445 protein-coding genes, 4 tRNA genes, 7 pseudogenes and 1 riboswitch (2 of these 457 cut by a window edge) are annotated in these 461,373 nt (G+C 54.7%); of the genes and pseudogenes, 192 read left to right on the forward strand and 264 right to left on the reverse strand.

What is annotated here, in order from left to right; all coding sequences use genetic code 11:
• The 3 genes from AAC637_RS02925 to AAC637_RS02935 all read right to left on the reverse strand — a co-directional run.
• On the reverse strand, positions 1-352 hold the 5' portion of the coding sequence (locus AAC637_RS02925) for a peptidylprolyl isomerase (protein ID WP_340302240.1). The gene continues 155 nt to the left of window position 1, outside the view; the window shows 352 of its 507 coding nt (coding positions 1-352); its start codon is at positions 350-352; its stop codon lies off the left edge, out of view.
• Positions 353-395: 43 nt separating this feature from the next.
• Positions 396-890 carry a pantetheine-phosphate adenylyltransferase gene (coaD, locus tag AAC637_RS02930; RefSeq protein ID WP_340303129.1) on the reverse strand — a complete coding sequence of 165 codons (495 nt, stop codon included), beginning with the start codon at positions 888-890 and terminating at the stop codon, positions 396-398.
• A gap of 76 nt (positions 891-966) precedes the next feature.
• On the reverse strand, positions 967-1,854 hold the full coding sequence (locus AAC637_RS02935; protein ID WP_340302241.1) for a LysR family transcriptional regulator: 888 nt from the start codon (positions 1,852-1,854) through the stop codon (positions 967-969).
• 116 nt (positions 1,855-1,970) lie between these two features.
• Between AAC637_RS02935 and AAC637_RS02940 the strand changes: the two genes are divergently transcribed.
• From AAC637_RS02940 to AAC637_RS02970, 7 genes and pseudogenes are all read left to right on the forward strand, one after another.
• Positions 1,971-3,470: a CoA-acylating methylmalonate-semialdehyde dehydrogenase gene (locus AAC637_RS02940; RefSeq protein WP_340302242.1), complete on the forward strand. Its 1,500-nt coding sequence runs from the start codon at positions 1,971-1,973 to the stop codon at positions 3,468-3,470.
• Positions 3,471-3,554: 84 nt separating this feature from the next.
• Entirely contained in the window at positions 3,555-4,604 is a 1,050-nt protein-coding gene (locus tag AAC637_RS02945; protein ID WP_340302243.1) for an enoyl-CoA hydratase/isomerase family protein, read from the forward strand.
• A gap of 21 nt (positions 4,605-4,625) precedes the next feature.
• Positions 4,626-5,501: a 3-hydroxyisobutyrate dehydrogenase gene (gene mmsB, locus AAC637_RS02950; protein WP_340302244.1), complete on the forward strand. Its 876-nt coding sequence runs from the start codon at positions 4,626-4,628 to the stop codon at positions 5,499-5,501.
• Between the two features lie 129 nt (positions 5,502-5,630).
• Positions 5,631-6,016 (forward strand): annotated as a pseudogene (locus AAC637_RS02955) (DUF2852 domain-containing protein).
• Positions 6,017-6,106: 90 nt separating this feature from the next.
• Entirely contained in the window at positions 6,107-6,298 is a 192-nt protein-coding gene (locus AAC637_RS02960; RefSeq protein ID WP_340302245.1) for a hypothetical protein, read from the forward strand.
• An 18-nt stretch (positions 6,299-6,316) separates the two neighbouring features.
• Positions 6,317-6,538 (forward strand): annotated as a pseudogene (locus tag AAC637_RS02965) (RDD family protein); the annotation flags it as partial.
• An 89-nt stretch (positions 6,539-6,627) separates the two neighbouring features.
• Positions 6,628-7,476, forward strand: coding sequence for an arginyltransferase (locus tag AAC637_RS02970; RefSeq protein ID WP_340302246.1), 849 nt, complete (start codon positions 6,628-6,630; stop codon positions 7,474-7,476).
• A gap of 90 nt (positions 7,477-7,566) precedes the next feature.
• Here the strand turns inward: AAC637_RS02970 and AAC637_RS02975 are convergent, their stop codons facing one another.
• From AAC637_RS02975 to AAC637_RS02985, 3 genes are all read right to left on the reverse strand, one after another.
• Positions 7,567-9,924, reverse strand: a complete 2,358-nt coding sequence (locus AAC637_RS02975; RefSeq protein ID WP_340302247.1) for a TRAP transporter large permease — start codon at positions 9,922-9,924, stop codon at positions 7,567-7,569.
• Between the two features lie 38 nt (positions 9,925-9,962).
• Positions 9,963-10,862 carry a TRAP transporter small permease subunit gene (locus tag AAC637_RS02980; RefSeq protein WP_340302248.1) on the reverse strand — a complete coding sequence of 300 codons (900 nt, stop codon included), beginning with the start codon at positions 10,860-10,862 and terminating at the stop codon, positions 9,963-9,965.
• Between the two features lie 173 nt (positions 10,863-11,035).
• Entirely contained in the window at positions 11,036-12,121 is a 1,086-nt protein-coding gene (locus AAC637_RS02985; RefSeq protein WP_340302249.1) for a TRAP transporter substrate-binding protein, read from the reverse strand.
• A gap of 705 nt (positions 12,122-12,826) precedes the next feature.
• Between AAC637_RS02985 and AAC637_RS02990 the strand changes: the two genes are divergently transcribed.
• From AAC637_RS02990 to AAC637_RS03005, 4 genes are all read left to right on the forward strand, one after another.
• Positions 12,827-14,581: an acetolactate synthase 3 large subunit gene (locus AAC637_RS02990; protein WP_340302250.1), complete on the forward strand. Its 1,755-nt coding sequence runs from the start codon at positions 12,827-12,829 to the stop codon at positions 14,579-14,581.
• Positions 14,582-14,596: 15 nt separating this feature from the next.
• On the forward strand, positions 14,597-15,157 hold the full coding sequence (gene ilvN, locus AAC637_RS02995; protein ID WP_317654445.1) for an acetolactate synthase small subunit: 561 nt from the start codon (positions 14,597-14,599) through the stop codon (positions 15,155-15,157).
• Between the two features lie 118 nt (positions 15,158-15,275).
• The gene (locus tag AAC637_RS03000) at positions 15,276-16,430 is read left to right on the forward strand and encodes an aromatic ring-hydroxylating oxygenase subunit alpha (RefSeq protein WP_340302251.1); all 1,155 of its coding nucleotides are present in this window, start codon (positions 15,276-15,278) and stop codon (positions 16,428-16,430) included.
• Entirely contained in the window at positions 16,427-16,654 is a 228-nt protein-coding gene (locus tag AAC637_RS03005) for a hypothetical protein (RefSeq protein ID WP_340302252.1), read from the forward strand. The genes AAC637_RS03000 and AAC637_RS03005 overlap by 4 nt, the downstream gene beginning before the upstream one ends.
• A 4-nt stretch (positions 16,655-16,658) precedes the next feature.
• Here AAC637_RS03005 and AAC637_RS03010 read toward each other — a convergent pair whose 3' ends face one another.
• Positions 16,659-17,174, reverse strand: coding sequence for a lytic transglycosylase domain-containing protein (locus AAC637_RS03010; protein ID WP_317655778.1), 516 nt, complete (start codon positions 17,172-17,174; stop codon positions 16,659-16,661).
• A gap of 230 nt (positions 17,175-17,404) precedes the next feature.
• On the opposite strand from AAC637_RS03010, the gene ssb reads away from it, so the two are divergent.
• The 3 genes from ssb to trpE are packed head-to-tail and all read left to right on the forward strand — an operon-like array spanning position 17,405 to position 21,439.
• Entirely contained in the window at positions 17,405-17,917 is a 513-nt protein-coding gene (ssb, locus tag AAC637_RS03015) for a single-stranded DNA-binding protein (protein WP_317654442.1), read from the forward strand.
• 53 nt (positions 17,918-17,970) lie between these two features.
• On the forward strand, positions 17,971-19,905 hold the full coding sequence (locus AAC637_RS03020; protein WP_340302253.1) for a SurA N-terminal domain-containing protein: 1,935 nt from the start codon (positions 17,971-17,973) through the stop codon (positions 19,903-19,905).
• Positions 19,906-19,915: 10 nt separating this feature from the next.
• Positions 19,916-21,439 (forward strand): anthranilate synthase component I, encoded by a 1,524-nt coding sequence (gene trpE / locus AAC637_RS03025; protein ID WP_340302254.1) that lies wholly within the window; start codon positions 19,916-19,918, stop codon positions 21,437-21,439.
• Between the two features lie 9 nt (positions 21,440-21,448).
• Here trpE and AAC637_RS03030 read toward each other — a convergent pair whose 3' ends face one another.
• Positions 21,449-22,453 carry a divergent polysaccharide deacetylase family protein gene (locus AAC637_RS03030; protein ID WP_340302255.1) on the reverse strand — a complete coding sequence of 335 codons (1,005 nt, stop codon included), beginning with the start codon at positions 22,451-22,453 and terminating at the stop codon, positions 21,449-21,451.
• A gap of 141 nt (positions 22,454-22,594) precedes the next feature.
• Between AAC637_RS03030 and AAC637_RS03035 the strand changes: the two genes are divergently transcribed.
• The 6 genes from AAC637_RS03035 to lexA all read left to right on the forward strand — a co-directional run bounded on the left by AAC637_RS03035 (position 22,595) and on the right by lexA (position 27,509).
• A complete protein-coding gene (locus AAC637_RS03035) occupies positions 22,595-23,182 on the forward strand; it encodes an anthranilate synthase component II (RefSeq protein WP_340302256.1) in 588 nt (195 codons plus the stop codon).
• On the forward strand, positions 23,179-24,195 hold the full coding sequence (gene trpD / locus AAC637_RS03040) for an anthranilate phosphoribosyltransferase (protein WP_340302257.1): 1,017 nt from the start codon (positions 23,179-23,181) through the stop codon (positions 24,193-24,195). The genes AAC637_RS03035 and trpD overlap by 4 nt, the downstream gene beginning before the upstream one ends.
• Before the next feature lie 13 nt (positions 24,196-24,208).
• Positions 24,209-25,021, forward strand: coding sequence for an indole-3-glycerol phosphate synthase TrpC (trpC, locus tag AAC637_RS03045; RefSeq protein ID WP_340302258.1), 813 nt, complete (start codon positions 24,209-24,211; stop codon positions 25,019-25,021).
• 7 nt (positions 25,022-25,028) lie between these two features.
• Positions 25,029-25,511: a cyclic pyranopterin monophosphate synthase MoaC gene (gene moaC, locus AAC637_RS03050; RefSeq protein ID WP_317654433.1), complete on the forward strand. Its 483-nt coding sequence runs from the start codon at positions 25,029-25,031 to the stop codon at positions 25,509-25,511.
• Positions 25,508-26,695, forward strand: a complete 1,188-nt coding sequence (locus AAC637_RS03055) for a molybdopterin molybdotransferase MoeA (RefSeq protein WP_340302259.1) — start codon at positions 25,508-25,510, stop codon at positions 26,693-26,695. The genes moaC and AAC637_RS03055 overlap by 4 nt, the downstream gene beginning before the upstream one ends.
• A gap of 106 nt (positions 26,696-26,801) precedes the next feature.
• Positions 26,802-27,509: a transcriptional repressor LexA gene (gene lexA, locus AAC637_RS03060; RefSeq protein WP_340302260.1), complete on the forward strand. Its 708-nt coding sequence runs from the start codon at positions 26,802-26,804 to the stop codon at positions 27,507-27,509.
• Between the two features lie 9 nt (positions 27,510-27,518).
• On the opposite strand, the gene AAC637_RS03065 is transcribed toward lexA, so the two are convergent.
• Together AAC637_RS03065 and AAC637_RS03070 are read right to left on the reverse strand one after the other, a co-directional pair.
• Positions 27,519-27,971, reverse strand: coding sequence for a hypothetical protein (locus AAC637_RS03065; protein ID WP_340302261.1), 453 nt, complete (start codon positions 27,969-27,971; stop codon positions 27,519-27,521).
• Positions 27,972-28,001: 30 nt separating this feature from the next.
• On the reverse strand, positions 28,002-28,238 hold the full coding sequence (locus tag AAC637_RS03070) for a hypothetical protein (RefSeq protein WP_340302262.1): 237 nt from the start codon (positions 28,236-28,238) through the stop codon (positions 28,002-28,004).
• A 150-nt stretch (positions 28,239-28,388) separates the two neighbouring features.
• Here AAC637_RS03070 and gltX point away from each other — a divergent pair, with 150 nt between their 5' ends.
• Complete coding sequence (gene gltX, locus AAC637_RS03075) at positions 28,389-29,795, forward strand: glutamate--tRNA ligase (RefSeq protein WP_340302263.1); 1,407 nt, start codon at positions 28,389-28,391, stop codon at positions 29,793-29,795.
• 104 nt (positions 29,796-29,899) lie between these two features.
• Positions 29,900-31,192, forward strand: a complete 1,293-nt coding sequence (gltA, locus tag AAC637_RS03080; RefSeq protein WP_317654426.1) for a citrate synthase — start codon at positions 29,900-29,902, stop codon at positions 31,190-31,192.
• Between the two features lie 76 nt (positions 31,193-31,268).
• Here gltA and AAC637_RS03085 read toward each other — a convergent pair whose 3' ends face one another.
• The 3 genes from AAC637_RS03085 to recA form a co-directional block, all read right to left on the reverse strand.
• On the reverse strand, positions 31,269-31,559 hold the full coding sequence (locus tag AAC637_RS03085; RefSeq protein WP_340302264.1) for a DUF1330 domain-containing protein: 291 nt from the start codon (positions 31,557-31,559) through the stop codon (positions 31,269-31,271).
• 1 nt (position 31,560) lies between these two features.
• Positions 31,561-34,227 carry an alanine--tRNA ligase gene (gene alaS, locus AAC637_RS03090; RefSeq protein WP_340302265.1) on the reverse strand — a complete coding sequence of 889 codons (2,667 nt, stop codon included), beginning with the start codon at positions 34,225-34,227 and terminating at the stop codon, positions 31,561-31,563.
• 179 nt (positions 34,228-34,406) lie between these two features.
• Positions 34,407-35,477, reverse strand: coding sequence for a recombinase RecA (recA, locus tag AAC637_RS03095; RefSeq protein WP_340302266.1), 1,071 nt, complete (start codon positions 35,475-35,477; stop codon positions 34,407-34,409).
• Between the two features lie 208 nt (positions 35,478-35,685).
• Here recA and AAC637_RS03100 point away from each other — a divergent pair, with 208 nt between their 5' ends.
• A complete protein-coding gene (locus AAC637_RS03100; RefSeq protein WP_340302267.1) occupies positions 35,686-36,039 on the forward strand; it encodes a hypothetical protein in 354 nt (117 codons plus the stop codon).
• Between the two features lie 240 nt (positions 36,040-36,279).
• Here the strand turns inward: AAC637_RS03100 and AAC637_RS03105 are convergent, their stop codons facing one another.
• The 3 genes from AAC637_RS03105 to AAC637_RS03115 form a co-directional block, all read right to left on the reverse strand.
• On the reverse strand, positions 36,280-37,449 hold the full coding sequence (locus AAC637_RS03105) for an RsmB/NOP family class I SAM-dependent RNA methyltransferase (protein WP_340302268.1): 1,170 nt from the start codon (positions 37,447-37,449) through the stop codon (positions 36,280-36,282).
• Between the two features lie 9 nt (positions 37,450-37,458).
• Positions 37,459-38,913, reverse strand: coding sequence for an IMP dehydrogenase (gene guaB / locus AAC637_RS03110; RefSeq protein WP_340303130.1), 1,455 nt, complete (start codon positions 38,911-38,913; stop codon positions 37,459-37,461).
• A gap of 87 nt (positions 38,914-39,000) precedes the next feature.
• Positions 39,001-39,717 carry an RlmE family RNA methyltransferase gene (locus tag AAC637_RS03115; protein WP_340302269.1) on the reverse strand — a complete coding sequence of 239 codons (717 nt, stop codon included), beginning with the start codon at positions 39,715-39,717 and terminating at the stop codon, positions 39,001-39,003.
• Between the two features lie 166 nt (positions 39,718-39,883).
• On the opposite strand from AAC637_RS03115, the gene AAC637_RS03120 reads away from it, so the two are divergent.
• Together AAC637_RS03120 and AAC637_RS03125 are read left to right on the forward strand one after the other, a co-directional pair.
• On the forward strand, positions 39,884-40,822 hold the full coding sequence (locus tag AAC637_RS03120) for a nucleoside hydrolase (RefSeq protein WP_340302270.1): 939 nt from the start codon (positions 39,884-39,886) through the stop codon (positions 40,820-40,822).
• Positions 40,819-42,276 (forward strand): protein adenylyltransferase SelO, encoded by a 1,458-nt coding sequence (locus AAC637_RS03125; protein WP_340302271.1) that lies wholly within the window; start codon positions 40,819-40,821, stop codon positions 42,274-42,276. The genes AAC637_RS03120 and AAC637_RS03125 overlap by 4 nt, the downstream gene beginning before the upstream one ends.
• On the opposite strand, the gene AAC637_RS03130 is transcribed toward AAC637_RS03125, so the two are convergent.
• Positions 42,273-43,169, reverse strand: a complete 897-nt coding sequence (locus AAC637_RS03130) for a DMT family transporter (RefSeq protein ID WP_340302272.1) — start codon at positions 43,167-43,169, stop codon at positions 42,273-42,275. The genes AAC637_RS03125 and AAC637_RS03130 overlap by 4 nt on opposite strands.
• Before the next feature lie 149 nt (positions 43,170-43,318).
• Between AAC637_RS03130 and AAC637_RS03135 the strand changes: the two genes are divergently transcribed.
• The 4 genes from AAC637_RS03135 to AAC637_RS03150 all read left to right on the forward strand — a co-directional run bounded on the left by AAC637_RS03135 (position 43,319) and on the right by AAC637_RS03150 (position 46,444).
• Positions 43,319-43,696: a Fur family transcriptional regulator gene (locus AAC637_RS03135; RefSeq protein WP_445322427.1), complete on the forward strand. Its 378-nt coding sequence runs from the start codon at positions 43,319-43,321 to the stop codon at positions 43,694-43,696.
• 84 nt (positions 43,697-43,780) lie between these two features.
• Positions 43,781-44,689 carry a DMT family transporter gene (locus tag AAC637_RS03140; RefSeq protein WP_340302273.1) on the forward strand — a complete coding sequence of 303 codons (909 nt, stop codon included), beginning with the start codon at positions 43,781-43,783 and terminating at the stop codon, positions 44,687-44,689.
• Between the two features lie 45 nt (positions 44,690-44,734).
• Positions 44,735-46,009: a phosphopyruvate hydratase gene (gene eno, locus AAC637_RS03145; RefSeq protein WP_340302274.1), complete on the forward strand. Its 1,275-nt coding sequence runs from the start codon at positions 44,735-44,737 to the stop codon at positions 46,007-46,009.
• Positions 46,010-46,015: 6 nt separating this feature from the next.
• Positions 46,016-46,444, forward strand: coding sequence for a cupin domain-containing protein (locus tag AAC637_RS03150; protein WP_340303131.1), 429 nt, complete (start codon positions 46,016-46,018; stop codon positions 46,442-46,444).
• Here the strand turns inward: AAC637_RS03150 and AAC637_RS03155 are convergent.
• The gene (locus tag AAC637_RS03155; protein WP_340302275.1) at positions 46,441-47,547 is read right to left on the reverse strand and encodes an anhydro-N-acetylmuramic acid kinase; all 1,107 of its coding nucleotides are present in this window, start codon (positions 47,545-47,547) and stop codon (positions 46,441-46,443) included. The genes AAC637_RS03150 and AAC637_RS03155 overlap by 4 nt on opposite strands.
• Before the next feature lie 76 nt (positions 47,548-47,623).
• Between AAC637_RS03155 and tyrS the strand changes: the two genes are divergently transcribed.
• The 3 genes from tyrS to AAC637_RS03170 are packed head-to-tail and all read left to right on the forward strand — an operon-like array spanning position 47,624 to position 49,823.
• Complete coding sequence (gene tyrS / locus AAC637_RS03160; protein ID WP_340302276.1) at positions 47,624-48,874, forward strand: tyrosine--tRNA ligase; 1,251 nt, start codon at positions 47,624-47,626, stop codon at positions 48,872-48,874.
• A gap of 43 nt (positions 48,875-48,917) precedes the next feature.
• Positions 48,918-49,580, forward strand: coding sequence for a hypothetical protein (locus tag AAC637_RS03165; RefSeq protein WP_340302277.1), 663 nt, complete (start codon positions 48,918-48,920; stop codon positions 49,578-49,580).
• Between the two features lie 12 nt (positions 49,581-49,592).
• On the forward strand, positions 49,593-49,823 hold the full coding sequence (locus tag AAC637_RS03170) for a hypothetical protein (RefSeq protein ID WP_340302278.1): 231 nt from the start codon (positions 49,593-49,595) through the stop codon (positions 49,821-49,823).
• Here AAC637_RS03170 and AAC637_RS03175 read toward each other — a convergent pair.
• Together AAC637_RS03175 and AAC637_RS03180 are read right to left on the reverse strand one after the other, a co-directional pair.
• Positions 49,767-50,504 carry a GNAT family N-acetyltransferase gene (locus AAC637_RS03175; protein ID WP_340302279.1) on the reverse strand — a complete coding sequence of 246 codons (738 nt, stop codon included), beginning with the start codon at positions 50,502-50,504 and terminating at the stop codon, positions 49,767-49,769. The two genes, AAC637_RS03170 and AAC637_RS03175, sit on opposite strands and share 57 nt — an antisense overlap.
• Positions 50,505-50,532: 28 nt before the next feature.
• Complete coding sequence (locus AAC637_RS03180) at positions 50,533-51,027, reverse strand: outer membrane protein assembly factor BamE (protein ID WP_317654403.1); 495 nt, start codon at positions 51,025-51,027, stop codon at positions 50,533-50,535.
• A gap of 171 nt (positions 51,028-51,198) precedes the next feature.
• On the opposite strand from AAC637_RS03180, the gene AAC637_RS03185 reads away from it, so the two are divergent.
• From AAC637_RS03185 to AAC637_RS03220, 8 genes are all read left to right on the forward strand, one after another.
• The gene (locus AAC637_RS03185; protein WP_340302280.1) at positions 51,199-51,849 is read left to right on the forward strand and encodes a YceD family protein; all 651 of its coding nucleotides are present in this window, start codon (positions 51,199-51,201) and stop codon (positions 51,847-51,849) included.
• 268 nt (positions 51,850-52,117) lie between these two features.
• Positions 52,118-52,324 (forward strand): 50S ribosomal protein L32, encoded by a 207-nt coding sequence (gene rpmF, locus AAC637_RS03190; RefSeq protein ID WP_317654399.1) that lies wholly within the window; start codon positions 52,118-52,120, stop codon positions 52,322-52,324.
• A 39-nt stretch (positions 52,325-52,363) separates the two neighbouring features.
• A complete protein-coding gene (gene plsX, locus AAC637_RS03195) occupies positions 52,364-53,461 on the forward strand; it encodes a phosphate acyltransferase PlsX (protein ID WP_340302281.1) in 1,098 nt (365 codons plus the stop codon).
• Positions 53,458-54,432, forward strand: coding sequence for a beta-ketoacyl-ACP synthase III (locus AAC637_RS03200; RefSeq protein ID WP_340302282.1), 975 nt, complete (start codon positions 53,458-53,460; stop codon positions 54,430-54,432). Before plsX ends, AAC637_RS03200 begins: the two co-directional genes overlap by 4 nt.
• 118 nt (positions 54,433-54,550) lie before the next feature.
• Entirely contained in the window at positions 54,551-54,856 is a 306-nt protein-coding gene (gene ihfA, locus AAC637_RS03205; RefSeq protein WP_340302283.1) for an integration host factor subunit alpha, read from the forward strand.
• Between the two features lie 12 nt (positions 54,857-54,868).
• A complete protein-coding gene (locus AAC637_RS03210) occupies positions 54,869-55,414 on the forward strand; it encodes a MerR family transcriptional regulator (RefSeq protein ID WP_340302284.1) in 546 nt (181 codons plus the stop codon).
• Between the two features lie 73 nt (positions 55,415-55,487).
• Positions 55,488-55,564 (forward strand) — tRNA-Pro (locus tag AAC637_RS03215).
• A gap of 74 nt (positions 55,565-55,638) precedes the next feature.
• Positions 55,639-56,715 (forward strand): 2'-deoxycytidine 5'-triphosphate deaminase, encoded by a 1,077-nt coding sequence (locus AAC637_RS03220; protein ID WP_340302285.1) that lies wholly within the window; start codon positions 55,639-55,641, stop codon positions 56,713-56,715.
• Between the two features lie 3 nt (positions 56,716-56,718).
• Here AAC637_RS03220 and AAC637_RS03225 read toward each other — a convergent pair whose 3' ends face one another.
• The gene (locus tag AAC637_RS03225) at positions 56,719-57,480 is read right to left on the reverse strand and encodes a heme-dependent oxidative N-demethylase family protein (RefSeq protein WP_340302286.1); all 762 of its coding nucleotides are present in this window, start codon (positions 57,478-57,480) and stop codon (positions 56,719-56,721) included.
• 59 nt (positions 57,481-57,539) lie between these two features.
• Positions 57,540-58,019, reverse strand: a complete 480-nt coding sequence (locus AAC637_RS03230; RefSeq protein ID WP_340302287.1) for an Lrp/AsnC family transcriptional regulator — start codon at positions 58,017-58,019, stop codon at positions 57,540-57,542.
• Between the two features lie 138 nt (positions 58,020-58,157).
• Here AAC637_RS03230 and cysG point away from each other — a divergent pair, with 138 nt between their 5' ends.
• The 7 genes from cysG (at position 58,158) to infC (ending at position 64,191) form a co-directional block, all read left to right on the forward strand.
• A complete protein-coding gene (gene cysG / locus AAC637_RS03235; RefSeq protein ID WP_340303132.1) occupies positions 58,158-59,555 on the forward strand; it encodes a siroheme synthase CysG in 1,398 nt (465 codons plus the stop codon).
• Positions 59,552-59,854 carry a DUF2849 domain-containing protein gene (locus AAC637_RS03240; RefSeq protein ID WP_340242887.1) on the forward strand — a complete coding sequence of 101 codons (303 nt, stop codon included), beginning with the start codon at positions 59,552-59,554 and terminating at the stop codon, positions 59,852-59,854. The genes cysG and AAC637_RS03240 overlap by 4 nt, the downstream gene beginning before the upstream one ends.
• A 5-nt stretch (positions 59,855-59,859) precedes the next feature.
• Positions 59,860-61,518: a nitrite/sulfite reductase gene (locus AAC637_RS03245; protein ID WP_340302288.1), complete on the forward strand. Its 1,659-nt coding sequence runs from the start codon at positions 59,860-59,862 to the stop codon at positions 61,516-61,518.
• A complete protein-coding gene (locus AAC637_RS03250; protein ID WP_340302289.1) occupies positions 61,505-62,245 on the forward strand; it encodes a phosphoadenylyl-sulfate reductase in 741 nt (246 codons plus the stop codon). The genes AAC637_RS03245 and AAC637_RS03250 overlap by 14 nt, the downstream gene beginning before the upstream one ends.
• 11 nt (positions 62,246-62,256) lie before the next feature.
• The gene (locus AAC637_RS03255) at positions 62,257-62,646 is read left to right on the forward strand and encodes a DUF934 domain-containing protein (RefSeq protein WP_340302290.1); all 390 of its coding nucleotides are present in this window, start codon (positions 62,257-62,259) and stop codon (positions 62,644-62,646) included.
• Between the two features lie 42 nt (positions 62,647-62,688).
• Positions 62,689-63,552 (forward strand): ferredoxin--NADP reductase, encoded by an 864-nt coding sequence (locus tag AAC637_RS03260; RefSeq protein ID WP_340302291.1) that lies wholly within the window; start codon positions 62,689-62,691, stop codon positions 63,550-63,552.
• 96 nt (positions 63,553-63,648) lie between these two features.
• Positions 63,649-64,191, forward strand: coding sequence for a translation initiation factor IF-3 (gene infC / locus AAC637_RS03265; RefSeq protein ID WP_411567085.1), 543 nt, complete (start codon positions 63,649-63,651; stop codon positions 64,189-64,191).
• 82 nt (positions 64,192-64,273) lie between these two features.
• On the opposite strand, the gene AAC637_RS03270 is transcribed toward infC, so the two are convergent.
• The 7 genes from AAC637_RS03270 to AAC637_RS03300 all read right to left on the reverse strand — a co-directional run bounded on the left by AAC637_RS03270 (position 64,274) and on the right by AAC637_RS03300 (position 72,410).
• On the reverse strand, positions 64,274-65,062 hold the full coding sequence (locus AAC637_RS03270; protein ID WP_340302292.1) for an FAD binding domain-containing protein: 789 nt from the start codon (positions 65,060-65,062) through the stop codon (positions 64,274-64,276).
• Positions 65,063-65,149: 87 nt separating this feature from the next.
• Complete coding sequence (locus AAC637_RS03275; protein WP_340302293.1) at positions 65,150-67,513, reverse strand: xanthine dehydrogenase family protein molybdopterin-binding subunit; 2,364 nt, start codon at positions 67,511-67,513, stop codon at positions 65,150-65,152.
• A gap of 103 nt (positions 67,514-67,616) precedes the next feature.
• On the reverse strand, positions 67,617-68,102 hold the full coding sequence (locus AAC637_RS03280) for a (2Fe-2S)-binding protein (RefSeq protein ID WP_340302294.1): 486 nt from the start codon (positions 68,100-68,102) through the stop codon (positions 67,617-67,619).
• 106 nt (positions 68,103-68,208) lie between these two features.
• Positions 68,209-69,216 (reverse strand): molybdopterin-binding protein, encoded by a 1,008-nt coding sequence (locus AAC637_RS03285; protein WP_340302295.1) that lies wholly within the window; start codon positions 69,214-69,216, stop codon positions 68,209-68,211.
• Positions 69,213-70,190, reverse strand: coding sequence for an XdhC family protein (locus AAC637_RS03290; RefSeq protein WP_340303133.1), 978 nt, complete (start codon positions 70,188-70,190; stop codon positions 69,213-69,215). The genes AAC637_RS03285 and AAC637_RS03290 overlap by 4 nt, the downstream gene beginning before the upstream one ends.
• A gap of 21 nt (positions 70,191-70,211) precedes the next feature.
• Positions 70,212-71,480 (reverse strand): vWA domain-containing protein, encoded by a 1,269-nt coding sequence (locus AAC637_RS03295; protein ID WP_340302296.1) that lies wholly within the window; start codon positions 71,478-71,480, stop codon positions 70,212-70,214.
• Positions 71,481-71,486: 6 nt separating this feature from the next.
• On the reverse strand, positions 71,487-72,410 hold the full coding sequence (locus AAC637_RS03300) for an AAA family ATPase (protein ID WP_340302297.1): 924 nt from the start codon (positions 72,408-72,410) through the stop codon (positions 71,487-71,489).
• Positions 72,411-72,622: 212 nt separating this feature from the next.
• Here AAC637_RS03300 and pyrC point away from each other — a divergent pair, with 212 nt between their 5' ends.
• The 9 genes from pyrC (at position 72,623) to purF (ending at position 82,537) form a co-directional block, all read left to right on the forward strand.
• Positions 72,623-73,669, forward strand: a complete 1,047-nt coding sequence (pyrC, locus tag AAC637_RS03305; RefSeq protein ID WP_340302298.1) for a dihydroorotase — start codon at positions 72,623-72,625, stop codon at positions 73,667-73,669.
• Positions 73,670-73,681: 12 nt separating this feature from the next.
• On the forward strand, positions 73,682-74,362 hold the full coding sequence (locus AAC637_RS03310; RefSeq protein ID WP_340302299.1) for an orotate phosphoribosyltransferase: 681 nt from the start codon (positions 73,682-73,684) through the stop codon (positions 74,360-74,362).
• Between the two features lie 243 nt (positions 74,363-74,605).
• On the forward strand, positions 74,606-76,132 hold the full coding sequence (locus AAC637_RS03315; RefSeq protein WP_340251674.1) for a replicative DNA helicase: 1,527 nt from the start codon (positions 74,606-74,608) through the stop codon (positions 76,130-76,132).
• Positions 76,133-76,222: 90 nt separating this feature from the next.
• Positions 76,223-77,272: an alanine racemase gene (alr, locus tag AAC637_RS03320; RefSeq protein WP_340302300.1), complete on the forward strand. Its 1,050-nt coding sequence runs from the start codon at positions 76,223-76,225 to the stop codon at positions 77,270-77,272.
• A 2-nt stretch (positions 77,273-77,274) separates the two neighbouring features.
• Positions 77,275-78,063 (forward strand): MlaE family ABC transporter permease, encoded by a 789-nt coding sequence (locus tag AAC637_RS03325; protein WP_340302301.1) that lies wholly within the window; start codon positions 77,275-77,277, stop codon positions 78,061-78,063.
• A complete protein-coding gene (locus AAC637_RS03330) occupies positions 78,060-78,806 on the forward strand; it encodes an ABC transporter ATP-binding protein (protein ID WP_340302302.1) in 747 nt (248 codons plus the stop codon). The genes AAC637_RS03325 and AAC637_RS03330 overlap by 4 nt, the downstream gene beginning before the upstream one ends.
• 49 nt (positions 78,807-78,855) lie before the next feature.
• Entirely contained in the window at positions 78,856-80,223 is a 1,368-nt protein-coding gene (radA, locus tag AAC637_RS03335) for a DNA repair protein RadA (RefSeq protein WP_340302303.1), read from the forward strand.
• A gap of 26 nt (positions 80,224-80,249) precedes the next feature.
• Positions 80,250-80,858, forward strand: coding sequence for a CvpA family protein (locus tag AAC637_RS03340; protein ID WP_340251684.1), 609 nt, complete (start codon positions 80,250-80,252; stop codon positions 80,856-80,858).
• A gap of 173 nt (positions 80,859-81,031) precedes the next feature.
• A complete protein-coding gene (purF, locus tag AAC637_RS03345) occupies positions 81,032-82,537 on the forward strand; it encodes an amidophosphoribosyltransferase (RefSeq protein WP_340300767.1) in 1,506 nt (501 codons plus the stop codon).
• A 70-nt stretch (positions 82,538-82,607) separates the two neighbouring features.
• Here the strand turns inward: purF and AAC637_RS03350 are convergent, their stop codons facing one another.
• Positions 82,608-83,180, reverse strand: a complete 573-nt coding sequence (locus AAC637_RS03350; protein ID WP_340302304.1) for a biotin transporter BioY — start codon at positions 83,178-83,180, stop codon at positions 82,608-82,610.
• 166 nt (positions 83,181-83,346) lie between these two features.
• On the opposite strand from AAC637_RS03350, the gene AAC637_RS03355 reads away from it, so the two are divergent.
• Positions 83,347-84,009, forward strand: coding sequence for an SDR family NAD(P)-dependent oxidoreductase (locus tag AAC637_RS03355; protein WP_317654363.1), 663 nt, complete (start codon positions 83,347-83,349; stop codon positions 84,007-84,009).
• A gap of 14 nt (positions 84,010-84,023) precedes the next feature.
• Here the strand turns inward: AAC637_RS03355 and AAC637_RS03360 are convergent, their stop codons facing one another.
• Together AAC637_RS03360 and AAC637_RS03365 are read right to left on the reverse strand one after the other, a co-directional pair.
• Entirely contained in the window at positions 84,024-84,527 is a 504-nt protein-coding gene (locus AAC637_RS03360; protein ID WP_340302305.1) for a cell division protein ZapA, read from the reverse strand.
• Positions 84,527-85,261 carry a hypothetical protein gene (locus AAC637_RS03365; RefSeq protein WP_340302306.1) on the reverse strand — a complete coding sequence of 245 codons (735 nt, stop codon included), beginning with the start codon at positions 85,259-85,261 and terminating at the stop codon, positions 84,527-84,529. The genes AAC637_RS03360 and AAC637_RS03365 overlap by 1 nt, the downstream gene beginning before the upstream one ends.
• 291 nt (positions 85,262-85,552) lie before the next feature.
• On the opposite strand from AAC637_RS03365, the gene tkt reads away from it, so the two are divergent.
• Positions 85,553-87,568 carry a transketolase gene (gene tkt / locus AAC637_RS03370; RefSeq protein WP_340302307.1) on the forward strand — a complete coding sequence of 672 codons (2,016 nt, stop codon included), beginning with the start codon at positions 85,553-85,555 and terminating at the stop codon, positions 87,566-87,568.
• Positions 87,569-87,609: 41 nt separating this feature from the next.
• On the opposite strand, the gene AAC637_RS03375 is transcribed toward tkt, so the two are convergent.
• Positions 87,610-88,554 carry a DUF808 domain-containing protein gene (locus AAC637_RS03375; protein WP_340302308.1) on the reverse strand — a complete coding sequence of 315 codons (945 nt, stop codon included), beginning with the start codon at positions 88,552-88,554 and terminating at the stop codon, positions 87,610-87,612.
• A 187-nt stretch (positions 88,555-88,741) separates the two neighbouring features.
• Here AAC637_RS03375 and gap (AAC637_RS03380) point away from each other — a divergent pair, with 187 nt between their 5' ends.
• The 9 genes from gap (AAC637_RS03380) to AAC637_RS03420 all read left to right on the forward strand — a co-directional run bounded on the left by gap (AAC637_RS03380) (position 88,742) and on the right by AAC637_RS03420 (position 98,806).
• Positions 88,742-89,746, forward strand: a complete 1,005-nt coding sequence (gene gap, locus AAC637_RS03380) for a type I glyceraldehyde-3-phosphate dehydrogenase (RefSeq protein ID WP_340302309.1) — start codon at positions 88,742-88,744, stop codon at positions 89,744-89,746.
• A gap of 479 nt (positions 89,747-90,225) precedes the next feature.
• On the forward strand, positions 90,226-91,227 hold the full coding sequence (gene gap / locus AAC637_RS03385) for a type I glyceraldehyde-3-phosphate dehydrogenase (protein ID WP_340302310.1): 1,002 nt from the start codon (positions 90,226-90,228) through the stop codon (positions 91,225-91,227).
• A 111-nt stretch (positions 91,228-91,338) separates the two neighbouring features.
• Positions 91,339-92,517: a phosphoglycerate kinase gene (locus AAC637_RS03390; protein WP_340302311.1), complete on the forward strand. Its 1,179-nt coding sequence runs from the start codon at positions 91,339-91,341 to the stop codon at positions 92,515-92,517.
• A gap of 147 nt (positions 92,518-92,664) precedes the next feature.
• Positions 92,665-92,964 carry an FtsB family cell division protein gene (locus AAC637_RS03395; RefSeq protein WP_340302312.1) on the forward strand — a complete coding sequence of 100 codons (300 nt, stop codon included), beginning with the start codon at positions 92,665-92,667 and terminating at the stop codon, positions 92,962-92,964.
• 97 nt (positions 92,965-93,061) lie between these two features.
• Entirely contained in the window at positions 93,062-94,192 is a 1,131-nt protein-coding gene (locus AAC637_RS03400; RefSeq protein ID WP_340302313.1) for an S-(hydroxymethyl)glutathione dehydrogenase/class III alcohol dehydrogenase, read from the forward strand.
• Positions 94,192-95,016: an S-formylglutathione hydrolase gene (gene fghA, locus AAC637_RS03405; protein WP_340302314.1), complete on the forward strand. Its 825-nt coding sequence runs from the start codon at positions 94,192-94,194 to the stop codon at positions 95,014-95,016. The genes AAC637_RS03400 and fghA overlap by 1 nt, the downstream gene beginning before the upstream one ends.
• 120 nt (positions 95,017-95,136) lie before the next feature.
• Positions 95,137-96,156, forward strand: coding sequence for a pyruvate dehydrogenase (acetyl-transferring) E1 component subunit alpha (gene pdhA / locus AAC637_RS03410; RefSeq protein WP_340302315.1), 1,020 nt, complete (start codon positions 95,137-95,139; stop codon positions 96,154-96,156).
• Positions 96,157-96,177: 21 nt separating this feature from the next.
• Positions 96,178-97,542 carry a pyruvate dehydrogenase complex E1 component subunit beta gene (locus AAC637_RS03415; RefSeq protein WP_340302316.1) on the forward strand — a complete coding sequence of 455 codons (1,365 nt, stop codon included), beginning with the start codon at positions 96,178-96,180 and terminating at the stop codon, positions 97,540-97,542.
• Between the two features lie 13 nt (positions 97,543-97,555).
• On the forward strand, positions 97,556-98,806 hold the full coding sequence (locus AAC637_RS03420; protein WP_340302317.1) for a 2-oxo acid dehydrogenase subunit E2: 1,251 nt from the start codon (positions 97,556-97,558) through the stop codon (positions 98,804-98,806).
• A gap of 53 nt (positions 98,807-98,859) precedes the next feature.
• Here AAC637_RS03420 and AAC637_RS03425 read toward each other — a convergent pair whose 3' ends face one another.
• From AAC637_RS03425 to AAC637_RS03435, 3 genes are all read right to left on the reverse strand, one after another.
• A complete protein-coding gene (locus AAC637_RS03425; protein WP_340302318.1) occupies positions 98,860-99,396 on the reverse strand; it encodes a pseudouridine synthase in 537 nt (178 codons plus the stop codon).
• A gap of 56 nt (positions 99,397-99,452) precedes the next feature.
• Positions 99,453-102,266: a DNA polymerase I gene (gene polA / locus AAC637_RS03430; RefSeq protein WP_340302319.1), complete on the reverse strand. Its 2,814-nt coding sequence runs from the start codon at positions 102,264-102,266 to the stop codon at positions 99,453-99,455.
• Positions 102,267-102,347: 81 nt separating this feature from the next.
• Complete coding sequence (locus AAC637_RS03435; protein WP_340251735.1) at positions 102,348-102,533, reverse strand: zinc-finger domain-containing protein; 186 nt, start codon at positions 102,531-102,533, stop codon at positions 102,348-102,350.
• Between the two features lie 129 nt (positions 102,534-102,662).
• Between AAC637_RS03435 and AAC637_RS03440 the strand changes: the two genes are divergently transcribed.
• Entirely contained in the window at positions 102,663-103,598 is a 936-nt protein-coding gene (locus AAC637_RS03440; RefSeq protein ID WP_340302320.1) for an ABC transporter ATP-binding protein, read from the forward strand.
• Here the strand turns inward: AAC637_RS03440 and AAC637_RS03445 are convergent.
• From AAC637_RS03445 to nth, 4 genes are read right to left on the reverse strand one after another with little or no spacing between them, the layout of a single operon-like run.
• Positions 103,590-103,976, reverse strand: a complete 387-nt coding sequence (locus tag AAC637_RS03445; RefSeq protein WP_340251741.1) for a histidine triad nucleotide-binding protein — start codon at positions 103,974-103,976, stop codon at positions 103,590-103,592. The genes AAC637_RS03440 and AAC637_RS03445 overlap by 9 nt on opposite strands.
• Before the next feature lie 38 nt (positions 103,977-104,014).
• Positions 104,015-104,167 carry a DUF5928 domain-containing protein gene (locus tag AAC637_RS03450; RefSeq protein WP_340297037.1) on the reverse strand — a complete coding sequence of 51 codons (153 nt, stop codon included), beginning with the start codon at positions 104,165-104,167 and terminating at the stop codon, positions 104,015-104,017.
• A 46-nt stretch (positions 104,168-104,213) separates the two neighbouring features.
• The gene (locus AAC637_RS03455; protein ID WP_340302321.1) at positions 104,214-105,209 is read right to left on the reverse strand and encodes an adenosine kinase; all 996 of its coding nucleotides are present in this window, start codon (positions 105,207-105,209) and stop codon (positions 104,214-104,216) included.
• Entirely contained in the window at positions 105,206-105,850 is a 645-nt protein-coding gene (gene nth / locus AAC637_RS03460; protein WP_340302322.1) for an endonuclease III, read from the reverse strand. The genes AAC637_RS03455 and nth overlap by 4 nt, the downstream gene beginning before the upstream one ends.
• A gap of 137 nt (positions 105,851-105,987) precedes the next feature.
• Between nth and AAC637_RS03465 the strand changes: the two genes are divergently transcribed.
• The 5 genes from AAC637_RS03465 (at position 105,988) to AAC637_RS03485 (ending at position 110,520) form a co-directional block, all read left to right on the forward strand.
• Positions 105,988-106,836, forward strand: coding sequence for a methylated-DNA--[protein]-cysteine S-methyltransferase (locus AAC637_RS03465; RefSeq protein ID WP_340302323.1), 849 nt, complete (start codon positions 105,988-105,990; stop codon positions 106,834-106,836).
• 121 nt (positions 106,837-106,957) lie between these two features.
• On the forward strand, positions 106,958-107,632 hold the full coding sequence (locus AAC637_RS03470; RefSeq protein ID WP_340302324.1) for an OmpA family protein: 675 nt from the start codon (positions 106,958-106,960) through the stop codon (positions 107,630-107,632).
• A gap of 67 nt (positions 107,633-107,699) precedes the next feature.
• Complete coding sequence (locus tag AAC637_RS03475; protein ID WP_340251753.1) at positions 107,700-108,467, forward strand: FadR/GntR family transcriptional regulator; 768 nt, start codon at positions 107,700-107,702, stop codon at positions 108,465-108,467.
• Positions 108,451-109,266 (forward strand): 3-oxoadipate enol-lactonase, encoded by an 816-nt coding sequence (gene pcaD, locus AAC637_RS03480; RefSeq protein WP_340302325.1) that lies wholly within the window; start codon positions 108,451-108,453, stop codon positions 109,264-109,266. Before AAC637_RS03475 ends, pcaD begins: the two co-directional genes overlap by 17 nt.
• A 36-nt stretch (positions 109,267-109,302) precedes the next feature.
• Positions 109,303-110,520 carry a TCR/Tet family MFS transporter gene (locus AAC637_RS03485; RefSeq protein ID WP_340302326.1) on the forward strand — a complete coding sequence of 406 codons (1,218 nt, stop codon included), beginning with the start codon at positions 109,303-109,305 and terminating at the stop codon, positions 110,518-110,520.
• Here AAC637_RS03485 and AAC637_RS03490 read toward each other — a convergent pair.
• Both AAC637_RS03490 and AAC637_RS03495 read right to left on the reverse strand, forming a co-directional pair.
• Entirely contained in the window at positions 110,509-111,480 is a 972-nt protein-coding gene (locus tag AAC637_RS03490; protein ID WP_340302327.1) for a threonine ammonia-lyase, read from the reverse strand. The genes AAC637_RS03485 and AAC637_RS03490 overlap by 12 nt on opposite strands.
• Positions 111,477-112,319 carry an alpha/beta fold hydrolase gene (locus AAC637_RS03495; protein ID WP_340302328.1) on the reverse strand — a complete coding sequence of 281 codons (843 nt, stop codon included), beginning with the start codon at positions 112,317-112,319 and terminating at the stop codon, positions 111,477-111,479. Before AAC637_RS03495 ends, AAC637_RS03490 begins: the two co-directional genes overlap by 4 nt.
• Positions 112,320-112,510: 191 nt before the next feature.
• Here AAC637_RS03495 and AAC637_RS03500 point away from each other — a divergent pair, with 191 nt between their 5' ends.
• Complete coding sequence (locus AAC637_RS03500; protein WP_340302329.1) at positions 112,511-112,939, forward strand: FKBP-type peptidyl-prolyl cis-trans isomerase; 429 nt, start codon at positions 112,511-112,513, stop codon at positions 112,937-112,939.
• A 138-nt stretch (positions 112,940-113,077) separates the two neighbouring features.
• On the opposite strand, the gene AAC637_RS03505 is transcribed toward AAC637_RS03500, so the two are convergent.
• From AAC637_RS03505 to fabA, 3 genes are read right to left on the reverse strand one after another with little or no spacing between them, the layout of a single operon-like run.
• Positions 113,078-113,866 carry an enoyl-ACP reductase FabI gene (locus AAC637_RS03505; protein ID WP_340302330.1) on the reverse strand — a complete coding sequence of 263 codons (789 nt, stop codon included), beginning with the start codon at positions 113,864-113,866 and terminating at the stop codon, positions 113,078-113,080.
• Between the two features lie 6 nt (positions 113,867-113,872).
• Positions 113,873-115,102: a beta-ketoacyl-ACP synthase I gene (fabB, locus tag AAC637_RS03510; protein WP_340302331.1), complete on the reverse strand. Its 1,230-nt coding sequence runs from the start codon at positions 115,100-115,102 to the stop codon at positions 113,873-113,875.
• A 36-nt stretch (positions 115,103-115,138) separates the two neighbouring features.
• Entirely contained in the window at positions 115,139-115,648 is a 510-nt protein-coding gene (gene fabA / locus AAC637_RS03515) for a bifunctional 3-hydroxydecanoyl-ACP dehydratase/trans-2-decenoyl-ACP isomerase (RefSeq protein ID WP_340297054.1), read from the reverse strand.
• 255 nt (positions 115,649-115,903) lie between these two features.
• Between fabA and irrA the strand changes: the two genes are divergently transcribed.
• Complete coding sequence (gene irrA, locus AAC637_RS03520) at positions 115,904-116,338, forward strand: iron response transcriptional regulator IrrA (RefSeq protein WP_340303134.1); 435 nt, start codon at positions 115,904-115,906, stop codon at positions 116,336-116,338.
• 26 nt (positions 116,339-116,364) lie between these two features.
• Here the strand turns inward: irrA and AAC637_RS03525 are convergent, their stop codons facing one another.
• The 6 genes from AAC637_RS03525 to AAC637_RS03550 all read right to left on the reverse strand — a co-directional run bounded on the left by AAC637_RS03525 (position 116,365) and on the right by AAC637_RS03550 (position 122,572).
• Positions 116,365-118,080 (reverse strand): SulP family inorganic anion transporter, encoded by a 1,716-nt coding sequence (locus tag AAC637_RS03525; protein WP_340302332.1) that lies wholly within the window; start codon positions 118,078-118,080, stop codon positions 116,365-116,367.
• A gap of 105 nt (positions 118,081-118,185) precedes the next feature.
• Positions 118,186-119,859: a TIGR01244 family sulfur transferase gene (locus AAC637_RS03530; RefSeq protein ID WP_340302333.1), complete on the reverse strand. Its 1,674-nt coding sequence runs from the start codon at positions 119,857-119,859 to the stop codon at positions 118,186-118,188.
• 53 nt (positions 119,860-119,912) lie between these two features.
• Positions 119,913-120,797 (reverse strand): MBL fold metallo-hydrolase, encoded by an 885-nt coding sequence (locus AAC637_RS03535; RefSeq protein ID WP_340302334.1) that lies wholly within the window; start codon positions 120,795-120,797, stop codon positions 119,913-119,915.
• Between the two features lie 30 nt (positions 120,798-120,827).
• Positions 120,828-121,280, reverse strand: a complete 453-nt coding sequence (locus AAC637_RS03540; RefSeq protein WP_340302335.1) for a YeeE/YedE family protein — start codon at positions 121,278-121,280, stop codon at positions 120,828-120,830.
• A 4-nt stretch (positions 121,281-121,284) separates the two neighbouring features.
• A complete protein-coding gene (locus tag AAC637_RS03545; protein ID WP_317654323.1) occupies positions 121,285-121,716 on the reverse strand; it encodes a YeeE/YedE family protein in 432 nt (143 codons plus the stop codon).
• Positions 121,717-121,894: 178 nt separating this feature from the next.
• Positions 121,895-122,572: a Crp/Fnr family transcriptional regulator gene (locus tag AAC637_RS03550; protein ID WP_340302336.1), complete on the reverse strand. Its 678-nt coding sequence runs from the start codon at positions 122,570-122,572 to the stop codon at positions 121,895-121,897.
• Between the two features lie 341 nt (positions 122,573-122,913).
• Between AAC637_RS03550 and AAC637_RS03555 the strand changes: the two genes are divergently transcribed.
• Together AAC637_RS03555 and AAC637_RS03560 are read left to right on the forward strand one after the other, a co-directional pair.
• The gene (locus AAC637_RS03555; protein WP_340302337.1) at positions 122,914-123,906 is read left to right on the forward strand and encodes a TAXI family TRAP transporter solute-binding subunit; all 993 of its coding nucleotides are present in this window, start codon (positions 122,914-122,916) and stop codon (positions 123,904-123,906) included.
• Between the two features lie 86 nt (positions 123,907-123,992).
• The gene (locus AAC637_RS03560; RefSeq protein ID WP_340302338.1) at positions 123,993-126,335 is read left to right on the forward strand and encodes a TRAP transporter permease; all 2,343 of its coding nucleotides are present in this window, start codon (positions 123,993-123,995) and stop codon (positions 126,333-126,335) included.
• A 37-nt stretch (positions 126,336-126,372) separates the two neighbouring features.
• Here the strand turns inward: AAC637_RS03560 and AAC637_RS03565 are convergent, their stop codons facing one another.
• From AAC637_RS03565 to AAC637_RS03580, 4 genes are all read right to left on the reverse strand, one after another.
• Complete coding sequence (locus tag AAC637_RS03565) at positions 126,373-126,882, reverse strand: transcriptional activator RfaH (RefSeq protein WP_340302339.1); 510 nt, start codon at positions 126,880-126,882, stop codon at positions 126,373-126,375.
• A gap of 6 nt (positions 126,883-126,888) precedes the next feature.
• Positions 126,889-129,309 (reverse strand): LPS-assembly protein LptD, encoded by a 2,421-nt coding sequence (locus tag AAC637_RS03570; protein ID WP_340302340.1) that lies wholly within the window; start codon positions 129,307-129,309, stop codon positions 126,889-126,891.
• 79 nt (positions 129,310-129,388) lie between these two features.
• A complete protein-coding gene (locus tag AAC637_RS03575) occupies positions 129,389-130,654 on the reverse strand; it encodes an O-antigen ligase family protein (protein ID WP_340302341.1) in 1,266 nt (421 codons plus the stop codon).
• Positions 130,647-131,786, reverse strand: coding sequence for a glycosyltransferase (locus AAC637_RS03580; protein ID WP_340302342.1), 1,140 nt, complete (start codon positions 131,784-131,786; stop codon positions 130,647-130,649). The genes AAC637_RS03575 and AAC637_RS03580 overlap by 8 nt, the downstream gene beginning before the upstream one ends.
• Before the next feature lie 139 nt (positions 131,787-131,925).
• Here AAC637_RS03580 and AAC637_RS03585 point away from each other — a divergent pair, with 139 nt between their 5' ends.
• The 3 genes from AAC637_RS03585 to AAC637_RS03595 all read left to right on the forward strand — a co-directional run bounded on the left by AAC637_RS03585 (position 131,926) and on the right by AAC637_RS03595 (position 135,485).
• Positions 131,926-132,825, forward strand: coding sequence for an alpha-1,2-fucosyltransferase (locus tag AAC637_RS03585; RefSeq protein ID WP_340302343.1), 900 nt, complete (start codon positions 131,926-131,928; stop codon positions 132,823-132,825).
• Positions 132,826-132,830: 5 nt separating this feature from the next.
• The gene (locus AAC637_RS03590) at positions 132,831-133,535 is read left to right on the forward strand and encodes a hypothetical protein (RefSeq protein ID WP_340302344.1); all 705 of its coding nucleotides are present in this window, start codon (positions 132,831-132,833) and stop codon (positions 133,533-133,535) included.
• A 72-nt stretch (positions 133,536-133,607) separates the two neighbouring features.
• Positions 133,608-135,485 (forward strand): polysaccharide biosynthesis protein, encoded by a 1,878-nt coding sequence (locus tag AAC637_RS03595; protein WP_340302345.1) that lies wholly within the window; start codon positions 133,608-133,610, stop codon positions 135,483-135,485.
• Here the strand turns inward: AAC637_RS03595 and AAC637_RS03600 are convergent.
• Positions 135,470-136,891, reverse strand: a complete 1,422-nt coding sequence (locus tag AAC637_RS03600; RefSeq protein ID WP_340302346.1) for a mannose-1-phosphate guanylyltransferase/mannose-6-phosphate isomerase — start codon at positions 136,889-136,891, stop codon at positions 135,470-135,472. The genes AAC637_RS03595 and AAC637_RS03600 overlap by 16 nt on opposite strands.
• Positions 136,892-137,757: 866 nt before the next feature.
• On the opposite strand from AAC637_RS03600, the gene AAC637_RS03605 reads away from it, so the two are divergent.
• Together AAC637_RS03605 and AAC637_RS03610 are read left to right on the forward strand one after the other, a co-directional pair.
• Positions 137,758-138,714 (forward strand): glycosyltransferase family 10 domain-containing protein, encoded by a 957-nt coding sequence (locus AAC637_RS03605; RefSeq protein ID WP_340302347.1) that lies wholly within the window; start codon positions 137,758-137,760, stop codon positions 138,712-138,714.
• A gap of 119 nt (positions 138,715-138,833) precedes the next feature.
• On the forward strand, positions 138,834-139,562 hold the full coding sequence (locus tag AAC637_RS03610; protein WP_340302348.1) for a hypothetical protein: 729 nt from the start codon (positions 138,834-138,836) through the stop codon (positions 139,560-139,562).
• A 323-nt stretch (positions 139,563-139,885) separates the two neighbouring features.
• Here AAC637_RS03610 and AAC637_RS03615 read toward each other — a convergent pair whose 3' ends face one another.
• The 39 genes from AAC637_RS03615 to AAC637_RS03800 form a co-directional block, all read right to left on the reverse strand.
• Positions 139,886-141,052: a DegT/DnrJ/EryC1/StrS family aminotransferase gene (locus AAC637_RS03615; RefSeq protein WP_340302349.1), complete on the reverse strand. Its 1,167-nt coding sequence runs from the start codon at positions 141,050-141,052 to the stop codon at positions 139,886-139,888.
• Complete coding sequence (locus tag AAC637_RS03620; protein WP_340302350.1) at positions 141,049-141,981, reverse strand: GDP-L-fucose synthase family protein; 933 nt, start codon at positions 141,979-141,981, stop codon at positions 141,049-141,051. Before AAC637_RS03620 ends, AAC637_RS03615 begins: the two co-directional genes overlap by 4 nt.
• 5 nt (positions 141,982-141,986) lie before the next feature.
• Positions 141,987-143,105, reverse strand: coding sequence for a GDP-mannose 4,6-dehydratase (gene gmd, locus AAC637_RS03625; protein ID WP_340302351.1), 1,119 nt, complete (start codon positions 143,103-143,105; stop codon positions 141,987-141,989).
• A 485-nt stretch (positions 143,106-143,590) separates the two neighbouring features.
• A complete protein-coding gene (locus tag AAC637_RS03630) occupies positions 143,591-144,349 on the reverse strand; it encodes a capsular biosynthesis protein (RefSeq protein WP_340302352.1) in 759 nt (252 codons plus the stop codon).
• Complete coding sequence (locus tag AAC637_RS03635) at positions 144,334-145,878, reverse strand: hypothetical protein (protein ID WP_340302353.1); 1,545 nt, start codon at positions 145,876-145,878, stop codon at positions 144,334-144,336. Before AAC637_RS03635 ends, AAC637_RS03630 begins: the two co-directional genes overlap by 16 nt.
• Entirely contained in the window at positions 145,875-146,291 is a 417-nt protein-coding gene (locus AAC637_RS03640) for an HAD hydrolase family protein (protein WP_340302354.1), read from the reverse strand. The genes AAC637_RS03635 and AAC637_RS03640 overlap by 4 nt, the downstream gene beginning before the upstream one ends.
• Before the next feature lie 655 nt (positions 146,292-146,946).
• Positions 146,947-148,098, reverse strand: coding sequence for a glycosyltransferase family 4 protein (locus tag AAC637_RS03645; RefSeq protein ID WP_340302355.1), 1,152 nt, complete (start codon positions 148,096-148,098; stop codon positions 146,947-146,949).
• A 457-nt stretch (positions 148,099-148,555) separates the two neighbouring features.
• On the reverse strand, positions 148,556-149,662 hold the full coding sequence (locus tag AAC637_RS03650; protein WP_340302356.1) for a glycosyltransferase: 1,107 nt from the start codon (positions 149,660-149,662) through the stop codon (positions 148,556-148,558).
• Positions 149,663-149,857: 195 nt separating this feature from the next.
• The gene (locus AAC637_RS03655; RefSeq protein ID WP_340302357.1) at positions 149,858-150,751 is read right to left on the reverse strand and encodes a hypothetical protein; all 894 of its coding nucleotides are present in this window, start codon (positions 150,749-150,751) and stop codon (positions 149,858-149,860) included.
• A gap of 39 nt (positions 150,752-150,790) precedes the next feature.
• Entirely contained in the window at positions 150,791-151,840 is a 1,050-nt protein-coding gene (locus AAC637_RS03660; protein WP_340303135.1) for a glycosyltransferase, read from the reverse strand.
• Between the two features lie 32 nt (positions 151,841-151,872).
• Complete coding sequence (locus AAC637_RS03665; protein ID WP_340302358.1) at positions 151,873-152,625, reverse strand: hypothetical protein; 753 nt, start codon at positions 152,623-152,625, stop codon at positions 151,873-151,875.
• The gene (locus AAC637_RS03670; protein ID WP_340302359.1) at positions 152,622-153,830 is read right to left on the reverse strand and encodes a glycosyltransferase family 4 protein; all 1,209 of its coding nucleotides are present in this window, start codon (positions 153,828-153,830) and stop codon (positions 152,622-152,624) included. Before AAC637_RS03670 ends, AAC637_RS03665 begins: the two co-directional genes overlap by 4 nt.
• On the reverse strand, positions 153,827-154,513 hold the full coding sequence (locus tag AAC637_RS03675) for a WbqC family protein (RefSeq protein WP_340302360.1): 687 nt from the start codon (positions 154,511-154,513) through the stop codon (positions 153,827-153,829). Before AAC637_RS03675 ends, AAC637_RS03670 begins: the two co-directional genes overlap by 4 nt.
• 15 nt (positions 154,514-154,528) lie before the next feature.
• Positions 154,529-155,413: an NAD-dependent epimerase/dehydratase family protein gene (locus tag AAC637_RS03680; protein WP_340302361.1), complete on the reverse strand. Its 885-nt coding sequence runs from the start codon at positions 155,411-155,413 to the stop codon at positions 154,529-154,531.
• An 8-nt stretch (positions 155,414-155,421) separates the two neighbouring features.
• Positions 155,422-156,552 carry a DegT/DnrJ/EryC1/StrS family aminotransferase gene (locus tag AAC637_RS03685; protein WP_340302362.1) on the reverse strand — a complete coding sequence of 377 codons (1,131 nt, stop codon included), beginning with the start codon at positions 156,550-156,552 and terminating at the stop codon, positions 155,422-155,424.
• A gap of 13 nt (positions 156,553-156,565) precedes the next feature.
• Positions 156,566-157,660, reverse strand: a complete 1,095-nt coding sequence (locus AAC637_RS03690; RefSeq protein ID WP_340302363.1) for a hypothetical protein — start codon at positions 157,658-157,660, stop codon at positions 156,566-156,568.
• A complete protein-coding gene (locus tag AAC637_RS03695) occupies positions 157,650-159,299 on the reverse strand; it encodes an asparagine synthase C-terminal domain-containing protein (RefSeq protein WP_340302364.1) in 1,650 nt (549 codons plus the stop codon). Before AAC637_RS03695 ends, AAC637_RS03690 begins: the two co-directional genes overlap by 11 nt.
• 4 nt (positions 159,300-159,303) lie before the next feature.
• Positions 159,304-160,011 (reverse strand): PIG-L deacetylase family protein, encoded by a 708-nt coding sequence (locus AAC637_RS03700; RefSeq protein ID WP_340302365.1) that lies wholly within the window; start codon positions 160,009-160,011, stop codon positions 159,304-159,306.
• Positions 160,011-161,318, reverse strand: coding sequence for an aminotransferase class III-fold pyridoxal phosphate-dependent enzyme (locus AAC637_RS03705; RefSeq protein ID WP_340302366.1), 1,308 nt, complete (start codon positions 161,316-161,318; stop codon positions 160,011-160,013). Before AAC637_RS03705 ends, AAC637_RS03700 begins: the two co-directional genes overlap by 1 nt.
• A gap of 37 nt (positions 161,319-161,355) precedes the next feature.
• Positions 161,356-162,387, reverse strand: a complete 1,032-nt coding sequence (locus AAC637_RS03710; RefSeq protein ID WP_340302367.1) for an ATP-grasp domain-containing protein — start codon at positions 162,385-162,387, stop codon at positions 161,356-161,358.
• Positions 162,388-162,409: 22 nt separating this feature from the next.
• Positions 162,410-163,606: a GNAT family N-acetyltransferase gene (locus tag AAC637_RS03715; protein WP_340302368.1), complete on the reverse strand. Its 1,197-nt coding sequence runs from the start codon at positions 163,604-163,606 to the stop codon at positions 162,410-162,412.
• A 9-nt stretch (positions 163,607-163,615) separates the two neighbouring features.
• Positions 163,616-164,632 carry an N-acetylneuraminate synthase family protein gene (locus AAC637_RS03720; RefSeq protein ID WP_340302369.1) on the reverse strand — a complete coding sequence of 339 codons (1,017 nt, stop codon included), beginning with the start codon at positions 164,630-164,632 and terminating at the stop codon, positions 163,616-163,618.
• 304 nt (positions 164,633-164,936) lie between these two features.
• A complete protein-coding gene (locus AAC637_RS03725; protein ID WP_340302370.1) occupies positions 164,937-166,832 on the reverse strand; it encodes a hypothetical protein in 1,896 nt (631 codons plus the stop codon).
• Positions 166,829-167,866 (reverse strand): UDP-2,4-diacetamido-2,4,6-trideoxy-beta-L-altropyranose hydrolase, encoded by a 1,038-nt coding sequence (gene pseG, locus AAC637_RS03730; protein ID WP_340302371.1) that lies wholly within the window; start codon positions 167,864-167,866, stop codon positions 166,829-166,831. Before pseG ends, AAC637_RS03725 begins: the two co-directional genes overlap by 4 nt.
• Complete coding sequence (locus AAC637_RS03735; RefSeq protein WP_340302372.1) at positions 167,863-168,396, reverse strand: GNAT family N-acetyltransferase; 534 nt, start codon at positions 168,394-168,396, stop codon at positions 167,863-167,865. Before AAC637_RS03735 ends, pseG begins: the two co-directional genes overlap by 4 nt.
• A gap of 2 nt (positions 168,397-168,398) precedes the next feature.
• Complete coding sequence (pseC, locus tag AAC637_RS03740; protein WP_340302373.1) at positions 168,399-169,601, reverse strand: UDP-4-amino-4,6-dideoxy-N-acetyl-beta-L-altrosamine transaminase; 1,203 nt, start codon at positions 169,599-169,601, stop codon at positions 168,399-168,401.
• A complete protein-coding gene (pseB, locus tag AAC637_RS03745) occupies positions 169,594-170,619 on the reverse strand; it encodes a UDP-N-acetylglucosamine 4,6-dehydratase (inverting) (protein ID WP_340302374.1) in 1,026 nt (341 codons plus the stop codon). Before pseB ends, pseC begins: the two co-directional genes overlap by 8 nt.
• Positions 170,620-170,654: 35 nt before the next feature.
• Entirely contained in the window at positions 170,655-172,487 is a 1,833-nt protein-coding gene (locus AAC637_RS03750; protein ID WP_340302375.1) for an ABC transporter ATP-binding protein, read from the reverse strand.
• On the reverse strand, positions 172,484-173,536 hold the full coding sequence (locus AAC637_RS03755; protein WP_340302376.1) for a sugar phosphate nucleotidyltransferase: 1,053 nt from the start codon (positions 173,534-173,536) through the stop codon (positions 172,484-172,486). Before AAC637_RS03755 ends, AAC637_RS03750 begins: the two co-directional genes overlap by 4 nt.
• A gap of 22 nt (positions 173,537-173,558) precedes the next feature.
• Entirely contained in the window at positions 173,559-174,266 is a 708-nt protein-coding gene (locus AAC637_RS12680; protein ID WP_445322704.1) for an acylneuraminate cytidylyltransferase family protein, read from the reverse strand.
• Positions 174,267-174,285: 19 nt separating this feature from the next.
• Positions 174,286-175,590 (reverse strand): N-acetyl sugar amidotransferase, encoded by a 1,305-nt coding sequence (locus tag AAC637_RS03760; protein WP_340302377.1) that lies wholly within the window; start codon positions 175,588-175,590, stop codon positions 174,286-174,288.
• 2 nt (positions 175,591-175,592) lie between these two features.
• Positions 175,593-176,222 (reverse strand): imidazole glycerol phosphate synthase subunit HisH, encoded by a 630-nt coding sequence (hisH, locus tag AAC637_RS03765; protein ID WP_340302378.1) that lies wholly within the window; start codon positions 176,220-176,222, stop codon positions 175,593-175,595.
• Positions 176,219-176,989 carry an imidazole glycerol phosphate synthase subunit HisF gene (gene hisF / locus AAC637_RS03770; RefSeq protein WP_340302379.1) on the reverse strand — a complete coding sequence of 257 codons (771 nt, stop codon included), beginning with the start codon at positions 176,987-176,989 and terminating at the stop codon, positions 176,219-176,221. Before hisF ends, hisH begins: the two co-directional genes overlap by 4 nt.
• Before the next feature lie 38 nt (positions 176,990-177,027).
• Complete coding sequence (locus tag AAC637_RS03775) at positions 177,028-177,939, reverse strand: sulfotransferase family protein (protein WP_340302380.1); 912 nt, start codon at positions 177,937-177,939, stop codon at positions 177,028-177,030.
• A 12-nt stretch (positions 177,940-177,951) separates the two neighbouring features.
• On the reverse strand, positions 177,952-179,418 hold the full coding sequence (locus tag AAC637_RS03780) for a capsular polysaccharide export protein, LipB/KpsS family (protein ID WP_340302381.1): 1,467 nt from the start codon (positions 179,416-179,418) through the stop codon (positions 177,952-177,954).
• A complete protein-coding gene (neuC, locus tag AAC637_RS03785) occupies positions 179,415-180,518 on the reverse strand; it encodes a UDP-N-acetylglucosamine 2-epimerase (RefSeq protein WP_340302382.1) in 1,104 nt (367 codons plus the stop codon). Before neuC ends, AAC637_RS03780 begins: the two co-directional genes overlap by 4 nt.
• Positions 180,515-181,507: an N-acetylneuraminate synthase family protein gene (locus AAC637_RS03790; protein WP_340302383.1), complete on the reverse strand. Its 993-nt coding sequence runs from the start codon at positions 181,505-181,507 to the stop codon at positions 180,515-180,517. Before AAC637_RS03790 ends, neuC begins: the two co-directional genes overlap by 4 nt.
• An 8-nt stretch (positions 181,508-181,515) precedes the next feature.
• A complete protein-coding gene (locus AAC637_RS03795; protein ID WP_340302384.1) occupies positions 181,516-182,094 on the reverse strand; it encodes a PglD-related sugar-binding protein in 579 nt (192 codons plus the stop codon).
• A complete protein-coding gene (locus tag AAC637_RS03800; protein ID WP_340302385.1) occupies positions 182,091-183,206 on the reverse strand; it encodes an aminotransferase class I/II-fold pyridoxal phosphate-dependent enzyme in 1,116 nt (371 codons plus the stop codon). The genes AAC637_RS03795 and AAC637_RS03800 overlap by 4 nt, the downstream gene beginning before the upstream one ends.
• Positions 183,207-183,658: 452 nt before the next feature.
• Here AAC637_RS03800 and AAC637_RS03805 point away from each other — a divergent pair, with 452 nt between their 5' ends.
• Positions 183,659-184,732, forward strand: a complete 1,074-nt coding sequence (locus tag AAC637_RS03805; protein WP_340302386.1) for an aldo/keto reductase — start codon at positions 183,659-183,661, stop codon at positions 184,730-184,732.
• A 65-nt stretch (positions 184,733-184,797) separates the two neighbouring features.
• Complete coding sequence (locus AAC637_RS03810) at positions 184,798-185,805, forward strand: SDR family NAD(P)-dependent oxidoreductase (RefSeq protein ID WP_340302387.1); 1,008 nt, start codon at positions 184,798-184,800, stop codon at positions 185,803-185,805.
• A 199-nt stretch (positions 185,806-186,004) separates the two neighbouring features.
• Here the strand turns inward: AAC637_RS03810 and asnB are convergent, their stop codons facing one another.
• The 15 genes from asnB to AAC637_RS03885 form a co-directional block, all read right to left on the reverse strand.
• The gene (gene asnB / locus AAC637_RS03815) at positions 186,005-187,900 is read right to left on the reverse strand and encodes an asparagine synthase (glutamine-hydrolyzing) (protein WP_340302388.1); all 1,896 of its coding nucleotides are present in this window, start codon (positions 187,898-187,900) and stop codon (positions 186,005-186,007) included.
• Between the two features lie 31 nt (positions 187,901-187,931).
• Positions 187,932-189,026: a DegT/DnrJ/EryC1/StrS family aminotransferase gene (locus AAC637_RS03820; RefSeq protein WP_340302389.1), complete on the reverse strand. Its 1,095-nt coding sequence runs from the start codon at positions 189,024-189,026 to the stop codon at positions 187,932-187,934.
• Between the two features lie 2 nt (positions 189,027-189,028).
• Entirely contained in the window at positions 189,029-189,613 is a 585-nt protein-coding gene (locus tag AAC637_RS03825) for an acyltransferase (RefSeq protein WP_445322705.1), read from the reverse strand.
• Complete coding sequence (locus tag AAC637_RS03830) at positions 189,610-190,548, reverse strand: Gfo/Idh/MocA family oxidoreductase (RefSeq protein ID WP_340302390.1); 939 nt, start codon at positions 190,546-190,548, stop codon at positions 189,610-189,612. Before AAC637_RS03830 ends, AAC637_RS03825 begins: the two co-directional genes overlap by 4 nt.
• A gap of 15 nt (positions 190,549-190,563) precedes the next feature.
• Positions 190,564-191,886, reverse strand: a complete 1,323-nt coding sequence (gene tviB, locus AAC637_RS03835) for a Vi polysaccharide biosynthesis UDP-N-acetylglucosamine C-6 dehydrogenase TviB (RefSeq protein WP_445322706.1) — start codon at positions 191,884-191,886, stop codon at positions 190,564-190,566.
• Positions 191,849-192,190, reverse strand: coding sequence for a MarR family EPS-associated transcriptional regulator (locus AAC637_RS03840; RefSeq protein WP_340303137.1), 342 nt, complete (start codon positions 192,188-192,190; stop codon positions 191,849-191,851). The genes tviB and AAC637_RS03840 overlap by 38 nt, the downstream gene beginning before the upstream one ends.
• A 213-nt stretch (positions 192,191-192,403) precedes the next feature.
• Complete coding sequence (locus tag AAC637_RS03845; RefSeq protein WP_340302392.1) at positions 192,404-193,609, reverse strand: hybrid nucleoside-diphosphate sugar epimerase/sugar transferase; 1,206 nt, start codon at positions 193,607-193,609, stop codon at positions 192,404-192,406.
• A 112-nt stretch (positions 193,610-193,721) separates the two neighbouring features.
• Positions 193,722-195,926: an NADP-dependent isocitrate dehydrogenase gene (locus AAC637_RS03850; RefSeq protein ID WP_340302393.1), complete on the reverse strand. Its 2,205-nt coding sequence runs from the start codon at positions 195,924-195,926 to the stop codon at positions 193,722-193,724.
• A gap of 101 nt (positions 195,927-196,027) precedes the next feature.
• Positions 196,028-196,960, reverse strand: coding sequence for an AEC family transporter (locus tag AAC637_RS03855; protein WP_340302394.1), 933 nt, complete (start codon positions 196,958-196,960; stop codon positions 196,028-196,030).
• Positions 196,961-196,963: 3 nt separating this feature from the next.
• Positions 196,964-197,761, reverse strand: coding sequence for an MBL fold metallo-hydrolase (locus tag AAC637_RS03860; RefSeq protein WP_340302395.1), 798 nt, complete (start codon positions 197,759-197,761; stop codon positions 196,964-196,966).
• A gap of 4 nt (positions 197,762-197,765) precedes the next feature.
• On the reverse strand, positions 197,766-198,596 hold the full coding sequence (locus AAC637_RS03865; RefSeq protein WP_340302396.1) for a TatD family hydrolase: 831 nt from the start codon (positions 198,594-198,596) through the stop codon (positions 197,766-197,768).
• A gap of 65 nt (positions 198,597-198,661) precedes the next feature.
• Positions 198,662-199,789: a DNA polymerase III subunit delta' gene (locus AAC637_RS03870; RefSeq protein WP_340302397.1), complete on the reverse strand. Its 1,128-nt coding sequence runs from the start codon at positions 199,787-199,789 to the stop codon at positions 198,662-198,664.
• Positions 199,786-200,415: a dTMP kinase gene (tmk, locus tag AAC637_RS03875; RefSeq protein WP_340302398.1), complete on the reverse strand. Its 630-nt coding sequence runs from the start codon at positions 200,413-200,415 to the stop codon at positions 199,786-199,788. The genes AAC637_RS03870 and tmk overlap by 4 nt, the downstream gene beginning before the upstream one ends.
• Positions 200,416-201,609, reverse strand: a complete 1,194-nt coding sequence (locus AAC637_RS03880; protein WP_340302399.1) for a D-alanyl-D-alanine carboxypeptidase family protein — start codon at positions 201,607-201,609, stop codon at positions 200,416-200,418.
• 22 nt (positions 201,610-201,631) lie between these two features.
• Positions 201,632-201,874: an SPOR domain-containing protein gene (locus tag AAC637_RS03885; RefSeq protein WP_340303138.1), complete on the reverse strand. Its 243-nt coding sequence runs from the start codon at positions 201,872-201,874 to the stop codon at positions 201,632-201,634.
• A gap of 168 nt (positions 201,875-202,042) precedes the next feature.
• Between AAC637_RS03885 and AAC637_RS03890 the strand changes: the two genes are divergently transcribed.
• A tRNA-Ser gene (locus AAC637_RS03890) sits at positions 202,043-202,133 on the forward strand.
• A 59-nt stretch (positions 202,134-202,192) separates the two neighbouring features.
• Positions 202,193-202,330, forward strand: a pseudogene (locus AAC637_RS12685) (integrase core domain-containing protein); the annotation flags it as partial.
• A 23-nt stretch (positions 202,331-202,353) separates the two neighbouring features.
• Here AAC637_RS12685 and AAC637_RS03895 read toward each other — a convergent pair.
• Positions 202,354-202,965 (reverse strand): YdcF family protein, encoded by a 612-nt coding sequence (locus tag AAC637_RS03895; protein ID WP_340302400.1) that lies wholly within the window; start codon positions 202,963-202,965, stop codon positions 202,354-202,356.
• Positions 202,966-203,198: 233 nt separating this feature from the next.
• Here AAC637_RS03895 and AAC637_RS03900 point away from each other — a divergent pair, with 233 nt between their 5' ends.
• Positions 203,199-203,300: a helix-turn-helix domain-containing protein gene (locus tag AAC637_RS03900; RefSeq protein WP_340303139.1), complete on the forward strand. Its 102-nt coding sequence runs from the start codon at positions 203,199-203,201 to the stop codon at positions 203,298-203,300.
• Between the two features lie 15 nt (positions 203,301-203,315).
• Here AAC637_RS03900 and AAC637_RS03905 read toward each other — a convergent pair whose 3' ends face one another.
• On the reverse strand, positions 203,316-203,687 hold the full coding sequence (locus tag AAC637_RS03905) for a hypothetical protein (protein ID WP_340302401.1): 372 nt from the start codon (positions 203,685-203,687) through the stop codon (positions 203,316-203,318).
• A 1,157-nt stretch (positions 203,688-204,844) separates the two neighbouring features.
• Positions 204,845-206,008, reverse strand: coding sequence for a mandelate racemase/muconate lactonizing enzyme family protein (locus AAC637_RS03910; protein WP_340302402.1), 1,164 nt, complete (start codon positions 206,006-206,008; stop codon positions 204,845-204,847).
• 131 nt (positions 206,009-206,139) lie between these two features.
• On the opposite strand from AAC637_RS03910, the gene AAC637_RS03915 reads away from it, so the two are divergent.
• Positions 206,140-206,637 (forward strand): DinB family protein, encoded by a 498-nt coding sequence (locus tag AAC637_RS03915; protein ID WP_340302403.1) that lies wholly within the window; start codon positions 206,140-206,142, stop codon positions 206,635-206,637.
• 732 nt (positions 206,638-207,369) lie between these two features.
• Here AAC637_RS03915 and AAC637_RS03920 read toward each other — a convergent pair.
• Both AAC637_RS03920 and AAC637_RS03925 read right to left on the reverse strand, forming a co-directional pair.
• Positions 207,370-208,533, reverse strand: coding sequence for a glycine cleavage T C-terminal barrel domain-containing protein (locus AAC637_RS03920; protein ID WP_340302404.1), 1,164 nt, complete (start codon positions 208,531-208,533; stop codon positions 207,370-207,372).
• Positions 208,534-208,690: 157 nt separating this feature from the next.
• Positions 208,691-209,209 carry an Lrp/AsnC family transcriptional regulator gene (locus AAC637_RS03925; protein ID WP_317655896.1) on the reverse strand — a complete coding sequence of 173 codons (519 nt, stop codon included), beginning with the start codon at positions 209,207-209,209 and terminating at the stop codon, positions 208,691-208,693.
• 129 nt (positions 209,210-209,338) lie between these two features.
• Between AAC637_RS03925 and AAC637_RS03930 the strand changes: the two genes are divergently transcribed.
• The 4 genes from AAC637_RS03930 to AAC637_RS03945 all read left to right on the forward strand — a co-directional run bounded on the left by AAC637_RS03930 (position 209,339) and on the right by AAC637_RS03945 (position 211,700).
• Positions 209,339-209,740 carry a thiol-disulfide oxidoreductase DCC family protein gene (locus AAC637_RS03930; protein WP_340302405.1) on the forward strand — a complete coding sequence of 134 codons (402 nt, stop codon included), beginning with the start codon at positions 209,339-209,341 and terminating at the stop codon, positions 209,738-209,740.
• Positions 209,737-210,117, forward strand: a complete 381-nt coding sequence (locus tag AAC637_RS03935) for a hypothetical protein (protein WP_340302406.1) — start codon at positions 209,737-209,739, stop codon at positions 210,115-210,117. The genes AAC637_RS03930 and AAC637_RS03935 overlap by 4 nt, the downstream gene beginning before the upstream one ends.
• Positions 210,118-210,210: 93 nt before the next feature.
• Positions 210,211-210,891, forward strand: coding sequence for a phosphatidylserine decarboxylase (locus tag AAC637_RS03940; RefSeq protein ID WP_340302407.1), 681 nt, complete (start codon positions 210,211-210,213; stop codon positions 210,889-210,891).
• Between the two features lie 11 nt (positions 210,892-210,902).
• On the forward strand, positions 210,903-211,700 hold the full coding sequence (locus tag AAC637_RS03945) for a CDP-alcohol phosphatidyltransferase family protein (protein WP_340302408.1): 798 nt from the start codon (positions 210,903-210,905) through the stop codon (positions 211,698-211,700).
• Here AAC637_RS03945 and AAC637_RS03950 read toward each other — a convergent pair whose 3' ends face one another.
• From AAC637_RS03950 to AAC637_RS03975, 6 genes are read right to left on the reverse strand one after another with little or no spacing between them, the layout of a single operon-like run.
• A complete protein-coding gene (locus AAC637_RS03950; protein WP_445322707.1) occupies positions 211,701-212,084 on the reverse strand; it encodes a Na+/H+ antiporter subunit G in 384 nt (127 codons plus the stop codon). It lies immediately after the preceding gene.
• A 3-nt stretch (positions 212,085-212,087) separates the two neighbouring features.
• Positions 212,088-212,357, reverse strand: coding sequence for a K+/H+ antiporter subunit F (locus tag AAC637_RS03955; RefSeq protein WP_340302410.1), 270 nt, complete (start codon positions 212,355-212,357; stop codon positions 212,088-212,090).
• Complete coding sequence (locus AAC637_RS03960; RefSeq protein ID WP_340302411.1) at positions 212,354-212,845, reverse strand: Na+/H+ antiporter subunit E; 492 nt, start codon at positions 212,843-212,845, stop codon at positions 212,354-212,356. The genes AAC637_RS03955 and AAC637_RS03960 overlap by 4 nt, the downstream gene beginning before the upstream one ends.
• A 5-nt stretch (positions 212,846-212,850) precedes the next feature.
• The gene (locus AAC637_RS03965; protein WP_340302412.1) at positions 212,851-214,374 is read right to left on the reverse strand and encodes a monovalent cation/H+ antiporter subunit D; all 1,524 of its coding nucleotides are present in this window, start codon (positions 214,372-214,374) and stop codon (positions 212,851-212,853) included.
• Positions 214,371-214,724 carry a Na+/H+ antiporter subunit C gene (locus AAC637_RS03970; RefSeq protein WP_340302413.1) on the reverse strand — a complete coding sequence of 118 codons (354 nt, stop codon included), beginning with the start codon at positions 214,722-214,724 and terminating at the stop codon, positions 214,371-214,373. Before AAC637_RS03970 ends, AAC637_RS03965 begins: the two co-directional genes overlap by 4 nt.
• 1 nt (position 214,725) lies before the next feature.
• Positions 214,726-217,611, reverse strand: a complete 2,886-nt coding sequence (locus AAC637_RS03975; protein WP_340302414.1) for a monovalent cation/H+ antiporter subunit A — start codon at positions 217,609-217,611, stop codon at positions 214,726-214,728.
• A 462-nt stretch (positions 217,612-218,073) separates the two neighbouring features.
• Between AAC637_RS03975 and AAC637_RS03980 the strand changes: the two genes are divergently transcribed.
• A complete protein-coding gene (locus tag AAC637_RS03980) occupies positions 218,074-218,919 on the forward strand; it encodes a hypothetical protein (RefSeq protein ID WP_340302415.1) in 846 nt (281 codons plus the stop codon).
• 125 nt (positions 218,920-219,044) lie between these two features.
• Here the strand turns inward: AAC637_RS03980 and AAC637_RS03985 are convergent, their stop codons facing one another.
• The 10 genes from AAC637_RS03985 to AAC637_RS04030 all read right to left on the reverse strand — a co-directional run bounded on the left by AAC637_RS03985 (position 219,045) and on the right by AAC637_RS04030 (position 231,482).
• Positions 219,045-219,272, reverse strand: a complete 228-nt coding sequence (locus AAC637_RS03985) for a formate dehydrogenase subunit delta (RefSeq protein WP_340302416.1) — start codon at positions 219,270-219,272, stop codon at positions 219,045-219,047.
• Between the two features lie 6 nt (positions 219,273-219,278).
• Positions 219,279-220,088, reverse strand: coding sequence for a formate dehydrogenase accessory sulfurtransferase FdhD (fdhD, locus tag AAC637_RS03990; RefSeq protein ID WP_340302417.1), 810 nt, complete (start codon positions 220,086-220,088; stop codon positions 219,279-219,281).
• A gap of 2 nt (positions 220,089-220,090) precedes the next feature.
• The gene (fdhF, locus tag AAC637_RS03995) at positions 220,091-222,988 is read right to left on the reverse strand and encodes a formate dehydrogenase subunit alpha (RefSeq protein ID WP_340302418.1); all 2,898 of its coding nucleotides are present in this window, start codon (positions 222,986-222,988) and stop codon (positions 220,091-220,093) included.
• Positions 222,989-223,002: 14 nt separating this feature from the next.
• Entirely contained in the window at positions 223,003-224,529 is a 1,527-nt protein-coding gene (locus tag AAC637_RS04000) for a formate dehydrogenase beta subunit (RefSeq protein ID WP_340302419.1), read from the reverse strand.
• Positions 224,526-225,002 carry a formate dehydrogenase subunit gamma gene (locus AAC637_RS04005; RefSeq protein ID WP_340302420.1) on the reverse strand — a complete coding sequence of 159 codons (477 nt, stop codon included), beginning with the start codon at positions 225,000-225,002 and terminating at the stop codon, positions 224,526-224,528. The genes AAC637_RS04000 and AAC637_RS04005 overlap by 4 nt, the downstream gene beginning before the upstream one ends.
• A 127-nt stretch (positions 225,003-225,129) precedes the next feature.
• Positions 225,130-226,020, reverse strand: a complete 891-nt coding sequence (locus tag AAC637_RS04010; protein ID WP_340302421.1) for a LysR family transcriptional regulator — start codon at positions 226,018-226,020, stop codon at positions 225,130-225,132.
• Positions 226,021-226,124: 104 nt separating this feature from the next.
• Positions 226,125-227,345, reverse strand: a complete 1,221-nt coding sequence (locus AAC637_RS04015; RefSeq protein ID WP_317655918.1) for an ABC transporter permease — start codon at positions 227,343-227,345, stop codon at positions 226,125-226,127.
• Between the two features lie 4 nt (positions 227,346-227,349).
• Positions 227,350-229,017, reverse strand: coding sequence for an ABC transporter permease (locus AAC637_RS04020; RefSeq protein ID WP_340297205.1), 1,668 nt, complete (start codon positions 229,015-229,017; stop codon positions 227,350-227,352).
• A 165-nt stretch (positions 229,018-229,182) separates the two neighbouring features.
• A complete protein-coding gene (locus AAC637_RS04025; RefSeq protein ID WP_340302422.1) occupies positions 229,183-230,304 on the reverse strand; it encodes an extracellular solute-binding protein in 1,122 nt (373 codons plus the stop codon).
• 80 nt (positions 230,305-230,384) lie between these two features.
• A complete protein-coding gene (locus tag AAC637_RS04030) occupies positions 230,385-231,482 on the reverse strand; it encodes an ABC transporter ATP-binding protein (RefSeq protein WP_340302423.1) in 1,098 nt (365 codons plus the stop codon).
• Between the two features lie 293 nt (positions 231,483-231,775).
• Between AAC637_RS04030 and AAC637_RS04035 the strand changes: the two genes are divergently transcribed.
• Positions 231,776-233,572 carry an ABC transporter ATP-binding protein gene (locus tag AAC637_RS04035; RefSeq protein WP_340302424.1) on the forward strand — a complete coding sequence of 599 codons (1,797 nt, stop codon included), beginning with the start codon at positions 231,776-231,778 and terminating at the stop codon, positions 233,570-233,572.
• On the opposite strand, the gene AAC637_RS04040 is transcribed toward AAC637_RS04035, so the two are convergent.
• The 4 genes and pseudogenes from AAC637_RS04040 to AAC637_RS04055 form a co-directional block, all read right to left on the reverse strand.
• Positions 233,569-234,048, reverse strand: coding sequence for a periplasmic heavy metal sensor (locus tag AAC637_RS04040; RefSeq protein ID WP_340302425.1), 480 nt, complete (start codon positions 234,046-234,048; stop codon positions 233,569-233,571). The two genes, AAC637_RS04035 and AAC637_RS04040, sit on opposite strands and share 4 nt — an antisense overlap.
• Complete coding sequence (locus AAC637_RS04045; protein ID WP_340302426.1) at positions 234,048-234,413, reverse strand: dihydroorotate dehydrogenase; 366 nt, start codon at positions 234,411-234,413, stop codon at positions 234,048-234,050. The genes AAC637_RS04040 and AAC637_RS04045 overlap by 1 nt, the downstream gene beginning before the upstream one ends.
• Positions 234,403-234,942, reverse strand: a pseudogene (locus AAC637_RS04050) (sigma-70 family RNA polymerase sigma factor); the annotation flags it as partial. The pseudogene AAC637_RS04050 and the gene AAC637_RS04045, both read right to left, overlap by 11 nt.
• A gap of 137 nt (positions 234,943-235,079) precedes the next feature.
• The gene (locus tag AAC637_RS04055; RefSeq protein WP_340302428.1) at positions 235,080-235,583 is read right to left on the reverse strand and encodes an EF-hand domain-containing protein; all 504 of its coding nucleotides are present in this window, start codon (positions 235,581-235,583) and stop codon (positions 235,080-235,082) included.
• 190 nt (positions 235,584-235,773) lie between these two features.
• Between AAC637_RS04055 and AAC637_RS04060 the strand changes: the two genes are divergently transcribed.
• The 3 genes from AAC637_RS04060 to pepN all read left to right on the forward strand — a co-directional run bounded on the left by AAC637_RS04060 (position 235,774) and on the right by pepN (position 239,516).
• Positions 235,774-236,205, forward strand: coding sequence for a DUF983 domain-containing protein (locus tag AAC637_RS04060; protein WP_340302429.1), 432 nt, complete (start codon positions 235,774-235,776; stop codon positions 236,203-236,205).
• Complete coding sequence (locus tag AAC637_RS04065) at positions 236,195-236,809, forward strand: NUDIX hydrolase (protein ID WP_340302430.1); 615 nt, start codon at positions 236,195-236,197, stop codon at positions 236,807-236,809. The genes AAC637_RS04060 and AAC637_RS04065 overlap by 11 nt, the downstream gene beginning before the upstream one ends.
• A 79-nt stretch (positions 236,810-236,888) precedes the next feature.
• Positions 236,889-239,516 carry an aminopeptidase N gene (pepN, locus tag AAC637_RS04070; RefSeq protein ID WP_340303140.1) on the forward strand — a complete coding sequence of 876 codons (2,628 nt, stop codon included), beginning with the start codon at positions 236,889-236,891 and terminating at the stop codon, positions 239,514-239,516.
• On the opposite strand, the gene AAC637_RS04075 is transcribed toward pepN, so the two are convergent.
• Both AAC637_RS04075 and AAC637_RS04080 read right to left on the reverse strand, forming a co-directional pair.
• A complete protein-coding gene (locus tag AAC637_RS04075; RefSeq protein WP_340302431.1) occupies positions 239,504-240,235 on the reverse strand; it encodes a heparan-alpha-glucosaminide N-acetyltransferase in 732 nt (243 codons plus the stop codon). The genes pepN and AAC637_RS04075 overlap by 13 nt on opposite strands.
• Complete coding sequence (locus AAC637_RS04080) at positions 240,232-240,849, reverse strand: transglycosylase SLT domain-containing protein (protein ID WP_340243018.1); 618 nt, start codon at positions 240,847-240,849, stop codon at positions 240,232-240,234. Before AAC637_RS04080 ends, AAC637_RS04075 begins: the two co-directional genes overlap by 4 nt.
• Before the next feature lie 133 nt (positions 240,850-240,982).
• On the opposite strand from AAC637_RS04080, the gene gatB reads away from it, so the two are divergent.
• Positions 240,983-242,497: an Asp-tRNA(Asn)/Glu-tRNA(Gln) amidotransferase subunit GatB gene (gene gatB / locus AAC637_RS04085; RefSeq protein WP_340302432.1), complete on the forward strand. Its 1,515-nt coding sequence runs from the start codon at positions 240,983-240,985 to the stop codon at positions 242,495-242,497.
• Between the two features lie 6 nt (positions 242,498-242,503).
• On the opposite strand, the gene AAC637_RS04090 is transcribed toward gatB, so the two are convergent.
• Positions 242,504-242,776, reverse strand: coding sequence for a BolA family protein (locus AAC637_RS04090; protein ID WP_317655938.1), 273 nt, complete (start codon positions 242,774-242,776; stop codon positions 242,504-242,506).
• Positions 242,777-242,853: 77 nt separating this feature from the next.
• Here AAC637_RS04090 and AAC637_RS04095 point away from each other — a divergent pair, with 77 nt between their 5' ends.
• Entirely contained in the window at positions 242,854-243,489 is a 636-nt protein-coding gene (locus AAC637_RS04095; protein WP_340302433.1) for a DnaJ domain-containing protein, read from the forward strand.
• Positions 243,490-244,704 carry a BaiN/RdsA family NAD(P)/FAD-dependent oxidoreductase gene (locus tag AAC637_RS04100; protein ID WP_340302434.1) on the forward strand — a complete coding sequence of 405 codons (1,215 nt, stop codon included), beginning with the start codon at positions 243,490-243,492 and terminating at the stop codon, positions 244,702-244,704. It begins immediately after the preceding gene.
• Here AAC637_RS04100 and AAC637_RS04105 read toward each other — a convergent pair.
• The 3 genes from AAC637_RS04105 to metZ all read right to left on the reverse strand — a co-directional run bounded on the left by AAC637_RS04105 (position 244,679) and on the right by metZ (position 248,859).
• Positions 244,679-246,127, reverse strand: a complete 1,449-nt coding sequence (locus AAC637_RS04105) for a TrkH family potassium uptake protein (protein WP_340302435.1) — start codon at positions 246,125-246,127, stop codon at positions 244,679-244,681. The two genes, AAC637_RS04100 and AAC637_RS04105, sit on opposite strands and share 26 nt — an antisense overlap.
• Before the next feature lie 227 nt (positions 246,128-246,354).
• Complete coding sequence (gene folE2 / locus AAC637_RS04110) at positions 246,355-247,452, reverse strand: GTP cyclohydrolase FolE2 (RefSeq protein WP_340302436.1); 1,098 nt, start codon at positions 247,450-247,452, stop codon at positions 246,355-246,357.
• Between the two features lie 168 nt (positions 247,453-247,620).
• Positions 247,621-248,859, reverse strand: a complete 1,239-nt coding sequence (gene metZ, locus AAC637_RS04115) for an O-succinylhomoserine sulfhydrylase (protein WP_340302437.1) — start codon at positions 248,857-248,859, stop codon at positions 247,621-247,623.
• A gap of 37 nt (positions 248,860-248,896) precedes the next feature.
• Positions 248,897-248,974: riboswitch (SAM riboswitch) on the reverse strand.
• Between the two features lie 53 nt (positions 248,975-249,027).
• On the opposite strand from metZ, the pseudogene AAC637_RS04120 reads away from it, so the two are divergent.
• The 9 genes and pseudogenes from AAC637_RS04120 to AAC637_RS04160 form a co-directional block, all read left to right on the forward strand.
• Positions 249,028-249,510 (forward strand): annotated as a pseudogene (locus AAC637_RS04120) (toxic anion resistance protein); the annotation flags it as partial.
• Between the two features lie 32 nt (positions 249,511-249,542).
• Positions 249,543-250,499, forward strand: coding sequence for a DUF2927 domain-containing protein (locus AAC637_RS04125; RefSeq protein ID WP_340302438.1), 957 nt, complete (start codon positions 249,543-249,545; stop codon positions 250,497-250,499).
• 14 nt (positions 250,500-250,513) lie between these two features.
• Positions 250,514-250,893 (forward strand): annotated as a pseudogene (locus AAC637_RS04130) (primosomal protein N' (replication factor Y) - superfamily II helicase); the annotation flags it as partial.
• 98 nt (positions 250,894-250,991) lie between these two features.
• Positions 250,992-251,915: a carbohydrate kinase family protein gene (locus AAC637_RS04135; RefSeq protein ID WP_340303141.1), complete on the forward strand. Its 924-nt coding sequence runs from the start codon at positions 250,992-250,994 to the stop codon at positions 251,913-251,915.
• 3 nt (positions 251,916-251,918) lie between these two features.
• Positions 251,919-252,377, forward strand: a complete 459-nt coding sequence (gene dtd, locus AAC637_RS04140) for a D-aminoacyl-tRNA deacylase (RefSeq protein ID WP_340302439.1) — start codon at positions 251,919-251,921, stop codon at positions 252,375-252,377.
• Positions 252,378-252,486: 109 nt separating this feature from the next.
• On the forward strand, positions 252,487-253,914 hold the full coding sequence (locus AAC637_RS04145) for a circularly permuted type 2 ATP-grasp protein (protein ID WP_340302440.1): 1,428 nt from the start codon (positions 252,487-252,489) through the stop codon (positions 253,912-253,914).
• Between the two features lie 22 nt (positions 253,915-253,936).
• Entirely contained in the window at positions 253,937-254,878 is a 942-nt protein-coding gene (locus AAC637_RS04150; RefSeq protein ID WP_340302441.1) for an alpha-E domain-containing protein, read from the forward strand.
• 7 nt (positions 254,879-254,885) lie between these two features.
• Positions 254,886-255,689, forward strand: a complete 804-nt coding sequence (locus AAC637_RS04155; RefSeq protein WP_340302442.1) for a transglutaminase family protein — start codon at positions 254,886-254,888, stop codon at positions 255,687-255,689.
• 60 nt (positions 255,690-255,749) lie between these two features.
• Complete coding sequence (locus AAC637_RS04160; protein ID WP_340302443.1) at positions 255,750-256,493, forward strand: proteasome-type protease; 744 nt, start codon at positions 255,750-255,752, stop codon at positions 256,491-256,493.
• On the opposite strand, the gene AAC637_RS04165 is transcribed toward AAC637_RS04160, so the two are convergent.
• Both AAC637_RS04165 and dksA read right to left on the reverse strand, forming a co-directional pair.
• Complete coding sequence (locus tag AAC637_RS04165) at positions 256,483-257,640, reverse strand: FAD-dependent monooxygenase (protein WP_340302444.1); 1,158 nt, start codon at positions 257,638-257,640, stop codon at positions 256,483-256,485. The two genes, AAC637_RS04160 and AAC637_RS04165, sit on opposite strands and share 11 nt — an antisense overlap.
• Before the next feature lie 78 nt (positions 257,641-257,718).
• On the reverse strand, positions 257,719-258,141 hold the full coding sequence (dksA, locus tag AAC637_RS04170; RefSeq protein WP_317656682.1) for an RNA polymerase-binding protein DksA: 423 nt from the start codon (positions 258,139-258,141) through the stop codon (positions 257,719-257,721).
• 356 nt (positions 258,142-258,497) lie between these two features.
• Between dksA and AAC637_RS04175 the strand changes: the two genes are divergently transcribed.
• From AAC637_RS04175 to AAC637_RS04200, 6 genes are read left to right on the forward strand one after another with little or no spacing between them, the layout of a single operon-like run.
• Positions 258,498-258,944 carry a GNAT family N-acetyltransferase gene (locus AAC637_RS04175; protein ID WP_340302445.1) on the forward strand — a complete coding sequence of 149 codons (447 nt, stop codon included), beginning with the start codon at positions 258,498-258,500 and terminating at the stop codon, positions 258,942-258,944.
• A 49-nt stretch (positions 258,945-258,993) separates the two neighbouring features.
• Positions 258,994-259,191 (forward strand): hypothetical protein, encoded by a 198-nt coding sequence (locus AAC637_RS04180; protein WP_340302446.1) that lies wholly within the window; start codon positions 258,994-258,996, stop codon positions 259,189-259,191.
• Between the two features lie 12 nt (positions 259,192-259,203).
• Positions 259,204-259,992, forward strand: coding sequence for a DUF2927 domain-containing protein (locus tag AAC637_RS04185; RefSeq protein WP_340302447.1), 789 nt, complete (start codon positions 259,204-259,206; stop codon positions 259,990-259,992).
• A gap of 30 nt (positions 259,993-260,022) precedes the next feature.
• Positions 260,023-260,337 carry a hypothetical protein gene (locus AAC637_RS04190; RefSeq protein WP_340302448.1) on the forward strand — a complete coding sequence of 105 codons (315 nt, stop codon included), beginning with the start codon at positions 260,023-260,025 and terminating at the stop codon, positions 260,335-260,337.
• A 22-nt stretch (positions 260,338-260,359) separates the two neighbouring features.
• A complete protein-coding gene (locus tag AAC637_RS04195) occupies positions 260,360-260,533 on the forward strand; it encodes a hypothetical protein (protein ID WP_317655964.1) in 174 nt (57 codons plus the stop codon).
• 57 nt (positions 260,534-260,590) lie between these two features.
• The gene (locus AAC637_RS04200) at positions 260,591-261,289 is read left to right on the forward strand and encodes a M48 family metallopeptidase (RefSeq protein ID WP_340302449.1); all 699 of its coding nucleotides are present in this window, start codon (positions 260,591-260,593) and stop codon (positions 261,287-261,289) included.
• On the opposite strand, the gene AAC637_RS04205 is transcribed toward AAC637_RS04200, so the two are convergent.
• The 13 genes from AAC637_RS04205 to AAC637_RS04265 form a co-directional block, all read right to left on the reverse strand.
• Positions 261,286-261,831: an RSP_2648 family PIN domain-containing protein gene (locus tag AAC637_RS04205; RefSeq protein ID WP_340302450.1), complete on the reverse strand. Its 546-nt coding sequence runs from the start codon at positions 261,829-261,831 to the stop codon at positions 261,286-261,288. The two genes, AAC637_RS04200 and AAC637_RS04205, sit on opposite strands and share 4 nt — an antisense overlap.
• Positions 261,828-263,036, reverse strand: coding sequence for an RSP_2647 family RNA methyltransferase (locus AAC637_RS04210; protein WP_340302451.1), 1,209 nt, complete (start codon positions 263,034-263,036; stop codon positions 261,828-261,830). Before AAC637_RS04210 ends, AAC637_RS04205 begins: the two co-directional genes overlap by 4 nt.
• Positions 263,037-263,083: 47 nt before the next feature.
• Positions 263,084-263,758, reverse strand: a complete 675-nt coding sequence (locus tag AAC637_RS04215) for a DUF6778 family protein (RefSeq protein ID WP_340302452.1) — start codon at positions 263,756-263,758, stop codon at positions 263,084-263,086.
• A gap of 195 nt (positions 263,759-263,953) precedes the next feature.
• The gene (locus AAC637_RS04220) at positions 263,954-264,127 is read right to left on the reverse strand and encodes an RSP_7527 family protein (protein WP_317655971.1); all 174 of its coding nucleotides are present in this window, start codon (positions 264,125-264,127) and stop codon (positions 263,954-263,956) included.
• A gap of 126 nt (positions 264,128-264,253) precedes the next feature.
• Entirely contained in the window at positions 264,254-264,550 is a 297-nt protein-coding gene (locus AAC637_RS04225; RefSeq protein WP_340302453.1) for a hypothetical protein, read from the reverse strand.
• Positions 264,550-264,813, reverse strand: a complete 264-nt coding sequence (locus tag AAC637_RS04230) for a hypothetical protein (RefSeq protein ID WP_340302454.1) — start codon at positions 264,811-264,813, stop codon at positions 264,550-264,552. Before AAC637_RS04230 ends, AAC637_RS04225 begins: the two co-directional genes overlap by 1 nt.
• A 27-nt stretch (positions 264,814-264,840) precedes the next feature.
• Positions 264,841-265,338: a hypothetical protein gene (locus tag AAC637_RS04235; RefSeq protein WP_340302455.1), complete on the reverse strand. Its 498-nt coding sequence runs from the start codon at positions 265,336-265,338 to the stop codon at positions 264,841-264,843.
• 70 nt (positions 265,339-265,408) lie between these two features.
• The gene (locus AAC637_RS04240; RefSeq protein WP_340302456.1) at positions 265,409-268,093 is read right to left on the reverse strand and encodes an ATP-binding protein; all 2,685 of its coding nucleotides are present in this window, start codon (positions 268,091-268,093) and stop codon (positions 265,409-265,411) included.
• A complete protein-coding gene (locus tag AAC637_RS04245) occupies positions 268,093-268,428 on the reverse strand; it encodes a hypothetical protein (protein ID WP_317655976.1) in 336 nt (111 codons plus the stop codon). The genes AAC637_RS04240 and AAC637_RS04245 overlap by 1 nt, the downstream gene beginning before the upstream one ends.
• Positions 268,429-268,833 (reverse strand): response regulator transcription factor, encoded by a 405-nt coding sequence (locus AAC637_RS04250; RefSeq protein WP_340252001.1) that lies wholly within the window; start codon positions 268,831-268,833, stop codon positions 268,429-268,431.
• 113 nt (positions 268,834-268,946) lie between these two features.
• Positions 268,947-270,302 (reverse strand): short-chain fatty acyl-CoA regulator family protein, encoded by a 1,356-nt coding sequence (locus tag AAC637_RS04255; protein ID WP_340302457.1) that lies wholly within the window; start codon positions 270,300-270,302, stop codon positions 268,947-268,949.
• Positions 270,303-270,366: 64 nt separating this feature from the next.
• Positions 270,367-270,648 carry a hypothetical protein gene (locus AAC637_RS04260; protein WP_445322708.1) on the reverse strand — a complete coding sequence of 94 codons (282 nt, stop codon included), beginning with the start codon at positions 270,646-270,648 and terminating at the stop codon, positions 270,367-270,369.
• 77 nt (positions 270,649-270,725) lie between these two features.
• Positions 270,726-272,051 (reverse strand): aspartate aminotransferase family protein, encoded by a 1,326-nt coding sequence (locus AAC637_RS04265; RefSeq protein WP_340302458.1) that lies wholly within the window; start codon positions 272,049-272,051, stop codon positions 270,726-270,728.
• Positions 272,052-272,381: 330 nt separating this feature from the next.
• Here AAC637_RS04265 and accB point away from each other — a divergent pair, with 330 nt between their 5' ends.
• The 3 genes from accB (at position 272,382) to aat (ending at position 274,976) form a co-directional block, all read left to right on the forward strand.
• A complete protein-coding gene (gene accB / locus AAC637_RS04270; protein ID WP_340302459.1) occupies positions 272,382-272,879 on the forward strand; it encodes an acetyl-CoA carboxylase biotin carboxyl carrier protein in 498 nt (165 codons plus the stop codon).
• A gap of 13 nt (positions 272,880-272,892) precedes the next feature.
• Positions 272,893-274,245, forward strand: coding sequence for an acetyl-CoA carboxylase biotin carboxylase subunit (accC, locus tag AAC637_RS04275; RefSeq protein ID WP_340302460.1), 1,353 nt, complete (start codon positions 272,893-272,895; stop codon positions 274,243-274,245).
• A 74-nt stretch (positions 274,246-274,319) separates the two neighbouring features.
• The gene (gene aat, locus AAC637_RS04280) at positions 274,320-274,976 is read left to right on the forward strand and encodes a leucyl/phenylalanyl-tRNA--protein transferase (protein WP_340302461.1); all 657 of its coding nucleotides are present in this window, start codon (positions 274,320-274,322) and stop codon (positions 274,974-274,976) included.
• On the opposite strand, the gene AAC637_RS04285 is transcribed toward aat, so the two are convergent.
• The 3 genes from AAC637_RS04285 to AAC637_RS04295 are packed head-to-tail and all read right to left on the reverse strand — an operon-like array spanning position 274,940 to position 276,488.
• Positions 274,940-275,617, reverse strand: a complete 678-nt coding sequence (locus tag AAC637_RS04285) for a DUF2155 domain-containing protein (protein ID WP_340302462.1) — start codon at positions 275,615-275,617, stop codon at positions 274,940-274,942. The two genes, aat and AAC637_RS04285, sit on opposite strands and share 37 nt — an antisense overlap.
• A 1-nt stretch (position 275,618) precedes the next feature.
• A complete protein-coding gene (gene mlaD, locus AAC637_RS04290) occupies positions 275,619-276,071 on the reverse strand; it encodes an outer membrane lipid asymmetry maintenance protein MlaD (RefSeq protein WP_340302463.1) in 453 nt (150 codons plus the stop codon).
• A gap of 39 nt (positions 276,072-276,110) precedes the next feature.
• Positions 276,111-276,488 carry an NADH:ubiquinone oxidoreductase subunit NDUFA12 gene (locus AAC637_RS04295; protein ID WP_445322709.1) on the reverse strand — a complete coding sequence of 126 codons (378 nt, stop codon included), beginning with the start codon at positions 276,486-276,488 and terminating at the stop codon, positions 276,111-276,113.
• 161 nt (positions 276,489-276,649) lie between these two features.
• Between AAC637_RS04295 and AAC637_RS04300 the strand changes: the two genes are divergently transcribed.
• The 5 genes from AAC637_RS04300 to AAC637_RS04320 all read left to right on the forward strand — a co-directional run bounded on the left by AAC637_RS04300 (position 276,650) and on the right by AAC637_RS04320 (position 281,301).
• Positions 276,650-277,942, forward strand: a complete 1,293-nt coding sequence (locus tag AAC637_RS04300; protein ID WP_340302464.1) for an O-acetylhomoserine aminocarboxypropyltransferase/cysteine synthase family protein — start codon at positions 276,650-276,652, stop codon at positions 277,940-277,942.
• Positions 277,943-278,386: 444 nt separating this feature from the next.
• Positions 278,387-278,710 carry a hypothetical protein gene (locus tag AAC637_RS04305; protein ID WP_340302465.1) on the forward strand — a complete coding sequence of 108 codons (324 nt, stop codon included), beginning with the start codon at positions 278,387-278,389 and terminating at the stop codon, positions 278,708-278,710.
• A gap of 123 nt (positions 278,711-278,833) precedes the next feature.
• On the forward strand, positions 278,834-279,109 hold the full coding sequence (locus AAC637_RS04310) for a hypothetical protein (protein WP_340302466.1): 276 nt from the start codon (positions 278,834-278,836) through the stop codon (positions 279,107-279,109).
• A 36-nt stretch (positions 279,110-279,145) separates the two neighbouring features.
• Positions 279,146-279,427, forward strand: a complete 282-nt coding sequence (locus AAC637_RS04315; RefSeq protein ID WP_340302467.1) for a hypothetical protein — start codon at positions 279,146-279,148, stop codon at positions 279,425-279,427.
• 131 nt (positions 279,428-279,558) lie between these two features.
• Complete coding sequence (locus tag AAC637_RS04320) at positions 279,559-281,301, forward strand: hypothetical protein (protein WP_340302468.1); 1,743 nt, start codon at positions 279,559-279,561, stop codon at positions 281,299-281,301.
• On the opposite strand, the gene mgtE is transcribed toward AAC637_RS04320, so the two are convergent.
• From mgtE to AAC637_RS04375, 11 genes are all read right to left on the reverse strand, one after another.
• A complete protein-coding gene (gene mgtE, locus AAC637_RS04325) occupies positions 281,298-282,686 on the reverse strand; it encodes a magnesium transporter (protein WP_340302469.1) in 1,389 nt (462 codons plus the stop codon). The two genes, AAC637_RS04320 and mgtE, sit on opposite strands and share 4 nt — an antisense overlap.
• Positions 282,687-282,794: 108 nt before the next feature.
• The gene (glmM, locus tag AAC637_RS04330; RefSeq protein WP_340302470.1) at positions 282,795-284,138 is read right to left on the reverse strand and encodes a phosphoglucosamine mutase; all 1,344 of its coding nucleotides are present in this window, start codon (positions 284,136-284,138) and stop codon (positions 282,795-282,797) included.
• Positions 284,139-284,142: 4 nt separating this feature from the next.
• Complete coding sequence (folP, locus tag AAC637_RS04335; RefSeq protein WP_340302471.1) at positions 284,143-285,162, reverse strand: dihydropteroate synthase; 1,020 nt, start codon at positions 285,160-285,162, stop codon at positions 284,143-284,145.
• A gap of 50 nt (positions 285,163-285,212) precedes the next feature.
• Positions 285,213-286,139 carry a dihydroneopterin aldolase gene (locus AAC637_RS04340; RefSeq protein ID WP_340302472.1) on the reverse strand — a complete coding sequence of 309 codons (927 nt, stop codon included), beginning with the start codon at positions 286,137-286,139 and terminating at the stop codon, positions 285,213-285,215.
• 115 nt (positions 286,140-286,254) lie between these two features.
• A complete protein-coding gene (locus AAC637_RS04345; RefSeq protein ID WP_340302473.1) occupies positions 286,255-286,959 on the reverse strand; it encodes a cell wall hydrolase in 705 nt (234 codons plus the stop codon).
• A gap of 179 nt (positions 286,960-287,138) precedes the next feature.
• Positions 287,139-289,670 carry a putative PEP-binding protein gene (locus AAC637_RS04350; RefSeq protein ID WP_340302474.1) on the reverse strand — a complete coding sequence of 844 codons (2,532 nt, stop codon included), beginning with the start codon at positions 289,668-289,670 and terminating at the stop codon, positions 287,139-287,141.
• Between the two features lie 83 nt (positions 289,671-289,753).
• Positions 289,754-291,832: a glycine--tRNA ligase subunit beta gene (gene glyS / locus AAC637_RS04355; RefSeq protein WP_340302475.1), complete on the reverse strand. Its 2,079-nt coding sequence runs from the start codon at positions 291,830-291,832 to the stop codon at positions 289,754-289,756.
• Positions 291,833-291,856: 24 nt separating this feature from the next.
• The gene (locus AAC637_RS04360; RefSeq protein WP_340302476.1) at positions 291,857-292,549 is read right to left on the reverse strand and encodes an FkbM family methyltransferase; all 693 of its coding nucleotides are present in this window, start codon (positions 292,547-292,549) and stop codon (positions 291,857-291,859) included.
• The gene (locus AAC637_RS04365; protein ID WP_340302477.1) at positions 292,546-293,085 is read right to left on the reverse strand and encodes a DUF6446 family protein; all 540 of its coding nucleotides are present in this window, start codon (positions 293,083-293,085) and stop codon (positions 292,546-292,548) included. Before AAC637_RS04365 ends, AAC637_RS04360 begins: the two co-directional genes overlap by 4 nt.
• Entirely contained in the window at positions 293,082-294,020 is a 939-nt protein-coding gene (locus AAC637_RS04370) for a glycine--tRNA ligase subunit alpha (RefSeq protein ID WP_340243106.1), read from the reverse strand. Before AAC637_RS04370 ends, AAC637_RS04365 begins: the two co-directional genes overlap by 4 nt.
• A gap of 16 nt (positions 294,021-294,036) precedes the next feature.
• A complete protein-coding gene (locus tag AAC637_RS04375; protein WP_340302478.1) occupies positions 294,037-294,216 on the reverse strand; it encodes a hypothetical protein in 180 nt (59 codons plus the stop codon).
• On the opposite strand from AAC637_RS04375, the gene AAC637_RS04380 reads away from it, so the two are divergent.
• The 5 genes from AAC637_RS04380 (at position 294,205) to AAC637_RS04400 (ending at position 301,251) form a co-directional block, all read left to right on the forward strand.
• Positions 294,205-295,983, forward strand: a complete 1,779-nt coding sequence (locus tag AAC637_RS04380) for a peptidoglycan-binding domain-containing protein (protein ID WP_340302479.1) — start codon at positions 294,205-294,207, stop codon at positions 295,981-295,983. The two genes, AAC637_RS04375 and AAC637_RS04380, sit on opposite strands and share 12 nt — an antisense overlap.
• A 128-nt stretch (positions 295,984-296,111) precedes the next feature.
• Complete coding sequence (cobS, locus tag AAC637_RS04385; RefSeq protein WP_340243110.1) at positions 296,112-297,098, forward strand: cobaltochelatase subunit CobS; 987 nt, start codon at positions 296,112-296,114, stop codon at positions 297,096-297,098.
• Between the two features lie 17 nt (positions 297,099-297,115).
• Positions 297,116-299,020 (forward strand): cobaltochelatase subunit CobT, encoded by a 1,905-nt coding sequence (cobT, locus tag AAC637_RS04390; protein WP_340302480.1) that lies wholly within the window; start codon positions 297,116-297,118, stop codon positions 299,018-299,020.
• Positions 299,013-300,836: an aminopeptidase P family protein gene (locus AAC637_RS04395; protein ID WP_340302481.1), complete on the forward strand. Its 1,824-nt coding sequence runs from the start codon at positions 299,013-299,015 to the stop codon at positions 300,834-300,836. Before cobT ends, AAC637_RS04395 begins: the two co-directional genes overlap by 8 nt.
• Positions 300,837-300,906: 70 nt before the next feature.
• Positions 300,907-301,251 carry a DUF427 domain-containing protein gene (locus AAC637_RS04400; protein WP_340302482.1) on the forward strand — a complete coding sequence of 115 codons (345 nt, stop codon included), beginning with the start codon at positions 300,907-300,909 and terminating at the stop codon, positions 301,249-301,251.
• An 11-nt stretch (positions 301,252-301,262) separates the two neighbouring features.
• Here AAC637_RS04400 and AAC637_RS04405 read toward each other — a convergent pair whose 3' ends face one another.
• The 3 genes from AAC637_RS04405 to AAC637_RS04415 form a co-directional block, all read right to left on the reverse strand.
• Positions 301,263-302,930: a chloride channel protein gene (locus AAC637_RS04405; protein ID WP_340302483.1), complete on the reverse strand. Its 1,668-nt coding sequence runs from the start codon at positions 302,928-302,930 to the stop codon at positions 301,263-301,265.
• 113 nt (positions 302,931-303,043) lie between these two features.
• Positions 303,044-304,756 carry a methionine--tRNA ligase gene (gene metG / locus AAC637_RS04410; RefSeq protein WP_340302484.1) on the reverse strand — a complete coding sequence of 571 codons (1,713 nt, stop codon included), beginning with the start codon at positions 304,754-304,756 and terminating at the stop codon, positions 303,044-303,046.
• A gap of 82 nt (positions 304,757-304,838) precedes the next feature.
• Entirely contained in the window at positions 304,839-305,498 is a 660-nt protein-coding gene (locus AAC637_RS04415; RefSeq protein WP_340302485.1) for an ImuA family protein, read from the reverse strand.
• Between the two features lie 115 nt (positions 305,499-305,613).
• Here AAC637_RS04415 and AAC637_RS04420 point away from each other — a divergent pair, with 115 nt between their 5' ends.
• From AAC637_RS04420 to AAC637_RS04435, 4 genes are read left to right on the forward strand one after another with little or no spacing between them, the layout of a single operon-like run.
• Positions 305,614-306,660: an aldo/keto reductase gene (locus tag AAC637_RS04420; protein ID WP_340302486.1), complete on the forward strand. Its 1,047-nt coding sequence runs from the start codon at positions 305,614-305,616 to the stop codon at positions 306,658-306,660.
• Positions 306,660-307,151, forward strand: a complete 492-nt coding sequence (locus AAC637_RS04425) for a lipocalin family protein (protein ID WP_340302487.1) — start codon at positions 306,660-306,662, stop codon at positions 307,149-307,151. Before AAC637_RS04420 ends, AAC637_RS04425 begins: the two co-directional genes overlap by 1 nt.
• A 42-nt stretch (positions 307,152-307,193) precedes the next feature.
• On the forward strand, positions 307,194-308,105 hold the full coding sequence (locus tag AAC637_RS04430) for a DMT family transporter (RefSeq protein WP_340302488.1): 912 nt from the start codon (positions 307,194-307,196) through the stop codon (positions 308,103-308,105).
• 9 nt (positions 308,106-308,114) lie between these two features.
• Entirely contained in the window at positions 308,115-309,062 is a 948-nt protein-coding gene (locus AAC637_RS04435) for an AEC family transporter (RefSeq protein ID WP_340302489.1), read from the forward strand.
• On the opposite strand, the gene AAC637_RS04440 is transcribed toward AAC637_RS04435, so the two are convergent.
• The 6 genes from AAC637_RS04440 to AAC637_RS04465 form a co-directional block, all read right to left on the reverse strand.
• Positions 309,063-309,905, reverse strand: coding sequence for an ATP-binding protein (locus tag AAC637_RS04440; protein WP_340303144.1), 843 nt, complete (start codon positions 309,903-309,905; stop codon positions 309,063-309,065).
• A gap of 15 nt (positions 309,906-309,920) precedes the next feature.
• On the reverse strand, positions 309,921-310,814 hold the full coding sequence (gene tatC / locus AAC637_RS04445) for a twin-arginine translocase subunit TatC (protein ID WP_340302490.1): 894 nt from the start codon (positions 310,812-310,814) through the stop codon (positions 309,921-309,923).
• On the reverse strand, positions 310,811-311,416 hold the full coding sequence (tatB, locus tag AAC637_RS04450; RefSeq protein ID WP_340302491.1) for a Sec-independent protein translocase protein TatB: 606 nt from the start codon (positions 311,414-311,416) through the stop codon (positions 310,811-310,813). Before tatB ends, tatC begins: the two co-directional genes overlap by 4 nt.
• 83 nt (positions 311,417-311,499) lie before the next feature.
• The gene (locus tag AAC637_RS04455) at positions 311,500-311,721 is read right to left on the reverse strand and encodes a twin-arginine translocase TatA/TatE family subunit (RefSeq protein ID WP_317656028.1); all 222 of its coding nucleotides are present in this window, start codon (positions 311,719-311,721) and stop codon (positions 311,500-311,502) included.
• 204 nt (positions 311,722-311,925) lie between these two features.
• The gene (locus tag AAC637_RS04460; protein WP_340302492.1) at positions 311,926-313,029 is read right to left on the reverse strand and encodes an ABC transporter ATP-binding protein; all 1,104 of its coding nucleotides are present in this window, start codon (positions 313,027-313,029) and stop codon (positions 311,926-311,928) included.
• Between the two features lie 87 nt (positions 313,030-313,116).
• Positions 313,117-313,896, reverse strand: coding sequence for an SDR family oxidoreductase (locus AAC637_RS04465; RefSeq protein WP_340302493.1), 780 nt, complete (start codon positions 313,894-313,896; stop codon positions 313,117-313,119).
• A gap of 228 nt (positions 313,897-314,124) precedes the next feature.
• Between AAC637_RS04465 and AAC637_RS04470 the strand changes: the two genes are divergently transcribed.
• The 3 genes from AAC637_RS04470 to AAC637_RS04480 all read left to right on the forward strand — a co-directional run bounded on the left by AAC637_RS04470 (position 314,125) and on the right by AAC637_RS04480 (position 318,600).
• On the forward strand, positions 314,125-315,087 hold the full coding sequence (locus tag AAC637_RS04470) for a Hint domain-containing protein (RefSeq protein ID WP_340302494.1): 963 nt from the start codon (positions 314,125-314,127) through the stop codon (positions 315,085-315,087).
• A 68-nt stretch (positions 315,088-315,155) separates the two neighbouring features.
• Positions 315,156-316,775 carry a peptide chain release factor 3 gene (locus AAC637_RS04475; protein ID WP_340302495.1) on the forward strand — a complete coding sequence of 540 codons (1,620 nt, stop codon included), beginning with the start codon at positions 315,156-315,158 and terminating at the stop codon, positions 316,773-316,775.
• A 139-nt stretch (positions 316,776-316,914) separates the two neighbouring features.
• Positions 316,915-318,600, forward strand: coding sequence for a DEAD/DEAH box helicase (locus AAC637_RS04480; RefSeq protein WP_340302496.1), 1,686 nt, complete (start codon positions 316,915-316,917; stop codon positions 318,598-318,600).
• A 29-nt stretch (positions 318,601-318,629) separates the two neighbouring features.
• Here the strand turns inward: AAC637_RS04480 and AAC637_RS04485 are convergent, their stop codons facing one another.
• The 22 genes and pseudogenes from AAC637_RS04485 to AAC637_RS04590 all read right to left on the reverse strand — a co-directional run bounded on the left by AAC637_RS04485 (position 318,630) and on the right by AAC637_RS04590 (position 339,332).
• Positions 318,630-320,309 carry a ribonuclease J gene (locus AAC637_RS04485; RefSeq protein WP_340302497.1) on the reverse strand — a complete coding sequence of 560 codons (1,680 nt, stop codon included), beginning with the start codon at positions 320,307-320,309 and terminating at the stop codon, positions 318,630-318,632.
• Positions 320,309-321,085 (reverse strand): type III pantothenate kinase, encoded by a 777-nt coding sequence (locus AAC637_RS04490; protein WP_340302498.1) that lies wholly within the window; start codon positions 321,083-321,085, stop codon positions 320,309-320,311. The genes AAC637_RS04485 and AAC637_RS04490 overlap by 1 nt, the downstream gene beginning before the upstream one ends.
• Before the next feature lie 12 nt (positions 321,086-321,097).
• Positions 321,098-321,853 (reverse strand): biotin--[acetyl-CoA-carboxylase] ligase, encoded by a 756-nt coding sequence (locus AAC637_RS04495; protein WP_340302499.1) that lies wholly within the window; start codon positions 321,851-321,853, stop codon positions 321,098-321,100.
• Entirely contained in the window at positions 321,843-323,279 is a 1,437-nt protein-coding gene (gene nuoN / locus AAC637_RS04500; RefSeq protein WP_340302500.1) for an NADH-quinone oxidoreductase subunit NuoN, read from the reverse strand. Before nuoN ends, AAC637_RS04495 begins: the two co-directional genes overlap by 11 nt.
• A gap of 10 nt (positions 323,280-323,289) precedes the next feature.
• Positions 323,290-324,834 (reverse strand): NADH-quinone oxidoreductase subunit M, encoded by a 1,545-nt coding sequence (locus AAC637_RS04505; RefSeq protein ID WP_340302501.1) that lies wholly within the window; start codon positions 324,832-324,834, stop codon positions 323,290-323,292.
• A gap of 9 nt (positions 324,835-324,843) precedes the next feature.
• Entirely contained in the window at positions 324,844-326,985 is a 2,142-nt protein-coding gene (gene nuoL / locus AAC637_RS04510) for an NADH-quinone oxidoreductase subunit L (RefSeq protein ID WP_340302502.1), read from the reverse strand.
• A 4-nt stretch (positions 326,986-326,989) separates the two neighbouring features.
• Complete coding sequence (gene nuoK, locus AAC637_RS04515) at positions 326,990-327,298, reverse strand: NADH-quinone oxidoreductase subunit NuoK (protein WP_317656049.1); 309 nt, start codon at positions 327,296-327,298, stop codon at positions 326,990-326,992.
• Between the two features lie 68 nt (positions 327,299-327,366).
• Positions 327,367-327,981: an NADH-quinone oxidoreductase subunit J gene (locus AAC637_RS04520; RefSeq protein ID WP_317656051.1), complete on the reverse strand. Its 615-nt coding sequence runs from the start codon at positions 327,979-327,981 to the stop codon at positions 327,367-327,369.
• Between the two features lie 3 nt (positions 327,982-327,984).
• Entirely contained in the window at positions 327,985-328,401 is a 417-nt protein-coding gene (locus tag AAC637_RS04525; RefSeq protein ID WP_340302503.1) for a carboxymuconolactone decarboxylase family protein, read from the reverse strand.
• A gap of 23 nt (positions 328,402-328,424) precedes the next feature.
• On the reverse strand, positions 328,425-328,919 hold the full coding sequence (gene nuoI / locus AAC637_RS04530) for an NADH-quinone oxidoreductase subunit NuoI (RefSeq protein WP_317656054.1): 495 nt from the start codon (positions 328,917-328,919) through the stop codon (positions 328,425-328,427).
• 3 nt (positions 328,920-328,922) lie between these two features.
• Positions 328,923-329,960 carry an NADH-quinone oxidoreductase subunit NuoH gene (gene nuoH, locus AAC637_RS04535; protein ID WP_317656056.1) on the reverse strand — a complete coding sequence of 346 codons (1,038 nt, stop codon included), beginning with the start codon at positions 329,958-329,960 and terminating at the stop codon, positions 328,923-328,925.
• A 7-nt stretch (positions 329,961-329,967) separates the two neighbouring features.
• Positions 329,968-330,354, reverse strand: coding sequence for a hypothetical protein (locus AAC637_RS04540; protein ID WP_340303145.1), 387 nt, complete (start codon positions 330,352-330,354; stop codon positions 329,968-329,970).
• 49 nt (positions 330,355-330,403) lie between these two features.
• Positions 330,404-332,425, reverse strand: coding sequence for an NADH-quinone oxidoreductase subunit NuoG (nuoG, locus tag AAC637_RS04545; protein WP_340302504.1), 2,022 nt, complete (start codon positions 332,423-332,425; stop codon positions 330,404-330,406).
• Between the two features lie 70 nt (positions 332,426-332,495).
• Positions 332,496-332,939, reverse strand: coding sequence for a DUF5333 domain-containing protein (locus AAC637_RS04550; RefSeq protein ID WP_340302505.1), 444 nt, complete (start codon positions 332,937-332,939; stop codon positions 332,496-332,498).
• A gap of 117 nt (positions 332,940-333,056) precedes the next feature.
• A complete protein-coding gene (gene nuoF, locus AAC637_RS04555; RefSeq protein ID WP_340302506.1) occupies positions 333,057-334,343 on the reverse strand; it encodes an NADH-quinone oxidoreductase subunit NuoF in 1,287 nt (428 codons plus the stop codon).
• Positions 334,344-334,346: 3 nt separating this feature from the next.
• Entirely contained in the window at positions 334,347-334,619 is a 273-nt protein-coding gene (locus AAC637_RS04560; protein WP_317656064.1) for a DUF5337 domain-containing protein, read from the reverse strand.
• Between the two features lie 126 nt (positions 334,620-334,745).
• On the reverse strand, positions 334,746-335,435 hold the full coding sequence (locus AAC637_RS04565; protein ID WP_340302507.1) for a hypothetical protein: 690 nt from the start codon (positions 335,433-335,435) through the stop codon (positions 334,746-334,748).
• Positions 335,436-335,629: 194 nt separating this feature from the next.
• Positions 335,630-336,484, reverse strand: a pseudogene (gene nuoE / locus AAC637_RS04570) (NADH-quinone oxidoreductase subunit NuoE); the annotation flags it as partial.
• 66 nt (positions 336,485-336,550) lie between these two features.
• Positions 336,551-337,771: an NADH-quinone oxidoreductase subunit D gene (locus AAC637_RS04575; protein WP_340303146.1), complete on the reverse strand. Its 1,221-nt coding sequence runs from the start codon at positions 337,769-337,771 to the stop codon at positions 336,551-336,553.
• Complete coding sequence (locus AAC637_RS04580) at positions 337,771-338,394, reverse strand: NADH-quinone oxidoreductase subunit C (protein WP_340302508.1); 624 nt, start codon at positions 338,392-338,394, stop codon at positions 337,771-337,773. The genes AAC637_RS04575 and AAC637_RS04580 overlap by 1 nt, the downstream gene beginning before the upstream one ends.
• Before the next feature lie 48 nt (positions 338,395-338,442).
• Positions 338,443-338,976: a NuoB/complex I 20 kDa subunit family protein gene (locus AAC637_RS04585; protein ID WP_317656068.1), complete on the reverse strand. Its 534-nt coding sequence runs from the start codon at positions 338,974-338,976 to the stop codon at positions 338,443-338,445.
• Positions 338,967-339,332, reverse strand: coding sequence for an NADH-quinone oxidoreductase subunit A (locus tag AAC637_RS04590; RefSeq protein WP_317656069.1), 366 nt, complete (start codon positions 339,330-339,332; stop codon positions 338,967-338,969). Before AAC637_RS04590 ends, AAC637_RS04585 begins: the two co-directional genes overlap by 10 nt.
• 258 nt (positions 339,333-339,590) lie before the next feature.
• Here AAC637_RS04590 and ptsP point away from each other — a divergent pair, with 258 nt between their 5' ends.
• On the forward strand, positions 339,591-341,840 hold the full coding sequence (ptsP, locus tag AAC637_RS04595) for a phosphoenolpyruvate--protein phosphotransferase (protein WP_340302509.1): 2,250 nt from the start codon (positions 339,591-339,593) through the stop codon (positions 341,838-341,840).
• Between the two features lie 3 nt (positions 341,841-341,843).
• On the opposite strand, the gene AAC637_RS04600 is transcribed toward ptsP, so the two are convergent.
• Complete coding sequence (locus tag AAC637_RS04600; protein ID WP_340302510.1) at positions 341,844-342,593, reverse strand: SDR family NAD(P)-dependent oxidoreductase; 750 nt, start codon at positions 342,591-342,593, stop codon at positions 341,844-341,846.
• A gap of 132 nt (positions 342,594-342,725) precedes the next feature.
• Here AAC637_RS04600 and acuR point away from each other — a divergent pair, with 132 nt between their 5' ends.
• The 4 genes from acuR to AAC637_RS04620 are packed head-to-tail and all read left to right on the forward strand — an operon-like array spanning position 342,726 to position 346,732.
• The gene (gene acuR, locus AAC637_RS04605) at positions 342,726-343,403 is read left to right on the forward strand and encodes an acrylate utilization transcriptional regulator AcuR (RefSeq protein WP_340302511.1); all 678 of its coding nucleotides are present in this window, start codon (positions 342,726-342,728) and stop codon (positions 343,401-343,403) included.
• Positions 343,385-344,380 carry an acrylyl-CoA reductase (NADPH) gene (gene acuI / locus AAC637_RS04610; RefSeq protein WP_340302512.1) on the forward strand — a complete coding sequence of 332 codons (996 nt, stop codon included), beginning with the start codon at positions 343,385-343,387 and terminating at the stop codon, positions 344,378-344,380. The genes acuR and acuI overlap by 19 nt, the downstream gene beginning before the upstream one ends.
• A 21-nt stretch (positions 344,381-344,401) precedes the next feature.
• The gene (locus AAC637_RS04615; protein ID WP_445322436.1) at positions 344,402-345,115 is read left to right on the forward strand and encodes a dimethylsulfonioproprionate lyase family protein; all 714 of its coding nucleotides are present in this window, start codon (positions 344,402-344,404) and stop codon (positions 345,113-345,115) included.
• 21 nt (positions 345,116-345,136) lie between these two features.
• Entirely contained in the window at positions 345,137-346,732 is a 1,596-nt protein-coding gene (locus AAC637_RS04620) for a GMC family oxidoreductase (protein WP_340302513.1), read from the forward strand.
• Here AAC637_RS04620 and AAC637_RS04625 read toward each other — a convergent pair.
• Positions 346,729-347,205, reverse strand: coding sequence for a GNAT family N-acetyltransferase (locus tag AAC637_RS04625; protein WP_340302514.1), 477 nt, complete (start codon positions 347,203-347,205; stop codon positions 346,729-346,731). The two genes, AAC637_RS04620 and AAC637_RS04625, sit on opposite strands and share 4 nt — an antisense overlap.
• Positions 347,206-347,287: 82 nt before the next feature.
• Here AAC637_RS04625 and AAC637_RS04630 point away from each other — a divergent pair, with 82 nt between their 5' ends.
• The 4 genes from AAC637_RS04630 (at position 347,288) to AAC637_RS04645 (ending at position 349,694) form a co-directional block, all read left to right on the forward strand.
• Positions 347,288-347,890, forward strand: a complete 603-nt coding sequence (locus AAC637_RS04630; protein WP_340302515.1) for a flavin reductase family protein — start codon at positions 347,288-347,290, stop codon at positions 347,888-347,890.
• 87 nt (positions 347,891-347,977) lie between these two features.
• Positions 347,978-348,850 (forward strand): S-methyl-5'-thioadenosine phosphorylase, encoded by an 873-nt coding sequence (locus AAC637_RS04635; protein ID WP_340302516.1) that lies wholly within the window; start codon positions 347,978-347,980, stop codon positions 348,848-348,850.
• 22 nt (positions 348,851-348,872) lie between these two features.
• The gene (locus AAC637_RS04640; protein WP_340302517.1) at positions 348,873-349,412 is read left to right on the forward strand and encodes an adenine phosphoribosyltransferase; all 540 of its coding nucleotides are present in this window, start codon (positions 348,873-348,875) and stop codon (positions 349,410-349,412) included.
• A gap of 197 nt (positions 349,413-349,609) precedes the next feature.
• Positions 349,610-349,694: transfer RNA gene (locus AAC637_RS04645), tRNA-Leu, on the forward strand.
• A gap of 692 nt (positions 349,695-350,386) precedes the next feature.
• On the opposite strand, the gene AAC637_RS04650 is transcribed toward AAC637_RS04645, so the two are convergent.
• The gene (locus AAC637_RS04650; protein WP_340302518.1) at positions 350,387-351,016 is read right to left on the reverse strand and encodes a hypothetical protein; all 630 of its coding nucleotides are present in this window, start codon (positions 351,014-351,016) and stop codon (positions 350,387-350,389) included.
• A gap of 73 nt (positions 351,017-351,089) precedes the next feature.
• Here AAC637_RS04650 and AAC637_RS04655 point away from each other — a divergent pair, with 73 nt between their 5' ends.
• Entirely contained in the window at positions 351,090-351,557 is a 468-nt protein-coding gene (locus tag AAC637_RS04655) for a YccF family protein (RefSeq protein WP_340302519.1), read from the forward strand.
• A 17-nt stretch (positions 351,558-351,574) separates the two neighbouring features.
• Here the strand turns inward: AAC637_RS04655 and AAC637_RS04660 are convergent, their stop codons facing one another.
• The 4 genes from AAC637_RS04660 to AAC637_RS04675 form a co-directional block, all read right to left on the reverse strand.
• Complete coding sequence (locus AAC637_RS04660; protein WP_340256287.1) at positions 351,575-351,985, reverse strand: thermonuclease family protein; 411 nt, start codon at positions 351,983-351,985, stop codon at positions 351,575-351,577.
• Positions 351,986-352,291: 306 nt separating this feature from the next.
• Positions 352,292-352,654 (reverse strand): hypothetical protein, encoded by a 363-nt coding sequence (locus tag AAC637_RS04665; protein ID WP_340302520.1) that lies wholly within the window; start codon positions 352,652-352,654, stop codon positions 352,292-352,294.
• Positions 352,655-352,703: 49 nt separating this feature from the next.
• A complete protein-coding gene (locus tag AAC637_RS04670) occupies positions 352,704-354,062 on the reverse strand; it encodes a peptidoglycan-binding domain-containing protein (protein ID WP_340302521.1) in 1,359 nt (452 codons plus the stop codon).
• Positions 354,063-354,961: 899 nt separating this feature from the next.
• Positions 354,962-355,273 carry a DUF6280 family protein gene (locus tag AAC637_RS04675; RefSeq protein ID WP_317656084.1) on the reverse strand — a complete coding sequence of 104 codons (312 nt, stop codon included), beginning with the start codon at positions 355,271-355,273 and terminating at the stop codon, positions 354,962-354,964.
• Between the two features lie 218 nt (positions 355,274-355,491).
• Between AAC637_RS04675 and efp the strand changes: the two genes are divergently transcribed.
• On the forward strand, positions 355,492-356,055 hold the full coding sequence (efp, locus tag AAC637_RS04680; protein ID WP_340302522.1) for an elongation factor P: 564 nt from the start codon (positions 355,492-355,494) through the stop codon (positions 356,053-356,055).
• A gap of 66 nt (positions 356,056-356,121) precedes the next feature.
• Here the strand turns inward: efp and AAC637_RS04685 are convergent, their stop codons facing one another.
• The 4 genes from AAC637_RS04685 to AAC637_RS04700 form a co-directional block, all read right to left on the reverse strand.
• Positions 356,122-356,943: a rhomboid family intramembrane serine protease gene (locus AAC637_RS04685; RefSeq protein ID WP_340302523.1), complete on the reverse strand. Its 822-nt coding sequence runs from the start codon at positions 356,941-356,943 to the stop codon at positions 356,122-356,124.
• Between the two features lie 40 nt (positions 356,944-356,983).
• A complete protein-coding gene (locus AAC637_RS04690) occupies positions 356,984-357,895 on the reverse strand; it encodes a hypothetical protein (protein ID WP_340302524.1) in 912 nt (303 codons plus the stop codon).
• Between the two features lie 280 nt (positions 357,896-358,175).
• A complete protein-coding gene (locus tag AAC637_RS04695) occupies positions 358,176-359,564 on the reverse strand; it encodes a TolC family outer membrane protein (protein ID WP_340302525.1) in 1,389 nt (462 codons plus the stop codon).
• Positions 359,565-359,632: 68 nt separating this feature from the next.
• Entirely contained in the window at positions 359,633-360,286 is a 654-nt protein-coding gene (locus tag AAC637_RS04700; protein WP_340302526.1) for a protein-L-isoaspartate O-methyltransferase family protein, read from the reverse strand.
• Positions 360,287-360,518: 232 nt separating this feature from the next.
• Between AAC637_RS04700 and AAC637_RS04705 the strand changes: the two genes are divergently transcribed.
• The 7 genes from AAC637_RS04705 to AAC637_RS04735 all read left to right on the forward strand — a co-directional run bounded on the left by AAC637_RS04705 (position 360,519) and on the right by AAC637_RS04735 (position 365,492).
• Entirely contained in the window at positions 360,519-361,535 is a 1,017-nt protein-coding gene (locus AAC637_RS04705; RefSeq protein WP_340302527.1) for a rod shape-determining protein, read from the forward strand.
• Between the two features lie 68 nt (positions 361,536-361,603).
• Entirely contained in the window at positions 361,604-361,999 is a 396-nt protein-coding gene (locus AAC637_RS04710; protein WP_340302528.1) for a bactofilin family protein, read from the forward strand.
• 29 nt (positions 362,000-362,028) lie between these two features.
• Entirely contained in the window at positions 362,029-362,742 is a 714-nt protein-coding gene (locus tag AAC637_RS04715; protein ID WP_340302529.1) for a leucine-rich repeat domain-containing protein, read from the forward strand.
• 96 nt (positions 362,743-362,838) lie between these two features.
• Positions 362,839-362,912: transfer RNA gene (locus AAC637_RS04720), tRNA-Cys, on the forward strand.
• 296 nt (positions 362,913-363,208) lie between these two features.
• Positions 363,209-364,162: a sulfurtransferase gene (locus AAC637_RS04725; RefSeq protein WP_340302530.1), complete on the forward strand. Its 954-nt coding sequence runs from the start codon at positions 363,209-363,211 to the stop codon at positions 364,160-364,162.
• A gap of 11 nt (positions 364,163-364,173) precedes the next feature.
• Positions 364,174-365,319 (forward strand): YeeE/YedE thiosulfate transporter family protein, encoded by a 1,146-nt coding sequence (locus AAC637_RS04730; RefSeq protein WP_340302531.1) that lies wholly within the window; start codon positions 364,174-364,176, stop codon positions 365,317-365,319.
• Positions 365,316-365,492, forward strand: a complete 177-nt coding sequence (locus AAC637_RS04735) for a hypothetical protein (protein WP_340302532.1) — start codon at positions 365,316-365,318, stop codon at positions 365,490-365,492. Before AAC637_RS04730 ends, AAC637_RS04735 begins: the two co-directional genes overlap by 4 nt.
• Positions 365,493-365,531: 39 nt before the next feature.
• Here AAC637_RS04735 and AAC637_RS04740 read toward each other — a convergent pair whose 3' ends face one another.
• Positions 365,532-366,701 (reverse strand): pyridoxal phosphate-dependent aminotransferase, encoded by a 1,170-nt coding sequence (locus tag AAC637_RS04740; protein WP_340302533.1) that lies wholly within the window; start codon positions 366,699-366,701, stop codon positions 365,532-365,534.
• A 156-nt stretch (positions 366,702-366,857) separates the two neighbouring features.
• Here AAC637_RS04740 and ltnD point away from each other — a divergent pair, with 156 nt between their 5' ends.
• The 10 genes from ltnD to AAC637_RS04790 all read left to right on the forward strand — a co-directional run bounded on the left by ltnD (position 366,858) and on the right by AAC637_RS04790 (position 376,995).
• The gene (ltnD, locus tag AAC637_RS04745; protein WP_340302534.1) at positions 366,858-367,751 is read left to right on the forward strand and encodes an L-threonate dehydrogenase; all 894 of its coding nucleotides are present in this window, start codon (positions 366,858-366,860) and stop codon (positions 367,749-367,751) included.
• A 4-nt stretch (positions 367,752-367,755) separates the two neighbouring features.
• On the forward strand, positions 367,756-369,027 hold the full coding sequence (otnK, locus tag AAC637_RS04750) for a 3-oxo-tetronate kinase (RefSeq protein ID WP_340302535.1): 1,272 nt from the start codon (positions 367,756-367,758) through the stop codon (positions 369,025-369,027).
• On the forward strand, positions 369,024-369,671 hold the full coding sequence (gene otnC, locus AAC637_RS04755) for a 3-oxo-tetronate 4-phosphate decarboxylase (RefSeq protein ID WP_340302536.1): 648 nt from the start codon (positions 369,024-369,026) through the stop codon (positions 369,669-369,671). The genes otnK and otnC overlap by 4 nt, the downstream gene beginning before the upstream one ends.
• Entirely contained in the window at positions 369,671-370,432 is a 762-nt protein-coding gene (locus AAC637_RS04760) for a hydroxypyruvate isomerase family protein (protein WP_340302537.1), read from the forward strand. Before otnC ends, AAC637_RS04760 begins: the two co-directional genes overlap by 1 nt.
• A gap of 81 nt (positions 370,433-370,513) precedes the next feature.
• Complete coding sequence (gene nanR / locus AAC637_RS04765) at positions 370,514-371,230, forward strand: transcriptional regulator NanR (protein WP_340302538.1); 717 nt, start codon at positions 370,514-370,516, stop codon at positions 371,228-371,230.
• Positions 371,227-372,474, forward strand: a complete 1,248-nt coding sequence (locus tag AAC637_RS04770) for a ribulose-bisphosphate carboxylase large subunit family protein (protein WP_340302539.1) — start codon at positions 371,227-371,229, stop codon at positions 372,472-372,474. The genes nanR and AAC637_RS04770 overlap by 4 nt, the downstream gene beginning before the upstream one ends.
• Positions 372,471-373,841: a four-carbon acid sugar kinase family protein gene (locus AAC637_RS04775; protein ID WP_340302540.1), complete on the forward strand. Its 1,371-nt coding sequence runs from the start codon at positions 372,471-372,473 to the stop codon at positions 373,839-373,841. The genes AAC637_RS04770 and AAC637_RS04775 overlap by 4 nt, the downstream gene beginning before the upstream one ends.
• A 3-nt stretch (positions 373,842-373,844) precedes the next feature.
• Complete coding sequence (locus AAC637_RS04780) at positions 373,845-374,684, forward strand: phosphogluconate dehydrogenase C-terminal domain-containing protein (protein ID WP_340302541.1); 840 nt, start codon at positions 373,845-373,847, stop codon at positions 374,682-374,684.
• A gap of 170 nt (positions 374,685-374,854) precedes the next feature.
• Complete coding sequence (gene rhmD, locus AAC637_RS04785; protein WP_340302542.1) at positions 374,855-376,027, forward strand: L-rhamnonate dehydratase; 1,173 nt, start codon at positions 374,855-374,857, stop codon at positions 376,025-376,027.
• A 29-nt stretch (positions 376,028-376,056) separates the two neighbouring features.
• Positions 376,057-376,995, forward strand: a complete 939-nt coding sequence (locus tag AAC637_RS04790) for a 2-hydroxyacid dehydrogenase (RefSeq protein WP_340302543.1) — start codon at positions 376,057-376,059, stop codon at positions 376,993-376,995.
• Positions 376,996-377,048: 53 nt separating this feature from the next.
• Here the strand turns inward: AAC637_RS04790 and denD are convergent, their stop codons facing one another.
• The 7 genes from denD to AAC637_RS04825 are packed head-to-tail and all read right to left on the reverse strand — an operon-like array spanning position 377,049 to position 384,313.
• Positions 377,049-378,014: a D-erythronate dehydrogenase gene (gene denD / locus AAC637_RS04795; protein ID WP_340302544.1), complete on the reverse strand. Its 966-nt coding sequence runs from the start codon at positions 378,012-378,014 to the stop codon at positions 377,049-377,051.
• Positions 378,014-378,931, reverse strand: a complete 918-nt coding sequence (locus AAC637_RS04800; RefSeq protein ID WP_340303147.1) for a sugar kinase — start codon at positions 378,929-378,931, stop codon at positions 378,014-378,016. Before AAC637_RS04800 ends, denD begins: the two co-directional genes overlap by 1 nt.
• Positions 378,931-380,091: a fumarylacetoacetate hydrolase family protein gene (locus tag AAC637_RS04805; protein WP_340302545.1), complete on the reverse strand. Its 1,161-nt coding sequence runs from the start codon at positions 380,089-380,091 to the stop codon at positions 378,931-378,933. Before AAC637_RS04805 ends, AAC637_RS04800 begins: the two co-directional genes overlap by 1 nt.
• Before the next feature lie 13 nt (positions 380,092-380,104).
• On the reverse strand, positions 380,105-381,481 hold the full coding sequence (locus AAC637_RS04810; RefSeq protein WP_340302546.1) for an FAD-binding oxidoreductase: 1,377 nt from the start codon (positions 381,479-381,481) through the stop codon (positions 380,105-380,107).
• An 8-nt stretch (positions 381,482-381,489) separates the two neighbouring features.
• Positions 381,490-382,680 (reverse strand): mandelate racemase/muconate lactonizing enzyme family protein, encoded by a 1,191-nt coding sequence (locus AAC637_RS04815; protein WP_340302547.1) that lies wholly within the window; start codon positions 382,678-382,680, stop codon positions 381,490-381,492.
• Positions 382,677-383,279, reverse strand: a complete 603-nt coding sequence (locus AAC637_RS04820; protein ID WP_340302548.1) for a LysE family translocator — start codon at positions 383,277-383,279, stop codon at positions 382,677-382,679. Before AAC637_RS04820 ends, AAC637_RS04815 begins: the two co-directional genes overlap by 4 nt.
• Positions 383,273-384,313, reverse strand: coding sequence for an L-idonate 5-dehydrogenase (locus AAC637_RS04825; RefSeq protein WP_340303148.1), 1,041 nt, complete (start codon positions 384,311-384,313; stop codon positions 383,273-383,275). The genes AAC637_RS04820 and AAC637_RS04825 overlap by 7 nt, the downstream gene beginning before the upstream one ends.
• 170 nt (positions 384,314-384,483) lie before the next feature.
• On the opposite strand from AAC637_RS04825, the gene AAC637_RS04830 reads away from it, so the two are divergent.
• From AAC637_RS04830 to AAC637_RS04840, 3 genes are read left to right on the forward strand one after another with little or no spacing between them, the layout of a single operon-like run.
• Positions 384,484-385,245, forward strand: coding sequence for an SDR family oxidoreductase (locus AAC637_RS04830; protein ID WP_340252227.1), 762 nt, complete (start codon positions 384,484-384,486; stop codon positions 385,243-385,245).
• A gap of 18 nt (positions 385,246-385,263) precedes the next feature.
• Entirely contained in the window at positions 385,264-386,187 is a 924-nt protein-coding gene (locus AAC637_RS04835) for an NAD(P)-dependent oxidoreductase (RefSeq protein ID WP_340302549.1), read from the forward strand.
• 26 nt (positions 386,188-386,213) lie between these two features.
• A complete protein-coding gene (locus tag AAC637_RS04840; protein ID WP_340302550.1) occupies positions 386,214-387,104 on the forward strand; it encodes a phytanoyl-CoA dioxygenase family protein in 891 nt (296 codons plus the stop codon).
• Positions 387,105-387,120: 16 nt separating this feature from the next.
• Here the strand turns inward: AAC637_RS04840 and AAC637_RS04845 are convergent, their stop codons facing one another.
• The 3 genes from AAC637_RS04845 to AAC637_RS04855 all read right to left on the reverse strand — a co-directional run bounded on the left by AAC637_RS04845 (position 387,121) and on the right by AAC637_RS04855 (position 389,179).
• Positions 387,121-387,885 (reverse strand): SDR family NAD(P)-dependent oxidoreductase, encoded by a 765-nt coding sequence (locus tag AAC637_RS04845; RefSeq protein ID WP_340302551.1) that lies wholly within the window; start codon positions 387,883-387,885, stop codon positions 387,121-387,123.
• A 14-nt stretch (positions 387,886-387,899) separates the two neighbouring features.
• Positions 387,900-388,604 (reverse strand): RraA family protein, encoded by a 705-nt coding sequence (locus AAC637_RS04850; RefSeq protein ID WP_340302552.1) that lies wholly within the window; start codon positions 388,602-388,604, stop codon positions 387,900-387,902.
• Between the two features lie 92 nt (positions 388,605-388,696).
• Positions 388,697-389,179, reverse strand: a complete 483-nt coding sequence (locus AAC637_RS04855) for a hypothetical protein (RefSeq protein ID WP_340252235.1) — start codon at positions 389,177-389,179, stop codon at positions 388,697-388,699.
• 132 nt (positions 389,180-389,311) lie between these two features.
• Here AAC637_RS04855 and AAC637_RS04860 point away from each other — a divergent pair, with 132 nt between their 5' ends.
• Together AAC637_RS04860 and AAC637_RS04865 are read left to right on the forward strand one after the other, a co-directional pair.
• Complete coding sequence (locus AAC637_RS04860) at positions 389,312-391,093, forward strand: IlvD/Edd family dehydratase (RefSeq protein WP_340302553.1); 1,782 nt, start codon at positions 389,312-389,314, stop codon at positions 391,091-391,093.
• A 38-nt stretch (positions 391,094-391,131) separates the two neighbouring features.
• A complete protein-coding gene (locus AAC637_RS04865; protein ID WP_340302554.1) occupies positions 391,132-391,869 on the forward strand; it encodes an SDR family oxidoreductase in 738 nt (245 codons plus the stop codon).
• Between the two features lie 73 nt (positions 391,870-391,942).
• Here the strand turns inward: AAC637_RS04865 and AAC637_RS04870 are convergent, their stop codons facing one another.
• The 19 genes from AAC637_RS04870 to AAC637_RS04960 form a co-directional block, all read right to left on the reverse strand.
• Positions 391,943-393,655, reverse strand: a complete 1,713-nt coding sequence (locus tag AAC637_RS04870; protein ID WP_340302555.1) for a dihydroxy-acid dehydratase — start codon at positions 393,653-393,655, stop codon at positions 391,943-391,945.
• A gap of 9 nt (positions 393,656-393,664) precedes the next feature.
• Complete coding sequence (locus AAC637_RS04875) at positions 393,665-395,101, reverse strand: NAD-dependent succinate-semialdehyde dehydrogenase (RefSeq protein ID WP_340302556.1); 1,437 nt, start codon at positions 395,099-395,101, stop codon at positions 393,665-393,667.
• 8 nt (positions 395,102-395,109) lie between these two features.
• Positions 395,110-396,996 carry a thiamine pyrophosphate-dependent enzyme gene (locus AAC637_RS04880; protein WP_340302557.1) on the reverse strand — a complete coding sequence of 629 codons (1,887 nt, stop codon included), beginning with the start codon at positions 396,994-396,996 and terminating at the stop codon, positions 395,110-395,112.
• Positions 396,997-397,032: 36 nt separating this feature from the next.
• On the reverse strand, positions 397,033-397,836 hold the full coding sequence (locus AAC637_RS04885; protein ID WP_340302558.1) for a sugar phosphate isomerase/epimerase family protein: 804 nt from the start codon (positions 397,834-397,836) through the stop codon (positions 397,033-397,035).
• A gap of 9 nt (positions 397,837-397,845) precedes the next feature.
• Entirely contained in the window at positions 397,846-398,286 is a 441-nt protein-coding gene (locus tag AAC637_RS04890) for a GlcG/HbpS family heme-binding protein (RefSeq protein ID WP_340302559.1), read from the reverse strand.
• Between the two features lie 14 nt (positions 398,287-398,300).
• Positions 398,301-399,173, reverse strand: a complete 873-nt coding sequence (locus AAC637_RS04895) for an NAD(P)-dependent oxidoreductase (protein WP_340302560.1) — start codon at positions 399,171-399,173, stop codon at positions 398,301-398,303.
• Between the two features lie 101 nt (positions 399,174-399,274).
• Entirely contained in the window at positions 399,275-400,051 is a 777-nt protein-coding gene (locus AAC637_RS04900; RefSeq protein WP_340302561.1) for an IclR family transcriptional regulator, read from the reverse strand.
• 106 nt (positions 400,052-400,157) lie between these two features.
• Positions 400,158-401,039: a cyclase family protein gene (locus AAC637_RS04905; protein WP_340302562.1), complete on the reverse strand. Its 882-nt coding sequence runs from the start codon at positions 401,037-401,039 to the stop codon at positions 400,158-400,160.
• 31 nt (positions 401,040-401,070) lie between these two features.
• Positions 401,071-402,033, reverse strand: a complete 963-nt coding sequence (locus AAC637_RS04910) for an ABC transporter permease (RefSeq protein ID WP_340302563.1) — start codon at positions 402,031-402,033, stop codon at positions 401,071-401,073.
• Between the two features lies 1 nt (position 402,034).
• Positions 402,035-404,434 (reverse strand): ATP-binding cassette domain-containing protein, encoded by a 2,400-nt coding sequence (locus AAC637_RS04915; protein WP_340302564.1) that lies wholly within the window; start codon positions 404,432-404,434, stop codon positions 402,035-402,037.
• Positions 404,435-404,549: 115 nt separating this feature from the next.
• Positions 404,550-405,560: a substrate-binding domain-containing protein gene (locus AAC637_RS04920; RefSeq protein ID WP_340302565.1), complete on the reverse strand. Its 1,011-nt coding sequence runs from the start codon at positions 405,558-405,560 to the stop codon at positions 404,550-404,552.
• 229 nt (positions 405,561-405,789) lie between these two features.
• Positions 405,790-406,677 (reverse strand): DMT family transporter, encoded by an 888-nt coding sequence (locus AAC637_RS04925; RefSeq protein WP_340302566.1) that lies wholly within the window; start codon positions 406,675-406,677, stop codon positions 405,790-405,792.
• A gap of 10 nt (positions 406,678-406,687) precedes the next feature.
• On the reverse strand, positions 406,688-407,410 hold the full coding sequence (locus AAC637_RS04930; RefSeq protein ID WP_340302567.1) for an SDR family oxidoreductase: 723 nt from the start codon (positions 407,408-407,410) through the stop codon (positions 406,688-406,690).
• The gene (locus tag AAC637_RS04935) at positions 407,407-408,297 is read right to left on the reverse strand and encodes an NAD(P)-dependent oxidoreductase (RefSeq protein ID WP_340302568.1); all 891 of its coding nucleotides are present in this window, start codon (positions 408,295-408,297) and stop codon (positions 407,407-407,409) included. Before AAC637_RS04935 ends, AAC637_RS04930 begins: the two co-directional genes overlap by 4 nt.
• Positions 408,298-408,317: 20 nt before the next feature.
• A complete protein-coding gene (locus tag AAC637_RS04940; protein ID WP_340302569.1) occupies positions 408,318-409,382 on the reverse strand; it encodes a Gfo/Idh/MocA family protein in 1,065 nt (354 codons plus the stop codon).
• A 9-nt stretch (positions 409,383-409,391) separates the two neighbouring features.
• Complete coding sequence (locus AAC637_RS04945; protein WP_340302570.1) at positions 409,392-410,882, reverse strand: UxaA family hydrolase; 1,491 nt, start codon at positions 410,880-410,882, stop codon at positions 409,392-409,394.
• Positions 410,883-410,977: 95 nt separating this feature from the next.
• Positions 410,978-412,606 carry a TRAP transporter large permease gene (locus AAC637_RS04950; RefSeq protein ID WP_340302571.1) on the reverse strand — a complete coding sequence of 543 codons (1,629 nt, stop codon included), beginning with the start codon at positions 412,604-412,606 and terminating at the stop codon, positions 410,978-410,980.
• 2 nt (positions 412,607-412,608) lie between these two features.
• Entirely contained in the window at positions 412,609-413,382 is a 774-nt protein-coding gene (locus AAC637_RS04955) for a TRAP transporter small permease subunit (protein ID WP_340302572.1), read from the reverse strand.
• Positions 413,383-413,513: 131 nt separating this feature from the next.
• The gene (locus AAC637_RS04960; RefSeq protein WP_340302573.1) at positions 413,514-414,527 is read right to left on the reverse strand and encodes a TRAP transporter substrate-binding protein; all 1,014 of its coding nucleotides are present in this window, start codon (positions 414,525-414,527) and stop codon (positions 413,514-413,516) included.
• 195 nt (positions 414,528-414,722) lie between these two features.
• On the opposite strand from AAC637_RS04960, the gene AAC637_RS04965 reads away from it, so the two are divergent.
• The 3 genes from AAC637_RS04965 to AAC637_RS04975 all read left to right on the forward strand — a co-directional run bounded on the left by AAC637_RS04965 (position 414,723) and on the right by AAC637_RS04975 (position 417,321).
• Positions 414,723-415,394 (forward strand): GntR family transcriptional regulator, encoded by a 672-nt coding sequence (locus AAC637_RS04965; RefSeq protein WP_340302574.1) that lies wholly within the window; start codon positions 414,723-414,725, stop codon positions 415,392-415,394.
• A 31-nt stretch (positions 415,395-415,425) separates the two neighbouring features.
• Complete coding sequence (locus AAC637_RS04970; protein ID WP_340297414.1) at positions 415,426-416,271, forward strand: fumarylacetoacetate hydrolase family protein; 846 nt, start codon at positions 415,426-415,428, stop codon at positions 416,269-416,271.
• 69 nt (positions 416,272-416,340) lie between these two features.
• On the forward strand, positions 416,341-417,321 hold the full coding sequence (locus tag AAC637_RS04975) for a LysR substrate-binding domain-containing protein (RefSeq protein ID WP_340302575.1): 981 nt from the start codon (positions 416,341-416,343) through the stop codon (positions 417,319-417,321).
• Positions 417,322-417,323: 2 nt separating this feature from the next.
• On the opposite strand, the gene AAC637_RS04980 is transcribed toward AAC637_RS04975, so the two are convergent.
• From AAC637_RS04980 to AAC637_RS04990, 3 genes are read right to left on the reverse strand one after another with little or no spacing between them, the layout of a single operon-like run.
• A complete protein-coding gene (locus tag AAC637_RS04980; protein ID WP_340302576.1) occupies positions 417,324-418,076 on the reverse strand; it encodes an SDR family NAD(P)-dependent oxidoreductase in 753 nt (250 codons plus the stop codon).
• A 38-nt stretch (positions 418,077-418,114) separates the two neighbouring features.
• Complete coding sequence (locus AAC637_RS04985; RefSeq protein WP_340252268.1) at positions 418,115-419,161, reverse strand: transketolase family protein; 1,047 nt, start codon at positions 419,159-419,161, stop codon at positions 418,115-418,117.
• On the reverse strand, positions 419,158-419,976 hold the full coding sequence (locus AAC637_RS04990; RefSeq protein WP_317656691.1) for a transketolase: 819 nt from the start codon (positions 419,974-419,976) through the stop codon (positions 419,158-419,160). Before AAC637_RS04990 ends, AAC637_RS04985 begins: the two co-directional genes overlap by 4 nt.
• 225 nt (positions 419,977-420,201) lie before the next feature.
• Between AAC637_RS04990 and AAC637_RS04995 the strand changes: the two genes are divergently transcribed.
• Complete coding sequence (locus AAC637_RS04995) at positions 420,202-421,542, forward strand: NAD(P)H-dependent oxidoreductase (protein ID WP_340302577.1); 1,341 nt, start codon at positions 420,202-420,204, stop codon at positions 421,540-421,542.
• Positions 421,543-421,552: 10 nt separating this feature from the next.
• Entirely contained in the window at positions 421,553-423,502 is a 1,950-nt protein-coding gene (locus AAC637_RS05000; protein ID WP_340302578.1) for a transketolase family protein, read from the forward strand.
• On the opposite strand, the gene AAC637_RS05005 is transcribed toward AAC637_RS05000, so the two are convergent.
• From AAC637_RS05005 to uxaC, 4 genes are read right to left on the reverse strand one after another with little or no spacing between them, the layout of a single operon-like run.
• Complete coding sequence (locus tag AAC637_RS05005) at positions 423,499-424,938, reverse strand: mannitol dehydrogenase family protein (RefSeq protein WP_340302579.1); 1,440 nt, start codon at positions 424,936-424,938, stop codon at positions 423,499-423,501. The genes AAC637_RS05000 and AAC637_RS05005 overlap by 4 nt on opposite strands.
• Positions 424,916-425,662, reverse strand: a complete 747-nt coding sequence (gene kduD / locus AAC637_RS05010) for a 2-dehydro-3-deoxy-D-gluconate 5-dehydrogenase KduD (protein ID WP_340302580.1) — start codon at positions 425,660-425,662, stop codon at positions 424,916-424,918. The genes AAC637_RS05005 and kduD overlap by 23 nt, the downstream gene beginning before the upstream one ends.
• A complete protein-coding gene (gene kduI, locus AAC637_RS05015; protein ID WP_340302581.1) occupies positions 425,659-426,483 on the reverse strand; it encodes a 5-dehydro-4-deoxy-D-glucuronate isomerase in 825 nt (274 codons plus the stop codon). Before kduI ends, kduD begins: the two co-directional genes overlap by 4 nt.
• Before the next feature lie 13 nt (positions 426,484-426,496).
• A complete protein-coding gene (gene uxaC / locus AAC637_RS05020) occupies positions 426,497-427,900 on the reverse strand; it encodes a glucuronate isomerase (protein ID WP_340302582.1) in 1,404 nt (467 codons plus the stop codon).
• Positions 427,901-427,983: 83 nt separating this feature from the next.
• On the opposite strand from uxaC, the gene AAC637_RS05025 reads away from it, so the two are divergent.
• Genes AAC637_RS05025 through AAC637_RS05035 form a run of 3 tightly spaced genes read left to right on the forward strand, consistent with a single transcriptional unit; the run spans position 427,984 to position 430,546 of the window.
• On the forward strand, positions 427,984-428,730 hold the full coding sequence (locus tag AAC637_RS05025) for a GntR family transcriptional regulator (protein ID WP_340302583.1): 747 nt from the start codon (positions 427,984-427,986) through the stop codon (positions 428,728-428,730).
• Positions 428,730-429,608 carry a phytanoyl-CoA dioxygenase family protein gene (locus AAC637_RS05030; protein ID WP_340252284.1) on the forward strand — a complete coding sequence of 293 codons (879 nt, stop codon included), beginning with the start codon at positions 428,730-428,732 and terminating at the stop codon, positions 429,606-429,608. Before AAC637_RS05025 ends, AAC637_RS05030 begins: the two co-directional genes overlap by 1 nt.
• Positions 429,609-429,637: 29 nt before the next feature.
• Complete coding sequence (locus AAC637_RS05035; RefSeq protein WP_340302584.1) at positions 429,638-430,546, forward strand: AEC family transporter; 909 nt, start codon at positions 429,638-429,640, stop codon at positions 430,544-430,546.
• Here the strand turns inward: AAC637_RS05035 and AAC637_RS05040 are convergent.
• Positions 430,543-431,526 carry an aldo/keto reductase gene (locus AAC637_RS05040; RefSeq protein WP_340302585.1) on the reverse strand — a complete coding sequence of 328 codons (984 nt, stop codon included), beginning with the start codon at positions 431,524-431,526 and terminating at the stop codon, positions 430,543-430,545. The genes AAC637_RS05035 and AAC637_RS05040 overlap by 4 nt on opposite strands.
• Positions 431,527-431,674: 148 nt before the next feature.
• On the opposite strand from AAC637_RS05040, the gene AAC637_RS05045 reads away from it, so the two are divergent.
• From AAC637_RS05045 to AAC637_RS05055, 3 genes are all read left to right on the forward strand, one after another.
• Entirely contained in the window at positions 431,675-432,454 is a 780-nt protein-coding gene (locus AAC637_RS05045) for an SDR family oxidoreductase (protein ID WP_340302586.1), read from the forward strand.
• A gap of 78 nt (positions 432,455-432,532) precedes the next feature.
• Entirely contained in the window at positions 432,533-433,468 is a 936-nt protein-coding gene (locus tag AAC637_RS05050) for a BKACE family enzyme (protein ID WP_340302587.1), read from the forward strand.
• Positions 433,455-434,201, forward strand: a complete 747-nt coding sequence (locus AAC637_RS05055; RefSeq protein WP_340302588.1) for an SDR family NAD(P)-dependent oxidoreductase — start codon at positions 433,455-433,457, stop codon at positions 434,199-434,201. Before AAC637_RS05050 ends, AAC637_RS05055 begins: the two co-directional genes overlap by 14 nt.
• Positions 434,202-434,294: 93 nt before the next feature.
• Here the strand turns inward: AAC637_RS05055 and AAC637_RS05060 are convergent, their stop codons facing one another.
• Both AAC637_RS05060 and AAC637_RS05065 read right to left on the reverse strand, forming a co-directional pair.
• Positions 434,295-434,759, reverse strand: a complete 465-nt coding sequence (locus AAC637_RS05060) for a DUF1178 family protein (RefSeq protein WP_340302589.1) — start codon at positions 434,757-434,759, stop codon at positions 434,295-434,297.
• 85 nt (positions 434,760-434,844) lie between these two features.
• A complete protein-coding gene (locus AAC637_RS05065; RefSeq protein WP_340302590.1) occupies positions 434,845-435,321 on the reverse strand; it encodes an NUDIX hydrolase in 477 nt (158 codons plus the stop codon).
• Positions 435,322-435,478: 157 nt separating this feature from the next.
• On the opposite strand from AAC637_RS05065, the gene AAC637_RS05070 reads away from it, so the two are divergent.
• Entirely contained in the window at positions 435,479-436,036 is a 558-nt protein-coding gene (locus AAC637_RS05070) for a glutathione peroxidase (RefSeq protein WP_340302591.1), read from the forward strand.
• 5 nt (positions 436,037-436,041) lie between these two features.
• Positions 436,042-437,175 carry an acetoin utilization protein AcuC gene (locus tag AAC637_RS05075; RefSeq protein ID WP_445322481.1) on the forward strand — a complete coding sequence of 378 codons (1,134 nt, stop codon included), beginning with the start codon at positions 436,042-436,044 and terminating at the stop codon, positions 437,173-437,175.
• Between the two features lie 54 nt (positions 437,176-437,229).
• Here the strand turns inward: AAC637_RS05075 and AAC637_RS05080 are convergent, their stop codons facing one another.
• Entirely contained in the window at positions 437,230-438,717 is a 1,488-nt protein-coding gene (locus AAC637_RS05080; RefSeq protein ID WP_340252305.1) for an NAD(P)(+) transhydrogenase (Re/Si-specific) subunit beta, read from the reverse strand.
• A gap of 18 nt (positions 438,718-438,735) precedes the next feature.
• A complete protein-coding gene (locus tag AAC637_RS05085; protein ID WP_340302592.1) occupies positions 438,736-440,310 on the reverse strand; it encodes a Re/Si-specific NAD(P)(+) transhydrogenase subunit alpha in 1,575 nt (524 codons plus the stop codon).
• A gap of 235 nt (positions 440,311-440,545) precedes the next feature.
• Here AAC637_RS05085 and kynU point away from each other — a divergent pair, with 235 nt between their 5' ends.
• The 3 genes from kynU to moaA all read left to right on the forward strand — a co-directional run bounded on the left by kynU (position 440,546) and on the right by moaA (position 444,190).
• Positions 440,546-441,736: a kynureninase gene (gene kynU / locus AAC637_RS05090; protein WP_340302593.1), complete on the forward strand. Its 1,191-nt coding sequence runs from the start codon at positions 440,546-440,548 to the stop codon at positions 441,734-441,736.
• A 127-nt stretch (positions 441,737-441,863) separates the two neighbouring features.
• Positions 441,864-443,138 (forward strand): DUF3422 family protein, encoded by a 1,275-nt coding sequence (locus AAC637_RS05095; RefSeq protein ID WP_317656175.1) that lies wholly within the window; start codon positions 441,864-441,866, stop codon positions 443,136-443,138.
• A gap of 41 nt (positions 443,139-443,179) precedes the next feature.
• Positions 443,180-444,190 carry a GTP 3',8-cyclase MoaA gene (gene moaA / locus AAC637_RS05100; protein WP_340302594.1) on the forward strand — a complete coding sequence of 337 codons (1,011 nt, stop codon included), beginning with the start codon at positions 443,180-443,182 and terminating at the stop codon, positions 444,188-444,190.
• A gap of 10 nt (positions 444,191-444,200) precedes the next feature.
• Here moaA and AAC637_RS05105 read toward each other — a convergent pair whose 3' ends face one another.
• A complete protein-coding gene (locus AAC637_RS05105; protein ID WP_340302595.1) occupies positions 444,201-445,364 on the reverse strand; it encodes a M20 aminoacylase family protein in 1,164 nt (387 codons plus the stop codon).
• A gap of 85 nt (positions 445,365-445,449) precedes the next feature.
• Positions 445,450-446,808, reverse strand: a complete 1,359-nt coding sequence (xseA, locus tag AAC637_RS05110; RefSeq protein WP_340302596.1) for an exodeoxyribonuclease VII large subunit — start codon at positions 446,806-446,808, stop codon at positions 445,450-445,452.
• A gap of 86 nt (positions 446,809-446,894) precedes the next feature.
• Between xseA and purD the strand changes: the two genes are divergently transcribed.
• Positions 446,895-448,157: a phosphoribosylamine--glycine ligase gene (gene purD, locus AAC637_RS05115; RefSeq protein ID WP_340302597.1), complete on the forward strand. Its 1,263-nt coding sequence runs from the start codon at positions 446,895-446,897 to the stop codon at positions 448,155-448,157.
• 21 nt (positions 448,158-448,178) lie between these two features.
• On the opposite strand, the gene phaR is transcribed toward purD, so the two are convergent.
• From phaR to phaC, 3 genes are all read right to left on the reverse strand, one after another.
• Positions 448,179-448,739, reverse strand: a complete 561-nt coding sequence (phaR, locus tag AAC637_RS05120; protein WP_340302598.1) for a polyhydroxyalkanoate synthesis repressor PhaR — start codon at positions 448,737-448,739, stop codon at positions 448,179-448,181.
• A gap of 170 nt (positions 448,740-448,909) precedes the next feature.
• A complete protein-coding gene (locus tag AAC637_RS05125; protein WP_317656184.1) occupies positions 448,910-449,365 on the reverse strand; it encodes a Phasin in 456 nt (151 codons plus the stop codon).
• Positions 449,366-449,496: 131 nt separating this feature from the next.
• The gene (gene phaC / locus AAC637_RS05130) at positions 449,497-451,269 is read right to left on the reverse strand and encodes a class I poly(R)-hydroxyalkanoic acid synthase (RefSeq protein WP_340302599.1); all 1,773 of its coding nucleotides are present in this window, start codon (positions 451,267-451,269) and stop codon (positions 449,497-449,499) included.
• Between the two features lie 158 nt (positions 451,270-451,427).
• On the opposite strand from phaC, the gene phaZ reads away from it, so the two are divergent.
• Positions 451,428-452,684, forward strand: a complete 1,257-nt coding sequence (gene phaZ / locus AAC637_RS05135; protein WP_340302600.1) for a polyhydroxyalkanoate depolymerase — start codon at positions 451,428-451,430, stop codon at positions 452,682-452,684.
• Here phaZ and AAC637_RS05140 read toward each other — a convergent pair.
• Positions 452,681-453,451 carry an alpha/beta hydrolase gene (locus AAC637_RS05140; protein WP_340302601.1) on the reverse strand — a complete coding sequence of 257 codons (771 nt, stop codon included), beginning with the start codon at positions 453,449-453,451 and terminating at the stop codon, positions 452,681-452,683. The genes phaZ and AAC637_RS05140 overlap by 4 nt on opposite strands.
• Before the next feature lie 135 nt (positions 453,452-453,586).
• Between AAC637_RS05140 and thrS the strand changes: the two genes are divergently transcribed.
• The gene (thrS, locus tag AAC637_RS05145; protein ID WP_340302602.1) at positions 453,587-455,539 is read left to right on the forward strand and encodes a threonine--tRNA ligase; all 1,953 of its coding nucleotides are present in this window, start codon (positions 453,587-453,589) and stop codon (positions 455,537-455,539) included.
• Between the two features lies 1 nt (position 455,540).
• Here the strand turns inward: thrS and AAC637_RS05150 are convergent, their stop codons facing one another.
• Positions 455,541-455,870 (reverse strand): arsenate reductase family protein, encoded by a 330-nt coding sequence (locus AAC637_RS05150; RefSeq protein ID WP_340302603.1) that lies wholly within the window; start codon positions 455,868-455,870, stop codon positions 455,541-455,543.
• A gap of 227 nt (positions 455,871-456,097) precedes the next feature.
• Here AAC637_RS05150 and AAC637_RS05155 point away from each other — a divergent pair, with 227 nt between their 5' ends.
• Positions 456,098-456,304: a cold-shock protein gene (locus AAC637_RS05155; RefSeq protein WP_317656193.1), complete on the forward strand. Its 207-nt coding sequence runs from the start codon at positions 456,098-456,100 to the stop codon at positions 456,302-456,304.
• 51 nt (positions 456,305-456,355) lie between these two features.
• Here the strand turns inward: AAC637_RS05155 and AAC637_RS05160 are convergent, their stop codons facing one another.
• From AAC637_RS05160 to AAC637_RS05170, 3 genes are all read right to left on the reverse strand, one after another.
• A complete protein-coding gene (locus tag AAC637_RS05160; RefSeq protein WP_340302604.1) occupies positions 456,356-456,760 on the reverse strand; it encodes a DUF2177 family protein in 405 nt (134 codons plus the stop codon).
• Positions 456,761-456,829: 69 nt separating this feature from the next.
• Positions 456,830-457,306 (reverse strand): dihydrofolate reductase, encoded by a 477-nt coding sequence (locus AAC637_RS05165; protein ID WP_340252333.1) that lies wholly within the window; start codon positions 457,304-457,306, stop codon positions 456,830-456,832.
• A gap of 11 nt (positions 457,307-457,317) precedes the next feature.
• A complete protein-coding gene (locus AAC637_RS05170; RefSeq protein WP_340302605.1) occupies positions 457,318-458,136 on the reverse strand; it encodes a thymidylate synthase in 819 nt (272 codons plus the stop codon).
• A 161-nt stretch (positions 458,137-458,297) separates the two neighbouring features.
• On the opposite strand from AAC637_RS05170, the gene AAC637_RS05175 reads away from it, so the two are divergent.
• The 4 genes from AAC637_RS05175 to AAC637_RS05190 form a co-directional block, all read left to right on the forward strand.
• Positions 458,298-458,726, forward strand: a complete 429-nt coding sequence (locus tag AAC637_RS05175; RefSeq protein ID WP_340302606.1) for a VOC family protein — start codon at positions 458,298-458,300, stop codon at positions 458,724-458,726.
• Positions 458,693-459,391 (forward strand): DUF1194 domain-containing protein, encoded by a 699-nt coding sequence (locus tag AAC637_RS05180; protein ID WP_340302607.1) that lies wholly within the window; start codon positions 458,693-458,695, stop codon positions 459,389-459,391. The genes AAC637_RS05175 and AAC637_RS05180 overlap by 34 nt, the downstream gene beginning before the upstream one ends.
• Before the next feature lie 81 nt (positions 459,392-459,472).
• A complete protein-coding gene (locus tag AAC637_RS05185; RefSeq protein ID WP_317656202.1) occupies positions 459,473-459,928 on the forward strand; it encodes an Lrp/AsnC family transcriptional regulator in 456 nt (151 codons plus the stop codon).
• A 62-nt stretch (positions 459,929-459,990) separates the two neighbouring features.
• On the forward strand, positions 459,991-461,373 hold the 5' portion of the coding sequence (locus AAC637_RS05190; RefSeq protein ID WP_340302608.1) for a cation:proton antiporter domain-containing protein. Its footprint extends 588 nt past the window's final position; only the first 1,383 of its 1,971 coding nucleotides appear in the window; the start codon lies at positions 459,991-459,993; its stop codon lies off the right edge, out of view.

Raw genomic sequence — 461,373 nt, forward strand, 5'->3', positions numbered from 1 at the left:
AGAACTGGCTGTTTGCCGAATTGGGGTTGGAAGAGCGCGCTGCCCCCAATGTGCCGCGATCATGCGGGATACCAGAAAATTCAGCAGGCAAATCAGGCTTGTCCGAACCGCCCGTGCCCGCCATGCGGATATTCGCACCCTTGTCGGCATTGCCATGTTCAACATCGCCCGTTTGCGCCATGAACCCGTCAATCACGCGGTGAAAGATCACACCATCATAAGCGCCTTCACGCGCCAATTCCTTCATGCGCGCGCAATGCGCAGGCGCAATGTCGGGCAGCAATTCGATGGTGACAATGCCGTCTTTCAGCTCCAGCAGGATGGTGTTTTCGGGGTCTTTGATCTCGGCCATGCCTTTATTCCTTTTGCGGATATCTGACTTTGGCCTTGACCTATCAGGATGAGAATTTCACGTCTAGCGCTTGATGCACAGCGGGCGGCACGAAATGGCTGACATCGCCCCCAAGCCGCGCGATTTCTTTGACCAGTTTTGAGGCAATCGCCTGATGCTCGGCCTCGGCCATCAAAAAGACAGTGTTGATCTCATCATCCAGTTTGCGGTTCATGCCGACCATCTGGAATTCATATTCGAAATCAGCGACCGCACGCAGGCCACGGATGATAAGCCCCGCCCCAACCTCGCGCGCGCAATCAATCAAAAGATTGTCGAAGGGATGCGCGACAATCTCAATGCCCGTGGCGCGTGACAGTTTCGCGCTTTCAGCCTCGACCATAGCCACCCGTTCCTCAAGGGTGAAAAGCGGGCCTTTATCGCGGTTGATCGCAACACCAATCACCAATCGATCAACCAATGTGGCCGCACGGCGGATAATATCGACATGGCCCAATGTGATTGGATCGAATGTGCCCGGATATAGGCCTGTGCGCATCTGCAAATCTCCCAAACTTGGCATATGCTGCCGCAATTACGGCGTCACGCAACATTATTGCGCTGCGAAACGCAAGCTAAAAGCAGCGCGCGGCAGCCTCCGCTTCAAGCCGCGCCACCTCGGCGCGCAGCCCCGCTGACAAAGCCTCAACCAAACGCCCCAACCTGTCAGAGCGCCGATCTTGCTCGTGGCGCACAAGATAAAAGGCCCGTTTCAGGCTGATGTCATCCTTCAGCACAATCCGCAATTCGGGTGCGAATGGCAGTGCAAAATCATGCACAAATCCAATCCCACCTTGCCGCAGCATTTGCAACTGCACCGCGACAGAATTTGACGCCATCTGCACCCGTCCGCGCCCCAACAGCCCAAGATAGTCCAATTCTTTGTCGAAAATCATATCGGGAATATAGCCCACCACCGCATGATCCCGCGCCTTGGCCAGATCATCGGGCGGCGTCAGATCGGCGCGCATTGCCAAATGCAAATGGTAATCGGTGATCTTTTGCACCAAAAGCCGCCCCGCATCGGGTGGGCTGACAGTAATCGCCAAATCCGCTTCGCGCTTGGACAGGTTCACAACCCGCGGTAGGGCCAGAATTTGGATATCGAGATCAGGGTTATCGGCGCGAATGGCCGCGCAGACCTGTGGCAGCAAATAATTGGCGCAGCCATCAGGCGCGCCGATCCGCACCGTGCCAGACAACCCCGCCTGGCCCTGCCCGCCTGCAAGCGGAACGGAAAGGGCCGCCTCGGCAGCCTCGGCTGCGGGCAAAAGCTCCTCCCCTACACTGCTTAGGACATAACCTTGCGGGGATTTCACAAACAGCTCGGCCCCCAGCCGCGCCTCAAGCCGTGCAATACGCCGCCCGATTGTGGCCGCATCAAGCCGCAGGGTTTTCCCTGCCCCTGTCAGGCTTTCGGCCCGCGCAACGGCCAGAAAAACACGGATATCATCCCAATTCATCGCCCCATCCATTTTGCAAAAATGCAAGACTAATTTGGATTTCTGCCTCTTTTCCCGACAGGATTGCAAGTATAAAACAGCCACCAAGTGTAGATTTTCAACAAAAGGGTGGGATCATGGAACAGATCGGTCACTGGATTAACGGCGCGCATGTCGCGGGCACATCAGGCCGCACAGCGGATGTCTTTAATCCCGCAACAGGGGAAGTGCAGGCGCAGGTAGCATTGGCCTCGCAGGAGGAAATGGATCGCGCGATCGCCTCCGCCGCAGAGGCGCAAATTGCATGGGGCGTCACAAACCCACAGCGCCGCGCGCGCGTGATGATGGAATTGGTGCGGCTTCTTAACCGCGATATGGACAAACTGGCCGAGGCCATCAGCCGCGAACATGGCAAGACCTTCCCAGATGCGAAAGGCGATGTTCAGCGCGGGCTGGAGGTGATCGAATTTTGCATCGGCGCACCGCATCTGCTGAAGGGCGAATTCACAGATGCCGCAGGCCCTGGCATTGACATGTATTCCATGCGCCAACCTTTGGGTGTTGTCGCAGGGATCACGCCGTTTAACTTTCCCGCCATGATCCCCTTGTGGAAATTGGGCCCTGCCTTGGCATCGGGCAACGCGATGATCCTCAAACCTTCGGAACGCGATCCGTCCTGCCCGATGATGTTGGGTGCGCTTTTGAAAGAGGCGGGTTTGCCTGATGGCGTGTTCCAAGTGATCAATGGCGATAAGGGTGCTGTGGATGCCATCTTGGACAGCGAGATCATTCAGGCCGTTGGCTTTGTGGGGTCGACCCCAATCGCGCAATATATCTATAGCCGCGCGGCCGAAACAGGCAAACGCTGCCAATGCTTTGGCGGGGCGAAAAACCATATGATCATCATGCCCGATGCCGATATGGATAAGGCCGCTGACGCCTTGGTCGGCGCGGGCTATGGGGCGGCAGGCGAACGCTGCATGGCGATTTCCGTGGCCGTGCCAGTGGGTGACGAAACCGCAGATCGGTTGATCGAAAAACTTGTCCCTCGGATCGAGGCGCTGAAGGTTGGCCCTTATACCGCAGGCAATGATGTCGATTTCGGGCCAGTTGTGACCAAGGCCGCCAAGGAAAACATCCTGCGCCTTGTGCAAACAGGCGTAGATCAAGGCGCGGAATTGGTTGTCGATGGCCGCGATTTCAATCTGCAAGGTTATGAAAACGGGTTCTTTGTGGGCGCGCATCTGTTTGACCGCGTCACCCCCGACATGGATATCTATAAGACTGAGATTTTCGGCCCCGTTCTGTCGACCGTGCGCGCCGCTTCCTACGAAGAGGCTTTGGGTCTTGCGATGGATCACGAATATGGCAATGGCACCGCGATCTTTACCCGTGACGGCGATGCAGCGCGCGATTTTGCGTCCCGCGTGAATATCGGCATGGTTGGCATCAACGTGCCAATCCCTGTTCCCTTGGCCTATCACACCTTTGGCGGTTGGAAGCGGTCAGGCTTTGGCGATTTGAACCAGCACGGGCCAGATTCCTTCCGTTTCTACACCCGCACCAAAACCGTGACTTCGCGTTGGCCAAGCGGGATCAAGGAAGGGGCTGCGTTTAACTTCAAGGCAATGGATTGATCCTGCCGCGAAAATCACCAAACTTAACACAAGCCCCCGCGCAGATCGTGCGCGGGGGTTCGCTGTGACACTAGGAAGGAGGCCATGAGCGAGACAGAGTTTCTCAAGATCCGAAAAGACGGGCGCGCAGGTCGTATCACGCTGACGCGGCCACAGGCCCTGAATGCGCTATCGCAATCCATGTGCGCGGAAATTGCCGCAACGATTGACGCATGGGCCACGGATGAGACAGTCGAGATTGTGATCCTAGATGCAACGGGCGAGCGGGCCTTTTGTGCAGGCGGGGATATTGCCGAAATTTACGAGGCGGGTCGCGCGGGCGATATGGAGATTGGCGCGCGTTACTGGGCCGATGAATATCGCATGAACGCAAAGCTATTCCACTTCCCCCGCCCTGTGATCAGCTTCATGCAAGGCTATACGATGGGCGGCGGCGTTGGATTGGGCTGTCACGCCTCGCATCGTATCGTGGGCGACAGCAGCATTCTTGCCATGCCCGAGGTCGGAATCGGCCTTGTACCAGATGTCGGCGGCACCTTGATCCTGAGCCGCGCCCAAGGTCGCTTGGGCGAATATCTGGGCGTCACGGGCGCGCGGATGACAGGGGCCGATGCGATTTACGCGAGCTTTGCGGATTATTATATTCCCGAGGCGGATTGGCCCACATTGATTACCCAGCTTTGCGAAAGCGCGGATTATGATTTGGTGGATCAGGCCGCCGCAGGCTACAGCTCCCCTGTTGCCCCGCTTGCCGCCCTGCAAGCCGACATTGACCACCATTTTGGTGGCGAAACCCTACGCGATATTCTCAATGCGTTGGAATTCTCTGACAGCGATTTTGCAAAATCCACCTTAGCCGAGATGGGCAAGAAATCACCCCTGTCGATGGCCTGCACGGTGGAACTGGTGCATCGTGCGCGCCTGCGCGACACAATCGAAAATGCGCTAGAGCAGGAATATCGCTTTACCTCGCGCGCAGTGGAAAAGGCCGATTTCCTAGAAGGTGTGCGCGCGCAGATCATCGACAAAGACCGCAACCCGAATTGGATGCATAGCAGCCCGCGCGATGTGCCGCCCGCGATGGTGGCATCGCTGCTCTTGCCATTGGGGCCACGGGCGCTGAAACTGGATTAAGCAAGAATAAGGGGCCAAACCATGCAGATCGCATTCATCGGATTGGGCAATATGGGTGCACCCATGGCGCTTAATTTGCAAAACGCAGGTCACACGGTCACGGGGTTCGATACAGTTGCCGCACCCGACGGGATCTCCTGCGCCACATCGGCAGCGGAGGCCGCCCATGGGGCAGAAGTGGTGATCACCATGCTGCCCAATGGCATGATTGCACGCGCCGTGGTGGATGAAGTTTTGGCCGTTCTGCCACAAGGCGCGCTGGTGATTGATTGCTCAACCATTGAGGTTGACGCGGCGCGCGAAATTGCCGAGGCCGCCGCCGCGAAAGGGATCGGGTTTCTCGATGCGCCCGTCTCAGGGGGCGTTGGTGGGGCGGCGGCAGGCACGCTGACATTCATGGTCGGCGGGGATGGGGCGGATTTCACTCGCGCCGCGCCCCTGTTCGAGATCATGGGGCAAAAGGCCGTGCATTGCGGTGCAGCTGGAAATGGTCAGGCGGCAAAGATCTGCAACAATATGATCCTAGGGATCACCATGATTGGCACGTGCGAGGCTTTTGCGCTGGCCGATAAGCTGGGTCTTGAGCGGCAGGCGATGTTTGATGTTGTCTCAACCTCATCGGGCGCCAGTTGGTCGATCAATACCTATTGCCCTGCCCCCGGTGTTGGGCCGCAAAGCCCCGCTGATAACGGCTACAAGCCTGGATTTGCGGCGGAATTGATGCTGAAAGATCTGCGCCTGTCGCAGGATGCCGCAACAGCCGCGGATGCCGCCACCCCGCTTGGCGCATTGGCTGAGGCGATCTATACGCAATTTGTCGAAAACGAAGATGGGCGTGGCAAAGATTTCTCTGCCATGCTGCCACGTTTGGCCGCAATGGGCAGAAAAAGCACCTAATTTACAAAAATATTTCCCCGCCCTCTTGTGGTGGGTTTTTTTGTGCCCATATGTGTTAATGTAATTAACATTAACATCACGGCGCGGCTGCGCAGCAAAGGAGAAACGCATATGCAAAGCCAAACACTTATGCCCCCTGCCCCTGTTCAAGGTTGGTTCTCGCGGGCCGAGGCTTTTTTTTGGATCAACGTGGCAAACCTGCATGGATTGCAGCGATGGTTCTGGGGTTCATTCTATTTTGGCCCGTAGGTCTGGCCCTTCTGTTTTACATGATCTGGAGAAAAGACATGTTCAAAACCTGCAAAAAATCGCGCCATGCTCACATGGGTGGCAGCACAGGCAACAGCGCCTTTGACGCCTATAAGGCCGATACGCTTAGGCGCCTTGAGGATGAGCAGCGTGCTTTTGAAGGGTTTCTTGGACGTCTGCGCGAAGCCAAGGACAAAACCGAATTTGACGCTTTTATGAAAGAGCGTGATGCAAAAACAGGCGCCCCGGCCCCACAGGCCGAGTGATCCATAAATGCAACGCTTACCCCACCCCGCGCTTTTGGGTGGGGTATGTTTCTTCTCACCCTGCCCCGAAGCCAGTAGGTTACACCCATCATGTCTCACCTGCCCGATCCTCACGCTCAAAGCGAATTTTATTCTTATGTCGCGCTCAAACGCTTTGGCGCTTGGGTGATTGATGTTCTGGTGATCACTGTGATCTTGCTGATTGCAGGGATTTTCACAGTGGGGCTTGCGTGGTTTTTCTGGCCCGTATTCTTTGTGGCGCTTTCTTTTGTCTATCGGTAGTTCACCCTTGCTAGCCAATCCGCCACATGGGGGATGCGGATCATGGCGATTGAATTGCGCAATGCAACGGGCGCGCGGCTCAATAGTTTCGAGGCGATGATGCATACGTTTTTGTTCATGCTCGCCTCTGGCTTCGTTCTGCCGCAAACGATTTCTGTTCTGATGATGATTTTGGGCGCGCGCAAACAGGGGCTACACGATCTTTTCTTATGCACAGTCGCCATAAATCGCCCGCAATAAGGCGCAGTTTTCGCGGTATGGTTGCAATTTACTTGCCCACGCCCCTACATTGAGGCAGGCTATATTCAAATTTTCGCCGCTGAGAATCCATGCGCCACACTTTACCGATTGCACCGCAATTCTATGTGACTGCACCTCAAACCTGCCCTTACCTTCCAAATCGGCGGGAACGAAAGCTTTTTACCGCATTACAGGGCGATCATGCGACTGAACTGAACGATAGCCTATCGAAGCAAGGCTTTCGCCGCTCGCAAAATGTGCTCTATCGCCCCGCTTGCGCTGATTGCACCGCCTGTCTCTCCGCGCGGATCAGGGTGGCGGATTTCGTGCCAAGCAAAAGCCAAAAACGCACCAAAAAGCGCAATCTGGGGATGACCCGCAATGCCCGCGCCCCTTGGGCCACGGAAGAGCAATTCACCCTCTTTCGCCGCTATCTAGATGCGCGCCACGCCGATGGCGGCATGGCCGATATGGATGTGTTCGAATTTGCCGCGATGATTGAGGAAACACCCGTGCGCTCGCGCGTGGTGGAATATCGCGATGCGGGCAAGGATGCGGGATTAGCGGCGGTCTGCCTGACCGATATTCTCGATGACGGTCTAAGCCTTGTCTATTCCTTCTTTGATCCTGATTTGGATCACAGATCACTTGGCACGCATGTGATCTTGGATCATATCGATCTCGCACGCGAGGCGGGGCTGCCCTATGTCCATCTCGGCTATTGGGTGCCGGGGTCGGATAAAATGGCCTATAAGGCGCGGTTCTCAGCACTTGAAATATATGTTTATGGCGCATGGCAGGATATCGGCAATCCTGATGAATATTCCAACCAGACCCACCCTTTGTCGGTTGATCCGATTGCCCAACAGGTGGCGCAGATTTCCTTGCCCGACTTGATGGCCCCGCAGACAGCGAAATCTTCGCAAGACCCCCCCTGAGGCCCACCCGTTTCACATCAGTGTAAGCACCAAACGCAAACGGCCCCAAATTGGGGGGCCGCGCTTTTTCATGCACCCTGTCCTCTGCCCTTAATTGTTGGGCAGAAGGTCAGGCACGATGGTCACGATGTCAGGGAACAGCCACAACAGGCCCAGTCCCACAACTTGGATCAACACGAAGGGGATCACGCCGCGATAGATGTTGCGTGTCGTCACGCTGGCAGGGGCAACCCCGCGCAGATAGAACAACGCAAATCCAAAGGGCGGTGTCAGGAACGAGGTCTGCAGGTTCACCGCGATCATGATGGTCACCCATTTCGGATCCAATGTGCCGCCATAAATCACAGGCCCCACGATTGGGATCACGATGTAGATGATCTCGAGGAAGTCGAGAACAAAGCCCAAGACAAACAAGATCAGCATCACCAAGAGGAACACGACCAATTCATTGTCGAAGGCGCGCAGGAATTGTTGAATGTAATGCTCACCCCCGAAGGAGATCAGAACAAGGTTCAACAACTGCGACCCGATGAGAATGGTGAACACCATCGAGGTCACTTTCGCCGTTTCCCGCACCACAGGCGTCAGAACGCTGCGGCGATAGAGAACATAGCAGCTGTAAATCAACCCGCCGAAGGCGAAGTGATAGGCAAATTGCGCGATGAAATAAGCAATCCAATCTTGCAACGGCACCTCAGAGCGGCTGATGCGCAGATCGAAATTGACACCCACTAAGATCAGGATGACCAGCGCGAAAGACGCCCAGATCACGATCTTTGATTTCTTGTCTTCTTCGCTCAGTTTACGATGCGCGGCGAGCATGATCGCCCCTGCCGCACCCAAAGCCGCCGCAGGTGTCGGGTTGGAAATACCGCCAAGGATAGATCCCAAAACCGCAACGATCAGAACGAGGGGCGGGAACACCACGCGCAACAGATCATTTTGCGACATCCGCATCATAGCAATCCGACAGCCATAAATGGTGAGGGCAAACGGAAGGGCGAGGTAGATCCACGCTGCACCCGAACTGGTCGCGGGCGTGATGAACAGCATATCCACCGCAAAGGCCAAGGCCACGCCAATCCCACCGATCAGCAACGGACGCGCGTTTTCATTTGGCGCAACACCGCGTGCTGTGGTCAGGATCAGTGCCAAGAGAATAAAGATTGTCGCCACGCCAGACCCGATCGGTGCCGCATTGGCAACCGCCGCCTCGCGAGCTGCAACCATTTCCTCTTCGGACAATTCGCGGGTTTCACCTGTTGCACCTGATGCTGCAATCTCGGCCGTCTCAACCACGGCTTGATCCCATGCCTCTTGGCCATGCAGCTCAATCATAGCCGCTTGGCAGCTTTCGCTCACATTCGTGCGCAGGCTGGCGGAACGGCTGTTGTTTTCCATGTTGGAAACAAAGATTGACTGGCTGCCAATAACACCGCTACTTGCCCCAAGAACCACCGCAAAGATAAGGGCGGCAGGCGCGGCCAAGAACCATGTCAGTGCCTCGCTTCGGGTGATCGAGGTCGCATTGGTCGACCCCATCTGCACCGCAGGCGCCTTGCTTGGATTAAACAAGGCAAAACCAAAGGCATAGGCAGCATATAGGAAAGCCAAGAAGATACCTGGCAAAATCGCGGCTTGGAACAATGTGCCAACGGAAAGAACGGCAGGCTCGCCCAGATAGGTCAGCGCGTCGGTACAGCCCGCCACTTGGGCACGGGTTTCTTGGCCTGTAGCATAGAGGTCACCCACCAATGTGCCCAGAAGAACAATCACGATAGAGGGCGGGATAATCTGGCCCAAAGTGCCAGAGGCCGCAATCACCCCCGTTGCCAGTTCAGGCGAGTAGTTGTTGCGCAACATTGTTGGCAGAGCCAAGAGGCCCATGGTCACCACAGTCGCCCCAACGATCCCCGTGGAGGCCGCAAGAAACGCACCCACAATCACGATAGACACCGCCAAGCCACCGGGCAGCGGGCCAAAGACGCGCGCCATGGTGGTCAGCAGGTCATCGGCGATCTTAGAACGCTCCAGCGTGATCCCCATCAAAACGAACATCAAAACGGCCAAAAGCGTTTCGATGGACTGACCCGCGATCACACGCTCGTTCATGCGGTTCACGATGAAGGAGATGTTGCGATCCATCGCCATTTCCCACCCGCCGGGGAAGAGATGTTCCTCAATCCGCGGCAATTCGGGGTATCGGAAGACCGATATGGTTTCGCGGGCAATCCCGCTTTCGACCAACGCGCGATACTGGTCAGAGGCCGTATCAATCGCTTGGTGGATCAATAAACCCGCCGAGTCGAGCGCAGCAATAATCGCAAAGGAGATGATCCCCGCGCCGCCAATAGCAAAGGCAACGGGGAAGCCTGTCATGATCCCGCCAAACAGCGTCAGGAACACGATAATCAGACCGATCTCAATTCCATCCAATCCAAAAATCATTTTCTTTTCTTTCCTTCAGGCACGTCTAGGCGTAGGTCTTAATGGCCCGCAGCATGCAGTGCTTCAGTCTCTGCATCTTGCGGATCAAGGTCACGATACTTGTCTACGCTTTCCTCGCCCTCGACATATTCGAGGAAGGCGCGCCAGAACACCGCCAGCGCATGGACGAACACCATGACGCAGAAGATGACCAACAAGACCTTGAAGATGAAATAGGCGTTAAACCCGTTGGGGCTGAAGCCGATAGTTTCCACGTTCCACCGCAACACACGCGCTTGCATGATCATGCGATCCAACTCGCTTGAGGCGGCAGGATTTGGCACCACAAGGTGACGCCACATAAAGAACCATGCGTACAGGTAGGTCAGAACGGTTGTAGGCAACATAAAGAACAGCGCCCCACCCATGTCGACAATACGCTTTGCGCGGTGCTTCATGCCCGAGTAAAAAAGGTCAACGCGAACATGGCCGCCCTGCACAAAAGTGTAAGATACGCAAAGGCACACAATCATCGCGTTATACAGTTTCAGCTCTTCCGCGAACCACGACAAATCCTTCGAGAAGGCTAAGCCAAGCGGACCAAACTCAATACCAGGAACTTGAAAAATTCGTTGGAGAAATACGATCATCACTTGCTGCAGCACCATGATCAAGCCAACCCATGCAACCGTGCGACCCACGCCATTGGCAACGGCTTCAAGCGCGCGCACCATCGACCATAGAATTTGTCGTTTCCAAACCGCACCGATCACGGTGACGATCAAGAAGGTGGTGAAGACGACAAAGAAGAATTCCACCGATGCACCATAGTAGATGAACCGCACGAGGGACTCGTTATTGCTCCAATCCAACCATGACCCAGGGTTCATGAGCGCGATTGCCAGATTGTAGGGGGCCATCGCGATATTGGTGAAGACCCAGACAATGAAATCAATCATGTGACTATCCTTGCAGAAGCGGGCGTTGCATCAACGGAATTTAAAGCACCGCAGCACGCAGAAATCTGCACGCGCTTGGCGCTGGATCTGTCCCGCTATGAGAGGCAGCTTCGGGGAGATGTAAGAAAAACTCCTCCCCCGCTTGCGCGGGAGAGGAGCCGAGTTTCAGACGATTAACCTGCGTTCACACGGTTACGCTGGCGCATATATTCGCCATCCGCAATGTCGAACCAACCTACCGATTCTTGCATAGCAGAGAAGTAGCTTTCTGCGATCTGTGCATAGATCGGGTCGCCCATGTTTTCTTCGCGCACTTCCGCAGCTGCAGCACCAAATGCGTTCCAAACATCATCCGGGAAAGATCTTGTTTGGATACCGCCAGCGCGGAGCCTTTGGAGTGCAGCCCCATTCTCTTGCAGCGTCATCGAAAGCGACTTGGAATTTGTCGCCGCACACGCTGCATCAACAACTTGCTTTTGTGCAGATGTAAAGCTTTCGTAAACATCCAAATTGAATGACAAGGTCAATGCAGAGCCTGGCTCGTGGAAGCCTGAGGTGTAGTAGATCGAGGTTGCTTCCTGGAAGCCCATTCGCTCATCCGCGAAGGGGCCGATCCATTCCGCACCGTCAATCTGACCAGAAGCAAGGGCCTGATAGATTTCGCCACCAGGAATGTTCTGAACGGATGCACCCAAGCGGCCAAGAACCTGACCACCCTGACCGGGCATACGGAAGCGCAAACCCTGCAGGTCATCTGCCGAGTTGATTTCTTTGTTGAACCAACCACCTGGCTGCATTGCTGTGTTACCGCAGGTGAACGACTTGAGGTTAAACAAACCTGCAAGCTCATTGTGCTGCTCGTGACCACCACGGTTGTAATACCAGTTCGCAAATTCTTGACCCGTCATGCCGAAAGGCACTGATGTAAAGAATGCAAACCCAGGGTGCTGGTTCAAGAAGTAGTAATCAGCCGAGTGATACATATCAGCCTGACCAGAGGACACGGCGTCAAACACTTCGAACGCGCCAACAAGGCTGCCTGCGGGCATCTTGTTGATGGTCAGCTGACCATCGGTCATAGCAGTGATATAGTCTGCCGCCATCTGTGCCGCGTCATCAAAGATCGCGAAACCATCAGGAACCGAAGTTACCAATGTCAGCGTACGATTGCCCTGAGCGTAAAGTGGTGCGGCCAAAGTCGAAGCTGCGGCTGCTGTCCCCCCAAGGGCAGACGTTCTCAAGAAAGAACGACGATCCATAGTATTCCTCCCATTCGGACACTGCCGCATTGGTGCGACAGTTTTTCGTTTCAAGGTTCTACCACGCTACAGCAACAAAATTACGCCGCAAACCAATTTCCGCGCCTGAAGCCCGGATTTTGTAAAATTTTTTTACCAAAAGAGCCATTTTTTCTAAAATGTATCGCAAATTCTGACCTAATTTTAGAAGAGATGAATGGATTTTGCGCAAGCGATCAACTTAAGGTTACAATTGAGCGCGGCGCACTCGCCATGATCTGCGCCCGCGCTCCGAATCTTTTCAAACGCAAAGGCACCTGCAGTTTCACCGATCTTGGCCCCCAAAACGCACAGTCATATCGCAGAGCAAAAGCGGCCAATTATCCCCAAGTTTGGATGGTCAAATTCAGAAAACCATCCATTCGGGCCATTCTGGGATATAAAATTGCGTATTTTTGCCACCAAAAGACAGTTTATTTAATTTCTACCCTGCAAACGCTGTTGACCTCCCCCCCGCGGATACCTAATGTCGCCCCGATTATAGGAGATTGGGATGCTACATTTGGTGGTCGTAAATGTGGGAATGACAGCGCGCATGGGTCGGTGACGATAGCCATAAAAAACCCCATGCGCCCTCGGATATCACCGAGGGCTTTTTTATTCGCAACATCCCATAAAACACCGCCCCGTATAGCGGCCAAAGTGTAAAACGAAGGACAAAGACAGATGACGCGTCAGATGACCGGTGCAAAGATGGTGGTCGAAGCCTTGATTGAACAAGGCGTTGATACGGTGTTCGGGTATCCAGGTGGCGCGGTTCTGCCCATCTATGACGAGATCTTTCAGCAAAATCACATTCGCCACATTCTCGTGCGTCATGAGCAAGGGGCGGTGCATGCCGCCGAAGGCTATGCCCGCGCCACGGGCAAACCGGGTGTTGTGTTGGTCACCTCTGGCCCCGGGGCAACCAATGCTGTGACAGGGTTGGTGGATGCGTTGATGGATTCGATCCCAATTGTGGTTCTGACAGGTCAGGTTCCAACCTTCATGATTGGGTCAGACGCATTCCAAGAGGCCGATACAGTCGGCATCACCCGCCCCTGCACCAAGATGAACTGGTTGGTCAAAGACACAGATCATCTGTCGTCCACCATTCACGAGGCGTTTCATATCGCCACAAAAGGCCGCCCTGGCCCCGTTTTGATCGACGTTCCAAAAGATGTGCAATTCGCGACAGGCACCTATGTCGAAAAGCCTCGCGCGAAGGTTGATCACTATACCCCGCGCGTCAAAGGCGACACCGCGATGATCACCGCCTTGGTCGAGGCCATGGAACAGGCGGAGCGTCCGATTTTTTACACAGGCGGCGGCGTGATCAATTCTGGCCCCGCGGCAAGCAAGCTGCTGCGTGAACTGGTCGAGGCGACTGGATTTCCTATCACGTCAACCTTGATGGGGCTTGGCGCCTATCCCGCATCAGGCGAGAAATGGTTGGGGATGCTGGGTATGCATGGCCTTTACGAGGCCAACCTTGCCATGCATGGCTGCGATTTGATGATCAACATTGGCGCGCGGTTTGACGACCGCATCACAGGGCGGATCAACGCGTTTTCGCCAAACAGCCTCAAGGCGCATGTCGATATTGATCCCTCTTCGATTAACAAGGTGATTCATGCAGATTTCCCCATTATCGGGGATGTGTCCCATGTGTTGGAAGATATGCTGCGCATCTGGAAATCGCGCGGCAGCAAAACGAATTCCGCAGCGGTCAAGAAATGGTGGGGCCAGATCGAAGAATGGCGCGCCGTGAAATGCCTCAGCTATAAAAATTCAACCAAGACAATCAAACCGCAGTATGCGCTTGAGCGGCTTGAGGCGCTGACGAAAGGCATGGATCGCTACATCACCACTGAGGTCGGCCAGCACCAGATGTGGGCCGCGCAATATTTGGGTTTTGAAGACCCCAATCGTTGGATGACCTCTGGCGGCCTTGGCACAATGGGCTATGGCACACCCGCCTCAATCGGGGTGCAGGTGGCCCATCCTGATGCCTTAGTAATCAATGTGGCGGGCGAGGCATCATGGCTGATGAACATGCAGGAAATGGGCACGGCCGTGCAATACCGCCTGCCCGTCAAGCAGTTCATCCTCAACAACGAACGTCTTGGCATGGTGCGCCAATGGCAGGAATTGCTGCATGGCGAACGCTACAGCCACTCATGGTCAGAGGCCCTGCCCGATTTCGTGAAACTGGCCGAAGCGTTCGGTTGCAAGGGTATCATGTGCGACAATCCCGATGATCTCGATGAGGCGATCAAGGAAATGCTCGCCTATGATGGGCCAGTGATTTTCGACTGTTTGGTTGAGAAGCATGAAAATTGCTTCCCAATGATCCCATCGGGCAAGGCACATAATGAAATGTTGTTGGGCGAGGCTGAAACCCAAGGCGTGATTGACGCCAAGGGCAGCGTCTTGGTTTAAGGAAAGGGTGTAATCATGTCTCCGCTCAATATCGAAAAAGGCTCTAGCAGCCATTCGGCCTATGATCTGCGCAGCCATATGTCTGACGCGATTGAAACCCACACGCTTGCGGTTTTGGTGCAAAACGAAGCGGGCGTTCTGGCCCGTGTCATCGGGCTGTTTTCGGGCCGTGGTTATAATATCGAAAGCCTGACTGTGGCTGAGGTTGACCATGCAGGCCATCGGTCACGCATCACGATTGTGACTTCAGGCACGCCGCAGGTGATCAACCAAATCAAAATGCAGCTTGAGCGTATGGTGCCCGTCCATGAGGTGCATGACCTCACCGTGGAAGGCGCGATGGTCAGCCGTGAATTGGCCTTGTTCAAGGTCAAAGGCAAGGGCGAACATCGTGTCGAAGCCTTGCGCATTGCCGAGATTTTCCGCGCCAATGTGGTGGACAGCACTTTAGAAAGTTTCGTCTTTGAAATAACAGGCACGCCCGAGAAAATTGACGCCTTTGCTGATCTCATGCGCCCCTTGGGCCTGTTAGAGGTTGCCCGCACAGGCGTTGCTGCCATTGCGCGCGGTGCGTAAGCGCATAGGTCGCTTCCCATAGTCTCAAAGGTCGCGTTTTGATAAGATCAGCGCGGCCTTAGCCTTCAAAAAAGATCATCCCCATTTGGGGCGCATCTTTTCTTGGGGGGAAAGACCTATGCCTGATGATTTGATCAAGCACGATCTCGACAGCGTTCTTGCGCCAATTTCGCGCGCCAATGGCCTGTCGAATGCGCATTACACCGACCCCGTAACAATCGCTCGTGAAAACCGCGCGGCACTTGAGCATCAATGGGCCGCTTTGGCCGTTGGGGCCGATGTGCCTGAAAATGGCGATGCAAAACCGATTGAATTTTTGGGCCAGCCCCTGCTGCTTTTGCGCGATGACACAGGGTCGGTGCGGGTCTTTTTCAACATCTGCCGCCACCGCGGTATGATCTTGGTCGATGCGCCGCGCAAAATTGAAGGCGCGATCCGCTGCCCCTATCATTCATGGTGCTATGCCAAGGATGGCCGCCTTGTGGCCACGCCCCATGTGGGCGGGCCAGGCCAGAACCAACATGAAGGGATTGAGCGGGCGACCTTGGGCCTCAAAGAGGTGCGCAGCCATATCTGGCGAGATGTGGTGTTTATCAACCTTTCGGGCGATGCCCCCGATTTTGAAACCCAACACCAAGCCGCCCTCACCCGTTGGGCTGAATTTGAAAAGCCGCTCTATCATGGCGGCGAAGACAGCCGCTTTACCTTGGATGTGAATACGAATTGGAAACTCGCGGTCGAGAATTATTGCGAAAGCTATCACTTGCCATGGGTGCATCCGGGCCTGAACAGCTATTCACGCCTCGAAGATCACTATCACATTGAAGAAGAACAAAAATTCTCGGGCCAAGGCACGCTTGTCTATCGCCAGCTCAAGGATGAGAAAGGTCAAAGCTTTCCTGATTTTGACGGGCTGTCGCAGACATGGGACACCGCCGCTGAATATATCGCGCTTTATCCCAATGTCTTGCTGGGCGCGCATCGCGATCATGCCTTTGCGATCATCCTAGAGCCTGTCGCCCATAACCGCACGCGCGAGCATGTGCATCTCTACTATGCCACTCCAAAGACCGATCCTGCCTTGCGCGCGAAAAACGCCAAGCTGTGGAAGGATGTCTTTATCGAAGATATTTTTGTGGTGGAGGGGATGCAAAAAGGGCGTGCTGCCGCAGGGTTTGATGGGGGCCGCTTTGCCCCCGCGATGGACGGGCCGACACATATGTTCCACCAATGGGTGGCGCAGCGGTTGCGCGACACGGAAAGCGGATTGTGAGCGCCCCAAAATCCGCGCTTGATGCCGCACTTCTTGCGGCCCATGCGGCAGGCGATAAAGAACGCGTTGCGCAGATATATGCCAAGGCCGCCAATGATATGGGTGCGGCCTCTGCCGCGTTTTATTTGACCCATGCTTATGTGTTTGCCCTAGATGCAGGGCTGCCCGAGGCCGAAACCTATCGCCGTGCCTTGGTCGAATTGGGGGCCGAGCCGACCGGCTAGGCGCTCACCCACCCCCCAAAATGCGGCGCACATAATTTTGTGTCTCTTGAAAGGGCGGCACGCCGCCATGGGTGTTCACGGCTTGTGGCCCTGCATTATAGGCCGCCAAGGCCAAACGCCATGAGCGGAAATTGCGATATTGCATCGCCAAATAGCGCGCACCCCCTTCTAGGTTTTGCGCAGGATCATGCGGGTTTACCCCCAAGAGATCAGCCGTATCTGGCATCAATTGCGCCAAACCAATCGCCCCTGCATGGCTGATGGCGCGCGGGTTCCAGTTCGATTCAACCGCAACAAGGCGTAGGAACAAATCCTCAGGCACGCCATGACGGCGCGCTGCATTGCGGGCAAGATCAAGATAGGCCTGAGGGGCCTGCCCCGAAAAGCGCGGGATCGCCGCGCCAAGGGCCGCATCGTAATCAGGGCGCAAGCGTTCTGAATTGGAATATTGGCTTGAGGCGCGGCTGTCCAAAACCCGTGCCGCCGAACGGAAACGATCAAGGCTATTGCCATAGGCCATAGAGAATTGCCCAAATATTAAGACAAATCCCACAGAAATCAGGCTGACTTTCCGCACCTTCACGGCCCATTCACCTCATAAAACCAGTGTTGTTTTAGCCTGTATCCCCCACAGCGCCAAGCGCTTGTGCGCCGCCTGCAAATGAAATTCGGGTTTCATTAACCAATTTACGATGGTCTAAACATATCTCAAAGGCGCAGATTCGCGGCCACGACTATGGGAGAGGTGACATGGCAGGTTCGGTTAATAAGGTAATTCTGGTCGGGAATTTGGGGCGCGACCCTGAGGTGCGCAGCTTTCAGAATGGCGGCAAAGTGTGCAATTTGCGCATCGCGACATCTGAAAACTGGAAAGACCGCAACACAGGCGAGCGGCGCGAGCGCACAGAATGGCACTCGGTGGCGATTTTCTCAGAACCTTTGGCCCGCATTGCAGAACAATATCTGCGCAAAGGGTCAAAGGTCTATATCGAAGGCCAATTGGAAACCCGTAAATGGCAGGATCAAAATGGGCAGGATCGCTACACGACCGAGGTGGTCTTGCGCCCCTATCGTGGCGAGTTGACCTTGCTTGATGGTCGCAATGACCAATCGGGTGGTGGTGGCAGCTATGGCGATAGCGGGGGCTATGGCGGCGGAGATGACCGGATCAGCGGCGGCGGTTTCCCAGATGATCGCGGAATGGATCGCGGTGGTGCGGGCCAATCCATGCCAAGCGATATGGATGACGAAATCCCCTTCTAAGTTGCTTGCCCCCCCTGCCCCAAGCGCGTAAATCCTCATCACAAATTTGGTAAATGCCACTCGCGCGGGTTGCGCGTGATGGCTTTTGTCAGGCACAAGATCGGCACAGCGCAACAAAGCGAGACACGCATATGAGCAAATCGGCCCGAAAATCCCTGTCCAAGATTTTTGTCTGGGCAATCCTTGGCCTGCTATTTGTGGCCCTAGCAGGCTTTGGGATCGGGTCATTCTCAGGCGGCGCCTCGCGGATGGGATCGGTCGGCGATATTGAGATCAGCGCCGAAGATTATGCCCGCGCCCTAGATCAAGAATTGCGTGCCCGCAGCGGGGAGACAGGGCAAAATGTGACCCTGTCGATGCTGATTGCCAACGGCATAGATTCACAGGTGCGTCAGGGCCTTTTTGCGCGCGCGGCCCTGGATAATGAGGCGGCGATGATGACGCTCTCCATCGGGGATGAGGAGATTGCCAACCAGATTTTGCAAATCCCCGCTTTCCAAGGTGCAGATGGCACGTTCGACCGCCAAGCCTATGAGTTTTTTCTCAGCCAACGTGGTTTGAGTGCAGGCGAATTTGAGGAAGAAATTCGTGCGGATATCGCCCGCTCGATCCTGCAATCTGCGATTTTGGGGCGCGTGCCTGCGCCTGCGGCATTGGTTGATCCTTTGGTGGCCTATCAACAAGAATCCCGTGGTTTTTCTTATCTGCCTTTGACCGCCGCCGATTTGGACGCCCCCGTGCCTGCCCCTACGGAAGAGCAGATCACAACCCATTACGAGGCGTTCCCAGATCGCTTTACCCTGCCCGAGGCCCGCGAGATCACCTATATCTGGATCACGCCCAACATCATCATGGATAAGATCCCCGTCAGCGACAGCACGCTGCAAAGCCTCTATCAGGAACGCATTGAGGAATACCGCCAACCCGAGCGCCGCTTGGTGGAGCGTTTGGTCTACCCCACCGAAGCGGAGGCCGAAGCCGCTTGGACGCGGCTCAATGACGGCAGCGCAGATTTTGAAACCCTCGTGAGCGAACGTGGGCTGTTGTTGGAAGACACCGATATGGGGGATGTTACCCGCGATGATCTCTCTGCCGCCGAGGCAGAGGCCGTTTTCGCCGCAAGCGATGCGGAATTCGTGGGCCCCGTTGCCTCGCCCTTTGGCCCTGCAATTTTCCGCATCAATGCCGTGTTGGATGCGACAGAAATCCCGTTCGAAGAGGTGCAGGACGACCTGCGCAGCGAAGTCACGGCGGATGCCGCACGCCGCGCCATTTCTGACCTGCGCGAAGGGTTTGACGACCTCCTCGCCTCAGGCGCCACCCTTGAGGAGGTCGCGGATGAGACGCAAATGGTGCTTGGCACGATCCGCTATGATGGCAGCCAAGAGGATGGCATTGCCGCCTACGAAGCTTTCCGCGCGGTTGCAGACACGATTGAAGACGGGGATTTCCCCGAAATTCTCGATCTCTCCGATGGCGGGGTATTCGCCCTGCGGCTTGACCAAATCGTGTTGCCAACCCTGCCGCCTCTTGACGATGTGCGCGCGGATGTCATCGCGGATTGGACAATCTATGCGACCCAAGACGCGCTCTTGGCCCGCGCCGAAGAAATCCGCGCCGATATTGCGGCCTCGGGTCGGCGCCTTGAGCGGTTTGGCGGCTTGATGCGCGAGACAGATGTGCGGCGCAATGACTTTATCGCGGATACGCCTGACGCGCTGGTGCAAACAGTGTTTGGCCTGTCCCGCACGGGCGAGATTGCGGTCGTCGGCGGTGAGGCGCAAGCCTTGGTGGTGCGCCTTGATGCGATCAACCCTGCCGATCGCGCCGACCCTGACACGGATCTACTGGCCAATATCCTGAACCAACAAATCAGCCAGTCCCTGACGGCTGATTTATTCGAAGATTTTGGACGCCAGATGCAATCGGCGGTCGGCCTTACCTTTAACCAATCCGTGGTCAACCAAGTCCACGCATCCTTCCCATAAGGCACGGATCATGGCGCTAATCACCCGTTTTGACAGCTTCGCCGAAGGTTGGGCGCAAGGCAAAAACCAGATTGTCTATGCCCGTTTGGCTGCTGATTTGGACACGCCTGTTTCGCTGATGCTGAAACTTGCCAATGCGGGCCAAGACAGTTTCATGCTTGAATCTGTCACGGGCGGGGAATTGCGCGGCCGCTATTCAATCGTGGGCATGGCCCCCGATGTGATCTGGGAATGTCACGGCACACAGGCGCGGATCAACCGCAACGCTGCCCTAGATCGGGATCATTTTGTTGAGTACGACAGCGCGCCCCTCACCTCGCTGCGCGCGCTTTTGGCCGAAAGTCAAATTGATCTGCCCGCCGATATGCCACAGGCCGCAGCGGGTCTATTCGGCTATTTGGGCTATGACATGATCCGTTTGGTGGAGCATTTGCCCGATGTGAACCCAGACCCGGTTGGCCTGCCTGATGCCGTGATGATGCGCCCATCTTTGGTTGCCGTGCTAGATGGGGTTAAGGGCGATGTAACCTTGGTGTCGCCTGCGTTCTTCTCGGCGGATATTTCGGCGGAAACCGCCTATGCGGCGGCCTGCGCGCGGGTGCAAGAGGCGCTCGACAAGCTCGAACAGGCCCCTGCCATCGCGCAGCGTCATTTGGGGGCGGATGCAGACACATCTGGCGTTGAGCCCGTTTCCAATTTCACCAAAGAGGGCTATTTCGCTGCCGTGGACAAGGCCAAGGCCTATATTCGAGCGGGCGATATTTTTCAGGTTGTCCCCTCGCAGCGCTGGACGCAGGATTTCCCGCATCCACCCTTCGCCCTCTATCGCGCGTTGCGGCGCACGAACCCTTCGCCCTATATGTTCTTCTTCAATTTCGGGCCTTATCAGGTCGTTGGCGCAAGCCCAGAGATTTTGGTGCAGGTCAAAGGCAGCCAAGTCACCATTCGACCGATTGCAGGCACACGCCCCCGCGGTGCAACGCCCGAAGAAGATCGCGCGCTTGAGGCGGATTTGCTGAGCGATAAAAAAGAATTGGCCGAACATCTTATGCTGCTGGATTTGGGCCGCAACGATGTGGGTCGTGTCGCCAAAATAGGCACAGTACGTCCAACCGAAGAATTCATTGTCGAACGCTACAGCCATGTGATGCATATCGTTTCGAATGTTGTGGGAGAATTGTCGGATGAGCATGACGCGCTTTCCGCCCTTTTGGCGGGTCTGCCCGCAGGCACAGTCTCGGGCGCGCCCAAATTGCGTGCCATGCAGATTATTGACGAGTTAGAGCCAGAAAAGCGCGGCGTTTATGGGGGCGGTGTCGGGTATTTCAGCGCGGGCGGCGATATGGATATTTGTATCGCCTTGCGCACGGCTGTTTTAAAAGATTCACAGCTTTACATCCAAGCAGGCGGCGGCGTTGTCTATGACAGTGACCCTGAGGCGGAATTCATGGAAACCGTGAACAAATCGCGCGCCTTGCGCAAAGCGGCGGCAGAGGCCGCGCAATTCGCGGGCCAATCCCATAGCAAAGATTAGACCGAACGCCTAGCGCGCGAGGGTCTGTTGCAAGATCGCTGAGACGGGCGCGACCGCATAGCTTGCGTTCACCGCCGCCTGCCCTGCCGCCCAAGACAAAAGCGCCGCCAAAGTTTCGGGATAGCTGCGGCCCAAAACAATCGCGCAGCCTGTTTGCTGTGCCTCAAAGGCCGCACGATCCAAAAGCCGCAACATGACGGGCGCAGATTGCCCCTCGTCATCCAAAACGCGGTAAAGACGCGCGGCGGGAACGCCATCGCGGGCGGCGGCCTGCTCAAGACCGCCAAGACCGAAGGCGCCTGCAATCAGCCCATGGCCCGTTTCCCCCATCCGCGCCAGAACCTGACCTTGGAGGGAAATATCCCCGCGCAATGTTCCATCTGCGCTGTCAAGCAAGGCCACAGTTTGCGGCAGGCGGCCGAGCGCGGCCTCGAATGCCGCAAGATCAGCAAACCGCGCCTCTATTACCGCCTCAATCCCTGCCGCACGATATCGCGCCAGTTGCACCTCTGCATCCATACACGTGGGATCAATCACGATGCTCACAGGCACCGTTAGGCTTTGCAGGGTGCTATCGGTCAGCGGAAATTCAGGATCATCATAAAGCAAGATTGAGAAAAGCGGCACAGATTGCGGTGCAGAAAACGGCGTTGCGTAGGCCACGACCGCAGGCAGATCTTCGGGCTCTGGCATGGGTGCCGAGGCCGAAAAGGGGGGCATCGCGGGTTGTGCAACAGGGGCATCTGGCGTGATTGTTGGCAAAATCACGCGTTCTGGCTCGGGTTCTGGTTGCGGCTCAGCCTCTGGCTCTGGCTGCAATTCAGGCTGTGGCTCTGGCTGGGGTTCTGGCTCTGGCGCGGCGGCAGGGGCAGGAGCTGGGGAAAGGGCTGCGGCCTCTTGGGCCTGCTCCACCATCCCGCCCGTGTCTTGCCCTAAGAAATAGGATGTGCCCAATGATCCCGTCACAGAGATCACCGTGCCGATCACGGCACCGACCAAAAACCCCTTTAGCATCTGACTTTACCCTCTCTTGTGCCAATCAATCTGCGCAGTGCCGCATGTTTTCAGCCCCACCTCCCTTGACCCCGAGGCGCGGCTCTGAACATTTATAGCCTGAGTGATCTGCCAAAACACGCCCAATTCCGCGAGCCCGTCATGCTTCTCTTGATCGATAATTACGACAGTTTCACCTATAACCTTGTTCACTACTTGGGCGAGCTTGGGGCAGAAACCCGCGTTTTGCGCAATGACGCGCTGACAGTGACCGAGGCCTTGGCCATGGGGCCAGATGGGATTGTTCTTTCACCTGGGCCTTGTGACCCCGCACAGGCGGGTATCTGCCTTGATCTGACCCGCGCTGCCGCCGAGGCCCGCTTGCCGCTTTTTGGCGTGTGCTTGGGGCATCAAACCATTGGCGAGGCCTTTGGGGGTAAGGTCGTGCAGTGCCATGAAATCGTCCATGGCAAACTGGGCGAGATCCATCACAAGGGGATCGGGGTCTTTGCAGGCCTACCTTCGCCCCTTTTGGCCACGCGCTATCACAGTCTGGTGGTTGAGCGCGCCTCCCTGCCCGATTGTCTTGAGGTCACAGCGGAATTAACAGACGGCACGATTATGGGGCTGCGCCATAAAACCCTGCCGATTGAGGGCGTGCAATTTCATCCCGAAAGCATCCGTTCGGAACATGGCCATGCGATGCTGAAAACCTTTATCGACACCACGAAGGGAGCGGTGCCTGCATGAGCGATGCAATGAAACCCCTGATCTTTGCGGCCTCAGAAGGGCCGCTATCCCGCGCCCAAGCCGAGACGGCCTTCACACATCTGTTCGAGGGCACAGCAACCGCCGCGCAAATGGGGGGCTTGTTGATGGCCTTGCGCGCGCGCGGTGAATCCGTCTCTGAATATGCGGCGGCGGCGGCTGTGATGCGCGCAAAATGCACCTCCGTTTCCGCACCCGCAGGCGCGATAGATATCGTGGGGACAGGTGGCGATGGCATGGGCACGCTGAACATTTCCACCGCGACCGCCTTTGTGGTGGCGGGCGCAGGGGTGACCGTGGCCAAACATGGCAATCGCAATCTGTCGTCCAAATCAGGGGCCGCAGATGCGCTGACCGCCTTGGGGGTCAATGTCATGGTCGGTGCCGAAGTCGCAGAACGTGCCATAAATGAAATTGGCATCGGCTTTATGATGGCCCCAATGCATCACCCCGCGATCAAACATGTCATGCCCGTGCGCCAAGAATTGGGATGCAAAACCATCTTCAACATCCTTGGGCCTTTGACCAACCCTGCAGGGGTGAGACGGCAATTGACCGGGGCCTTTGCGATTGACCTGATTTTCCCAATGGCTGAAGTTCTCAAGGATTTGGGATCCGAGAAAGCATGGCTTGTCCATGGGGATGACGGCAGCGATGAGGTGTCGATCTGCGGGGCCACACAGGTTGCAAAGCTTCAGGATGGAAAAATCACAGGCGGTGAAATTCACCCCGAGGATGCAGGCCTGCCCGTTCACCCCTTGCGCGATATCTTGGGTGGCTCTCCTGAGGAGAATGGCCGCGCCTTTGCCGCGCTGCTTGAGGGCGCGCCATCAGCCTATCGCGATGCGGTCCTCTTGAATGCGGCCTGTGCGCTTGTGGTTGCGGATCACGCCAGTGATCTGCGCGCAGGGGTCGAGATGGCCCGCGACAGCATCGACAGCGGCAAGGCCAAGGCAAAACTAACCGCCCTTGCCCGCCTGACATCGCAAGCCTGACATCGGAGGCCGCATGAGCACCCCCACGATCCTAGAAAAAATCAAAGCCTATAAGCTTGAGGAAATCGTAGCCGCAAAGGCAGCGACCCCTCTTAGCGAGGTTGAGGATGCGGCGCGCAATGCTCCGCCCCTCCGCCCCTTCGCCGAGGCGCTACAAGAGGCCAGCCGCGAAGGCTATGGCTTGATTGCTGAAATCAAGAAGGCGAGCCCGTCCAAAGGGTTGATCCGCCCTGATTTTGATCCGCCGGCCCTTGCACAGGCCTATGAGGCGGGCGGAGCCACTTGCCTCTCGGTTCTGACCGACACCCCCAGTTTTCAGGGTGCGCCTGACTATCTGGTGGCGGCACGCGCCGCAACCACCCTGCCCGCGCTGCGCAAAGATTTCCTCTATGACACGTATCAAGTGGCCGAGGCGCGCGCTTGGGGGGCCGATTGCATTTTGATCATCATGGCATCTGTCAGTGATGCCCAAGCCGCCGAGCTTGAGGCGGCGGCGTTTGATTGGGGGATGGATGCGCTGATCGAAGTGCATGATGAGGCTGAGCTAGAGCGCGCAAGCGCCCTGCAATCACGCCTCTTGGGGATCAATAACCGCAATCTCAACACCTTTGAGACCAGCCTTGAGACCACCCGCCGCCTGTCGCGCATGGCCCCTGAAGATCGGCTTTTGATCTGCGAAAGCGGGCTTTTCACCCCCGCAGATTTGGCCGATATGGCAAAATATGGGGCGCGCAGTTTCCTGATCGGCGAAAGCCTGATGCGCGCGGATGATGTGACCGCGGCCACCAGCGCGCTCTTATCTGCCCCCTATACTGGCACAATGTGAGGGCGGCATGAGCGAGCAAAAACTGACCCATTTCGACAAAGACGGACAGGCGCATATGGTGGATATCTCTGCCAAAGACGCAACTGATCGCGTGGCGATGGCCGAATGTTTTGTGCGCATGGCCCCTGAGACATTGGCGCTTGTGGAAAGTGGCACTGCGAAAAAGGGTGATGTTTTGGGGGTCGCGCGGCTTGCGGGGATCATGGGGGCGAAGAAAACCGCCGATTTAATCCCGCTGTGCCATCCTTTATCCTTGTCAAAAGTGGCCTTGACGCTTGAGGCAGACAGCGCCCTGCCCGGGGTGCGGATCGTGGCGATTGTGAAAACCACGGGCCAGACAGGTGTTGAGATGGAGGCGCTGACCGCCGCCTCCACCGCCGCGCTGACGGTCTATGACATGCTCAAAGCCGCCGACCGCGCGATGGAAATCGGCGGGCTGCGCGTGCTGCTCAAAGATGGCGGTAAGTCAGGGAAATACGAGGCGCAATGATTTCCGTAAGTGAGGCCCTCGCGCGGTGTTTGGACTTGGCGCAGCCCTTGGGGGTTGAAGATATCCCCTTGCGCCATGCAGCGGGGCGGGTTTTGGCGCGGCCTGTTGTGGCGATGCGTGATCAGCCGCCCTTTGCGGCCTCTGCGATGGATGGCTATGCAATCCGCAAAGCGGATTTGTGCCTTGGCGCGCGGCTGCGGGTGGTGGGTGCGGCCCCCGCAGGACAAGCATGGCAGGGCCAGATTGGCCAAGGTGAGGCGGTGCGTATTTTCACGGGCGCCCCGCTGCCGCAAGGGGCCGATCATATTGTGATCCAAGAGGATGTCACCGCCGCAGAGGATCATATCGTGATCAATGCAGTGGATGACGCGCCCCATATTCGCCCTGCAGGCGCTGATTTCGAAGCAGGGGCAGAGATGACCCCACCACGCCGCCTGACCCCTGCGGATCTGGCCTTGGCCGTGGCCATGAATGCGCCGCGCCTTTCGGTTTATCGCCGCCCTGAGGTGGCAATCATTGCCACAGGGGATGAATTGGTCAGCCCCGGTGAAACCCCGCGCCCTGATCAAATCATTGCCTCAAACACCTATGGTTTGGCCGCAATGGCCGAGGCTGAGGGCGCGGTCGTGCGCCTTTTGCCGATTGCGCGCGACAGGCGCGACAGCCTTGCCGCCACCTTTGAGATGGCAAAAGGCGCGGATTTGATTGTCACTGTGGGCGGTGCATCAGTGGGCGATCACGATTTGGTTGGCGCCGTGGCCCAAGATCTAGGGCTTGAGCGCAGCTTTTATAAAATTGCGATGCGCCCTGGAAAGCCGCTGATGGCGGGGCGGATGGGGGATGCGGCCCTCTTGGGTTTGCCAGGAAACCCCGTATCCGCCATGGTGTGTGGGCATCTTTTCATGGTGCCGCAATTGCGCGCCTTTCAAGGCCTGCCCAAATCCCCGCGCCGCACCAAACAGGCGCAACTGTCAACTGATCTGCCTGCCAATGGCCCCCGCGCCCATTACATGCGCGCAAGCCTTGCGCCGCAAAACGGGGCGGCGCTGCCACATATTGCCCCCTTTACAAGCCAAGACAGCGCGCTCTTGACCATTTTCGCCGAAGCGGGTGCCTTGTTGATCCGCCGCCCACATGACGGGCCGCGCAAGGCGGGCGATATTGTTGATTACCTCAGCCTTTAACACCTAAAATCGCAGGGGCGTTGACAAAATAGGCGAACAAGGGTAGAACATTCATCGAACATAACCGCATCACGCCAAGCGATGCATGAGTAGAGGCCCGTTCGAGATGTTGACGAAAAAGCAGCTAGACCTGTTGGAATTCATCCACCGCCGCATGCAAAAGGACGGTATTCCCCCCAGTTTTGACGAGATGAAGGATGAGCTGGATTTGCGCTCGAAATCGGGCATCCATCGTCTGATCACCGCCCTTGAGGAACGGGGCTTTATTCGCCGTCTGGCCCATAAGGCCCGCGCGCTGGAGATTGTAAAACTGCCCGATGCGTTAGAGCAGAAATTTGGCACTGGGGCCAAAGGAGGCTTTGCGCCCCGCGTGATCGAGGGGGACAGGGTTGACCCGCCCGCCCGCGCGCAAGCGGTTGAGACCCGCGGGGTCAGCGAATTGCCAATGATGGGCCGCATCGCAGCCGGCACCCCGATTGAGGCTTTGGCGGACATCTCGCATCACGTCAGCGTACCAGCCTCCATGTTGGCCGCAGGGCGGGCGCATTACGCGCTCGAGGTTAAAGGCGACTCTATGATTGAGGCGGGCATCAATGATGGCGATATGGTCATCATCGAAGAACGCAACAGCGCCGAGAATGGTGACATCGTTGTGGCCTTGGTCGAAGGCTATGAGGCCACGCTCAAACGCTTTCGCCGCAAGGGCAATATGATCGCGCTTGAGGCGGCCAACCCTGCCTATGAAACCCGCGTTCTGCCCGAAGGTCAGGTGAAGGTACAAGGTCGCCTTGTTGGCTTGGTGCGGGTTTACTGACCCCCCTTTTTATCGCGACCTGCCAGACCAAAGCCGCGCACCCTGTGATGCGCGGCTTGTTTCTATGGTAATTGGGCCGATGCCCCCTTGGGGCAAATGCAAGGCCACAGCGCCCTCACGGGCCATATCGCGCGCATCAAAAAATAGGCAAGGCCCCGGACTATCCGATGGGTTTAGACGGGCGGCAAGGATCACAACATCCGCTGCCCCACAGGCAGAAAGGGCATCCGCTAAGGCCGCCTCGCCCCGCCCGTGCCAAAGACGATACCCTTTGACGGTGGCAGCCTGCCCCGCCCCCTCCGCCTGCCAAAGCGGTCGTGCGGCCGCCTCGGGTTGGGTCGCGCGATCCCCATTGTTTTCAAGCCAGAGATCCACCACGAACCCCTCGCCGCGCGCATGGCTCGGCACACGCAGGCCCGCCGCATCCATCACCCCGACAAGACGCGCTGAAGGGGCAATCAAGATGTCTGGTCGCGGGCTTTGGCCCCAAATCTAATGCGCCACCCCCATGGGCAAGAGAAAGGCGGCCCGCATTGGCCCGTTCCAAATCAATCCGCCCACAAACCCCGCCGCAAAAACGGCGATGCGCGTGCCCGTGTCAGGTTCCACAGGCAGCGCAAAATATGCTGCAATGCCTGCGGCTAAAAAGACAGGCACCCATAAAAACCGATCTTGGGCTTGCGCGCGGAGGTTAGAAACAACAGCGCGAAACCCAAGGCGGCGTGTCAAGATGTGGATTGGTGAATGTGGTGCTGCAATCGGCACGTTCTGCGCCCTTGTCTCCCTGTTGCGGAGTGCCTAAACACAGGGCCAAACCTAGCCGTAAGTTTGTAAGAGAAGGGTTAAGGGCCACCACCCAAACCCGCGAAAGGTAAGCCGATGAACCAGCCTGTCACACGTTTCGCCCCCTCGCCCACGGGGTATTTGCATATTGGCGGCGCGCGCACGGCCTTGTTCAACTGGCTTTACGCGCGCGGGCGGGGTGGAAAATTCCTGCTTCGGATCGAAGATACGGATCGCGCCCGCTCGACCCCAGAGGCGACAGAGGCCATTTTAAAGGGCTTGGCTTGGCTTGGCCTCGACTGGGATGGGGAACCCATCAGCCAGTTTGAGCGCGCAGACCGCCATGCCGAAGTGGCGCGCGCGATGCTGGAAAATGGCACGGCCTATAAATGCTTTGCCACCCAAGACGAGATTGAAGCCTTTCGCGAGGCGGCTCGGGCCGAAGGCAAATCCACCCTTTATCAAAGCCCGTGGCGGGATGCGGCCCCTGAAACCCACCCTGACGCGCCCTTTGTGATCCGTCTGCGCGCGCCGCGTGATGGTAAAACCATCATCGAAGATCAGGTTCAGGGGCGTGTCACCATCGGCAATACGCAATTGGATGATATGGTTTTGCTGCGCTCGGACGGAACCCCGACCTATATGTTGGCGGTGGTGGTCGATGACCATGACATGGGTGTGACCCATGTGATCCGCGGCGATGACCATCTCAACAATGCCGCACGGCAAAGCCAGATTTATCACGCAATGGGATGGGATTTACCGATTTGGGCGCATATCCCGCTGATCCACGGGCCAGACGGCAAAAAACTGTCCAAGCGCCACGGCGCTTTGGGGGTCGAGGAATATGCCGCGATGGGATATCCGCCTGCCGCAATGCGCAATTATCTCGCCCGTCTGGGATGGAGCCATGGTGATGATGAATTGTTCACCGATGCCCAAGCGACCGAATGGTTTGATCTGGGCGGCATTGGCAAATCGCCTGCGCGGCTTGACTTCAAAAAGTTCGAAAATGTCTGCCAATGGCATATCGCACAGATGGAAGATGCCGCGCTTTTGCGGGATATTGAAACATATCTCGCAGCGGCCAGTCAGCCCGCCCTTTCGCAATCGCAGAAAGATGGCCTCAAATCCGCGCTCTATTGCACAAAGGATCGCGCCAAATCCCTGCCAGAGCTTTTGATGAAGGCCGCATTTGCTTTGAACGAAAGACCAATAAAACCTGACGAAAAGGCCTTAGGGACGCTGGATAATGTATCCCGTGGTATACTGAAATCATTGACTGCGCAGTTGCAGAATGCTACGTGGACGCGTGAGGGTCTTGAAACGCTGATCGGCGCAGTTGCCGAGGCGCATGAGACCAAGCTTGGCAAATTGGCAGCACCGCTTCGTGCGGCCTTGTCGGGACAAACAGTTTCACCGAGCGTCTTTGATATGATGCTCGTGCTGGGTCGGGACGAATCCATTGCCCGACTTACGGATGCAACGGTTGGTGCGGATTAAACCAGACCCGCACCAATGAGGCCCCAAGCGCATGCTACGGCCAGATACGTCAACACCCCCCGTGCAAACCCTGTGTTTTGCGCGGCAAAGCGAGAGGGAACGTCATGACTGACACGAAAACGGCCAAACTCAGCATCAATGATCGCGACTTCGATCTACCCGTCTACAGCCCCACAGCAGGGCCTGATGTCATCGACATCACCAAACTATATGGCCAAGCGGGCGTGTTCACCCATGACCCAGGCTTTACCTCCACCTCGTCTTGCGAAAGCCAGATCACCTTTATTGATGGCGACAAGGGCGAGCTTTTGCACCGCGGCTATCCCATCGACCAACTGGCGAAAGATTCGCATTATCTCGAGGTTTGCTACCTCTTGCTTTATGGCGAATTGCCGACAGCGGCCGAATTGGAAGATTTCGAGACCCGCGTGACCCGTCACACCATGATCCACGAACAGATGCATAATTTCTTCCGTGGCTTCCGCCGTGACGCGCATCCAATGGCGACAATGGTGGGTGTCGTGGGGGCAATGTCGGCCTTCTATCACGACAGCACCGATATTGCGGATCCTTGGCAGCGCGAAGTGGCCTCGATCCGTATGATCGCGAAAATGCCAACCATTGCTGCGATGGCCTATAAATATTCCATCGGCCAGCCCTTTGTGTATCCGCGCAATGACCTCGATTATGCGACCAATTTCTTGCGGATGTGCTTTGCCGTGCCCGCCGAGGAATATGTGCCTGATCCTGTGCTAAGCCGCGCGATGGATCGCATTTTCACGCTGCACGCAGATCACGAACAAAACGCCTCCACCTCAACGGTGCGCTTGGCGGGCTCGTCTGGGGCGAACCCGTTTGCCTGTATCGCGGCGGGTATTGCTTGCCTTTGGGGGCCTGCACATGGCGGTGCGAACCAAGCCTGCCTTGAAATGCTGCGCGAAATTGGCACTGTGGATCGCATTCCCGAATATATCGCCCGCGCGAAAGACAAAAATGACCCGTTCCGCCTGATGGGCTTTGGCCACCGCGTCTATAAAAACTTTGACCCGCGCGCGAAGGTGATGAAGGAAAGCGCCGATGAGGTGCTGGATCTGTTGGGTGTTGAGAACAATCCAACCCTGCAAGTTGCGAAAGAACTTGAGAAAATCGCGCTTGAAGACAGCTATTTCGCGGATAAGAAACTCTATCCAAATGTGGATTTCTATTCAGGCATCATTTTGGATGCGATGGGGTTCCCAACCTCAATGTTCACCCCGATCTTCGCGGTCAGCCGCACAGTGGGTTGGATTGCACAGTGGAAAGAAATGCTGAACGATCCTGCGGCAAAAATTGGCCGTCCGCGTCAGCTTTATACGGGCCCAACCAAGCGCGATTATGTCGATATCGCAAAGCGCTAAGGCACGACTGTAGACGGAAAAAGAAAAGCCGCCCTCTAGAGGGCGGCTTTTTTGTGTCGTGCAAGGCAGCGGTGGATTATTCCACGCCTTCAATCAAGATCAATTCGCGTATTGAGCTGTCCTTGGCAAATGCCATCGCCTCTTGATAGGCGGGGCTGTCATAGCAGGCATTGGCATCGGCCAAACTGGGGAACCAGATCACCACATTGCGCGCATGACCCTGCCCTTCTTTGATAATCACCTCACCACCGCGCGCCAAGAATTTGCCACCAAAGGCCACAATCGCAGGGCCTGCCAATTCGGCATAGCGCGCATATTCCTCTGGATTTGTAACGGTGACATGCGCCACCCAATATGCCCCTGCCATATTATGATACTCCCTTAATCACATCCCGCACGGCTGCAAGCGCCGCATCGGCTTGGGTGGCATCCTTCGCCCCCCCTTGCGCCAAATCTGCGCGGCCACCGCCGCCCTTGCCGCCAAGCGCCTCAACGGCTGCCTTGACCAGATCAACGGCGCTAAGCCGCGCGGTCAGATCATCGCTCACCCCTGCGGCCACTGCGGCCTTGCCATCGGCTTCGGCAATCAAAAGAACCGCGCCAGAGCCGATTTTGGCCTTATGCGCATCAATCAAGCTGGGCAGATCTTTGCCAGTAACACCCGCAACCACCTGCCCAAAAAAGGCGATGCCGCCGATATCTTCGGCAGCGACCTCTTTGGCCCCCGCACCACCACCCGCAAGCGCAAGCTGTTGGCGCAATTGGTCGCGTTCATTCTGAAGCGCGCGGCGCTCCTCCATCAACGACTGAACACGGACCAAAACATCAGGCCCTTGCGCCTTGAGCATCCCGCCAAGCTGGCTGAGGATGCGATCTTGTTGCGCCAAATAGTCAAAGGCGGCTTGCCCCGTCAGCGCCTCAATGCGCCGCACACCCGAGGAAGAGGCGGTTTCCGCAAGGGTCACATACAGGCCAATATCGCCCGTCTGGCGCACATGGGTGCCGCCACACAGTTCAAGACTATAGGTCGCGCCATCGCTGCCCTTGCCCGACCCTGCAAGCTTCCCCATGGAGACCACGCGCACCTCATCGCCGTATTTCTCACCAAAGAGCGCCTGCGCCCCCAAATCACGCGCCGCATCAGGGGTCATGATCCGTGTCTCAACAGCCGCGTTTTGGCGGATGAATTCATTCACCTCGGCATCGACCCGCTCCAATTCCTCGGTGCTGAGCGCCTTGGCGTGCGAGAAGTCAAAGCGCAAACGATCCGCCGCGTTCAATGAACCACGCTGCGCCACATGATCGCCGAGCGTGCGGCGCAGGGCCTCGTGCAACAAGTGCGTGGCCGAATGGTTCGCGCGAATGGCGCTGCGGCGGCTGTGATCCACAACCAATTCAGCGGCCTGCCCTGTCTTAATCTCGCCTTCTGTAACCTTGGCGATATGCAAGAACAGGCCCGCAACCTTTTTCGTGTCTGATATTTCAGCGCGGCCCGTATCGGTCTTAACCAGACCAGTATCGCCAACCTGACCACCGCTTTCGCCATAGAACGGGGTTTGGTTCGTGATCAGCGTGACAGCGCCGCCTTTTGCCGCGGCGATCACTTCGGCCCCGTCAGAAACAAGGGCCAAAATCTGACCTTCGGCCTGTTCCGTGTCATAGCCCAAAAATTCGGTCGGGCCATGTTGATCGGCCAGATCATACCAAATTGCGGCATCTGCCGCCTCGCCCGACCCTGACCATGCGGCGCGCGCCTTGGCCTTTTGGGCCTCCATCGCTTGGTCAAACCCGTCTGTATCCACCTTGCGGCCCTTTTCGCGCAGAGCGTCTTGGGTCAAATCCAGCGGAAAGCCATATGTGTCATAAAGTTTGAACGCAGTCTCACCTGCCAAAGCTGCCCCTTCGGGCAGATCAACAAGGGCCTCATCCAACAGTTTAAGCCCACGATCAAGAGTGGTGCGGAAGCGTTCTTCCTCAAGCTTAAGCGTCTCGGTGATCAGCGCCTGCGCGCGGCCAAGCTCGGGATAGGCCTGCCCCATCTGGCTGACCAAAGCAGGCACGAGGCGATACATCAACGGATCTTGCGCGCCCAAAAGATGGGCGTGGCGCATCGCGCGGCGCATGATGCGGCGCAACACATACCCCCGCCCCTCGTTTGAGGGCATAACCCCATCCGCAATCAAGAATGAGGTCGAGCGCAAGTGATCTGCAATCACACGGTGATGCACATTCTTTGGCCCGTCTGGATCAACGGATGTTGCGTGCGCAGAAGCCTCAATCAAGGCGCGCATCAGATCGGTGTCATAATTGTCGTGCTTGCCCTGCAAAAGCGCGCCAATCCGCTCAAGACCCATGCCCGTATCGATGCTCTGCATCTTAAGAGGCACCATCGAGCCATCAGCGAATTGCTCATTTTGCATGAAAACCACGTTCCAAATCTCGATGTAACGATCGCCATCTTCTTCGGCCGATCCAGGAGGGCCGCCCCAGATATGGTCGCCATGATCATAGAAAATCTCGGTGCAAGGGCCGCAAGGGCCTGTTGGCCCCATCTGCCAGAAATTGTCGGATGTGGCGATGCGGATGATCCGATCCTCAGGCACGCCCACCTTTTTCCAAATCTCAAACGCCTCGTCATCGGTATGATAGACCGTGGTCAAAAGACGTTTCGGGTCGATATCAAAATCCCTGGTGATCAATTCCCATGCAAAGGGAATGGCCTCTTTTTTAAAGTAATCACCAAAGGAGAAATTCCCAAGCATTTCGAAAAACGTGTGATGGCGCGCCGTGTAGCCGACATTATCAAGGTCATTATGCTTGCCGCCCGCGCGCACACATTTTTGCGCCGTGGTGGCGCGTGGCGGGTCACGATGCTCAAGCCCTGTGAAGACGTTTTTGAACTGCACCATGCCCGAATTGGTGAACATCAAAGTCGGGTCATTGCGCGGCACAAGTGGCGAGCTTTCTACAATGGCATGGCCGTTGCGTTCAAAATATTTGAGATAGGTTGAGCGAATATCGTTCAAACTGGCCATGAGCACGCGGTCTTTCTGACTAAATCCATCGGTTCTGCGTGGGATACAAGTTTGTCAAAGCACTGTCCACAGGACAAAAACTTGGGGCGGGGATGGAAATTTCAAGGGCCTAAAATACAAGACGCGCGCAGCCCAATTGGGGCTACGCGCGAAACTGTGCTGACGCAAGGAGTGGGGAATTAATCTTCAACCATCGCGCTGTCATCACTGTCATCCATACCGAATTCCAACCCATGGGCGGCGCGGATTTTGTCTTCGATCTCCAAAGCCATGCTTGGATTGTCTGTCAGGAATTGCTTGGCGTTTTCGCGGCCCTGTCCAATCCGCTCGTCCCCGTAAGAGAACCAAGCGCCTGATTTCTCAACCACGCCTGCCTTAACACCCAAATCAAGCAATTCGCCCGTCTTCGAGATGCCCTCGCCATACATGATGTCGAATTCCACCTGTTTGAACGGGGGGGCCACCTTGTTTTTCACCACTTTCACACGGGTTTGGTTGCCGACAACCTCGTCACGATCTTTGATCGCACCGATGCGGCGGATATCCAAGCGCACGGATGAATAGAATTTCAGCGCATTGCCGCCTGTGGTGGTTTCTGGGCTGCCAAACATCACACCGATTTTCATGCGAATCTGGTTAATGAAAATCACCATACAGTTTGAGCGCGCGATGGAACCTGTCAGTTTGCGCATCGCCTGAGACATGAGGCGCGCATGCACCCCGACCGAGCTGTCGCCCATATCACCCTCAAGTTCGGATTTCGGGGTCAAAGCTGCAACGGAGTCGACCACCACAAGGCTAACCGCACCAGAGCGCACCAATGTATCGGTGATTTCAAGCGCCTGTTCCCCTGTATCGGGCTGAGAAATCAGAAGATCATCCAAATTCACGCCCAATTTTTTGGCATATTGTGGGTCAAGCGCGTGTTCGGCATCGACAAAGGCGCAAACCCCGCCCTTCTTTTGCTCTTCCGCGACCGCGTGAAGCGTCAGCGTGGTCTTCCCCGAGCTTTCAGGGCCATAGATTTCGATGATCCGCCCCTTTGGCAGACCCCCAATCCCAAGGGCGATATCAAGCCCGAGCGAGCCTGTCGATGTCGCCTCAATTTCTTGGATGGCGTTCTCGCCCCCAAGGCGCATGATCGAGCCCTTGCCAAATTGGCGCTCGATCTGTGCCAAGGCGCTGTCGAGTGCCTTTTGCTTTTCCGCCGCGTTGCGATCCGTCATGTCCAGAATATCCGCCATTGCCATTGGTTTGGCTCCTTATTTCACACTGCTGCCAAGGCGGCAATGCTTGCCTGTGTTCACCTCTTGTTCTCGGATATAAATGCAAACAAAAAGAGAACATTTCAAGTAAAATCTTGCAAGGCCCGTGTTTTACGGTGAATGGTAAAGAAGTGGTTACAGGGATCGCCCTTGGCGATAGTATTAATATGCTCTTGTTTTTAAGCAGAAACTGGTGTTTTTCAGTGTGCCGAAAACAGGCACAACCGCATTAGAGGCCGCAGCCATGCCCTATGCGAGTGCGGCGATTCTTGACCCGCCGGGGATGAAACATGTCTCCGTGTCGCGCTATCAGGCGCAGCTTGCCCCGTTTTTCGAGGCGCGCGGCAAGCAGCCGCATAAAATCATGGCGATCATGCGCGAACCCATTGACTGGCTTGGAAGTTGGTATCGCTATAGGCGGCGCGACCAGATCAAAGGAAAACCAAATTCAACCGCTGATGTAAGTTTCGCCGAATTTGTTGAGGCATGGTTGCTTGATACCCCCCGGCCTCACAAATCAGCGCAACCGACCACAGCGGTGACATAGAGGTCGTGCGCCCCGCATAGGTCAGGCCCGAGCCAAGGGTCACAATCCCAAGCACCAAAAGCACTGTCAAAAGAACAGGAGAAAACTGACCAAACCGCGGCTTGGTTTGCCCGGTCGCTATACTGGCTTGATCTGACAAGCCGCGCCTCCGTGTTCACGTTTTTTTCACGCAGCATCGGCCCAAACAATTAACGATTGATTAAGATTTACGCGAAAGGCGCGGCAGCGCGCGAAGATGCCTTATTTTGCCTGTAACACGGCAAAAAAGAACCCGTCCGAGGCATTGCGCGGATCAAATCGGCGTGACTGAAGCAGGTCAAACTGCGGGTGGCGCGCCAAAAGCGCATGCACCGCATCTTCATTTTCCGCACGCAGCAGCGAACAGGTCATGTAAATGATAAGGCCGCGCGGCGCGGCAAGGGCCACCGCCCGATCCAAGATCTGCGCTTGCTCACTCTGCAAAGTCGCCAGAGTTTCGGGTGTCATCCGCCACCGCACCATCGGATCACGCCGCCATGTTCCACTGCCAGAACAGGGCACATCCAAGAGAACCACATCAAATGGGACTTCGTGATCCAATTGCGCATCTTCGCGGGTTTGATAGATCATCCCCGCCCGTTCGGCGCGCAAGGCGACATCGCCCATGCGTTTGGGGAATTTATCATGTAATGTCAGATCCGCATCACTGCGCGCGGCAATGGCCAAAGATTTCCCCCCTGCGCCTGCGCAATAATCCAAAATGCGCCCTGTTTGGGGCACTGGGATCTCGGCCATTGCCATCTGCACAGACAGGTCTTGCATCTCGATCAAACCTGCCTGATAGGCGGCTGTGGCGGTAATTTTGCGCGCGCCCGTCTGCACCTCAAGCGCGGTGGCAAGGCGTGGGTCGGCTATCGCGTGCACCCCCGCTTGGGCCAAGTCGGCAATCACATGCTCAGGCGTGGTCTTGCGCGTATTTACCCGCAGATAGACAGGCGCCCGCGTGGACATGGCGGCAAGCAAGCCTTCCAAGTCTGGCCCAAATTCCGCCTTGAGCAGCGCCAGCAGCCAATCGGGCGTATCGCTCAAAATATCGGGGGTTGGGTGTTCCTTCGCCTCATCCGCCGAAAGCGCGCTAGGGCCGTATGGCATCTGCCCAAAGACATCCTCAACCGCCACATTTTGCAGGCGCAAAAGCCCCAAAATCAGCGCGCGCCCCGTGGCCTGCGGGACAGTGCATCCCGCAAGGGCCGCTGCGCGGCCGCGATTGCGCAGCACATCGTAGACATGGTCGCTAATGGCCGCGCGGTCTTTTGACCCCGCAAAGCGCGCAGACCTGCCCCATGCCCGCAAGGCGGGTTCAGGGGTTTGGCCCGCAAGAATGGCGTCTAAGACCTCAATCGCGGCCTGATATCGCGCAGCAGGCGTCACGCGCGCGCCTCAGCCCACGCGGTAATTGGGGCTCTCGCGGGTAATTTGCACATCGTGCACATGGCTTTCTTGCAGGCCTGCATTGGTGATTTTCACGAATTGGCAGTTATTGCGCATCTCATCCACAGTGGCCGAGCCCGTATAGCCCATCGCCGCGCGCAAACCGCCCACCAACTGGTGGATGACCGCATTGGCACTGCCTTTATAGGGCACCTGCCCCTCGATGCCTTCGGGCACCAATTTGTCAGAGGCGGCATCTTTTTGGAAATAGCGATCCGCTGAGCCGCGCGCCATTGCGCCAAGACTGCCCATCCCGCGATAGGATTTGAACGAGCGACCTTGATAGAGGATCACCTCACCAGGGGATTCATCTGTGCCCGCAATAGCAGAGCCAACCATCGCGCAAGAGGCGCCTGCGGCAATCGCCTTGGCGAAATCGCCCGAGAATTTGATACCGCCATCAGCAATGATCGGCGTGCCAGAGACCGCGGCTGCTTCGGCACAATCCATGATCGCGGTTAATTGCGGCACACCAACGCCCGCCACAATCCGCGTGGTGCAAATGGATCCGGGGCCGATGCCCACTTTAACCGCATCTGCGCCCGCATCAATCAAAGCGCGAGTGGCATCGCCTGTGGCGACATTGCCCGCCACGACCTGCACAGCATTGGACAGTTTCTTAACCCGCTCAACCGCATGGGCCACGCCCTCGGAATGCCCGTGCGCAGTGTCGATCACGATCAGATCACAGCCCGCGTCAATCAACGCCTCCGAACGCTCGAAGCCCGCATCGCCCACGGTTGTGGCGGCGGCCACGCGCAAACGGCCTAAATCATCTTTGCAGGCATTGGGGTTCAGCACTGCTTTCTCAGTATCTTTCAGGGTCAAAAGACCCGTGAGCTTGCCCGATTTATCGACAACCAACAGCTTCTCGATCCGCCGTGCCTTCATCAAGCTTTTGGCTTCTTCCAAATCTGCAGGTTCGCGCAGCATGGCCAAATTATCAGATGTCATCATCGCGCGCACAGGCGTCTCGTCAGATGTCGCAAAGCGCATATCGCGGTTGGTGACGATCCCCACCACGAGGCCCTTTTCATCCACAACAGGAAAGCCCGTGAAATTATACCGCTCAATCAGGGCCTTGGCATCGGCCAAGGTCTGATCTGGGGTCAATGTGACGGGGGAATAGACAATACCGCTTTCAAACCGTTTGACGCGCCGCACCTCGCGGGCTTGTTCCTCAAGCGTAAGATTGCGGTGGATAACGCCCATACCGCCCGCCTGCGCCATTGCAATCGCCATGCGCGCCTCGGTCACCGTATCCATAGCGGAAGACAAAAGCGGGATGTTCAGCGCAATCGATTTTGTCACCCGCGTGCGCGTATCTGCAGTCGAGGGAAGCACGCTAGACGCGGCAGGCAGCAGCAAAACATCATCAAAGGTAAGGGCCTCACGAATCTCCATCACGCATCTCTCCTTGCGGGAGTTTCAATTGGCACTGCCCTATCTCATGCATACGCCCTGAGGGAAAGCCCCAATCGGGAAAAAATCTCAGCCGCGAAATCCTGAGGCGACAACAAATTTCTCGGAACTATCCGCGCGGCTCGCGCCTGGTTTCACATTTGCCACCTTGGCAAAGCGCTGCTTGAGGATCTTTTGCAAATCGCCCTCAGCGCCCCCTGCCAACACTTTGGCCACAAATGTTCCGCCCTCTTCCAACACATCAAAGGCGAAATAGGCTGCGGCCTCGCACAAGGCGATGATTCGCAAATGGTCGGTTTGCTTATGCCCTGACGAGGCTGCGGCCATATCGCTCATCACGACATCGGCCTTGCCACCAAGCCAGGCTTTGACCTTTTCATCTGCATCATCTTCTATGAAGTCCAATTGATGCAGCTCTGCGCCTGCGATGGCTTCGACCTCTTGAAGATCAACACCGATGATACGGCCAATGGCCTTGCCTGATTTCTCGCCCAACGCGTTGATCCGAGGCACGGCCACCTGACACCATCCCCCCGGCGCACAGCCCAAATCAACCACCCGCGCGCCTGGCACCAGAAAGCGGAACTTGTCATCCAATTCCATGATCTTAAACGCCGCGCGGCCGCGATAGCCTTCGCGCTTGGCGCGCTGCACATAGGGGTCGTTTAACTGCCGCTCCAACCAACGGGTTGAGCTGAGTTTTCGCCCGCGCGCGGTTTTGACCTTCACACGCAAATCCCGCGCGCCGCGCCCGCTGCCGCTTTTTCCTGTGGGGGTTTTGGTCATCTCAGGTTCCAACTCGCTTCTTTCCCCCGCTTACTGCGCAGACCGCATTAGCGCAAGGGACTGCGCCTTTTGCGCGAATTTCCAAAACCTGCCGCACAGGTCATGGACAAGCCCGCCAAGCCACGCCAATTTAGCCGCAATGATGCAGCGCAAGGATCAACACCACATGGCACGCAAAATCATCATTGATACGGATCCAGGCCAAGATGATGCCGTGGCCATTCTGTTGGCTTTGGCCTGCCCTGAGGCGCTTGATGTGTTGGGCGTTGTGGCCGTTGCAGGCAATGTCCCCCTGCCCCTGACCGAGCGCAATGCCCGCATTGTAACGGGTCTGTCTGGGCGCACTGATGTACCCGTCTTCGCGGGCGAGGCTGCCCCGCTTGCCCGCCCCCTTGTGACCGCCGAGCATGTGCATGGGCAAACAGGTCTAGATGGCCCGCCTTTGCCCGAACCCCATCTGCCGCTTGACCCTGAACACGGGGTGGATTTCATCATTCACAGCCTGCGCGCCCATCCCAAACAAGTGACGCTTTGCCCGCTTGGCCCCCTGACCAACATCGCACGGGCCTTTCAAAAGGCCCCCGATGTGATCCCACTGGTGCAAGAGATCGTGCTGATGGGCGGCGCTTATTTTGAGGTCGGAAACATCACCCCTGCCGCAGAATTTAACATTTACGTAGACCCAGAGGCCGCCGAGATTGTGTTTCAATCAGGCGCGCCGATCACGATGATGCCGCTCGATGTCACGCATCAGGCCCTAACAACCGCGCCCCGCGTTGCGGGCTTTGAGGCAATGGGAAATCACACAGGCGCGATGGTTGCCGCCTGGACAGGGTTTTTTGAACGCTTCGACAAAGAAAAATACGGTGCTGCTGGGGCGCCTTTGCATGATCCTTGCGTAATTGCCTATCTGCTAGATCCTGACCTCTTTTCTGGTCGCACCATCAATGTCGAGATTGAAACCCAATCCGAGCTGACACTGGGCATGACGGTCGCGGATTATTGGGGTGTTACAGATCGCAAGGCCAATGCGCTGTTTATCCGCGACATGGATGCAGATGGGTTTTATGCGCTGCTGCATGACAGGATCGCAAGACTGCCATGACAGGCCAAGACAAAACCCCTCCTAGCATCGGCTTTGACAACAGCTATGCCCGCCTGCCCGATCGCTTTTTTGCGCGGGTTGCCCCGACCCCTGCGCCAGGTCCAAAGTTTTTGGCGCTGAATCACCCGCTTGCAGACCGCTTGGGGCTTGCTGATACGCTCCGCGCTATGAGCGATGACGAACTGGCCCAGATTTTCGCAGGCAACAAGATGCTTGCAGGGACAGACCCGATTGCACAGGCCTATGCGGGGCATCAATTCGGCGGATGGGTGCCGCAATTAGGGGATGGGCGTGCAATCCTCTTGGGCGAGGTGGTAACGGATCAGGGGCGCTTTGACATCCAACTCAAAGGCGCAGGGCGCACACCCTTTTCGCGCATGGGCGATGGGCGCGCATGGCTTGGGCCCGTCTTGCGCGAATATGTCTTGAGCGAGGCGATGGCGGCTTTTGGGATACCCACCGCCCGCGCTTTGGCCGCTGTCACCACGGGCGAGGATATCTTGCGCGAAGATATCCGCCCCGGCGCGGTTCTCGCCCGCGTTGCCCAAAGCCATATCCGCGTGGGCACATTCCAATATTTTGCAGCGCGGGATGATCGCGAGGCCCTGCGCGCTTTGGCGGATCACGCAATCGCGCGCCACTATCCGCAGGCCCAAAGCCTTGATGATCTTTTGATCGGGATGCGTGATGCGCAAGCGCGCCTTATTGCGCAATGGATGGGTGTAGGGTTCATCCATGGCGTGATGAACACCGACAATATGACAATATCGGGCGAAACCATTGACTATGGCCCTGCCGCCTTCATGGATCGTTATGATCCTGAGCAGGTGTTTTCATCCATCGACCAGTTTGGGCGCTATGCCTATGCCAATCAGCCCAATATCGCGGTCTGGAACATCGCCCAATTCGCCACCTCGATTTTACCCATCTGCAATGGCCCGCGTGAGGATGCAATAGACCGTTTTACCCAGATCGTGCAGGGATTTGCGGATCGCTTTGACGCGGAATGGCATGCGGTTTTGGGGCGCAAACTGGGGCTTGGCCCTGATCATCCGCAGGCAGGCACAATGGGGCTTCAGTTTCTCGAGCATCTCGCACGGCTGGGGGGGGATTTCACCCGCGCCTTTCGGGCACTGACCGAAGGGGGCCTATCGGGCCTTGAGGCTGAACTGGGCGCAACAGGGGATCAAGCCCTGCGCGACTGGGGCATGATGTGGGACGGTGAAACCACCCCAGAGACACGCGCAGAAATGGGTCAGGCTAACCCTGTGCGCATCCCGCGCAATCATCAGGTTGAGGCAATGATCGCAGCCGCGCTATCGGGTGATCTGTCAAAATTTCAGGCCCTAAGCCATGCCTTGGCTGCGCCCTATACGCCCGATCCCAGCCTTTCCGCCTATGAGGCCGCGCCTACCGCGGCAGAACGGGTGACACAGACCTTCTGCGGCACCTAGCGGCGATTGATCAAGATCAGCCCCGCACAAACTAAAGCAAGCGCAAGCAAAAGCTCAAGCCCAACCGCCTCGCCCAAAAAGAGCCACCCCATCGCAACCCCAAAAATCGGCGATAAAAAGCTAAAGGACGCAATGGAGGAGGCAGGGTAAATCGAGATGAACCAAAACCAGACCAGAAAGGCGGCAAAGGCAATCACCACAATCTGAAAACCTAGCCCCGCCCAATGGATCAGCTCAGGGTCACGCAAGAACGGGCCAAAAAACAGCGCCGCCGCGATCAATATTGGGCCAGAGACTAAAAGCTGCCAAAATAACTGCATTTCAATCCGCAGTGTGCGCAACGGCGTGATCCGTGCCGACACCGCAATCGCAGCCCAACACATTGCCCCTGCAATCGCATATATATCGCCCAAAACCCCGCCTGCGCCGCTCGCCCGCCCGTCATGCGGCCATGCCAAAGCGCACACCACCCCGCCAAACGCAAGCGCCAACCCGATGCCTTTTTGGGCTGTGATCCGCTCGTCCGGGATCAGAAAATGCGCGGCCAGTGTCAGCCAAATCGGCATGGTGTAAAACAAAACCGAGGCGCGCGCGACCGTGGTGTAATCAAGAGCAAGGAACAGAAACATAAACTGTCCCGCAAAGAGCAGCGCCACCCAAAGGCCAGAGAGGGGCGCACGGGCGAAATCAAGCGGGATCCCGCGAAAGCGCATCCACAGCAGCAGCAAAAATGCGGCCCCCACGGATCGAATGCCTGCAAAAAACACGGGCTGAATCCCCTCATTCGTGACCCTGACCACGACCTGATTAAAAGCCAGAAGAACCGCAAACAGGATCATGCCCACAGTGCCAAATTGATCCATCTGCGCTTTGCGCTGTGGTTGATGCTCCATCACCCGGCCTATGTGTTTTGATATGCCATGACCCAAGCGGTCTTTTCGGGCGATGTCAAATCCCTTACAGATGAAAAGGCAGAGGTTGAAAAAGGGCAAAATTGGTGACTGAGACGATCGAGATGAGATGTAATGCGCAAGGGCTGCGCATGACGGAACAGCGCCGCGTCATTGCGCAGGTTCTAGACGCATCCGCCGATCACCCCGATGTCGAAGAACTTTACTCTCGGGCCTCCGCCGTTGATCCACGGATTTCCTTGGCCACAGTCTATCGCACCGTTAAATTATTCGAAGAAGCAGGCATCCTAGAAAAGGTGGAATTCGGCGATGGCCGCGCACGCTATGAGGATGCGGAGCGCGAACATCACGATCATCTCATTGATGTGACAACAGGCGATGTCATCGAATTCATCGACCCCGAGATCGAAGCCCTGCAAGAAAAAATCGCGGCCAAGTTGGGCTATAGGCTTCAGGGGCATAAGCTTGAGCTTTACGGCGTGCCGATTACAGCGCCCAAGAAAAAATAGTCAGACCCGCCACAGGGCTAGCATCGCGCCACGGCACAGGCTAAGCCACGCGCAAGGCTATTTTGCACGGAAGCGACCCCCAGAATGGAAAATATACGCGGCATCGCCTTGATGACGTCAGCGATGTTTGGCTTTGCGATTGAGGATGCGCTGGTCAAAACCCTCAGCGTGACCATGCCTGTCGGACAAATTTTGATCCTTTTGGGCTTAGGGGGCGCGCTGATCTTTGGCGGGATCGCTTGGGCGCAAGGCACCAAATTGATCAACCGTGACTTGCTTGACCCGCTGATGCTGACCCGCAATTTGGGCGAGATGTTTGGCACGATGGCCTTTGTCTCTGCCCTCGCGCTGTCGCCCATGTCTCTTGTCGCGGCCATTGTGCAGGCCATGCCCTTGATGGTGACGATGGGCGCGGCCCTGTTTTTAGGCGCGCCTGTTGGGTGGCGGCGGTGGAGTGCGATTATCATTGGTTTCATCGGGGTTCTCATCATCATCCGCCCTGGCACAGCCGAATTTGATATCGGCGCGGTTTTAGCCCTTTTGGGGGTCACGGGCCTGACGGCACGCGATTTGGCAACCCGTGTGATGCCCGCAAAATACAGCTCGATGCAGCTGTCTTGTTACGGTTTTTTTGCGGTCGTGCCCGCAGGCCTGTTACTCTGGGCCTTTTCAGGGGGGGCCTTTGCCCCGCACAGCCCCGAGGTGATCCGCCTTGCTGCCGCCCTGCTTGCAGGGGTGATGGGCTATTACGCGCTGACCCTCTCCATGCGTATGGGGGATATCTCGGTCATTACACCGTTTCGCTACTCGCGGCTCTTATTCGCGCTGATCTTGGGCGCGATTGTTTTTGGCGAGCGGCCCGATGCCTATATGCTGACAGGGTCAGCCATCGTGATCGCGGCGGGGCTTTACACGTTGATCCGCGAAGCGCGACTTGCGCGTGCCGCACAACAGGCGCAATCGACCCTTTCTTCTGATCCCACATCGCGCTAAAGCATCGCGCAAATCTTTTTTCTTTCTTCACAGACAGGCCAAGCCATGACCACCATCATTGATATTCACGCCCGCGAAATTCTCGACAGCCGTGGCAACCCCACTGTTGAGGTGGATGTAATCCTCGAAGGTGGCACATTGGGCCGCGCGGCTGTGCCTTCGGGTGCATCCACAGGCGCCTATGAGGCGGTTGAGATGCGCGATGGCGACAAAGCGCGCTATATGGGCAAAGGTGTTCAAAAGGCGGTCGCGGGCGTCAATGGCGAATTGGCCGACACGTTGGTTGGGTTTGACGCCACCGAACAGGCCGCAATTGATGCAGTGATGATCGAAATGGACGGCACCGAGAATAAGGGCCGTCTTGGCGCGAACGCGATTTTGGGCGTCTCGATGGCCGTTGCCAAAGCCGCCGCCGAGGCCACAGGCCAGCCGCTTTATCGCTATATCGGCGGCACTCAGGCGCGCGTTCTGCCTGTGCCAATGATGAATATCATCAATGGCGGTGAGCACGCAGATAACCCAATCGATATTCAAGAATTTATGGTGATGCCTGTTGCAGCCCCCACATTGTCTGAGGCTGTGCGGTGGGGGTCGGAAATTTTCCACACCCTGAAAAAAGAGCTGTCCGCCGCGGGTCTGGCAACGGGTGTTGGCGATGAGGGCGGCTTTGCCCCTGCGCTTTCGTCAAGCCGCGCGGCGCTTGATTTCATCATGCAGTCGATTGAAAAAGCAGGCTTCAAGCCTGGCTCTGATGTGATGTTGGCGCTTGATTGCGCGGCGACCGAATACTTCAAAGGCGGCAAATACGAGCTGACAGGCGAAGGCCTCAGCCTGACCCCTTCGGAAAATGTGGCCTATCTCAAGGCGCTTTGCGCTGATTACCCAATCTTGTCCATCGAGGATGGCATGTCCGAAGATGATTGGGCAGGTTGGAAAGAATTGACCGATGCGATTGGCGACAAGGTGCAATTGGTGGGTGATGATCTCTTTGTCACCAACCCTGCCCGTTTGGCTGAAGGTATCGAAAAAGGCTGCGCCAATGCGTTGCTGGTAAAAGTGAACCAGATCGGCACACTGACCGAAACCTTGGACGCGGTCGAACTGGCGCATCGCAACCGCATGGCCTGCGTGATGAGCCACCGCTCGGGCGAGACCGAGGATGCCACGATTGCCGATTTGGCCGTGGCCACAAATTGCGGCCAGATTAAAACAGGCAGCCTCGCGCGCTCGGATCGTTTGGCAAAATACAACCAATTGATCCGTATCGAGGAAGAATTGGGCGATGTCGCGCGCTATGCGGGCACATCCATCCTGCGCTAAGGCATGATGACAACCGCCGAGATTATCGCCCATCTGGGCCTGATGCCCCATCCTGAGGGTGGGCATTATCGGCAAACATGGGTGGGCGGCGGCGTGGCCGACCGCCCTGCGGGGTCTTGCATCTATTTCCTTCTGGGCGCAGGCGAGGTCAGCCATTGGCACCATGTCGATGCGACCGAGATTTGGCATTACCACGCGGGCGCGGAATTGATCCTGTCGCTCAGCGCCACCGATCAGGGGCCTGCGCGCGATCATATTCTTGGGCCAGACCTGACCCGCGCAGCGCCGCAGGTCATTGTGCCAGAGGGGCATTGGCAATCGGCGCGCAGCACGGGGGATTACACGCTGGTGTCCTGCACTGTCAGCCCTGCCTTTTCTTTTGACGGCTTTACCCTTGCGCCCGCAGGGTTTGATATCCCGCGCGAGACTGGCTAGGGGCGGCTGATTTGCCCGCCCCCTATGGCCGCCGCCACGCCCGTGGTTGCAGGTGCAGAGGTGGGCAGCCCTGCCTGCACCCGCGCCGCAAGATAGGCAAAGGCCTGCGCCTCGAGGAAATCCCCATCAAAGCCCGCCACCTCAACCGCCACGACCTCTAGGCCCGTTAACGCGGCGAGGCGCGCCATAAGATGGCCATTCTTACGCCCGCCACCACAGACCAAAATCTGGGTAACAGGTTTGGGCAGATGCGCGAGGCTTTCGGCCACAGCGCGCGCGCTGACCTCGGCCAAACTGGCCAGACCATCGGGCAAGGGCATCGTCTGCGTCTCGGTCAGAACCAGCGCAAACGTATCGCGATCAAGGGATTTTGGGGGCATTTTCAAGAAATACCCCTGCGCCATGACCCGTGCGACAAAGGCCTCGTTCACGCGGCCCGATGCGGCCAAGGCGCCGTCAGTGTCGTAGCCCTGCCCTGTCCCTGACATAAGATCATCCATCGGCGCATTGGCAGGCCCCGGGTCAAAAGCTACAAGCGCCCCCTCCTGTTCTGGGCGGTCATGGCTTGGATCAACATAGGTGATATTCCCCACACCCCCCAAATTCAGAAAGGCCAAGGGCGCCTTGGCGCCCCTATGTTTTGCGAGGGCAAAATGATAAAACGGGGCCAAAGGCGCGCCCTGCCCCCCCATCCGCATATCATTGCTACGGAAATCCCAAACCACGGGGCAGTCAAAGGCCCGCGCCAAAACCGCGCCATCGCCCAATTGATGCGTGCGTCCCTGATCTGGATCATGCGACAAGGTTTGCCCATGAAACCCTATGAGATCAAAGCGCGCGTTCAACGCCTGCAGCGCCTCGATATGGGCGCGGTGGATAACCTCTTGGGCCTCTGCAAGGCCCGCATCATCGGGCCATTTGCCAAGACAGCCGCGCAGCACGGCACGCTCATGCGGGCTATAGGGGCGGAAGGCCGTTTGACCAAAGCCAAGCACATGCACCCCATCGGTGTCCAAAATGGCGGCATCCACCCCATCTAGCGATGTGCCAGACATCAATCCCGCCACGCGTAGCCTTGGGTTGGCTTGACCCTTTCCCTTCATCCCCGCCCCCGTTATAGATTACCGCGCAGAGCATAAAACCGCTGCGCCTCGCTTTCCAAGAATGGATCACACCGCAATGACCTACCAGCCCAAATCCGACTTCCTTCAGATCATCCGTGCGCGCGGTTTTCTTGCGGATTGCACGGATCTGCAAGAGCTAGACGAAAAGCTGCGCGCGGGCGTGACCCCTGCCTATATCGGATATGATGCAACGGCAAAATCCCTGCATGTGGGTCATTTGCTGAACATCATGTTGCTGCGTTGGTATCAGAAAACGGGGCATAAGCCGATCACATTGATGGGCGGCGGCACCACAAAGGTTGGTGACCCCTCCTTCCGATCTGATGAACGCCCACTTTTGGATGCGGCGGCGATTGATAATAATATCGCGGGCATGAGCCGCGTTTTTGCGCGTTATCTAAGCTATGATGACAGCGCGACTGGCGCGTTGATGCTGAACAATGCTGAATGGTTGGACGGGCTGAATTATCTGGAGTTTTTGCGCGATATTGGGCGGCATTTTTCGGTCAATCGCATGTTGTCGTTTGAATCGGTCAAATCGCGTCTGGATCGCGAACAAAGCCTAAGCTTCCTTGAATTCAATTACATGATCCTTCAGGCCTATGACTTTCTTGAACTGAACCGCCGTTATGGCTGTGCGCTGCAGATGGGTGGGTCGGATCAATGGGGGAATATCATCAATGGTATCGACCTGACCCGCCGTGTTTTGGATCACGAGATTTTTGGCCTGACCACGCCGCTTCTGACCACATCAGATGGCAAAAAGATGGGCAAATCCCAAGGTGGCGCGATCTGGCTGGATGGCGAGATGCTGTCGCCCTACGAATTCTGGCAATTCTGGCGCAACACGACCGATGCGGATGTGGGGCGATTCCTGAAACTTTACACCGAATTGCCGCTTGAAGAGTGCGAGCGGCTTGGTTCGCTTGCAGGTTCCGAAATCAACGAAGCTAAAATCGTTCTTGCCAATGAGGTGACGGGTCTGTTGCACGGGCGCGATGCCGCCGCCGCAGCAGAGGCAACCGCGCGCGAGGTGTTTGAGAAAGGGGGTATGGGCGATGACCTGCCCCGTCTCACGCTCGGCGCCGATGACATTGGCGAGGGCGTGTCGATTGTGCAGCTGATCACGCGCTCAGGCTTGGCAGGGTCGGGCAAAGAGGCCAAGCGCCTGATCGCAGAAGGCGGCGCAAGGATAAATGACGCGGCCATCACGGATGCAGGCCTGATGATCACAACCAGTGATCTGGCCACGCCCTTGAAACTGAGCGCAGGGAAAAAGCGCCATGCCTTGGTGGAATTGGGCTGATCCGTTAATCTTGGATTTACCTTGATCGGGCAGTCTTGCGGCTATGTTGCACAGCCTGCCCGATCTTGATGATGCCCTACCCATTGCCACAGCGGGCTTTACCCAATCTGCGGGGTTTGAGCAGGCATTGCGCGCGCTGGGGCAGTCTGTTGCGCGCATTGACGGCCAGCTTTTCATAACGCGCCGTTTTCCAATCCTAGGCTCTGTTGGCTATTGCGCAAAACCTGCTCATATTCCTGCCTCCATTCTTTCAGGCGCATCCCCACAGGGCATGGCACATGTGCTCATCAACGCGGCCACCCCTGCGCAAGGGGCAGTCTTGGCCCGTGCGGGGTTTCTGCGCCTTGCCAAACCGCGCCACAGCTTGAGCGTGCCGCTGACACAAAACCCCGCCGAGATGGTTGCGCGCCTGCATCCCAAATGGCGGGCTGCGCGCAAAACCGCATTGCAGCGTGGCGCTGTGGCCCGCATTCGGCCCTTTTATACGCCGCGCGATGGGTGGCTTTTGGCCGCCGAAGCGGCACAGCGTAAAAGAAACCACTATGACGGGATCGCGCTGGCCCTGTTGGCCGAAATTGGCCGCAGCAAGACCCAAACCCTGCTTTATGTCTGCGAGGGGGTGTCGCGGCAAGCTGCGTTGCTATTCTCACTTTCAGGGCATGAAGCAGCCTATCACATTGGATGGCGCAGCGCCGATTGCTCCTAGGGAAGCTACCAGATGCTGCTTTTCGCGGCCATGAAATACGCCGCCAAGCGGGCGCAGCATTTTGATCTGGGGCTGAGTGAGGCGGATAGCCTTGGACTTGCGCGGTTCAAACGGGGAACGGGGGCAACACTTCTGCCGCTTGGGGGCACATGGGCGCTCAGCCGCGCCTTGGCCCCCTTGCACCGCTTAGCGCGCCAGACGCAACAGCCGCGCGCGGGCGGGCGGAACGGCGGCAATCTCTAGCCCTGTGAACACATGCAGCGTGTTCAAATCTTGATCAATCACAGCATGATCGCTGACCCATCCCCCCAACATCAAATAACTGCGCAAAAGCGGCGGCAGCGTTGCCATTGCCCGTTTCAGATCGGGTTTGCGCCGCAGCTTTGCCGCGAATGGAAACACATGGGACGACTTGATCTGAGGCCGCCATCGGGCGGGCGCAATATGGCGATCACGCAACAGCGCAAAGGCATCATGATAGGGTAGCGCATCCGTGCCGCGAAAAGACGAGCAACCAAAGAGCAGCTTGACCCCGATCTCATCCACATAGGCGGTCAATGCCCCCCATGCGAGACGTAAGATGTCCGGGTCATGCACCTCTGGCACAAGGCAAAAACGCCCCATCTCAACCATTGGCCCGTCAAAATCGGACAGGGGCGATAAATCGTAAAACTGCGCCGAATAACTGGTGTGTAAGGCTGCCCCATCGGGCAGGCACATCAGGCGAAAACAGGCGACCAATTTCCCCGCTTCCTGCGTTTCAATGAGGATATGGTTACAAAGCGCATCATAGGGATCCGCATCTAGACCCGCCCCATCTGCCCCACCGCGAAAAGCGCGGTGCCGCAGGGTTTGCGCGGCGGTCACATCGGCGGCGGTTTGGGCCATGCGCAGCCGATATTTCCCCGCCACCTTCTCGCGCATGATGCACCTATGTTACGCAGACAACGGATTAATTGTTGGCGTTGACCAACTCACCCACATTGATGCGGCCAAAATTACCCATAACCTGACGGAAAATCGACACTTCACGGATCGAGCTTTCCGTAACGCGGCGCGAAATATCGACAATCTGACCATCGGCAAGCGTGTAGGTTTCCACATTCGACACGGTGCCGTTATCGGCAAAGGACACGGCCACGATATCGCGGCTCACAATTTCGGGCGCCCGCCATGCATAGCTGCGCACACGATATTGCGAATAGAACCATGTGGTTTCGCCAATCACGCCCTCACCAGCAGGGCGGCCAAGGGTTTGCCCGAGGCTGTCGCGGGTATCCTGACCGATGGTGATGGCATCCAATTCTTCTTGCGGCGGGATAAAGCCATGGTCACGGAAACTTTCGGTGCAGCCAGACAAAGCCAATCCAAAGGCCACTGCAATCACCGCTGCACGCACCCGCTTGCGCCCCATGCGTGCCTGCGTGCTGATCCGAAGTTCTGCCATGCCCATCTTCCTCACCCTAGCGCCAGCTTCCCTTCTGCGCTTAGGCGCAAACATTCAGGCATGGCGTCTGTCTTCATTTGGGCTTAACTTACAGCGACCAACAGAGCAAGCATTGCAATCGCGCGACCCTCATTTTCGAGGGGAAATTGATCAGAAACTTGAGGGGAGATCATGTCAAACGCCAACCCACGCCCTGATCTTTTGGCATTGGCCGAACTGCGCCGCGCAGGCGGCAAAACATTTGCCTTGACCCCCGATGCGGATGCGTTGCGCGAGATTGCAGATGATCTAGAGCTACGTGCGCTGCGCAAACTGCGCTTTACAGGCAAAATTATGCCCGAAGGCAAAAACGATTGGCGCCTTGAGGGGCAACTGGGCGCAACAGTGACACAGGCCTGCAGCGTCAGTTTGGCGGATGTGGTGACGCGGATCGATACCGATGTGTTTCGCCGCTATATCGCAGATTTCACGGCGCCCGAGGCCGAAGAGGCCGAGATGCCCGAAGATGACAGCATCGAGCCATTGCCCGCAAAAATTGACCTATATGCCGTGATGACCGAAGCCTTGGCATTGGCCCTACCCGATTATCCGCGCGCACCAGATGCCGCAACCGAGGATGACGCCGCCAATTTGGTGCATATTTACAGCGCAAGCCCCCCCAAGGCGGGCCCAGTAGAGGCGGAGGTTGAGCCCCCCCAAACCGCAAACCCACTTTCTGCTTTGCAAGAATTACGGGATAAATTGGTGCAATCCCCCGCAGACAGTGGCGATGCGGGCGCAAGCAAAAATACAGGCAGCCCCGCCAAAAACAGCGATAAATAACCTCAAACAAACGCAAACGCGCGGAATTTACCCAAAGGTCTATTAGGGCTTGCATAGGTGCAGAATCTTTGTATGTTCCCGCCCTCATTCGCCAATTGGATTTTATCCCAATTTTGCGCGCGTTTTTCGGGCAAATCACCCCATGAGCCGCGCATCACAGGTTGCCCTTTGGTGAAAAAAATGTGACAGAGATTTGAAACGTGACGATGGGCTGCCCCTGTTTGGTCAATCTTGACCGCGAAGCCCCTAACAAAACCGAGGTTGAAACATGGCTGTCCCCCAGAACCGAGTGACCCGCTCGCGCCGCAACCAACGCCGTTCGCATGACGCGTTGACCGCTGGCAATCCAAATGAATGCCCAAGCTGTGGTGAGCTGAAACGCCCCCACCACGTCTGCCCGTCTTGCGGCAGCTACAATGACCGCGAGGTTATTGCCCAAGCAGACGAGATTGATCTCGATGATGACGCGGCCTAAGGGCCGAGCGTTTTTCCGAGGCAAGCGGATTTAAAAGTCATGACAGAGACATCCGTTCTGACTGGGCGTCAAGTTCCTGGAACGGTGCTATCGATTGATGCGATGGGGGGCGATCTTGGCCCCTCTGTTGTTGTTTCTGGCATGGCCAAAGCTGCCCGCAAGAACCCTGATCTGCGGTTCATCGTGCATGGCGATGGCAAAACCCTGAACAAGCTGATTGCCAAACGCGGTGACCTGAAGGGGCGCTGCGACATTCGCCATTGTGACGATGTGGTCACGATGGATGCCAAACCCTCGCAGGTGGTGCGCCACGCCAAAGGCAGCTCGATGTGGAGCGCGGTTCAGGCCGTGGAAAACGGCGAGGCGCGGGCGGCTGTGTCTTGTGGCAACACGGGCGCGCTGATGGCGCTGTCGATGTTGCGGTTGCGCAAAATCCCAGGGGTGAACCGTCCTGCGATTGGTGTTTTGTGGCCTTCGCGCAACCCATCTGGCTTTAACGTCATGTTGGATGTGGGCGCTGATATCCGGGCCGATGCCCAAGATTTGTTGCATTTCGCCCTGATGGGCAGCGCCTATGCGCGCAGCGGCTTAGACCAATCCCGCCCGCGTGTCGGAATCCTGAATGTAGGCACCGAGGAACATAAGGGCCGCACCGAATTACACGATGCCTATGACCTTGTCGCCCGCGCCGCACCTGCGGCAGATTTTGAATTCGTGGGCTTTGTCGAGGGGGGCGATATCCCCTCTGATAAGGTCGATGTGATCGTCTGTGACGGATTCACAGGCAATGCCGCGCTCAAAACGGGCGAAGGCACCGCGCGTCTTATCCGCGAATTTCTGCGCGAGGCATTTGAATATTCAATATTGTCGCGCTTGGCTGCGGTGATGGCCTATAGCTCACTCAAGAGGTTGCAAAAACGTATGGACCCCCGCCGCGTCAATGGCGGTGTGTTCTTGGGCCTGAATGGCACAGTGGTCAAAAGCCACGGCTCGGCAGATGGAACAGGGGTTGCAGCCGCAATCAAATTGGCGGCACGATTGGCCGCAGCGGATTTTGCAGATCAGTTGACCAAACGGATCGCCGAGGCGGAAACCGCAGCAGATCAGATCGTCCATGGGGAAGGGAAACAGGCATGACACTTCGCGCAGTCGCAACTGGAATTGGCCATTACCTGCCTGAGCGGGTTGTGCCCAATTCGGAGTTCGAAGCGCAAATCGACACTTCGGATGAGTGGATTCGCGCCCGCACAGGGATTGAACGGCGTCATTTCGCCGCCGAGGGCGAGACGACCAGCCAAATGGCAATCAAGGCCTGTGAGGCTGCCTTGGCGGATGCGGGCTTGTCTGCGGCCGATGTTGATGGCGTCATCGTTGCCACCTCAACCCCAGATCTCACCTTTCCCTCTACCGCCACGATGGTGCAGCATGGGCTTGGGATGACGCAGGGCTTTGCTTTTGATGTGCAGGCCGTCTGCGCGGGGTTTATCTATGCGCTGTCTACCGCCAATGCCTATATCCTCTCTGGTCAGGCCAAGCGGATTTTGGTGATTGGTGCGGAAACCTTTAGCCGCATTTTGGATTGGGAAGATCGCGGAACTTGTGTTTTGTTTGGCGATGGCGCAGGCGCCGTTCTGTTATGCGCCGAAGAAAGCGCGGGCGCGGCCACAGATCGGGGCGTTTTGGCCGTTGATCTGCATTCAGATGGTCAATTTCGTGATCTGCTTTATGTCGATGGCGGTGTCTCGCAGACACAAACCATTGGCCATCTGCGGATGGAAGGGCGCGAAGTGTTCCGCCATGCGGTCGAAAAACTGGCCGAAACCGCCCATGCCGCGCTCGCGCGTTCGGGCAATGCGGCCCAAGATGTCGACTGGATCGTGCCGCATCAGGCCAATTTGCGCATTATCACCCGCACCGCCCAAAAAATGGGGGTCGATATGGATCGGGTGATTGTAACCGTGCAAGATCACGGCAACACGTCAGCCGCATCTATCCCCTTGGCATTGTCGGTCGGCGTAGCGCGCGGCCTGATCAAAAAAGGTGACCTATTGGTTACCGAAGCGATTGGCGGTGGCTTGGCTTGGGGTGCGGTGGTTTTGCGCTGGTAAGGCGCTAAAATCTTGCCCTTACGTCACGACGATTGACTCGCGCCGGAGCATTGCTCATTCTGTGGTGGTGCTAAAACAACCCTTATACCGCTGCGCCAATGTCGGGAGGACATGAGCAATGAACAATAAGACACTGACGCGGATGGATTTATCCGAAGCCGTGTTTCGTGAAGTGGGTTTGTCGCGCAATGAAAGCAGCGACCTTGTTAAGCGTGTAATTGAGTTGATGTCAGACGCATTGGTCGATGGGGGACAGGTCAAAATCTCGTCTTTCGGCACATTTAGCGTGCGCGCCAAATCTGAACGCATTGGTCGCAACCCGAAAACGGGCGAAGAAGTGCCCATTACGCCCCGCCGTGTCCTCAGTTTTCGCCCCTCGCATCTGATGAAAGAGCGGGTAGCAGACGGCAATAAGAAACGCTAAGAGGCGGGCAGGATGGCCAAATCCCCCGATGCCTTTCGCACCATTCGCGAAGTCGCCGATTGGCTTGGTGTCGCGGCCCATGTGTTGCGGTTTTGGGAAAGCAAATTCACCCAAATCAAACCTGTGAAACGCGCAGGCGGGCGGCGTTATTATCGCCCTGCCGATATGCGCCTGATCGGCGGGATCAAGGTGTTGCTGCATGATGAAGGCATGACCATTCGGGGCGTTCAGCGCCTTTTGCGCGAAGACGGGGTTGCGGCAGTCGCTGCGCGCTCGCCTGAGCTTGACCCCGATATGATGGTGGCCGAGGTGCAACCTGCCCCAAGCATTGCAGAAGTGGCGCGTGAAGCGGCCAATGAAAATACGCCAAGCCCCACGCCGCACCCTGCCCCCGCTCAGTCTGTGATGCAAGGAACCCCCCTGCCCCTCGCTGATGGGCTGGCCGCGCTAAAGGCGCGCAAGACTGTGCTGAAATCATTGCCAGAGGCGCAATCCGCCCCAATCCTTGCGCGGCTGCGCAAGCTACAGGCGGGGCTCATGGCTGCGGCGCATGGGTAAAGCCTGCGCTTTGTCGAAATTCCTGCGCCCTAGCCCTTGCGCCACGCCATAAAATCGGTAGAAGAACCCCATTCGGGCTATAGCGCAGCCTGGTAGCGCGTCCGTCTGGGGGACGGAAGGTCGCAGGTTCAAGTCCTGCTAGCCCGACCAGATTTTTTAAAACCGCTCTTGCCCTTTGCGGCGGGGCGGTTTTTTCTTGGGTAAAGGTCAAGGGAGGGTTCGCAATGGCGACAGATCAGACACGGGGCGTGCTGCCAGATCATCGGATTGAGACGATGATCGCAGAAGGTCAGATCACGCTCACTGCCCCACCTGCGGAAACCCAAGTGCAACCTGCCAGTCTTGACCTGCGCCTTGGCCCCGTGGCCTATCGGGTGCGCGCCTCGTTTCTTGCAGGCAAGGGTGCGCGTGTCGCAGATCGGCTGGCCGAATTTGAGATGCATAAAATCGACATCAGCGCAGGCGCCGTATTGGAGAAGGGCTGCGTTTATGTTGTGCCCCTGATGGAGGGCTTAAACCTGCCCCAAGATATCAGCGCCGTTGCCAATGCCAAAAGCTCAACTGGGCGTCTTGACCTTTTGACGCGCACGATCACCGATAGCGGCACAGAATTTGACCGCATCGCACATGGCTATAACGGGCCGCTTTATGCCGAAATTTGCCCGCGCAGTTTCTCGGTTCTGGTGCGGGCCGGCGCGCGACTTAATCAAATCCGCTTTCGCCAAGGGCAAGCGGTTCTCAGCGATGATGAATTGCGCGCACGCCACGCAGAAAGCCCGCTTGTCTCAGGCGAGACAGCTGTGATTGACGAAGGATTGGGGTTCTCGGTTGACCTCAAGCGCGAGAATAGCACCCTTGTCGGCTATCGCGCCAAACCTCATACGGGCGTGATTGATCTCGATCGTATCGGGGCCTATGACGCGCGCGATTTTTGGGAAGAAATCCATACGGATCAAGGCCGTATCATCCTTGATCCCGGTGCGTTTTATATTCTGGTGAGCCGCGAGGAAGTCTCAATCCCGCCCGATTGCGCAGCGGAAATGTCGCCCTATCTGGCGATGGTTGGAGAATTCCGCGTTCATTATGCAGGCTTCTTTGATCCAGGTTTTGGCCACGGCCAACCCGCGCGCGGGGTTCTTGAGGTGCGCTGCCACGAAGCCCCCTTTGTGCTCGAACATGGGCAGGTGGTTGGCCGCTTAGTTTATGAACGGATGGAAAGCCTCCCCAGCACGTTATATGGCCGTGAGATTGCCTCAAACTATCAGGGCCAAGGGCTAAAACTATCCAAGCATTTCAAATAGGCGTCAGACAGAGCGCCCTGCGTAATGCACAGGGTGGGCTGCCAAACCTTCGACCTGTTCAGGGCTTAATTGCCCAAAGGGCAAAACCCACGTGTGGATCGAAAACACCATCGCCCCTGTAAGCGGCAGACGCAGAATAACCTGCCGCTCTGAGCGCAAAAATTCTGGTCGCCTTTCCGGGGTTTTGCGTGGCTGTGCCTCTGAGGCAGGCTGAAACAGAGCGGGGTTTTGATAAAAAAGCGCATTCTGCCGCCAAAGCGGGTGACCCACCCGCACCATATCAAACAGGCGCTGCACGCGCTTGGCCATAACATCATCGTATTTTTCAACGGGAATATGGATCGCGGTCAAAGGCCGCCCAATCTTTTCCGCCAATGTCCAACTGGCGGGAAAGCACAAAACCGCCGCGCTGAGCAGATGCTCGCCCTGCAGGGTATCATGGGTGAGGATGCACAAATCCTCCTGAACAAGACGAGCAGCGGTGATCAACGGGTGATCGGCATCAAGATCAATCACCACCCCATCTGGTCGGGTGATCACGCGGCCTTGATGCGCAAAGCCATCAGGCAGATGCGCGACCACCAGATCGCGTAATTCGGCACAGGCGGCTTCTGCGCCTGTTTGGCATTCAAACACCCGCGCACGATGCGCCGCCAACAGACGATCGCGCAAGGCCATTTGTTCGGCATATCGCTCGTCACGGATCAGCCAATCCGACATCGGCACAGGTTGCACCCCTGGCAGGCGGCGGGTCGCCTCGGCCATCCAAGGCGCGCTTGGCAGATGGTCCTGCAAAATAGGGTCGGATAAGATCCTGTCTGAGATCATTTCACCTCGGCCAATCCCAACGGCAACATGGAGGTGGATTTGATCTCCTCCATCGAAAGCAATGCGGTGACGTTGTAGATTTTCACCTCTGAAATCAAGACCTGATAAAAGGCGTCATAGGCGCGTGCATTGCGCACCCGAACCTTCAAAATATAGTCAATCTCCCCTGCAAGGCGATGCGCCTCCAACACTTCGGGGCGAGATTTGAGGCTGCGCAAAAACGCCTTTTGCCATTCGGCATCATGTTCAGATGTGCGGATCAAAACGAAAAAACACGCCTCAAGCCCTAAGGCATCGGCATCCAATTCCACAGTATGCCGTCCAATAATCCCCGCCTCTTTCATGCGGCGAATCCGCGTCCAAACAGGCGTCTTGGACGAGCCAACACGGCGCGCGATTTCATCCAAAGACAGGCTTGCATCCTCTTGCAGCACTGCAAGGATTTTTCGATCGGTCTCGTCTATTTGAACAGCCATCCGCAAAGCCTTTCATCCACAGAACAGCGATGGGTTATGCGGCATCAATACCGAACATACGTCCCTATCTGCAAGGGGTATCTGCCAAATTTCAGGAAATTGTTCTATATGATGCAGAGTGAACGCGGAGTTTTGACCATGCAGCATTTTCCGATCTTCCTTAATCTCGCGGGACGGCGTGTGATCGTGTCGGGCGGCGGCGAATGTGCCTTGGCCAAGCTGCGCTTGCTGCTCAAGACCGAAGCCCGCATTTGGGTTTTTGCAGCTGCCCCTGCCCCTGCGGTTTTGGATTTGGCTGCCACGGGCAAGATCACCTTGATCAAGCGTGCGCTTGCGGCGGGGGATGCGTTTTGCGCCGCCCTCTTTTACGCCGCAAATGATGATGATGCCGAAGATGCACGCGTCATTCGCTTGGCCCGCGCGGATGGGGCATTGGTGAATTGGGTCGACAATCTCGAAGCATCCGAATTCATCACGCCCGCTATCGTTGATCGTGACCCCGTGACGATTGCCATCGGCACTGAAGGCGCGGCGCCCGTTTTGGCGCGGCGGATCAAGCGAGACTTGGAGGAGAGGTTAAGCCCCGCCCTTGGAATTTTTGCCCGTGTGGCGAAGTCCTTTCGCCCTCAGGTCGAAGCCTTGCCCGAAGGGGCCGCGCGGCGCGGGTTTTGGGCGCGCTACTATGATCAACTCGCACCACGGATCTTTGCGGCGGAGGGTGAAGCCGGTCTTGAGGGTGCACTTGAAACCCTGCTGACAGAGAGCCTGACCGCCGCCGCCCCTTTGGGCGAAGTGCTTTTGGTCGGTGCAGGCCCGGGCGACCCCGAACTTCTCACACTCAAGGCGCGCAAAGCCCTTGATGAGGCCGAGGTGGTGATCCACGACCGCCTAATCTCGCCCCAAATCCTAGAGCTTGCACGGCGCGAGGCGGTGCTGATTGATGCAGGAAAAACGGGCTTTGGCCGTGCGATGAAGCAAGAAGATATTTCTGCCCTTATGGTGGAACATGCGCGCGCCGGCGCTAAGGTGGTACGCCTTAAGGCGGGCGATCCGTGCGTCTATGGCCGCTTGGATGATGAGATTGATGCGCTTTCTGATGCCGATATCCCATGGTCGATCATTCCAGGTATCACGGCGGCAAGCGCCGCCTCCGCGCAAATCGGGCAAAGCCTGACGAAACGGGGGCGCAATTCCGCGCTGCGATTTCTCACGGGCCATGATGTGGCAGGGTTTGCCGAACATGATTGGCGCGGCCTTGCGCGCAGTGGCGAGGTGGCGGCGATCTATATGGGCAAGCGCGGTGCGCGCTTTATCCAAGGACGGCTTTTGATGCATGGCGCACGCCCCGACACACCTGTCACTGTGGTCGAACATGCAAGCCGCGCCGACACTCATGTCATCGATACCGATCTTGCACATCTTGCCCACGCCATTGAGGCCCAAGGCAAAGGTGCGCCTGCGGTGATCCTATATGGGCTTGCGCCGCGCGCCGCGCGCACGGCCCTCAACACTCTCAAAGCGGAGATTGCGTTATGAGCCGTGATTATTCCAAAATCCTGACCGCGAATGACCTGCGCCTTGGCGATGTCGTCTATTGGGCGGCCGACCAAAGATGGGCGCGGGGCATCACCGATGCGGTGGTCTTTGCTGACAGCGCCACGGCCGAGGCCGCGCTTGCCGCAGCCTTCGCGCAAAGCGATCTGGTGGTCGGCCCTTATCTGGTCGATGCCATTACAACGGAAACAGGGCCCGCGCCTGCGCATTTTCGCGAGGCTTTTCGGATGCGCGGCCCCTCAAACTATCCCCATGGCAAACAAGAACAAGCGCAAGGGTAAGGCAGATGTATCGCTACACTGAATTTGACGAAAGTTTCCTGCGCGCCCGCAACGCGCAATTCCGCGCGCAAGTGGCCCGCCGCCTGTCTGGCGAATTGACCGAGGATGAGTTTAAACCTCTGCGCTTGATGAACGGGCTATATCTGCAGCTTCACGCCTATATGCTGCGCGTAGCGATCCCCTATGGCACGCTCAATTCAGCACAGATGCGCGCCTTGGCGCGGGTCGCACGGCAATGGGACAAGGGCTATGGCCATTTCACCACGCGCCAAAACATCCAATTCAATTGGCCAAAATTAGACGATGTGCCCGATATTCTGGATGCTTTGGCCGAAGTTGGCCTTCACGCCATCCAAACTTCGGGGAACACCGTGCGCAATGTCACTGCAGACCATTTTGCAGGGGCCGCTGCAGATGAGATTGCAGACCCTCGCCCCGTGGCCGAATTGATCCGCCAATGGTCAACCGATCATCCCGAATTTCAATTCCTGCCGCGGAAGTTCAAAATTGCCGTAACAGGCAGCCCCAATGACCGTGCCGTCACCGCCGCCCATGATATCGGTCTGCGCCTTGTCGCGCGTGAAGGCGAGATTGGCTATCAGGTCTTGGTCGGGGGCGGCTTAGGTCGCACGCCTATGATCGGCAAGGTTTTGGCAGAGTTTCTGCCCAAGGCGGATCTTCTGCCCTATATTGAGGCAATTGTGGCGGTTTATAACCTGATCGGGCGGCGAGATAATAAATATAAGGCCCGCATCAAGATCACCCTACACGAGACAGGCTTGGACGAAATCAAACGCCTTGTCGAAGAGGAATTCATACCCCGCCGCGCGGCATTCAAAGGGGTTGATCAACGCCTTTTGGCAGAAATTCGGGGCCATTTTGCACCCCCTGAGTTTATCAAAGGCGACAACGGCGCCCCAACCCTAAGCCCCGCTTTGCGCGCCTTTATCGACAGCAACGTAACGGCACACCGCCATCCAGATTACGCCATTGTGACGGTTTCGATGAAATCCCATGGCGCGACACCCGGTGATGCCACCGCCGCGCAAATGGAGGTCTTGGCCGATCTTGCCGAAACCTATGGGCACGACGAGCTGCGCATCAGCCACGAACAAAACGTGATCCTGCCCCATATTCCCCGCGCAGCCCTGCCTGATCTCTATCAGCGGCTGAAGGCTGTGGGTTTGGCCACGGCCAATATCGGGAAGATCTCGGATATTATCGCCTGCCCTGGCATGGATTACTGCGCCTTGGCCACGGCGCGCTCTATTCCTATTGCGCAGGAAATCGCCACGCATTTTCGCGATATCGGGCTAGAGGAGGAAATTGGCGCGCTGAAAATAAAAATCTCAGGCTGCATCAATGCCTGCGGGCATCACCATGTGGGCCATATCGGGATTTTGGGCTTGGATCGTGCAGGGGTCGAAAATTATCAAATCACCCTTGGGGGTGATCACACAGAGGCCGCCGCAATCGGCGAGCGCGCAGGCCCCGGATTTTCTGCCGATGCGCTGATACCTGCGCTTGAGCGTCTATTGCGCGCCTATTTGACCTTGCGCGATGGGGCGGATGAGCCCTTCATCACAACCTATCGCCGTGTCGGGCTAGACCCTTTCAAGGCCGCGCTTTATCCGCAGGAGGGCGCGCAAGATGTTGCAGCCTAGCCCCTTTGGCACAGTTCCTGAACGGGTGGCTGTGCTGAACCGCCGCTATGACAAACACGGTGCCACAGCCGTGCTTGAGCATGCGTTGCGGGACGCAGATTGCGGGCGCGTGGCCTTGGTATCCTCCTTTGGGGCGGAGTCTGTGGTGTTGTTGCACATGGTGTCAGTGATTGATCGCACGACACCCGTTTTGTTCATCGACACCGAAATGCTCTTTCCCGAAACCTTAACCTATCAAAACGACTTGGCAGATCATTTGGGCCTTGAGGATGTGCGCCGCATTCACGCCAGCCGCACGATGATTGCGGCCAGCGACCCGCAGGGCGATTTGCATAAAACCAACCCCGATGCCTGCTGCGCCAAGCGCAAGACCGAACCGCTTAAACACGCTTTGGCCCCGTTTGACGCTTGGATCACGGGGCGCAAACGCTTTCAGGCGCAAAGCCGCGCGGCGTTGGAATTCTTCGAGAATGAGGCCGAGATGAGGATCAAAATCAACCCGCTGGCCCATTGGGCGCGCGAGGATGTGCAGGACTATATCACCAATAACCGCCTGCCCCGTCATCCGCTTGTGGCGCGGGGCTATCCGTCTATTGGCTGCGCCCCCTGCACGAGCCCCGTTGCCGAAGGCGAAGACCCGCGCGCGGGCCGTTGGCGCGGGCAGGACAAAGAGGAATGCGGCATCCATTTCGTGGATGGCAAAATCATCCGCCGCAATGTGGCGTGAAAGGGCATATCATGAACACCACCCCCCATATTCTGGTCACCGATCAGGGCTTTACCCCAGAGGCTGCGCGGCCCGCAGAGATGGTCGAATTAAGCGATCCCGCCGCGTTTGACGCGGCCCTCCAGACACCGCAAGGCCATAGCGCGATCTGCATTCCCTTTGGCAGCTTTTCCGATGGCCGTGGCTTTACATGGGCCAAACGCCTGCGCATGGCGGGGTTCTCGGGGCGCTTGCGCGCTGCGGGTCATGTCATTGCGGATCAATACGCCATGGCGCGGCGCGCAGGGTTTGACGAGGTGGAAATCAGCCCTGATCTGGCCCGCAGGCAACCGCAAGAGGCATGGGTGTTTCGGGCCGATTGGCGCGCGCATGATTACCAAAATCGCCTACGCGGCGAATAGCGCCTTTCCCTGACATAAATCAAAGTTTACAACTGCGGGCATATGCTAGGGCTGTGCCCATTCCGAACCATAGGCCAAAGTGACGTGACAGACGCAACATCGACCCTCCCCAAAGCCACCCCCACCCTGCCCGATGCGCAGCGCGTGACCTTTGTGAAACATTGGACGGATCGGCTGTTTTCCTTCCGCGTAACGCGGCCTGCAAGCCTGCGCTTTCGGTCGGGCGAATTTGTTATGATCGGATTGATGGGCGATAACGGCAAGCCACTTTTGCGCGCCTATTCCATTGCTTCCCCCTCCTGGGATGAAGAATTGGAATTCTATTCCATCAAGGTGCAAGACGGCCCCCTAACCTCAAAGCTGCAGCATATCCAAGTGGGTGATGAAATCATCCTGCGCCCCAAACCTGTGGGGACATTGGTGCATGACGCGCTGTTGCCCGGAAAGCGGATTTGGTTCTTTGCCACGGGCACAGGCTTTGCCCCTTTCGCAAGCCTCCTGCGCGAGCCGCAAACCTACGAAGATTATGACGAGGTCATCATCACCCATACCTGCCGCGAAGTGGCCGAGTTGGATTATGGCCGCACCCTAATCGAAGAGATCAGACAAGATGAGCTGTTGCGCGAATTAATCGGTGACGGGTTCGCGGATAAAATCCAATACTACCCCACCACCACCCGCGAACCGAGCCCCAAGATGGGCCGCATCACAGATTTGATGCGGGCAGGCACTGTGTTCGAGGATTTGGGTGTTCCACCCCTCAGCCCCGAATGCGACCGCGCCATGGTCTGTGGCAACCTCGCCTTCAATCTCGAGATCAAAGATATGCTTGAGGGCTATGGTTTGGTCGAAGGGGCCAATTCCAACCCACAGCATTACGTTGTGGAAAAGGCCTTTCTTGACTGATTGCAGCAGCCTAGAAAGTGCCCCCTTGAAAGCCCTTTGGTGGGCCTGTAGGTTGTTAATGCATCATCACTGCAAAACCACAGAAGGACAAAACCCATAGCCCGCAGACCCCACAACGCGCCGCCCAGCCGTGACACTGGCCCGCGCGTCAACGACCGTATCCGCTGCCCCGAAGTTCGCCTGATTGGCGCAGAGGGCGAGAATATTGGGGTGGTCACCCCAGAACGCGCAATGGAATTGGCAGATGAGGCTGGATTGGATTTGGTGGAAATCTCCCCAAATGCTGAACCGCCCGTTTGTAAAATCATGGATTTCGGCAAGTTCAAATATGAACAGCAGAAACGTGAAGCCGAAGCCCGCAAAAAGCAAAAGGTGATCGAGGTCAAAGAGGTCAAAATGCGACCTGGCACCGATGATCACGATTTCGACCGCAAGGTGCGCGATGCCATCAAATTCCTTGAAAATGGGGATAAGGTAAAGGTGACGCTGCGCTTCCGTGGCCGCGAAATGGCGCACCAACAATTGGGCCGTGAATTGCTGGAACGTGTAGCCGAAAAGATTGAAGGCGTGGGTAAGATCGAGAACATGCCCAAGCTGGAAGGTCGTCAAATGGTGATGATGATCGGCCCCGCAAAATAATTTGGACGGGGTCATGGGCCATAGGCCTATGGCACGAAAAAAGCCCCGCTTTCGCGGGGCTTTTTTTTGGATCGTGGTGACCTTAAGTTGCTGCGACAGCGCGCGCGGTCATCACTTTGACCAAATGCGCGCGATAGGCGCCTGTGCCGTGCAGATCAGAGATCATCCCATCCGCTGAAGGGGTCGCCACGCCTTCAAGCGCCGCTGCGGTGAAATCCTTGGACAGCGCCGCTTCGGCCTCCGTCCAACGGAACACGCCCTCGCCTGACGCGCCCGTGACTGCAACGCGCACACCATCTGCGAATTTCGCAACAAACACCCCAACAAGCGCAAAGCGCGAGGCGGGCTGCACGAATTTTTGATAATTCGCCTTTTGCGGCACGGGGAATTTCACCTCGGTGATGATCTCGCCTTCTTCAAGGGCCGTGGTGAACATGCCTTGAAAGAAATCATCCGCAGCGATTTCGCGGCTGTTGGTTTTCACAACTGCACCTGAGCCCAGCACCGCAGACGGGTAGCAGGCAGACGGGTCGTTATTGGCAAGGCTGCCGCCAATTGTGCCACGGTTGCGCACGGCAGGATCCCCGATATGGCCCGCAAGATCAGACAACGCTGGATAAGATTTAGCCACCTCGCGCGCGACCTCTGCATGGGTTGTTGCCGCGCCGATGCAAATCTGGCCTGCATCATTGGTGCAAATGCCCTTCATCTCTTGAATGCCTGTGAGGCTGACCAAGGTTTCAGGCATGGCAAGCCGCGCTTTCATCGTGGGGATGAGGGTCTGCCCTCCGCTGAGCGCCTGACCGCCTGCGCCAATGGCCGCAACCGCGTCTTTGATGGTGCTTGGGCGGGTAAAGTCGAAATTATACATATCCCGTTTCCTCTGGTTCCAAGGGGCATGGCCCCTCTTTGACGTTTATGGTGCGCGGGTCAGAGCACCGACCCGCGCGTGCTTTCTTTAGCCCTGCATTGCTTGCCAGACGCGGTGCGGCGACAGGGGCATATCAATATGCGCCACGGCATGACCGCCGCGGTTCAACGCATCGACAACCGCATTCACCACCGCAGGGGGCGAGCCGATTGCCCCCGCCTCGCCGCAGCCTTTCACGCCCAACGGGTTATGGGTGCAAGGGGTCTGACAGGAATGATCCACCTTGTAGAAGGGCAGATCATCGGCGCGTGGCATCGCATAATCCATATAGCTCGCCGACAAGATTTGCCCGTTCTCATCATAGCTGACCCCTTCAAGCAGGGCCTGACCAATCCCTTGACCGATCCCGCCATGCACTTGGCCATCCACGATCATCGGGTTGACGATGTTGCCAAAGTCATCGGCGGCCGCAAAGGCCATGATCTCGACCTTGCCCGTGTCAGGATCAACTTCCACCTCACAGGCATAAGCGCCCGCAGGAAAGGTGAAGTTGGACGGATCATAAAAGGCCGTCTCCTCAAGACCGGGTTCGATCTCATCCAGCGGATAGTTATGCGGCACGTAGGCGGCCAAGGTCACATCGCCCCAAGCCACCGATTTATCCGTGCCTGCCACTGAGAATTGACCATCTTTCAATTCAATATCGGCCTCAGACGCCTCCATCAAATGAGCCGCGATTTTCTTGGCCTTGGCGATGATCTTTTCCGTGGCGCGCACCATGGCAGAGCCACCCACCGCCAAAGAGCGCGAGCCATAAGTGCCCATGCCCATCGGCGTGTTGGCTGTATCGCCATGCACGATTTCAACCATGTTTTCATCAATGCCAATCATATCGGCCACAACTTGGGCAAAGGATGTCTCATGACCCTGCCCATGGCTGTGACTGCCTGTCATGACAACAAGCCCGCCCGTGGCATTCACGCGCACAGTGGCCGATTCATAGAGGCCCGCGCGCGCGCCCAACTGACCGACCAATTGCGAAGGCGCAATACCACAAGCCTCGATATAGGAGTTGATCCCAAGACCACGCAGCTTGCCGCGCTTTTTGGCTTCGGCAGCACGGGCATCAAACCCTTTGCGGTCGATCATCTCCATCAGCTTGTCCATGGTGGCCTTATAATCGCCCGTGTCATATTGCACGGCGACAGGTGTCTGATAGGGGAATTCGGTGACGAAATTCTGCCGCCGCAATTCCACAGGATCCACGCCCAATTCACGCGCCGCTTTGTCAATCACGCGCTCAAGCTGGAAGGTGGCCTCAGGCCGCCCCGCCCCGCGATAGGCATCGACTGGCACGGTGTTGGTGAATACCGCCTTCACATTTACATAGATCAGCGGGGTTTTGTAATTGCCCGCCATCAAGGTGCCATGCAGCCAAGTTGGAACCGAAGGCGCGAAGGTGGACAGATACGCGCCCATATTCGCATAGGTTTCAGTGCGAATAGCGGTAAAATTATTGTCCTTATCCAAGGCAAGTTCGATTTTGGTCACATGGTCACGGCCATGCGCGTCAGACATAAACGCCTCAGAGCGCGAAGATGTCCATTTCACGGGCCGTTTAATCGCTTTGGCCGCGAAGGTGCAAAAGGCCTCTTCTGCGTAATGGAAAATCTTTGAGCCAAACCCACCCCCCACGTCAGGGGCAATCACGCGCAGCTTATGTTCAGGGATGCCAAGCACGAATGCGCCCATCAACAGGCGGATCACATGGGGGTTTTGCGAGGTGGTATAGAGGGTCGATTCATCGGTGCCTTTATTGTAATCACCAACCGCAACGCGCGGCTCCATTGCATTGGGTGCAAGGCGTTGGTTCACAAGTTCTAGCGTAGTGACATGCGCCGCGTTCTTGATGGCCTCATCCACCGCTGCGCGGTTGTCTTCGACAAAGCCCCAATCGTAGCAAAGATTGTCAGCCAGATCGTCATGCACTTTCGGCGCGCCTGCAGCGACCGCCTTTTTCATATCGATTACGGCAGGCAATTCTTCGATATCGACCTCGATGGCCTCGGCCGCATCGCGCGCGGCAGCTTGGCTTTCGGCCACAACGGCGGCAATCGGGTCACCCACATGGCGCACTTTCCCTTGGGCAAGGATTGGGTGCGCGGGCTCCTTCATAGGGTTGCCCTCGCGGTCGGTCACCTGCCAGCCGCAGGGGATGGTGCCCACCCCTTCAAAATCTGCGCCGGTAAAGATCCGCACCACGCCTGGCATTGCAGAAGCCGCTTTGGTGTCGATGGATTTAATCCGACCATGCGCCACATCCGAGCGCAGGAAATAGACATAAGCCTGTCCATTGAGATTGATATCATCGGTGTAGCGACCGCCACCCGTCAGAAATCTAAGGTCTTCGCGCCGCTTTGACGCGGCCCCGATGCCACTATCTTTTGGCATGGTCATTCCTCCCTTGGGTTCTGTCACGCCCACCTGACGATCAGGCAGGCCATTATGTTCTGATTACCTACCCTCGGACCTCCTCCGCCCGAAGGGATGGCGTTTATTCTGCAGCCATCGCCGCGACATCTTGGCCCGAGGCCGCAAGGATCGCTTTGACGATGTTATGATAGCCCGTGCAGCGGCAGATATTGCCTTCAAGATAGGCGCGCACTTCGCCCTCGGTGGGCTTGGGGTTTTCTTTAAGCAAGGCAGCTGCAGTCATCACCATACCAGGTGTACAGAACCCGCATTGCAGGCCATGATGCTCTTTGAAGGCGGCTTGGATCACCGAGAGCGAGCCATCAGGATTGGCCATGCCTTCGATTGTAGTAACCTCTGCGCCCGCGACATCCATCGCCAGAACTGAGCATGATTTTATCGATTTGCCGTCCACATGAACGGTACAAGCCCCACACTGGCTGGTATCACAGCCCACGTGGGTGCCTGTCAGACCAAGTTTTTCGCGCAGCACCTCAACAAGAAGTGTGCGGCCTTCGACCTCGGCTGACATTTCCTTTCCATTTACTGATAGTTTGACCGTCGTCATTCGATCCTCCCTGAACGATTGCTGTTATCCAAACATGGATTTTGCCAATGGCAAAACAAAAAAATGCATTCGCGCCAATTTGCCCCCTCAAACCCGCGTGAGGGGGCTATCGTCTGCGTCCATCACGGGGCTGTGGCCGCGTGGGAATTTCCTTTAACAAGCCCCCAACCCCCATCGCGCCAATTTCTTCGGCGCTTGGCGGATGGCCACAGATAACCCGCTCCAATACCCAATCTGCCCCATTCAAGGCGGGACTGCGCGCGCAGCCGGGCAAGCCTATGACAGGGATGTCTGCCAATGCGCCCAAAACCAAAAGATTACCTGGATCAACCGGCATTCCAAACCGCGCCACCTGCCCCCCCGCGCCCCGCAACGCGGCGGGCATCACATCATCAATGTCAGATGTGGCAGAGGCGGTGAGGATTAAGATCAGGCTTGTCTTTGCTTGCGCAATCTCAACCTCAAGCGCGGCTTTGTCATGCGGGCAGATGCGGGTGACTTTGAGGTCAACCTGCAACGCAGCGAGACGCGCCTCAACCGCAGCGATAGATTTCGCCTCAAGCGCGGCCGCCTTCTGTCCCTCATGGCTCGTGAGGATCAGGGTGGCCGAAGAAATCTGCGGCGCGATATGGGCCAATGCCCCACCACGGGCCGCCTCTTCCGCGGCTAAGAGCGCGGCCTCTGGCACGGCATAAGGAATGATCTTGATTGTGGCGACCATCATCCCCTTTGAAACCCGCTGCCATGGTGGCAGGGTTGCCACTGTGATGCGGGGGTCAATCGCATTCACCGCCGCGATTTTTGCGGCATCCACCGACACAATGCCCGCGCCGCGACTGCGCAGATTGACCCGCCCTGTAAAGGCGGCTTCAATCTCAAGGCCCGTATCGGCCCCGCATAATGCATGCGCCAATCGCGCAGCGGCGGTGTTTTCATCGACATCGCCCGCCTCCATCGCGGCAACTGTCACCTCGGCCACCCCCGCGGCCTGCAGCGCGGCGATATGATCTGCCCCAAGGCGCGTGCCCTTCCGGATCACCCCCCCTTCAACGGGCACGGAATGGGCCAAGATCGCGCCCATCCCTTCGACTATAGGACGCGGCCCAAACTTCATGATGTGCGCAACCTTTCAGTGATTTGCGCCATGATCGAAATTGCAATCTCTGCGGGGCCCATCGCCCCAATATTCAGACCAACAGGGGCATGGATGCGCGCAATAGCCTCGGCACCAAAGCCTGCCTCGGTCAGGCGATCCACCCGATTTGCATGGGTGCGCGTTGAGCCCAAGCAGCCCAGATAAAACACATCGGCCCGCAGCGCGGCCATGATTGCGGGATCATCAAGCTTGGGATCATGGGTCAAGGTCACAACGGCCGTGCGAGCATCAAGCCCGATTTCATCCAAGGCCTCATCGGGCCAAGCATCGAGCAGTTGCACCGCCTCAAATCGGGCGGTCGAGCCAAAGGCGGGGCGCGGATCAACCAGCGTCACATCATACCCTGCCATTTGCGCCATTGGGATCAGGCTTTGCGCGATATGCACCGCCCCCACAACGACCATGCGCAACGGCGGGTTGTGGATTGCGATATAGCGCAAGCCCTCGGCATCAAGACCCGATTTATCCTTGGCGAAGGCCTCGCTCAGATCGGGTGCTTCTGCGCGTTCCACGACCTGCGGCGGGGCTTCGCCCGTGACATCGCTGATCAAGGCCACCGCATGGCGGGCCGCACGGGCCACAACGAGATCACGCAAGATGGCCTCGGGCAAGGCCCCGCCAATGGGCTGAAGCAGAATTTTGATCCGCCCCCCACAGGCCAAGCCCACAGCAAAGGCTGCATCATCAGAAACCCCAAATTCCAACAGCTTGGGCGCAGCGGCGTGGGTGGCAAGCATATCCTGCGCCTCAAGAACCACAGCCCCTTCGACACAGCCCCCCGATACGGAGCCTTGCATCTCGCCATCGCCTGCAACCACCAATTGGCTGCCCACACGGCGCGGCGCGCTGCCCCATGTCTCCACCACAGAGGCCAAGACCGCACCGCGACCCGCGCGATGCCATTCAAGCGCCAATTCGGGCATATTTTCCATCATGACCCCTCCCTTTCAACCTCAGCTTGCCGCATCGGATAGCATCCGCGCAAGCCGTGCTTTTTCGTTGAAATCCCCGCGCGCATTCAGCGCCTCGGCCAAGCCCTGCAATGCCGCGATATTGTGCCCCGCGCGGAACATATCAACATGGGGCAAAATGGCACGAATGCCTGCGGCCTTTGGCGCAAACCCCTCCCAACGCAAAAGCGGGTTAATCCAGATCAGCCGCTTAGACGACAGGCTAAGCCGCTGCATAGCGCTCGATAACAGTTCGGGATCATCCCGATCCAGACCATCTGTGATCAAAAGCACAATCGCGCCTTGCCCCATGACACGGCGCGACCAATCGCGGTTAAAGCGGTCGATGCAATACCCAATGCGCGTGCCGCCTTCCCAATCTTGCGCCTCCGCTCCCGCAGCGGCCAGCGCCGCATCCACATCGCGCCCTCGTAAGTGGCGGGTGATATTGGTGAGCCGCGTTCCAAAGGTGAACCCATAGACCTTTGACCACCCCGCCCCTTTCGCGTTTGAGAGCGCGTGCAGAAAATGCAAAACCGCACGGCTATAGGCTGACATCGACCCAGAGATATCGCAAAGACAAATCAAGGCAGGCATCCTTTCGCGCCGCGCCTTGCGCGCGAAGCCTTGCATTTCGCCGCCATGGCGCATGGCTTGGCGCAGGCTTCTGCGCCAATCGGGCTTGGTGCCATTGGCATCAGCCGCGTATCGGCGGGTCAGCAGCGGTGGCACGGGCAGGCTCAAACGCGCCAAAATACGCTGCGCCTCAGCCATTTCAGTCACGGACATTTGTTCAAAATCAAGGCTGCGTAAGCGTTCTTCACGGCTCATCGTCAGGCTTGCGTCAATTTCGATTTCCGTGTCCTGCGGGCGATCCTCGCCTTTTATATCGGGGACCTCGGGCGTGATTCCGTCTAGCAAACTTTCTGCCGCGCGCTTTTCGGCGGGTTTGGCTTGGCGTTCTTCCGCCACGCCGCGAATAGCGGGCAGCATCAAGGACATCATATGTTCCATGTAACGCGGATCCCGCCAATAGAGGCGGAAGATCTGCGCAAAAATTGGCAAATGCTCGGGGCGCGTGCAAAAACAGGCACGCAAAGCATAGAAAAACGTATCCCGATCCGTAAAACCGACACTGGCCAAGGCGCGCGCCGCATCCATCACACGCCCTGACCCCGCAGGCAGACCCGCCACGCGCAAGGCGCGCGCAAAATGCGCAAGGTTGCGCAAAAGCTGCGGATTGTCGGGCAGATCAAGCGGGGCGTATTCCATAGCGCCCTAGCCCAAATCGGCGCGGATTTCGTCCAAGATACGCTTGGCCTCAGACCCTTGCAGCCGCGCGATATCGTCTTGATATTTCAAAATCGCGCCAAGCGTATCTGCAATCACCTCAGGCGATAATTCGATCACATCAAGCGCAAGCAGACATTTCGCCCAATCAATCGTTTCTGCAACACCTGGCTTTTTGAATAGATCTTCGCTGCGCAGGCGCTGCACGAAGGCCACAACCTCGCGCGAGAGTGTATCTGCCGCCTGCGGCACACGGGCGTGCAAAATCTCCATCTCACGGGTGATGTCGGGATAGTCGACCCAATGATACAGGCACCGCCGTTTGAGCGCGTCATGCACCTCGCGGGTGCGGTTTGATGTCAAGATGACGATGGGCGGCTCTGGGGCTTTGATCTGGCCAAGTTCGGGGATTGTGACCTGAAAATCTGACAGCGCCTCAAGGAGGAACGCCTCAAAAGGTTCATCTGTCCGGTCAATCTCGTCAATCAGCAAAACAGGCGCCCCTGCGGGATCAGGGCGCATGGCCTGCAACAAAGGCCGTTCGATCAAATAATCTTGTGAGAACAAGTCAGCGGTCAAGCTTGCGCGATCTGCGCCACCCGCTGCCTCGCTTGCGCGGATGGCAACCATCTGTGCGGCAAAATTCCATTCATACACGGCAGAGGCCGCATCAAGCCCCTCATAGCATTGCAAACGGATCAGGCGGCGGCCCAACATTGCGGCAATAGATTTGGCAATTTCTGTTTTCCCCGTGCCTGCCGCGCCTTCTAAAAACAACGGCCGCCCGAGGGTGAGGGCAAGATAGGCAACCGTGCCCAACGATTTGCCGCAGATGTAACCTTCGGCGCTTAACCCTGTGCGCAATGCTTCAATTGATGGGGGAATTGCCGTTTGGTGTGATGACCCGCGCATGCTGCCTCCCGCAATGTGTCGCCCCTATCAACGCCAGAGAATAGCCTGCGGTCAAGCCTGTGCAAAATCCTTTTGTTCCGCTTTGCTCGGCTGCTAGGATCTCACAAGGTTACCGACACAAAAGAAGCAGCGGCGAGAGCAGCAGGATGTACCCCCACCGACAGCGCGCTTAGCTCTTGGCAAGGCTGCCGGAATTTTGTAGCGCAAGGGGCATGACATACTCCCTGACCCTTCGCCGCCCCGATGATTGGCATTTGCACCTGCGCGATGGCGCAATGCTGCGCGCCGTATTGCCCGAAACCGCGCGCCATTTTGGTCGCTCAATCATCATGCCGAACCTTATGCCACCCGTGGTCACGGGGGACGATGCCCGCGCCTATCGCGACCGCATTTTGGCGGCCCTGCCCGATGGCATGACCTTCACGCCATTGATGACATTGTACCTAACCGAAGGCACAGATCCCAACGATCTGGCCTCTGCGCATGCGGCGGGGCTAATCACGGCCGTGAAGCTTTACCCTGCAGGGGCCACCACAAATTCCGCCTCAGGCGTGCGCGACATCGGCAATGTGCGCGCCGTTTTGGAAAGGATGGCAGAGATTGGCCTGCCTTTGTGCATCCATGGCGAGGTCACGCGCCATAATGTCGATATTTTCGACCGCGAAAAAGTGTTCCTAGATACGGTTCTTGATCCGCTGCGTCGTGATATTCCTCAACTCAAAGTGACGCTTGAACATGTCACCACAAGCGATGGCATTGACTATGTGCGCGAGGCGAGCGGCGATATTGCGGCCACCATCACAACGCATCACCTGATGATCAACCGCAATCATATCCTGGTAGGCGGGATCAAGCCGCATTACTACTGCCTGCCTGTGGCCAAACGCGCGACCCATCAAGAGGCGCTGCGCAAAGCCGCTATTTCGGGAAATCCGCGCTTCTTCCTTGGCACGGACAGCGCCCCCCATACCGACCCCAACAAAGAAAGCGCCTGTGGCTGTGCGGGATGTTTCACCGCAACCAACACCATGGCCTGCCTCGCCCATGTGTTCGAGGAAGAAGGCGCGCTTGATAAACTTGAGGGCTTCGCCTCGCTATTTGGCCCAGCGCGCTATGGTCTGGCCCCGAATGACACGACGATCACCTTGGTCAAGGAAGACACCCCTGTGACCTATCCCGCGAAAATCGAGACAGAAGATGGGCCTGTCACTGTCTTTGACCCAGGCCATCCACTGTTTTGGCGGGTTCTCGACCAATAAAGGAGCCATGCCATGATCCCGACAAGCTATCCCGATCAGGCGCAGATTGCGAAAATGTCAGCACGGATGTTGCTGGATATTGGCGCGGTGCATTTCAACGCGGACGAGCCCTATACCCATGCCTCAGGCAAACGTGCGCCCACCTATATTGACTGTCGGCGGATTATTTCCTTCCCGCGCGTGCGCGCAACATTGATGGATTTTCTGACCTGCACAGTCATGCGCAATGCGGGGCTTGAGGCCTTTAACAATATCGCAGGCGGCGAGACGGCAGGCATTCCTTTTGCCGCATTCGTGGCGGAGCGTATGGCCCTCCCCATGAGCTATGTGCGCAAAAAGCCCAAAGGGTATGGCAAAAACGCCCGTATCGAGGGGGCAATGGATGCAGGTGACCGCGTGCTCTTAGTGGAAGATTTGACCACGGATGGTGGCTCGAAGCTGAGCTTTGTGGATGCAATCCGCGAGACAGGCGCAAGCTGTGCTCACACGGCGGTTGTGTTCTATTACGGCATTTTCGAGGACACGATCCCGCGGTTGCGGGAGCACGGGGTTGAACTGCATTGGCTATGCACTTGGGCCGATGTGATTGCCGAGGCACGCACAGGCAACGACTTTGACGCGAACACGCTTGAGCAGGTCGAACATTTCCTGTGCGACCCCGAAGGATGGCGCGCCGCGCGGGGATTCGCCTAAGCCCCATAGCACAGGCCCTAATACGGCCCAGAATTGACGCGACCCCCGTTGCACGATCCATCAAGCAAAGCAAAGGCCCGAAAAAAATTCCGGCCGCCTTGCCTTATGTGGTAAGGTTTGCGAAGGGGCCACCCATATCTTGGGGGTATTATCGGGGATCAACATATCCACAGGATATCCAGATTGACGCTGCGTCATACGCAGCATACCGCAGGTAGGGTGTGATTTGTCGGGGGAGTAATCATGAGCGAGATCGCCAATCTCAATGCCAAAGCATTGCGCAAGTCAGGCGATGTTGATCCCGACACGGACGCAACCGCCCTCTCCCCTCTGCCGCATAACATCGAAGCCGAACAGCAACTATTGGGCGCAATTTTGGCGTCAAATGACGTCATTGATCGCCTGCAAGACCTGATTGAACCTGCGCATTTCTATGACCCCGTGCATGGCGCTATTTTCGAAGTTGCACGGGCGCGCATCCTGAAGGGGCAGCAAACAGACGCCACCACCTTGAAAAACTTTATGGCCGAACATGAAGGTCTGCGCGCCCTTGGGGGGGCCGAATATCTGTTGAAATTGCAGCTTTCGGCCATCGCCACATCGGCCGCGCGTGACTACGCCCAGCTGATCCATGATCTGGCTGTGCGCCGCAATCTGATTGATTTGGGCAAATCCATTTCAGATCGCGCGCAATCGATGCGCGAAGATGTCTCGCCCGATGAGCAGATTGTGCAGGCCGAGTCCGATTTGTTCCAACTCGCCTCAACGGGCAGCACCTCACGCGGGTTTCAATCATTCTTGCGCGCGCTGCATGATGCGGTGGAAATGGCCAATGCAGCCTATAATCGGTCGGGCGGTTTGGCGGGCCTTTCTACGGGCTTGGCTGATCTGGATAAGATGTTGGGCGGTTTGCACCATTCTGACCTTTTGATCCTTGCGGGGCGCCCCTCGATGGGGAAAACCTCGCTTGCCACCAATATCGCCTTTAACGTGGCGCGTGCCTTTAAGCGGGGTCTCAAGGATGACGGCACAGAGGGCACGATTGATGGCGGCGTGGTGGGTTTTTTCAGCCTTGAGATGTCTGCCGCGCAATTGGCGCAGCGGGTTCTGTCAGAGGCGGCCGAGGTGCCATCGGAACTGATCCGCAAAGGCGACTTGAACGAGCAAGAATTCCAACGCTATCTGATCGCGGCGCAGGATTTGCAGAATTGTCCGCTATATATTGACGACACCCCTGCGCTGCCGATTGCTCAGGTTGCCGCCCGCGCGCGCCGCCTCAAGCGCAGCCCGCAGGGGTTGGATTTGTTGATCATCGACTATTTGCAATTGTTGCGGGGCAATGGCCGCAACGAAAACCGCGTGAATGAAATTTCGGAAATCACCCAAGGCCTCAAGGCGATTGCGAAGGAATTGGATATCCCTGTGATCGCGCTGTCGCAGCTGTCGCGTCAGGTCGAAAACCGCGATGATAAGCGCCCCCAATTGTCAGACCTTCGGGAATCTGGATCAATCGAGCAAGATGCCGATGTGGTGATGTTCGTCTATCGCGGCGAATATTACAAAGAGCGCGAAAAACCAGGCGAAGAAAATCTCGAGGCCATGGCAAAATGGCAGCAGGACATGGACGCGCTTCATGGCAAGGCTGAGGTGATCATCGGCAAGCAGCGTCACGGGCCTGTTGGCACGGTTGAGCTGAGCTTTGAGGGGCGTTTCACCAAATTCGGCAATCTCGTTAAACCATGGCAGCAAGGCGCGGACGGGTTCAACTAGGGCGCGCATTCGTGCCATGATCCGTTGGAATTTGGGGCAAAACCCGCCTTGCCCCTTGACGGGTTCCGATGAAAACGGGACAGAAGGCGCATGGCATCTGGAAAGCTTCATATTGATCTGGGCGCGATTGTCGCCAATTGGCACGCCCTTGACGGCCTGACCAACGCGAAAACGGCCGCGGTGGTGAAGGCAGACAGCTATGGCTTGGGTGCAGGGCGCGTGGCCCCTGCCTTGGCCCGCGCAGGCGCTGACAAATTCTTTGTGGCAATTGCCGAAGAAGGCGCGGCACTGCGTGCCGCCCTCACGGAGGCGGGTTTCCCGCACGCCCGCATTTTCGTCTTTTCGGGTCATATGGCGGGTGATGGCGCGCTGTTGCGGGATCACAATTTGATCCCGCTTCTGAATTCGGCCGATCAATTCCGCCGCCACCGCGATGCGGGCGACCTGCCCTATGGAATTCAGCTTGATACAGGCATGAACCGCCTAGGCATGGAGGCGGCTGATTGGGCCGCCTTGCGCGATGAGGCCGAGCGCGGGCCATGCCAGTTGATCATGAGCCATCTGGCCTGCGCTGATGAGCCTGATCACCCAGAAAATCCCGCGCAATTGGCCAATTTTCGCGCCATGACCGATGGCACGCATCACCCCCGTTCCCTCTCTGCTACGGGCGGCGTTCTTTTGGGCGAGGCCTATCATTTTGATCTCACACGGCCTGGAATCGGGCTTTATGGCGGGCTGCCCTTTGCGGATGCGATCCCCGTGGTGCGTCTCTCTCTGCCTGTCGTCCAAGTGCGGCAAGTCGAGCTGGGCGAGTTTGTGGGCTATGGCGCGGGCTATCGCCCCAACAGCCCCCGCCAGATCGCAACCGTGGCCGCAGGATATGCCGATGGGTTGATCCGCGCGATGACGGGCAAAGCCGCAGTCTATGCAGGTGACACGCCCTGCCCCCTTGCGGGGCGCGTGTCGATGGATTTGATGGGGGTGGATGTCAGCGGGCTTGGGTCAGATGTGCCAAATCACTTAGACATCCTCTGCCCCGCACAAGGCGTGGATCAACTGGCGGATCATGCGGGCACGATTGGCTATGAAATCCTCACGTCGCTTGGCGCGCGCTATCAGCGCCACTATCAAGGGGGTTAGGGATGGCTGCACTCATTCTTGCACCGCTTGCCACAATTGGCCGCTCGGTTATGGGGCTGTTGGCGGGTGTGGGGCGCGTCAGCATCTATGCAGGCGCGACTGTCTCGCACCTGTTTCGCCCGCCATTTTACCCGCGCGAGTTCCTGATCCAACTGATGCAAATTGGGTTTTTATCCCTGCCTGTGGTCGGCCTGACCGCCCTGTTTACTGGCGGGGCCTTGGCCCTGCAAATCTATTCGGGCGGCGCGCGATTTAATGCCGAGGCGGTTGTGCCCTCGATAGTGGCCATTGGCATGGTGCGCGAACTTGGGCCTGTTTTGGGTGGCCTCATGGTTGCGGGCCGCGTGGCGGCTGCGATTGCCGCCGAGATTGGCACGATGAAAGTGACCGAACAGATTGATGCATTGGTCACGCTTTCAACCAACCCGCTCAAATATCTGACCCTACCAAGGGTTTTGGCCGCAACCCTGTCTTTGCCCCTTTTGGTGGCGATTGGGGACAGTATCGGGATTTTCGGCGGCTATTTGGTGGGCACAACGCGGCTTGGGTTCAACGCGGCAAATTACATTCAGAACACTGTTGATTTTCTGGAAACTTGGGATGTCATCTCGGGCATGATCAAGGGGGCGGTGTTTGGCTTTATTGTGGCCATGATGGGCTGCTATCATGGGATGAATTCAGGCAAAGGGGCCGCCGGTGTGGGCCGCGCCACAACCAATGCGGTGGTCTCAGCTTCTATCCTGATCTTGGCGTCAAACTACATTCTGACAGAGGTGTTTTTCAGCGCATGATTACCCTCTCCGATGTTCATAAATCCTTTGGCCCTAAGCAGGTCTTGCGCGGCGTGAACCTTGAGGTTCCCAAAGGCGAAAGCATGGTCATTATTGGCGGCTCTGGCACGGGCAAATCGGTTTTGCTGAAATCGGTTTTGGGCCTTGTGCGCCATGACAGTGGGATGATCCTGCTTGATGGCGAGGATGTCACCCGCGCCGCGCGTGACCCGTTTTTGGCGCGCTTTGGGATGCTGTTCCAAGGTGCGGCTCTGTTTGACAGTCTGCCCGTATGGCAGAACGTGGCCTTTCGTCTGATGCGTGGCCATCTTAAGCGGCCAAAATCAGAGGCGCGCGAGATCGCGATTGAAAAATTGCGCCGTGTGGGGCTGAAGCCCGATGTCGCTGACCTTTACCCGTCTGAATTGTCAGGGGGCATGCAAAAGCGCCTAGGCCTCGCCCGCGCCATTGCGGCGGAGCCTGAAATTATCTTTTTTGACGAGCCAACCACAGGGCTTGATCCGATCATGTCGGGCGTGATCAATGATTTGATCCGCGAAATCGTGGTTGAGATGGGCGCAACCGCCATGACCATCACCCATGATATGTCCTCCGTGCGCGCGATTGCCGATAAAATCGCCATGCTGCATGACGGGGTGATCCAATGGACAGGCCCCGTGGCCGATATGGACAGCGCCGATGACCCCTATTTGCGGCAGTTTATCACAGGCTCGGCCGATGGCCCGATTGAAGCGGTGCGCTAAGGCGCAGCATACTCTGGCCAAAGCGCGCGACCCGCGCTAATCCTGTGCCATGGCAAAACCTATAACCCAATTCATCTGCGGCCAATGCGGCACGGTTCACAAAAAATGGATCGGGCGTTGCGATGGCTGTGGCGAATGGAACACGATTGTTGAGGAGGCCCCGCTTTCGGCAGGCCCCGCCAAATCGGGCTTGGGTGCAGGCAAAGGGCGCAAAATGGCGCTCATGGATTTGGCCAGCCAAGAGGCCCCGCCACCGCGCCACCCTTCAGGCTTGGCGGAATTGGATCGTGTTCTTGGGGGCGGGCTTGTGCCTGCCTCTGCCCTGCTCTTGGGGGGGGATCCGGGTATCGGGAAGTCAACCCTATTGTTGCAGGCTGCGGCCAGTTTCGCGGCCAAGGGCCTGTCGGTTGTTTATGTCTCGGGCGAGGAGGCCAGCGCACAGGTGCGCATGCGCGCGCAACGTCTGGGTTTGGGCGCAGCCCCGATGGCCTTGGCGGCGGAAACCAATTTGCGCGATATTCTGACCACTTTGGACGAAACCCGCCCCGATTTGGTGATCATCGATTCCATCCAAACCATGTGGCTTGACACAGTCGACAGCGCACCTGGATCTGTCAGCCAAGTGCGCGCCGCGGCACATGAATTGGTTACCTTCGCCAAACGGCGTGGGGTGAGCGTGATCTTGGTGGGTCATGTCACCAAAGATGGCCAAATTGCAGGGCCGCGCGTGGTCGAACATATGGTCGATTGCGTCCTTTATTTTGAGGGCGAACGCGGGCACCAATTCCGCATTCTGCGCTCGGTCAAAAATCGCTTTGGCCCTGCGGGTGAGATTGGTGTTTTCGAGATGACAGGCGCGGGCCTTTCCGAGGTTGCAAACCCGTCTGCGCTCTTTCTTTCAGAGAATGAAACCGCCTCACCCGGATCGGCGGTCTTTGCAGGCATTGAGGGCACAAGACCCGTCTTGGTCGAAATCCAAGCCTTGGTCGCCCCCTCCCCGCTTGGTCAACCCCGCCGTGCGGTTGTGGGTTGGGACAGCGCACGGCTTGCCATGATCTTGGCGGTGCTTGAGGCCCGTGTGGGGATCGCCTTTGCGGGGCTTGATGTTTATCTCAACATCGCAGGCGGGTTGCGGATCAGTGAACCTGCGGCTGATCTGGCGGTTGCCGCCGCCTTGCTGAGCGCGCGCGAAGATGCGGCGCTGCCACAAGGGTCGGTGATTTTTGGCGAATTAAGCCTATCTGGCGCGCTTCGGCCCGTGGCACAGGCGGAAAACAGGTTGAAAGAAGCGCAAAAACTTGGTTTCTCGACTGTGATCGCGCCAGAGGGCTGCAATTTTGGCTCGGTCGGAGGTGTTAAGCTGATGCAAATGGCGGATATGACGCGATTTGTGGGCGATATATTCGGCGCGGGCTAGCGCCAAAATAAGTGAGGGAGCGGGCGATGGATGGGTTCACGATGATTGACGGCATTGCAGGCGGGGTGATTTTCATCTCGGCCATCTTGGCCTATTCGCGCGGTTTTGTGCGCGAGGTCATGTCAATCTTGGGCTGGATCGCCGCGGCCATCGTGGCCTATTGGGCCGCGCCAGAAGTGCGCCCACTGATCTCGGAAATCCCCTATATCGGGCCATATGTCGATGACAGTTGCGAATTGGGCATGATCTTGGGCTTTTCGGCAGCCTTTGCTGTGACGCTGATCGTCGTCTCGCTCTTCTCGCCGCTGTTTTCCTCATTCATCCAGAAAACCAAACTGGGCGGGTTTGATGCGGGCGCGGGTCTCTTCTTTGGCGTGCTGCGCGGTGTGGCCTTGGTGGCGGTGGCCTTGGTCGCCTATGACCGACTGGCCGGCAGCGACCCTGCGGCGGCAGTCGTGAACAGCCAAACCGCACAAATCTTTGCCTCGCTGACCACGCAGATCGACAGCGAAATCCCAAGCGATGCGCCGGGTTGGTTGATTGGTCGCTATGAGGGGCTGACCGCAGGATGCGTGGCCCCTGCCGCAGGCGACGCGCAAAGCGCGCGCGCACTCCTATCCGTGCCCGCAGCGTAAGTGCATGTCCGCGTGGCGTAGCAGTAAAATTATACGTGAATTTCGAGCGCAAATTGTGACGCATTCATGACAGCTAACAGGTGACAGCGCCGCGCCTTTGTCCTAGGTAAGGCGTGCAACCGACTCGCCCATTTCCGTAGCTTTCGGCTATGACCGCAGGCAGGAGCCCGCCGATGCCCAGCAATTTCGCGTCCCCGCGCACCGCAGATTTCCCCGCCCATCCCTTTGATCCCCTCTCTGATGATAAGCTGCGTGAAGAATGCGGCGTCTTTGGTGTGATCGGTGTGGCGGATGCCGCGAATTTTGTGGCCCTTGGCCTGCACGCGCTGCAACATCGCGGCCAAGAGGCGGGTGGGATCGTCAGCTATGACCCTGCCGAAGGGTTCAACTCGGCTCGCCGTTTCGGGTATGTGCGCGATAATTTCACCAATGCCAGCGTTATGGACACGCTGCCCGGTGCGCTTGCCATCGGCCATGTGCGCTATTCCACGGCAGGCAATAAGGGCAATACGGCAATTCGTGATGTGCAGCCCTTTTTTGGCGAATTCGCTATGGGTGGAGCCGCGATTGCGCATAATGGGAATATCGTCAACGCCGATGAACTGCGCCGCGAATTGATTGAACGCGGGTCCATCTTCCAATCGTCATCGGACAGTGAGTGCATCATTCACCTGATGGCGCGCAGCTATCAGAAAAATATCCCCGAGCGCATGAAAGACGCGCTGCGCCGCGTAGAGGGCGCGTTTTCGGTTGTGGCCATGACGCGCACAAAATTGATGGGTGTGCGCGACCCGCTTGGGGTGCGGCCCTTGGTGTTGGGCAAGATCGGCGATGGTTACGCGCTTTCCTCCGAAACCTGTGCGCTTGATATCATAGGCGCCGAATTCGTGCGCGAGATCAAGCCCGGTGAGATGGTCGTCATCACCGCGCAGGGCATCGAAAGCTATATGCCCTTCGAGCAGCGCAAATCGCGCTTTTGCATCTTCGAACATGTCTATTTCTCGCGCCCCGACAGTATTTTGGGCGGGCGGTCAGTGTATGAAACGCGCCGCCAGATTGGCGTGGAATTGGCGCGCGAAGCCCCTGTTGAGGCAGATCTCGTCTGCCCCGTGCCCGATAGTGGCACGCCTGCGGCCATCGGGTTTGCCCATGAAAGCGGCATCCCGTTTGGCATGGGGATCATCCGCAACCAATATATGGGCCGCACCTTTATCGAACCCACCGAACAGATCCGCAATATGGGTGTGCGTCTTAAGCTGAACATCAACCGCGCCTTGATTGAAGGCAAGCGGGTGATCTTGGTGGATGACAGCGTTGTGCGCGGCACCACCTCGCAAAAGATCAAAGAAATGATTTTGGACGCAGGCGCGGCTGAGGTGCATTTCCGCATCGCCTCTCCGCCTACGGCATGGCCTTGTTTTTACGGGGTGGACACGCCACAGCGCGACAAGCTTCTTGCGGCTACGATGAGCGCCGAAGAAATGCGCGCCCATCTGGGTGTGGACAGCCTGCGCTTTATCTCGCTTGATGGGCTTTATCGCGCCGTGGGTGAGGCCAAGGGCCGTGACCCCAAAAACCCCACCTATTGCGATGCCTGTTTCTCAGGCGAATATCCTGTGCGCCCCACAGACCAAATCGCCAAAGGTTTTGCCATGAACGAACCCGCCGCTGCTGAATAAGCGGCACCATGGCACAAAAGAAAAAGGCCGCTCTGAGGAGCGGCCTTTTTCTTTAGATCTTTCATGCCGATCAGCGGATCGCTTTGCGCAAGTTAAACGCACCCGCCACAATCAAAGCGGCCAAAAGCGCCTTGACCACATCACCCGCGATGAAGGGCGCCATCCAACCAGAGAGCAAGGCTGAAGGCTCAACCCCCATGACCAAGGCAGGCCATACAAGGCCGGGCACATAAAGCGCGGCCGAAGCAACCAGTGCCGCAGCAAAGCCAAGGATTGGCTTACGCGCCATGCCACGATCCGCAGCCAAGCCCGCGATATAAGCCATCACAACAAACCCCAGAAGGAAGCCACCGGTCGGCCCAAACATATAGGCCAGACCTGCACCGCCATTGGCGAAAACAGGCAGACCCATCGCGCCCTCAACCAAATAGGCCACAAGCGCCGCAACGCCCAAACGCGCGCCCGAGGCGAAAGCAACGGTCAGGATTGCTAAGGTTTGCAGCGTCATAGGAACAGGGAACATCGGCACCGAGATTTGCGCCGCAATTGCAATCACAAGCGAGCCCGCCAAGACCAATGCCGCTTTTTGCGCAAGGCTTGTGGGGGTGGTCAGGGATTTGGTTAGAAAGTCAGAACGGCTCATAAATCGGGCTCCTCAAAGGTTCTGGAGAATTCGCGTTTAAGCTGTTTTCCGCTTGCAGCACGTCAAAGTCAAGCAAAGAGCACGCAAATTACCCACAGCCACCGCAAATCAGGCGCGGCAAAAAACCCTGCTTGCCAAATCGCTGCTTTCATCCCATGTGGGAGGCATGGAAAAGATTTTGTCAGGTAAAATCGCCCTTGTCACAGGGGCATCGCGCGGAATTGGGGCAGCCTCGGCGGAATGGTTGGCCGCTCGCGGCGCTCATGTCGTTGCCGTTGCCCGCACCACGGGCGCTTTGGAAGAATTGGATGACCGCATCCAAGCCAAAGGCGGGCAAGCCACGCTTGCCCCCATGGATATTACCACCGATGCTGCAATGGCGCATTTGTGCCGTTCAATTTTTGATCGGTGGGGGCGCGCCGATATTTGGGTGCATGCGGCCTTTCACGCAACCGCGCTGACCCCTGCCCCGCATATCACGGAAAAAGACCTTGATCGGGCCATTGGCACCAATATTCGCGCAGTATCGCGTTTGATCACCATGATCGCGCCATTGATTGAGCCGTCTGACGACCCGCATGCCGTGTTCTTTGACGACACATGGGACGCGAAATTCGCAGGCACCTATGGCATGAGCAAGGCCGCCACCCGCGCCTTGGTGCAAAACTGGCAATCCGAGACGGAAAAGCACGGGCCGAACGTGCATCTGTTACACCCAAAGCCCATGCCAACCGCTTTGCGCGCACGGTTTTATCCTGGAGAAGATCGGGAGGGGTTGGCAAAGCCCAGTGACGAAGCCGAACGGCTGTTGCAACCGATCTTCGGCTAAAAGCCGAAAGTCAGCTAATCTTTATCGTCATCTTCTTCGTCCTCGACCGCAGCCGCTTTGGCCTTGGGGGCAACAGGCGTGGGACGGGGCGCTTCAACCTCAGGCATTTCTTCGATACGATCTGCCAAGGCCTCGGCGCGGGCGGCAAGCTCGGCCAACCCATCCACCACTTGCGCAGGGATGACCGCCACCTCTGCAGGCGGTTTCGCGGCTTCAAGATCCGCGATTTTCATCTGCGATTTGCGCAAAAGATCCTCGGCTTTGGCCAGCGTCTCTTCCATCGCCTTGATTTTGGTTTGCGCGGCCTCAAGCTCATCGGTTTTGGCAAGGGTTTTATCGGCCAAAAGCAGACCCGCCATCAGCAACATCCGTTCCGCAGTCAACCGACCAATCTGACCCGAGACCACAGAGGCCTCGGTGTCCAACATTTGCGCCGCCGCTTTGAGAAGGGGTTCCTCGCCCTCTTTGCAGGCGACTGGGAAATTACGGCCACCGATGGTAATCGTTACATCAGGCATTACGCGCCCCCTTCTTCGGTCACAGTATCAATCTCGGCCAAAATCTGCGCCAGTTCTTGGGCATCGGCGGCGCGCTGCGCCTTGAGCGCACGAATTTCCGCCAAAAGACCAGATTGCAGCAATTCGCGATCAACATTTCCTTCGGGCGTCTCGCGCAACTCCTCCAAGGTCTCTTGCAACCTCGCGATTGTTGCGCGCAATTCGCCCAATGTGCTGTCCGTCATCTGAGCGCCGCGATCCTCAAGCGCATCGCGCGCGGCATCACGCTCATCGCGGGCCTCGTTGCGTTCTTCGCGCAAGCGCGCGGCGCGCATCCGCAGGATTTGCACCTCACTCTCGCCCGTGGCTTCGGGTATTGGGGCGGCATCAGATACGGCCTCGGCTTGGGTGGTAGATTGGGCAAGGTCAGATTTCAGCTGCTCAACCTCGGCACGGGCTGCTGCCAATTCGGCCTTGAGCACATCCCGCGCAGCCTCGGCCTCAGTGGCCCGCAATTCAGCGCCATCCGTGCTGCCCTGCGCCTGAGCCTCCATTGCCTTAAGCCGTGCCGCCAGATCCAATCGCTTACGCTGCTCTAGCGCCAATTCCTCGCGCAGATCAGACAGTTCATCCGAGGACGTGGTGCTGTTTGCAGGGGCGCGGGCCTTTCCCATCGCCGCATCAATCCGCGCAAGCGCAGCTGACAGGCGGGCCTCAAGCTGATCGACTTTCTCAATGGCCATAGGATCGCTCATTTTGCCTCCCCCAATTGCGGGCGTTTGGATCGCCTCATGAAACATTTACGCGGCAGTCGTATCACGTAGACCATGTCAGATCGCGCGGGCCGAATCTGACCCCCTGCGACACATTATGATCCAATTTCGGGAGTTTGGCAGGATTTCTTGATCTAAGGCAACCCTTGCGTCTCTAGCGGCCAACAGCACTTGGGCGTGGGCTTCGGGCTTGAACTTTGGTCACGCCCTGCTAAACCCGTCCGCGTTAACGCTCCGACAAGCACTCCCGCAGCCCTCTTCTAGGACATTGATATGGATCTTTCTGCACTTGCCGCCCGCAATCCTGACCATTGGCGCCGCGCCGCCTGTATCCGCACGCTTGCCCTTGACGGGGTGGCCGCCGCGAATTCGGGCCATTCTGGTATGCCGATGGGGATGGCGGATGTTGCGACCGTGCTGTTTGACAAGCACCTCTCCTTTGACGCATCGGCCCCGAACTGGCCAAATCGCGACCGCTTTATTCTGTCGGCGGGCCATGGCTCGATGCTGATCTATGCGCTGCTGTATCTCACAGGTTACAAGCAGATGACATTGGAGCAGATCAAGAATTTCCGTCAGTTGGGCGCCATCACAGCGGGCCATCCTGAATTTGGCCATGTCGAAGGGGTTGAGACGACCACAGGCCCCTTGGGGCAAGGGATTTCCAACGCGGTTGGCTTTGCCATGGCCGAGGAACATCTGCGCGCCACATGGGGCGCAAAGATTATGGATCACTACACTTATTGCATCGCGGGCGATGGCTGCCTGATGGAGGGCATCAGCCAAGAGGCTATCGGTCTTGCGGGACGTCATGAACTCAGCCGCCTGATTGTGCTTTGGGATGACAATAACATCACCATCGATGGCACAGTCGATATGGCCTGCCGGGTGGATCAACGCGCCCGCTTTGCCGCCGCAGGGTGGGATGTGTTTGACTGTGACGGCCATGATGCCGCCGATATCGACCGCGCGATCACGGCCGCCAAGGCAAGCCCGCGCCCCGCAATGGTGGCCTGCAAAACCCATATCGCAATCGGCTCTGCCGCGCAGGACACCCCCAAGGGCCACGGCGCATTGACCGACCCAAAAGTGGTGGCTGATACGAAGGCCGCCTATGGCTGGACGCATGGGGCCTTTGAAATCCCTGCCGATCTCAAAAACTGGTGGGAAGCTGTCGGCGCAAAAGGCGCCACCGCGCGCGCCCAATGGGAAGCCCGTCTTGCCGCCCTGCCCGCCGCCAAACAGGCCGAGTTTACCCGCGCGTTTGCAGGCGAGGTTCCCGCGAAATTGGGCAATGCGCTGCGCCGCTATAAAAAATCCCTCGCGGATGAGGCGCCCAAAGTGGCGACCCGCAAGGCCAGTGAAATGGCCCTTGCCGTGATCAACCCGATCATGAAGGAAACCTTGGGCGGCTCTGCGGATTTGACGGGGTCGAACAATACCAAAACGGGCGATATGGGGATTTTCACCCCCGAGAACCGCAAAGGGCGCTATGTCCATTACGGAATCCGCGAGCATGGCATGGCGGCAGCGATGAACGGTATGGCGCTGCATGGGGGCGTGCGCCCCTATGGCGGGACATTCTTTACCTTTACCGATTACGCGCGCCCCTCGATGCGACTTTCCGCTTTGATGGGGATTAACGTGGTCTATGTGATGACCCATGACAGCATCGGCGTTGGCGAGGATGGCCCAACCCACCAACCTGTTGAGCATCTCGCCATGATGCGCGCCACGCCAAATTGCCTTGTGATGCGCCCTGCCGATGCGGTGGAAACCGCGGAATGTTGGGAAATCGCGCTGTCGCAACCAAACCGCCCCAGCGTGTTGGCCCTGACCCGTCAAAACCTGCCCACGTTGCGCAGAAAACATGTCTCGCGCAATTTGGCCGCCCAAGGGGCCTATGTTTTGGCCGAGGCCGAAGGCAAGCGTCAGGTGATCTTGATAGCAACAGGGTCGGAAGTCGAAATTGCCATGGCGGCCCGCGACAAGTTGCAGGCCGAAGGTATCGGAACACGGGTTGTCTCGGTGCCGTCGATGGAACTCTTTGCCGAGCAAGACGAAGCCTATCGCAAGCGCATTCTACCTGCAGGGCCCGTGCGCATTGCGGTTGAGGCCGCTGTGCGTCAGCCTTGGGATCGCTGGTTGTTGGGCGAGCGTGGTCGTGAGGCCAAGGCGGGCTTTGTTGGGATGAACAGCTTTGGCGCTTCTGCCCCTGCTGAAGTTCTCTACGAGCATTTCGGCATCACCGCAGAGGCGGTCGTGGCCGAGGCCAAAGCGCGCCTTTAAGCACAGAACCTAAGAAACAAAATCGGGCGTGTAGGGGCCTCCTACACGCCCTTTTTCTTTGGGAAAAGTGGCAGGATCACCGCAACGAGCGGGATCAAACAGGCCCCAACACCCAAGCCCAAAATACCTGCGCCAAGGGCGGACACCGCCCACTCCACCACTCCGTGGGCCGCGGCCACAGCATCCGCTGCGGCAAGGCTGAGGTGATGCAGCATCTCCTCTGGGGCGGGCCAGCCCAGTTGCGTGGCCCCGTGCAGAAGGATGGCGCCCCCCACCCACAGCATCGCCGCTGTGCCAATTCGGGTGAGCCACAGCAGGAAGCTGGGCATCGCGGCCACGATCCCCCGCCCCAGACGTTGTAAGGCGGGCGCGCGGTCGGTATGCGCCAAATGCAGCCCCACATCATCGGCCTTCACAATCAGGGCGACCGACCCATAGACCAAAGCGGTGATGCCGATCGCCACAAGGGCAAGCGCGAAACCCGCATAAATCAGGCTTGGCGCCTCAAGCGCCGAGAGCGCGATGGTCATGATTTCAGCGGAAAGGATGAAATCTGTTTTGATCGCACCTTTGACACGCGCCTCTTCTAAATGGGCGGGGTCGCTTGCCGCAGGATCGCGCGTCTCGGAATGCGGGCGAAAGGCATGAAGGATCTTTTCTGCCCCCTCATAACACAAATAAGCCCCCCCCATCATCAACAGGGGCGGAATCGCCCAAGGGGCGAATTGCGACAACAGGAGCGCCACAGGCAAAAGGATCACCAATTTATTGACAATCGAGCCGCGCGCGATCTTCCAGACAATCGGCAATTCACGCTCTGGCGAAAACCCTGTGAGATATTTGGGGGTGACGGCCGCGTCATCAATCACCGCGCCTGCGGCCTTTGCCCCCGCTTTGGCTGCTTGTGCCGCGATATCGTCCACGGAGGCCGCCGCAACCTTGGTCAAAGCCGCGACATCATCCAACAGCGCCAATAATCCGCTCATCCACCCCAATCCTTTTGCACCCAACAGCCGCCCTTAGCATAGCGGCACAGCATGTTCGCGCAACCGTTCGCGCTAACATCGGATGTTTTCGCTAACATTATGAAAATTCGTCATTTTTTCCTTGGGAACCGGGCGCGGCTTTTGTATGCGGTCAAGCAAGAGCGCAAATCGGATTGGAGACAAGATCATGACCATCACCCTTGGCATCAATGGATTTGGCCGCATCGGGCGGTGCACCCTTGCCCATATCGCAGAGGCGGCACGCAACGATGTGCAAGTGGTCAAAATCAACGCGACTGGCCCGCTTGAGACCAATGCGCATCTTCTAAAATATGACAGCGTGCATGGCCGTTTTGGCGGCGAGGTGCGCCTGACCGAGGACACAATGGATTTAGGCCAAGGCCCGATCAAAGTCTTTTCCACCTACGACCCACAAGAGTTGGATTGGGAGGGCTGCGATGTCGTTCTTGAATGCACAGGCAAGTTCAACAATCGTGACGCGGCCGCAGTCCATTTGACCCGCGGCGCAAAGCGGGTCTTAGTCTCGGCCCCCGCGAAACAAGCCGATAAAACCATCGTCTATGGTGTGAACCACCGCGATCTGCGCGAAGATCATCATGTCGTCTCGAACGGGTCTTGCACCACGAATTGCTTGGCCCCTTTGGCAAAAGTGCTGAATGAGGCGATTGGTATTGAGCGCGGGATCATGACCACGATCCACAGCTACACGGGCGATCAGCCCACGCTAGACCGCCGCCATTCCGATCTTTACCGCGCGCGTGCTGCCGCTATGGCGATGATCCCCACATCAACTGGCGCTGCAAAAGCGCTGAAAGAAGTTCTGCCTGAACTCGAAGGTCGGTTGGATGGCACGGCCATGCGGGTTCCAACCCCGAATGTATCTTGCGTTGATCTGACCTTTGAGGCGGGGCGCGATACATCGGTGGAGGAGGTTAACCAAATCATGCGCGATGCGGCCGAGGGCCATATGCGCAGCGTCCTGGCCTATGACTCAGAACCCAAGGTTTCGATTGATTTCAATCACACCACGCATAGCTCGATTTTTGCGCCAGATCAGACAAAGGTCATCGGTGGGCGCACGGTTCGTGTTTTGGCATGGTATGACAATGAATGGGGATTTTCGGCGCGTATGGCGGATGTCTCTGCTGCCATGGGGCGCCTGATCGCCTAAACCCCCGTCCTAGGTCACGACTTTTTATAAAACACAGCCATGATGCATGGCAGGGTTTTTGCTTTTTCATCCCCTGAACGGCCTAAACCCAAGTTATAATGCCCCCAACCAGAGATCGAACTCTGCGATTTATAACCCGCGTCCAATGGCGATCGGGGCGATTTCCTCACAAATCCTGTCTCACAAGGCCGCCACAAACAGGTGGGCCGTTCACCACAGCAGAAAGGAAATCCACATGTCTTTTATGAAAATATCGACCTTTGTCGCAGCACTGGTCCTGACCACCGCCCTGCCTTTGGCGGCACAGGCCTCTGGCTATGAGCGTCTGACCGAAGAGCAGCGTGCAAACATTTGATCCATATCCTCGATAAAATGGCGTTCTGGGGCTAGAGATCCCCTTTCCTTTTCGCGGCTAAGGGACTATACCACCCGCAACCGTTACCGCTAACAATGCCATGCTTGGCGCACTGGAGGGGATTATGGCTGTTAAAGTTGCCATTAATGGGTTTGGTCGGATTGGACGCAACGTGCTGCGCGCGATCATCGAGTCGGGCCGCACCGATATTGAGGTGGTCGCAATCAATGATCTGGGGCCTGTTGAAACCAACGCGCATCTTTTGCGTTTTGACAGCGTGCATGGCCGCTTTCCCGCCGAAGTGAAAACAACCGAGACGACCATTGACGTGGGGCGCGGCCCAATTGAGGTCACCGCCATTCGCAACCCCGCTGAATTGCCATGGGGTCACATTGATATCGTCTTGGAATGCACGGGCATTTTCACCGACCGCGACAAGGCCGCCGTGCATCTTGAAAACGGGGCTTCGCGTGTCTTGGTTTCGGCCCCCTCAAAAGGGGCGGATAAGACCATCGTTTACGGGGTCAACCACGGCACATTGACGAAGGATGACATCATCGTCTCGAACGCCTCTTGCACCACGAACTGCCTTAGCCCTGTGGCCTTCGCGATCCACAATGCCATCGGGATTTCGCGCGGCTTTATGACAACGATCCACAGCTACACGGGCGATCAGCCGACCTTGGACACGATGCACAAGGATCTCTATCGCGCCCGCGCCGCCGCGATGAGCATGATCCCCACCTCAACAGGTGCCGCGCGCGCCGTTGGTTTGGTTTTGCCCGAATTGAATGGCAAGCTGGACGGGGTCGCAATCCGCGTGCCGACACCGAATGTCTCGGTTGTTGATCTGACCTTTGAGGCGGCCCGCACCACATCAGTTGAAGAAATCAACGAGGCAGTGATCAAGGCGGCCAATGGACCGCTTAAGGGCATTTTGGGCGTGACGGATCAGCCCAATGTCTCGATGGATTTTAACCATGATCCCCGCTCCTCGATCTTCCATTTGGATCAGACCAAAGTGATGGATGGCAATATGTGCCGCGTTCTGAGTTGGTATGATAACGAATGGGGCTTCTCAAACCGCATGGCCGATACGGCCGTGGCGATGGGAAAACTGATCTAAAGAGAAAAAGGCGCGGAACACCGCGCCTTTTTCTTTGCCAAAAAATTGACCTTTGCGCTGGAAAAGTCTAGCGCAAGGATGACTGTATTTCCCAAATATCGGAGGCCGCAAATGGCGTGGAACACCTTGGATGATCTCGATCTTGCGGGCAAAACGGTGCTGACCCGTGTCGACATCAACGTGCCGATGGAAAATGGCCGCGTCACCGATGCGACACGGATTGAGAAGATCATCCCCACGATCCGCGACATCCGCGCGAAAGGTGGCCGCGTGGTTCTTTTGGCCCATTTTGGCCGCCCGAAAGGGCGCCCCGTTCCAGAAATGAGCCTAGCGCAACTGACGCCTGCCCTTGAGGCCGCGCTGGGGCATGAGGTGATTTTCATCGAAACCCCAAGCCGCGCCGCGATTGAGGCAACCCCCACGTATGCTGTGATCTTGGTTGAGAACACTCGGTTTGCCCCGATGGAGGAGGCAAACGATCCGCAAATGGCGCAATTCCTTGCAGGGCTTGGTGACATTTACTGCAATGACGCTTTTTCAGCGGCGCATCGGGCGCATGCCTCAACCGAAGGGGTCGCGCATTTGCTGCCCTCTTGCGCGGGCCGCCTGATGGCTGCGGAATTGGCTGCATTGGAAGCCGCACTTGGCACCCCTGCCCGCCCTGTTATGGCCGTTGTTGGCGGGGCAAAAGTCTCGACCAAGCTGGATCTTCTGCACAATCTGGTTGGTAAGGTGGATCGCCTCGTAATCGGGGGCGGCATGGCCAATACGTTTTTGGCGGCACAGGGCCATGATGTCGGCGCGTCTTTGTGCGAACATGATCTGGCGCAAACGGCGCGCGACATTTTGGATCACGCAAAAACCACGGGTTGCGCCATCATTTTGCCAAGCGATGTGGTCATTGCCCGCGAATTCAAATCGGGTGCTACGCATGAGGTGGTTGCAAGCACGGCCGTGCCCAAGGATGCAATGATTTTGGATGCAGGCCCGAACAGCGTGGCAGCCATCATTGCCCAGATTGAAACTTCAAAAACCTTGATCTGGAACGGCCCGCTTGGCGCCTTTGAACTTAGCCCCTTTGACGCGGCCACGAACGCGGCCGCACAAGCGGCGGCACAGGCCACCAAAACAGGCCATCTGATTTCTGTCGCAGGCGGCGGGGATACGGTCGCGGCCCTCAATAAATCGCGCGCGGCGGAGCATTTCACCTATATCTCAACCGCAGGCGGCGCCTTCCTTGAATGGATGGAGGGCAAAACCCTCCCAGGTGTTGCGGCGCTGGGGATCTGACACCCTAAATTTAGTGCTATAAATATCTGACTCTAAATATAAAAAAAATCGAATCAGGGGGATTCCCTTTTCGATTGGGATATGCGAATCTGCCCGCACGATATCGGCACAAATTCAAAGAATGCCGAATTGATGAGGCAGTAACGCATGTCGAAGACACGCAAACTTTCCCTTGCGGGGGCAGTTCTTCAGATCACGCTGATTTTGGTCGGTGGGTATTTTGGGCTTGCCGCGATCCAAGGGGACTCGGGCCTGTTCGAGCGCATCCAAATCGAAGCGGAAGCCGATGAGCTGCGTCTCGAATTGGCAGCGTTGCAGGCTGAAACGTCCCATCTTGAAACCCTGACACAACGCATGTCCGACACGTTCCTCGACCTTGACCTTCTGGATGAGCAAGCCCGCGAAATCCTCGGCTATCTGCGCGCGGATGAGATCGTCCTGCGTTAAGGCAAAAAACCCCCTCAACCGCCGCATTCTGCCTTGCCCCTATGGGATGGGCTTCTTAACACTATGGCGAGATCGGATAAAAACAGGGGAGATCACCATGCGCACCAAAGCAGCCGTAGCCCTAAAAGCGGGCGAACCATTGACCGTGATGGAGGTCGAATTGGACGGCCCGAAGGCGGGCGAGGTCTTGGTGGAAATCAAAGCCACAGGCATTTGCCATACGGATGAATTTACCCGCTCAGGCGCGGACCCTGAGGGGATTTTCCCTGCTATTCTTGGCCATGAAGGTGCAGGCATTGTGGTTGAGGTGGGCGAAGGCGTGACCACCCTGAAACCTGGTGATCATGTGATCCCCCTCTATACGCCTGAATGTCGGCAATGTGAATCCTGCCGCTCAGGCAAGACCAACCTGTGCACCGCCATTCGCAACACCCAAGGTCAAGGGCTGATGCCTGATGGCACAACACGGTTTAAGATGCTCGATGGCACGCCGATTTATCACTATATGGGCTGCTCAACCTTCGCCAATCACACAGTGCTGCCCGAGATCGCCTTGGCCAAAGTGCGCGATGACGCGCCGTTTGACAAGATCTGCTACATTGGCTGCGGCGTGACCACGGGTATTGGCGCGGTGATCAACACCGCAGGGGTCGAGATCGGGTCAACCGCCGCCGTGTTTGGCCTTGGCGGCATCGGCTTGAACGTCATTCAAGGCCTGCGCATGGCGGGTGCAGATATGATCATCGGAGTTGATCTCAATGATGGCAAAGAGGAGATGGCGCGCAAATTCGGCATGACCCATTTCATCAACCCGTCAAAAATCGAAGGCAGCGTTGTGCAGGAGATTGTAAACCTCACCAAGCGCGGCGATGACCAGATCGGTGGCGTGGATTATTCCTTTGACGCCACAGGCAATGTCAAAGTGATGCGCGATGCACTAGAATGCAGCCACCGCGGGTGGGGTGTTTCCGTCATCATCGGTGTTGCCCCCGCAGGGGCCGAGATCAGCACGCGACCCTTCCAACTTGTGACAGGGCGCGTCTGGAAAGGCACGGCCTTTGGCGGCGCGAAAGGGCGCAGCGATGTGCCAAAATTTGTCGATTGGTATATGGATGGTAAGATCGAAATTGATCCGATGATCACCCATAAATTGACACTCGATCAAATCAATGAGGGGTTTGATTTGATGCATGCGGGCAAATCCATCCGCGCAGTGGTAGAATTTTGATGCAGGTGATCAGCGAAAATCGTGCATTTGGCGGCAAGCAATTTGTCGCCAAACACCTGTCAGATGCGTGCAACTGCGAAATGACCTTTGCAGTCTATCTTCCACCGCAGGCCGAAGACGGACCTGTGCCCGTGTTGTATTACCTGTCAGGTCTGACCTGCACACATGAGAATGCCATGACCAAAGCCAGCGCCCAAGCATGGGCGGCAGAGTATGGCATTGCCGTGGTCTTTCCCGACACCAGCCCGCGTGGCGAAGGCGTTGCAAATGACGAGGCCTATGATCTGGGCCAAGGCGCAGGGTTCTATGTCAATGCGACCGAGGCCCCTTGGGCTGCACATTTTAAGATGTGGGATTACATCGCAGAAGAATTTCCTGCCTTGATTGATGCGGAATTCCCCATTAACGGCACCCGCGCAGGCATCACGGGCCATTCAATGGGCGGGCATGGGGCGCTGACGCTTGCCTTGACCTATCCTGATCAGTTCAAAAGCCTTTCTGCCCTTGCACCAATCGCCAACCCGACCCAATCAGATTGGGGGAAAAAGCAGCTTGCCGCTTATTTGGGGCCAGATCAGGGCCAATGGGCCGCGCATGACGCAAGTCTTTTGATGGCCACGCAGGGCTATCCAAGTGACATCTTGATTGACCAAGGCGGCGCAGATCAATTCCTTGAGCTACTACGCCCTGCCAGTTTGGCCCACGCCATGACAGAACGTGCACAGCCCCATGTGATGCGGATGCATGAGGGCTATGATCACAGCTATTTCTTTGTGGCCTCCGTGATCGAAGATCACATTCGCTGGCATGCTGAACGGCTGTAAAAATAGTAGAAATTTGCGCAAAAACCCTTAGGCTGAATTCCCCCTACCCTTTCCCCTGACTTTTGTGATAAAGAATAGTTCAACGTTAAACTATTCTTTCGAATGGGAGGGCCCAAGGATATGGCCGCGAAACGACCGACCCCCGCATCGAGCGGAAAAACCAAAGCGAAATCAAATGTTTCTCCTGATGAATTGAAAAAATTCTATCGCGAAATGTTGCTGATCCGCAGATTCGAAGAAAAAGCAGGTCAGCTTTACGGCATGGGTTTGATCGGTGGTTTTTGCCATCTCTATATTGGGCAAGAGGCGGTTGTTGTCGGCCTAGAGGCCGCGGCCAGCGAAGGCGACAAGCGGATCACCTCCTATCGCGACCACGGCCATATGCTGGCCTGCGGGATGGATGCCAAGGGTGTTATGGCCGAATTGACGGGCCGCATCGGGGGCTATTCCAAGGGCAAGGGCGGCTCGATGCATATGTTCTCGAAAGAGAAACATTTCTACGGCGGCCACGGCATCGTGGGCGCGCAAGTGCCATTGGGTGCGGGTCTGGCCTTCTCGGACAAATATCGCGGCAATGATCGCGTCACCTTTGCCTATTTCGGCGATGGTGCAGCCAACCAAGGTCAGGTCTACGAGACTTATAACATGGCCGAGCTGTGGTCGCTGCCTGTTGTTTTTGTGATTGAGAACAACCAATACGCGATGGGCACCTCAGTGCAGCGTTCAACAAAATCCCCAAGCCTATGGGAGCGCGGCGCGGCCTATGGGATCGCGGGCGAAGAGGTTGACGGGATGGATGTTCTGGCGGTCAAAGATGCGGGGCAACGCGCCGTTGCCTACTGCCGCGCTGGCAAAGGCCCTTACATTCTTGAGGTCAAAACCTATCGCTATCGCGGACATTCGATGTCTGACCCTGCGAAATATCGCACCCGCGAAGAAGTGCAGGAAATGCGCGAAAAGCGCGATGCGATTGAACATGTTCGCCAATTGTTGCTGACGGGCGGTCACGCCTCTGAGGACAACCTGAAGGCGATTGATAAAGAAATCAAAGACATCGTGAATGAGGCCGCCGAATTCTCCAAAGAAACCCCTGAGCCACCTTTGGATGAATTGTGGACAGATATTTACGCGGACGCGTGAGCGGAAGGAGAGGATAAACCAATGGCAACCGAAATTTTGATGCCCGCCCTTTCGCCAACGATGGAAGAAGGCACTTTGGCCAAATGGCTGGTTAAGGAGGGCGACACCGTGCAAGCGGGTGATATTCTCGCCGAGATTGAAACCGACAAGGCCACGATGGAATTCGAGGCGGTCGATGAAGGCGTGATCGGCAAGATCCTTGTGGCTGAGGGCACCGAAGGGGTGACGGTCAACACCGCCATCGCCATCATCGGCGAAGCGGGCGAAGATATGAGCGCGACCCCTGCGGCAGCCTCCCCCGCCCCTGCGGCACCCGTTGCAGAAGCGGCACCTGCCGCACCTGTGGCCGTGGCCCCTGCGGCGCCCGTGGCAGATCAAAGCCCCGATTGGCCCGAAGGCACGCCGATGAAAACGCAAACTGTGCGCGAAGCGTTGCGCGACGCCATGGCCGAAGAAATGCGCGGCAATGACAATGTGTTCTTGATGGGCGAAGAGGTCGGTGAATATCAAGGTGCCTATAAGATCAGCCAAGGTTTGTTGGATGAGTTCGGCGCAAAGCGCGTGATCGACACCCCCATCACCGAGCATGGCTTTGCAGGGATCGCGGTTGGTGCGGCCTTTGGCGGGCTGAACCCAATCGTGGAATTCATGACCTTTAACTTTGCCATGCAAGCGATTGACCAGATCATCAACTCGGCGGCAAAGACGCTTTATATGTCAGGCGGCCAGATGGGCTGTCCTATCGTGTTCCGTGGCCCGAACGGCGCCGCCGCCCGCGTGGGCGCACAGCACAGCCAAGATTACGCCGCATGGTATGCGCATATTCCAGGCCTAAAGGTGGTGCAGCCTTATACCGCCGCAGATGCCAAGGGCCTTTTGAAACAGGCTATCCGAGATCCGAACCCCGTGATCTTCCTTGAGAATGAAATTCTCTACGGCAAAACCTTTGAGGTGCCAGATCTGCCCGATTTCACCATTCCGTTTGGCAAGGCAAAAATTGCCCGTGCAGGGGATGATGTGACCCTCGTGTCCTTCGGGATCGGCATGACATACGCCATGGAGGCCGCCGAACGTCTGGCCGCCGAAGGCATTTCTGCTGAGGTGATCGACCTGCGCACATTGCGCCCCTTGGATTACGGCACGGTTTTGGCCTCTGTCCAAAAAACCAACCGCTGCGTGACGATCGAAGAAGGTTTCCCTGTGGCCTCCATCGGCAATCACATCTCGGCATATCTGATGCAAAACGCCTTTGATTATCTCGATGCGCCTGTGATCAATTGCACGGGCAAAGATGTGCCAATGCCCTATGCGGCGAACCTTGAGAAACTGGCCCTTGTCACCACCGATGAAGTGGTCGCAGCGGTCAAATTCGTAACCTATCGCTAAGGAGGGGCTGATTATGGCAACCGAAATTCTAATGCCCGCCCTGTCGCCTACAATGGAAGAGGGCACATTGGCGAAATGGTTGGTCAAAGAGGGCGACACTGTGCAAGCAGGCGACCTCTTGGCCGAGATTGAAACCGACAAGGCCACGATGGAATTCGAGGCCGTGGATGAAGGCGTGATTGGCAAAATCCTTGTGGCTGAGGGCACCCAAGGGGTGAAGGTCAACACCGCCATCGCCATTATTGGTGAGGCGGGCGAGGATATGAGCGCGGCACCCGCAGCCCAAGCAGCCCCAGCCACACCTGCAACCCCCACCCCTGCACCTGCGGCCCCCAAGGCAGAGGGCGCACGGGTTTTTGCCTCACCGCTTGCGCGGCGGATTGCGGCGGAAAAGGGCATCGACCTGACCAAAGTGAAGGGCACAGGCCCACATGGGCGGATCGTGAAGGCCGATGTCGAAAGCGGCAAGGCGGTTGCATCTGCCCCTGCGGCGACAGCGGCACCTGCGCAAAGCGCGCCCGCTCTGCCCGCCTCGCCTGGTGCAGATCAGATCAAGAAAATCTACGAAGGCCGCGATTATGAAGAAGTGGCTTTGGATGGGATGCGCAAAACTGTTGCCGCCCGCCTCACCGAAGCCAAGCAAACCATCCCGCATTTCTATCTACGCCGCGACATTCGGATCGACAATTTACTTGCCTTCCGCGGCCAGCTGAACGCGCAATTGGCGGCGCGGGATGTCAAGCTTTCGGTCAATGATTTCATCATCAAGGCCTGTGCCCTTGCCCTGCAGGAAGTGCCAGATGCCAATGCGGTTTGGGCGGGGGATCGTATCCTCAAGCTGAAACCGTCTGATGTTGCGGTGGCCGTGGCAATTGAAGGTGGGCTGTTCACGCCTGTCCTCAAAGATGCGGATCAAAAATCCCTGTCGCGATTGTCGGCTGAGATGAAGGATCTAGCCGCACGCGCGCGGTCTAAGAAACTCGCCCCGCATGAATATCAGGGCGGCAGTTTCGCAATTTCCAATTTGGGTATGTTCGGGGTCGATAATTTCGATGCCGTTATCAACCCGCCCCATGGCGCAATCTTGGCGGTTGGTGCAGGGGTGAAAAAGCCTGTCGTCAGCGAGGATGGCGCGGTGCAAGTGGAGACTGTGATGTCGGTCACGCTTTCCGTGGATCACCGCGCGATTGATGGCGCACTTGGGGCAGAATTACTGGCCTCCATTGTGCGCAATCTGGAAAACCCAATGGCGATGCTGGCCTAACAGCCTGCAACATTCGGATAAGGGCGCGCAGGGTGAAAGCCTTGCGCGCCTTTTTATTTGGGCAAAGTAATCTCGCGCCATGCGGCAGGGGGCAGGTTACCCAAAACCCAATCCCCGATTTGCCACCGAATAAGCCGCAAAACAGGCAAACCCACATGGGCGCACATCCGCCGCACTTGGCGGTTGCGTCCCTCAGTAATTGTGAGGCGCAGCCAATGATCTGGCACAGTTTGACGATAACGCACAGGCGGCACACGCGGCCAGAGCCAGTCAGGCTCGGCCACCTGCGCAACCTCGGCAGGGCGTGTTGGCCCATCTTTTAGCGTAATCCCTGCGCGCAATGCGGCAACGGCATCGGGGTTTGGCGCGCCCTCAACCATCGCATAATAGGTCTTCGGCAATTTGGCGGCAGGGCTTGTGATCTGCGCTTGCAGTCGGCCATCATTGGTCAGCAGCAGCAGACCTTCGCTGTCGCGATCCAACCGCCCCGCAGGATAAAGGCCAGGCAAATCCAAATAATCCAAAAGCCCCCGCCAATGACCATCGGACGAAAATTGGCTTAGGACATCCATGGGCTTGTTAAAAGCCACAAGCCGCCTTGGCCCCTCAAGCGTCTTGCGGGGGCGCGGCCGATTTGTGCGCCCCCTCAATGCGCCTCGGCCCAATTTTTACCCTGCCCTGCATCCACGACCAACGGCACAGATAGATGCAAAACAGGGCTTGCCGCGCTTTCCATAACATCGCGGGCGCGGGCAATCAGGGCGTCCACCGCGCCCTCATCCACCTCAAAGACCAATTCATCATGCACCTGCAACAACATGGTTGCAGGCAAATCTGCGATTGCCTGATCCATGCGGATCATCGCGCGGCGGATGATATCGGCCGCGGTGCCTTGGATGGGCGCGTTGATGGCAGCGCGCTGCGCAAAGCCTACGGCGGGGCCTTTCGCCTCGATATCAGGTGTATGAATTTTGCGGCCAAACAAGGTCTGCACATAGCGGTGCGATTTGGCGAATTCCTTGGTCGCGGTCATATAATCACGGATGCCCGGGAAACGCTCAAAATAGCGGTCGATAAACCCTTGCGCCTCAGCGCGTGGTATCCGCAAATTGCGCGCAAGACCAAAGCCAGAAATGCCATAAATGACCCCAAAATTGATTGCCTTGGCCTGACGGCGAATGTCCGAGGTCATTTGATCCAGTGGGATGCCGAACATTTCAGACGCTGTTGCGGCGTGAATGTCTTGCCCTTCGCGAAAGGCCTGTTTGAGTGCATCAATTCCCGCAATCTCGGCCAAAATGCGCAATTCAATTTGGCTGTAATCCAAACTGACCAAAACGCGCCCCTCAGGGGCCACAAAAGCCTCGCGGATGCGGCGACCTTCTTCGCTGCGGATGGGAATATTTTGTAGGTTCGGATCGGTTGAGGCCAGACGGCCTGTATTCGCGCCCGCAATGACGTAAGAGGTATGCACGCGGCCCGTTTCGGGGTTGATATGATCTTGCAACGCATCGGTATAGGTCGATTTCAGCTTGGCAATCTGGCGCCAATCCAAAAGGCGCGCAGGCAATTCGTGACCCGCGGCGGCGAGATCTTCGAGGATATCCGCCCCCGTGGAATAGGCCCCCGTCTTGCCCTTTTTGCCCCCTTCAAGGCCCATCTTGTCGAACAAGATTTCACCAAGTTGTTTGGGGCTCGCCAGATTGAACGCCTCGCCCGCCAATTCATGCGCTTCGGCCTCGAGCGCCGCCATTTTCTGCGCAAAGGCGTTGGACATACGGCTCAGCACATCGCGGTCAACGCAGACCCCTGCCATTTCCATACGCGCCAAAACGGGCACAAGTGGGCGTTCGAGCGTTTCATAAACCCGTGTCACCTGCACCTGATGCAACTGAGGCTTGAACACCTGCCACAGGCGCAAGGTGATATCGGCATCCTCCGCCGCATAGGGGGCTGCATCTTCAATCTTGACCAAGTCAAAGGTGATTGCGGCCTTGCCCGCCCCAAGCAGGGTTTTAATCGGGATCGGTTCTTGATCGAGATAGCGCGCAGAGAGCGCATCCATCCCATGCCCGTGCAACCCGCCATGCAGCGCATAAGACATCAGCATTGTGTCATCAATTGGCGCGACCTTGATCCCGTATCGGGCCAAGATTTTCGCGTCATATTTCATATTTTGCCCGATTTTGACGATGGACTCATCCTCGAACACGGGCCGCAATGCATCTAGGGCTGTGGCAAGCGGCATTTGCCCCTCGACCAATGCGGCGCTGCCAAAGAGATCATCCCCGCCTGCGCGGTGTTGCAGAGGGATATAACAGGCGCGCCCTGCCTTGGTGGCCAAGGACACGCCAACCAATTCGGCGCGCATCTCATCTAGGGCGGTTGTCTCGGTATCAATCGCAATGAACCCTTGCGCGCGCGCCGCCTCAAGCCATGGGGTAAGCGCCTCAAGCGTTGTGATTGTCTCATACTGGCCATGATCAAAGGCAGGGAATTCTGGTGCGGCGGAGGCCGCCCCGCCCGCAGGCGCAGGGGCCGCGGCACTCGCCTGAATTTCAGGGGCCTCAACCCCCAAATGATCCGCGACACGCTTGGTCAGGCTGCGAAACTCCATCGCGGCCAGAAATTGCATCAGCGTCTCTGGTTCGGGGTCTTTAACCTCTAAATCGTCAAGGGTGATTTCAAGCGGCACTTGAGCATCGAGACTGACCAATTGCCGCGACAATCGAATTTGATCGGCAAACTCAATCAACGCCTCGCGCCGCTTGGGCTGTTTGATTTCCTCGGCCCGCGCCAAAAGCGTGTCTAAATCGCCATATTCATTGATCAAAAGCGCGGCTGTTTTTATCCCGATGCCAGGCGCCCCGGGAATATTGTCAACACTATCCCCCGCCAAGGATTGCACATCAATCACCCGCTCAGGCCCGACCCCAAATTTTGCAAAAACACCGTCAGCATCAATGCGCGCATTTTTCATCGCATCGAACATCTCGACCCCACCGCCGACAAGCTGCATCAAGTCTTTATCCGATGAGATAATCGTGCAGCGCCCCCCTGCCTCGCGCGCTTGCCGCGCAAGGGTGGCGATGATGTCATCCGCCTCGTATCCCTCCAACTCCAGACAGGCGAGGTTAAAGGCCCGCGTGGCTTCGCGGGTCAGCGGCATTTGCGGGCGCAAATCCTCGGGCATGGCATCACGATTGGCTTTGTAGAGATCGTATAGATCATTGCGGAACGTGTGGCTGCCTTTGTCAAACACCACCGCCGCATGGGTCGGCCCGTCAGAGCCGCCATTCTCGACAATCATTTTCAAAAGCATATTGCAAAAGCCCGACACCGCCCCAATGGGCAGGCCATCGGATTTGCGCGTCAGCGGCGGCAGCGCATGATAGGCCCGAAAAATAAAGGCCGAGCCATCAACGAGATGAAGGTGGCACCCTTTGCTAAATCCGCTCATATTCACACCGCGCTTGTTTCTGGGGTCTTGCTTCCCCTGTTCTAGCGCAGCATCAGAGCGGATGCGACCCGAAAGCGGTGCTTAGGACTTGGCCTTTTTGGCGGCGCTTTCGTGAATGAACATTTTGTCGCAATAGCCACATTCGACACGGCCCGTTTCATGCGGAATGGACAGCCACACCCGTGGATGACCCAAGGCGCCCTGCCCGCCATCGCAGGCCACACGCCATTGGCTGACAATCTCGGTTTCTGGGGCGTCCATGGTCATTGAGCCGTTCCTCCTGTCCTGTCTGTCTGCGCGCGGTGCGCACGCGGGCTGCTTGCCCTAGCCGTAGCATAGGCTTACATCTGCCTCATATCGCAGTTTGCCTCCCATCGGGCAAGAGGAGACAGGACAATGCCACGCGAAAACGCCATCGAGTTGCGCAATTTGCGTAAGACCTACGCGGCCACTGCGCGCAGCCCTGCCAAAGAGGCGCTGAAGGGCGTTGATCTCGACATTCCACGAGGGTCTATTTTTGGGCTTTTGGGGCCAAATGGCGCGGGCAAATCCACGATGATCAACATTCTGGCGGGGCTTGTAACCAAGACCTCAGGCCAAGTGACAATTTGGGGGTTTGATCAGGACAAAAACCCCCGCCAATCGCGCGCCTCTATCGGGGTGATGCCCCAAGAATTGAACATCGACCCGTTTTTCACCCCCCGCGCGGCATTGGATGTGCAGGCAGGCTTGTATGGAATGCCAAAATCGCAACGCGATGTTGAGGGGGTTTTGCGCCTCATTGGGCTTGAGGATAAGGCCGAAGCCTATGCCCGCACCCTCTCTGGCGGGATGCGGCGCAGATTGCTCCTTGGCAAGGCATTGATACACAACCCCCATGTGCTGGTTTTGGATGAACCAACCGCAGGGGTCGATATTGAATTACGTCAAATGTTATGGGCCAATGTGCGTCGCCTGAATGAAGAGCGCGGCATGACCATCATTCTGACCACCCATTACCTCGAAGAAGCTGAGGAGATGTGCGATGAAATCGCCATCATCAACCAGGGCGTGGTGATCGCGCGCGACCGCACCGAAAACTTACTGGCGCAGATGGATCAAAAAAGCCTTGTGATCTTGCCAGAAGGGCCAAGCGATGCTGTCACCGCCCCGCAAGGCGTAACCCTTGAGCGGCGCAGCGATGGTGCATTGGTCTTTAGCTATAGCCGCGCCAAAACTAGCCCTGCGGCGATTTTAGACAGTCTGCGGGTTGCGGGCGTGGGCATTCGTGACGTGAAAACCCAAGAACCCGATTTGCAAGATGTCTTTGTCTCGCTCACGCAATCAGCCTGAGCGCTTCGCCAATAAGGGCCCCAAAGCCGCCCCACCCAAAAGATGCAGGTGATAATGCGGCACTTCTTGTCCACCATGATCGCCCGCGTTGGAGATGACGCGATAGCCCTGCCCGCCTTCAGCCAAGGACAGGCCAAGCTCTTTGCACAGCCGCCCCGTTAGGCGCACAAAATCCAAGATTTCCGCGTCTGACGCGTTTTGTGCAAAATCATCATAGGTCACATAGGCCCCTTTGGGGATCACCAGAATATGGGTCGGCGCCTGTGGTCCGATATCGTGAAAGGCCAAACAATGATCAGTCTCAGCGACCGTGTTGTTTGGAATCTCCCCGCGCAGGATTTTGGCAAAGATATTCTGCGGATCGTACTCATGCGGCATATTTTGCGGCCCCCTTTTGGCTTTGGCTTTGGCAGGGGTTAGTCGTCAAACAAATGCGGCGTGTTCAACAGCCCCTGCGCCTGTTCCTGCGATATGGTGAAGAATTGCGCAAGCGCCTGCAAGTTCTCATCGCTATTGCGTGATTGACGGATGATGTAATGCGGATCAAACCCTGCCAATAAGATGCCCATTGGCGAGATTGATCTAGACGAGGTGCACGCCAAACTGGGCGATTGATCAGATCAAGTTTTGATCGGCGAATACCGCACGCAGGCTGCGCTTGGGGCGCGGGCCGATTTGGGCGATCACCTCTGCCGCCGCAGCCACACCCATCTCGCCTGCGCGCGCAATGCCAACATCCATCGCCATCCCGCCCAAGAACCCCGCGGCGAATTGGTCGCCCGCTCCAGTTGCATCCACAGGGGTGACGGGGGTTACAGCAACCTCGCAACGCGTGCCTTGGTGGATGATCTTCACCGCCTCGCCCGAATGGGTGCAGACAATCAGCCTACACGCCCCCGCGGCCTCGGCCAAGGCCGCGTCAAGATCGCTGGTCTGATAGAGCGACAGCCATTCTTCATGGTTGCCAATGGTGAAATCCATACCTTGCGCAATCAGGTTGCGAAAATCATCGCGGTGCCTGTCCACACAAAACGGATCAGACAGGGTGATCCCCACTTTGCCCCCGCCCGCGCGGCAGGCCTGACCTGCAAGGGTAAAGGCGGACTTGCCTTCGGGTTTGTCATAGAGATAGCCCTCCAAAAACATCCAGCGCGCGGCTTTGGCAGTGTCGACATCCACATCCGCCTCGTTAAAATCAGCGCCTGCCCCAAGATATGTATTCATCGAGCGCTCACCATCTGATGAGACAAAAATCATCGAGCGCGATGTGGGGGGCAAATCCATGTCTGCCACGGGCGGGTTGGGAAAATCGCTGCCATCGGCACGCATGCCATCGGCGTAAAATCGGCCCAACTCATCGTCTTTGACCTTACCCAAAAACGCAGTTTTCAGCCCCAAACTGGCAGCACCTGCGATTGTATTGGCCACCGATCCGCCAGCGGTCTGCACACGATCCGTCATCGCGGCATAAAGCGTCTCGGCGCGATCCTTGTCGATCAATTGCATGATGCCCTTGTCAATTCCCATGTCAGCCAAAAACGCGTCATTGCCATGTGCGATCACATCAACAATGGCATTCCCGATGCCGACCAGATCATAGGTATTGCTCATTGGGTTTTTTCCTCGAATTGACACAAGTCTTTGACCGGGCACGCCCCGCATTTGGGTTTGCGCGCCACGCAGATATAGCGACCATGCAATATCAGCCAGTGATGGGCGTGCAGTTGGTATGGGGCGGGGACATGATCCTCAATCGCGCGCTCAACCGCATCGACCGATTTGCCAACGGCAATGCCCGTTCGATTGCCCACGCGGAAAATATGCGTATCCACCGCCTGCGCGGGCTGCCGCCACCACATGTTCAAGACCACATTCGCGGTTTTGCGCCCTACCCCTGGCAACGCCTGAAGCGCGGCGCGCGAGGCAGGCACGACACCATCATATTCTTCCACCAAGATTTGCGCCATTTTGATCACATTCTTGGCCTTGTTGCGATAAAGCCCGATGGTCTTGATATGTTCAATCAGCCCCGCTTCGCCCAGCTCCAGCATTTTCTGCGGCGTATCCGCTATCTGAAAGAGCTTTGCAGTGGCGCGGTTCACGCCCGCATCTGTGGCCTGTGCGGAAAGGGCAACGGCCACTAAAAGCGTGTAGACATTGACATGGTGAAGCTCGCCCTTGGGTTCGGGTTCAGCCGCCTCAAAGCGGGAAAAGATTTCGACAAGGGTGCTGTAATCCAATTGGCGTGCCATGGCCTCTTGTGGCGATTGGGGCGCGCGGGCGCAAGCCCTGTTGAAGGGCTTTTGCGCAAGTTTCGGGTCGCGCGGCACCAAAGCCTCGCGTAGGTTTAGTGTAGGCACATCAGAGCAAATAGGGACGAAGCCGCGCGATGAAGACCACCGACAGTGAAACCGAGTATCACTATGGCGTCATTGCCCGCGCCATCGCCCTGATTGATGAAAACCCTGCTGTGGCCAGTAACCTTGACCATCTGGCCGCTAAAATCGGGCTAAGCCCTGCGCATTTGCAGCGGGTCTTTTCGCGCTATGCGGGCATCTCACCCAAGCGCTATGCGCAATTCCTGACGCTTGGCCATGCGAAATCGCTTTTGACCACGCGCCACAGCACGCTTGAAACAGCTGTGCTGACGGGGCTTTCTGGCACGGGTAGGCTTTATGACTTATTCCTGCGATGGGAGGCCATGGCCCCCGGTGACTATGCCAAAGGCGGCGCGGGCCTGACCCTGCGCTACGGATGGTTTGACAGCGCCTTTGGCCCCGCTTTGATCGTTGCATCAGATCGCGGGATTTGCGGGCTTGGCTTTGCCGCTGAGATGGGAGCAGCGGCCTGTTTGGCGGATATGGCAAGACGTTGGCCCAAAGCCGATTTGCAGCACGACCAAGCGGCCATCGCCCCATGGGCCAATGCCGCCCTAAGCGCCAAGGGCGAGGCGTCTTTGCACCTAATAGGCGCCCCGTTTCAGATCAAAGTTTGGGAGGCGCTGATGAATGTGCCCGCAGGCCATGTCACCACCTATTCCGAAATTGCAGCAGCCATTGGCGCGCCAAAGGCGGTCAGGGCGGTTGGCACGGCGGTGGGGCGCAATCCCATCTCGCTGCTTATTCCCTGCCATCGCGCCTTGCGCAAATCGGGCGAGATGGGGGGCTATCATTGGGGCCTGCCCGTCAAACGCGCGATGTTGGCATGGGAAACCGCCGCCTTTGAGGCGCAAGGCTAAAGCTCACGCGCCTCTCACGTCTGCGCGAGGCTTTGCCGATTGCAAGCTTGCCCGCTTTCTTTTGCTGCGGCGCAAAGCTATGATGGACGCACGAGCAAATAACCAAGAAAGAAGGTGTTCCATGGCGCAACAGACTGCAGGCCTGCGCGTGAAATCTCTGGGCGTATTGAGCGCGGTTGCCCTTGTGTTGAGTGGCTGTGTCCAAAGCACCGCCGCTGATCCAAACGCCAACCGCACCCGTGACGGGGCGATTGTAGGCGCGATGTTGGGCGGCTTTCTGGGCGCGACCCGTGACGGAGAAAACAGCCGCCGCGATACCGTGATCGGTGCGGCAGCGGGGGCTGCAATTGGTGCAGGGATTGGGTCAATGCTAGATCGCCAAGCGGCTGATCTGCGGGCGCAGATGGATAATGAAAACATCATGATCCAGAACACAGGTGACGAATTGATTGTCACCTTGCCCGAGGGCATCTTGTTCGACACGGACAGCGCCGCCATTCGGGCCATGCTGCAATCGGATTTGCGAGCCTTGGCGCAGAACCTTCAAACCTATCCTGACACGACTGTTGATGTGATCGGTCACACCGATAATACGGGGTCGTCTGGCTATAATATGGATCTGTCCTCGCGCCGTGCGAGCGCGGTTGCGGGCGTCTTGCTTGAAGAGGGGATTGCCCCTTGGCGCGTGCGCAGTTTTGGCCGTGGCGAAACTGAACCAGTCGCCTCGAACCTGACCCCTGAGGGACGGCAGCAAAACCGCCGCGTAGAAATCTTTATTCGCCCCAGCACCCAATGAGGTGCTAATTCCTTGCCCCGCGCCCTGTCTGGTCATATAAATTGACCAATCAGGGAGGGGCGCGCGGATGCCATTTCAACGGATCGAAGCCGAAAAACTGTCGCATTCTGTGCAGCGCCAGATAGAAATGCTGATCTTGCGCGGCATATTACGCCCTGGTGAACGGCTGCCATCTGAGCGGGAATTGTCAGAGCGGCTTGGGGTTTCGCGCCCCTCGCTGCGCGAAGCGATTGCCGATTTGCAAGATCGCGGCCTTCTGGCAACCCGCGCAGGCGCAGGGATTTATGTCGCCGATGTCTTGGGGTCTGCGTTCTCACCTGCCCTGATCCGCCTGTTTGGCAGCCACCCAGAGGCGGTGTTTGACTATGTGGCCTTCCGCCGAGATATGGAGGCTTTGGCCGCAGAACGCGCCGCACAATTTGCCTCGGACACTGACCTCAAAGTGATCGACACCGTATTTCGCAAAATGGAAGCTGCCCATTCCAAGCGCAACCCTGCGGATGAGGCTGATCTTGATGCGCAATTTCATATGGCGATCATTGAAGCCAGTCACAATGTCATCATGCTCCATATGATGCGCTCTATGTTTGATCTGCTGCGCGAAGGTGTGTTTTACAACCGCTCGGTCATGTTCAAGCAACGCACAACGCGCGATTTGCTGCTCGATCATCACCGCGCGATCAATGATGCGATCCAAGCCCGCGATGGCGAGGCGGCGCGGTCCGCCATCCGCCACCATCTGACCTATGTCGAAGAAGATTTGCATCGGCAACAAAAGGCCGAAGCCAATGAACAAATCGCCAAATTGCGCTATGACCATGAACGCGAAAGATAACACCGACTTCGATTTGACCCTGAACGGGGTGCGCCATCATGTTGAGCGATGGGGCAGCGATCAGGCCCCCGCGCTTGTGCTATGTCACGGCTTGGGGTGCAGCACGCGGCTTTGGGATGGGGTGATTCCGCATTTGCCCGAAGGTTTGCAGATCATCGCCTATGATATGCGCGGCCATGGCCAGAGCGATATTCCAGACGGCCCCTATTCCATGGGGATGCTGATCCGCGATGCTGAGGCATTGTTGGATGAATTGGGGCTTTCTGAGGTGATGTTCTTGGGTCTGTCTCTTGGGGGAATGGTAGCGCAAGGATTGGCGGCAAAGCGGCTTGACCTCATTCGCGCACTTATCCTGTCGAATACAGCCACCAAAATCGGCACGCGCGAGATGTGGCAGTCCCGCATTGCCACAATCGCCAAGGGCGGCATGGCGGCCGCAGCCCCCGCCTTGATAGAGCGTTGGTTCACCCGCGCCTTTCGCGCCAGAGGGGGACACGCAGCTTTTGAGCAAGGCCTGAAAAATGTCTCCCTAAGAGGCTATCTCGCCGGGGCCGAGGCCATATCAGGCAGTGATTTTTACACCACCACCGCCGCTTTGCGCCTCCAGACCCTTGTCATTGCGGGGGCCGAAGATGGATCAACCCCGCCCGATCTGATGCGCGAGATGGCGGATCTCATCCACGGCGCGCGGTTTGAATTGATGCGCAATGCAGGACATTTGCCCCCTATCGAGGCGCCCGAAGATTATGCTGCCTTGATCACAGATTTCATTGCGGCCACAGGCCACCTGTCAACCTAGCTTGACAAGTCGCACTCCCCCTCGCATGAGGGGGCTATGACAATGCGCCTGTCGCTTACCTTTATCATGATCACTGTGACGCTTGATGCCATGGGCATCGGACTGATCTTGCCTGTCATGCCAGATCTTATTGAGGAAGTGCAGGGGATCACCCTCTCTGATGCCGCGATTTGGGGGGGCATCTTGTCAGCCTCTTATGCGGTGATGCAATTCATCTTTTCCCCCATCATTGGCAATCTGTCCGACCGATTTGGCCGCCGCCCCATTTTGCTGATCTCGCTTTTGGTGATGACGGTGGATTATCTGATCATGTCGCAAGCCAATTCGATTTGGTTGCTGTTCTTGGGGCGGATTATTGCAGGCATTGCCGCTGCAACCCACGCCACCGCCCTTGCCTATATGGCCGATATTTCCCCCACTGAAAAACGCGCGCAGAATTTTGGCCTGATCTCGGCAGGGTTTGGGATGGGCTTTATTTTGGGCCCCGTTCTGGGCGGTATTTTAGGCGGGCTTGATCCGCGCGCGCCGTTTTATGCGGCAGCCCTTCTGGCTGGATTGAACCTGATCTTTGGGATTTTCGTAGCACCAGAAACGCTGCGGGCCGAAAATCGCCGCGCCTTCAAATGGGCACGGGCCAACCCTTTGGGCGGCATCATGGAAATTGGGGCGTTGCCAAATCTCGCCCCGCTTTTGGCCGTGATGTTGGCTTATCAAATTTCAAATTTCGTCTACCCCACGATCTGGGCCTATTACACCCAAGCCGCCTTTGGATGGGATACTGGCCTGATCGGGGCCTCATTGGCGGCCTATGGCGTGGCCATTGCTGTTACACAAGGCGCATTGATCCGACCTATCCTATCCTTTTTAGGCGAGGCGCGCGCGGTGCGATATGGCTTGATCCTGAATATTCTATCGCTTTGGGGCTACGGGTTTGCGCCTGAGGCATGGATGGTTTGGGTGTTGATCCCGATCTCATCCGTGGGCGCGGTGGTGGCCCCTGCGATGCAGGCGCTGATGTCCCGCGCGGCAGGGGCGGATCAACAAGGGGCGTTGCAAGGCGTGCTTGCTTCCTGCTCCGCCTTGTCGATGATCATCTCGCCCCTTGTCATGACCCAAGCCTTTTTCTGGTTCACTCGCGAAGCGGCTAATCTTTACCTGCCGGGCGCGGCCTTCTTGGTGTCAAGCCTGCTGATGGTGGCGTCCCTCTTGATCTTCATCAGCAAGGGACGCGGGATCACAACCTCAGCCGCGTAAAATATCGGCAAAGAGATCAGGATCAACGTTGCCCCCTGACAGGGTGACTATGGCCGTGTCGCCGTCCAACTCGGCCCCTTGATAGAGTGCAGCGGCTAAAGCCACAGCGCCGCCGGGTTCAACCACCAGTTTCAAATGCGCATAGGCCGCGCGCATGGCAGCGCGCACCTCGTCATCGCTGACCACGATCCCCGCCCCTGCCAAGCGGTTAAGGATGGGAAAGGTCAACTGCCCTGGCGCAGGGGTGACAATCGCATCACAAAGCCCTGCTTCTGGCCCCGTGTTGCGGCAAATCTCGCCCGCAGCCAGACTGCGGGCTGTGTCATCAAACCCTTCTGGCTCGGCTGTGCGCAGGCGCATTCGTGGTGCATCCGCCTCAAGCGCCAAGGCAATCCCCGCAGAAAGCCCGCCACCCCCGCAACAGGCCAGAACCTCGGCCTGCTCGATACCCGCCTCGCGCGCCTGTTGGGCAATCTCAAGCCCGCAGGTGCCCTGCCCCGCAATCACATCTGCATTGTCAAAGGGTTTGATCAAAGGCAGGCCGCGCTCTTCTTGCAGGCGCGCACCGATCACATTGCGATCCTCCCCCCCTTTGCGGTCATAAAGGATCACCTCGGCCCCATAAAAGCGCGTATTGTCGATCTTGGCCTGTGGCGCATCGGCGGGCATGATGATGGTGGCCTGCACCCCATGCAGCGCGGCGGCATAGGCCACACCTTGCGCATGATTGCCCGATGAAAAGGCAAGCACCCCTTTGGCGCGCTCTGCAGGGGGTAAATTCGAGACGGCAGACCACGCCCCGCGAAACTTAAAACTGCCTGTCAGTTGCAAAACCTCGGCCTTTGCAAAAACCCTACGCCCCGCAATGTCATCTAGGGCGGGCGCGGATAAGAGCGGGGTTTGACGCACATGGCCCTTAGCGCGGGCAGCAGCGGCACGGATTTGCGCGATGTCGCTCATGCGATCTCCTTCAGAAATTGGGATATCACCGCCTGTGATGCGGGTTCATCGAGAAAGGGAACATGACCACGATCAGGCAGGTCAGCGTAAATCATATCGGGCCTGCGAGCGCGCATTTTTTCGGCGACCTCCCACGATAGAATATTTGACCCTGCCCCACGGATCAGCGCAAGGGGCAGCGCGGCCAAAGCATCGAAACAGGGCCAAAGATCAATGGGCTTGGCATCAGCGGCAAAGGCGGGCACAACCGCCTCGCGCAGGCGCGGATCATAGCGCAGATGCAGTCCCGCCTCATCCTCGCGCCACAGCCGCGCCACATGGGCGGCCCATGTTTCAGAGGGCACATTGCGGAAACTGGGGTGCAGATCAGGCATGGCCGCCGCCGCCTCGGCCAAACTGCGAAACTTGGGTCTGCGGCCAATATAACCCATGATCGCGGACAACCCTTCGGGCATAATTTCGGGGCCAATATCGTTGAGGCAAACACCGCTGAGCCGTGCGCGCGCCGTAAGCCCCATGATCATCGCCACAATCCCCCCGCGCGAGGTGCCCAATATCGCCGCTTGCGCAAGTCCCAAATGATCCAGCAGGGTCACGACATCTTCGGCCTCTTGCAAAGGGGTGTAGGTGGCGGGATCCGCATAATCCGACCCGCCCCGCCCCCGAAAATCAAGGCGAATGATGCGCGCCTGATCGCGAAAATCGCGCACCACAAAATCAAAATCCTCGCGATTACGCGTCAGCCCAGCAACACAGAGCAGAACAGGCCCCGCCCCGCCCGTGTCATCATAGGCAAGGCTCAACCCATCTTTGGCGGTCACATAGGCCGTTTCGCCCATCAGATACCCCCCCTCTCGCGCATCTACGGGGTCAGAGTATCAGCCGCCTTCGCGTGCACAATCGCAAAATTCACCAACGGGGTTTCACTCTGGGGTAGAAACGCCTAAGTTGAGACAGAACCCAATACGGGCACCTGCAAAGATGCGGCCCCGTGACATTCATTTCCCCAAAAATATCCGAAAGGACAGCCATGACGCAGGCGAAAGCAGGCGATACAGTCGCCATTCATTACACAGGCACCTTGGCCGATGGCAGCCAGTTTGACAGTTCCGAAGGGCGCGATCCGCTGCGCTTTACGCTTGGCTCAGGTCAGATCATCGCAGGTCTAGACGCGGCCATCACGGGCATGAGCCAAGGCGAAAAGAAATCGGTGACCATCGCTGCGGCTGAGGCCTATGGCGACCACCGCCCCGAGGCGGTTCAGGCTGTGCCACGGGCGCAAATCCCTGCTGAAATCACCCTTGAAGTGGGTGGTGGCCTGCAAGTGCAAACCCCGGACGGCCAGACGATCCCCGTCACAGTGACCTCGGTCACCGATGAAGAAGTCACCCTAGACGCAAACCACCCACTGGCAGGCAAGGATTTGACCTTTGCCGTGGAATTGGTCGAAATCGCCTAATTTAGGCTGATGAGAAAAACAAAACCGCCCCCAGATGCAGGGGCGGTTTTTTAATGCAGCGCGCCGTTTCTAACGCGTCTCAAAATCAGCCGAAGGGCGGCCCAACACCCGCCCGAGCCGATCATATTTTACCCTTCGTCACAAATTCTCAGGCTGCGCCATGCCCAGAACGTGATAGCCGCCATCCACGCGCACAATCTCGCCCGTGGTGCAGGCCCCATAGTCAGAGGCGAGGTAGACCGCCGTTCCCCCAACCGCCTCTAGCGTGGCATTGGCGCGCAAGGGTGCGTTCAGCTCGGTCGTCTTAAAGGTTTTCCGCGCGCCCCCAATTGCGGCCCCTGCCAAGGTTTTCATTGGGCCTGGGCTTATGGCATTGACGCGGATATTTTGCGGGCCAAGGTCATTGGCCAAGTAGCGCACAGCACTTTCTAAGGCCGCCTTGGCCACGCCCATCACGTTGTAAAATGGCGTCACGCGGTTTGAACCTTGATAGGTCAGTGTCAACAATGTGCCACCCTCAGGCATCAATTCCGATGCGCGGCGGGCGACATCAATGAAAGAGTAGCAAGAGATTTCCAAGGAATTCGAGAAATTCGTACGGCTTGTATCGGAAAACCGCCCCGTCAATTCGGACTTATCCGAAAAAGCGATGGCATGAACCACGAAATCGAGTGTGCCCCATTTCTCTTTGAGTGCCGCAAATGCCCCCTCCATCGAGGCATCATTGGTCACATCAACATCAATCAAAATGTCCGACCCAACGGATGCGGCAAGCGGTTCGACACGTTTGCCGAAGGCCTCGCCCTGATAGCTAAAGGCAAGCTCGGCGCCCTCATCTGCCATGGCCTTGGCAATGCCCCATGCGATAGAGCGATCATTCGCTACCCCCATAATCAGGCCGCGCTTACCCTTCATCAAATCCGCCATAATCCCCTACCCCCGATAGCGCGACAACAGCATCGAGCCATTGGTGCCGCCAAAGCCAAATGAATTGGTCATCACCGTATCCAGATTTGCCGCCTCAACAAGTGTGGTGGCAATCTCACTTGGGTGCAAATTGGGATCAAGGGTTTCCACATTGATCGAAGGCGCAATGAAATCTTGATCCAACATCAGCAAGCAATAGATCGCTTCCTGCGCGCCGGTGGCCCCTTGGCTGTGGCCCGTCATGGATTTGGTCGAGGAAATTGGCGGGGTCTGGCCCTCGCCAAAGACGCGGCGCACCGCCTGAACCTCGCCCACATCCCCCACGGGTGTGGATGTGCCATGCGCGTTGATATAGCTGACCTTGCGCCCCTCAGGAAGGGATTGCAGCGCAAGACGCATCGCGCGCTCGCCGCCTTCGCCCGATGGGGCAACCATGTCATGCCCATCCGATGTTGCGGCAAATCCCGTGACCTCGGCATAGATTTTGGCACCGCGCGCCAGCGCGTGATCAAGGCTTTCCAAAACAACGATGCCGCCGCCCCCTGCAATCACGAAACCATCACGGTCTGCATCAAAGGCGCGGCTCGCTTTTGTGGGTGTGTCATTATATTTTGAGGACATCGCCCCCATGGCGTCAAAGAGACAGGACAAGGTCCACTCCAATTCTTCCGCGCCACCTGCAAACATCACATCTTGCTTGCCCATCATGATTTGTTCAGCTGCGACCCCGATGCAATGCAAACTGGTCGAACAGGCCGAAGTGATCGAATAATTGATCCCCTTGATCTGATAGGCGGTCGAAAGATTTGCCGAGATGGTCGAGGACATGCATTTGGGCACGGCAAACGGCCCAATGCGCTTGGTTGCGCCCGAATTCAGCACTGTTTGATGCGCAGCCAACATGGCGCTGGTGGATGGCCCGCCCGAGCCTGCGATTAGACCTGTGCGTTCATTCACAACGTCGGCCTCAGACAGGCCTGCATCCGCAATGGCTTGCGCCATCGCGATATGCGCATAGGCGGCGCCCGGCCCCATAAAGCGCAAGGCGCGTTTATCGACATGTTCGGTCACATCAATTTTCAGCGTGCCCGAGACATGGCTTCGAAACCCGCGCTCGGCCATATCAGGATTGAATTCAACCCCAGACTGCCCCGCTTTCAAAGCCGCGGAAACCTCTTGGGCATTATTCCCGATGGGTGAGACAATGCCCAATCCCGTAACGACAACGCGGCGCATTCAAAGCTCCTTCTTGCGTATTCGAACCGCTTCCAATCAGCTTTCTGAAAGGGCGACTTTCATATCTTTGACTTGGTAAATCACCTCACCATCGGCCTCAACCCGACCATCGGCGACACCCATTGTCAGACGCCGCGTTTGCACGGCTTTGGTGAAATCTACATGATAGGTCAGCATTTTGCGATCAGGGCGCACCATACCCGTCAGTTTCACCTCACCCACGCCAAGCGCATATCCGCGCCCCTGCCATCCGCGCCAACCAAGATTGAAGCCCGTCAATTGCCACAGGCCATCAAGACCGAGGCAGCCCGGCATGATTGGGTTATTGGGAAAATGGCAGTCGAAAAACCAAAGATCTGGCTTGATGTCGAATTCTGCAACCACATGGCCCTTGCCATGTGCGCCGCCATCTTCGGAAATATCGGTGATGCGATCCATCATCAGCATCGGCGGCTCGGGCAATTGCGCGTTGCCAGGCCCAAACAATTCGCCGCGCGCGCATTTCAATAGATCATCTCTGTCAAAGCGTGTCGGATATTGCGACATATGCTCTGCCTCCCCTGCTTATTTTTGCCGAGCACCCGCGAGGGGCGGCCTGTCCGATCGTGTTTATTCGACTTACCATTGCGTTTGCACCCCATGCAAGGGCAGCGCGCAGCAAAGGTAACGATTTTGCGACAGCTTGCCTAAGGTTTTTTCCTGCCACTTGACGCCCAACTGCGTCAATTTCGACAAACGAATTGAAAAACCTACACCTTAGGGCATATATTACAACCAGAACTGGCAGGACATTGACCAATGATGACACCCGAAGCCCTAGAGCGCAGCACAAACTGGCTGGCACAGGCGGCACTCCGCCCGACCCGTCAGCGCCTTTCGCTTGCGACTTTGCTGGTGGGAGATGGTCATCATCGCCATGTGACGGCTGAAGGCTTGCACGCAGCGGCCCAAGCGGCGGGTGATCCAGTGTCCCTTGCGACCGTCTACAACACCTTGCGGGCCTTTTGCGATTCAGGGCTGATGCGCGAGGTTATCGTGGATGGCGCGCGCAGCTATTTTGACACCCGCATGGATGACCATCCGCATTTCTTCATGGAAGAAACAGGTCAGCTTGAAGATGCGCCTGCGGGCCAATTAAAGGTCACGGCCCTGCCCGATTTGCCCGAGGGTTATGAAATATCCAAATTGGATGTCGTGATCCGTCTGCGCAAAACCCCAGCACAAGCGGCGGAGTAATCCTCCCGCCGCCCTGAGGCACGCTGTCATGCTTTGCCCGAGAGTTTGACCCACGCATCATATTGCGACAGGAACAATTCGCCTGACAATTCATCCAGAAAATGGCTGCGCTTGAGGCGGTCAGTGACAGGCCCTTTCACTTCGGACATATGCAGCCGCACGCCCATGTCACTGAGGCGGGTGTTTAACGCCTCAAGGGTTTCTAGCGCGGACATATCAATCTCGTTCACCGCAGAACACATCAGCACCACATCCTTGATCGGGCAATCCTCGACCACGCGATCCAGCACCAAATCTTCAAGGAAGCGGGCATTGGCGAAATATAGCGACTCGTCAATCCGAATGGTCAAAAGGCTATCCGCCGTCTCAACCTTGTGGCGGTTGATATTGCGAAAATGCTGCGTTCCCGGAACAAGGCCCACTTCGGCCACATGGGGGCGCGAAGTTTTATAAAGGTGCAGCAAGATTGACAAAATAACCCCTGCCGAAACCCCCGTTTCAACGCCAAAGCCCAAGGTCAACACAATGGTTGCAGCCACCGCCGCAAAATCAGCAAAGGAATAGCCCCATGTTTTTTTCAAAATTGACAAATCGACAAGGCTCAGCACCGCGACAATGATCGTGGCCGCAAGCGTGGCTTTGGGGAGGAAAAATACCAGTGGCGTCAATGCCACGGCCGCAATGGCCAACCCCACCGCCGTATAAGCCCCTGCCGCTGGTGTCTCAGCCCCTGCATCAAAATTGACCACCGAACGGGCGAAACCACCCGTCACAGGATAGCCCCCCGTGAAGGCCGCGCCCAAATTGGCCGCACCAAGGCCAATTAATTCTTGGTCGGGATTGATGCGCTGCCGCTTTTTGGCGGCAAGAGTCTGTGCGACCGAAATCGATTCAACAAACCCAATAATCGAGATCAACAGCGCGGGCACAAATAATTGCCCCAACAGTGTTGGCGACAGATCAGGCAGGGTCAAGGGTGGCAGGCTTTGGGGCACATCCCCCACAATCGCAACGCCGTGATCCGCCAACCCAAAGGCCCAAGTGGTAAGCGTTGTCACAACGACGGCCGCAACAGGCCCCGCTTTTTGCGCAATATCTACCATGCGCGGCGCCATTCCCATGACCAAAAGCCGCGGCTTCAGGCCCTTGCGCACCCAAAACAAAAACGCGGTCGCCGACACACCAATCACCACAGTGATCGGGTTGATCTGACCAAGATGCTCGACCAAGGAAATGACCATTTCAACCAATGTATGGCCGCTGGCCTGCACGCCGATGATATGTTTGAACTGGCTTGCCGCAATCAAGATGCCAGAGGCGGTGATAAACCCTGCGATCACAGGATGGCTGAGAAAGTTGGCCAAGAACCCAAGGCGGAAAATGCCCAAAAATAGCAGCATCGCGCCCGACAGCATCGCAAGGCTTAAGGCCGCCATGGCATAGCCCATTGTGCCCGCCTCGGCGACCTGTCCAACGGCAGCAGCGGTCATCAAGGACACCACCGCCACAGGGCCAACCGCCAAAGCGCGGCTTGTGCCGAAAATGGCATAAAGAATGATGGGCGCGATCGAGGCATAAATCCCCGCCTCAGGCGGCAAGCCCGCCAAAAGCGCATAAGCCAGCGATTGCGGGATCAGCATGATCGTCACGATCACCGCCGCAATCATATCATTGGAAAAGGCGTTAGAATTATATGTCCGCCCCCAATCAAGGACGGGGAGGTAACGGGAGAGCTTCTTCATGGGACAATTGCCTGTCGTCTAGCGGTAGGGTTTTGGCACGCGGCACGCTAGGTGTCGTGGCAGTTTAGCGGTCAGGGCCAGACGCGGCCCTGACCAATCTCATACTCAGCTTGCGCTGATCTTTTCAGGTTTCACCATCCATTCGCGGCCCTTGAGCATACCTTTCCAATAGAATGGCGGCAGGAAGCTTTCCTTCAGCCACCATGCAAGGCGCGAGGGTTTTGTGCCGTCAATCACCGCTTTGGGGAAGGAAGGCAGCAGCGCCCCACCATACCCAAATTCAGCCAAAACGATTTTGCCGCGCTCAACCGTCAACGGGCAGGAGCCATAGCCATTATATTGGGCGGTGGCGCTGCGGCCATTGATGTCATCGACCACGTTTTGCGCAACCACTGGGGCCTGCATCCGCGCGGCCGCGGCGGTTTTTGCATTTGGCGCGTTCATCACATCACCCAGTGACCAGATATTGTCATAGGTTTTGTGGCGCAACGTGGCTTGATCCACATCGACCCAACCCGCCGCGTCAGCCAAAGGCGAGACGCGAATGAAATCGGGCGCGATCTGCGGCGGCACGACATGGATCATGTCGAACTCCACCTCAACCTCTGTGGGCGTGGTGTCGGGCTTGGCCACAGTGAACCACGCTTTTTTCGCATCCCCATCAATCGCCTTGAGATTGTGAAAGAAGTTCAGATTGACGCCGTATTTTTGCACATAGCCCTCAAGGGCGGGGACGTAATCCTTGACCCCGAACAAAACACCACCTGCATTCATGAAATCAATCGAGATGTCCTTGAGCACGCCCGCGCGCGTCCAATGATCCCCAGAGAGATACATCGCTTTTTGTGGCGCGCCTGCGCATTTAATGGGCATGGGAGGCTGTGTGAAGACTACGCGCCCCTCCTTCATGTTCTTAACGAGGTTCCATGTGTAAGGCGCTAAATCATAACGATAATTTGAGGTTACGCCATTCTTGCCAAGCGTGGCTTCCAACCCCTCAACCCGATCCCATGCCAGTTTCAAACCAGGCGCCACGATCAGGCGCTTGTATTTAACCACCCGACATCCATCAAGGATCACGGCATCATCTTTGGGCTCAAAGGCCGCAACGGCGGATTTGATCCATGTGACCCCGCTTGGGATCAAGCTGCCCATGGTTTTGGCCGTGTCAGAGGCCTCAAAGATGCCCCCGCCCACCATCGTCCAACCGGGTTGATAGTAATGGATATCTGCGGGATCAATCACAGCAATATCAAGCGATGACTTGCGCGATTTGAGAGAGGCCGCAACAGCAAGCCCTGCCGCCCCCCCGCCTACGATGACGATGTCATAGCTTGCATCAGCACGATCTGTAGGGGTTTTGCCGCCATTGGCAATGCGGCGCACAGCGCCCCCCATATCATAGCCCGCCGCCTTGGTGGCCGCCAAAATATCGGCAACGGACATTCGGTTGGCTTGCGATAGTGACCACAAAGTGGCCGAGCGCGTGCCCGTGCGGCAATAGGCTAAAATGGGACGCGGCAATTCCTGCATTGCCGCGCCAAAATCTGCTGCATCTTGGTCAGACACTTTGCCCGACACAATCGGCAGATTGCGGATTTCAAGACCCGCCTTTTTCGCAGCCGCCTCGATTTCCGAAAAATTCGGCTGATCCGCCGCCTCGCCATCAGGGCGGTTGCAGATCAAAGCGCGAAAACCCTGATCTGCCAATTGCTGCACCTCATCTGGCGTGATTTGCGGTGCAACCGAAATCTCGGCATTGATGGTCTTGATTTCCATTGTCGTTCCTTCCTCCAAAAAACGGAGACTGTTGGCTTGTTATAGCGAGACGCTCAAAGTGTGTTCAAAGGCACCTTGAGCATCGGACGGCCATCCTTGTCTGTCGGGATATCGCCTGCGCGCATATTCACCTGCAATGAGGGAATAATCAATTTCGGCATATCAAGCTGCGCGTCACGCTCGGTGCGGAACTTGATAAATTCCTCGCGTGTCTTGCCCTCGCCCACGTGGATGTTGTGCTTTTTCTCATCACCCACTGTGGTTTCCCACTCAATATTGCGGCCATTGGGGCCGTAATCATGGCACATAAAGAGACGCATCTCATCGGGCAGAGCCAAAACTTTCTGAATGCTGTCATAAAGCTTGCCTGCGTCCCCGCCTGGGAAATCCGCCCGCGCAGAGCCGCCATCAGGCATGAACAGCGTGTCGCCCACAAAGGCCGCATTCCCAACCACATGGGTCATGCAAGCGGGCGTGTGGCCAGGGGTGTAGATTGCAAAGGCACGTAGCCCCCCGATCTCGTAGACATCACCATCCTTAAAGAGCGAGTCAAACTGGCTGCCATCGCGTTGGAATTCAGTGCCTTCGTTGAACACTTTGCCGAAGGTTTCCTGAACGGTGATGATATTTTCACCAATACCGATTTTCCCACCAAGTTTTTCTTGGATATAAGGTGCTGCCGACAGGTGATCAGCGTGAACATGGGTCTCAATCAGCCATTCAACTTTGAGGCCCTTTTCCTTGACATAAGAGATAATCGCATCGGCGTTTTCATAGGAAATCTTGCCCGCCGCATAGTCGATATCCATAACGCTATCGACAATCGCGCAGGAATTGGAATTGGGATCTTTGACCACATAGGAGATTGTATTGGTCGCAGGATCAAAGAACGACTCAACCTCGGGCTGAACATTCATATTTACGGGGAAGGTGGTCATTTTCTTGCTCCTTAAAGACGATCGTTTCAGTCAGGCGCGTTTCACATTTGAATTCAGTTCGGCATTTTGACGCGCCGCAATGATGGCGCGGGCCACGAAAATACCGACAAGCATTGCGGCGACAAAGGCCAGAACATCGAGGCGGCCAGTGCCGATTGCGGGCAAGGCCCCACCAGGGCAAAAGCCTGCAATACCCCAACCCACCCCAAACAAGGCTGAGCCACCCAAGAGGCGCGCGTCTAATTTGGTCGCGGTTGGTAGGGAAAATTTACCCTCAAAAATAGGGCCAGAAGGGCGCGGCAGAACCAAGCGATACCCGATAAAGGTGACAAGCAAAGCACCGCCCATCACAAAGGCAAGGCTTGGATCCCAACTGCCCGCAACGTCAAAGAAGTTGATCACTTTTGCGGGGTTAGACATGCCTGACAGAGAGATGCCGAGGCCGAAAATCAGGCCGATGATATATGTTGAAATATAGCGCATCAGATCAGCCTCCGATCACGTGGCGGATCACGAAAACAGTGATCGCGGTGGTTGCCATGAATGTCAAAGTTGCGGAGATTGACCGCTTGGACAGGCGCGCCATGCCGCAAACGCCGTGGCCCGATGTGCAGCCAGAGCCAAAGGTGACGCCAAGTCCCACGATAAAGCCACCGATCAAGAGCATCGGCATCGAGGCGGGCACGCTGATTTCGGGCATCTCGCCGCGCAAAAAGAAATGTGCCGCAGGGCCGGTGATCATGCCCAACATCAAGGCCGCGCGCCAAGAAAAGTCGCTGCGGCTGGCAGGTGCCAAAACGCCCGTTAAAATGCCTGTGGCCCCCATGACGCGACCCAAGGTTAGCATCAAGAGAACGGCCGAGAGGCCGATCAAAATACCGCCGGTGGCGGAAAGAAGTGGTGTAAATTCGGTTTCCATCTTACGTCCATATGTCTGCGCGCAAAAATCAAGGCCTAAGAGATTCGCCCTTATTTTATGCGTGATTAAACTGGTTACGTTGTTCGCTGGAAATCTATCTACAAAATACCACCCGCGCTGACAGTGATGTAGTCACATAAGCCAAAAATTTTTTGAGGCTTCGGAGAGCAACCCGCGCTTAATGCTCGGAACGCGCCAGTTTTTCGATCTCGCCACGCGCCTCAATTTTGATCTGCCCGCGTGACAGGCTGATCCAACCGCGGCGCTGAAATTCGGCCAGTTGACGGGAAATGACCTCGCGCGCGGTGCCAAGTTCGGCTGCCATTTGCTGATGGGTGGCTTGGATCAGGTCATCCTTGGCCAAATCCAAAATTCGCTGTGCAAGGCGGATGTCCACGCGGCGAAATGCAATTTCTTCGATCACATGGAACAAATCGGTCATGCGCCGCGAATAGGCGGAAAACACGAAAGTGCGGAAACTTTCGGATTGGCTGATTAGATCATCAAAAACGCTGCGCGGGATCGCAACCGCCTCAACCGCCGTTTCGGCGATACCTTCGGCCGAGTAATCCTCATAGGCCAAAAGACAGGCCGAGGTCATCACACAGCTTTCCCCCGCATTGACCCGATAGAGAACCACCTCGCGCCCTGTGTCCGATGTTTGCTGGACGCGCACTGTGCCCTCAAGCAATAAAAGCAAGTTTTCAGGCCGCTTTCCTGGCCCGAAAATGACCGTGCCCTCGCGAATGGAAATCGTGGTCGCGCGCGCGGTCAGCACATCGCGCACCCGCGGCTCTAGCCGCGAAAGACCTGTAAACCGGTCAATCCAAGAGGCGCCTGCTGGCATCACATTCATTGAGAGTTGTCCTTAGTGTTGACCAAGATTATAGGCGGAAAAGCCAAGACATAAAAGGGGAAACGCAACGTTTCAGCCTTTTAGAAAACGCGGGTCAAGGGCTCTGAAATCGGCTTACTATGGAGAAAGCAGAAAGATTTCCATCCAATGAAAAATTATTATCGATAATACAAATTGTTAGCGCCAACGACCTTGCTTTAATCGCAACTAAACTACAATAACAGTCAGCGGTTCGCCTCATTAGCCCTCAATAGCTTAATGGTGCGTTAAAATCCGCATCCAGCTTGTGCTTTTCAAAGAACAACAGCTGGCAAGATATGAGTTAAGGGAGAAATTTTGACATGAAACTCACCAAATTGACTGCACTTGCTATGAGCACTGCGATCTGCGCTTCTGCTGCTTTTGCAGATGGCCATATGGATCGCACTGGATGGCCGGAAAGCTTTACTGTCGGCACTGCATCGCAAGGCGGCACCTACTTTGCCTACGGTGCTGGCTGGGCAAACCTTGTCGCAGAAGAATTGGGCATGACCGGCGGCGGCGAAGTCACCGGCGGCCCAATGCAGAACATGGCGCTTGTGCACACAGGCGAAGTAGCCTTCGGCATGACCACAATGGGCCCTGCGGCGGAATCCTTGGCAGGCACCAACCCAATCGCACCTGGCCTGCAAATGACCAATGCCTGTGCGATGTTCCCAATGTATCAAACACCATTCTCGGTGACCGCATTGTCCTCCTCGGGCATCACAAGCATTGATGAAATCCCAGATGGCGCGCGCATCGGCTTTGGCCCTGCGGGTTCGACCTCTGACACCTACTTCCCTCGCATGATGGAAGAGCTGGGCGTCAACTTTGAGCGCCGTAACGGCGGTTGGTCGGATCTCGGTGGCCAGTTGCAAGATGGTCTGTTGGACGTGATCGCCTTTGCCGCAGGTGTTCCTGTGCCCGCGGTCAGCCAGCTTGAAGTGCAGACAGACATCAACATCATCGAATTCACCGAAGAAGAGCAGGCCCAAATCATGGCAACCTTCCCTGTGTCTGAATTCAACATCTCCGCAGATGCCTATACCACGCTCGAAGCACCTGCGCGTTCGGTTTCCATGTGGAACTTCTCCATTGCTAACTGTGATCTGCCAGAGAGCTTTGTGTATGCGGTTGTGGATGTAGTAATGTCCGACAATCAGCGCATGGTAGATATTCACAAAGCAGCCCGTTCTACCCTGCCTGAAAACTGGAACAAGAACGGCGTTCTGATGTGGCACCCAGGCGCGGCACGTTGGTTTAACGAAAACGCGGGCGCGACCATCGCTGCTGATCAGATTTTCGGCGGCTAATGCTGTAATCTATCAGGCGCGCGGGGGCCTCAAACCCTTCGCGCGCCTTTTCTTTTGCCCTTATCGGCAGAGCGGAAGCAAAAATCATGACCAACACCTCACAGACCAAAGCCAGCGATCTTGACGCGATCGCGGAGCCAGGGCCCGTCATCGCCGAAGGCGTAGATCAGGAACCTGTTGAGAATAACCGCCGCCTGTTTACAGGCCCTCGTATGATTGCCGTGGCTGTCCTTGCAACGCTCTATGCAGGGTTTCACATGGCCGCTTTGAACGGGCTTTCTATCTCGGCTTGGACGGGCGTAGACCTTCCGCTCTTGCCGCAATTCCCACTTGAAACGTGGAATTTTCGAATTGTTCACATTGCAGGTGCGCTTGTCTTAGGATTTGTCGTCTATGCCGCTTACACTTGGGTCGATGAAGTAGAAGCTCCAAGAGATACAGCGCTTCTGTCAAAAGCGGGTTATGCCTTGTTCATACCCGCGGCGCTGGCATTGTGGTCTGCGTTGTCCTTTGGGCGATTGATCTCCTCTGGCACATTGCCAGAAATGGGTGGGCTTGTGTCATGGGCCGCCTTCCCCGGAACCGAGATTTATGAAACCGAGATTTGGAATTTTGGTGTGCCCCTCTTGGTGGCGACCTTTGGCGCCATCCTCTTGGGGTGGTTTGAACGCAAGCCACGCGATAGCTTTGCGACCAGCGACTTGGTGCTTGCGCTTTGCGCAATTGTGGTCGCGGCCTATCTTGTGCCGATTTTCTCAACCGCGGCCCGCAATTCTGTCGGCACGCCCTTTGTGCCAATCGGTGTGGCCTTTGCCGCGACAGCAGGCACAGCGATGATCATGGAATTGACACGCCGCGTGGCCGGTCTGGCCTTGGTGATCATCACAGGCGTGTTTCTTGTTTACACCTTCACCGCGCATTTGCTGCCCGGCATCTTGGCCGTGCGCAACCCCTATACGTGGCAACGCTTCTTCGGCCATCTCTATTCGGATGCAGGCATCCTTGGGCCAACAACGGCGGTGTCCTCAACCTATATCATCCTCTTCATCATCTTTGCGGCTTTCCTTCAGGCCTCGAAAGTGGGTGATTATTTCGTGAATTTCGCCTTTGCCGCAGCAGGGCGCGCACGTGGTGGCCCCGCCAAAGTGGCCATTTTCGCAAGCGGCCTGATGGGTATGATCAACGGCACCTCCGCAGGGAACGTTGTGGCGACAGGATCGCTGACCATCCCCTTGATGAAAAAGGTGGGCTATCACAAGAAAACCGCAGGCGCGGTCGAAGCGGCCGCCTCAACAGGCGGTCAGATCATGCCCCCTATCATGGGCGCAGGCGCATTCATCATGGCCGAGATCACAGGCATCCCCTATCAGGATATCGCAATCGCCGCGATCATTCCCGCGATCCTCTACTTCGTCTCGGTCTATTTCATGGTCGATCTTGAGGCCGCTAAATTGGGTATGCGCGGCATGCGTGAGGATGAACTGCCAAAATTGAAACTGCTTTTGAAGCAGCTCTATCTGTTCTTGCCCATCCTGATCCTGATCTATGCCCTGTTCCAAGGCTATTCCGTCATCCGTGCGGGCACCTTGGCCACGCTCAGTGCCGCCGTCATTTCATGGATGCCCGTGTTGATGGTGCGCTTCTTCCCACAAAGCCTACCCGCCGCCTCGGTCGCGGGTATGGGGCCACGGGAGATTCTCAAGGCATTTGAATTGGCTGGCATCATGGCCATTCAGATAATCGCGGTTTGTGCCTGTGCGGGTGTTATCGTGGGTGTGATCAGCCTAACAGGTGTTGGTGCGCGCTTCTCGTCCCTCCTGTTGGATTTGGCGGGTGTGAGCCAAGTTCTGGCACTGTTCTTTGCGATGTGTATCGCGATCCTTCTGGGGATGGGCATGCCCACCACAGCCGCCTATGCGGTTGCGGCCTCGGTGGTGGCACCGGGCTTGGTTGAGCTTGGCATTCCACAGCTGACCGCGCATTTCTTCGTGTTCTATTTCGCGGTCGTCTCGGCCATTACACCGCCTGTGGCGCTGGCCTCTTATGCGGCGGCGGGGATATCGGGGGCGAATGCGATGGAGACATCAGTGGCCTCGTTCAAAATCGGGATCGCCGCCTTCATCGTGCCTTTCATGTTCTTCTACAATTCGGCCTTGCTGATGGATGGCACCACGCTTGAAATCCTGCGCGCAGGGGCAACCGCCATTTTCGGCGTATTCCTGTTGTCCTCAGGGGTGCAAGGGTGGTTCATGGGTGCGCGCAACCCGTGGTTCTTACGCGCCATCCTTATTGCGGCCGCGCTGTTCATGATTGAAGGCGGGCTGCTGACCGATCTGATCGGCCTTGGTGGCGCAGTTGGGGTCTATCTGATCCAAAAACTGTTCCACCCGAAGGCGGATGCACAGATCGATGTCAAAGGCCTAGATTGATCCGACAAAGCGGCCCCCTCGCGGGGCCGCTTTTCATTTAGGATTTTGTTAGATACTCTCGCGCGACATTGATCCGGGTCTTTTGCCCCATCAGGTCAATCAAAACCCAAACCCGCTGATCTTCATCCAAGCTTTCGACTGTCGCAACAAATTGCGAGAACGGGCCTTTTTGCAAGGTCACCTGATCTTGCGGGGCCAGATCACTGGCTAATGTCAAACCCCCCGCCTCATCGCACCGCGCCTGCAATCCCGCCACCAAATCATTGGGCACAGGGCTTGGCTGCCCCGCAAAAGAAACAATGCGCGCCACGCCATAGGTCGAGTTGATCTTGCGCCACGCCCCCTGCCCAGCATCTAGCGCCACAAAGAGATAGCCTGGGAAAAGCGGGCGGGACTTGGAGATAAACCGCGCCCCAACACGGGATGTGACAGTCAGCATTGGTAGGAAAGTTTCAAACCCTTGGCGGTTCAAATTGCGCAAGGCAATGCTGTACGAATTGGGTTTAAATTGCACCAAATACCAGTGTCTGTCAGGCCATGCCGTCATGCGCCCTCACATACATCTACGCGATTGAGCCCCTGCACCCCGACCGAAACTGCCCAATTCGAAATCCAGTGAGAATTGTGTGATCGGTGTCAGGCCCGTCACGCGATTGTCCACGCGCGAGACCTGTGCGCGTGCGCGCAGACACTCATTGTCGAATTGCACACCAAGGCCATAACGGCGCACTGTATCCGTCTCAAGACCATAGAGGGCATAGACCTGTCCACCCCAATCAAGGGTATGGCCCAGTTCAAAATTGATCGTGTCGAATTCATTATCGTCACTGTCATAGGTCCACCCCACCGAGGATCGCCAATCAACTAGATTGTCATAAGACAGCCGCCCCGTAATGAAGGACGCATCAGATTTATATTCATCATCGGTCACGCCAAGGCGGGCCTCAATGAATTCGGTCAAATCTGCCGTCAAACCCAAACTCCAGCGCCGCACGGGATCGGGGTTACCAATGGCCTCGTCACGCTCAAGTTTGGTATAGGTGGCATCAAGCGTGACATTGTCCAAGGATTGGCTGAAGGTCAAAACATCCGAGACGCGCTCGAAATCAGGGTTGTAGCGGCTTGTGGCCGAGAATTGGAACGGCCCCATACTGCGCCCCAACCGTAGCGTATAGAGGGCGCCCGAGCGCAGGCCAGTGTTGCTGCTTGAGATGATATGATCCCGTTCAACCGAACCACCAAAGTAATAGCCCGAAGGCAAAGCATAGCGATAGGTCACATCCACATCCGCAACCGTGACATCATATTGGTTGACTTGATCACGATTGACGCGGCGATACTGCCCAAGTTGAGCGTAATCAAAGGGATCAATCATATCGATTGACCCGTCAATCGAGGGCATCGTCATCTGCCCCGCCTCAAACCGCAAAAAGCCAATGGACGGTGTCATGGTTTGCTGTGCGCCATTTGACGCGCGGAATTCAAAGGGCCAACTCAACCGCGTTGCGGCAAATCCACTTGTGCTGTTTTGCTCATCAGGCAGGGTTACATCGTCATGGATGCCATAGCGATCCAGAAATAACCCTAAATCCGCATCAATGCGCAGGATATCCCCCGCCTGCCACATTCCGTCCCAGATCAAATTGGCCATCATCCGATCAATATCGCGGCGGCGTGGGTTGATATCGCCAAATTCGTTATAATCGCCCTGTGCCCCAAAGTTCAGGGTCACATCACCAAAATCGCCCGTCTCGCGCAGGAATGTCCATTGTGCATTCAGCACACGGTTTGAGGCTTTGTAATCATAGGTCTGATCGCGCAAAGGCGAGAACGCGGTGTAATCAAAGCTCAGCACCTCATCCGAAGAACTGCGTGCGAAGCGTAAGAAATTGTTCAGACGATCTTGTGCAAAAACTACAGGATCATCCCCAAAACTGGTGCGGCTATCCGCAAAGAAGTCATAGGTGCTGATATAGCTGCGGTCTGAGGCCGATTGGGTCTGGAACACAAGATCAATGCCGTTGTCAAATTCCGCGCGCCCGTTAGAAAACAGAAAAGCGCGCAAGGATTTCTCGGTCAGATCATCGCGGCTGAACGCCCCGTTTAATTCCAAATACCCATTGGAAAAGGCCTGACGATATCGCCCCTCTAGGGTGCGCAAGACGCCCCCGCCCGCCGTTGCGCCACCTGCAACCGAAATCTGCGGCGTGATCGTAATATCGGCGCTATCCCCCAACATACGGAAATAGGGCAAGCCAATGCGCGTGCCCAAGCGCGAATTGACGGAATAGGTCGGCGCAAGAAATCCGTTTGCCCGCGCCACTGAGGGATCAGCGGTGCGCAACCACGGCGTATAAAGGACAGGCGTGCCTGCCACGCGCAATTGGGCATCACGATAGGTGATGCTGCGGGTTTCTTGATCATGCACAGCGCGGCGGGCGCGCAATTCCCATAGCGGTGTCGCGTTTTCCGAACACACCTCGCAGGCTGAGGCGCGCACATAGGGGAATTCCGTATAACGCCCTTCACTGCGGATCATTTCTTGCGCTGCGACTTGCAGGGTCTCATCAACCAACTGCCGCGCGGCCACAATCACACCATCTTGCAAATCGGTCGACATATCGGCGAACGCGCCGTAAAAAACCTGCCCGCCTTCTTGGTCAATGATGTAGAGCGGCCCATCCACCAAAACGCGGTCACTGACCACATCATAGGCAAGGCTTGGCGCACGCAGCTCAATACCGCCGTAAAATATCTGCACATTTCCAGAGGCGCGATAATATTGGCTTTCTTGGTCGAAATAAATCTGATCCGCAATCAGCGTAGAAGGAAGATTTAGCTCAGGTGGTGCGGCCAAATCCGCATTTTGGGCAAGGCCCCATGTGGCCGATAAAGCCAAACTTACCCCAAGCCCAAGCGGCGCCGAGAAATCGCGCACCGTGTTCCAAAAATGTCTCGCCCGTTCACGCGCCACAGCAAGTCCTCCACAATACCCTGTTAGAGGAGTGTCATCGACCTGCCAAGAGAGGGCGGCCCTATCAATTGGGATTTTTCTAGGGCTTGGGCAGTGGCGCATCACTGCTGCGCAGATATCCCCAAAGAATGGCGATCATCCCCATGCCAGCCTGACCATGTTCATTCATCATGGTGGTGTTGCCTAGGCCCGCCACAAGAAAACCTGTTGCAATCAGAACCCCTGCCTGCGCCGCCATTTGATCTGAGGATGCGGCACCCTGCCGAATAGCCAAAGGCAAAAAGGCCCGAAAATAGGCCATAATCAGCCATGTTATAAGCACCACACCGAGGATACCGCGCTCGATCAGCATGGTTGTCCAGAGGTTATGTCCATGCCCAAAAAACCAATACCGATCTTTTATCGCGTCATAGTTGCGACCATCGCCCTCAACCTCGGCGCGGACAATCTCCTCAGCCGTGGCTAAGCCAAAACTTTGAAATCCCGTTCCAAACAGCGGGTGTCGATCATAGACCTCGAGGGCAGAATTCAAGATTTTATCGCGGCCTGACCACAGATCATCACCCGTCACGCGCTCAACCGCCTCGGCGCGGAACTCCTGTGCAACGGGGAGGGTCATGATGCCTACGCCAAGCGCCAAGACAGCTAGGCCCGCCACGATGAGATACCGCAGCCTGCGGGCCGCATAGCTTGCCATCACGGCCGCAACCGCAATGATGGCCACAATGGCGATCCCGCTCACCAAACTGGACGAGGGGGGCAGATAGGCCAATGTGGTGGCCACAGCGCAGGCGCCAATGAGTTTCAACCACCACGCCCGTCCCTTGACTGTTGCAATCCCCACAGCCAATGGGATTAGGGAATACATCCCTGAATGGTTCACATGGCCCACAGATCGAAATTCAGGGAATGAGCGGTCATTCAGCGACCACGCGTAGAAGCTGTCAATCACTGCCCATGCGCCGCCCAGAAGCAACGCGGCCATTAAAATTTTCATATCACGAGAGCTGTAATTCAAGCGCCCCGCAGCGAGCACAAAAAGACCAAGCAAACTCCAACGCGCAGCACTTTCTTGTGGCGGTAAAACGTCACGAAACTCGGACAAGGTAGACCCAATCCACAGCACCGCGATCAGGCCTATAATCGGCCATTCAAACAGGCTCGCTTGGCCTAGATGGCGCAGCCGCAGGGACTGAACCGCATAAGCAATCAGGAACAACAAGCTTGCAGCGTTCTTCGGCGCCTCGAACAAGGGCAAGGCAAAAAAAGCCAATGCCAAGAGCGCCACCTCCACCATAGAGGCCGCGCGCGCCTGTTTTTGCCCTGAGGCTGAGCGATCAATCATCCCTGCCCTTCCTTTTCGCTTCAATGAATTCAAGATAGCGCACCAAAACCCTGTCGGGGGTAAGACTGTCGATAAAGGCTTGATCCGCCGCGCTGACCTTCAGTCGATCTTCAGCCAGTTGGGTGGTTATCGCTTCGGCAAGGCCCGCATCATCTCCCTGCGCAACAAGTTGCAACGCGGTGATATGCTGCGCCAGTTCTTGTGAGCCTGCTGTAACTGTCGAAATGCAAGGAACACCTGCTGCGATGGCCTCTAGCGTGGCATTGCCAAGACCTTCGTATAACGAGGTCGACACGAATAAATCTGCTGCGGCCAGATGCGCAAAAATATCATCGCTGAAGCCGGGGAGGTGGAATTGCCCCGCAATGCCAAGCTCTTGCGCCTGCGCCACAAGCCTTTCGCGCTGATATCCTTCACCCAAAATGACAAGTCGGTCATCCCGATGCCCACGGGCCGCCACGGTTTGGGCGAACGCGCGCAACAATGCATTGAAATTTTTGACCCCATCAAGCCGCCCCACTGAGATCACAACACGGCCCTTCGGGCCTGCTTGAGCTGGGGCCACCGCCGCCTTCTGTCCGCGCTTGCGATCAACAGGGTTTAGAATTGTCGTGAAAAGGCGCGGGTTGATACCGCAAAACCGTTGTAATTCTTCCCCAATCCCCTGTGACACGGTCATGATCCCCGCCGCGCGCGGATAGAGGAGGCGGAATTCGATGGGCCGTGTGCGCCGCTTCCATGCAGACGGAATATCAAAGAGCTGACGCGCAATCTCCGTATGCTCAACGATAAACACGGGCGGCAAAGCGGGTGCGATCAGTTTGGCACGCAGCATCGCCTTATTCACAGTGGTCATGTGCGAGACTATGGCGTCAATCCGTTCTGCGATGCAGATTTTGCGCAAAGCACGCGCATTGGAGAATGCGTTATGCGCCGCACGAAAGGCACCGTATTCATAGATTTTCATGGATTTGGGAAAGGCGTCTTTCAGAGGCCCCGCCTTTTGGGACACCGCCAAAACAATGTCCACATCGTCACGCGACAGACTTGCATTGACGAGATCAAGGATCACACGCTCGGCCCCACCGCCTGCCAATTTATCAGCGACCATAAGGAGGCGTAAACGGCTCATCTTCTGCACACAGTCCCTTTCAATCCCGCTCTATGCTTGACCTTTTTGGCCGCCGCTGTCTATCACCTGTCACGGGTTTTGATCGACGGGGCGCATCATTGCAACAGCAAAGCGACTATTTGAACCATGAGGGCGGGGCATGATCATCACGCGCCTTATCGGGGGCTTGGGCAACCAGATGTTCCAATATGCAGCAGGGGCGGCGCTTGCGGCTCGGACGGGCCAACCGTTGCGCCTCGATCTGACCAGTTTGCGCAAATACAAACTGCATCAGGGCTATCAGTTCGACCAAATTTTTGCAGGCGACTTTCAAACCGCCTCAAAACTGGATTTGTTTCGCGTCTTGGGGTTTGGAATACGGCGTGGTGTGCGGGGCAGTGTGACCCCAGACCCGCGCTTGCCCAACCCGCAAACAGGGCCAAAAATTCGGCAACCTTCGCATAATTATTGGGATGGTTTTAGCGCATTATCGGGAAAAACCTATCTCGCGGGTTATTGGCAATCGCCCAAATATTTTCAAAGGGCCGAGGAAGCGATTGCCCGCGCCTTTGAGTTTCGAGAGGATTTAACGGACGAGAATGCCGAGATTGCCGCAAAAATGGCTGCTTGCACTTCTGTCAGCCTTCATGTGCGGCGCGGCGATTATGTGAAGAACGCCAATGTGAACGCTTTTCACGGGATTTGTGATTGGCCCTATTACAGGGCAGCGATGGCGCATATGCGCGCGGCTCTTCACGCGCCGCAGTTTTTCGTGTTTTCTGATGATCTTGATGCCGCGAAAGCCGAGTTCGGCCAAGGTGCGGACATCACCTATGTCACGGGCAACACGGGCGCGGTCAGCTATCGCGATATGATGTTGATGGCGCGCTGCAAACACCATGTAATCGCCAATTCCAGTTTTAGTTGGTGGGGGGCATGGTTGGCCCTTGCGCACGGGGCGGCGGATGATGGTCAAATCGTCATTGCACCAAAGGTTTGGTTCGCAGGCAGCCCTGAGCCGATGGAAGATATCTATCAGCCCCATTGGGTAAGGATGTAGTCGCCATGAGCCCCAAACGTGAATTGCAGCGCTGGTTGCAAAATATGCGCCTGAAATGGCGGTGGCGGCGCGCGGCGCAGACCAGTCCAAGCGGCCTTGATGTGGCGCATGGCCTAGACCGCTGCGACATCACCTATATCAACCTTGATCACCGCACGGATCGGCGCAAACGGATCGAGGCAGAATTTGCCAAGATCGGGGCGCAAAATGTAACCCGCTTTGCGGCACATAAACACGCGCGCGGCGCAACGGGTTGTGCGATGTCCCACCGCGATGTGATCGAAGCTGCCACCCCCGCAGAGGGGCGGATCACCATGATCTGCGAGGATGATCTGGAATTTTTGGCAGATCGTGCGCGGCTCGATCATTTGATTGAAACATTTTACCGCGACAGCCGCATGGATGTTCTGTGTCTGGCCTATAATCGGCGTAATGGAATCGCTGTTACTGAGGATTTTCTGATCACTTCTAACACGCGCACAACGGCGTGCTATTTATTCAAATCCCCAGTACTGCCTGCCCTTCACCGAGCTGCAACAAAAAGCATCTCGCGGTTAGAAAGGGGACTTCCAGACAAAGTTGCGGCAATTGATGTTGTTTGGCGAGAGACGCAGCAGGAATTTATATTTGCATTGGCAAGCCCAAGAGTGGCAAGGCAAACCGAATCTTATTCAGATATTTTGGGCAGGACTGTTGATTACAACCTGTGAGGCAGATGGCGTGAGACTAGACAGACACGACCTGTCTCGGTATCGAAACATCTGAGGCTAATGGGGAAATACATGTTCGGCTTTGCGCAGCATCTTTTTGGATTAAGTCGCGGCACCAAACGGCTGATCCAAGTTGCTTTTGACGCCTTGGCCATTGTGTTTTGTTTTTGGCTTGCGATGGCGCTGCGGCTTGATGGCAATGTTATGGCCATGACAGCGCGGCCTTGGTTGGTTCTGATCCCCGTGATCCCAGTGACCATTTTTGCCTTCGTGATGCTGGGGCTGTATCGCGCGGTGATTCGCTATATGGCGGATCGGGCTGTGCGCACTGTGGCGATAGGGGTTCTGATTTCTGCCCTTGCCATGTTCGCGCTCAGTCAAGGGCTGAACCTTCGGGTTCCGCGTTCCGTTCCTGGGATTTACCTTGCGCTCTTGCTGATTGTTGTGGGGGGCACACGCTTTGTGATGCGCGGCATTTACCTCAGCACACAAGCGGCCACGCGGGAACCTGTTCTCATCTATGGCGCAGGCGAAGCGGGACGTCAGGTTTTGCAGGCATTGGAGCAAAGCCGCAATTACCGACCTGCCCTTTTCGTGGATGATAATGGCAAATTATCGGGCAGCGAGATTGGCGGCGTGCGCATTGTGCGCCCAGAGCAAGCGCGCGCACGCATCAAAAATTTAGGGATCAAAACCGCGCTGATCGCGATCCCAGACAACAACCCCGCAGGGCGGCGGCATGCGGCGCAAGTTTTGGCTGACCTTGGCCTTGAGGTGCGGGTGATCCCCAATATGTCCGATCTGGTCTCTGGCCGCGTGCGGATTTCAGAATTGCGGCGCATCACGGTTGAGGAATTGTTGGGACGCGAGCCCGTCCCACCGCTGCCTGATCTGATGTCGAAAACCACCCATGCGAAATCTGTTATGGTGACAGGCGCGGGTGGCTCGATTGGCAGTGAGCTGTGCCGCCAGATTTTGGAACAAAAACCAAGCAAGCTTGTTCTGTTCGAAAATTCAGAATTCGCGCTTTATCGTATTTTGGAGGATTTGCAGGCATGGCTTGCGCCGCGCGATCACCCAACAGAGCTGATCCCAATCCTTGGCTCGGTCACGCATGAGGGGCGGGTTTCCCGCGCAATCACAGAGAATGCTGTTGAAACGCTGTTTCATGCGGCGGCGTTCAAACATGTCCCTCTTGTCGAGGCGAACATTCTGGAGGGGCTGCGCAACAATGTCTTTGGCACGAAATACGTGGCTGAAGCCGCAGGGCGTTTGGGCATTAAAAACTTTACCCTGATTTCCACGGATAAGGCCGTGCGCCCCACCAATGTCATGGGCGCCACCAAACGCGTGGCGGAATTGGTGATGCAAGCCACCGCCAAGGCCTATCCCGACACGCGCTTTTGTGCGGTGCGTTTTGGGAATGTCTTAGGGTCATCTGGCTCGGTAATCCCGAAATTTACCGACCAAATCCGCCGTGGCGGCCCCATCACCTTGACCGATCCAGAAATCACCCGGTATTTCATGACCATCCCCGAAGCCGCACAATTGGTGATCCAAGCAAATGCGATGGCCAAAGCAGGCGAAATTTACCTGTTGGATATGGGAGAGCCGATCAAAATTCTAGAATTGGCCCGCACCATGGCCCGCCTGCAAGGGCGCAAAACCTATATTGCAGGGCAAGAGGCCCCGATTGCCGATGGTCTGGCGATTGAGATCACAGGACTGCGGCCCGGTGAAAAACTCTATGAAGAGCTTTTGGTCGATGACGGGGCAGCGGCCACCGCGCACCCGCGGATCATGTTGGAGCCAGCCCAAAATGCCGCAGACCCAAGCGACACCCTGCGCGCGCTTGCAGCCCTAGAGGCCGCGCTGCAGGCCGAAGATGCCGCGCAGGCCTTGGCCCTATTGCGGGATATGCCGATCGCCTATGCCTATCCGCGCGAATAAATATCTTCGTGGCGAATGATGTCATCCTCTCCCAGATAGCTGCCTGTTTGCACCTCAACAAGCACCATCGGAATTTTTCCAGGGTTCTCCATGCGGTGGATTGCGCCTAAGGGCACGTAAACCGATTGGTTCTCGGACACCATTTTGACCTCGTCACCAATGGTGATTTTGGCGGTGCCCTCAACCACGATCCAATGTTCCGCCCGATGTTGGTGGGATTGCAGCGACAACACGCCGCCCGGTTTCACCACAATGCGTTTGACCTGAAACCGCGCGCCCAAAGCAAGGCTTTCGAACCACCCCCAAGGGCGGAAGTCGCGCGGGAATTCGGTGGCCTCTTTCGCGCCGTGCTGCTTTAGCAGATCGACCGCTTCGCGCACCCGCTGGCTTTGATCTTTGGGGGCGAGCAGTACCGCATCGCCTGTGGCAATCGCGACCATGTCCCGCAGCCCAATGCCCACCAAGCGCAGTTTTCCATCATCACTGCGCAACATCGTGTTTTCGCAATCGATCGCATGGGCGTGCTCAGATATCAGATTGCCCTGCGCATCGTATTGAGTGGCAGACTGTTCTGCCACGGCGGCCCATGATCCGAGATCTGACCACTGCCCCTCATAAGGCATGACCGACAGGTTACCCGCCCGCTCCATTATCGAATAATCGATAGAGATATCTGGAAGATCACGCCATGCGGCAGGATCAAGCCTGAGGAAATCAAGGTCAGCTTTCGCCCCCCCAAGGGCCGCGCGGGCGGGGGTCAGCATTTCCGGCGCATGCGCCTCGAATGCGGCGATCATGACATCCGCGCGGAACAGGAAGATACCCGCATTCCACAGGTAATTGCACGAGGCCAACATGCCTTCGGCAGTAGCAAGGTCAGGCTTTTCTACAAAGCGGCTGAGGGGCAGGCACGCGCCCCCTGCCCCTTCGCCCAATTCCAGATAGCCATAGCCTGTCTCGGGGCGGTCGGGGCGAATGCCAAAGGTGACGATCTGCCCTGCCTCTGCCGCCGTTTGCGCAGCCAAGACGGCAACGCGAAAGGCAGCAGGATCAGGAATGACATGATCTGAAGGGGCCACCAAGAGAAGGGCCTGCGGATCGCGCGCGGCGGCCCAAAGGCTTGCCACCAAAATCGCGGGCGCGGTGTTGCGCCCCTCAGGCTCAAGGATCAGGGCCTGAGGGGTAATGCCGATGCCCTGCATCTGCTCGGCCGCCATGAACCGAAACGAGTCAGAGGTAATTACCACAGGCCCCGCAAACCCCTGCCCTGACAAACGCTGTGCCGCCTGTTGAAACAAGCTGCCCTGACCGTGCAACGCCACGAATTGTTTAGGAAAGGCCGCACGGCTTACCGGCCAGAGCCGAGCTCCAGATCCACCGCACAGAATTACTGGACAAATAGTCATCTTTGGCACTTTACAAAAATCAACCCATATTCCGAACAAAAGAAAGTCGTAGAGCCCGCACTGACAAACTGGAATAATAAACACAGAAGTCAGGCAAGGACCAAAGACGACAATTTGACGTTGCTAATCCGACAAGACACTCCAACCCTCTCAAAAGTCAAGGCACTGCCCCACACATCGACTATAACTGGATTAATCGCTGTAAACAGCTCCAGCCAGCGCAAAAGAAATGGCTGACGAGGCGCAATGGTATAGTTGTAGAAACCTCAAGGAGGGCCACAGACTTGATCAGATGTTCGCCCAAATTGACAAGTGCCAAAAGCATACAAACAGCCATGTGACGACCACAAAATATCAGAACCCAACAGGTCACTATGCCTAAAACAGCCCATCGGTTGGGCGGTTTACGCACGCAAAACGTCCCAGTACAGCGCCCTCAAGGCTCGCCAAAATAAAAGACAGAACTAGTGTCGGCCGATCGCCAACAAAATGCTCTCGCCACAGACGCTTCACAAGGCATGGCGATCGCTGCTCATTGAATAAGCTCAGCTTCAATCTGTGACATTCCTCTTACACATGGCTAATATTTGACCACGAGTTGAACGCATCACTTAAGAAAATATCGGCACATTCCTGACCCGTCCTTCAAACTACAGAAACAAAAAATGGAATCACAAAGCTGAACAGCCGATCAATAAAGTTCATTTTTTACGGAAAGTCTTGAATAGAACATTTGAGCCAAATTTTATATTGTGTTACATTGTCGAAGCTTGAAAAGGATACTTTTCGAATTTAAAAAATCGGTAAGATAAAACTTATCCATCACCATCTACGGATTATATTAATATTAAATGCGAGTCCGCTACATGAAAATAAATTTGATATCAAGCTACGACCTCCAATCATTGTTGTCACAAAAACCCATAGCAAAAGACATTGAAATATATTTCAACTCATCGCAAGAAAGTGATGTTACAGTTATAATCAATCACTCATTAATTGACTTGGATATTACTTCAAGATCTGGGAATATATTTTTGCTCCATCAGGAGCCAAATACAGTAGGAATTTACAACAAAAAGTATTTGATAAATAATAGAATTTCAAAATTATTCACTCATACGCCATCGAGATCTAAAGGGGTTGAAGTTATAACTTCACACCCAGGATTGCCGTGGAGCTTGGATATGTCTCATTTCGAACTTAGCTCTCAAAGATTCAGGGATGAAAAGAATGACGCTATAGTCATGATCTCAAGCAACAAACGTTACTTTTCTGGGCATATTTTACGCTTAAGGGTCAGAGACTGGATACTTAAAAACCAAAGTAATGTGAATTTGTATGGACGTGGACACAACCCGTTCGAAAAAAAAGAGAAAGTTTTATCCCACTTTAAATACAGCATTGAAGTGGAAAACATCCTTAAGAAGGATTACTGGACGGAGAAGCTATCAGACTGCTTTTTAATGAATACTCTTCCCATATATCAAGGCTGCCCCAACCTTACCAAATACTTTCCCGAAGACTCTTTCATTAACGCAACTGGGTGCACCCCCAGTGAGACTGTCGCCTTAGCCCAATCAGCAGTCAGAGATAGAGAGTGGGAGCGCAGGCAGGATGCTCTTGCTGAAGCGAAACGCCTTGTACTTGAAAAGTACTCTTTGTTTCCTACTATATTCGAAATGGCAAAATCTCATTACAACGAAGGAAAAATTTGCAACACTAGAATAAATAAGTTTACGAAAACAAAATTTGAAAAACTGGCACTCAGCTCCCTTAAAAGAGCGCACGGACGCCTGCCACTAATAGAAAAATTTATTTAAATTAAAGGTGACTAGATGAATATAATATATTTTGATCTCACAATAGTAAATCACAACACATTACACTATGGTAAAGTCAGCAATCTTTTATAAACCATATTTCAAAGGAGATTTTTTAGATGAAGTACGCTCTCTGCATATCAGGTCAACCTCGTTTTTTTGAGGAATGCGGCTCAAGGTTGATGGAGTTTATAAATTCAAATAATCTTGACTGTGACATCTTTGCGCATGCCTGGTCGACACAAGACAAGTACCAAGGCTCAAGTTGGACGGTAGATCATCAACCGTATACAGATCTTCGCGACCGATTGATCTCAATGTACTCACCAAAAAAAATTTTCATTGAAGACCAAAAGGATAGCTGGTTCAAAACTCAAACAAAGCGCATAAGAAAAAATACAGGCGCTGAACCATATATTACCGCGAGTATGTTTTATTCAATCCACCAAGCCGCACAACTTCGCCGGCAATATTCGCAAGAAACAGGTATTAAATATGATGCAGTTATACGAGCTAGATACGATTATTACCTTGTCGAAGGCAACGATCATTTCATAGAGCCCATTGACGATCGGACAGTTTACTTCGTGGACGTCATCAATAATAAATTAGTAGTTTGTGATTACTGGATGATCGGCAGTGAATTTGTCATGAGAAAGGTGGAAAACTCGTATTTTCATATGTTTAAGAAAAATTCATTATTCAAAAAGAAACTTCCGATCTGTGGAGAAGAAGTCATTACTGACTTAATTAATCATAACGGACTGTGCCGCAAGGGCCTGAATGTGTTAGGCGGCCTAATGCGAGACTCCCACAAAACAAATCAAAGGTTCGGAAAGTGGCAATAGTTCTTTGAATAGCGCTACGAAGAAAAATTATGAGCGCTGGTGACAAAAAATATATGAATTCATGCTTGATATGCTCTGTTCCACCACCACGCTGCACTGCTCTTTTCTGGTTGATAGACCTGTCGCCAAAAAAATTGCGACTTTAAGGAAACTATCTCACAGTGCCGAGGACAGGCAAGCTCCCAGGTGGAAACATGTTCAATTTTTATGAAATTGAAAAATTTCAACCATCTGTACATAATACGAAGTCCATTAATAACTTAAAAAGTTTATAAATTGTGTTGGATTCTTTTAATTTACTATTGTTAAATTTTTCTTCATATTTACAATGACCCCAAAATATCTATAGCATCTTCTATATCATAGTGATGATTTCCGACGAATAATCCATTTTGGTCAATATAGTCAGCATTTTTAAGATCTCCAGAAATGGAGTAGTCAAAAAACTTCATGACCTCGTTCTTAGCAAAATTGCCTCCTACTATTGGACGACATTCGAAGCCTAAATCAGTGAGATCACGAACTAAGTCATCCCTTAGAATATTTGCCTCTTTTCGCAATACTAAGGAAAAACCGAACCAACTCGACTCTCCTATTTCACGCTGGATTAGGAATTTTGAATTGTTACTAAGTTTTTTTTGGAACATTGCCCCATTCTTACGTCGCCCGTTAATAAGAGCAGGCAACTTCTTTAATTGTTCCTTCCCTATCGCACCAGACAGTTCCAATGGGCGCAAGTTATAACCGGGCAGTACAAATCGAAAGCTTTCTTCAAACTGGTTGCCACTCTTCTCACCTGTTACGAGATTAAACTTCGGAAGATTTCGTGTCCAACCGTGCGCGCGAAGCGCGAGCATGATATGATAAAGTTCTTCGTCATCAGTGACGACAACTCCTCCCTCCATAGTCGAAATGTGATGTGAGAAAAAGCACGAGAATGTTCCCATTATACCGAAAGTGCCGGTATGTTTATTATTAAAAGTGGCTCCCATCGACTCACAATTATCTTCAATAACGACAATATTGCGGCCTCCCAATATGCTTTGTATGGCGTCGAAATCGTTTGGATTGCCTAAAAGGTTAACGACCATAATTGCTCTAGTTTTAGTCGTCACTGCGCCTTTGAGTGCGGACAGATCATAATTCAATGTGTGAAGATCAATGTCCACAAACTTCAAGTGAAGTCCATACTGGCTCAAAGGATAGTATGTTGTCGGCCAGCTAACAGCTGGGACAATAATCTCATCACCGGGTGATAACTTAAGTCTCTCATTTTTCGTGAAGGCAAGCGCTGCCGTCATTAGTAGATTTGCCGACGAACCAGAATTGACCATTACTGCATATTTTACACCAAAGTATGACGCGAACAGTTGCTCGAAAGACGCGACTTCATCCCCCATAGAAAACTGATCTGAAGCAATGACGCGATGTATTGCTTCAATTTCTTTGTGATCCCACGAAGATGTGGCAAGCGGATACCGAAGGTTCATTTGTGAGCCTCGTTTAAATAATATTGATAAGTTTTTGAAATAGCGTCACGCAGAGATGTAGGCGCCGACCATCCCCAGGCGCTTTGAAGTTTAATTGAGCACAATTTTCTTGGCATTCCAATTGGCTTGGAAATATTATATGTAAAATCTCCACTCCATCCGATGATATCTGCTACTATAGCATAAAACTCATTTATTGAATGGTCACGACCAAGGCCACAATTAATCAAATTAGGGATTTTCTCGATATCAGCCGCGGCCTTCAATAAAGCATCAGATAAATCACCAGCGTACATAAATTCACGTCGCGCAGTTCCATCTCCCCAGATTTCTACTTCCTTTTCACCATGTATTTTAGCTTGATGAACTTTATGGATGATCGCTGGAAGCAAGTGTGATTTATCGGGATCAAATTTGTCATGTCGTCCAAACAAATTGCAAGGAATTATCGTCTTATACTGAAAATCGGGATCTTCCTGGCGAATATACTGGCAGAGGCGCGCAGCCATGATTTTTGCTAAAGCATAGCCTTCATTAGTAGGCTCAAGCTCACCCGTAAGAATCATATCTTCCCGAAGTGGATTTTCGGCTCCACGTGGATACATGCAAGTAGAGCCCAAATTAAGAAGCCGACGCACTCCAGCTGTGTAGCCCGCCATAATGACATTACGGCCGATTGCGACATTACGCTCCAAGAACGCAACCGGATTAGCTATGTTGGCCTGAATACCTCCGACGTGGCCTGCGGCATGAATAATGATTTTTGGACTGAGCCTTTGAATAAAAATTTTTACAGCGTCGTGGTCTGTAAGATCCAATACCTTGGAACTTGGCGCCACAATATCCCAATCTTCTGTCTTGGGGTGCTCTAAAATATTGCGGCCAACCATTCCCGATCCGCCAGTGAGTAGAAGTATCGGTTTGCTCATACCTACTACCTATCGACAGGGTGAGGCATTGCAAGTCCATGATCGCGCAGCAGCCTTGACTTTTTAGCCTCGTTTAAATCACTGGCGATCATCTCGGAGCACATCTGCTGAGCCGTAATTTCAGGCGCCCAGCCAAGCTTTTCTTTTGCCTTTGTCGGGTCTCCGAGTAGGGTTTCAACTTCCGACGGACGAAAATAGCGCGGGTCAACACGGATAATAACATCGCCCGGTCGTACTGCTGGTGCACGGCTCTTATCGACACTTACCACTGTTCCGGTTTCTTTTATGCCGCTCCCTTTAAAATCAAGCTTAATACCCAACTCATTCGCTGACCACCTTATAAAATCGCGGACCGAGTACTGCTTTCCAGTGGCTATCACAAAGTCCTCTGCTTCGCTCTGCTGCAGCATCATCCATTGCATACGGACATAATCTCTCGCATGCCCCCAATCTCGTAAAGCATCCAAGTTCCCCAAATACAAACAATCTTCATTTCCAAGGGCTATATTTGCCATACCACGTGTTATTTTTCGGGTTACAAATGTTTCGCCACGCCGCGGGCTCTCATGATTAAAAAGGATGCCATTACACGCATAGATACCATAGGCTTCGCGATAATTAACGGTAATCCAGTAAGCATACATTTTCGCAACCGCGTAGGGCGAACGTGGATGAAATGGCGTAGTTTCACGCTGAGGTGTTTCCTGAACAAGCCCATAAAGCTCTGACGTTGAGGCCTGATAGAAGCGCGTCTTGCGCTCAAGGCCAAGAAAACGGATAGCTTCTAGAATACGCAAGGTGCCGATGCCGTCCACATCAGCCGTGTACTCTGGAGCCTCAAAGCTGACGGCTACATGGCTCTGCGCGGCCAAATTATAGACCTCATCAGGCTGTACTTCGGAAATAATACGCGTCACATTGGATGTATCTGTTAAATCACCATAATGCAGAACAAGTTTCGGATTGGGTTTATGCAGGTCTTGAAAAATGTGATCGATGCGATTGGTGTTAAAACTAGAAGCCCGACGCTTAATTCCATGCACTTCGTACCCCTTATCTAGCAAAAACTCTGCTAGATAAGAACCATCTTGACCAGTTATTCCCGTAATCAAAGCGCGCTTCATATCATTGATCCATCATTATTTGCTTATCTGCCATACCATAACTGGTAAACTTCAACAGTGAAAAGTACTGTCTCCGAAGCGGCAACGAATTGCGCAATTTTTTGTTAAGGTCAACTACCTCATTTACAGACAAGATCTACTACGAAATTAATCTCCGAAAACGCTTGGAGGTTCACCATGAAGTTCAAGCCGTCTATTTCGCGTATGCAATATCTGCACCTCTTCTTTGTCTTTAAGCAAAGTTTGAAACTAACTGTTGAACGCTATTGCATCAGACTTAACCGTATTTTCTTGGCTATCAACTAAATTACGCACAATGATTGTAAAGAGGTCTATTAGCAACCACGGTCAGCCCACTATAACCCTTACTCATAGCAGTTTCTGCAGATTAGTATATCGTCACTTATGACTATTATACCACTTGATTATACTATCCCAGATGATCCTACAGCGACCTAAAAATCTGAACGAAACTCCAAATATCATCATTCGAAAGCATCTAGAAGCATACCGTCCGCTTCGTAGTATTCATTTGGCGTCCCACAAAAAATCACCGAAGACTTGGCAATGATGTCAACCATAATAATTTTGCCTTGAGATATCAGAACATTATAAATAGGTGCTATATAATGCTCATTAGTTAAATTTGAAATTTTATCAAAGTAATAGCTATGATAACAATTTATAAACTCACTTTTTGTGGAAAAGTAATATAAACCTGTGCAGCATAAATTTGACTCATTTTGTTTTTCAGATGTCCTAATCACTCGACGTGATCCTTCTGCTTCAACTACAACATTACTCCAATTTGATCCACTGCCTTCAAAACATTCCAAATATCCGAAAACTAAAGGATTCCTAATGAAATCTGGCATTTCATATTTCGGCCTAAATGTGTCTATATTGAAAATCACTATTGGCTCGTTCTCTGAAACACCTGCTGCGTTCAATCCGAGCTGTACCGTATGAGCTTGGCCTAATGTTTTACTCTTCAGATCCACAACTGTGAAATTTAAAATTCCCAGTTCACGGGCACTTTTTTCGATAAAAACTTTTGTTTCATAAATATCTCTGCAGATGAACAAGAAACGTTGATCTGCAAAATATCTCTCAAAGCTCTTAACAGCCCAATAAAATAGGGTCTTCTGGTTAAGTCTCAACATGTATTTCGGAACACTGAATCCTTCATCAAAAAACCTTTGAGAAAGCCCAGCTAGCGGAATGACAATCAATTTTTTCTCCATTTCAACAACATCTGGTAAAGTCTTTTAGAATTTAAAAGAAATGCTTCTTGTCTATCTTTATCATCGCTGTGCAATGGCACCATAGAGATGAAGAGTAAAACGTTAATCGCCAATATTTCACCAAGCGAAACCTGTGAAAATTCATCCAAAATAATATGTATAAATTTTTTACTTAGATGTTCAATCTTCGAGTAATCATCAGGATAAAATTCAATTGCCTCCCCTTCCAATATAAACTTGTTTCCTATTATGTGATCATATCCTCCAACTAATGAATGAAAGAGTTTTGCGATTTCATATCTTATATCACCAACCAACGGATTACTCGAAAACGCCGACAAACCCTTGGGATCGATAAGATAAATCCGTTCATTGTGAGACGAATATAGAATATTACTGAAGCACATATCACCATGTGCAATAGTAAGGTGATGCTTTGACGTCTTTGAAATATGTTTTGCAGCATCCGTCGCAATCCTTCTATACTCTGAAAGATCCCACCCAGATAGCGATTCTTGTTGAGAAATACGCTTTAACGTTTTTTCTAAATATAAAGACGATTCAAGTTTTTCGAAATCTGCGCCTTCAAATTTCTTATCTTTCAAAGCATTAACTTCGTTATTAAAATTTTTTAATAAATGTTTTAATTTCTTAAACAAATTTTCCCAAAATAGATCACTATTATTACCATAGATTAATAACTCACTAAATGAAAAGCTTGGAATGATTTCTAACTCATATTGAGCCCCACCATTTTCAATCTTAAGATCACTAGCAAGGCGAGGCGTGTGCAACGAAAGGGATAAGGGTAAGCTTTTATACCAATTATATTCTGAAGAAATTTTGTCGACTTGCTTACTGTGTTTCACCAATAGATCGCCGCTAATAGAAATGTTGTTAAAGTGTCGTGTCAGTAAAGTATTTGTTTTAGACAAGAAATATTGATTTCGATGACCAAAGTCTTGCCAATTTTCTAAATCTATAATTTCAGCTTTCACATCTAAAGCATAGCGATTCACGGCTTTGACAAAGTTTTCAGATTCCTCTTTTAAGTACAATAAAAATCTGTCTATTTGCAAAAAGCAAAAATACCCAACTATTACTTTATCTTGTTGAAGAATATTTTTCTCCAAATATCCCCATATGCTATCGTCACACCGCGTTGCAACGGCTACCGTGTCTATTTTTTCTGAAGGCAAAGATTGACAATTTGTATCTCCAAAAAGTATCCGCACATGCGACTTTGGATTAGTTTTTTCTATACAAAATGCTATTGATTGAGATAACGTAAGATTTTCAGGAACAAACATTGTTTTAATATTCAAAGAATCCAATAATCTTGCGTCAAATAATGAAACTTCGAATCCTTCTGGTAATGAAAGCCATATTTCTTCGCCAAAATGCTGGAGCGACAAATACTGTAGTTCAAATAGCCTTTTATTGCCGATTGGCAAAAAAGCTGGTGGAATCATGCCAATCTCAACGGCAATATCCTCTCTACAGTAGGCTGCGCTTGCAATAAGAATCACTTTGATTTTCCCTGTATTATTCTTTTTATTTCTTCAACAGACGATGAGACAAATTCATTGGGACGGATTGCCTTATCGTCAACATAAAATCCATCCTCCCCACACCAGGGTTTTCCTACTACGACTTCGTCATATGGAACATTATTCTTTTTTAGCCATTCTATTATTATTGGGTACGTATCTGCCAATATAGTTTCAATATCTCCTTTGTGTGTGCGCATGTTTCTGGCAGTGAATATAACAATTTTGTATCCAATATCATGATATTTACGGCAGACTTCTATCACTTGACGGTTTGGGATTTTTTCATGATAAGGAGCATTGGACTCAATCGTTAATGTGCCGTCTAGGTCTATGACAATTGTTTTGTTCGTGTCTTTTATCGAGCTGTTATCGCTAATTAAATTTTTCATTGCTACTTTCTCCCTTCAACCAACGCCTGTTCAGCACACACAAGTAAAGCTTATATCTTTGCAAAGTCGCCTTCCTGCCTTAGGTAGTTTAGCCAGTTCGCATCTCTTTTTTCAGTCACTCGCTGCTAAATTACTCTGAGTTCAACTTTCATTTCGTCATAAGACTTACTCTCACACCTCTGTTGTTATGTGTTGGATTTTTGTTTTGGAACTGTTTAAAGGGTGCGAGCTGCCTAATTCGACCGTGTCAAATAGATTGTAAGTGAATACTGAAGTTTGATGTGGTCCGATCGGATGGTGTCGTTTGATTATTATTGCGTCGTGAGCCTTTGGTTCATGAAGACGATGCTTTTTGGTATCCGCGCACGATATCTTTGTAAGCTTTGCAGCCTGTAGTTTTGTAGATACACCACTTTTCATCATAAAAATCAGATTTTCTCTGAGGCTTTCTATACACTAAATCTTCATTACGGCATATCGAGTAACTTGTTTTGGACAGCATTTTGGCCCCATCGCCGATGGTACTTTTGACAAAGACCTCAACAACGATCCAATATTGTGCACGATATTTTTGGGATTACAAATATAGTTCCTCATCGGTTTTACCACGATGTGTTTACCCCGTAAGTTTAGACCATGGCCCCAACTCAATAGATTATTTAAATCTAGAGTAGATCTCAAGGTGTGCATCCACAACCTTTTCAATACTAAATTCGGACTCTGCCCAAGCCCTACCAGCACGTCCCATACTTTTTCTTTTTTCCGGATTATCAACTAAGACTTGAATTGCATTCGCAAGTTCTTCGGCATCTTTTGCCTTCACCAATAGCCCTGTTTTGTTAGGAACAATAGAGTCTCGGCAACCGGGCACATCAGTTGTTACTACGGGGCGGGCACATGCTGCTGCCTCGATTAAAATTTTTGGAAGCCCTTCTCTATAAGAAGGCAACACGATGATGTTGGATTGCACAAGTAAACTTTCAACATCACGTTGAAAGCCAAGAACCTCCACCAATCCACTGCGATGCCACTCGTCTAATTTTCTCTCTGGAATACTTGTGATGTTTTCCCGATCAACTGAACCCGCCAGCCAAAACCGAGCCACAACCCCACGCGAACGCAATATCGAAGCAGCGGCAACAAATTCTAATACGCCTTTATCTTTTAATATACGGCTTGCAAAAGTAACGGTAGGAGCGCCAGCTGGCTCAATAGTAGGTCGATAGTCATCTAAACGAACTCCCGAGCCTTTAATTATTGAAACACAAGATGGGTCAAAACCAAGAACAGATTGGACAAGGCTATAATCATCACTATTCTGAAATATTAAATGCGTGCCATTGCGAGACAGGCCAACACGCAGCAACGCGATTATACATTTCTTTAGCATAGTAAAACTTTTTCGGTTTTCAACGAATACTGTACCGAGTCCGGAGAAGGCAGCCACCACCCCCCCCACTCCCACCAGCCTACAAACTAAAGATCCGTACACTATTGGCTTTAGCGTGACCAAGTGAACTATGTTCGGCCCTATACTATAAACTAATTTTAGCAATGACCAAAAACAGGAAATCTCTCTCAAGGGGTTTCTTCCACTCCTTGAGAGAGAGATGACATGGTGAACCATTCCATGACGCCGAATAGTTTCGGCAGCCAAACCGTTAGGTGACGCAACATGAACTACAAAACCACGGCGCATGGCTGCCACTGCAATTGGCAAACGATGCGAGACAAAAAAATCCGGGGAATTAACAATAAAAAGAATAATCAATGGCCCAACTCGCAAAATCTGTGTATGCTTATACATCTACTTCAATGAATAAACATTACCCCAGACATTGAAACAAAAAATCACAGTAATGAGCTATTCAGTACCAACTTTACCGATAACAGTTAACTTTCATTTATTTTTTTAATCATCATTTATAATTCACCAGAGGGTCAATAAAAGAAATTAAACCCAAAACACTTAAACAAAATCAAATCGGGAAAACAGAATGCCTCATCCAATACAGCATTGCAATATTTGAGGCTGTCAAAGCATATGCAGCAAAAACACAATCGAAGAGCACGTACGTGCCCCACTAAGACTTTATCTTTTGTGTAAATTCAAACTGGGATGCCTCGAAAAAGGACTATACACACAAAAAAATCACATAAAATTTAATTTTTTATAAAAGGTCTCATTGGAGAAATACAATTCTCATGATAATTAATCCAATTATGTCAATGCACCTACGTTCTCGGGCGGTATTGTGTCTTGATTACATTTGGATCTTTGACAGATCAATATACAAATCCACAAAACGGTCTGTCATTCGTTTAATATCAAATTCATCCTTAATCCGTTTCCTAGCCAGCAAGCCACGTCTGCGCAGGTCGTCATGTGGAATACTAACTAGTTGTGTCAAAGCATGCGCAAGCGCTGACGGATCATTTGGCGGAATCAAGATCCCCGTATCGCCCATTATCTTTTCAGAGTCCCCCACATCAGTTGCCACAGGAACCAAGCCTGCAGCCATCCCCTCTGCCAGAGCATTCGAAAACCCCTCTCCATAGGCTGAGCTAGACACAATTATATCTCCAACAGTTAATAGAGATGCGATATCTTCACGGCGACCGAGGGCCTGCACTTTACCGCAAACGTTCGGGTAACTTGCAAGAAACTCACGAGTGCCTTGGCCGACAAGGACCAAATTCAAGCCTCGTACACTTTCGGTTGCTATCAACAACGTTTGATGGTCTTTCATGGGATCAACCCGTGCGGTGTGGATTGCAACCACCGCATCGTCAGAGAGGCCAAATTTTTGCCTCAGGCGTGCTCGCTCACGACTATCTGGACGAAAGTGGTCTAGGTTAACGCCGTTAGAAATGACCTCCAGTCTTCGTGGCCTGTAGCCGTGTAATGTGTGTACGTTTACCCCAACTTCTGAGTTCGCCACTACAGCGTCGGGAATGTTGGAAAATATAGCACCCCAACGAACAAGTTTACCATTTCTTTCAATGTCCATATTCGAACAACGAATTCCCCAAACAAGCTGTCGATTTTTTTTTCCTGGTGCAAGCATATGAGCGGCAGTAGCAGCCAAATCACCATGATACATCCAACCTTGTAAAAACTTAGGACGCATAGAATGGATGTGGGACAATAAACGTATGAAATTTGATGCTCGACTTCGAACACTACGGAAATCCAGACGCACCACCGGTATGCCCTCTGCCTCGAGCCGTCCAGCGATTACGCCATCACCAGTCAAACTGATTACAGTTTGGGACATCCCGTTCTTAGCAAGCCTTGGCGCGAGTTGGGCTAGAGTATTCTCTGCACCTCCACCTCCAAGGCCCGAAATTATATGAACAATATCTGTCATTAGTTTTTCATTAGCTAGGCGGCGGCATAAGCCATAGTGAAGAAAAAATGCCACTTGTCTCCCAAATAATACAAAATATTCTACCCTAAAATGTTGAAGCAACTAGTGACCCAAAAAGCGCTATTCGGGGGGCCGTGCCCTAGGCAAATAACTCTCTATAAGTTTAAGGAAAAGTGATCCGGCAGCTCCCAAAAATTACGTACGCTTAACATCTGAGTCAGGACCCGCCACCAACGCAAGCTGAACGCGCAGAGCATCCGCATCATATTTTTCAGACCACGGAGGAACTTTAGCGCCTTGTGCGCCATGCAATAGAATACGTGACGGTATTACACGCGCCGAAATAGAGTGCTCTTCGAACATTCTAGCTATATCTGGAGGCCGCAGGAGATTGATGGCCCTGCCCCGTTTACGGATGTATTCTTCCGGAGGCACCGAATAAAGTCCATCAAATGGGTCCGCAGTTGGGTAATGATTACCAAAATCGACAAGATGGAGGAAACGGGTCTCCGCTGACTGGATAACCGCAAGTTTGGCGACCGTTTGCTCGAGCGGAAAAACATGTTCAAGCACAGACTGAGACAACACGATGTCAACAGGGCCCTCGATTGGAGCAGCCTCGAACCCACACCGATGTACCTGCATCTTACTTCTCAGAGCTTCATGAAACTCTCCAAATTCCATACGCTGCCCGTATAACGCGACGAGATCAGCATGAAAGATACGTAGGTATTTCTCAATAATCTCGTGTTCTTCAAACACAGAAGCGTCCCATTCCGGCTCTGCACTTTCAAAAGAAGCAGCGCCCCGAAAAATAGCTAGAGGCCCGTAACCACCAAGTGGTCCGCATCCAACTTCTACAACCCTTTTCCCTTCAAAGTCGAACGCAGGGAACGGCATCGATCGCCGGGCTATCGCTTCCTGCCGCATGAGAAACTCCGCAAAGCGTATACCTCGCGTGAATTTCTGCGACGACATTAGCTCTTTCGCTGTCCAAGCCCGACTGTTTTTAAAGAAAGGTAGCCGTTGGCGCGCCAGGCGCAAAGTCTCGCGCGGCGTTATCGTCAGCAGGTAGGAAAGACGAGTCATATGCAAGCCCCATTGTTAAAATCATCAGTATGGGCAGGATCACATCAGTGCTTCTTCGAAAATGGCTTCTAGGTTCTTTATTACGGCATCGGCGTGATATGCAACCGGCAATAAACTCTTGCGAGAGCCAAGCACAGTTGGGTCGCACACCTCGATCGCTCTGAGTAGCTCGATAAAGCTTTCCCCAGGCGGCGCTATAAGGATGGCACCTATGGCTTCGAGTGCAATATCATTAAGGCCCGCATCCGGGGTGGCAACCACAGGTACGCCGAGCGCAAGCGCTTCTAATACGACATTAGGAAGCCCTTCCCAGCGCGAGGTAATTACAAAAGCATCGGCACCGGCGAGGTGTGCCTGCAGATTGTTGACGTATCCAGGAAGTTGCACCCGTCCGGCGACGCCAAGCATTCTCGCCTGAGCCTCTAAAGCAGCGCGTTCAGGCCCTTCACCGAAAATCGTTAACATTGTCTCCGCTGGAAGTTGGTTTACCATGTTGATCATCCGGTCGAACCCTTTCTGTCGGGTTAGACGACCAGCAGCCACGAGACGGAGACCGGGTCCCGAGATTCTTTCCGGTCTCGCCATGCGCAAAATATCAACATCAACTGGGTTTGGCAGAAGCCGAATCTTGGATTCAAGCCCAGGCACGAGATCTTCAAGGGCGTCTCGGATTTGAGGGGTTTGCACAAGCACCCTCGTTGCGCGGGGATAAAGACGGCGGTATGGTGCCAGCCTACTGAGCAATGGGGATAGGGCGTTTAGCGTCGCTTGGGGCGTGTTGGCCTCACGGACGAGCACACGCGTTTGGTTAGGCAGGGTTTTTGATGCCGCTAGCAGCACAAAATTTGTGTAAGCTAGCGTAGAGAGAACAGCATCAGGTGCAAAAGCACGAAGTCGTCTGACCAGCCAAGGAACGCCTGCGATGGTCCTATGATAAGATCCAATTTCTGTCGCAAGCGTTGCAGGAGGCATAAGCGCTTGAACGCCACCCATCACAAAAAGCCGGGGCTCCCAACGTTCCCTGTCGATGCCGTCGGCGAGACGCATCAAAACCTTCTGCGCTCCCCCCGCGCCCAAATCCGGCAGCACAAACGCAACACGGCACAGGTTTGCCCCACCGCTCAATTACTCGGCCCCGCTGGGTCATCGCCATATGCATCGCGATAGGGATCGCAATTCTCTGCAAGTGAGCGGGCAAGGATCTGGTCTCGTTCGATGCGAAACCGATCGAGGGCATCGACAGGTTCTAGCGGCGTCGACCTTGCCCACCAAATGGGATGTGTTAAGAGCTGAATAGCGCGACCCTCAACAACTGCAGGGTGATCCAACGGATGCCCATGAAACCATGCCCCCCTACTGTCCGAGCAGTAGCCCATCTCATAGAAGAAGCGTGGCTGATACGCGTGGATGCGCCCGCCAAGCTTATGAGGATAGCCCTGTAGCAGTTTGACAGGACGGTGAAAGCTCACCGTAGTTACGGGCGCGCCGACTAGCGCCTCGAGAGCTTCGCATTCCTCCGCTACTGCAGCGTCGATCAATCCATTGCCAGACGGATAAAGTGAGGCGTCGAAGTGCAATCCAATCTCGTGACCCATCTCCCGCAATTGCCGTATAGCAGAACGACCTGCCTTCGACCACGGATTATACATCTCAGTGCGTAAAAGGACAAAATAGTTGGCGCGCATCCCAAGCTCGGCCTCGATGTCAGCCATGACCAGCGCAGCATCTAATGACATGTCGAGATCGTGGCGCAAGATCATGTGGCGTTTTTTGGGTTCAGCATCTTCATATCCGACAGACACAAACCGTGCCTCTGCAAGGGCGCTGAGTAAATTCTTGTATGAATGAGCCGAAAAACTCGCTTTTTCGATCATACTATCCCACCAGATCTCGTTGCAATGCGATCGTCGATTGCCGAATACCATAATGTCAGGAGATCCTGAGCACGCGCAGGGCCATTGCACAGTTCGCCAACGCGAATGCGTCCTGCGGCGCCCATTTTAGCACAAATAGCCTTATCATAGGAAAGAGCCAAGATCCGTTCTGCCCAATCTAATGGATCAAATTCTGGGGTAAGGACACCGGTGACGCCATCTTCGACAAACCGATTATAACACCCGATCGAGAGAACCGGCAGACCGGCAGCTAGACCCTCAAGAATATCCCGCCCCCAAGGATTTGCCTCCCGGGTTGGTTTAGCCAGCACATCACAGGCCTGCAAAATGCATTCTGGCCGACGAACATGGCCACAGAAAATAAACCAGTCGGCGACCCCCTCAGCTCGGGCGTAGTCTTCCAAAGTTCCACCTTTCCGTGCAATTTCACCCAGTCGCCCAGGCAATTTACCCTTGAGCGTCATGTCGCCAGCCATCACAAAAACAATGTTACGCTTATCCGCCGCTTTTAACGCAACGGCAACGTCAATCATCCTGTCGACCCCTCGCATGAAGGCATAATTGGATAAGACCGCCACTTTAAAGCGTTGATCTTTAGCCAATCGCGGGTCAGGCATATCCACCTCGTTCGGTGTCACAACGTTTAAGATCACACTGCCTCGAGCCGGCCGTCGAGCGTGAGCAAAAGCCCGCTCTCTTTCATTTTCTGTGATGAATACCGAACGATCCACAGCTTTGAAGAGCGTTCGATACTGCCAGCTCGCGAACGCCGACCTCGGAAGGTGCGTCCGAACATGCGCAGTTATGGCAACATTAGTCCGCGGCCGTAACCAGCGCGCAAGCAGGAATAGACCCTCGTGATTAATGTGGATAAGATCGACATCGTTTGCAGCTGCAAGAAGCGCTTCACGAAAGGCACTTGAACGAGACCAGGCAAGTGCCTGTTGTCCGAAAGCAATAATATTGCGCGAGAGACGTGGGAGTGCGCTGACATGCGTCATATTTTGCCAGACTTTTGTGCATATGCCAATTTCTGCATAGCGCTGTTGTATCGGCCCCTTGCGCCGACACCATACCTGTAACTCCGTAGCGCCCTCAGGGAGGCAACGAAGGGTCTCATAAAGGCTACGCGATGAGCCTCCGTACCCTCCTTCAATGTCAAGCGCTAAAACACGTATTGTCATGATCTTATCAAAGCTGCAGTACCGTCGAAACCTAAGTTGAAAACAGCGTCAAACACGCTCAATCCGGATACAAATTCCTTGCCCCCGACCTGCCTGTAAGATGGGCACACGAAATCAAGATATTCGAGGCTCAACCCTGCCTCAATGAACTTAGATGGATCTTGATAAGTCGCGCCTCCCTTTCCAGAAAGGTAAGTTCCGTTGGTATCCAGCGCCGCAACAAGTGCAATGAGCCGGTCGTCAGAGGCAAAATTGTCATAGCCGAGTTCGGACGAACGATAAAATTGCGTCCCGATCCCTAGGCGCTCGCAAAGCATTTTAACCAATGCAACATTTATTTCCCCCAAGGGCGCATTCGGCAGACTATTATAGATAGCCTCCACATCGTTCCAGCTCTCGCGGAAAGAGGCAGAACATTTGTATGCGACTTCAAGCCTGCGCAAATGCGCTTCGACAAATCCATCCGATCCGATATCGACTGCCAAAATTGGAGCGCCAAAGTTAAACGAAACGGGTACACTCAGCCAAGTCTGTACACCACCGGATAGGATTCGAACACGGTTGGTATAGCTGCCCTTGCTAAACTGCACATCATCTAGAAACACAAATGCATCAGCAATAGCTATTTTTCGAAAATAGCCGAGCCAAGGAGCAAAATTAGGCTGATGAACCGCGACAATCACTTATTTGGCCCAACACTATCGCTCATCGCACAAGACCCCCAAGAGTTGCGAAAGGTTTGCTGGTGTAAAACGTAAATCCTTTCGAGCTGCGGAGATATCCATTACTTGACGGCGAGTTGTACCGGTTCCAAGCACAATCGAACTCCTCGAGTGCGTAATTGCGAGAATCCGCTTTGCAACTTCGTTTAGCGCAATAGGGGTGCCGCCAGCAATATTGAACACATGCGCTCCACAAGAGAGAGGCGCCTCAATTGAAGCAAGACAGGCTTTTGCGGCATCCGCGACCCAAAGAAAATTAAAGACACTGTCCGGCTCTAAAACACTCAAAGGTTTACCGAGTTTCGCGGCCTCACAATAGCGGAAGATTACGCCTGACTTCCTCGGCGGCCCATGCAACCCCGCAAAGCGGAGAGCAATCATCACACACCTATCCGAGAGCGAGGACGAGACAGCAGCCTCTGCTGCTGCCTTATGGCGACCATATGCTCCGCGAGGTTCTAAGTCATCACTCTCTAAAAAAGCTGCCCCATTTAATGGCGCATCGCCATATACTGCAATAGAGGAAGCAAATATGAACTTTTTCAATTCGAGCTTCGCAGCTTCTTCTGACAATATCTGCGTCCCGTACAAGTTTACTAATTCGGATTGCTTCATATCTTCAAATGTTTCAATCCTTGACGGGATGAAGCCGGCTAAGTGCAATATTACATCTGGGCGAAGCGCCTGTAGCACCCGACGAACTTGTATCCGATCAGTTACATCAAGAGCCATCGCTTGTGACGCAGGCGCGACAAGCGCGCCGCTACGGCTGCAAGCAATAACATGGTAACCGCGCTCGACTAGACCAGTAATTACGGAACGGCCGAGATAACCTCCCGCACCCGTCACCAATACCCGCATAGACGGCCTCAAGTAACACTCCGCAACACACGAATAAGCACGTCCGAGACACGATCTACATCCTGCAGATCTAGCTCGGCGTACATCGGGAGGCAAAGCGAGGCCGCGAGCATCTGTTCAGCAACCGGCTGTTCGTCAATCACAAGATTTTCGAAAACTTTTTCTCGATGCACAGGACGATAGATCTGCTTTGACTGTATGCCGGCTTTTTGGAGAGCAATGCTACATTTTTTATGCAAAACAGGATCGTCGATAAAAACTGGAAACTGATACCACGAAGGCACATGACCCTCATGAATTTGTGGAAGACGCAAGCCCGGCTGATTAGAAAGACGGCTAAAATAGTGGTCCGCAACCTCGCGTCGACGGCGCAGAACATCGGGAAGGCACTGTAACTGGTGTAGCCCGACACAGGACCGCAATTCGTCAAGGAACCAGTCATTACCTAGGTAAACGACCTCGGATGTCCCCTCCTTCTTTCCAAACATCCGCAGTTCTCTGGCAAAGCGAGCAAGATCACCGTCAAAGGTAGTGATCATGCCGCCTGCACCAGTGGTCATTAATTTTGTTGGAAAAAACGAAAAAACCCCAACATCGCCTAATTGCCCGGCAGACAACTTACCAAGGGTAGCTCCGTGGGCATGCGATGCGTCCTCAATAAGGAACAAACCCTCACTTTGCGCATATTCCCGCACTGCTTTATATTCTGGCGAAACGATGCCGGTAAGATGCACCCATATGATGGCCTTAGTCCGGGGTGTACGACGCGCCGAAAGCGTCCTTGGCGTCACCGCGAGGCTGTCAGCATCAACATCGACAAGCACCGGATTACCTCCTTCAAAGAGGACAGAGCTCACATCGGTTATGAAGCTTGCAGCGGGCACAAGTACGTCGTAGCCTGCTACATCCGCATAACGCAGTGCTATCTGAAGCGCCGTCGTGGCGCTATTCACGGACACCGCGTGGGGGACGCCACAGAACTCTGCGAATGCTGTCTCGAACCTTTTGGCGTATTCACCCGGCGCAAGCTGACCCGATTTTAGTACGCTACGGAGATCTCCTAGCAGCGCATCCAATTGTGTATCAGGAAATGTAGGTCGCGTTATGGGTATGGGCTGCCCTGAAGCGTTGACGGTCATGCCTGTTTGTCCACTAAATTAGATTTCCATGTTGGGCCCTATCCCCATTCGCTGGGTTCACGAGACCCGTAAGTTCCTCAGGGAAGAGGATCGGCACAGATGGAGCTCTCTTAAGGAGCTCAACAACTCTTGCCTCTCGCTTGTGGTGCTCCTGCGATGCCACGACCACAGCAGACACCTGCGGAAGCGGTGTATCAGAAGAAAACTTCCCGACTATTTCAAGTTCCGGATTCGCAGCCTTAAGTCGGTGCACATCTTCTGCATCCCCATCAACTGCTATAGCTCCAGCAACCAGGTCGCCAGGCATGATCGGGTATGTTCCAGAAATTTGGCTTCCACTTAGGAGCTGTAAGAGGCAACGCTCAAGCTCCTGGGAAATTGCCAAATGGAATTTTTCTGAGAAGTGCCACTGATCAATCAGACACTCAGCCGGTCCGCCTGACTTGGCCATGAGGTTATCGAGGTCTAATACTTGCGCGCCGTAAGCAGAGACAATCTGCGATACAGCCGTGTTCAAGCCATTCAGGACCCGCCCCCAATCCGGAATACACATATAGTCTCCGGCAAAGTGTTCCCGGCCCTTATGCTCCCGAGGAACTATCGGAAGATTTGCCCATATTACATGTCGTCCCCGCCGACGGAAAAATGAAATTATGCGCCCAATACGCTTCGCATAGTTATCCGGCGATATATCAAAGCGGCCTTCCAGAAAGAGATCTACCACTCGAGAAGAACTAAAATCAAGGCTGAGTGTTTCTCCACCTTGCCAATTCACTGTGTCAACCTGCATTTTGAGAAAATCGAAAAACTGTCGACGAGTTAACAATGATTCCCATATGCCGTCCACAAGAACAACAACACTAGGATCCGTTAGTGCGAGCCTAATGATGTTGTTTTCAATCGTGGATCCACGAAAATGGTCGGGAATGTGGACAACATCCGCAACTGGCCGATCTCGGCAGAGCAAGGCGGCTCTAAGCAAGTGCGGAAATGTCCGATGATATCCGTAGCGAACCGTCCCGTAACGCTCATTTACAAAGTAAGTGTCAAAAACCCTCGAGTCACCGAGAATAGCAATGCGCGGGAGAGGATCAAGGTTAACATTCATGACGCGGATCACCCCCAAAACTCAGGCCTTTATCCAAAAGGTATCTTTCTATGTGCCATCCAATAGCGCTGGAATGACCGCGCTTGTCCCTTGCCACCCGGATATAGGGCCAAGTTGCATAGGAGCACATTGGCGCCATCCAGTATTCAAGATATTGCTTCTCGAACCTGTTCCATCTGGCGCGCCCCAAAGGAGCATGTGCTACTTTCGCCAGCAAACGCAACGGAACTATCCAACCAGGGCGAATGCGGGTTGGGTTAATTGGCAGATCACGCCATACTCCGCCCCAGTTGTCGCGCTGTAGAACCTCACGATATAGGCACTGGCGATACTTTGCCACCAGTGGCGCCTTTTCCCAGAAATCGAGTAGTGCCCTGTCCCAGAGCGGAAGACGCCAAGACAATCTCAACCATTCGTAGCAGCGCTGTCCATTAACTACGTATTTACATTGCCGGTTGATGAACTCGCTCATTTCATAAATGCCGTGATCACCAGCAGGGTTATCAGGAAGTCCGCCGAAGCCTTCAATCTCGTCAGCCAGCAGGCGCCGCACTTCGGCTAAGCGATCTGACGTTTCCAACGTTGCCCAATGCTTGAAATGCCTGGAAACAAGTGCGTCGACAATACGCGACAGTCGTGCGCCCGGACCATCGTCCTGCGGCTCAGTGAGCGAGGGCAAGATATGGTTGCCGGAAATAAAGTCCCCAGTGTTACCGTTCACTACGATAGTGTTGGGATCGAAGTCATGACGCGCGCGCAAAGCTACCAGCGCAGGGTAATCTTGCGGATACGGAATGGCTGAAAAGCTGTCGGCATAGCGCTCGTAGGCGACATGATCGGGAGTGCTGGTTACCGCACGCACAGAACGATTAGTGTATGGCACGAAGGTCCAAGGCAGGCCAAGCCTTTCTGCTATCTTTTTACTCATGTAAGCTTCGCGGTTGCCCGCAAGACCATAAGTGAAGCATCTGACGTTTCTATAGCCAGCCTCGACGAGGCCTGAAGCAATGAAGCGCGAGTCAATACCTGCCGAAAGCGGAACTAGTATCGGACGCCCTTGAGCTGAGGCCACTAAGTTTGAAATGATACTCTCATGTAAAGTAGAAAGAGGATCGTAGAGATCCTCAGGCGCTATGTTTTCAGGGTGGCATGGACGCCAGTGATGATAGGTACGAACTTCGAGGTTGGTATCTCCTGAACAAAAAAGAAATTGTCCAGGCAACAGCCCATATACCCTACGGTAAAGCGTCGCCTTTCCGATTGTGTAGCCCGCAAGCGCAAAGGCGCGGGCCTGCTGTGTCAGGATGTCATCAGGACCAAGGCCAATGCGCCCTGCCAAATCAGTACCCACTTGTGCTACCAACACGCTGCCGTCGTGCTCAGCGTAGATAAGTGGGATTGTGCGAGATGGATCTACCGCTGCAATTGACCAATCGCTCCCAATTAGAACAAGAGCGTAATGTCCATCTAGGCGGTCAAGCCAAGCCGGCAGCTGTTCGGGAGAAATTGTTGCAGCTTGCGCGATAACCGATGCGCTTTGCGTTTCCCTGAGGGGTCCTGCAAGCCACAACTTACGGTTCCCTGCGACAAACTGGTGCCATCCAGGTGTATTCTCCAACAAGGCAATCATGGTTTCCATCGGATTAAGGAACCAATCGGCGCGACACAAAAAATGCTTCTGCACGAGGCATTCCGGCTGTGGCGCCTCGCAGCACGGCCAGTGCAGAAATAACCTCCCATGACCGGGGATGTGGCATGGGGCGCATTTCGGCAGCATAGGCATTGAAAGCTGCGCGCTTCGCGGCAAACGCTGCGTCGTCAAGGCCAATGAATAGGGTAGGCTCAAACACTGGACCAAGACCTGGGCCCGCCCATTCAGTGCTGCTTAAAACCTCAAAACAACGAATCTCGCGTACTCCCCGCCCTTCTATAGGCCGACATGCTGTCATCACCGCTTGATGCGCGTGCCGATGATCGATGTTTAGGTCACCTGGGTGGTGAGTATATATCAAGTCGGGGTTATGCTCAGCTATCTCAGCCTCCACTGCTCTAACCAAGTCCAACATATCAACGGCATCGAGGCGGTTGTCCGGAAAACCAGCCAATCGCGTCGACAAACCACCCATCGCCTCCGCTGCAGCTTCTGCCATGGCAAGACGGCGCCTAACGAGCGCTTTATCCGAGGCGCCCCGCGCCATTTCACCATCGGATAGGAACAAAACGTGAACCTTAGCGCCAGATGAACGGTGGCGAAATAACGTCCCAGCACAACCAAGCGCCTCGTCATCTGGGTGTGCGGCGACTACTAAGATCGATGTGTATGCCTCTTGCTCTGTTGCTCTCATTGCCATCACCCGGCACTCGCATTGCGGACCTGAAAGACGGGACGAAGCGGTTTCCCGCGCAAGCACGAGGCCGGGTTATTACGCCGAAGCGCCTCCGCCAATCCATCAAGCGCCCTATCGTAAGCGATTAACGTCTCACCAACCACGGATTCATTTGCGTGAGCAAGTGACAAGTTCAAGGTGGCACCAGACAACACACCCCACGCGATCAGCTCCTGTTTAAGTAAGCTAGTGACCGTAACAGGATCAGAACGTCCTTGCCCTGTTGCAACAACCGCGGGCCACCAATCGCCTCCCCCCACAGATAGCTCTTCTGTTAAGCTCCGCTCCAAAATTTTCTTACCAATCTCTTCCTTCAAATAAGCTCCAAGTTTGTTTATTACTTTGGGAGCCTGAGCTACGCGAAGCTTGTCGATCGTGGCGATCGCTGCAGCAAGCGACAACGCCTCCCCTCCAAAAGTTCCGGAGAAAAAAATGTGCTCCATATGACGCATGATTTCACGCTGGCCAACGATAGCCGAGATCGGCATCCCGTTGCCCATGGCCTTACCAAATGCGGCAAGGTCTGGCGTGACACCAAACTCTGCCTGCGCCCCCCCCAGATGGATACGGAAACCTGTGACGATCTCGTCAAAAACCAAAATCACTTCGTAGCGATCGCAAAGAGTGCGTACAGCCTCTAGGAACCCAGGCTCTGGCGCTTCAAGCGCCATCGGCTCAAGAATAACCGCCGCAAAACCTTGCGGATCAGCCTTTAGCAAGTGTTCCAAGGTATTAGCATCGTTGAATGCAAACTTCGACGACAAGTCGCGAACAGTCTGAGGAACCCCGAGATGGCGTGCCGTCGTTCCGATGTACCAGTCATGCCAACCGTGATAGCCGGCAACAGCTATCCGATCACGGCCCGTGTAGGCTCGAGCAAGGCGGATCGCAGCGCTTGTCGCATCAGAGCCATTTTTGCCAAACCGCACCATTTCTGCACAGGGTATGATTTCCACCAATCGCTCAGCCAGTTCGGGTTCCAAATCAGTCGCAAGCGAGAATGAAATCCCTCGCTCAAGCTGCGAGCGGATTGCCGCATCAACGTCAGGATCCCGATAACCTAATACGACAGGAAGCAACCCAAGGACATAGTCGATGTACTCGTTTCCATCCACGTCCCACACACGCGCACCATCTCCCCTTTCAAGAAACAAAGGAGCCGCTCCCTCAACTGTAGCCATTGCAGCCTTTGAAAAGGTTTGAGAAGCCAGTGGAATAGTATTCAAAGCCCGGGTGTAGAGAGCTCCAGAGTTGTCAAAAGATCGCTTCACTTCACCGTCCTCTTCAAAAGTCCGCGCCTCAACTAGCTCACTTCTGTATCGTTCTAATTTCTAGGTAGGGAACGCTTTTTGTTCCGTCAGGTGGTAGGTTAACCTCAATCACAGGCTTGCCGCTTATGAGATCGAATAAGTCATCGTAAAGCGGCACACCAGTCGAAAGCGATGCCGCGATGCTTCCGCTCGGTCGCGGGTTTACTTCAAGTATTACTGGCGTTCCATCCCTTCGGTGCATTACATCATAGTCATATAGCCAAGACAGCCCAAAAGCTCTGGTCACATCCGCGGCTAGATCAAGCAATCGCGGTGACGAACGAAATATAGAGCCGCGGAATGGCACGCCCGCAGGATTTATCCGCTCTCTCGGTATAGCGTGAATAACCTTCCCATGATAGGCGAGCACGTCTATGTCGATTGCTGGCTCAACCAAACGCTCCATCACAATGACTGGTAGATTTGATACTACCTCGTTTAGGAAGCCCTCCGTAAACTCATCCCAGCCCAGATGCAATTCGCGTGACCCAAGGAATTCTTTCGGCGCGCCGGCATCTGAATAGACTACGAAGGTACCGCGATTTCCTCTTGCCACCAGTGGTTTGACCACGGCTTCACCCCTCACCGCCTTGAGTTCCCAAAGTTCCTTCAAGAGCTGTTCTTTGTTGTGAACCACGCGCCAATGCGCCGTTTCGACACCGGCCTCAGAAAGAAGGCGGTAAGTTTCCGCCTTGTCACACATAGTGAGTAGCGTCCTTGCGTCCTCTGTAGCCAATACCGCTCCCGCCGCCTCAATTTCCGCCTTGCGTTCAGACAACGCTAACGCTTCCTCGTCCGACCAAGGCAGAACCACGTCTACGGCTTTCGCTCTTACAATATTAACTATCGCTGCAACATATTCTGGGTCATTGCCAGGCGGTACGATCTCAAACTCATCGGCGAAATACCGGCCTATAGCGTCACTCCGCACATCAACGGCCACGACTTTACAGTGACTACGGCCGTCCTGAAGATGCATAATATTAACTGGCGCCAAAGCGCCACCTGCAGCAGTTACAAGAACTTTCATTGAAAGCCACCAGATGTAGAAATCATTGAAGATTTCGGGACATTACCAAATGATCGGAGTTGGTTTCAATTACTTTGAACCCCGCTTTAGCAAAAAGACGGCGGGAGCCATTGTTCTCCAAACGAACCCGAGCGACCAACCTCACCATAGGCCAGATTACCGCCAACTCTCGGATCATCTCGTCGATAATCGCCAGCGCCAACCCATGACCTCGCGCATCTGCTTCGACAAACACATCCACAAAAGCTACGCCCTCGGCACAAAGTTCAGCTCGAACCTGTCCAATCGGTTTATCGTTGTACTCGGCGATCCAAATAATACAGCTTGGCGAATTCAACCGTCCTGCAAACCAAGCCTCATGGACAGCCCTCGAAATCAAATCTTTGGTCTCAATTTTCGCTGCAAGAGAATCAGCGCTATTAACCCACAGAAAAAGGATATCGCTATCTGCTGCAACTGCTTTTCTCAAACGAAGCGATGACTGCCGCCCGCGCACCATTAGATCCGGCCTTCTCGAAAGTAACGCGATGACCTCCATCCACCCACAATCCGCAGGCAATAACTTCGTTAGTCGGATGATATGGTCAAGATCTGCCTGAGTATCCACCGTCCAGCGCAAGTGACTGAAATCAGCAGGCGCCATTAAATGGCCAACAGAAAATTTACCAGCGTCGGGGTAAACGCCACTCCGCATGTATGGTGTAACATGTTCGCGCTGAAAAGCAGAAGTCGCATGGACGCCAGTTGCTTTGAGAGCAGAGCGCAAAAAAACTTCTACGTCAAGTCCGTCTGGAAAGCTTCTTTGAATTGCATTTGAAACATAGTCGTAATTTCCATCCAGCAACATCGCAACCGCTTCATCGACAATTACTGGATCCGCCAGTGGGCAATCAGCAGTAAGTCGAACAATAACCGAGGCATCGGTTTTTTCACAAACTTCTACAAACCGTGACAGTACATCATGCTCATCTCCGCGAAAGACTGGGAGCCCTAAAGTCTTACAAAGCTCACAGACAGGATCATCTGCTGCATTCCGCGTGGTTGCTACCCAAATTTCGTCCAAAAGCTGCGAACGTTGCACGCGTTTTAGCATGAACTCTAACAGTGGACGCCCTAAGATGTCGGCAAGCACCTTGCCAGGCAAACGAGTGGAGGTCATCCGCGCCTGAACAATCGCAACAACTGGACCCTGAAATGCGCTCAATGATGTTTCAACCATATCGTAGAACTACCGAGCCAAGTCTTCCCGTTTGATTGGTTTTGCTCGAGCCACCGAACGTACCAACTTCCTTCCGATTATCTCGCTAAATGCTGAAGGCGGTAACCCAGTCTCCCCGGGCAAATGCCGCATCAGGGAGATGTCTTCCTCCCCTAGAGTTTCACCAGCAGACAAATGACGTCTAGCAGAAATTACTCTGTGACGCTGTGGTTTTAGGCGCCTTTCCTCATCAACAGCAACCTTTTCGCCAGAGCCTCGCATTTTCTCAACGTGCCGAATTTCTGAAACCATTCTTGCAAATTGTTCAGGCTCGATTGAAATGGCATGGTCCGCTCCGGGCATCCGCCCATCAAGAGTGAAGTGTTTTTCTATGACTTGCGCTCCCATCGCAACGGCAGCAACACATGCCAAAATGCCAGCATGGTGATCAGAAAAGCCAACTGGACAGTTGTATTTCGTTCGAAGTGTATCCATCGCTCTGAGATTAAGTGTCTCGGCAGGCGCTGGATAAAGTGAAGTACATTGAAGGATGGCATAGTTGTTACAGCCAGCATCAGTCAGCGTCGTAACTGCAAGATCGACATCCTCAATTTCTGCCATTCCAGTTGAGATGATCAACGGAAGCCGCGCCCTCGCAGCACGACGCAGCAATGGCACATTGGTCAAAAGCCCGGACGATATTTTCAGCGCAGCGAACCCTGAAGCTATAGACAAATCGAGGCTAGGAAAATCCGCAGGCGTTGTGAAAAGCACGACACCCAAGTCTTCCGCGACTTGCCTAAGCCTAAGATGAGCATCGAGCGACAACTCTTTGCCCTTGAACTCAGCATGTGACACCGTACCGGGCGCGTAACTTTCGTCCGCATCAACAGTCTGCAGCTTCACAGCGTCGGCACCGCACGTAGCTGCGGCGCGCAGCATATCTTCAGCTATCTCTTCGCTTCCACCGTGGTTGATACCGACCTCGGCTATCACAAAGCAAGGTGCATCGGCACCGATGACCCTGTTACCGATCTGAAATGACATAACCACAGCCCCCTAACGAGAAGTCATTAAAAACGTGAGATATATCACCACATTTAGACCTAAGCATGCACCAACACAATCTTAGGTGCAAAGCTATGATTCCAAAGTAGCGCAAGGTCCCGTTGCAAATTAGGCATGACAAGAGCGCCATCACTATCTGCAAAATTATATGTCCACATTGTAAGCTTTTCAAAGGTATGCCGGTTCACACGCAAACAACAGCATCGACCCAAAGTGGCTTGTAAAGGCCCTTCGCTGCCGTTTTCACCATGCGCCGCTTATTCAAAAGACAATCTTTGACAATTCAGGCAGGAAGTCTCGCCGTCAAATTGGGCTCTATGTAGTCAGAGATCATGCGCGCGGCCCTTTGACCAGCGCCCGGTACCGGAACCGTAAAACAACGCTCTACTAGTTTAGCATGGCCTTCTTCTTTTGCACGCCACTCCTCTTCAATATCTTGTAATGGCCTGGAAAGAAAATGACGTAGGTCGCTTCGCCAAGTAGGGCATGTCGCATCGAAGAAGAAAGTGCCCTCAATAAATGCATCGCGCATGTTTGGCTGAATTCTGAAATAGTCACCTGTATCAATGAAAACGAAAGGTCGTTTCGACATGACACACCAGCCTATAGTACTAGTGGCGCGAGTACTTACCAAAACTCGGTGCCGATTTAACATATAGCGAAGGTCAACATGACCACCCAACACTTCGACAGAACCAGCCTTCAAAGCAGCAGCAATTACAGGGTCCGGATCGGGAAATCGAAGTGCAGGATATGGCTTATAACCAACACGGTGAGGCAGACGATCGAGAACCTCTTCTATGAGTTGGATTTCATCTCGCGCCTTATCCAGATCCGAACGCTCCTCAAAACGCAGCTGATTATATGATCTATACAGTAATGTTGATACAAAAAGAATAGGTGGCGCTTCAGCAGCAATTCGTGATCGCCCAACCCTAAAGTAGTCGCGAGGCATCCCCACTGCAGCAACATTCTTACAGTTAGTTGCAAAGCGGTTCCGCAACGCAACATTTCGGCTTGCCTCATTGTATGTAAACAAGACATCCGAGAGCACGTTCTCGAGTACGATTTCTTTTTGATCCACAGCCCACGCCATTTCGCGATCCACTCCATGCTGGAATGCAGCGACAAGACAACGCTCTCTTTCGGCGATAGATCTAAGCGGTTCGAATACCTCAGCTGTCGGAAAATTCGTTAGTATAGCAGACGGCCGACGGCAAGTTTGCCCGGAGAACTTAGCAGACCAAAAACTCTTCCACGAACACTGCCGGCCAACGGCCGAAAAGAGACGGTCAAAAAATATATCTGTTAGGTTCTCTTCTGCTTTAGGAGTGAGTAGTCTCGAAAAACGTTTACGCAAAATTGGCTCAAGCACTTGGCGAAACGTTAACCTTTTTTCTTCATTCAGTTGCTCCGCGGATATTCTGTTAACACTTATTTCCGAAAGTCGATAGCCTCGAAGGCCTAGTTGAACGGCGGTTTCTTTAACGAGTTCATTTTCTTTCGTGACGATGATTTCGCCTTTTCCAAGACCGCACGGCATCGCTCGCCAGAATGCAAGGAGCAATCTATACAATGCACGATCTGGCCCTGCGACGGCTAGGCGATTGAGAAAGGAAACGTCGCTTTCTCCTCGCGCTGAACGCTCGCAAGTGGGCGTTACAGGAAAACGTTCCACCAAAAGCTTTTGCGCTCCAGCTAGAAGCGTTTGCCAAGGCGCGGAAAATGACGCGCTGTAGGAAGGACTTGCTTCATCGACCAACAGCACCGCGCGAGGCTCCCGAAAATCATTCTCGGTCAAACATGCCGCTTTAAGCATCCAAGGATTAATCAACATAGCAGTTTGGCCTGCCAAAAGCGCATGTTCGGCGAGGCATGGCTCGCTACGTGCAGCAGAAACAACTGCCGCGGCAAAATCATTCAGACTTCCATGTACCCAGCGCATTACATCTGTCGGGACCCTAGCCTCAAGGTATTCGACATTGTCTAGCCCTGACAGAGCCAGCGCCGGGGACATTGTTAGAATTCTTGCCTCGGATTTTAGGCCACGCTCACGTGCGGCTTGCAAGACCTCCAGGCTGTCGCAAAAAACGGCACTGACCGACGCAAGCCCCTGCACGTCAGCACCATTCACCATGCAACCACTAATATCAGCTGTTTCACTTGCATTCAAAGTCATACCGCTTTCTCAACATACTGAGACAAAACCTGTGCTGCACGCCTTGCGCCAAGCCCATCAATGGTTGCTGCCGCACATTTAGAAATCCTATTCAGTTCCTGGGCAGCCTCTTTCAATATTGGAACCATTCTCTCTTCGTTCATTTGTTTTATTGGGCCGGCATTGATTAGAGCGCCAGAGATTTCTAATGCTTCGATGACTTGTTTCTGGTTCATTGCAGTCTCAATTGCGATGCTTGGTACCCCGAGGCAAGCACGCTCAATCGCCGCAACACCACCTGCTCCGAAAGCCAAATCGGAGGCCACCAACCGATCCAGATAGTCGCTAGGCGAAACAGACACCGACGCTCCGACTGCGCCAGCCACAGTTTTGATCTCGGCTAAATGCCGCACAGCCGCACCTGCGATCACATCCATTTGGGCCTGGGGAAAAGCAGCGCGAGTAGCCAACATTGCTGTCAGGGTAGCCTTTTGTTTGTCCGCCATACCAAAGAAAATGGTGACTTTACGAACTTCATTTCTACGAAGGCGGGAAAGAGCTTCTTGTCGCATGTCGACAACGCTGGCACGAACCAAAGCATATCTAGTACCTGCCAATATCAGCGCCGCCTTGGGAACGTGGGGGGACCAATCATGGCCTTGTCGTCCCGGGGTTCCATCAATCAAAATATCGACTAAGTGCGGCCGCTCACCCGGTACGTCGTCAATCGCAGCGACCAAGCCGGCAACACGCCGAAATGCATTTTCGTACTCTGCCCCTAAACCATAGTGGTCGACAACGAGAAGGTGGGGCCTTTCTCCCAGTGATGTAATTATTTTTTCTGCTTCAGCAAAAGGTTCAACGGCGCAATCCAAGTCGATGATTTGAAGGCCACTTTCTACCAGCAAAGGCGCTGCGGTCGCGGTTCCAGGGCGAGATGCAAATACTACACTCCAACCAATCGCACTCAGAGCTGCGCCAAGGGCTAAGCAACGCCCAACGTGTCCGCCTCCGATCTCGGAGCTTGCATCTACTCGAAAAACTGCTTTTTTCACGAACGAAATTTTGCCATCTCAATCACGTCGATCCTATCGCCATCGAGCACCGCATGTGCTCGTCGAACAGCCTCCACATGGTAACCGGCGTTGCGGAATGCCTTCTCCGAGCCCTTGTTAGGTGAATAGAGCCCCGCGTATAATTTTTCTAACTCCAGCACATTAAACGCGAAATCCGTTACAGCCGCTATTGCTTCACTGGCAAATCCCTTGCCCCAAGAGCCACGATCGCCAAGCATTAGACCAACGGCTGCACGCAGGTGCCATTTGTCTATTGGCCCAACACGGATATTTCCTATGTGCATGCCTGTATCTTTTCGCTCCAAACCCACGACCAAGTTATCCGCGCTTAAGTTCATTTCTTGAATATATTTACGAAGTTGCTTTGTATCTGGTGGGTTAAACCTTATTTCAAGGTATCGGGTGACTTCGGGATCAAGAACCCACATTGCATACGGGCCGTCAGCATCATTAATGCTTAGCTGCCGGAGCAAAAGCCTTTCCGTCGACCAATCTTCCGGTAGTTTCACTGCTAGAACCTGACCAGTGCAGTGATGGCGTCAACTACGCGATCTACGTCTTCATCGCGCATTCCAGGGAACAGCGGAAGAGACAGACAACGCGCATACCAACTATCAGCACCGGGAAGATAAGTATTTCCATTTCTTTGCCTCCACCACGGTTGCCGGTGCAGAGGCAAATAATGTACTTGAGTTCCAATACCTAGCTCGCGCAGCGCTCTCATTACATACGCTCGATCTTTACCAATTACTTCGAATTCAAACAGCGCCACACACAAGTGCCAGCTAGTGCGACCTTTGGCTGTGGATGGAGCGAGCCGAACACGCCCATTAAAAACACTAGCGCGTTCAGCAAAAAGGCCTTCGTAGCGAGCGCGCAGCTCCGCTCTTCGCACAACGAACCTTTCAAGTTTTGACATTTGGGACGTTGCAAGCGCTGCGTGAATATCAGACAGACGGTAGTTGAACGCAGGCTCTGCCAATTCATAGTACCAAGGGTTTTCCGCGCCATCGGCCGCAGTAGCTTGCGTAGCATCAAGAAAACGGTCTCGCATCATGCCATGGTTTCGCAGCGTGCGCATTCGCGCCGCCAAATCTGGATCAGCGGTTGTAACAACGCCCCCCTCACCGCCCGCCACTGTTTTTACCGGATGCAAGGAGAACATGGTAAGATCAGAAGTAGAGCCCTGACCCGTCGGACAATCCTTTGCATCCCTCCCGCCCAGTGCGTGACAGGCGTCTTCAACTATCCGGATACCACTATTCTGTGCGATGAGGCCAATCGCATCCATGTCGACCATTTGACCACACATGTGAACTGGCACAACGGCCGCTACGTTGCCGCCGGCCCGCCATATCGCGGCTTCAAACGTGTCCTCCGTCATCAGCGCCGTATCGGGATCGACATCGGCAAAGATCACCTCGGCCCCAGCTAAATGTGCCATAGATGCCGTGGCCAAGAAAGTCACCGATGGCACCACGACCTTGTCGCCACGCCCGAGACCAAGAGCAAGATAAGAGAGATGCAGGCCGGCGGCGCCACTAGAGCAGGCTACGGAGTGCGGTGCACCTGTAGCTTCGCAGAATGCAGCCTCCAACGCCTCGACTGCTGGACCAGTAGTTAGATATTCGCCGGAAAGCACGTCAACGACCGCACCAATGTCATCAGCCTCAATCGTATGCCGCCCATAAGGAAGGAAAGCTTCGTCAGGCATTTTCCAAGCCGCTCAGCAACTCATGGAAACTATCTTTGTCCAACCACTCCGAATTAGTATCGCTTATATACTCGAACCCGGATGGGACATTGACCGCGCCATTTTTCACCAGGTGGTGAGCGCTCCAAAACGTGAAGCTAGGTTGAATAATGAAACGATCCGAGAGCTCCAGTGTCATTCGGGAGTCATCGGCAGTAATCATTGTCTCGTGAAGCTTCTCGCCAGGTCTGATGCCCACAATTTCATGAGGAAGATCAGGCTCCAACGCCAGCGCCACATCCACAACCCTCATGCTTGGTATCTTTGGCACAAACACCTCTCCTCCGGACATCATGGCAAGTGAGGACAGGACGAACTGCACCCCCTGATCCAAAGTAATCCAGAACCGGGTCATTTCCGGATGGGTAATCGGCAGGCTCTTTGCACCAGAGGCGATCAGTTCCCTAAAGAACGGCACAACGCTGCCACGTGATCCCAACACATTACCATAGCGGACCACCGCGAACCGGGTGTCCTGACCGCCTGCAAGGTTATTAGCCGCCACGAAAATCTTGTCTGAAGCCAGTTTACTTGCACCGTAGAGGTTAATCGGACTAGCCGCTTTGTCCGTCGACAGCGCAATAACACGTTGGACGCGGGATCGAAGTGCCGCCATCACGACGTTTTCTGCGCCATGAATATTAGTCTTGACGCATTCAAAAGGATTATACTCTGCTGCAGGGACATGCTTCAACGCAGCAGCGTGGATCACAATATCAATATCGCGCATAGCAAGTTCTAAACGATCAACGTCGCGCACATCACCAATAAAAAACCGGACCTTATCCCGCACTGCAGTAGGGATCTGCCTCTCCATTTCATATTGTTTAAGCTCATCCCGCGAGAAAATAACGACGCGCTTGGGAGCAAAGTCGCTCAAAACGCGACGAATGAACGCCTTACCGAAGGAGCCGGTTCCGCCGGTTACAAGGATTTTAGCCCCATTCAAATCGGGTCTAGACTGGTCAAATATTCGCATGCTTAGCTTTCAATATTAGGCTATGATATTTGCAATCAACCTGAAACCATAGGTCGCAGGGAACTACTTTGCTGCGAGAGAAACGCTTCTCTATACCAACCACCGGCGCCAATCAACTGGCCATGGCTACCTTCGGCTACGACGCGTCCATTCTGCAAAACTACAATCTTATCGGCGAGAGTGACGGTAGAAAGCCGATGGGCGATAACAATCACGGTGATGTTCGTTTCTCGTCGGATACGCTCTAAGGCGTCCCGAAAGAGTAACTCTGATTCAGCATCAAGTGCACTCGTCGGCTCGTCAAGAATCAGAATTGGAGCCCTACTCACTAACGCGCGCGCCAAATCTAGGCGTTGACGCTGGCCGCCAGAAAGCCGGCTACCACCATCACCTGCCAGTGAAGCATATCCGTCCGCCATTGATTCTATGAACGCTGCCGCATTGGCTAGCTCAGCGGCGCGGCGAACCTCTTCCATCGTAGCCTTTGGACGACCATAGCGTATGTGCTCAGCGAGAGGCACATTAAAGATCTGTGGAGACTGCGGAGCATAAGCGACGCCTTTGCGAAGGCTCTGCAAGGAAAAATTTCGGATATCCTGTCCGTCTATTTCTATTTTTCCGGCCTGCGGCCGGCGCAGCCGGGGCACCAGGTCTACGAGCGTGGACTTACCCGCCCCTGATGGCCCAACTAAAGCCGTAATCTGGCCAGCGCCTAGCTCAAGACTAACCATTTGCAGCGCTAGAGTAGTACGCACACCGACAGCACCTCCATCGTAAGCAAAGCAAACGTCGGAAAACGAGATAACTTTATTGACGCCCGTGAAATGTTCTTCGCCCGCTTCCTGCTCGCGTGCGACTTCCATCTCGGTCAAACGTGAAACGATCGCCTCGAACGCCGCACGAGTCCCTCGGCGCCCCTGACGTACGCGAGTTGCCTCTTTTACCACCGGAAGTAGACGAACGATCAGCATCAGGAAAAGGCCCACTGCTTCAAGGGGTAGGCTAAGCCAATCTATGCTAAAGTACACAAAAACGAGCGCGCCGCCGATCACAAGTGGCTCAATGATGATCTCAAGGTTTGCAAGTAGCGTGAGTATCTGTACATTTCGGTCACGCTGTTCCTTGGTTAGGATGCGCATCCGTTCGGCCTCGATATCTTCAGTGCCCGCAAGACGTATTAGGCGAGGATGCTTTAGCCGCTCCACAAGAAAAGACGACATAGCCTGGTTAGCGGCAGTCACTTGGCTCCCAACTGCCGAGCTTTCATACATCAAGCGTCGCACAGCAAAGGCCGCAACACCAAAAATGGCAACCGCAAGGAGGGTCATTATCCCCGAGATTACCAACAGCGTCGCAGTGTAAACGACGAGAAGTAGTCCATAACCCATCAACGTGATGCCGCCAAAAACATTTTCAACAGCACGGGATAGCTCTGTGGTTAAGTCGTTGACTATACGACCTGAATCGTCGCTCTCCTGATAAGAAAGATCTGATCTTAGATAGCGAGCAAAGCCCTTAAACCTGAGGCCTGCAAGAATGCTCTCTCGTTTACGGGCCTGATACAACAGACGAACGTATACAAAGGCTTGGCGAAAAAGTAATGACACCATCGTCATCGCAAGAAGCGACGCCAACGAAACACCAAAACCAAAGAGAGCGTGTAGCTCCACCAGTTGCGCCCACCAGTCCTGCTCCCTTGACAGGCGCGCCACATCACCATCCGCTTGTACGAACTGGAATATAGGCAAGATCGCCGCAAGGCCAAGCAATTCCATCGCTGTCCCGCCCAGCTGCAAACCAAGCAGCATAAAAACTGACCGTGACGAAAGCCCGATTTGAGCGGCATCCCGGAAAACTTCGCGGATCATTCGTTATCTACTCGATGGTGAGCGTCGGCTGCCTCAAGATCTTCCGGATGTCCAACATCCGTCCAATACTCGTGGATCGGGAAAAGACCTATTCGTAGACCGATTTCGCGACCGCTGTTTAGAAGTTCAGGCATGTCAAAAGGTCGCCCCAATGGCACTAACGCTAAGAACGCTGGCGAGAGGTAGTAGACACCACCAGCGACGAAATTCGAGATACGAGGTTTTTCCTCAATCCCCGCAAAAAAACCTTCCTCGTCTTGGCGTATAACACCGTAAGGCACGTCCACGTCATAACGGGTCACTCCTATCGTGCCGTCGAGCCCGTGCCGCATATGAAAGTCATGAAGCGCTACAAAGTCACACCCAGTCAGGACGTCACCGTTAACTACGAGCACGGGTGAGCGTTCGATATCCTTGACCAGCCCAAGCGCGCCAGCCGTCCCTAGAGGCTGCGTTTCCTCGACAAAATGAATATGGGCACGGTTATCCCGTGCCGAAACGAAATCATATATTTGTTCGGAAAGATAATGAACAGAAAGCGTTATAGACGGGACGCCAGAGTCCTCAAGAGCACTAATGACCCTATCGAGAATCGGACGGCCCCCTACCTGTAGGAGAGGTTTCGGTGTGCACTTCGTACGTTCCCCGAGCCGCTTACCGAACCCGCCTGCCATAACAAGAGCCGTAGCGATCCCTAGATCGCCTTTTGAACCGATAAAGAGCTCAGCGACGCGGCTCTGGTCATCCAGAATTGGCAAAAAACGTCGGGTACTTCCGATGCCACCGAGCTTTTCAAAGTTTTTGGCCGTCTCTCCAATACGTCCCGTAAGCGGTTGAGTCTTCATACAAACCGACGCTGGGGCGTCAAGACCTACGCCTGTAAGCATAGCCCGACGGATGTCGCCGTCTGTGACGGTTCCTAATAAACGACCATCCGTATCGACAACAAGCTGGAACAAATGTGCTGTACGATTAATTCGCTCTAGAACCGCGCGAATTGACACAGACGGCAGGCAAACATAATCCGAAAATTCGCGGAGTAAGATCATTGGCCGCTAAGCTCCATAATACCTATTCGCATGAAGTCGCCCGCGCCTCGGCTTCGGGGGGCAGACCCGCCGCAAGAAAGGCCTCCGCTATTTGCCAGTCAAGCTCGGTGTCCACATCTACGGTACGACGCGGGTCGATCTCTAGAGGTACAATTGGATCGGCATATATACTCCTTGATGCCCTCAGAGCGGCAGTCCGGGTCAAATAAACCGCACCGTTGGGGAGATATACAGGAGATCGCACGTCTACTCCCAAGGGCTCTACGCCCCCCGCATTGGCCGGAAAAAATATGGCATTTCGGGGTAAGTCGTGTCTGTTCATGGAAATCACGCTGTTCACATCTGGACGCGATGAAAGAAGTGAAATCGCTGCGAGAATACACGAAAAACCACGCAAGGGTGAGGTCGGTTGTAAAACCAGAACCGCCTCTGGGTCATGGCCAAACTGCGCACGCCGCCAAGTAAGGGCGTGCAGAACTGTATCTACTGTCGGCGCATCGTCAGTCGAGAGCTCTGGAGGCCTTAGAAACGGAACTGTAAGACCAAAACGGCGACCTTCCGCGGCAATTAACGGGTCGTCCGTGCTCAGGACAGCGCAGCTGGACAAGCCGGCACTCTCAATGGCCTCTGCGGTCCAGCCAATGAGCGACTTCGTCCCCAAGAGCCGTAAGTTCTTTCCGGGCAAACGCTTGGAGCCCCCACGAGCTGGCACTACAACCAATATATCCATCACAAAACACAACCATTAATCATAAATCGTTGTTTACCTGATGACGCAGCTGCCAACCGCTAGAGGTTTTTTTCCAAAGGTGCGGCGAACGAAAAGTATCCGCAATTTCGAAGAACTCCGCTTCACCGATATCAAGGTATTCGAGAAAGTCTTTAAAATACTTCCTAGGGAACTCTTGATCATAGCGATGCACCAGCGCAACCCCTTCTTCACGCGAGATATGATCGTTCCGGATTTCTTGGCTTGCATCGTAGGTTGTACGCCCGATGCCAAACTTCACTAGCGTCGTCCAATAATGGTAGGGATCAGTCTTGTCATCGATCGAATTGTATTTAGAGTATGTTCCTTCTGTACGATCTTCGTTTGCAAGAAAACCAACATGTTCGGAAGAATAGTAGTAGCACTCTTGTGGAACCCATTTCAGGTAATAGCCAAGATAGTGTACCTCAACTTCGGCCTTTCGTAGAATGTCACCGTCAACCGGCATGTACGGATCCATCTCACCCGGCTTGATGCCATGTGATGGGAGCTCTGAGACCGGAACACCGCCAAAAAAAAGTTCATTATCCCCCCCAGACGCTTGCGTATAAAACGAAGTATCCCGCGTAGATCTTGAGTTGTCTTTAACCGGATTTCCATATTCGGCCTCGTTCTCGCCATAGAAAACCAACGGAATACCCATTTTAAGTGCCATCTTCGGAGCATAATTCTTCTGTCCAAAAATAAATGGCTGAAATGGATGAAGTAAGTTTCGGTAGGCAAGTTGTGTCAGCTTCCTGTGGACCTGACCATTAGGCGTAAAAAGATAGTTGTCAAAACCACCATTGTGCACCCAGGCTTGATGGTTATGCCAGCCTACATCCGTATAAAGATGAGGTGCCCAAGTGACAGTCAGAGGCGTCATGCCAAATTCGTTCTTCAACACCATAGCAGCATAGATAGAGTCCTTGCCGCCCGAACCTGGAACTAAGCAATCATATGACCCATTCCGTGACCTGTACCGATCGCACAGTTCAGAAAGTTGCGCTCTGCGCTCTCCCCAGTCTACAAGCCGTTTTTTTTGCTCAGCAAACCGACAGGCATCGCAAATACCATCTGCGCCGAAAACAATTGTCTGCTTCTTTGAGTCCTTGGTGTGTTTAAACTCAACTGAAGAAGAGGGCCTTTGATTGGATATCACGCAACTTTTACAAAATAGGACATCCGCTGGCAGGCCATATTTAATTTCCAGTGGTCCTTCATCAGGGTCGGCAACATACCGCTTTCCTTCAAGCTCTACCACCTTGGTTCGCGCTCCTGAAATCATCGAATTGGCCTCCTGCATCTTCACATACCCGCCTCGAGAAACCTCGACAAAAACCGAAGCCCCGCTGGCCCGCTCTTCTCAGGATGGAACTGTACGCCGACAAGGTTGTCTCGCTCAATCGCGACTGGCACCTCGATGCCATTGACGGCTATCGTTGCAGCTACATGCGACGGATCCTTTGGGAACGGCGCATAGGAATGAACAAAATACATCCACTCCCCAGCCGCCTTAGAATCAAAGAAACGCGTAGCCGAGTTTACCATAAGAGGATGCCACCCAACGTTTGGAATACGGGTTGGGGATACGTCCTCCGATCGAGGCCCTGGAAGTCGCGATACATTTCCGGAAAAAAAGCCCAAGCCTTCATGATCACCGAATTCTTCTCCACGAGCGAGCATCAACTGGCAACCTACACAAATACCTAAAGTCGGCTTTCCTGCGGCGACCACTTCTCTTAAGGGCTCCACCAAATCCCGATGTCTAAGCTCATTCATGGCGTCGCCAAACGCTCCCACTCCAGGGAAGATGACACGGTCTGCTTGCAAAACATCCTCGGGGCGATCTGAAACAACATGTGCTATACCTAAGTGGCGCAGTGCTTGGCTAAGCGAGAAAAGATTGCCACGACCGTAATCTACTATAACGATCATTTTGATGCCTCTATACGAACAGGTATGCCAGCGTTACTTATCGCCGCTTTAATTTCAGAAACGCTCGCATGAGCGTAATGCAACAGACTGGCGCAAGCTACGGCATCAATTCGATCGTCAATAAGTGCTTCGACCAAATCTTCAACACGACCGGCACCACCGCAACCAATCACAGGTAAAGAAACTCGCTCCCGAACGGCCCTGAATAGATCATGATCAAAATTCCGTCGGGTTCCTTCATAATCGACGGACGTCACCATAACTTCGCCCACCCCAAGCGATTCAGCTTCCTCTACCCAATCAAGCACATTGATACCAGTCCGTTCCCGTCCATTGTCGGTTAAAGCTTCCCATTCTTTGGCGCCCCGGCGCTTCGCCTCAACAGATAGTACAATGCACTGACTTCCGAACATCTCTGCTGCCTCACGAAGGAATGTCGGCCTGCCTATCGCTGCAGTATTTACTGCGACTTTGTCTGCTCCAGCTCGAAGCGCTGCCACGATGTCGTCAACAGTGCGGATGCCACCGCCAACGGTGAGAGGTACAAAGATGTCGCGCGCTGCCTGCTCGATTACAGACAAGATGTTGTTGCGCCCGTAAAGGGAGGCTACCGCGTCCATATACACGATTTCGTCAATGCCTGCTTGATAATACCGTCTAGCAATTTCCCTAGGGGCGCCAATCACCCGTAGACCCTCAAGGTGAATACCTTTAATTACGTTATCGCCCTTGATATCGAGGCGTGAGATTAATCGTGGTGGCTGCATGATAAAATCCTGATCCAATACTCAGACGGAGCAGTAGATTAAGCGTAGTTGAAGTCGTCGCGAAAATCAGAAAGTGCTCGCCGCACGAACTCCTGTTCGGAAATGCTGAGCGCTTGGAGCCCACGTCGCTGCGGTGCATCCCCAATGCCCTCAGTCGGCGCAAAACTAGAAATCCCAGGCCAAAACTGCCCGTGCATGGACGGCTGCAAAAGACAATCATCGTAATCAATTCCAATCCAGCTTGCGACGCCGCGCATCACTCCTTCGGGATCATTAACCAGCGTCTCATAACGAACCACGCAAAGCCTTTTTTTGTCAGACTTGCGAATTATCTCGTGCAGCCTGAGAAACCGTTCGACTTGAAGTGCCATCAGTGGCCAACTTAGTAGTTTCTCGCCTCGCAGCTCTCGAGACCTCTTCAAACTATCGAGCGAATAGAGCGGATCCCTCACGATTATCACGGACCGAGCATCTGGACACCACCGCAGAGCTGAGACTGCCGATTTTCCGAAGTCTGGAGACTTCATGCATGCAAACCTTCGCTGGACCTGTCCAAGCCCAGAAACACAGGCCGACGCGAGGATGCGCCATAGTGAAGGGATATCGTGCGGACCATCGGCCCCTAAGACACTTCGATATGCAGCCTCGTCCCATGACCAGTGGATAGTGACTTCAGAAACAGATCCACGTTCAACGGATTGCTGATAAGGCTCTTCAAGCGGAGGCATGACCTGTTTGTCTCGCAAGCCTTTAATTAAATTCTCAGTGTCTCGAGGAATAGCCTTTAAAAACAACTCAGAATTATCACCTAAATCATCCAAATACTCGAACAAAAAGCCCTCATCTCCCAACCAGTTTACTTCTGGATGGCCGTCAAAAAGATTGTATAAGAGGCTAGTTCCCGAACGTGGCGCACCGGAAATGATCAAAGGTGAAAGAAGAGACATCATGCAGCTATAATCCTATAAAAAACTTGCCAAAAAATGGGTATAGGCGTCGTCCAATGCCGAACAAGAAATTTGGTCTGGGTCAAGGACCCGGTAGTCCTCCAGGTCGAAAGAACAATTGATCACAGCGTTGAGGAAACGACGCCCATTTTTGATGGCAGTCATACGGTCAAAGCTATCTGAAAGCACTGAAATTAATGCAGGTGCCAACTCTTCTTCACGCGTTATGTTAATTACATGTGGAAGAAAGTTATAAAGATTGTGTCGACCGAAACTTATGACCGGTCGTCCATACACCGCAGCTTCGAACCCACCTGTTCCAGTAATTGTAGCCGTTGCATCAGCGGCCTTTACCACTTCCATCCCCAACTGGTCCGGACGCAACATCACGACATTCTTGAATTCTGCGATCTGACCATAAAAGTCGCGTGGCCTCTTGCCGAAAGCGGCAATCGTTTCTTTTACCGCCAACAAAGTACCAGCCGGAAGATCACGTGACAACGACGCTATGGCAGAAAGCTGCGAAAAAAACTCAGGGGAAAACCCCTGAAGCGCAACCTCGGGCTCCATGTGCAACGGAAAATAAACGAAGCGCTTACCTCGAAGTTCTTCAACCGTGGCAGAGTGTTGCCTCACCAAAGAACGTGCATCAGCACTTCGGCGCCATATCAGACCTATGTTGTCACGGAGGTAGTAGCCTTTTGCCTTTTGATAACCACGCATCCGCCAATATGCTTGCCGCACGACAGCCTTACTTGCTTGTTTCAATGCAGCTAAAACACCAAAATTACTATAAAAAAAATGGCGCATTTCCATGTGCATTGTGTAAGGTGATTGTAGAGCCTCATCACCGAGTTCAGGTGAAGCGCGTTCGAAAGCGGTTGACAGCTGCGGTAACGTTCCAAATTCGTCGTGGGACCAATGTTGTCGATTGTGATACCGCGCACCTATTACTGTACGATATGGAATTTCGCGCGAGCGACCAATCAAAGCGGCTGTTTTACCACAGTTCACCAACACTTTTGGAGCGTGGGTATCTATTTCAGCATCCCAGAACAAGATTTGCCGCAAAATACCACGCAGCATTCTAACGTAATCCGCAGTCTCTGACATTCGTGAGCGAGGATGCCGGTAACCGCCAAGCGCAAATCCACGTCCGAAATGCCGGTCGGTCAAGGAAATTGCGTTAAACGTGGTACCAAGCCTTTTTTCCCAAGAAAGAGCTTGCTGAATAATCTCTTGAGGGTCTTCGATGGGTAATTCTATGTCTTCATAGAGTGAGCGCATCACTGAGATACTTGCAAATACATCGGCCGCAGTTCGTTCGTAGAACGCCAACTCTTGCAGAGTTGCTACGTAGAGATGCGTATTTACACCAATTTCATCCTTCAGTTTGCGAGCCAAGCCAACTAGCAGGCCACGAAACTGCGAGTGCGCGAGCATCAATACATTATCGTTGCGGCTAAGGTACGAAAAACTCATTTGCTGCCTTTCACAGTCTCAATAACAACCGTTGCCAACTTACGGCTTGATGCGCCGTCACCGTATGGCGTACCAAGCGAGCAACGTTTTGGATTGCGCCCTAATCCATCAAGTGCAGCAATTATTAGGTCGGAGACCGCAGGAAGACGCTGGACATTGTGCCCATAAATGCGACCCGTTTGTCGTTCGCCTATATCAAGCACGGGCAACCCGAAAAGACCAGCCTCGATAATGCCGGAAGAGGAGTTTCCGAGCATTATTGCAGCATTGCGAAGCGCAGACGGGTATAATGCACCGAGCGTCTCTACAAAGATTGCGCCATCCAAACGGGAACAGAAATCTAGAATTCGCTCACGCGCCTCTACTCCTCCAGGATCACTGTTCGGTGCAGTAAATAGAACTGGCCCAGGTCTTGCTGCAAGTGCTTCTAGCACCGCGTTAAGGGGAGCTAATGGATCAGCTGCTTTCGTTTCTGGGTGTACAGTGACTAACCTAAACGGCTCACCAACTGGCAGACTAAACGTTTGCGCAAATTCAACTGCGTCAATAGTTGCGGCTGATCTAAGCGTATCAAGTCCCGGTGCACCCGTTACAGTTATTTTTGTATTGTCAATTCCCATAGATACCAAGTTCCGGCGCGCTTCCTCGTGCGCAACACAATGCCGATCGGATATTTGGGACAATGCTCGCCTTACACAGTCGTCCATAGCACCTTCGGTGATTTCTCCACCGTGTAGATGCACAATTGGTACTCCCATTGGTAACGCCGCCATAGCAGTAGGAACCATGTCAAGCCGATCACCGACCACAACCAAAACATCGGGATTTGTTGCGCCCAGAACCTTCGCAGCAGCACTGCCGATATGCGCCATTGCTTCAGCTGCCAGAATGCCGTCAGTTCCACCGAGGTCACTACCTCCTCGATGAACAGTGGCGCCAACAGGTACCGAACCGGTCTGATCGACTGCCTCGGACGCCAAATGCATCCCAGTGAAGAAGACATGCAAATCGACTTGGCCAGTTTCGATCAGAGCGGCCCAAACTGGGTGGAGGATTCCAACATCAGCACGACTAGACGAAACAGAAAGCACCCTCATCATATTTCAATGTCGCTTTGGCTTACCGGAGCATCCGCGTCAAGATCTCGTACAAGACGGCTTCCGACAGGAGACAACGTTGGATGGAGCCCATCCGCTGGGCGCTTTAGCACCACGTCATCTACCCCAATCACAGAGCCAGCCGATAGAGCCCTGCTGGTATGCCATGACCTTCGTACCAGGGCAGCCGTTTCGATCTCATCTGCTGAGGGAGCTTTCACGCCGTCTCCTAAAGCAATCTCGACTTCGCGCAAGCGGGAAACCATGCGGGTTAGCTCGCCTGGCTCCAACGAAGCCCGATGATCTGGACCGGGAAGGCCGCGATCCAGTGTGAAGTGTTTTTCGATAACTGACGCCCCTAACGCCACCGCAGCCATCACGGCGTGGTCTCCTAGACTGTGATCCGAAAAACCGACTGGGAGGCCGAATGCCTCTGAAAGAGTGCGTATAGCCAAAAGATTTAAAGTATCGTAAGGGGCGGGATATAATGAGGTGCAGTGGAGCACGGTCACGTCATGTGCTCCAGCGCGATCAAGTATTTCTAAAGCCTCGCGGACCTCGAAAAGCGTCGACATCCCTGTGGAAAGAAGGATCGGAAGATGAAAGCTTGCAAATTTTTCGAGCGCAGGAGCATTCGTGAGCTCACCTGAAGCAATTTTGAGCCTATCCATACCCAGAGAAACTAGATAATCAATTTTATCGGTATCAAATGCGGTTGCCATGAACCCAATACCTGCAGAACGGCAGGCGTCCGCTACACGTGCAAACTCGTCAGGCGAGAGCTCCAACGAACGCAACAGATCTCCTTGATCAGACACACCCGTATTCTTGGCTTGATATACCGCTGTCTTTGCGCCGCCGGCAACCAGCTGGTCAGAGGTAAATGCTTGAAACTTTACATAATCCGCATCAGCCTCGGCTGCGGCATATACTAAATCGACAGCACGGGCTACGTCGCCGTTATGATTTACCCCAGCCTCTGCGATGATCATTAGCTTAGTCATTTACAAGATTTTATTCGGCCACCAAAATATGAAAGTGCAGGCACAAGGGTGCCACTAGGAACCTCAGCACCAGGAAGAACGACAGCACCGGAAGCGATCATTGAAAACTTGCCCACAATTGCTCCCCCAAGAACGATTGCGCCAGGAGCAACATGTGCCCCTTCAGCTATCCTTGCATCATGCTCCACGATTGCACCAGTATTGATGATTGCAAATGCTCCAATCTCTGCCGCCGCATTCACTACCGCTCCCGCTAGCACAACAGCGCCTTTTGAAACGAAGGCATAAGCAGATAAAGTCGCGGCCGGATGGCAAATAAATGGTGTCGCGCCATTCTTAGAATAGGATTTTGCAATCTTTCCCCGCCTCATAAGCGAAACTACATCACCCCCTCCGATACCGATAACGCACCCGTCCGCATCGGCAGGCCAGGGCTCTCCATCTGCAATACGTGGCGCAGAGCACCAAGTCGACTTCTCAGGAGCTGCATATCCAACTACTTGATGCCCCATTAACTCGGCCGCTTCGGTTACCGGACGGGCATGCCCCCCAGCCCCCACCAATAACAAGTTCATAAATCACCCTTAGCAAGGAAACGCTTTACTGAATTGATAACTTTTGCTTGTTCAGAAGCGTCAAGCGAAGAAGAAGATGGCAGCGATACAACTGTTCCAGAGAGCGCGGCGGACACGCCCCGCAGCATGCTAGAACAACCAGACCACGGCTTCTGTACGGAAAGTGAACGCCAGAACACCCGTGCGTCAATGCCATCCTCATTGAGCCAATCCACCAACTTAACGGCCTTTTGCTCGCTCTCAAACTGTAGAGAGTAGAGCCATCCTGTCCCGGTAGAATGCTTTGGACGTGGCATCCGAGCAAGCCCAGGTGCGCTCCTAAAAGCTTTATCGTAGCGCTCAGAAATGGCCTGGCGAGCGGCCACCATCTCATCTAGGCGCTCTAACTGGGCAAGCCCCAGTGCAGCGTTCAAATTTGTCATGCGGTAGTTGAAACCGACAGCATCGTGCAAGTAATCAGAGCCAAGTCGGGCCTGCGTCGAAAGATGCCGAACTTTCTCGGCAATATCTTCATCATCAGTAACGACCATACCGCCGCCGCCAGCAGTTATCGTCTTGTTTCCATTAAACGAAAACGTCGACACAACACCGCCAGAGCCGCAAGGACGTTTTCGGTAGAGCGCTCCAATTGCACCAGCCGCATCCTCGATCATTGCAACACCATTTGTCCTGCATATGCTTTCAATGGCATCTAAGTCTGCAGCATGCCCAAGCGGATCAACTGCAATAACGGCGCCTACACCGCCAAAAATTTTCAACGCTTCTGACAGTAATTCTGGATCCAAAGCCCAGTCTTCCTCGCGCACATCAACAAAAACGGGAATTGCCCCACAGTGCGCTACTGCGTTTGCGGTTGCGGCAAACGTCCAATCAGGCACAATCACGCGATCGCCGGGCCGCACGCCAACTGCAAGCAGAGCAAGATGAAGTGCTGCAGTACCATTGACGGTAGCTACTGCGAAACGCCGATCCGTTAGGGATGCAATACCTGCCTCCATCGCTGTCACTTCTGGGCCTGCTGATGAAACCCAATTTTCGCGAACACATCGGGCAAGATATTCCGCTTCACGTCCACGCAAATCGGGAACGCTCAATGGAATTCGGTTTGTCAATAATCCCCCATAGCTACCGCACCGCGGGTCAAGAATGACGCCACAACATATTCAGGTAAATTTCGGTCAAAGTCTTAAAAACATTAGCTGTTTTACAACTACGCCGATGCTAATATTGGGTCAAGGCCAATATCAGCTCGGAAGCTGCTATCACCTCACGATCAGCAGAAAAAAATGACTTAAGAAGCTGTGAGCAATTCGTGAAATGTTCCGAGCGTACATCTCAATTTTGCAACCGTTAACCTTACAATTGACGAGTTCCCGCCCAAAACACAGACTGAAACCAAATACTCAACCAGAAAGCCATGACATTGTGCATAAATTTAAATTTTTTTATTAAATTGTATATTTTTATAGTTATAAAAATATCATAGAAAACTTTAATATATAGACCGTACTAGCTTAACTTAATTAGACGACTAAGTTGCGCTAATGAATAACTTCAACGTATAGTGTTGGTGATATGGAACGCAGATCATCGAGCGTACAAAAAGCTTACAATTTTAACTCAAAAAAATGGCTGCGACACGAATGTCAATGGTAAGATTAGCCACCAAGCAGACACGGAAATTATGACAACTACATCAGCCAACCAGTATTGCAGCCCACAGACAAAAAAAACACTACGCCTGAGTTTCTCACCTAGTTTAATCACACTAGGCACAGCTCAACTCGGTCTAGAATATGGTCTTGCAAACCGTTCTGGTATGCCCACAGCCACTGAAGCGGAAAACATACTAAACACAGCGCATACGGGGGGTATTACGTCGTTTGATACTGCGCGCAATTATGGCTGCTCTGAAGAGCGCATTGGCCATTGGCTTAAAACAAAAAAACATCATGAAACAAAAATAATATCCAAATTGCCACCAATAAATGCGGCTAGTAGTACCAACGTCTCAGTGCTTGTAAGAAAATTTCTAAATGCTTCAATTGCTGCGCTCAGAACCCATAAGATAGACCTCTTGCTTGCCCATCGGGGTAGCGATTTATTAAACGAAGATGTTATTAAAGCACTAGAGCAGGCAAAAATAGACGGCTGCATCGATAACATTGGCGCATCAGTATACGACCCTGAAATAGCAAAGTGTCTAATTCGCAGCACTCCAATCTCAGCGATACAAGTTCCCGTGAGTATTTTAGACACAAGGATGGTTAATGAGGGCGTATTAGAATATGCCTATGGATCAGGCGTAGCCGTATTCGCACGCTCAGTGTTTTTGCAAGGGGTGGTGTTTATGAAAACTGTAGATCTACCACGCCACCTGAAACCATTGCTCGAGCCAATAACCGCATTGCAGCACATAGCTTCGGACTTAGGCCTGCCAATGAACGCCTTGGCGCTAAACGCAGTCCGTGATCTGCACGAAATAGCATCTATTGTTTTAGGTGTCGAGAGAGCAGAGCAGCTTGCACCCCACATCGCAAACATCAGTTTGCCACCATTGCCAAAAGACGTTCTAGACCAGATTTTGAATGTAACTCGCACCATACCACATGATATCGTAAATCCATCACACTGGTAACGGGTTGAATCCACCAAAAAATCGACTTACCTCACACTAAACGGATCAGTTAGCAGGGCTTCGTAATGAACTATTTAGGAAAAAACGTGTTGGTAACTGGTGCCGATGGGTTCATAGGGTCATGGGTCACCGAAGCCCTAGTCAAAAGCGGAGCTAATGTTACAGCCCTAGCGCAATACAGTGGCATGGACATAAACGGATGGCTTGACGACATACCGAAAGATATCCTGAGCAATGTGAACGTGGTTCGTGGGGATATCCGCGATCCAAGCTTCACAAGACGTTTAATGAAATCTCAAGAAATCTGTATGCATTTAGCGGCGTTGATAGCTATACCCTATTCATATCACGCGCCGCAGTCTTATGTTGACGTTAACATTACTGGAACGCTGAATGTCCTAGAGGCAGCGAGAAGCTGCGAAATTTCGCGAGTTATACACACTTCGACCAGCGAGGTTTATGGCACAGCACAAGAAATACCGATGAATGAAAAACATCCACTGCATGGTCAATCTCCATATTCTGCATCAAAAATTGGTGCTGACATGATGGTAGAGGCCTATGCTCGTTCTTTTGATTTGCCAGCAGTGATTTTACGACCATTTAATACCTATGGGCCTCGGCAAAGTGAACGAGCCCTTATCTCATCTGTTATTCGCCAAGTTCTAGATCCAGATTGCAGTTTAATTAATGTGGGAGACTTAAATCCACAAAGGGACTTCACATTTGTCAAAGATACAGCCGATGCATTTCTATCGGTTGGCCTGGCGGGGGGCTTGACTTATGGTGTACCGTATAATGGGGGTACTGGCCGCGCTGTGAGTATAGCAGAAACTGTGGATCTTATTATTAAGATAAGCGGTATCTCAAAACCGTTGCGGCGAGAAAATGACCGCCTGCGGCCCGCCAAATCGGAAGTTTTAGCGTTACTCTCGGACAATTCACTCTTGAAAAGTTCTACTGGATGGTCCCCACAGACCTCTCTCGAGGAGGGAATAGAGAGAACTATTGAGTGGTGGCGTCGAAAAATGAACTCAGGGCAAATCCGTACAAACGCGGATTTCATAGTATAAAACTCTCATATATTTGACTAAATTTTCGTGAAAAAAAATATACGTTTATTTTTTAAAAATTATAGTGTGGTGATCTCCTCAAACCACGACTGAGTAGAAACGCATTTTATTTAAATAAAGGAAATTTATCTCTTGATGATAATCGTATCGGCCATAAATATATAGTAAAATTTCTTACATAAAAAATATAAAAATATCATCATTGGTTCAAACGCCAAGCTTCAAACATCAACAATGTCCAAATTCCATATTCATTAGAAGTCCGTTCAGTAAGGTGATCCCTTAATATTTGACGAGCTGGTTCAGGATTTAAAATCCCTCCGCCATATTCATTGCTTTCAATAAGATCACATGCGAAATCACGAAGCGGTCCACGCAGCCATTCTGAAAGAGGAATTCCAAATCCGCGTTTGGGGCGATCTATTAAATGCTTAGGCAAATATCTTTCAAGAACACTCCTTAATATCCATTTAGAACGCCCTGACCTAACCAATAAATTGGACGGAAGAGTCCACGCAAATTCAACCAATTTGTGGTCCAAAAAGGGCGGCCTCACCTCTAAACCGACTGACATTGAGGCACGATCAACCTTTGTGAGCACATCGCCGGGCAAGTAAGTTTGCATATCCGAAAGGCGCATACGATCAATGAGCCGCTCTGGACCATTGGCTAGCTCCAATACAACATCGCGAGGGTTTAAGAGATGCCGATCTAGATCTAAATTTTGAGAGATCAAACACCGATACAATTCATTCGGCTCTAAATCCACAACATTAGCTAGCTTCTGAAGTTTCAGACCTAACTGCGGCGGTAATCGCCCGTTTAAATGTGAGAACCGATCTAAAGAGTTTCTCGGTACAGCGTGAAGTGCTTTTGAAAATAATTGACGTACAGATTTTGGCAACGCTTCGATCTTATCCCAGTAAGTAGCAGCAAAAAAATGACGATTATACCCTCCAAAAAGTTCATCGCCCCCATCGCCAGACAATGCTACTGTAACGTTATCTTTTGCGAGCTTTGAAACGAGATAAGTTGGTATTTGCGAACTGTCGGCAAAAGGTTCGTCATAAATTGATGACAATTGCGGAACTATATCTAATGCGTCACTGGAGGACACCCTTAGCGTAGTGTGATCAGTCTTCAAGTAGGCTGCCACAGCTTCAGCTGCGTGAGCTTCGTCAAAGCCCGGATCATCAAACCCGATTGACAATGTTTGGACCTGTTCACAAGAACTACTCGCAACCGCAGCAATAGTGGCTGAGTCTATTCCCCCTGACAGAAATATACCGACTGGGACTTCAGCAACTAGTTGTGACGTAACGGCTGAATTTATCAAATAATTTAAATGTTCGAGCGCATCAGTGTCTGACCCTGTGAACGGCTTTGACAAACCCATGGATGATGTCTCTGATAGACGCCAATATAGTTTACGATGAACGTCACCTGCACGGTTGACAGTAACTATTTCACCTGGCTGGACTTTATCCACTTCATTAAAAATTGAGCAATTATCTGGAACATATGCTAGATTTAGATAACTGGCCAATGCCTCAATACTTATTGTAAATTGTCCACTTACTGCCTTCAACGAACGCAATTCAGAACCAAAGATAAAACGGCTCGATTGCGCAGAAAAATATAATGGCTTGATACCGAGCCTATCTCTGATCAAGAAAAGACGCCGCTCATCACGATCGTACAACGCGATCGCAAACATTCCATTAATGTCAGTCAATGTGGCATCAACACCACGATGCGCAAAGCTTTCTAGTAATACTTCGGTATCTGAGCCACCACGCCATACCACGCTGCATAAAGAGGGGTGAGACCTAAGCTCATTAAAATTATATATCTCACCGTTAAAACAGATAACGAACCTACCGTTAGCAGAAGTCATAGGCTGGTTGCCCGTGGCACCACGTCCAATTATTGCCAATCTGCGGTGAGCCAGCGCAATTCCGGCTTCAGCATCCATCCACGCCCCTTCACCATCGGGACCACGATGCGCAATTGCGTCTCTCATTTTAGAAGTCGTTAAATGAAGATAATCTACATCACAGAAATTTCGTTCAAATATTCCAACCACACCACACATAAAATTAATTTTTACTATAACCGCTTAATATTTAATCAAAATTATGAAATATTTTCAATTCTTTTGCAATATCCATGAGATCATTTTCATCTAAATAAGCACTCATTGGAAGGCTTAAAACTTGCTCTGCAACCATATCTCCGACTGGTAATCTTTTTTTTAAACTTGAAAAAACTGGTTGTTTATTCAAAGGTCTTGGATAGTGCACCATCGTTGGAATTGCAGCTGCAGCGAGCCTTTCTTGGGTAGCGTTTCGACTAATTAGGCGTATCGTATACTGCGCCCATGCACTACGATAGCCCTCAGGAACATGTGGCAAATGATTAAAGCCGGCCTCTGACAAGGCCTTCGTATAACGCTCTGCGACCACTTGGCGCACGTCTAACTCCTGGTCCAACACACCTAACTTGGCCAGTAGTACCGCCGCTTGGATTGTATCAAGGCGACTATTAATACCCAAACGGATATGGTGATAGCGACGATCTTGACCGTGACGCGCAGTCTGGCGAATGACGCTAGCCAAATCGGGATCACTGGTGAAAATCGCCCCACCATCTCCATAACAGCCCAAGGGTTTAGTTGGAAAAAAACTGGTGCAACCTATGTCGCAGAGGTTACCGGATTTGCGTCCATAATAAGTGCCGCCGAAACTTTGCGCCCCATCCTCAATCACGTATAAATTATGCCGCTTGGCAATTGCGTTTATGGCATCGAAATCTGCACATCGTCCATAGAGCGACACAGGCATGATCGCCTTCGTACGCTCCGTAATGGCTGCCTCAATCAATGTTGGATCGATATTATAACTTTCCGGTTCGATATCGACAAAGACGGGATGCGCCCCCAAAATGGCAACTGTTTCTGCGGTAGCTATATACGAAAAACCCGGTATGATAACTTCGTCTCCGGGATTAACACCAATTGCCATCAACGCAACTTGGAGAGCATCGGTTCCATTGGCAACGCTTATACAATATCTGGCGCCAGTATAATCCGCTAAACGCTCTTCAAGCTCTGCCACCTCCGGGCCTAGGATATATTGGCCATGCTCTAATACCTTCGTAATCCGTGCATCAATATCAGCCTTTAGCGCGCGATATTGGGCCTTGAGATCATTGAATTCCATTCTCATGAGGATACCATCCTCAGCACCCCATCGCGCAATGCATAGTTTGCACCGGTGTAAGGGCAGGTTATGTCTCCATCTCCCAATAAGGGCAGGTCAAGCTTCTCGCCATAGACACTCATCCAGCCCGTTTGCTGTGCAGGCACGCCCACCATTAACGCAAAATCAGGCACATCTCGTGTTATCACGGCACCTGCGCCCACAAAAGCGTAAGCCCCTACGGTCACACCGCACACTATGGTGCAATTCGCGCCCAAAGTGGCCCCCTCTTTGATTAATGTATCACGGTACTCAGATTTTCGTCCAATCAGCGCACGCGGGTTATAAACATTGGTGAAGACCATCGACGGGCCACAAAACACACCCTCCTCCAATGTGACATTATCATAGATGCTCACGTTATTCTGAACCTTACAGCGATCTCCAATCACCGCACGATTACCTACAAATACGCCTTGACCAATTGACACACCCTGCCCGATCTTAGCACCTGCACACACGTGAGAAAAATGCCAAATATGACTGCCTGCACCAATCTCAGCCGCTTTATCAACAATGGCTGATGAGTGAATCATAATTTCGTTCACATTGCCTCCAACAACGGATGGCGGGGACAGGAAGTAGAGATCTCAGCATGTCGGATGTCTGCTACGGTTTTAATTGCGACACGGTTTTCCTCAAGACCAAAGCCACGTCCGGCCAAAATTTCTTCGTAACTGCGCGTATGCAAATCAGTGAACCCACCAGAAAACTCAATCTCCTCGCCATCGATTGTGATCGAGCGATAGGTGCGCTGCCCCACCTCGCGTGCTCTCGCAGGAATGTGATCCAACTCTAGGGACAGAAACCACTTTACCCTTGCGCGCTCATATTCCAAATAGCCCGCAGCAGACGTCTGCGTTTTTAGATGCACCACGTTTTGCTCCAATGCGCCAAACAGGTGATGGAGCATATCAAAGAAATGCACCCCAATGTTCGTCGCGATGCCGCCAGATTTTTCCTCAGCGCCCTTCCAGCTTTGCAAATACCACCGTCCGCGTGAGGTGATGTAAGTCAACTCTACCTCATGCCTAACAGGACTTGCCTCAGCCATAATCTTTTTACGCAGCGCGATAATCGAAGGATGAACGCGCAGCTGCAAAATCGTGCTTACCTTGTTGCCCGTATCCGCTTCGATCTCCAGAAGTCCGTCGATGTTATGCGGGTTCAAGACAAGTGGCTTTTCACAAATCGCACTTGCACCCGAGCGCAAAGCAAAGCGTATATGGCTGTCATGCAAGTAATTGGGCGAGGCAATCGTGACATAATCCACTGGACCACCCGAACGGCGCATTTTATCGATATGACGATCAAAGCGTTCAAATTCTTTAAAAAAATGTGCCTCAGGGAAATAGCTATCGATGATGCCTACAGAATCATTCGGATCAAGTGCCGCCACCAAAGCATTGCCAGTATCGCGGATCGCTTGCATGTGCCGTGGTGCGATGTACCCTGCCACACCAATCATTGCGAAACTTTTCATCCAACCGAATCCCCCCTACAGCCGCACATCGCTCTCGGCGGGCCCAAATACCGATTTCAAATCGAAAAACACGTGATCTTCACAGCCAAAGCCACGGATCACCGCGGCCCCCATGGCACGAAACTGCTCATGAGCGACCGCAAGAATAATGCCGTCATACACCCTCTGATCGGGGTTTTCGCACAAATCAATTCCATATTCATCTCGTACCTCTTGTGCATCTACCCAAGGGTCATGCACATCAACCAAGATGCCGTAATCAGCCAGTTCCGCCACCAAATCGACAACGCGAGAGTTCCTCAGATCGGGACAGTTTTCTTTGAATGTCAAGCCCAAAACCAAAACCTTCGACCCGAGCACGGGGATGCCGTGCTTGATCATCTCACGAACCAATTGGCCCGCAACGTAGGCGCCCATACCGTCATTGATCCGTCGCCCCGCCAAGATCACCTGAGGGTGATACCCTATTTTCTCAGCTTTGTGGGTCAGGTAATAGGGATCCACCCCGATACAATGCCCGCCCACCAGCCCCGGGCGGAAGGGGAGGAAATTCCACTTCGTGCTTGCCGCCTGCAACACGGCCTCAGTGTCGATACTCATTTTATTGAAAATAATTGCCAATTCGTTGATCAGCGCGATATTTAGGTCGCGCTGCGTGTTCTCAATTACTTTGGCAGCCTCAGCCACGCGGATCGAAGGCGCCTTATGCGTGCCCGCCGTCACAATCGAAGCATAGAGCCAGTCTACAATATCTGCCACTTCGGGCGTAGAGCCTGCCGTTACCTTTTTGATCGTGGTTAAGCGATGCTCTCTATCACCTGGGTTAATGCGTTCAGGGCTGTAGCCGCAAAAGAAATCTTCGTTGAATGTCAGACCAGAGACGCGCTCAAGCACGGGTACGCAATCTTCTTCGGTGGCGCCTGGATAGACCGTGGACTCGTAAATAACGATATCACCGCGCTTGAGCGCAGCGCCCACTGTCTCAGACGCGCGGATCAACGGGGTCAGGTCAGGGCGCTTTGAGGCATCGATCGGTGTCGGAACGGTTACGATGAAAATTGTTGCCGCTTTGAGATCATTCTCGCTGCAAGAATAACGCAACCCCTTCGCGCCCGCCAATTCCACATCCGAAACTTCCAAAGTTGCGTCATGCCCCGCCTGCAGCGCCGCAATGCGGGCCTCATTCACGTCAAAGCCTGTGACATCATATTTTTTTCCGAATTCGACTGCGAGCGGCAGGCCAACATATCCCAGCCCAATGATAGCAATTTTATGTTTATTATGCGGCTCCACGGTCACTTCACTCTTCTCTCTTTTTTGGCTTGCGGTCTTGACCATCCTCACCAAAGTCAGCGATCAGGTCATCAATCTCAGCTTTTATGGCCTCATACTCACTTAATTTTCTGGCAAGGAAATCTCCCGCCAGTGCAGATTGTTCGGCGAAGCCCTTGGGCGTCAAAAAATATGCGTAACGCAATTTATTTTTACTATCACGAAAATTTTTTACCTTTATAGCGCCGACTTTGATCAGTGCGTTCACACAGTAATTTACACCGCCCGCACTTACCCCGAGCGCCTCCGCAATATCTCGCTGGGATAATTTCGGGTTACTCTCAAGAAGCCGGAGCACGCGAAATCGCAAGTCTTGAGCATATTTTGACGGAAGCAGCGCGCCACGGCTACCGCACCGAGCGCCAGATGACTGCCCAGAGTTATAATCCCTGCCAAATGAACCGTATCGAGCGTTCACACTTGAACGCTTAACAAAGCACACGGGCAGGTCAACTAAATTAAAAAGCTACATGGACGAAAAACTGTCGCGAAACATTAGTTATCAAACCGCGCGAAATCAATCTCATTTCCCCACGCGATCGCCCAGCCCCGCCCCAAGGGCGGTTTGCAAGATCAACCGAATGTCCAAAATCAGACCGCGCAGCGCGATATAGCGGGCATCCCATGCAACGAGGCGCGCGGGGTCGCTCATATCTACGCCCGCAACTTGGGCAAGACCCGAGATGCCAGGGCGAATATCCAATACACCCGCCTGATCACGCAGGCGCAGCAATTCCTCTTGAGCGGGCAGGCAGGGGCGTGGGCCAATAAGGCTCATATCACCACAAAGTACGTTCCAAAGCTGCGGCAGCTCATCAAGTTTATATCGGCGCAGCTTGGCCCCCAAGGGCGTGACGGCGGCGCTAGACACCTCATGCGTACCCGCCTGTTTAGTGCCAATTGCCATGGTGCGGAATTTGTAGCAAGTGAAAACCTGCCCCCCACGGCCCACACGCGGTTGCGCAAAAATTGCAGGGCCATCGCCCTCTTTGCGGATCAAAGCCCACAAGATCAGCATAGGCAGCGCGAATAGGATCAAGCCACCCACTGCGGCAGCTAAATCCATCACGCGGCTGACCGCGCGATAGGTGAGGTTGCCCCCCTGCCCGTCACTCAGCACAAGCTCACGCGGGGTCGTCCGCGCGTGATGACACAGCCACTCCGCCAGCCGCGTCACGGACAGGGTCGGCTTCAGCGCTGAAATCGGGCCAAAGGCAACCCGCGCCAGAGGCGTGGGTAAGCGGTTTAGATGGCGCAGCGCGCCTGCGAATGTCGCGCCATAAATCGCGGGCAGATAAAGATGCACAATATCTCCCCCCAACGCGTCAACTGCGGCGACACCATCGCGCTTGCTTTGCGCATAGGCGGATCTGTCGGCTGCCTCTAAAGCATGGGTTGAGCTGACATTGATAAACCGCACCCCCGCATCCTGCGCCGCCTGCGCAAGCGTGGTTGCAAATTCCACATTGACGGCCTGATAGGCGCTCAGGCTTGCCCCGGCATCTGAATTCACCACCGCCAAATTGAGCAGCAGATCGCCCCCCTGCAGCGCCTGCGATAGGTTTGCATAATCCGACACCGCACAATAGGGGAATTGCGCCTGCAGCACCTGAGGGTCGCGGCCAAGCAGCATCACATCTGCGCCGCGCGCGCGCAATTCGGGCACCAGCATTTGCCCTACAAACCCGCTCGCCCCTGCAATGACAATGCGCATGGCATCCCCCCTCATGTTGCGCCATGTTCTGTCTGATTGGGGCCGATATGGAAAGCCCCCAAACAGAGAAAAGCCCCCCGAAACCACGGGGGGCTTTGCCAAAATATCACGCGAAGTGGCCTATGCGTCAGGCGAAAATTGCGTTCATCGTGGCCGAGGGGCGCATGACGGCTGCAACCTTTGCGGGGTCTGCGTGATAATAGCCGCCCAAATCCACAGCCGCACCACGACCGGCGTGCAACTCTGTCAAAATCTGCGCCTCATGTTCCGCCAATGCTTTGGCGATTGGCGCGAATTCTGCAGCAAGCTTTGCATCCTCGCCTTGCGCGGCTAAGGCCTCAGCCCAGTAGCGCGCAAACCAGTAATGGCTGTCGCGGTTGTCAGGCTCGCCCACCTTGCGGCCAGGGCTGCGGTTATTGTCCAACACGCCTTGGGTCGCGGACTCGACCGCTTCGCCCAAGATACGGGCTGCGGCATTGTTCTTTGTCTCAGCCAAGAACTTAAAGCTTTCACCAAGGGCGCAGAACTCGCCCAGACTATCCCAACGCAGGTGGTTTTCACCTTGCAGCTGTTGCACGTGTTTCGGGGCCGAGCCGCCTGCACCCGTCTCAAACAAACCACCGCCCTGCATCAAATTTACAATCGACAGCATCTTGGCCGATGTCGCCAATTCAAGGATGGGGAAGAGATCGGTCAGGTAATCGCGCAACACATTGCCTGTGATAGCGATATGGTTCTTGCCTGCGCGGATCGTTTCTAGGGCTTTGCGGGTCGCTTCACGCGGCGCCATAATCGCGAATTTATCGGCCACACCGCGCGCTTTCAAAATCGGGCGCACATAGGCAATCAATTTCGCATCATGGGCGCGGGTTTCATCCAACCAAAACACCGCCTCGCAGCCTTCGGCGCGCTGACGATCAATCGCCAAATTCACCCAATCCTCAATCGGTGCCTTGCGTGCAGAGGCCGAACGCCAAATATCACCCGCATCAACAGCGTGTTCATGGATCACTGTGCCATCTTCCAAGATCATTCGAACCGTGCCTTTTGCGGCCATTTCGAATGTGGTCGGGTGGCTGCCATATTCTTCGGCCTTTTGCGCCATCAGGCCAATATTCTGCACTGTGCCGCAGGTGGCGGGATCCAGCTTGCCCTTTTCTTTGAAATACTTGATCGTCTCATCATAGACGGGCGCATAAGAATTATCAGGGATCACACAGACCGCGTCATGTTCCTTGCCATCTGGCCCCCAGCCTTTGCCACCTGCACGGATCAGCGCAGGCATGGATGCATCAACAATCACATCCGAGGGGACATGCAAATTGGTGATGCCGCGATCACTGTCGACCATATACATAGGCGGGCGCGCTGCCATGCAGGCGTCAATCGCCGCTTTGATATCGGCCTCATCTGCAATGCGGGCCAAGAGATCACCCAAACCCGAATTGGGGTTGACGCCAAGTGCCGCCAAACGATCCCCAAATTCTTCAAAGACGGGCGCAAGATAGGCTTTGACCGCATGGCCAAAGATGATCGGGTCAGAGACCTTCATCATTGTGGCCTTCATATGCAGCGAGAACAGCACGCCATCTTTCTTCGTTTGTTCAATCTCAGCCGCCAGAAAATCGCTCAGCGCGGCGGCACTCATGAAGGTCGCATCAACAACCGTGCCCGCAGGGTAGCTGACTGCATCCTTCAAAATGGTCTCAGTGCCATCTTCCGCAACGTGAACGATGCGCGCGGTTGCGGCATCTTTCAGCGTGACCGATGTTTCATTGCTGCGGAAATCGCCGCTCGACATGGCCGCAACGCGGGTTTTGCTATCCTTCGTCCACTCGCCCATGCGATGTGGGTTGGCCTGCGCATAGGCCTTCACGGCTTTGGCCGCGCGGCGGTCTGAATTCCCTTCGCGCAAAACGGGGTTCACAGCAGAGCCTTTAATCGCGTCATATTTCGCGCGCGCGTCTTTTTCCGCATCAGTTTTTGGGTTTTCTGGATAATCAGGGATGGTATAGCCCTGCCCCTGCAATTCTTTGATTGCGGCTTGCAATTGCGGCACAGAGGCCGAGATGTTTGGCAGCTTGATCACATTGGCATCCGCCGTTTTGACCAATTCCCCCAAGGCGGCCAGATCATCACTTTGGCGCTGATCGGCGGACAATTGATCGCCAAATGCCGCCAAAATGCGCCCTGCCAGCGAAATGTCGCGCGTGCCAACCGAGACACCCGCCGCCCGCGCAAAGCGCGCGATGATCGGCAAAAGCGAAGCCGAGGCAAGTTCAGGCGCTTCGTCAACTTTGGTATAGATGATATCTGGGGTCTGGTCGGTCATAGCTTTGGCTCCTTAGGGAGGATGATTTCGGCATCCCATAGTATACAATTGAACAAATGGGAAGCGTGAAGGTTGCCGCAGCACAAAATTTACAAGGGGCCTCACCCGAGGATGATCAACCAAATTGATGAGGTCAAAACTGTCACGCCCGTGCCAACCAAAACCGAACTGGCCGCAACGCGCCGCCCTGCCCCATACATATTGGCAAACAGATAGGCATTGGCGCCTGGGGCCATCGCGGCGGTGATGACCACAGATTTCAGATCATCACTGGGAATATGCAAAATCTGCGATCCCATCACCCACCCAATTGCGGGATGCACAATCAGCGACAGGATCAAGACCATCGCGATCACCCGAACCTCGCCCTCGGGGCGATAACGATAGAGCACCCCACCCAACCCAAACAGCGCGGTTGGCAGGGCCGCGCGGGCCAAAAGGGCAATCCCATCCTCGACAACAACGGGTATGCCAAGCCCGATGAAATTCACAACAAACCCCGCCCCAATGGCCAAGGTCAGCGCATTGCGCGACAGCGCGCGCCCGACGGCAAGGGCCAAGATATGCGGGGCCACGCGGCCCGCCTTGACCCCCTCCATTGCGGTCACGCCCACCAGATAACAAAACGGGGCATGCAGCGCGACAATCGCAAAATTCCCTGCAAGGCTATCAGGGCCATAAGCGCGCTCCATGATCGGCAGGCCCAACAGCACGGAATTGGCGAACATGGCCACAAACCCAATCGCCACCGCATCTGTCCAAACCCGCCCAAAGATGACGCGCGCCCCGAACATGCCCAAAAGGAACACAAGGATTGAGCCAGAATAATAGCTCAGCAGCAGCGGGAAATGGAAATCTTGGCTCAGATCAAGCCGCGCAAGCGCCAAAAATAGCAGCGCAGGGATCGCAATCCCTTGTGAAAACTTCATGAGAAGGTCAACACCTTCCTCAGAAAACAAGCCGCGCCAGACCATCACATAGCCAAAGCCAATGACGATAAAGACGGGCAAAACAACTTCGAGAAGGGCGGACATCCTCTAAATATCCAAACTGATGCGCAGCCCATCATAGGCGGGCGAGATATGCGCAGACAATTCATCGCAAAGCGTTTGATAGTCCAAATCTAAATGCATATTGGTCAGGATTGCGCGGCGCGGGCGGGCGCGGGCAATCCAATCTAGGCTTTGCTCAAGATGCGCGTGGCTTGGGTGGGGCGTTCGGCGCAATGCGTCCAAAATCCAACAATCCAAACCCGATAGCATCTCCCAGGCAGGTGCAGGAATGTCCGAGACATCAGGCAAATAGGCCACGTCACCGATGCGAAACCCTTTCGCCATGATGCGCCCGTGATGCACATCGAATGGCTGCAGCGTCACAGGCCCGCCTGCCCCCGTCACCACAATCTCACCCTCAATCGGGTTCAGCGTCAGGATCGGTGGATAATCCGACCCTTCGGGCTGCACAAAGGCATAGCTAAAGCGAGACAAGAGATCGCTGGCCGTGGCTGCATCTGCCCAAACATTGAGGCGGGATTTCATGTTGAAGACGATCATGCGCAGATCATCCAAGCCATGCACGTGATCCGCGTGTGAATGGGTGTAAACCACACCATCAAGCGCGCCCACATCTGCATCCAATAGCTGGGCGCGCATATCAGGCGAGGTGTCGATCAAGACCCGCGTTGTGCCCCCCTCGCCCAAACGCTCAACCAAAAGCGAGCAGCGGCGGCGGCGGTTCTTGGGTTCACGCGGATCACAGGCCCCCCAATTGCCCCCCAAACGCGGCACCCCGCCTGATGAGCCGCAGCCAAGTATGGTATAACGCAGCTTGCCCATAACCCTAAACCGCCCCGTGCCATTGGGCGGCCTTGGAAAACAGCCTGTCAAAATTCGCACTGGTTGCAGCGGCGAATTCGGCAATGCTGATGCCAAAGACATCCGCCCCCACCTGCGCGGTCAGGGCTGTATAGCTAGGCTCATTGCGCCGTCCGCGGTGCGGTGGCGGGGCCAAATAGGGGCTATCGGTTTCGACCAAAATCCGATCAAGGGACGCTTCGGCAAAAATGGCGCGCAACTCGTTCGATTTTGGGAAGGCCGCAATGCCCGACATTGAGAGATAAAATCCCAAATCCAATGCCGCGCGCGCCAATTCTGCCGAGGAGCTAAAACAATGCATCACGCAGGAATAAGGGCCGTTTGCATATCCTTCGCGCAGGATTTGCGCCACATCCTCATCTGCGGCGCGAGCATGGATGATCAAGGGCAGCCCTGTCTCGCGCGCCGCGTCAATATGGATGCGCAAACTGTCTTTTTGCGCCTCTGCGCTATCGGCGGTGTAGTGATAATCCAGACCTGTCTCGCCGATGCCAACGAATTTTGGATGCGCGGCAAGGGCCACTAAATCCTCAACGGTGACGGGCGGTTGATCGGCCACGCTCATCGGATGAAGGCCCGCAGCCCAGAACACGGGCGCATGGCTCTCGGCAATGCTGCGCACCTGTGGAACGTTGCCCATTTTGGTGCAAATCGTCACCATACGCGAAACACCCGCCTCCACAGCCCGCGCCACGACATCGCCCAATTCGCCTTCAAAATCGGGAAAATCCAGATGGCAATGGCTGTCGACCAATTGCGGGGTGGCATCAGAGGAGGGGGTCACGCGGTCACTCATGGGCTAAAAGATCAGTCTCGCAGATTATGGCGCAGCAAGGAGGGTGATGCGCCCCTCAAGGAGGATCACGCCATCACACGCGGTGCCGATTTTTCGATGCTTATGATCATATCAAGGATCAAAGCGGCAGGGTCAAGGTTCACCGCGCGCCCCTGCCGCGCCTTGGCGGATAAACGATCCGCCAGATCGGCCCATCCCCGACCCTCATGGGGGCTTGGCGAAAGGCGCGCCAAAATTGCCCCCTCGCCCGTGACAATGTCGGGGGGCAGTGCGCCAGTTACCCCCACACGGGCCAAGCGCGCCAACAACCGATCCAACAGCGCAAGCATCAGGTCAAACTGCGCTTCCCCTGCTTTGCCCGTGACCTGCTCGGAGAGGGCCATCGCTTGGGCGCGATCCAATCGCGGCAAGGTTCCAATGAGTGAAACCAAAGCGCCGTAAAGCGCCAAACCGCCCCCCTCAATCATCTGCGCGGCCACCCCAACCGATCCATTGGCCAATTCAACCACCGCGCGCGGGTCGTCCACTGCCACATCAATGCTGTGCATGGCTTGGGCCATCTCATCCGCCCCAAGCGGGTTAAGGCGCAAGGTGCGGCAACGCGAGCGGATTGTGGGCAAAAGCTTCGCGGGTTGATGCGCAACCAAAAGCAAAATCGCATCCTCAGGCGGTTCTTCAAGCAGTTTGAGCAGTGCATTGGCCGCGCTGCGGTTCATCTCATCCACCGCATCAACAATCACCACACGCCGCCCGCCATCTATGGCGGAAAGTCCAAAAAATTGGTTCAGGCGGCGCACTTCATCCACGGTAATTTCGGCGGAGAGCTTCTTGGTTTTTTCATTCCATCCGCGCCGCACCAGCAAAACCCGTGGCTCGGACAGCGCCCGCAAACGCCGTGCCACGGCTCCCTCAGGATCAGTGACGAAGCCCTGCGGATCAGGCGGCATGTCGAACAAAGCCGCCCCTGCATCATTGGGGCTGTTCAATAAATGCTCCGCCGCTTTCCACGCGAATGTAGCCTTACCAATGCCCTTCGGCCCCGTAATCAGCCACGCGTGATGCATCCGATCAGAGGCAAGCGCCGCACAAAACTCAGTCACGGCGGCGGCGTGACCAATCAGTTGCGGGGCATGGCGCGGATGCGGCAGACCCTCGGTGGCATCCGCCTCTGGCAGGAGATCATCATCCTTCATAGTCGCGCCTCTACAATCCGCGCGATATCCTGTGCAATCGCCTCGGACGCTTGATTGGCATCAACCATTGCGCAGCGGTCAGGAAAATCGCGGGCAAGCGCCTGAAACCCAGACCGCAGCCGCTCTTGAAAGGGCAGCCCCATGTCCTCGAACCGATCTTCGCCCGATTGCCGCGCCAACCCACGCGCCAAGGCCACAGCGGGCTCCATATCCAATATCAAGGTCAGGTCAGGCTCCACCCCGATCACACGGGCATGGATATCATCGACAAGATCGCGCAAATCGCCACGCGCAGCCCCCTGATAGACACGGGTGGAGTCCGCAAATCGATCACAAATCACCACGGCCCCACGGGCAAGCGCAGGCGCAATCGTGCGCTCAAGGTGATCACGGCGCGCGGCAGAAAAAAGCAAGATCTCCGTTTCGGGCGACCAGCGATCTGGATCCCCCTCGACCAACAGCTTGCGAATATCCTCTGCCCCCGCCGCACCGCCAGGTTCGCGTGTCTCAATCACATCACGACCAAGGCCGCGCAGATGTGCCGCCAAAAGGCGGCTTTGTGTGGATTTTCCCGCCCCATCTATACCTTCAAGACTGATAAACAGCCCGCCTGCCGCGCCCGACATTCAATTATCACTCAGGCTAGACACCTGACCCATCACCGCCGCAATAGCGCGCGAAGTTGCGGCCCCCAGACGCCCCATTAAGCCTGCCTGCGCCACATCGGTGGCGGCAATCAAGGGGACTGTTGTCGGCGCAAGCCCCTCAACCGCGATGTGCAGCTCACCCAAAGGGGTGCCCGCCGCAATCGGCGCGGGAATAGGGCCAGACAGCGTGACCTCCGCCTCAAGCAGCCCGCCCGTGACCTTCAATTGCGGCAAGAGCATCCGCACATCATCGGCCACTGTCAAAGGCACATTTGGCGTTTCGCCCAAGAACACAGGCGCCTGCGCCAAAATATCCCCCGCAGCGATCACATCGCGCTCGACAAATTGGCGAAAGGCCCAATTCACGATCCGCTCCGCCTCACCGGCGCGGGCATCCGCCGTAGGCAAGCCCGAAATCACAAAGGTCACGCGGCGATCACCTTGCACGGCAGAACCGACCAAACCATAGCCTGCCTCCTCGGTATGGCCGGTTTTCAGACCATCAGCCCCAATGCCCAATCCCAAAATCGGATTGCGGTTAAAGCGATTGTCAGGCGCGCGGTTGTCAAAGAGAAATTCTCGTTCGTTGAAATAGTGATAATATTGCGGAAACTCAGTGATCAGACGTTCCGCCAAAATGCCCAGATCGCGCATCGACATCACATGCCCCGCAGCGGGCCAGCCGCTGGCGTTGCGAAAGGTTGCGGTCTCCATCCCCAATTGCCGTGCGCGCTCTGTCATCAGCGTGGCAAATCCTGCCTCAGTACCATCAGGGCTTAGCGCCTCGGCCAAAACCACCGTTGCGTCATTGCCAGACAGAACAACAATCCCGCGGATCAAATCCTCGACCCGAACGCGGTCGGTGGTATTGAGAAACATGGTTGAGCCGCCAAAGGACATGGCATGCTCTGAGACAGGCAGTGCGGTGTCTAACGTGAGGCGCCCATCTTCCAGCGCCTCAAACGTCATGTTCAACGTCATCAGCTTGGACATCGAGGCAGGCGGCAAGGGCACATCCGCATTCAGAGCGAACAGAACCTGCCCTGAATTGTGATCCACCACATAGGCCGATCCTGCCTGTGTCTCAAACCCTTGGGCCTTGACCGCCTGAGGCAGCAAAATTCCCAAAGCCAAGGCCAAACCGCAGCCAAAACTGCCGAGGGTCTTTGCCAATGTCACGCCCATTCCCCACCTGTCACTCGACCCGCAGGGCTTGGCCGCGGGTTAAATTGGTTACAAAATACGCACCTTGAAAATCAAGACTGCGTGCAACGTCCAGATTATTGGCCCACTCCGCACTTGTCGAGGCAGGGCCGACCACCATCCGCCAAAAACGGCGGCCACTGGAGGTCTGATCATAGATGGTGGGCTGCAATCCAGAATTTCGCAAGGCCTGCGCGGTTTGATTTGCATTTTCTTGCAGCGCGCATTGCCAAATTGCACAAAACTCTGCTGAAAGTAAGTTGTCGCAGCGAGCTCAAGGATTCAGGTAATCGTGAGGGCAGAGGCAACTCGAAAATCAGTGCGACATAATTTTTATCACGGAAAAATTCACAATCCGGCACCCCTTCCAGAATCGCCCTCCAAGGGCTATCTCGCTTAAGTCGGAGGAGTGGCAGAGTGGTTTAATGCACCGGTCTTGAAAACCGACGTACGTCAAAAGCGTACCGTGGGTTCGAATCCCACCTCCTCCGCCATCACCCCCACCGGCGACCAAGATCAGAATAAATCCTTATTTATTTGACTTTTTCGTCACTGGAACCCCTCCACAGCCCAAGCCCAAGCCACAATCAATCGCTGGATCAAAGAATACAACCATATCCGACCCCATCAAAGCCTCGGAATGCGCCCACCAATACCAGAAACTACGACCCTAAAATTGGATCAAACATAAGGGGCTTGACAGGTTGCAGCGGCTTAGTGTTTCAGCCAGTAATATAGCCTACCAATCATTTCTCTGACGAATGTGCTAGTGGCGCCTAATGCTGCTGCACTTGGTATAAAGTCTATCAGCGTAGCGTTCGATGCTCCGCCACGAAAATCCACAGGATAGGGTGTAACTTGAACCCCGTTGGCTAAGAACACAGCCTCTGCTCTGGGCATGTGAAACGCAGAGGTGACCAAAATTACTCGCTCATTGGGGTTAACCATTTCAGCGATTGCCTGAGCCTCATCTTCAGTGTTTTGAACTACTGGTGTCAGCACGACTTGATCACGCTCAACACCTAAATCCTCGATGAAGTCTGCTAGATACTCTCCTTCAGGAACGCCTACGCTCCAAGGTAGATGCCCTCTTGTTAATATAAGCCTATCTGCCCGGTTCTCATTTATCAGAGACACACCAGCAAGTATTCGATCTACAGCTTCATTGAACTCATAATGAGTTTCAGAGCCATTGCTGATGGTTCTCAACATACCGCTTAATACCACCACCGTCTCGTGTTCTGGCACTTGTTCAACCGTAATTGGAGTATAGCCCTGTTCCAGAAAGCTGATTAGTGGTTTAGATACGGATGGCAAAGAAAACATGGTCAATATGACGAGCGCCGCCCCATGGAAAAGCTGTCGTCTAAATATTAAGCCCATAGCCATTAACAACAACACAAGGCCAAGCGGACTTGCGAGCAGTGGAAGTATTTTGTGCAAATATACCAAGGTATTGCCGTGCGCTCCGTGCTTCGTATCAACGTAGTTTGTTCTTTTATAAATCAGTGGAAGATCTTATGTTCAACCCTGATCCATAACTTTCGATTGCTGGTTCTATTGGGGTCTACCGCCTACGTGATGAGGGCCTATCCACCTACAAAATTGCGGATCAGATGGGCATAAGCCGTATGTCAGTCCATCGGATACTGAATAGGTGAACCAAACCTAAATTGTCAGTCAGTTATGGTGAACTCAGTTGGATAACGCCCATCTGGTTTAGTGTAGTCAAGAGATACAGATGTGTCGCTGATTTCAGTCACAATATTGCAGTAAGGCTCTCCCAACATTTGACTGGGTGCTTCGGTAAGATCAGCACATACGAGTGTTACAATGCGCCACGTGCCTCTAAGTTCTTGTGGGTTATCCCCTAAGATTTCTCCTTGCAGATTTCCGTCTGCTTGAAGTGATAGCACCGTATTTTGGCTAGTCAGTGTCTTGCCCAATAGAATTTCTCTAACGTCTTGAGCGCCCGAGATTGTTGGGATTAGTAGGGTCAAGGCACCAAGGGCCACTGCACTGCGATACTTGGCTTTACGAATATTCATATCAGGCGAACTCCTGTCACACTGTGTAGTTGAAATCCAATTATTATAATTGATGTAGTGTCACAGCTTTATCCATCAAACACTTTTCGATGTTACAGTTGGCAAAGTTCACACGGCATCCACAGATGATTGGAGCCAGATCTTCAAAGGGATCCTTAGAAATCTGACGCTAGAAAAGGCCCCGCATCGGTTTCCACCCATGTATGCAAGAGACGAAAAAGGCAGGATATGAGATGATTGGCAACCCAGATTAGCTCCCAGAATGGAACCCAAAGGGGAACCCAATCACAATTTCAGAATTTGACAAATTGACTTGTTTACAAGAAATTCACTAGAAGTGATGGATAATCCCATCTCCTCCGCCATTAGGCATCATATTTTTATGAAAATATGATGCCTAACCGATAAACGGGGCTAGTTGCTTGGATGCACCTGCTGTCACCAAGCCTACTAGCAATGTGTCACCTTCGATGCAGCGTCATCTCGTTTGGTATGGGCCACCGGCCCAAAAATACAGCCACAACAGTGGATATTCCGGCCTTTATGAACTACAGTTATTACAGAACGTCCGAGACCCAACGCACGGAGATGACAATGAGATCCATAACAGCATTCGCCATTGGAGCGTTAGTAACACTGGCGGCCAACGCTGTGTCAGCCTGCCCAGATTACTCACAATGGGGGCGTGAAAGCTACAACGCCAGCGGAAATCAACTCTATCAACCACAGTTTTTTAATGTAGTCGCCGGGGGAGAAAACTATCTGCAAAACTGCAGACACATAAACCCTAGAACGGACCGAGGGCCAGGCTATTTCACAACTGCGCCAGACTTCACCTTCGATCTAAGGGGTATGAGAGGCTATGAACTTCACATTAGTGTAGTGAGCCAATGTGACTCAGCGCTGCTTATAAACACAGGAAGTGCAAACTGGTACTACGATGACGATGACAATGGAAACCTGGACCCAAAAATCATCCTTACATATCCATCAGACGGGTACTTGGACATTTGGGTTGGCACCTATGACGGGCAATATTGTGATGCCACTTTGCGACTAGAGACTTTTTGATAGGTCCTTGAAGGGGCAAAATTCTCTAATTTTTGCCCTTTTCAATTGCTTCTCTTGGGTTCCTCTAAGTAGACTAGGGGGAGGCTTCATATGGAGTATTTCCTTATGATTTCCGGGTCAGGCTCCACACCAATGCCTGGAGCACTAGGGACAGTTACGTAGCCTTGATTTTTTTTCACCTGACCTAAAACGTCGAGCGGTTCCTTCAATAGCTCGTCACGGAAGTGATTGTGTGTTGTGTCTAACTCCAACATTGGTTCCCATTGATTAATACCGCCTGGGATGGATGGCATAGCCGCAAGAAGTTGTAAGTTTGTTGCAACAGCTATTGCTGATCCCCAAACATGATTAATTACTGGGGTGAAATGGGCGTGGCACAGGGCTAGAACACGTAGGTATTCAGAAATGCCGCCGAGCGCGCAGACTTCAGGTTGCGCAATATCAAGACCACGGTTTTCTAAAATAGTTCGCCAGCCCCAGCGGTTAAATTCGACTTCACCGCCCGATATGTTTACGCAAAGCCCCTGACGTAATTCACGATAACCATCAAGATCCTCAGGCGCTACAGGCTCCTCAAACCAATAGGCGTTCATCTCTTCCAGTGCTCGCCCCACGTAAAACGCATCAGAGGTTGTGTAACAATGGTTAGCATCCACCATAAACTGGCCTTTTGCGCCCACTCCTTCTGCGACAGCGGCGCAAAGCTCCACATCAGCTTTAGCTCCGAGGCCAACTTTCATTTTAGTGGCGTGGAAGCCCATTGAGAGTATACGGGATGCCTCATCCTTAAAGCGCGATTTATGGTCAGCAAAACTTTCTCGTTTTAGCATCATGCCATAACCGTAGGCTTTTATACTACTGCGGTGTGCCCCGCCGATCAGCTTGTGCAAGGGCAATCCAGCAACCTTACCGGCAATGTCCCATAGGGCTATATCTACGCCAGAAAGAGCCTGTAACGGCATGCCCTTTTGACCATGATCTCGCAGTAAATTGTACACTTTATGCCAAATAACATCGCGATCCAACGGATCCGACCCCAAAATCATTGGTTGGATGACTAATTCAACAATACCTTTATTTGCGACTGCAATGTTTCCAGCGCCAAAGCACTCGCCCCACCCTGTTACACCTTCATCGGTCTGCACTTCAACCAAGTGCGCGCTTCGCTTTGCGTAGAATTGTTGCGAATATCCAAGTTCTTCTGACAGTTCGTATTGTAGAACATGGCTTTTTACTTTGGTTATTTTCATAATTGCCTTCGTCTGAAAAATAGACCCACACTCACAACAGCAATCCACACATGGGTCAAGCAACGTTGCCGATCACTTTTAACAGATAATGGCAATTATAAAGTCAAACATAAACAAAAAGGAATTATTTGATGATTACGCCCCAGTTCTGTGAACAAATGGCCCATTACAACAGTTGGCAAAATACCAATATCCGCTCAAGCTTAAGTGCTTGTTCTCATCAGGTTTTGACTGCCGATCATGGCGCCTACTTCGGCTCAATACTTGGGACACTTAATCACCTTCTATGGGGCGATCAGATTTGGATGTCCCGCTTCGATGCTCTTGAGGCCCCAAAAGTGTCCGTAGATCAGAGTTCAACACTTACGAAAACCCTAAAAGACTGGGTGGAAGAGCGTGTGGAATTGGATCAGCGTATAATTACCTGGGCGAGTAATTTGACCCAGATTAAACTTGACGAAGAACTCTCTTGGTTCTCCAGAGTTTATCAAAAAGAGATCACCATATCTCAGTCTCTCGCCATTGTTCATATGTTCAATCATCAGACCCACCACAGAGGCCAAATTCATTCAATGATGACTGCTTTGGGGATTGAAACTCTACCTACAGATATCATCGCAATGCCATAATGTGATGCAGCAAGCTTATGTTTGTTTTCGCACTGATATTTGTGAGCTTCATTTTCGATGAGAGATTGGGAACCCTTAGAAATCTGACCTAGGAAAAGGCTCCGCCTCGGTTTTCACCTCTGTATCCAAGGCAAAAAAAGGGTTGCTTGTGAGGCGATTGAGAACCCAAGTCAGCACCCACAATGGAACCCAAAGTGGAACCCAGTTCTAATTTCAGAAGTTAATAAAACGCCTTATTTATATGAGTTTTTGGAAAAATAATGGATAATCCCACCTCCTCCGCCATTAGGCATCATATTTCCATGAAAATAATGGCTCTAAGCTACTGATTTACCTCGAAAATGATAGTTCGAGGCCGCCTTTGCGTGCCGGTGGAGTAGACCAAAATGAAGACCATTTCTGTCCCATACACATTCACAAAGGCAGGCTACTTCTATTTCAGCAGGCGTGTTCTGTGTGTCATGCAATCCCAAGCCCGCAATCCCATGCGCGCTTGCCCCTAGATGTAACCCCACAAAGATTTCTGCCCGCGCGGCGAGATTGCGCCAAAGGTGCAGATCGACTTGTATTTTAATTTAATACATACAATATAATAAATATAATTATTGTTATCTGGGGTATATTTCTGAAGGAAGACTGCCTTGGCATGACAAAGGCGCACAGAAAAAACCCGCCAAGCGTCATGCTGGCGGGGTTGTTTTTGATAGGATCTTGCGAAAGACGCGCGGCGCTTTATGCGCTGATTGAGGTGGCCTTAGCACCCGCAGCCAATTCTTTGCGGGGATCAAAGAACGGTTTTTCCACAACACGGGCCTGCCGTGGCCCCTCATGCGTTGTGACCTCTAATTCTGTGCCAAGCTCTGCGGCGGCCAGATCGACCATGGCCAGTGCAATATTGGCCTGCAACCGTGGCGAATAGACCGCAGAAGTCACTTTGCCCACGGGTTTCCCCTGATGCGACAGCGCCCAGAAACGGGTGTTTGGCGTGGCCAAGGGCGCCCCATCCAAAATCACGCCCACCTGACGGCGGGTGATCCCATTGTCACGGATGCGTTGCAGCGCGAATTTTCCGATGAAATCCGTCTCCATCTCGAGATCAACTAAGCGATCAAGGCACAATTCGAACGGGTTGGTCTGGATATCTGCATCCGCGTGATAAGACAGCATCCCCCCTTCAATGCGGCGGATTGTAGAGGTGTGACCTGGCTTCAACCCCATCGGCAGGCCTGTGGCCATGATCCGTTCCCACAGCGCATCGCCATATTCCGAATTGCGTAGATAAATTTCATAGCCAAGCTCGCTTGACCATCCTGTGCGGGACACGATCAGGGGGATGCCGTCCAACTCCATCTCGCGGAACCAGTAATAGCGCAGATCGGCAATCTCATCGCCAAACAGCGCCTTCATGATCTCGCCCGATTTCGGGCCTTGCAGCTGAAGGGGCGACACATCAGGCTCGGTGATGGTGACATCCATCCCCGAATGCACTGCCACGCCCTGCGCCCAAAGCAGGATATCGCTATCGGCAAGCGAGAACCAAAAATGGTTTTCACCAAGGCGCAGAAGGATGGGGTCGTTCAAAATCCCGCCCGAGGCATTGGTCATCAAAACATATTTGCACTGGCCCACGGCCATGTTGGACAGATTGCGTGGCGTCAGCATCTGCACGAATGCCGCTGCATCTGGCCCTGTGACCTCAACCTGACGCTCTACCGCCACATCGCATAAGATCGCGTCATTAACGAGGTTCCAGAAATTCGCCTCAGGATCGCCGAAATCGCGGGGGATATACATGTGGTTGTAAACCGAAAACCCCTGCGCGCCCCAGCGCACGGTTGCGTCAAAATAGGGCGATTTGCGAATTTGCGTGCCAAAGCCAAAATCCTGAACCTGCATCTGTGCCTCCCTCAGATGATATGGGCGGGGGGATACCCGTCCCTGATCAGCGGGATTTAAGGCAGGTTGGGTGCGCGGCGAGACTAAAAATCGGCCTATTCAAAGACTAGTCAGACTGAAAAAATCGGCATCGCTAGTCTGGCTGGACTAGACCGACCTAGGGGGTTTTGCGCGCTTGCGTCACAAGCTTGGCCAGATTGGGCTGTTCCGCCTTGACCAATCGCGTTGCAAAATAGGTCATGTAGCGTTCAATCAGCAGATCAGCCTGCAGCATGGTCTCCATCAAATCTTGGAATTCTGCCATGGATGTGGTGACAACTGTCATCACATAGTCAGACCCACCCCCTGTTGAGACGCAGTTGATGATTTCATCGCGGCCTAGCACATAGGCCTCGAAGCGCTCAAAATCCGTTTTGCGGTGGCGTGATAGCGAGAGGGTTACAATCACCCGTGTGGTGTCGAGCACCGCATCCAGAACAATATCTGCGTGATATCCTTTGATATATCCCGCGGCCCGCAACCGTGTGAGGCGCGCCCAACAGGGCGTGGCAGACAGGTTCACCAGTTCCGCCAGTTTTGTTTTGCTTAATTGACCATGCTTCTGCACCGCACTGAGAATGCGGATATCCGTTGCATCAAGGCCTAGTCGATCTCGCAAAACACATCCCCCACTCATCACCCTTATCCCCTAGCATGGGCGCAGGCGCGGGCAAAGGCCGCAATGATTGCGACCCTTGGGGCGGCCGTGGCGGCAGGATTGGCGCAAAGGCGGTGACAATGCCCAAACACGCCCTATCTTTGGCCCATGACCGAGCATAGCACCCCTTCGACCCCGAAAATCGAACTGCTTTACAATGCCGATTGTCCCATCTGCAATTGGGAGATCAATCAGTATAAGAAACACGCGCCCGACCATCTGCGTTTTGTGCCCATCACGGATGAGGCCGCCGCAGATTGGGGCATCAGCCCTGATACAGCTTTGCGGGCGCTGCATTTACGCGACACGGGCAACCCTGATCTGCATCAAACGGGGGTTGCGGCCTTTTTGGCGCTTTGGCAGGCCATGCCGCGCACAAGATGGATTGCGCGTCTGGTTGGGCTATGGCCGTTGCGCCCCTTGGTGGATTGGGCCTATCGCGAAGTGGCGGCACCCGCCCTTTACCATTTACACCAACGGCGCAGGGCAAAACGGGGGGACAGACCGTGAAGCCTATCCTTGCCGCATGGGCCCTCTTGGGATTCACAGTCGCGGGGCTTGCTTTTGCGACCGCCACCCCGCCCTATCAGCTTGAGCTGACCTGTCGCGCGGGGGATGTCACGGCCACAGTGCGGGTCGATCAACCTCGGCGCTATTTCGCGTCTCTGCGTGCCATGGCACTGCCACAGGCCGCGATTGATGATGGACGCGCGCGCTTTACGGCGCAATTTGCACATCAACACTCTGATCGGGGCGAGGAAGTTACTTTTTATCTCGAGAGCGGGGCATATTTGGGCGCTTGGACGGATGCAATCAATGAATTATGGCTCTATCGCGATGCCACGGGCGCGGTTTATGACAACGCCCTTGTCCTGCCCTGCACATAGGGGCAGAGTGACGGGCATCTGTTATTGCCCCTTTACGCATGGGCCTTCGCAGATTAGGCAAGCGCTAACGTAATCCTTTCAGGAATAGCCAAAATGTCGGTTTCGATGCTCTCCACCTTTATCAAACCCATGCATCCCGAAGGGCGCAAATTCGTGGCCATTGCGGCGGCGATCACGCTTGTCCTCTTCGCGCTATGGGAACCTTTGGGGTGGATTGGCACGGGCCTGACAGTGTGGGTCTATTACTTTTTTCGCGACCCCGAGCGCGTCACCCCAGATCGCGCTGGCGTGATGGTCTCACCCGCCGATGGTGTGGTGTCCCTGCTTGAACCTGCGACCCCGCCCGCCGAACTTGGCTTGGGCGAGGCGCCGATGACGCGCATCTCGGTTTTCATGTCCGTCTTTAATTGCCATGTGAACCGTATCCCTGCAGCGGGGCGGATCACGGCCGTGGCCTATCATGAGGGCAAATTCCTCAACGCCTCGCTCGACAAAGCTTCGACCGATAATGAGCGCAACGGCATCGCCGTTGAACTGCCCGATGGCCGCAAATATGGTGTGGTGCAGATTGCAGGATTGGTTGCACGCCGCATCCTGTGTTGGAGCGTTGTGGATGAAGCGATGGAGCGCGGGCAACGCTTTGGCCTGATCCGCTTTGGCTCGCGGCTTGATATCTACCTGCCAGAGGGCGCAGAACCTTTGGTCGAGATCGGACAAACTATGATCGCAGGCGAGACTGTGATCGCCACGATTGACCCTGACACGCAACACTAAGGCCCGCGGCAATGAAACGTTTGTTTTCGCGCAATTCTGGAAATGAGGGGGTGCCTTTCGCCCTTCTACTGCCCAATCTTGTTACTTTGACAGGCATGTGTTTGGGCCTTACCTCGATCCGTTTTGCGATGGATGGGCGGTTCAAAACGGCGGTGGTGTTAATCCTGCTTGCGGCTGTGATGGACGGGCTAGACGGGCTGATTGCCCGCCGCCTCAACGCCACCTCTCGCCTTGGCGCAGAATTGGACAGCCTGTCAGATTTCCTTTGCTTTGGGGTCGCGCCCGCGCTGCTTGTCTATCATATGATCTTGGATGGCACTGGATCTTTAGGATGGATCGCCGTTTTGACCTTTGCAGGGGCAAGTTGCCTGCGCCTTGCGCGCTTTAACGTCATGCGGGCCGAACCTGACAAAACCGAGGACAGCACACCTGATCTCGATGATGTCATCGAAGAGGTTGAAAACAGCAAACCCCATTTCGTAGGCGTCCCTGCCCCAGGTGGCGCAATGTTGGGGCTATTGCCGCTTTATCTCATTTTTGCAGGTTGGGATTTCCCAATCATGCACCCGTTCGCTGCCGCGCTTTGGTTGGGGATTGTGGCGATTTTGATGATCTCCACGCTAAAAACCTTTTCGCCAAAGGCGCTGAAAATCCCGCGCTGGTCAATCGCACCTTTGATGATTGTAACAGTGGTCTTTATCGGCTTGATCTTTTCGATGCCTTGGACGCTCTTCGCTGCAATCTGCGCAGGCTATGGCACGTTGATCGCGGGCAATATCATCACCGCCCGCGGCAAGCTGTTTGGCTGATTAAGCGGTCTTATCGTCCTCAGCCTGTGCGGGCGGATCGTTATAGGCGGCCCAGCCGCAATCCCCACCTGATGGCGGCAATTCCGTTTCGCGCACCCGCCGCGCCATATAGGCCTTGGCGATAAAATGACCCGAAATTGGTGCGGTAAGGAACAAGAACAAGGTGATCAGCAGCTCGTGAAAGCTCAGATGCCCTTTTATCAATAGGAAATAGAGCATCGAGGCCAGAAGCACCCCCCCCACGCCTAAAGTTGCGGCCTTGGTCGGCGCGTGCAGCCTTTGCAACGTGTCTTGCAACTTGATGATCCCGAATGATCCCACAAGGCCAAAAATCCCGCCGATGACCAAGAGCGCGCTGATGATAATTTCTGCCAACATCGCCATCCCCTATTCGATAATGTCGCCGCGCAACAAAAAGCGGCAATAAGCAACGGTTGACACAAACCCGACCATTGCGATCAGCATGGAGGCTTCGAAATAAACGCCCGTGCCCTGCCAAATGCCGTAAAGCACGACCAAGGCAATGACATTCAGCACCATTGTATCCAAGGCAAGGATGCGATCCGCAAGATCAGCGCCCGAGGCCAGAATATAGAGATTGGCCAAGAGGCCGATGCCAAAACAGGCCATCGCGAAAATCAACGCATAGGTGATCATTGGAAAATCTCCTTCAAACGGCCCTCATAGCGGGTTTTGATCTCATCGCGCACGGCATCGGGATCATCCGTGTCCAAAGTGTGAACCAAGATCGCCTTCCCATCCGACGACAGCATGGTCGACACCGTGCCTGGTGTCATCGTGATGGTTCCCGCCAAAATCGTGATCGCCTCAGCCGAGGTCAGATCATGCGGCACTACCACCCATTGGGAATGGATATTGGCATTGCGCTTGAACAAGATCACCTTCGCGACTTGAATATTCGCGACAACAATATCCCACAGCACGATCAGCATAAATTCGATCGCCTTGAACGGGTGACGTAGAATAGGCCGATGCGGCCAGTAGATCGATGTCATAAACGGCAGAACAAGCCCGAGGGACCCGCCAAGCAAAATATTGCCAAGCGTCACCTTGTTGACGAGGCCCAACCAGACCAATGTCAGCAAAAGCGAAAGATAGGGATGTGGAAAGATGCGTCTGAGCATGGGGATCATCCTTCGCCATGGGGTGCAAGCACCGCCTCAATATAGCCCTGCGGGAAGAACAATTGATCCGCCGCAGCCGCGCCCGCGTCATAAATTGGGCCTGCAAAGAGGGTCAGCCCCACTAAGAGCGCGACAAGCGCACCCATTCCCGCCCCTTGCGATAGGGTGACAGGCGGGGCGGCCTCTGCATCGGGGTCTGCGGTGACCGTCACCGATTTCCAGAACAGGATTGATCCCGCGCGCACAAAGCCCAAGATCATCACCAAAGAGCCTATCAAGATGGCCGAAAAGGCCAAAGTGATATGCGGGCCATCGGCCAAAGCCTCGAGGATCAACAACTTGCCCAAGAAGCCGCTCAATGGGGGCATACCCACCATCGCAATCCCTGCGACAAAAAAGGCAGCTGCAAACAGCCCGTTTTGCGCCAAAGGTGCTGCAAGGATTAGCCTACCATCGTCGCCGCGCCGCGACAGATAGAGATCTGCAAATAAGAACAGCGCCGCTGCCGCAAGAGTCGAGTTCAGCATGTAATATACCGCCGCGGAGGCCGCCACGGGGGTCATGGCGGCAACCGCCAACATCATCGTGCCCATTGACCCGATCACCGCATAGGCGATGAGGTGCTCCAAACGTTTGGCGCCAAAGACACCAATCGCCCCAACCGCCAAAGTCAAAGCCGCCATTGGGATCAACCACGCGGTCACCATATCCCCAATCGCGCCCGCCTCAGGGCCAAAGGCGATGGTGTGAATGCGCAAGATTGCATAAGCCCCGACCTTGGTCATGATAGCGAAAAGCGCAGCAACGGGGGCGGGTGCGTTGGAATAGGTTGCAGGCAACCAAAATTGCACAGGGAACAACGCGGCTTTGACCGCAAAAACGAACAGCAACAAAATCCCCGCAACCCGCACAAGGGCTGTATCCTCTACAGGCACCTGCGCAATTTTCATGGCCATATCAGCGATATTCAGCGTGCCAGTCGAGGCGTAAAGCGTGCCAAGCGCGAACAAAAAGAGGGTCGAGCCTGCAAGGTTCATCACCACATATTGCAAGCCTGCCTTCAGACGGATTTTGCCACCCGCATGGATCATCAACCCATAAGACGCGATCAAGAGAACCTCAAAGAACACAAAGAGGTTGAACGCGTCCCCCGTCAGAAATGCCCCCACAATCCCCATAAGTTGGAATTGATAGAGCGCGTGGAAATGGCGGCCTCGCTTATCCCAATCGGTTACGACAACATGATAAAGCACCACCAAGGCCAAAATCGCCGTGAGCAAGACCATCAGCGCCGAAAGGCGATCAAGCACCAAAACAATGCCAAAAGGTGCGGGCCAATCGCCGAGGCGATAGACAAATGTCTCGCCGCCCGAAGCCATCACAAAGAGGCCAATCGCAAGACCCAATAGGCCAAGAACGCCTGCAAATGATCCAACCCGCGCAAGGGTTATGTCGTGCCGCATCACATAGGCGATGATCGGTGCAAGCATCGCGGGCAGAATAACGGGGGCAATGATCCAATGCATCATTTCGTCCCCTCTTCTGCTGCGTCGTCGGCGTCAAGATTGATCTCATCACTTTCGTTTTCGAAAAATGAGCCCAAGGAAATCATCACCAAAACCGCCGTCATCCCGAAGGAAATCACAATCGCCGTCAGAACCAAGGCCTGTGGCAACGGATCCGTGTAGGGCTGATCACCATAGGGGTTGAGGATGGGCGCTGCATTTACCACAAGGCGGCCTGTTGAGAACAAAAATAGGTTCACCGCATAGGATAAAAGGGCAAGACCAAGGATCACGGAAAAGGCCCGCAACCGCAAGATCAGGTAAACGCCCCCAGCGGTCAGAATGCCGACCGCGCTGGCTACAAGAAACTCCATCTCAAACCCCCTTCGCAGTCTGCTCTTGCGCCGTGTCATCGGCGCGCGCGGGATCAAAATCCATTGGTTCGGGATTGGCACGCTCGCCGCTGGTAAAGGCAATACGCGCCAAGGAATAGAGCATCAGCATCACCGCCCCCAGCACCGTCAAGAAGACGCCCAGATCAAAAAGGGCCGCTGTTGCCAATTCGAATTCCTCAATGGGCGGGAAATGGAAATACCCAAAGGCAGAGGTCAGGAACGGCGTGCCCGAAAGCCACGCGCCCATCCCCGTCATGCCTGCAATCACCACGCCCCAACCAATCAAGCTGTGATATTCGAATTTTTGCCGCTCCTGCGCCCAAGCAAAGCCTGACGCCATATATTGCGTCAAAAGCGCAATCGACACGATCAGCCCCGCAACAAAGCCACCACCCGGTTGGTTATGGCCGCGCAGGAACATGTAGACCCCGACCATCAACACGATAGGCAGCATCACGCGGGTTGCGACAACCATCATCAACGGGTGACGATCACGCGACAAATCCCCCCGATCAGGGTTCGCGCTGCGCCGCAACCGCCGCCCCACAGGGCCAGATAGCAGCGCCTCCATCAGGGCATAGATCACCAGACCCGCAATACCCAGAACGATGATCTCGCCATAGGTGTCGTAGCCACGGAAATCGACCAAGATCACGTTCACAACATTGGTGCCGCCGCCGCCTGTTTTGGAATTGGCGAGGTGGTAATGCGAGATTGACGAAAAATCCCGCAAGAGGAACGCCATGGACAAGGCGGCAACCCCAACACCCGCCGCAATCGCAATCGCACCATCGCGCATGCGCAAAGCGGGGCTGCTTTCGGTGGGGGTGTATTTCGGCAAAAAATGCAGCGCGATCAACAACAGCAAGATCGTCACCGTCTCAACCGAGATTTGCGTCAGCGCCAGATCAGGCGCCGAGAGGTAGACAAAGGCACCAGAGACACCCAGGCCAATAATACTGATCAAAATCAGCGACAAGAACCGCTTGCGGTGGTTCAAGACAACAAGCGCCGTTGCGATCACCATGGCCACCCACCCCGCTGCGGCTATTGGGGTGATTGGCAAAGCCTCGCGCGTGACAGGGCCGATACCCGCGCCGCTATATGCGATGTAGCCTGCCGCCAAAATGGCAACCACGAAGATTGCCAAATAGCGACTGATCGCGCCATTGTGCAACGCCTCGTTAAGGGCCGACATGGCCCGCTGAAGCGCGCCATAAAGAGCATCAAAAATCACTTTCGCCTCAGGGCGCAGCACCGCGTTCCAAAGACGCTCAAGCTTGTCATGCAAGGCGAGCAGGATCAAACCACCGACCACCGCGCCGATGGACATAAACAAGGCAGGCGTGAAGCCATGCCAAATCTTGAGGGCGTAATAAGGCAACTCCCCGCCGATAACCGCCTGCCCTGCCGTGGCCACCAAAGGCCCCGCAATCAAGGCGGGGAAGAGGCCGATCAAAACAACGAAAACGACCAAGAAGGCGGGCGCGGCCCACATCCCAAACCCTGGATCATGCGGCATATGCGGATAGTCATCCCGCTTTGGCCCAAAAAAGACATGAATGATCAAACGGAACGAATAGGCGACCGAGAATAATGCCCCCAAGGTTGCGAATACTGGCATCACCCAATGCGTCCCCGCCCAAGGGGTATGCACCGCCGCCTCAAGCATCATTTCCTTGGACAAGAACCCGTTGAAAAGCGGGATACCTGCCATAGACAACGACCCAATCACCGCAATCACCGCGGTGATGGGCATCAGATGACGCAAACCGCCAAGCCGCTTGATATCGCGGGTATGGGTTTCATGGTCGACAATCCCCACGCTCATGAACAATGCGGCCTTAAAGGTCAGGTGGTTGAGGATATGAAACACCGCCGCAACAGCGGCAAATTTCGTGCCCATCCCCAAGAGCAAGGTCAAAAGACCCAAATGGCTGACAGTCGAGAAGGCCAACAATGCCTTTAGGTCATCTTTGAACAGTGCGATTTTCGCGGCCATCACCATCGTGACCAAACCTGTCGTGGCCACGATATAGAACCACTCAGGCGTGCCTGCCAAAACGGGCCACATCCGCGCCATCAGGAAAATGCCCGCCTTCACCATAGTTGCCGAATGCAGATAGGCTGACACAGGTGTGGGCGCAGCCATCGCGTGGGGCAGCCAGAAATGGAAGGGGAACTGCGCGGATTTTGTAAAGGCGCCAAGCAAGATCAAAATCAGCGCCGGCAGATACCAGTCGGAGGCGCGGATCGCATCGCCTGCCTGCAAAATATCCGTCAGGTTATAGCTGCCTGCAATCTGACCCAAAATGACCAATCCCCCGATCATGGCCAAACCACCCGCACCCGTGACAGCCAAAGCCATACGCGCGCCTTGGCGACCTTCGGGCAGGTGTTTCCAGTAGCCAATCAGCAAGAAGGAGGAGAGCGAGGTCAACTCCCAGAAAATCAGCAAAAGCAGGATATTGTCAGACAAAACGATGCCGAGCATCGCGCCTTGGAACAGCAGAAGATAGGTGTAAAACTGCCCCATCGGGTCTTTGTCCGACAGGTAAAACCGCGCATAAAGCGTGATCAACAGGCCCACGCCCAAGATCATGCCCGCAAACATCAGGCCCAAACCGTCAAGGAAGAATGCCATCTCCAAACCCATGGCAGGCAGCCAAGGGACGGAATAGGTCAAAACCTCGCCACGAAATACCGCAGGGGCAAGCGTGCCCAACATAATAAGCGCCAAAGCCGTGGGGATCGCGGTAAATGTGGCGCAAGCATTGCGCCCCGCGCGGATCATCAACCCCGGCACCAAGGCGCCCAAAAACGGTAAAATGGCAATGATAGGCAATATCTGGCCTGCGCTGCTCATGTTACTTCCCTGTTCTAGGCGCATCTTGGGTGATGCGCGATTATGCTGGCTCAATCTGCAAAGGCTTTGCGGGAAAGGTCAATATCTGACACCCAATTAACGGCGCATTTTCTGCGTCCGATAGAGAATGCGCGTGAAAAACGCCAAGATATCGCCCCAACCTGCGCCAACCTGCCATGAGCGCATAATGGGAAGGTCACACTGACCGCTGCCCGTTCCTTTTGCCTTCTTCGGTGGTCTCAACTTTCTGTGAGGTGATCTAAAGCCCGAGATATGGTTCTGCAAGAGGTGGGCGGCTCATTTATGTAGGATTTCGGAAGGATTGGCCGCCACAGGGCTTGAGATATTCTGTCCGATATGGTCTGACTTGCCCTGCTAAACTCGGGGATTACCAAAAGGCCAGTGCATCGACCATGCAACCTACAGCTATGAGCGCGAAACACGCAATTTTGACCTGTTGCGATGAAGCTTCGGGGGGGGAATGCTGCCTTTTTGATGTCGCAGTTGCGTCAGCGCACAGATACACGCAGCTGCGTCTATTACGTCTTTACCGACCGCGCCCTCTCGGCCAGCACATCCGCCATGATCAAGCGTTACGCCACCTTGATCCACTGCGAAGATGTCTTTGATTTGGACGAATTTGCCCCTGATGGCCCCGATGGCGCCCCAAACCCCGCGCGGGAAAGTTTCCTTGTTCTCTTCGCGCTTGAGACGTTGACGCGGATTCACAGCAAGGTGCTGTTTGTCGATAAGTTCAGCTTTGCCTTAGGGGATTGGTTTGATGCGCTGTTCTCTTATCCCTTCACCGCCCCAGCGGAAGCTGTGCGCCGTATCTCATCATGGACACTGGCAGAGAGCGACAAAATCCCTGCCCCGTTTAAAGATCGCATGCCTGCGGGGTGTGAACGGGCGCTCAGCCCTGCTTTGCTGCTTGTGGATGCCGCGCAATTTTCAGAAACGGGCATCGGGCAAGCCGCAATTGCCGATTTGCGTAGCGAGGGCGGCACAAGTTTCAGCGCCTTGAACGTGGCCTTCGCGGATCGTTGGCAAGAGCTTGCGCCAAGATGGAATTGGCCGATGACGGAACAAATGGCCATTATCGGCGCGATGCGACCTTTGCAGCTTGTGAATTTCTTGGGCGGGCGGAAACCATGGTCAGATAATATCGGCTTTTTTGATGTGAAATATCTGACCAAAATCACCGCCTTTCTCACCTATGAAGAACGCGAACAAGATTTGCAGATGATCCGCAATAATGGATTTCAACCGCATAGAGAGCGGCGCCGACTGCGCTTTCTTGAAGGGTAATCAAGCAATCTGGTGCAAAGCTATGACCAGATCAAAGACTATATTGACCGCGAAGATTTCATTGATGGCGGCTTTTCGCCCGCATCAATACTTGATCTTACCTCTGATCTCGCAGCAGAGGATGATCAAACGTCCTGAGGCAGACGCAACAATGCCACAGCATCGCGTGCCAGCGGATGCAATCGGCCAGCCTGTGACGGGTCGCTGACAAGGCCTACAAAATCAGCGCGCATCTCTGGCCCCCAAAAATCGTTCAGATGGGCCGCAACACGTTCGGCCAACTCATCGCCTTTTTGGCTTTCGAAAAATGTGGCGATCTGGTTCGCCATCGTAATCAGCTTATCCGATGCCATAGTGATCTATCCTTGTTCTATCCTCTCGGGATGCGTGAAAATTTCAAATTGCCCTTTGCGCGCCAATGCCGCCACGCACAGACCCGCCTGATCTGCAACATCCAAGGCCAACGCGGTTGGTGCGGAAACCGCGATCAGCACGGGCGCGCCTGCGATAACGGTTTTTTGCACCATCTCAACCGAGACGCGGCTGGTGATCACAATCGCGCCCGCAGTCGGATCAAAATGTGCCGCCTCCATCGCGCCGATCAGCTTATCAAGCGCATTGTGCCGCCCGACATCCTCGCGCGCCAAGACAATGCCCTGTGAGGGCTGAAAAAACCCCGCCGCGTGAACCGCATGGGTTTCATCGTGCAAAGGTTGGTGACCCCGCAAAGCCTCCGCCGCGCCCAATAGCGGGGTGAGGGGCAAAGGAGCTATATCGTGCGGTAAGGGCGCGATATCCCGCATCGCTTGCGCAAGGCTGTCAATACCACACAGCCCACATCCCACAGGGCCCATCATCGAGCGCCGCCGCGCCTGCAACGCCTGCGATTGCGCGGAATCAAGCCAAAGCCGTGCTTCAATGCCTTCACCCGCCTCATGGCGGACAATCTCAATCTCGCGAATATCGGCATCGCTTGCAACAAAGCCTTCGGTCTTGGCAAAGCCCCGCGCGAAATCTTCGAGATCACGCGGGGTGGCCATCATGACCGCTTGAGTGCCTCCATCAAACACCATGGCCACAGGGCATTCTTCAGCCAAGGCACGGTCTTCAGCCGTCAGGCCGTCACGGGTGGCTTTTACCACCGCGCGCGCCAATGGGGCCGCAGCCATAGCTATTCCGCCGCTGGCAGAATACGCCGCGCCGCCTTGGCCTGCGCCTCATAGCTTTCTTGCCATTCAGTCGGGCCATTTGATTGCGACACTTGCACCGCTGTCACCTTATATTCAGGGCAATTCGTGGCCCAATCCGAGAAATCGGTGGTGATCACATTGGCCTGCGTCTGGGGGTGGTGGAAGGTTGTATAAACCACACCTGGGCTGACGCGATCGGTGATCTTGGCGCGCAGGGATGTCTCGCCTGACCGCGAGGCCAGCTTGACGTAATCGCCCTCCTTGATCCCGCGTGTTTCTGCGTCATAGGGATGGATTTCCAACACATCCTCCTCATGCCAAACGGTGTTTTCCGTGCGCCGTGTCTGCGCCCCCACATTATACTGGCTCAAGATGCGCCCTGTGGTCAGCAAAAGCGGGAAGCGCGGCCCTGTGCGCTCATCGGAGGCAACATATTCAGTCAGAATAAAGCGCCCCTTGCCGCGCACAAACCCATCGACATGCATCAATGGCGTGCCCTCTGGGTTTGCGTCATTGCACGGCCATTGCACGCTGCCTTTTTCCTCAAGCACCGCGTAATCAACGCCAGCAAAGCTTGGGGTGGTGGCGGCGATTTCCTCCATGATTTGAGACGGGTGCGTATAGTTCCACCCTGCCCCCATGGCATTGGCCAAGGCTTGCGTTACTTCCCAATCAGCCATCCCTGCCTTTGGCGCCATGACTTCGCGCACGCGGTTGATGCGGCGCTCGGCATTGGTGAAGGTGCCATCTTTCTCAAGGAAGGTTGAGCCAGGCAAGAAAACATGGGCGTAATTCGCAGTTTCATTCAAGAAAAGATCATGCACGATCACGCAGTCCATCGCGGCCAACCCTGCCGCCACATGTTTGGTGTCTGGGTCAGACTGAAGGATATCTTCGCCTTGGCAGTAAAGCCCTTTAAACTTACCCGCCACTGCCGCATCCAACATATTGGGAATGCGCAGGCCCGGCTCGGGGTCAATCTCGACACCCCAAGCTTGTTCAAAAATAGCACGCACATCGGCGTTTTTGACATGGCGATAGCCCGGCAATTCATGCGGGAAAGACCCCATATCACACGAGCCTTGCACGTTATTTTGCCCACGCAGCGGGTTCACACCCACCCCTTCGCGGCCCACATTGCCCGTAAGCATCGCCAAATTGGCGATCCCCATCACTGTGGTCGAGCCTTGGGAATGCTCCGTGACACCCAAGCCGTAATAAATCGCCCCATTACCGCCCGTTGCATATAGGCGCGCTGCGGCGCGCAGTTCCGCAGCAGGCACACCCGTCAAGGCCTCAACCGCCTCGGGGCTATGGCGCGGGTCGGAAATAAATTCTGCGTAATCCTCGAACTCATCCCAATCGCAGCGCTCGCGTATATAGGCCGCGTTCGCAAGACCTTCGGTGACAATCACATGGGCCATCGCCGAAACAACCGCCACATTGGTGCCTGGTTTCAACGGCAGGTGATGCGCGGCATTGATATGGGCGGATTTCACCAGATCAATGCGGCGTGGGTCGATCACGATCAGCTTTGCCCCTTGGCGCAGGCGCTTTTTCAGACGGCTTGCGAAAACGGGGTGTCCATCGGTTGGGTTGGCCCCAATCACGACAACCACATCCGCATGTGCGACCGAGTCAAAATCTTGCGTCCCTGCCGATGTGCCAAAGGTCTGGCCCAAGCCATAACCGGTTGGAGAATGGCAGACCCGCGCACAAGTGTCGGTGTTGTTATTGCCAAACACCGCACGCGCCAGTTTTTGCACAAGGAAGGTTTCTTCGTTCGTGCAACGGCTTGAGGTGATCACGCCGATGGATTTCTGGCCATACTTCGCCTGAATGCCCCGCAATTTTTGCGCGGCGAAGCCAAGCGCCTCCTCCCATGACACTTCACGCCATGGCTCGGAGATGTCATCGCGGATCATCGGGTTTAAAATGCGGTCTTTATGGGTAGCATAGCCATAGGCAAAGCGCCCCTTCACGCAGGAATGCCCGCGATTGGCCTTGCCGTGTTTATAGGGCACCATCCGCACCAATTGATCGCCATTCAATTCTGCTTTGAACGAACAGCCCACACCACAATAGGCGCATGTGGTCACGACCGGCCGTTGCGGCGTGCCCAATTCGATGACAGATTTTTCCTGCAAGGTTGCCGTTGGGCAGGCCTGCACGCAGGCACCGCATGACACGCAATCCGAACTGAGGAAATCGTCCAACGGGCCGCCCGCAGATACACGGCTGTCAAACCCGCGCCCTTCGATGGTAAGGGCAAACGTGCCTTGCACCTCCTCGCAGGCCCGAACACAGCGGTTGCAGACGATACATTTGGAGGGGTCATAAGTGAAATAAGGATTGCTTTCATCCTTGGGTAAATATTCAGGGTTGAGATCCCCATTGGTGTCACGCGCGGTGAAATGGTTGGCGATACTCGCCCCTTCGGTCGCGCTATAGCGCACATCGCGCAATCCAACCGCGCCCGCCATGTCCTGCAATTCGCAATCGCCATTGGCGGCACATGTCAAACAATCAAGCGGGTGATCGCTGATATACAGCTCCATCACCCCGCGGCGCAGTTTGTGCAGCTTGGCGTTTTGGGTATGAACCACCATACCCTCGGCCACGGGTGTCGTGCAGGAGGCGGACGTGCCGCGCCGCCCCTCGATTTCGACAACGCATAAACGGCAGGAGCCAAAGGCCTCAAGGCTGTCCGTGGCGCAGAGCTTGGGGATCGACAATCCCGCCTCGGCTGCGGCGCGCATAACGCTTGTGCCCTCTGGCACAGTAACCGCCACACCATCAATCGTCAGACTGACAGGCGCGCCCGTCTTAGCGGGCGTTCCCATGTCGCGGTCATCCCAAGGAATGATAAAATCTTTCATGGATCAAAACCCTCCTATTCCGCAGCCTGATTGGCGGGGGCGGCCCCAAATTCATCTGGAAAATTCTGAAGCGCCGACATGACAGGGTAAGGCGTGAACCCGCCAAGCGCGCAGAGCGAGCCGTCTTTCATCGTCTCGCACAGATCGGTCAACAAGGGGATTGCGGTCGCATCCCCCGCGGCAATGCGGTCGATGGTTTCCACCCCGCGTCTGGCCCCGATGCGGCAGGGCGTGCATTTCCCGCAGGATTCCACCGCGCAGAATTCCATCGCAAACCGCGCCATCTGAACCATGTCGGCGCTATCGTCAAAGACGACCACGCCCGCATGCCCGATCAGCCCACCTTGCCCATCAAATTCCTCATAGGCAAAAGGCGTGTCAAATTTGGACGGGGGCATATAGGCGCCTAAGGGGCCGCCCACCTGAACCGATTTGACGGGCCGCCCCGTAGCGGTGCCGCCTGCAATCTCGTTGACCAATTCGCCCAAAGGCATCCCAAAGGCGGTCTCAAACAACCCGCCGCGGGCAACATTGCCTGCAATCTGGATTGGCATCGTCCCTTTAGACCGACCAAGGCCGAAACTGGCATAATGCGCCGCACCTTTTTCAAAAATCACGGGGATCGTTGCTAAGGACAAGACGTTATTCACAACGGTTGGCCGCCCTAGAAAACCCTCTAAGGCGGGCAGCGGCGGCTTGGCGCGCACAACACCGCGTTTGCCCTCAAGGCTGTTCAAAAGCGATGTCTCTTCGCCGCAAACATAGGCCCCTGCCCCCACACGAATATCAAGATCAAAGGCTTTGCCTGATCTCAACACATCGTCACCCAAAACGCCTTCGGCACGGGCAATGGTGACCGCCTCTTCCATCACTTCAATCGCATCGGGATATTCGGAACGGATATATACAAACCCGCGCGTGGCCCCTGTGGCCAGCCCCGCAATCGCCATGCCTTCAATCAAGCAGAAAGGATCCCCTTCCATGATCATCCGATCCGCGAAGGTGCCGCTATCCCCCTCGTCTGCGTTGCAAACGATGTATTTCTGAGGGCCTGCCGCCTCTGAGACAGTTTTCCACTTGATCCCAGTCGGGAAGCCTGCGCCACCACGCCCGCGCAATCCAGAGGCGATCACCTCTGCGACAATGTCAGCGGCACTCATGGCGCCGGCACGAGACAGTCCCACAAGGCCGCCGTGAGCGCGGTAATCCGACAAACTCAGCGGATCAATCAAACCGCAGCGCGCAAAAGTCAGGCGGTTTTGCTTGGCAAAAAACGGAATATCTTCGACTGGGCCGAGCGTCTCGATCTTGCCTACCAGAAGATCCTCGACTTGATCCGCCGCAATCGGGCCATAAGCCAAACGGGTGCCATTTTCTTCGATCTCGACCAGAGGTTCTAGCCAGATCATCCCTCGACTTCCGTTGCGGATGATCTGCGCCTCTTCCCCACGCGCCATAAGCGCATCGGACAAAGTGGCCGCAACCTCATCAGACCCAAGCGCCTTGGCGGCGGCATCACGGGAGATGAAAATCTTTTTCATAGGCCCGCCTCCGACAAGGTTTTACTGATTTTTTCTTCGGTGGCGCGACCGATCAATTTGCCATCCAGCATAGCCGCAGGCGCACAGGCGCATAGGCCCAGACAATAAACAGGCTCAACCACCAATTTCCCATCGGCGCGCGCCTGCCCCCAATCCAGTCCAAGCATCGCGAGAATACGATCAGACAGCGCCTTGCCGCCAACAGCCTGACAGGCCTCAGCACGGCAGATTTTCAAGCTGTGCCGCGTTGACGGCGCTGTGCGGAAATCATGGTAGAAGCTGATCACCCCGTGCAATTCCGCGCCTGTGATATTGAGCGCATCGCAAATGATTGGACGCGCCCCTTCTGGAATATATCCAAATTCCTCTTGTAATGCATGCAGCATGGGCAGCAGAGGCCCCTCCATCCCCATGTGGCGCATCACAATCGCCGTGATGTCTTGATCATTCGCATCAGCATGGTCGCGGGGCATGGCCGTCATCCTTTGGTCGTGAGGATCGCGCGCATCCACGCTTGAGCGCGCGCGCGATGCCCGACCAATGCCCGAGGCTTAATTCCGTTTCAATATCGAAATTTCGTTAAACGATAGACGAAATCTATCAACTAACCTCGCCCGCCATCTCGCGCGCAACGCGTAAAAGGCTTCGGAAAACGGGGGTATAAGGCTCTTGATGGGGGGCGATCAAACCCACCTCAGGGCGCAGCGCCCCATCTTCCAAAGGGATCACCCGCAGATCATGGCCAATGGCAAGGAACTGCGCCATGGGTTGCGGCAAAACTGTCAGCGCACCTGCCTCAATCACATGGCTCACCAGAACAATGGTCGAATTGCTTTCGACAACCGATTTTGGCTCGAGACCATGCGCCGCGAAATTGCGGTTCAAGATCCGCCGATTTTGCATATCAGGGGTCAGGAGGCTCAGGCTCATCCCCTCGAGCGCGGCCCATGCCACTCGGGTCTGTGCCGCAAAAGGGTGATCTGATCGGCACAGAACCGCGTAATTTTCCCGATAGAGCCCCGTGCTAACCATGCGTCCCAAAGGCTCATTGTCCAAATAGGTCACACCCGCATCTGCATCGAGATTTTCCAACAGCTTGAGGATTTCGGCGGACGAACGGGACAGAATAGAAAAACTGACATTGGGATGCGCGCGCGAAAAGCGGCTGACCAGACGCGCGGCTTCGGTCAATGCAGTCGGGATCACCGCAAGGCGCAAATGGCCCGATAACCCCTCACGGCTATAACGCATTTCTTCACGCAACTGGCGGCTATCGCCCACGATACGCCGCGCCCATTCCAATGCGCGTTGCCCCTCAGGGGTCAGACCGCCAAAGCGTGACCCGCGCTGCACCAGCTTTACCCCAAGCTGGTCTTCCAGTTGCTTGATCCCTGAGGACAGGCTTGGCTGAGTAACCCCCAACAATTCGGCCGCACGGCCAAAGTGCTGGGTTTTGGCCAAAGCGAGCAGCATTTCCAATTTTTGGATCATAGGAACTTCCTATCAATTTCCAAAAATTCTATCGTAATATCAGATCAAAAAAAAGGCCGCATTGGCATATCCAATGCCGCCTTGATGATGTGATCTTGCACCAATCAGCTTGGGCTGAGGCCCCTCAGGCGCTCTGATCTGCGGCGCAGAAGTTCGACTGTGGTCAAAAGCAGGATAGAGATGGTCACAAGGATCGTGGCCGCCGCCAAAATAGTTGGCGAGATCTGTTCGCGGAGGCCCGTGAACATCTGCCAAGGCAGGGTCTGCTGCTGTGCTGAACCAACAAACAGCACCACGACAACCTCGTCAAACGAGGTGATAAAGGCGAACAGACCGCCAGAGATAACACCCGGCAAAATGAGCGGCATCTGCACACGGAAGAAGGTGGTCACAGGGTTGGCGCCCATATTCGCCGCCGCCCGCGTCAGCGACCGATCAAAGCCAACAAGCGTGGCGGTCACTGTGATGATCACAAAGGGCACGCCCAAAACGGCATGCGCCAAGATCACCTTCACATAACCCACGAAGGATTTGTTCAGACCCAAGGTCAGTTCCAACCAATTACCAAGTGGGGCATAGAAAAAGAACATCCCTGTCGCCGAGATGATCAAAGGCACGATCATGGGCGAGATCAAAACCGCCATGATGGTTTGACGCCCAGGCACATGCGATTGCGACAAACCGATGGCCGCCAATGTGCCAAGACTAACCGAGATAACAGTCGCAATCGGCGCAATGATCAGCGAGTTTTTCAGCGGCTGCATCCACTCATCCGTGGTCAGGAAATCGCGGTAATGCTTCAGCGAATACCCCTCGGGGTCAAAAGCCAGCATCTCAGGCGTGAAGGTAAAGAAATCCTGCGCGTTAAACGACAGCCACATCACGGGGAAAAGCGGGGCAATCAGAAAGAAGAAGATCAGTCCACAAATAAACAGGAAACTGTTATGCCAAAGGGTCTGCCCGCCTGTGTAATAAATCGGCACGCCTTTGCGATAATCGCCCGTGTCGATCCAGAAGACGAACCATGACAGCACCGCGCCCACAAGGCCGGCTGCGATCCCGCCGCCCAAATTGGTGGCGAAAAGACCCGCGGCAAAGAAGATCGCAATCACACCAAGGCGCGCCATCATCCGCTTTTCAGCCATGGGGTGCAGCAAGGCCGCCAATACGGCCCCAATGACAGCGCCCGCAACAATCCCCATAAGCGGATTTCCAAAGGATGTGCCTGCGATATAGCCAAAGGCCGCTGACACAGCCGCAGTCAGGGGTGCCGTGAACCCCCAAAGGGAGGGGCGCTTGAGCGTAAGTTTCAGCGATTGAGCCATAATCTCAGCCCCCCAATTTCACGTTATCAATGCCGACAATGCGGTCATAAAGCCAATACAGCGCCAAGACCAAGGCCAGAAGGATCGACCCCAAAGCCGCCGCCAAGCCCCAGTTGAGCGAGGATGAAATATGGTAGGCAATGCGGTTCGAGATAAAGACACCATCTGTGCCGCCCACGATTTCCGGCGTGATGTAATAGCCAATCGCCAAGATGAACACGAGGATCGACCCCGCCCCAATCCCTGGAACAGATTGTGGGAAATAGACCCGCCAGAACGCTGTCCAATTGGTCGCGCCGAGACTTTTGGCGGCGCGAAGATAAGACGGCGGAATGGTTTTCATCACCGAATAAAGCGGCAAAATCATAAAGGGCAGCAAAATATGCGTCATCGCAATGATCGTGCCTGTCGAGTTATTCATCAAAATCAGGCGGTTTGCATCATCGACAAATCCAAGCCAGACAAGGATTTCATTGATCACGCCTTGCTGTTGCAGCAGCACTTTCCACGCACTGGTGCGCACCAAGAGCGATGTCCAGAACGGCAGAAGAACAAGAATCATCAATACATTGGCACTGCGCACTGGCAGGTTGGCCAAAAGCCACGCCACTGGATACCCCAAAAGGATACAGGAACCCGTGATGATCAAGGACATGATCATCGTACGAATGAACAGTTTGATATAAAGCTGCTGGCTTTCAGGGCGGGCATTCACACCCTCAAGCCCCTTTTCCATATCAATCGCGTTGAGGAAATAGCCTGTGGTGTAATCAGGGCTGTAAATCTTGATCGTTTGCCAGTTTTCCGTATCGCCCCATCCATCATTTTCTTCGATGAATGCGGCGCGGAAATCAATTTGCGGCAGGCTTGGCAGGGCTGCAATCGCATTGGCCAATGGGCCCGCGCCCGCCCCTGTGTATGAGGCTAGAGCGGCCGCTGTATCAGCGCGCGCCAGATCAAGGGCCAAGGCCGCATATACCGCCTCCCATGGGTCTTCTTCCGAAACCACATCCTCATCCGCGATGGCGGTATAGATGGCCCAGTCACTATAAGCGGCGGCGGTTTGGGGCAGAAGTGCTACCATCTCGCCCGATAGGGTAAAACCAATATCGCCTGCAAACCCCTCGCCCACCATATTCGCCCAAAGGGCGCGGCGGGCTTCGATCACATCTTCGCCGCCTGTGCCAGACAGCATCTCATACCATGTGATCCCGTCCTTGAAGGCAGGATCTGCATCTTCAAGCCAATCTTGAAACACCTCGCCAATATCATCAATGCCCCGCCCTGTGGTGCGAAACATCGAAGACAGGCCAGTGCGTTCATAATTCAGGCGCGAGCCAAGTTTGGTATGTTCCTTGGCCTCGGCAGCGCGGAAAATGTCGAAAAATAGGGCTTGAAACACGGTCTCATCTGGCAAGGTGCCGTCTTGGCCATCCCAAGCGTCAAGCGCTTCAACCGTTTCTGGAAGCGTGCCAGATACAATTTGGTTTTCCACCGATCGAAACAACATCGATCCGATCGGGACAACAAATGTCAAAACAACAAAGGCCAAAAGGGGCGCAATCAACATCAGCGCACGCAGCTTTTGGCGTCTGAGGGCACGGGCGAGGCTCGTCTTGAGGGGGGTTCCATCCGCCGCCAGCATCGGGCCTGAATTGGTGGTGTCGCTCATCCTGTCCCCGTCAGTCGTTTGTATCTTCAATCGTCATGAATTTGGTCGGGCCGTGCCGCGGTTTCACGCGCGTTAGGCCTGCCTAGACTTCTGCCCTCATAGGGCCACCCGATGGTTGAGAGGGGGCCGCGTTCAATCGCGGCCCCGCCCCAAATTCAGCTCAGATTACTGAGCCAGCCATGCTTGGAATTTCGCGTCAATATCATCGCGATAATCCGCCCAGAACTCGTAGTTATAGAGGAACGTGTTCTGTGCGTTGTTTGGATCGGTTGGCATATGTGGTGCCATTTCGATGCCAAGCTCTGCATGGTTGCCAACCAGTGGCGCAGAGGACAGACGTGCAGGGCCGTAAGAAATATAGGCAGCCTGATCTGCCAGACGCTGCGTGTCGGTTGCGAAATAGACGAAGTCCATCACACGGGCCAGACGATCTTCAGGCAGACCTGCTGGGATGATCCAACCATCAAGGTCGAATACCTGCGCGTCCCACATCATGCCGATTGGCTGGTTCTGCTCAACGATGGCCGAGAACAGACGACCATTATAGGTCGAACCGATAAAGATTTCGCCATCCGCCAAAAGCTGTGGCGTATCGGCGCCTGCGTTCCACCAGATCACGCTGTCGCGGATGGTGTCGAGCTTGGCCAAAGCCTGCTCTTGGCCTTCATCAGTGGCCAGCACGTCATAGACGTCTGCCTTGGCAACGCCGTCACAAAGCAAAGCCCATTCCATGTTGTTGATTGGGCGGCTCTCAAGCGAACGCATGCCAGGATATGTTTCGAGATCGAACACATCACAGATGTCATTTGGAGGCTCTACACCATCAGGCACCATGTCGGTGCGATAGCCGAAGGTGGTGGAGTAAACGATCTGTGGGATGAAGCAATCACCAACCAGGAGATCACCAAAGTCGTCGCTCGCTGATGTTCCATCAGGAGCAGGCGCTAACATCTCGTCAGCATCGATTTCCATTGCGAGGCCTTCGTCACAAAGACGCAGCGCGTCCGATGCCACAACGTCAACCAAGTCCCATGTCAAGTTGCCCGCTTCGTTCATGGCACGGAGTTTTGCGACAGCTTCGGCTGAGCTTTCGTCCCAAACGAATTCAACATCTGGGTTATTGGCGGAGTAAGGGTTTGTGTACGCGTTGGTTTGGCTGGCTTGATACGCCCCGCCCCAGCTAACCAATGTGAATGAGCCAGTGGCCATGTGGCCCCCAGCATAGGCTAAGCCCGCTGCGGCTACGCCCACCGCAGAGGTTGCCAGAAGTATTTTTGACAGTTTCATATCAGTCTCCCGTGTTGTTACCTGGAAAAGTCTTATCCATGGCCACCCTCCAGGCGAAGGTGGCAACTTACGCCATGCGCTCAAGCATCAAGCGCTCGACAATCGTCAGGCAACCATCCTATTTCAATCTGGGTGCCAGGTGTGAGTCGTTTTTGATCGGGGGCGTTGCGGGTCTTGATGATGAAGTCATCCGAACCTGCCACGCGCAGGCGCGTGCGGAAAATATCGCCCATGTAAATAAATTCGAGAACCTCACCTTTCAGCGTATGCGCATCAGGCGAGAGGCGGCGCTTGTCCATTTCCACCCGCTCGGGACGGATGGAAACAGTGGTGCGATCCCCCACGGATGAGACGTTTACAGGACGCGCGTCAATTTCGTCACCGCTGTCCAGCATCACAACGCAGCGATCGCCTGAGATTTTCGTCACCACACCCGAAAGCGTGTTATTTTCGCCAATAAACTGCGCCACAAAGCTGTTTTGCGGCTGTTCATAGAGAACATCAGGCGGATCAAGCTGTTGGATACGGCCATCATCAAACACCGCGACACGATCCGACATGGTCAAGGCTTCGGTTTGGTCATGGGTCACATAAACTGTGGTGATGCCCAACTGATGCGCCAGATTGGTGATTTCAAATTGCATATGTTCGCGCAATTGCTTGTCGAGCGCCCCCAAAGGTTCGTCCATCAAAACAAGCTCAGGCTCGAACACCAAGGCCCGCGCCAAGGCGATACGCTGTTGCTGCCCACCAGAAAGCTGCGCGGGACGGCGACCGCCGAAATCCCCCATCTGCACCATATCAAGCGCGCGTTTGATCTTTCCTTCGCGCTCTGATTTGCCCATGCCGCGCACTTCCAACGGGAAGGCAAGGTTTTCTGCAACCGACATATGCGGGAACAAAGCGTAATTCTGGAACACCATCCCAATGCCGCGCTTATGGGGCGGAATGTTGTTGATCGGACGACCCTGCAACAGAATCTCGCCATGGGTGGCTGTCTCGAAACCTGCAAGCATCATCAGGCAGGTCGTTTTGCCCGACCCTGAAGGTCCAAGCATCGTTAGAAATTCGCCCTGACCGATCTGAAGGTTAAGATCTTTTACGACCAGCGTTTCGCCATCGTAACTTTTCTGGACATGCTCAAAAGCGACAAACGCGTCTTTTGCTGTGTCGAACAAAGTGTCGAACTCCCGTTGTGGTTGCGGTGTAGCCCCGCATTCAATTGCCCTAAGCTAAACAGCCTGAGCCTTAGATGACAACCAATTAACAGAAATTAGTGTAAAACCGTCCTGAAAGCGCCGCTTTGCACCTCAGAAAAGACATCGACCAGAAAACAATGGCGGATTCAGGAAATATGACCCCATACATTGCGGGTGCTTGTTTGCAGGGGCGGCATAGCCTAATCAGGGCGGATGATGATTTTCTAAGCATTCTTCAGCAGAATGCGTAATTTTCGCAGATTTGGAGACGCATGTCAGACCCAAGCCCCGCATCAGATTCGCAGGCCACGGCCTCAAATGGGGTTGATCTGCGCTCGTCTCGACTTGTGATCCGCCTGTGGCGCGAGCATGTCCTCAGATATTGGCCCGCCCTGACATTCGCGCTGATCTTGATGAGCCTTGAAGGCGCCGCACTTGGTGCATTTGCATGGATGGTGCGCCCTCTCTTCGATGAACTTTTTGCCGCACAATCCTTGAATGGGCTTTGGAAAGTGGTCACGGTCATCGGGTTTTTGTTCCTGTTCCGCGCCGTTGCGGGCTTTGTGCAGCGCGTCATTATGTCGGCGCTTGGCCTTAAAGTGACAACCGCATTGCAAACACGCCTGGTCGAGCATCTTTTGACGCTTGATGGTGCCGTCTTTACCCGCCACCCCCCAGGTGAATTGATCGAACGCGTGCGCGGGGACAGCCAGACGCTGCAAGCTGCGGCGACAAGTGTCCTGCTCTCCTTTGGGCGTGATTTAGTTTCGCTTGTGGCTTTGTCCTTTGTAATGTTCTCAAATGATTGGCAATGGTCACTGGTGGCCTTGGTTGGGCTGCCTTTGATGATCGTGCCCATGACCCTGCTGCTCAAGCAAATCCGCCGCACCGCATTTGCCGCGCGCGAGGCTGCCGCGACCCTGACCACGCGGCTGGACGAGATGTTTCACGGCATTCAATCCATCAAGGTCAACCGCCTTGAGGCGCATGAGCGTGGGCGGTTTGAGCGCAGCGTCAAGCAATACCTCAAGCAACAGATCCGCTCGAGTGCAGGACAATCCGCGAACCCCTCGTTGATCGACCTCATGTCGGGCATTGGGTTTGTTTCGGTCACATTGTTTGGGGCCACCGCCATTGTCACAGGCGATAAATCGGTGGGGGATTTCATGTCCTTTATCACCGCGCTTTCGCTGATGTTCGACCCGCTCAAACGTCTGTCAAATATCGCAGGCAGCCTTCAGGCCGCCGCAGCCTCGCTCGAGCGGATCTATTCCATGCTTGATCTGCGCCCCACCGTTCTTAGCCCTGCCCACCCTGCCCCGCTGAGTTCTGGCGATATCTGCTTTGAGAATGTCGAATTCTCCTACGGGGACATGCCCGTTCTGCATGATCTGACCTTCACTGCCAAAGAGGGGCAGACAACCGCGATTGTGGGGCCATCAGGCGCCGGCAAGACCACGCTGTTTGCCTTGCTGACACGCTTGATTGACCCAGTGGCAGGCAAGGTGCGCATCGGCAGTGTTGCAACAACCGAGGCTGATCTGGCCGCCTTGCGTGACATGATCGCGGTTGTGGGCCAAGACACGGCGCTGTTCGATGAAAGCATCGAAGATAATATCCGCATGGGGCGGCTTAATGCTGACAGCGCCGATGTGGCCAATGCCGCAGAAAACGCCGCCGTGATGGAATTTGCCAAACCCCTGCCCGCAGGGTTGGAAACGGCCGTTGGCCCGCGCGGCTCGTCCCTGTCGGGCGGCCAACGTCAGCGCGTGGCCATCGCCCGCGCGATGCTGAAAGATGCGCCGATTTTGTTGTTGGATGAACCCACATCGGCCCTCGACACGCAATCTGAAAAATTGGTGCAAACTGCCCTTTCGCGCCTGTCGCAAGGGCGCACGACCCTTGTGATTGCGCATCGGCTGTCCACCATTCGTGATGCCGATAAGATTGTGGTCATGGATAAAGGCCATGTTGTCGAAGAAGGCACCCATGACAGCCTGATGCAAAGGGGCGGCATTTACGCGCGTCTTGTTGAATTACAATCGGCAGGGATGAGTGCTGATCTCTAACGCCTGCGCCCTTCGGCCAATTCATCGGCCAAGGCCGCGCGGCGTTCAGGCGGCATATCCGCGATCAAATCAACCAAGGCACGATGCCCGCTTTCCTGTATGGAGCCGAGATATCCGCGCTGCTCAGACAGGGCCTGCATCAACGCATCAGGCACAAAGGGGGTTGCGCGCAACGCAGCCTCAACCTGCAGATTGGCCGCCCCGATCCCACGGCGCGCGGCGCCCATCCCTTCGCGCCCGCCCATGCGCCCGATCAACATCCGCATTTCATCGCGGTTCAATTCCCCCGCCAATGGCCCCAAACTGCGCAAGGCGTTGATCCGCTCACGCGGGCCTTCGCCGTCTGGGCTGCGATGCAAGACCACCGCCCCTAGAACCGCGCCCGCAATCGCCAAATTAATCGCCAGAGAGACACCAAGAACGATCTTCATGCCCCGCGGCGCTTGGGGTTTCGGGGTTGTCATCATCTTATCCATCACTCACCTCCCAAATCGGCCAAAGCCCAAGGATCCCCAAAATCAGAAACCGATGTGCTGGCCCATCCGCTGGCCTCTTGCAAACTTAAGGTCATATCGGGGTTCAAGGTCGAAAGACCAACCCCAAACAGCAGCCCCGCGATTCCCGCCATCGCCGCACCTGAGACAACCGACCAACCCCCAAATAGGCGGTCAATCAGATCAGACAGGCGCGAGAGCGTATCGTCACGGACGTGGTGAGTTTGTCTTTGCACGTTTTGTGCATCCGCCAATACACGCGCCATGAGCGCATCACTTGGCGCATCCGCCGCGCGCGCTTCGGCGAAAAGATCATCCAGATCTTGGTCTGCCTGATCATTGCGCATAACCCAATGCCTCCTTTTCCTTGGCCAAATGGGCGCTCAATGCCCTTTTGCCGCGCGCGGTCAAACTTTCGACCGCCTCAATCGTAATATCCAGAATTTGGGCAATCTCACCATTTGATAACCCTTCGATGTGGCGCAATACCACCGCCTGCCTTTGGCGCTCGGGCAAAGTGGCAAGCGCCGCATCCAGTGCATCAAGCCGCGCCCTTTGCATCATTTGCGCGGGCACTGACGCCGCATGATCCTCGATTTGTTCAACCGCATCCGTATCAAGGGTGGGCGCGGCGCGGCGGGTCTGCTTGCGCAAGCGATCAATACATAGGTTCGCTGTCACCTGATGCGCCCACGTGCTCAGTTTTGCGCGGCCTGCGTCCCAGTCAGGGGCAATGCGCCAGATGCGCATCATCACCTCTTGCGCGACATCTTCGGCCTCGGCCTGATCCCCCAAAACACGGCGCGCATGCGACAGAATGCGGGGCAGATGCCGCGCGGCCAAATCCCGCGCCGCAGCCGCATCGCCCTTGGCGAAGCGGCCATCAGATGATCATCTTCTGATGCTGCCTTTGGTGGTCTTTGCACGCTGCCCTCGCCGCCGCAATCTGCGGCAACTATTGCATTCAAGCACGCGACTGCCAAGGGAGAGGGGCAGCCGCGTCTGATTGCACCTTAGCCGCGATGGGTACGCCCTTCGCGGCCACCTGCGCCGCGCTCATGGCCGCCGCGCATTTGGGACATGGCCGAGAATTCCTCAAGGCTGATGCTGCCATCCCCATTGCTGTCCATGCGCGACAACATCCGATCAAAATTTGGCTCACCGCGCCCCTCATGTTGGTCGCGGCCACCCATCATTTCAGATTGCGACAAAAGCCCATCGCCATCCAAATCGAGATCGCCAATCATACGTTCTGCCCGATCTGCCATACGCGCCTGAAGGGAGGCGCTCAATTCTTGGGCGTCCAACATGCCATCCCCATTGGTGTCTTGCGCCGCAAATCGCGCCTCTGGCATACGCGCCAGTTCCTCAGCCGTGACCTGACCATTGCGATCCGCATCTAGGGCGGCAAATATCGCATCTGCATCGGCCTGCGCCATTGGGGCGGCGGTTACCATTTGCGCAGCAAGACCCAAAGGCAGGGCCAAGCCCAAAGTGAAAAGTTTGAATGTGCTCATCTCAATAACTCCTGATCTTATGGCAAATGGCCCATCCATCCGCCGATCTATTCCTTTCACGCGCTCGCCCGCAGTTTCCGTCACATTTTTTTGCAGCTCTCTTTTGCCCCGCGTCAAAACGGCCCGCCCCTTTGCCAATGATTGCGCTTTGCGCTAGGGCTAAGGTCGAGACAAGAAAAGGATGCGCGCCATGGCAAACCCCAGCACGGAAGCGGCTGAAATCGATCCAATCACTGCCTTGGCGGATGGTGTTTTCGATCATGTCCCGGAGGAACGCCCAACATGGCCCGCGATTGCCAAAGCCATGCGCGGCCGCTGCCCGTGCTGTGGTGAGGGCGCACTGTTTAGCGGCTATCTGAACCTTGTAAAAACCTGTGGCAGCTGTGGCGAAGATCTGAGCCACGCCCGCGCGGATGATGGGCCTGCCTATTTGACGATCCTCGTCACAGCGAAAATCTTGGGCACCTTAATGCTCTGGGTTTATACGGCCTATCAACCAAGCCCATGGGTTATGGCAGGCGGGTTTTCGCTTGGGGCCTTTGTGGTGGCACTGTTCCTCTTGCCCCGCTTTAAGGGGCTGATTGTGGGCATCCAATGGGCCAAGCGGATGCATGGTTTCTGATCCTCCCATTCGGGATGCCGCAAGCATCATCTTATTGCGCGACAGCTCAAAAGGCGCGCAGGTCTTAATGGGCCAACGCGGGACATCTGCCGCGTTCATGCCGCAAAAATTTGTATTCCCCGGCGGGGCGGTTGATGCGGTAGATCACGACACCCCGCTTGCCCACGTAATCCCTGATGCGCTTGCAGAGCGCCTTGGCCATGACAGCGCCTGTTCACCCGAGGCCTTAATCAACGCAGCCTTTCGCGAGCTGTACGAAGAAACAGGACTCAGCCTTGGCCCACACGACCCGCGACAGGTTGATTTCTTTTTTCGTGCCGTCACCCCCACAGGCCGCCCACGCCGCTTTGACGCGCGCTTTTTTTTGGCGCGTGCTGACGATCTGAGGGGCGTTGCGCAGGATTTCACCAAAGGCGATGGCGAGTTGTCTCATCTGACATGGCTTGATCTGGCAGAGGCGCAACGCTTGGACATCCCCTTTATTACCCATGTGATCCTCGCGGAATTATCCCAAGCGGTGGCGCGCCACGGCTATGGATTTCGGCCCGAGGCGGTGGCGTTCTTTGACAATCGCACAGAAATATCGCGGTTTTACTGGCTCTAACCCACCTATCTGGTTGCAGCCTGTCACCGCCGCGCATAGCCTAAGGCCATCCCTTCCCCGATATAATGAGGCCTGCCCCGTGTCCGCCCTGCCCCTTGATGCAACATCCGCCACTGCCACGCCTCGCACCATTTGGCTCAGTGACTACACCCCGCCCGAGTATTTGATTGACCATGTGCATCTCACTTTTCGCCTTGCACCAAAGGCCACGCGGGTCATTTCACGGATCACCTTTCGCCCCAACCCCGAGGCGCAAGGTTTGGGCGAAGGGGCGCTTGTGCTTGATGGCGAGGATCTGCGTCTGATCTGGGCAAAGATAGATGGAACAGCGTTAGGTGAGGCCGATTATCGCCTCAGTGAGACTGCCCTGACTGTGCCTGCCGCACGCCTGCCAGAGGGCGGCTTTGTTTGGGAGGCCGAAGTCGAAATCGCACCTCAGGATAACACAGCCCTTGAGGGGCTTTATATGTCCAAGGACATGTATTGCACCCAATGCGAGGCGGAAGGGTTTCGCAAAATAACCTATTACCCCGATCGCCCCGATGTCATGGCGCGCTTTGATGTGCGCATTGAGGGGGATGCACCGATTCTACTGTCCAATGGCAATCGGGGTGAGACAGGCGCAGGCTATGCAGAATGGCATGACCCTTGGCCCAAACCTGCTTATCTCTTTGCTTTGGTGGCAGGCGATTTGCGCGCTTATAGCGATCAGTTCACCACGGCCTCGGGACGCGAGGTTGATCTCAATATCTATGTCCGCCCCGGTGATGAGGGGTATTGCGCCTATGCGATGGACGCGCTCAAGCGGTCAATGATCTGGGATGAACAGGTGTATGGCCGCGAATATGACCTTGATCTGTTTAACATCGTGGCGGTCGATGATTTCAACATGGGCGCGATGGAGAATAAGGGGCTGAACATCTTCAACTCCAAATATGTTTTGGCCAGCCCTGAAACCGCAACGGATCAGGACTATGCCTTTATCGAGCGGATCATCGCCCATGAATATTTCCACAATTGGACAGGCAATCGCATCACCTGCCGCGATTGGTTTCAACTCTGCCTCAAAGAGGGCTTAACCGTCTTTCGCGATCAACAGTTCAGCGCAGATGCCCGATCCGCGCCTGTGCAGCGAATTGGTGATGTGCTGAACTTGCGCGCGCGCCAATTCCGTGAGGATGCAGGCCCATTGGCGCATCCTGTACGCCCTGCAAGTTTTGTCGAGATCAACAATTTCTACACGGCCACTGTTTACGAAAAAGGGGCGGAGCTGATCCGAATGCTGCGGCTTTTGGTCGGCGAAGGGGCCTATCGCGCGGCGCTTGATCTCTATTTCGACCGCCATGATGGGCAGGCCTGCACCGTCGAGGATTGGTTGCAGGTGTTCGAGGACACCACTTTGCGCGATCTATCGCAATTCAAACGCTGGTATGAACAGGCAGGCACACCGCGTTTGACGGTCACTTCCACCTATCAAGATGGGCGCTTGGTGCTTAAATTGGCACAGCGCACCGAACCCACCCCCAACCAACCGCTGAAAGAGCCCTTGTTGTTCCCTGTGGCGCTTGGCCTATTGGGTCAGGACGGGCGCGAATTGCGGCCCACGCAGATTGTCGAAATGGCGGATCCTGAAATGGAATTGGTGTTTGACGATCTGCCTGAGGCCCCTGTGCTGTCGGTCTTGCGCGAATTCTCGGCCCCTGTGATTTTAGAAATCGAGCAAGATTTTGCTGCGCGCGCGACCCTCTTTGCCCATGACACAGACCCGTTCAACCGATGGGAAGCGGGCCGCAGCCTGTCGCGTGAGGTTCTGTGCGCAATGATCACCAATGGGACAGGACCGAACCCTGACTATATCGCAGCCCTCGCTGCGGTGGTGCAGGATGACACGCTCGACCCCGAGTTTCGGGCGCTATGCGCAAGCCTGCCAAGCGAAGATGCGCTGGCCAATGATTTGGCCGAAGCAGGCGTGGTGCCTGATCCAAGCAGCATCCACGAAAAGCGCCGCGTTTTGGAACAGTCCATCGCAGCTGCACTTGCGCCGATTTACGCGCGGCTGTTCGAAACACTGACCGATAAAGACGGCTATAGCCCTGATGCGGCCTCTGCAGGCCGGCGCAGTTTGCGCAACGTGGCCCTGCGCGCCTTGACCCTTGTGCATGGCCCAGAGCTCGCGCAGACGCAATTCGAGACGGCCACCAATATGACCGATCAATTGGCCGCTTTCGGTGCGCTGTTGGATCACGGGGGTGATGTTGCACAGCAGGCCAGCATGGCCTTCTACGACCAATGGCATGAAAACCGCATCGTGATGGATAAATGGTTCATGCTGCAAATCGCCCATGCCGCCCCTGATGAGGCCGCGCAAGTTGCACATCGCCTGACCGAGCACGCAGATTTTGATTGGAAGAACCCCAATCGCTTCCGCGCGGTGATTGCAGGTCTGACCTCGGCCAACCCTGCGGGCTTTCATGAGCCCTCAGGCGCGGGCTATCAGTTCCTCGCGGATTGGTTGATCCGCATGGATGGCAAAAACCCGCAAACCGCGGCGCGGATGTCCACCGCCTTTGAGACATGGGCGCGCTATGATGTTGATCGTCAGGCCCTGATCCAAGAGGCGCTAAAGCGTATTTCTGACACCCCGAACCTCAGCCGCGATATGAGCGAGATGGTGGCAAGAATGCGTGCGGGTTATCAAGGCGCATAATCCAGCAGCCAAACATATCCACCGACCAATGCCAGCAGCACGGGTTGGTGGATGAGATAAAACGCAAGGGAATTGCGCCCCAAAAGCGCCAAAGCCGCCCCAAGCGCACCACCACATATCTTTTGAGGCATGATCGGCCTGCCCAGATCACGGGCAAATTGCGCCCAAGCCATGCCCAAAAGATAGGGGCCGATCCATGGCAAGATTGGCAAATAATCCACTGTTACAGGCCGCGCCGCCTGTGCGCCTGTGATCCAAAATATCGGGTGCTCAAGTGAAGGCAGGCGCAGCCAAACCCCTGCAGCAAGGGCCAAGACACCAAGCACGGCCAAGCCCGAACCAGGCACCCGCCCCAAGAGAACAATTCCCACTAGGCTTGCAGCCGCCATCATGTGCAAAATGCCCCAAAAGACAAATTGCGCCCCAAAGGCAAAATAGGTCGTAACGCTGACCGCCGCCGCAGTAGCGACCAAAATGCCCCATCGCCGCCAAAAGGCGGGCCACCGCCGCCCCACCCCATGGGCCAAGACCATGCTGAGGCCCGACAGGAACAGAAAGCTGCCCGCGATCGCGATAGCATAGCCGCGCATATAGGGGGACAGGGCTGTGCCCGAAGGCACAAGCCCGAATAAATCAAGATCAAAGATGAAATGATAGCTTGCCATGGCCACAAGCGCGACACCGCGCGCCTGATCCAAACCCGACAAGCGCGCCGTCATGACTGGCAGTAATCCTGCTCCGACACCCACCCGCGAATATCATTGCGCAAGGCTTCGCGTTGCAACGGCCCCCAATCGGCCGCAACCCCGCCTTGATCTGCGGCAATGACCCCATCGCGCACGACAGTTGATGACCAAATGCGCAAAGCACAGCGCAAATTTGCCTCTCCCTCGCGCAAAGCCTCGCTTGTGCCAGCAGCACAGCCATAGCCGCGCGCCGTTGCGGGCGAGATTTGCAAAAGACCATGCCACTTGCCGTTCGAGGAAATCGCATCTTCGCGGAAGGTGCTTTCTCGATAGGCCAAACTGGACAAAAGCCCGTTCCAGAACGCAGCACGCTGTTCTGGGTTTGCCTCATCATAGGCGGGACACCATGCCTCAATATCCGCAGGGGTTGTCTCAACCAAAACGGCCGCGTCCTCCTCCAACATCGAGAGGCTTGCCTTTGTCCAATCTTGGGCCTGTGGGGTTTCATCCCAACGTGCGGCGGGCAAATCAGCCTGCGCGCCGACACATCCCATCAAAACCGCCGCGCCCAAAAAGGTTGCAGCACATTTGCCGAATTTCCGCGCATGATGCGCCAGATCGCGTTCATTCCTTTTGAATGAAAACATGCAATTCCCTCAGGTGGCCAATAGATGCTCGCCCTTTGCCCTTATTTTGCCTCAAAATGCAAGTCCTGCCCTTGCCGCGCCCTACGCGCTGGCCTAGTAAACGGCGAGAAACCGCCTGTTGGAGAGATGCGCCATGCTTGACCTCAGCTATGAAGCCCCAAAACCCAAAGTGATCGCGGGTGCCAAATCCGATTGGGAGCTTGTGATCGGGATGGAAGTGCACGCGCAGGTCGCAACCCGCGCCAAACTCTTTTCAGGGGCCTCAACGAAATTTGGGGCAGAACCCAATTCTAACGTGGCCTTTGTGGATGCTGGCATGCCAGGAATGCTGCCTGTGATCAACGAGGCCTGCGTGGCCCAAGCGGTGCGCACAGGGTTGGGTCTGAAGGCGGAAATCAATTTATTTTCGGCTTTTGACCGAAAAAATTATTTCTACCCTGACCTTCCGCAAGGCTATCAGATCAGCCAATTGTATCACCCGATCGTGGGCGAAGGCGAGGTTTTGGTCGAGCTTGGCGATGGCACGGCGAGGATTGTGCGCATTCAACGTATCCACTTGGAGCAAGACGCAGGCAAGTCCATCCATGATATGGATCCCGCCCTGTCGTTTGTGGACTTGAACCGCACAGGTGTTGCGTTGATGGAGATCGTCTCGCGCCCCGATATCCGCGGCCCAGAGGAGGCAGCGGCCTATGTCTCTAAATTGCGCCAAATCATGCTCTATCTGGGTACGTGTGACGGGAATATGCAAAACGGCAATCTGCGTGCGGATGTAAACGTGTCTGTCTGCGCACCGGGCGCCTATGAAAAATTCCGTGAAACGGGCGATTTCAGCCATCTTGGCACGCGCTGCGAGATCAAGAACATGAATTCGCTGCGGTTCATTCAACAGGCCATCGAATATGAGGCACGCCGCCAAATCGCCATTATCGAAAATGGCGGCACTGTGGATCAGGAAACACGACTCTATGATCCTGATAAGGGCGAAACGCGTTCGATGCGGTCGAAAGAAGAGGCGCATGATTATCGCTACTTCCCAGATCCCGACCTCTTGCCGCTTGAGATTGAGCAGGCATGGGTGGATGACATTCGCGCGAACCTGCCCGAATTGCCCGATGCCAAAAAGGCGCGCTTTATCGGCGATTTTGGCCTTTCAGATTATGATGCCAGCGTTTTGACCGCCGATGTCACCGCCAGCGCGTTTTTCGAAGAGGTCGCTGCCACCGCCAAAGACGGGAAACTGGCCGCGAATTGGGTCATCAACGAACTCTTTGGCCGCCTAAAGAAAGACGAGCGCGACATCAGTGACAGCCCTGTCTCACCTGCACAGCTTGCAGGTATTATCGCGTTGATTAAGGCGGGGGATATTTCGGGCAAAATCGCGAAAGACCTGTTCGAAATCGTCTATACCGAAGGCGGCGACCCCGCGCAGATTGTTGAAGCGCGCGGCATGAAACAGGTCACGGATACAGGCGCGATTGAAGCGGCGGTAGACGAGATCATTGCCGCCAATCCCGCCCAAGTGGAAAAGGCCAAGCAGAACCCGAAACTTGCGGGGTGGTTCGTGGGTCAGGTGATGAAGGCCACAGGCGGCAAGGCAAACCCTGCCGCTGTGAACCAGTTGGTCAGCCAGAAACTAGGGCTGTAACCCTTCTCAGGCGGGCCGCTCAGGCCCGTCTGCATCAATGGCCAAAGCGTGAATTTCGCCCATCAGAGGCTTGCCGATGGCATCATGCACGGCACGATGGCGCGCAATGCGCGACAACCCCGCCAATCCATCGGCGCGTATCACCACGCGAAAATGACTTTCGCCCCCCTCTTGATAGCCGCTATGGCCACGATGGGCCTCACTTTCATCGTGAACATCCAACACTTTGGGATTGAATGCTTTTTCTAATGCGTCACGAATTTTTTCGGTTCTTGTCATGAAAATCTTCACCATAGCCCTGTACCTTCGCCACCAATGGCTTAGACTGCCCGTTCCGAGTCGAGAAGGACAGGCCCATGACCGACAAAGATCCATTTAATTTTGACCTTCGCGTTTCGACCGACAAGAAGAAACGCAAGACGGGCCGGCGTGGCATGTCTGGGGCATTTGAAACCTCGCAGCGCAAATGCGAGCATCCCGCCTGCGAAGAGGCGGGGCAGTATCGTGCGCCCAAATCCCCCGACAATCTCGAAGATTTCTTCTGGTTCTGTCGCGAACATGTGCGCGAATATAACCTCAAATGGAATTTCTTTGAGGGCACGACCGAGACCGAGATGGAAGCGCAGCTTGACCGCGATCGCGTCTGGGACAGGCCGACCAAACCCTTCAAAAAATCGGTTGAAGAAAAAGCATGGGCACGGCTAGGCGTGGATGACCCGCATCAGGTTTTGGGCGGCAATGCCACCCGTAATCCAGGGCAGGCAGGTGGGGCACAATCGGGGCGCAAACTGCCGCCCACAGAACGGCGTGCGCTTGAGATTTTGGAAGCACGCGACACGATGAACAAGACCGAAATTCGTAAATGCTACAAGGCGCTGATCAAGGTTCTGCATCCCGATATGAATGGCGGTGACCGCTCGGATGAGGAACGCCTCCAAGAGGTGGTCTGGGCTTGGGATCAGATCAAGATTAGCCGCAATTTCGTGGACTAAATGGCACAGCTGCCGCAGCATCATGTCAGCACCCTAATCCTTGGCGCGGGGGCGGCGGGGATGATGGCCGCGGCCCATTCGGGCGCGGGCGTTTTGGTGATAGACCATGCAAAAGCTGCGGGCGAGAAAATCCGCATCTCAGGCGGCGGGCGATGTAACTTTACCAATATTTACTGCGACCCTTCCGCGTTTTTGTCCGAAAATCCGCATTTCGCCAAATCTGCCCTGTCGCGATACGGCCCCTATGATTTTCTCGATTTGGTCAATCGCCACCGCATTTCATGGCATGAGAAAACCTTGGGGCAGCTTTTCTGTGACACATCTGCGAAAGAGATCATCGCAATGCTGCGGGCCGAGATGGCGGCGGTCGGTGCCGAACTTTGGCTAGAAACAAGCATTTCTTCCGTGCGGCAGAGCGGGGATAAATTTTGCGTATTAGTCGAAAAACAGGGCCAAGCGCGCGAGATATATGCCGAACATCTCATCGTGGCCACGGGCGGAAAATCCATCCCCAAAATGGGCGCTACAGGCTTGGCCTATCAGATTTCAGAAACCTTCGGTCACCGCGTCACCGACACCCGCCCTGCCCTTGTGCCCTTTACGTTTGACGACGGGCAACGCGCGCGGTTCGCGGCGCTGGCTGGGCTTTCCCTGCCTGTGCGCGCCAAGGCGGCCGATACAGAATTTGACGAAGCCATGCTTTTCACCCATCGCGGCCTGTCTGGCCCCGCAATTTTGCAAATTTCATCCTATTGGCGCGAAGGGCACGAGATCACGCTGCATATCGACCCCGAAACGGATTTTTTCGCTGTCCTGCGCGAAGCGCGGAGTCAATCGGGCAAGCGCAGCCTTCAAGGGGTGTTGTCCGATTATCTGCCCAAAGCATTTGTTGCGGATTTTGGGCAAACCCAAAGCCTTGCCGGCAATATCGCCGATTGCAGCGATGCGCGCCTGCGCGAGATTGTAGAGGCATTGCAAGATTGGCGACTGCGGCCCACAGCCACCGAAGGGTATCGCACCGCCGAAGTGACCTTGGGCGGTGTCGCGACCGATGGCTTAAGTTCCAAAACCATGCAATCCACGCATATCCCCAACCTCTATTTCATTGGCGAAGCCGTGGATGTCACGGGGTGGTTGGGCGGATATAACTTTCAATGGGCATGGGCCTCCGCCGTTGCGGCAGGGGCGGCTATCCGCGCCAAAAGGCAGGCATGAAAAGCACCAAAACCGCCAACAACTCAAGGCGGCCAAGCAACATGCCCAGCGTCAAAATCCACTTCGCCGCATCATTGAGCGGGGCAAAATTGCCAGAGGGGCCAATCACATCCCCCAATCCTGGCCCGATATTTGCCAAGGCGGTGGCAGCCCCAGACACAGAGGTGACGAAATCTAGCCCCGTCAATCCCAAAGCCACCGCGAAAATCCCCAACAACACAAAGAACAGCACAAAGAACCCCATGACGGAGGAGAGGACATCTGCCGAAACAGGCCGCCCCTCAAAGCGAGGTTCGAACACACCATGGGGGGCCGACAGGCGGCGCACTTGGGTGGAAATAGATTCAAGTAAAATCTGATAGCGGAATATTTTGATGGAACAGGAGGTCGAACCCGCACACCCCCCGATCAAGCCGACAAAGAAGAACACCACCACGGGCAAAGGCCCCCAGAGCTGGTAATCAACCGAAGAATAACCTGTGCCAGATATGATGGAGGTAACGTTGAACAGCCCTTCGCGGATCCCATGCTCGAGATGGTCGCCATTCGCGATAATCCGATACACTGTCATGATCAGCACAAGGGCCGTGATGACCCCGAGATACGCGCGCACTTGGCTGTCACGATAAAGCGGTTCTGCCGTGCCCGCCAAAAGTTGCACAAAGCGCACAAAGGGCAGGCTTGCCAAAATCATGAACACCGCCGCGACATATTCAAGCGGGCCTTGATAAACCCCAAAAGAGGCATCTGTGTTCGAAAACCCACCCGTGGACAGCGTGGTAAAGGCGTGGAAGATCGCGTTGTAAAAGGTCATGCCTAAGGCCCAATAAGCCAGAAAGCACAGGAAGGTCAGCGCCACATAGATCACCGAGATGCGCGCCGCAATTTCAGTTGCGCGGGGCAAGATTTTTCCCATTGTTTCAAATGCCTCAGAGCGGAAGATTTGCATCCCCCCCACCCGCAATTCAGGCAAAAACACCATCGCGACCACGATGATACCTACCCCGCCAAACCATTGGATCATCGCCCGCCAAAGGTTCAGCCCGTGGGGTAAATATTCCAAGCCTGTGAAAACTGTTGAGCCTGTTGTCGTCAGCCCTGACATCGCCTCAAACACTGCATCGACAATCCGTGCATCTGTTGCGCCGAACACAAAGGGAAGCGCCGCAAAGATCGGCAAAATCGCCCAAATTGCGGTTGTCAGAAGAAAGGTCTGTTGTAGGCTCAGGCCCTGCTGCACCCCATTGGCGCAAGAAAACACCAAAGCAAGGCCGATAAACACCGAGATTGCAGCAGACTCGGCAAAGACACCCCATTCGCCATTGGCCAAGGCAAGATCCACCCCCATAGGCACAAGCATCGATACCCCAAGAAAGGTAACGATCAGGCCAATGACATATCCAACCGGGCGTATATCAAACATGAGGCAGAGCGTTGGCCCCTGACTTAGGCAGTGTCAAGCATGGAAGGGCCTAAAACCCCGCCAAAGCCTTGATCTGGGGCTTCATTTCATTTGCAAACACCACGCCCGCAGTTTACTGTGTTCGTTAGTATACGACCGGACTGCTTCGTCAGACCGAGCAAAGCCTCAAGACAGCGTCACGTCCGTGACCCGCGTCTTGGGGCTTTTTTCGTATGGGGTCTTAGCCCTTAGCCGATATGGAACAGGCTTTGGAACAGGCGCGGGTCAAGGCTGGCCTGTTCAAACGTGGCGCCTTCGGTCAAGAGGCTGACCGCGTCATGGCTGTGCAGGCTTTCTTGGTGGCTTGCCAAAACGCGGAAATCGCCCACCCGTGGATCGGCTTGCAACTCGCCCGCGAAAAGGCGGGCCGCATCTTCCACAAAGATCGGATTTGCAGCGTTTAATTCTGCGAAGGCTTGTTCATCCTCGCGTTTCACCATGACCTGCGTTTCTGTTGGCACAGCGCGGCGCGCCATCTCAATAAGGTCTTCAAACCACAAACACCCTGCGTCAGGGGCAATCTCGACCGAAATCCGCGCAACAGATCGCTGCGAATGCGGGGTCGCCAATTGCCCACGTGTGGCGCGCGCATGTTCGCTCAATTCAAGCGAGCAGGGGCAGGTCGAAGAATAAACGTAATCCAGATGCACCAATTTCTGGCGCACCCCATCGCGCTCGACCAGTTCCAGCGCAATGTCATAATATTGGTAACCCGACAGGCCAGACCGCAGGCTCTGCACCTTCATTGGGAAGGAAAGGCGCATTTGGATACGCGCATCAAAACTTTCGAGGTCGGATTTGTAATCATCAAGCGCTGCTTCGATCACCTCAAAGCTGAACGTCTTTTCGGCATGGGCATAGAAGCTGCGCATGATGCGGCTCATATTGATGCCCTTTTTTCCTGCCTCTAGGCTGACTGTGCCCGTCACCGAAGTTTCCAGCATCACATCGCCATTGTCGCGGGTGTGATAGCGAATAGGCAGGCGGAAATTGGAAATCCCCACATGTTGGATCTGACGCTTGGCCCCTTTGATCAGCGAGGCGGGGCCATTTTGAAGATCGGGAAGACCCGCCTTATAGGCTGCATCCACTGTAAAATCCTGCGGATAGCTGCGCGAAAATTCGGGATAATCTTGGGAGGGGGTCAAAAGTTTGGAGACAGCAGGATCAAGGGCGGCACGTTCCGCCACGCTTGCGCTTTCCGCCCACTGTTTCAAAAGCGTCAAGGCCGCACGGGCCTCGTCTTGGGTCGGTTCACTCGCAACTGCACCAATATGGACGTTCATCTCATCACCCCTTCGGTCACGCGACCTTCCCATCATATGGGTGTTGATGCGCGGAATCCAAACTTGTTTTGTGAATAGTTTACGATTGTGAACGCCGAACGGATCAATATTGGCCCGACAAATATCGACCAATTCCTTGAGTTTCCGACAAAATCCCAAAAATAAGGGTTAATTTGCAGAACGCGCAGCACCGAGCGCATGTTTCAAATCCATTAACAGATCGTTAACGTCCTCAAGCCCCACCGACAGACGCACAAGACCAGATGTAATGCCCAGATGTTGCTTTTGATCCTCAGGCAAACGCTGGTGGGTCGTTGTTGCAGGATGGGTGATAATGGATTTTGCATCGCCCAAATTATTTGAGATTGTAATGATCTCTAACGCGTTGAGGAACCGAAACGCCGCATCACGCTCGCCCTCCAGTTCAATCGCGATCACTGTGCCGCCTTTTTGCATTTGCGTGCGGGCAAGCATGGCTTGCGGGTGGCTGTCGAGATGAGGATAGAGCACCCGCGCCACACCCGTCTCGCCCTCTAGCCCTTGCGCAATGGCAAGAGCAGTGTCGGCTTGGGCGTTCACCCGCAGGTGGAGCGTTTCCAAACCCTTGAGCATAACCCACGCGTTAAAGGGCGACATCGCCGCGCCTGTATGTTTCAGATAGGGTTCCACGGTTTTGCGAATGAACTCACGGGTGCCACAAATCACCCCGCCCAAACAACGCCCCTGCCCGTCAATATGCTTGGTCGTGGAATAGATGACGACATCAACGCCCAGTTTGCGGTTGTCTTGGAACAAGGGAGAGGCAAACACGTTGTCCACCACCACCAAAGCGCCTGCATCATGGGCCAGCCGCGTAACAGCGGCGATATCGACAACCTGCAACGTGGGGTTCGAAACACTTTCAAAGAATACAGCGCGGGTTTTGCCCTTGATGATTGCGGCCTCCCATTGGGTCAGGTCATCGCCATCCACAAACGTGACCTCAACCCCGTAACGGGTCAAAATCTCCTCAAGAATGTAGAGACAAGACCCGAACAAGGCGCGCGCAGACACCACATGATCCCCCGCGCGCAACATGGACATCAGCGCGCCATTCACCGCCGCCATTCCAGAGGCGGTTGCAAAAGCATCTTCGGTGCCCTCAATCGCCGCAATCCGATCCTCGAACATTGCGACAGTCGGGTTGCCGTAGCGGGCATAGATAAATTCCTCACGCCCCGCTTCGATAAAGCGGGCCTCGGCCGCTTCGGCGCTGTCATAGACAAAACCTTGGGTCATAAAGATTGCCTCAGACACTTCGCCATATTGGCTGCGGCGGGTGCCTGAATGCACTGCGCGTGTCTGCGCCGAAACAGTATCGGGCAAGGATTTCAAACCTACGGATTTCTTGGCGCCTGTGTCTGACATTTCATATCCCTTCCATCTGGACGGTCGGGCATCATGCGGCAAGCAGGCCTCGACCTCTTTAGCGGCATTTTTTTGTGGCCCGCAATCCGGTAAACAAATCGCCACGCGACAGGCCATTACGCCTTGACCCTGATCGGGTCAAGGGGCCGCAAGCCAAAGCACCGCGCCAAGCGGCGGGTGCATGACCTTAAGCTGACACGCCAAGTCACCATGCAATCTCTGCCCTCGATCCGCTTGGTGCAAGAGAATGACAAATCCTTGGTCACCAAAATCAACTCAACCTTGGTCAATACCGTGCCGCTGTGGGAAACCCAAGTGGCACAGGCCGTGACCATCCAACGCTCAATCGAAGCGATCGAAGCGGTGCGCGCAGCCAATGATCTGACCAATGAACTGTTGGAAAAGAATGCCTCGAATTTGCGCACATCCAATCGTATGATCTGCGAAGAAATGGAGCGTGGCGTTTTTGATATTGAGGCGGTAAAACGCGCCAATGCAAAATTGGTTGCAACCATCGAAGATAGCGTTGCGATTGCAGATGAGGGGCGGATGCGCCGCGCCAAAGCAGAAGAAGACATGATCAAAATGGAGGCGGAATTGCGCGATACGCTGGCCGCCGCCAAGGCAAAATCCACAAGCACCGCGTCCTAAGCGCGGAGAGATAAGGCGTCATTGTGCGGATTATGGGTAAAGTGAGGGTTTTGGGGCAAAAGGCTTGGCGCGGTCTATGGGTTGGGGCGGCGCTTGGCCTTTTGGCAGGATGTCAGGCCCTCGGGCCAGGTGCCACGGGCCAGAACGGGGTGGCAAGCAGCATAGCGGCCACCACCCCTTCGGCTGAGAGCGCGCTTTACACGCAATATTACGCCCAAACCGAGGCGCGGCTTTTGCGTGAGGGGTTATTGCGCCAATCCACCACCCCCTCGGATGCCCCCGTCTCGCGCCGTACTTTGGCGCGCAATTTCGAGGCCATTGCGCTTTATGATGAATATGCTCTGGAAAACGGGCGCTTTGTCGCCCGTCAAGCCCCCTCGCGGCTAAGACGATGGATTGATCCTGTTCGTATCGAAGCCCATTTTGGGCCAGCAACCGACCCACAAAAAATGGCACGGGATCGCCAAATTCTGGCCAATTATACCCGACAACTCAGCCGCGCCGCGCGGCATCCGATTGATTTGGTTGGATCGGGTGGAAATTTCCATGTGCTGTTCATCAGCCGCGATGAGCAGGCAGAAATCGGCCCCTATTTGCGCAGCATCGCACCCAATATTGATGCCTCAATCATCCGCGAAATTGAGAACCTGCCGCGCTACACGTTCTGCTCTGTCTATGCTTTTGCGCGTTCAAATGCGCAGCCAGAATATCGCAGCGCCATTGCCGTAATCCGCACCGAGCATCCCGATTTGATGCGCACCTCCTGCATCCATGAGGAAATCGCCCAAGGGTTGGGATTGCCCAATGACAGCCCAACGGCGCGTCCCTCGATTTTTAATGATGATGAAGAATTTGCACTTTTGACCGCGCATGACGAATTGCTGTTGCGCGTGCTGTATGACCCGCGCCTAGACATTGGCATGACACCTGATGAGGCGCGCCCCATTGTCGAAGCGATTGCCGCAGAATTGATTGACGCGTCTAGCTAAGGAAGGCCGCTCATGCCCCCTATCAGCCAGAATTCCTGTCAGGCTTTCGGGCCGAAGCCTATAGCATTGACCTAGAGACGGGATAGAGGAGGCCCGCGCGCGGATGGATCAAGCAATCCGTGCCGCAATCCGCCGCGATATTGGCGGCGATCATCAGCGCATTGACCATGTGGACACGGAAATTTGGGATGTGACCTTCAAGCATATCCTGTTGCCTGTCCGGGTATCGGCCTATCGCTATGGCGGAAAGTCCTATCGCTTTGTTGTCAATGGGCAGTCGGGCAAAGTAATGGGAGAGCGACCCTATTCCGCAATCAAAATCGCTATCGCGCTGATCCTGGCGGCTCTGTTGGCGCTTGGCCTTGCTTATGTCTATGACGGATACATCCGTTAAGGCGCTGCATTCTTGTTTGCGCTAACATCGATCTCTTGCTAGACCACCCGGGCCGCAAAGCGCGGCGGGGATACGTCACATTTGGAAAGGCCTACGCCATGCTGCTGTGCTGTGGTGAATCTTTGATTGATATGTTGCCACGCGAAACCAGTGCAGGCGAAGCCGCCTTTGCACCTTACTCAGGCGGCGCAGTTCTCAACACAGCGATTGCCGCAGCGCGCTTGGGACAAAAAACTGCGATGCTGACGGGCCTATCCCGTGATCTTTTCGGGCAGATTTTAGAAGGGCATTTGGCGGGCAATCATGTGGACACAAGCCTGTGCTTGCTCAGCGACCGCCCTACGACCTTGGCCTTTGTGACGCTGAAAGATGGCCACGCCACCTATGCGTTTTACGATGAAAACACCGCAGGGCGCATGATCTCTCCCGTTGACCTGCCCGCCTCTTTGGAGGGGATCACGGCGCTGTTTTTCGGCGGCATTTCATTGGCCGTAGAGCCCTGCGCCGATACCTATGAAACACTATGCCTCCGCGAGGCAGCCCGTCTGCCTGTCATGATCGACCCAAATATTCGACCAAGCTTTATCACGGACGCGGCCCGCTATCGCGCACGACTGGCGCGGATGTTGGCCGTGGCTGACATCATAAAGCTGTCAGATGAGGATCTTGCATGGTTGAGCAATAACAGCTCCGAGGCAGAGGCCGTGGATGATCTGTTAACGGCGGGCGCGAAGCTTGTGCTGATCACAAAAGGGGCCGATGGGGTTACCGCTTATTCTGCAGATGGGCAGCTGACCCATCCCGTGATCCCCGCCACGGTTGTGGATACTGTGGGCGCGGGCGATACGTTTAACGCAGGCATCCTGACGGGCTTGGCCGAAGCAGGATATCTGAGCAAAGCGGCGCTTGCAGCCCCCTTGCCGCAAGATGTTCTAAAAGCCGCGCTTAATCTGGGCGTGCGGGCCGCCGCCGTGACTGTTGCACGGGCGGGCGCGAACCCGCCGATGCGCGCCGAGGTTTAACCGATGCGCGCCTTGGTTCAACGGGTGAGTGAGGCTGCCGTCCGCGTGGATGGGCAAACGATTGGGCAATGCGGCGCAGGCCTTTTGATCTTGATCTGCGCAATGCGCGGTGACACCGCAGCGCAGGCCGAACATTTGGCCCAAAAGATCGCCAAAATGCGCATCTTCAAGGATGAGGCGGGCAAGATGAACCGCGCACTTTTGGACATAGGCGGCGAAGCACTGGTGGTCAGCCAATTTACCCTTGCCGCAGATACGCGCACAGGCAACAGGCCAGGGTTTTCGCAGGCCGCAGACCCTGAGACGGGGCGTGCCCTATATGAACATTTCGCGCAAAGCCTTGCCGTGCTTGGCCCCAAAGTTGAGACGGGACAGTTTGGTGCAGATATGAAAGTTGCGCTGACCAATGATGGCCCCGTTACCATTTGGCTCGATACTGAGGCATCTGCGCCTAAAAATTAGGCAGTTCATCCAAAGTTAACCATTGCCCCCCAAGCTGCAGGGCGATGCGCCCTAGCCCAGCCCCCGATATCGCGCCACCGATAGGGGGACTGGTATTGGGTAAGCGTAGATGGAAAACCCCACCCCCTTTTTTGATGAAATGCTCGGCCCTGATAACGGGGCGCGCGCGCCTTACGAGGCCTATCATAGATGGTTCGAGGGCGAAGATCGCCGCGACCTGATCCGCAAATCAGGCGAGGCTGAGCGGTTCTTTCGCCGCACGGGCATCACCTTCAACGTTTATGGTGCCGCTGATGCAGATGAACGTCTGATCCCGTTTGACATCGTGCCGCGTATTATCTGTGGCCGAGAATGGGCGCGTCTGACGCGCGGCATCGAACAGCGCGTTCGCGCCATCAACGCCTTTTTGCACGATATTTATCATCGCCAAGAAATCATCCGCGCGGGCCGCATTCCGATTGAGCTGATTGCCAAAAACGATGCGTTCCTCAAGGCTATGATCGGGCTAGAACCACCGGGCGGCGTTTACACGCATATCGTGGGAATTGATCTGGTGCGCGTGGCCGAGGATCAATTCTATGTGCTTGAGGATAATGCACGCACCCCATCGGGCGTGTCCTATATGCTCGAAAACCGCGAAACCATGCTCCAGATGTTCCCCGAACTGTTCGGGCGCATTAAGGTGCGCGGCGTTGGGGATTATCCACTTGCTTTGCGGCGTTCGCTTGGCGCCTCGATGCCGCGCCATGCCTCAGGCGATGGGGCGGTGGCCGTGCTGACACCAGGCATTCATAATTCCGCTTATTTTGAACACGCGTTTTTGGCCGACCATATGGGGGTCGAATTGGTCGAGGGCAGCGATTTGCGCGTTGTGGATGGCAAAATCGCCATGCGCACAACGCGCGGCTACAAACCGCTTGATGTCCTTTATCGGCGTGTCGATGATGATTTCCTTGATCCGCTCAGCTTTAACCCTGACAGCTTGCTTGGTGTGCCAGGGATTATGGATGTCTATCGCGCAGGCGGCATAACTATTGCCAATGCGCCTGGAACAGGGATTGCCGATGATAAGGCGATCTATTCCTACATGCCCGAGATTGTCGAATTCTATACGGGCGAAAAGCCGCTTATGGAAAATGTGCCGACTTGGCGGTGCTCTGAGGCGGACGCATTGGCCTATGTGCTAGACCATCTCGATGAATTGGTGGTCAAAGAGGTGCATGGGTCGGGCGGCTATGGAATGCTTGTTGGGCCTGCCGCCTCGAAAAAGGAATTGGCTGCGTTTCGGGCTAAGCTGAAATCACGGCCTGCGAATTACATCGCACAACCGACTTTGGCGCTTTCGACAGTGCCCATCCTGACCAAAGCGGGGCTTGCCCCGCGCCATGTCGATCTGCGCCCCTTCGTCTCGGTCAGCCCCAATGGCATCGAAATCACCCCCGGCGGACTGACGCGCGTGGCGCTGAAGAAAGGCTCACTCGTGGTGAATTCCAGCCAAGGGGGCGGGACGAAAGACACATGGGTCCTGGAAGAATGAGCGCGCATAGGGGGCAAAGGCCATGTTAGCTAAAACCGCGGGCGGATTATTTTGGATGTTCCGCCATTTAGAGCGCGCCGAGAACACGACCCGTCTGATTGAGACGGGCCTGCGCATTGCGCTGACACGGCCAGATCGTTCCAATGACGAATGGCAAAGCCTGCTGAAAACAGCCGCCGCGGAGCAGTTGTTTTTCACCAAATACGAGACGGCTGATGCAGCCAATGTTGTGGATTTTCTGTTGCGGGATGCGACCAATCCGTCATCTGTGCAATCAAGCATGGCCCAAGCCCGCCAAAACGCCCGCATGGTGCGCACCGCCCTCACCCGCGAGGTCTGGGAAGCGGTCAATGACACCTATATGCAATTGCGCAGCACCCTTGCCCGCCCGGCCACAGATAAAAACCTACCCGATACGATTGCCTTGGTACGACAGCAATCCGCACTGGTGCGCGGTGCCTTGCACGGGTCGATGCTGCGCAATGATGTTTTCGATTTTGCGCGGCTTGGCACATTCCTAGAACGCGCCGATAACACCGCACGTATTTTGGATGTGAAATACTATGTCCTGCTGCCCTCTATCAGCCAAATCGGGTCAAACCTTGATAATGTGCAATGGGAAACGATCCTGCGCGCGGTGGCGGGTCAACGCGCCTATTCTTGGTTGACCCAAGGGGCGGTCACACCCAAAGGCATTGCAGACTTTCTCATATTTGACGGGCGCATGCCCCGCAGCCTGAAATTTGCGCTTGGTAAATTGCAAAGCAATCTAGGCTACCTTGAGGCGGAGTATGGCAGCACCCTGCCCTGCCACGCGATGGCAGCACGGCTCAATGCGCGGCTTTGCACAAGCAGCATCGATCAAGTCTTTGAGGAAGGATTGCATGAGTTCATCCTGACCTTTTTGCAGGACTTAGCCGCGCTTGGCCGCCAGATCGAAACCGATTACCGTTTTATCGGATGAGGTGCTTATGCGATTAAAACTGTCCCACTGCACAAGCTATGGTTTTGACACTGCGCCCTCTTACGGGCTTCAGCAATTGCGACTGACACCGCAAAACACGCCTGCGCAATCTGTGCAGGATTGGCAAATGCAGGTCACGGGTGGCACAGTGGAATGCAGCTATCTTGACCATAACCAAAACCTTGTAACGCTGATTTCTTTTTCCCCTGATGCACAAGCCGTTGAGGTCACTTGCACAGGCGAGATGGAAACAAACGAGGTTGCGGGCGTGCATGGGGGCCATCATGGACTTGTCCCCCTATGGGTGTTTTTGCAGCCCTCCGATCTGACCCGCGCGGGCAATGGGACACGCAAACTGACCGCGGGGCTAAGGGATGCCAAACTCAGCGATATCGAACGACTGCACACCCTGTCTGCCCGTATCCTAGAGACTGTCCCCTATGCCATTGGACCCACCCATGCAGGCAGCAGCGCCGAAGAAGCCATAGAGGCAGGCAGCGGTGTCTGTCAGGATCACGCCCATATTTTTATCTCAGCCGCCCGCCTTTTGGGATACCCCGCGCGCTATGTCTCGGGCTATTTGATGATGGAAGACCGCATCCACCAAGACGCAAGCCATGCTTGGGCAGAGGCCCATATTGAGGGGTTGGGATGGGTTGGCTTTGACGTCTCCAACGGCATCAGCCCAGATACGCGTTATGTGCGCGTGGCCTCGGGTATAGATTACCGCGAAGCGGCCCCCATCATTGGCCTGCGCTACGGCGCGGGGGACGAGCGGCTTTCAGTAGATATTCAGGTTCAACAGCAATAATAGAGACAAGGCGCGATTCTTGACCGCGCGCAAAAATACAGGTGAAAGACAGCCCCCGAGATGACCTATTGCGTTGGTTTGAAACTGAATTCTGGCCTTGTGTTCATGTCAGACACGCGCACGAATGCGGGCGTGGATAACATATCGACCTTCCGCAAAATGTTCACATGGGAGTGCCCGGGCGAGCGTAGCATCACCCTGATGACCGCGGGCAATTTGGCGACAACACAGGCGGTGATCAGCCTCTTAAATGAACGCGCCAAACCCGCCGGAGATCGGGGGAACCCCTCGATCCTCGAAGCGCCTTCGATGTTTCAGGTCGCCAAATTGGTCGGGGAAACCTTGCGCGAGGTGATCAAAACACAATCAGGCCAAGATGGGCCTGAGGCAGAGGCGACCTTTTCCGCAACCATAATATTGGGCGGCCAGATCAAAGGCGCCCCCCCGCGCCTGTTCCTGATTTATCCTGAGGGTAATTTCATCGAGGCCAGCGATGACACGCCATTCTTTCAGATTGGCGAGACGAAATATGGCCGCCCCATTTTGGTGCGTGCCTTTGACCCCGAAATGAGTTTTGAGGATGCGGTCAAGCTTTTGATGGTGAGCTTTGACTCGACCATTAAGGCCAATCTTTCGGTCAACCTGCCGCTTGATCTTCATGTTTATACTGCAGACAGCTTGAAACATGGAACAATGACACGGATCGAAAAAGATGATCCGTATTTCAACGTAATTTCAATGGGTTGGGGGGATGCACTAAAGTATGCGTTTAACAGCCTACCCCCCTATAGCTTTACGACTTAGTCGGATCAAATCCGTAAATCCACTCAAAGCGTTGCGCCAGCAGATGCGGCGCGTAACGTGTTACCATGCGTAGCCCTGTATGCGCGGCCACCCGCAACAGGCTTGGCCGCATATGATAATGGTCTGCATTGTCCGAGGCTGCCTGAACAATCCGCGCGGTGCGGGGGCGGCGCAGCGCCTCATATTCAGCCAAGGCCCCAGTTAGATCATGCGTATCCGACAGGCGCGCTGCCAAGATCCAAGCATCCTCCAACGCCATATTGGCCCCTTGCGCGAGGAAGGGAAGCGTTGGATGCGCTGCATCCCCCAAAAGCACCATCTGGCCATTTTGCCAGTTGCGCGCGATTGGATGGCGAAACAACCCCCATTGATAGCATTCCGTCACGCGGCCTAAATAGGCCCGCGCCTCAGGGCAAAAATCACCAAATCGGCGCGTCAGCTGTGCAGGATCGCCCCGCTCTGACCACGAGTCCTTAACCCACTGATCATGCTCCTCAACCGCCACGATATTGATCAATGTCCCGCCTCGAAGCGGATAGATCACCATATGACGGGCAGGCCCCATAAACACCTGCACATCGCGCAACGTATCGCCCTGCTGCGCATCAATGACCGCGCGCCACGCAACTTGGCCCGTGAAAAACGGATGCCCGCGTGGCTCAAGATGGGTGCGGATGCGAGAATGCAATCCATCTGCCCCGATAATCACATCCGCGCTTTGGCGCTGACCATCGGCCAAGATCACATCACGCCCCTCGACCCCTGTCACAGCCGCGCCAAGGGTGATCTCAACCCCAAGATCACGGGCGCGATTGGCCAAAATCTCGATCAAATCCGCCCGATGGACATAGTGATAAGGGCGCGTTTGACGGGATAAGGGCACACGCGCCACCGCCGCCCCTTTGCGAAAATCGCGCAGATATACGGCATTGGCGCGGGGGGATATCGCGCTGATCTCTTCGACCAGCCCAAGGCCTGCTAACGTGGCCATCCCATTGGGGCTAAGTTGAAGCCCTGCCCCAAAGGCGCGGATTTCCTCAGCCTGTTCTAGCACGCGCACCGAAGCGCCGCGTTGTGCAAGGCAGCAGGCCGCAGCCAAGCCACCAATACCTGCCCCAACCACCAAAATATTGCGCCCGATCAGCATGCTCAGCCTCACACCCCTCAAAGAAAAAAGGCATCTGAAAAGATGCCTTTTTTAATCTTATAAACTCGCTTTGCGCAATCAATCGTCCCGATGAACTTTTTCGCGGCGCTCATGGCGTTCTTGTGCTTCAAGCGTCATGGTCGCAATCGGGCGCGCATCCAAACGTTTAAGGCTAATCGGGTCACCTGTGACCTCGCAATAGCCATATTCGCCCTCTTCGATACGGCGCAAAGCAGCATCAATCTTGGTGATCAGCTTGCGCTGACGATCGCGGGTGCGCAATTCAAGCGCGCGGTCTGTTTCCTCACTTGCACGATCCGCAACATCAGGGATGCTGCGCGTGCCATCTTGCAGCGCGGTGACAGTGGTGCGGCTTTCATCAAGCAGATCAGCTTTCCAGTTGAGCAGTTTCCTGCGGAAATACTCCAACTGTCGCTCATTCATAAACGGCTCGTCCTCGGCGGGACGATAGTCTTCTGGAAGAAAGGTCTCAGCTTTCATCTCGTTCCCCTCAGCGGCGGCTGACCCGATTTTTGATTTTGCATCAGACGTCATTTTACCACCTCGGGCTTCGCTTACAGGATGGCGTGGGTAATGTCACCCACCTAAAGACGGTTTTTCTGCTCAAAATCACCTGAACGGATCGGCGCGCCCCTAGGCCCTATTATGAAACCCGTTTCTAACTGCGCCTCAAATCGCTTTGGACTGGCAAATGGCCCCAATTCGGCTTGGCCCGCGCAATTTGTCGCGGCTATAATGCCTCAGGGATTATCACCCAGGACAACACCAGTTTTCGCCAAATTTGCGACAGAATCTGTGGATACATCCGCAACAGCAATTGGTAGTCGGAGTAACATATGCCCAGCTCAATCGATATTTTGCCCTTGCGCCCAGAGGATCGGAGCGCGTGGGAGGGGCTGTGGAAGGCCTATCTCGCATTCTACGAAACCACCCTCGCCGAGGCGGTGATTGATCTCAGCTTTACCCGCTACAGCACCCCTGCGCATGGCGATATGATGGCGTGGTTGGCATGGCAGGATGGGCGCGCGATTGGTTTGGTTCATGTCATCTCTCACGCTCACGGGTGGAAGGCCGAACCCGTAACATATCTGCAAGATTTGTTTGTCGCTCCTGATGCACGCGGGCAGGGTATCGGGGCCGCTTTGATTGATCATGTCTGCGCCGATGCCGCAGCGGCAGGGCGGCCTTCGGTGTATTGGCTGACACAAAGCCACAATGCGACCGCGCGGCGGCTTTATGATCGCGTGGCAACGGATACTGGCTTTGTGAAATATGCGAAATAAATTAAACTGCGCTTTTGGCTTTTTGGCGCTGCTCACGCTGTGCGCCTGCATGGCCGATATGCCGCGCGATGATGCGGCGGCGCGTCTTGCGCCCGCATTGGACACATCCTCATCTGATCTGCCAAATTTTGGTGCGCCAAACCCAATCCGTTTCTCGCGCAGCAACCAATCCTTAGCTGAAGATTTCATGGCCCTCAGTTTTGTTTTGGAATCGGGGCGGCAAATCCCACGGATCAGCCGTTTTTAAGGGCCGATTACTGTGGCCCTTGCGCCCTCCGCCCCACCTGCATTGGAGGGGGAGCTGTCGCGCCTGCTGACCCGTCTGCGCACCGAAGCGGGGATTGCGATCAGCGCAACCGCCTATCGCACTAACAGCCCCGCAAAAATCACAATCAAGGCCCTGCCCGCCGAACGCATTGCGGCTGCCGTGCCTCAAGCGGCCTGTTTTGTCGTGCCCAATGCCAGCACATGGCAAGAATTCATCCGCCAAAGAGGGCGCGTCACCTCCGATTGGGCGAGCCTCACCACCCGAAACCGCGCGGCTATTTTCCTGCCCGCCGATGCCAGCCTGCAAGAAATGCGTGATTGCCTCCACGAAGAATTGGGGCAGGCTTTGGGGCCATTGAACGACCTATATGACCTGACCGACAGTGTCTTTAACGATGACAATTTTCATGCGGCGCTCACCACGACCGATATGATGTTTCTGCGGATCTTCAACGACCCGTCCCTACAAAGCGGCATGGGTCAGGCCGATGTCGTAGCGCGCCTGCCCGCGATTTTGGGGCGGATCAACCCGACAGGCGGTCTTGTGTCTAGCATCAATCTGGCCAACCGCGACAATCGGGCATGGTCAAATGCCATCGGTCGCGCGCTTGGCCCGAATATGCCCGAAGGACAGCGCCTTGAACACGCGCAAGCGGCGCTCTACATTGCGCAACGCTCAAACATGCGCGATGCGCGTCTGGGATTTAGCTATTATGCCTTGGGTCGGATTGCCTTGGCCCGCGACCCTGATCGTGCCGCAGCGGCCTTTGCATCGGCGTAAGATATATATCAACGCCTACACAATACCGATGTGCAGCGCGCCCATATCGCGATGCAAATCGGGGCCTTGGCCCTCGCGCGCGGGGATATGACCGCCGCGCTTTTGCAAAGCACAACCGCCCTTCCGATTGCGCGGCGCAGTGAAAATGCCCATCTCTTGGCAAGCCTTTCAATGCTGCGCGCAACAGCACTCGAAGGATTGGGGAGCGGGTCTGAGGCACAGAGATCACGGCTTGAAGCCTACGCATGGGGCCGCTATGGGTTTGCGGATCGCAGCCTGATGCAAATTCGTTTGGGCGAAATTGCAAATCTCGCTCCAAACGCAACTCAAGCCGCGCGCAATTAAGACGAGAAAAGGACAGCTTCGCATGATCCCCTTGCCCGCACTTCTTGGCCTTTTGGGCGGCATTGCCCTCGGCCTCTTTATGGCCTTTCGCAAAAAGGGCAATAAGCTAGACCTGTTGCATTATGGCGCGGTCTGTGGGCTGATCGGGTTCACTTTGGGCTATTTTGTGATGTTGGTCGTGCCTGCCCCCGTTTAGGCAGCCCTTACATAAGCACCCCTTGTCCGAGGCGCAGTGCCGCGCCATATCAGCCTTATGTTGAAGCTGACCCCGATCCTTTTGGCCATTGGCTATGCGCTGCTCAGTTACCAGTTCTCAAGCTGGCGACTGAAACGAGAGCTTGACGAACGCTCAACCCGTTTGGCCGATCCGCGACTGCGCGAAATCTCTAAGCGGATGGCCAAGGTGCTCGACCTTGAGGATATTCCCGTCCATCTCTACGAGGTTGAGGCCATCAATGGGCTTGCAGCACCAGATGGGCGCATTTTCATTACCCGTGGTTTTTATCAAAAATATCGCGCGGGGGAAGTCACCGCCGAAGAGCTGGCCTCGGTGATCGCGCATGAATTGGGCCATGTCTCACTGGGTCACACCAAGCGGCGGATGATTGATTTTTCGGGTCAAAATGCAATCCGTGTGGCCCTCAGCAGCCTTTTGGGGCGGTTGATCCCCGTTGCGGCGGTGGGGATTTGGGTGGCCAATATCCTGACCTCTCTTTTGGCCGCGCGCCTAAGCCGTGCCGATGAATACGAGGCGGATGCCTATGCCGCCTCATTATTGACGGCAAGCGGCATCGGGACAGAGCCGCAAAAATCGCTCTTTCGAAAACTCGAAGCCCTGTCTGGCGGAGGATTGCGCGGGGGGGCGGCGTGGCTGATGAGCCATCCAAGCACGGCTGATCGGATCAAAGCCATCGAAACCCTAGAAGATAAATGGCGCGGGCAAATCCGCTAATCTGCAAGGCGTTTCGCCAATTTTGGCAGGCGCGCGCGCTTTAGCATTTTGCGCAGATCAGATGGCGCCTCGCGCAAATCATTCATGCGCGACAGAACGCCCGCGCAAATTTTGGCCACCAAGTCAGGCTCCTGCGCCCAGATATCGCACAGATAGCTGTCAGGATGTAGGGCCAAGATATCATGACCCGCCAATTCAGCCCGCGGAAAATCGCGCAGGTTAAAGGTCAAAATGGCTTCGGCCTTTCCCGCGATGGCGGTGGCCAACACATGAATATCAGCACGATCAGGCAGATAAAGTCGCGCTTCCATCTCAGGGTCCGCTTCGATGACGGCAGCGGGGAAATTGGCCCGCAGCAGCGCAATTTCGCCGAGTGCAATCATCCCCCCCTCAGGCCCAAGATTACGCTCTGCGGCACGGGCCCATTCCTCGAGAATGCGATCTGACCACAGGGGCGTCATCTGCCCCGCCTGCGCAAGCCCCATCAAAGAGTCGCGCAGAACCGTAGGATAAAGCACACAGGCATCAAGACAAAGCCTCATGGCATTAGGCGAAAGGCCAAAGCCTTCAGATAGCCTGTTGCGGTCAAACTTGGATGTTGCGGATGATCAGGCCCCGCGAAGCCCGTATAGATCAATCGCGCCTCACGCCCCGCGCGCCCGATGCCGCGCAAACACGCAGCGCGGAATTTTTCCAGATCCGCCGCGTGCGAACAGGAGCATAGGATCAGAACACCACCCTCAGCCACCAAGGGGGCAGACAAACGTGCAACACGTTCATAGGCGCGCAGACCTTTTTCCAAAGCGGGCTTGGACGGCGCAAATGCGGGTGGATCGGCCACGACAAGATCAAAATGCGCAGCCTCGCCTGCCAAGGCCTCAAGAACGTCAAAAGCATCCCCTTGGCGGGTGGAAAATCGCGCCTCGGCACCCATGGCCTTGGCCCCTTGCGTTGCCAGATCAAGCGCCGCTTGCGAGGCATCAACCGACAGGGCCGAGCGCGCACCCGCCGCCAGACTTGCCAAAGCAAACCCGCCGACATGCGAGAATACATCCAAAACCCGCGCATCCTTGGCCAATTGTGCAGCAAAGGCGTGGTTGGAGCGCTGGTCGTAAAAGAGACCCGTCTTTTGCCCCCCCATCACATCGGCCATATAAGTGGCCCCGTTCATGACCACGGGCAATGGCCCAGAAATCGGCGTGCCAGAAAGCTGCACCATCTCCTCGGGTAGGTTTTCCGCGGCGCGCGCACGGGACGTGCCGTTCTTGATCAGCGTTTCAGCGCCCGTCACATGGCACAAAGCGGTGGCGATCTCCTCAATCCGATCTTCTAGCCAAATCGCATTGGGTTGGATCACCAAACAGTCGCCAAAGCGGTCAACGATCAAACCTGGCAACCCATCGCCCTCGGCATGGATCAGGCGGTAATAGGGGGCGGGATAGATCTTATAGCGCAGGTCATGGGCCGCTTGGATTTTTGCCTGCAGCCACGCAGAATCTATCACGACATCCGCGCGGCGCTCCAAAACCCGAAAAGCAATCTTCGCCTCAGGTGTCACGATGCCAAGGGCCAACGGATTGCGCTCGGCATCCTCTAAAATGGCAAGACTGCCTGCCGCAATCGCGCGGCTGCGGCGATCAAGCACCAGATCGTCGGCCCAAGCCCAAGGATGACCAAAGCGGATGGCACGCGCATCGGCCTTGGGACGCAGACGCAAAACGGGAAGGGGCGAAGGATTATGTGTCATGCCCCGCCTTTAGCTCAGAATACCGCGCCCTGAAAGAGGGCGCGAGATTAGAATGTAACGCCCGATGGGGCCACAGGCAGTCGGAATTCGGAAATCATCCAATCATGCATCCGCGCCTCGATGCGCACACGCTGGGTCAGACCCATGGCTTCGGCTTCTACAGCGCGCCGCCCGCCATAAGCGGCAAAGGTCAAGTCACGTGATGCGGGGCCATAGACCAATGCACCCGTTGTTGCGTCATAGAGCGAAAAGGTGAATTCGATCTCATGCTCACCGCCAAAGGTGCTGCGCACCAAGGGTGTTTGGGCATGAAATAACGATACGTTGAGTTGCAAAACCACGTCACGGCTGCCCTCAAATGCAGGCAGAAGCCCGCGCATAGGCCGCTCTAGAATGTCACGCACTTGGGCATAGCGATCCCCATAGGGCTCATCCTGCCACAAAAGTTCGACATTGGGTTTCATGGTATTTGCTTCAGAGGTGCTGAGGCTGCGCAGCACATTCACACGCACATCCGTGATCCGCCAGCCCCGCTCGCGCATCAACGCCGCAAGGGCGGGTTGGGTTTGTGCCGATGGGTTTGAAACATTCCCAGAAACATCGAAAAAGGTGGATGTATCAAAGGCGTTGGTCGCTTCACGGGTTACTGTCCCGTTCGAGACACAGGCCAAAGCCGAGAGCGCCACGGCAACAAGGCCTAATGCGGTAGTCAATCTTGACATATCTTCCCCCATTCTGGGTTTATTCCCTATCGCAGTGGCTAGAATAGGCGCAGATGCGACTCAAGAATTGTGCTCGTTTTCAGCACCAATGACCCATAAATGAGGCGGAAATAAGAAAGCCTCGGCACATTGCCGAGGCTATTCTTGATCTCAAACCCCTGCGCGCAAGGGCCGCGCGAGGCGAGGGCCGTAAAATTAGGCCAAATGCGCCGCTTGTTTGCCACCCAATTTTGCGACAGCGCGGAAGGGGGCGCCAAGTGCGTTAAAGAGTGCGCCAAAGATTTCTTTCATCGCTTCAGCGCGCAAACGGCGGGCCTCAAGCTCTACACGGCGAACATCAGCGAAAGAATAAACAGAAGCAGTTGTCATTTCATTTCTCCTATATGGCTGTCAAATCAGCCTTTCTGCTATGCAGCATATGGGACAGCATGGGTGACTTACCACTGCCGATTTGATCATCCCGCCATGCGCCAGACGCATAGCTCATTCAAAAGCCTATGCGCCTGGCGGCAAAGGTGCGGCTTCCACTGCAAGCGGTGCAGGCATCTCAGGCAGATCAACCGCAGGCGGTGCTGCTGCAGGCGGCGGCGCAAGCCCGCCAGTCGCACGCATCGTAATTTCTTTTCCAAGGCGCACAGCGCGCATGCCAGACTTTTGCCCCAACCGACCGCGCAACACGGCCCGCCCTGTCACATCCTCAAGCCGTATCTCGGTCAATGTTGCATCCGTAAACGGCAGCACAGTGCCGACAGACAGCCTCTCAACCTCAACAAAGGGCAGTTTGAGGCGCATCAAATGGCCTCAAGCGAAACGCTGGCCTCGCCAATTGCAGCGCCCCATGCAGCGCGCCATCTCTGCCGCTCTGCCTCGGTGAATTTGCGCAGCTTTTTGGGGGCTTGGGCCACGGCATCGGCGCGCCCAATGACAGGCAGGATCAACGCGATCTGCCCCGATTTCACCCCGCCGCCCAACTCAAGGCTTAATTTCCACATGTGATAATCCCGCTCCTCCAAAATCAAGGGCAAGCGATGACGTTCTTCGACAGGTTCCCCCAAAGACAGACGCAACCGCCAATCGCGGGCTTAGAAATCACCGAATTCCCGCGCGCAGCCTGCCAAAAGCAGGTCGATAAAATCGCGCACCAACACGATATCAACCCGCGTCACGGGGCGGGCGGGGCCTGTTTGGGCCTCAACACGGCCCGTTGTCTGCACCTCAACCATGGCATCGACAATGCCTGAGGACAGCGCCACCGCGCCGTAAATCATAGCCTCTCCCGCACCAGTATGATCAGGCACTTGCCCCTCGAGAAGGGCGACAAACCCGTCTGTGGGCATGACCGCGCCCAAATCCCCCAGATCGCGCCCCCAATAAAAGGTCGAGTCCAACGCATTTGGGGAAAGCGTGCCGTAACTGTCACCTGCTGCAATCAAGGCCCGTTGCACCCCACGGATCACCCGCGCCTCTTGCCGCGGATCTGGCGGGGTCGTGGCACTGGCCTGCCGCGGCAGATCACGGCCCAGCATTTTGGACAGGATCCGCGTATGATCGGATCGATTTTTTGAAATGCCCTCTGTCATCCTGCGCGCTTTCTGCCCCCAAATTCATCGGCCTTTCGGGGATCATAGCCGCGCAAAGGTTGAGCAAAGTTTAAGCCGCGCGCGCCTCCGCTTTGGGAAGGCGCACCAAAAACACGGCTCCGCCCTCTGAAGGCACATAGTGCAGACCCCCGCCAAGGCGCTGCATGATCTCGCGGCTGATGGCCAGACCAAGCCCCGCGCCTTGCGCGGGGCGCGTGCCATCAAGGCGCACGAATTTCTCGAAAATCAAACTTCTCTGGTGTTCAGGAATGCCTGCGCCATTATCGGCAAATTCCACCTCAAGATGTGGTGCTGTCTCGCGCAGGGTTATGGTGAGGCGCGGGGCCTCGGCCTCGCAATATTTCTGGGCGTTCGAAATCAAATTGATAAAGACCTGAGCCAAACGATCTGCGTCCGTGTTCAGACGAAAGCCCGCCTCCTCCGTCCCGTTGTAAATGATCTCAAGGCGATGGCTTTCCTCAAGGGCGGCGGTGGCATTGATCGCCCGCTCTAAGACCCGCGCGAGATGCACCTCACTGGGGTTCAGAGAGACATGGCCATTCTCGAGAACGGATAAATCCAGCAGATCATCCAAAAGCCGTGTCAGACGGCGACTTTCATCATGGATGATCTTCGAGAACCGCGCCCGCGCCGCATCATCCAAACCCTCAGATTGCATCAGGATTTCAGAAAACGCGCGAATAGAGGTCATAGGCGTGCGCAATTCATGGCTGATCTGGGATAGAAACGCATCTTTTTGCACGGACAGTTCCGTCAGCTTTTGGTTCACCTCGCGCAAGCGCGCCGCGGTGCGGGCCAATTCCGCCGATTGCGCCTCAAGTTTCGATGAATATTCCATGATCTGCGCGGTCTCATCCGCCACCGCTAGAAGGTCTTGCACCGACACGCCTGCGCCGCCCGTAATTTGCCCGACCATCGCATGGGCTGTTGCAGCACCGACAGACCCCGCCAGTTCGCGTTCAAGGCGCTCCAGAAAATCGGGGGTTGGATCGGGTAATTCACTGTCCCGCCCCTGCGCGCGGGCCGCCTGCCCAAAGAGACGCGCAGCACGCCCTGCCCCTAAAATACGCCGTGCCATGATTAAAAGATCATCAGCCGTGCCCTGCGCCGCCTGCCACCCCGATGGTGCATGGGTATAGTCAAACACTTTGACAAATTGCGCGCCCTGCAAGCGCTCTAGCGGGGATGGAAAGCTTGCCAAAGACACCACGATAAACACAACCGTGTTCAGCCCCAAAGACAGCACCATCGCCGTCAAAAGCGGGTCTGTTCCAGCCATGCCAAGGAAATTATTGGGGCGCAGCCATTGCACCCCCATTGGCCCCAAAGTCAGCACATCATGCAGCAATTCACCCGCAAAGGCATTTGGCAGCAACAGCAGCCACGCCCAAACGGCAAAGCCCGTCAAAATGCCTACCCCTGCCCCAAGCCGCGTGGCCCCGCGCCAGAATATGCCCCCTGCAAGCGCAGGCAAAACCTGCGCCACACCCAAAAAGGCAATCAATCCCATTGCGGCCAAAGCCTCGGTTCCACCTGAGAGGCGGTAATAGGCAAGGCCCAGCGCCATGATCCCAAGGATCGAAAACCGCCGCGCCATGAGAGCCACGCGGCGCATATCGCCAGACATCGGATCATCGTGGCGCGTGGCGCGCAGCCAGACAGGCATGATAATATGGTTCGACAACATCGTAGCCAAGGCCAAGGCCGCCACAATGACCATTGAGGTGGCGGCAGAAAACCCGCCCAAAAACGCAAGCAGGGCTAGGAATTCTCGCCCCTGCGACAAAGGCAGGGTCAGAACGAACAAATCAGGGTTCGCGCCTTGCGGCATTTCTTGCAAACCAACCACAGCAATTGGCACCACAAAAATCGAAATCAGCAGCATGTACAGCGGGAAGGCCCAAGCCGCCGTTGCCAGATGCCGCTCGTCAGAGTTTTCTACGACCAAAACCTGAAACATCCGCGGCAGGCACAAAATCGCGGCCCCCGATAACAGTGTTAAACCGACCCAACGCGCGCCATTGGACGAGATCGAGGCAAGCGGGCTTGCATCTATACGCGCCAACATATCCATCGGGCCAGAGGCCACGCCCCAGACCACGAATACACCCACAGCGATCAGAGCGAACAACTTGACGATGGCCTCTAGGGCAATTGCCGAAACCAGACCCGGGTGACGCTCATTCACATCCAAAGAACGCGTCCCAAACACAATGGTAAAGAGTGCAAGCCCCCCCGCGACCCATATGGCCATCAGGCCTGTATCCATCTCACGACCTGAATTTGGCGTGATAAAGGCAGAGAAAGACAGCGTCACCGATTGCATCTGCAAGGCGATATAGGGCGTGGCCCCGATTACCATGAGGATGGTCACAATCGCAGCCAATCCCCCCGATTTCCCATATCGAGACGAGATCATATCCGCGATAGATGTGATCCTTTGCGTGCGCCCAATGCGCACCAATTTTCGCAAGATCCAGAACCATCCGATGAAGACCAAGGTCGGGCCAAGATAGATCGTGATAAACTCAAGCCCTGATCGCGCGGCAGACCCGACCGCGCCGTAAAATGTCCATGCGGTGGTGTAGATCGACAATGACAGCGTGTAGGTCACAGGAGATTGCAGCCAACGCGCCTTGCCCTCGGCTGCGCGTTTCTCCGCCCAAAAAGCCGCGCCAAAAAGCCCCACCACATACAGAACCGCAACCGCGACCAACCCGTCAAAGGACAGCATCACCCCTCCCCCGATGCTGGATCGGCCGCTGGGTCTGGGAGGTCTGCGGAGGCATCTTCGCGCTCAATCTGGCGCAGCGCGCGCGACAGAATATAGGTGATCACAATCAAGATTGTCCAAACCGCAAAAAAATAGACAAGCCAGAATGATATCCCCCCTGCCAGTTGCTCGCGCGGGGTCAGGATGAAGGCGGGGCCAAAGAACAACAACCCCCCAAAGACAGGCATCAAGGCAGCCGCATCGCGCAGGCGATTCTTGCGATAGCTTTCGCGCTCAAGAAACAAATGCCTGCGCGCAGGGGGCGCCGCGCGGGACGTGTCGCGTGGGGGGCTCATTTAGGCCGATCCTTTTTGCGCGGCTGATTTTGCCCCGCGCTCGTCCAAAATTTGGGTCAAAAGCTGCAACATTTCGGAATTGGAAAAGGGTTTGGTCAAATAGGCATCCGCCCCTAACCCAAGCGCCGTCTCCCGATCCTTGGCTTGGCCTTTTGCGGTCAGCATGACTACAGGCAATGCCTCCGTGCTCGGATCAGCGCGCAGGTCACGCAGAATATCCAAGCCCGATCTGCCAGGCAGCATGACATCTAATACGATCAGATCAGGGCCATAGCGTTTGACCTCATCCACGGCGGTGGCCCCATTGCCGTGGCTGCGCACCTCCATTCCAGCACGCGAGAGGATGAACGTTATGGCCTCAAGAATATTGGCCTCATCCTCAACCAGCAAAATGCGGTTCGTCATGATGTCCCTCCCCAAAGCAGATATGAGCTTGGCATTTGCGCCTTCTGTCCCACGCTGCTTTTCCTATGGAATCCCCGCGACACCGCTTTTGTCAATCTTTCTGCTTCAAGACCCTAGGCCAGAACAGAAGGCACGCGGCGCGCGGCACAGGCGTCACGCGGGCAAACATGACAACCAGACCCGATGGGAAGCGCGGTTTGTGGCAGGGCATTCTCGGCGTCCTGCAAAGGACGTAGAAGCATCGTTGCATTCAAAATTGGCGCGGCTGCAAACCCCGCACCGCCGCGTGGTTGCGCCACCGCCCATGCGTGATAGGCCAAACCATTGGGCAATTCCAAAACCCCATCCGTTGGCATCATCGGACGCGACAGCGCGGTATATAGCGGCCATAAGGGGCAGCTCGCCCCAAAGCGCGGAATCGAAAACCCCGTGATACGTTTGCGGAACATCAGCGCGCCCGAAGCATCGCAAATCGCAAGTCCAAATTCAGGCATATCAGGGTCAGGCGGTAACGTGGCCAAGCGGCGCAAGATCAAGGCTACATCCCCCTGCCCCAGATGCAGCAATTGAGACGGGTTATAGCCCACGGATTTGGCGGCAGATTGAAACTGCGCTAAGGGCAATCGCACAGCATCTTGCGCATAGGCCTGCAACATAGCACGCGCCAAATCCCGCGCTGTGCGATCCTCCATCCCAGCAGCGCGCGCAATCACCGCGTCTATCGCGTCCACGCCATGCGCCTCAATCGCCGCAAAATGATGCCCTGCCGCGTCAAACATGGCCTCAACCGTTTCTTGCGCTGTTGAACTTGCGCCATCATTTGTATCGCCTTGTTGCTCGAAATGGCTGAGCATTTGCGTGGCCCGCAACGATAGGCGTTCTGCCTCCTCGTTTAGGTTACGATGAAAGCGGGCACGCCATTGCGTTTCGAGATCAGGTTCGCGCACCAAAATGTCAGCGGTTGAACGGATGGCGGCAACGCTTGAAAGAATTTCATGCATGGCTTCAGCCAAAACGGGGTCATTGGCCAATCGATCCTGCAGACTGTCAATCATCGCCTCAAGTGCGGTGATCCGTTTTTGCTGTTGGGTCAGAACCCCCGACCATCCAGGGAAGCGGCCAGACAATTCATCTATGCGATCCAATTCTGGCTCAGCCAAAAGGTTCGGACGCAAATCTGTTGCGGCCTTGTGCAGCGCGTCAAAAACCGTTGCGTCCGCGCCTGATGAAAGGGCGGTCGGCTCAACCGATAGGGCGCGGGCGATATCGACCAATAATTTACCGCCAATTCGGCGGCGGCCATGCTCAATCAGATTGAGATAACTGGGCGAAATCTCGACCGCTTTCGCCAAATCAGCCTGCCGCATCCCCAAAGCACTGCGGCGTTGGCGAATGCGACTGCCTGTCAGCGCGCTGCTTGAAGGCAGGGCGGCGTTTTTCGTGTTAGGGGGCAGGTCAGCATGGCTCATGATCCCTGCTTATCGCAAGTTAGGCGGCCTTGTAAAAGAATTTACTAACCACCTCTTGCCTGCCCTACTGGTTGCAGATCATGCGCCCTTCTTCGGTGAGGATTGGCAGCAAAGTGGTTTCGACCACGCCGTTATAGAGATACCAGTAACAGTTATCTTCCATCAGACGCACGCGGGCGATATCTTGCCCATCCGCCGCCAACTCGACCAAAGCCTCTGGCAATTCAACCAAATAACCCTCGTCATCCACAGGCGGGCTTGTGACGCACCCTGATAAAAACGCGGCCATCGCCAAGGCCCCTGCTGCAAATCGCAGATTTGATCCGGTGAAGTTCAGTATCATCACGACAGAGGCCCCCTATGGCGCATTTGGTTTTTATGTGGGCAAGCACTCAGCCGCACCCCGCTGTCCGTCAAATCAGATCAATGCAGTTTTTTCAACACATCTGCCAATGTTCCGATCAATTGATCAATATGCGATTTTTCAATGATCAACGGCGGTGACATGGCGATAATATCGCCCGTGGTGCGGATCAAGATGCCTTTTTCATAAGCGTCAAGGAAGGCTGCAAAGGCGCGCTTGGCCGGCTCGCCTGCAATCGGCTCTAGCTCGACCGCACCAATCAAACCCATATTGCGGATGTCTTTGACATGCGGCAGGCCATTCAGGCTATGCAGCGCCTCCTGCCAATACGGGGCAAGTTCGGCTGCACGCTCAAAAAGGCCTTCTTCTTTGTAGGTTTCAAGCGTAGCAATCCCTGCCGCAGAGGCAATCGGGCTGCCTGAATAGGTGTAGCCGTGGAAGAGCTCAATCATATGTTCTGGGCCTTGCATAAAGGCATCGTGAATTTCTTTTGTGGCCAGAACCGCCCCCATGGGGATCACGCCATTGGTCAAGCCTTTGGCACAGGTGATCAGATCAGGCATGACCCCGAAATGTTCCGCAGCAAAGGACGAGCCCAGACGACCAAACCCTGTGATCACCTCATCAAAAATCAGCAAAATGCCATGTTTTCGGGTAATCTCGCGCAGGCGCTCAAGATATCCTTTGGGCGGCAGAAGCACGCCCGTTGAGCCCGCCATGGGCTCGACAATCACGGCGGCAATGGTTTCAGGCCCATGCAGCGCCACGATCCTCTCCAGATCATCGGCAAGATGCGCGCCATGCTCAGGCTGACCTTTGCTATAAGCGTTTTCGACCAAATGCGTATGCGGCAGGTGATCAACACCTGTCAGCAAACTGCCGAAGAATTTGCGGTTATTGACGATGCCACCCACGGAAATCCCGCCGAAATTCACACCGTGATAGCCGCGCTCGCGTCCAATCAGGCGGGTGCGGCTGCCTTGGCCGATGGCCCGCTGGTAGGCCAGCGCAATTTTCAAAGCCGTTTCAACAGACTCAGAGCCCGAATTCGTGAAGAACACATGCTCAAAAGGCGCAGGCGCCATATCCCGCAGGCGAGAGGCCAATTCAAACGCCACGGGATGCCCCATCTGGAACGCAGGCGCATAATCCAATTCGCCTGCCTGTTTGCGGATGGCTTCGACAATTTTGGGGCGATTATGCCCTGCATTGCAGCACCACAACCCTGCCGTGCCATCCAAAACATCACGGCCATCCGCGGTTTTGTAGAACATCCCATCGGCTGAGACGAGCATCCGAGGCGCTTTCTTGAACTGCCGATTGGCGGTAAATGGCATCCAAAATGCCGAAAGATCATTGGGTGTGTTCGACCGATCCAAAGCCATGATGCATCTCTCCCGTGGCAAAAGCGCCCTAGTTCCATTTCCAAGAATATGAACGCCTTTATTGACAGTCGCGCAAGAGGGAACAGGGTATATCTATGCGCATATCCTCAATCATTGCATGCGCAATCGTTCTGGCCTATCACAGAAGATGCAAATACAGATAAGGAAAGAAATGCGCATTCGTTGCAAAAGAAGCATAATTTTTTGGCCATCTGGTGCTTTCCACTCTGGCCGTGGTGGCATATAGAACTTTTGATTTTGCGGCAATTTAGGGCGCAAACATAAGCGAAGGGCTCAGCCAAAGGCGGGCGAATAATCTGCGAGGGATCCATGAGCAAGAATACGCATGACGGTGACGTTGGCTTTATCAAAGCCTTGGCTGAGTTGCTGCGCGAAAACGATCTGACCGAATTGGAAGTTATCCGTGAGTATGGCGAAGATGACAGCCTGAATGTGCGCGTGGCGCGGCAAATCCATGCGGCCCCAGTTGCGATGGCCCCTGCCCCAGTTGCAGCAGCCCCTGCAGCCGCCGCCCCAGTCGCCGCCGCCGCACCCGCAGCGGCCCCTGCCGCCACCGAAGACCCAACCCAAAGCCCAAATGCGCTGACTTCTCCAATGGTCGGCACCGCATATCTCGCGCCAGAACCCGGCGCGGCGGCATTTGTCTCGGTGGGCGATAAAGTCACCGAAGGTCAGCCCGTTTTGATCATCGAAGCGATGAAAACCATGAACCAAATCCCAAGCCCGCGCGCAGGCACGGTGAAACGGATTCTGGTGGAAGATGGCTCACCCGTGGAATTCGGCGCGCCATTGATGATCATCGAATAAGATGGCTGCCCCCATGTTCAAAAAAATTCTCATCGCCAATCGCGGGGAAATCGCGCTGCGCGTGATCCGCGCCGCGCGCGAAATGGGTATTGAGACAGTCGCCGTGCATTCCACCGCTGATGCCGATGCCATGCATGTGCGCATGGCCGATGAAAGCGTCTGTATCGGCCCGCCCACCAGCACTAACAGCTATCTGTCGATCCCTTCGATCATCTCGGCATGCGAGATCACAGGGGCCGAAGCGATCCACCCCGGCTATGGGTTTCTCTCCGAGAACGCGAATTTCGTGCAAATCGTAGAGGATCATGGGATCAAATTCATTGGCCCCTCTGCCGAGCATATCTGCATCATGGGCGATAAAATCACCGCTAAGGAAACGGCAAAGGCGCTTGGTATTCCTTGCGTGCCCGGTTCTGAGGGGGGGGTTCCCGATCTGGACGCGGCCAAGAAAGTCGCCGCCGATATGGGCTACCCCGTCATTATCAAAGCCACTGCAGGGGGCGGCGGTCGCGGCATGAAAGTGGCGCAAAGCGCCAAAGACTTGGAAAACGCATTCCGCACGGCGCGCAGCGAGGCGAAATCTGCCTTTGGCAATGACGCGGTTTATATTGAGAAATACCTCACCACGCCGCGCCACATTGAGGTGCAGGTGTTTGGCGATGGTAAGGGCAATGCGGTTCATTTGGGCGAGCGGGATTGCTCCCTGCAGCGCCGTCACCAAAAGGTCTTCGAAGAGGCCCCAGGCCCCTGCATAAACGAAAAGGAACGCGCCGAGATCGGGGCGATCTGTGCCAATGCGATTGCCAAAATGGGATATGAGGGTGCTGGCACCATTGAATTTCTCTACGAGAAAGGCGCGTTTTATTTCATCGAAATGAACACCCGCCTGCAGGTAGAGCATCCTGTGACCGAAGGGATTTTTGGGGTGGATTTGGTGCGCGAGCAAATTCGCGTGGCAGCGGGCCTGCCGCTCAGCTTTGCGCAGGAAGATTTGCAGATCAACGGCCATGCCATTGAGGTGCGGATCAACGCGGAAAAAGTGCCGCAATTCTCCCCCTGCCCCGGCAAGATCACGCAATACCACGCCCCAGGTGGCTTGGGTGTAAGAATGGATAGCGCGCTGTATGATGGCTACCGCATCCCGCCTTATTATGACAGCTTGATTGCCAAGCTGATCGTTCATGGCCGTGACCGACCCGAGGCGCTTGCCCGCCTCAAGCGCGCCTTGTCAGAATTGATCGTGGATGGTGTCGACACCACGGTGCCCTTGTTTCACGATTTGCTCGACCAAGAGGCGGTGCAAACAGGCCAATATAACATCCACTGGCTGGAACATTGGCTGGATGATACCTTCGGCAAGGCCTAATTCTGGCACAAAATCAAAGATCACAGGCCAAAATGCGTGCAGCATTTTGGCCTTTATCATGCTAAATTTCACTCATGCCCGACACCCAAGCCGCCCTTGAAATTACCCCGCAACTTCTGTTGCAAGCCTATGCAGCGGGCATATTTCCAATGTCCGAGGGCCGCGATGACCCAAACCTATTTTGGGTTGAACCAAAACGGCGCGGGATCATTCCCCTAGACGGCTTTCACATATCCCGCAGCCTTGCGCGCAAGATCCGCCAAAACCCGTATGAGATTCGGATCAATAGCGATTTTGCAGGTGTTGTGGCCGCCTGTGCGGATCGGGACGAAACATGGATCAATGCGGAAATAACCGCTTTATACAGCGCGCTGCATGAGAAAGGATTCGCCCATTCCCTTGAGCTGTGGCAAGGGCGTGATCTGGTGGGTGGTGTCTATGGGGTGGCGCTTGGGGCTGCGTTTTTTGGGGAAAGTATGTTTTCGCGGGCGCGTGATGCCTCGAAAATTGCGCTCGCCTATTTGGTCGCGCGCCTCAATGCAGGCGGGTTCACGCTCTTTGATGTGCAATTTACCACGCCCCATTTGACCCGTTTAGGTGCTATCGAGATCTCGCGTATCGACTATCGCAAGCGGCTTGATGCGGCGCTTGAGAAACAGGCAGATTTCATGGCGGGCGGGGCCCTATTCACCCCTCAGGATGTGCTACAGCGCAACACCCATACATCATAGCGCGGGTGATCAAAGGCGATCAGCGCGGGGCTGGAGGCCACCATCCATCCATCAAACAAGGCCCGCCCATCGGTGTCGGTGATGCGCATATGGGCGAAAGCATCTGAATTGGCGTCACCCTCAGGATAACGGCATTCAACCATTTCAACCGTGATACGGCCAAGCCGCGCCGCGGCCCCAGTCGCCAATTCCAAATCACGCGATTGCGCCAAGGTTTTGTCCAAGGCGCGCAACAGCGCCCCTGATCCCGTTTCTGTTGCGATTTCTGTGATGGACGTCACGCCGCCCAAATCAGGTTCAGCGGGGCTTGTTTCCAAGAGGACACCCGATTGCCCCGCATCGCCATTATCGGTCAGGGTCACATCCCCAGTTTCCGCTTGCGGCACGATCACAGGCGCCACCTCCCCCATAACGGGGGCAGGCGCGATAACTGTGCCGCTGCCAAGAGGAAGGCTGCCTTCACCAAAGGTTTGCGGGCGGCTTGTCTCTGCGCCAGTATCAAGCGGCAAAGGATCAATCGGGATCACAACAATGCCATCGGCCGACACTTTCCCATTCAAACCCAAGGATTGATCTTGCGCGCCCACAGGGCCTACACAAAAGGCTGATATCAACGCCAATCCCGCCAGACGCGCCCGCATGTTACTGCCCAGATCCCGAAAAGGCGCGCATCAGCAGGGTCACAAGGCTGACCGAACTTTGTGTGTTTAATACCTCATCCCCAGCGACCAAGTTAAACGGCGAACCACCCGGTTGGATGTCAACAAATGACCCCCCCAAAAGCCCCTCTGAGGCGATGCTGACAATGCTGTCATCAGGCAACAGAATATCGCCACGGATATTCAAGGTCGCTTCTGCGCGGAAGGTGGCAGGGTCAAGACTGAGGCTGCTGACAGTGCCGACCCGAACGCCCGCAAGGCGCACATCTGTGCCAATTCCGATCCCTTCTGCAGAGCGGAACAGCGCCGATACCTCGTAGCTTGACCCCGTGCTGCGCCCGATCCCGCCGATTTCAGCGGCATAGAGCAGAAACCCCGCAGCTACGGCCAAGACCGCACCGCCGACCAAAATTTCGCTCAATCTATTTTCGGCCATCACGGAACCCCTCTCATGCTGCCAAAAAAGCGCACAGGCTTATTCGGGGCTCCAAGCCTCGTAATCCTTGCGCGCGACTGGTGCGGCCTGACGCAACGAACCCGCAGGCGCATAGGCCGCTTCTGATCCCGTCAGGTTCATTTCGTGCTCTTTTTCCCACGCCTTGCGCGCAAGCGGCGCATCGGCAGGGGATTTATCCCATGTGTGATGCAACCAGCCATGCCAATCGGGGCTGATGCGGCTGGCTTCGGCCTCGCCATTGAAAATCACCCAACGGCGTTTGCCATCGCGGGATTGGTAGAACACATTGCCCTGCGCATCCTCACCAACCTTCTGGCCCTTCCGCCAAGTGTAGAGTTGCGTTCCAACCGTCTGACCATGCCACCATGTCACAAGGCGCAGCAGGAATGAGAGCATGACAATCTCCAAACTAAATCGCGTGTCGTTTTGTCTTCTAATGCCGCAACACGCCGCTAAGGTCTAGGGGCAATGCCAATAACAACTGCGACAGATGTTGTTTTGCACACGCCAGCGCCCTAAACATAACCCTCAGGGAAACACGCGAGGAGAAAAACGCCATGTCCGACCCCAAGAGCCTAAAATTTGACACGCTGCAGATCCATGCAGGTGCGCATCCAGACCCTGCAACCGGCGCACGCCAAACGCCGATCTATCAAACCACGGCCTATGTGTTCAAAGATGCTGATCACGCGGCGCGTCTGTTTAACTTGCAAGAGGTCGGCTTTATTTACTCGCGCCTGACCAACCCCACAGTCGCTGTGCTACAAGAGCGGATCGCGACCCTAGAGGGCGGTGTTGGTGCGGTTTGTTGCTCGTCTGGTCATGCGGCGCAGATCATGGCCCTGTTTCCGCTCATGGGGCCAGGCTGCAACATCGTGGCCTCTACGCGCCTTTATGGCGGCACAGTCACCCAATTCAGCCAGACCATCAAACGCTTTGGGTGGTCTGCAAAATTTGTTGATTTCGATGATCTTGACGCGGTGAAAGCAGCGATTGACGATAACACGCGCGCCGTGTTCTGCGAGGCCATCGCAAACCCTGGTGGCTATATCACCGACCTGCGCAGCATTGCGAATATCGCGGATGGCGCAGGCATCCCCTTGATCGTGGATAACACCTCTGCAACCCCCTATCTCTGCCGCCCAATTGAACATGGCGCGACATTGGTTGTGCATTCCACCACAAAATATCTCACGGGCAATGGCACTGTCACCGGCGGCTGTGTGGTTGATAGCGGCAAATTTGACTGGTCAGCCAGTGATAAATTTCCTTCGCTCTCGGCACCTGAACCCGCCTATCATGGCCTAAAATTCCACGAGGCGTTGGGGCCGATGGCCTTTACCTTCCACTCAATCGCGATTGGCTTGCGCGATTTGGGGATGACCATGAACCCGCAAGCGGCGCATTACACGCTGATGGGGATTGAGACCTTGTCGCTGCGGATGCAGCGCCATGTTGAGAATGCTGCGAAAATCGCTGCATGGCTTGAAAAGGATCCCCGCGTTGATTTCGTGACCTATGCGGGTCTGCCATCCTCGCCATATCATGAGCGGGTCAAGGATATCTGCCCCAAAGGTGCGGGCGCATTGTTCACCTTTGCTGTGAAAGGCGGATATGAGGCTTGTGTGAAACTGGTAGATAGTCTTGAGCTGTTCAGTCATGTCGCCAATTTGGGCGATACGCGTTCGCTGATCATTCATTCAGCATCAACCACCCACCGCCAACTGACCCCAGAACAGCAACAAGCAGCGGGGGCCGCACCTAATGTGGTGCGTGTCTCCATTGGGATTGAAGATGCAGATGATCTGATTGCCGATCTTGATCAGGCCTTGGCCAAAGCAACCGCGTAAACCTTGCGCCACTGAAAAAGAAAAACCCCCGTCCAAACATATTTGGATGGGGGTTTTTGATAGGTTCGGGCAGAGGCCAGTGTCGGCTGCTAAACTGGGGACTGGCCTCTGCCCCGGGCTACGATGGGGTTACGGAGTAGCCCGCACCCAACCTGCAAGATTGGCCAGCTGCAGGAGGGGTGTTTGAATATCTGCGGAAAAGTCCCAAATTGATACGCCCAACTAAAGCGCTTGCGTCACGAATTCAGATCTGAGATTTCCCCGTGAATCGCGTGTGGCACATCGGGCGCTCGTTTTCAATCATTTTGATAATTTTTTATGAATTTCAATGCCGAGAAGGCGTTACATTTGGGAAACATAAATGAATTATAGTTACATATAGATATGAGCGGCTTAGCGGCGAGATTGGTATAAACGCGCGGTCGGTTAGTACGGAGTTTAAGCGTGGATCAAAGCTCGCTCAATGTGTTGTTGCGCATGCGCCAGCTTTTGGCGTCGCTTGAGCGGGACTTAGGTCTTGTCTCGCTGCCCAAAGTAGAACTTGATCTTCTATACGCGATCGACCTTTTCGCTGAAAATCCAGACGATATTTTAACATCTGCAGAAATCCACAATCATCCGTTGATGCGAGACGTCCCCACAGCCACATTCAATCGTGCGCTGAAATCCCTTATGGAAAAGGGGTTTATACAGTTGAATTCTGACAGTCGCGCCAAACACTATCGCAAGACAGAGTATTGGCCCCGTCTTTTGCAGCGTGACGATTGACATCAGTCAAATATAAGAACTTGCAATCTTTAGGCATGAGTAATAGGTCTTGATTAACAACAAGACTTTAAGATTGGTTATCGTAGTTCGGAGCGGGCTCTCACCTCCAAAGGAGTCAACCGCGTGGTTAAATGGTTTAAATGTCTTGCGGGACCTGCGTTCCTGCGAGCTGTTTCACATCTGAAAACCGCTTTTTTCGTGTCCTCAGCCCTGTTGGGTGCCGCGTTGATCAATCATGGCTTGATGAGCCAAACCAATGCGACTCTCCATCATGCCACGGAGTCCGTTTTGATCTTCTTTGGCTTTGCAACCATCGCCAAAGTGCTGACCGCTTGGCTTTATTCACATTCTGGGCTTCTCTACGGCCTGCCAGGTATCGCGCTGACTGTATATATCTAGGACACCGAAAATGATGCCCATCTTTTCTTACTGGGCATGATCGGGCTCACGGTGCCCGTTCTCGCGTTCAAACTGCTGGCCTTCTTGGGGCACTATATCAAAGTGGCACAGCGCCAGTCATGGCGGGTGTTACCACCCGTTACTATCGCAAGTAGTGCAATTTTGATGATCTGTGCATGGGTGATAGCGCCCAACGCAGAATTTGGGCTTTCAGCACTGTTTGAATTGGCGGCTGTCGCACTGTTTGATGCATGCCTGCTGATGAGTGTGCTGTTGATCGCCCTGGCTCTGACACGCGCCTACGAGCAATGGCGCTGATCTCGTTCAAAATTTTTATAAATATAGCGCTTATCTGGTTTATGCCTCCTGCAACTATCGTATAGAGTTGGGCGCAAGGAGGGAAAAATTGCCTCCCCTTTGGCCCACTTAACGAGAAGCGCATCGGTATTTTGAGCACGGAGTTCACGCTACACCTGTCGCCCGAGGCCATTAGCCTTGCATCACGCCGCTCTGATAATGCGTGGGAGGTAGTCGTTCGCACCGCGCCAGATGCAGAGGATCTCAGCACCGCTTTCGCGCAGATGAAATCTCTGATTGAGGCCAAAGACAACGCCCAAGTTTTGGTGATTGTCCCGCGCGAGCAAGTTCTGTTTACAAGCTGCGAAGTCCCTGATGAGGCCACCCCCGCCGCTGAGCGGCGCGCAGTCGAGGCCAAACTGGATGGCCTCACACCCTATGAATTGTCGGAATTGCAATATGATTGGCTGCGCACGGATTCCGTGATCCAAATCGCCGCCATTGCAGCGGAGACCATCCAAGCCGCGCAAGAGTTTATAAAATCCCACGGGATCACGGCTGTGGCATTGACCGTGGAAACACTGCCAGATGATTATGATGCAACGCCCATCTTTCGTTTGGCAAAGCGCCCCAAACCGACACCGCATGTGCAAAACCTTGCGACCATTCCTGCCCCCAAGCGCAAAATTCGACTAGAGGACATCGCGCTCTTCGTGCCGCGTTTTCGCAAAGGAATGGCCCTTGGTCTTGGCGGGGGGCTTGCCGTGATTGTTGCGGCATTTCTCCTGATGCCTTCTGCCCCACAGCTGGATGTGACGCCTGAAGCCCCCGCTGTTGTCACAGCAACGCCCACAGTTGCCGAGCCTGCCCCAAGCGAGCCTGTAGCAAGCGGCCTGCCTGCGCCCGATGTGGCACTTATGGCGACAGCGCCTACCCTTACTGCGCCAAGGCCACGGCGTGACGGCACCATCCTTGCCGCGATTGACCCGATCTTGACGCAACAAGATGCACTGGCCCTACGCCCCCCCTTGGGCGGCATCGGCGATGATGCCCCGCCGCCAATCCTCTCGCCGATCCCCTTTGGCACGGGCAGCGTTTTGAACAGCGCGGGTCTTGTCGATCCAACCCCTGAGGGGGCGTTGAATCCCGATGGTGTATTGGTCTTTGATGCGGCGCCCCCCGTTGCGGCAATCCCGCGCCCCGATGCCATCCTAGAGGCGGCCCGTGCAGCACGGCTTGAGCAAATCGAAACATTGGCAGCCACGCTGCCGCGCCTCAGACCTGAGAATTTCGCAGAAATCCTTGAGCGCCAGCAATTTAACGGCTTTACGCGCAGCGAATTAAGCAGCGTCACGCCGCAACTGCGCCCCGCCTCGCTTCAAGAAATTGCCGAAGCGGCCCGCGCCGCCGAGGCAGCAGCCCTCGCCGTCAGTGAAGGACGCAGCGCCAATCAGGCCTTGATCAGCGATTTGGCTGTCGCGCGTTCGCTTTTGCCACAGGCCCGCCCCTCGGGCTTTGAGGCAGTGGTGGCCGCTGCAACACCTGCAAGTGCCGCTGCACCAAATGGTGTTGCTGCAGAGGCCGCGGCACAATCAGGCGCAGATGAGGAAATTGAGGCGGAAATTGCCGCCGTCAGCACCGACACCCCATCCGGCGAACGGGTGACCCGCGCCGCGACCAATCGCAATGCCATAAATTTGCGCGACACGAATTTGATTGGTGTCACTGGCCCTTCGAGCAGCCGCCGCGCCTTGGTGCGCCTGCCATCGGGTCGGTTTGTTACAGTTGAAGTTGGAGATCGTCTTGACGGGGGGCGGGTCGCCGCGATTGGCGATGACAGCCTTCAATACATCAAGGACGGCGAAAATATCACGCTAGAGGTGCCAAACGGCTAAATCAGGACAAGTGCTGCGAGGCCAAGAAAGGCGTAGAAGCCCACAACATCGGTGACCGTGGTCACGAATGTGCCAGAGGCGAGCGCAGGATCCGCGCCAAAGCGTTCCAACGCAACGGGGATCAATATCCCCGCCAATCCCGCCACAACAAGATTAACCACCATTGCGCCTGCAATGACGCCGCCCAAGAGAACGGAATCGAACCAAACATAACCCACAATGCCCATCACAAGGGCAAAGGCCAAACCGTTCAAAGCCCCCACGCCCGCCTCACGCATTACAACCCGCCACAGGTTGGCGGAGGTGAGGTCGCGTGTTGCAAGCCCACGTACAGCCAAGGCAAGGCTTTGCGTTCCGGCATTGCCCCCCATAGAGGCGACAATCGGCATCAACACGGCCAAGGCCACCAATTGCGCAATCACCTCTTCGAATTGTGCAATCACCACCGAGGCCAAAATCGCCGTGCCCAAATTGACGAACAACCAAGGAAAGCGTTGACGCACAGTTTCAAAGGTCGTGTCGCTAAGGCTTTCATCCACGCCCAAACCTGCAAGGCGGCGCAAATCCTCTTCATTGACCTCATCAAGAACGCTCATCGCGTCATCAATGGTGATCACGCCCACCAATCGCCCATCATCATCGACAACGGGCGCAGAGATCAGGTGATACTGGTTAAAGGCGTAGGCGACATCATCCTCATCCTGCTTGGCAGGGATGGTGCGAAAGCTGTCTTCCAGAATGTCCTTCAATGATGTTGCCCGCGCACTCGACAACAACCGCCCAAGCGAGACATAACCCACAGGTTTCATCGCAGGGGTCACGAGGATGATGTGATAGAATTGTTCGGGCAATTCCGCTTTTTCGGAACGCAGATAGTCAATCATCTGCCCGACATTCCAATGTTCGGGCGCGCGCACCACCTCGCGCTGCATAAGACGCCCAGCAGACCCTTCTGGAAAACTCAGCGCCTGTTCAACCGCGACCCGATCCGCATCGTCAAGCGCGCCAAGAATGGCCCCTTGCTGATCTTCTTCTAGATCTTCGACCAGATCAACAACATCATCCGAGTCCAACTCGCGCACAGCATCGGCCAGAACATCGCTTGGCAAAAGCGGCAAAATGTCTTCGCGGATTGACCAATCAAGTTCAGAGAGAACCTCACCATCAATCCCGCACGACCAAAGCGCCAGAAGGGCAGCGCGCTCGCCGCTGGAGATTTGTTCAAGAATATCAGCGATGTCAGCAGGGTGTAGTGGCTCCATCAACGCATCGATGGCATCTACATCCTCGGCACTAACCGCACGCCGCAATTGCGCGCGCAGACTATCGTCCAACGCATAAGCGTCACGATCATCATCTAGATGGAGGTCTTGTTCGTCCAACATGATCCACCTCGCGCAACAAGATCAGGCGTTGCGCGGGGTATGACATTGCAAAGCCGATCTGAAAAGGTGGTTTTGCGAAAAATCCCAAAAGGGACAGTCAGCGCGGGGTTACAGCTCGGCGCGAATGGCCGCTGCAATATCCCCAACCACAGCCGCCATTAGCCCCTCATCTTCGGCTTCGGCCATAACGCGAATAAGGGGTTCTGTGCCCGATTTGCGGATCAAAATACGCCCCGTCTGCCCCAATCGAGCCTCTGCCTCGGCGATGGCGGCCTTGACGGATGCTGCCTCTAACGGGGCTTTGTCGGGTGAAAAGCGCAGATTCTCTAACATCTGCGGAACGGGATCGAAGCTGCGGGCAAGCGCGCTTGCAGGTTTGTTCTGGCGCACCATTTCAGCCAAGAATTGCAAACCTGCCATCAACCCATCACCAGTGGTGGCATGGTCGCTCATGACGATATGGCCTGATTGCTCACCGCCCAGATTATAGCCACCTGCGCGCATCGCCTCGACAACATAGCGATCCCCAACGGCCGTGCGGTGTAGGCCAATCCCGCGCCCGCCCAAAAACCGTTCCAATCCCAAATTTGACATCACAGTGCTCACCAAGGCACCACCTTTGAGACGGTTCTCATCCGCCCATCGTGCCGCCAACAGCGCCATGATCTGATCCCCATCCGCAACTTGGCCCGCCTCATCAATGATCACAATGCGATCAGCATCGCCATCAAGGCACAAGGCCACATCGGCCCCCGTTTCCTTGATCTTGGCAATCGCGGCTTGCGGCTTTGTTGACCCGACATTTTCGTTGATATTGAACCCATCAGGGCTCACGCCAATCGCCACGACTTCGGCGCCCAATTCCCACAGCACTTCGGGGGCGGCGCGATATGCGGCACCATTGGCGCAGTCGATGACAACCTTCAAACCTTCAAGGCTTAGACCTTGGGGGAATGTGCCTTTGACGCGTTCGACATAACGGAAGCGACCATCATCAATACGCCGCGCGCGCCCGATATTGCCCGCTTGTGCAGGTTGAATATCCCCAAACACAAGGGCTTCGATCTCGGCCTCTGCCTCGTCTGACAGTTTGAATCCATCAGGGCCAAAAAACTTAATCCCATTATCTGAGGCGGGGTTGTGGCTTGCGGATATCATCACACCAACATCTGCCCGCATGGAGGGGGTCAAAAGGCCCACAGCAGGGGTTGGCACAGGCCCCAGCAACAGAACATCCATGCCTGTGGAAGTGAAGCCCGCCGTCAGCGCATTTTCCAACATATAGCCCGACAGGCGCGTGTCTTTCCCGATCACAACACGATGGCCGCGCTCCATACCGCGGCGGAAATAGCGCCCTGCCGCCGCCCCCAATTTCAGCGCCATATCGGCGGTCATGGGATAGCTGTTCGCCTCACCCCGCACCCCATCTGTGCCAAATAATTTTCGTGCCATTTCATTACCCCTCCCCAAGGGTCAAACCGCTTGCTGCCATATAGGCAGAAATCATCGCTTGATGCACGGCTATATCATGGACACGCAGCATCTGAACCCCCTGCGATATGGCCCATAGGCCGATTGCCGCCGATGCGGCATCACGCTGATCTGCCTGTTTGATCCCCGTCACATGGCCCACAAACCCTTTGCGCGATACGCCCAAAAGCAACCCACAGCCAAGCCCGTGGAACAGGCTGATGTCACGCAACAACGCGCGGGTTTGCGCAAAGGTCTTGCCAAAGCCCGCCCCAATATCAAGCAGGATTTGGTCATGCGTCAGCCCCACAGAAAGCGCCTGATCGCGCATCTCAGCCAGCCCATCGTAGATATCGAGAACGACATCTTGATAGGCATCGGGGGCCAAATCTTGCATAGTTTCAGGCGTGCCAAGCGAATGCATCAGGATCACGGGCGCGCGGCTCTCGCGCAGAGCCTCAATCATATTTGCATCAAAGCGCAGCCCCGAAACATCGTTGATCACCTGCGCGCCCGCAGCAAGGCCCGCACGCGCCACATCGGCCTTGCGCGTGTCAAGCGAGATCACGCCAGAGCCGCGCAAGGCCTCTAGCGCAGGCATCAGGCGCGCGATTTCTTGTTGTTGCGGCACTTCTTTGGCGCCGGGCCTAGTGCTTTCTGCGCCCAAATCCAAAATATCTGCGCCTTCCGCCACAAGACGATGGGCTTGCTCCAGCGCGGCTTGGATGTCCTCATGCCGCCCACCATCGGAAAAGCTGTCTGGGGTGAGGTTCAAAATCCCCATAAGGCTTGGGCGCCGCATAGGCACAGTCGCAAAATCACCACGCGCTGCCGTCAAAGCCGCGCGCCATGCCGCGGGCAAGTCTGCGGCGGGCAAAATCTCGCGCGCGCCCGTGCGGCTTAACCGCTCAACATGCGTGAAATGGCACCAGCCCCCTGCAAGGGGCACGGCCTCAAGCCCAATCGCGGGGCCCGTAACAGGTATGGGGCGATAATAATCAGTCATAGGATTAGCCCTACCCTCTGGCTCAGCGTCCATCAAGTTTACTGCCCAGATTAAAGATCAGGCATCACGTCAAACGGCCATGCCTGCACAGGGATAGACGATTTCAACGGCGGGTGGCCGCCCAAATAAACAATACGCTGCGCCTCAAATTGCTCGGCCAGCCACAGCGCCAATTGCTCCCCCGTCACTTTAGCCCCTTTGGGTGGTTCGGCACTGTCCAAAACCAGTTTTGAAGGGGCCCAAACCGAAATTTGCCCCTGCCGCATGGCCCAGTCCAATTCTGTGCGACTGTCCACCACCACACAGCGATCATCGCAAGAAGCCAAGACCCAAGCGTTCTTTTCCATATCCAACAGATCAATCCGCCGCTGCGGCAGGCCGTGGCGGGCTTGAGGCTGCGCCAAGCCCGTGCTGCCCACGCACAGAATGACAGGGGCACCTGCCTGCTCAAGGTGATCCAGAAGCTGCGCCAAATCAGGGCGCGCAATTGCATCATTGGCCAAATACACGATCAAAGGATGCGGGCCATCATCCGCAAGAAGACTAAGGCGCTGATTGGCCTCTGCTTCGCGCATAATCTCGACCCCCAAAACATAGGGCCCGCGATCCAATTTCTCAATTCGCACGAAACAGCGCGCAGCCAATGGGTGGCTCAAGACCCGCTCTGCAATTCGCACCGAGAGCGTTTCCAGCAAATTGACACGGCCCTGCGCAAGCTCGGCATCAATCGCCTCGACAATGCGGTCATAGGACAAAATGCGATCCACATCATCCTCGGCGCTTTCCGCCTGAGAGCGCACCTCTACGACCACATTAAAACGGATACGCTGCAAAATCCCGCGCTCGGCTTGAAAGGCGCCGATTTCAACATCCCGCTCATGATTGGACAACAAAATACGATCAAGGGGGGCATCTGTGGCGGTCGCCTTGGCCCGCTCGGACGGGTGGGCAAAAGCAAGTCGAATATCATCCGTCATAGGCGTAGGCTTTCGTGATCGTCTTTTTGCAGGTTGAATAGCCCAAAACACAGCAAAAGACAGGCGTCAAAACCGCCGCAACCCGCGCTATCAGCGACCCACTCTTGCGCTGCGCTTAATATTGCTGACGATAAAACAGATGCTGCCCAATCGTGGCGGTGCGCGGATAAACCCGCGCCCAGTCAGGATGGACATAATCCGCGTGATAATGCGTAGCCCCTGAGGTGAGGGTGCGCGGAGCGCCATCCATCATCAAACGGGCGATGCGCGACAGGCGGTCCCATGTGGCACGATCCGTCACATTTTCGGGGATGCCATCACAGGCATAGGTGAATTGGCAGGCCAAGTGCCGATGCGCGTTTTGGTAGACGACATCGCAAATGTTATCTGGATAATTGTCGTTATCCACGCGGTTCAAAATCACTTCGGCCACGGCATATTGACCGCGGATCGGTTCACCACGCGCCTCGAAATAAAGCGCCTCGGTGAGGCATCGATGCTGCGCGTTACTGCGTGGACGGGGCAAGGACATCAATTGGGCTTCGTTATAAATCTGACGCGGCGCCCCATTTCGACCAAAGGGGGAGCGCACAGGCGCACCCAAACGGGCAACTTGTGAGGGGCTGATGCCGCGCAACGCAGCGCGCTCATCAAACATCAAAGACGATAGGCGCAACTCCATCGAACCGGCTTGCGGCTGCGAAGATGACATAACAACGGAATAATCCCCATCATAGATTGAGGACGTTTCCGCCAAGGCGGCATGTGACATAAATAACAAGGAGGCCGCAATCGCAGCGCATGCCTGTTTGAAACCCATTACCTCTGCTCCTTGGGGTTGATCCCCAATGTCGCAATCCGTTGATCCGAATGCAACAGAGCCATTAGCACGGTTTTCTAAAACCGACAACTTGACCCGCGTTTTTGTGTTTGACGCGCAGCACACCGCATCATTTAGACGTAGGCCTTGGCAAATCAGATGGCAGACTCAACGCAATATCAACGCTTTGCGGGAAGAGTCTCATCCTCCAACACCCATTGTGCCGCCGACAGCTTAGCCAAGGGAACGCGGAAAGGTGAACAAGACACATAGTCGAAACCAGCAATCCGCGAAAAGCGGATCGAATCTGGATCACCGCCATGCTCCCCACAGATGGAGAGGGTCACTTCGGGGCGGACAGCGCGCCCACGTTCTGCGCCGATGAGCAGCAATTCACCCACCCCTTCCGTATCCAAGCGGGTGAACGGGTCTTCCACAAAAACACCTTGCTGAACATAGGCCGACATAAAGCGCCCCGCATCATCGCGCGACAAACCATAGGTCATTTGGGTTAAGTCATTGGTTCCAAATGACAAAAATGACGAAGATTCCGCGATCTCACCCGCCCGCAACGCTGCGCGCGGTGTCTCAACCATCACCCCAAGGCGGTAGGTGAAACTTTTGCCGTTTTGGGCGGCAACGGCGGCGGCGACCGCGTCCACCCTTGATTTTACCAACTCAACCTCGCGCTTGGCCGAAACAAGCGGGATCATGATTTCGGGAACAACGGGATTTTTCCCCTCGCTTGCGGCAATGGTTGCCTCAAAAATCGCACGGGCCTGCATGTCATAAATCTCAGGCACGGTGATCCCAAGACGCACGCCGCGCATCCCCAGCATTGGGTTATATTCTTGCAACGATTCAATGCGTGCGGCCACGCGGCTTACGGGCAAATCCAACGCTTCGGCCAAGGCGCGAATGCCATCGCGATCTGAGGGCAAGAATTCGTGCAAAGGCGGGTCAAACAGTCGGATACACACGGGCTTTCCCTGCATCCGTTTAAACAGCTCGGTGAAATCCCCCCGTTGCATCGGCAATAATCGATCCAAGGCTGCCGCGCGGTCACTTTCGGTTTCGGCAAAAATCATTTCACGCATCAAAGTCAGGCGATTTGGATCAAAGAACATATGCTCTGTGCGGCACAATCCGATCCCGTCAACACCGAATTGCTGCGCAGTTTCCACATCCTCAACTGTGTCCGCATTGACGCGAATGCCGATGTCGCGAATTTCATCGGCCCATTGGATCAGCGTGGCAAAGGCCCCGCCAACAGCAGGCTCGATCATCTTGGCCGCCCCCACCAAAATATCGCCAGAGGAGCCATCAACAGTAATCACATCCCCCTCGTGGAAGACGCGCCGCCCTGCGGTGGTGAGCGTTTTCTTGCGCATATCCAGTTGCAGGCTGCTTGCGCCTGTCACACAGGGCAAACCAAGCCCGCGCGCAATCACGGCGGCATGGCTGGTCATACCACCCCGCTCGGTCAAAACGGCCTGCGCGGCGTGCATCCCACGCACATCTTCGGAACTGGTTTCGCGCTTGACCAAAATTGTGGCTTCACCCTGCGCGGCCAAGGCCTGGGCCGCGGTGGAGGAAAAGACAATCTTGCCGGTCGCAGCCCCAGGTGCGGCGGCAATACCACGCCCCAAAACATCACGCGGGGCCTCTGCATCCACCTGACGGTGCAACAATTGCCCCAAGGAAAAGGGCGGTATCCGCGACAAAGCCTCGCCGCGCGAAGTAACGCCATCATTGGCCAAATTGACCACTGTTGCGACTGCCGCGCGTGCAGAACGGGGCGCGCGCACCGCATCAAGAATGTTCAGCTGACCATTCATCAAGGTGAATTCAATCTGCATTTCTTCGCGTAATTTCTCGCGCATCAAAGCGCCCGCAGCGATCAAGTCATGATAGGCCTCTGGCGCCGCATCTTGAAGGGAATGGCCACGCGCATCACTTCGGATGTACAGCGCATCATCATCACGCAATGCCACCCGACCCTGCACCTGCGGCACAAAACGACCGATCACATCGGCGTCTCCCGTGTCGGGGTCAATCATCTGAACGATACCAGAGCCCGAAACGCCCTCACCGACACCCAGTGCCATGCGCTGCACCACAAGACCAAGCCCCGCATCAGCAGGTGCGCCTTGCGCCTGCCGCAACAGCCGCGCGGTTGTCCCCTCCCACGCCCGCGCCATAGAGCGCAGAACCTCGCGCAACTGCACGGCGGGGTCTTGGGGAAAGGCCTCCTCCGCTTCATCCTCGAAATGGTCTTTGGCAATCTGAGGGGTCAGCGGCCCCTCAAATTCATCGGCATCCAGACGCAAGACATCCACCGCATAGGCGCGGATGAAATTGACATAAAGCTGATCTGCCGCGCTACGCCCATGAACCTTGGCCAAATGTTCGGCCAATTCGTCATTCATCCCGATATTCAGCACCGTGCCAGGCCCGCCCCAATCAGCAGCTTGGCTGCTGGAGCGCACAGAAACCAAGGCATGAGGGCCAAACTCGACCCAAAGCGGGGCCAGATCAGGAACCACCCCTTGCGCGATTTGGCGCACAGCATCAAAGGACAAGGCCGCTGTCAAAGGCACGGGCAAACCCAAGCGCACCAAACGCTGCAAGCATTTGGCGCGATTGCCATGAGCGGCTGTGTGAATATCCGCCGTGGCGGTGATCAGCGTATAGTCGGGGCGATTTTTCATTTGCAATTCTTACTCTTAGCCGAAACTGGCCAAGACACTAAGATACAATCATAACGCGATCTGTAAAGCGCCGCGATGCAGCATTACCCCTCGATGCGCGACAAATCGGCGACCTTGCCACAAGTTTCCACGATTTCATGCAGCAAGTTCAGACGATTGCGCCGCACAATTTCGCTATCCGCATTGACCTGCACCTTCTCGAAAAAGGCATCAATCGGCCCGCGCAGCGCGGCCAAAGCGGCCATGGCGGTCGCAAAATCCTCTGACGCTAGGGCGGGGTCGGCCGCCTCCCGCGCGGCGGCAAGGGCCGTGAAAAGCGCACGCTCTTCATCGGTTTCTGCAAATTTCATATCTGCACCAAACCGATATTCCACCCCATCCTTGGCCTCTGCTTGCGTCAGGATATTGTTGGCACGGCGATAGCCTTGGATCAGATTTTCACCATCATCGGTCGACAGCACCGCCTGCACGGCGCGCGCCCGCGCCACGACCAAGGCCAGATCATCATTGCCAGCCATTGACAGGCAGGCATCAATCACATCATGGCGAATGCCCTCATCGCGCAAATGCACCTTGAGGCGGTCATGGAAGAACGAAAGGAGGTCTGCGGCCGCAGCCTCAGGTGCATCAGACCCAAAACCCGCACCACGCAAAACGAAGGGTGCGGATAGGTTAAAGCGCACCCCATTATCCAACAACAAGCGGATCACCCCCAAGGCCGCGCGGCGCAGCGCATAGGGGTCCTTGCTGCCTGTTGGTTTCTCATCAATCGCCCAGAAGCCCGTCAGCGTGTCGATCTTATCGGCCAAAGCCACGGCGACCGAGAGAGGCGCGTTTGGAACATCATCTGACGGGCCAAGCGGCTGGTAATGTTCCTGCGCGACCGCCGCAATTTCAGGCGCATAGCCTGCCTCAGCGGCGTAATAGCGGCCCATCAGGCCCTGCAATTCGGGGAATTCATAGACCATCTCAGAGGACAAATCCGCCTTGGCGATTTTGGCCGCTTGGCGCGCCTGATCTGCGTCTGCCCCCACAATTGGCGCCAGTTCCGCTGCCAACTCCGCGATCCGTTCGATCCGCGCGGCCTGCGAGCCAAGTTTCGCCTGAAAGGTCACATTCTCAAGGCTTTGCGTCCATTGGGTGATATCCGATTCGGCAACGCGCAAATCATTTTCCCAAAAGAATTTCGCATCTGACAGACGCGCAGAAAGCACCTTTTGATTGCCCGCCAAAATGGTCGCGCCCTCATCGGCGGTGATGCGGTTGGCCACGGTCACAAAGCGCTCAATCCGCCCTGTCTTGCGGTTCTTCACAGAAAAGAATTTCTGATGCTCTTTCATCGAGGTCTGCAAAACCTCTGGTGGCAGGTTCAAGAAATCCGCGCCAATCTCGCCCATCAAAACAACGGGCCATTCCACAAGGCCCACCACCTCGGCCAAAAGGCCGCGATCTTCGACCAATTCCATCCCCGCGGCAAAGGCCATTTGACTGGCCTCGTGCCAAATGGCATCTGCGCGTTCATTAGCGCGCAAGATCACATGGGCACGCTTCAGCTTGGCTTCATAATCCTCAAAACTGCTGACAGCAAAGGCATCAGGGGCCATGAAGCGATGGCCGCGCGTTTTGTCACCCGCCACAATATGATCAACCTCGAAGGGCACAACGCCTGCGCCCGCCTCATCGGTCAAGAGGCATAGGATGGAATGCAAAGGCCGCACCCAACGCAAAGACCCTGCCCCCCAGCGCATGGATTTCGGCCATGGGAAATTGCGAATGACTGATGGCACCAATTCCGCAATAATATCCGCAGCATCACGCCCCTGATGGGTTATACGGGCGACATAAATCTCGCCCTTCTTATCTTCGCGTGTCTCAAGCGCATCGCGTGACACGCCTGCGCCGCGCAAGAACCCTTCGATCGCAGCCTCTGGCGCATCCACGCGCGGGCCTTTGCGTTCTTCTGTTATGGTTGGGGAATTGGCGCTCAGCCCGTCCACCACCAAACTCAGGCGGCGGGGGGTCGCGAAACTTGCCGCGGACGCATAGGTCAGCCCCGCCTCAACCAGACCATTGGTGACAAGCGATTTCAAATCCTCGGCCGCTTTGGCTTGCATGCGGGCAGGGATTTCTTCGGAAAACAGTTCCAGCAGAAGATCGGGCATAGATTTCGTCCTATTGCGGTCGCGTTAGATCCAATCAAGGTTGACGCGGGTGATCGGATAGGCCTCGCTCAGGCGTTCGCGCAAAGCGCGGAAACGGGGGCGAAGCTCTTTGAATTTATTTTCATGGGTTTCAGCCACAGTCAGGCGGATTTTGTCAAACAGGCCCGCCGCCTCCATCGCTTCTAGAAGGTCAAACTCAGCGCCCTCGACATCCATTTTGACAAAGGCAATTTCGCCATGCTCTGCGATGAGATCACGCAAAAAGGCCGGGAAATCCAACAGGCGCACATCTATCGCGCGCCCCAGATCCTGATCAATCATCCGCCCGCCTTCCAAGACAGTGGATTTGACGGATGCGCCTTTTGGGTTTTCGTCAAAATTGACAGCCCGCATCAATTGGATCGCGCCTTCGCGCGTGCCAAGTGCCGCTTCATGAATGGTTACGTTTGGCGCATCGGCAAAGCGTTTTTTTAACGTATCAATGCAATAGGGATCAGGATCAAATGCGTGAACATGGGCGCCTGACGCGGCAAGCTGTGCGGTCACATCCCCACCATTCGCCCCACAATCGCAGACCACATCACGCGGGGTCAGCATCGACACAACCCCCATCAACAGCCCATCCGCCTGCGCCTTGCGCGCATTGCGGCGCGCGCGGCGGCGGAACCGATCAAACTCGGCTTGCAGCTGTTCAAGTTCGATGAGGGTTTCGGTCATTGCATCCCCTCAGGGACAGGGGGGCACCCTTCTGGCACAGGATCCCCATTAAAGGCCGCATCGCCGCACGGGTTGATCTGCCGCCAAGCATGGCCCTGCCCTACGTCATCCAAGGCAACCACGATATCGACCCCATAGACAAAATCGCGCGCACCCAAGTAGGCGGTTGCGCGCCCCGCCTCTAGGGCGGCACCAATCGCCTCGGCGTCAAAACATTGGAACCAAGATGGCGCGATCAAGGGCGTTGCCCCCCCATAAGGTTCCGCTGCCGAAATCAGCGCCTCTTGGCCTGCCTCAAGATCAAAACAAGCGCGGAACCGAATGGGCGAGCTGTTGCTGTCAATGCCATCGAAGTTGGAAATGGCCAAAGGCGTGGGCGCGCCATCAACGCTGAGCGTGATCTGCCCGCGCGGATCATCGGGCATGACAGGGGCATAATAGGCGCGGGTTTGCGCATACCACATTCCCGCCCCTGCCGCCAAAGCCGACAGGGCAATCGCCGCTACCACAAAACGACCCACACGTTTATTGCTCATGCGTGCTGCCCCGCCTCGAATCCGCCCGCCTCAGTTTGCACGAAAGCGTCAGCGCACAGTTTCGCCAATGCGCGCACGCGACCAATGTAACCCTGCCGCTCCGTCACCGAAATGACCCCACGGGCATCCAACAGGTTGAACATGTGGCTTGCCTTGATGCATTGATCATAGGCGGGATGCGCCATGATGATCCGCTTGCCTGTTTTGGGATCAATATTTTCTGCGGCAAGGATGCGCTGACATTCCGCTTCTGCCTCTTCGAACTGACGCAAAAGAATGTCTGTGTTGGCCGTGTCAAAGTTGAAGCGGGAATATTCTTCCTCGGTCTGACGGAACACATCCCCATATTTCAACGCAATCGGTGCATCTGGATCATTAAACGGCATCTCCATCACATGATCCACGCCCAGAACATACATCGCCAGACGCTCAAGACCATAGGTTAACTCGCCCGACACAGGGTGGCAATCATGCCCGCCCACCTGTTGGAAATAGGTGAATTGGCTGACCTCCATGCCATCACACCAAACTTCCCAACCAAGGCCCCAAGCGCCCAAAGTCGGACTTTCCCAGTCGTCCTCCACAAAGCGAATGTCATGCATCGCCATATCAATCCCGATGGCCTCAAGGCTACCAAGATAGAGATCTTGCAAATTGGGCGGGCTTGGTTTGATCAGCACCTGATACTGATAATAATGCTGCAAGCGGTTAGGGTTCTCCCCATACCGGCCATCGGTGGGGCGGCGCGAGGGCTGCACATAAGCTGCCGCCCAAGGCCGCGAGCCTAAGCTGCGCAAGGTTGTGGCAGGGTGAAAGGTTCCCGCCCCGACCTCCATGTCATAGGGCTGCATCACGGCACAGCCTTTCTGCGCCCAATAGGTTTGAAGACGCAGGATGATCTCTTGGAAGCTGCGGGGCTTTTCCATGCGCGACATTGATCGTTCCTTGGGCTTAACGAAAGTTGTCGACCACATAGGACGCAGGATGCCGAGGGTCAATCACAGCTTGTGAGCTGCGCGATGGGAAATTTACGAAATTATTGGTGAAAACGGGGTGCATCCCGTCCGTTTCGCGGATAACCTGAACAAAATCACCCTTAAGGTTACGGATTAGGGCAATATGCAAAATCACGGGGTTCGGGCAGGTCAGACTGCGCGGTTGCGGGCGACAATTGTGATCTCCTTGGCCATTCTATGCGCCAGTCTGATTGGCCACGCGCCACAGGTCCAAGCGCAGGCCCAAACAGATTTGGTTTGGGTGCAAATCGAAGCGCATCCCGATCTGGTTACGGCGCAATCGCGTCTGCGCGTCTATGAAAGCCGCAGCGCCACCATGGGGGTGGCAGGGTTCATGATGCGCACGGGCCTATATGCGCTAGCCCTCGGCCCCTATCCGCGCGATCTGGCGCAGGAACGCCTGCGCGATCTACGGGCCTCCGGTCAAATCCCTAGCGACAGCTATATGCAAACGCCGCAAAACTACACGCGCCAATTCTGGCCTATTGCGGCCCAAGCGACAGCACCGCAGGTGATCGCAATTGAACCTTTGCCCGAGGTCGCGCCACAAGACGCGCCTGAAGAACCATCACAAACACCCGTGAAACCAAAAGCCGCCCCTGCAACCACGCCCCAAACAGATGCGCCACTGCGAGAAACCCTAGCCCAAGCGCGCGCAGGCGAAGCGGATCTTGATCCCGCCGCGCGCGATGATTTGCAGCGCGCGCTGCAATGGTTCGGGCTTTATGATGGGGCGATTGATGGGGTATTTGGCGCGGGCACGCGGGCAGCCATGGCGGCATGGCAGGGCAGGAATGACTGGCCCGAAACGGGGGTATTAACCACCGCCGAACGGTCAGATTTAATCGCGCAATGGCAGGCAGACTTGGCGCAACTCGGCCTAGAGCGGATCACGGACACCCGCGTGGGCATCGCAGCACTCTTGCCCATGGGATATGTGGAATTCGCGGCCTATGCCCCCCCTTTCGCGGTCTTTGCCCCGACAGGTGCGCGCGGGGTCGAGGTCGTGTTGATCTCCGCCGAGGGGGATCAAGCACGGCTGCAGTCTTTGTTCGAGATCGTAACGGATGCCGACATCATGCCCGAAGGGGGTTTGCGCGATATGCTGCGGGGCCGTTTTGATATTGCCGCCAGTGATGCGGCGCGCTTTACCACGGGTTTTGCCCGCTTAGAGGGCGGCGCGATTAAGGGTCTAATCATCCGTGGTCCCGCCACAGAATATACCCCCATCGCACGGCTGATGCCGCAAATTGAGGAAAATTTCCTAGCATTAGACGGCGTGTTAGAGCGTGACACCGCACCAAGCGGCACATCACCCTCGCTGAATATATCGGAAACAGAGCCAAGCCCCCTTGCGCAACGCTCAGGCGTTTTTGTGACGGACATAGGCCATGTCTTAACCGATGCAAGCCTACCGCAAACCTGCCCCACCCTACGCCTCAATGATGCGGTTGCCGCGCGGGAGATTTACCGCGACAGCGCCCTTGGGCTTGTGGTGATTGCGCCCGACACCCCGCTGACCCCACCAGCTTTGGCTGAATTTACAGCCGCCTCTCGGATGGGATCGGCGCAATATATCGCTGGATTTGCCTATGAGGGCAGGCTTTCAGCGGCCACCTTGCGACCCTTGGAGGACGCAGGCCCCGCCTATCCAAACCCCTCGCAAACCGAGTTGGGCGGGCCCGTCCTTGATGCCACGGGCGGGCTTTTGGGGCTTTATCGCGGGGGGGCTGTCACGCCTGCTGCCGATATCAGCACAACGCTTGCGGCGGCAGGGCTGCCTGCCCTGCCCCGTGTGATCCGAGAGGAACCGCTGCGCGGCGAGACCTTAGCGCGGCTTGCGCAGGCGATCACGGCAAAGGTGACCTGTCTTTCGCGTTAAGCGTGTATTTTGGTGGAAATCACCCCCAAATCGGAGACAAAATTCCTACGCCCCTTCCCCTTGCGGCGCAGCGCGATATGTTGCACCACCACAGGTGACGCATTTTAACTCCCCCGAGGTTTTACGATATGGCAGATGGCAGCTTGGCAATGGATGCAAAACCCACCGAAGAAATTTCGGTGCGGGATGTCTTTGGCATCGACAGTGATATGAAGGTTAAAGGCTTTGCTGACGCGACTGATCGTGTGCCTGAGATCGACTCAACCTATAAATTTGATCGCGACACGACATTGGCGATTTTGGCGGGGTTTTCGCACAATCGCCGCGTTATGATCCAAGGCTATCACGGCACGGGGAAATCCACCCATATCGAACAGGTCGCCGCCCGCCTGAACTGGCCCGCCGTGCGCGTGAACCTCGACAGTCATATCAGCCGTATTGACCTCATCGGCAAAGACGCCATCAAACTGCGCGATGGTAAACAGGTGACCGAATTCCATGAGGGCATCCTTCCTTGGGCCTTGCGCAATCCTGTCGCCATCGTGTTTGACGAATATGATGCGGGCCGCGCTGATGTGATGTTCGTGATCCAGCGCGTGCTCGAGCATGATGGAAAGCTCACCCTGCTTGACCAAAACGAGATCATTCAGCCGCATAAATATTTCCGTCTTTTCGCAACGGCAAACACTGTCGGTTTGGGCGACACCACAGGTCTTTATCACGGCACGCAGCAGATCAACCAAGCGCAGATGGACCGTTGGAGCCTCGTGGCGACCTTGAACTATCTCAGCCATGATGCCGAAGCCGCAATCGTTCTGTCAAAGGCCCCTCATTACAACACGGCAGAGGGGCGTAAAACGGTCAGCCAGATGGTCACAGTTGCCGATCTCACACGCACGGCCTTTATGAACGGGGAATTGTCGACTGTGATGAGCCCGCGCACCGTCATCAACTGGGCTCAGAATGCCGAGATTTTCCGCGATACGGGCTATGCGTTCCGTTTGTCCTTCCTCAACAAATGTGACGAACTCGAGCGCCAGACTGTCGCAGAGTTTTATCAGCGCTGCTTTGATGAAGAATTGCCAGAAAGTGCTGCAAGCGTCAGCCTTGGCTAAGGAAAGACCGACACCCAATGGGCAAGCCCACCGATAATCCAGCCGATCCGTTCAAAAAGGCGCTTGCCGATGCGACACGGGTTTTGGCCAATGACCCCGATCTTGGGGTCAGCTATTCGGTTGACCCGCCTGGTGCCAGCAATGACACGATCCGCCTGCCGCAAATCAGCCGCCGCATGAGCCGCGATGAGGTTCTGCTTGCGCGCGGCACGGCTGATGCGTTTGCACTGCGTCATCGCTTTCACAACCCCCGCATTGCCGCGAAATACGAACCCACGGGGCCTATTGCGCGCGATTTGATGACGGCGATTGAAACCGCCCGTTGCGAAGCCATTGGTGCCCGCGTCATGCCTGGCACAGCTGGGAATATTGACGCAAAAATCGGCGCAGAGGCGCGGCGCAAGGCCTATGGTGAAATCACCGAACGCAGCGATGCGCCGCTGTCGACCGCGGCGGGATATATGCTGCGCCAGATTGCAACAGGCCGCCCCCTGCCCCCCGAGGCGCAAAATATCGTAGAGCTGTGGCGCCCCTTCATTGAAGAACGCTGCGGCGAAAGCATAGATGCCCTCAAAGGGTCACTGGACGATCAAGCTGCCTTTTCGCGCGTTGCGCGGCAATTCATCTCTGATCTGGGATATGCTGACCAACTGGGCGATGACCCCGACCAATTGGACGACCAAGAGGATGAGGACAGCGCCGATCAAGATCAGGAAGAAACACCAGACAGCACAGGCGATAGCGAAACTCAGGAAGATGACAGCGCCGATGCCGACCCAGAGCGTTCGCAAGAAGAACAGCAGGACGCCTCTCAGGCACAGGTGCAAATGGATGAAAACGGCGATGCCGAGGAGGGCGAGGAACAAGAACTGCCCGATGGGGACGCGCCCGTTGAACCGCCCCAAGCGCCCCATCATTCGGATGCTGATCCAGATTACATCGTATTCTCAACCGCCCATGACGAGGAAATCGCCGCCGAAGATTTGGCCGAAGCTCAGGAGCTTGAACGCCTGCGCGCCTATCTTGATCAGCAGTTGGAACCTTTGAAAGGCGCGGTCAGCCGCTTGGCAAATAAACTACAGCGCCGCCTTCAGGCACAGCAAAACCGCTCGTGGGAGTTTGACCGAGAAGAAGGAATCTTGGATGCAGGCCGCCTTGCGCGGGTTGTGGCCAATCCTACAACGCCTTTGTCCTTTAAGGTCGAAAAGGATACCGAATTCCGCGACACGGTGGTGACGCTTCTTTTGGACAATTCAGGCTCGATGCGCGGGCGGCCCATTTCCATCGCGGCAGTCTGCGCCGATGTTCTGGCGCGCACGCTAGAGCGCTGCGATGTAAAGGTCGAAATCTTGGGCTTCACCACCCGAGCGTGGAAAGGTGGGCGCGCGCGCGAGGAATGGCTGGCACAAGGGCGCGCGCAGCAACCCGGTCGTCTGAATGATCTGCGCCACATCATCTATAAATCAGCAGACGCCCCGTGGCGGCGGGTGCGCGACAATTTGGGCCTGATGATGAAAGAAGGCCTTTTGAAAGAAAACATCGATGGCGAGGCGCTGGAATGGGCGCATAAGCGGATGTTGGCCCGCCCCGAAGCCCGCAAAATTTTGATGGTCATTTCGGATGGCGCGCCTGTCGATGACAGCACCTTATCCGTGAACCCCGCGAATTACCTTGAAAAGCACTTGCGCGATGTGATCAGCATGGTTGAACGCAGCCGTGCCGTGGAATTGTTGGCGATTGGCATTGGTCATGATGTAACCCGCTATTACGAGCGCGCCGTGACGATCACTGATGCGGAACAGTTGGCAGGGGCAATCACCGAACAATTGGCGGCCCTCTTTGACACTGACCCGCGGGCCCGCGCCCGCGTTATGGGATTGCGCAACGGGGGCGCAAAATCAGGGTTATATCGGTTTGGATAAGCGGGCAGAGTTTCAAAGTTTTGATACTGCCTCCCGCCCCGACCAAGGCGCCCCGCGCGTGGCCGCTTTGCGTGACTGTTTCCCAAAACTTGGGGTCGATGGTGTTTTAGTTCCGCGCGCCGATGCCCATCAAGGCGAATATGTTGCGCCTTGTGATGCACGGCTTTTGTGGTTGAGCGGGTTTTCTGGCTCGGCGGGGTTCTGTGCCGTTCTCAAAGAGCAGGCTGGTATCTTTATTGATGGCCGTTACCGCCTTCAGTTGCGCGATGAGGTCGATTTAGACATCTTCACCCCTGTAGATTGGCCCAAAACCAAACTTGAAACATGGCTGCCCACAGCATTGCCGAAGGGCGGCGTGATCGGGTTTGATCCATGGCTGCACACAATGGCCGAGATTGACCGCTTGGCTGAGGCTGTTACAAGCCATCAGATCACCTTGCGCCCACTTGCTGAGAACCCAATTGACGCGCTTTGGTCTGACCGCCCGCCGCCGCCTCATGGGAAGGCGAGCGCCTATCCATTGCACTACGCGGGCCGCAGCGCCGTTGAAAAATGTAGCGAAGTGGGGCTTGATCTCGCCGCCCAAGGCGTAAGTGCCGCTGTGCTCAGCCTGCCCGACTCAATCTGTTGGCTGTTAAACATTCGCGGCGCCGACCTGCCGCATCTTCCCGTGGTTCAGGCCTTCGCCATTCTCTCAAGCACAGGCAGCATCAGCGTATTTGCCGACCCTGCGAAATTCGCGGATGTTGATCTGCCCGATCAGGTCACGCTTTACCCGCTCAACCGCTTTGAGGAGCGGTTGCGCCAAGAGGCAAACTCTGGTCCCATCCGCCTTGATCCCAAGACAGCCCCCCATAAGCTGCGGATGATTTTGGCCGAGGCAGGGGCAGAAATTGACGAAGGCCCCGAGCCTTGCACCCTGCCCAAGGCGCGCAAACATCCCGCCGAGATTGACGCAACCCGTGCTGCACATCTGCGCGATGGGGCCGCCATGGTGCGGTTTTTGCATTGGTTTGATCACCACGCCCCTCAAGGCGGGTTGACTGAAATTGAGTGCGTCTGCGCGCTTGAACGCTTTCGCCGCGAGACGGGCGCGCTGCAAGATATCAGTTTTGATACAATCGCAGGCGCAGGCGCACATGGCGCGATTGTGCATTATCGCGTGAGCGAGGCCACCAATGCGCCGCTTGCGCCAAACACGCTGTTTTTGATCGATTCAGGCGGGCAATATCTTGATGGCACCACCGACATCACCCGCACCCTGCCCGTGGGGGATGTTGGGCTTGAGGAAAAACAGGCCTTTACCCAAGTTTTGCGTGGCATGATTGCGCTGTCGCGCGCGCGCTTCCCCAAAGGATTGGCGGGGCGGGATTTGGATGCATTGGCCCGCGCCCCCCTCTGGGCCGCTGGACGCGATTATGACCACGGAACAGGTCACGGTGTCGGGGTCTATCTCAGCGTGCATGAGGCCCCGCAACGGATCAGTCGCGCCTCGGATGTGCCACTTGAGGTTGGGATGATTTTATCAAACGAACCAGGCTTCTACAAAGAGGGGGCTTATGGGATCCGCATTGAAAACCTGATTGTCGTCCAAGAAGCCGCCCCAATTGCAGGGTGGGATGCGCGGACGATGTTGGAATTTGAAACTTTGACCCTCGCCCCCATTGATCGGCGGTTGGTGGTCAGTCATGACATGGCGGCGGCGGATATCGCATGGCTGAACGAATATCACGCCCGCGTGGCCAAAGCCCTGATGCCGCTGGTGCCGCCCGAGGCGCAGGCATGGCTGCGACAGGCCACTGCGTCCATCGCGTAGTCTTTCCGTTACCTTCCCTAGCTATTCTCAGACCAAGCCTGTATGAGAGGCACAAGAAGGAGATCTATTCATGACCAACACAATGTCGATTCGCCCTGCATCGGGGAAATATGTTGTGCGCGCAGGCGGCGCGATCGTGGCGGAATCTGCTGCGGCATTGGAATTGAACGAGGGCGATTTGCCCGCCGTGATCTACTTTCCGCGCGAAGATATCGCCATGGCGCTTTTGGAAAAGACCCAAAGCACCACCAAATGCCCCAAGAAGGGAATGGCCAGCTACTATGCCATTTCAACGGCATCAGGGCAGATTGACGATGCGGCGTGGTCTTATGAAGATCCAAAAACGGACGAAGCCCAAGCCATTAAGGGCCATATCGCCTTCTTTACCGACCGCGTCACAGTCGAGCGTATTTAACAGCGTGTCCGTCAGCTGTGCTCTTCAGCGGCAGTGTCCGCCATGGCACGGGTATAGGCTTTGAGCGCATCAATATGGAACACCGCCCCCTCTAGGGCGGGCGGCCCATCCTGCGGATTTTCTTTGATCACGGGAATGTAATCCGCTTCGGTTTTCTCAAAAATCGGCATGATGGTTTCAAGCGTATCCTCAAGCGTCACAAACACCCCTTTCGCAACCTGCGCCAAGAGGGCATCAGCGGGCGCGGCACGCGGGTCAGTCATGGGCCGCATGATCCGCCCTGCCCCGACCATGGCCAACAAATAGGCCTGTGGCCCTGCCGCCAAATGGATGTTTCGCCGTTCAAGTTGGGTCAAAAAGAACGAGCGATCTACAAGGCGGCTGGCAAGCGCCGTGGAAAGGGACACAGAAACCATCACCGCAAGGCCCGTTTGCCAGTCGCCTGTCAGTTCAAACACAATCAACGTGGTTGAGATGGGCGCGCCCAAAACAGCGGCGGCAACCGCACCCATCCCTGCCAAAGCGTAGAGCGTCACCGACCCTGACATCTCGGGCAGGATTGCGGTCGCGATCAAACCAAAGGCAAGGCCCGTCAGCGCGCCAATCATCAATGAGGGGGAAAACACCCCGCCCCCCATGCGCCCCGCAACCGTGATTGCCACGGCAACCGTCTTGAGAATGGCGAAGATAATCGTCTCATGCAGCACCAATTGCCCCGTGAGAGCGGCGCTCGTGGTCTCATAGCCCACGCCAATGATATGGGGGAAGAAAATCGCCAAGCCGCCCAGTAACGCCCCCGCAATCGCAGGGCGCAAGAACCGCGGCAAGCGCAGGAAATTTTGTACCCGAGTGCCTTGGTCATCGGCCCAAAAGGCCGCGCGGATAAACACCACGGCAACAAGCCCACAGATCAATCCCAACATGAGATAGGCGGGCAGTTCCGCGTAAAAGCCCAAGGCGCTTTCACGACCCAATGTGAACTCTGTCACATCGCCCAAGGTGAGGCGACTGATCACTGTGCCTGCCACACTGGCAATGACAATGGGCGCAAATGCATGCACCGCGAAATGGCGCAAGATCACCTCAAGCGCGAAAAGCGCCCCTGCAATTGGTGCATTGAACGAGGCGGAAACAGCCGCGGCCACCGCGCAGCCCAACAAATCCCGCCCCGTGATCCCATCGGCACGAATAAGCGCGGAGATTTTACTAGAGATTACGGCAGCCAAATGCACCACAGGCCCCTCTCGACCCGTAGAGCCGCCTGAGCCAAGCGTGATTAAGGACGCCGCAGCCGAGGCAACGCCCGCGCGTATCTCAACGCGACCTTCATTCAGCGCGGCCCCTTCAATCACATCCGCCACAGAGCGCACCCGCCCATCAGGCGTAAAGCGATGCAGGATCATTCCCACCAAAAGCCCCCCCAAAATGGGGATCAGCAAAATCAGATACCACGGCAAACTTTCGGCGTAGCTGTGCAAATGACGGATATCTTCGGTGCCGTAAAGCGTGGCTTGCAAGCGATCTACACCAAGGCGGAACAACACCGCCGCACTGCCTGCTGCCCCCCCAAGCACAAGCGCGATAAACCAAAACTGAATTTGGCTTGGGCCTTTGCGGCGCAGGATAAACCATGCCTCCGAGAACAAGGCGCGCTGCTGGCGCCATGTTGCTGCCAACATCGCCTTAAGGGGGTGTTGCCCAGATCGGGACGGGTCTTTATCCAACTTACCAGCCTTTGCGCCGCGCCTCTATAACCACCAAAGGCCCAAAGAGGTTGAAATTCAACCCTCTATCAGCTGCGCACCCCCGCAAAGCGGGCTTGCCATTCTTCGCGCTGCTCGTCACTGATCTTTGCGAAAAGAACCTCAGGCACAGTGAAGCCCTGCCCAGCTGGCAGCCGCGAGAGGCCTTCTGCGACATCTTCGGGCCATGCGTAATCTTTGCACCCCATCGCATCCAACATTGCCTGTGCGGCATCTGGGATGAACGGCGCAGACAAGAGCGCATAAAACGGGATGAGGTTCAGAGAAAACCGCGTGATGGCCGCGGCGCGATCTGGATCTTCCTTGAACACCGTCCAAGGGGCTGCAGATTGCAAATATTCATTCCCCAAAACCCAAATTGCGCGCAATTCGGCGGCGGCTTTGCGAATTTCAATCGCCTCCATATGCGCCTGATAGGCCGCAAGGCGGGCCTGTAAATCAGCCATCACTTGGGCCTCTTGTGCGCTGTAGTCGCCCGCCTCAGGGATCACTTCACCGAATTTTGAGCGGCAGAATTTGGTGATCCGACTGACGAAATTGCCCAGAACATCGGCCAAATCCTTGTTCACGCCTGCTTGGAAATTCTCCCAAGTGAATTCGCTATCCGAGGTTTCTGGCGCATGGCTCAGCAACCACCACCGCCAATAATCCGAAGGCAGGATCGACAAAGCCTGATCCATGAACACGCCACGCCCTTGGCTGGTCGAGAATTGGCCGCCATCATAATTGAGATAGTTGAAGGATTTGATGTAATCCACCAGCTTCCATGGCTCGCCAGAGCCTAAGATCGTTGCAGGGAAGCTCAAGGTGTGGAAGGGCACGTTATCCTTGCCCATGAACTGGACGTAACGCACATCTTGCGCGCCCCTGTCTGTGCGCCACCACCGCTCCCAATCATCTCCCTTGCCTGCGTCAACCCATTCTGCGGCGCAGGCGATATATTCAATCGGCGCATCAAACCAAACATAGAAGACCTTGCCCTCCATCCCTGGCCATTCATCCTTGCCCTTTTTAACAGGGATGCCCCAATCCAAATCGCGCGTGATGCCACGATCTTGCAACCCGTCCCCGTCATTGAGCCATTTTTTGGCGATAGAGGTGGTCAGAATTGGCCAATCTGTCTTGCTGTCGATCCACGCGTTCAATTGATCCCGCATAGAGGATTGGCGCAGATACAGATGCTTGGTCTCGCGCACTTCCAAATCCGTTGAGCCAGAAATCGCACTGCGCGGGTCAATCAAATCGGTCGGGTCAAGCTGCTTGGTGCAGTTCTCGCATTGATCGCCGCGGGCCTTGTCATAGCCGCAATTGGGGCATGTGCCCTCAATGTAGCGATCAGGCAAAAAGCGGCCATCGGCATTGGAATAGACCTGCCGCTCGCTCACCTCAGAGATCAGCCCTGCCTCGGCCAAACGGCCTGCAAAATGCTGGGTCAATTCGTGGTTTTGCGGGCTAGAAGACCGGCCAAAGTGATCGAAACTCAGGCGAAAACCCTGTGCAATCTCAGCCTGAATTGCGTGCATTTTAGCGCAATATTCGGCGACATCCATGCCCGCTTTAGCGGCGGCTAATTCGGCGGGCGTGCCATGCTCATCTGTGGCACAGAGAAATAAAACCTCACGGCCCCGACCGCGGTTGTAACGGGCGAAAAGATCAGCAGGCAATTGGCTGCCTACGAGATTTCCCAAATGCTTGATCCCATTGATATATGGGATCGCCGAAGTGATCAGAACACGCTCCATCACGCCCGCCTTGTCTTAGATGAATTCCTTCGCTCTCGCGTCTAACCCAAAGCAAAGCGGATGGCTAGACGGTGCAAAGATGTCAAACAAAACTGGGCGCTATGGATTTCGCACAAAGGCCTGAGGATGCGCGCGTTACATGCCATGCGGCGGGCGGGGCAAGGCGCGCGCGCAGACGTTGCATATGCCATGCGCGCCCCTCTAGGCCTGCAGGCAGATTTCCTGCAAGCGCCCCTTGCATGGATAAGGCCCCATGATCGGCCGCTAAGGAAAAGCGCGTCTCAACCCCTGCTGCGCCCCCATGATGCGGTGTTAAAATCGCGGCGAAAGGCTGCCTTCCCGCATGTTCAGCCGCCAGATGCAAACGGCGGATCGCGGTCAGGTTGGGTGGCTCTAGCACTTCAGCAACCACAGTTTTACAGGCCCCGCTGCGCAAAGCCTCCTCCATGCACCATAACAGGTCTTCGCGCCGCTCAGGCGCGACAAAGATCATGCGGGCAGGGTCAATCTCCTCTGCCACGGCCTGCATATGCAGATGATCAGGGTGCCACGCAGGGCGGATCCAAAGCACCGCCCCCTCCATCCGCGCCGCCGCCCAAAGCGCCAGACGCCGCCGTGCGGGGCCGCAAAACTCATGCACCCGCCCAAGCCGCAAATCACACCCCTCGAAAAGGCGCAAAGACGGGTTTGCCCGCGCCACAGAGGCCGTAATGTGATCAAAAGAGGCATGGGTGATTTGCATGAGGCCAGACTAAATGTTCTTTTTTTGTTCTGCAAGAAATTTTCGCACTCCCCTTGCCCTTCTTGGGCATCTCGCTACCAATAACGCGGAAGATAGCAGCGAAGGATAGGATGGGATGCGCAAAATTCAGCTTGGCACCACAGACACAATGATCACCGATTACTGCCTTGGCACGATGACATGGGGCAACCAAACCCCAGAGGCAGACGCACATCGCCAAATGGATATGGCGCTTGCGGCAGGGATCAATATTGTCGACACCGCCGAGATGTATCCCGTTAACCCTGTGCGGGCGGAAACAGTCGGCAATACCGAAACCATTCTTGGCAATTGGAACCGCGCCAACCCTGCGCGGCGCGGCGATTATATCTTGGCCACCAAAATCACGGGCAAAAACGCCGCGTTTGTGCGCATGGGTGAGGATATAACAGCCGCAAGTTTTACCGCAGCACTCGATGCCTCGCTCGCACGACTGGGCACAGAGTATATCGACATTTACCAAATGCATTGGCCCAATCGCGGTTCGTATCATTTCCGCCAAAACTGGGCCTATGATCCTTCGGCACAGGTGAAATCCGTGACGCTGGCCCATATGGAAGAGATCTTGGATGCAGCAGATCGGATGATCAAAGCAGGCAAAATGCGCTATTTCGCGCTGTCCAATGATACGGTCTGGGGCGTTGCGCAATGGATGCGCCTTTCCGAAGAGCGCGGCCTGCCGCGTGTGATGTCCTTGCAAAATGAATATTCGCTCCTGTGCCGCCTCTATGACACAGATTTTGCGGAACTGGCCGTGAATGAGCAGCTGACCCTGCTGGCCTATTCGCCCCTTGCCGCGGGCCTTTTGACGGGGAAATACCAAAACGGGGCCATTCCAGAAGGCTCGCGCATGGAGGGTAACGGGGATTTGGGCGGTCGCAAAAGCCCGCGCGTCTTTGATGCGGTCGCAGCCTATCTAGACTTGGCGCAAAAGCACGGTATTGATCCAGTTCACATGGCTTTGGCCTTTACTGTGCAGCGCCCTTTCTCCGTCTCGACCATCTTTGGCGCAACCACAAGCGCCCAGCTTGCCCGCATTCTAGATGGCTTGGATGTGACCCTATCGGGCGATGTTCTGGACGAGATAAACGCGATCCATCGCGCCCATCCGTTGCCCTATTGATGCGCCTGCGCCTCACCCAAACCGCGCTTCTATTGGCCCTGTGTTTGATCACAGCCTGTAGCCCGCCCATGATGGGGGCAAGACGGGCGGATGCACCGATTGCCTCGACCACACGGTTTGAAGCCGCACGATTTGCGGGGCCATGGGTGATGCGCCACGCCATCGATAGAACCGCGCCGCGCAACCTCAGCTTTGAGGAAGGCAGCGGCCAAATCATAGGTTTGCGGTATGTGGATGGATCTGGCCAAAGGATGGCGCTGACCTCGGACGGCCCGCACCCTGCCCGCTTTACAGATGCGCGCGGGCGGGCGCTTTGGGTGCTTTGGGTTGATGATGACTATCGCACCGCATTGCTAGGCGCGCCTGACGGGCGCTTGGCGTGGATCATTGACCGCAGAACAACGGGGGGCGCTGATCGCATTGACGCTGCATTGCGCCTTGCTGCGGCCAATGGCTATGATCCAAATGATTTTATCGCGCTGAACCAATGACTACACGCTTGCCCTTTCTCAGGAAAGGCGCAATCTGATCGCATGCCAGTTTGGATTGCCGCCACCATCTTTGCTGCCTTCATGCAGAACCTCAGGTTTCTGTTACAGCATCACTTGCGCAAAAGTGCGCTGTCGACCGCAGGCGCCACTTGGGCGCGGTTTCTTTACAGCGCGCCCATCGTGGCCTGTGGCGTGATCCTATATGCCCGTATACGCGGGTTTGATTTGCCACAGATCCAACCCCAGTTCTGGGCCTATATCGTTCTTGGCTCATTGGCCCAAGTTCTGGCCACAGCCTGTGTTGTGGCGCTGTTTGAGTTTCGTAACTTCGCAATTGGCGTGACCCTGAAAAAGACGGAAACCATCCTGACCGCCTGCCTCGGTTTGGTGGTTTTGGGCGAAGGCGTATCGCTGTGGGTTTTTGCCGCCATCGTGGTTGGGGTGATCGGCGTTATTTTGATCTCAGACGGGGGGCAAAAGGGCGATGGTCAAACCCTTCTCGCGCGCTTTGCCACCAAGGCCGCATTTTTCGGGCTGGCCTCTGGCGGGCTTTTCGGGGTGTCTGCCGTGACCTATCGCGGCGCGATCCTAAGCCTTGAAGGGGGGGATGCGCTGCTGCGATCTGGATTTGCCCTTGCGGTGGCCTGCGCCATTCAAGCCAGCAGTTTGGGCCTTTGGATTGCTTGGCGCGAGCGCACACAAATTGGTTCTGTGCTGCATCAATGGCGCATTGGACTTCCCACGGGGGCCACCTCACTTTTGGGTTCACTTGGATGGTTCTTGGCCTTTGGCCTACAAAATGCGGCATTGGTCAAAGCGGTCGGGCAAGTGGAATTGGTCTTTACCTATCTCTTTTCTATCTTCTGGCTCAAAGAACGCAGCACCAAAAAAGAGGTGATGGGATTGGTTCTGATCCTCGCCGCGCTGCTCGCCATTATCCTGCAAGAGGCGTAAGAAAGCGCCATGTTCACAATACCCCTCGCCATTGCGCCGATTTTCGTTATGATTGCCACAGGCTACGGCCTGCGCCGCGCGGGCCTGCCCTCGGCCGAGTTTTGGAACCTCAATGACCGTCTGGTCTATCTGGTTCTGATGCCTGCCATCTTCTTTGACAGCATTTCTACGGCCGATTTGGGCGCTGCTGCTTTGGGTGGCTTTTCCGCATTGCTCTATGCGGGTTTTTTCGTGGGCATCATTGCGGGGCTCATCGGGGCGGGCTTAATGCGCCACCATGGGCGCGCCGCGGGCAGTTCTTTGGTGCAAGGGGCGGGACGGTTCAACACGTTCATCGCCCTTGCTGTCGCGGGCGCCCTATATGGACCTGAGGGGTTGGAGCTTGCGATTTTAGGCGCGGCCATTCTGGTGCCTGTGGTCAACCTAACAGTGGTGACCACGCTTGTCCTCATGTTGCCACAAGAGCGCGGCACGGGGATTGGCGGCCAGATCACGGCCACGCTAAAAAATCTTGCGAAAAACCCTTTGATCCTGTCGATTGCCGCTGCCATGGCATGGAACCTTGCAGGGTTGCCGCGGGTGCCAGTTTTTCACGACAGCCTCGAAATTCTGGGCCAAGCGGCCCTGCCCATCATGTTGCTGTGCGTTGGGGCGAACCTCAAACTGCGCGGCCTCTCGGCAGAGGCGGGGCCATTATTTCTTGCAGCCATCGCAAAGCTTGGCTTGTTTCCTGCCGCAATTATGGGGTTGGCTTTGATCCTCGATGTGCCGCCCCTACAGGCACAAATCGCGCTGACCTTTGGCGCGCTGCCAACAGGCGTGGCCGCCTATACATTGGCCCGACAAATGGGGGGGGATGCGCCGCTTATGGCCGCAATGATCACCGTGCAAACGCTGCTCTCCTTCGCAACGATGCCATTGTGGCTGAGCCTTGGAGAGCGGGTTTTCGGCCTATAGTTATTTCAGCGCAACGCCGTGTCGACCTGCCAAATCAGTGAAAAATTGCCATGCCACGCGGCCTGACCGCGCCCCGCGCGTTGCAGTCCACTCAATCGCCTCGGCACGTACCTGATCTTGGGGCACAGCCACGCCATAGGCGCGGCAATAGCCGTCAATCATCTCGAAATATTCGTCTTGCGTGCAAGGATGGAACCCAAGCCACAACCCAAACCGATCCGAGAGCGAGACCTTCTCCTCCACGGCCTCAGATGGGTTTATAGCGCCGCTGCGCTCATTCTCGATCATATCACGCGGCATCAGGTGACGGCGGTTGGAGGTGGCATAGAAAATCACATTTTCAGGGCGGCCTTGCACACCACCATCCAAAACCGCCTTGAGCGACTTATAATGTTGGTCATCATGGCTGAAGGATAGATCATCACAAAACAAGATCACGCGTGCAGGGGCCGCGCGCAACAGCGTCAAAAGCCTGCCAATCGTGGGCAAATCTTCGCGCTGTATTTCTACCAATTTGAGCGGCAGACCCTCGGCCACCACAGCCCCATGTGCGGCCTTAACCAACGAGGATTTCCCCATCCCCCGCGCGCCCCATAAGAGCGCGTTATTAGCGGCATAGCCGCGCGCAAATTGGCGCGTATTGGCCATAAGCGTGTCGCGCGCGCGATCCACGCCCACCAACATTTCAACACCCACGCGCGAAATCTGCGCGACAGGTTCCAAATGATCAGGATCTGCATGCCACACAAAGGCATCAGCCGCATCCCAATCAGGGGTTTGCGCGGCGGGCGGGGCCATCCGTTCTAACGCATCCGCAATTCGGGCAAGCTGCTTTTTCGCCATAGTCATTACTACCGTTTACTCTTTCTGCGCCGCGTCCTCTGCGGGCGCTTCATCGGCCTCGTCTTCATCCCACAGGCCTTCGGCCTTGAGGCGCTCCTTGCGCTTTTTCTCAACCATGGCGACCAAGAAAATGGAGATCTCGTATAGCCCATAAACGGCGGTGAACAGGATCAGCTGCGTGACAACATCGGGCGGGGTCACTAAGGCCGCAACGACCAAAATGCCCACAATCGCATATTTGCGCACATCGCGCAGACCTGCGGCTGAAACCAACCCCGCCTTACCCATCAAGGTCAAAAGCACGGGCAGCTGAAAGCACAGCCCGAAGGCAAAGATAAACTTAAGCGCCAGATCAAGCGACTCGCGCACCGAACCAAGAAAGACTGTTTGCAGCTCTTGTGAGGGCGCGGAGGGTTGGAATTCCCCCTCCCCTGCAATCAAGTTGGCCAAGGCAGGGATCGCATCAGAAAACCCGATGAAGAAATTCATGGCCAAGGGCGTGACGATGAAATGCGCGAAGGCAGCCCCCAAGAGAAACAAAAGCGGCGAAGCAATCAAGAAGGGAAAAAACGCATTTTTCTCGGTCTTATAGAGACCCGGTGCCACAAAGCGCCAAAGCTGATGCGCGATCACAGGGAAAGAAATCGCAAAGCCCGCTATCACCGAAATACGGATCAAGACAAAGAATTTCTCTTGCGGGGCGGTGAAGATCAAACGTGCATCTTCGCCCCGCGCGCGTAAGACATCGGCCAGAGGTTGCGAAATAAATTCAAGCAAGGGTTCGGCTACAGTGAACATAATCACCATACCCGCCACAAAGGCCAAAACCGAGCGGATCAACCGCGTGCGCAATTCCGCCAAATGCTCAATCAATGGGGCGGAATGATCTTCAATCTCGTCTTCGCTCATGCCTCATCCGCCTTTTTCGCGCGGGGTTTAGGGGCCGCTTTGGGCGCAGTCGTCTTGGCCTTTACAGGCGCGGCCTTGGCCCGTGTCGTTTTTGCGGGTTCGGCTTTTTTCGCAGGTGCCTTTTTCGGCGCTGCCTTGGGGGCCGCCTTTGCTTTGGGCGCCGTCTTTTTGGCAGGCGCGGCTTTTGCCTGCGCTGGCACCTCGCTTGGCGCCTCTGCTGGCTCACTGCGCTTAACGGCAGGTGCGGGGGCTTGTGTCGGATTTCCTTGCGCGCCCGCAGGTTTACCTTGATTGCCCGTCTTCAGCGGCTTGTCGCTGTTGAAATCTGCATCGAGATCAAGATCCGCGTTGAGAGATTGCTTGACCTTATCCAGACCATATTGACGCGGATTGGTCAGGGCTTTCATCTCGCGGTTCATTTCGCGCATGCCCGTTTGATCAGCCGCATCATTCATAGCCGAGGTAAACTCGCGCGCCATGCCTTTGATGCGCCCCACAAACAGACCCGCTTTGCGGAACATGACAGGCAAGTCTTTTGGCCCAACAACGATCAAGGCAACTATGCCGATCACCATCAATTCCATCCACCCGATATCAGGCATGGCGTCCCTCTCGTGACAAACCGCGATTAGCGCAGGGTTTCATGATCCCGCCCCGCGCCAATGCGCAAGGCCAATGACGATCATTAGGCCTTGTCACGCTCGTTTTCAGGGGTGACATCGCGCGCGCCCTCACCATCGGCAGCTTTATTTTCAAGCTCCTCGGTGCTGTCTTTGACGCCGCGCTTAAAGGCGGTGATACCTTTCCCCACTTCGCCCATCAGGCCCGCGATTTTGCCGCGCCCGAATAGAACCAGCACGACCACCGCAATCAGCAAAAGCCCTGCAGGGCCAATATTGTTGAACATTTCGCTCTCCCATTTCAGCGCCGACTAATGAAACACTCCGCACATCAACCGCGCCGCGTTTATATCTTGGCCTCAACGCCATAGCCCCCAAAGGCCAATGCCGCTTGCCCACCAAGGGAATGTCGCGAAATCCTGCGCCGCCTGCAAGGGGCAAAACGCCCCTGCACGCGGGAAACTGATCACGATTGTATAATGAAGGCCCGCTTAGGATGCTTTGGCCGCGGGAAAAACAAAACATTTCTCGCGGCGCAGGCTCAACCACATCGCGGTGCCTTTCTTGGGCAAAAATACGCCCGGCACCGTTGCACGGATCACCTCGCCGTTGAAATCCATGCGAAACTCAACAAGGCTTTCATGGCCCATGAAGCGCGCGCGCTCGACCATGCCGCGTGCTGGCACACCATCGCTGACAGTAGGGTTTGGGCCACGACCGCCCCGATCAAAATCAATCTTCACATGTTGGGGGCGAAAGACAATCTCAACCGCCGTGCCATCGGCAAAACCTGGCGCCAAGAATTGCCCAAAGGCAGTGTCGGTCAGCGCCCCGTCCACACGGCCAGAGATGACATTCACATCCGAGAAAAATGCCGCCGCCGCCTTGTCCACGGGGGCGTTGTAAATATTATACGGCGCGCCCTGTTGCACGATGTGACCGTTGCGCATCAAGGCGATTTGATCTGCCATGCGCATCGCTTCCTCGGGCTCATGGGTGACAAGAACGACCGCTGTGCCCTCTTCTTTCAGCAATTCCAATGTTTCATCGCGGATGCCATCGCGCAGACGATTGTCTAACCCCGAAAACGGTTCATCCATCAGCATTACTTTCGGGCGCGGTGCTAGCGCGCGGGCCAAGGCCACACGCTGCTGCTCGCCGCCCGACAGCATATGGATGCCTTTTTCCCCATAGCCTTTGAGATCGACACGGGCGAGCAATTCCTCAACCCGCGCGCCCACTTCAGGGCCGCGCCCCTTTAGACCAAAGGCTATATTTTGCGCCACGTTGAGATGCGGAAAAAGCGCGAAATCTTGAAAGATCAAACCGACCGACCGTGCCTCGGGGGGCAGATGCAGCCCTGCATCGGAGACAGTGACACCATCAAGCGCAACCGTCCCACCCGTTTGACGCTCGACCCCCGCGATGACACGCAATGTGGTGGATTTTCCGCATCCCGAAGGGCCAAGCAAACACATCACCTGCCCAGCCGCCACCGACAAGGATATGCCCCGCACCACTTCCGTCCCATCAAAGACGCAAGAGAGGTTGCTTACCTCAAGCCGCGGGGAATTTTGGCGCGGGACTTGGTTCATAGGGCGCTTGCATCCTGATAAAAACACTCAACTTGGTCAGCTATCAGGCACAAGCCCCCCTTTCAAGCGCCGCTTTGCTGCGGCCTCTCAAATGGTGATGGCGTTCTGACCACCATCCAAGAGCACATTTTGCCCCACCATGAAACCCACATGTTGCGAGCATAGAAAGGCACAGGTAGCGCCAAATTCCTGCGCCGTGCCGTAGCGCCCAACCGGTAGGGTGCCAAAGCGGCGGGTGCGTGCCTCCTCAACACTGATCCCCTCGCGTTCCGCCACACCCTTATCAAGCGCATCGGCGCGATCCGTGGCGTGAATACCAGGCAAGAGATTGTTGATGATCACCCCTTTGGCAGCAACCTGACGGGCTGTGCCCGCAACATAGCCCGTCAAGCCTGCGCGTGCAGAATTGGACAAGCCCAATTGTGGGATCGGTGCCTTGACCGATTGCGAAGTGACATTGACCACGCGACCCCATGATTTTTCCATCATATGCGGCATGTAATGTTTCATCAGCGCAATTGGCGTCAGCATATTGGCATCCAGAGCCTTGATGAAATCCTCACGCGTCCAATCCGACCACAAACCTGGTGGGGGGCCGCCTGCATTGGTCACAAGAATATCAATCGCACCCGCCCCCGCGATAACATTGGCGCGCGCCGCCTCATCGGTGATATCGGCGGCAATCGCGGTGACTGAAACACCATAGGTGTCACGAATATGCGTCGCAGTCGCCTCAAGCGCCTCTGCCCCGCGGGCGTTGAGCACCAGATCAACCCCTGCCTCAGCCAAGGCTTCGGCGCACCCGCGCCCCAAGCCCTTGGACGATGCACAAACCAATGCGCGTTTTCCCTTGATGCCCAAATCCATGATCTGCTCCCTCGCATTCCTTAATATCTTTCCTAGCGCGCAAGCGCGCCTCTGGGGGCAAGTTAGGTGCCTGTTGCTGCCAAATCCAGTGTTGCGTCAGATTTACCTTTCACCAAAAGCGCCGCTTGACCGCGCCCTGCCCCGTTTCTATTGAGAAAAAAGGAGGGTGAAATGGCCAGCTTACCCGCACAATTAAAATTCGATGTTTATCCTGCCACGCAGTTCTGAATGGATCGCGGCGCCAATGAAGGCGATGCGCTTGGCACCTTTGACGAGGTGGAAGCAGGCGATATCTACCGCATGCGCAAAGATGCCAGCGCCCTCACCCTTGCCATGCGGGATGATGCCGATGGCACGCAGTTGGTGACCGAAGGCAGTCAATTGGGCCGTGCAGGCGACAAGCTGACGATTGCAGCCTGTCACCAATTGATGACCCCAGACGGGACTTTGGCCGAAATCCTGACCCTGACATTCTGGCCTGCGGGCCAACCCGCCCATTACATCCTGACGCTGTGCAACCTTGAGCCGGGCGAAGATTATGAATTGGTGGGCTCTGAGGCCGAAACAGCATCGCTGCGCTTTGCTGATATTGCCTGTCTGTCCTTTTTGGCAGGAACGCACCTTACCCTTGCCTCTGGCGCACAAATTGCCGTTGAGGCGCTGCAAGAGGGCGACCTGCTGCTGACCCGCGAAAATGGGGCGCAGCCCATTCGATGGATTGGGCGCACTGTGTTGCGCGGCACAGGCAGCACAGCGCCCGTGCTGATCCGCCAAGGCGCGTTAAACACGGCGCGAGATTTGGTTTTGATGCCGAACCATCGCCTCTTTGTGTGGCAGCGCCAAGATATGCTTGGCACAGGCCGGGCTGAGGTCATGGTGAAGGCCGCCCATTTGATCAATGGCAGCACGATCACACGGCTTGAGGGCGGCTTCTTTGATGGGTTCCAAATCCTACTTGATCGTCACGAAATCCTCTATGCCGAGGGGATCGCGGTCGAAAGCCTGATGGTTACAGGGCAAACCCGCCCTGCCTTGCCCGAAGCGATACTTGCAACCGCCGCGCCCGATCTAAGCCCCGAATTACGCACCGCGCTTGAGCTTGACGCACTGGCGCTTGCCCGCGCAGGAGGGGATCCCGCCAAGGCGCTTTACAAGGCCTCACTGGGTGGCAAAAAACGCCCCAACCCATAGCATATCCTGATCGCCTTCCCGCATCATCCCCCTTTCCAAAGGGCGCATCGCGCCATATACCGCGCCCCATGTCCCATATATCGCCTTCACCCCTCGCCAATCGCCCTGCCCTGCCGCCTGAAATCGGGCGCAGACGCACCTTTGCGATCATTTCCCACCCAGACGCGGGCAAGACCACGCTGACCGAGAAATTCTTGCTCTATGGCGGCGCTATTCAAATGGCGGGTCAAGTGCGCGCCAAAGGCGAAGCACGGCGCACGCGCTCGGACTTTATGAAAATGGAACAGGATCGCGGCATCTCGGTCTCTGCTTCGGCCATGTCCTTTGATTACCGCGAGTTCCGCTTTAACCTTGTGGACACCCCCGGCCACAGCGATTTCTCAGAGGATACCTACCGCACGCTTACGGCGGTGGATGCCGCCATCATGGTGATTGATGGGGCCAAGGGCGTAGAAAGCCAGACCCAAAAACTCTTTGAGGTTTGCCGCTTGCGCGATTTGCCCATCCTCACCTTCTGCAACAAGATGGATCGCGAAAGCCGCGACACATTCGAAATCATTGACGAAATCCAAGAGAACCTCGCGATTGATGTGGCGCCCGCCAGTTGGCCCATTGGGATGGGGCGCGATTTCTTGGGGTGTTACGACCTGATCCATGATCGGCTTGAATTGATGGATCGCGCAGATCGCAACCGCGTTGCCGAAACGGTTAAGATGAGTGGGCTAGATGACCCCAAACTGGCCGATCACATCCCCGAAGCACAGCTGGCCAAGCTGCGCGAAGAAATCGAGATGGCGCGCGAATTGCTGCCCGCCTTTGACCGCGCCACATTCCTTGCGGGTGCGATGACCCCGATTTGGTTCGGCTCGGCCATCAACTCATTTGGGGTGCGGGAATTGATGGAAGGCATTGCCGAATTCGGCCCCGCGCCACAGGTGCAAACGGCCGATCCGCGCGAAATTGCGCCAGAAGAAGGCAAGGTAACGGGCTTCGTGTTCAAAGTTCAGGCCAATATGGACCCAAAACACCGCGATCGCGTGGCCTTTATTCGTTTGGCGTCAGGACATTTTGAGCGGGGCATGAAACTGCATCATGTGCGCTCTAAGAAACCGATGGCTGTATCCAACCCTGTGCTCTTCCTCGCCGCTGACCGCGAATTGGCAGAAGAGGCATGGGCAGGCGACATCATCGGCATTCCCAATCACGGGCAGTTGCGCATCGGGGATGCCCTGACCGAAGGGGAGGCGCTGCGCTTTACAGGGATACCCAGTTTCGCGCCTGAATTGTTGCAAGTGGCGCGCGCAGGCGACCCGATGAAGGCCAAACACCTTGAAAAGGCGCTTATGCAATTCGCCGAAGAAGGGGCTGCAAAAATCTTTAAGCCACAGCTTGGCGCAGGTTTTATCGTGGGCGTTGTGGGCGCGCTGCAATTCGAGGTTCTCGCCAGTCGGATAGAACTTGAATATGGCCTGCCCGTGCGCTTTGAAGCCAGCCAATTCACATCGGCCCGATGGGTGCATGGCGCGCGCGACAAGGTCGATGCATTTGCGACTGCCAATAAACAACATATGGCGGTCGATAATGATGGCGACCCTGTGTATCTGACGCGCCTGCAATGGGACATTGATCGTGTCGAACGCGACTACCCCGATGTGCGACTCTCGGCGACCAAGGAATTGATGGTTTAACACCCCGTTTGACCCTTGCCGTGGTTTCGGCTAAATGCTTGTCCATTCTTGGCAATCTGGCCAAGGATCACGCCGCGGAGCGCGCGAGTATATGCGCTCCTTCACATATGCCAGTTGAGACTGGCCAGAACGGACGCATATGACCAAATTCACCGATCTAAACCTCAATCCGAAGGTTCTGAAAGCTATATCTGAAGCAGGGTATGAAACCCCAACCCCCATACAGGCAGGCGCAATCCCCCCCGCATTGGAAGGGCGCGATGTTTTGGGGATTGCTCAGACGGGCACAGGCAAAACCGCAAGTTTCACATTGCCCATGATCACGCTTTTGGCACGGGGGCGGGCACGGGCGCGGATGCCACGCAGCCTTGTTCTTTGTCCCACCCGCGAATTGGCGGCACAGGTGGCTGAAAATTTCGACACCTACACCAAGCATCTGAAACTGACCAAGGCGCTGCTGATTGGCGGCGTATCATTCAAAGAGCAAGACCTTCTGATTGATCGAGGTGTCGATGTTCTGATCGCCACACCGGGCCGTCTCTTGGATCATTTCGAGCGCGGCAAACTGTTGTTGACGGGCGTTCAGATCATGGTGGTGGATGAGGCCGACCGCATGTTGGATATGGGCTTTATCCCCGATATTGAGCGGATTTTCTCGCTGACGCCCTTCACGCGCCAAACCTTCTTTTTCTCTGCCACGATGGCCCCAGAGATTGAGCGGATCACATCAACATTTTTATCGAATCCCGCGCGGATCGAAGTGGCGCGCCAATCCACGACATCCGACACAATCACGCAGGCGTTGTTTTCTTTCAAACCCACCCGCCGCGACACAAGCGCGAAAGAAAAGCGCACCATGCTGCGCGCCGCGATTGCCGCAGAGGGCGAGGGTTGCACAAATGCCATCATCTTCTGCAATCGCAAGGTGGATGTCGATATAGTCGCAAAATCATTGAAGAAACACGGGCTGGATGCCGCCCCTATTCATGGCGATTTGGATCAACCGCAACGCATGCGCACCTTGGATGGGTTCCGCGAAGGAAGCCTTCGCTTTCTTGTGGCCTCAGATGTGGCCGCGCGCGGGCTTGATGTGCCAAGCGTAAGCCATGTGTTTAATTATGACGTCCCCTCTCACGCCGAGGATTACGTCCACCGTATTGGCCGCACGGGCCGCGCGGGGCGTAAGGGCCGCGCAATCACCATCGCGGTGCCTGCAGATGAAAAATATCTCACGGCGATTGAGGCCTTGATTGGCAAGCCCATTCCGACTGATGAGCCCCTGCCATGGAGCCCCACAAGCGCGCCAAAGCCTCATGAAGCGGACGCGGCGAATGATGACCGCGACAAGCCGCGCCGCAGCCGCGGGGGGCGTGGTCGCCGCAAGTCGCACGAGGGCGATGAGGGCAGCACAGCAAAGACTGAAACAAAGACCGAAGCGCCCAAAGAGGTGTCCGAAGACAACACCTCGCCCCAGCCAACGCCGAGCAGCGCGGCGCCGCGCCCCGAGCGCAGCCATGACCGCCATGAGCGCGGCGGACGCAATCGCGGCGGACAAGGTGGCGGACATCGTGTTGTTGGCATGGGTGAGCATTTACCAAGCTTTATCGCGCTCAGCTTTGACGAACGCCGCGGGCCAAGCAGCAGCTATGTCTCTGCCGATGCAGAGGATGAGCAGAGCCAAGCTGAGGCGCAAGAGATTGAGACGCCAGTGGCCGCCACTGAGGAGGCCCCAAAGCCAAAGCGCAAGCGCAGCCCGCGCAAACCTAAAGAAAGACCTGAGGCGGCAGGGGCAGAAACCCCCGCCGAAGCAGTATCAGAAGAATAAAACAAAACGCCCCAGCTTGGGGCGTTTTTTTATTCCGCAACAAGGCGGCTAATGATCACGCTGACCTCAGGCTTTTTGCCGATTTCAGCCTGAACAGATTGGCGGATGGCGCGGCGCACCGCCTCCTCAATCTTGTCGTCATCACGGGTGATCTTGCGATCCAGACGCGGCAGAAGATCGGCCAATTCATCCTCGAGCATCTCGGTTAAACTGCCATGGCCATTGCGCAAATGATCTGGCAGACCACGCAGCTCGACCCATGCATCTTCAATCAAGCTGTCATCTTCATCGACAATCAGCGCCGCAATCACGAGGCCGTTTAGGGCCAATTTCATGCGATCACGGATCACCCCGTCATAGGCGCCCACCCGTGTGCTGCCATCTAGGTAATCCCGCGCGACCTCGACATATTCCACCGCAGCGGGCGCATTGCCCGACAATTCCAACATTGTGCCATTTGGCGCAACAAGGCCAAGCATTCCCTTTTCCATGGCAAGCCGTGCATGTTCGCGCAAATGGCGGAATTCACCATGATTGGGCACAAGGATACGTGGACGCAAAATATCATGCATCTTTTCCAAATCGGGGCGATTGGCATGGCCCGACACATGGAAAAAGCCCGATTGCTCATCCACAATCTCTACCCCGATTTCTGCAAGCGCGTTTTGAATACGCCCCACGGAAACCTCATTGCCCGGAATGGTTTTGGACGAGAACAGGAACATATCGCCCTCTTTCAGCTCCATCCCCAAATAAGAGCCGCGCGATAGGGCCGCCGAGGCTGCCCGCCGTTCCCCCTGACTGCCTGTCACAATCAGCATGAGGTTTTCGCGTGGGATATCGCAGGCTTCCTCAACTGACACGGTCGAGGGGAAATCAGTCAGCACGCCTGCCTCGACCGAGGCGCGGATCATGCGTTGCATCGCACGGCCCAGCAGACAGACGGAACGGCCATTGGCCACCGCGGCATCGGCCAAGGTTTTCACCCGTGCAACATTGGAGGCAAAGGTGGTCGCCACCATCATACCCTGCGCGCGCCCAATCAGCGCTGTGATGGGTTCTGGCAACTGGCTTTCGCTACGCCCCTCATGGCGCGAAAACACATTGGTGCTGTCGCAGATATAGGCCAAGACCCCCTTCCCTGCGATCTCGCCCCACATAGCTTCGTCAAAGGGTTCGCCGACCATCGGGTTCGTGTCGATTTTGAAATCACCCGAATGCACCACGCGGCCATGTTCAGTGTCGATAACAAGGCCCGAGCTTTCAGGGATGGAATGCGAGACAGGGGCAAATTGCACCTTGAACGGGCCTGCTTCCACCACTTCGGGATAGGCCCCAACGACCCGCACCTGATCAGGGTTGTGACCCGCCTCCTCCAATTTGCGGCGCGCATGGATGGCCGTGAAATTACGGGCGTAAACAGGCGCGCGCAGGCGCCCCCACAAATGGCCAAGGGCGCCAACGTGATCTTCATGGGCGTGGGTGATGAAAATCCCCTCAAGGCGATCTGCGCGTTCTTCCAACCACGCGACATCAGGCAGGATCAGGTCAACGCCCGGTTGACCATCCATGTCGGGAAAGCTGACGCCGCAATCGACAAGGATTAAACGCTCCGCACCTTGTTCTCCAACACCATAGACATATGCGTTCATTCCGATCTCACCTGCCCCGCCAAGGGGAAGATAGATCAGCCTGTTTCGATCGCTCATCAGCTTGCCTGTTCCTCGTTATATTTATGGATCACGGTCAGACCATGCATGGTCAGATCATCTTCGATCCGGTCAAACAACACATCGCCCGTAGAGAAGAGCGGCGCAAGCCCCCCTGTCCCAACTATCCGCATCGGGCGGTCACGCTCGGCGCGAATGCGGTCACATATGCCACGCACAAGGCCCACATAGCCCCAAAACACGCCCGACTGCATGCAGGTCACGGTATTGGTGCCAATCACCGATTGCGGTTTTGTCACATCAACATGGGGCAAGGCGGCGGCTGCATGATGCAATGCTTCAAGGCTAAGGTTTACGCCAGGCGCGATAACACCACCCACATAAGCGCCATCCTCGGCCACAACGTCAAAGGTGGTTGCTGTGCCGAAATCCACCACAATCAAATCGCCGCCATGGCGATCATAGGCGCCCGCGGTATTGACCAAGCGGTCAGGCCCCACTTGCGTGCCTGCATCCACCCGTGGCGGCACAGGCAAAAGACACTCAGATTTACCAACCACAAGCGGGCGGCAGTCGAAATAGCGATCACACAATACGCGCAAGTTAAAGACCACGCGCGGCACAGTTGAGGAGATAATCACCGCTTCAATCTTGGGTTTTAGCCCATAATGATCCATCAAGGTCGAATACCAAACGTAATATTGATCTGCGGTGCGTTGATGCTCGGTTGCGGTGCGTAATGTGCACAGAAATTGCGCGCCATCCCATAGAGAAAATACCGTATTCGTATTGCCGCAATCCACGCAAAGAAGCATCTCGCACGCCCCCTAAAAATAAATATCCGCCGCCGCAATGGCACAAGGCCCGCTCGGCGTGGTTAATATCAGATTACCAGTTTCATCGACATCGTCAAAAACACCACGAATGTCCCGATTGGGCAAACGCGCCAAAATGACTTCGCCGCGCTTGGCGGCGTGGGTCATCCATGCGGCGCGCACAGGGGCAAAACCCTGCTGAGAGATCTGCGCCTCCCAATGAGCCATGCGAGGGGTCAGCTGATCTAAAAAGGTTTCAGGGTCTGGGCATTGGCCTGCAACGCTGAACAGATCAATGGGCGCAAACGCGCCCTCCTCAAGGCCCGCCACATCTGGGCTGTGCCGAAGGTTCACACCGATGCCGATCACCAAATGCCCCTGCTGGCCCGCAGTGATCGCGTGGCTTTGCAACAGGATGCCCGCGATTTTCTGACCATGAAGCAGCACATCATTGGGCCATTTTAAGGTCAATGCGTCAGGCGCCACATAATTGGCCAAAGCATCGCGCAAGGCCAGCGCCGCGGTGAACGAGCGCAAAGCTGCCTCTTGCGGGGGGCAGTTGAGTGGCAGGATGAATGAGGCTGTGAAGTTACCAAGGGGGGCGCGCCATGCCCGCCCCCGGCGACCATATCCCGCCTCTTGGGTATGGGCCAAAATCCATGTGGGTCGCTCTAGCGGCGCGGCGCGCAAGCGCCGCTCCGCTTCGGCCATGGTGCTGTCGACACGGGCCAAAATGACCCGTTCAACCGTCGTGCTGTCAGCGCACAAGTGCCTGCGCCGCGTTGGCCGCCAAATGGTCAATCCCGAACAAATTCACAATGCCCGCAATCATGACTACAGCGGAAATCGTCAGGCCCAAGAATTGGATGATCGACATCCGCCCATCTAGGCCTTCGCGCGGTTCGCCAAAATACATGAAATAGACGATACGCAAATAATAGTAGGCGCCTATAACAGAGGCGATGACCCCTGCCACGGCCAACCATACCAAGCCTGCATCAACAGCCGCGACCAAGACCGTGTATTTCGCGAAAAAGCCCAACATGGGTGGGACACCAGCGAGACTGAACATCAGCACCAAAACCGCCAAGGCCTGGCCCGATTGCGCGGTGGCATAGCCGTTCAAGGCAGAGATATCAGTGACGGGGTAACCATCTTTCTCCATCGACATGATGAAGGAGAAAACACCAATATTCATGGTTACATAGATCGCCATATAGATCAGCATCGCCTCGACACCCTGCCCCGTGCCAGAAGCCAGACCCATCAGGGCAAAACCCATATGCCCGATGGAGGAATAAGCCATCAGGCGTTTGATATCTGTTTGGCCAATCGCCGCAATGGCCCCGACAAACATCGACAAAACCGCCAAGGCCGCAACGATCTGCTGCCAATCGGAAATGGCCATGCCAAAGGCATCGTAAACGACACGGGCAAATAGGCCCATTGCGGCCATTTTCGGGGCAGTTGCGAAAAGGGCTGTCACAGGGGTTGGTGCGCCCTCATAAACATCAGGTGTCCACATATGGAACGGGGCCGCTGATACTTTGAAGGCCAGACCTGCCGCCATAAAGACAAGGCCAAACACCATGCCCAAAGACATACCCCCCATCGAGGCCTCGATGATGCCCGCAAAAAGCGTAGTTCCCGCAAAGCCGTAAACGAGGGACGCGCCATAGAGCAAAAGACCCGAGGAGAGAGCGCCAAGCACGAAATATTTAAGGCCCGCCTCGGTTGAGCGCACGCTGTCACGGCGCAAGGCGGCAACCACATAAAGAGCTAAGGATTGCAGCTCCAACCCCATGTAAAGCACGATCAAATCACCAGCGGACACCATGATCATCATGCCAACAACCGCCAAGGTGACAATCATCGGATATTCAAACCGACCAAGGCCCGATTTCTGCATCGCCTCTTGGCCTACGATCAAAATTGCCGCCGCGGACAAAAGGATCACAATTTTGGCAAAGCGCGCAAAATCATCAACCACGATCATGCCACCAAAGCTGCTTGCATCGCCCTTACTTGTTGCCGCGACATAGAGCGCCATAATGGCGAAGACTGCGGCGGTCGCGTAGGTTAACGCAGGCGCCATGCCATCTTTGGTGGTGTAAACAGCCAACATCAGCCCCGCCATCGCATAGATGGACAGGACAATCTCTGGGATCAAAACTGCGAGGTCTGCGCCGATCATTAGAAATTCCTCAATGGCTGGCTGCAAGCGCAGTTGCGGGGGCAAACTCCGCAACGCTTGTGTGATAATTCGACAAAAGCGCCTCTACCGAGGGGCCAATAATATCGGTGACGAGGCTCGGATAGACACCCAATAGAATGGTCATCACCGCCAATGGCGCGAAAATCACCTTTTCGCGCGCGGTCATGTCAGTGATGGATTTCAGGCTTTCCTTGATCAGGTCACCAAACACCACGCGGCGATAGAGCCACAGCGCATAGGCCGCCGACAATATCACGCCTGTTGCCGCCAACAGCCCAATCAGCGTGTTCACATGGAAAACACCCATCAAGGTCAGGAATTCACCGACAAAGCCCGATGTGCCAGGAAGGCCCACATTGGCCATGGTGAACAGCATGAACACCGCCGCATAAGCGGGCATCCGATTTACCAGACCGCCATAAGCGTCAATCTCGCGCGTATGCATGCGATCATAGATCACGCCAACACAGAGAAACAACGCCCCCGAAACAAAGCCGTGGCTGATCATTTGGAAAATCGCGCCATCAACACCTTGTTGATTGGCGGCGAAAATCCCCATCGTCACATATCCCATATGCGCGACCGATGAGTAAGCGATCAGCTTTTTCATGTCTTCTTGCACCATCGCGACCAGTGAGGTGTAGATGATCGCAATCACAGACATCCACAGCACCAATGGCGCCATGATGTCAGAGGCGATTGGGAACATGGGCAAGCTAAAGCGCAAGAAACCGTATCCGCCCATCTTCAGCAAAATTGCCGCCAGAACCACAGAGCCTGCGGTTGGCGCCTGAACGTGCGCATCGGGCAACCATGTATGGACAGGCCACATTGGCATTTTGACCGCAAATGACGCGAAGAAAGCAAGCCAAAGCAACATCTGCATCCCACCTGCAATCTGCCATCCAAAGAGGCTGATGCCTGCCGCCGAGAATTCATGTGTCAACAATGTAGGGATATCGGTGGTGCCTGCATCAATATACATCGCCACCATCGCCACCAGCATCAGCACCGAACCAAGGAAGGTGTAGAGGAAGAATTTGAACGCCGCATAGATGCGGTTTTTGCCGCCCCAAATCCCGATAATTAAGAACATCGGGATCAGGCCCGCTTCGAAGAACAGGTAGAACAGCACCAAATCCAATGCCACAAAGACACCGATCATCAGGCTTTCGAGAACCAAAAGCGCGATCATGTATTCTTTGACGCGATGCTCTACGCCCCAACAGGCAGCGATTGTAATGGGCATCAAGAATGTGGTCAGCAGAACGAATAGCACGCTGATCCCGTCTACACCCAATTTATAGCTGAGGCCAAAGAGCCATTCCCGTTCTTCCACCATTTGGAAGCCCGTGTCATTCGCATCGAATTGCACAAGGATCGCCAAGGAGATCAGGAAGGTTGCGGTGGTGGCTGCCAGCGCCAAACGCTTGGCTCCAAGCTGTGCCGCCTCATCCTCGCCGCGCAAAAACAGCGCAAGGATGAGGGCCGCAACCATAGGCAGGAAGGTGACGATGGAAAGTAAGTTGTCCATGGAAATCCCTTAGCCTCCAATCGAAAGGCTGATCCATGTGATCAGTGCTACTACCCCGATCACCATGGCAAATGCATAATGGAAAACGTAACCCGACTGCGCACGCCCTGCGAGGCGGGTTAAGAAGGGGATGATCCCAAGGGCAAGGCCGTTGATCCCCCCGTCAATGATTTTGGTATCGCCAAGCTTCCAAAAGACACGGCCAATCGCCTGAGCAGGGCCCACAAAGACCGCGTCATAAATCTCGTCAAAATACCACTTGTTCAGCAAGAACAGATAAAGCGGGCGATTGACCGCTGCCCAACGGGCAGGAAGGCTTGGGACAGCGATGTAGAAGATATAAGCCACAAGCAGCCCGCCCAACATCGCGATAAACGGCGCAACTTTGACCCATTTGGGCACTTCATGCGCGTCACTGAGAACCGTGTTATCCGGGGCTTGGTGAATGGCCCCTTCACCAGGTGCGCCCGTAAAGACGTAGTGATGTTCAGCTTCGGCTGTGCCCTCATGCGTGGCGGCATGGGTCGCATCATGACCTGCTTCGGCCATGGTCGCATCGGTGTGACCTTCGGTGCCATGGGTTGCATCCCCTTCACCATGTGCCATTGCCTCAGCATAGGGGACGCCAAAGAATTTACCGACCTCATCTGGATGCCCAAAGAACGGCTTCAGCCAGATCATACCGGCAAACACCGCACCAAAGGCCAGAACGCCAAGCGGGATCAACATCACCGCAGGGCTTTCATGTGCGTGATCATGCGTGTGCTTGTCACCCCGCGGGGTGCCAAAGAATGTGAGGAACATCAAACGCCATGAATAGAAGCTGGTGAAGGCAGCAGCGATCACCAACATCCAGAAGGCGTAATGGCCCAAACCACCGCCAAAAGCATAGGCGCTTTCAATCACCGCGTCTTTGGACAGGAACCCTGCAAAGCCATAATAGGTCAGCGGGATACCAACGCCCGTGATGGCCAACGTGCCAATCAGCATGGCCGCGAATGTATAGGGGATCTTCTTCCGCAATCCGCCGTAATTGCGCATATCCTGCTCATGATGCATCGCGTGGATAACCGAGCCCGCGCCAAGGAACAGCATTGCTTTGAAGAATGCGTGGGTGAAGAGGTGGAACATCGCCACCGAATAAACCCCAACCCCTGCCGCAACGAACATATATCCCAATTGCGAACAGGTGGAATAGGCGATGACGCGCTTGATATCGTTCTGCACCAATCCAACCGTAGCCGCGAAGAACGCGGTCAGCGCGCCAAGGATGATGATGAAGTTTGTAGCATAGGGGGCGTGTTCCATAATCGGCGACATACGGCAGACCAAGAAGACCCCCGCCGTCACCATGGTTGCAGCGTGGATCAGCGCGGATACAGGGGTCGGGCCTTCCATCGCGTCAGGCAACCATGTGTGCAGCAAGAGCTGCGCCGATTTCCCCATCGCGCCGATGAACAACAGCATTGCGATTGTATTGGCGGCATTTACCTCAAAGCCGAGGAAGGCAAAGCTTTGCTCTGCCAGTTCCGCACCCATCGGTAAAATCACATCGAATTGGATCGAGTCCGCCATCCAATACAGACCGAAGATACCCAACAAGAAGCCGAAATCGCCAACGCGGTTGACGATAAAGGCCTTCATCGCCGCCGCACCTGCGCTTGGCTTGCGGAAGTAGAAGCCAATCAAAAGATAGGAGGCGACCCCGACCCCTTCCCACCCGAAGAAGAGTTGCAGCAGGTTATCCGCGGTCACCAGCATCAGCATGGCAAAGGTGAAGAACGACAGATAGGCAAAGAACCGCGGGCGATAACTTTCGCCTTCGCGGAAATTGTCGTCATGCGCCATGTAGCCAAAGGAATAAAGATGCACCAGCGCAGAGACAGAGGTGATCACAATCAACATAATCGCCGTCAAGCGATCAATGCGAATGGCCCAATCCGTGAACAGGCTGCCTGATTCCACCCAACGCAGGATTGAGATGGAATAGGTTTCGCCATCAAACCCGATGAACACGGCCCAAGACAGGATCATCGACAAGAACAAAAGCGCGGTTGCAATGATGCAGGCGAGTTGTTCACCAAACCACCGCCAGCCAAAGCCAGCCAAAAGCGCGCCGATGAGCGGTGCAAAAAGCAGGATCGTTTCCATCGGCTCAGCCCTTCATATTCGAAACATCTTCAACCGCGATGGTGCCACGGTTGCGGAAGAAACAGACAAGGATCGCAAGACCAATCGCGGCCTCTGCCGCGGCGACTGTCAGGACGAACATGGTAAAGACCTGACCCGTCAAATCCCCCAAATAGGAGGAAAACGCGACAAGGTTGATATTTACCGATAGCAAAATCAATTCGACTGACATCAGGATCACGATGACATTCTTCCGATTGAGGAAGATGCCAAAAATCCCGATCACAAAGAGCGCAGCCGCCACCGTCAGGTAGTGTTCCAGTCCGATCGTCATCTCGTCCCTCCGAGGGGGTTTCCCTCATGGTCATTCAATATTCTGCGGGGCCAAAAGTCCCGCTTATGTCACAGCCCTTGACCAGGCTTTACGTCTTTTAGTTCCATCGCTTTCGCAGGATCACGATACATTTGTGCCAAGACATTCTGGCGTTTGACGTCTACGCGGTGGCGCAGCGTCAGAACAATCGCGCCCACCATCGCAACCAACAAAACCAAACCTGCCAATTGGAACACCAACAGGTAATGATCATAAAGGATCATCCCCAAGGCTTTGGTGTTGTGCATCTGATCGATTGCGGGGGTTGGGTTGCCAAGGCGAGTATCAATCCCGTCTGAAAAGGCCCATGTGCCATAGGCAAGGCCAAGCTGGATCAACAAAACCACACCAATCAAAAGCGCGAGTGGCATATATTGCGCCATTCCCGCCTTAAGTTCGGCGAAATCGACATCCAACATCATCACCACAAAAAGGAACAACACCGCCACCGCACCCACATAGACAATGATCAGCAGCATCGCGACAAATTCAGCGCCCAAAAGGACGAACAAACCCGCCGCAGACAGGAAACTGAGGATCAGCCACAGAACCGAATGCACGGGGTTGCGGGCCAGCACCACCAAAAGTGCTGCGGCAACCAGAACGGTTGAAAACGCATAGAAGGTGATATCGGCCACGCCCATATTTCAGTCCTCGCCTTCGTCAATGGCCGCTTTGGCCAGTTCCATCGCTTTGTTCATCGCAGGCACACCGCCAAACATCGCGGCCATGCCAATGGTCTCAGCAATCTCTTGCGGGCTTGCCCCTGCCTCGACCGCGTGGCGCACCGTCATACGGATTTGCGCCTCGGCCAATGCGCCCTGAACGGTCAGACCATGCAGGGTCAAAAGCAGCCGCGTTTTCGCGTCCAAACCCTCAGGATTGAATTGCTTTCCAAAGAAAGCCTCCATCATTTCGGCGGGCATGGTGGGCCAAAGTTTATCAAGATTTGACGCAGTAATATTCGCCATGGCGGGGTTAACCGCCTTGAGGAAGTCCTGTGTCATCTCTTGCGTTTGGCGCATCAATGCCTCGAAAGGGTTCTGGGGGGACTCGTTACTCATTTTACACACTCACAGGTTCGGACTTACCGATACGGCGCGTCCAACTCTAGGTTGCGGGCAATTTCCGCTTCCCATCTCTCACCATTGGCCAGAAGTTTGGCCTTGTCGTAATACAGTTCTTCACGGGTTTCCGTGGCGAATTCGAAATTCGGCCCTTCAACAATCGCATCCACAGGGCAAGCCTCTTGGCAGAAACCGCAATAGATGCATTTGGTCATATCGATATCGTAGCGCGTGGTGCGGCGGCTGCCGTCCTCGCGGGGTTCAGCGTCAATCGTGATCGCCTGTGCGGGGCAAATCGCCTCGCATAATTTACACGCGATGCAGCGTTCTTCGCCATTAGGATAGCGGCGCAGCGCATGTTCCCCGCGAAAACGCGGCGACAACGGCCCCTTTTCATGCGGGTAATTGACGGTCGCTTTGGGGGCAAAGAAATACTTAAAGCCCAGCTTGAAGCCCTTAAAAAAGTCGACCAGCAAGAAATATTTTGCAGCGCGGGTATAATCGATCTGTGTCATCGTTCAGCCCCCAATCGCCCAACGGGCATATGCCCCACCAAAGAGTTCAAACTTTGCGAGGAAGGCGACCAAGACGACCCAAGCCAAAGACATAGGCAGGAACACTTTCCAACCGATGCGCATCAATTGGTCATAGCGGTAGCGCGGCACAACCGCCTTTACCATCGCGAAGAAGAAGAAGAATACGGCCATCTTGGCGACCATCCACAGCGCGCCATCTGCAACCCCTGGAATGGGCGACAGCCAACCGCCGAAGAACAACAGCGTCATCAGCGCGCACATCAAGAAAATTGCGATATATTCGCCGGCCATGAACAGCAAGAACGGTGTCGAAGAATATTCAACCTGATAGCCCGCGACCAATTCCGATTCCGCTTCGGGCAAATCGAAGGGCGGGCGGTTGGTTTCGGCAAGCGCCGAGATGAAGAACAAAAACACCATCGGCAAATGCGGCAACCAATACCACGAGAACAGGCCGAAATCCCCGTCCTGCGCGCGCACAATATCGCCAAAGTTCAGCGAACCAGTCGAAATGATCACCCCAACGATGATCAGACCAATGGACACCTCATAAGAGATCATTTGCGCTGCGGAACGCAAAGAGCCAAGGAACGGATATTTCGAGTTGGACGCCCAGCCCCCCATGATCACGCCATAAACCTCAAGCGAGGAAATCGCGAAAACATAAAGGATTGCCACGTTCAAATCGGCCAGAACCCATGTATCATTAAACGGGATCACCGCCCAAGCAATCATGGCCAAGACAAAACTGGTCATTGGCGCCAGAAGGAATACGGGGCGATCCGCACCTGCGGGGATCACGACCTCCTTCACGACATATTTCAGCGCATCGGCCACGGTCTGCAACAGGCCGAACACACCCACCACATTGGGGCCGCGGCGCATCTGAACAGCCGCCCAGATTTTGCGGTCGCCATAAACAAGGAAAAGTAGCGAAACCATCACAAAGCCGATCACAAGCAAACATTGTGCTGCGATGATCAGCATCATTCCGGGCGTGGTTGATAAGAAACCGTCCATGTCGTCCTCAAACCGTCGGTATGCCGTTATCCTGACAGGCCGCAACGATGACTTCTGCATCTATCGTCTGCGACCCGAGCGGGAGCGATGGCGAGATGGTGTAAACCGCATCTCCGCGCCAAATGCCACCCTCTTCGTATACATTTGTGCGCACATGTCGCGCAAAACCATATCCACGGATCAGCGCATATTGCGCTGCCGCACATTTGGCATAGTCCTCGACATTACTTGTCGTGGCCGCGCCTGACATTTGCACGATGAAATTCACCAAGTCGTCGTCCAGTAGTCTTGTCTCTACACCGTCATAAAAAGTGGGTGGCCCTTGATCGTAACGCGGAATGGTCTGGCATCCCGCAAGGCCTAAGCCCGCCCATATCAGCCCCGCGACCATCATAGAACCCCGTTTCGAGATAATATGATGTAAATCGCGGAACATCATTTCGTCATTCAGCCGCCAGTGCGGCCGCATTACGCGCCTTTGCATTCGCCGATAGCTCGGCCATCAATTGGCTGGCGCGGGCAATCGGGTTGGTTAGGTAATGATCTGCAATCGCCGATTTGAAATCTGCCTTACCCAAGGCCTTTTGCGTCAGAGCCGGGCCTGAATTTGCGGGCAACTCGTCCACCATAGCCAAATGCGGCACGGCTTTCACCAAGGCCTGACGCAATTGGGTTTGGGTGTCGTAAGGCAATGTTGCGCCCAATTCGGCAGAAAGGGCGCGCAAAATCGCCCAATTTTCCTTGGCCTCATTGGGCGGGAAATTCGCGCGCAGCGCCAATTGCGGACGCCCTTCGGTGTTTACAAAGAGGCCATTTTCTTCGGTATAAGCCGCAGCAGGCAGAATGACATCCGCACGATGCGCGCCACGATCCCCGTGGCTGCCTTGATAGATAACAAAGGCACCATCGGTGATCTCAACCTCATCTGCGCCGAGGTTATAGATGACATCCGCATCTTTTACCGCGGCGGTCAGCCCCCCCTTGGTAACAGCGCCCACATCCATCGCGCCCACGCGGGCCGCGGCCGTGTGCAAGACCAAGAGGCCCGATTTGGTTTTCTCAGCCAAGGCTTGCGCTGCGGCCAAAACCGCCTCGCCATCGGCCTCGCGCAGGGCCCCTTGGCCGATGATGACCAGTGATGCCTGCTTTGCGACCGCCCCTGCCGCACGAGACAAGGTCTTCTCCAAGGCCGCACGATCTGTGCCCAGATGTGCATAGTCATAGGTCAGATCAGCCGCTTCGCCGATCACCTCGACATTTGCGCCGCGCGCCCATGCTTTGCGAATCCGCGCATTGAGCACGGGGGCCTCAAGGCGGGGGTTGATGCCGATGAGGATGATATGATCTGCGTGATCAATATCTTCAATCGCCGCTGTGCCCACATAGGCCGCGCGATTGGCTTCGGGCAATTTCGCGCCATCGGTGCGGCATTCTACAACGCCACCTTGACCCTCGATCATCTGTTTCATTGCGAAAATCGCTTCAACGGGGGCCAAATCACCCACGAGACCTGCAATTTTCTTGGCGCCTTTCAGCGCCTCGGCGGCTTTGGCCAAAGCCTCGCCCCACGTTGCTTTGCGCAATTTACCTTTTTCGCGAATATAGGGCACATCAAGCCGCTGGCGGCGCAGGCCATCCCACACAAAGCGGGTTTTATCCGAAATCCATTCCTCGTTCACGCCATCATGGTTGCGCGGCAGGATACGCATCACTTCGCGCCCTTTTGTATCCACGCGGATGTTGCTGCCAAGCGCGTCCATGACATCGATAGTCTCGGTCTTGCTCAACTCCCAAGGCCGCGCGGTAAAGGCATAAGGCTTGGAGGTCAGCGCGCCCACGGGGCACAGGTCGATAATGTTGCCCTGCAAGTTCGAATTCAGAGTTTCCCCAAGATAAGAGGTGATCTCTGCATCCTCGCCACGGCCTGTCTGTCCCATTTGGGTGATCCCTGCCACCTCAGTGGTGAAGCGCACGCAGCGCGTGCAGGAAATGCAGCGCGTCATGTGGGTTTCGACCAAGGGGCCCAAATCCAAATCTTCTGAGGCACGTTTGGATTCGCGATACCGACTGAAATCCACGCCATAAGCCATGGCCTGATCTTGCAGATCACATTCACCGCCTTGGTCACAAATCGGGCAATCCAGCGGGTGGTTGATCAGAAGAAACTCCATCACCCCTTCGCGGGCTTTCTTCACCATGGGCGAATTGGTTTTCACCACAGGCGGCTGACCTTCGGGGCCAGGGCGCAAATCGCGCACCTGCATCGCGCAAGAGGCCGCAGGTTTGGGGGGGCCGCCTACAACCTCAACCAAACACATCCGGCAGTTGCCCGCGATGGAGAGGCGCTCGTGATAGCAGAAGCGCGGAATTTCGATTCCTGCCACTTCACAAGCTTGGATCAGGGTCATCGCCCCTTCCACCTCGATCTCATTCCCATCAATTACGATTTTTCTCAGGTCGCTCATGCGCGCGGTCCTTCGTTGGCCTCAGGGCGGGTCTGGAATTTATGCCCTGCAAATTCGCTTTTGGTGCCTTCTAACCCTCAATAAGCAATCTGCCAACGGCTGACTGCGAAGAAATTTCGTCGCGGCCCAATCTGCACATAGATTGGGCATCTTCGACAGTTGCTTCGCGCTCTGCCAGATAGGCCGCTGCTAGGGCACGGTACCGTGCTTTGTCAGCATCGCTATCGAGATAGTCTTCTAGCTCAGCACGCGAATAGCCCAAGGATATGCCGCGATCAACCAAGCTTTGTGCAAAAGCCCAAGCGCGCAGAATCCGTGCATTGATACTGTCACAATGATTGCGCACCAATCGCCCGATTGAGATGACCAATAGACCCTCATGAATTTGGGGATCGTTGCGCAAGGCATCAAAGCGATCCTCAGCCCTTGCAGGCATCGCCGCTGCTGCCAAAAGCAGCGTAACGACCAAGGCACGCATCATCGCGCGCGGGCCATTTCGAGGGGATTTGTGCATCTGCGTCACCATATTCAAATCAGGCCACATCGGGTGTCAGAGCGCAATTCACAAGCCCGTGCACGGCTTAGGCCAACGGTAGATACAAAAACGGGGCCGCAAGGGCCCCGTTCTCTATCATTCTGCTGCAATCGCGGCACCGCGTTTTGATTTGATGCGATCTTCAATTTCATCACGGAAATTGCGGATCAAACCTTGGATCGGCCATGCAGCCGCATCGCCAAGCGCGCAAATTGTATGACCTTCAACCTGCTTGGTCACATCAAGCAGCATATCGATTTCTTCAACCGATGCCTCGCCTTTGACCAAACGATCCATCACGCGCATCATCCAGCCCGTGCCTTCGCGGCAAGGCGTGCATTGGCCACAAGATTCGTGCTTGTAGAACTTCGACAAACGCCAAATCGCTTTGATGATGTCTGTGGATTTATCCATCACGATCACCGCTGCTGTGCCAAGGCCAGAGCGCTGTTCGCGCAGATAATCAAAATCCATGATGGCCTCGCGCATATCCTCACCACGGATACAGGGCACAGATGATCCACCGGGAATGACGGCCTTAAGGTTATCCCAGCCACCGCGAATGCCGCCGCAATGACGCTCGATCAATTCCTCAAAGGTGATCGACATCGCCTCTTCCACCACGCAAGGAGTGTTCACATGGCCAGAAATCGCAAAAAGTTTTGTCCCCGCATTATTGGGGCGCCCAAAGCCCGCAAACCATTCAGCCCCACGGCGCAGGATGGTCGGCACAACTGCGATTGATTCGACATTGTTCACCGTGGTCGGGCATCCATAAAGACCCGCCCCCGCAGGGAAGGGTGGCTTCATGCGTGGCATGCCTTTTTTGCCCTCAAGGCTTTCAAGAAGTGCGGTTTCCTCGCCGCAAATATAGGCCCCTGCCCCGTGATGCAGGTATAGATCAAAATCCCAACCCGATTTCGCGGCATTTTTGCCCAGAAGGCCCGTATCATAACATTCATCAATCGCGGCCTGCAGGGCCTCGCGTTCGCGGATATATTCACCGCGGACATAGATGTAGCAGGCATGGGCCCCCATCGCGAAGGAGGCGATCAAGCACCCCTCAATAAGCGTATGCGGGTCATGGCGCATGATCTCGCGGTCTTTACAGGTGCCAGGCTCAGATTCGTCTGCATTCACCACCAAGTAGGAGGGGCGACCATCGCTTTCCTTCGGCATGAAGGACCATTTCAGACCTGTGGGGAACCCTGCCCCGCCACGGCCCCGCAATCCCGATGCTTTCATGATCTCAATGATTTTGTCACGGCCCAGCGCAATCAGGTCTTTGGTGCCATCCCAATGGCCCCGTGCCTTTGCGCCTTTCAGGCTGCGCTCATGCATCCCATAGATGTTGGTAAAGATGCGGTCTTTATCCTGAAGCATGTCCTAGTCCTTGTCGTTCTGGCGCTGCCCGTGCCCCGCACGGAGTTTTTTACGGCCTTGCCATACCTGATACGTTACCACAAGCGCCCAGAAAAGGGCCGCAATTGCCGCAAGGTCAAACAAAAAAGCCAGTCTCGCAGGCCACCCAAGATGGGCACCGATGGCCTGCATCAACATCCACAACAGCATTGCCCCCGCAATAACCAAGGCAGCCACCCGCCCCTTGCGGTCGAGCGCGGCATCTTCAGCGTTTTGCATGGGCAGTTTGCGGGTCATTCATTTGGTCTGCAACATGGCATGTCATTTGCTCGGGGTTTTAACGGGGGTGGCTGCAAGCTGCAAGAAAAAGCGGCCCCGCATCTGGGATGCAGGGCCGCCTTTTGCAGGAATTCGCATTAGGACTTAGTAAACATCCCCATCGCCAACGCGTTTTGAGAATTCCGTTTGCCCACCTGCGGCCAAGGTTTTCGCCTGCGCAACCCAATTATCGCGGCTGACGCGGCCCTTAAACCCTTCGAGGTTCTGATCAACCCATACGACCTCATCCGCCGTCCAAGAGGCAACTTGGTCAAAATGGTAAAACCCTAAACGATTGAGCAACGCCTCCAGTTTTGGGCCAACGCCTTTGATCATTTTCAGATCATCCGCCCCCGAGGCGCGCGCGGCGCTCAAGGCGGCAGGGCGCGTGCCTGCGCCTGTGGTGGCCGCAGGCGCGGCGGCTTTGGCAGGCGCTTTGGGTTTTGCTGCGGCTTTGGGTTTTGCCGCTGCTTTTGGCTTGGGGGCGGCTTTAGGTTTTGCAGCAGGTTTTGTGGTCGCGGATGCTGCAGGTGCCGCAGCCTTCGGGGCCGCGGGTTTTGGCGCTACGGGCTGTGGCGCAGACACACTCTTATTGGTGGGCTCAGGCAAGCTGCGACACAGCGTGAGCATCAAAAACAACCCCACACCAACCGCCACGATCACGGCCGCAAACACCGCTTGCATAAAGCTCCAATCGCCAAGGACTGCTACAAGCACCCCTGCAAATGCGCCGACCAATGCCGCCAAGCCCCATGACACAGCTGCACAGGTCAAACCCCCTGAATTCTCGCTCATTTATTTTCCCCCGTCTGATCGTAGATTTTTGATCACTGATTTCGACATGCGCCTGTCGCGCCTTAATGCCCCGCAACTTACCCTATCTTTTCACATATAAAAAACATCTTTTCATGGGGTAAGATGTAAAAAACCCGCCATAAAGGCGGGTTTTTTGTGGAATTGATCCGAATTTTACGTGGTAAAGCCGCTTATTCGCTCGACTTTGGCTTGCGCGATGTGGGCTTTGCCGCTGCCTTTTTGGCGGCTGGTTTCTTCGCAGCAGGCTTTTTCGCAGGGGCTTTCTTCGCCGCATTTGCGGGTTTAGGCCGCGCGGCCTCCTTGGGAAGGCCAGCCGATGACTGCTTACCCCACGGGGCCAGCAATGGCACCTCGGTGCCATCAATCCGCTTGACCGTATCACCGATATCCGCCGCCAATCGCGCGGAGGCATTCAGCGGATCGCGGCCCTTTTCATGTGCGGCCAAACTGGTCAGACCCGATGCAGGCTCGGATGTGTAGCGGCCATTTTGTGGCCCCGGTGTCGGCACCTTGCCTGCCGACAATTCATCAATAATCTCAGACAGGCGCGCCACCGTCAGGTCTTCGTAATAGTCCTTGCCGATCTGCGCCATTGGCGCGTTGGAACAGGCGCCCAAACATTCGACCTCTTCCCACGAAAACTTGCCATCTTTCGACAGCTCATGCGGGTTGGGGGCAATTTTCTCGCGGCAAATGCCAATCAAATCTTCCGCGCCACAGATCATGCAGGAGGTGGTGCCACAAACCTGAATATGCGCCACGCTGCCCACGGGCTGCAATTGGAACATGAAATAGAAGGTCGCGACTTCCAAGGCGCGGATATAGGCCATGCCGAGCATATCAGCGACATATTCAATCGCAGGCTTGCTGAGCCACCCTTCCTGTTCTTGTGCGCGCCACAACAGGGGAATAATCGCCGAAGCCTGACGTCCTTCGGGATATTTGGTGATCTGCGCCTGAGCCCATGCCTGATTTTCAGGGGTAAAGGCAAAGCTATCTGGCTGTTCCGAATGAAGGCGTCTGAGCATCGTAAAGTTTTCCGTCAACAGGTTGAACGCGGCGGTGATCCCGCCGCTGCAAAGGCCGATCCGGGATCAGCGGTCAATCTCACCAAACACAACATCAAGCGACCCAAGAACAGCAGAAACATCCGCCAATTGGTGGCCGCGGCATAGGTGATCCATCGCCTGAAGATGCGCAAATCCAGGGGCGCGGATCTTAGAACGGTAAGGTTTGTTGCTGCCATCAGAAACCAGATAGACACCAAACTCACCTTTCGGGGCCTCGACCGCGGCGTAAATTTCGCCCTCAGGGACGTGGAAGCCCTCGGTGTAAAGTTTGAAGTGATGGATCAGCGCCTCCATCGAGGTTTTCATCTCACCGCGTGAGGGCGGGGTGATCTTGCCGCGTGCCAGAACATCGCCCTGATTTTCGGGCATTTGCAACTTGGCACAGGCTTGGCGGATGATCGAAATGGATTGGCGCATTTCCTCCATGCGGCACAGGTAGCGATCATAGCAATCGCCATTCTTGCCCACAGGGATTTGGAATTCGAACTCGTCATAGCATTCATAGGGCTGCGCGCGGCGCAAATCCCATGCCAAACCAGACCCGCGAGCCATAACCCCCGAGAATGCCCAGTTTTGAATATCTTCTTCGGTCACAATGCCAATATCGACATTGCGCTGTTTGAAGATGCGGTTTTCGGTCAAAAGCCCGTCAATATCTGACAACACGCGCGGGAAGTCCTGCGCCCATGTATCGATATCCGTAATCAATTCAGGGGGCAGGTCTTGGTGCACGCCACCGGGGCGGAAATAGGCTGCGTGCAAACGCGCACCACAGGCGCGCTCGTAAAACACCATCAGCTTTTCGCGCTCCTCAAAGCCCCAAAGGGGTGGCGTCAGCGCGCCCACATCCATCGCCTGCGTTGTTACGTTCAGCAAATGGTTCAAGATACGCCCGATCTCGCAGTAGAGAACACGGATCAATTGGGCGCGGCGCGGCACCTCGACACCTGTCATACGTTCGATCGCCAAGCACCATGCGTGCTCTTGGTTCATCGTGCCAACGTAATCCAAACGGTCGAAATAGGGCAGGTTTTGCAGATAGGTGCGGCTTTCCATCAGCTTTTCTGTGCCGCGATGCAAAAGACCAATATGCGGATCGCAGCGCTCGCAAATCTCGCCGTCCAATTCTAGCACCAAACGCAACACGCCATGCGCGGCGGGGTGTTGTGGCCCGAAATTGATATTGAAATTGCGAATTTTCTGCTCGCCTGTCAGCGCGTCTTCAAATCCTTTGGAGCCGTCCATCATTTCTGCGCCTCCTTGGCTTGGTCTGCCTTCTCATCCCCGGGCAGCACATATTGCGCGCCTTCCCATGGGCTCATGAAATCAAATTGGCGGTATTCCTGAACCAGTTTTACAGGCTCGTAGACCACACGCTTAAGCGCCTCGTCATAGCGCAGCTCGACATAGCCAGTGGTCGGGAAATCCTTGCGCAACGGATGACCGCGAAAGCCGTAATCGGTCAAAATGCGGCGCAGATCGGGATGGCCTGTAAAGAGAATGCCGAACATATCGAACACTTCACGCTCGAACCAATTCGCCGATGGATGGATCGACACGATGGAGGGGGCCATCTCATCCTCGCGCAGCGCCGCTTTAAGGCGGATGCGCTGATTTTGATACATGGACAAGAAATGCCAGACCAAATCAAAGCGCCGCTCCCGACCGGGGTAATCCACAGCGGTCACATCGACCAAGGTCGAGAAGGCGCAATTGCGGTCGAGTTTCATGAATTCCACGAAATCCAACAGATGGGCCAAGGAGACCTCGACCGTCAATTCGCCGCGTGTGATGGTGCTGCCCATCACGGCTTCGGGCTGCTTTTCGGCCAGATAGTTCGCCAATTCTTGCAAGGCCTGGTAGCTCATTGCGTCACTCTCTTTTTGGTTCGGGCGCCTTGCGCCCAAAGATGCGCCTTAGCGCGTAATCGTTCCCGTGCGACGGATTTTGCGCTGCAACTGAAGGATACCATAAAGCAGCGCTTCAGCGGTCGGAGGGCAGCCAGGAACATAAATATCCACTGGCACAATCCGATCACAGCCGCGCACAACGGAATAGCTGTAATGGTAATAACCGCCGCCATTCGCACAAGATCCCATCGAGATCACATAGCGCGGTTCAGGCATCTGGTCGTAAACCTTGCGCAACGCAGGGGCCATTTTGTTGGTCAAAGTGCCCGCCACGATCATAACATCCGACTGGCGTGGAGAGGCGCGTGGGGCGATCCCGAACCGTTCTGCATCATAGCGCGGCATTGAGGTATGCATCATCTCAACCGCGCAGCATGCCAGACCAAATGTCATCCAATGCAAGCTGCCCGTGCGCGCCCAGTTGATGATGTCCTCTGTCGAGGTCAACAAAAACCCTTTATCCTGAAGCTCGCGATTAAGCGCTTGGGTGGCGACCTCTTTGTCCACACCTGCGGTGTTTTGACCTGTCATCACTCCCATTCCAGCGCTCCTTTCTTCCATTCATAGGCAAAGCCAATGGTCAGCACGCCTAAGAACACCATCATCGACCAGAACGCCGTCATCGACATATCTGGGAAGGCAACCGCCCATGGGAACAGGAACGCGATTTCCAAATCAAAGATGATGAACAGGATCGACACCAAATAGAAACGCACATCAAATTTCATGCGCGCATCATCAAAGGCGTTGAACCCGCATTCATAGGCGGAAACTTTTTCAGGATCAGGATTGCGCACAGCGACAATCACAGCAGCCAAAATCAGGATCAGGCCAAGGCCGATGGCCATGGCAAGAAAGATCAAAATTGGCGCATATTCAGAAAGAAGGTCTTGCAAGATGCTCTCCCTCGGTTGTCAGGAACCGTGGCAAAGGGTGTCCGGTCAGCGCAGGGTCTAGCGCCAAGCCTTGAAGTGGTCAACCGATGCGCGCGCATTGCGCACGTTTTGTCGCTGCTTTTTTCAACCAAAGGCCCGAGTTTCGTGCAAATTTATGCCGCAAGGCGCAGATTGCGCTAACCCTATGTTGCGCGACACCTGCATCGGGCGGTATGTCTATGCCGAAGGATAAGCTCCCATGGGGCTAAATGAGGGACTATGCCAGAGCGCACGGAAACCGAGAGCCGCAAATTGCTGCGCCGCTTGCAAGCCAGTTTGGCCGAAGCAGGCGCAGGACAGGAGCGACTTGACCGTATCACCCATCTGATCGCCGATTCGATGGGCACGGAGGTATGCTCAATTTACCTGCTACGCGATTCTGACACCCTCGAGCTTTGCGCGACCGAGGGCTTGGCCCCAGAGGCCGTTCACGTCACCCGAATGCGCCTCGGCGAGGGTCTGGTGGGCCGCGTTGCCCGCGATGCCCGCCCCATAAACACCCCCAACGCCCCCGCTGCACGTGGATTTCGCTATATGCCTGAGACGGGCGAAGAGCGGTATTCCAGTTTCTTGGGCGTGCCGATCCAGCGATTGGGGGAACGGCTTGGCGTTTTGGTTGTGCAATCGAAAGAGGCGCGCAGCTATTCGGAAGATGAACTCTATGCCCTAGAGGTTGTCGCGATGGTTCTGGCTGAAATGACAGAGCTTGGCGCCTTTGTTGGTGAGGGCGAGGCTTTATCGGCCCGTCACCAATCGCAGGTGATGATCCGTGGCGGTGTCGCGCAAGAGGGCGTGACCGAAGGCGCGGTTTACCTGCACGAACCGCGCGTGGTCGTCACCCGCCCCGTGGCCGATGACCCAGAGGCCGAACAAGCCCGCCTATTGGATGCAATCGCCACGCTGCGCCAATCGGTTGATCAGCTTTTGACCCGTATGGACAACGATGACAGCGAGGAACGCCAAGTTCTCGAAGCCTATCGCATGTTTGCCAATTCGCGCAGTTGGATCAAACGGATGCAAGAGGACATAGCGCGCGGCCTGTCTGCCGAAGCCGCCGTGGAGAAAGAGCAGTCCGCCGCCCGCGCACGGCTAGAAACTGTGCCTGATGCCTATTTGCGCGAACGTTTGCAGGATTTAGACGACCTTTCAAACCGCCTATTGCGGATTTTGACAGGTCAAGGCGGCGACACGGGCGCGGAAATGCCCGAACACCCAATTCTCGTGGCGCGCAACATTGGGCCAGGGGAATTGTTGGATTATGGCCGCCGCCTCAAAGGGGTGGTGCTTGAGGAAGGATCGGTTGGAAGTCACGCGGCCATTGTGGCCCGCGCCCTTGCGATTCCGCTAATCATCAATGCCAAACGTATCACAACCGAGGCGTTGAACGGTGACCCGATTTTAGTCGATGGCGAGCAAGGTATCGTGCATCTGCGGCCCGAAGAAAATGTGACCAAGGCGTTTCGCGATAAAATCGCCATGCAGGCCGCCGCCCAAGAACGCTATGCCTCGATCCGTGACAAACCCGCCGAGACGCTTTGCGGCACGCGTATCACGCTTGAGATGAATGCGGGCCTTATGGCGGATCTTCCCTCCCTGCCCTCCTCTGGTGCGGAAGGGGTGGGGTTGTTTCGCACGGAATTGCAATTTCTAACCCGCAACCAAGTGCCACGGCGCGGGGAATTGGCCGCGCTCTATTCCCGCGTCATGGATGCAGCAGGCGGCAAGCGCGTGGTGTTTCGGACGCTTGATATTGGCTCGGATAAGGTGCTGCCTTATATGAAGCGGCCAGAAGAACCAAACCCCGCCTTGGGGTGGCGCGCGATCCGCGTGGGTCTTGATAAACCGGGCGTTATGCGGATGCAGTTGCAGGCCTTGATCCGCGCGGCACAAGGCCGCCCACTTTCGGTCATGTTCCCCTTTGTGGCCCAACTCGAAGAATTCACCGAGGCGCGTGATCATCTGTTGCGCGAAATGGATCGCGAAGCGGCCTTGGGACATATCTTGCCCGAAACTCTTAAAATCGGGGCCATGCTGGAAACCCCAAGCCTTGCTTTCGCACCGCGCCAATTTTTTGAAATGGCTGATTTTGTCTCAATCGGCGGCAATGACCTTAAGCAGTTCTTCTTCGCCGCTGACCGCGAGAACGAACAGGTGCGCCGCCGCTATGACACGCTTAATGTCAGTTTCTTGAATTTCCTAGAAATGATCGTCACGCGCTGCACGGAAACTGAAACCGATTTGTCATTTTGTGGCGAGGATGCAGGCCGTCCACTTGAGGCGTTGTGCTTTGCCGCGATGGGGTTGCGCAAATTGTCGATGCGCCCCGCCTCCATCGGCCCCGTCAAAAGCCTCTTGCGGCGGGTTGATTTGCGCGAATTGCGGGCCGTGATCCGCGAAGCGCAGGCAACAGGGGCGATGAGCGTGCGCAGCGCGGTTGCAAACTGGCTCGCTCATCAAAACGGCCATTAGGCCCTAGCTGCGCAGCGCAGGCAGCCCAACGCCTGTCGACTCAAACCCCCCATCCGCAGCCAATATTTGGCCAGAGATGTAGCTCGCTTTTTCACTGCACAGGAAGCAGATCGCTTCGGCAATCTCGCGCTCGGACCCATAACGATTGAGCGGGATCGCATCATGATAGGCGGCGATGATGGCGGGCGAATGCACCGCTATCGACAATTTCGTGCGCACAGGGCCAGGGCAGACGCAATTCGAACGAATGCCGTATTCGCCCAATTCCGCCGCCTGCTGTTTGGTCAGATGAATAACAGCCGCCTTGGTCGTGCCATAAGCCACCCGCAAGGTTGACGCCCGCAGACCGGAAATCGACCCAATATTGACAATCGCGCCTTGGGTTTCCTTTAGCGCAGGCGTCATCGCCTGTGACATCAGAAAAACGCCATCTAAATTGGTCGCCATGACACGGCGCCATGTTGTGAAATCGCTTTCTTCAATCGGCCCAAATTCCGCGACACCTGCATTATTCACCAAAGCATCCACGCGCCCCATTTTGGCGCTGATCTGGGTTGCCAGTTCTGCCACAGCCTCAGGGTCTGAGACATCGCAGACAAACCCTAGGGCCCCATCACGCGGGGTGGCTGTCGCATCAAGTTCGGCCGCATCGCGATCCACCATCGCAACCCGCCAGCCCATCTCAAGGAAAAGATCCGTGGTGGCCAATCCGATACCGCGCGCGGCCCCCGTTACAATCGCTACTTTGCTCACCCGTTTGTCCCTTCCTTTATGTTGGCTCTGCCGTGGCATCCTGACGGGTTCCACGCCCTTGGCAAGCGGAATTTATGCCACCCGAAAAATGAGGGCTTTTATTATTAGACCAAGCCGTCTAAGAAATACCGCATGAGCTTAGCCGATGTGACATATGACGCCCCCAAACGCCGTGGCCGCCCCGCCACTGCGCCCCAAGACGCGGCCACCTATCAGCGATTGATCCGCGCAGGGTTAGTGCATCTTACAGAGCGGGGTTATTCTGCAGTCGGGCTTGATATGATCCTCACGCATGCCCGTGTGCCAAAGGGCAGTTTCTATCATTATTTTCCCAACAAGGCCGCCTTCGGTCGCGCTGCCATCGCGGCCTATCGCGCCTATTTCGTGGCAAAGATGGAACGCCACTTGGGCGATGACAGTCTTGCCCCGCTTGCCCGTGTCGCGGCCTTTACAGCGGCGGCCGAGGCGGGCATGGCCCGTCATGGCTTTCGGCGCGGATGTTTGATTGGCAATCTGGGCCAAGAAATGGGCGCATTGCCCGAAGCATTTCGCGCCGATCTCATTGCGACCTTGGAAGATTGGCAAGCCCGCTTGGCGCGGGTTCTACAGCTTGCCCAAAATCAGGGCGAGATATCCCCCCATCACAACCCCGCCGATCTGGCGCAAATGTTCTGGATCGGATGGGAAGGCGCCGTTTTGCGGGCCAAATTGGAACGCGGGCCTGCGCCCTTGCGCCTGTTTGCAGCGCAATTTCTTGCACAGCTTAACACCACCCCAAAAGGAGATGCCCCATGTTCGATGCCATCGTAATCAGCAAAGAGGATGATCAGCAAAGCGTGGCCTTGCGCCAAATCGCCAAGGAAGACTTGCCCGAAGGGGATGTTTTGGTCGAAGTGGCTTGGTCAACCTTGAATTACAAAGACGCGCTCGCCATCACAGGGGCCGCGCCAGTGGTGCGCAGTTTTCCGATGGTTCCCGGCATTGACCTATCGGGCATCGTCCGTGAAAGTGCAGATCCGCGCTATAATCCGGGCGATCGGGTGGTCTTGAACGGATGGGGTGTTGGTGAAAAACATTGGGGCGGTTTGGCGCGTTTCGCGCGCCTCAAGGGCGATTGGTTGGTTGCACTTCCCGATGGTGTCAGCCTGCGTCAAGCGATGGAGATCGGCACGGCAGGATATACCGCGCAACTCTGCGTCAGCGCGTTGTTGAAGGCAGGGCTGACGCCAGAGGCGGGCGAGGTCTTGGTCACGGGGGCCGCGGGCGGTGTTGGCAGTGTTGCCGTGGCCCTTTTGGCGGCGAAAGGATTTACTGTCTGTGCGGTCACGGGCCGCGCCGAGGAAGAAGCCTATCTTAAATCCTTGGGCGCAAGCGAAATCCTGCCGCGAGAGGAATTCGCAGGCAAACCCCGCCCCCTCGACAAGGAGCGTTTCGCAGGCGCGGTCGATGTTGCGGGCAGCACCGTCTTGGCCAATGTTATCTCGAAAATGAAATATCGTGGGCTTGTCGCCGCCTGTGGCCTTGCCGCAGGCATGGATTTGCCAAGCTCGGTCGCGCCCTTCATTTTGCGCGGGGTCAGCCTATTGGGGGTCGACAGTGTCATGGTGCCGCGCAATGAGCGGATTGATGCATGGGCGGCCTTGGCCAAAGATTTGGATATGAGCAAATTGGCGGCAATCGCCCATGAAATGGCCCTTGAAGATGTCATCGCAGAGGCGCCAAAATTTCTTGAAGGTAAAATCCGCGGCCGCGTGGTTGTGCCTTTGAATGTGGCACTGGCCGAGTAGGGCCCCAAAAGGATAGTAGCTATGACAGACCCCCTTGCCCCGGTGGCGCTTGAGGTTGAGGCCCCAAAGCGGCTGATGGCCTTTCCAAATTGGGTCTATCTCTTGCGCGAGTTTGAGGCGCTTTACAGGCGCGGCTCGGCAGGGGGATCAAAACCAATCCGCAGCCACCGAAAACGGGTGCGTGAAGGCATCTCGCAGGTATTTGACACAAATCCCGTGGTGATGCCGCGCGGGCCGTTGCTTAAACCCGTCACCGACCATTTGCCGCGCGCCCTTGATCTGGGCGAGCGGGGTTTGGTCGCGGGACTGTCGCGCGCGCTGTCGCGGGTCGCAACCGAACTGACATGGGAATACGGCTATGAGAAAGTGCCAAAGGCCTTGGCGCAGAAATATGCCTATTGCGAGATACTGGGGCCGCGCGGGCCGATCTATTCTGAAAAGATGATCTTAGGCTTTGTTCTCTTTGCCCCCCGCACCACTTACCCGCAACACAGCCATGCAGAAATTGAAGAAAGCTATATCTCGGTCGCGGGCGATTGGTCTGAAAACGAGGTCGCAGTTCATGCGCCAGGCTCGTTAATCCTAAACCGCCCCGGTGACGAACATCGGATCACAACGGCGGATCTTGATCCCTGTCTGTTGGCTTATGCATGGCTTGGGCCTGAGAGCAAACTTTCAAGCCCAGGGATGAAGCTTTCCGCGACAAGAAAAGCCCGCATTGAAGCAGGCATATAAAAAGGCAATCGAGGATAAATCATGCAGGCAGCGGATATTGTGATTGTCGGCGCAGGGTCAGCGGGATGTGTGTTGGCCAATCGCCTGTCTGAAAATGGTAAGCACAAGGTCGTGTTGTTGGAGGCGGGCGAGCATGACCGCCACCCTTGGGTGCATATCCCCGTGGGATATCTCTATGCGATGGGAAATCCGCGCCTTGATTGGTGCTATAAAACCGCGCCTGTGGTGGGGTTAAATGGGCGCGCGCTCAACTATCCGCGTGGGCGGGTTTTGGGGGGCTGCTCCTCAATCAATGGAATGATCTATATGCGCGGCCAAGCGCGCGATTATGATCTGTGGCGGCAAATGGGCAATACGGGTTGGGGATGGGAGGATGTCCTACCCTATTTCAAACGCTCGGAAGATTATCATCGCGGCGCGGACGCCCTGCATGGCGCTGGCGGCGAAATGCGCGTGGAAAATCAGCGCCTGTCATGGGAAATTTTAGATGCAGTGCGGGAAGCCGCCGCTGAAATGGGCATCCCGCCCTCAGATGATTTCAACACAGGCGACAATGAGGGCGCGGGATATTTCGAAGTGACCCAAAGAGGCGGTTTGCGGTGGAACGCGCGCCGCGCCTTCCTTGATCCTGCCAAAACCCGTAAGAACCTGAGCGTCGTCACGAATGCCGAGGCCGAACAAATCGTCATCACCGAGGGGCGCGTTCGCGCCTTGCGCTATCGTCAACACGGGATCGTCAAAGACATCCAAATCCGTGGTGAGTTGGTCTTAGCCGCAGGGGCAATTGGCACACCGAAACTTTTGGAGTTGTCAGGCATTGGCCAAGCGGAGCGCCTGCAGTGTTTGGGCATACCCGTGATCCAAGACAGCCCCGAGATTGGCGAAAACCTCGCCGATCACCTTCAGATCCGCACGATTTTCCGCATCACAGGCGCAAAAACACTCAACACCCTTTACGCCTCGCTCTGGGGGCGAGCCAAAATTGCGATTGAATATGCGCTCAAGCGATCTGGCCCGATGGCCATGGCCCCCTCACAACTTGGCATTTTCACGAAATCAAGTTCCGATTACGAAACCGCCAACATCGAATATCATGTGCAGCCCCTATCGCTTGAAGCCTTTGGTCAGCCTTTGCATGACTTCCCCGCCCTCACCATCTCGGTCTGCAACCTTCGGCCAGAAAGTCGCGGTTCGGTGCATATCACCTCGCCCGATGCAAAGGCCGCGCCTTTCATTGACCCAAATTACCTGTCGGCTGAGGCCGATCAGCGCGTGGCGGTCGATAGCATCAAACATGCCCGCCGCCTGATGCAAACCGAACGCTTGCGCGCCTTTGCGCCGCAAGAAATCAAACCCGGCGCCTATATCAATAGCGAAGGTGATCTGGTGCGCGCCGCAGGCGATATCGCAACCACGATTTTTCACCCTGTCTCAACCGTTCGAATGGGGGCGGATCAAAACGCGCCGCTTGACCCAGAGTTGCGCTTGCGCGGGATTTCGGGCCTGTCCGTGGCGGATGCCAGCGTGATGCCATCCATCCCCTCGGGCAATACCCATGCGCCCGTGACCATGATTGCCGAAAAAGCCGCAGATTTGATCTTGGCGCGCCTCGCTTAGGCGCCCCAACGCGTCACTTTCCCCGTCACCCCTGACCAATCCCCAACGCCCAAAATGCGGGCGGGGTTGGTGGGTGGTGGCATCTCCACCCCCTCGAGGCGGTGAAACCCGAAGCGGCTATAATAAGGGGCATCCCCCACCAACATGGTGCGCGGCCAGTGCAAGGCGTCAGCCCGCCGCAGACCTTCGCGGATCAGCAGCCCGCCCAAACCTTCCCCCTGACGGGTGGGATGCACGGCAATCGGGCCAAGCAACAACGCCTCTTTGGCCCCGACACGCACGGGCCAAAACCGGATCGCCCCACCGATCGCACCATAGTCATCGCGGGCTATGAGACAGAGCCCGTCAACAGGCGGAACCCCATCGCGCAGGCGATAGGAACTCAGGGCCGTGCGCCCGGGCGCAAAGCACAGATCGAAAAGGGCTTCGATCTCCCACCAGTCATTTGGCTGCTCTTTGGCGATATCGACCATTGGCTGCTCATGTAATGCCTCTGGTCAAACTGGTAGCACGGCGCTAGCTCAATGCCAAACCGAAGAAGCAAAAGGCACGGCGATGTTCTATAAACCTGATGACGGCCACCCCCTGCCCCACAACCCGTTCAATGCCATAGTCGCACCGCGCCCGATTGGGTGGATTTCGACACGGGGGAGCCATGGTCAGGACAATCTTGCGCCTTATTCCTTTTTCAACGCAGTCGCCTATGTGCCGCCACAGGTGATGTTCGCCTCGACCTCGGCCAAAGCGGATCGCGGCGACACCAAAGACAGCGTGGCCAATATTCGCGAGACGGGGGTGTTTTGTGTCAATCTCGTGGGCTACGAGATGCGCGATATGATGAACCACAGCTCTGGCCCGTGGCCAAGGGGCGTGGATGAATTTACCCATGCACAGATCGCCCGTGCCCCCTGTGAAACCATTGCAGCTGCGCGGGTGGCCAACGCCCCCGCAAGCCTTGAATGCAAACTGACCCAAATCGTTTCCTTGGACGGGGCACATAATTTTGCGGTCTTTGGCGAAGTGACGGGGGTGCATATCCGCCCCGATTGCCTGAGTGATGGCCGCTTTAACATCACCCGCGCGGGCTTGATTTCACGGCTTGGCTATCAGGATTACGCGCAAATCGGTGAAATTTTCACCATGACGCGGCCTGAATAGGCCAAAATACCAATTCGCGGGTTCCCTTCCCCCCGCCGCTTGCGATACTGCGCGCGTGGATTTGGAACCAACCCATGGAGGGGCAGGATGACAGAGCGCGTGATTGGCGTGATCGGCGGCTCGGGCGTCTATGAGATAGACGGGCTTGAGGGCGCGAAATGGGTTGAGGTGAACAGCCCCTTTGGCACGCCGTCTGACGCCATCCTGACGGGCCGCCTGAACGGGGTCAGCATGGCCTTTTTGCCACGCCACGGGCGCGGCCATGTCCACAGCCCCACCACCGTGCCCTATCGCGCCAATATTGACGCGCTAAAACGCCTTGGGGTGACCGATTTGATCTCTGTCTCCGCCTGCGGGTCATTCCGCGAAGATTTGGCGCCTGGTGATTTCGTCTTGGTTGATCAATTTATCGACCGCACCTTCGCGCGCGATAAATCCTTTTTCGGCACAGGTCTGGTGGCCCATGTCAGCGTGGCGCATCCCACCTGCGCGGATCTCAGCGCAAAATTGGCCAAGGCCGCAAGCGCAAGCAGCGCAAAACTACATCAATGCGGCACTTATCTGGCGATGGAAGGCCCGCAATTCTCGACCCTCGCGGAATCACTGATGTATCGCAATGAATGGAAGGCCGATGTGATCGGCATGACCAATATGCCAGAGGCAAAATTGGCCCGCGAAGCGGAGATGTGCTACGCCCCGATTGCGATGATCACGGATTATGACAGTTGGCATGCAGATCACGGCGCGGTCGATATCACCGAGATCATCAAAACCCTTACAGGAAATGCAGAAAATGCGCGCAAGACCATTGCCGCCTTGCCTGCGCTTTTGGGGCCTGAGCGCGCGCCTTGTCCGTGCGGCTGTGATCGCGCATTGGATCACGCCATCATGACGGCCCCCGATAAGCGCGACCCTGATATGGTCGCCAAGCTAGATGCGATTGCAGGCCGCGTGCTGTAAGGCCGCCGAACGGAGAGACGCTATGACGCCCCAAAAAACGGTTCAGGATTATATCCGCACCATTCCCGATTTCCCGCATGAGGGGATTTTGTTTCGTGACGTGACCACGCTTCTTGCAGACCCGCGCGGGTTTCGATTGGCTGTGGACCAATTGCTTGCCCCTTATGTTGGGCAAAAGATTGATAAGGTCGCGGGGCTTGAGGCGCGGGGGTTCATCCTTGGCGGCGCGGTCGCGCATCAACTGGGCAAAGGTTTTGTGCCTATTCGTAAGAAAGGCAAATTGCCCGCGGCCACGATTAGCGAAGATTACGCATTGGAATATGGCACGGCCACTGTCGAGATCCATGATGATGCTTTCGAGGCGGGTGAACGTGTCCTGCTCGTGGATGATCTCTTGGCCACTGGCGGCACGGCGCGGGCGGGCATTCACCTGATTGAGCGCCTCGGCGCGCAGGTGACGGGCTGCGCCTTTGTGGTTGATCTGCCCGAATTGGGCGGGCGCGCCAAGCTTGAGGAGATGGGCCAAAGCGTTCACGCGCTCTGCCAATTTGATGGGCTATAAAATTTTTCGCAATTTCAACAAAATTTAACGCCCTGCCCTGTATCGAAGGGGCGTTCGTCAGCACGTGCGAACATGTTGCTTGCTAACCCAAACCTTCGCCTCGCTCATATTATGGGCGGGGCGAATTTTGGATGTAGGGGATGGAACGTGCCTTGGCCGCTTGCGGGGCGGGAAACTTTCCTCTAGTCAAACCCTGTGGCCGCTTGCTGGAACTGGTAGACAGACCGGACTTAAAATCCGAGGCTTTCGGGCGTGTGGGTTCGAGTCCCACAGCGGCCACCACCTTCGCCAAAAAAAATCACTTTTTTTCTTCGCTAATTTAATTACTGGCGAGGTAAAAAATGCACACAATACCGCACACATTAATTCGTGACGGGAAATACCTCTACAATCGTAGAGTTCCGGTATAGGCACAGAATCGTTACGGTAGACTAATTCGTTTCCGTATTGGCAGTGATCCGCAGGTCGTTGAACTTGTAGCAGTTAGGATCACTGATTTACTATCGCGAAGCTTCAATGACGGAACGGTCTTAGACTACAAAGCAATTGCTGAAAGCTTACGGCCAAAAGAGGAAAAGTACTCCTACTGGTTAGAGGAGTATTTGGAACTTCGCAGGATCGCTACAAAGCCTCCACACCTTGCGGCCAGAACTTTGTTTGCCGTTTGTGGTGATAGAGACGTAGCCGATTACTGTAGAGACGATGCTCGCGCTGTAGTCTCTTATCTCAGCAAGTCAGGCGTATCCACATCTACGGTGCGAAAGCGCATCAATTCGATCAGTGCAGTCATGAACTACGCCTATGCTGAACTGGACATTGAAAAACGTAACCCCTTTAGCCGTGTCTACATAAAGGGCGAGGGTCTTGATGTGAAGAAACGGGGGACATTTACCCATGAACAGTTAATCGCAGGCTATAAAGAAGCATTGAGTAGGGGCCGCAGCGGGCTGCTCGCTTTGCGGCGCAACAGTTTCTTAATCCGACTGTTCGAGATTATATTGCATGTCAGAGAGCCTACGATCCCATTCACTCAACTGACGCTCCCACTGGTTCAAGTCTGCTTCACGTTGGTTGAGGCGTTGTTCCCAGTCAGCTAATTCTGCTTCACGGTACTCTCGCTCAAGTTCCCATTCAGCCAATTCTGCCTCACGATACTCTAGCTCAAGTTCCCAGCTATCATCCTCAATATCACCGCCCATGCGCATTGAAAGAACCCGAATAGAGGGATTGTCTTGCGAGCCGCAAGCCTCAATTTCAACCGTATACTGACTGCCAACAAGAACTTGAGCAGGCATGTCGCCCATTCCATTAGCGTTCATATAGGCTCTTATAGCCTGACCGTAGTTAGCTCTGGCCTCACGGTTCACCATGATCGGATCGGGCTTATCATTCGGGTCAAGCCGCCCTTGTTGGTTCACATAGAAGCGATCTTGCTGAAACACAGCATACGCATCACCGAGTGCAGAACCCGACGAATTGAACGTATCTTCGTATGAAAACTCTTGAGAAACCTGCGCGACTGTACATGACTGAGAGAAGGCTACGGCAGGCGCTAAACTAGCAATCAAGGACAAGGTTGCCAATGTTTTCATACGCAGCGCCATTGTAGTCTCCATCAATTTCTATCTAAGTTGTAGCTGGAGAGAAGTTCACTTCAAGGTATTGGGGAAATAATCCATGCGTACTGCAGGCAACGTATTATGGTTTGTGTTGTTTGGTTGGCACATAGCTCTCACGTGGCTCGTTGCAGGATTGATTTTCGCCATAACGATTATTGGCCTACCACTCACACGTTCAGCGCTTGAGATGGCAAAAATGAGTGCGTTCCCTTTCGGGAAAGAAATCGTTCATATTAGAGACATCGACCAGAAAGAACTCTCTCCAAAGACTATGATGACTGGCACTGTTGGCTTCATATTCAACCTGCTATGGGCCGTGACCTTCGGCATTCTTCTGTTCTTTTACTACATCCTTGCCGGTGTTCTGGCCTGTTTGACCATCTTACTTATTCCCTTCGGACTGCAATGCTTCAAACTTGCAGCCATCTCTATTTGGCCTGTTGGTCGTAGGGTGGTTAGCAACGAAGTTGCTGGGCTTGTAAGACATGACAAGGCCGCTGCTTATATAGCGAAGCATCGCAGCTAGTATTCAAGAGTGGTAATTTAGCAGTAGCCGGCCCTTTGGATGGCTGATCGTCCAGCATCAGTTTCAAAGGCTGCGTACCTGCCTCCAGAGTAACGTCTGCAGTCCAATGCATAGCCGTTACTTACAGCAATAGCTCCAATGTCTTCCCCATTGAGAAAGCACACCCCAATCTGCCGGTCATAACTACGCTCACCAGTAAGCTCACAGGTCACTTGTCGGTTTAAAACCAACTCCGTCATGAACCGTTTTGCTTGTTGTCCGATGTTGGTGGATAGCTCAGGCCCATCTAGTCCGTTCAACCTGACAGCTACGTCTCCGACCTCAATTGTGTCTACATCCCTAACGTGCGTGACATAACCGATAACCTGTGACCCGTTTGGTGTTGCGGTTGTCGGCAACAGCGAAAACATCAAGATGCCAAAAGTCATGAATGATATGCGGGCCACAGAAATCAGCCTCCAGTGCTTGTGTAGGCCACCGTAGCGCTTAAGTTGCACAACCTGAAGCTCACTTAGTAATGGTCAGCGTTGATGAATCTAAGGTTACATGGTCGCAAAAAGTACCAAAAAATCTCAGATGCTAAAGTACTGATCTAGAAAGGGGGGTAGCCTCCCATCCCCGCCCCCATGCTGAGAGCTTATCAGAACGCCCCACCCCTACCTTATGGGCCAGATAGTTAATTTAAGACTGAGGTATGAGTCCCGAATTAGCCCCCAATCTTTCAAACCAAATCTCTAGCGCTTAAAACACGGCTCATAAAATAATTCAAAGTCGTCCATATACATGGAGATGATGCCACCATCGCCTTCGCCTAATATGGCGCGGCTGTCCCACTCCTCGCCTTCGCCGAAACAAGTCAATTCCAACACTATTTCATAGCCTTGCTCATACTGCTTATTGATGTCGCATCCGCTATACATGAAAAACAGTTGGTCGGGACGTATCTCCAAAAACGTCTCAGAGTCTAATCCACACAAGCTCGGCTCGATGTTCCATTGACCAACCAGATTGTAGCGTTCCATCAGACTTTGCGCATTAACCGGCATGGGCAACATGGACACAGCTGCTGCGATCAGAAACGACTTGAAACCATTCATTTGCACGTAAACCTTTTTAGTGGTCGCCAACTATGCTTGTGGGCAGTGGTCACTCGAACAGGGAGTCCAGATCATCCTCGGTCATCGTGCCTGTCGTGAACTCCCGCATCCCAACTTCTCTCATATAGTCAAGATATGCAGATAACATTAAGCCGGACTCTACTGAGAAGTTGTAGCTTGATACAAACAAGCCTCTATTCCTTTGGATTTTTGCGGCCGTTGAGCCATCTTCGTAGATTTGGAAGACTACAGCACTAGAGCTAACGCCCTCTTGTAAGTTCTCGCACGCTCCATCTGGAATGCAGTTCACGAGACGTTCAAAGTTACGCCGCACGCCATTCTCTTGAGCAACGTCAGTCCATTCATCGACCTTAGTTAAAGAAGCAGAAACGATCTCAACTTCATTTGCAGTGAAGCTAATGGTCTCCCGTATCTGGTCATACTCAGCCATTGGATCAATAAAGTTGAAGCCGAAAACCAGATAACCTTGATCAGTCACTTCCGGTTCTACCCACATTTCGCCAATCTCTTCGGTTCCAGCGATATAAAATGGAACCTTTGGGAAGATTTCTGACAATCTACGAGCAGTAGCTCCCAGATTTTGGTTCTGCGGTCTGATAGGTGTGGAGTATTGTTCGTTGGAGAATGTTTCAACCTCTTCCAGTCTCGCGCTGTATGTCTCCATTAAAGCCATCACCGCTTCGATACGTGCCTCAGCACCCTCAGGATCGACAGAAGCGACGCTATTTCGCTGGTGGTCAACAACTGCTTGAAGTAGCGCCACTTGATCTGACAGATCATCTACCTCATCCTGAAGTTCTTGCATCTCAGGGCTATTGGCTGTTGCCACAATCACAGTGCTACTGACCACTGTAGGCTGCGTTGCGTTTTTACCTGCATCGACAACCGCAGGCTCCTCTGGCTGGGAATACTCCCGCAGCAAACTTCTGAGTCCAATAGGATTTGCTAGAGCTTGTTGTATTCGAGCAGGCGGTTCACTTGCAGCGCGGTTAAACGACGTGACTAGAAACATACGTTCATGCGCCAGTAGTTCCCCAGTTGCTGGATACCCAATAAAGCTTTGATATTGAGCAATGGCAGAACGCGTGCCTCTCCCAATCACCCCGTCTGGTGTGCCTGCGGGGAAATTAAAGTAGTTCAGAGCCTCTTGCATTTCCCGAACTTCAGCAATTTCTGCGGGCGATCTGCTCGGAGCGGATGACCTACTCGGAGCAGAAGAACCTGTGAAGTTTTGCTGCGGCGCAGCTAGCATACCTTGAGACAAAGCCGACCCAATAATAGCCCCCATCATTGCACCTATCGCATCAGACGAATGATTGTTTGCTGAAGCCGTTTGCGGCAATACTAAAGCAAGAGCTAAGCCGGATACCAAAATTGTTTGTTTCATGTCATTCCCCCGCAACATCTCTTCTCCAGAATTGAGTTAAGCGCAGATCGAGTCAAGGCAAGAAAGAATAGTTAGAGAGTCTAAGTTTTATAGTCTCTGTAACTGTCATTTAATTGAGATCCGTAAAACTGAATAAAGTCTGCACGAAAGTCCAAAGCCCCGCAGTACTTATCCAAAAACGGGGAGTACTCTCCCACACCGAACCTATTTTCTGACCTTTGTTGAAGCACATCCCACCGTCGTTAAACCAGACGAACAGATTAAGATCGATGTTCGATTTCCAAACTAGCACCCATGCTTTGGAAACAGAAAGCCAACAAAATTAACTTCCAATGCCTAGTAATTTGATCTGCCACTATTTCTGTCAGCACACATTTTTTCATACACAAACTTAAATTATGCCTGCTGCGGCGAGTGCAGCGGAGTGTGCAAGAGTGCTGCACACACTGACCCCCAAGATAGAGTAGAACGGCAATATTCAATTGCAGGACGGTAAACTTATAAGTCGTTGACAAATATAGATTTATTTACACCTAAGGCGATTAGCGCCAGCAATCAAATGCACTACATTTAGTATTTTATTTCAAGTAATGTTCTATATGTAGCCTGCACACATCATGCAGCACTTACTTGCAGTGCATCAGCGATTAAGGCACGATATTAACCACACGAAGAAAACTAGTGCCGTTTTTGGGAAAAGTTAACGTGGCAAGGCCTCTGGGAACGTGTCAACCAGACCAGTAGGCTTTCGGGCGTGTGGATTGTATGCAGCGCATTGCGCAAATACTGAGTTGGTTTTGATGCGATCAAGGCCAACCACAGTCACAGCGGCCACCACCTTCGCCAAAAAAAACGCGCCCCAATGGGACGCGTTTCGAAACATCAAGCGTGACGTTAGATCAGGCAGCTTCGGCCTGATTGCGGCGTTCGCTTTCCTCGCGGCTCAGCGCAACAGAGGTGCGCACGCCAGAGGCAACAAATTTCATCAAGCCTTGAACAACGCGCTCGTTCGGGTCAATGCCCGCACAGCTGAGCACTTCGCGCCCATCACGAGAGCGCGCCCAGCGCGCGATTTGCTCTGGGCCGTTGCCGAATTTCTTGTCATCGGCGATTGCATCATCCAGCGCGGCCAAAACAACGGCAGCAAACAGTTTGCGTGCGCGTTGACCTTGCTCGTAATTGAAGGCAGTGCCATCAACGAAATCTCGCATTTCGTCGTCCTTTTTGTTTTTTGCTCTTGCGTTTTGCGGCGTGGGGCCCCTTATGCACATGTTCTAAGCGATTCTGGTATGCGAATATTGCATACCTCGTATGCATTTTACGTATGGGATCGCATTTGATGCTGTACGGCGCTTGTGTATTGCCACTCTGATATCGCCTAGATATAGGGAGCATTAATCAATCATCAAGGTTTGCTAGGGGTTACACTATGCCTAAAATCAACGGCAATGAAATTCGTCCCGGAAATGTTTTGGAACATAATGGCGGTCTGTGGGCCGCTGTAAAAGTGGATCACGTGAAGCCCGGTAAGGGCGGCGCTTTTGCTCAGGTCGAGATGCGCAATCTGCGCAATGGCAGCAAATTGAACGAGCGTTTCCGCTCTGCTGACAAGGTAGAACGTGTGCGTCTTGAACAAAAAGACCAGCAATTTCTCTATGAGCAAGATGGAATGTTGGTGTTAATGGACTCCGAAACCTATGAGCAGATCGAATTGCCTGCGGAATTGTTGGGCGACCGCCGCCCCTTCTTGCAAGATGGGATGACCATCGTGGTGGAATTCCATGAAAGCGAGGCGCTCAACGCAACCTTGCCTCAGAAAGTCACTTGCAAAGTTGTGGAAACAGAACCCGTGGTGAAGGGCCAAACAGCGGCGAATAGCTTTAAGCCCGCAATCCTCGACAATGGCGTGAAGGTTATGGTTCCCCCCTTTGTCGGCCAAGAGGAAATGATCATCGTGAACACCGAAACGATGGAATATTCCGAACGCGCCTAAAAGCGTACGCTGTCGGTCAGATCAAATGCCCTGCGCGATGCGCGGGGCATTTTTCGTTTTCACAGATCACTTTGACCAAGGGTTGTCGCCGCGCGTCTTGCGGGTCACCCGCGGCACACGGGTGACTGCGGGTGGCGCATTTTTGGGCCGACCCACAGCAGGAATACGGCTTTGGCTGAAGCGATATTGCGCCTCTTCATGGGGGGGAACCCCCGCGGTGCGCGCCCAAAAGGCCTGAGCGCCACGATTGATCCAAAACGGCAGCATCAATGCGAAGCCTGCGATAAACCCGCCCGCATGAGCCCAATAGGCCACACCGCCACCTGTGGCATCCATCGACAAACCATTAAACAGCTGCAGCCCAAACCATAGCCCCAACATGGCCCATGCGGGCACAGTGAAGATTTTGAAGAAAATGATCAAGATAAAAAGGATGTCGATCTTCGCGCGCGGGAATAAAAGCAAATATCCGCCCATCACCCCAGCGATGGCCCCCGAGGCACCCACCATCGGCACTTGCGAAGCAGGGTTTGACAAAATTTGTCCAAACCCTGCTGCCAGCCCTGCGACAAGGTAAAAGGCCAAAAACCCAACATGCCCGAGCTGGTCCTCTAGGTTATCGCCAAAAATCCATAAGAACAGCATATTGCCGATCAGGTGCATCCAGCCGCCATGCAGAAACATGGACGTAATCAAACTATGGGGATCTCCGCCCTTCAGCACTTCGGCGGGGACAAGCGCCCAACTGTCAAAAAACTGCGCAAGCCCTGCGGGGGTCGATGAAAGTTCGGGGTAATAGCCCAGAAACACGACTACATTCACCAAGATCAGACCGATCGTGATCACGGGCTTGCGGTTGGATGGGTTATGGTCGCGTATCGGAAACATGACAGTGCCATCTTCGCGGGACGGCGCCTGTCGTCAAGGCTTATCCATCTAGTTTCTCGGCCGCGAGGATCATACGAACTTCGCGGCGCACCAATTTGCGCAGATTGCTGGTAATCCGTTGCCCCAAATCACCCTGCAATTCCTCGCGCACAACACGCGCAACAAGGGCGCGTAACGCAACTTCGTCTTGCTCGGCCAAGATGAGATCGGCCTCTTTTGCAGCAAACCGAAAATGCGGGACATGGCCCAAGTCATCAACAGGATCCTCTGTTGCAAGATCATTTTCTTGGACCTCTGGCTCGGGCTCGACCGTGTAGACAGGGGGGGCCTCCGGTTTGGGCTTGGCCCTCAATGGTGGTGGTGGCGCGGCGAAGAGGGTCAGGGTTTCCACCTCCTCGTCATAGCCATCTTCATCGGCTATCTCGGTTGATATAAAATCATGACGCCTTTGAGGCGCGTCTTGTTGCGCTGCATCTGCCTGATCAGGCAGGGGGTCCGCGGCGGGAGGCATGGCCGCTTGAGGCGAAGCGTCTTGCCGCTCTGGCCCTGCAGGTGACGCGGCGGGGCTGCGCAACCCTTCTGCAGCGGCAGCCAAAGCGGCACCAAGCGCATCTTGCGGCGCGGCTGATGGCGAAGCGCTGCCTTCTGCATAATCCGCCAAGCGATCCTCACGCGCCCAAGCCCGTCCATCGCCAGACGCGTGATCGGCAGGATCAAGGGGGATCACTGTCCAAGGGTTTTCAGGCTCACTCACCCGTAGGCTTGGGGACAGCACCAATTTTTGCTCGACAGCGTCACCCACTGGGCGCGTTGGTCGCAAGCGTGGTTCTGCGCGCAAAGCGCCGCGGCGCTCGGCCGATGACACCGTTTGCGCGGGCGCTGTCTTAGCCATCAAACGGCGGATCGAAGAGAGCACATCCTCTATATCAGCGCCGTCTTTATCTTCGCTCATCCCGTCACCCCAAATGCCATCCGCTTTGCGGTCTTGTTGCTGATCTCACCCGCACTGCGGGGCAGAACACTTTGATCACAGCCAAATAGTAAATTATTTATGTATTTATTTAATTATATACTCTGCAAGGAAGTCAAACGGCAACGTAAAGAATTCTGCCGATGCGGCAGCTGCGACACGTGACACGGCAGAGCGGATATAAGACCAGTGGCCTAGATATCAAAAACCCGCCACATGGGGCGGGTTTCATCGGGCCTTGTCGCAACTTGGCCGTTTGGGCTTACTCCCGCCCTAAGCGTTCCAAAACACCGTCAAGGCGGCTGCCTTGCACCGATGGGCGGCCAAGTGGTGCGCCTGAGAAGCGCGCACCATAAGCGTCAGCATCGTATAGCTCTACATCCAGCCCCATCGCCTCTGCGGTCAGCCCGCCCATCGCATTCAAAACGCCGTAGCTTGCCGTATAGAGATCCGTCTGCGCCTGAATGCGGGCTATGCGCGCATCAAGCAAATCTTGTTCCGCATTCAGCACATCAAGCGTTGTGCGCGCACCCAAGGACGCCTCTTCACGGACGCCTTCAAAGGCCAGCTGCGCCGCGTTAATCTGCTGCTCGGTGGCCGCAATTTGCGCAGATGCGATAGAAAGGCGTGCATAAGCATTGCCCAAATTTTGGATGACAGTTGCGGTCTGGCGGCTCAAATTAGATTGAGAGGCCGCAAGATTAGCCAGCGCCGTGCGCTCTAGCGAGGCTAGACGCCCACCTTGGTAAATGGGTTGCGTGATGGTCAATGACAGACGCTCGCTGTTTCCGATGGTATTGGGGGCCCCTTCCCGCGTGTCTGTCGCGGTCGCGCTCATGCTGACAGTTGGGCCATAGGCGGCACGGGCCGCGGTCAAATTGTGCTGATTGGCCGTCACCTCATGCTGCGCCGCGAGGATCAAAGGGGCTGCGCTGCGCGCAATCACTTCCGCTGCCTCGGCAGATACAGGTAATTCGGGCCGCGCACCTGGCGCGCCAAGCGCCTCTGGTGCTACGCCCACGGCCAATTGATAAAGTTCGCGGCTAATGCTGAGCGTTCCTTGCGCCGCTGCCAAAGCGGATCGTGCCGCGGCCATCTGCGCCTCGGCCTGCGCAACATCGGTTCGGGTGGCCTCCCCTAAATCAAAGCGATCTCTAGCGGCACGTAATTGTTCTTCAACCACGCGCAAATTGGATTGACGCACATTCACCACCTGAACATCGCGCCAGACATTCATATAGGCCGTGACAGCATCAAGCAGCACCTGCCCCTCAAGCCCCAAAAGCTGCGCTTGGGTGGCCTCGGCAGAGGCCCGCGCCGCCGCAACCTGAGCGCTGCGACTGCCACTTGCAAACAGCACCAAATCAGCGGTCAGGGCAATGGTTTCAGTCAAGCTGCCTGCCGCGTCCGTGCGCGCCCGCTGTGCAACCATATTGAGGGTGGGTCGCAACGCGGCAACGCGCTGCGCAATGCCTTCATCAGATACTCGCGCAAGATAGCGGTTTTGCTCTTGCAGATCGGAATTTTCATAGGCCGCTTCCATCGCGGCCTGCAACCCTTGTGCGCTTACCTGCCCTGCCCCAATGACGGACAGGGACATGGCCAACGAGGCGCCAAGCATCTGAAAGGATTTCTTGATCCGAACACTCACAAGCAACACTCCTTCAAGGGGCCCATCGGCACCCCAAATCTACTTCGTGCCGCCGCTGATGCGCGTGCTTAGAGCTGAAACGCCACTTCGCGCTTGAACCCGTCCAAAACAGGCGCATTGGCATGGCACAACAGCCGCCAATTCATTTGGCCGTCAATTTTGCGCCCAATCCGCAATTCGCAGAGTTGACCAACCGCGAAGATCGCGCCCATGCGGCCACCTTCCTTCAGTTGATCCGTTAGGCTTGTGGGAATGGTTTCAACAGCCCCGTTCACAACTATTACGTCATAGGGGCCATATTTGGTCGCGCCCTCCGCGTGGCTTGCGCAAATCATTGCAGCATTATCAACAGATTGCGCCGCAAAATTTGCTTCTGCCTCTTGGGCAAAGTCAGCATTTTCTTCGACCGCAACCACAGCCTCGGCCATATGGGCCAAAACCGCACTGGAATAACCAAGACCAGCGGCGACATCGAGAACCAGATCACTCGGCCCAATATCGAGCGCGTCCAACATTTTCGCAAAACTGCGGGCTTCAAGGATCACACGACCTGCCCGAAGGATCAGGTTTTCACCGATATAGGCCACATCCTGCATATCGGCGGGCACATAGGCCTCGCGCGGAATGGCAAGCATGGCATCAATCACTTGGAATTTCGTGACATCTGAGGGGCGCACTTGGGTGTCTACCATCGTGACGCGGCGAGATTTAAAGTCGGCCATTCAACTGAACCAATAAGTCTAGTTTGCGTTGTTCCTGCTATGGCACATGGCGGGCCCTCGTGCAACGCCTGCTGGGCGCTTTGGTGCAAGTTAGGTCTGCTTTGCCGCATCCTTGCCCAAAATTCCCTCGCAATGGGGTGATAGACGCCCGCATCACAATAGATTAACACTTGCGCCAGGGCGGCCTGATTGATGCCCATCTGTCAGTTTATTTGTATTTCGGTTAACCAGTATGACGTCAAAAATCAGCATTGATCTTGGCACGGCCAACACCGTTTTCGTGGATAGCGAGTCGGGCGTGATCTTGGATGAGCCATCTGTCGTGGCGTTTCACATCAAAGACGGGCGCAAAAAGCTATTCGCGGTGGGTGAAGATGCCAAATTAATGCTCGGCAAGACGCCGGAATCGATCCAAGCCTGCCGCCCTCTGTCCGATGGAGTCATCGCCGATTTTGAAGCCGCGCAAGAAATGATCGGCGCGTTTTTCCGCAAGGCTTTGAACCGCTTCATGCTGCGAAAGCCGATCGTGTATGTCTGCGTGCCATATGGTGCCACCCCCGTTGAAAAGCGTGCGATCAAGCATTCGGTCGAAGCGGCAGGGGCGCGCAAAGTTGGGCTAGTCGAAGAACCGATGGCCGCCGCACTTGGTGCGGGCCTGCCTGTTCTTGACCCACGCGGCGCGATGATTGTCGATATTGGCGGCGGCACAACCGAAGTTGCAGTTCTCTCCTTGGGCGGCATTGTCACAGCACGCTCAGTGCGCATCGGGGGCGACCATTTTGATGAGGCTATCTCAAACTTCATCAAGAAAAACTACAATTTGAACGTGGGTATCTCATCCTGTGAAAAGCTCAAACATGAGATTGGCACCGCCATCTTCCCCGCAGATGGCAAAGGACGCAGCGCCACAGTGCGGGGGCGCGATGCCTTTAATGGCCTGCCCAAAGAGCAAGTTGTGACCGAACAAGATGTGGCCGAGGCGCTGCACCCGCTAATTGAACAGATTTGGACGGCGGTGATGTCATTGCTCGATCAAACACCGCCCGATCTAGCATCGGACATCCATGAATATGGGTTGATGCTTACAGGCGGTGGCGCGGGCCTCAGGGGCATTGACAAAGCCTTGTCCGACCTCACGGGGGTTCCTGCAACCGTGGCCGAAAATCCCAAATATTGCGTGGCCTTTGGCACCCAAATTGCGATGAATTTGGGCAAGCGTATGGAGCACGCCATACAGCGCGATCCATAGGGTCGCAGCGGATTGACCCTTGGCCCTGCAAGGGCATATTATACCATATTGATAATTTTCTTGGATGAATGATGACGCCGTTCTCTCCCACAAGCCCGAATGAACCCAACTTTGACGGCCCACGCGGCACAGCGTCTGCAACAGTCATCCATGCTGGTATGAAGATTGAGGGGAAGTTGCGCAGCAACGGCGATGTCGTCATCGAAGGCAGCGTGACGGGCGACATCACGGGTCATAACGTAACCATTGCCCACGGGGCCAAAGTGCGCGGCACAATCACCGCTGACATGGTTAAAATCGATAGCCAGTTCGAGGGCACGATCACCTGCAGAAAGTTGCAAATCGACAGCAACGCGCAAGCGCGCGGCGAGTTCAACCAAAACATCCTCGCCGTAGCCTTTGGCGCGCGCTTTGAAGGTAATGTCACCGTGAAGCAGCAATCTAGCATGGCGATGAACGATTGAACCGCGCGGCAATCAATAGGCACGGCACCATGAGCGCAGAGTATGAAAACGCCAATGAACTGGTCTTTGTGTCCAATGCCTCGCAGATGAAACTTGCGCGTAGCATGGATGTTGAGGCGCCATCGACCGAATATTTGCGCAACCTGCCCGAATGCGCCGCCGATTACTCAATTTGCCAAGGCATGATCGCAGATTGTTTGATGAGTGACGGTCAATCGCTTGATCTTTCAGGGCTTAACAATTTGGTAGAATTGCCCTCAAGCATCGCCAAATGCAGCAATTTACGCAGCCTGAACATTTCAAACACGCGCGTCACCAGCCTACAGCCTTTGCGCGGCCTATCCCATCTTGAGCGCGTCTCAGCTTGGGCCACGCCAATCAGTGATCTCAGCCCCTTGGCAGGTATGCGCAGCCTGACCCATCTGCAGCTTGGGGGAACATTTATATCGGACATCACAGCTTTGCGCGAATTGACGGGGCTGCGCTATCTCGATGTATCTCATAGCCGCGTTGCGGATATCAGCCCGTTGAGCCTGTGCAAAGATCTGCGGGAATTGATTCTGCGTGACACCGAAGTTTATGACATCACGCCGATTGCGCGGCTGCAACGGCTTGAGATCCTTGACCTCAGCCTTTGCCCCGTGGATCCATCCATGATCCAAACGGGGCCTCGCATAAAAATCGTGATCCGTGAGGCCGCCGCCATAGAAAAGCCAAAGCGCAAAGGACTGTTTTCAAGCTAACCCAACCCGTTCTTCCGCGCGTTTTGCCCTCTTACCACTTGCGCAGGCGCAAACCTTGCAGTAGCACCGCTCCATAGACACCACAGATACCCCGAAGGCGAGTTGGCGGAGTGGTGACGCAGCGGATTGCAAATCCGTGTACACCGGTTCGATTCCGGTACTCGCCTCCACTTCCCCCCTCGTTCTGGCATCCCCACATAAAAATCGCCCCAAGCAGGTGGATTGTTCGCGCGATCAATGGATCCATGCAAAAAAGAACGAAAATATTCCGTGAAATCGAAAATTGCGGAACAAATTTCCTCGACTAGCCCTGCTGCGTGACAGGAATTCTGCCGATCCTCCTTGCTTAGAATTTTGGCCGCCTTCGCGGCTCTTTTCTGATGTGCTGTCCCCTTGTCAGTCTTGCATTCTCACGTCACATGCAGCGCCACAATTGTCCCTCTCACCCGAAAAACGAGGCCATGAGATGAAACTTCTTTCTTATGCAGCCGCAGCTCTTGTGCTGATGGCAAATGTTGCAGCGGCGCAGTTTGGCCCCTTGGTCAGCCCCGCTGAATTGAACGCCAGCTTGGGCACGAATGCGCCCGTCATCTTGGACATTCGCGCGCCCGCTGCAGCCGAAGGCCAAGAAAATGTGAACACCTACAGCGCAGGCCATATCGAGGGCGCAATCAACGCACCCTATGGTCGGTTCCGTGGGCCTGCTGAAAATCCTGGCCAATTGCCCAACGCCGAAGAACTGACCGCATTGCTGCGTGAATTGGGTTTGCGCCAGAACCAAACTGTTGTGATTGCCCATCAAGGCGCGAATGAAACCGATTTCGGTGCCGCGGCGCGTGTTTATTGGACGTTGAAATCCGCAGGCTTCGGAAATCTGTCGATCCTCAATGGCGGCGTTGCCGCATGGACGGAGGCAGGGCTTGCACTGTCGACCGAGGCAACCACCCCAACACCAAGCACGATCACTGTAACCCTCTCTGATCAGTGGACAGCCACGGCAGAGCAAATCCAGACTGTGATTGCAGGCGGCAGCAATGGTTTGTTGCTTGATGCGCGCCCTGAAAGCTTCTGGAACGGTGACCAAAGCCACCCTGCCGCTGCCCGTCCAGGCACGCTGCCGCAGTCGCAATATTTTGTGCATAGCAGCTGGTTCGACAATGGCCCTGCAATTGTGGACGCCGATGCCGCGCGTGCTTTGGCCGAGGCCGAGGGGTTCACGGATGCAGAAACCTTGGTTTCTTTCTGCAACACCGGCCACTGGGCTGCAACCAACTGGTTCGCCCTCTCGGAATTGGCAGAGATTGAGAATGTGAAACTCTACCCCGAATCCATGGTCGGATGGTCGAATGCAGGTTATGAGATGGCCAATGTCCCTGGCCCAATCCGCAACCTGTGGAACCAGATCAAATCGGTTTTCTAAGGAGAGACGCAATGGCGCCGCTGGCCCAAAGCGACCAAAGCAGCCACTTAGACCGCCCCCAACGCCCCGCGCGTTGGGGGCGCCTTGCCTTGCTGATTGGCGCGATTTCTTTTGTTTTGATCCTTGCCGCCGCTGCGGGTGCGCGGTTCGGTCTGCTTTTGCTGATCGGTCTTGGCCTTGGTGCAACGCTTGAAGGGTTGCGGTTTGGCTTTGCGGGGCCGTGGCGCGCGATGATCCTGCGCCGTGATCCATCGGGCCTCTTTGCGCAGCTCTTGGCCATCGCCCTTGTGGCCGCTGTGGCCTTCCCGCTATTGGCCAGCCATTCGGGTGAGTTGATCGGGGCCCATGCGCCCATCGGGTTTGCCATGGTGGGCGGTGCTTTTGTCTTTGGCATCGCAATGCAAGTGGTTCTGGGCTGTGGCTCTGGCACCTTGGTTAATGCAGGCAGCGGCAATCCCGTGGCATTGGTCGCGTTACCTTTCTTCGCCATCGGCAGCTTTCTTGGCGCTGCACATCTCAACTGGTGGACGTCACTTGGCACTTTGCCTCTTGTCGCGCTTGAGGGCGGCGCAGGCCTTGGCCTGACCCTTATGGGGCTTGGCAGTGTCGCGCTCATGGTGTGGATTTTCGCCGAACAAGGCCAACGCCGCCTGTCCCGCCGTCTTGTGATGGCTGCAATATTGGTCGCTCTCTTGGCACTGGGCAACCTTGTGGTCGCAGGGCAGCCTTGGGGCGTGGTTTACGGTCTTGGCCTTTGGGTGGCTAAGGGCGTCAGTGCGACAGGCGTTGATCTGACGCTCAACCCGTTTTGGGGAAGCCCCGCCCATGCTGAACGCATCGCGCAAAGCCTTTTGACCGATGTCACCTCGCTCACCAATCTTGGCTTGATCGGGGGCGCATTCATCGTGGCCGCATGGCGCGCTGGCCTCTCGCAACCAATCCCGCGACTGCCCTTGATTGCTTGGGGTGCTACGATCCTTGCGGGGCTTGCGCTTGGCTACTCCTCACGCCTTGCCTTTGGCTGCAATGTGGGTGCCTTTTTCAGCGGCATTTCCACAGGCAGCCTGCATGGATGGGTTTGGTTTGCAGCAGCCTTTGTTGGATCCATCATCGGTGTGCGTCTGCGCCCGCTTCTACAACTGGAGCCCCGCACATGACAGTGTCTCGCAAACATGGGGTCATCGCGCTGTTCGTGATGATCGGCGCTCTTTTAGCTTTTGACCTTAGCCACAGCGCACCGCTTGATCCATTGCGCGCCCCTGCCATTCTGGCACTGGATTCAGGTCAAGCCGCCAGCGGCGCGCATTGCGCCGCAGCGCCCGGGTCTTAAAAAATGACACGCGAAGGGTCATCTTCGCGCGTCACTGCATCACAACACCTTCGCAATACGATCAAGCGCAGCGAGGATATTCTCGGTGGAATTGGCGTATGAAAAGCGCACATAGCCCTCGCCCATCGCGCCAAAACTCGTGCCCGCCACTGTGGCCACGCCCGCCTCGTTCAGGAACAGGTTCTGTGCCTCCACGGCCGTCATGCCTGTGCCAGAGATATTTGGGAATGCATAAAACGCACCCGCCGCATCGGTGCAGGTCACGCCTTTAAGGGTGTTCAACCCTTCAACAATCACTTGTCTGCGCGCATCGAATTGGGCGACCATCTCGCGCACGGCATCTTGAGGGCCATTGAGCGCCGCAATCCCTGCAAATTGCGTAGCGGCATTCACACAGGAATGGTCATTGATGCACAGGCGAGTCACATGCGGCACGCAGGCCTCAGGCCAAACGGCATAACCCAAACGCCACCCTGTCATCGCATAGGTCTTTGACCACCCATCTAGCATGATCAATCGATCCCGAATTTCGGGATATTGCAGAAGCGAAACATGCTCGCGCCCGCCATAAAGCATGTTGGAATAGATCTCATCCGACATCAGCGCCACATGGGGATGATCCAAAAGACCCGCGACTAACTTATCGATCTCTTCCTTCGGGGTCACACCGCCCGTTGGGTTTGCGGGCGAGTTGATGATGATCAACCGCGTCTTGGGCGTGATCTGTGCCAAGACCTCCTCTGCCGAAAAGGAAAACCCGTTTTCCTCGCACAGCGCAATCGGCACAGGGGTTGCCCCTGAATAGCGGATGACAGATTCGTAAATCGGGAACCCAGGGTTGGGATACATGATCTCGGCACCAGGCTCGCCGAACATCATCACCGCAAAGAACATCGTAGGCTTGCCCCCAGGAACAGCGACCACACAATCAGGGTTCACCTCTACCCCATGGCGGCGATGCAAATCGGCGGCCACCGCCTCGCGCAGTGCGGGCAGGCCATTGGCGGGCGTATAGCCATGATGACCATCCCGCAGCGCCTTGATGCCTGCCTCAACGATATGCTCAGGCGTCCGAAAATCGGGCTGACCGATGCCCAAATTGATGATGTCGCGCCCCTCGGCGGCCAAGGCTTGCGCGCGGGCCAAAACGACAAAGGCAGATTCCGTGCCCAAGCGAGACAGGCTTTGGGCGAATTTCAAGTCAGACATGCGCGCTTCCTCTATGATGCGCGGCCAAAATGGCCACTCTTTTTTGGTATACCAAACTTGTGATACCCAAGGCATAGAGCTATGTGAAGAGGGCAGCAACCTCAAGCATGACGCGCGAAGGCTTGCATCTCACAACTTAGGCAAAGGGGCCGAGACATGCAAAAGATCGGGATTATCGGATTGGGGTCTATGGGCTATGGCATGGCGCGCAATCTGATCAAGGCGGGTCATCAGGTTTGGGGCCATGATATCAACCCCGATGCAGTCGCGCGACTTGTGGCAGATGGCGCACAAGCAGGTGCGCTCTTAGATCATGCAGAGGCTTTGGACTCGTTGGTGGTGGTCGTGCTCAACGCGGCGCAAACCGAAGCCGTCCTTTTCGGCCCTGAGGGCGTGGCGGCGGCGCTTCAACGAAACACAGTGATCCTTTCTTGCGCCACAATCCCCCCTGGTTTTGCCGCCGAAATGGAAAAGCGCGCAGAAAGCGCAGGGCTGCTTTATCTGGACGCGCCAATTTCTGGCGGGGCGCTTAAGGCTGCCTCGGGTGAGTTGACGATCATGGCCTCGGGGCGCAAAGCGGCCTTTGATGCCGCAAAGCCCGCACTCGATGCCATCTCTGCAAAGGTCTTTGAAATGGGCGACCACGCGGGGGCAGGATCTGCAATGAAGGCCACAAATCAAATGTTGGCAGGTATTCACATCGCATCAATGGCCGAGGCGATCACCTTTGCGCTGGCGCAGGGCATCTCTACTGAACGGTTTTTAGAGGTGGTGTCGCAAAGCGCGGGCACCAGTTGGATGTTAGAAAACCGCGCCCCCCACATCATCGAAGGTGATTACACCCCACGCAGCACCATCAATATCTGGCCCAAGGATTTGGGGATTGTGATGGATATTGCTCAAAACTCGGGCTTTTCCGCCCCGATCACTGAGGCTGCGCTTGCGTTATTCAAAGAGGCCGCAGAGCAGGGTCTTGGGGCAGAGGATGATGCAGCCCTTGCCAAACTCTATGCCAAGGCCGCAGGTCTGACCTTACCCAAGGGACAATAACACAATGACCACGCTTTTTGGTGCAATTGCCGATGATTTCACTGGCGCCACGGATCTTGCCGGGCTTTTGGCACGCAGCGGATACCCTGTTTCCTTGCGGATTGGCGTTCCTGAGGAACCGCCACAGGACACGAGCCCCTTTGAGGTCATCGCCCTTAAAATCCGCACTGAGCCCGTGACAGATGCGGTCGCAGAGGCGCGCGCGGCCCTAGCATGGCTCAAGCGCGCGGGAGCACAGCAATATTTTTGGAAATACTGCTCAACCTTCGACTCGACCCCAGAGGGCAATATCGGGCCAGTGGCCGAGGCGATTATGGCCGATCTGGGTGTCGCGCAGACGATCTATTGCCCCGCCTTTCCCGAAAATGGCCGTGCCATTTTCATGGGCAATTTGTTTGTGGGCCAATTGCCCTTGTCAGAAAGCCCGATGAAAGATCACCCCCTGACGCCCATGCGCGACAGCAATCTGATGCGGCTTTTGCAGCCGCAGGTGCGTGGAACAGTTGGGCTGATTGATCGCCTGACTGTTGCCGCAGGGCCCGCGGCCATTAAAAAAGCTTGTGCAGACTTGGCTGAGAAAAACGTGGCGCATATCGTGGTCGATGCGGTGGAAAATGCCGATCTTGCGCGGATCACCGAGGCCTGCGCCGATATGCGGTTTCTGACGGGCGGCTCTGCGATTGCGATGCCGATCCCCCAGATTTATGCCAAGCGCGGCCTACTGGCTGCGCATGAGACAAAAACCACACCCCGCGACATCGCGCCCGAAGGGGTCGTTTTATCTGGCAGTTGCTCTGCCATGACAAATGCACAAGTTGCGCGGTATCAATCCCAAGGAAGGCCCAGTTTCCAGCTTGACCCCCTAAGCCTGAAGGCAAGGGGCCTGCAACCCGCCATGGATTGGCTTGCAGAGCAAGATCTCGCAGCGCAGCCCCTCATCTATGCGACCGCAACACCCGATGCGGTGCGCGCCGCACAAGACCAATTGGGCAAGGCCGAGGCGGGCGCAATCGTTGAGGCGGCACTTGCAGATTTGGCCGTTGCCGCGCGCGATAAGGGCGTACGGCGGGTTGTGGTCGCGGGCGGGGAAACCTCAGGCGCGGTCACAAAGGCGCTGCGGGTCGACAGGTTAGATATCGGGCCTGAAATTGCCGCAGGCGTGCCATGGTGTTTTTGCACATCAGAGGGGCAGGATATCGCCCTCACCCTCAAATCAGGCAATTTTGGCGCAGAAAGCTTTTTCAGCGATGCTTTCGCGAAATTGGAGAACGCATGAGTTCTGAATCCAAACTGCGCGAGCAGATTTGCCTCTTGGCGAAATCGATGTTCGATCGTGGCCTGACGGGGGGATCAACAGGCAATATCTCCGCCCGCACCGAAGATGGGGGGCTTTTGGTTTCGCCCACAGGCAGTTCCTTTGGGCGACTTGATCCCGCCGAGTTGTCCCGCTTCGATGCAGCGGGCCAACATATCGCGGGCCTGAAACCAACCAAGGAAATGCCGCTTCACAGTGCCTTTTACGAGACACGAAAATCAGCAGGCGCGGTGGTTCATTTACACTCTTGCCATTCTGTGGCGTGGTCAATGATGCCTGAAATTGACCCCGGCAATGTGCTGCCGCCGCTGACCCCTTACGCAATCATGAAACTGGGCAAGGTGCAGCTTTTGCCGTTCTTCATGCCAGGCGATGCCGCTATGGGCGAAGCCCTGCGCAGTCTAGGGGGCAAACGCAGCGCCGTTTTGCTTGCCAATCACGGCCCAGTGGTTGCAGGCAAAGATGTCGAGGCCGCCTGCAACGCAATTGAGGAGCTGGAGGAAACAGCCAAGCTTGCGATCATGATGCGTGGCTTTGATGCCCGCGCCTTGACGCCTGCACAGGTGCGCGATGTCGTGCGTAAATTCGAGGTGGAGTGGGAGTGATGCGTTTTTCTGCAAATTTAGGGTTTCTATGGGCTGACCGCCCCCTGCCGGATGCCATCCGCGGAGCAAAAGCGGCAGGGTTTGATGCGGTCGAATGTCATTGGCCCTATGCCCATGACCCGCATGATGTGAAGGCCGCCTTAGATGAAACGGGTCTTAAGATGCTTGGGCTCAACACAAGCCGGGGCGATGTTGCGGCTGGCGAAAACGGATTGGCCGCTTTGCCCAACCGCGAGGCAGAGGCGCGCGCCGCGATTGATCAAGCCCTCGACTATGCCCAGATCATCGGCGCAGGCGCTGTGCATGTTATGGCAGGGTTCGCCAGTGGCGAAAGCGCCCATGAGACCTTTGTAGCCAATCTGCGCTACGCGACCACACAGGCCGCCGAAAATGGCATCACAATATTGATTGAGCCCCTCAATCACTATGATGCAAAGGGCTATTTCCTTTCGACAACCGCACAAGCGGTCGCCATCATAGAAGAGGTCAAAGCCCCAAATTTGCGGCTGATGTTTGATTGCTATCATGTTCAGTTGATGGAGGGGGATTTGACCAACCGCCTCAGCCGTCTGTTGCCTGTGATTGGGCATATTCAATTTGCCTCTGTGCCTGATCGTGGCACCCCTGATCATGGTGAGGTGAATTATGAGCATATCGTCTCTCATATCGACAGCCTTGGTTGGGCCCGTCCGATAGGTGCAGAATATAAGCCGAAAATCGAGACAGACCTGACCTTAGACTGGATGGCACAGTTTCGCTGATCCCCGTGCGTGTTTGGGATTGCGGAGGGTCTTTTTCTGCGCCAAACTGGTATAACCAGTATACCAGAATCATGGCAGCCCATGTCCGACCGCGACCAGATCATACGGCCCAAAAAACTGTCAGACGAAGTCGAAGATCGCCTGTTGGCCTTGATCCGCGCGGATGACCTCAAACCGGGTGATGCTTTGCCAAGCGAGCGCGCCTTGATGGCGCGCTATGGCATTGGCCGCCCTGCCATTCGCGAAGCCATGCAAAGCCTTCAGCATAAAGGCGTGATTGATATCCGCCACGGCGGCAAGCCGCGCGTGGCAACCCCATCCTTGGGTGGGGTTATCGATCAATTGGGCATTTCCATGCGCCATATTCTGACGCATTCGCACTCCTCGCTCGAACACCTCAAAGAGGCGCGTGTGGCCCTTGAAGTGGAAATGGTGCGCATTGCCGCAGAACGGCGCAGCGCAGATGACTTGAACGATTTAGAACAGCTTTTGCGCGCCCAAGCCTCAGCCAAGCGCGATGTGCCGCTCTTTACCCAAATAGACGGTCAGTTTCACCGCCGCATCTCTGCCATCTCGGGCAATCCGATCTTTGAAACCCTGACCCATGGTGTTTTCTCTTGGATGAGCGCCTTTCATAAAGAACAGGTTCACAAATTGGGCCTAGAGCTACTGACCTTGACCGAGCATCGCGCCATTTTGGATGGAATTGCCCGCAAAGATACCAATGCCGCCGCCCGTGCCATGCGCGAGCATTTGGAGCGCGCCAACGCCCTATATCATCAGGATCACGCGCAATGAGCGACAGAATTGAAGCAGATTACCTTATTGAAACCCCGATTGACCCTGCCCGCGCCGCCGCCGTGATGGCGGGCGAGCAAAGCGCGGGCACCTTTATAAAAGTGCCGGGCGAAACGCCAGAACTACAGGCCCGCGCAGGGGCCCAAGTGGTTGCCCTAACTCCGCTTGATGCTACCGACAGCCCAAGCTTGAAAGGCGGGCAGCAGGGCACGCGCTATCAGCGCGCCAAGGTCACACTCAGTTGGCCCTTGGATAATATCGGCCCCGATTTACCCAACCTCATGGCTACGGTGGCGGGCAATCTTTTCGAATTGGCGCAACTCTCAGGGCTACGTTTGCTGGATATCTGCCTGCCGCGCGCATTTGCGGATGCCTATTCTGGCCCAAAATTTGGGATCAGCGGCACCCGCAAATTGGCAGGCGTTGCGGATGGCCCTCTGATTGGCACGATTATTAAACCCTCGGTCGGGCTTGACGCGCAGGAAACTGCCAAATTGGTCGGCACACTTGCCGAAGCGGGCATTGATTTCATCAAGGATGATGAATTGCAGGCCAATGGCCCTGCCTGCCCCTTCGAGGAGAGGGTGAGCGCGGTGATGGATGTCATCAACGCCCATGCCGACCGCACTGGTAAAAAGGTCATGTATGCCTTCAACCTAACAGGCGAGGTCGATGAGATGCGTGCCCGACATGATTTCGCCCTCTCAAAAGGTGCAACTTGCGTGATGGTCAGCCTCAATTCGGTCGGCGTGGCAGGCTTCTTGGGCCTGTCACGGCATAGCGCCCTGCCCCTCCACGCTCATCGCAACGGATGGGGATATCTCAGCCGTGCCGAATTGTTAGGATGGGACTATGCGGCATGGTCGAAAATCTGGCGCTTGGCGGGGTCAGATCATATGCACGTCAACGGCCTCCAAAACAAATTCAGCGAAAGTGACGCAAGCGTCATCGCCTCGGCCAAATCTTTGCTCACCCCACTCTTTGGCGATGCACCCTGCATCCCGATGCCCGTCTTTTCATCGGGCCAATCCGCGCTGCAACCCCCTGAAACCTATCGCCACCTCGGCCATGCAGATTGCATTTATGCAGCAGGAGGTGGGATTATGGCCCACCCTGACGGGCCGCGTGCAGGTGTCGCGGCATTGCGGCAATCGTGGCAAGCGGCGATGGCGGACATCCCCGCCGCTGATTATGCCAAATCCCATCCCGAGCTTGCCCGCGCGCTAAAGGCCTATGCGAAATGACACTCCCTGATGGGCCATTAATTGCCTTTTTGGGCGATGATTTCACAGGCTCCGCCGCCACGATGGAGGTGTTGAGTTTTGCAGGCCTGCCAACGGTGCTGTTCCTTGCGCCCCCGACAAAGGCGCAAGCGGCGCGATTTGGCGCGATGCGGGGCATCGGCATTGCCACCACCGCGCGCAGCCAATCACCCGATTGGATGGCCAGACATCTGCCACCCCTTTTTGCACATTTGGCCGCTACTGGCGCACCCCTGTTGCATTACAAAACCTGCTCCACCTTGGACAGCGCGCCGCATACAGGCTCGATTGGCAAGGCAGTTGAATTAGCCCTTGCGGTGCGCGGCAGCGATTGGGTTTCTTGCTTGATCGCCGCACCACCTCTGCGGCGCTACCAAGCCTTTGGTCAGCTATTTGCCGCCGCAGGGGACGCCGTCTATCGGCTTGATCGCCACCCTGTGATGGCATCCCACCCCGTAACCCCGATGCAAGAGGCCGATGTGGCCATGCATCTGCGGAAGCAAACCGACCTGCCGCTTGCGACACTGACGCTTGAGCATCTCAACCCCACAGGCCTTGCATCCTTGCGCGCCAACGCGCCCGCGAAAATCCTAACGCTTGATTGCATCGACATGGATCACGCGGCGCAACTGGGCGCGTTGATCTGGGATGCCGCAGGGGCGGATGGACATCTGGCAATAGGCTCGCAGGGGGTGGAATATGCACTGGTGGCCCATTGGCAAAAATCGGGCCTTATACCCCCGCCCGAACCCGCCCCAAGTTTTGGCAAAGTGGATCAGGTGATTGCGATTTCGGGCTCTGTCTCACCCACCACTGCGGCGCAAATTGCCCGCGCTGAAGTAGATGGGTTTGTCGTCATCCCACTGGACGCTGCCGCACTGATCAAGGGCGGCGATAGCGCCAAGCGGGCTATGACCAACAGCTATGAAGCCGCACGCGCCGCGCTCTCCCAAGGGCGCGATCCGCTGATTTGCAGCGCGCGCGGGCCAGATGACCCGGCCGTTGCGGCCATGCGCGCGACGCTGTCAGCATCTCAGCATACACCGCATGAGGCCAATGCGCTCATCGGCACAAGTCTCGGCGCGCTTTTGCGTGATCTTTTGCGCGGCACGGTCGTTGCGCGCGCGATCATCGCAGGCGGCGACACATCAGGCTTTGCCGCTCAAGCGCTCGGGTTGTTTGCCCTCACCGCGATTGGCGCAACCACGGCAGGCGCGGCCCTTTTGAAAGGGCATAGCGACACACCCGAATTTGATGGTTTGGAATTGGCCCTAAAGGGCGGGCAAATGGGTAGCCCTGATTATTTCTCTTGGATCAAAAACGGCGCGCGTGCCGAAGCGAAAGGATAGATCATGACAAAAATTGCACTTCTTGGTGCGGGCGGCAAAATGGGTGTGCGGATTGCGCGCAACCTGATGCAAAGCAGCTATCATCTTGCCCCTGTCGAAGTGACCGAGGCAGGCCAAGCACGCCTTAAGTCGGAAACGGGGCTTGATTGTGTGGCCGCTGAAACCGCCCTTAGCGATGCGGATGTTATTGTCATGGCTGTGCCAGATCGCCTGATCGGCAAAATCGCGCATGGCTTTGTGGATCAATTGAAATCTGGCGCGGCCGTGATCGTGTTGGATGCTGCCGCACCCTATGCAGGTCAGATGCCCGTGCGCGAAGATGTCACTTATTTCTGCACACATCCCTGCCACCCCCATATCCTAGAGGCACATGACAGCATTGCCGCGCAGGAGGATTATTTTGGTGGGATCGCCGCGCCGCAGGGCATTGTTTGCGCGCTGATCCAAGGGCCAGAGCCGCATTATGCGCTATGTGAAGATATCGCCAAAGTGATCTATTCCCCCGTTGCGCGCTCGCATCGGTGCAGCCTTAAAAATATTGCTGTTCTGGAACCCGCCCTTTCTGAGACGGTCGGGGCAACCATGGCCTTGGCGCTGCGCGAGGCAACAGATCGTGCCGTATCCATGGGCATCCCTGAGGCGGCCGCACATGATTTCATCTTGGGCCACCTCAAAATTGAATTGGCCATCGCCTTTGGCATTTTCCCAGAGGGCAAATTTTCAGACGGGGCCTTGATGGCGATTGATAAGGCGCGCTCTGTGATCTTCCAACCCGATTGGTTAGATCGCGTCTTTGATCTGGGCGCCGTGAAGAAGTCAGTCACTGAAATCTGCGAAGATTAACGACGCGGCAGCGCCATAATAGCGTTACTAGGGCCGCTAAAGTGCCAATATGCGCTGCATCATAAGATTAATAGGGTTGCACGAGCCAACCTATTACTAAAAGATTTTCGTGACGATCAACGAATTAGCGATACTCCGAAACCCGTTGCTACAAATCGAGGACTGATGGCATGGATTTTACTATCAAACGAGTCACCGTTAGCCGTGTTGAAGGAAGTGGAAGCGGTGGGGACTATTTCCAGCAAAGCAAAGAACATTGGCTCATAGGTTCTTTGATCGCCAATCCGATGTCAGGGCATGATGACTATAAAAAAGTGAGAACAAGCTGGGGAATAGACGTTCTAGGATCGATAGTAGTCGAAATCGAAACTTCTAATGGGACAATTGGAGTTGCAACAGGATTTGGTGGCGCGCCCGCAGCTTGGGTAATTAATCATCATTTTAACCGTTTTTTGGTTGGCCAAGACGCTAGAAATATTAATCTTATTTGGGATCAAATGTATCGCGCCAGCTTGCCCTACGGGCAAGCTGGTTTGCCAATAGCGGCTATCTCTGCTGTTGATTTGGCCTTGTGGGATTTACTGGGAAAACTACGCGACGAGCCTGTCTATAATTTAATTGGCGGGTGTAGCCGTTCAGAAATATCGTTTTATTGTACAGGCCCTAATGCCAAAGCCATAAAGGACATGGGCTTTTGGGGGGCGAAAGTACCGCTTCCTCATGGCCACTATGATGGAATTGATGGAGTAAAACAGAATTATCAATTTCTCAAAAAGCAGCGGGCCGAAATTGGAAGTGATTTTCCTTTGATGGTGGACTGCTACATGTCCTTAACTCCAAGCTATGCTATCGAACTTGCAAAAGCTTGCTCTGATCTGAACATTTATTGGTGGGAAGAAGTACTGCAGCCGACAGATATTGAAGGCTATCGCATAATAAGAAATGCTCATCCCACACTAAAGTGGACGACAGGTGAACATAACTACACTAGGCATGGATTTAGAAAGTTAATTGAGGAACGAACCATCGACGTTCTTCAACCTGATGTCATGTGGGTGGGCGGCTTAACTGAACTTCTACGCATTGCGGCACATGCATCAGCGTATGATATTCCCATTATTCCTCATGGCTCCGGTCCTTATAGTTACCACTTTATAATGAGCCAAAACGAACAACCGAGATGCGAATATGTTACATCAGCACCTGATGGAACCTATATACGACCGGTTTTTGGTGAATTGTTTAGCGACGAACCCGTACCAAAAAATGGAAAACTCAAATTAGAGTCGAAACCGGGTTTTGGGATGACGCTCAATCCCGATTGTAAACTTGCACAATTCTGAAATTTAAATAGATATAAGTGGAAATCCTTATGACTGTCGTACTTGCAATTGGGCCATACAGCGAACGTGATATTTCAGGTCTAAAATCTGCTTTTGATCCTATTTTTTTGGACACGCCTTCTCAAATGCATGAACTCGATGCAAGCGAGCGATCAAAAATAAAAGCACTTGCGTTCAAGGGGCACACCTCGTTTGGCGTTAATGAAATCGCAATGCTTCCAAACCTAAATCTCATAGCAAATTTTGGGGTTGGGTATGATGCTATTGATATTTCGGCTGCAAATGAACGAAACATTAAAGTTACCAACACTCCAAATGTTCTTAATGATGACGTGGCGGATCTAGCCGTTGCAATGTTGTTGATGCAAGTCCGAGAAATGGCTCAAGCTTCCGAATGGGCACATTCAGGAAACTGGAAAACTGCAGGCGAATACCGCCTAAATCGAAAGTTCTCCGGTGGGCGCGCGGGGATCGTTGGCCTTGGTCGTATCGGACGAGAAATTGCTAACCGTTTAGCGGCCTTTAAAATGGACATCCACTATTACGCTAGAACAGAAAAAGAAACCCCAGGTTGGACCTATCATTCAGACGTCACGAGCCTGGCCGCAGCGGTGGATTATTTGATTGTCGCTGTAGTAGGCGGTCCAGACACTATAAATTTTGTATCGCGCGAAGTCATTGCAGCATTGGGCCCCCGCTCGATAATTGTGAACATCTCACGCGGAAGCACAATAGACGAAGAAGCTATGCTCGAAGCGCTGGAGACTGGTAAAATTGGCGGCGCTGCATTGGACGTGTTTCTCAACGAACCCAACATTAATCCGAGATTTTATAGTTTGCCAAATGTAGTGGTTCAGCCGCATCAAGGCTCTGGAACAGTCGAAACCCGTGACGCTATGGCGGCTCTTCAACGAGACAACATTCACGCGTTCATTCAAGGATCCAATTTGATCACACCCGTCAATTAACCCAAAATAAAAACCCCCGAAAACGGGGGTTTTTTGATGATATACGACCTAAGTCAGGCTGCAGGTTTATCATCTTCCAAATAATATCGGATGTTATCCTCAAAACTTTCATCTGCACTTAAGCCAAGTTTAAGAGCTTTTTCAGGGCGCAAATCAAAACGCCATCCTTTACAGATTTCTTCAATCATTGGTTGCGCTTCAAATTTAATTAGCTTGGCTGGCTCCGGTCCAGCGACCACTGTCAAGGCTTCAATCATCTGACGAATTGTCCAAGTTCTACCGGGCATCATCATGCATCGGTTTTGGCCGAGATCTTCCTCGTTAACCTCTGCTCCGCGAATAAGGTTTTCGACACATTTGCGCGGCGACAGATAGAAATGCGGAAAATTATCACTAACAGGGCAAATTGCCTCTTGCCCATTGAGCGGCTCGCGCAAAATCGATGACATAAAGCTCGAAGCAGCGCGATTCGGTTTGCCTGGGCGCACTGAGATGGTAGGCAAGCGGAAGCCGCGACCGTCGATATAACCTTTGCGGCTAAAATCATTCACCAACAATTCGCCCATCGCCTTTTGCGCACCATATGAAGTTTGTGGATTTAGAAAAGTGTGATCCACAATCGGGTCCGGCACTTCACCCCCATAAACAGCAATAGAAGAGGTAAAGACCACTACCGGCTTAGTCTGCAACTCGCGCGCCCGCTGCAATACGTGGAGCGTCCCCATTAAATTAATCGACAACCCAGCATCAAAATCCTCTTCTGCATGGGCAGAGACAATGGCAGCGAGTAGATAGATCACATCCACATCTGCTCCGAGCGTGGCAGCCACTGAAGCGGGATTACTGATATCACAGGAAACGCAATCGACGTCGAACGGGGCCTCTACCATTGCGGGGTCAACAATATCAGCCAAAGTGATTTTACGGATTTCTTTTCCACGCAACTGCCCGCGTGCTGCCAATGATCGCGCCAGTTTTTGTCCCACGACACCGCCGCCGCCAATAATCAGAATATGCATTACTTTTCTCCCTTAAAAATCTGTGGCACCAAAGCTCCGCGATATTGGATAACCTGACCTGCAAGCTGCATCGCGGCTAATGCGGCCTCTTCCAAAGCGCAACCCTGCGCTACATTTGCTACAAAAGCTGCGCCAAAACTGTCCCCCGCAGCGGTACTATCGACCACATGGTCGACAGGCCGACAGGGCAAAACACGCACCCCGCCCGCGTCATCCCACAATTGCACATCCCCTGCGCCATCTTTGAGCGCGATAATATGCGCCCCTACCTTGCGATAGCGGGCAATCGTATCTGTGGCTGTGGCGCCCTCGAACAGGATTTGCTCTTCATCGAATGATGGCAAAATAATATCGGCCACAGCCGCGCCCGCCATCATGCCCGCTTGCATGGTCACGTGATCCTCCCACAAACGGGGGCGAAGGTTCGTGTCAAAGGCGATTAAGGCCCCTTCTGTGCGCGCCCGCGCTAAAGCGGCACATAGGGACGCGCGTCCCTCAGGCGAAAGAATTGCGAGGGTGATGCCCGAGAAATAGATCACATCGCGCCCTGCCAAAGTGGCCTGAAGCCATGCGGGATCATCGGCGAGGCAGCGCGCGGCAGATTGACTGCGCCAATAAGAAAAGCTGCGTTCGCCCTGATCAAGGCTGATCATATATAGCCCCACTGTGCGCTCGGGGATCACGCGCAGCGCATCCGTGTCAATGCCACCTGCGGCCATAAAGGCCTGCATCTCGCCCGAGGCCCCATCTGCCCCGATGCAACTGCCATAGACGACCGACCATGTGGGCGGCAAAATGCGGCGCGCATACCATGCGGTGTTGAATGTATCCCCCGCAAAGCCCCGCCGATAGAGGCCGCCGCCCTGATCGGACAGCTCGACCATACACTCCCCCAAAGAGATGAAGGACGACCCCATTAAATCAATCCACGCTTTGCCAAATTGCGCATCAAGGCCGCCGTGCCAAAGCGCCATTCGGGGCATTCGGTCGACAGCCGCACCGTGTTTTGCAAAGATCCGAGCCGCGCTTCGGTGATCGTCACCACATCATCCCCATGATGGGTAAAGCCCTGACCTGCCGCGTCACGATCTTTGACAGGGGCAAACATCGTGCCCAAGAACAGGAAAAACCCGTCAGGATATTGATGATGCCGCCCAATGGTCTGGGCCACGATATCGGCAGGGTCGCGGCTGATCTTGGTCATGGAAGAATGCCCTTCCAGAACGAACCCATCCGTGCCCTCAACCCGCATGGACAGTTCCGCCGCTCGGACATCATCAAGGCTAAAGCTGTCATCAAACAGGCGCAGGAAGGGGCCGATTGAACAGGAGGCATTATTGTCCTTGGCCTTCCCCAACAGCAGCGCAGAGCGCCCTTCGACATCGCGCAGATTGACATCGTTGCCAAGCGTGGCCCCAACAATCGCGCCCTTGGAATTGATCGCCAAAACAATCTCAGGCTCAGGGTTGTTCCAACTGGACATTGGGTGCAGCCCCACAAGGGCGCCGTAACCCACCGACCCCATGGGTTGGGATTTGGTGAAAACTTCGGCGTCAGGGCCAATGCCGACCTCTAGATATTGCGACCAAAGCCCCTCCTCTTGAAGAACCGATTTCACCTTCATCGCTGCGTCTGATCCGGGCTTAATGCCCGACAAGCTGTCGCCAATCACCGCCTTCACGCGGGCGCGGATCCCGTCAGCCAAATCTGCATTGCCTGCCGCCTGTTCCTCAATCACGCGCTCAACCATGCTTTCGGCGAAGGTCACGCCAGAGGCTTTGATCGCCTGCAAATCAGGCGGGGCCAAGAGGCGCAAGGCATTGGCATCACCCGTTTGCGCGGCAGCCAGGCTGCTTGCGACCAAATCTTCAAGACCACAGATCACCTCGCCCTTGGCGGCACGGGCGGTTTCCGCAGGATGATCGCCTTCAAGAAGGTCATGCATGGTGGGGCAGGCACGGCTCGTAATATCCACCACATCCCCCCCCTCAAGCCGCACAAGCGCAGGCCCGACATCAGGACTCCAGACGCGGCCTACATAAATTCCTTTTGGATCAAAATCTTTTGCGGAAATCATGCTTTGCCCTTTCCTATTGCGCTGGAAACATCTTGTTTGGATTTAGGATATTCTTGGGGTCAAATGCGGTTTTGATCGCCCGCATATAAGCCACCGCTGCGCCATGTTCGGCATTCATGAATTTGACCTTGCCAAGGCCAATCCCATGCTCGCCCGAAACAGTGCCCCCCAAGCGCAGCGCAGTTTCAGCCAAGGCTGTGGTGAATTTTTCGGCCCGCTCCATTTCATCCGGATCATTGGGATCAACACTAAGACCTGCGTGGAAATTTCCATCGCCAACATGGCCAACAATCGTTGCGGTGAGCCCCATCGCCTTTGCATCGCGTTGCGCCTGCAACACGGCCTCGGCCAATTTTGAGATCGGGACGCACACATCTGTGGGCCAAATATGGCCGCCCTGCCCTAAGGCCGCACTGGCGTAATGGGAATTGTGGCGGATCGCCCAAAGGGCGTTGCGCGCTTCGGTGGTAGTGGCTGTCTCAAACCCATCTGAGCCAAACTCGCTTGCGATATCCGCAAAAGAGCTCATCTGCTCTTTGACACCCGCATCTGTGCCGTGAAATTCTAAAAATAAATGCGGGATTTCGGGGAAGTCTGATTTTGCATAGGCATTAAAGCCGCGCACCATCATCTCATCCACCAATTCAATCCGCGCCATGGTGATACCCGACTGGATCGTTAAGATCACACAATTGACCGCATCTTCAACGCTTGGAAAACGGCAGGTTGCGGCCGCGATTGCCTCGGGGACGCCGTGCAATTTCAGGGTCAATTCCGTGATAATACCCAGCGTGCCTTCTGAGCCAATCAACAGATGGGCAAGGTCATAGCCAGTCGAAGATTTGCGCGCCCCCGATCCTGCGCGGATAATCGTGCCATCGGCCATCACGGCCTCAAGGGCAAGGACGTTCTCCCGCATCGTTCCGTAGCGCACCGCGGTTGTGCCAGAGGCGCGGGTGGCGGCCATCCCCCCGACTGACGCATCTGCGCCGGGATCTACCGAAAAAAACAAACCCGTTGCGCGCAATTCCTCGTTGAGGGATTTGCGCGTGATGCCGGGCTGCACAGTCACCTTCAAGTCTTCGGCATCCAAGGACAGTACACGCGCCATGCGCGACATATCCAAGCTGATCCCCCCTGCAACTGCGAGATGCTGCCCCTCCAAGGACGATGCAGCGCCATAAGCTACCACGGGACATTCTTGCGCGTGGCAAATTTTGAGAATTTGAGACACTTCCGCGGTGGTCTCAGGATAGGCAACGGCATCAGGTGGTGTGTTGGGATAATAGGTCTCATTTTGACCATGCAGGTTCAAATCAGCTGCGCTAGTAACTAAGCGTTCTCCCAACAGTGCGCTGAGCTCAGTAATGGCCTGTGAATGATTACGCATGTCATCCCTCATTTCGATACACGGCGCGCAGTTGTGAAAGCGCGATCAAGATCAGGTATCAATTCCATGCCCAAACCTGGAGAACGGCTAACAGAAATTTGGCCGTTTTTGACTTCGGGTAACCCTGTCACAATTTCTGCATACCACCCCTTATAAAAGGCGCGTACGCTTTCTTGGATCAGGGCATTGGGTGCAGACAGCGACAAATGCGTGGAAGCCGCTAAAACCACAGGACCTGTGCAATCATGCGGTGCTATAGGAAGTTTCTCTGCCTCGGCCATCGCAGCGATTTTCCGCGCAGCAGTCAAGCCGCCACACCATGACAAATCCAACATAACGACGCCTGCTGCCTGTGCGGCCAAAAGATCACGAAATGCGCCGATTCCATTTAGCGTTTCAGAGGCACAAACAGGCGCGGGGCTTTCTTGAGCATAACGTGAAAGGGCTGCAAAATTATCCATTCGGATCGGGTCTTCATGCCAATAGGTCTGATAGGGTTGAAGCGCCCGCGCAATGCGAATTGCAGGGGTCAATTGCCACATCGAATGGAATTCGACCATGATATCCATTTGATCACCAACGGCGCGGCGAATTTTCTCAAACGGCGAAAGCGCCAATTTCAATTCCTCAGCCGAGATATGCGATCCCTCATTAGCCTCTGCAGCCGCATCGAATGGCCAAATTTTCATCGCTGTTATCCCCTCCTCCAGAAGGGATTGGGCCAAATCATCCGCTCGATTCAAAAATCCATTCAGATCATCATATCGATCATCTGCACCGAGTCCGTAATTCTTGGTAGTCTGGCCTTCATTATTCTTGATGTAATCATTACCTGCACAAGTGTTGTAAGTACGAATGCTATCACGAGTGAAACCGCCTAATAGCTGCGCCACTGGCTGGCCTGTGGACTTGCCCCAAAGATCCCAAAGCGCAATATCAAATGCCGAATTTCCCCGAGCCTCAGCGCCTGTTGAACGCCATCCGAGATAGCCCTCCACTTTGCGGGCCAGATGCTCAATGCGCAATGGATCCTCACCAATTACCAATGGTGCAAGGGTCTCATGAATATACGCTTCTACTGCGCCTGCGCCAAAAAATGTTTCGCCAAGCCCTGTAATACCCTCATCCGTGTATACGTGCAGCCACAAGAGATTAGGGCGCTCGTTCACACGGATAGTTTCTATTTTGGAAATCCTCATGCATTTTCTCCGAATGTTGACCAAAGAGCCAGGCCAACAACGCCTACCATTGCTACGGCCATTGCTAAATTGATCACTCTTTGAGTTCTTGGTGGAAGTTCGAGCCTATGTAAAATCACACCGGCCCAAAGCCACACCAAATGTATCGGTATCCAGATCGCCGCATGAATCAGGAATTTCACGGAAACTTCATAGATTAAATTGTCCGGTGCAAACCCAAAGCCAGTTATAAGAGACGTATTTACGGCGTAGGCTTTCGGATTGATGATCTGAAGAAACAGTCCACCCAGCAATCCAGGCGGGGCAGAAGCTTCAATGAATGCAACCTTGGTTCCGGCAAAACCGATTTTAGTAGCTAAATAAAGCAAATAACCTACTGAGGCACACACCAAAAACGTTCGCAACCAAGGTAACGATAGAACGACCGCAGCTAGCCCTGAAACAACTGCGAACATAACCAAATTAGTGCCCAAGAATAAGCCGATAACGTATCTTAAAGACAGCTTAAAACCATAGGCTGCTCCAAATCCGGCTGTGCTTAAAACACCAGGCCCTGGAGTGATCACAAGCAGCACGACAGCAAGCGCGAAAGTCAGCACGGGCCAAACTCCAATTGCACTTTCATGGCCTGAGTGCGGTCATTGGCCATCGCAAAAGCCGCCGCAAATTCCGCCCAAGCAAAGCTATGCGTAATAAGGGGCCGCGTGTCGATCAGCCCATTTTGCATCATCCGCACAGCCATTGCGAATTCCTCATGGAAGCGGAAAGAGCCCATCAGTTGCAATTCGCGCGCGGTGATCTGCATCATGGGAAGCTGCATATCCCCAGACATCCCCAATTGCACAAGACGACCTTGGGGGCGGATCGCGGGCAGCGCAGAAACTAGGGCCACTTGCGCGCCTGAACATTCAAACAACGCATCAACTGTGCCTTTGCCTTCTTCATACGGGCTTAGCGCCTCTGGGTTGCGCGCGGTGTTCAGACAGACATCTGCACCCGCTTTGCGCGCATAGCTTAACATCGTGTCGCTGATATCTGTGGCGATGATTTCGCCGGCGCCTGCGCGGCGCGCAGCCATAATGGCCAAAACGCCAATCGGGCCGCATCCCGTCACCAAAACGCTCTGGCCCACCAGGTTCCCTGCGCGGCGGACTGCGTGCAGCGCCACAGCCAAGGGTTCGGCCATCGCAGCCTCAGCAGCACTCAAACCATCGGCTTTAACACAGTTTTCTGCGCGCACCGTAATTACTTCTCGAAATGCGCCTTGGATATGGGGAAAAGGCATAGCCGATCCGTAAAACCGCATGTTAAGGCATTGATTGGGCAATCCGCGCCTACACTCAATACAAGTGAAACAGGGGCGCGAGGGTGAAATGGCAACCAGATCCCCAACCGCCAAACCCGTTACCTCTGGCCCAATTTCAGTGATCTCGCCCGCCACCTCATGACCCAAGATCATCGGCTCACGCAGACGCACGGTGCCAAAGCCGCCATGGTTGAAATAATGCAAATCTGACCCGCAAATCCCCCCTCGGCGCAGGGCAACCTGCACTTCACCTTCCGATGGACAGGCCGTCTTACAGGTCCCAACGCGGAGGTCTCCAGAGCCATGTACGAATAGCGCTTGTGCCACAACAATATCCTCGTTTTTCAAACGTTAGGCTTTCTCTTGCGCCAACCTAAAAATGGTATACCATTTGAGCATAGAGCGCGGGATTTACAAGAAATGTCAAGGGCGCGAGTGGCGCTTGGTTCGGCCAAGCCAATCAAAAATCAGGGTGCGAAAAACCCAGAGGAGAAACAATGAAACTGTTTAGTCTAAGCGGGCGACGTGCTTTGATTACAGGCTCTTCAATGGGTATTGGATACGCTTTGGCTAAAGGTCTGAGTGACGCAGGCGCTCAAGTTGTGCTGAATGCCCGCAATGCAGACCGCCTTCATGCGGCTACCGAAGACCTACGCGCAAAAGGGGCAAATGTTTTGGCATTAGCCTTTGATGTAACCGACCCAGTCGCAGCGCGCGAAGCGATTGATGCCTTCGAGGCAAAAGAGGGCGCAATTGATATTTTGGTGAATAATGCAGGGATGCAACATCGTGCGCCACTAGAGGACTTTCCGGCCGATGCTTTTGATCGGTTGATGCGGACAAATGTGAATTCGGTTTTTTATGTTGCCCAAGCAGTGGCACGCCACATGATCGCACGAGGCAAAGGCCGCATTATCAATATTGCAAGCGTACAAACCGCCCTCGCCCGCCCCTCTATCGCACCTTACACAGCGTCTAAGGGCGCGGTTGCGAACCTCACCAAAGGGATGGCGACCGATTGGGCGAAATACGGACTCAACTGCAATGCCATTGCGCCTGGCTATTTCAACACACCGCTCAACGCGGCCCTTGTTGCTGACCCCGAATTTTCCGCGTGGCTTGAAAAGCGCACCCCTGCAGGCCGCTGGGGGGAGGTGGATGAATTGGTGGGCGCGTGCGTGTTTTTATCTGCGGAGGCATCCAGTTTCGTGAACGGCCACACGCTGTTTGTCGATGGCGGCATCACCGCAAGTCTATAGGAAAGGGAGATCCATATCATGACACAAAAACCCGTTATCGGTTTTATCGGCGTAGGTTTCATGGGCCATGGGATGGCGAAAAATATCCTAAAGGGCGGGTATGAACTTTGGATCTTGGGCAACCGCAACCGCGCGCCTGTCGAAAGCTTGCTCAGCATGGGTGCAAAAGAGGCCGCATCGCCACAAGACATGGCCTCAAAATGCGACATCATCCATCTGTGTCTGTCCAACTCGCCCCAGGTCGAAGCGGTGATCACGGGCGAGAGTGGCATCATCGCAGGTGCGCGCAAAGGTATGATTGTGATCGACACGACCACCGCTGATCCAACATCAACGCTGGCTATGGCAGAAAAGCTTTCAGTGGTTGGCGCGCATATGGTGGATGCCCCCTTGGGCCGCACGCCCAAAGAGGCCGAGGAAGGGATGCTTGACGCGATGTTGGGCTGCGATGCTGCACTGTTTGATAAGGTGCATCCGGTCATTGATTGCTGGGCTGGCACCATCACGCGCATTGGCGAGGTGGGCACAGGCCACAAGATGAAGCTCTTGATGAATTTCTTAGGAGCCGCTTATGCTGCTCTTTATTCCGAGGCTACTGTTCTAGGCGCGACAGTTGGGATCTCACCCCACGCGTTTCGCGAAGTGATTGCACCCAGCCGTCTTGGCTCAGGCTTCTTTGGTACATTCATGCAATATGTCTGCGATAGGGATGAGAATGCGCATAAATTCTCGATTGAGAATCTGTCAAAGGACATCCGCTATGTGAATGCGATGGCAACGGATGCAGGCGTGATGAATGTCATGGCCTCCGCCGCGCGGCACTATTTCACCCATGCCGAAGCCATCGGAAAAGGCGGAGATTTTGTTCCAATGCTGTCGGATCACATTGGCAACTTAAACGGAATGGATTTAGCCGCCGAAGTAGCCAAAGGTAAAAAGTAGCACCTGCATCAAAAAGGAGGCTAACCATGCTATCCAAAGACGAGATCGCATCCTACCAAAAGAATGGCTATCTGATGGTGGAGGATGCAGTCAGCCCCTCCCAATTAAACGAATTGCGCCGCTTGACCGCGCAGTTCATTGAGGCCTCCCGCGATGTACGCGAAAGCAACGCGGTTTATGATCTCGACAAGGGCCACGGGCCAGACACCCCGCGCCTAACCCGGATCAAAATCCCGCATAAGCAGCATCCCTATTTCTGGGAGGTGCTGCGCAATTCACGCATGACCGCGGTGTTGGCAAGCCTGCTTGGCCCCGATACAGCCATTATCACTTCTAAGCTCAACACCAAGGCACCAGGCGGTGGGGCAGCGGTGGAATGGCACCAAGATTGGGCATTTTATCCACATACTAACGATGACCTTCTGGCCTTTGGCCTGATGCTTGAGGACGTGGATGCGGCCAACGGCCCATTGATGGTGATCCCTGAAACCCATCGCGGGCCAATTTTGGATCACGGCATAAACGGGGTTTTCGCGGGCGCGATCAATCCCGATGACCCACTCTTTGAGCGCGACAAGATTGTAACTTTGACAGGAAAAGCAGGATCAATGACGGTGCATCACGCCCGCATTCTGCACGGCTCAGCCCCGAATGTCAGCGATAGACCGCGCTATATTCTGTTCTATGAAATCGCCAAGGCAGACGCATGGCCGATCCTTGGTGCCGCTTCGTATATCCACGAATTGGGTCAGCGGCGGTTTTGGGAAGATTTGCAGGAACGCATCATCACAGGCAAAGCCTGCCTAGTGCCCCGTCTTGAAACAGTGCCTGTGCGTATGCCCCTGCCACCTGCGCCAGACAACAGTTCAATTTTCAAAACTCAACAAAGCGCAGGCGCGAAAAGTGCGTTTCAGTGACAACGAGCGCGGACCTTCAATAAGTCGCGCGCCCACCTGACAGGTCAAAAACTGATGCAGTGGTAAAGGAATTCTCGCGGCTCACAAGCCAAGCGATCATTGCCGCTGCCTCATTAACTTCTAGAAAACGATTACGTGGGATCTTTGAAAGCATATAATCTATGTGCTGTTGCGTAATCTGATCGAAAATCGCTGTGCGTGCCGCGGCAGGTGTTACACAATTAACTGCAATGTCGTGGTTCGCGCATTCCTTTCCTAGTGACTTAGTAAAGCCAATGACACCAGCCTTCGAAGCGCTATAAGCGCTTGCATTGGGGTTGCCTTCTTTACCAGCGATAGACGCAATGTTTACGATCCGACCAAAATTGCGTTCTATCATTCCAGAAATTACAGCTTTGTTCGTGTAATACGTGCCCATCAAATTGATGTCTATAACCCGCCGAAATTCGTCATTGGAATACTCCGCCACCGTCGCGTTATCGCCTGCAACACCCGCACTATTCACAAGGATATCGATGCGTCCAAACGCGGTCTCAGTTGCATTAACTGCTGCCGCAACAGAACTGTAATCGCTTACATTACAATCAAGAGCCTGAACCCGCCCGATCGCAGACAAGCTTTTGACCGCTTTATCATTTAGTGCCGAATTCATATCCCAAAGCATAACACTAGCCCCGGATCGCAATATTCGTGATGCTACAGCATAACCTATGCCTTGCGCGCCACCCGTCACCACCGCACAAAGGCCCTCTAAGTTAATCCTGCTTTCAGTGTTTGACATAACTTACTCCCTAATTAATCGACTATTACTGCGCGCCCATCATTAATCATCTCGGAGATAATGGGCATTTCGCAAAATCCATTGCGGACTTTTTCATCCAATGCATCTTCAGCTGCACTGATTTCATTTATTGTAGCAATAACTTCATCAATTCGAGCAAAAGGTACTACTACCACGCCGTTTATGTCAGCCACGATAATATCACCACTTTGCACATTTCGTCCGCCAACTATGGCGCCGAAACCAACACGAGCAGGCCCATTGGAATAGGGCGAATTAGGGCTAAGACCCGTACAAAAAACTGGCAAACGGGTTTCCAAAATCCCCTCATAATCACGCATTTCGCCATCTGTAACGAACCCCACCGCACCCTTGTTCTTTAGCATGCCACAGAAGCGATCCCCGGAAGCCGAGCAGTTTTTACCGCCTTGCATTGCAGCAATGACTATATCTCCCTTTTGCAAAACATGCAGCGCACCCATTGTGGCAAGAATTTCTGCTGGGCCATTTTCAGCGACAAGTGCCACCCCCACGGTGGTGTAAAGATCTTTATCTCGAGTAGCTGCAAAAAGGGGCTTAATACTACTGTCCATCGCACCCTGCCCCTCCATGGCGTCACAGACATAGCCGGTAGGTATATTCTTAAAAGCAGCAATTTGTGCTGAGGATGGGCGCTTGAAGTTCTCACAAATAGTCAAAATTGGTGGTTCAAAAATCACGTTATTTTCTCCTGTTGTAAAACAGCCAATCAAACTTTTTTCATTCTAACTAATCAATATACAGGCAAGCGACTTGAGTGGCTTTTACGCCATCAATCAAGGCCTGCTGCGCGTGATGTGACCCTGGCTAATGCAAGACCAGAGGTCGTTGCGAGACACTGTGCTTTTTGCCTTTGAATTATTTCTCCTGATAGTTCAGATAAAGCGAGCGCTAGCTCTTCCAAACGATCGCACTGCAACAAACCGCTGAGCATATCGTATTTAAGCCCAATCGTCATAAGAGCAATTAACTGCTCGTCAACTCTGCCGCGGATATCTGACATTGCAGAACTGATGCCCTCATCAAACTGACCACGGGCTTCGATAAAACATAAGGTCGCGACCGAACTCATATCTTCAGACTGAGTGAGACACGGATATAGCGCTTCATTGATGCACGACAGTACTCCCTCTTCGTCCTGCGTACCTTCAGACAAGCACGTGTTGAGTGTTAGTCGTGCATCTTGCGCTGATGCAGGGCCCGAAAAAACTAGCATGCAGGCCACTGTGAGGAATGACCAAAATTTCGTTTTCATAATGTTTCTCAGTTCAAACGCTTTACTCTTGCATTTGGTATACCATTTGCATTTTGTATAACAAGAACACTTTGACGTTTGACTTTATTAGAGCTGCTAACCCCAGCGAAGCCGCTCGATCAGGAGATTACAATGTCTGACACTCGCGCCAACAAACGTTTCCGCTCACAAGAGTGGTTTGATAACCCCAACAACCCGGGGATGACTGCTCTCTATGTTGAGCGTTATCAGAACTCGACGTTTTCACGCGAAGAATTACAAAGTGAGCGTCCAATCATTGGCATCGCTCAAACGGGATCTGATCTGGCACCATGTAATAAGATACATGTTTTCCTGATGGAACGGATCAAACAAGGCATTCGTGAGGCAGGCGGGGTTCCAATGGAATTTCCCGTCCATCCAATTCAGGAAACAGGCAAGAGGCCAACTGCAGCGCTTGATCGCAACCTGCAATATCTTTCGTTGGTAGAGGTTTTGCATGGTTATCCTATCGACGGAGTGGTGTTAACCACAGGATGTGACAAAACAACCCCAGCAATGTTGATGGGAGCAGCCACTGTCGATTTGCCAGCAATCGCGCTTAATGGCGGACCAATGCTTGACGGTTGGTGGAATGGAAAGCGAGCGGGTTCCGGCATGATCGTATGGGAAAGCCGTCGCCTGCTTGCTGCTGGTGAGATAGACTACGAAGAGTTCATGTCGCGGGTATGCTCGTCAGCGCCTTCACTCGGGCATTGCAATACCATGGGAACAGCTTCGACTATGAATGCCATGGCTGAAGCCTTGGGAATGTCTCTGACTGGAAACTCGGCTATTCCTGCACCATTTCGTGAGCGGATGACAATGGCTTACGAAACAGGCAAGCGAATTGTACAAATGGTTCATGAGGATCTAAAACCTTCCGACATCATGACGCGCAAAGCTTTTGAAAATGCTATCGTCGTTAATGCGGCGATTGGTGGTTCGACCAATGCTCCACCTCATTTGCAGGCGGTTGCCCGTCACATAGGTGTAGAACTTAACGTACGGGACTGGGAAAAGATCGGCTATGACGTACCACTAATGCTTAATATGCAGCCAGCAGGCGAGTATTTGGGGGAAAGCTTTTTCAGAGCCGGCGGTGTTCCTGCTGTTATGGGAGAACTACAAAAGGCAGGCCGCATACATGAAGATGTAATTACTGCGACAGGTAAAAGTATGGGCCAAAACCTGGAAGGTCAGGTCTCTCGTGACCACAGCGTAATTACGACTTATGAAAAACCGCTGCGTAAAAATGCAGGCTTTAAGGTGCTCTCAGGTAACCTGTTTGACTCAGCTTTAATGAAAACCTCTGTGATTTCGGAAGACTTTCGCAAGCGCTTCCTCTCAGAACCCGGGAATGAGGGCGTATTTGAGGCTAAGGCAGTGGTTTTTGAGGGCCCTGAAGATTATCACGAACGAGTTAATGAAGCCTCTTTGGGCATCGATGAGCACACCATCATGTTTATACGTGGCGTTGGCGCCGTTGGCTATCCTGGCTCAGCGGAAGTTGTGAACATGCAGCCACCTGATCACATCATTCGTCAAGGTATCAGCCACTTGCCGACCGTGGGAGATGGGCGTCAATCAGGTACATCTGAGAGCCCATCAATCCTCAACGCTTCGCCAGAAAGCGTAGTTGGCGGTGGCCTTGCCTATCTAAAGACAGGCGACCGGGTAAGATTGGATTTCAACAGTTCGACATTGCACGCATTAGTTGATGATACAGAGTGGCAAGCCAGAATTGATGCTTGGATCCCTCCTGAGTTACATCATCAAACTCCATGGCAGGAAATTTATCGTACTCATGTGGGCCAGCTAGCCGATGGAGGTTGCTTAGAATTAGCGACTGCGTATCAGAAGATTGGGCGTGACCTACCCAGGGACAATCACTGAAGCCACCGCATAAGATCAATTGAACAAGGAGGCCTTATATGTCCAAAACTATTATTATTACAGGCGGCGGCGGCGGTGTCGGACGCGCCACAGCCCAGCATTTCCTCGCCAATGGATGGCAAGTCGGCTTAATTGGCCGCAGATCCGCCGCTTTGGAAGAAACCGCGGCAAAAAATAAAAATACACTTATTTTACCATGTGATGTCACTGACGAAACCCAAGTGGAAAGTGCGTTTAACACTGCCTACGAGGCATGGGGACGATTGGACGCCGTATTCAACAATGCCGGCGTGAGCCTCGGAGGCGCGCCAATCGACGAACTTTCAGTGGATGACTGGCGTAATCTTATTGATATCAACGTTACAGGCAGCTTCATTGTGGCCCGCGCCGCTTTTAGGATCATGCGATATCAATCGCCACAGGGCGGCCGCATTATCAACAATGGATCTGTGTCTGCCTATGTACCACGTTGGGGCTCTGCGCCGTATACAGCTTCAAAACACGCGATTACCGGTCTTACTCGCTCAATCAGCCTTGACGGACGTCCATTCAACATTGCTTGCGGGCAAGTTGACATCGGCAACGCACTTACCGACATGGCCAGAAAAATGACAAAAGGTGTACCGCAAGCTGATGGAAGTATCGAAGTAGAGCCGGTCATGGATGTGTCTAATGTCGCAACATCCGTGCTTCATATGGCAAATCTTCCTTTGGAGGCCAATGTCCAGTTTATGACAGTCATGGCTACGAATATGCCATATATTGGACGTGGCTAAATTATTAGTGGAAGGGAGAACCGCCCTTCCACTCACCACCTAACGCTGTAAGCGCGAAATCACTCTTTTTCCGCTATCGTTTTACCGGCTTAAGAAATTCGAAATCACACCCCTGTTCTGCCTGTGTGACTTCGGTAGCATAGAGTTTATTATATCCACGCAAATTCTCAGGCTCTTCGAGATCAGATACCCATTCTGACCGACGCTTATCTAATTCCTTTTCATCGACCAACAAATCAATACGCTTGTTAGACACAGAAATGCGAATGCGATCTCCATTTCGCACGAGTGATAGCGGACCGCCTATGGCTGCTTCAGGAGACACATGAAGCACAATAGTACCGAAAGCAGTTCCAGACATTCGGGCATCAGATATCCGCACCATATCTTTCACACCCAATTTGCTGAGCTTTTTAGGAATGGGTAAATACCCCGCTTCAGGCATCCCAGAGTCACTTTTTGGCCCTGCATTTTGTAGAACCATAAAGTCATCGCTAGAAATATCTAAATCTGGATCATCAACTCTTGCAGCTAAATCTTCGAGAGAGGAAAAAACAACGGCACGGCCCTCTGCTTCAAAGAGATTTTTGTCGGCCGCAGCCCGCTTTAATATTGCACCATTTGGAGCCAAATTTCCAAAAAGAGCAATCAACCCTCCTTCTGGCTCTAACGGCTCCTGTGCACGTGCTATAACCCTCGTATCTATGTAGCCGTCATCTGTCTCCAATCGATCGCCAAGCGTTTCACCGGTCACACTAATTGTATCCAAGTGTAGCAGGGGACGTAATTCGCGAAGTACAGCTCCCATCCCACCCGCGAAGAAAAAATCTTCCATGTAATGTGAGCCCATAGGCTTTAGATTAACGAGGACTGGTGTCGTATCCGATAGCTCGTTCAATCGCTCTAAAGAAACGTTTATCCCTAGCCGACCAGCAACGGCAGTTAGGTGCACTATGGCATTGGTTGAGCCGCTTAGCGCGAGCAAAACCCTGATTGCGTTTTCAACGGATTTTTCAGTTATGATTTCACTAGGAAGTATGGGTTTTTCAACCATCCGCGCCGCGGCCAAACCAGACGCTTCAGCCGCTCTAAGGCGATCCGCATGCACCGCGGGTATAGCGGCCGTACCAGGAATGGTCATTCCTAGAGTTTCAGCAACACAAGCCATTGTTGAGGCAGTGCCCATAACTGCACAACTGCCTGCAGTAGTGGCTAGCCGACCTTCAATATCATCGATTTGGTCTTTTGAGACATCACCAGACCTGTACTTAGCCCAAAACCTGCGACAATCGGTGCAAGCTCCTAGCCTTTCTTCACCATAGCGGGAAGTCATCATTGGACCACCAACCAGCTGAACTGCCGGTAAATTTGCTGAAGCCGCACCCATTAATTGAGCCGGCACAGTTTTGTCGCAGCCCCCCATCAACACAACGGCATCCATTGGCTGAGCTCTTATCATTTCCTCGACGTCTATCGACATCAAATTTCTAAATTTCAGACTAGTCGGATTAAGAAAAACCTCGCCGAGCGATATGGTCGGAAACTCAATGGGCAGTCCCCCTCCTAGAAGAACGCCCCGCTTAACCGCCTCAAGCAATTCAGGGAAATGCCGATGGCAGTTGTTAAATCCAGAATAGCTATTGGCTATTCCAACAATAGGCTTTTTCAAAAGCTCTTTTGAGTATCCCATTGAAGCCGCAAATGAGTTCCTCAAGTACAACGAAAAATCTCGATCGCCGTAATTGGTCAGGCCGTTAGCAAAACCGACTGTTTTCTTTTTAGACATGCCCTAAACCTACAATTTCATCTTAACCAGCTTAGGATCCAAATAATCCATGATACCGATAGACCCGCCTTCACGGCCCATTCCGCTCTCCTTAACGCCCCCAAAAGGTGCCTCTGCGGTAGAGAGCAGCATCTCATTCACACCGACCATGCCAACTTGTAAATCTTCATAAGCTCGGGTTGCGGTTCCCAAGTCATTTGTAAACAAATACCCTGCAAGCCCGAATGGAAGCGAGTTGGCACGTTCCATGACTTCGTCATAATCAGAAAATGTAGTTATTGGCGCAATTGGTCCAAACGGCTCCTCGTTCATTACCAATGCGTCGTCTGGCACTCGTCCTAGGACCGTTGGCTCCCAATAATAGCCCGAATTAAATTCAGCTGGCGCCTTGCCGCCCGCTAAAAGTTCGGCGCCTTTGTCCAATGCATCCTTTGTCATATCAGATACAGTGGCTAATCCCCTAGGATTCGCCATTGGCCCAATTTGAACACCATCATCAACTCCTCGTCCAATTTTCAAGCCGTTGGCAATCTCGGCAAATCGCGAAGAAAAGGCTTCGTAGCTGCGCTCATGAACATAGAATCGTGTTGGAGAGATACAAACTTGACCACAATTTCTAAATTTCACTGGAGCGCAAATTTCAGCGGCCTTCACAGCGTCAAAATCATCAAACACCACGACCGGTGCATGCCCTCCGAGCTCCATGGATACCTTTTTGACGCCCTCAGCAGCCAAGGCCAAGATTTGCTTTCCAACGGAGATTGAACCTGTAACCGAGACTTTTCTTACTATGGGTGATCTTATCAAGTGCTCAGCAATCATCGAAGACTTACCTGTCACCATGTTGACCGTTCCATCGGGAATACCAGCATCGGCACAAGCTTGAACCAATGCCGCACATGATGCCGGTGTCTCTCCAGCAGGTTTGATAATGATCGAGCAACCCGCTGCCAGGGCAGCAGCCATTTTGCGTGCCGGCAAAAGAGCGGGAAAATTCCAAGCAGTGAAAGCTGCCACCACCCCAACTGGCTGGTATATCACGGACATACGGCTATCAGGAGTGCGGGAGCCAATAATTTGCCCATATATTCTTTTGCTTTCTTCAGAAAACCATTCGAAATGATCCGCCGCCGCATTGGTTTCGCCCATACATTCAGCGAGAGGTTTTCCAGTCTCTAGAGACATCTGATGGCTAATATCAGACAAGCGTTCGCGAATTAGTTCTGCTACTTTTCTAAGCTTGGCCGCGCGATCCCAAGTGCCAGTAGCACGCCATGTTTTGAAGGCCTCACTAGCCGCAGCCAAAGCACCATTCAGGTCATCCACTGTTGCAACCGCTACAGACGCCAATGCCTGTTCAGTTGAGGGGTCTGTCACTTCCTGCGTTTTACCATCAGAAGCGGGACACCACTGGCCATTAATAAATAAATTTACATCGTTGTACATAATTTCACCTATATTTTTGTATTTAGGTATTGGGTTTGAACGTCTTTTACCCAATTACCGACATTCCAGGACCCATATGCCCCCATGCCACCAAGTGGATCGCGCCCATAATAAACAGGTACGTGTACAAAAGAGAGGCCATCATAATCATATGCCGCAACAAGAGCGGATTGTAGCGAAGCGACATCATACCCGCCAAAGATAGCGTTCACACCACCGACTGCACTCGCAAGTTTGACATAGTCGACTTCGACCTTATCGTTGGTACTAAATTCTGCTTGATACTGTGCCTCCTGCAATCCAGAGATTGCAGCCATTCTTCTGTTATCAAACAAAACGATCATGCCTCGAGCACCGTGCTCCACACCGTCTATCAGGACCTGTGGGTTCATCATAAATGATCCATCGCCGGTGAATGCGATACTGTAAGACGGCTTATCAGCGACAGCAGATGCGAGAAGAGCTGAAACGGCAAAGCCCATATAGGATGCACCGCTCTCAGTGTACGTTTGCCCACTACTGTCATCTTCAACAATTTGGAAACCGTTCGCCTGAACGTCTCCTGCGTCAAAAAACTTTGTAGCACCTTTAGACTTCGCAAACTTCGCAACAGTGGAAATGGCACAAGGCTGAGTAAGCACTTGTCTTGCCCAAACCACATCCATTATCGGTTCAGAAGAACACCTATCATTTTTCAGCGCAATCCATTCAGATTTCTTTGTCAAACAATCTTCTAGCCAAGTGGCACTCGACATGAGTTCAGGTTCATTGGACCTATCTAGTTGATCAATGAGGCGGGAGATTACTACACCGATATCCCCTGCCAGACCTGTGGTTCCAGCGTAATGCAGGAGGTCATCTAAATCTCCATTAATATTAATCACTGCTTCCACATTAGGATACCCTATCCCGGAACAATCAGACTGACAGACACTGCGAGATCCAATAGAGATCAATAGATCCGCATTCTCCATCGCATAATTGCCGGAAATTGAGCCTTTAGATCCGCCAACGTGCATATTTTGTGGATGATTGTCAGCCAGGACACCAGTTGACCCGGGAGACAAAACTACCGCCGCTCTAATTTTTTCAGCCAAAGCTTTAACTTGTGTATCGAAGCCGCGTGTACCACCACCGGCTTTGATCGCTATTCTTTTTGCATGGCTAATTTTTTCAATAGCTTCGGCATACAATGCCAAGTCTGTTGAAGCGATACTAGGCAAATGAGGAATTGAGGGTAGCGTTTTTAGATTAATCGACGCTATTTCCGGCTGAGTATTTAAAGGCAGCAAAAAATAAAATGGCCCCGGTTTTACGGGATGATAGACGCAAGAAGACCCCCTACGTAAACCTTCACGAAGTGCATTTGGAGTATGTAGGACATATGATTGCCCCATCAGAGCCGTTATTTGACCAAACGCTCCCTGAACGCGCTTTGGGATTTGCTGCATGTTGTAGCCTTCGCCCCAAGTCGTTTCATCACCGTAGATATGGTAAACTCCCACCCCATTCGAGGCAGAAGCTAAAGATCCTGACAAAGCCTGCAGTGCTCCTGGGCCAATCGAAGTTACCACTGCAGATGTTTCTCCATATTGCCACCGCAAGGCTGTTGCCGCGTGTGCCATTTCAACTTCATTACGACAGTTGAATGTCTGAGTTACTCCATTTTCCTGATATATACGAAGAACTTCGCCGAGATCCGTTGAACCGTGGCCAAATATAGCAAAGTATTTGCGCACACCTTGCTTCAATAGCCCTAACACCAGAGCTTCTGACAAGGTAACTTCCAATGAGGCATCGATAGAGCCTTGTTCAATTGCGTTATCCAACCCGCCAGCGGAAAAAATCGCTTTTGCACGCTTTGCTATTGCACCATTTTTTTTAACATCAAACATATCAGGCTCACACGATTTCATAAGGCTTAAAATTTGTCACAATGCCGCTTGGCGAAGCAGGTCATCAAAGTAATTGCGGCAATCTTTTAAAACTTGAGTTGGGGTACGTTGATCATTCACAAACCAATGACTTTCATGCTCAATCGACACTGCCCCTTGATATTTGTTTTGCACCAAAACTCTAACCATACTCAGCAGATCGATTTCTCCATCTCCGAGAGGAACGAATTTAAAAGTATCGGGGGTTCCAGTGGCATCTTTCAGATGAACATGTGCGATGTCGTCATATAACTCTTTGACTGCAGATGTCACATCGTCACCCATTGGGTGCAGGTGAGATGGATCAAAATTGATTTTAAGACCTGGAGCTGCGCTGATAGCTTCACGTGCAGTTTTTTTGGTACCAATGATCCGGCCAACGATCGGCTCCAAAGCAAATATAAGGCCTTTTTTCTCGGCCGCTTCAACACCACGAGACAGAGCATCGTGCAGAGCTTCACGATCTGCTTGCTCGGCTGGAATTACATGTACGATGTCTATCCCTAAATCGATGGCGCGATCCATCATTGCGATAGTCCATGCGGTAGCCGCATCTCGGCGGTCGCTATCAACAGCGCCAAAATCTCTGTGATGGATGCATAAAGCCGAAAACGGTCCTAGTTTTGCAAGTTCCTGCAACTCTGATCTGGGAGTATTCAAATGTATGTGCGCGGGTCCCCATGGCACTATCTCAGCATTTAATTCGACCATCTCATAGCCATGATCACGGATTAATTTTACTGCATCAGCAGTCGGCATACCGGCCATCAAACCCGTGTGAAAAGAAAGTGGAATACCCATCTCAAGCCCTCATTTTGCTTCACTAAAAAGTTTAAGGGCTTCAGTGCCAATTTCAGTATCACCCGTCCAATGCGCACCACTACTACCGATGCCACCGATTATTTGGCCGTCCACTACGATAGGCTGGCCACCGCCATAAGTGATCATCCGATGCACCACACCTGGAACGCCAATACGAAGCGGCTCATCATTTTGCATGATTTCTTGCCATTTATGCGTGGCAATATGGCTTACGGCGGCCGTGTAAGCTTTATCGATAGCGATCTGCCCAGCAGCCGGGTTGGTATCATCCATTCTTCGAAATGCGATCAGGAACCCACCATCGTCAACGACTGCAATACAGACCGACTTTCCCAGTTTTTTGGCGTGCGCAAAGGCGCGATCGATAAGCTGCTCGGCAGCTTCCAGAGTTACCACAGATTTGGACTTTGTAAGATTATTAGTTCCCATGCTCCCAGCTCCCCTTAAGATTTCTTCGCATATTGGTCCGCTGAAAGATCAATTCGTTCCTTCATGGCTGCCTCCATCACCTGGCTACCAACGGCAGTTATTGGAAGATGAACCCCATGCTCCCGTGCGACGAGAACCGCATTAAATAAATCTTTGTCAAACATGCGATACAGGTCTTCAGTGCCCGCTAATGGATGGGTATGAAGCAGTCGGTCATAGTTGCCCCATACTTGGCTCACCCAACTGTAGCCGGTGGTATCATTTGCAAAATCAGCTAACGCTTTTTCATCAAGCCCCAGAGCTCTGGCCAAACGCATACATTCAATTGCTGCCATCCAATTTCCAAATGTCATCATTTGAATAGCTATTTTTGCTCCAGCTCCAGAACCACGCGGGCCCAGGTGCTCAGTACGCCGTGAGATTGCAGAAAAATAATCACTGTTGGCCTCAACATCCTTCGGATCGCCGCCGCACATAACAGCCAGGTCTCCCTCACGGGCTCGGAGATCACCACCACTAACTTGGGCATCAATCATCTTGAGACCTTTTGCGTCGGTTTCAGTTCCAAGCGCGAGGATAGTCTTTGGCAAAACAGTCGAGTGGACTATCAATGTTGTGCCTTTGCGCGCGCTTTCCAACAGCCCTCCAGCACTACTAAATAGCGACGTAAGCTGCGCATCGTTAACAACAGCGACGCCAATGACATCGCACTCCTGAGTTAACTGCTCGTTCGAGCCGGCAAAACGCGCGCCAGCATTAATAACTTCTTTTGCCTGATCTTTGTTTAAATCTCGAACAAGCACATCAAATCCAGCACGCAGCAGTGATAGGACCATAGGCGTCCCAATGTTGCCGACACCGACAAATCCAACCATTTTCTTACTCATGACTTTCTCCAACCTTCTGAATTATTGCGATTTTTAGAGCTCGACTTAATCAACACATCTGTTTCGGGCTTAACGTGCACACTGCTCAAAATGACATGCTGTCATCTGTTCAACGACAACTGTGTTGCTGCGTCGATGACCTCAGTCTTGATAAATTCAAGATGCTCGTTTGAAGCTCGATTTATTGGCGTGGATACACTCAGTGATGCTATAACTTTTCCATTTACTCCATATATTGGAGCACCAATGCAAACGACATAACGTTGAAACTCCTCGTCATCTCGGGAGTAGCCGTCATTCCGCACTCTATTTAACTCTTCAAAAAGTGCGTTTAAATTTGTGATAGTATTAGCTGTAAATTTCCTCATGCCATGCAAAGCCATAAGTCTTCTAATGTGATCGTCATCCAGACCCGCCAGCAAGACTTTTCCAGTCGCAGTCGCATATAAGGCCGTGGATTTTCCGATAGATCCACTATCCACGCGCAGGGCGTGCAAGGCATCTTTTTTTACAAGGGTTATCATCTCATCGCCGTGCAAAACCGCCAGGTGCACAGTCTCTTCAGTTAATTGATTTAATCGCTCAAGAATAGGACGAGCTCTAAGGGGCAATTCCGCTTTTATATTTACCGCCTCGGCGACCAGAACCACTTGTGAGCCAAGAATATAGCGGCCACGAGCAGTCCCAGGCCTCAAATAATTTCTACTCATTAGCGTCTTTATCAAATGATGGCAGGTGGAGTTGTTAAGCCCCAAGCCGTCGCTTATTTCAGCAAGAGACATTTCACCGCCGCGCCTTGCAATTAGCTCTAAAATGTCGAGGGCTCGAGAAACCGATTGGATTGGACTTGGAGCAGTTTTTTCTTGCGCCAATGACATTTCACACTCTTCGAAGCTAGATAACTAATGAATGAATTCATAATTGATAAATTACTAATTCAAAAGAAATAGTTCGCACTATGAAATAAATTTCATAATGCGAAATCTATATTATTGCTATTGGCCTTATCATTGAACCAGTCGCACCGGTAACTGAAAGAGGCAAACACACGAACATAAATGAGTAAATTGAGTCTCGAGCCAAGTCTTCCAGAAAAACCCATTCAAGTATTGGTATTCCTTGCTCGCGAATTAAGTAACGGTGGACTGGTTGCGGATCGCCAGCATAGCCAGACGGCTGGCACTCAAGTGACTCGTTATCTCCCCCAATAGCGCGTACGCCCTTAGCAACTAACCATTCAGCTCCCTCCAAAGCCAATCCAGATCCATGGCATGCGGCAAGGTGCTCTTTATCGGGCCATTTTTGCATGGTGCCAGTCCTTATAAAGGCAATGTCACCTCTCTTAATATCTGTCTTTTGAGCATTTAAAGCTCCTTCGAGGAGCTCTATAGTGACAGCCTGCCCTTTATTCATGTGATCTACGCCAAGATAGCCTGCTACATCGATTAGAACGCCACGACAGACAATTGGAGGAAGCTCAGAGGCATCTTTTCCTATAGGCCCAAAATCACCCAGGCTCTCTTTGGCGAGATGATCGCCAAACCAGCTTGGATCTGACCCGCAAACTACGTGAGCCAACGCGTCAATGTGGGTTCCAGAATGCGCTGTGCACATCATCAACTCAGAAATAAAACCGAACCCAACTTTGTTGTCATGCAACATCGCTATGTCTTTCTGAACCCTTTGGCCCTGCGGAGTTCGGTAAGATAAGATACCAAAAGGAGGATGAGCATCTGCTAAAGGCATTCCGTGCCACCAGCCAGAAGACAGATCATAACATAAGCCTTTTTTCACGTCTTTGAATGGCCCGATATCAAAGCTAAACTGCCGGTCCTTGGGATCTGTCCAACTATTATTATTGTGCATTTTTCTTTCTCCCTAAATACTAATTAAGGGTTTAGGCCTCGGCTTTTAATAGATTGCCAACACGAATTCCGCCAATCACGAGAACCGCAATAATCATACCGCCTTGAGCAATCTCCACCTCACCTCCAGTGAACCCCAAAACTGGCATCAGAGTTCGCATTAGTATGAGAAAAAGTGCCCCCATCGCGCAGCCAATTATTGTAACTTTGCCTCCAAAAAGGGGTGTGCCCCCAACAACAACCGCGCCAATGGAGAGCAGCAAATAGGGCTTACCCATATCCAAAAATGCACCGCCAGATCTTGCTCCAAGTAGAACGCCAGTTAAGCCTGCCAAAGCGCCGGAGATTACAAAAGCTCGCACAATTACTTTATTAATCGGAATACCCGCCATCTCTGCGGCCTGATGGTTTTGACCGGTGGCAAGAAGAAGACGGCCAAAGCCAGTCGAAAAATAAACAAACCCGGCCAAAGCAGAGATCAAGCCCGCCAATAACGCAATTACTGGAACTCCGAAAACTGACTGCGTTACGACAACCGTCAACAAAGGCGCGATATCGTTGGCTGATAGCTCACGGTTGGCTAACAAACAGAAAGTCGTCACAACATAACCCACCGCCAACGTAGCTATAATTGCGGGGATCCGAGCCAAGGCGACAAGTAATCCATTTAAAATACCGATTAACGCGCCCAACCCCATCCCTGCGATTAAGCCGATCCAAGTAGCTTCATTTTGGCCGCCAACTAACCAAATACTTAAATAAGCGGATAATGTGATTACCCCGGGCATTGATAAATCAACGTTTCCTGCCGCTGTCATCATCGCAAAGCTTTGCCCAATCGCCGTAATTAGTAGAAATGAGCCAGAAACAATCGCCGCCACTATAGGACCAAAACTCAATTGGCCTGCATTGAGCATTAAAATTGCCCAAATTAGTAAAGATCCGCCCAACGACCAAAGCCAAGGAACTCTTTCTGATAGTGAGTTTAAAGTCATGTTAAGCTCTTCTCGTTGCGATTGTACGGACCAATAAAATGGTGAGCAGCAAACTTCCTTGAACCATAGGGGTAAAATCAGTGTCCAAATTCAATTGCCCCAGAACCAAATTTATAAGGGTCAAGGAAATAGCGGCACATACCGCCCCAACGGGGCGTATGATACCTCCAGAAAGCATGCCCCCTCCCATCACGAATGCCGTTACGCTCAATAGAGTTAAAGAACCGCCTGCATTTATGTCCGAAGCAGTGTAAATGCCTGTAATCAATATGCCACCAACTACTGCAAAAATACCCGCAGATAACCAGCGAAAGAATTGGAATTTAACAGGTCCCCAACCGCCATCTTTCAATGATGAAGGGTTGTTACCAAAACCCCTTAAGATTGTCCCAAGTGTCGAACGGTTCACCAAAACTGCAATTGCCGTCACACTTAAAATCAGTACTACCGGTATAGGCACAATTGGGAATTGAAAATAAATAAGGGACGTTATCCACGATGGAGCGCTTCCACCTGGGATTGGCTGAATTATATATCCTATCCCAATCCATATAAAGCTCAGTCCTAGAGTAGCTATAATCGATGGTACTTTTCCAATTACAACCAAAAGTGACGTTGACGCATATGTTAATAACAAAGCGCACAGAATAAGGACGCCAAGAAAAGGTGCGTCCACCAAAAAAGTAGCGGAAACGACGCTTATCAGCGCCATAAATGGCCCAATCCCGAGGTCTATCTGGCTCCCACCTATTATGAACGTTTGTGCGAGTGTTGCAAAAACCAACGGCACCGCACCTGCTAGTATTAAGTCCAAGCCAATGTATTTTACTACCATCGGATTGAACCAAGCCGCCAAAATAAACAATGCGAGCATGATTGCTGGGGCCACAAAATCAAGAAATTGAATATTCTGGTGTTTGCCTTTTTTAGTTTTTAGGTGGGAATCAACTCCAGAAAAGCTTGCATGGATAATCGCTTCTTTTGAAAAATTTGTGTTGTCTAACTCTTTAATAATAACTCCGCCACTAAAGACTAAAACCTTATCACATTGTTCAAACTCATCGTCCTCAGAACTATTCCAAACGACCAAGCGACCAGATTCTGCAATATCTTGTAAAACATTATAAATCTCGCGCTTGACGCTGGAATCAACTCCTCGAGTTGGGTCATCCAGCAACAGGACGGGTTGGTTGGTACAGAGCGCTCGAACCATTAATGCTTTCTGCTGATTGCCCCCGCTTAAATCTAAAATGTTGTCATTAAGCCGTTCTTTTGAGAGGCCGACCCGATCTGACCACTTTAGAACTTTTGACCCAACTTTTTTTTCTGGGTAGCAAACTTCCAAACCCATTTCTGCGATAGCGGATACAGTCGCGTTTTGTATAACTGAATTTATTGGGAAAATTCCGTCGCGCCGTCTATCCCCAGACACAAATGCAGACGTTTTTGAATCAAATAGTAGGTTTCTGAGAGCCTCTCGTTGCCCTTGACCTTCTAAGCCAGCCAATCCAACGACTTCACCCGCACGTAATTGGATGGTATTGCCTGTTGCATTAACTGGATCACGAGTATCGAACTCGAAAAGAACTTGCCCATGAGATCCTCTCCGATCACCGTCTAATGTTTTTCTCAGATCATGAGATCGGCCACCCATTTGGCTGAAAATTTTTTCTTCATTGGTATCGCCTGTCGCGCCACTCCAAACTATTTTACCGCTCTCCATTACGGTGACGGTATCAACGAGTGAAAGGACATCCCTAATTTTATGACTGATAAATACAACTGAAACACCAGTATCAGAAATTTTCTTTAAATATTGATGTAATTGTTCCGCACGAGGTCCATCCAAAGAACTTGTTGGCTCGTCTAAAATAAGTAATCGCAATTCTGGATCAATTGCCGCTCGAGCAATCTCAACCATTTGCTGCTGTGCTAAGCTTAGATCGCCAACAATGGTACTAGGACTGATCTCTGTGTCAGGAAAAATGTTTTCAATGGCGGCTTTTGCGATTGGCGAAAATGTTTGTTTGGTTGCTAATGGGTTTTTACCGAAATCCGGCATCTCAAGAAAAAAATTTTCGGAAACTGATAGATTGGTACATAAAGATAGTTCTTGATGGACTAGCCTGATCCCTAGCTTCCTCGCCACTTGCGGGTTGTAGTTGGCTAAATCAATAGCTGCTCGATCTAACGTGGCTTCGCCACTATCTGGCGTCACAACCCCACAAACGATTTTGATTAACGTACTCTTTCCAGCACCGTTAGCGCCGAGCAAACCCATAATTTCGCCTTGAGCAACAGAGAAACTTATATCTTGGTTTGCTTTTGTGGAACCAAATTTTTTTTCAATTCCACGAACTGCAAAACGAATATCGCCAGAGCGACTTTCTAAGTATCCCATTACATCAAACCTGTTTTCTTTTGATAGGGTACTGGCCTACTTCAATACCATTATTCATCATAATAAATAGAGGCCCCCCGCTAATGCATCGAGAGCCTCTAATATTATGCTTTGTTCAGTTTAAAAGGTTTTCTAGAACCCAAGATTCCGGGCGTTCTACACTTACTACACTGTTATCGGGAAGGTCACCGAGGCTCGCCAAGTCGTCATCTGTCAGAAGCGTTACAGGATACGGAGTTACCTTTTCAGGAGTAGCTCCCTCTAGGATATTAAGTGCAAACCATAGCGCTGAAGCACCAATGCTCGGATCGGGAGCTGCCGATACTGTTGAATAACCGCTATCAGCGTTTGCTTGCCGCCACCAATTCACAAAATCAGTTGAGTTACCTCCAGAAATCGGCGGTATATCTCCAGCGTAATCTGATGATTGCAAGAATGCTTGAAGAACACCATATGCGTCTCCACCACCTTGAGCGAATACGCCGTCAATATGCGGGAGATTTGGAAGGGCGTTCGCAACCTCTGCTTGTGCAACCGGGCCCGACCATTCTCCAAAAAGTTCTGCTACGACGTTTAAACCGGGATTGTCATTGAGTACATTTTGCTGGCCCGAGTATATTGCGTTCTCCGCTCCGTTGCCTCTCATTCCTCTCACCACTAGCAAATTGCCTTCTCCACCCATAACATCGGCCACACCGCGAGCGGTTGTCGTTCCGTAATCCTGGAAATCAACGGTCAACTTATACGCACATTCCGCGGTCGGTACATTATCAAAACCGACGACCAAAATACCAGCCGCACATGCGCGTTCGACCACTCCGTTCAGAGCTGTTTCAGATGCAGCCACAACCAAAATGGCATCTACACCGCGCAAGATGAGATCATTAATATGTGCAACTTGCGCTTCTACGCTCCCATCACCGTTGAGCGTAACAAAGTCTGCTATCCGACCTGAAGTTTTTGCTTCTTCGGCAGCAGCCTCATATGCATCAACCATAATATGCCGCCAAGTATTACCATAATAACTATTGGACAAACCAATTACGAAATCGTCTGCCGATGCTGGCGCAGCAGCGAACGTAGTAATCAGGGCCAATGACGAAAGACTTTTTGTGAACACTTTCATAGAAAGTTCTCCCTATCCAGTGGACCTAAGCCAACACGTAGTGCCGACTATTGGGCTGGGAGGCATAAAGCGTCGGTCCGGTAATAGCTTTGCCTACAATTATGACACCGCCACACACACTCTGAGTCAAATGTAGTTCAATATTGTGGTGCTTATTTTATATTATGAAATATAATTTCATGCAGAGTTAGAGCGAGTATCAATCACTGAAAGTCGCTGCATATCTCATTTATTCGGCAGATTTTTGTTTTTCACGCTGCCAAATGTACAGACCAGACGCAATGATTATGGCGGCTCCAAGCAATGTCCAAATGGTCGGATAAGTATCAAATATTACAATGCCGGCCAGTGAAGCCCAAAAAACCTGGCTATAAGTCAGTGGAGCAATAATTGACGCATCGGCCCATCTGTGAGCGATGGTCGAAGCAATATGGCCTATGAAACCAAACGCTCCAATCAGACAAACCACCAGCCAGGTTAACCCTGTCTCAGGCCAAACCCACACATTCATAGCAAAAGGCAACAGTGCCGCGGACGCAATGCCGCTGGACCAGACATGATGGGTGGCGTCAGTCTCAATCCCTGCAAGTAAGCGCGTCATGATAAAATATGTTGAACCCATCAGCAGAGTTCCAAGGCACAAAAACATTGCCGGATGAAACTCAGCGCCCCAAGGTTGGATTACAACCAAAACACCCAAAAACCCTACGCAGACGGCCACAATTCTACGTATGCCCACCTTTTCTCCTAAAATTGGTATGGCCATCAAAGTAATTACTATCGGTCCGGCAAACGAAATCGTGATGGTTACCGTTATTGGTAAGAACTTCAACGCTTGAAAATTTAGAAGTGTAGCAAGAAACAAAGCGCATGAACGGAGCGTCTGCTTCCAAGGAGCATTGGAATGAAACGCGCCTAACCCCTCTCGTGGAAGGTACATGAATAACGAGTAGATAAAATGGCCAAAATAACGACAGAAAACGATCTGGAAGACCGGAATACCAGCAACGTTCAGCCACTTGGCAGACGTATCAATGCAAGTGAAAAACACCACGGCTAAAGCCATGGTCAGAACTCCGGCAACAACTCGATTTTCTTTGGGCGCTGGGTCGCTCACTATCCAGAGCCTACATCGTCATGCCACCGTCAATGGCGACGCATTGACCGGTCATGTACTTCGTTTCGTCGGAGGAAAGATACACCACAAGCTCTGCGATTTCATCCGCGGTACCAAGTCTTCCCATTGGCTGTCGCGCAACAAAATCTTTCATCGCCTGATCGTAATCACCTGTTGCATGCAAACGGCCCTGTAAACTTGGTGTATCTACAGTGCCAGGTGCAATACAATTCGCGCGAATACCGCGCGTAATATAATCGGCGGCAACCTGTTTGGTTAGGGCAATAGTTGCGCCTTTAGATGTCCCATAAATAAAGCGGTTGGGAAGACCGCGGAGAGATGAACATACCGATGCGATGTTCACAATGGCGCCATGACCGCGCTCTAACATCCCAGGAACAGCGGCTTGGATTGCGTGAAAATGAGCCCGCACGTTCAGGTTCATCGCCAAGTCAAAATCTTCATCAGTTGCTTGCTCAATCGTACCAGAATGCACAATCCCAGAGCAATTCACCAAAACGTCTGGCTGTGCTTTTGTTACTGCGGCAACCAGGGCAGCCTTATCAAGAACATCAAGGGCAAAGGTTTCCGCGACATTTAAGTCATCCAGAAATTTATCATGCAAATCCGTAGCAATGACGTGTGCGCCTTCGCGCGAAAGAGCAAGAGCACTGGCCCGCCCTATCCCCTGCCCGGCAGCAGTTACAAATACGCGCTTACCTTGTAATCTCATGATGATTTCCTTCTCAAATTTTCAACCATCCAGTCCACAATCTGCGGGACCATTAAACCCCCTGCGCCACCTTCAACAATTTCGGCAAGCGTGGCGTTAGCCGCACCTGACATACGGCTATTAAGGCCTAAATCTTGGGCCATTTGTCGATAATAGCCGACATCCTTAGCTGCATTTTGTGCTGAGAACGCCAGATCGATCTGCCCTTCGGTAGCGTAATTTCGAACAAATTGCATCATACCTGAATGGTTTGGTCCTGCCGCCATCACCTCATAAAGAGATTGACGCGCGATTTTCGCCTCATCGGCGAGAGCAAAAGCCTCTGCCATCGAAATCGCCGTAGTCATGGCAAAGTAATTATTGATCAACTTAATTGTGTGACCATTACCAAGCTTGCCTAAATGGAAAACATTTTCACCCAAGACGTCCAGAACCGGCTTCACGCGTTTGTAAGCATCTTCGTCGCCGGCACACATAATATTTAATTTGCCATCATAGGCGTGGGCAGGGGTGCGCCCTAAAGGTGCATCAAGATAAATCGCGCCTTTCTCAGCCAACGCCACTCCGATCTTTAGCGTGGACGCCGGCAGCGAGGTGCCAAAATCAATCACAATTTGATTAGGCTTTGCGCCCGCAAGCACACCGGCCTCGCCAAAAATTCGCGCTTCCACCTGTGCCGATGTACCCATGCAAAGCATCACAATATCGACCGACGCTGTTAGACTTGCAGCGTCTAGCGCTTCAACCGCGCCCTTTGCAGCGACTTCCTCGATCCCACTACGATCTTTGTGCCCCAAAACCGTTACAGGATGACCCGCTGCCAAGAGGCGGGAAGCCATCGCTCGCCCCATAAGGCCCAGTCCAATAAATCCAATGTGTTCAGCCATATGCTCTACCTTTTATCTTTTCAAATACCACGGAAATCTTGGGGAACCTCGCCACGAGATACAGGCTTTCCGCGCTTTGCCGACAAGGCCGTAGCAAGCGTCATTTCCATCGCCAGAATGCCTGGGGATCCAGTGCACAGGACATCATCATGTGCACCATCTATAACCGCAGCAAACCGCTCCATCTGAGCAAGGATCGGATCAATAGAATTATAAGCAGGCGCTTCAAATTGAGACAGAGCCCGTCCCCATTCAACTTCACCAGAGTAATCGGCCCTCCAAATCTTTCGTGACGGAAACTCCATCGATGCTCTTGTACCAGAGATCTTAATATAGTCCTGACCTGTCCCTGCAATATTTGGATTTTCGAACGTTCCTGCCTCAAAACTCCAAGGCGAAGCCCCAGCATCAGAGATTAAAAAAGATCCTAAAGCTCCATTTTCAAATCTCAACGCCAATGAAGCAGTGTCTTCGATTTCTAACTTGCGGCGAGCAGATGAAGTCAGTGCAGTTACCTCACTGATTTCACCAATTAAAAAGTTCAGTAAATCGATTTCGTGGATCAAATTTATCATAAGAGGACCCGCACCTGGCTTACGACGCCAAAGTGGGTCGAAATAGCTGTCATTTTTGCGTAGCGACCAAAAACCTTGAACACCAACCAAATCACCGAGACTTGAAAGCTCTTCACGCGCCGAAACCGTGAAAGGATGGCAGCGCCGATGATGCCCAACAACCAGCGGGATGCCAGCTTTTTCGAAAGCATCAACAACTGCACGAGCCTCACCGAGTGTTGCCGCCACGGGCTTTTCAAGAAGCACTCCGAGCCCTTTATCCAAAGCCGACATAGAGTTCTCGTAGTGAGCTGGAGTTGGTGTCGCAATGACAGCAGCCCGAACATTTTTGGGCAAGTCATCTACGGCGGACACAGCAGACAGGCCGCTTTCTGTAAGTTTAATCCGCCGGGCTTCATCCGCCTCTACAACAGCAACAAGGTCAACAAAATCAGACTTTAGCGCCACTTCTACATGGCGCGCTCCAATTAATCCTGCTCCGATAACACAAATTGGGAGAGGTTTTTTCATAATCCTACCTTACATCACCGCGCCAACTTGCCATGGTACAAATTCAAAATCACCCAACCCCTGCGTCTCAGATTTTGATTTCTCACCAGAGGCCATACGTAACCAAGCATCATAGATTTCACGTCCTACTTGCTCGACAGATGCGCCGTCAGTGAGAATACGACCGGCATTCACATCCATGTCTTCAATAAGTCGGTTATACATCTCAGTGTTTGTTGCTACCTTTAAAGTCGGTGAAGGCTTAGAGCCAAAAGCCGAACCACGCCCTGTTGTGAAGACAACTAGGTTACAACCACTTGCGATTTGTCCCGTAACACTTGCCGGGTCATATCCGGGGCTATCCATGAAAGTGAACCCCTTGGCTGTGACCGGCTCAGCGTAATTATAAACACCGGTAAGCGGAGTGGTCCCTCCCTTGGCCGCTGCGCCCAAAGATTTTTCCAAAATTGTGGTCAAACCGCCCTTCTTATTTCCGGGAGAAGGATTGTTATCCATCGACCCCCCATTGCGCGATGTATAAGTTTCCCACCATTTAATTAATTCAATCAGCTTATCACCAACTTTGCGATCTGCTGCACGGGCCGTCAAAAGGTGTTCGGCCCCATAAATTTCAGGAGTTTCGGCCAAAACTCCCGTGCCTCCCTGCGCAACTAATAGATCACATGCATATCCAACTGCTGGGTTAGCGGTAATTCCAGACCATGCATCTGATCCGCCGCATTGAAGGGCAACCATTAACTCAGATGCGGGGCATTTCTCACGCTGGGCTTCATTTACCAAAGGCAGCATGGCGTTAATTTTTTCGATACCCCATTCGACTGTCCGGCGAAGTCCACCAATATCTTGAATATTCATTGTCTGAAACAATGGGCCAGGCTTCAAACCATAGGCTTCGATCAGCCAATCAATTTGCATCATCTCACAGCCTAAACCGGCCATAAGAACTCCACCAACATTTGGGTTTCGTGCATATCCCCAAAGAGTTCGCTGCAGCAGCTCAAAGCCAGTGCCGTCTCCACCCATTGCACAGCCAGTTCCATGGACGAATGCAACCACCCCGTCTACATTCGGATACGCTGCGAGACGTTCAGAGGTAAAGTGTTCGGCGATTAAGCGAGCCGCAGTTGCAGAGCAGTTAACGCTGGTTAAGACTGCAATATAATTACGGGTACCAACGCGACCCGTGGCACGTCGATACCCCATAAAATAATCTGTCTGATCTGCAGCAAGGACAGGACGCAGATTAGTCGAATATTCATACTCGGTATCTACGTTACGGAATTCCAAGTTGTGCGTGTGGACATGCGAACCCTTCGGTATGTTGCAACCAGCGTAACCAATGGTTTGCGAATATTTGATAATTGCTGAACCCGCCGGAATATCCTCTGAAGCAACTTTGTGACCTCGAGGAATTTCCTGAACCGCACCTTCATCTCCAATTTTAAGAGTTTCTAGGGCAGTAACAACATTATCAGATTGGGAAAGTCTTACTGTCTTCATATGCACACACCACTAAACTTAACGTCCATAAAAGAACGCGCGCAATTTATTTCACAATTACGCGCGCTCCAATTTTGATCAGTTATTGACCTATCCTAAAGGAATAACGTCACCATGTTAGGCCAAATAAGCAATACACCCAAAGCGCAAAGCTGCAGAAGAATAAAGGGCAGGAAACCTCTAAAAATGGCCGTCAATGTGATATGCGGCGGCGCAACCGATTTTAGATAAAACGCCGCTGGTCCGAATGGTGGCGACAGGAAGCTTACCTGCATGTTCATACAGAAAACCACACCAAACCAAATTGCGACATAGCGAGGCTCGAGCTGGCCTATTAGTCCTATCTCCTCAATCGGAAGCCTTGTCACAATGGGCAAAAACACTGGCATGACCAAAAGCACAATGCCAATCCAGTCCATAAACATGCCCATGATGAGGAAGATGAGCATCATCATCAAGATAACGCCCATTGTCGGCAACTCCGAGGCAACGATCAAGTTAGCCACGTAAGTTGGTCCCCCAGCTAGCGTGTATGATGCTGCCAAAGCTGCGGCACCGATAGTGACCCAAATAATTGTACCGGTAGACTTCAAAGTCCTCATAAGGCTGTCCCAGACAATCTCGAAGGTCATTTCGCGACGGACTAACCCAAGCACAAACACTGCTATCACGCCCATCCCAGCAGCTTCTGTGATCCCAGTAATACCCATATAGATGGAACCCAGAACAACCCCAATCACGATCGTAGGGGCAATCAAGCCTTTGCCCATCTCCCAACCACGTTCGGTTCGCTCTTTTCCAACCAACAAAAACACGGTCGCTGTAGCCAAAGCAAAGGCTCCAACAATGTAGGGAATATCAGCAACCATCCCCAACGGAATTGGATCAATACCTTCTACGATTTTATTATCACCAGTGAGCGTGAAAAACACAGCTCGAATGAAGAGGACACCCGTCACCCACATGGCGAACTTAGCGAGAAAGCCAAGGAACAACATACCCTTTTCGGACCCACTAGGCATCGAAGGATCAGGCTCCGGTAGAGGAGCAAGTGACGGGTTTAGGTTGGTGCGGATCAAGATATAGAGAATGAAAAACGTCGCCAACATGAAGCCAGGTAGGAAGGATGCTGTGAACAAAGCCTTGATCGAAGTTTCAGTCACCAAGCCATAGAAGATCAAAACGATAGATGGCGGGATCATTGTACCCAAGGAGCCAGACGCACAGATGGTTCCGATTGCCAGATTTTGATTATATCCAAGACGCAGCATTTGAGGCAAAGCGATGAGGCCCAGAAGTACAACCTCACCACCAATAATGCCGGACATGGCAGCCATAATGACCGCCATGATCGCGGTAACTACTGCAATACCACCCCGAGTTCGGCTCAACCAAACGTTCAGAGAACTGTACATGTCTCGGGCGATACCACAGCGCTCTAGTAGTGCCGCCATGAAGATAAAGAGAGGAACCGAAATCAGAACATAGTTTGTCATCTGGCGATAAATTGCCTGACTGAGAACGGCCAATGGGCCAGAGCCAAAATCTCTGAAGATCAATTCCGGGCCAAACTTCATGCCCAGAACAAGAACTGCCAACGCAGCTGATGCAAACCCAAGCGGCATACCAATCGCCAACAAGGCAAACATTGAAAGGAGCAGAACAAGACTAATTGTGCCGATGTCCCCAGTCTTGATCCACGAAAATAATTCCAAAAATTCCATGTTTACTGCTCCAAAGTCTTACGGATATTTTCGATTTCCGTTTCATCAATGTCATCGTGGGCAAGGTGCTCAGGAGCCTTGTTCCAATCTGAGAAGAGGTTGGACACAGCTTGCACAGCGACCAAGCTGATGATGGCCAGAAGTGAAGCCTTCAATGTGCCTGGGATGGGTGGATCCCAAAACGTTCCGAAAACCTCCATACGGGCCCAACGTGCTGCTGCATCGTTGTAGCCACCCCAGACAAGCGCAAAGGCAAAGAAAACGATTAAAACAACAGAAATAACGTCAGCAGTTTTTTGCGCCCAGCGCGGCATCATATCGTAGATAACATAGATCCGAATATGGCTTCGCTGCTGCATGGCGTACTGACCAGCGAACAAGAACACGAAAGCAGCAATCCAAAGTGACATCTCGTTGGCCCACAAAGTTGGCGCTGAAAACACATACCGCGCAACCACCTCGTAGAACATTACCATCACAATTACAGCAATCGCGATCATGGTAAGCCTGGACGTCACCAAAGTTAGTTTGTCAAAAAAGCCGTCGGGCACGGGTTCAATCGCACCTTTGGTGTCAGAAAAATAAAGCGAGGTCATGATTAAGGTAAATGCAACTGATACCCAAGTAACCGGTACAATTGGCCGCCCTTCAGGCCGGATCATCTCATACAGGCCCATACCTTCGTCTGCCCACAAATGGGTGGACAAGAGATACAAGTAGATGACGCCCGTAATACAGCCAGATGCAATCGCTAGCATTTTTACTGGTTGGCGCATCTTCCCCAACCAAAGACTATTAGTCTGCATAATTTGCCCCAATCACTTGTTGGTTTAACCCTGCTGGAAGGGGCTGGCGAACCTGGTAGTTCGCCAGCCCCGAGCTAACCGCTAATTGCGGCCATTAAGCATTAGTTGATCAAGCCCAGAACGGTCATGTACTCAACATGGCTGTCTACCAGCGCAGCTGCCTCAGGCGAACGTGTTGCCCAGTCAGCCCAAGCTTCTTGAGCCATCGAGCGGAACATCGCACGATCTTCTGCCGACCAGTCGTGAAGCACGATACCATCCGCTGTCAGCTGAGCCGCCGCTTCAGCGTTTGCCACGTCCATGTAGAGGGTCAGCTGCAGAGAAAGCTTCTGCCATGCAACTTCCATGATGCGTTGCTGCTGCTCAGTCAAACCATCCCAGACGTCCTTATTACAGGCCAGGTGGTCAGATGGCATTGAGTGGAAGCCAGGGAACGACGCATGTCCTACGATGTCGTAAAGACCCATTGCTACGTTGTTAGCAAGTGCAGAAGCGTCGGCGCCGTCGATAACACCCGTCTCAAGAGCGGTAAAGATGTCAGTGAAATCCATCACGATTGGCGATGCACCAAGCTTCTCAAAAATCTCGGTCTCCATTCCGGGAGGCGAGCGGAACTTCCAACCTTCAAGATCTGCTGGTCCAGCGATTGGACGGGAAGAAGACATCGATTCTTGGCCAAACAGCGACCATCCGATGAGCTGCATGTTGTATGCATTGTACAGCTCCTGGGCATCCTCGTATCCACCGCCCTGGTAAAGCCAAGAATACTGCTGCCATGGAGTGTCATAACCACCCATGATATCGCCCAAGAATTGGAAGGCAGGGTTTTTACCAGTTTGGTAAGCGGCGCCGGTTGCGTCGCAATCCAGAATGCCGTTAACCGCAGCGTCCCAAGTTTCAACAGAACCCACAACAGATGAAGAGAAGAACATCTCTACGGTAATGTCTCCGCCAGACATCACATTTACGTCGTCAGCCCACTGAGTAATATGACGACCAAGCGGCGTCTCTGCTGCGTGGTGAGTTTGGATCCGGAGATTAACCGGGTCCGCTGCCGCTGCTCCAGCGACCATCGCGCCCGCTGCAGCCGTTACTAAAAGCGATTTAATTTTCATCGTTCCTCCCTTTGCGGCTTTAGCCGCTGAGTATTTTGCTGCTGTACTGCAGCTTTTAAGTTTCGATGGCGCACCATCTAGAATCGACGGTAGCCAAAGCGCTATCGACAATCAACAACTTTTGGTATACCAAAATTTTTAATCTCAATTATTTCAAACGCTGTTTATTGGTTTGTTGTCGATTGTGAAGTTTCTATGTCAGAGTTTTCATCGCAAAATTTGGCCGACCAAACGGCTCTAAAGCTCAGAAGATGCATTCTTAGAGGTGACATCAAACCTGGCGATCCAATCAAAGAACGAGACACAGCCATCGTGATGGGTGTGAGTCGTACGCCGATGCGCGAGGCGATCCGTATGCTATCCAAGGAAGGGCTCATTGAGCTTCGGCCAAGCAGGAGTCCAGTAGTTGCAGAGCTGAATATAACATCCGCAACAGAGCAGGCTGCAGTCCTTATTGCTTTGGAAAATCTTTCCGTTGAACTAGCGTGCGAAAACGCGACCGAGAAAGATCTCGAGGACATGCAGCAAATTGTTGAAAATATGGATGCGAATTTCTACCAGTTCGACCCCCTCGACATGTTTGAGATTGACATGTCGTTTCATACAGCTATCGCCAAAGCGTCGCACAACTCGGCACTAGCAAAGACACATCAAGCCTTTCAGCAACGGCTATGGCACGCACGCTATTTAGCCGCGCGGGAACGTCGCAACCGAGATCGTGTCGTCAGTCAACATAACTCTATCCTAGAAGGGTTAAAAATGAGAGACAAACGGGCCGCTTGTAGCGCAGTGGGAGCGCATCTGGCGCAATTAGCCGAAGATATTCGTCAACAGATTACAAACCAAAATGCCCGGAAGGGTACATGACAAGATCAAATCAAGAGTAGGAGAATAATAGATGAAATTACTGCGCTACGGCCCCCAGGGTCAGGAAAAGCCAGCCATTCTAGATGCAGAAGGCCAAGTGCGCGACCTGTCGGGCCATGTCGCCGATTTCGCAGGCGCAGCCGTGTCACTTGAGGCTTTGGACGCAATCCGCAAAATCGACATCTCAACGCTACCCGTTGTTGCCAATCCTGGTCGGATTGGGGCCTGCCTTGCCTCTGTGCCTAATTTCTATTGCATTGGCTTAAACTACGCCAAACACGCCGCCGAGACAGGCGCAGAGCCCCCAAAGGAGCCCATCATTTTCTCCAAAGCGACATCATCCTTGTCTGGCCCGTTTGACCCTGTGGTCATTCCACGCAATTCGGTCAAAGCCGATTGGGAGGTCGAGCTTGGCGTGGTGATCGGCCGCGAGGCGCTTTATGTCAGCGAGGCAGATGCGCTCTCCTATGTGGCGGGCTATTGCACCATTAACGATGTCTCAGAGCGCGAGTTCCAAATCGAAAAAGGTGGTCAGTGGATCAAAGGCAAATCTGCCCCAACCTTTGGCCCTACAGGCCCCTATCTGGTCACCGCAGATGAGGTTGGCGATCCACAAAAACTGGGGCTAACCTTGTCGCTGAATGGCGAAGTTGTGCAGGACTCGAACACCGATGATATGATTTTTGGTGTCGCGAAAATCATCTCCTACATGAGCCAATTCATGAAACTGGTTCCAGGCGATATCATCGCGACAGGCACACCTTCGGGCGTAGGTATGGGGATGAAACCGCAACGATTCCTCAAGCCAGGTGATATGATGGAGATCGAAGTGAAGGGTCTCGGCGCACAAAAACAAACAGCCGAAGCTGCAAGCTAAGGCCATCTAAGTTTCCCAAGGCGGGGTTCGCCCGCCTTGGTTTTTTATGTTCGGCCAGAGTTTGTCCCCATGTCGCGCACGCCCAACCTTAACGGCTTTCTGTATTTCGAAACCGTGGCACGGCGGGGCACGATCAGCCGCGCCGCCGAAGAGATGTCAGTATCGCCCTCAGCGGTCAGCCAACAAATCAAACTTCTTGAACAAAATCTGGGCGTAAAGCTGTTCCGCCGTCAGGGGCGTATGTTGAGCCTGACGCTAGAAGGCGAGCAACTGTTTCAATCGGCCTCCGTGGCGCTTCGCATGCTGCGCGACGCAAGTCATCATTTCAAACGCGGGCGCGAAACTTATCAGCTGAATATGCGCGTAACCCCCAGTTTTGGGGTGCGGTGGTTGGGGCCCCGCCTGTCTGATTTCATCGCGCGCCATCCTGATTGGGATCTTCACATTGATGCTGCCCCCGACCCCACCGATTTTGACCGCGAGATGATGGAACTGGATCTACGCTATGGCACGGGGAATTGGCCGGGCTATCACAGCGAAGCGGTGTTTGACGATTGCGTGGTTCCCCTGTGCAGCCCCGACTACCTAAAAGAGCTCCCACAAAGCGGCGATGCCGCCGCCACCCTTGCCGCGGCACGTCTCATTGGCACGCCGCGGGCCTTGTGCCAGTGGGACTATTGGCTGAACCACAATGCCATCACCCTGCCCGAACGGCATATGCCGATTTTGATGGATCGCTCCTCTATGGCGCTGCAACTGGCCGTTGATGGGGTGGGCGTGGTGCTCGACAGCATGTCCTTAGCTATGCCTGAAATCGCCGAGGGGCGGCTTGTGCCAGTTCTGCCGCAAATTCCCGTTTTGCGCTTTACATCCTATTGGGCGATCTGCCCGAGCCGCTATATCAAGCGGCGCGCTGTGCAAGAATTTCTTGCATGGTTAAAATCGCAGACCAAGGATTTCGAAACTGAAATCACCGCTGCCTGCGCCCGCCACGGATTGCGTCAAACCCGTATAGAGTTCGACCTCGAGCGGGCGGCAGAGCAGCATTAGGTTTAGTGGATCAACGAACCGCCGTTCACATCGACCTCAGAGCCCGTGACATAGGCCGAAAGATCCGATGCCAAGAACAACGCGCAACCTGCCACATCCGAGGCTTCGCCCGCGCGCCCCATCGGGATGCCCGCTAGGATCTGCACCTTCATCTCAGGGGTCAGCTTGCCCGCCGTAATGTCGGTGGCGATAAATCCTGGGCAAATCGCATTGGCACGGATGCCATCAGGCGCCAATTCCCGTGCCATTGCCTTGGTCAGGCCCAAAACACCCGCCTTGGCCGCCGAATAATGCGGCCCGCCAAAAATACCGCCGCCCCGCTGCGCCGATACCGATGACATATTCACAAGCTTGCCACTTTGGCGCTCACGCATATGCGGGATTACAGCTTGGCTCATATTCAGCGTGCCAAGCAGGTTCACATCTAACACGGCATCATAGTTTTCATGGCGAATTTCCATGATCTTTAACGGCTGCGTGATGCCCGCATTATTGACCAAAATATCAATCTGGCCATAGGCCTGGAGGATCACAGCAACCGCGCGGTCGCAATCCTCTTTACGCGTCACATCGCAGGCAAGCCCGATATGGCCCGCACCCAAATCAGCGGCGGCTTCTTCGGCTTGGCCCTCGTCCAAATCCAAGATAGCCACTTTTGCGCCATGCTCCACGAAAAGCTTTGCCGTGGCCTTGCCCAATCCGCGCGGGCTTGCAGCCCCTGTGACGATGGCAATCTGTCCGTCCAGTAAACCCATTCTCGCTTCTCCTTTTGACCGCGCCGCGCGGCGCGTGGTTATTGGTCGACCCAACGGCGCAGTTGCTCTGCAATCCGTTCAACTGTGATCCCGTATTGGTCATGCAGGCTTGGCAATGCGCCTGCGTCCAAAAATTCATCTGGCAAGCCAATTTGGCGCAATGGCACGAAGACATCATGCGTCATCAGCGTCTTGGCGACCGCATCACCAAGCCCGCCGGTGATGGAATGATTTTCTGCAACCACCACAAGGCGCCCGTTTTTTTGTGCCTCGGCAAGAATTGTGTCTTGATCCAAGGGTTTGATGGTTGGGCTGTGCAACACCGCAACGCCAATGCCATCTTGCGCCAGAACCTGCGCCGCATCCAAAGCGCGCATGGTCATGATCCCTGAAGAAATGATCAAAACATCCGCACCCTCGCGCAGCAACTTCGCGCGACCAAGCTCAAAACTATAATCATACGCGCCCAACACATTGGCCACTTGCCCGCGCAAAAGCCTCATATATGCAGGACCGTTATAGTCTGTGATGGCGCGCGTGGCCTGTGCCACATCCACCGCATCGCAAGGGTCAATCACCACCATATTGGGCATCGCCCGCATGATCGCCATGTCTTCGGTCGCTTGATGGCTTGGGCCATAGCCCGTGGTCAGACCTGGCAGCGCGCAGACGATTTTGACGGGCAGGTTTTCCTCTGCAATCGCCATAGCGATAAAGTCATAGGCGCGCCGCGCGGCAAAAACCGCGTAGGTGGTTGCAAAGGGCGTAAACCCTTCGCGGGCAAGCCCTGCTGCGGCCGACATCAAAAGCCCTTCGGCCATACCCATCTGATAAAACCGCTCAGGATAGGCCTGCGCAAAAATATGCAGATCGGTGTATTTCGACAAATCGGCAGACAACCCCACGATATCCGCACGGGTCTTGGCCAAGTCCACCAATGCATGACCAAATGGCGCTGCAATCGTTTCGCGGCCTTCGGCATCGAGAGAGGCGATCATAGCGGATGTGCGCACTGCATCTGCGCCACTTGCGCGGCTGCGGGGGGTATATTTCGACTTTCTGCGGGAATGGGGAGGGATGCTCATAGCGGCTTTTTCTCCTCATGCTCAGCCAAGGCCTTGGCCCATTCATCGGCTTCGACACGGATAAAATGCGTTTTCTCACGGGTCTCAAGAAAACTGATCCCATGACACATTTTGGTATTGCAAATAATAACACGAGGGCATGGATTGGGATGCGTTTTGGCCGCATCAAAGGCCGCAACCACCGCTGCTAAATCATTGCCATCCACCTCTTGTGCGAACCAGCCAAAGGCCTCCCATTTCGGCGCTTCGGCCCCTTGGGCCAAAGCCGCACGACTTGGACCATCGGCCTGTTGATTGTTGAAATCAACGATCGCAATCAGGTTGTCCAGTTTCCATTGGGTGGCAGACATCACGGCCTCCCAAGTCGAGCCTTCGCCAAGTTCGCCATCTGACAACAGATTATAGACAAAGGCAGGGTTGTTCTTGCGTTTCAGACCCAAGGCTGCGCCCACCGCAATGCCCAACCCATGACCAAGCGATCCGCCTGTGATCTCCATCCCAGGCGTATAGGCGGCCATGCCCGACATCGGCAGGCGGCTATCATCCATGCCATAGGTGGCGATTTCATCCTCGGGCAAAATCCCCGCTTCAATCAGCGCCGCATAGAGCGCGATCGCATAGTGACCTATGGAGAGATAAAATCTATCGCGCCCTTCCCATTCTGGATCATCGGCGCGCAAGCGCATCGCATGAAAATAGGACACGGCCAAAACATCAGCGACACCAAGCGCCTGACCGATATAGCCTTGCCCCTGCACCTCGCCCATCAATAGCGCGTTGCGCCGAATGGCCCAAGCCCGTTGTGCCAGCGACATATTTGCTCCGCTCTGGCTCACAACACCCCTCCCTACATGCTCTGCGATTTCCCCGTGATATCCGCGCAGAAGATGCGGCAGCGACAGGGCGAAAAACAAGACCAGATAAATGAATTATCTTTAAGCCTTGCTTTAAGATAATGCTCAAAAAAATGATGGTTATTGTCCCAGCCGTCCCGTTATCAAAGATAGGGCTTGTGCCGCAACCAATAGGGGAAAGACATCATGAACCTGTCACGACTGCTTGCCGAATATAATGCCGCCAAGGGGCCTGTGCGTGTTGGTTTGATTGGGGCGGGGAAATTTGGCTCAATGATCCTCGCGCAGGCAAAGCACATCAAGGGCTATCACATCGTGGGCGTTGCGGATCTTGATATCAGCAAGGCCAAAGCCTCCTTCGCGCGCGTTCATTGGGCTGCCGAGGCCTATGACGCCCAAACCCTCTCTGACGCTTATAAGACGGGCAAAACCTGCATTATTGATGACGCGCACGCGTTGATGGAATTTGATGGCATCGACTGCGTGATTGAGGCCACAGGGCATCCGATTGCAGGCATCCGCCATGCGCTTGCCGCCATTGAGGCGGGCAAACATGTGGTCATGGTTAATGTTGAGGCCGATGTTCTATGCGGGGCCTATCTGGCCGCGCGCGCCCGTGAAAAAGGTGTGGTCTATTCCATGGCCTATGGCGATCAGCCCGCCGCCATTTGCGAACTTGTCGATTGGGTGCAGGCGAGCGGCTTTGAATTGGTCGCCGCAGGAAAGGGCATGAATTTCTGCCCGCATTACCGCTATTCGACCCCCGACACGGTCTGGGGCTTTTTCGGGTGGAGCGATGAAGAAGTCGCTGCAGGTGATTTCAATCCAAAAATGTATAACAGTTTCACCGATGGCACGAAGGCCGCGATTGAAATGGCCGCGGTCGCCAATGCCACAGGGCTTGACTGTCCAGAGGATGGCTTGGCCTTCCACCCTGCGGGCCTGCATGATCTGGCACGCGTATTCAAACCCCAATCCGAAGGCGGGCAATTGGCCCGTGCAGGTTTGGTCGATATCGCAGCAAGTCGCGAGCCCGATGGGCGGGTGGTGATGAACAATATCCAGTACGGAATGTTTGTCACCTTTCGGGCGCCCGATGAATATACGCGGGCCTGCTTTCAACAATATGGGCTCTTGACCGATGACAGCGGGTGGTATGGGTCGATGTGGCGGCCATTCCATTTGATCGGCCTTGAAACATCGGTTTCCGTGTTGAATGCGGTTTTGCGAGGCGAGGCCACAGGCAGTTCAACGCTTTACCGCGCCGATGCAGTCGCAACCGCCAAAGGGGATTTCAAAGCAGGCGACTATTTGGACGGCGAAGGCGGGTTCAAAGTGTGGGCCAAGGCAATCCCCGCAACGCGCGCGGCCAAGGTCAATGCCTTGCCAATCGGGCTTGCACATCACATCAAACTCAAGCGCGACATCGCCCGCGACCAGATCGTGACCCTAGACGATGTCGAAATTAAAGACGATCTCGATATATTTGAGATGCGCCGTGCCTTGCGCGAAATGGCCAATGGCTAGGGAGGGCAGCATGAACATCCAATCCATGGCGGATTCAGTCCGCTTTTTGGCACTTGATACGATTGTGGCAGCGGGTGAGGGTCATCAAGGCGTCCCGCTTGGTATGGCCGAGATTGCCGCAACGCTTTACGCCAATCACCTCAAGGTTGACCCCAAAAACCCGCTCTGGCCCGACCGCGATCGCGTGGTTCTCTCCAATGGTCATGGATCTATGTTGCTTTATGCGCTGTTGCACCTCTCAGGCTATGAGAAGGTTGATCTTGCGGCGGTTAAATCTTTTCGAAAATTGCACTCGGTCTGCGCAGGCCATCCCGAGATTGAGCAAGATGCTGGGATTGAGATCACCACGGGGCTGCTTGGCCAGGGCATCGCCTGTGCGGTTGGCATGGCCGTGGCCGAAGAACGGATGCGCGCGGAATTTGGCGCTGATCTCTGCGATCATCGCACATGGGCCTTTGTTGGCGATGGCTGCTTGCAGGAGGGCATTGGCCAAGAGGCGATTTCACTGGCGGGTCACTTGCGCTTGGGGCGTCTGACATTTCTTTGGGATGACAACCATATCACCGATGACGGCGACACTGCTTTGTCGATCAGCGAGGACATTCCCGCCCGTTTCACCGCGGCGGGGTGGCATGTGGTCGAGGTGGATGGCCATGATATCGCCGCGATTGATGCCGCCATTCTATCTGCAAAGTCTGACCCCCGCCCGTCTTTGATTGCCTGCCGCACCACAATCGCGCGCGGCATCCCCCGCCTTCAGGGGCAACGCGGCGGACATAGCGCGCCACTCTCTCCAAAAGACGCGGCTGAGGCGCGCGCTGCGCGCAGCTGGGCGCACGAGGCCTTTGTGATCCCGCAAGACATTTATGCCGATTGGACAGCCGGAATGTCGCGCGGAAGAGATGCTGCGCGGGATTGGGCCGCGCGTCTAGAGTTCGACCCAAAGGCCGCAGAATTCACCCGCCGAATGGAGGGCATATTGCCCCAAAACTGGCCGCAAATTATTGCCGATATTGAGGCGCGTTTAACAGCAACGGACGCAGCCCGCGCGACAATCGCCTCATCGGGTGATGTTTGCGAAGGATTAGAGGCCGCTTTGCCCGAGCTGTGCATTCTCTGCGCAGATTTGGAGGCCCCCACCAATCACAAGCGCGGTCGCGCGGCATTCGGCCCTGAGAACCGCCAAGGCAGCTATGTGCATTGCGGGGTGCGCGAGCATTTAATGGGGGCAATGGCCTGCGGGATCGCCGCCCATGGTGGGCTGATTGCGGTTAATGTGACCTATCTGGCCTTCGCAGATTACGAGCGCCCTGCGATGCGGATGGCCGCCTTGATGGGGCTGCCCGTGCTTTTTGTCTTTAGCCATGACTCCATCGGGGTCGGGTCGAATGGGCCAACCCATCAGCCCGTTGAAATCCTCGCCAGTTTTCGCGCTATGCCGAATTTCTGGGTGATGCGCCCCGCCGATGCGCGCGAAACAGTCATGGGGTGGGATCAAGCCCTGCGCCGAAAATCAGGCCCCACCCTTTTGGCGCTCAGCCGTCAGGACTTGGTGCAGCTGCCCCAAATATCGGGTTGTGCCAATGGGGGCTATATCCTGGCAGGCGAAGACCCTCGCGATATCACGCTGATTGCAACAGGCAGTGAAGTTGCACTTGCGCTTGACGCAGCCGCGCAGTTGCAAGAGGCAGACATCCGCGCCACGGTTGTCTCGTTGCCCTGTTGGGAAATTTTCGAAACCCAAAGCCCCGCGCAGCGCGCCGCAATCTTGGGCACGGGGCCCAAAATCGGTATTGAGGCCGCTGTGCGGTTCGGATGGGATCAAATCCTTGCCCCAGAAGATCCGTTTATCGGCATGACGGGCTTTGGCGCCTCTGCAAAAGCGCCCGAACTCTTCGTCCATTTCGGCATCACAACCGAGGCCATTGTTGCCGCCGCCAAAGCACGGCTTTCGCGTTAAGTCGTAAGATAATTCTCTAGCGTTTTGCGCACCCCCTCACGGGACAGGGCTAGATAGGCATCCGTCACGGGCGCATGAATATCAGCTGCAAGGCTTCGGTCGAAGATCGCCTCAAGGCCCAAAATTCGTGTAACCGCCTCGGCCCCATCCAAGCCTGAATGAGCGGCGCGCAGGACATCGGCCATAGGATCGCGCAACTCAATCGCCTCCCCCGCCTCGTCAAAGCCAGCGGTGTAGCGCATCCACCCTGCAACAGCGAGGATCAGACCCCGATCCTCAGCCCCCTTTTTGCGCGCCGCGCGCAATGTCCCAAGCAGCCGTTGCGGTAATTTCTGGCTGCCATCCATCGCGATCTGCCATGTGCGGTGCTGGATCGCAGGGTTCTTGAACCGCGCACGCAAGGCTGCGGCATAATCTTCAAGCGATACACCCTTAGGCGGGGTCAAATGAGGAATGATCTCGCGCGCCCACAGCCGTTGCGCATAGGCGTCAAACACGGGATCAGCCATAACATCCGTGATCGTATGATGCCCCGCCACATAACCCAAATAAGACAAGGCCGAATGGGAGGCGTTGAGCATCCGAAGCTTCATATCCTCATAGGGGGCGACATCTTGCACCAACTCTGCCCCGACCTGATCCCATGCAGGGCGCACACCGCCGACAAAATCATCCTCCATCACCCATTGGCGATAAGGTTCATGCACCACGGGTGCGGCATCGGCAAAGCCCGTCAGGCGTGCCACTTCTGCGCGGGTCTCATCGGTCGTAGCGGGCACGATCCGATCTACCATGGTTGACGGAAAGGCCCCATGATCCGCGATCCATTGCGCAAGATCTGGGTCAAGGGTTTGTGCAAATTCCAAAACCAACCCGCGCAAAAGTTTCCCGTTATGAGGTAGGTTATCACAGCACAAAACGGTAAAGGGCGGGATGCATGCCGCCTTGCGCAAGGCAAGCGCGCGGGTGAGATAGCCAATGCTGCTTTGCGGGCTGTCATGGGTCAAATCATGGATGATATCAGGGTGATCTCGATCCAACGCACCGCTTGCGGGATGGTGGCAATAGCCTTTCTCCGTGACGGTCAACGAAACAATTTTGACCGAAGGGTCTGCCATTGCGGCCAAAACCGCAGAAGGGTCTTCCGGGGCAACCAAAACCGCGCTTAGGCTTGTAACAAGGAGAAGCTCCGCACCATCTGGGGCAAGTTCCAAAGCGTGATAAACAGCGCCTTGCGGTTGCAGCGCATCACGGGTTGTGGGCGATTTGAGAGAAACCCCGATGATCCCCCAATCCCCGCATGCCTTTGCCATGGCCTGTTGCGTGTAAATTGCCCCATGCGAGCGAAAAAACGCGCCAAGGCCCAAGTGAACAATGCCCGGGCTTGGGGCAGATGCCGTGCGGGTCAAAGGGCTATCGGGCAAGCCATCCTCCATCTACATTGATCACCGCACCATGAATATAAGCCGCCGCAGGCGAGGCGAGAAAGGCCGCCGTATGACCAATATCTGACGGCTCTCCCCATCGACCTGCGGGAATGCGCGCCAGAATTGCCGCATTGCGATCGGTATCTTTGCGCAGGTTTTCCGTGTTGTTGGACACAACATAACCCGGCGCAATCGCGTTAACGTTGATGCCGTCTGCCGCCCATTCATTGGCCAAAATTTTGGTTAAACCCGCAACCCCATGTTTTGAGGCCGTGTAAGCAGGCACGCGAATGCCACCCTGAAACGCCAACAATGAGGCAATATTCACCACCGCTGCGGGGCCGCGCGGCGCGCGTTCAAGATGCGCCTTGGCGAAGGCCTGCGTGGTAAAAAACAACGCCTTGAGATTTACATCCATCACCGCGTCCCAATCCGCCTCCGTACAATCGAGACTGTCCTCGCGGCGGATGATGCCCGCGTTATTGACCAAGATGGAATAGCCCGCGCCCGCAAAAATTTCGCGCGCGGCCATGGGATCCACAAAATCAAAGATCATCTCATCAGCAATACCGCCCTTCGCCGCAATCGCCGTGCAAGTTTCAGCGCAGTCGCGCCGCCCCGCACAAGTGACAGATGCCCCTTGATCGGCCAAGGCAAGGGCAATGGCCTGACCAATGCCCGTATTCGCCCCCGTCACCAAGGCCCGTCTGCCTGCAAGGGAAAACGCGCTCATCGCAGATCCTCCAGATCGACAAAATCCATATCCGTGAAATCGACATTATCCCCCGCCATGGCCCAGATGAATCTGTAATGCCCATGCCCCGCGCCCGCGTGAATTGACCACGGCGGCGAGAGCACAGCCGCCTCATTTCCCACAACCAAATGGCGGGTTTCTTGGGTTTCTCCCATCAGATGCAGCACCCGCGCCTCTGGTGCCATATCCCAATAAAGATAGGCTTCCATGCGCCGATCATGCGTGTGTGGCGGCATCGTGTTCCAGACCGATCCTTGCCCCAAAGTGGTGTAGCCCATGACCAATTGGCAGCTCTCCATCACCAAAGGATGGATGAATTGGTTGATCACGCGCTCATTGGCCGTCTCAGCCGCGCCCAAGGCCACGCGGTTGCTGTCTTTCGGTGTGAGAAGACGATGTGGATAGCGGTGATGCGCGGGGGCGGAGGTAATGTAAAACCGCCCCGCCCCTGAGAAGGTCACACCACCCGCCCCCATCCCCAGATAAAGCACATCGCCCTGCGCCATCTCCCACAGCTGACCATCTGCGCTGACTTGGCCTGTGTTCCCAATATTGACGATGCCCATTTCACGGCGCTCCATGAAACTGGCCGTGCGCGTCTGTGCAATTTTATCAAGGCGCAGACTGCCGCCATTTGGCACGGCGCCGCCAAGGGTGAAGCGGTCATAATGCGTATAACACAGCTTGATCTTGCCGCTCTCGAACAGACCTTCGACCAAAAAGGACGCGCGCAACATTCCCGTATCCATACCCTTTGCGTGGTCAGGGTGAATGGCATGGCGGGTTTCAACCTCGATCATCGGGGCAGTCCTTTCAAAGTTTATAGGCACGGCGCGCAAGCCCCGTGGTTAAGTCCTGCATCAGATCACCCGCTTCGCTTTCGTCCAAGCGTCCCGTGACAATCAATTCCGCCAAATAGGCCGCATCGACCCGCCGTGCGACATCGTGGCGCGCGGGGATCGAGCAAAAGGCACGGGTGTCATCATTGAACCCTGCAAGGTTATAGAAGCCTGCGGTTTCCGTAACCGAACGGCGAAAGCGCATCATCCCTTCATAACTGTCATGGAACCACCAAGGCGGGCCCAGAAAGAGACAAGGATATACCCCCGCTAAAGGTGCCAGTTCGCGGGCGTAGCTGCTTTCGTCCAAGGTGAATAGGATCAGGTGAAATCCGTCCGCGCGGCCAAATTCCTGCAACAAAGGGCGCAGCGCGGTGACGTAATCGGTGCGTTGTGGGATGTCGTAACCCTTATCCCGACCAAAGCGCGCCAAGACCCAATCTGAATGATTGCGCTGTGATCCTGCATGTATTTGCATCACCAAACCATCTGCAACCGACATGCGCGCCATCTCTGTCAGCATTTGCGCGCGAAACAACTCCCGCGTGGCGGGATCAGCCTTGCCTGTCATGACATCGTCAAACAGGGCCGCGGCCTCGGCCTGCGAGAGATTGGCGGTGTTGGCCGTTGGGTGGCCATGGTCAGTAGCAGTTGCACCCAAAGATGCAAAATACGCGCGGCGGGTATGATGGGCCGCGAGATAACTCTCCCATGTTACAGCACCGCCACCATGCGCACAGAAGGCTTCGACATTGCCTATGAACCCATCAAAATCAGGATCAATAACCGCATCAGGCCGATAGGTGGTGATTACACGACCCTGCCATCCGCTGTCGCGGATCCTACGGTGGTGGGCCAAGTCATCAAGCGCGCTTTCCGTGGTTGCAAGAACCTCTAAGTTGAAGCGCTCAAATAGGGCGCGGGGCCGAAAGGCGGAGCTTGCTAATTTCTCTTTGATGGCATCAAAAGCCGCGTCTGACGTCTCTGGCGATAATCTTTGATCTAGGCCAAACAAATCTTGCAGCGCGTGGTCAATCCACATCCGCGAAGGGGTCGCTGCAAAAAGGCGATAGTGTCGCGCAAACAACCGCCAGATTTTGCGCGAGTCCCTTTCCACCGCACCACCATCGGCACGCGGCACGCCTAAATCCTCTAACGCGACACCTTGGGAATGGAGCATCCGAAACACGTAGTGATCTGGCGTAATGAACAGTTTGGCGGCGTCTTCAAAGGGTTCATTCTGCGCGAACCACTGGGGGTCGGTATGACCATGGGGTGAGATGATCGGCGCATCCTTGACCTGCGCATAAAGCGCACGGGCCAGCAACCGCGCTGTAGGCTCTGAAGGAAACAGGCGGTCTTCGCTCAAAAAGCCCATAGGCGGCCCCTTTTGGTTAATCTTCTTGCAAACTGATATGCTAGTATATAACCTAGGTCAATCAGACAGGGATTGATCCTGAAATGACCCAAGATATGCCACTCATATCGCTTGACCGAACCGCCCGCCCTGCGATCGCGGATTTGGTCTATGGGGAATTGCACAAACAGGTGCTCAACCTTGACCTGAAACCTGGTGAGAAGCTGTCAGAAGCTGATATCGCAAAACGGTTTGAAGTCTCCCGTCAGCCCGTGCGCGATGCGTTCTACAGGCTTTCGAAAATGGGCTTCCTGCTGATCCGCCCGCAACGCGCCACATTGGTGTCGTTGATCTCCACCCGGGCGGTGATGCAGGCCCAGTTCATTCGCATCGCGCTTGAGGCTGAGGCCGTGCGCCATGCGGCCACGCGGCTTACTACGGCGGATATTCAAGCATTGGAGGGGCTGATCGCAGAACAGGCCGCCGCCAAAGACGCGGGCGACAAGCTGCGGTTTCATGCCGCCGATGACGCCTTCCACCGCGAAATCTGCTTGCGGGCGGGGCTAGAATTTACATGGGACCTGATTGCCGAAAACAAAGGCCATATGGATCGGGTCAGAATGCTGTCCTTGGCGTTTTCATCGCAAACGGCATGGGATGATCATATCGCACTGACCCGCGCCTTGGCTGATCGTAATCCTGATGGCGCGGCCGATATAATACGCGCGCATCTCTCACGGATCCATGAGCAACTGATCCGTATTCGGACCGAGCACGAAGACTATTTCGAAGATGACGACCCAAATGAGGCATCCCTGCCTCTCAGATTGCCAGAAAAGAGGATGCTCTAATGCAAGAACCTGTTGCGCGCAACGGAAGCCATCTCGCCCCAGATATGATCGAACGTTATTGGGAGGATGGGTTTCTATTTCCAATAGATGTTCTGTCACGCGATGAGGCGCAAGCCTATCGTACTCAACTGGAATTGGTCGAGCGTGATTGGCTAGACGGTGATTTGCCCCTGCCTCTCAACACCTACAAACGCGTCAACGCGCAGCTGGTAATGCCCTTTGTCCATGAGATAGCGACCAAGCCACAGGTCTTAGACGTGATTGAAGGCGTTCTTGGACCTGATATTTTGATCTATAGTGCCGAGTTTTTCATTAAAAACGCGCAAAGCGATCAGTATGTCTCGATGCATCAAGACCTGACCTATTGGGGAATGGGCACCACCTCTGAGATGGTCACTGCCTGGATCGCCCTTTCCCCAGCAACGCGGGCAAGCGGCTGTATGGATTTCGTCAAAGGCAGCCATAAATCCGAAATTCTACCTCATACCGATACGTTCAGTGAAAAGAACCTGCTGTCGCGTGGCCAAGAGATTGCGGTCGATGTGGCCGAGACAGACAAAACCGCCATTGAGCTGATGCCGGGGCAAATGTCGTTACATCACGGGCTAACCATTCATGGCTCTGGTCCAAATGTCTCGGATGATCGGCGCATCGCGGTTGTAGTACGCTATCTCACGCCTAAAGTAGCGCAAAACATGGCCGATCAGGATTTTGCTATGCTTGCGCGCGGCATCGACCGGGTGGGCAAGTTTATCCACTACACTGCGCCGCAAACTCTGTTTGAGTCTCGCGCAATTGATCTTTACGACGAAATAAGGCAGTCGCGCGCCAAAGCGATGATGGCAGGCGCAAAAGCACAAAAAGGCATCTACGCCTAAGACCCCATAGTTTAGAGAGAGCCCTCCCCATGCTCGCGATGCTGCATGTTCTGACACATGACATCCTGCCCGTCTTTGCCATGATGGCACTGGGTTTCATACTCGGTAGGGGTAACTTAGTCAGTGTTCCAGATGCGAAAACGCTTAACCGTGTAGCATTTCTTCTACAGCCTGCACTTTTGTTTCCCTTGACGAATTTGCTCGATTGGCATGCCTTTCAATTCGACGCAATCGGTCTTTATGCAATTTGCCAAATAGTAATATTTAGCATTACATTTTTCATTTGTCGGATCGTTTTAGGTCGTGAAAAGCTCGAGGCCTGGCTGCTCTCAATGGCCATGATTTTCGTAAACACTTTATTATACATGTGGCCGATTTCATATCTAATTTATGGCGAATCTGCAGCCCTTCCGATTACCGCAATTGTGGCCTGGGATGCCACTATTACATTTGCTTTCTTCATAATAACAACGGATTTGATGGCCAACTCAAAAGCAACTGTTTACCAATCTATGCGCCGTATAGCACTCAACCCTGTGTTGATTTCAATTTTTTTGGGGATCGTCACCAACTTGGTGGGTGTAGTGGCGCCAGCACCAATACTTACCGGTCTCGACTTTGCTGGAGCAGCCGCTGCACCACTAACGCTATTCGCGCTTGGCGTGATTCTATCAAGCCATTCACTTACTCCCAACATCAGTGTCATCATGCTTACAGGTGTAAAACTTCTAGCGTTCCCTGCTTTGGTATTTGCCGCTTTGAGCCTTGGAGAGCGTCCAGCCCAGTGGAATACGCTTGTGGTCCTTTGCGCGGCGGGGCCGTCCGGGGCCATGGCATTTGCACTCGCAATGCTGCACGGAGTACGCACAGATACTATCGCCCCGGTCATTATCTGGACATCAACCCTCTCGCTGATATCGCTTGCTTGGTTGGCTTAGCAATACCGCTCGATTGTGCGCATGTGATTGTAAGAATAGCGATCCCCACAGGCAAATCCCACAGGTAACACTGCTTCAATCTGCGCCATATCAGCATCGGAAAGGACGACCTCATCAGCGCGAGCCCATTCCATCAAATGCGCCGCAGTCCGTGTTCCAGGTATGGGAACAAACCCAGTGCCACGCCGAAGCACCCATGCCATTGCCAAGGCGGAGACGGGTACAGATTTGGCCCTTGCCAATTCTTTGAAGCGATCGATCAGTTCTTTGTTTTTCGGATAATTCTCGGTTGAAAAACGTGGAATATCACGGCGCAAGTCACCCTCAGCCATCAGCGTCGTATCAGGATAATTTTCGCCAAAGACGCCGCGCGCCAGAGGCGAAAACGGCACAAAGGTAATATCCAATTCTTCACAACTTTGGATTACTCCCAATTCCGGCAATCGAGACCAAAGTGAATACTCACTTTGGACCGCAAGCGGGGGTAAAATTGCATGAGCCTCCCTAACTGTCGAAGGCGCTACCTCAGATAGACCGTAACCGCCGATCTTCCCCTCTCGGATCAAATCTTGCATTACCCCGACAGCCTCAGATAGGGGCACTGCGGGATCGCGACGATGCAGATAATATAGTGCGACATGATCTACGCCGAGGCGCTTCAGCGATCCTTCTATTTCAGCTCGAATATGGTCGGGGCGGTTGTTAACCGGCTCTTTGGCATCACGTTGGATCCCAACTTTTGTGGCAAGCACAACATCACGACGGGCTTTTTTTAGCCAAGAGCCAAGAACAGTTTCCGATCTCCCCATTCCGTAGACATTAGCCGTGTCCAAAAATGTGATGCCCATCTCATAAGCGCAATCAAGGCACGCGTGGCTTGTTACCTCATCCGTTTCGCCAAAGACACCCGCAAAACTCATACATCCCAAACCAATTGCCCCAACCATGGGCCCATTTGCACCTAGTCTGCGCTGTTTCATAAAGTCTCCTGCATCATTTATAAAATGTCATGGACATAGGGGACAGATGAAACCGAACTGTCAAGGTTATGAAAAAAATGACTCTTTTCAAAAACTCAGAAATTGCCCACAGTCGCATCTTAACAAGATTTGAAAGAGGTAGCTGCTAATGTCGATACTCGCGTCTTTGACTCCACGAAAGGGCTTACGCGTTTTGATAACTGCTGGAGCCAGCGGCATAGGCAAACACATCACGGATGGGTTCATAGAAGCCGGCGCTAGTGTCCATATCTCTGACATCAACTCAGATGCCCTCAATGAGGCAATAGGCGGCCCAATCACGGGAACCCTAGCAAACTCAGCTAGTCCCGAAGATACTAAGCAGCTGTTTACACAAGCGATGCAAAACCTGGGGGGGCTTGATGTGGTAATTGCAAATTCGGGGATAGCAGGGCCCACAGCAACTATTGATGATGTCTCACCAGAAGATTGGGATGAAACACTCGAAGTTAACCTGAAAGGAGCCTATCTAGCAGCTCACCACTCAAGCAATGAACTAATTAAATCAAAAGGCTTATTTATCGCAATGTCGTCAGCCGCTGGTCGACTTCCCTATGCTTTTAGGACACCTTATTCAGCCTCCAAATGGGGCGTAGTAGGATTGGCTAAATCCCTCGCTGCAGAGCTTGGTCCAAAAGGGGTGCGCGCCAATGCTATTTTACCGGGAATAGTTCAAGGACCCCGCATGGATGGCGTGATATCGGCCCGAGCCGAACAAACAGGCGTAAGCTTTGAAGAAATGAGGAATACATATCTTGCCAAAGTATCGTTGCGTCGAATGGTAAGCCCGCAGGACATTGCATCAATGTGTCTATTTTTGTCATCTCCCGGGGGCTCCAACATTTCAGGTCAAGCTCTAAGCGTCTGTGGTGGTGTTGAAACACTTTAATCCTGCTTGGATCATATTCATTACACTAAAATACTCAGGTAAGCTCGCTAACAGCTTATAAAATAGGGAGCCACTAGAATGCCGAAATCTTCACGTAAGGTGATCATCACATGCGCGGTTACAGGCGCAATCCACACGCCATCTATGTCACCCTTCCTTCCTGTCACCCCACAAGAGATCATCGATGACGGGATCAAGGCATTTGAGGCAGGTGCATCTATTCTGCACCTGCACGCGCGCGATCCTGAAAATGGACGGCCGACACAGGACCCTCAGATTTTTCGCAAATTCCTGCCGCAACTCAAACAGGCAACCTCAGCGGTGTTGAACCTAACTACAGGCGGCTCGCCCCACATGACCGTGGCGGAGCGAATGCGCCCTGCCGCAGAGCTCAAGCCCGAGGTTGCCTCCCTCAATATGGGAAGCATGAATTTCGGATTGTATCCCATGCTTAACCGTTTCAAGGAGTTCAAGCATGACTGGGAGCGCGAGCATCTCGAAAACAGCCGCGACCTTGTCTTTAAAAACACCTTTGCCGATATCGAACATATATTGCGCACAGGCAATGCCAACGGCACGCGGTTCGAGTTTGAATGCTATGACACAAGCCATCTCTACACTCTGGCGCATTTCGTGGATCGCGGCTTGGTCAAGGCCCCGTTCTTGGTTCAAACCGTCTTTGGCCTCTTGGGCGGCATTGGCGCGCATCCCGAAGATGTCGCGCATATGAAGCGCACGGCAGATCGTTTGTTTGGGGATGCTTATGTGTGGTCAGTTTTAGGTGCTGGGCGCAACCAATTGCCCGTGGCGGCCAAAGCCGCCGCACAAGGGGGGAATATCCGTGTTGGGCTTGAGGACAGTCTTTGGGCGGCCCCAGGCCAATTGGCACAAAGCAATGCCGACCAAGTCAAAAAAGCCCGCGCACTTCTTGAAGGCCTAAGCCTTGAGGTGGCAACGCCTGACGAAGCACGCGAGATTTTGGATTTGAAGGGGGCGGGTGATGTCGCATTCTAATCCAAAAGGCGCGGTCATCGTTACGGGCGGCTCACGCGGGATCGGGGCTGCAACAGTGCGCCGCTTGGCCCTTGCGGGCTATCAGGTTCTGTTTACCTATCACAGCAATGCCGTCGCTGCAGATAGCCTATGTGCAGAGCTTCACGCCAAGGGCGCGCAAGTCGTGGCCCTGCAATCCGATGCCGCTGACCCCGCCACGGCAGAGGCGGTGGTCGCCGAATGCGTCGCGCGCTTTGGGGCACCAATCGCGCTATTTGCAAATGCTGGCATCACGGGACCTGCCCTACCATTACGTGATCTGGACATGGCTGATCTGCGGCGTGTTATTGATACCAACCTTCTGGGTGTCTTTGCGATCGCCAAGGCCGCCACTGCCGCGATGCCCCAAGGTGGGTCTGTCGTTTTGATGTCCAGCCGTGCGGCAAAACTGGGTGGCGCGGGCGAATGGGTGCATTACGCAGCCTCAAAAGGAGCGATTGACACTATGACCGTCGGCCTTGCCCGCGAACTGGGGCCAGCTGGCATCAGAGTGAATGCGGTGGCCCCTGGCTTGATCGATACGGAGATTCATGCAGCCGCAGGAGTGGGAGACCGGCTAGTCACAATGAAAAAAAATGTACCGATGCAGCGTATCGGACGGGCTGATGAGGTGGCCGAGGTCGTCAGTTGGTTGCTCTCAGACGATGCAAGCTATGTGACTGGAACAATTGTGGATGTCTCAGGGGGGCGCTAGGGGTTTATAACCCCGCCTAGTATAACCCTAAATCTTCTAATCCACAGTATCATTGCCTCTATTGGCCTTGCGTATTAAGGCCGAACAGCAGGGTCAATTTGCCTTCGACTTCGGTAAAAACGGCAAGGGCGCGATTTGCACGCCCTCCTCAATCAATGCTTTGGCTTCACCGGGGGCTGCTTCGCCGTGGATCATGCGCTCGGGCGCGGTGCCATCATGAATTGCGCGGGCCTCTTTGACAAAATTCTTGCCAACATAGGTCGAATTTTCTTCGACATGTTTGCGCATCGCTTGGATCATTTCCTGAAGCTTACCATCGGGGGGGCTTAACGCCCCTGTAGGCGGGGTGCTTGGCACGGGCAGGTTATGTGCAATTTGATGGCTATCGCCATCGCTTTGGGCGACACGGGGGGCCATGATCGCCTTTGTGACGTCAGAAGATCCGCAAACACCACAAGACAGGAATCCCCGCTCCGCCAGATCGTCAAAGGCGGCAGCAGATTGGAACCAACTGTCAAACCCGTGCCCTTCGGCACATTTCAACGCATATCGGATCATAGAGGCTCTAACTGTGGCAAAAACGTCAGATTGCAAGTGACGCTAAGTGTTACATCCTGCACATTGCCCCCTGCAAGGGCCAAAATTACGTTGCAGGTGGTGGTGGCAGAAACCCTTTCAGGATCGCCTTCAGGTCAGGCTCCCGCACCTTTGACGCGGCCTTTTTCGCGGAAAACCATTTGCGCCGCCGTTCCCCCGCTTCGGGATATTTATCGGCCAAAGATTTCACCTCGACAGGAAAGACGGACACGATACAGGGCAATGGATCGGCGCCATCAATCTCTTTGGAATAGGAATAAAGCCCGACACAAAGGTCTAGGGTCGTGCCGCGCACACCTGCCTCTTCCCATGCCTCTATCCCTGCGGCTTCGGCGGGGGTTTTGCCATCCATGGGCCATCCTTTGGGGATGATCCACCGGTCACTGTCACGCGAGGAGATCAACAAAATCTCAACGCCTTTTTTCTTGCGGCGAAAACACAGCGCTGCGAATTGCGAGCGCGGATCCCGTTTGGATGCCCCCTCAACCCGTAATGCCCCTTGCACTGTGCGAAGATTGCTCATCGCGTTTTATCACCGCTCTTTGTTATATTCGTTATGCCCCAGTCTGCCAAACTTTCCATAGAAAAGCAAAATAAACCATGAATTTTTCAAGCGAGGATGGGCACATGTAGCACCCGCGCCCTTGATCGCTTTGGCATTTCGACTAACTTTTGCACAAATGCCAATCGAAGGAGCAGCATTGATGACAGTCTCAGGGATTTTGGCCAAATCCGTTTTGGTTTGGGCAGTGGCAGCATCAATGGCCGTGGCTGTCGAGGATTTCACATTTCCTTCGATTGACGGCGGTGAATATCGGTTTTCAGACTGGCGTGGGCAGCCAATTTTGGTGGTAAACACGGCATCGCAATGCGGCTTCACACCACAATATGAGGGATTGCAGGCCTTGCATGATCGTTATGCCGATCAGGGATTGATCGTATTGGCCGTGCCTTCCGATGATTTTGGGCAGGAACTGGCCAACGAGGCCGAAGTGGCCGAGTTTTGTGAAGTGAATTACAATTTGACCCTTCCGATGACCGAGATCACGCGGATTAAAGCCCCCGATGCACATCCATTTTTCGAATGGCTCGCACGCGAACATAATGCGCGTCCGTCATGGAATTTTTCAAAGTTCCTCATTGATGGAAATGGTGAATTTGTCGAAGATTGGTCAAGCCTGACTGGCCCGACAAGTGGCGCGATCATTCGGGCGGTTGAGCGCGAATTGGCGCGCTAGTCCCTGTGACCACACCCGTTTTTCTTGGCTCCGAGATATATCGCGGATCAACCTATGGTTCGTGGCACCCATTGCGCATTCCGCGTGTCTCAACTGTGATGGATTTATGCCGAGCCATGGGGTGGCTGAGCGCCGCGCAATATCGCCAAAGCCCGCGAGCCAAGCCAAAAGCCCTGACTGCATGGCATGACCCCCTCTATATCGAGGCGCTCATGCGCGCCGAAGAAACCCAAGATGTCGATGACGCAACCCGCGCGCGCCATGGCCTTGGGACTGTGGCAAACCCCGTCTTTCCCGAAATGTATCGCCGCCCCGCCACGGGGGCAGGTGGCGCGCTTTTAGCGGTTGAATTGCTGCGCGCGGGCGGTGCCGTTTTTCATCCAGGCGGTGGCACTCATCACGGTCTGCCCGACCGCGCGAACGGGTTTTGCTATCTCAATGACCCTGCGCTTGCGATCACGGCGTTGCGACAGCAAGGGCTGACGCGCATCGCCTATGTCGATATGGACGCCCACCATCCAGACGGGGTGGAGCATGGATTCAAGGGCGCGTCCGATGTCTTGATGATCTCTGTGCATGAAGAGCGGCGTTGGCCATTTACAGGGGCGCTGGACGATGATGGCGGGGGAAATTGTCTAAACCTGCCCGTCCCGCGCGGGTTTCATGATGCGGAAATGGCACTCATTCGGGATATGCTGATCTTACCCGCCCTTGCGGCGTTTTCGCCTGAGGCCATCGTTTTGCAATGCGGTGCTGATGCGGTGACCGATGATCCGCTCTCAAGGCTCTGTCTCTCTGCGCAAAGCTATTGGGACATGGTCGCTGCCGTTCAATCGTTACGCTGTCCCCGCCTATTGGTGACAGGGGGTGGGGGCTATAACCCATGGACAGTCGCCCGCGTCTGGAGCGGGATTTGGGCCAAACTCAGCGGGCAAGATATTCCTGACCGCCTCCCACAAGAGGGCGAAGCGATCTTGCGGGGCCTATCTTGGGCGGGGCATTCGAAAGGGAAATCACCACCCGCGACATGGTTCACGCAGTTGCATGACAACCAAGACGAAACACCAATTCGCGATACAATCCGAAATCGCATTGCCCTGCTCTCTGCGCGCCCTGCGGCGCAGGGCGTTTTGCCATAAAAAAGGCGGCCCCGAATTTGGGCCGCCTGATTGTCATTCGCGCACCACAAGGGCTTAGGCGATTTTCGGCAGCAAGCTGTCGATTGAGGCCTTTGCATCGCCATAGAACATCCGCGTGTTCTCTTTGTAGAAAAGCGGGTTCTCAATGCCCGAATAGCCCGTGCCCTGCCCCCGTTTGGAGACAAAAACCTGCTTGGCTTTCCAGCATTCCAACACAGGCATCCCTGCGATTGGCGAGTTGGGGTCTTCTTGCGCGGCTGGGTTCACGATGTCGTTTGAACCGATCACAATGGCCACATCGGTGGATGGGAAATCCTCGTTGATTTCATCCATTTCCAGAACGATGTCATAGGGCACTTTGGCCTCTGCAAGCAGAACATTCATGTGACCGGGCAAGCGGCCTGCAACGGGGTGAATGGCGAAACGCACGGTTTTGCCTGCCGCGCGCAGTTTGCGTGTAAGCTCAGCCACACCTTGCTGTGCCTGTGCCACCGCCATGCCATAGCCTGGGATGATGATGATGCTGTCGGCCTCATTCAGCGCATTGGCCACACCATCGCTGTCGATTGCGATTTGCTCGCCCTCAATGGCCTGCTGCTCGCCTTTGGCACCGCCAAAACCACCCAAAATCACGCTGATGAAACTGCGGTTCATGGCTTTACACATGATGTAGCTGAGGATGGCGCCCGAAGAGCCCACCAACGCCCCCACAACAATCAACAGATCATTGCCAAGGCTAAAGCCAATCGCGGCGGCCGCCCAGCCTGAATAGCTGTTCAGCATGGACACAACCACGGGCATATCCGCGCCACCGATCCCCATGATCAGGTGATAGCCAATAAAGAGAGCCAGAACTGTCAAGGCAATCAATGTCCAGCCGCCTGCGCCGCCCAGATACATCGCGGCCAACGCCAAGGATGCGGCAGCGGCAGCAGCATTCAAGATATGCCCACCAGGCAATTGCTTCGCCGCACTGTTCACACGCCCTGCAAGTTTGCCATAGGCTATGACGGAACCCGTAAAGGTCACAGCACCGATCCAAATCCCCAAGACCAATTCAACGCGCAAAATGCCAACTTCAACGGCGGTTTTCTTTCCCAACAGAGCCGCGAAATTGGACAGGGTGCCAAGCATTTCATAAACAGGCGCCGCAATCGGGCCTTTGGGTTGCGGGAAGGCCATACCTGCCTCGCGCAAAACCTCGCCCACGCTGACCAATTCAAGATGCGCGTTAAAGCCCACGAAAACGGCAGCAAGACCCACCAAGGAGTGCATGATTGCCACAAGTTCAGGCATTTGCGTCATTTGAACCTTGGTGGCGAGTTGATACCCAACCCCTGCGCCTGCCGCGATCAAGACCAATGACATCAGCCACAACCCCGAACCTGGGCCGATTAAGGTGGCCGAAATCGCAATGGCCATGCCTGCGATGCCATACCAAACCGCGCGCTTGGCACTTTCTTGTCCCGACAAACCGCCCAGCGAGAGGATGAAGAGGACGCCCGCGACTGCATAAGCCGCAATGGTGAAACCGAAATCCATATCTGATACCCCTGCTGCTTACGATTTCTGGAACATGGCGAGCATCCGCCGTGTCACGAGGAATCCGCCGAAAATATTAACTGCAGCCATAAAGATACCAAGGGCCGCCAAGATCGTGATCAGCGCAGAGCTAGAGCCGATTTGCATCAGCGCGCCCAGGATCACAATCGAAGAAATCGCATTGGTCACCGCCATCAAAGGCGTGTGAAGGCTGTGCGCCACGTTCCAGATAACTTGGAACCCGATGAACACTGACAGCACAAAGACGATGAAGTGCTGCATGAAGCTTGCAGGCGCAATCAAACCCACGCCCAAGACCAACGCGGCACCAATCGCCAGAAGGGTAACTTGGTTCTTCGTCTGCGCCTTGAAGGCGGCGATCTCTTGCTCCCGCTTTTCTTCGGGCGTCAGTTCTTTGGGCTTTTCACGCTTCTGCGCGGCAATAGCCGCCACTTTGGGTGGGGGCGGTGGGTAAGTGATCTCACCGCCAAACACCGCAGTTGCCCCGCGGATCACGTCATCCTCCATGTTGTGCACGACCTGACCATCCTTTTCGGGGGTAAGATCGGCCAACATATGGCGGATATTCGTGGCATAGAGGGTTGAGGATTGCGCCGCCATACGGCTAGGGAAATCGGTGTAGCCGATAATCACCACGCCATTGTCGCTGACAATCCGCTCATCTGCCTTGGTCAATTCACAATTGCCGCCCCGTTCTGCGGCCAGATCGATGATCACCGAGCCAGGCTTCATGCTTTCGACCATATCTTTGGTCCACAGCAATGGCGCAGGGCGGCCTGGGATCAAGGCCGTGGTGATCACGATATCCATATCTGGCGCGATCTCGCGGAATTTGGCCAATTGCTTGGCTTGGAACTCAGGGCTTTGGGGAGGGGCATACCCACCAGTCGCCGCCCCATCGGGCAATTCGTCATCTGAGAATTCAAGGAATACGAATTCCGCGCCCATGGATTCAATCTGTTCTGCAACTTCGGGACGCACGTCAAACGCATAGGTGATTGCGCCCAAAGATGTGGCCGTGCCGATGGCAGCTAGTCCCGCAACGCCCGCACCAACCACCAAAACCTTTGCAGGGGGAACCTTGCCTGCGGCAGTCACCTGACCTGTGAAAAAGCGGCCAAAGTTATTGCCTGCCTCAATCACCGCGCGATAGCCTGCGATATTCGCCATTGAGGAGAGCGCATCCATTTTCTGCGCGCGGCTGATGCGGGGCACCATATCCATTGCGATCACATTGGCACCTTTGCTGCGGGCCAATTCCATCAACGCCTCATTCTGGCCGGGCCAGAAGAATGAAATCAGGGTCTGCCCTTCGTGCAAGCGCTTGACTTCAGCCTCTTGGGGCGGGCGCACTTTGATCACAACATCCGAGGCTTTGCACAAGGCCGCCGCTGTTTTCACAACACTGACGCCCGCCGCTTTGTAGACTGCGTCTGAAAAGCCAGCTGCTGCACCCGCACCTGTTTCGATCACGCATTCATGGCCAAGCTTCTGCAATTGCGCCGCGCTGTCGGGTGTCATTGCAACCCGCGCTTCGCCCTGTTCGATTTCTTTTAAAGCGCCAATTTTCACGCTACATTTCCTCCAGTTTTTGGTGGCTCCCGCCCCCATAACAACTGCCGCAGATGGATACAACGGCCTATTCCGCGACATAATAATTCGTATACAGCCGCATACCGCGCAATATCTGTTCAAGACAAGAATTGGCTCAAGTTGCGGCAATGTCCAGAGGCAGGACGCAGCCGCGCCAGATCAATTGACCTCAACGGGCAGATGCGGCAGCAATTCGAAAAGAGGAGAGGCCAAGATGACAGATTTCACCAAAACCCGTGCGGCGTTCCGTATTCCTGATGGGGTTATCTATCTTGATGGCAATTCCCTCGGCCCCCTGCCCGTGGCGGCACAAGCAGCGGCCAGCCAGACCTTGACCAACCAATGGGGTGAGATGTTGATCACCGCATGGAACCGGGCAGGCTGGATTGATCTGCCGCGCAAATTGGGAGATCGCATCGCTCCGCTGATTGGGGCTGAGCCTGAAACAGTTCAAGTGGGCGATACATTATCCTTGAAACTTTATCAGGCGCTTGGGGCCGCTTTGGCGATGACAGATCGCAAGGTGATCCTCAGCGATCAGGGCAATTTTCCGTCCGATCTCTATATGGCCGAAGGGTTGATCCAAACCATGGGCCAAGGTCACGAACTGCGCTTGGTTGTACCCGAAGCCGTGGAGGAAGCACTCAGTGACGAGGTCGCGGTGCTGATGCTGACCCAAGTTGATTATCGCACAGGCCGCAGGCATGACATGGCGCGCCTGACGGCTCGGGCACATGAATTGGGGATTATCACAATCTGGGATTTGGCCCATTCGGCGGGTGCGTTTCCCGTGCATCTGGCGCAAACAGGCGCGGATTTTGCGGTCGGATGCAGCTATAAATACCTTAATGGCGGGCCAGGGGCGCCCGCCTTTATCTATATCGCCCCGCAGTATCGTGACCAAGCGCATACCGTTCTCAACGGGTGGCTTGGGCACGCGACACCCTTTGCGTTTCCCCTAGACTATACGCCCGCTAAAGGGGTGGATCGGATGCGGATTGGCACCCCTGCGGTGGTGCAGATGCAAATCCTAGATGCCGCCCTTGATGCGTGGCAGGGGGTTGATCTGAATGATCTACGTGCGGCCTCGGTCGCGCTGTCCGAGCGTTTGATTTCAGGCATTGAGGCCAATTGCCCCAATCTGCGCCTCGCAAGCCCCCGCGACCCCGAGCAACGCGGCAGTCAGGTGTCATTTCATTTCGAACAGGCTTATGCCCTATGCCAAGCCCTGATCGCGCGCGGCATCATCGGAGACTTCCGCGCCCCCGACATTCTGCGATTTGGGATTGCGCCGCTTTACGTCGGCACGGCTGAAATTGACGCAGCCATTGGCGCAATTTCGGAAATCATCAAAGGCCGGCTTTGGGATCGCCCCGAATGGAAGACACGCAACGCAGTGACCTAAGGTTGCCTGATTGCATACCGCTGTGTGCAGATAAACCTTTAAAATACAAATAAATTTTTGGTTTACATATCCAAAAATTTTCGTCAGTTTGAAGCATCTTCCCCCCGCCTGAAAGGCGTGACGGCATATGCTACAAGATCATCCGCTGCGCTATGCGCTTGCCAATGAGTTGCACGCGCGGCCCTTTCCTTCGCTGAACGCGCCTTCGCAGGCTTTGTTCCTCGCGATCAAACAGCCGCAAAATGCCGCCAAGCGCGACCGCGCTCTTGATCGCGCGCATCTTATCGCGCTGCTTGATCGATTTGGCGCCGCGCATCCGCAGCCTGATGCCACCCATTATTTCGGTGATATGGGCAAGTTCCGTATCAAATGGGAGATGCATACGGAATTTGTGACCTATACCGTCTTTGTGGACGGGCCAGAAACACGCGCCTTTGATCCTGAGCTGTGGCAGGTCTTTCCCGAGGCGTGGCTAAAATCCGCACCCGGTGCGCGGATCACATCCTTGCATATTCGCGTGGCCAATGCCCCAAGCGATGCCCAGATCGCACAAGAGATTGACGAGTGGTTTGTTCCAGAAAGCCTTGCCGTCAGTTCGGTTCTTGATGGAAGTGCTGTGATTGCAGGCGATTTTCGCATTGATAGCGGCGGGCATATGCGCTTTGCCGTTTTTGTGGATAGCGAGACAGGTCAACGGCGTATCGGCCGCGTGGTGCAGCGTATTTGCGAAATCGAAACCTATAAAACCATGTCCATGCTCGGCCTTCCCCGCGCGCGCGATATTGGCGCAAGGATGGGCGAGTTGGACGAAACCCTCTCGCAACTTGTCGCTGATATGAATGGTGACTTGGCACAGCCCGAAGACACGCTTGATCAACTTCTCTCCATCGCCGCGGAATTGGAGAAATTGCAATCCGAAAGCGCGTTTCGCTTTGGGGCCACCACCGCCTATAACGCGCTCGTCAATCAACGCATCAACGTGCTGCGCGAAGAGCGGTTCGCGGGGCGGCAAACCTTTGCGGAATTTATGATGCGCCGCTTTGACCCCGCCATGCGAACGGTCAAGGCGAATGAAAACCGCCTGCAACAGATCACAGATCGCGCCATTCGCGCAGGCGATTTGTTGCGCACACGGGTCGATGTGGGGCGGTCTGCGCAGAACCAATTGCTGCTGGAAAGCATGAACAAACGCGCGGATCTGCAGTTGCGGCTGCAAAAAACGGTTGAGGGTCTTTCGGTCGTGGCCATCAGCTATTACGCCATCAATCTGGTGGCCTATCTTTTGGCCCCTTTGTCCGAACCTTTGGGGATTTCCAAAACCACACTCACAGCCGCCGCGGTGATCCCTGTGATCGGGCTTGTATGGTTTGTGATCAACCGCCTGCGCCGTCATATCGAATGAGGGCTTGCACAGGGTTTATGCGCTGATTTAGGCTCGCGCACATGAACACGACCGCGCCTTTGATCGACCCATTTGCCCGCACGATTTCCTATCTGCGCGTCTCCATCACGGATCGCTGCGATTTTCGCTGCGTCTACTGTATGGCGGAGAATATGACATTCTTGCCCAAGGCAGAATTGCTGAGCTTGGAGGAGTTGGATCGGCTTTGTTCCAGTTTCGTCAATCTTGGGGTTAAGAAACTGCGGATCACGGGCGGGGAGCCTCTGGTGCGCCGTGGCATCATGACCTTTTTCGAGGCGATGGGACGGCATTTGGAAACAGGCGCGCTCGAGGAATTGACCCTCACTACCAATGGCAGCCAACTCAGCCGCTTTGCGCAGCCGCTCTATGATTTGGGGATGCGGCGGATCAATGTCTCGCTTGATACGCTCAAGAATGATAAATTCGCCGCCATCACCCGATGGGGCCGCCTGCCCCAAGTCCTCGCGGGGATCGAGGCCGCGCGCGCCGCAGGTCTGCGCGTCAAAATCAATGTGGTAGCCCTCAAAGGGTTCAATGAGGATGAGCTGTTCGACATCCAATCCTGGTGCGCGCAGCACGATATGGATCTGACCTTTATCGAGGTGATGCCAATGGGCGATCTGGGCAATGAAGACCGCCTAGACCAATATTGGCCCCTGTCGGATTTGCGCGGACGTCTGGCCACGCGCTTTACCCTGACCGATCTGGCCGAACGCACAGGCGGCCCTGCCCGCTATGTCCGCCTTGAGGAGACAGGGCAGAAAATCGGGTTCATCACGCCGCTCACACATAATTTCTGCGAAAGCTGCAATCGCGTGCGCCTGACCTGCACGGGGCAGCTTTATATGTGCTTAGGGCAAGAGGACATGGCCGACCTACGCGCGCCCTTGCGCACCAGTGATGATAACACCACCCTAGAGGCCGCCATCCGCACAGCCATCGCCCGCAAACCCAAAGGCCATGATTTCGACTATTCCCGCCAAAAAGTGGCGGGTCAGATGTCACGGCATATGAGCCATACGGGGGGGTAGGTTTACCCCTTCAGCCCGCCGCCATCCGCCGCTCTACGATCTCGGCCCACCAGCTGCAGCCTGCGGGGATGGCTTCATCGTTGAAATTGTATTTTGGGTGATGCACGCCTGCGCTGTCACCATTGCCGACCAAAATATAGGCCCCAGGGCGGGAATTGAGCATGAAGGCGAAATCTTCGCCGCCCATGATCAGGGGCGCTTCGACACAATCGCCTGAAACGGCGCGGGCGACTTCGGCGGCGAATTCGGTTTGCTCCTCCGAATTGATCATCACAGGATAGCCATGGTGATACTGCACCTCGGCCTGCCCGCCAAAACCCTCGGCGGTGGCTTTGGCAATCGCGGTAATCCGCGCTTCGGCCAATTCTCGCAGATCAGGGTCAAGCGTGCGCACAGTGCCGCGCAGATGGATTTTCTCAGGGATCACGTTATAGGCCTCGCCCGCGCTGTGCATCGCCGTCACCGAAACCACCACCTGTTTCACAGGGTCGGCATTGCGGCTGGCGATGGTTTGCAGGGCAAGCACCAGATGGCTGCCCATCACCACAGGGTCAATCGTGTCTTGCGGTTTGGCGGCATGGCCCCCTTTGCCCGTCAGGTAAATATCGAATTGATCGGTCGCGGCGAAAAATGGACCAGGTCGGATCGCGAATGCGCCCGTGGGCATCCCCGGCCAATTATGCATCCCGTAGACCTCTTGGATGCCGAAACGCTCCATCATCCCGTCATCAACCATTTCGCGGCCGCCGCCGCCGCCCTCTTCGGCGGGTTGGAAGATGATGGCAACCGTGCCATCAAAATTGCGCGTCTCGGCCAGATATTTCGCGGCACCGAGCAACATGGCCGTATGCCCATCATGGCCGCAGGCATGCATTGCACCGGGTGTTTTCGAGGCATAATCAAGCCCCGTTTCTTCATGGATCGGCAGGGCATCCATATCTGCGCGCAACCCGATGCAGCGACCCGATGCAGTGGATTTGCCTTTGATGATGCCCACAACCCCTGTGCGCCCTAAGCCCGTAACCACCTCGTCACAGCCAAATTCGCGCAACCGCTCGGCCACCACAGCCGAGGTGCGATGGGTTTCAAACAGGATTTCGGGGTTCTCGTGCAGATCGCGCCGCCACGCGGTGACTTCGGGCAGCAATTCGGCAAAGCGGTTTTTGATCGGCATAAGAGGCCCCTTTCTTGTGCATAGGCTGTCTCACGAAAACTATAGCCCGCCTAGATAAGGCAGCAAGCGGATTCCCGCCACACCTTTACGGGAGCGGCTTAACCTGCGCCTTACCATCGGCCAGTTCAACCTCAACCTCGGACGCCGTGCGCAGAGCTGCAGTTGTGGTGATCAACCCCGTCTCATTGCGCAACACCGCATAGCCGCGCTTGAGCGTTGCCGTGTAGCCGAGGCTTTGCCGCATCCGTTCAAGGGCATTCAGTTTTTGCTGTGCATCTGCAATCGCGCGGCTCAGAACCGAGGGGCGCAAATTGGCGCAAGCGCGCTCATAAGGCAGGCGTTTTTGCGCCAAAGCACGATCCAAGGCAGGCACCAATCGCGCGCCCACAGTTTGCACATGATGGCTGCGGGTTTGCACGGATTGCACCAATGCAGGCTCAAGCCTGTCTGCCACGCGATCAAGGCGCTGCTGCGCAGTCTCAAGCAGCGAGGCAGGGCGCGGCAAGGCGCGCGAGAGATCCGCCAGCCGCACACGGCGCTGCGTGACAACTGCCTGTGCCCCCCGCGAGAGGCGCGCGCCGCAATCTTGAACCCAAGTGAGGATATCCATCCGCACAGGCACCGCACGCTCGGCCGCAGCGGTCGGCGTGGGCGCGCGATAATCAGCCGCAAAATCAATCAAGGTGGTATCGGTTTCATGCCCCACAGCGGAGATCAGGGGGATCCTGCTTTCGGCGGCGGCGCGCACCACGATTTCCTCGTTGAACCCCCACAGGTCTTCAAGGCTGCCCCCGCCCCGCGCCACGATGATCAAATCAGGGCGGGGGATGTGCCCCCCTGCGGTAAGGGCGTTAAACCCCCGAATACCTGCCGTCACTTCTGGCGCGCATTTCTCTCCTTGAACCGCGACAGGCCAGATCAAGACCTGCCGTGGGAAACGATCCCGCAGGCGGTGCAAAATATCGCGGATCACCGCCCCAGAGGGCGAGGTAACCACACCGATCACCTCAGGCAAAAAGGGCAGCTCCTGCTTGCGCGCGGCATCAAATAAACCCTCAGCAGCCAATTTCATACGGCGCTGTTCCAACATCGCCATCAAGGCACCCGCCCCCGCAGGGCGCATATCCTCGATCACCAATTGATATTTCGATTGGCCTGCAAAGGTCGTCATGCGCCCCGTAGCGACAACCTCCATCCCCTCTTCGGGTCTGTGGGATAGGCGCGCGGCTGTGCCCTTCCAGATCACGGCATCCAAATTTGAGCGATCATCTTTCAAGGTCAAATAGATATGACCAGAAGCAGGGCGCGAAATACGGCCCAATTCGCCGCGCACGCGGATATGCGAGAACTCCCCCTCAATCATTCGCTTCACCGCACCAGAAAGCTCGGTGACAGAGAACTCTGGTGCGTTTCCGCCCTCGGCTTCTTCGATCAAATCCGACATCTGCCCTTCATCCCTTGGGTTGGCTTGCGTTGATTTCCCTCGCAGCTTAGAACGCGGCAACGAAAAGGCCAAGTGGAGCGGATGCGATGAATATCTTGATTTTGGGCAGTGGTGGCCGTGAACACGCTTTGGCTTGGGCGGTTTTGCAAAACCCCAAATGTGATACGTTGATCGTTGCCCCCGGCAATGCGGGGATCGCCCAAATCGCCGCTTGTGCCGATATCGATATTCTTAACCCGCAGGCGGTTGTGGATTTTGCTGCCGAAAACGCGATTGATTTTGTGATTGTTGGGCCCGAAGCCCCCTTGGCCGAGGGCGTGGTCGATGCCCTGTCACAATCGGGAATCTTGGCTTTTGGCCCAAGCCGAGAGGCGGCGCGGCTTGAGGCCTCCAAGGCCTTTACCAAGGAAATCTGTGACGCGGCCAAGGCACCGACTGCCGCCTACGCACGGTTCACCGATGCGGCATCCGCGCGGGACTACGTCACAGCACAAGGCGCGCCCATTGTGGTCAAGGCCGATGGTTTGGCGGCGGGCAAAGGTGTGATCGTGGCGATGACCCTGACCGAAGCGTTAGACGCGATTGGCGATATGTTCGGCGGCGAGTTCGGCGATGCAGGTGCCGAGGTGGTGATCGAAGAGTTCATGGAGGGTGAAGAAGCCAGTTTCTTCATTCTCTCTGATGGCGCATCCATCCTGCCTATTGGCACAGCCCAAGATCACAAACGCGCCTTTGACAATGATGCGGGGCCGAATACGGGTGGCATGGGTGCCTATAGCCCTGCCCCCGTCCTAAGCGATGAGATCGCCGCGCGCGCCTTGCGCGAGATTGTGCAGCCCACGATTGACGAAATGGCCAAGCGCGGCACGCCCTATCGCGGCGTGCTTTATGCAGGGTTGATGATCAAAGACGGCCAAGCACGCTTGGTTGAATATAACGTGCGCTTTGGCGATCCTGAATGTCAGGTGTTGATGATGCGCCTCGGCGCGCAGGCCTTAGATCTGATGGTGGCTTGCGCGGAACAGAGGCTTGACCAAATGTCGGTCAACTGGGCCGAGGATCACGCGCTGAGCGTTGTGATGGCGGCAAATGGCTATCCTGGATCATATGAAAAAGGCGGCGTGATCAACGGGCTTGAGGCGTTGGCGCAAGACAGCAACCACATGGTATTTCACGCAGGCACCAAGGAAGTGAATGGCGCAATCACAGCCGCAGGGGGGCGCGTTTTAAACGTCACCGCCCGAGGTGAAACCTTGGCCGAGGCCCGCAGCCGCGCCTATGACATGGTCAACAAAATTGATTGGCCTGACGGGTTTTGCCGCTCAGACATCGGATGGAGGGCGCTTTAGCACAGCGCGCCTCCGATGCCATCACAGCTTGGAGAGCTTGTTTTGCAGTTCCGCAAGCTGGCGTTTGATCTGGCTCAGTTCGTCCTCTTCGCTCGCAGGGGTGAGCGCGTCTTCCTCCTCTGCGCTCGGGCCTGACCACCCTTTGCCCAAACCACCAGTCATCGCCTTCATGAAGGCTTCTTGCTGGGCGCGCATGGCCTCAAACCCAGGCATGGAGGCCATCGGGTTAATCGCGCTCATGTTTTCCATCATCGCGGACTGGCCCTGTTTGAGCATATCAAAAGACATCGCGAGAAAATCGGGAACCACGCTTTGTGCTTGGCTTGTGTAGCTGCGCACCAGATCATTCAGCACGGCGATTGGCAAAACACTTTCGCCGCGTGATTCATGTTCTGCGATAATCTGCAACAGAAATTGGCGGGTCAGATCATCCCCTGATTTCAGGTCAACAATCTTCACCTCGCGCCCCGCGCGGATGAACCCCGCAATATCATCAAGCGTCACATAATCGGAGGTCTCAGTATTATAGAGCCTGCGGCTGGCATAGCGTTTGATCAATAAAGGCTCTTGTGCCTGTGCCATTTCATCCTCCCTGACTTACTGTCACGCGTTCACCCTAGGAATCAGCCTAAGCAGTCGCAGAAAAAAAACAATAATTGTTTTGCAGATGCAAAAAGGGCAGGCGGTGAGGCCTGCCCTTCTTGGGAGCGCGTTGGAAGGGAGGATACCAACGCGGCACAGAAATCTGTATCTTATGCAGCTGCAGTTGCTGCTTTCTTAGCTGCTGCAGTGACTTCAGCAGTTGCTTTTTTAACAGCTGCAGAAGCTTCTTCAGTTGCAGATTTGCCTGCAGCCATCATCAACTCAACAGTGTCCATCTGAACTTTTTTCGCAACTTCAGCGAAAGCAGCCATGTTTTCAGCTGCGATTTCTGCTTGTGCAGAAGCGAAATCGGTCAGGGCTTTGCTGTAATCAGCAGGCTCTTCTTTAACTTTGGCAACATCGCCGAGTTTCGCGATGGTGTCTTTTGTCCAACCTGCTTGGATCTCAGCGGATTTCTCAGCGGCTTCAAGAGCAACTTTCGAGAACTTCTCGCCCATCGCGGCAGAGTTTTTGAACGCATCGGTCATTGCCGACATGTCCATTGGGTAAGCCTTCATCATGTCCTGAAGAACTTTTGTGAATTCGTTTGCGGCGGTTTTTGCCATGGTCTCTACTCCAAAAAATATCGTGTGTGTTGCGGGCTGCGTTTGCTGCATGTGCAGTATATGCCATGCTGCACCGCAGCAAGTCAAGCATTTTTCTGCACCGCAGCAAAAGCCAAAAATTTTATGGATTATCAGAGTTCTGGCGTTTCCTTGACATAGGTTCCGGGGGCTTGCGCCAATATTTTATAGCCCGACTCACCCAAGCTGCGCGCGGCAACGCGCTTTCCCGAATGGGTGCGCAACCATGCTTCCCACCGAGGCCACCACGACCCTTCGTGGAATTCAGCCTGCTCGCGCCAGTCTTTCACGGAAAGGCTAAGGTCATCATGTGTATAGTGACCATATTTCTTTTTGTTGGGCGGATTGATGATCCCCGCGATATGGCCCGATTGGGATAGGATAAAGGTTTTATCTTGTGACCCCATTTTTTGCACACCGCGATAGCTGTCCTTCCACGCAGCAATGTGATCCGCCTCGCAGGCAATGGCGCAAAGCGGCAGGTCGACATCACTGACCTTGAGCTTCTTTCCCATCAATTCAAACGTGCGCTCAGCAAAATCATTGCTTTGGCAAAGACCTCGCAAATATTGCACAGTCATCTTGCCAGGCAAATGCGTCCCGTCACCATTCCAGTAAAGCAAGTCAAAGGCAGGCGGGGCCTCACCCATCATATAGCTGCGCACCGCAGGGCCGTAGATCAAATCCTTGGCGCGCAAAAAGCTAAAGGTCTTGGCCATATATTTGTTATCAAGCACACCATCTTCGGCAACCTGCCGTTCGATGGCATCGACAAAGTCATCTTGCAGGAAGACCGTAAATTCACCCTGATCGGAAAAATCCGTCATCGTGGTGAAGAAGGTGGCAGATGAGATCGGCTTTTGGCGGCGTTTTTTCAGCAGCGAGAGCGTGAGGCTAAGGGCGGTGCCTGCAATGCAATAGCCCACCGCATTGACCGCCTTACTGCCCGTGATCTCTTTGGCGACGTCAATAGCCTTGAGATAGCCTTTCTCGATGTAATCTTCGAGGCCCTTATCTGAATAGGACTTATCAGGGTTCTTCCACGACACTACGAATAAGGTATAGCCTTGATCCACAATCCATCGGATCAAACTATTTTCGGGGCGCAAATCCATTACGTAATATTTGTTGATCCACGGCGGGAAGATGATCACAGGTTTTTTATAGACCGTCTCTGTGGTCGGCGCGAATTGCAGTAACTCCATCATTTCGTTGCGATAGATGACGGCGCCTTTTGCGGTTGCGATATTCGTGCCCAATTCAAAGGCCGAGCCATCGGCCAAGGTTGGCAAGATCTCACCCTTATGGGCCTCAATATCGCGCACGAGGTTCTCTAAGCCCTTCACAAGGCTTTCGCCCTCGGTTTCGACCGCACGCTCCAACGCATCTGGGTTTGTGGCCAGAAAGTTTGTTGGTGCAAAAAGATCAACCATCTGTTTTGCAAAGAATTCGATTCTCTGCCGATCTTTATGCTCTAGCCCCTCAAGATCCTTCAACGAGGCCTCTATGGCATTGGCTGAAATCATATATTGCTGTTTGACGTAGTTAAAATAGGGGTGCGTTTTCCACAGCGGATTGGAAAAACGGCGATCATCTGGGGTGTTATCCTCGGGCGGCTCTAGCTTGCCTTGCGCAAGATTCTGTTGAGCTTCCGCGTAATGCGTGACGGAATCAGCCCAAAATTTGACCTGCCGCTCCATTAATTTTGCGGGGTTATTCACCAGTTCCGACCAGTATGCCATGCTGGCTTTCATATAGAGATCGGGGCCTGGCCCATTCAGGCCAGGGTCGTTTTGGCCTTTATTTGCGAGGGCTTCGACCAAACGTTGGCTTAACTCTTCCACGCGTTTGAGATTGGTGTTTAACTTTTCTAAATGGTCACCCATGACCCTTGCCTCCTCGCGCGCGGATCGTCACTTTGCTTGATTTTATCCGATAAATGCTGCATTTGCATAGAGAGGCTTTACCAAGGTGAGGGGGTAGGGCTGATTTACCGCAGGGTGCATTGACGGCGCCCAAGCTCAATTTTGGAGATTTGCATCCGATGCGACAGCTTCTCACCTATGATTTCATGGAAACCATGCGCGTGACCAACCAATGGCTTGGATCAACCGCGCGGGCGATGTGCTCCTATCCGCAATTCGGGCTTGTAGCCAATCCCGCCATCCAAATGACCGCCGCTTGGGGTGAGGTGATGGAGCGCAGTTTTGCGCGTATGGCGGTAAAACCTGATTGGGGCATTCGCTCCATCACACTCAGCGATGGCCGTGACCACGCGGTCAGTCCGAATGTTGTTCTTCCAAAACCTTTTGGCGATTTGGTGCATTTCGCTGTTGCAGAGCGCGCGGCTATGACCCGCAAAGTGTTGTTGGTTGCCCCAATGTCGGGCCATTACGCCACGCTTCTGCGCTCGACCGTCATCAGTCTGCTGCCCGATTGTGATGTCTATGTCACCGACTGGCACAATGCCCGCGACATTCCTGTCAGCGCTGGCAAGTTCGATGTCGAGGATTACACCCTCTATCTGGTGGAATTCATGCGCCACATGGGGCCAGACACCCATGTCATCGCGGTCTGCCAACCCGCCCCTCTGACCTTGGCAGCGACCGCCCATCTGGCCGAGGAAGACCCCAAGGCACAGCCCCGCTCATTGACCCTGATCGGGGGGCCAATCGACCCAGAAGCCGCGCCAACGGATGTGACCGATTTTGGCAATCGCGTCACCATGGGCCAGTTGGAACAGTCCATGTTGCAGCGGGTGGGGTTCAAATATGCAGGCGCGGGCCGCATGGTCTATCCAGGATTGCAGCAGCTTAGCTCGTTTATGGCGATGAATGCCGAAAAACACAGCCGCGCCTTCACCGAGCAGATCCTTCGTGTGGCCAAGGGCGAGGCATCTGACAACGACAAGCATAACCGCTTTTATGATGAATATCTTGCGGTGATGGATATGCCTGCGGAATTCTACCTCTCAACCGTGGATCGTATCTTCAAGAAGCGCGAGATTGCGAAAAACACCTTCACCGTTTCGGGTAAGCCTGTTGATATCGGCAAAATCACATCGGTTGCGGTGAAAACTGTTGAGGGCGGCAAAGATGACATTTCCGCCCCGGGCCAATGTGTTGCAGCCCTAGATCTATGCACGGGCCTGCCAGACAGCAAAAAGGCGAGCCACCTTGAGCCTGATGCAGGCCATTACGGGATTTTTGCAGGCAAAAGCTGGCGCAACAATATCCGCCCGCTTGTTCTGGATTTCATTGACGCCAACAATAAGTCCGCGAAGATCAAAGCCGTCAGTTAAACCGCGCCTTCCAGCATTTCATCAAGCCTGCGCGCCACAAGATCAAGGCAATGCGGGCTGGAAAAGCGGTGATCCTCGCCTTTGACCAATTCCAAATGCAAATCATCGCACTGCAAATGCGCAAGAAGGCGCAAAGCCACCGCTTGATCCACCGCCTCATCCTCGGTGCCTTGTAAAAGGCGCACAGGGGCGTCAATCGCCAGAGCGCTGCGCAGAACCAAATTCTTGCGTCCATCCTCAATCATGCGCTTGGTGACGATCATCGGCTCCCCGTATTCTGAGGGCAGCGCGGTTTGCCCCTGCCCCATGACTTCAGCGCGTTGATTTTCGGTGAAACTGGCCCAAAACCCATCTTCAGTAAAATCAGGGGCAGCCGCGATGCCAATCAGCCCTGCAATCCGTTCGGGGTTTCGGCGCGCCATCAACAGTGAAATCCATCCCCCCATGGACGACCCCACCAAAACCACCCGCTTCGGGGCAAGGCGATCTAAAACCTCGGCGGCGTCTTCGGCCCAATCGCCAATACAGCCCTCGGTGAACGCGCCGCTGCTTTCGCCATGGCCAGAATAATCAAACCGCAGAAAAGCCCGCCTACGGGATTTAGCATATTCCTCAAGGAATACGGCCTTGGTTCCCGCCATGTCTGAGCGCAAGCCGCCCAAAAACACCACCATCGGATGGGTGCCTTCTGTCAGATGATAGGCAATGCTGCGAGATTTCGCGGTGATCAGATGGTCGGGCATGGTTTCGCTTTCATGTGCGGGCATATGCCCCCTCCATGCCAAAAACCTGCACCCCCGCGCAAGAGTTGACACCACATCAAAGGCGCGCCAAAAGACCAAGCAACACTTAACCCGCAACCGGGCGTTTCGTAGGCGCCAAACTGACGAGGAGCTATGGCGATGCCACAGATTTCCCTAACATTTCCCGATGGCAATTCCCGCAGCTACGAGGCTGGCGTGACAGCCGCCGAGGTGGCCGAAAGCATCGCAAGCTCGCTTGCCAAAAAGGCGATCAGCGCCACAGTGAACGGCGCGCATTACGACTTGGCTTGGCCAATTGATGCCGATGCCACCATCGCGATCAACACCATGAAGGACAATGACGCCGAAGCCTTAGAGCTGATCCGTCACGACTTTGCCCATGTGATGGCGCGCGCCGTTCAAGAAATCTGGCCAGATGTAAAAGTGACAATCGGCCCCGTCATCGAAAATGGCTGGTATTACGATTTCGACCGCAAAGAGCCCTTCACCCCAGATGATCTGGGTCGGATTGAGGCGAAGATGAAAGAGATCATCAACGCCCGCGATACCGTGCGCACAGAAATCTGGGATCGCGCACGCGCAATCGCCCATTACGAAGCGGCAGGCGAACCATATAAGGTCGAACTGGTTGGGATGATCCCCGAAGATCAACCCGTGCGGATGTATTGGCACGGGGATTGGCAAGACCTCTGCCGTGGCCCGCATTTGCAGCACACAGGGCAATTGCCCGCTGATGCATTTAAATTGATGAAACTCGCAGGCGCATATTGGCGCGGCGACAGCAACCGCCCGATGTTGCAGCGCATCTATGGGGTCGCGTTCAAAAACCGCGATGACCTCAAGGCGCATCTGACTTTCTTGGAAGAAGCCGAAAAGCGCGACCACCGCCGCTTGGGCCGAGAGATGAACCTGTTCCATATGCAGGAAGAGGCCCCAGGTCAGGTGTTTTGGCACCCCAATGGGTGGCGCATATATACGGCGCTGCAAGATTACATGCGCCGCCGTCAGCAAGATGGCGGCTATGTAGAAGTTAACACCCCGCAAGTGGTTGACCGCCGTCTTTGGGAGGCCTCGGGCCATTGGGAAAAATACCAAGAGAATATGTTCATCGTGGAAGTGGACGAAGACCATGCCCGCGAAAAGGCCATCAACGCCCTGAAGCCGATGAACTGCCCCTGCCATGTGCAGATTTTCAATCAGGGCATGAAATCCTATCGCGACCTGCCCTTGCGGATGGCGGAATTTGGATCATGTAACCGATACGAACCATCGGGCGCATTGCATGGGATCATGCGGGTGCGCGGCTTTACCCAAGATGACGCGCATATCTTCTGCCGCGAAACGCAGATTGAGGATGAAACAAAGCAATTCATCGAGTTGCTTTCGGCGGTTTACAAGGATCTTGGGTTTGAGAAATTCCGCGTGAAATTCTCTGACCGCCCCGACACCCGCGCGGGCAGCGATGAGGTTTGGGACAAGGCCGAAGCGGCACTTAAATCCGCCACCGAAGCGGCAGGATATGCCTATGAACTCAACCCCGGCGAAGGGGCATTTTACGGCCCGAAACTGGAATTCGTGCTGACCGATGCCATTGGGCGAGATTGGCAATGCGGCACGTTGCAGGTGGATTTCGTTCTGCCCGAACGTCTGGACGCCACCTATATCGGCGAGGATGGCGCGAAACACCGCCCCGTCATGCTGCACCGCGCAATTTTGGGCAGCTTTGAGCGTTTCATCGGCATCTTGATCGAGAACTTCGCGGGCCGCCTGCCCTTCTGGTTAGCCCCGCGTCAAGTTGTGGTTGCCTCTATCGTCTCCGAAGCGGATGGTTTTGTGGATGAGATTGTCGCGTTGCTCAAAAAACGGGGCGTGCGCGCCGAGGCTGATAAGCGCAACGAAAAGATCAATTATAAAATCCGCGAACATTCCACAGGAAAGGTGCCTGTGATTTTGGCTGTTGGACGCAAAGAGATGGAAGATCGCAGCGTGACCTTGCGCCGTTTGGGTGAAAGCCAAACTTCCGTTCAGCCCATAGATTCTGTGATCGATGCCTTAGTGGCCGAGGCGATTGCGCCTGATCTGCGCAGCTAATTTATAAAAGCGCGGCTTTTACATCCGCGCCCCACCCCAGATAGAGCGCCCCGTTATCCGCAAGGATGACGGGGCGTTTCATCAGCGCGGCATGGGTCGCCAACAGCGCGTTTGGATCAGTGGCGCGCGTGGCCTCATCCAAACCACGCCATGTGGTGGATTTGCGATTGATGAGGGCATCTGCCCCAAATTCTGCCAAAAACTGCGAAATCTCAGCATCATTCAACGGGGTTTCGCGCAGATCACGTAACACGGCGCTATGACCTGCGGCGGTCAATTCCTTCACCGCCTTGCGGCATGTGTCACAATTTTTCAGCCCAATAATCTGCATCTGTGCCTCTTTTTTATTCCACAAACCAAAGCATAGGGCCGCAGGCGCTCGGTTCCAGAGAGTTTTTCTTGATTTTTAGTAAAACCAAGGCAAACTCTTGGGGTGCCTCTAGGTCACCGGTTGAACTGCTTTTGAGACGGCAGCAAAGGTATGGTCATCGGCCTTGGCTGCACCCCACGCGCAGACACGCTTGTGGGATTGAGACTTGGGACAGGAAAGATACGAAAATGCCCACAGGCACTGTGAAATGGTTCAACACCACCAAAGGTTACGGGTTTATCGCGCCTGATGGCGGCGGCAAAGATGTGTTCGTGCATATCTCTGCAGTTGAACAAGCGGGGATGAAAGAATTAGCCGATAACACGAAAATCAGCTTTGAGCTTCGTGAAGGCCGCGATGGTCGCGCCTCTGCGGTCGATCTGAAAATTCTCTGACGTCAAAACCCCGCGCGCAAGGCAACCACACCGCTTTGCGCGCATGGCTCCCTAGGCAATGATGGCGCGCGCGATCATGACTCCACCCCATGCGGCAACCCCTGTCAGCGTGGCGCCCCAAATCACATCCATCACCACCATTTGCGGGTGCCAATCACGCATCACCGCCCAAGAGGTGAATTCATAGGTGCCATAGGCCACAAAGCCCAAAATAGCGCCATTGATCAGGGCAAGGCTTGGCGTATCCGCGCGCATCGCGGGCGTGGAGGCAAAGTAAAGAATGCCCCCCATATAGGTCAGATAAAACAAGATTGCAGGCAACAGGCGAAACCCACCTTCATAGAGCAAATCGCCAATATGCCGCACAAAGACAGGCTGTAACACTGTGTTCAGCATCACCGCATCGGCAATGAGGAAGATCAAAGATGTCGCCACAAAGAGGATTAAGAGGGTCATCAGGTGCCGCCTTTTCGCGCTACGTCCCGCATGGCATAAGTTAGCGGTGCGTTTGAATAAGGCAAAACCTTAGGCCCGCACCAATTCCCGCACCACGCACGCGGGGCCTTCCTCGCGCAAGGGATGCCGCCACGCCTCGCGCCAATCACTTTCGGTGATCTCAGGGAAGTAGGCATCTGCCGCCTCAATCACCAAATCAACCTCGGTGACCAAAAGCCTGTCTGCCATCGGCAGCATTTGCGCATAAATCTGTGCACCGCCAATCCCGTAAATCCGCGGATATCCTGCGCTTCGGGCCAACTCAATCGCTGCATCCACAGAAGCGACAACCGTATCGTGCAAGGATTTATCACGGCTAACCACGATATTGAGGCGATTTTTCAGCGGCTTAAACGGGAGGCTCTCCCATGTGTTGCGGCCCATAATCACCGCCCCGCCCATGGTTTCACGTTGGAAAAAGGCCAAATCCTCGGGCGCGTGCCACGGGATCGTATTGCCCTTGCCAATCGCGCCGTTCTGCGCCCGCGCCACGACAAGTGAAATCATGATCTTACCTCCTAAACCGCCACTGGCGCTTTGATGGCGGGATGGGGGTCATACCCTTCGATGATGAAATCATCGTAGCGGAAATCGAAAATCGACCCGACATCGCGCGCAAGCCGCAAGGTCGGCGCAGGGCGGCTGTCGCGCGACAGTTGCTCTTTCACCTGATCCATATGGTTCGAATAAATGTGGCCATCACCTATCGAATGCACAAATTCGCCGGGCTTATAGCCCGTGACATGGGCCAGCATCACCGCAAGCAAGGCATAAGAGGCAATGTTAAACGGAACCCCTAAAAACATATCTGCCGAACGCTGATAAAGCTGCAGGCTCAGCCGCCCGTTCAAGATTTTCACCTGCCACAGCGTATGGCAGGGCGGCAGGGCCATTCGATCTACCTCGCCCGGGTTCCAAGCCGACACAATCAGGCGGCGACTGTCAGGCGTGCGTTTGATCATATCAACCAAATTCGCAATCTGATCCACTGATCCAATCGACACGGCGCCATCTGCACCATGCATAACCTTTGGGAAATGTCGCCATTGATGGCCGTAAACAGGGCCAAGATCGCCCTTTTCATCGGCCCATTCATCCCAGATGGAAACGCCATTTTCTTTGAGATAGCCAATATTCGTATCGCCCGCGAGGAACCATAACAACTCGTGAATAATGGATTTCAGATGCAGCTTTTTGGTCGTAATCAGCGGGAAAGTTTCGCTCAAATCGTAGCGCGCTTGCAGGCCGAAATAGCTGCGCGTGCCCGTGCCGGTACGGTCGGTTGTATCCACGCCCTTTTCAAGGATCAGCGCCAATTGGTCATGATACTGCTGCATCGCCACACATCCACAGGTTGGGCCATCGTTACGCTATATATTGAAACGATTTTAGCACAAACCGCAATATCGGGTGGGGCATTTCTTGCCCCCGCCCCCTGTAATTCTGCAAATTTCACGCTAAGCTTGAGGCAACGCGAAATTTCACGAGGGAGACAGCAGTGGCAATCCGATATCTTCACACAATGGTGCGCGTCAAAGACCTTGAAGCAACCCAAGAATTCTTTGCGCTCTTGGGCCTAAAGGAAACGCGGCGCTCTGATTATGAAAGCGGGCGCTTTAGCCTGATCTTCATGGCCCCTGAAGGCCAAGAGGAATGTCCCGTTGAACTGACCTATAACTGGGATGGTGATGATGGGTTGCCATCAGATAGCCGCCATTTCGGGCATCTCGCCTATGAGGTGGATGATATCTACGTGATGTGTCAGCACTTGATGGATCATGGCGTGACAATCAATCGCCCCCCGCGCGATGGCCGTATGGCCTTTGTGCGCTCACCCGATAATATCTCGGTCGAATTGCTTCAAAAAGGGGCGGCACAAAAGCCCGCTGAACCATGGGTTTCGATGCCAAATATCGGGCATTGGTAAGGGCCGCACTCATAATTGGGGTGGCTTTGCTGCTGCCCCAATCGGCTACGGCTTGCCGCTTGGCCTTGGCCCTTGGGTTGGATGCATCGGCATCGGTTGACAGTGACGAACACATGCTTATGCGCGCGGGCCTTGCCAATGCGTTGACAAGCCCAGTTGTCATGACCGCACTGTTTGACAGCGCGGCACCTGTGGCTCTCTTGGTGTATGAGTGGTCAGGACGAAGGCAACAGCAGGTTTTGGTTGACTGGACGATCCTCGACACCCCGACAACCCTCACCGCTGTCGCTGCCGAAATTGTGACCGCGCCGCGCGGGGATGATGAATTTCCAACCGCACTTGGATACGCGCTTGGCTTTGGAGCCACGCAATTAGCGGCCGCACCTGCCTGCGATTTTTATACGCTCGACATCTCTGGGGATGGTGAAAACAACGAGGGATTTCAACCAAGCCACGCTTTTGCCCATTTCCCCTTTGACAGTGTCACTGTGAACGGGTTGGCGATTGGGGGCGCAGCGGTTGATATTGTCGAATATTACCAACGCGAAATCCTGCGCGGGCCGGGTGCCTTTATCGAACAGGCGCGCGATTACCAAGATTTTGAAGCCGCCATGTTGCGCAAACTCGAACGCGAATTGCGCCCCATGATGTTGGGCGGCCTTTGATCCGCGCGCAAATGACTTGGAAAGCCCTAAAATATATGCAAAATATGTGCAAGTTTTGAGTATATTTTGGGTGATTTGCGCATGCTTGACCGAACTGACCGCCGCTTATTACGTGCCTTGCAACAAAATGGCGCAATGACGGCGCAGGAGATGGGGCGTCATCTTGGTCTTTCGACCTCTCAAGCAGGGCGGCGGCGACAAAAGCTTGAACAAACAGGCGTGCTGCGCGCGGTAAGCATAGATATTGCACCAGAGGCCTGCGGCTTATCCGTGCAGGCGTTTTTGACACTCACCCGCAGCGCCCATGATCCTGCCTTGATGGATGATTTCAAGCGATTGCTACACAGCACCCCTGAAATCGTTTCAGCCTTTGATGTCACAGGCTCTGCAAACACAATCCTGCGCGTTTGGTGCAGCGATCTAGACGCCCTACGCGAACTCATTGATACCATCATCTTACCCCATCCGATGGTCGAGAAACTGCACACCGAGATCGTGATGGCGCAAATCAAGCCAGACAGTGCCTTGCCGCTCTGATCCACTCGTGTCAAAGTTGCACTCAAGACGAACGCAACCTCCCCCACGCAAAGGACAGGCCGATGGAAAGCCTGCTTTTACAGGCAACAATCTATCTTTCTGCAATGGTCATCGCTGTGCCTTTGACCGTGCGGTTTGGTCTGGGATCGGTCTTGGGGTATTTGCTTGCTGGCATCGCGATTGGCCCATTGATTGGGTATATTGGGTCGGACACGGATGACCTCCAACATTACGCCGAATTTGGCGTGGTGCTGATGCTGTTTCTGATCGGTCTAGAACTAGAGCCGCGCAATCTGTGGGATATGCGGCAACGTTTGATCGGTTTGGGCGGGGCACAGGTTGTTTTGACGACCTTTGCGCTTGCAGGGGTCGCGCTGCTCTTTGGCTTGCAATGGCAATTGGCCTTGGCAACAGGGATGATCTTGGCCCTGTCTTCGACCGCGATTGTGCTACAGACGCTCAGCGAAAAGGGATTGATGAAAACCAACGGCGGCCGCGGCGCGTTTTCTGTGCTTATGACCCAAGATATTGCAGTCATTCCGATGTTGGCGTTTCTTCCCCTTTTGGCCGTGTCGGGCAGTTTAAGTTTTGCGCAAGACGGCTCGATCCAACGCGCAACCGATACGGCGGATCATGGGGCCCATTCCTTCTCACTGGTCGAGGGACTGCCGGGATGGGGGGTGACGCTGGTCACAATTGCCGCCATCGCGCTTGTGATCCTTGCGGGGCATTTCCTATCCCGCCCCCTGTTCCGCTTTATCCACATGGCACGCTTGCGCGAGGTTTATACCGCGGTGGCGCTAGTGATCGTTGTTGGTATTGCGGCCCTGATGATCTTGGTGGGGCTTTCGCCCGCGCTTGGGGCGTTTATTGCGGGCGTTGTCCTTGCCAATTCCGAATTCCGCCATGAATTAGAGGCCGATATCGCCCCATTCAAAGGCCTGCTCTTGGGGCTGTTCTTTATCACTGTGGGCGCAGGTATAAATTTCGGAACGCTATTTTCCGCGCCCCTGACAATCTTGGGTCTGACCTTGGGAATGATGGCCCTTAAAGGGATAATCCTTTTGGCTATCGGATTTGCCTTTGGCATGCGGAAAAAAGACCTGTCTCTCTTTACGCTTGGCCTCGCACAAGCAGGCGAGTTTGGCTTTGTTTTGATCTCATTCTCAGTGCAGCAATCGGTGATGACCGATGCGACCGGCGAAATGCTTTTGCTGGTTGTGGCGCTGTCCATGCTGCTGACGCCATTGGCCTTCATCCTCTATGATCGGCTCGCCCATCGTTTGGCCGATATAGGCACCGCCCCCGAGGCCGATGAAATCGGGGAAACCGCGCCCATCATCATCGCAGGCGTGGGGCGGTTTGGGCAGGTGGTCAACCGTGTCGTCCAAGGTGCAGGGTTTAAGACGGTGGTGCTCGATGCCGATTTATCGGTCATCCAACTG

Source organism: Roseobacter sp. HKCCD7870 (assembly GCF_037830315.1).
Classification (GTDB): domain Bacteria; phylum Pseudomonadota; class Alphaproteobacteria; order Rhodobacterales; family Rhodobacteraceae; genus M30B80.

Bases quoted from the DNA above. Each gene is read 5' to 3' on its own strand.
- ptsP (WP_340302509.1), top strand. From the start codon at position 339,591: ATGCCAGAGCGCACGGAAACCGAGAGCCGCAAATTGCTGCGCCGCTTG.
- AAC637_RS03030 (WP_340302255.1), bottom strand. From the start codon at position 22,453: ATGCTAAAGGGGTTTTTGGTCGGTGCCGTGATCGGCACGGTGATCTCT.
- AAC637_RS03170 (WP_340302278.1), top strand. From the start codon at position 49,593: ATGCTGCTTTTCGCGGCCATGAAATACGCCGCCAAGCGGGCGCAGCAT.
- AAC637_RS04265 (WP_340302458.1), bottom strand. From the start codon at position 272,051: ATGGCTTTGGATCGGTCGAACACACCCAATGATCTTTCGGCATTTTGG.
- AAC637_RS04460 (WP_340302492.1), bottom strand. From the start codon at position 313,029: ATGAACCAAGTCCCGCGCCAAAATTCCCCGCGGCTTGAGGTAAGCAAC.
- AAC637_RS04900 (WP_340302561.1), bottom strand. From the start codon at position 400,051: ATGTCATTGGCGCAAGAAAAAACTGCTCCAAGTCCAATCCAATCGGTT.
- AAC637_RS04970 (WP_340297414.1), top strand. From the start codon at position 415,426: ATGAAATTACTGCGCTACGGCCCCCAGGGTCAGGAAAAGCCAGCCATT.
- AAC637_RS04035 (WP_340302424.1), top strand. From the start codon at position 231,776: ATGTCAGACCCAAGCCCCGCATCAGATTCGCAGGCCACGGCCTCAAAT.
- tyrS (WP_340302276.1), top strand. From the start codon at position 47,624: ATGACCTACCAGCCCAAATCCGACTTCCTTCAGATCATCCGTGCGCGC.
- AAC637_RS04465 (WP_340302493.1), bottom strand. From the start codon at position 313,896: ATGGATTTGGGCATCAAGGGAAAACGCGCATTGGTTTGTGCATCGTCC.
- AAC637_RS03250 (WP_340302289.1), top strand. From the start codon at position 61,505: ATGTTGCAGCCTAGCCCCTTTGGCACAGTTCCTGAACGGGTGGCTGTG.
- AAC637_RS03150 (WP_340303131.1), top strand. From the start codon at position 46,016: ATGACAACCGCCGAGATTATCGCCCATCTGGGCCTGATGCCCCATCCT.
- accC (WP_340302460.1), top strand. From the start codon at position 272,893: ATGTTCAAAAAAATTCTCATCGCCAATCGCGGGGAAATCGCGCTGCGC.
- AAC637_RS03400 (WP_340302313.1), top strand. From the start codon at position 93,062: ATGCGCACCAAAGCAGCCGTAGCCCTAAAAGCGGGCGAACCATTGACC.
- AAC637_RS03830 (WP_340302390.1), bottom strand. From the start codon at position 190,548: ATGAAAAGTTTCGCAATGATTGGTGTGGCAGGGTACATCGCACCACGG.
- trpC (WP_340302258.1), top strand. From the start codon at position 24,209: ATGAGCACCCCCACGATCCTAGAAAAAATCAAAGCCTATAAGCTTGAG.
- AAC637_RS03725 (WP_340302370.1), bottom strand. From the start codon at position 166,832: ATGACTTTGAATGCAAGTGAAACAGCTGATATTAGTGGTTGCATGGTG.
- AAC637_RS04420 (WP_340302486.1), top strand. From the start codon at position 305,614: ATGCGCAAAATTCAGCTTGGCACCACAGACACAATGATCACCGATTAC.
- AAC637_RS04475 (WP_340302495.1), top strand. From the start codon at position 315,156: ATGTCCCATATATCGCCTTCACCCCTCGCCAATCGCCCTGCCCTGCCG.
- AAC637_RS04415 (WP_340302485.1), bottom strand. From the start codon at position 305,498: ATGCAAATCACCCATGCCTCTTTTGATCACATTACGGCCTCTGTGGCG.
- acuR (WP_340302511.1), top strand. From the start codon at position 342,726: ATGAGCTTAGCCGATGTGACATATGACGCCCCCAAACGCCGTGGCCGC.
- nuoK (WP_317656049.1), bottom strand. From the start codon at position 327,298: ATGACGATCGGACTGGAACACTACCTGACGGTGGCGGCTGCGCTCTTT.
- AAC637_RS04810 (WP_340302546.1), bottom strand. From the start codon at position 381,481: ATGCGTAATCATTCACAGGCCATTACTGAGCTCAGCGCACTGTTGGGA.
- AAC637_RS03655 (WP_340302357.1), bottom strand. From the start codon at position 150,751: ATGACTCGTCTTTCCTACCTGCTGACGATAACGCCGCGCGAGACTTTG.
- AAC637_RS03010 (WP_317655778.1), bottom strand. From the start codon at position 17,174: ATGGCCTATGGCAATAGCCTTGATCGTTTCCGTTCGGCGGCACGGGTT.
- AAC637_RS03360 (WP_340302305.1), bottom strand. From the start codon at position 84,527: ATGCCTGATGTAACGATTACCATCGGTGGCCGTAATTTCCCAGTCGCC.
- phaC (WP_340302599.1), bottom strand. From the start codon at position 451,269: ATGGGTGACCATTTAGAAAAGTTAAACACCAATCTCAAACGCGTGGAA.
- AAC637_RS03665 (WP_340302358.1), bottom strand. From the start codon at position 152,625: ATGATCGAAAAAGCGAGTTTTTCGGCTCATTCATACAAGAATTTACTC.
- AAC637_RS04650 (WP_340302518.1), bottom strand. From the start codon at position 351,016: ATGGCGCTGCGTATGAAAACATTGGCAACCTTGTCCTTGATTGCTAGT.
- AAC637_RS04790 (WP_340302543.1), top strand. From the start codon at position 376,057: ATGACTGTCGTACTTGCAATTGGGCCATACAGCGAACGTGATATTTCA.
- AAC637_RS05160 (WP_340302604.1), bottom strand. From the start codon at position 456,760: ATGACCCTCTTAATCCTCTTTGTGGCGACATCTTTGATCTTCCTCATT.
- AAC637_RS05035 (WP_340302584.1), top strand. From the start codon at position 429,638: ATGCTCGCGATGCTGCATGTTCTGACACATGACATCCTGCCCGTCTTT.
- AAC637_RS04215 (WP_340302452.1), bottom strand. From the start codon at position 263,758: ATGTCAAGATTGACTACCGCATTAGGCCTTGTTGCCGTGGCGCTCTCG.
- rhmD (WP_340302542.1), top strand. From the start codon at position 374,855: ATGGATTTTACTATCAAACGAGTCACCGTTAGCCGTGTTGAAGGAAGT.
- AAC637_RS04010 (WP_340302421.1), bottom strand. From the start codon at position 226,020: ATGATCCAAAAATTGGAAATGCTGCTCGCTTTGGCCAAAACCCAGCAC.
- folP (WP_340302471.1), bottom strand. From the start codon at position 285,162: ATGACTGATTATTATCGCCCCATACCTGTTACGGGCCCCGCGATTGGG.
- nth (WP_340302322.1), bottom strand. From the start codon at position 105,850: ATGGCACGCCAATTGGATTACAGCACCCTTGTCGAAATCTTTTCCCGC.
- AAC637_RS03795 (WP_340302384.1), bottom strand. From the start codon at position 182,094: ATGAACTTGTTATTGGTGGGGGCTGGGGGGCATGCCCGTCCGGTAACC.
- xseA (WP_340302596.1), bottom strand. From the start codon at position 446,808: ATGTCGGATTTGATCGAAGAAGCCGAGGGCGGAAACGCACCAGAGTTC.
- tatC (WP_340302490.1), bottom strand. From the start codon at position 310,814: ATGAGCGAAGACGAGATTGAAGATCATTCCGCCCCATTGATTGAGCAT.
- fabA (WP_340297054.1), bottom strand. From the start codon at position 115,648: ATGTCGCAATATCCGACACGCTTTGACAGAGATGATCTATTGAAATGC.
- AAC637_RS03605 (WP_340302347.1), top strand. From the start codon at position 137,758: ATGAAAATAAATTTGATATCAAGCTACGACCTCCAATCATTGTTGTCA.
- AAC637_RS03375 (WP_340302308.1), bottom strand. From the start codon at position 88,554: ATGAGCGGATTATTGGCGCTGTTGGATGATGTCGCGGCTTTGACCAAG.
- AAC637_RS05080 (WP_340252305.1), bottom strand. From the start codon at position 438,717: ATGGATTTCGGTTTCACCATTGCGGCTTATGCAGTCGCGGGCGTCCTC.
- AAC637_RS04100 (WP_340302434.1), top strand. From the start codon at position 243,490: ATGGCACAGCTGCCGCAGCATCATGTCAGCACCCTAATCCTTGGCGCG.
- AAC637_RS03395 (WP_340302312.1), top strand. From the start codon at position 92,665: ATGTCGAAGACACGCAAACTTTCCCTTGCGGGGGCAGTTCTTCAGATC.
- ihfA (WP_340302283.1), top strand. From the start codon at position 54,551: ATGAACAATAAGACACTGACGCGGATGGATTTATCCGAAGCCGTGTTT.
- AAC637_RS03685 (WP_340302362.1), bottom strand. From the start codon at position 156,552: ATGACCGTCAACGCTTCAGGGCAGCCCATACCCATAACGCGACCTACA.
- tviB (WP_445322706.1), bottom strand. From the start codon at position 191,886: ATGGTCAAGACCGCAAGCCAAAAAAGAGAGAAGAGTGAAGTGACCGTG.
- AAC637_RS03500 (WP_340302329.1), top strand. From the start codon at position 112,511: ATGACGCAGGCGAAAGCAGGCGATACAGTCGCCATTCATTACACAGGC.
- AAC637_RS03165 (WP_340302277.1), top strand. From the start codon at position 48,918: ATGTTGCACAGCCTGCCCGATCTTGATGATGCCCTACCCATTGCCACA.
- fghA (WP_340302314.1), top strand. From the start codon at position 94,192: ATGCAGGTGATCAGCGAAAATCGTGCATTTGGCGGCAAGCAATTTGTC.
- AAC637_RS04360 (WP_340302476.1), bottom strand. From the start codon at position 292,549: ATGACCGAAACCCTCATCGAACTTGAACAGCTGCAAGCCGAGTTTGAT.
- AAC637_RS04620 (WP_340302513.1), top strand. From the start codon at position 345,137: ATGCAGGCAGCGGATATTGTGATTGTCGGCGCAGGGTCAGCGGGATGT.
- AAC637_RS03085 (WP_340302264.1), bottom strand. From the start codon at position 31,559: ATGGCAGGGGCATATTGGGTGGCGCATGTCACCGTTACAAATCCAGAG.
- AAC637_RS04740 (WP_340302533.1), bottom strand. From the start codon at position 366,701: ATGTCTGACTTGAAATTCGCCCAAAGCCTGTCTCGCTTGGGCACGGAA.
- gltX (WP_340302263.1), top strand. From the start codon at position 28,389: ATGAACCAGCCTGTCACACGTTTCGCCCCCTCGCCCACGGGGTATTTG.
- AAC637_RS04860 (WP_340302553.1), top strand. From the start codon at position 389,312: ATGTCTGACACTCGCGCCAACAAACGTTTCCGCTCACAAGAGTGGTTT.
- AAC637_RS04020 (WP_340297205.1), bottom strand. From the start codon at position 229,017: ATGAGCGACACCACCAATTCAGGCCCGATGCTGGCGGCGGATGGAACC.
- cobT (WP_340302480.1), top strand. From the start codon at position 297,116: ATGGGCAAGCCCACCGATAATCCAGCCGATCCGTTCAAAAAGGCGCTT.
- AAC637_RS03275 (WP_340302293.1), bottom strand. From the start codon at position 67,513: ATGCCAAAAGATAGTGGCATCGGGGCCGCGTCAAAGCGGCGCGAAGAC.
- metG (WP_340302484.1), bottom strand. From the start codon at position 304,756: ATGGAGCGTGTTCTGATCACTTCGGCGATCCCATATATCAATGGGATC.
- AAC637_RS04250 (WP_340252001.1), bottom strand. From the start codon at position 268,833: ATGACGAACCGCATTTTGCTGGTTGAGGATGAGGCCAATATTCTTGAG.
- AAC637_RS04105 (WP_340302435.1), bottom strand. From the start codon at position 246,127: ATGTTTGATATACGCCCGGTTGGATATGTCATTGGCCTGATCGTTACC.
- hisF (WP_340302379.1), bottom strand. From the start codon at position 176,989: ATGCAGCCACCACGATTAATCTCACGCCTCGATATCAAGGGCGATAAC.
- AAC637_RS04675 (WP_317656084.1), bottom strand. From the start codon at position 355,273: ATGCGAGATTTCGTTGATGGCACTGCCTTCAATTACGAGCAAGGTCAA.
- AAC637_RS04660 (WP_340256287.1), bottom strand. From the start codon at position 351,985: ATGACTTTTGGCATCTTGATGTTTTCGCTGTTGCCGACAACCGCAACA.
- AAC637_RS03695 (WP_340302364.1), bottom strand. From the start codon at position 159,299: ATGGAAACCATGATTGCCTTGTTGGAGAATACACCTGGATGGCACCAG.
- AAC637_RS04580 (WP_340302508.1), bottom strand. From the start codon at position 338,394: ATGAGCTACCAGGCCTTGCAAGAATTGGCGAACTATCTGGCCGAAAAG.
- AAC637_RS04090 (WP_317655938.1), bottom strand. From the start codon at position 242,776: ATGACAAGAACCGAAAAAATTCGTGACGCATTAGAAAAAGCATTCAAT.
- AAC637_RS02940 (WP_340302242.1), top strand. From the start codon at position 1,971: ATGGAACAGATCGGTCACTGGATTAACGGCGCGCATGTCGCGGGCACA.
- AAC637_RS04045 (WP_340302426.1), bottom strand. From the start codon at position 234,413: ATGCGCAATGATCAGGCAGACCAAGATCTGGATGATCTTTTCGCCGAA.
- AAC637_RS04710 (WP_340302528.1), top strand. From the start codon at position 361,604: ATGATGACGCCGTTCTCTCCCACAAGCCCGAATGAACCCAACTTTGAC.
- AAC637_RS04285 (WP_340302462.1), bottom strand. From the start codon at position 275,617: ATGCGGGCGCGTCTGGCGGGATTGGCGTTGATATCAGCCTTTTGTGTA.
- AAC637_RS04065 (WP_340302430.1), top strand. From the start codon at position 236,195: ATGGTTTCTGATCCTCCCATTCGGGATGCCGCAAGCATCATCTTATTG.
- AAC637_RS03630 (WP_340302352.1), bottom strand. From the start codon at position 144,349: ATGGAGAAAAAATTGATTGTCATTCCGCTAGCTGGGCTTTCTCAAAGG.
- AAC637_RS03855 (WP_340302394.1), bottom strand. From the start codon at position 196,960: ATGTCCGCCCTTCTCGAAGTTGTTTTGCCCGTCTTTATCGTCATTGGC.
- gatB (WP_340302432.1), top strand. From the start codon at position 240,983: ATGCTTGACCTCAGCTATGAAGCCCCAAAACCCAAAGTGATCGCGGGT.
- cobS (WP_340243110.1), top strand. From the start codon at position 296,112: ATGGCAGATGGCAGCTTGGCAATGGATGCAAAACCCACCGAAGAAATT.
- AAC637_RS05125 (WP_317656184.1), bottom strand. From the start codon at position 449,365: ATGGCAAAAACCGCCGCAAACGAATTCACAAAAGTTCTTCAGGACATG.
- AAC637_RS03465 (WP_340302323.1), top strand. From the start codon at position 105,988: ATGAAGACCACCGACAGTGAAACCGAGTATCACTATGGCGTCATTGCC.
- coaD (WP_340303129.1), bottom strand. From the start codon at position 890: ATGCGCACAGGCCTATATCCGGGCACATTCGATCCAATCACATTGGGC.
- AAC637_RS03850 (WP_340302393.1), bottom strand. From the start codon at position 195,926: ATGACCGACCAGACCCCAGATATCATCTATACCAAAGTTGACGAAGCG.
- nuoN (WP_340302500.1), bottom strand. From the start codon at position 323,279: ATGATCGGCGCAGACCTCGCAGTTTTGATCCCAGAGATTGTCCTGTCC.
- AAC637_RS05105 (WP_340302595.1), bottom strand. From the start codon at position 445,364: ATGCCGATCAAAAACCGCTTTGCCGAATTGCTGCCCGAAGTCACCGCG.
- AAC637_RS03810 (WP_340302387.1), top strand. From the start codon at position 184,798: ATGAACTATTTAGGAAAAAACGTGTTGGTAACTGGTGCCGATGGGTTC.
- AAC637_RS03120 (WP_340302270.1), top strand. From the start codon at position 39,884: ATGGCACGCAAAATCATCATTGATACGGATCCAGGCCAAGATGATGCC.
- AAC637_RS03640 (WP_340302354.1), bottom strand. From the start codon at position 146,291: ATGAAAAATTTAATTAGCGATAACAGCTCGATAAAAGACACGAACAAA.
- AAC637_RS03760 (WP_340302377.1), bottom strand. From the start codon at position 175,590: ATGCAGGAGGCCAATTCGATGATTTCAGGAGCGCGAACCAAGGTGGTA.
- AAC637_RS03845 (WP_340302392.1), bottom strand. From the start codon at position 193,609: ATGAGGGGGGATGCCATGCGCATTGTCATTGCAGGGGCGAGCGGGTTT.
- thrS (WP_340302602.1), top strand. From the start codon at position 453,587: ATGCCACAGATTTCCCTAACATTTCCCGATGGCAATTCCCGCAGCTAC.
- AAC637_RS04655 (WP_340302519.1), top strand. From the start codon at position 351,090: ATGCGTACTGCAGGCAACGTATTATGGTTTGTGTTGTTTGGTTGGCAC.
- fabB (WP_340302331.1), bottom strand. From the start codon at position 115,102: ATGCGCCGCGTTGTCGTTACGGGATTGGGCATTGTCTCACCCATCGGG.
- AAC637_RS03600 (WP_340302346.1), bottom strand. From the start codon at position 136,891: ATGACTATTTGTCCAGTAATTCTGTGCGGTGGATCTGGAGCTCGGCTC.
- AAC637_RS03295 (WP_340302296.1), bottom strand. From the start codon at position 71,480: ATGGAATACGCCCCGCTTGATCTGCCCGACAATCCGCAGCTTTTGCGC.
- AAC637_RS04665 (WP_340302520.1), bottom strand. From the start codon at position 352,654: ATGAATGGTTTCAAGTCGTTTCTGATCGCAGCAGCTGTGTCCATGTTG.
- AAC637_RS04195 (WP_317655964.1), top strand. From the start codon at position 260,360: ATGATCCCCTTGCCCGCACTTCTTGGCCTTTTGGGCGGCATTGCCCTC.
- AAC637_RS05095 (WP_317656175.1), top strand. From the start codon at position 441,864: ATGCTACAAGATCATCCGCTGCGCTATGCGCTTGCCAATGAGTTGCAC.
- AAC637_RS04485 (WP_340302497.1), bottom strand. From the start codon at position 320,309: ATGAGCGATCGAAACAGGCTGATCTATCTTCCCCTTGGCGGGGCAGGT.
- AAC637_RS03645 (WP_340302355.1), bottom strand. From the start codon at position 148,098: ATGTATAAGCATACACAGATTTTGCGAGTTGGGCCATTGATTATTCTT.
- AAC637_RS12680 (WP_445322704.1), bottom strand. From the start codon at position 174,266: ATGGATATATTGGTTGTAGTGCCAGCTCGTGGGGGCTCCAAGCGTTTG.
- AAC637_RS04315 (WP_340302467.1), top strand. From the start codon at position 279,146: ATGATCGGGCTCACGGTGCCCGTTCTCGCGTTCAAACTGCTGGCCTTC.
- AAC637_RS03925 (WP_317655896.1), bottom strand. From the start codon at position 209,209: ATGAGTGGGGGATGTGTTTTGCGAGATCGACTAGGCCTTGATGCAACG.
- AAC637_RS03895 (WP_340302400.1), bottom strand. From the start codon at position 202,965: ATGTTTTCTTTGCCATCCGTATCTAAACCACTAATCAGCTTTCTGGAA.
- AAC637_RS05155 (WP_317656193.1), top strand. From the start codon at position 456,098: ATGCCCACAGGCACTGTGAAATGGTTCAACACCACCAAAGGTTACGGG.
- uxaC (WP_340302582.1), bottom strand. From the start codon at position 427,900: ATGGGCTTTTTGAGCGAAGACCGCCTGTTTCCTTCAGAGCCTACAGCG.
- AAC637_RS04145 (WP_340302440.1), top strand. From the start codon at position 252,487: ATGGAAAACCCCACCCCCTTTTTTGATGAAATGCTCGGCCCTGATAAC.
- AAC637_RS03495 (WP_340302328.1), bottom strand. From the start codon at position 112,319: ATGGGCGAAACGGCCTATGTGACCGCCAAAGATGGGTTGAGCCTTGCC.
- AAC637_RS04735 (WP_340302532.1), top strand. From the start codon at position 365,316: ATGACAGTGTCTCGCAAACATGGGGTCATCGCGCTGTTCGTGATGATC.
- AAC637_RS03860 (WP_340302395.1), bottom strand. From the start codon at position 197,761: ATGGGCAAGCTGCGTTATACCATACTTGGCTGCGGCTCATCAGGCGGG.
- ltnD (WP_340302534.1), top strand. From the start codon at position 366,858: ATGCAAAAGATCGGGATTATCGGATTGGGGTCTATGGGCTATGGCATG.
- neuC (WP_340302382.1), bottom strand. From the start codon at position 180,518: ATGATGAGGGTGCTTTCTGTTTCGTCTAGTCGTGCTGATGTTGGAATC.
- AAC637_RS05025 (WP_340302583.1), top strand. From the start codon at position 427,984: ATGACCCAAGATATGCCACTCATATCGCTTGACCGAACCGCCCGCCCT.
- tkt (WP_340302307.1), top strand. From the start codon at position 85,553: ATGGATCTTTCTGCACTTGCCGCCCGCAATCCTGACCATTGGCGCCGC.
- AAC637_RS05045 (WP_340302586.1), top strand. From the start codon at position 431,675: ATGTCGATACTCGCGTCTTTGACTCCACGAAAGGGCTTACGCGTTTTG.
- AAC637_RS04995 (WP_340302577.1), top strand. From the start codon at position 420,202: ATGAACCTGTCACGACTGCTTGCCGAATATAATGCCGCCAAGGGGCCT.
- AAC637_RS03055 (WP_340302259.1), top strand. From the start codon at position 25,508: ATGATTTCCGTAAGTGAGGCCCTCGCGCGGTGTTTGGACTTGGCGCAG.
- aat (WP_340302461.1), top strand. From the start codon at position 274,320: ATGCCCGACACCCAAGCCGCCCTTGAAATTACCCCGCAACTTCTGTTG.
- phaR (WP_340302598.1), bottom strand. From the start codon at position 448,739: ATGGCACAGGCACAAGAGCCTTTATTGATCAAACGCTATGCCAGCCGC.
- AAC637_RS04635 (WP_340302516.1), top strand. From the start codon at position 347,978: ATGACAGAGCGCGTGATTGGCGTGATCGGCGGCTCGGGCGTCTATGAG.
- AAC637_RS04910 (WP_340302563.1), bottom strand. From the start codon at position 402,033: ATGACTTTAAACTCACTATCAGAAAGAGTTCCTTGGCTTTGGTCGTTG.
- AAC637_RS04350 (WP_340302474.1), bottom strand. From the start codon at position 289,670: ATGAAAAATCGCCCCGACTATACGCTGATCACCGCCACGGCGGATATT.
- AAC637_RS03975 (WP_340302414.1), bottom strand. From the start codon at position 217,611: ATGAGCAGCGCAGGCCAGATATTGCCTATCATTGCCATTTTACCGTTT.
- AAC637_RS03545 (WP_317654323.1), bottom strand. From the start codon at position 121,716: ATGGAAACCGAATTTACACCACTTCTTTCCGCCACCGGCGGTATTTTG.
- tatB (WP_340302491.1), bottom strand. From the start codon at position 311,416: ATGCCTGATATCGGGTGGATGGAATTGATGGTGATCGGCATAGTTGCC.
- hisH (WP_340302378.1), bottom strand. From the start codon at position 176,222: ATGATCGTTATAGTAGATTACGGTCGTGGCAATCTTTTCTCGCTTAGC.
- AAC637_RS04435 (WP_340302489.1), top strand. From the start codon at position 308,115: ATGTTCACAATACCCCTCGCCATTGCGCCGATTTTCGTTATGATTGCC.
- AAC637_RS04095 (WP_340302433.1), top strand. From the start codon at position 242,854: ATGACCGACAAAGATCCATTTAATTTTGACCTTCGCGTTTCGACCGAC.
- AAC637_RS04920 (WP_340302565.1), bottom strand. From the start codon at position 405,560: ATGAAAGTGTTCACAAAAAGTCTTTCGTCATTGGCCCTGATTACTACG.
- nuoI (WP_317656054.1), bottom strand. From the start codon at position 328,919: ATGACACAGATCGATTATACCCGCGCTGCAAAATATTTCTTGCTGGTC.
- AAC637_RS04805 (WP_340302545.1), bottom strand. From the start codon at position 380,091: ATGATTTCCGCAAAAGATTTTGATCCAAAAGGAATTTATGTAGGCCGC.
- AAC637_RS04975 (WP_340302575.1), top strand. From the start codon at position 416,341: ATGTCGCGCACGCCCAACCTTAACGGCTTTCTGTATTTCGAAACCGTG.
- ssb (WP_317654442.1), top strand. From the start codon at position 17,405: ATGGCAGGTTCGGTTAATAAGGTAATTCTGGTCGGGAATTTGGGGCGC.
- AAC637_RS04870 (WP_340302555.1), bottom strand. From the start codon at position 393,655: ATGTCTAAAAAGAAAACAGTCGGTTTTGCTAACGGCCTGACCAATTAC.
- AAC637_RS02990 (WP_340302250.1), top strand. From the start codon at position 12,827: ATGACGCGTCAGATGACCGGTGCAAAGATGGTGGTCGAAGCCTTGATT.
- AAC637_RS04905 (WP_340302562.1), bottom strand. From the start codon at position 401,039: ATGCACAATAATAATAGTTGGACAGATCCCAAGGACCGGCAGTTTAGC.
- moaC (WP_317654433.1), top strand. From the start codon at position 25,029: ATGAGCGAGCAAAAACTGACCCATTTCGACAAAGACGGACAGGCGCAT.
- AAC637_RS03255 (WP_340302290.1), top strand. From the start codon at position 62,257: ATGAACACCACCCCCCATATTCTGGTCACCGATCAGGGCTTTACCCCA.
- AAC637_RS03450 (WP_340297037.1), bottom strand. From the start codon at position 104,167: ATGGGCATCTTATTGGCAGGGTTTGATCCGCATTACATCATCCGTCAA.
- nuoH (WP_317656056.1), bottom strand. From the start codon at position 329,960: ATGGACGGTTTCTTATCAACCACGCCCGGAATGATGCTGATCATCGCA.
- AAC637_RS04930 (WP_340302567.1), bottom strand. From the start codon at position 407,410: ATGAGATTACAAGGTAAGCGCGTATTTGTAACTGCTGCCGGGCAGGGG.
- AAC637_RS04560 (WP_317656064.1), bottom strand. From the start codon at position 334,619: ATGACCCGCAAACTGCCCATGCAAAACGCTGAAGATGCCGCGCTCGAC.
- AAC637_RS04985 (WP_340252268.1), bottom strand. From the start codon at position 419,161: ATGAGCATCCCTCCCCATTCCCGCAGAAAGTCGAAATATACCCCCCGC.
- AAC637_RS04880 (WP_340302557.1), bottom strand. From the start codon at position 396,996: ATGTTTGATGTTAAAAAAAATGGTGCAATAGCAAAGCGTGCAAAAGCG.
- pseB (WP_340302374.1), bottom strand. From the start codon at position 170,619: ATGCGAATATTTGACCAGTCTAGACCCGATTTGAATGGGGCTAAAATC.
- moaA (WP_340302594.1), top strand. From the start codon at position 443,180: ATGAACACGACCGCGCCTTTGATCGACCCATTTGCCCGCACGATTTCC.
- AAC637_RS04040 (WP_340302425.1), bottom strand. From the start codon at position 234,048: ATGGATAAGATGATGACAACCCCGAAACCCCAAGCGCCGCGGGGCATG.
- AAC637_RS04150 (WP_340302441.1), top strand. From the start codon at position 253,937: ATGTTAGCTAAAACCGCGGGCGGATTATTTTGGATGTTCCGCCATTTA.
- AAC637_RS04980 (WP_340302576.1), bottom strand. From the start codon at position 418,076: ATGGGTTTACTGGACGGACAGATTGCCATCGTCACAGGGGCTGCAAGC.
- AAC637_RS03575 (WP_340302341.1), bottom strand. From the start codon at position 130,654: ATGATTGATCGCTCAGCCTCAGGGCAAAAACAGGCGCGCGCGGCCTCT.
- AAC637_RS03870 (WP_340302397.1), bottom strand. From the start codon at position 199,789: ATGAAGGATGATGATCTCCTGCCAGAGGCGGATGCCACCGAGGGTCTG.
- AAC637_RS02935 (WP_340302241.1), bottom strand. From the start codon at position 1,854: ATGAATTGGGATGATATCCGTGTTTTTCTGGCCGTTGCGCGGGCCGAA.
- AAC637_RS04205 (WP_340302450.1), bottom strand. From the start codon at position 261,831: ATGAGGCTTTGTCTTGATGCCTGTGTGCTTTATCCTACGGTTCTGCGC.
- AAC637_RS04875 (WP_340302556.1), bottom strand. From the start codon at position 395,101: ATGTACAACGATGTAAATTTATTTATTAATGGCCAGTGGTGTCCCGCT.
- AAC637_RS04210 (WP_340302451.1), bottom strand. From the start codon at position 263,036: ATGACACATAATCCTTCGCCCCTTCCCGTTTTGCGTCTGCGTCCCAAG.
- AAC637_RS04865 (WP_340302554.1), top strand. From the start codon at position 391,132: ATGTCCAAAACTATTATTATTACAGGCGGCGGCGGCGGTGTCGGACGC.
- AAC637_RS03115 (WP_340302269.1), bottom strand. From the start codon at position 39,717: ATGACCAAAACCCCCACAGGAAAAAGCGGCAGCGGGCGCGGCGCGCGG.
- AAC637_RS03595 (WP_340302345.1), top strand. From the start codon at position 133,608: ATGTTCGGCTTTGCGCAGCATCTTTTTGGATTAAGTCGCGGCACCAAA.
- AAC637_RS03980 (WP_340302415.1), top strand. From the start codon at position 218,074: ATGAAGCTTCGGGGGGGGAATGCTGCCTTTTTGATGTCGCAGTTGCGT.
- AAC637_RS04175 (WP_340302445.1), top strand. From the start codon at position 258,498: ATGCCCAGCTCAATCGATATTTTGCCCTTGCGCCCAGAGGATCGGAGC.
- metZ (WP_340302437.1), bottom strand. From the start codon at position 248,859: ATGTCAGACACAGGCGCCAAGAAATCCGTAGGTTTGAAATCCTTGCCC.
- AAC637_RS04180 (WP_340302446.1), top strand. From the start codon at position 258,994: ATGGCCGATATGCCGCGCGATGATGCGGCGGCGCGTCTTGCGCCCGCA.
- trpE (WP_340302254.1), top strand. From the start codon at position 19,916: ATGGCGCTAATCACCCGTTTTGACAGCTTCGCCGAAGGTTGGGCGCAA.
- accB (WP_340302459.1), top strand. From the start codon at position 272,382: ATGAGCAAGAATACGCATGACGGTGACGTTGGCTTTATCAAAGCCTTG.
- AAC637_RS03260 (WP_340302291.1), top strand. From the start codon at position 62,689: ATGCTAGGGCTGTGCCCATTCCGAACCATAGGCCAAAGTGACGTGACA.
- AAC637_RS03435 (WP_340251735.1), bottom strand. From the start codon at position 102,533: ATGACCATGGACGCCCCAGAAACCGAGATTGTCAGCCAATGGCGTGTG.
- alr (WP_340302300.1), top strand. From the start codon at position 76,223: ATGGCATCTGGAAAGCTTCATATTGATCTGGGCGCGATTGTCGCCAAT.
- AAC637_RS04245 (WP_317655976.1), bottom strand. From the start codon at position 268,428: ATGAGCCCCCCACGCGACACGTCCCGCGCGGCGCCCCCTGCGCGCAGG.
- AAC637_RS04690 (WP_340302524.1), bottom strand. From the start codon at position 357,895: ATGAGCGAAGATAAAGACGGCGCTGATATAGAGGATGTGCTCTCTTCG.
- AAC637_RS03445 (WP_340251741.1), bottom strand. From the start codon at position 103,976: ATGCCGCATGAGTACGATCCGCAGAATATCTTTGCCAAAATCCTGCGC.
- AAC637_RS03585 (WP_340302343.1), top strand. From the start codon at position 131,926: ATGATCATCACGCGCCTTATCGGGGGCTTGGGCAACCAGATGTTCCAA.
- efp (WP_340302522.1), top strand. From the start codon at position 355,492: ATGCCTAAAATCAACGGCAATGAAATTCGTCCCGGAAATGTTTTGGAA.
- AAC637_RS04400 (WP_340302482.1), top strand. From the start codon at position 300,907: ATGACCAACACAATGTCGATTCGCCCTGCATCGGGGAAATATGTTGTG.
- ilvN (WP_317654445.1), top strand. From the start codon at position 14,597: ATGTCTCCGCTCAATATCGAAAAAGGCTCTAGCAGCCATTCGGCCTAT.
- AAC637_RS03580 (WP_340302342.1), bottom strand. From the start codon at position 131,786: ATGAGCCGTTTACGCCTCCTTATGGTCGCTGATAAATTGGCAGGCGGT.
- AAC637_RS03670 (WP_340302359.1), bottom strand. From the start codon at position 153,830: ATGACAATACGTGTTTTAGCGCTTGACATTGAAGGAGGGTACGGAGGC.
- AAC637_RS04200 (WP_340302449.1), top strand. From the start codon at position 260,591: ATGTTGAAGCTGACCCCGATCCTTTTGGCCATTGGCTATGCGCTGCTC.
- AAC637_RS03355 (WP_317654363.1), top strand. From the start codon at position 83,347: ATGGAAAAGATTTTGTCAGGTAAAATCGCCCTTGTCACAGGGGCATCG.
- mgtE (WP_340302469.1), bottom strand. From the start codon at position 282,686: ATGTTGGACGAACAAGACCTCCATCTAGATGATGATCGTGACGCTTAT.
- AAC637_RS04830 (WP_340252227.1), top strand. From the start codon at position 384,484: ATGAAACTGTTTAGTCTAAGCGGGCGACGTGCTTTGATTACAGGCTCT.
- AAC637_RS04370 (WP_340243106.1), bottom strand. From the start codon at position 294,020: ATGTCGCGCATGGAAAAGCCCCGCAGCTTCCAAGAGATCATCCTGCGT.
- AAC637_RS04885 (WP_340302558.1), bottom strand. From the start codon at position 397,836: ATGGGTATTCCACTTTCTTTTCACACGGGTTTGATGGCCGGTATGCCG.
- AAC637_RS04155 (WP_340302442.1), top strand. From the start codon at position 254,886: ATGCGATTAAAACTGTCCCACTGCACAAGCTATGGTTTTGACACTGCG.
- AAC637_RS03865 (WP_340302396.1), bottom strand. From the start codon at position 198,596: ATGAGTGACCGCGTGACCCCCTCCTCTGATGCCACCCCGCAATTGGTC.
- AAC637_RS04295 (WP_445322709.1), bottom strand. From the start codon at position 276,488: ATGCTCTCATTCCTGCTGCGCCTTGTGACATGGTGGCATGGTCAGACG.
- AAC637_RS03325 (WP_340302301.1), top strand. From the start codon at position 77,275: ATGGCTGCACTCATTCTTGCACCGCTTGCCACAATTGGCCGCTCGGTT.
- AAC637_RS03780 (WP_340302381.1), bottom strand. From the start codon at position 179,418: ATGAGTTTTTCGTACCTTAGCCGCAACGATAATGTATTGATGCTCGCG.
- AAC637_RS03245 (WP_340302288.1), top strand. From the start codon at position 59,860: ATGTATCGCTACACTGAATTTGACGAAAGTTTCCTGCGCGCCCGCAAC.
- AAC637_RS04700 (WP_340302526.1), bottom strand. From the start codon at position 360,286: ATGGCCGACTTTAAATCTCGCCGCGTCACGATGGTAGACACCCAAGTG.
- AAC637_RS03475 (WP_340251753.1), top strand. From the start codon at position 107,700: ATGCCATTTCAACGGATCGAAGCCGAAAAACTGTCGCATTCTGTGCAG.
- pdhA (WP_340302315.1), top strand. From the start codon at position 95,137: ATGGCCGCGAAACGACCGACCCCCGCATCGAGCGGAAAAACCAAAGCG.
- AAC637_RS04025 (WP_340302422.1), bottom strand. From the start codon at position 230,304: ATGAAACTGTCAAAAATACTTCTGGCAACCTCTGCGGTGGGCGTAGCC.
- AAC637_RS05000 (WP_340302578.1), top strand. From the start codon at position 421,553: ATGAACATCCAATCCATGGCGGATTCAGTCCGCTTTTTGGCACTTGAT.
- AAC637_RS02945 (WP_340302243.1), top strand. From the start codon at position 3,555: ATGAGCGAGACAGAGTTTCTCAAGATCCGAAAAGACGGGCGCGCAGGT.
- AAC637_RS04060 (WP_340302429.1), top strand. From the start codon at position 235,774: ATGGCAAACCCCAGCACGGAAGCGGCTGAAATCGATCCAATCACTGCC.
- AAC637_RS04730 (WP_340302531.1), top strand. From the start codon at position 364,174: ATGGCGCCGCTGGCCCAAAGCGACCAAAGCAGCCACTTAGACCGCCCC.
- folE2 (WP_340302436.1), bottom strand. From the start codon at position 247,452: ATGAACGTCCATATTGGTGCAGTTGCGAGTGAACCGACCCAAGACGAG.
- AAC637_RS04815 (WP_340302547.1), bottom strand. From the start codon at position 382,680: ATGAGGATTTCCAAAATAGAAACTATCCGTGTGAACGAGCGCCCTAAT.
- AAC637_RS03310 (WP_340302299.1), top strand. From the start codon at position 73,682: ATGATCCCGACAAGCTATCCCGATCAGGCGCAGATTGCGAAAATGTCA.
- fdhF (WP_340302418.1), bottom strand. From the start codon at position 222,988: ATGAAAGATTTTATCATTCCTTGGGATGACCGCGACATGGGAACGCCC.
- AAC637_RS04565 (WP_340302507.1), bottom strand. From the start codon at position 335,435: ATGAGCGAGAATTCAGGGGGTTTGACCTGTGCAGCTGTGTCATGGGGC.
- AAC637_RS04915 (WP_340302564.1), bottom strand. From the start codon at position 404,434: ATGGGATACTTAGAAAGTCGCTCTGGCGATATTCGTTTTGCAGTTCGT.
- AAC637_RS03905 (WP_340302401.1), bottom strand. From the start codon at position 203,687: ATGAATATTCGTAAAGCCAAGTATCGCAGTGCAGTGGCCCTTGGTGCC.
- AAC637_RS03680 (WP_340302361.1), bottom strand. From the start codon at position 155,413: ATGCGGGTATTGGTGACGGGTGCGGGAGGTTATCTCGGCCGTTCCGTA.
- AAC637_RS04725 (WP_340302530.1), top strand. From the start codon at position 363,209: ATGAAACTTCTTTCTTATGCAGCCGCAGCTCTTGTGCTGATGGCAAAT.
- AAC637_RS03950 (WP_445322707.1), bottom strand. From the start codon at position 212,084: ATGGCGATGTTGGCAGAAATTATCATCAGCGCGCTCTTGGTCATCGGC.
- AAC637_RS05055 (WP_340302588.1), top strand. From the start codon at position 433,455: ATGTCGCATTCTAATCCAAAAGGCGCGGTCATCGTTACGGGCGGCTCA.
- AAC637_RS03920 (WP_340302404.1), bottom strand. From the start codon at position 208,533: ATGCAGGTTCAGGATTTTGGCTTTGGCACGCAAATTCGCAAATCGCCC.
- AAC637_RS04005 (WP_340302420.1), bottom strand. From the start codon at position 225,002: ATGCCCCGCGACCATGCTGATGCGAATGATCAAGACATCACGGCGATT.
- gmd (WP_340302351.1), bottom strand. From the start codon at position 143,105: ATGAAGCGCGCTTTGATTACGGGAATAACTGGTCAAGATGGTTCTTAT.
- AAC637_RS04455 (WP_317656028.1), bottom strand. From the start codon at position 311,721: ATGTTCAACAATATTGGCCCTGCAGGGCTTTTGCTGATTGCGGTGGTC.
- AAC637_RS03000 (WP_340302251.1), top strand. From the start codon at position 15,276: ATGCCTGATGATTTGATCAAGCACGATCTCGACAGCGTTCTTGCGCCA.
- AAC637_RS04405 (WP_340302483.1), bottom strand. From the start codon at position 302,930: ATGTTGGCAGCAACATGGCGCCAGCAGCGCGCCTTGTTCTCGGAGGCA.
- AAC637_RS04480 (WP_340302496.1), top strand. From the start codon at position 316,915: ATGACCAAATTCACCGATCTAAACCTCAATCCGAAGGTTCTGAAAGCT.
- dtd (WP_340302439.1), top strand. From the start codon at position 251,919: ATGCGCGCCTTGGTTCAACGGGTGAGTGAGGCTGCCGTCCGCGTGGAT.
- recA (WP_340302266.1), bottom strand. From the start codon at position 35,477: ATGGCAATGGCGGATATTCTGGACATGACGGATCGCAACGCGGCGGAA.
- AAC637_RS04890 (WP_340302559.1), bottom strand. From the start codon at position 398,286: ATGGGAACTAATAATCTTACAAAGTCCAAATCTGTGGTAACTCTGGAA.
- AAC637_RS03270 (WP_340302292.1), bottom strand. From the start codon at position 65,062: ATGTATAATTTCGACTTTACCCGCCCAAGCACCATCAAAGACGCGGTT.
- acuI (WP_340302512.1), top strand. From the start codon at position 343,385: ATGTTCGATGCCATCGTAATCAGCAAAGAGGATGATCAGCAAAGCGTG.
- otnK (WP_340302535.1), top strand. From the start codon at position 367,756: ATGACCACGCTTTTTGGTGCAATTGCCGATGATTTCACTGGCGCCACG.
- AAC637_RS04080 (WP_340243018.1), bottom strand. From the start codon at position 240,849: ATGTTTTCATTCAAAAGGAATGAACGCGATCTGGCGCATCATGCGCGG.
- purD (WP_340302597.1), top strand. From the start codon at position 446,895: ATGAATATCTTGATTTTGGGCAGTGGTGGCCGTGAACACGCTTTGGCT.
- alaS (WP_340302265.1), bottom strand. From the start codon at position 34,227: ATGGCCAGTTTGAACGATATTCGCTCAACCTATCTCAAATATTTTGAA.
- kynU (WP_340302593.1), top strand. From the start codon at position 440,546: ATGACAGATTTCACCAAAACCCGTGCGGCGTTCCGTATTCCTGATGGG.
- AAC637_RS04940 (WP_340302569.1), bottom strand. From the start codon at position 409,382: ATGAAAAAACCTCTCCCAATTTGTGTTATCGGAGCAGGATTAATTGGA.
- AAC637_RS03035 (WP_340302256.1), top strand. From the start codon at position 22,595: ATGCTTCTCTTGATCGATAATTACGACAGTTTCACCTATAACCTTGTT.
- AAC637_RS05050 (WP_340302587.1), top strand. From the start codon at position 432,533: ATGCCGAAATCTTCACGTAAGGTGATCATCACATGCGCGGTTACAGGC.
- AAC637_RS04840 (WP_340302550.1), top strand. From the start codon at position 386,214: ATGCTATCCAAAGACGAGATCGCATCCTACCAAAAGAATGGCTATCTG.
- eno (WP_340302274.1), top strand. From the start codon at position 44,735: ATGACCACCATCATTGATATTCACGCCCGCGAAATTCTCGACAGCCGT.
- AAC637_RS03985 (WP_340302416.1), bottom strand. From the start codon at position 219,272: ATGGCATCGGATAAGCTGATTACGATGGCGAACCAGATCGCCACATTT.
- AAC637_RS03155 (WP_340302275.1), bottom strand. From the start codon at position 47,547: ATGAAGGGAAAGGGTCAAGCCAACCCAAGGCTACGCGTGGCGGGATTG.
- AAC637_RS03615 (WP_340302349.1), bottom strand. From the start codon at position 141,052: ATGAACCTTCGGTATCCGCTTGCCACATCTTCGTGGGATCACAAAGAA.
- AAC637_RS03350 (WP_340302304.1), bottom strand. From the start codon at position 83,180: ATGAGCCGTTCTGACTTTCTAACCAAATCCCTGACCACCCCCACAAGC.
- AAC637_RS04125 (WP_340302438.1), top strand. From the start codon at position 249,543: ATGGGTAAAGTGAGGGTTTTGGGGCAAAAGGCTTGGCGCGGTCTATGG.
- AAC637_RS02970 (WP_340302246.1), top strand. From the start codon at position 6,628: ATGCGCCACACTTTACCGATTGCACCGCAATTCTATGTGACTGCACCT.
- AAC637_RS03540 (WP_340302335.1), bottom strand. From the start codon at position 121,280: ATGCGCTATATTTCAACATATATCATCGGCCTGATTTTCGGCCTCGGC.
- AAC637_RS03485 (WP_340302326.1), top strand. From the start codon at position 109,303: ATGACAATGCGCCTGTCGCTTACCTTTATCATGATCACTGTGACGCTT.
- AAC637_RS03715 (WP_340302368.1), bottom strand. From the start codon at position 163,606: ATGGTTGAAACATCATTGAGCGCATTTCAGGGTCCAGTTGTTGCGATT.
- AAC637_RS04770 (WP_340302539.1), top strand. From the start codon at position 371,227: ATGAGCGACAGAATTGAAGCAGATTACCTTATTGAAACCCCGATTGAC.
- AAC637_RS04075 (WP_340302431.1), bottom strand. From the start codon at position 240,235: ATGACGGCGCGCTTGTCGGGTTTGGATCAGGCGCGCGGTGTCGCGCTT.
- plsX (WP_340302281.1), top strand. From the start codon at position 52,364: ATGACAGAGACATCCGTTCTGACTGGGCGTCAAGTTCCTGGAACGGTG.
- kduD (WP_340302580.1), bottom strand. From the start codon at position 425,662: ATGAGCGCGTTTTCCCTTGCAGGCAGACGGGCCTTGGTGACGGGGGCG.
- AAC637_RS04380 (WP_340302479.1), top strand. From the start codon at position 294,205: ATGCAAAATCACGGGGTTCGGGCAGGTCAGACTGCGCGGTTGCGGGCG.
- nanR (WP_340302538.1), top strand. From the start codon at position 370,514: ATGTCCGACCGCGACCAGATCATACGGCCCAAAAAACTGTCAGACGAA.
- AAC637_RS02985 (WP_340302249.1), bottom strand. From the start codon at position 12,121: ATGGATCGTCGTTCTTTCTTGAGAACGTCTGCCCTTGGGGGGACAGCA.
- AAC637_RS03020 (WP_340302253.1), top strand. From the start codon at position 17,971: ATGCCACTCGCGCGGGTTGCGCGTGATGGCTTTTGTCAGGCACAAGAT.
- phaZ (WP_340302600.1), top strand. From the start codon at position 451,428: ATGCGACAGCTTCTCACCTATGATTTCATGGAAACCATGCGCGTGACC.
- AAC637_RS04800 (WP_340303147.1), bottom strand. From the start codon at position 378,931: ATGGGGTCGTCCTTCATCTCTTTGGGGGAGTGTATGGTCGAGCTGTCC.
- AAC637_RS03455 (WP_340302321.1), bottom strand. From the start codon at position 105,209: ATGAGCAATACCTATGATCTGGTCGGCATCGGGAATGCCATTGTTGAT.
- AAC637_RS03135 (WP_445322427.1), top strand. From the start codon at position 43,319: ATGACGGAACAGCGCCGCGTCATTGCGCAGGTTCTAGACGCATCCGCC.
- AAC637_RS03415 (WP_340302316.1), top strand. From the start codon at position 96,178: ATGGCAACCGAAATTTTGATGCCCGCCCTTTCGCCAACGATGGAAGAA.
- AAC637_RS05005 (WP_340302579.1), bottom strand. From the start codon at position 424,938: ATGGAGGATGGCTTGCCCGATAGCCCTTTGACCCGCACGGCATCTGCC.
- AAC637_RS04760 (WP_340302537.1), top strand. From the start codon at position 369,671: ATGCGTTTTTCTGCAAATTTAGGGTTTCTATGGGCTGACCGCCCCCTG.
- AAC637_RS04855 (WP_340252235.1), bottom strand. From the start codon at position 389,179: ATGAAAACGAAATTTTGGTCATTCCTCACAGTGGCCTGCATGCTAGTT.
- AAC637_RS02980 (WP_340302248.1), bottom strand. From the start codon at position 10,862: ATGATTGATTTCATTGTCTGGGTCTTCACCAATATCGCGATGGCCCCC.
- AAC637_RS05180 (WP_340302607.1), top strand. From the start codon at position 458,693: ATGGGTTTCGATGCCAAATATCGGGCATTGGTAAGGGCCGCACTCATA.
- AAC637_RS04160 (WP_340302443.1), top strand. From the start codon at position 255,750: ATGACCTATTGCGTTGGTTTGAAACTGAATTCTGGCCTTGTGTTCATG.
- AAC637_RS04775 (WP_340302540.1), top strand. From the start codon at position 372,471: ATGACACTCCCTGATGGGCCATTAATTGCCTTTTTGGGCGATGATTTC.
- AAC637_RS03220 (WP_340302285.1), top strand. From the start codon at position 55,639: ATGGCGACAGATCAGACACGGGGCGTGCTGCCAGATCATCGGATTGAG.
- AAC637_RS03750 (WP_340302375.1), bottom strand. From the start codon at position 172,487: ATGATCCGCGAAGTTTTCCGGGATGCCGCTCAAATCGGGCTTTCGTCA.
- AAC637_RS03490 (WP_340302327.1), bottom strand. From the start codon at position 111,480: ATGAGCGACATCGCGCAAATCCGTGCCGCTGCTGCCCGCGCTAAGGGC.
- AAC637_RS04470 (WP_340302494.1), top strand. From the start codon at position 314,125: ATGGATCGCGGCGCCAATGAAGGCGATGCGCTTGGCACCTTTGACGAG.
- AAC637_RS03970 (WP_340302413.1), bottom strand. From the start codon at position 214,724: ATGGAGTTTCTTGTAGCCAGCGCGGTCGGCATTCTGACCGCTGGGGGC.
- AAC637_RS04945 (WP_340302570.1), bottom strand. From the start codon at position 410,882: ATGAAGACAGTAAGACTTTCCCAATCTGATAATGTTGTTACTGCCCTA.
- AAC637_RS03525 (WP_340302332.1), bottom strand. From the start codon at position 118,080: ATGAAGAAGCTCTCCCGTTACCTCCCCGTCCTTGATTGGGGGCGGACA.
- mmsB (WP_340302244.1), top strand. From the start codon at position 4,626: ATGCAGATCGCATTCATCGGATTGGGCAATATGGGTGCACCCATGGCG.
- rpmF (WP_317654399.1), top strand. From the start codon at position 52,118: ATGGCTGTCCCCCAGAACCGAGTGACCCGCTCGCGCCGCAACCAACGC.
- AAC637_RS04425 (WP_340302487.1), top strand. From the start codon at position 306,660: ATGCGCCTGCGCCTCACCCAAACCGCGCTTCTATTGGCCCTGTGTTTG.
- AAC637_RS03535 (WP_340302334.1), bottom strand. From the start codon at position 120,797: ATGACCACCTTCCCCGTAAATATGAATGTTCAGCCCGAGGTTGAGTCG.
- AAC637_RS05070 (WP_340302591.1), top strand. From the start codon at position 435,479: ATGCCAATCGAAGGAGCAGCATTGATGACAGTCTCAGGGATTTTGGCC.
- AAC637_RS03650 (WP_340302356.1), bottom strand. From the start codon at position 149,662: ATGACAGATATTGTTCATATAATTTCGGGCCTTGGAGGTGGAGGTGCA.
- asnB (WP_340302388.1), bottom strand. From the start codon at position 187,900: ATGTGTGGTGTGGTTGGAATATTTGAACGAAATTTCTGTGATGTAGAT.
- AAC637_RS04895 (WP_340302560.1), bottom strand. From the start codon at position 399,173: ATGAGTAAGAAAATGGTTGGATTTGTCGGTGTCGGCAACATTGGGACG.
- AAC637_RS04965 (WP_340302574.1), top strand. From the start codon at position 414,723: ATGTCAGAGTTTTCATCGCAAAATTTGGCCGACCAAACGGCTCTAAAG.
- AAC637_RS03620 (WP_340302350.1), bottom strand. From the start codon at position 141,981: ATGAGCAAACCGATACTTCTACTCACTGGCGGATCGGGAATGGTTGGC.
- AAC637_RS03470 (WP_340302324.1), top strand. From the start codon at position 106,958: ATGGCGCAACAGACTGCAGGCCTGCGCGTGAAATCTCTGGGCGTATTG.
- radA (WP_340302303.1), top strand. From the start codon at position 78,856: ATGGCAAAACCTATAACCCAATTCATCTGCGGCCAATGCGGCACGGTT.
- AAC637_RS04640 (WP_340302517.1), top strand. From the start codon at position 348,873: ATGACGCCCCAAAAAACGGTTCAGGATTATATCCGCACCATTCCCGAT.
- AAC637_RS02975 (WP_340302247.1), bottom strand. From the start codon at position 9,924: ATGATTTTTGGATTGGATGGAATTGAGATCGGTCTGATTATCGTGTTC.
- kduI (WP_340302581.1), bottom strand. From the start codon at position 426,483: ATGATCGAGGTTGAAACCCGCCATGCCATTCACCCTGACCACGCAAAG.
- AAC637_RS04990 (WP_317656691.1), bottom strand. From the start codon at position 419,976: ATGTCGCTGGCACAACGGGCTTGGGCCATTCGGCGCAACGCGCTATTG.
- AAC637_RS04615 (WP_445322436.1), top strand. From the start codon at position 344,402: ATGACAGACCCCCTTGCCCCGGTGGCGCTTGAGGTTGAGGCCCCAAAG.
- nuoG (WP_340302504.1), bottom strand. From the start codon at position 332,425: ATGAGCGACCTGAGAAAAATCGTAATTGATGGGAATGAGATCGAGGTG.
- AAC637_RS05060 (WP_340302589.1), bottom strand. From the start codon at position 434,759: ATGATCCGATATGCGTTGAAATGTGCCGAAGGGCACGGGTTTGACAGT.
- AAC637_RS04540 (WP_340303145.1), bottom strand. From the start codon at position 330,354: ATGATGGTCGCGGGGCTGATATGGGCGGGCTTAGGCCTTGCGGGATGC.
- AAC637_RS03690 (WP_340302363.1), bottom strand. From the start codon at position 157,660: ATGAATGTTAACCTTGATCCTCTCCCGCGCATTGCTATTCTCGGTGAC.
- AAC637_RS04960 (WP_340302573.1), bottom strand. From the start codon at position 414,527: ATGAAAATTAAATCGCTTTTAGTAACGGCTGCAGCGGGCGCGATGGTC.
- AAC637_RS04255 (WP_340302457.1), bottom strand. From the start codon at position 270,302: ATGAGCCATGCTGACCTGCCCCCTAACACGAAAAACGCCGCCCTGCCT.
- AAC637_RS04220 (WP_317655971.1), bottom strand. From the start codon at position 264,127: ATGACAACTGCTTCTGTTTATTCTTTCGCTGATGTTCGCCGTGTAGAG.
- AAC637_RS04440 (WP_340303144.1), bottom strand. From the start codon at position 309,905: ATGGCGAAAAAGCAGCTTGCCCGAATTGCGGATGCGTTAGAACGGATG.
- AAC637_RS04845 (WP_340302551.1), bottom strand. From the start codon at position 387,885: ATGTCAAACACTGAAAGCAGGATTAACTTAGAGGGCCTTTGTGCGGTG.
- glyS (WP_340302475.1), bottom strand. From the start codon at position 291,832: ATGCCCGATCTTCTGCTGGAACTGTTTTCCGAAGAAATCCCTGCCCGC.
- lexA (WP_340302260.1), top strand. From the start codon at position 26,802: ATGTTGACGAAAAAGCAGCTAGACCTGTTGGAATTCATCCACCGCCGC.
- AAC637_RS03185 (WP_340302280.1), top strand. From the start codon at position 51,199: ATGTCAAACGCCAACCCACGCCCTGATCTTTTGGCATTGGCCGAACTG.
- AAC637_RS05040 (WP_340302585.1), bottom strand. From the start codon at position 431,526: ATGAAACAGCGCAGACTAGGTGCAAATGGGCCCATGGTTGGGGCAATT.
- AAC637_RS03365 (WP_340302306.1), bottom strand. From the start codon at position 85,261: ATGAGCGATCCTATGGCCATTGAGAAAGTCGATCAGCTTGAGGCCCGC.
- nuoL (WP_340302502.1), bottom strand. From the start codon at position 326,985: ATGGAAACGATCCTGCTTTTTGCACCGCTCATCGGCGCGCTTTTGGCT.
- AAC637_RS03285 (WP_340302295.1), bottom strand. From the start codon at position 69,216: ATGAAGTTTGGGCCGCGTCCTATAGTCGAAGGGATGGGCGCGATCTTG.
- AAC637_RS04165 (WP_340302444.1), bottom strand. From the start codon at position 257,640: ATGCTGATCGGGCGCAATATTTTGGTGGTTGGGGCAGGTATTGGTGGC.
- AAC637_RS04490 (WP_340302498.1), bottom strand. From the start codon at position 321,085: ATGCTTCTTTGCGTGGATTGCGGCAATACGAATACGGTATTTTCTCTA.
- AAC637_RS03240 (WP_340242887.1), top strand. From the start codon at position 59,552: ATGAGCCGTGATTATTCCAAAATCCTGACCGCGAATGACCTGCGCCTT.
- AAC637_RS05065 (WP_340302590.1), bottom strand. From the start codon at position 435,321: ATGAGCAATCTTCGCACAGTGCAAGGGGCATTACGGGTTGAGGGGGCA.
- AAC637_RS03710 (WP_340302367.1), bottom strand. From the start codon at position 162,387: ATGAAAGTTCTTGTAACTGCTGCAGGTGGCGCTTTGGCGCCAGTTAAT.
- AAC637_RS04300 (WP_340302464.1), top strand. From the start codon at position 276,650: ATGTCCGACCCCAAGAGCCTAAAATTTGACACGCTGCAGATCCATGCA.
- AAC637_RS05170 (WP_340302605.1), bottom strand. From the start codon at position 458,136: ATGCAGCAGTATCATGACCAATTGGCGCTGATCCTTGAAAAGGGCGTG.
- AAC637_RS04575 (WP_340303146.1), bottom strand. From the start codon at position 337,771: ATGGACGGCTCCAAAGGATTTGAAGACGCGCTGACAGGCGAGCAGAAA.
- AAC637_RS04950 (WP_340302571.1), bottom strand. From the start codon at position 412,606: ATGGAATTTTTGGAATTATTTTCGTGGATCAAGACTGGGGACATCGGC.
- AAC637_RS05150 (WP_340302603.1), bottom strand. From the start codon at position 455,870: ATGCAGATTATTGGGCTGAAAAATTGTGACACATGCCGCAAGGCGGTG.
- pyrC (WP_340302298.1), top strand. From the start codon at position 72,623: ATGACATACTCCCTGACCCTTCGCCGCCCCGATGATTGGCATTTGCAC.
- AAC637_RS04135 (WP_340303141.1), top strand. From the start codon at position 250,992: ATGCTGCTGTGCTGTGGTGAATCTTTGATTGATATGTTGCCACGCGAA.
- AAC637_RS03755 (WP_340302376.1), bottom strand. From the start codon at position 173,536: ATGATCTTACTCCGCGAATTTTCGGATTATGTTTGCCTGCCGTCTGTG.
- AAC637_RS03140 (WP_340302273.1), top strand. From the start codon at position 43,781: ATGGAAAATATACGCGGCATCGCCTTGATGACGTCAGCGATGTTTGGC.
- denD (WP_340302544.1), bottom strand. From the start codon at position 378,014: ATGCATATTCTGATTATTGGCGGCGGCGGTGTCGTGGGACAAAAACTG.
- AAC637_RS03910 (WP_340302402.1), bottom strand. From the start codon at position 206,008: ATGAAAATAACCAAAGTAAAAAGCCATGTTCTACAATACGAACTGTCA.
- AAC637_RS04000 (WP_340302419.1), bottom strand. From the start codon at position 224,529: ATGAAAAAGATTTTCATCTCCCGTGATGCCGCCGCCAAGGCGCTTGGG.
- AAC637_RS04715 (WP_340302529.1), top strand. From the start codon at position 362,029: ATGAGCGCAGAGTATGAAAACGCCAATGAACTGGTCTTTGTGTCCAAT.
- AAC637_RS04935 (WP_340302568.1), bottom strand. From the start codon at position 408,297: ATGGCTGAACACATTGGATTTATTGGACTGGGCCTTATGGGGCGAGCG.
- mlaD (WP_340302463.1), bottom strand. From the start codon at position 276,071: ATGGCCGAAAATAGATTGAGCGAAATTTTGGTCGGCGGTGCGGTCTTG.
- guaB (WP_340303130.1), bottom strand. From the start codon at position 38,913: ATGGAGATTCGTGAGGCCCTTACCTTTGATGATGTTTTGCTGCTGCCT.
- AAC637_RS04430 (WP_340302488.1), top strand. From the start codon at position 307,194: ATGCCAGTTTGGATTGCCGCCACCATCTTTGCTGCCTTCATGCAGAAC.
- AAC637_RS03775 (WP_340302380.1), bottom strand. From the start codon at position 177,939: ATGATGTCTCTTCTTTCACCTTTGATCATTTCCGGTGCGCCACGTTCG.
- gap (WP_340302309.1), top strand. From the start codon at position 88,742: ATGACCATCACCCTTGGCATCAATGGATTTGGCCGCATCGGGCGGTGC.
- AAC637_RS03915 (WP_340302403.1), top strand. From the start codon at position 206,140: ATGATTACGCCCCAGTTCTGTGAACAAATGGCCCATTACAACAGTTGG.
- AAC637_RS04505 (WP_340302501.1), bottom strand. From the start codon at position 324,834: ATGGACAACTTACTTTCCATCGTCACCTTCCTGCCTATGGTTGCGGCC.
- AAC637_RS04345 (WP_340302473.1), bottom strand. From the start codon at position 286,959: ATGGGTTTCAAACAGGCATGCGCTGCGATTGCGGCCTCCTTGTTATTT.
- purF (WP_340300767.1), top strand. From the start codon at position 81,032: ATGCCCAGCAATTTCGCGTCCCCGCGCACCGCAGATTTCCCCGCCCAT.
- tmk (WP_340302398.1), bottom strand. From the start codon at position 200,415: ATGTCGGGCGCGGCAGGCGGGCTGTTTATCAGTCTTGAAGGTATAGAT.
- AAC637_RS04365 (WP_340302477.1), bottom strand. From the start codon at position 293,085: ATGAGCAATAAACGTGTGGGTCGTTTTGTGGTAGCGGCGATTGCCCTG.
- AAC637_RS03505 (WP_340302330.1), bottom strand. From the start codon at position 113,866: ATGGCGGATTTGATGAAGGGTAAGCGCGGCCTGATTATGGGGGTAGCG.
- AAC637_RS03955 (WP_340302410.1), bottom strand. From the start codon at position 212,357: ATGATCACCTATGCGTTGATTTTCGCGATGGCCTGTTTTGGCATCGGC.
- AAC637_RS03790 (WP_340302383.1), bottom strand. From the start codon at position 181,507: ATGATCATCGCAGAGGCTGGGGTAAATCATAACGGCGACGTAGCCCGT.
- AAC637_RS03440 (WP_340302320.1), top strand. From the start codon at position 102,663: ATGCCACGCGAAAACGCCATCGAGTTGCGCAATTTGCGTAAGACCTAC.
- AAC637_RS03280 (WP_340302294.1), bottom strand. From the start codon at position 68,102: ATGACGACGGTCAAACTATCAGTAAATGGAAAGGAAATGTCAGCCGAG.
- AAC637_RS04520 (WP_317656051.1), bottom strand. From the start codon at position 327,981: ATGGGCGTGGCCGATATCACCTTCTATGCGTTTTCAACCGTTCTGGTT.
- AAC637_RS04705 (WP_340302527.1), top strand. From the start codon at position 360,519: ATGACGTCAAAAATCAGCATTGATCTTGGCACGGCCAACACCGTTTTC.
- AAC637_RS04585 (WP_317656068.1), bottom strand. From the start codon at position 338,976: ATGGGAGTGATGACAGGTCAAAACACCGCAGGTGTGGACAAAGAGGTC.
- AAC637_RS03700 (WP_340302365.1), bottom strand. From the start codon at position 160,011: ATGGCAATGAGAGCAACAGAGCAAGAGGCATACACATCGATCTTAGTA.
- irrA (WP_340303134.1), top strand. From the start codon at position 115,904: ATGACACCCGAAGCCCTAGAGCGCAGCACAAACTGGCTGGCACAGGCG.
- AAC637_RS04525 (WP_340302503.1), bottom strand. From the start codon at position 328,401: ATGAGTAACGAGTCCCCCCAGAACCCTTTCGAGGCATTGATGCGCCAA.
- AAC637_RS05030 (WP_340252284.1), top strand. From the start codon at position 428,730: ATGCAAGAACCTGTTGCGCGCAACGGAAGCCATCTCGCCCCAGATATG.
- AAC637_RS03315 (WP_340251674.1), top strand. From the start codon at position 74,606: ATGAGCGAGATCGCCAATCTCAATGCCAAAGCATTGCGCAAGTCAGGC.
- AAC637_RS03565 (WP_340302339.1), bottom strand. From the start codon at position 126,882: ATGACGGCATGGCCTGACAGACACTGGTATTTGGTGCAATTTAAACCC.
- AAC637_RS04235 (WP_340302455.1), bottom strand. From the start codon at position 265,338: ATGACAGAGGGCATTTCAAAAAATCGATCCGATCATACGCGGATCCTG.
- AAC637_RS03225 (WP_340302286.1), bottom strand. From the start codon at position 57,480: ATGGCCGAGGCGACCCGCCGCCTGCCAGGGGTGCAACCTGTGCCGATG.
- AAC637_RS03555 (WP_340302337.1), top strand. From the start codon at position 122,914: ATGAAACTCACCAAATTGACTGCACTTGCTATGAGCACTGCGATCTGC.
- AAC637_RS03530 (WP_340302333.1), bottom strand. From the start codon at position 119,859: ATGGAAATCAAGACCATCAATGCCGAGATTTCGGTTGCACCGCAAATC.
- glmM (WP_340302470.1), bottom strand. From the start codon at position 284,138: ATGGCACGAAAATTATTTGGCACAGATGGGGTGCGGGGTGAGGCGAAC.
- AAC637_RS05165 (WP_340252333.1), bottom strand. From the start codon at position 457,306: ATGATTTCACTTGTCGTGGCGCGGGCGCAGAACGGCGCGATTGGCAAG.
- AAC637_RS03290 (WP_340303133.1), bottom strand. From the start codon at position 70,190: ATGGAAAATATGCCCGAATTGGCGCTTGAATGGCATCGCGCGGGTCGC.
- AAC637_RS04225 (WP_340302453.1), bottom strand. From the start codon at position 264,550: ATGCGCCTCAAACTGCCCTTTGTTGAGGTTGAGAGGCTGTCTGTCGGC.
- AAC637_RS03590 (WP_340302344.1), top strand. From the start codon at position 132,831: ATGAGCCCCAAACGTGAATTGCAGCGCTGGTTGCAAAATATGCGCCTG.
- AAC637_RS04630 (WP_340302515.1), top strand. From the start codon at position 347,288: ATGTTCTATAAACCTGATGACGGCCACCCCCTGCCCCACAACCCGTTC.
- fdhD (WP_340302417.1), bottom strand. From the start codon at position 220,088: ATGGCTGCGGCCCCATTGGCGCGCGCGGTGGTAAAAGCCACCCGTGAC.
- AAC637_RS03965 (WP_340302412.1), bottom strand. From the start codon at position 214,374: ATGATGCATTGGATCATTGCCCCCGTTATTCTGCCCGCGATGCTTGCA.
- AAC637_RS03560 (WP_340302338.1), top strand. From the start codon at position 123,993: ATGACCAACACCTCACAGACCAAAGCCAGCGATCTTGACGCGATCGCG.
- AAC637_RS04780 (WP_340302541.1), top strand. From the start codon at position 373,845: ATGACAAAAATTGCACTTCTTGGTGCGGGCGGCAAAATGGGTGTGCGG.
- otnC (WP_340302536.1), top strand. From the start codon at position 369,024: ATGAGTTCTGAATCCAAACTGCGCGAGCAGATTTGCCTCTTGGCGAAA.
- AAC637_RS05140 (WP_340302601.1), bottom strand. From the start codon at position 453,451: ATGCCCGCACATGAAAGCGAAACCATGCCCGACCATCTGATCACCGCG.
- AAC637_RS03930 (WP_340302405.1), top strand. From the start codon at position 209,339: ATGACCGAGCATAGCACCCCTTCGACCCCGAAAATCGAACTGCTTTAC.
- AAC637_RS03175 (WP_340302279.1), bottom strand. From the start codon at position 50,504: ATGCGCGAGAAGGTGGCGGGGAAATATCGGCTGCGCATGGCCCAAACC.
- AAC637_RS03200 (WP_340302282.1), top strand. From the start codon at position 53,458: ATGACACTTCGCGCAGTCGCAACTGGAATTGGCCATTACCTGCCTGAG.
- AAC637_RS03550 (WP_340302336.1), bottom strand. From the start codon at position 122,572: ATGAATGTGATGCCAGCAGGCGCCTCTTGGATTGACCGGTTTACAGGT.
- AAC637_RS03340 (WP_340251684.1), top strand. From the start codon at position 80,250: ATGGATGGGTTCACGATGATTGACGGCATTGCAGGCGGGGTGATTTTC.
- dksA (WP_317656682.1), bottom strand. From the start codon at position 258,141: ATGAAAGCTGAGACCTTTCTTCCAGAAGACTATCGTCCCGCCGAGGAC.
- AAC637_RS04550 (WP_340302505.1), bottom strand. From the start codon at position 332,939: ATGCACAAATCCCCTCGAAATGGCCCGCGCGCGATGATGCGTGCCTTG.
- AAC637_RS03330 (WP_340302302.1), top strand. From the start codon at position 78,060: ATGATTACCCTCTCCGATGTTCATAAATCCTTTGGCCCTAAGCAGGTC.
- AAC637_RS02960 (WP_340302245.1), top strand. From the start codon at position 6,107: ATGTCTCACCTGCCCGATCCTCACGCTCAAAGCGAATTTTATTCTTAT.
- AAC637_RS04625 (WP_340302514.1), bottom strand. From the start codon at position 347,205: ATGGTCGATATCGCCAAAGAGCAGCCAAATGACTGGTGGGAGATCGAA.
- nuoF (WP_340302506.1), bottom strand. From the start codon at position 334,343: ATGCTTCAGGATAAAGACCGCATCTTTACCAACATCTATGGGATGCAT.
- AAC637_RS04685 (WP_340302523.1), bottom strand. From the start codon at position 356,943: ATGTTTCCGATACGCGACCATAACCCATCCAACCGCAAGCCCGTGATC.
- pcaD (WP_340302325.1), top strand. From the start codon at position 108,451: ATGAACGCGAAAGATAACACCGACTTCGATTTGACCCTGAACGGGGTG.
- AAC637_RS03125 (WP_340302271.1), top strand. From the start codon at position 40,819: ATGACAGGCCAAGACAAAACCCCTCCTAGCATCGGCTTTGACAACAGC.
- AAC637_RS04055 (WP_340302428.1), bottom strand. From the start codon at position 235,583: ATGAGCACATTCAAACTTTTCACTTTGGGCTTGGCCCTGCCTTTGGGT.
- AAC637_RS03420 (WP_340302317.1), top strand. From the start codon at position 97,556: ATGGCAACCGAAATTCTAATGCCCGCCCTGTCGCCTACAATGGAAGAG.
- AAC637_RS04240 (WP_340302456.1), bottom strand. From the start codon at position 268,093: ATGCTGTCCTTTGACGGGTTGGTCGCGGTTGCGGTTCTGTATGTGGTG.
- AAC637_RS03610 (WP_340302348.1), top strand. From the start codon at position 138,834: ATGAAGTACGCTCTCTGCATATCAGGTCAACCTCGTTTTTTTGAGGAA.
- AAC637_RS03720 (WP_340302369.1), bottom strand. From the start codon at position 164,632: ATGTCATTTCAGATCGGTAACAGGGTCATCGGTGCCGATGCACCTTGC.
- AAC637_RS03390 (WP_340302311.1), top strand. From the start codon at position 91,339: ATGGCGTGGAACACCTTGGATGATCTCGATCTTGCGGGCAAAACGGTG.
- polA (WP_340302319.1), bottom strand. From the start codon at position 102,266: ATGAGCGGATTTAGCAAAGGGTGCCACCTTCATCTCGTTGATGGCTCG.
- pseC (WP_340302373.1), bottom strand. From the start codon at position 169,601: ATGCCTGACGAAGCTTTCCTTCCTTATGGGCGGCATACGATTGAGGCT.
- AAC637_RS03300 (WP_340302297.1), bottom strand. From the start codon at position 72,410: ATGCGCGGGTCATCACACCAAACGGCAATTCCCCCATCAATTGAAGCA.
- gltA (WP_317654426.1), top strand. From the start codon at position 29,900: ATGACTGACACGAAAACGGCCAAACTCAGCATCAATGATCGCGACTTC.
- trpD (WP_340302257.1), top strand. From the start codon at position 23,179: ATGAGCGATGCAATGAAACCCCTGATCTTTGCGGCCTCAGAAGGGCCG.
- AAC637_RS05185 (WP_317656202.1), top strand. From the start codon at position 459,473: ATGCTTGACCGAACTGACCGCCGCTTATTACGTGCCTTGCAACAAAAT.
- gap (WP_340302310.1), top strand. From the start codon at position 90,226: ATGGCTGTTAAAGTTGCCATTAATGGGTTTGGTCGGATTGGACGCAAC.
- AAC637_RS04955 (WP_340302572.1), bottom strand. From the start codon at position 413,382: ATGCGCCAACCAGTAAAAATGCTAGCGATTGCATCTGGCTGTATTACG.
- AAC637_RS04015 (WP_317655918.1), bottom strand. From the start codon at position 227,345: ATGGCTCAATCGCTGAAACTTACGCTCAAGCGCCCCTCCCTTTGGGGG.
- AAC637_RS04835 (WP_340302549.1), top strand. From the start codon at position 385,264: ATGACACAAAAACCCGTTATCGGTTTTATCGGCGTAGGTTTCATGGGC.
- AAC637_RS03940 (WP_340302407.1), top strand. From the start codon at position 210,211: ATGTCGGTTTCGATGCTCTCCACCTTTATCAAACCCATGCATCCCGAA.
- AAC637_RS03210 (WP_340302284.1), top strand. From the start codon at position 54,869: ATGGCCAAATCCCCCGATGCCTTTCGCACCATTCGCGAAGTCGCCGAT.
- AAC637_RS03180 (WP_317654403.1), bottom strand. From the start codon at position 51,027: ATGGCAGAACTTCGGATCAGCACGCAGGCACGCATGGGGCGCAAGCGG.
- cysG (WP_340303132.1), top strand. From the start codon at position 58,158: ATGCAGCATTTTCCGATCTTCCTTAATCTCGCGGGACGGCGTGTGATC.
- AAC637_RS03230 (WP_340302287.1), bottom strand. From the start codon at position 58,019: ATGGCTGTTCAAATAGACGAGACCGATCGAAAAATCCTTGCAGTGCTG.
- AAC637_RS03960 (WP_340302411.1), bottom strand. From the start codon at position 212,845: ATGCTCAGACGCATCTTTCCACATCCCTATCTTTCGCTTTTGCTGACA.
- AAC637_RS04340 (WP_340302472.1), bottom strand. From the start codon at position 286,139: ATGACGGATGATATTCGACTTGCTTTTGCCCACCCGTCCGAGCGGGCC.
- AAC637_RS03820 (WP_340302389.1), bottom strand. From the start codon at position 189,026: ATGGAATTCAATGATCTCAAGGCCCAATATCGCGCGCTAAAGGCTGAT.
- AAC637_RS03945 (WP_340302408.1), top strand. From the start codon at position 210,903: ATGAAACGTTTGTTTTCGCGCAATTCTGGAAATGAGGGGGTGCCTTTC.
- AAC637_RS03130 (WP_340302272.1), bottom strand. From the start codon at position 43,169: ATGGAGCATCAACCACAGCGCAAAGCGCAGATGGATCAATTTGGCACT.
- AAC637_RS04670 (WP_340302521.1), bottom strand. From the start codon at position 354,062: ATGAAACAAACAATTTTGGTATCCGGCTTAGCTCTTGCTTTAGTATTG.